This window comes from Brachybacterium sp. GCM10030267, assembly GCF_042666875.1.
GTDB lineage: Bacteria > Actinomycetota > Actinomycetes > Actinomycetales > Dermabacteraceae > Brachybacterium.
In genome coordinates this window covers 229,939-689,706 of the sequence record NZ_JBHTCX010000012.1, presented here as the reverse complement: position 1 = coordinate 689,706, position 459,768 = coordinate 229,939, and the positions used below count along the sequence as shown (strand labels likewise).

Below are 459,768 nucleotides of genomic sequence, written 5' to 3'. Positions count from 1 at the left end.
GCGCCCAGCGGCGGCACGGCCAGGCGCACCGAGTGCTCGCGGCCGTGGACCGGCAGGGACTCGGCGTCGACCCGTCCGAGGTTCCCGATCCCGCTGCCGCCGTAGACCGGCGCATCGGTGTTCAGCAGCTCGAGCCACGTCCCGCCCTCGGGCAGCGGCACCCGGTACTGGTGCCACGGCTCGGGGGAGAAGTTCAGGACCACCACCACCGGCTCGCCGGCGTCGTTGCGCCGCACGAACGCGATCGTGTTGTGGCCGGCGTCGTCCCCGATCAGCCACTCGAAGCCGCCCGGGTCCTGGTCGCGCTCGTACAGCGAGGACAGCTCGGCCTGGAGCGCGTTGAGGTCGGTGACCAGCTGCTGGGCCCCACGGTGGAGCGGGTACTCCAGCAGCCACCACGGCAGGCCGTCCTGCTCGGACCACTCGGTGCCCTGGGCGAACTCGCTGCCCATGAACAGCAGCTGCTTGCCGGGGTGGGTCCACTGCAGCGCCAGGTACGCGCGCAGCGAGGCCGCCTGCTGCCACTCGTCGCCCGGTGCCTTGCGCAGCAGGGAGCCCTTGCCGTGGACCACCTCGTCGTGGCTGATGGGCAGGACGAAGTTCTCGGAGTACTGGTAGACCATCGAGAACGTCAGCTCGCCGTGATGGTACTGACGGTTGATGGGGTCCTCGCCGAGGTAGACGAGGGTGTCGTGCATCCACCCCATGTTCCACTTGAAGTCGAAGCCGAGCCCGCCGGTGTCCGTGGAGGCGGTGACTCCGGGGAACGACGTGGACTCCTCGGCGATCATCACGATCCCGGGAGCACGCTTGGACGCGGTGGCGGTGGCCTCCTGCAGGAATGCGATGGACTCCAGGTCCTCGCGCCCCCCGTACTGGTTCGGCACCCACTGGCCGTCCTCGCGGGAGTAGTCGAGGTAGAGCATGGAGGCGACGGCGTCGACCCGCAGGCCGTCCACGTGGAACTCCTCGAGCCAGTAGCAGGCGTTGGAGACCAGGAAGTTGCGCACCTCGTGCCGTCCGGTGTCGAAGACGTAGGTGCCCCAGTCGGGATGCTCCCCCCGGCGGGGATCGGCGTGCTCGTACAGCGGGGTGCCGTCGAAGCGGGCCAGGGCCCATTCGTCCTTGGGGAAGTGGGCGGGGACCCAGTCCACGATCACCCCGATGCCGGCCCGATGCAGCGCATCGATCAGGTGGCGCAGCTCGTCCGGCGATCCCAGGCGCGAGGTGGGCGCGTAGTAGCCGGTGACCTGGTACCCCCAGGAGCCGCCGAAGGGATGCTCGGCCAGCGGCATCAGCTCGACGTGGGTGAAGCCGAGCTCGGTGACGTAGTCGACGAGCTCGGTGGCGAGCTCCCGGTAGCCCAGGCCCGGCCTCCAGCTGCCCAGGTGCAGCTCGTAGATCGACATCCGCGAGGAGACCGGGTCGTGGGAGGCGCGCTCGGCGAGCCAGGCGTCATCGCTCCACTCGAAGTCGCTGTCGGTGACGACGGAGCCGGTCGCGGGAGGCACCTCGGCCCGTCGGGCCATCGGGTCGGCCTTGTCCTTCCAGACCCCGTCGGCCCCCAGGATGCGGAACTTGTAGGTCTCGCCGACGCCGACCCCCGGCACGAAGATCTCCCAGATCCCGGAGGAGCCCAGGGAGCGCAGGGCGTGGCCGCGTCCGTCCCAGCCGTTGAAGCCGCCGACGACCTGCACGGCCCGGGCGTTGGGCGCCCAGACGGCGAAGGAGGTCCCCGCGACCTCGTCGATCGTGCGCACGTGCGCCCCCAGGGCCCGCCACAGCTCCTCGTGACGGCCCTCTCCGATCAGGTGCCGGTCGAGTTCGCCGACCGTCGGCCAGAAGCGGTACGGCTCCTCGTACTCGACGGGGGACTCCCCGCCGGCCCAGGTGACGCGCACCCGGTAGGAGGGGAGCTCGGCCATCGGCAGCGAGGCCACCCAGATGCCCTCGAACTCGTGCTCCATCGCGGCCGAGCTGCCGTCGGGCAGGAGCACCTCCACGGCCCGGGCGAAGGGCTTCAGGGTCCGCACCGTGACGCCGCCGTCGTACTCGTGGGCGCCGAGCACCGAATGGGGATCGTGATAGCTGCCGGCCGCGGTGGCGCCGCGCTCGTGGTCGCTCAGGGGCATCACCTGCGGGGCGGGGGGATGCGGCGCGGTGGGAGACGGTGAGGGGACGGGGTCTGTCGGGCCGGTCATGTCAGGCCTCCTCGGGGTGGATGATCCGCAGGATGTGCGCGGGCCGGTCGCTCGCGCTGAGGATGACGTAGGGATCCCGGGTCCAGGTGAAGCGCTCCGAGGTCATCAGGTCCTCGACCTCGAACGGGCGGTCGGGATCCTCGAGGCCGAGCTCGGCGGGATCCAGGTGCAGGGTGGTCCAGGCATCGCGGTCGTGCTCGGTGAGGGAGACGACGAGGATCGTGTCCGGTGCGCCGGTGCCGCTGGCGTGGGCGTCGAGATGCTTGGAGAAGACCAGCACCTGGGCATCGTCGGCCTCGTGGAAGCGGATCGCGGTCAGCGACTGCAGGGCGGGATGCTCGCGACGGATGCGGTTGAGATCCCTCAGCAGCGGCTGCAGGCTCGTGCCCGCGGCGAGGGCACCGGCGTAATCGCGCGGCTTGTACTCGTACTTCTCGTTGTCGATCTGCTCCTGCGCGCCCGGGCGCGGCACGTCCTCGACCAGCTCGTAGCCGCTGTAGATGCCCCACGTCGGCACCAGGGTCGCCGCGAGGATCGCGCGCCGCACGAAGGCGTTGCGCCCGCCGGAGGACATGAACGGGGTGAGGATGTCATGCGTGGTGGGCCAGAAGCTGGGACGCATGTACGGCGCCGCCGCGACCAGCTCCTCGAGGTATTCGCGCAGCTCCTCGGCCGTGTGCCGCCACGTGAAGTAGGTGTAGCTCTGGTGATAGCCGACCTTGCCCAGGGTGTGCATCATCGTGGGCCGGGTGAAGGCCTCGGCGAGGAAGATGACCTCGGGGTGCTTCTCGTCGAACTCCGCCAGCAGCTCCTCCCAGAACCGCACCGGCTTGGTGTGGGGATTGTCGACCCGGAACAGCGTCACGCCGCGGGAGACCCACAGCTCCAGCACGTCCCGGATCGCCGCGTACAGACCCTCGTAGTCGGTGTCGAAGCTGAGCGGGTAGATGTCCTGGTACTTCTTCGGCGGGTTCTCCGCGTAGGCGATGGTGCCGTCGGCCCGGACCGTGAACCACTCCGGGTGCTCGCTCACCCACGGATGGTCGGGGGAGCACTGCAGGGCGAGGTCCATGGCGACCTCGAGCCCCAACTCCTGCGCGCGGCCGACGAAGGCCTCGAAGTCCTCTTCGGTGCCCAGATCGGGGTGGATCGCGTCGTGGCCCCCGTCGGCCGACCCGATCGCGTACGGGGAGCCGGGATCGCCGGGCCGCGGATCCAGGGTGTTGTTGCGGCCCTTGCGGAACGTGGTGCCGATGGGGTGGATCGGGGTCAGGTAGGCGACGTCGAAGCCCATGTCCGCGATTCGCTCCAGCGACTTCGCGGCCGTGGCCAGGGTGCCTGAGACCCATCCGCGCTCGGGCTCGAAGCGGGCCCCCTCGGAGCGGGGGAAGAGCTCGTACCAGGAGCCGTACAGCGCGCGCCGGCGGTGGACGACCAGACGGTACGGGCCGGAGACGGTCACTCCCTCGCGCAGGGGCCGCTCGGCGAGCAGCCCGCGCAGATCCGCCGCCAGGGCGGGGGCCACGCGGGCCGATGCGGGCAGGCCCGGGGAGCGCAGGCTCTCCAGCGCCGCGCGGACCACCGGTCCGTCACCGGCGGGACGCTCGCCCGCCTCGACCTCGGCGAGCACCCGGGACAGGACCAGGGCGCCCTCGGCGCAGACCAGGTCGGGATCGATGCCCGCGGGGATCTTGACCTCCGCGGTGTGCGCCCAGGTGTCGTACGGCGCCGAGAACGCTTCGATGCGGAAGGACCAGTGCCCCGTGCGATCCGTGCGCACGGTCGTCTCCCACAGGTCGAGGCCGGGGTTGACCGACTCCATCCGCAGGCGCTGCTCCGCCCCGTCGGGGTCGGTCAGCACGGCCTGGACCCCCATCGCGTCGTGGCCCTCGCGGAAGGCGTTCGCGGAGATCGTCACCGTCTCGCCCTCGGCGCAGGAGGCCGGGAACCGCCCACCGTCGACGACGGGGCGGACGTCCATGATCGGGATCCGGCCGATGCCCGCGTCGAGGCCCGCCGGGCGCCGGTGACGAGGGATGGACTCGGTGGTCTCGGACATGGCCTCTCCTGCCTGACACCTCGGTGTCTGCGTCGGACGCGGTGACGGTCCTCACGATAGCTGTTCGCGGACCTCCCCCGGGTCGTCGGCGGTGATCCCGAGGACCACCACGCTGGCCGGCTCCACCACGACCGCGCGGTCGCGCACCGGAGCGGCGGGCAGATCGTCCTGGCGCTCGAGCGCGGTGTCCAGGAGCACGCGGGCCCGGCCCTGCGGCCACGGCGGGCCCGGCAGCTGCACGGTGGTGGCCTCCGCCTCGGCCGAGAGGATCACCAGCAGGTGCTGGGATCCCTCACGGCCGGGCACCGCAGGACGGAGCATGGCCAGCAGGTGCCGGGACGGGTCCATCCATGCCGCATGGTCCAGCTCCTGCCCGTCGGCCCCGAACCATGCCACCGCTCCCGCATCCAGGGCGGCGGGATCTGCCGGGCGCAGGAAGTGGGGCGAGCGCAGCTGGGGATGCTCACCGCGCAGCGCCAGGACGCGCTTGACCGTCTCACGCAGGGGACCGGGCCTCCACGGGACCCACGAGATCTCGTTGTCCTGGCAGTAGGCATTGTTGTTGCCCTGCTGGGTGCGGCCCATCTCGTCCCCGGCCGTCAGCATCGGGGTCCCGGACGCCAGCAGCAGGGTGGCGAGCATGCCGCGGGCGGTGCGACGGCGGGACGCCTCGAGCTGGTGATCCTCGGGCCCGGCCTCTCCCTCGTGGCCGTGGTTCCAGGAACGGTTGTCGGAGGTGCCGTCGCGGTTGTCCTCGCCGTTGGCCTGGTTGCGCTTGGTCTCGTACACGGTGAGATCGCGCAGGGTGAAGCCGTCGTGGGCGGTGACGTAGTTGATCGATGCCCACGGCGAACGGAGGCTGCGGCCGGGCGGCAGCTGCTCGGGGTCCTGCCCGGTCAGCAGATCGCTGGAACCGGCGAGACGGGTCGCGAGGTCGCGCACGCCGCCGATGCCGTCCTCGCCGGTGCGTGCGCGCTGGGCGCGGTCGGAGAGCCAGAAGGCCCGCACGTCATCGCGGAAGGCGCCGTTCCATTCGGCGAACGGCACCGGGAAGCCGCCGGTCTGCCAGCCGCCGGTGCCGACGTCCCACGGCTCGGCGATCAGCTTGACCCCGCGCAGCACGGGGTCGGTGACGATCGCGCGCAGCAGGGGATGGTCGGGCCGGAAACCGCGGTCCTCGCGACCCAGCGTCGCGGCCAGGTCGAAGCGGAACCCGTCGACGTGGACCTCGCTGACCCAGTAGCGCAGCGAGGCCAGGATCAGGTCCATCACGTGCACCGAGCGCGGATCCAGGGTGCCCCCGGTGCCGGTGACGTCGACGAAGGTGCCCTGGTCCATCCAGTAGTACTCACGGTTGTCCAGCCCGCGCAGGGACAGGGCCGGCCCGTCGGCCCCGCCCTCGGCGGTGTGGTTGTAGACCACGTCGAGGATCACCTCGAGGCCCGCGGCGTGCAGGCTGCGCACCATGGTCTTGACCTCGTCGAGCACGGCCTGCGCGCCGGCGTTCTGGGCGGCGGCCGTGGCCAGCGACGGCTCCGGGGCGAAGAACGACAGCGTGGAGTAGCCCCAGTAGTTCGGCAGTCCCAGCCGGGTCAGGTGCGGCTCGTCCATCGCGGCATGGATCGGCAGCAGCTCGACGCTGGTCACGCCCAGGTCGCGCAGGTGGCCGGTGACCGCGGGGTGGCCGAGTCCGGCGTAGGTGCCGCGCTGCTCGGCCGGGACGTCGGGGTGCAGCCGGGTCAGTCCCTTCACGTGCGCCTCGTACAGCACGGTGGCGTCCCAGTCGACCAGCGGACGCAGGTCGTCCTGCCAGTCGAAGGCGTCGGAGACGACGACGGACCACACCGCGTCCTCGCCGTCGTCGATGTCGCTGGCCACCGGCGGGTCGCCGACGCGATCCAGCATCGCGTCCACCTCGAACGGGAAGAAGTAGCTCAGCAGCGGCGAGGAGTGCGACACGCCGCGGGCCCACGGGTCCAGCAGCAGCTTGCGCGGGTTGGACAGCAGGCCCGCCGCGGGATCCCACGGGCCATGGACCCGCAGCCCGTACCGCGTGCCCGGGAGCATGCCGGTGACGTGGTCCCAGCGCAGGCCGCCGTCGAAGTGCCGCAGACGCACCCGGCGCTCGGCGGTGCCCTGGCGGATGCACAGATCCACCGCACCGGCGCGCGGGGCCGCTACGGCGAAGGTGCCGCGTCCCTGGTCGTCCACGGAGAGTCCGGGGGCGGTGGGTGCGACCGGGGGCGTGGCGCGGTCGAAACGATCTGCTAGCACCTGCGCATTCTGCCACTGCACCTTCTCCCACCGCTGCCCGCGGACGCGGCGACACCGCCGGAGCCCACTGCCGTTAGGATCGACGCGGACCAGCAGGCACAACAGGTACGCACGACGGGGGAGCCGCAGCGCATGAGCAATCCACCGAGCCAGCAGGCAGCACCAGCTGGACCTCCCGGCGCAGCCCCGGGCCCCGGCCGGCCCGGTCAGGGCGGGTCCGCTCAGGGCGGGCCGCAGCGACGGCCCGGTGACTTCGCCCCCTCCTCGTCGGCGATCCCGCCCGCCGATCTCGAGCGCAGCTCCTCGATCGTCTCCACCATCGCGAAGGTCTTCCAGTCCCGCGTGGTCGGCCAGGAGAACCTGCGGCTGACCCTGCTGACCGCCCTGGCCGCCGGCGGCCACGTGCTGCTCGAGTCCGTGCCCGGCCTGGCCAAGACGACCGCCGCCAGTGCACTGGCCTCATCGATCACCGGGTCGTTCGCGCGCATCCAGTGCACCCCGGACCTGATGCCGAACGACATCATCGGCACGCAGATCTTCAACTACGGCTCCGGCACCTTCACCACCCAGCTGGGTCCGGTCCACGCCAACGTCGTGCTGCTGGACGAGATCAACCGCTCCAGCGCCAAGACGCAGTCGGCCATGCTCGAGGCGATGCAGGAGCGCCAGACCTCCATCGGCGGCGAGGTGTACCACCTGCCCGAACCGTTCATGGTGCTGGCCACCCAGAACCCGATCGAGGAGGAGGGCACCTACGTCCTGCCCGAGGCGCAGATGGATCGCTTCCTCATGAAGGAGATCCTGACCTACCCGCGGCCGGGCGAGGAGCACGAGATCCTCGACCGCTCGACCTCGGGCAGCCTGACCGGGCCCCGGGAGGCCCTGGGCAACGTCTCGCTGGAGGACGTGCAGTTCCTGCAGTCGATGGTCGACGCCGTCTATGTCGATCCGGCCGTGAAGCGGTACATCATCGACCTGGTCTTCACCACCCGCGGCTCCGGTCCGCGCCCGGTGCCGAACCTGACGCAGTCCGTGCGCGTCGGCGCCAGCCCCCGCGGCTCCCTCGCGCTGATGCGCGTGGGGCAGGCGCACGCGCTGCTGCAGGGGCGCGACTACGTCACCCCCGACGATGTGCGGGCCATGCGCTACGGGGTTCTGCGCCACCGGCTCGTGCTCACGTTCGACGCCCTGGCCAGCGGGGTCAAGCCCGAGCAGATCATCGACGCGGTGTTCCACGCCGTGCCGATGCCCTGAAGCCGACCCTTCCCCGACCCCTTCCCACGACACGGACGGAGCGCGCGAGAACTCGATGGCCACCTCGTTGCTGACCCGGGTCAAGGCCCGGGTCGACCTGCACACCTCGAACCGGGCGCGCGGGCTCATCCAGGGCCGCGGACGCTCCCTGTTCAAGGGCAGCGGCGAGGACTTCGACGACCTGAAGTACTACCAGCCCGGGGACAAGATCTCCGACATCGACTGGAAGGCCACCGCCCGCTCCGGTGAGCCCCTGATCCGGCAGTTCAACGAGGAGCGGGTCCGCCACCTCTCGATCGTGGCCGACACCTCTTCCGCGATGGCCGCCACCGCGGCCGACGGCACCTCCAAGCGGGAGGCGATGGTCCTCGCCGCGGGAATGATCTGCTTCCTCGCGCAGAAGAACGGGGACCTGACGGGACTGGTCGCGGGCGACGAGCGCCGCCCGATCCAGCTGCCCTCCCGGTCCAGCGACGGCCACCTCGAGCTGCTGCTGCGCAGCATCCAGCAGGGCACCACCACCGCCTCGTCGGCCCCGGACAGCGCCTGGCTGCTGGAGCGGGCCTTCCGCGTCACCAAGCATTCGACGCTGATGACGATCATCACCGACGAGGCCCGACCCTCGGTGGAGGACTTCACCTTGCTGCGGCGCCTGACCACGCGGCACGACGTGATGGTCATCCGCGTCGCCGACGCCGACCCGTTGCAGCGCACCGACCTGGACCACGACGTGGTCGACGTCGACAATCCCCGTGAGGTGGCGTCCCTGGTGCGGACCTCCAAGCGGGTCGCGCGGGACGTCGAGGCGTACCGGCGGGCGCGGCGGGACGGGATCACGGAGATGCTGGACCGGCTGCACGTCAGCCACATCCTCACCCAGGGCGAGACCACCGTGGTCGAGGACATGATCGCCATGCTCCGGGCGAGGGAGTACCGCCATGCCCGTGCCTGACCTGCTGCTGGCCTCGCCGATGCTGGCCGAGCCCGCCCCGCCGGAGATCATCGACCCGCCCCAGTACTCCGTCGCCTGGATCATCCTGGCCGTGCTGTGCCTGCTGGTGATCACGGCGCTGGTCCTGGGCACCCTGAAGATCACCCGTGCCATCGAGAAGCGCATCGCCTTCCGTCGGCGCCCCAGCGACGTGGAGAACCTCAAGGCCGAGTTCCTGCGCGCCGTCAACGACATCGCGGATCGGCACGACGCCGGCGACGTGGGCGCTCGCGAAGGCCATCATGAGCTGACCGGGGTGATGCGACGCTTCGTGCGCCGCACCACGGGCCACGACGTGACCAGCCAGGACATCACCACGCTGAGAGCGGACCCGCGCACCCGCGAGGTGGGAACCCTGATCGCGGACCTGTACGAACCCGATTTCGCGATGGCCTCGGACGCCGACCTGCGTGAGTCCGTGCGCCGCGCGAGGGAGGTGATCCGGCAATGGTCATGATCTTCTGGTGGGTCACCGCCCTGCTGCTGCTGGCCGCGCTGGCGGTCTGGGCGATCACGTTCTGGAACCGACGCGCGATGCGCAAGTCTCCCGTCCTGGTCGCCAACTCGCGGTACATGGACCGCATCCCCAGCTTCGTGCGCGCCCAGCGCATGGCCCGCGCGGTGCGGGTGCTGCAGGTGAGCATCGCCGTGATCGGCGTGCTCGCCGCCTCGCTGCTGTCGGGGCGGATCGCCACCGAGCGCATCGAGACGCCCGAGTTCTCCTCGCGCGACATCGTGCTGTGCCTCGACGTCTCCGGCTCGATGTACGAGTACGACACCGAGATCCTGCAGACCTTCGCCGAGATGGTGGACAACTTCCAGGGCGAGCGGGTGGCGCTGACGATCTTCAACTCGACCAGCCGCACCGTCTTCCCGCTGACCAACGACTACGACCTGATCAAGCGCGAGCTCGAGGAGGGCGCCGAGGCGATCGACTTCGACGAGTTCGGCTATCGCCTGGGTACCCGTGACTACTCCGATGAGAAGGTCCGCCAGTACGTGGAGTTCGTCGAGGGCACCCGCGGCATCGCCGATCAGGCGTCGATCGTGCCGGACGGCCTCGCCTCCTGCGGCATGGAGTTCGACCAGGCCGAGGAGGATCGCTCGCGCTCGATCATCTTCGCGACCGACAACGAGGTCAACGGCGAGCCGATCTACACTCTCCAGGAGGCCACCGAGGCCGTCGCCGGGCGCGATATCGACCTCTACACGTTCTACCCCGGGGCGTACGAGTGCGGCCCCGAATGCTTCGAGGAGCTCAAGACGGCCACCGAGGATCAGGACGGGGAGCTGTACGAATCCTCCGATCCGGAGGCGATCCCCTCGATCATCAACGAGATCCAGAAGACGCAGGCCGAGACGATGGGGGCCTCGCCGACAGTCGTGCGCACGGACCACCCGGGCCTCGGGTTCGTGCTGACCTTCCTCTCCCTGATCGGCATCCTGGTGCTGGGCTGGAGGGCTCGCTGATGCGCCTGGAGCACCTGATCCCGCTGTGGGCGAGCATCCCGCTGTTCGGCGCGATGACGATCTTCTGCGTCGTGCTGCTGATCCGGCGCCCGCGGCAGCGCGTGGCGTGGATGCGCCGGCTGCTGATGGTCCTGCTGCTGCTGGTGGTGGCGCTGCGACCGGTGACCCCGCTGGAGAGCGAGCAGACCGAGCGGATGAACGCCAACGTGTTCTTCGTCGTCGACCGCACCGGCTCCATGAACGCCGAGGACTACAACGGGGACCAGCCGCGCCTCGAGGGCGTCAAGGCCGACATGAACCGCATCATGGGCATGACCGAGGGATCGCGGTACTCGATCATGTCCTTCGACTCGACGGCCACCCAGCAGCTGCCGCTGACCACCGACGCCGGTGCGGCTCGGGCCTGGGTGGACACGCTGACGACGGAGCCCACCGCGTACTCCAAGGGCTCCAATGTGGACCGTCCTCTCGAGCAGCTGCAGGTCGAGCTGTCCGAGACCGCGCGCGAGGACCCGGAGTCGCAGATCCTGGTGTACTTCCTCTCCGACGGGGAGAACACCGACGAGCGGGAGTCGGAGTCGTTCAGTCCGCTCGCCCAGTTCGTCGACGGCGGGGGAGTGCTCGGGTACGGCACTGCCGAGGGTGGCCCGATGAAGGCCGAGGGCGGCCCCGAGGACGGCGAGTACATCACCGATGACAGCGGTCAGAGGGGGATCTCGAAGATCGACGAGGAGCAGCTCCAGACCATCGCCGGCGAGATGGGGGTGCCGTATCTGCACCGGGATGATCCGGAGGCGCCGATCGAGGGCACAATGGACGATGTCACGCTGCGGCCGATCCCCATGGAGTCCTCCCGCGACGTGGCGAGCTTCGATGACTGGTACTGGATCGCCTCGATCCCGCTCGCAGCCCTGCTGATCTGGGAGCTGGGGGAGATGACCTACAGACTTCCGCGCAAGCTGGATCGTCACGACATCTCAGGAGCGCAGAGATGAGCACACCGATCGCGGAGAGGCCGCGCACGGAGCAGTCCGCGCCCGCGGGCCCGCCGCCTGCGCTGGCGCAGGACACCAGCGGCAGGCCGAAGGACTTCGGGCTGAACGTGCGCCGTCTCCGGCGGACGCGGATGATCGTGTTCGCGATCCTGGCGCTGCCGATCCTGCTGCTGGCGCTGTTGGCCGCGAAGTTCATCTCCATGCCGATCACGCAGGCCACCCATCTCTCCGCGTACGGGGACGAGGAGTACCCGGTGGCCATCGAGCGGCTGGCGCCGGTCGAGTTCCTGAACTGGTTCGAGCCGTATCTGCCGCACCTGTCCAAGGGGACCGTGCTGCTGCAGCAGGGCGAGGACGCCGCTGCCGAGGAGGAGCTGCGCACCGCGCTGGAGGAATGGGAGAGCTCGAGCGACCTCAACGCGCCCATGCACGCCCAGTGCAAGATCATCAACAACCTCTCGATCGCCATCGAGCGCCAGGCAGACCAGATCGAGGATCCCCAGGCCCGCGCCGATCGCCTGTACGAGGCCGAGGAGATGCTCGCCGCCTGCGGTGGTGGCGGCGGTGGCGGCGACGGCGAGGGCCAGGGCGGCCAGGGCGGCGGCTCCGGGAACGAGGAGTCCGAGACCACCGAGGAGAACGGCGAACGGGTCGAGGAGAAGCGCCGCGAGGCCGACGAGGAGGCCGGCAACGACCCCGACGAGCGCGGCTCCGAAGGAGGCAGCGAGGGCGAGGGCGAGGAGCCCGGCGGTGGCGAACCGCCGCCCCCGGGCGACCCGAGCCGGGAGGATCCCGAAGGGGACGGCCCTGAGGAGGAGGCTCCCACCGAGGGCGACGGGGAGCAGCAGGAGAAGGACGACGAGCTCGAGGAGCGCAACAAGGACGCCCAGGGCGGCGAGGGCGAGGACGAGCCCAGCGGATCGGAGCAGGATCCGGCGAAGCCATGGTGAGCGACCCCGACGAGCGCGCATACCTCGACCATGCGGCGACCACCGTGCTGCGGCCGGTCGCGCGCGACGCCTTCCTGGAGGCTTCGACGGTGCGTGGCAATCCGTCCTCGGTGCACTCCTCGGGACGCCGCGCCCGCGCTGTGCTGGACGAGGCCCTCGAGACCATCGCGGGGCTGCTCGGGGTTCCCCGCAGCTGGCTGATCATGACCTCGGGAGGCACCGAGGCCGACAACCTGGCGATCCGCTCGGTACCGCTCGGCGTGATGGCGAAGGAACCGGCTCGCACGGCCGTGGCCGTGGCTGCGACCGACCATCCCGCGGTGGTCGCCACGGCGAGATCGCTGGCGTCGCTGACGCCGCCGGTCCAGGCGCGTGTGCTCGATGTCGATGCGCGGGGCCTGCTGCGTCCGGGGTCGGTGAGCGAGACTCTGGCCGACGGCGCTGTGAGCGTGGTCAGCGCGGCGCTGGTGAACAACGAGACCGGGGCACGTCAGGACATCGCTGCGCTCGCCGCAGCGGCGCGACCCCACGGGACCCTGGTCCATACCGACGCGGTCCAGGGCGCGGGCCACGTCCAGCTGCCGTCTTTCGAGGACGTCGACCTGATGTCGCTGTCCGGTCACAAGATCGGGGCGCCCGTGGGCGTAGGGGTGCTGGTGGCGAAGCCGGAGGTGCCGTTCGGCGTCGCCAGCACCGGCGGCGGCCAGCAGCGCGGGGTGCGCTCGGGAACGCTGGACGCGGCGCAGGCCTCGGCATTCGCGGCAGCCCTGCGCGAGACCCTGGCGGAACGGGACCGAGAGGGCCGGCGCGTGCAGGCGCTGGCCGACAGGCTCCGAGCCGGCATCCGCGAGATCGATCCCAGCGCGCGGTTCACCCTGCCGGAGGACTCCCCGACGTCGCCCCATATCCTTCATGTCGTGTTCCCGGGGGCCGATTCGGATTCGCTGCTCTTCCTGCTGGATGAGCGCGGGGTGGACTCCTCGGCCGGATCGGCCTGCTCGGCGGGGGTCACTCAGGCGAGCCCCGTCCTCGCGGCGATGGGCTTCACGGGCCCCCAGACCCGCGGCGCGCTGCGGTTGTCGCTGGGATGGACCAGCACGGATCATGACATCGACGTGCTTCTCAGTGCGCTGCCGGAATCACTGGAGAAGGCCCGCGCGGTGGGAGCGCTGCTCGGCTGAGCTCTCTCGGTCGGGTCGTGAGTTCCCCCGGCTCGGCACGTCAGAACTGCGGGGACTGTCCCGGATTGCGGAGCGGGACGCGGTCCCACGTCTCGTGGCGGCGGTGGTCCCGTGTGCTGTGCCGGAGCCGAAGCTGCACGTTGTGCAGGTGGACGGCCGTGATCTCGGTGGGCGTCCCGGTGCCGCGGTGTTCCGGGCATCGGTGCGGACACCGAGACGCTCGGTCAGGACGTTCCGGCGACGCTGGCCCGTCGGCCTGCCCGGTCTGCCCGGTCTGCCCGGCCTCGGTAGCGTCGGCAGCAACGCCGGGGTCCTCGGTGCCACGGGTACCACCGCTGCTCAGCGGGCCGGGGCGGTGGGGGAGCAGCGCCGCCAGCTCGCTCGGAGTGGGGGTGACGTCGACGGTCGAACCGTACCGGGTCCGCCACCGCACGCGATGGCGACCGTCGCCGACGGCCGAGCCCGTCGGCCGAGCGGTGAGCTGCTGGTTCTCCTTGTCGTTGCACCGCGCGCACAGTCCATTGCCGTTATCGAGGCTGGTCGCGCCGTCTCTGCTGTGCGGCTGGATGTGGTCATCGTGGCGGATCTCGGCGTTGCAGAACGGACCCGAACAGGTCATCGACCGCCATCGCAGGAAGCGCGAGAGGCCGTGGGGAAACGCTCGCGCACGCGACTCGACGGCGACCAGCTCGCCACTGGTGGGATGGGTGTAGAGGCGGCGCAGCGTGGCGCGGAGCGCCGCGTCTTTCGCGCGCTGCGCACCGTCCACGTGCGCGCCGCCCGCATCCGGACCGTCGACGTCTGGATCGCCCGCGTCGCTATCCGACTCTTGGGTCGCCCGGCGTAGGGACGCGCTGACCTGTGAGACCGGTACGGCGCCGTAGCCCTCGATGAGAGCCGGCTCGGAATTCTGCGGGCAGAACAGGGCGCGATCGGTGATGATCACGCCGATGTCGAGCTTCACCGGATCGACCCCGTCGCTGCGGCCGACCAGTGCGTCCGCCGCGGTATCCGCCATGATCGCGCTGTGGCCCCGGGTGTCCCCGGCGGCGCGGAGCTTCTCGCCCTCGAGGCTGAGACGGGCACGGGCGGCGGAGGCATCGAGCGCAGTGGTCGTGATGGCCAGCGTGGCCATCCCGTTCTCGCGAGCGCGCAGGGTGACATTCCGGTGGCGCCGCGCGACCTCGTGTCGCCGCTCCTCGCCGTCGGCGTCCACGAGCTGGGTGATCGCCTCGATCTCGCGACGCCACTGCCGCTGCCCCGCGCCGGCGAGCTCGCCGAGCCGTGCCGTGAGCGCCTGATCGACCTCACCCCTCTGCGTCGGATCCAGGGGCGCGACAGCCTGCCCGGCGGCATAGGCCTTCTCGGCGTCGATATCGCCCTCGGCCAGAGCAGACAGCACGCCTGGCAGGTTCCGGACCAGGCGCCGAGAAGCCTTCATCCGACGAGATGCCGCGGACGGCGAGATGCGCGAGACCACGGAGACCTCGCGGGTCGAGACACGATCCGTCGACTCGGACTCCTCGCCCGAACCATGGGCGTCCCGGCTCACCGCTGCCGCCAGTGCATCAGTCGCACGGATCTCCACCGCGGCGACAGCTGTCGTCAGCGACCGGAGACGGTCCAGGAGATCGAGCAACGACTCGGCGTCGAGCGCCGAGTCGTTGCCGGGTGACAGGGAGTCGGAGCCCAGCGATCCGACCCGGCCGAGGGCATCGGTGACGCCCTCGAGGTCGTACGCTCCCACCGTCGTGGCGCCGGCGCCCGCGCGGATGACGGGCCGGCCGGCCGCATCGGCCGTCTGCTCGTGATCATCCGTGTGGTGGGTCATGGCTCCAGTATCGAACGCCAGAACGAAATAGTCAACGATTCTGGTTCCTCGGAGCAAAAATGTGGACGAAGATGCGGTGGGGAGGAAAGGTGGCGGTGTCCGGGTGTGCAACGACGGTGATTCCCGGGCGTCGGATCCCGCTGCGCTCTGCTGCCGCAGCCCGAGGTCGCTGGCGCGGAACCGTCCGCGAATGGCACTTGCGGAGGCGCGGCACCGTGTTCCGCTCACGGAAAAGACGTCCCTGCAACACCGCAAAGAAGATTGTGGATAAGGGGTCAATGTGGAGGGGTCGGTATTGGCGGTGGCGTGACGTCCACAGGGGCATTGCTGTGCTGGAGATATTGCTGTGCTGGAGCCATTGCTGCGCCGTGCCAGGGCCCCACAGGAACGCGAGCGGTGCGCAACAGGTCGATCCACGAAAGCGGCCATCCGAATCGGCGTGCGCCGCCGCCCGGCGCCGGGCACGGACCTCACCCGGCGTAGGGCACGGGCGCCGCCCGGCGCCGGAGTGCGGGGCGCCGGCCACGAAGGGAGCACGAGGGGAGAGCGATCGCACGCGCGAGGCGGCTGACATCACGCTCGCCGGCCGGTCCGGGGACCTTCACGATCCGTACACTCGACAGGGTGCACAGGCGGATGGTGGCCCAGTGGAGGCGGACGGTGACCCAGGAGGTGGAAGCGGCATGAAGGTGCTGGCAGCGATGAGCGGCGGCGTCGATTCGGCAGTGGCCGCGGCCCGAGCCGCGGACGCCGGGCACGAGGTCGTCGGCGTGCACATGGCGCTGTCGAAGAACCGCGACCAGAGCCGCACCGGCTCGCGCGGCTGCTGCACCGTCGAGGACGCCTCCGATGCCCGTCGTGCGGCCGACCGCATCGGCATCCCGTATTACGTCTGGGACCTCTCCGACGACTTCCACGATCTCGTGGTCGAGGACTTCCTGTCCGAGTACGCCGCCGGCCGCACCCCCAACCCCTGCGTGCGCTGCAACGAGCGCATCAAGTTCGCCTCCCTCATGGAGCGCGCGACGCTGCTCGGCTTCGACGCCGTCTGCACCGGTCACTACGCCTCCATCCGCGCCGACGGGCCCGATGGCGCCCCCTCGCTGCACCGTTCGCGGAACATGGACAAGGACCAGTCCTACGTCCTGGCGGTCATGGGGCCCGAGGCCGTCCGCCGCTCCGTCTTCCCGCTCGGCGAGTTCGAGACGAAGGAGGAGGTGCGCGCCGAAGCCAGGGCACGCGGCCTCGGCGTCTCGACCAAGCCCGACAGCTACGACATCTGCTTCGTCGCCGACGGGGACACCCGCGGTTTCCTCGAGCGCAATCTCGGCGAGGCCCCCGGGGAGATCCTCGACGAGGCCGGCGCCGTGGTCGGCTCCCACCGGGGCACCCACGGATTCACCATCGGCCAGCGCAAGGGCCTGGGCATCGAACATCCCGCGCCCGACGGTGCGCCGCGCTACGTCGTCGACATCGACCCCACCTCGCGCCAGGTCGTGGTCGGTGCCGCCGAGCTGCTCTCCACCCGCGAACTGATCGCCGGTGACGTGGTCTCCTTCGAGCCGCTGGAGGTGGGCCGCCGGGTCACCGCACAGATCCGCGCCCACGGCGAGGCCACCCCGGCGACGATCCTCGAGGCGCCGGCGGGCGGTCAGGACTCCAGCCTGCGCGTGCAGCTCGAGACCCCGATCCGCGGCGTGGCCCCCGGCCAGACCCTGGTGCTGTACGACGAGGATCGCGTCCTCGCCGCCGCCACCCTCGAGCGCCGCGCATGAGCCACCTGGTCACCCTCACCGGGGACGGCACCTTCCGGGCACCTGCGGCCGCCGACGCCGCCCGGTACGACGTGCCCGAGGACCCTCATCTCGCGGCGCTGATGCGGATCCGGGCCCTGCTCGGTGACGATCTCGAGGAGCAGATCGCCGCCCGGCCCTACCTCCCCTCAGCGCTCGGCACCGATGACACGGATCATCTGCTGCCCGCGACCCTCGCGCTGCTCGCCGAGACCACGGGAGACCTGGTCAGCTACGGATGGCGGCTCGGTCCGGGCGTGGGCCGAGCCTGGCAGCACGCCCGGGAGCTGCGCGAGCGCACCCTCGATGCCGCCCGCGTCGCGCTGCTGGGGTACGAGGGGCCGCTGTCGACGACGGCGCTGGGCCCGGCCACCCTGGCCGGCGCCACCTTCCTGCCGTCGGGGGAGCGCACCCTCGCCGACCCCGGCGCCGTGCGCGACCTGCCGATGCTGCTCGCCGAGGGCGTCACCGACCACCTCGATCTGCTCCGCGAGCGGGTGCCGGGCGCGCAGCCGCACCTGCTGCTGCGGGAGGACGCCGTGGCGGCCGTCTCCGCCGGGCTCATCAGCACCCCGTCGGGCCGCAGCCGGTACCCCGCCGTCCCAGCGCCCGAGATCGGTGTGCTGTGGCGCTGCCTCCTCACCGCCCTCGAGGAGGGCGGGCTGGACGCGGAGTCGGTCACGATCGGCGTCGGCGCGGACCATGGTCTCCTGCGCGCCGCTCGCGAGGCCGGCGCACGCCGGATGGCCTTCGCGCCTCGCCAGCTGCCGTCCCTGGACACGGCCTCGGGGCGCAGGCTGTGGGAGGGCCTGGCCGAGGCGCACGATGCCGGGTGCCGCTTCGAGCTCGTCGTCGACCCGCGCGCCGGCGGGAGCATGGCGCGTGAGCTCGACCAGCTGCTGGAGATCTGGCACCGGCTGGGCCATACCGACGCCGACGCCGCCGGCTTCACCCTGATCGCGCACACCGGCGCCTCGCACGACGTGCAGGCGGGGCGCGTCGATCCCTCGAGCCAGCCGGAGCGGTCCACGCTGCTCGACGAACCCTCGCTCGAGGCCCTGCTGCGCGCCGCTCCCGCATGGGCGGCACGCGTCAGCTCCTGAGCGCCCCGCGCACGCAGCACGATCGGTCAAATTCGGGCCGGTCATGATCACGATCCGTGGAGAACGGGGTGATCTCCCCGCCTAGGCTGGCGTCGGACGCCATAGCCGCGCGCATCGATCTGCACTGACGCACCCGCAACGACGTGGACAGCATCGACGACGCGGCCCGGCACTGCCCGACGATTCCGATGGAGGACGAGCCATGCGCACGAGCACCCAGGTGCAGCGGGTCGAGCTGGACGGGAACGGTGTGCTCCGTGTGGTCACCGAAGGCGTCGAGATCCGGCTGCTCATGATGACCCCGGACATCGTGCGGATCCGCGCGGGCTTCGACGGGGACTTCGCCGAGCAGTCCTACAGCCTCACCACCACCGCCTGGCAGGACCGCCTCGATCCGGTGCTGGGGGAGGAGCGCACGCGCATCGCCCCGGTCCCCGTGCAGCTGGAGGAGACGGACGGGACGGCCGTGCTCATCGGCCCCCGGCTGCGCGTCGAGGTGCGCCGCTCCCCGCTGGAGATCCGCGTGCTGGACGCCGACGGCAGCGTGCTGCACGCCGATGTGCCCTACATCGGCTACCGCGAGGACACCAACCACCGCCGGATCCACACCAGCCGGCTCGAACCGGGCGACGCCTTCGTCGGCTTCGGCGAGACCACGGGCGAGCTCGACAAGGCCAAGCAGCTGGTCTCCCTCAGCCCGCGCGACAGTCTCGGCTACGACGCCCGACGCAGCGCACCGCTGTACAAGCACATCCCGTTCTACCTCAAGGTCAATCGCGATTCCCGCCAGGCGGTCGGGTACTTCTACCACGGCGCCCGCGACGTCTCCTTCGACCTGGGCCGCTCGCACAGCAACTACTTCCCCCACCACACCCAGATGATCGCCGACGGCGGCGACGTCGATCTGTTCCTCATCGCCGGCCCGCAGATCCGCGATGTCGTGGCCCGGTACACCGAGCTCACCGGACGTCCGCCCGTGCTGCCCCGCCAGGCACTGGGCTATCTCGCCTCTTCCATGTACTACGCCGAGCTGACCTCCGGCAGCGACCGGGCCATCACCCGGTTCGTCGATCTCGCCGGTGAGCACGGGATCCCGGTGGACGGCTTCCAGCTCTCCAGCGGCTACACCACCCAGCAGACGGCCGACGGCGCCAAGCGCTGCGTGTTCACCTGGAACCAGGAGCGCTTCCCCGATCCCGCCGGCTTCTTCTCCGCCATGGACGAGCGCGGCGTCGTCGTCTCCCCGAACGTGAAGCCCGGCGTGCTCACGGTCCACCCGCGGCGCGCCGAGTTCGCCGAGCGCGACGTGTTCGTCGGGGCCAGCGACGACGCCCTGGGCCAGGCCGCGACCACCGCCCCCGCGCTGTCCGTGACCGGCGGGGGAGAGGCGGACCCCGACGCCCCGCGCCCGCCCGCGGTCGGCGCCTGGTGGGGCGGACCGGGACACTTCGTCGACTTCACCTCCCCGCGAGCCCGGGACGCCTGGAAGCAGTGGCTGACGGACTCCGTGCTCGCCCAGGGCACCGCCTCGGTCTGGAACGACAATTGCGAGTACGAAGGCGTGCTCGACATGGACTCCGAGGTCGACGGGGACGGCGCCCCGAGCACACTCGCCGAGGTGCGCAACGTGATGGCCAACCTCATGTGCCGCGTCACCCAGGACGCCATCACCGAGGCCCACCCCGACCAGCGCCCCTACATCGTCTGTCGCGCCGGGCACGCCGGGATCCAGCGCTACGCCCAGACCTGGGCCGGGGACAACTCGACCTCCTGGGAGACCCTGCGCGCCAATATCGCCACCATCCTGGGCATGAGCCTGTCCGGCGTCGCCAACCAGGGGTGCGACATCGGTGGTTTCCACGGGCCCCGGCCCGAGCCGGAGCTGCTGCTGCGCTGGGTCCAGCACGGCATCTTCCAGCCCCGCTTCTCCATCCACTCCGTGAACTCCGACAACACCGTCACCGAGCCGTGGATGTACCCCGAGACCACCGGGCCGATCCGCGAGGCGATCAACCTGCGCTACCGGCTGATGCCCTACCTGTACTCGCTGATGGTCCGCGCCTCCCGCGAGGGCGCCCCGATCATGGAGCCGCTGATCAGTGCGTTCCAGCACGACGTCGAGGGCTACGACACCACCGACACCTTCATGCTGGGCGACTCCCTCCTGGTGGCCACGGTGCTCGAGAAGGGCGCCACCACCCGCACGGTCCGCTTCCCGGCCGACGAGGCGTTCTACGACCTCGCCACCCGGACGCGGCACGAGGGAGGCACGACGGTCACGGAGCCGGTGGGCTGGGACTCGATCCCGCTGTACATCCGCGCCGGCGGCATCATCCCGATCGCTGTCGAGCAGCCGACCTCGCTGGTGCGCGACGAGATCCGGACCCTGCGGCTGATCTGCGCCCCCGAGCGGGACGGACGGTTCGTCCTGCACGAGGACGACGGCCGCACCCGAGCGCACGAACGCGGCCAGCGCCGCGAGAGCGTCGTGACCATGACCTCCGGCTCCACCGTGCGCATCACCCTCGAGCGCTCCGGCCCCTACCGCAGCGCCGTGCAGGCGTTCCGGTTCGACGTCATCCATCCCGAGCGCGCCCCGCTGCACGTCCGGGCGAACGGACGGAGCCTCGAGCACCGTCCGGAGGCCGCCGACTTCGAGGGCCACGACAGCGGCTGGTACTACGACGCCGCGCTCGGATCGGTCCAGATCGCACTGCCCGACGACGGGGACGATCTCGACCTCGAGATCTCCTTCGAGACCTTCGACATGATCGGAATGTGAGGCCATGACGACCCTCCGCCACGATCCCGCGACGCCGCGCCTCGGACGGCGCGCCCTGCTGCTGGGGGCGCCGCTGGCCCTGGCGAGCTGCAGCGCTCGCAGCACGCAGCTGACCAGCGCGGCCGCGAGCAGCAGCCGGCCGCTGGTGCTGCGCCTGGCCCACAACCTCAATGACCAGCACCCCACCTCGGTGGCGATCGCCGCGTTCGCCGATGCCGTGGCCGAGCGCAGCCAGGGCCGCATCCGGGTCGACATCTACGCCAACGGTCAGCTGGGCTCCGAGACCGCCGTGCTCGGCCAGCTCACCCAGGGCATCGTCGACATCACCCGCGTCGCGAGCCCCGGCCTGGCCGGCTACCACGCCGGCTACCACGCCTTCGGCCTGCCCTACGTGTTCGACTCCGAGGAGCAGATGCACGCCGTGATGGATTCCGAGCAGATGGCGGAGTTCTACCGCTCCACCCTGGACCGCGGATTCGTGGGCCTGACCCACTACTCCTCCGGAGCGCGCTCCTTCTACACCCGCGCGAGCCCGGTGCGCAGCCCCCAGGACGTGGTGGGGCTGAAGATCCGGGTCCAGGACATGCGCTCCCAGACCGATCTCATGGAGCAGCTGGACGCCGCACCGGTGGTGATGGCCTTCGGTGACACCTACACCGCGCTGCAGACGGGCCTGATCGACGGGGCCGAGAGCAACGAGACGGTTCTGACCGACAGCGCCCACGGCGAGGTCGCCAAGGTCTTCTCGCGCACCGAGCACACGCGCATCCCCGACCTGATGCTCATCAGCTCCGACGCCTGGGAACGGCTCGAGAGCGGGGATCAGGACCTCATCGTCGAGGCGGCCCGACAGTCCTCGCAGGACCACCGGATCGCCTGGGCCGAGGCCATCGAAACCGCGGAGGCCGACGCGCGGGACATGGGCGTCGAGTTCGTCGACGACGTCGAGACCGACGCGTTCCGCGAGGCCACCCGGCCTGTGGTCGACCGGTTCGCCGAGGAGCATCCCGAGGTCGCGGAGCTGCTGGAGACCATCGAACAGGTCAGTGAGGAGTCACGCGCATGAACGCCTCCGCCGACACCGTCCATCGCCTCCGCCGGGTGCTCGCCGGCACTCTGCTGTGGTTCGCCGTCGCCCTGCTGGTGCTGATGACGGCCCTGGTGCTGTACCAGGTCTTCACCCGGTACGTGCTCGGCAGCCCCGTCGCCTTCACCGAGGAACTGGTCCGCTACGCGCTGATCTGGGTCTCCTTCGTCGGCGCGACCTATGCCTTCCTCCAGCGCGAGCACATGGCGCTGACCATCGTGCGCGACCGGCTCCCCGTCCGCGCCCGGCGCGGACTCGTCCTGGCCATCGACCTGCTGATCCTCGCGCTCGCCGTGCTCGTCCTCGGCATCGGCGGCGCGATGCTCGCCTGGGATTCGCGGGAGAACATCTCCGCCCTGCTGGGCATCTCCCGCGGCCTCGTCTACCTCATCGGCCCGATCACCGGGGCGGCCATCGCCCTGGCACAGGTGCTGAACATCCTCGACCTCGTCCGCACCCCGCTCGAGGCGACCGCCCCGAAGGAGGCCGAGTGATGGACCCGCTGCTCGCAGCCCTCGCCCTGTTCGGCACCTTCGTGGTGCTGCTCGCCCTCGGTGTGCCGATCTCCGTCGGCATCATCGTCTCCGCCTTCGTCACCGCCCTGCTGATGCTGCCCTGGGCGGACACCACCTTCGTCGTCGGCCAGCAGATGAGCATGGGCGTGGAGAGCTTCTCGCTGCTCGCCGTGCCCCTGTTCATCCTCGCCGGCAACATCATGAACAACGGCGGCATCGCCCAGCGGCTGGTGGACCTGGCCCTGGTGATCTCCGGCCGCGTCCCCGGGTCCCTGGCCCACACCAACGTGCTGGCCAACATGCTGTTCGGCTCCCTGTCGGGATCCGCCGTGGCCTCGGCCGCCGCGATCGGCGGGACCCTGCACGAGCGCCAGCGGAAGGAGGGGTACGACCCCGCCTACTCGGCGTCGGTGAACATCGCCTCGGCCTCCGTGGGCCTGCTGATCCCGCCGACGACGGCCGCGATCGTCTACTCCACGGTCGCCGGCGGGGTGAGCGTCTCGGCGCTGTTCATGGCCGGCTACGTGCCGGGCATCCTGATGGGCCTGGTGGTCATGCTGATCGCGTTCGTCGTCGCCCGCCGCCGCGGCTACCGCAGCAGCGAGCGCGTGGGCCTGCGCCAGGGGCTGACCGTGCTCGGTCGCGCCATTCCTTCGCTGCTGCTGGTGGTCGTGGTCGTCGGCGGCATCGTCGCCGGCATCTTCACCGCGACCGAGGGCGCGGCGGTCGCGGTCGTGTACTGCCTGGTGCTCTCGCTGATCTACCGCTCCCTGGACAGCACGTCGCTGACGCAGATCGCGGTGCGGACGGTGAGCTCGACCGGCGCGGTGATGCTGCTGATCGCCGCGTCCTCCGCGATGGCATGGGTGATGGCCTTCACCGGCATCCCCTCGGCGATCACCGACGCGCTGGTGGCGACCACCGACTCGCGCGTGGCGATCCTCGCCCTGATGCTCGTGATCATGCTGGTCGTGGGAACGTTCTTGGACATCACGCCCGCGATCCTGATCTTCACCCCCATCTTCCTGCCCATCGCCACCGAGCTGGGGATGGATCCTGTCCACTTCGGCATGGTGCTGATCCTGGCCATGTGCATCGGCACCATGACCCCGCCGGTGGGCTCGGTGCTGTTCGTGGCCACCGGTGTCGCGGGCGTGCGGATCGAGGACGTCGTCCCGCGGCTGCTGCCCTACTTCGCCGGATTGGTGGTGCTCCTGCTGCTGATCACCTACGTCCCCGCGCTCTCGCTCGGGATCCCGGGCATGCTGGGGCTGCTGGAGTAGGCACCCCGGGGAAGGGATCGATCGATGCAGGACGTGGCCGGTGAGCTCATGGCGGGCGGGAGAGCGGTCGCCGTCGCCCGCGTCCACGGGGTCGACGACAACATGGCGCGTCCGCACCGCCATGACTTCCTGGAGGTCTACGTCCTGGAGGAGGGCCGGCGCGAGCACGTCTCCGGCGGCCACGTGCACCGGATCTCCGCGCCCGAGGCGATCACCTTCCCACCCGGTGACGAGCACTTCTCCTACAGTCCACCGGGAGTGCCCTTCCGGCGCGTGGTGGTCTATGCGCGCCCGGACGCAGTGCTGTACGGGCACGTGCGCGAGGCCCTCGGCTGCGATGCCCGGGTGTTCCGGCCGACGGCGTCGGGCCTGGCCTCGGTGCGCGGGATCGTCGACCAGATGCTGCACACGCAGGAGACGCTGGGGGAGAGCTCGCAGGACGAGCTGAGACTGCTGCTGACCCAGCTGCTGCTGGTGCTGCTGCGGCAGGAGGAGGTCGATGCCGCCACCGCCGCCCGCGAGACCCGCGTCGCGCGAGTCATCCGGCACCTGCACGGGCACTACACCGAGCACATCGAGCTCGGGGAGCTCGCCGAGAGGTTCTTCGTCAGCCGCCATCACCTCTCACGGGAGTTCCGGCGGCACACCGGCACCACGGTCATCTCCTACGTCAACGATCTGCGCGTCGACCAGGCGCGCCGACTCCTGCAGGAGACCGAGCTGCCCGTCGGGCGGATCGCCGCCGACGTCGGCTTCGCCACCGTCACCCACTTCAACCGCGTCTTCCGGGAGCGGACCGGCTCGACCCCGCGGGCGGTGCGGAGCACGCGGCCGGCGCCGTGAGGTCGCGGGCCATGAGCACGCGGGTCCCCAGCCGCGTCAGCCCCAGCTCCTCCTCCGTGCGGACCAGGCCGCGATGGAAGGCGGAGTCGATCGGCCCGACCACTCGGAAGCCGCACGCCTCGTAGAACGGCCGATTCCACGGCACCTCCGCGAATGTGCGCAGGGTGAGCCGCGTGCCTCCGCGGGACGCGGCCTCGGCTGCCGCGGCCTCCACCAGTGCCCTGCCGTGCCCGCGACGCAGATGCTCGGGCAGCACGGCGAGCTGCTCGAGGTGGACGAGCCCTGCCGGCCCGGTCGGCTCGAGGACATGGACGAAGCCGACCGCCGGGGAGCCCTCGGACTCGGCCGCTACCAGGAGGAACCCGGGCTCGGCAGCCCGCGCGTCGCCGGCGGTCGCTGACTCCGCGCCGAACGGCTCGGGACCCAGCAGCGGCTCGAAGAGCCCGTCGGCCGCGGATTCGATGCCCTCCACAGCGGCGAGGTCCTCCTCCGTGGCCGGGCGGATGCTGCGCGCGATGCTCATGGCACGGATCCTATTGGCGGGCGCGGGGCTCGCACCTGCGGATGTCATGGCGATGAGCAAGAATGGTGGGGTGAGCCAGCCACAGGACCCGCAGGACAGCCAGGATCGGGACGCCCCGCCCCAGGAGCGCAGGTCGGCCGAGGGCGCGCAGGCGCGCATCGCCGAGCTGACCGCCCAGGTCGAGCAGGCGATCGAGGACTACTACGTCCACGACGCACCGACCATGGCCGACGCCGAGTACGACCGGCTCGAGCAGGAGCTGCGTGATCTCGAGGCGGAGAACCCGCAGCTGGTCAAGGCCGACTCGCCCACCCAGACCGTCCACGGGGCGGTCGCTCCCGGCTTCGCGCCCGTCGAGCACATCGAGCGGATGATGAGCCTGGACAATGCGTTCACCCTCGAGGAGATCGACACCTGGGCCCACCGCGCGGCCGAGGGCCTGGGCGCAGGAGCTGCCGAGGTCCGCTACCTCACCGAGCTCAAGATCGACGGTCTGGCCATCTCGCTGGTCTACGAGGACGGCGAGCTCGTGCGTGCCGTGACCCGTGGCGACGGGCGCGTGGGGGAGGACGTCACCGCCAACGTGCGCACCATCGACTCGATCCCCGAACGGCTGGAGACCGACGCGCCGCCGGCGGTGCTCGAGGTGCGCGGTGAGGTCTTCTATCCCACCTCGGAGTTCGAGGCGCTGAACGATCAGCGGCGCGAGGCCGGACTGGCGGAGTTCGCCAACCCTCGCAACACCGCGGCCGGTTCCCTGCGCCAGAAGGACGTCGCGGTGACCGCCTCCCGCGCCCTGGCGGTGTACGTCCACGGGATCGGCGCCCACGAGGGGATGACGCTGACCTCGCAGTCCGAGGTGTACGAGACGCTGCAAGCATGGGGCCTTCCCACGTCCCCGCACACCCGGGTGCTGGAGAGCCTTCCGGAGGTGCGCGAGTTCATCGCCCACCACGGCGAGCACCGCCACGACGTCGAGCACGAGATCGACGGCATCGTGGTCAAGATCGATTCCTTCGCCCAGCAGCGCGCGCTCGGATCGACCTCGCGTGCCCCGCGCTGGGCGATCGCGTTCAAGTATCCGCCCGAGGAGGTCACCACCAAGCTCCTGGACATCCAGGTCAACGTGGGGCGCACCGGCCGCGTGACCCCCTTCGGCGTCATGGAGCCGGTCAAGGTCGCCGGCTCCACCGTGGAGATGGCCACGCTGCACAACCAGTTCGAGGTCGAGCGCAAGGGCGTCCTCATCGGGGACACCGTCGTGCTGCGCAAGGCCGGTGACGTGATCCCCGAGATCCTCGGACCGGTGGAGAAGCTGCGCGACGGCAGCGAACGGCCGTTCGAGATGCCGTCCCGGTGCCCGTCGTGCGGCACCGCGATCGGCCCGGATCGCGAGGGGGAGAAGGACTGGCGCTGCCCCAATGCGAAGGACTGTCCCGCGCAGGTGACCGGCAGGGTCGAGCATGCCGCCTCCCGCGGCGCCTTCGACATCGAGTCGCTGGGTGAGGAGAGCGCGATCGCCCTGACCGATCCCGACAAGCGTCGTCCCGAGGCTCTCGCCGCTCTGCGCGCCGGCCACCGCATCCATCTGCCGATCCGGGAACCCTCCGACGCGGAGCAGGAGAACTTCGCCGTCCTCAAGAACGGCGTGATCACCGACGGGACCGACGGGGTGCCGGTGCTCGCCGTCACGGACCCCGAGGACCCGTTGCTGCCCGGCCTGCAGGAACCGGCGGTGACCATCGGTGACAACCTCTTCGACCTCACCGCGGAGTCCCTGCGCGAGGTCTTCGTCTGGCAGCCGGAGCGGCGCGACGGGGAGCCCACGGGCGACTGGCGCATCCAGCCCGTCTTCTGGTCGCGGCCGGCGCTGAAGTACTACAAGCGCGAGGGCGCCTGGAAGCTGCAGAAGGCTCCGACGGTGCTGAAGAACACCGAATTGCTGGTCAGCGAGCTGGAGAAGGCGAAGGAGCAGCCGCTGTGGCGGGTGCTGGTGGCCCTGTCGATCCGGCACGTGGGGCCGACGGCCGCGCGATCGCTGGCCACCGCGTACGGGTCGATGTCGGCGATCCGTGAGGCGAGCGTCGAGCAGCTCTCGGACACCGACGGCGTCGGCCCGATCATCGCCGAGGCCGTGACCGACTGGTTCTCGGTGCCGTGGCACTGCCAGCTGGTCGACGGCTGGGCCGCGTCCGGCGTGCGGATGGTCGACGAGGTCGAGGAAGGCTTCGTCAGGACCCTGGAAGGGGTGACCGTGGTGGTCACCGGCGGGCTCGAGGGGTTCACCCGGGACGGCGCCAAGGAGGCGATCATCGCCCGGGGCGGCAAGGCCTCCGGCTCGGTCTCGAAGAAGACGGACTTCGTCGTGGTCGGGGAGAACGCCGGGTCCAAGGCGGACAAGGCGGAGGAGCTCGGCCTGCGGATCCTGGACGAGGACGGATTCGTCGCCCTGCTCGAGGGCGGCCCCGACGCTCTCGACTGACTGTGAGACTGGTTTTGTCCCGGGGCTCCGGTGATCCGGGGCTCAGCTGACCTGCGCCAGGGCCAGCGGGAGGACCGGGCCCGACCCGGCCCGGCGCAGTGCCCGTCCCGCGATGGTCATCGTCCATCGCGTGTCGATCTCATCGTCGACCAGCAGGATCGGTGCGCCATCCATCGCCGCGATCGCCTCGGTCAGCTGCGGTGGGACGGTGAACCGGCCCCACAGGGCGGCGACCCGGAACGCGCTGTTGCGCGCCCCGTGCAGCGGGGCGGCGCCGGGCGCGAGGCCGAGCTCGCCCAGATCCTGCATGCGCCCGGTGCGGGCGATGCCCGAGGCGAGCCGGCGCACCAGGGTGGGCCGCGTCGTGGAGGGCACCGAGACCACCGCGGCGGGCCGCTGCGCCCAATCCCAGTCCTTGAGCACCTCGACCACGCGCTGGGCGATCGCGGGGGTCAGCTCGGCGTCGACCCGGCGGCCGTCCTCGTCGACCGCGAGCAGGTGCCTCAGCGGCACCGCCCAGCCGAGGTCGGACATGCGCGCCAGCACGCGGCCCTCCTCGACGCGTTCGCCCGGCGGGATGTTGCCGCGCAGCGGTTCCCCCGCCTCGGAGGTCACCTCCAGCCTGTCCAGTCCCTGCGGCCACTGCTTGCGGGGGTCGACGGGCACACCGACCCGGTCCAGCAGGCGCGAGACCGCCTCGCGGGAGGAGCCCGGTCCGCCCGATGGCGACGCCGACGCCGGTGCGGACGCCGATGCCGGTGCGGACGCCGTCTGCGATCCTGACTCCGGCAACGGGTACCACGGCCCGGCGCACACGTCGCAGCGACCACAGGGAGCCGCTGTGTCATCGTCCAGCTGGCGGGCGAGAAACATCATCCGGCACTGCTGCGGATCTCCCGGCTGGAGCCGCTCGTACTCGAGCATCGCCTGCTGTTCGGCGCGGCGTGCCCGGGCGACGTTCTCGTAGCGCTCGGCGTCATAGGTCCACGACGCTCCGGTGGCGACCCAGCCGCCGCGCACGGCCTCGACGGCGCCCTCGACCGCGAGCACCTTCAGCAGCAGCTCGAGGGAGCTGCGCTTGACGTCGACGCGCGCCTCCAGCGCCGGCGTCGACAGCGGCGCCCCGGACCTCGCCAGCTCGGCCAGGACCGCGTCGGCGTCGGCCTGAGCGGGCATCGAGGCGGTCGCGAAGTACTCCCAGATCGCCCGGTCCTCCCGGCCGGGAAGCAGCAGCACCTCGGCCGTATCGGTGGCGCGGCCGGCGCGGCCCACCTGCTGGTAGTAGGCGACCGGAGAGCTGGGCGCCCCGAGATGGACGACGAACCCCAGGTCGGGCTTGTCGAACCCCATGCCGAGCGCGCTCGTGGCCGCCAGCGCCTTGACCTCGTTGTCCTTGAGCGCCTGCTCGAGCTCGGCCCGCTCCTCGGAGTCCGTGCGCCCGGTATAGGTGCGCACTCGTCGGCCCGGCCGATCCAGCAGATCGGCGAGGTCCTCCGCCGCGGAGACGGTCAGGGTGTAGATGATCCCCGAGCCGGGCAGCTCGTCGAGATGCTGTGCCAGATACTCCAGCCGGGAGCGGTCGTCAGGCAGGGTGAGGCAGCCCAGTCGCAGCGAATCCCGGGTCAGCGCCCCGCGCAGGGTCAGCACCGCACTCGCGCCCTCCCCGCGGGAGCCGAGCTGCTCGGCCACATCCGCCACCACGCGGGAGTTCGCCGTGGCGGTCGTCGCCAGCACGGGAACCTGGTCGCCGAGCTCGGCCACGAGATCGCGCAGACGCCGGTAGTCGGGCCGGAAATCGTGCCCCCAGTCCGAGATGCAGTGCGCCTCGTCGATCACCAGCAGACCGCAGCGCTGAACCAGCCGGGGCAGCTGCTCGGCCCGGAAGCGGGGGTTGACGAGGCGCTCGGGGGAGACCAGCAGCACGTCCAGCTCGTCGGCCTCCAGCGCCTGCTCGATGTCCTCCCACTGCGTCGGATTCGCCGAGCTCATCGCCTCCGCCCGCACCCCGGCCCGGCGTGCGGCGGCCACCTGGTCCCGCATCAGGGCGATCAGCGGGGAGATGATCAGTGCCGGCCCGGCTCCCCGGCGGCGCTGCAGCAGGGCCGCGAGGAAGTACACGGCCGATTTGCCCCAGCCCGTGCGCTGGACGACCAGCACCCGCCGGCGCTCCTCGACCAGGGCGGAGATGGCCTCGAACTGGCCGTCGCGGAATCCGACGTCCGCTCGGCCCGTCAGGGCCGCGAGCGCCTCCTGGGCCTCGGTGCGCAGAGCGGAGTCGGCCGGGGCGAGGGGCGGGCCGGGGGCGGAGCCGATGGATTCCATGGCCCCAGTCTCCCAACCGGGACCGACGGGCGGGGGCGCCGTGGCCCGATGTGGACGCCCGGGCGGTGGGGAGGAGCCTGGGATCGAGAGGAACCTGAGAGGACTCTCATCGTTCTCTCATACCGGAGGGCACGGCTCTCATCGCCCCCTCCTAGCGTGAGCGCATGAGCACAGCTCCCCGGCCCCGGATCTCATCGACCCCGCACCAGTGCGCGTCGCGACCGGACACTGTGGCCGTCCGCCTCGCGGCCGCGGTGCTGACAGCAGCGCTGCTGAGCGCCGTGGCACTGCCCGCGCGCCGGTTCGCCCGACCCGAGGAGGCACGCGACTCGTTCCCCTTCAGCCACTATCCGATGTTCTCGGCCCCACGGAAGGCGCACTACTGGGTGACCCATCTGCTCGGCGTGCACGAGGACGGATCCGTCAGCCCGCTGCACCACGGATATCTGGGCACCGGAGGACTCAACGCGGTGCGCCGGCAGGTGCGCCGACGCGTGCGGGACGGCGACGGCCAGCAGATCGCCGAGCGGGTCGCGGCGCTGATCGCCGCCCGCGACAGGCCGGCGGACCGCGACGTGCACCGCGTGCACGTGGTGCGCGGCCGGTACCTCGTCGAACCGTTCATGCTCGGCCGCAGCAGGGACGTGTTCACCACGGCGCTGGACGTGCGCGGCAGCGCTGACGTGCCGGGACGCACCGGCGCACAGAAGGCCCTGTCATGAGCGCGCGCCGAGCGGCCGGCACCCTCCTGCGCGCCGTCGCGGCCAGCGCCGGGCGGCGGCTCGCCCCGCACGCCGGACCAGCCGGGCCGGGCCTGCTGCGCCTGGCCGTCGGCGGTTACCACCTGTGGCACGTCGGCCGGAAGCGCAGGCTCTACCAGGGGGTCCACCGCACCGATCCGGCGAGCTTCGACCCCGTCGGCCCCGCCCGCATCCTCCGCCGGCCGCTGCCGCCGGTGATCGCCGACCGGCTCGTGGACGCCTCGCTCGTCACCGGCGCACTCTTCGCCGCCGGCGTCGGCCACGGGGTGCTCGCTCCCGTGCACTCCGCCCTGCAGACCTGGAACTTCGCCTACCGCAACTCGTGGTCCATGGTCTTCCACCACGAGAACACACTCGTCCTGCACACGATGGTCCTCGCAGCCGCTCCCGCTGGCGATGCGCTCAGCATCGATGCGCTCCTGCGCGACCGGTCGCTGCTGCCGGGCCGGCGATCCTGGATGTACGGAGCGACCCCGACGGTGATGAACGCCGCCGTCGCGGGAACCTACGTGCTCGCCGGCCTGGCGAAGCTCACCGGTGGGGACGGGCTGGGCTGGGTCCGGGGCGGTCACATGCGCGATCAGGTCGCCTTCGATGCGCTGCGCAAGGAGATGCTGGGCGAGCGATCCTCGGCGCTGGGACAGCGGCTCTATCCCTACCCGGCCCTGTTCACCGCGATGGCCGCGGCCTCGCTGGCCGTCGAGTTCGGGGCGCCGCTGGCGGTGCTGGACCGGAGGGCGGGATGGGTGTTCGCCGCCGCGGCGTTCGCGATGCACTGGGGGATCAGGGCGATAATGCGGATCACCTTCCCGTACAACCTCTCCGGGGTGCTCTACCTGCCTCTGCTCCTGATGCCGCCGCCCGATCCGCGCGGCTGAAGCAGGGCAGGGGTCACTCCTGGGAGCCGGAGGCCTCCTGCTCGGCGAGACGACGCAGACGCTCCGGCGTCGACTCTCCCTCACGCAGGGGATCGTCCTTCGTGGCCAGGGCGCGGCGCATGCGCGCCTCGAGCTCCTCGGCCTCACGAATCGCCTTGTCGTTCGAGCTCTCCTCGCGATCCTCGGGATCGTGGGAATCGTGATCGATGTTGGGGTCGACAGACATGGCTGGGTCCCTTCTGGCTCGTGCGGACGGGCGAAGTCTACCGGCGCGGGGAGGGGGCATCGATCGCTACGATCTCTGCGATGAGCTCCCGTCGATCCCGCACCTCCCGCCCGCTCGGCGGGTACCACCTCAGCGAAGCGCTGATCGCCGGCTGGCGGCCCCTGACCCGCCTCGACGTCGACGGCTTCGCCCTCCTGCGCTCCCGCGGCGTGACCCGTCGCGCCAACAGCGCCGTCGCCGTGGATGCGCCGTCGTCCACCGCAGCGCTGACCTCCGCGATCGAGCGCATCGAGATGCTGTGCGAGACCGCGGGGGAGGCCGCCACCTTCCGGGTGCTCGACGTGCACGGGCCGCCCGGGCTCGACGACCTCCTCGCCGCTCGCGGCTACGGCACCGCCGGGCCCAGCGAGCTGCTGGAACTGGACCTGACCGCTGCCAGCCGGCTCGAGCCGTCCCCGTCGGCCGTGATCCGCACCGGGGCCCTGGACCAGGAGTGGTTCGACGCCTTCTGGCGACTGGCGCCCCGCGAGGGTGACCAGGCCCGCGAGACCCTGCACGCCATCACGGCCGGCACGCCGGCGGTCCAGGTGCTGCTGCCTGACGGAGCCGACGGAGCCGGCGGGACCGACGGCAGCGAGGGGAGCGCGGCGGGCCGCCCCGCCGCCGTCGGCCGTGCCGCCCTGGTCGAGGCCGGCCGGGAGCAGGTCGCCGTGCTCAACGCGATCGCGGTCGACCCGGGCCGCAGGCGCAGAGGCCTCGGGCGGGCCGTGTCGCAGACGCTGCTGTCGATCGCCGCGGTCCAGGGAGCCTCCCGCGCCCTGCTCGAGGTCGAGACCGACAACCCCGGCGCCCTGGCGCTGTACCGCACGCTCGGCTTCCGCCGCCTCGGCGGCTACCACTACCGCGTGCGACCGCCGGGCTGAGTCCACCTAGAATGCGGGTATGCCTTCGATCGGACGAGAAGACGTCGCACGCCTCGCCGACCTCGCACGGATCCAGCTCAGCGATGAGGAGATCGACCGCTTCGCCGGCGAGTTCGACTCCATCATGGACGCTGTCGCCTCCGTCTCCGAGGTCGCCACCGAGGACGTTCCCGCGACTTCCCACCCCATTGCCATGACCAACGTGCTGCGCGAAGACGTCGTCGCGGACACCCTGACCCAGGAGCAGGCGCTCGCCGGCGCTCCCGAGGCCCAGGACGGGCGCTTCGCCGTCCCGCAGATCCTGGGCGAAGAATGATGAGTGTGATCGAGCCCGTGAGTACCAGCGACATCATCCGCCGCAGTGCCGCCGCCCAGGCCGCCGCGCTGCAGGCCGGAGAGCTCTCCTCGGAGGAGCTCACCCGCGCCCACCTGGACCGGATCGCCGCCGTCGACGGCGATCTGCACGCCTACCTCCACGTCAGCGAGGAGCAGGCGCTGGCCGCCGCGCGCGACGTCGACGCCCGCCGCGCCGCCGGTGAGGAGCTCCACGAGCTCGCCGGCGTGCCGGTCGCCGTCAAGGACGTCATGGTCACCGAGGGCACGCCCACGACCGCGGGCTCCAAGATCCTCGAGGGCTGGGTCCCGCCCTACGACGCGACCCTGGTCGAGAAGCTCCGCGCGGCCGGCCTGCCGATGCTCGGCAAGACCAACATGGACGAGTTCGCCATGGGCTCCTCCACCGAGACCAGCGCCTACGGCCCCACCCGCAACCCCTGGGACCGCGAGCGGATCCCCGGCGGCTCCGGCGGCGGCAGTGCCGCGGCCGTGGGCGCCTACGAGGCCCCGCTGGCCATCGGCACCGACACGGGCGGCTCGATCCGTCAGCCCGGCGCGGTCACCGGCACCGTGGGCGTCAAGCCCACCTACGGCTCCGTCTCCCGCTACGGGCTGATCGCCATGGCCAGCTCCCTGGACCAGGCCGGGCCCGTCACCCGCACCGTCGAGGACGCCGCGCTGCTGCACCAGCTCATCGCCGGCCACGATCCGCGGGACTCGACCTCGCTGCCCGACCCCGTCGGCGACTTCGCCGCCGCGGCCCGCCACCAGGATGTCAGCGGCCTGCGCATCGGTGTCATCGAGCAGCTCGAGGGCGAGGGCTTCGCTCCCGAGGTCCAGGCGCGGTTCACCGAGTCGCTCGAGCAGCTCGAGCGCGCCGGCGCGGAGATCGTGCGCGTCTCCTGCCCGAACTTCGAGTACGCCCTGGGCGCCTACTACCTGATCATGCCCTCGGAGGCCTCCAGCAACCTCGCGAAGTTCGACGGCATGCGCTACGGCCTGCGCGTGGTGCCCGAGGACCATCCCACCGCGGAGAACGTCATGAAGGCGACTCGCGGCGCCGGCTTCGGCGACGAGGTCAAGCGCCGCATCCTGCTGGGCACCTACGCGCTCTCGGCCGGCTACTACGACGCCTACTACGGCAGCGCCCAGAAGGTGCGCACGCTGGTCCAGCGCGACTTCGCCGCCGCCTTCGACCAGGTCGACGTGCTCGCCTCGCCGACCTCCCCGACCGTCGCCTTCCGCCTCGGCGAGAAGGTCGACGACCCGCTGGCGATGTACATGAACGACATCGCCACCATCCCCGCCAATCTCGCCGGCACCCCGGGCATCTCGGTGCCCAGCGGTCTGGCCGAGGACGGCTTGCCGGCCGGCGTCCAGTTCCTCGCCCCGGCCCGGGCCGACGAGCGCCTCTACCAGGTCGGCGGAGCCCTCGAGGCCCTGCTCGAGGACTCCTGGGGCGGCCCCCTGCTGGCACAGGCCCCCGAGCTGACCGCCAACGCAGGAGGAGCGCAGTGAACATGACCGCTGAGAACGCCGCCGTCGTCGACTACGACGACGCCATCGCCCGCTTCGATCCCGTCCTGGGCATCGAGGTCCACGTCGAGCTCGGCACCGAGACCAAGATGTTCGACGGGGCCCCCAACATCTTCGCGGCCGAGCCCAACACGGCGATCACCCCGACCTCGCTCGGACTGCCCGGCTCCCTGCCGGTGGTCAACCGCAAGGCCGTCGAGTACGCGATCAAGATCGGTCTGGCACTGAACTGCTCCATCGCCGAGACCTGCCGGTTCGCGCGCAAGCAGTACTTCTACCCGGACCTCACCAAGAACTTCCAGACCTCGCAGTACGACGAACCCATCGCCTTCGACGGCTGGGTCGACGTCGAGCTCGAGGACGGGGAGATCGTGCGCGTCGAGATCGAGCGCGCCCACATGGAGGAGGACGCCGGCAAGAACACCCACGTCGGCGGCGCCACGGGACGCATCCACGGCGCGACCCACTCCGAGGTCGACTACAACCGTGCGGGGGTGCCGCTGGTCGAGATCGTCACCAAGCCGATCCCGGACACCGGTGTCCGCGCCCCTGAGGTCGCCGCCGCCTACGTGCGCACCCTGCGGGACATCTTCCGCACCCTCGAGGTCTCCGAGGCGCGGATGGAGCGCGGAAACGTCCGCGCCGACGTGAACATCTCACTGCGGGCCGACAGGAACGCGCCGCTGGGCACCCGCACCGAGACCAAGAACGTCAACTCCTTCCGCTCCATCGAGCGCACGGTGCGCTTCGAGATCTCCCGCCAGGCCGGGATCCTCGACGCCGGGGGCTCGATCACCCAGGAGACCCGCCACTTCCACGAGGACACCGGCGAGACCTCCTCGGGCCGCGTGAAGACCGATGCCGAGGACTACCGCTACTTCCCCGAGCCGGATCTGGTCCCCCTCGCCCCGAGCCGTGAGTGGATCGAGGAGATCCGGGCCGGGCTGCCGGAGCTGCCGGCCGCACGTCGCCGCCGCCTGCTCGAGGAGTGGGGCTTCAGCGACCTGGAGATGCGCGACGCCATCAACGCCGGCGCGCTGGACCTGATCGAGGCCACGGTGGCCGCCGGGGCGAGCGCCCAGAGCGCCCGCAAGTGGTGGATGGGCGAGCTGGCCCGCACCGCCGGGGAGCGTGGTGCCGACCTGGACGAGCTGCCGGTGACGCCCGCGCAGGTCGCCGAGCTCCAGGGACTGGTCGAGGCGAAGAAGATCAACGACAAGATCGCCAAGCAGGTTCTGACGAAGGTGCTCGAGGGTCAGGGCCACCCGGCCGAGATCGTCGAGAAGGAGGGCCTGGCCGTCGTCTCCGACGACTCCGTGCTCACCGACGCCGTCGATCAGGCCATCGCCGACAATCCCGACGTGGTCGCCAAGATCCAGGGCGGCAAGGTTCAGGCCATCGGCGCCCTCATCGGCCCGATCATGAAGGCCACCCGCGGTCAGGCCGACGCCGGCCGCGTGCGCGAGATCATCATGGACAAGCTCGGCGTCGAGGGCTGAGCCAGCCCGAGCACGGTCCAGTTCCCGGCTGCGGCGCCGCGTCCCCGGAGGGCGCGGCGCCGCGTCGTCGTCGCGTACCCAGCTCAGCTCTCGCGGCCGGTGAGGACGGACAGGTTCTGCTCGAGCGCAGCGAGCTCGTCGGGTCCGATCGTCTCGGACCACTGAGACCGGATGTCCTCGAAAGCTCGCTCGCTGCGCCGCAGCATGTCGCGGCCACGCTCGGTGTGCCGGAGGATTCGCGCTCGAGCGTCCCGGGGGTCGGCACGGGATTCGAGGTACCCCAGGTCGACCAGACGCTCCACCGTCTTCGCCGCCGCCTGTTTCGAGACGCCCAGCGCCGCGGCGACCTCCGTCGTCGTCGCACCGGACCCGACGGCCTGCATGGCGAAACCGTGGGACGTGGTCACGCCCGGGTGTCCCTGCTGCGCGAGTCGCTCATGAACTTCGCTGGTCAGACGATCGAACGCTCCCATGAGGAGAAGCGCCAGCTCGTATGCCGGTCGCTGCGATCGGTTATGCGTACCCATGATAGTCAACCTCCTTGACCATGATCGCGGCGTGACATACCGTCGGGATATAGACAACCGGATTGTCTGCCTCTCCGGGTCTCCGCCGATATCCCGACACTCAGGACTGGAGTCATCATGCCACCGTTCGTCCCGCACACCATGGACACCGCACCCTCCGCGTCCGTACCGGCGATGGAGCAGGCAGCAGCCAAGTTCGGCGGCATTCCCCGTGCCGTAGCACTGCTCGCCGAATCTCCGACGCTCCTGGCCGGGTTCCTCGCCGGTTCGGCAGCTGTCGACCGATCGACCTTGCCGGCGCCGGCGCGCGAAGTCGTCATCCTCACCGTCGCCGCTCGGAATGGATGTGACACGTGTCTTGCCATCCATGGCGCCACTCTGAGGTCGCTCGGCGAAGGGGTGCACCTCGAAGCACTGAGAGCGCGGGCCCCGCTGACCGATCCAGCACTCGAGGAAGTGCGTCGCTTCACCGAGAGCCTGCTGGAGACCTCGGGTGCCGTTGCGGAAGACGAGGTGGAGCAGCTCCTCGAGGCCGGTTTCACCCGCGAGCATGCGCTCGACATCGTCTTCACGGTCGGCATCTACACGATGTCCACCCTGGCCAACAGGCTGGTGGGTGCATGAGTGGGATGGGTTCACGGGGGTTGCCGTGAACAGCGCTCTCGGGGCGACAGCATCGCCGGGCCTGGTCAGCTCTGATCTCGTCGGCGCTGCGCGGAGGCACCGATCTCCCAGACGCCCCACAGCAGCAGTGTGTGGACGACGACTCGGAGCAGGAACTGCGGAAGGTGGAAGCCGGGTCCGAATCCTGCAGCCCCCAAGAAGACGAGCGACGTCACCCAGGTGCTCACGCCGAGGATGGCGGTGGCCACGACGAGGCTGACGGCGAGGCGCATGATGTGGGTCATCGATCCCACGCTACAGGGCGCTCTCGTCCGAGAGGATCGGGAGCGCCGATCGGATCCCACCGGAACCGAGAGCCGTCCACCGTCCGGATGCTGGGCCCGCGTCTCGCATGCCGGAGCGTAGTATCTCGCTCATGCCTCAGCTCCGTTCCCGCACCACCACCCACGGCCGCAACATGGCCGGTGCCCGCGCCCTCTGGCGCGCGACCGGCATGGACAGCTCCGACTTCGGCAAACCGATCGTCGCGATCGCGAACTCGTACACCCAGTTCGTCCCCGGCCACGTCCACCTCAAGAACATGGGCGACCTGGTGGCGGGGGCGATCAAGGAGGCCGGCGGTGTCGCCAAGGAGTTCAACACCATCGCCGTCGACGACGGGATCGCGATGGGCCACGGGGGCATGCTGTACTCCCTGCCCAGCCGCGACATCATCGCCGACTCGGTCGAGTACATGGTCGAGGCCCACTGCGCCGACGCGCTGGTGTGCATCTCCAACTGCGACAAGATCACCCCGGGGATGCTGATGGCCGCGATGCGGCTGAACATCCCCGTCGTCTTCGTCTCGGGCGGCCCGATGGAATCCGGCGAGCCCGTCGAGGGCGTGACCGAGAACCGCCTGGACCTGGTCGATGCGATGTCGCTGTCGGCCGACGACTCCGTCAGCGACGCCCAGCTCGCCGAGATCGAGGACAACGCCTGCCCCACCTGCGGGTCCTGCTCGGGAATGTTCACCGCCAACTCCATGAACTGCCTGACCGAGGCGCTGGGGCTGTCCCTGCCCGGCAACGGCACCACGCTGGCCACGCACGCCTTCCGCAAGGAGCTCTTCCTCGGCGCCGGCCGGACCGTCGTCGATCTCGCCAGGCGCTACTACGAGCAGGACGAGGAGACCGTGCTGCCGCGCAGCATCGCCACCAAGGCGGCCTTCGCCAACGCGATGAGCCTGGACGTGGCCATGGGCGGCTCGACCAACACCGTGCTGCACATCCTCGCCGCCGCCATCGAGGGCGAGATCGATTTCGGTCTCGAGGACATCGACCGGCTCTCGCGCTCCGTGCCGTGCCTGTCCAAGGTCGCCCCCAACGGCACCGCCCACGTCGAGGACGTCCACCGCGCCGGCGGGATCCCCGCCATCCTCGGTGAGCTCGACCGGGCCGATCTGCTCGACCACACCGTCCACTCCGTCCACTCGCCGGACCTGGACTCCTGGCTGCGCGACTGGGATATCCGCGGCGGCAGCGCCACGGCCGAGGCCGACGCGCTGTTCCACGCGGCACCCGGGGGAGTGCGCACCACCCAGGCCTTCTCCTCGACGAACATGTGGAAGGAGCTGGACACCGACGCCGAGTCCGGCGTGATCCGTGCCGTGCCGCACGCGTTCACGAAGGACGGCGGGCTGTGCATGCTCACGGGCAACCTCGCCGCCGACGGCGCCGTGATCAAGACCGCCGGCATCAGCGAGGACCTCTTCCACTTCGAGGGCACGGCCGTGGTCTGCGACTCGCAGGAGGAGGCGGTCCAGAAGATCCTCGACAAGACCGTCCAGGCCGGTCACGTCGTCGTCATCCGCTATGAGGGGCCGCAGGGAGGCCCCGGCATGCAGGAGATGCTCTACCCGACCTCGTTCCTCAAGGGGCGGGGCCTGGGCAAGACCTGCGCGCTGATCACCGACGGCCGCTTCTCCGGCGGCACCAGCGGCGTCTCGATCGGCCACATCTCCCCGGAAGCTGCCGAGGGCGGGCTGATCGGACTGATCGAGGACGGTGACCGGATCGTCATGGACGTCGACAAGCGCCTGCTGCAGCTCGACGTGGACGAGGACGAGCTGGCTCGCCGCCGCGAAGCCAAGGGACCCCTGCCGTGGCGCCCCGACGGCCGCGAGCGCCAGGTCTCCCAGGCCCTGAAGGTCTACGCGCACCTGGTGCGGTCGGCGACCTACGGCGCGACCCGTCGGCCCCTGCCCTGAGGACTCCTCGGATCCTGAGCGGTCCCCAGGTTTGAGCGGTCCTCAGGTCCCGAGCATCCCCTGGTAGCGGTCCACCACGATGTCCGCCACCAGGGGATGGTCGCCGAGCGGCGCCGCGACCACGTCGGCTCCCGCGTCCGCGAGGAGGCCGTGGAAGTACCCGGGGGCCAGCAGATAGTTCGCCAGCACGACCCGCCGGTCCTGTCCATCGCTCTCCCGGCGCCGGGCGACCTCCTCGGCGACCGACGGGCGTGCGGCGGAGATGAATCCGACGGTGACCTCGCGCCCGAGGTGGTCGCTCAGCAGCTGCGCCATCTGTCGGGCCATCGCCTGGCCGTCGGGATCGCGAGTGCCGGCGACGGCCAGCACCACGGTGTCGTCCTCCTGGGCGCCCGCCTCCAGCAGTCGCTGTGCCAGTACCTCCGCCAGACGCGCGTCGGGGCCCAGGGGACCGCTCGCGACGCAGGCGCGGTCGCGGATCGCCTGGGCGATGTCGTGGGCGACATGGAATCCCGTCGAGAGCAGCAGCGGGACGACCACAGCGGCCGCAGGGGCATCGGACTCCCGGGTGCGTCGTTCGGGCAGCGCGGGCGCCGCTGCCCGGACGGCGTCGGTGATCTCCGGGGTCTGCACGTCGACGTAGGCCTCCCGCACCGCCACGTCGGGCAGCTGATCCTGGACCCGCCTCAGCAGTGACCGGATCACGTCGCGTCCCTGGCGGTCCCGGGTGCCGTGGGCGCAGCCGATGAGGGTCGGGCCCGCGGCGGGATCCGGGGTCGGGCGTGCGGGCTCACCACCCCCGGCGGGCTCGCTCCGCTGGGAAGGCGTCAGGAAGCCCTCGGCGGCGGTGCGTCCGACGGCGATCACCGCGGGCGAGCCGATCCCGGCCTCCCGCACCACGTCGGCGATGGTGGAGAGCGTCCCGTGGACGACCCGTTGCCCCGGCATCGTCGCCTCCTGCACGACGGCCACCGGCACCTGCGGGTCGACGCCGTTCAGCAGGGCCTGGGAGACCAGGCGCGGCAACCACCCCAGCCCCATCATGAGCACGGTCGTGGTCGCGGGATCCCGCAGCGCGGCGAGATCGGCGGGGGAGAGGTCCCCGTGCGCGCTGACGGTGTGGGTCGCGACAGCCGTGCCGCGGTGGGTGACGGGGACGTCGCCGGCCGCAGGCCCGGCGACCGCAGCGCTGACCCCGGGCACGACCTGGACCGGCACGCCGGCGGCGCGGCAGGCCAGGACCTCCTCGCCACCGCGGCCGAGCACGAAGGGATCGCCGCCCTTGAGCCGGACCACGCGCCGGCCCGCGCGGGCGTGCTGGACGAGCAGATCGTTGATCGCCTGCTGCGACGTCGAGCGCCCGCCCGGGATCTTGCCCACGTCGACGATCTCGACGTCGTCCTCGAGCAGTTCGGTCAGGCCCACCGGCCCCAGCCGGTCCACGACCACCACGTCAGCCTGGCGCAGCAGGTCCAGGGCCCTGACGGTGATCAGGTCCAGGGCGCCCGGGCCGCCGCCGACGAGGGCGACGGACCCGGGGTCGAGCACGGTGCTGGGAAGATCGCGCATCTCTCGCCCCGCCTCAGCCCGCGTCGACCGGGACGGCGACAATGTCGAGGGACATGAGGTCCCTCAGGCGCGCAGCTGCGCGCCGGCCATCCCCGCCGCCAGCGTGGTGGCGTCCTGCGGATCGATGACGATGAAGGACCCGCCGTCGCGGGAGCTGCGGTAGGACTCCAGCGGGAGCGGCTGGGCGAAGGCCAGGTCCACGAGCACGAGGTCGTTGAGCTCGGCGGTCTCCGCCGGGACCTTCTCCAAGCTCATGATGTCCAGGCGCTCGTGGATCCCGACCACGCGGGCCTGGACGGTGCGGGTGCCGTGCTTGACCAGCACGCGGGCCCCCGCACGCAGGGGGGACTCCGAGAGCCAGCACAGCACGGCAGAGGCCTGCTCGGCCGGGGTCGGGGGGTCTCCGGCCGCGATCAGGTCGCCGCGGGAGACGTCGAGGTCGTCGCTGAGGCGCAGCGTGACCGACAGCCCCGCCTCGGCCCGCTGAACCGGCTGATCGGCGCGGTCGATGCCGGCCACGGTGGTCCGTCGGCCGGAGTCGGCGACCACGATCTCGTCGCCGACCTCCACCGCGCCGGAGGTGATCAGGCCCGCGTACCCGCGGTACTCGACATGGGCCTCGTCCCGGGCGCCGTGCTGCGGCCGGATCACGAGCTGGACCGGCATCCGGAACGCCCCGTCCTGGAGGGCCCGCCCCGGGGGCAGCGTCTCCAGCAGCTCGAGCAGCGTGTGGCCCTCGTACCAGGGCGTGCGCTCGGACCGCTGGACGACGTTGTCGCCGTGCAGCGCGGAGAGCGGCACCACCTGCAGATCCCGCAGCGCCAGGGCCTCGCTGACGAGACCGAGCTGGGTGGTGACCTCCTCGTAGACGCGCTGGGGGTCATCGACCAGGTCGATCTTGTTCAGCGCGACGATCACGTGGGGCACGCGCAGCAGGGCGGCGACCGCCAGATGGCGCCGGGTCTGCTCGACCACGGCCTTGCGGGCGTCGACCAGCACGACCACCACGTCGGCCGTGGAGGCCCCGGTGACCGTGTTGCGGGTGTACTGCACGTGGCCGGGGGTGTCGGCCAGCACGTAGGAGCGGCCGGCCGTGGCGAAGTAGCGGTAGGCGACGTCGATGGTGATGCCCTGCTCACGCTCGGCGCGCAGGCCGTCGGTCAGCAGCGCCAGGTCGGCCAGCTCGCCCTTCCAGCCGCGCTGACGGCTGGCGGCCTCGACCGCGGCGAGCTGATCGGCCAGCACCGACTTGGTGTCGTGCAGGAGCCGCCCGATGAGGGTCGACTTGCCGTCGTCCACACTGCCGGCGGTGGCCAGACGCAGCAGGGTGGGCCCGGAGGCCTCGGAGCGACCGGTGAGGTCCGGGAGCACGTCGGTGCTGGTCATCAGAAGTAGCCCTCTTTCTTGCGGTCCTCCATGGCGGCCTCGGAGAGGCGGTCGTCGGCGCGGGTCGCGCCACGCTCGGTCACGGTGGTCGCGGCGACCTCCGCGATCACCGCCTCCACGTCGAAGGCGTCCGAGAGCACGGCGCCGGTGCAGGACATGTCGCCGACGGTGCGGTACCGGACGGTGCGCACGACAGGCTCCTCGCCCTCACGCAGCTCGCCCCAGTCGCCGGGGGAGAGCAGCATCCCCTCGCGCTCGATGACCGCGCGCTCGTGCGCGTAGTAGAGAGAGGGCAGCTCGATGTTCTCGCGGGCGATGTAGCGCCACACATCCAGCTCGGTCCAGTTCGACAGCGGGAAGACGCGCACGTGCTCCCCAGGGCGGCGCCGCGTGTTGTAGAGATGCCACAGCTCGGGGCGCTGGTTCTTGGGGTCCCAGTGGCCGAAGCCGTTGCGGAGGCTGAAGATGCGCTCCTTGGCGCGGGCCTTGTCCTCGTCGCGGCGACCACCGCCGAAGACGGCATCGAAACGATGCTCCTCGATCGCGTCCAGCAGGGGAATGGTCTGCAGGGGATTGCGGGTGCCGTCGGGCCGCTCCTGGAGTCGGCCGTCGTCGAGGTACTCCTGGACGGAGGCGACGTGGAGGTCGACGCCGAGACGCTCGACGGTGGCATCGCGGAAGGCGAGCACCTCGGGGAAGTTGTGCCCGGTGTCCACGTGCAGCACCGGGAACGGGATCGGCGCGGGCCACAGGGCCTTCGCCGCCAGGTGCAGCATGACCACGGAGTCCTTGCCGCCGGAGAACAGCATCACCGGCCGCTCGAGCTCGGCGACCACCTCGCGGATGATGTGGATGGCTTCGCTCTCGAGCACGTCCAGCAGGTCGGAGTCCTTCGAGGCGGCGGTCAGCGCGCTGACCGGGGCGGCGGTGGCGGACACGGCGGGGTCTGCAGGCGTGGCAGAGCCGGAGGAGCCGGCCTGGGCCAGAGTCGTCATCGGTTCTCCTGTTCGGGGTCCACGGAGATGAGGTTCCGGGTGGGCACGGGCAGGGTGACAGGCTGAGGTGACGGGCGGGTGTCGTCACCGGCGGGGTGGAGCCCGCACTCGGTCTTCGCGGAGCCCGCCCAGCGGCCCGCGCGCGGGTCCTCGCCGGGGGCCACGGCGCGGGTGCACGGGGCGCACCCGATGCTCGGGAAGCCCTGTTCCAGCAGCGGGTTCTCCGGCAGCTCCCGGTCCCGGGAGTAGGCGGTCAGCCGCTCGAAGGACCACGTCGCCAGCGGGTTGATCTTCACCAGATCGAAGTTCTCGTCGTAGGTGACCAGCGGGGTCCCGGCACGGGTGGGGCCCTCCTCGCGGCGCACGCCGGTGACCCAGGCGTCGTACCCGCCCAGCGCACGGCGCAGAGGATCGACCTTGCGCATCGCGCAGCAGGCGCCGGGATCGCGGTCGTGGAGCTTCGCCCCGAACTCCTGGTCCTGCTGCGGCACGGTCCGCTCCGGCAGCACGTCGACCACGGTCACGTCGAGCTCCTCGGCGACCCGGTCCCGGGTGGCGAGGGTCTCGGGGAAGTGGTAGCCGGTCTCCAGGAAGAGCACATCGACCCCGGGCTGATGCTGGGAGACCACGTGCGGCAGCACCGCGTCGGCCATGCTGCAGGCGACGGCCAGCGACTCCCCGAAGGTCTCGGCCGCCCAGGCCGAGACGGCTGCGGCGAGCTCCTCGGGCCCGAGGGTGTCCTCGAGGGCGGCGAAACGTTGCGAGGCGTCCTCCGCCAGCGCGCGCAGGCGGGTGGTCCGTGCGGTCGCGGTCGTGGTCATCGGAGCTCCTCGTCCTCGGTGCGATGGGCCCAGGCGGCGAAGGACTCACCCTGGGCGCGGGACCCCACGTAGCATCGCACGACTCGCTCGACGTAGTCGGGGAGCTCGCGCGCTGCCACCTTGTGGCGGCGCAGGGTGCGGCCCAGCTGAGGCTCATCGAGCCCGGGGGAGGCCAGGGAGCCGCCCAGATGGACCTGGAATCCCGGGACCTGCTCGCCTTCGTCGGTGGTGATGATCTGGCCCTTCAGACCGATGTCCGCGGTCTGGATCCGGGCGCAGGAGTTCGGGCAGCCGTTGATGTGCAGGCTGATGGGCTCATCCAGTTCCGGCTCGATATCGGCCAGGCGGCGCTCGAGCTCGGTGATCGCGTGCTCGGCGGTGTCCTTGGTGTCGACGATGGCGAGCTTGCAGAACTCGAGGCCGGTGCACGCCATGGTGGAGCGGCGGAACGGGCTGGGGCGAGTGGCAAGTCCCAGTTCCTCGAGCCCGGTGACCATCTGGTCGACGCCCTCGGCGGGCACTCCGAGCACGACGAGCTTCTGGAACGCGGTCAGGCGGACGGCGTCGGCGCCGACCCTCTCGACGAGGTCGCCCAGCCGGGTGAACAGATCGCCGCCGGCGCGGCCCACGATGGGGGCGGCGCCGATGTAGAACCGGCCATCCTTCTGCGGATGCACCCCGATGTGGTCCGAGGGGCCGGTGGGAGCCTCCGGGGCGGGCCCGTCGGCCAGCTGGTACCCGAGGTACTCGGTCTCGAGCACCTCCCGGAAGCGCTCCGTGCCCCATTCGGCCAGCAGGAACTTCAGCCGGGCCTTGTTGCGCAGGCGCCGGTAGCCGTAGTCGCGGAAGATCTGCACCACGCCGTGCCAGACGTCGGCGGCCTGGTCCTCGCGGACGAAGGCGCCGAGCCGCTCGGCGAGCCGCGGGGACGTGGACAGGGCGCCGCCGACCCAGAGGTCGTACCCGGGGCCGAGTTCGGGGTGGACCACACCGACCAGGGAGATGTCGTTGATCTCGTGGACCACGTCCTGGCTGGGGTGGCCGGTGATGGCCGTCTTGAACTTGCGGGGCAGGTTGGCCAGCTCCGGGTCACCGATGAAGCGGCGCTTGATCTCCGCGATCACGGGGGTGGGGTCGATGATCTCGTCGGCCGCGATGCCGGCCACCGGGCTGCCGAGGAAGCCGCGCGGGGTGTCGCCGCAGGCCGTCGTCGTCTCCAGGCCCACCGACGCCAGCCGGCTCCAGATCTCGGGGACGTTCTCGACCTCGATCCAGTGGTACTGGAGGTTCTCGCGGTCCGAGATGTCTGCTGAGCCCCGGGCGAACTCGGTCGAGATGCCGCCGAGCACCCGCAGGGCGCGCGGCGAGAGCGCCTCGCCGTCGGTGCGCACGCGCAGCATGAAGTACTCGTCCTCGAGCTCGTGGGGCTCGAGCTGGGCGGTGCGCCCGCCGTCGATGCCGGGCTTGCGCTGCGTGTACAGCCCCCACCAGCGGAAGCGACCGTGCAGATCGTCGTCGGGGATCGAGTCGAAGCCCTCGTGGGCGTAGATCGTCTCGATCCGCTCGCGGACGTTGAGCCCGTTGTCCTCCGCCTTGAACTCCTCGTTGTGGTTCAGTGGCTCCGGTCCGTCGACCTTCCACTGCCCCTGCGGCTTCCCGGACCGGGAGGGTCGGGCCATGCCGGAGGGTGCCGGGGAGGCCTGGGACGGCGAGGTGTCGGCTGGCGAGCTCGTCGCAGTATCGGTTCGGCTCATGGCGCCCATAATGCAAATTTATGTGCCCGAACACAAGCGCTAAGGGGTTTGTGTCCGTATGAGTCACGGGGAGTTCACCGGTGCCCCGGGTGTGGCGCGGGCTGGACGGGCTCCGACGGTGATCCGTGTCTCGCGATGCGGACCTCTGGTGCGACGCGAGCCCGACGCCCTAGTCTGTGGACATGCAGACGATCCTTCTCGTAGTCATCGAGCGCGGCTGACGCCCGTTCGTTTCTTCGAGACGTCCTCCGCGCGCCCCTCGTCAGCCAGTCGGCTGGAGGGGTTTTTTCGTGTCCGGCCCCTTGTGAGGGGGGCGGCAGGCGCGGGGGACAGGGATCGCCCGGCGCCGCTACCGTCCGAGCCGACGAAGGAGTATCGATGACCCCGCAGCAGATGACCGGCGCACAGGCGCTGGTCGAGTCCCTCGAGCACGCCGGGGCCGAGGTCGTCTTCGGTCTTCCCGGCGGCGCGATCCTGCCGACCTACGACCCGTTGATGGACGCCAAGACCCTGCGCCACGTGCTGGTGCGCCACGAGCAGGGTGCCGGACACGCCGCCAGCGGCTACGCCCACGCCACCGGCAAGGTCGGCGTGTGCCTGGCCACCTCGGGCCCGGGCGCCACCAACCTCATCACCGCCATCGCCGACGCGCAGATGGACTCGATTCCGATGGTCGCGATCACCGGCCAGGTCGCCTCGTCCCTGATCGGTACCGACGGCTTCCAGGAGGCGGACATCGTCGGCATGACGATGCCCGTGACCAAGCACAACTTCCTGGTCAAGAACGCCGATGACATCCCCAAGGTCATCAAGCAGGCCTTCCACATCGCCTCGACGGGCCGCCCCGGCGTGGTGCTCGTGGACGTCACCAAGGACGCCCAGCAGGCCACCACCGACTTCGTGTGGCCCGAGACCCTCGACCTGCCCGGGTACCGGCCCGAGCCGCGGCCGCACAGCAAGCAGATCCGCGAGGCCGTCTCGCTGCTGATGGAGGCCGAGCGCCCCGTGTTCCTGCTCGGCGGCGGCGTGCTGCGCGGAGGCGCCTCGCGCGAGGTCGGCGAGCTGATCGAGGTCTCCGGGGTGCCCTTCACCACCACCCTGATGGCCCGCGGCGCCCTGCCCGATTCCCACCCCAGCCATCTGGGCATGCCGGGCATGCACGGCACCGTGGCCGCCGTCTCCGCGCTGCAGCGGGCGGATCTCATCGTGGCCATCGGTGCCCGTTTCGACGACCGTGTCACGGGCCGCCTGGACACCTTCGCGCCGGGCGCGAAGATCGTCCATGCCGATGTCGATCCGGCCGAAATCTCCAAGAACCGTGAGGCCGACGTGCCGATCGTCGGCCAGGCGGGCGACGTCGCCACGCTGCTGACGACGGAGCTGCGCTCGCGCATCGCCGAGTACGACACGCGCGACCACGAGGCCTGGTGGAACACGCTGAACATGCTGCGGGAGAACTACCCGCTGGGATGGACCGCGACCGAGGACGGCTTCACCGCGCCGCAGAAGGTGATCTCGCGGATCGGTGCGATCTCCGGGCCGGAGTCGGTCTTCGTCGCCGGCGTGGGCCAGCACCAGATGTGGTCGAGCCAGTTCGTCGGCTACGAGCGGCCGTGCTCCTGGATCAACTCCGGGGGCCTGGGCACGATGGGCTACGCGGTGCCGGCCGCGATGGGCGCGAAGGTCGGCCAGCCCGAGCGGACCGTGTGGGCCATCGACGGTGACGGCTGCTTCCAGATGACCAATCAGGAGCTGGCGACCTGCGTCATCAACGGCATCCCGATCAAGGTGGCCGTCATCAACAACTCCAGCCTGGGCATGGTGCGCCAGTGGCAGAACCTGTTCTACGACCAGCGCTACTCGCACACCGACCTCAACACCGGTCACGGCACCCGCCGGATCCCGGACTTCGTCAAGCTCGCCGAGGCCTACGGAGCCGCCGGCCTGCGCTGCGAGCGCGACGAGGACATCGATGCGACGATCGAGGAGGCCATGGGGATCAACGACCGCCCCGTGGTCGTCGACTTCACCGTCAGCGCCGATGCGATGGTGTGGCCGATGGTGCCCACCGGCGTCTCCAACGACCAGATCCAGATCGCGCAGGGCATGAGCCCCGAGTGGGAGAGGGACATCTGACCATGAACGACATCGATTCCGTGACCCGCCCCAATACCCAGACCCTCTCGGTGCTGGTCGAGAACAAGCCCGGCGTCCTCACCCGCGTGGCGGCCCTGTTCGCCCGCCGCGGGTTCAACATCGCCTCGCTGGCCGTCGGCCCCACCGAGCACCCCGAGATCTCCCGGATCACCGTCGTCGTCGACGTCGATCAGCATCCGCTGGAGCAGATCACCAAGCAGCTGAACAAGCTCGTCAACGTGCTCAAGATCGTCCAGCTCGATGCGAAGGCGACCGTGCAGCGCGAGCTGATCCTGATCAAGGTCGGCGCCGACGCCACCACCCGCACCTCGGTGCTGGAGATCGTGCAGATGTTCCGCGCGAAGGTGGTCGACGCCGCACCCGACGCGGTGACCATCGAGGCCACCGGCACCCAGGACAAGCTCGACGCCCTGCTGGGCATGCTCGAGCCGTACGGGGTGCGGGAGATCGTCAAGTCCGGCGAGGTGGCCATCGGCCGCGGCGGTCGCGCGATCACCGACCGCAGCCTCCTGGGCTGACCCGAGCGCGGCGAGGGGATGCTGAGACCCAGGACCCCCACCTGACCCGCGCGGTCGCGTCCCACATCTGAAGACGCCCTCTCACTACGTAAGACACCCGGCGATAGGATCGACCCGTCGCCCGGCTCGCCGGAACCTCGCACCGGCTCACCGGAACCTCACACTGACAAAGGAGCACATCGTGGCTGAGATCTACTACGACGACAACGCCGACCTCTCGATCATCCAGGGCAAGAAGGTCGCCGTCGTCGGCTTCGGCTCACAGGGCCACGCCCATGCGCTGAACCTGCGCGACAGCGGCGTCGAGGTCCGCGTCGGCCTGCGCGAGGGATCCTCCTCCCGCGCCAAGGTCGAGGAGGAGGGCCTGGGCGTCGGCACCGTCGCCGAGGTCTCCGAGTGGGCCGACGTGATCATGATCCTCACCCCGGATCAGGACCAGCGGAAGGTCTACGCGGAGTCCATCCAGCCGCACCTGAGCGAGGGCAAGGCGCTCGCCTTCGCCCACGGCTTCAACATCCGCTTCGGCTACATCGAGGTGCCCGAGGGCGTCGACGTGCTCCTGATCGCCCCGAAGGCCCCCGGCCACACCGTGCGCCGCGAGTTCGTCGCCGGCCGCGGCATCCCGGACATCGTCGCCGTCGAGCAGGACGCCTCCGGCTCCGCCTGGGACCTCGCCCTGGCCTACGCCAAGGGCATCGGCGGCACCCGCGCCGGCGTCATCAAGACCACCTTCACCGAGGAGACCGAGACCGACCTGTTCGGTGAGCAGGCCGTGCTGTGCGGCGGCGTGAGCCACCTGATACAGGCCGGGTTCGAGACCCTCACCGAGGCCGGGTACCAGCCGCAGATCGCCTACTTCGAGGTCCTCCACGAGCTGAAGCTGATCGTCGACCTCATCAACGAGGGCGGCATCACCAAGCAGCGCTGGTCCTGCTCGGACACCGCGGAGTTCGGCGACTACGTCTCCGGCCCGCGCCTGGTGACCGACGAGACCAAGGCCACCATGAAGGACATCCTCTCGGACATCCAGGACGGCTCCTTCGCCCAGCGCTTCATCGATGATCAGGACGCCGGCGCCCCGGAGTTCACCAAGCTCCGCGAGCAGGAGGCGGCCCACCCGATCGAGGCGGTCGGCAAGGATCTGCGCAAGATGTTCTCGTGGAACAAGGAGAGCGTGGACGGATACACCGAGGGCAGCGCCGCGCGCTGATCACCGCCCGCTGAGACGGGGCGGGCGCGCCCTCACGGTGCGCCCGCCGCCGGCATCTCGCATGATGACTTGCGTGATCGCATGGCGGACACCGACGTATTCTTTTCCTGGCCCCGGAGACGGCATCCCCGGGTGCTGCCACCCGACCCGGAGGTACATCCCGTGACGCGTCCCGTCGTGCTCCTCGCCGAAGAACTCTCGCCCGCCACCATCGAGGTCTTCGGCAACGACGCCGATGTCCGCCATGTCGACGGCACCGACCGTCCCGCCCTGCTCGAGGCCGTCGCCGAGGCCGACGCCCTGCTCGTGCGCTCGGCCACCGCCGTGGACGCCGAACTGTTCGCCGCCGCCCCCGGCCTGAAGGTCGTCGCCCGCGCGGGCGTGGGCTTGGACAACGTCGACGTCAAGGCCGCCACCACCGCAGGCGTCATGGTCATCAACGCCCCCACCTCCAACATCGTCTCCGCCGCGGAGCTCGCGGTGTCCCTCGTGCTCGCGTCGCTGCGCAACCTCGCCCGCGCCGACGCGTCGGTCAAGGCGGGACGCTGGGAGCGCAAGCAGCTCAGCGGCGTCGAGCTCCTCGGCAAGACGGTCGGCATCGTCGGCTTCGGCCGCATCGGTCAGCTGGTCGCCGAGCGGCTGACGCCCTTCGGCGTGGACCTGCTCGCCTATGACCCCTACGTCAACCACACCCGCGCCGCCGAGCTCGGCGCCCGCGTGGTCGAGCTGGATGAGCTGATGAGCGCCTCGGACATCGTCACGGTGCACATGCCCAAGACGCCCGAGACCACGGGCCTGATCGGTGCCGAGCAGTTCGCCCTGGCGAAGCCGAACCTGCACATCGTCAACGCCGCCCGCGGCGGGCTGATCGACGAGGAGGCCCTCTACGAGGCACTGTCGGCCGGGCGGATCGCCGGTGCGGCGCTGGACGTGTACACCTCCGAGCCCCCGTCCACCTCCGAGACCGCGGCGCGGCTGCTCGAGCTCGACAGCGTCACGCTCACTCCGCACCTGGGCGCCTCCACCGCCGAGGCGCAGGAGAAGGCCGGCGTGGCCGTCGCCAAGTCCGTGCGGCTGGCACTTGCCGGTGAGCTGGTGCCCGACGCGGTCAACGTCGCCGGCGGTGCCCTGGATGACGAGGTGCGCCCCGGTGTGGCCCTCGCCGACCGCCTCGGCCAGCTGTTCACGGCTCTGGCCGCCGAGGCGCCGGACCTGCTGGACATCGAGGTCCACGGCGAGATCGCCTCCCGCGACGTCACCGCCCTGAAGCTCTCCGCGCTGCGCGGCATCTTCCGCAGCGTGGTCACCGAGCAGGTCAGCTACGTCAACGCCCCGGTGATGGCGGAGGAGCGCGGCATCACGGTCCAGCTCGTGACCGACGAGACCTCGGAGCGGTTCCGCAACGTCATCACCATCCGCGGCACGCTCCGTGACGGCCAGGTGGTCTCCGTCTCGGGCACCCTCAGCGGCGTCGAGCAGGCCCACAAGCTGATCGAGGTCGGCGGCCACGAGCTCGACGTGCCGCTGAGCGATCACCTGCTGATGATCCGCTACGACGACGGCCCCGGCCTGATCGGCCAGTACGGCGCCCATCTGGGAGAGGCCGGCGTGAACATCGCCGGCATGCAGGTCTCCCGCGCCGGGAACGGCCCCGGCGCCGAGGCCCTGGTGGTCCTCGACCTGGACGTCTCCGTGGATCGCGAGCTCGCCGAATCGATCGGCGCGTCGATCGGCGCCCATTCCATCCACGCCGTCGACCTCGTCTACTGACCCCGTTCCCTGACCGATCCGGTCACCTGACCGAGCCGGCCCCTGACTGATCCCACCTCCTGACGCATCCCGCAGAACCGGAGTCCCCATGAGCACCGCCAGCCCGAGCAGCACCCTCCGCCTCGCCGTCATCGAGGGGGACGGCATCGGCCACGAGGTCGTCCCGCAGGGTGTGCGGGCCCTTCGGGCGGCCCTCGAACCGGCCGGGGTCAGCGTCGAGACCACGGACTTCGACCTCGGCGCGGGGCGCTGGCACCGCACGGGCGAGACCCTGACCGATGAGGACATGGCGCGCCTGGCCGAGCACGACGCGATCCTGCTCGGCGCCGTCGGCGACCCCGACGTCCCCTCGGGCGTCCTCGAGCGCGGGCTGCTGCTGACGCTCCGCTTCGGCTTCGACCAGTACGTGAATCTGCGTCCGACACGGCTGTTCCCCGGCGTGGACTCGCCCCTGGCAGATCCCAGCGAGGTGGACTTCCTGGTGGTGCGTGAGGGCACCGAGGGGCCGTACGTCGGCAACGGCGGCTCGATGCGCACCGGGACGCCGCTCGAGGTCGCCACCGAGGTCTCCCTCAATACCGCCGTCGGCGTCGAGCGCGTGGTGCGCTACGCGTTCGAGCAGGCCGAGAAGCGCCGGGGGAAGCTGACCCTGGTGCACAAGCACAACGTGCTGGTCCACGCCGGTCACCTGTGGCGCCGCATCGTCGAGGAGGTCGGCGCGGAGCACCCGGGCGTCGAGGTCGACTACGCCCACGTCGACGCCACCATGATCTACCTGGTCACCGACCCCTCCCGCTTCGACGTGATCGTCACCGACAACCTCTTCGGCGACATCGTCACCGACCTCGCCGCGGCCGTCGGCGGCGGCATCGGCCTGGCCGCGAGCGCCAACATCAACCCCACCGGCGCCTTCCCCTCCATGTTCGAACCGGTCCACGGCTCCGCCCCCGACATCGCCGGGAAGGGCCTCGCCGACCCCACCGCGACGGTGCTCTCGGTCGCCCTGCTGCTGGACCACCTCGGTCACGGCGGACCGGCCGCCACGGTCCGCGCCGCCGTCGAGCAGGACCTCTCCGCCCGCGCCCAGCCCAGTGGTCCGGGCGACCGCGGGACCACCGCGATCGGGGACGCCCTGGTCGCCGCGATCTCCGGACGCTGACCCGCGACCCTGCAAGACTTGTGCCCTGACCGCCACCGACCCGAGGAGACTCCCGTGAGCGCGCTCGCCTTCCCCCACACCGAACAGGCCCGTCGCATCGGCGACGACGAGCGCGCCCGCATCCTCGCCGACTCGGGCTTCGGCACCTACTTCACCGACTTCATGGCCCATGCGACGTGGACCGCCGACGCCGGCTGGGACGAGGGCGAGGTGGTCCCGTACGGCCCGATCCAGCTCTCGCCCGCCTCCGCCGTGCTGCACTACGCCCAGGAGATCTTCGAGGGGCTGAAGGCGTTCCGCCATGCCGATGGGTCCGTGTGGACCTTCCGCCCCGAGCGCAATGCCGAGCGGATGCAGGCCTCCGCCCGCCGGCTCGCCCTGCCGGAGCTGGCGACCGACGCCTTCCTCACCTCCCTCACGGCGCTCGTCGCTGCCGACGAGCCCTGGGTGCCCGCACCCACCACCGAGGAGTCGCTGTACCTGCGCCCCTTCATGTTCGCCAGCGAGGAGTTCCTCGGGGTCCGGGCCTCCCGCCGCGTGGAGTACTACGTCATCGCCTCCCCGGCCGGCGCCTATTTCCCCCGGGGCGTGCAGCCGCTGGTGGTGTGGATCAGCGACGAGTACTCCCGCGCGGGCGCCGGCGGCACCGGCGCCGCCAAGTGCGGCGGCAACTACGCCTCCTCCCTGCTGGGCAAGGCCGAGGCCCTCGAGCACGGGGCCGACGAGGTGCTGTTCCTGGATTCCGAGACGCGCACGAACATCGACGAGCTCTCCGGGATGAACGTCTTCGCGATCACCGCCGACGGCCGTCTGCTCACCCCGAGCATCACCGGATCGATCCTCGAGGGCATCACCCGCGAATCCGTGCTGGCCCTGGCCGCTGACCGCGGGCTCGAGCGCGTCGAGCAGCGCCTGGCGATGAGCGACGTGCTCGAGCAGGTCAGCTCCGGCGAGATCACCGAGATGTTCGCCTGCGGCACCGCCGCGGTCATCAACCCGATCGGCGAGTTCCGCGCGCTCGGTGGGTCCTGGACCGTCGGCGACGGGGGCTCGGGGAAGACGACTCTGGCCCTGCGCCAGGAGATCACCGACATCCAGTACGGCCGGATCCCCGACCGGCACGGCTGGATGACGAGGCTGGTGTGAGTGCCATGACCCCCGTCGCACCGATCCCCGGCTTCCATCTCTACGACACCACTCTGCGTGACGGCTCGCAGCAGGAGGGGCTGAGCCTGTCGGTCGCCGACAAGCTCGCCGTCGCCCGCCACCTCGACGAGCTCGGGGTGACCTACATCGAGGGCGGGTGGCCCGGGGCCGTGCCCCGGGACACGGAGTTCTTCGCCCGCGCCGCCGGCGAGCTGGAGCTGCACACCGCCCGGCTCGCCGCATTCGGCTCCACCCGCAAGGCCGGCGTGGACGTCGCCGAGGACGCCCAGGTCCGGGCGCTGGTCGACTCCGCCGCTCCCACCATCACCCTGGTCGCGAAATCCGACCTGCGCCACGTCACCGGGGCGCTGCGGACCAGCGGCGAGGAGAACCTCGCGATGGTGCGCGAGACCGTGGCGCACCTGGTGGGCCTCGGCCGCGAGGTCTTCGTCGACGCCGAGCACTTCTTCGACGGCTTCGTCGACGATCCCGCCTACACCACCTCGGTGGTCCTCGCCGCCGTCGAGGCGGGCGCCGGGGTGGTCGTCCTGTGCGACACCAACGGCGGAATGCTCCCGCACCAGGTCGCCGAGATCATCGCGGATCTGCGCTCGCGTCTGGGGGCGGCGGGCTCGCCGCAGGCGCGCCTGGGGATCCACACCCACAACGACTCCGGCTGCGCGGTCGCCAACGCCCTCACCGCGGTGCGAGCCGGCATCGACCACATCCAGGGCTGTGTCAACGGCTACGGCGAGCGCACCGGCAACGCCGACCTCGTCACCATGCTCGCGGACCTGCAGCTGAAGATGGGCCTGGAGCTGGTGCCCGAGGAGACGCTGGCCGAGACCACCCGGGTCGCCCACGCCATCGGCGAGATCGTGAACATGCCGGTGACCACCCGGGCGCCGTACGTCGGGGCCAGCGCTTTCGCGCACAAGGCCGGGCTGCACGCCAGTGCGATCCGCGTGGACCCCGACCTCTATCAGCACACCGATCCGCGTGCCGTCGGCAACGACATGCGCATGATCATCTCCGACATGGCCGGGCGCGCATCGATCGAGCTCAAGGGCCGCGAGCTCGGCTTCGATCTGACCGACGAGCCCGATCTCCTGACCCGTCTGGCCACCACGGTCAAACAGCGCGAGGCGACCGGTTACTCCTACGAGGCCGCTGACGCGTCCTTCGAGCTGCTGCTCCTGGACGAGATGGGCCGGGTGCCGCGCTTCTTCGAGGTGGAGTCCTGGCGGGCGACCTCGTACCAGGCGCGCGACGGCTCCCTGGAATCCGAGGCGACCGTGAAGCTCGGGGACGACGGCCGCGGCACCCGCGTCGTCGAGATCGCCGAGGGCAACGGGCCCGTCAACGCCCTGGACACCGCACTGCGACAGGCCCTGCGCTCGAGGTTCCCGCTGATCGACCGGCTCGAGCTGCAGGACTTCAAGGTGCGCATCCTCGATGCCCACCACGGCACGGACGCCACCACCCGCGTCCTGGTGAGCACCGCCGGGGCAGGACTGGAGTTCCAGACCGTCGGCGTCGGCGCGAACATCATCGAGGCCTCCTGGGAGGCGATCGTGGACGCGTACACGTACGGGCTGCACAAGTCGGGACTGCACACCTCCGGCGTGTAACTCTCGCTGCGGACCTGCGGACCTGCGGACCTGCGGACCTGCGTGTCTGCGGAGTCGTCGGGCCCCCGTGCATAGCGTCCGCGCCGGCGCAGGACCCGCCCCGCGCGGGCGCGTGACCGGATCGTTACCCGAGGTCTTGCCGACGGCGGCTCACCACGGGCCCCCGGGGCCTCCGCGTGCATGCTGACCGGGACCACATCGCATCGTGCTGCGCGCGGGCCCCTGCAGGTCCCGATCGTGCCGGCGCACTCCTCGGAGCGGAGCGTCCCATGTCCGCAGAACCTCTCGTCGCCCGTCCCCATCCCGGCCCCGCATCCCCGTCCGACTCCGGCAACGACCCGCGATCGGCCCGGAACCCCGGGAGCACGGTCCCACCCGGCGCGACCCGGGCGCTGGTGCTGGCGACCTTGGGCTTCGCCCTCGCCTGCTGGGCCTGGACGCTGCTGAGCCCGCTCGGGCCGATCTACGTCGAGCGCGGGCTGGCCCCGGAGGCCTCGCTGCTGGTGGCCATTCCCGTGCTGGTCGGGTCCCTGGGCAGGATCCCCGTCGGCGCCCTCACCGACCGCTTCGGCGGGCGGGTCATGTTCCCGGCCATCACGCTGGCCACCGTGGTCCCCGTGCTCTTCATCGGCTTCATCGGCCAATACACCTATCCCGCCCTCCTGGTGGGCGGGTTCTTCCTGGGCATCGCCGGCACCGCGTTCGCGATCGGCATCCCGTACGTGAACTCCTGGTTCCCGGCGGGCAAGCGAGGCCTGGCCACGGGCCTCTTCGGCGCCAGCATGGGAGGCACCTCCCTCAGCGCCTTCACCACCGTGCCTCTGCTCAGCGCGAGCGGGGACAAGGCACCGTTCGTGGTCACTGCCGTGGTGCTGGTGGCCTACTCGCTGCTGGCCTGGCGGTTCATGCCCACCTCGCCCACCTGGTCCCCGTCCCGTCGCCACATCATCACGCAGACGGCCTCGGTGCTCCGTCTGCGGATCACCTGGCAGGCCTGCTACCTCTACGCGCTGTCCTTCGGCGGCTATGTCGCCTTCACGGTCTTCCTCCCGACCCTGCTGAGCACCTGGTACGGGCTCTCCAGTGCGGTCGCCGCCTACGGCATGGCCGGCTTCGTCGTGGCCGCTGTGCTCCTGCGGCCCCTCGGCGGGGTGCTGTCGGACCGGATCGGCGCGGGCCGAACGCTCCTGCTGTCCTATCTCGCCGTGCTCCTCGGGGCGCTCGTGGTGGCAGCGCATCCGCCGCTGATGCCGGTGGGCTCGTTCGCCTTCCTCGTCGTCGCAGCCGGTCTCGGGCTGGGCACCGGAGCGGTGTTCGCCCTCGTCGCCCAGGTGACCGAACCCTCCGTGGTCGGCTCGGTGACCGGCGTGGTCGGTGCGGCCGGCGGCCTGGGAGGGTTCTTCCCGCCCCTGGTGATGGCGGCGGTGCTGGCGCGGACGGGAACCTACTCACCGGCCATCCTGCTGCTGGCGGTGGCCACGCTGGGGGCGCTCGCGGTCACGTGGTCCATCGCCCGGGCCGGCGGGCGCTCCGAGCCGGAACCGGCGCCGGCACGCGCCTGACCGGGGCGTCCACCCCTGGTGCACGGTGCGGTGCGTCCGCGGGCAGGGCGCTAGTGTGGGCGTATGACGACGCCGACGCAGACGACGACCTATGTGCTCACCGCCATCGGCGATGACCGCCCCGGTCTGGTGGCCGCTCTCGCGGCCGCCGTCGACGAGCACGGAGGGAACTGGGTCGACAGCCAGCTGGCCCTGCTCGCCGGGAAGTTCGCCGGCATCGTGCAGGTCGAGCTCCCCGACCGCAGCGTCGAGGCCTTCCTCGCCCAGCTGCCGGCACTGGCCGCCGAGGTCGGCCTGGAGGTGGAGGCGACCGCCGCCGTCCCGGGGGCGAGCGGAGCTGCGACCGGGGACGTGCTGCGCCTGCATCTGCTGGGGCAGGATCGCACCGGCATGGTCCGTGAGGTCACCACGGCCCTCCACTCCCAAGGGGCCACGATCGACGGGCTGCGCAGCTGGACCCGGGAGGCACCGCAGGGCGGGGGACTGCTCTTCGAGGCCGAGGCCGAGGTGCGTCTGGCCGCCGGCACCGACGAGTCGCACATCCGCGAGGCGCTCGAGCAGATCGCCGCGGAGCTGATGGTCGATCTCGACCTCGACGCGGCCGGCTGATACGTCCGGGAGCGCACCATGACCGCCCGGCGATCCGAGGATCCTCGGCGTCGATCCCTGTCACGAGCAGGGGACGCCGAGAGGGGCACGGAGGGCGAGCACGCTGCGGAGTACTGGACGCCGCAGCGCCGGCGAGATGCGCGCCCCTTCCCGCTTGACCGGGAGCTGCCGCTGACGGACCAGGACGAGGATCGTGACGACCAGACCACTCAGGGCGGGGATGCGGGCGACGCAGCGGGGGAGCCGGAGCGCTGAGCATCGTCATCTGTCCGCGTGTCACGCTGCGGACATGGTTGGTGCGATGGGTCACACGACGTAGCGTGACGGAGCGGCGCCCTCACGCCGCTCCCGATCCCCTGCGAAAGGACCCCTCCTGTGACTGTCGACCCCACGCAGCACTGGACCAGCACATCTGCCGAGCCGTTCCCTCCTCAGCGGGGACGACGTCTCCGAGCGGCCAGGGTGGTGGTCCTTGCCGCGGCCCTGACCCTCGGCGGCGCCGGCCTCGCCACGGCCGGGCCATCCGGCGACGAGCCCGAGACCACCACGCTGAGCGAGAGCGCGCAGGACAGCGCCCAGGAGTACTGGAGCGCCGAGCGCATGGAAGCCGCGACCCCCGCCGGAGAACTGGTGGAGGACCTTGCCGCGACGGCGACGGAGGTGGTCGAGACCGCGGCCCCGGTGGAGGTGCCGTCGGTCGCCGGAGGGACCCCGCCGCAGACGGGCACCTCGCACCAGGAGGCGAGCGAGGCCGCCCAGCCCCAGGCCGCGCCCGGTGACGCGGCCCCGGCCGCGGTCGCCTCGAACACGGACCACATCGGCAAGGTGTTCTTCACCCAGGGCGGGGTCGACTACGTCTGCTCCGGCAACGCCGTGGCCTCCGGGAACCAGGCGACCGTCGCCACCGCCGGACACTGCGTGCACGAGGCAGGCAGCTGGGCCACCAACTGGGTCTTCGTGCCCGGCTACCACGAGGGCGAGACCCCGTACGGCCTGTGGAGCGGTGCGGAACTGTTCTCCACAGATCAGTGGGTCAGCTCGGAGGACATCAACTACGACGTCGCCTTCGCCGTGGTCGAGCCCGAGAGCGGGGACGCCACCCTGTCCGAGACCGTCGGCGCCTCCGGCATCGCCTTCAACCAGGAGCGCGGCGGCCTGTACACCTCGTACGGATACCCGGCGGCCGCACCGTTCGACGGCCAGACGCTGGAATCCTGCCAGGGGTACGGCATGGACGACACCCTGGGCAACACCGACGACCAGGGCATCGAGTGCGACATGACCGGCGGATCCTCCGGCGGGCCCTGGTTCTCCGGCGACGGACCGGACGGATACCAGACGTCCGTCAACAGCTTCGGCTACAGCGCCCAGCCGGGCGTGATGTACGGGCCCTACTTCGGGGACGCGGCCCAGGAGGTCTATGCGGAGGCCGGGGCCTCCTGAGGGCCTGACCGCTGGAACCCCCGGCACGGGGCCGGTGCCCGCACGGGCATCGGCCCCTTCCGCTGCGTGCTGTCGTGTGCAGCCTGCAGCCTGTTTCCTGAACCGTCAGCGGTCGGCGATGTCGCCGACGTGAGTGATCTCCAGGACCGGCTCCCCGGCCTCGTCGGTCGCCTCCAGGTCGAGCTCGGCCTCGATGCCCCAGTCGTGGTTGTGGTCGGGATCGTCGAGCACCTGGCGGATCCGCCACACCTTTGACTCTTCGGTGATCTGCAGCAGCTGTGGGGAGCGGGCCGGTCCGTCGATGCCGACGTGGTCGTAGGTGTCGTAGTACTCGTCCATGGCCTCCGCCCACCGCGGGCGGTCCCAGCCGGAGGCGCCGTCCAGCTCACCGAGCCGCTGCTCGCGCTCGAAGGCGAAGTGCTCGACGCGCTGCCACAAAGCGGCGCGCACCATGGTGCGCAGCACCTTGGTCTGGGCGGAGAGTCCGCGCGGCGTGGTGGGGCGGATCTCGGTCGCGCCGTCGGGGTCGGCGTCCTCCGGATGGGACAGGGCCTCCCATTCGTCCAGCAGCGAGGAGTCGATGCCGCGCACCAGCACCCCGAGCCACTCGATGAGGTCCTCGAGCTCCTCGGTGCGCAGGTCCTGCGGGAGGGTGCGGCGCATCGCCTGGTAGGCGTCCGAGAGGTAGCGCAGCACGATGCCCTCGGAGCGCTGCAGGCCGTAGCGCTGGACGAACTCGCTGAAGGTCTGCCCGGTCTCGTACATCTCGCGCACGACCGACTTGGGGGAGAGATCCTCGACGCGCACCCACGGCCGGGTCTTCGCGTAGATCTCCAGGGCGGATTCGAGGTCCTCCTCCAGCGGCTTGGGCCACGTGACCTCGTCCAGCCTGGCCATGCGCTCGGTGTACTCGACGCCCTCGGCCTTGAGCTCGGCGAGCAGCTCGCCCTTGGCGGCGTTCTGCTGGGCCATCAGGATCTGGCGAGGATCCTCGAGGATCGCCTCGATGATCGAGACGGTGTCCAGGGTGAGGGTCTCGGACTCCTCGTCGAGGGAGTCGATCATGGCGATCGCGAACGGTGCCAGCGGCTGGTTCATCGTGAAGTCCAGCTGCAGGTCCTCGACCAGGACGATGCGCCGGCCCAGGTGGTCCGGTTCGTCGAGCACCTCGATGATCTCCGCCTCCTTGAGGTTGCGGAAGATCTCGACGGCCTCGCGCACCAGCTTCAGTTTCTGGATCCGGGTCTGGTGGCTGGTCATGATCAGGTGACGACCGGCGGCGATCGCGTCACCGGGTCGGGAGATCAGGGCCAGGACCATGCCCGGGGTGATGCGCAGGTGCGGGCGCAGCGGCTCGGGCCCGTTCTCGACCAGCTTGGTCATGTTCTGCTCGGACCAGGAGACGGCGCCCTCGGGGATCCGGGGCTTGGGCTCCTTCTTGCGCTTCTTCGCGTTGTTGGGCGCGTTGCCGGCCTCCTCCCGAGCCCGCTGCTTGGCGCGCTCGCGCTCGAAGTCGATCGTCCACTGCGGCGCCTGCACCACGACGTGCCCGACGGTGTCGTATCCGGCGCGGCCTGCGCGCCCGGCGATCTGGTGGAACTCGCGGGCGTTGAGCAGACGCATCCGCTTGCCGTCGAACTTCGCCAGTCCTGTCAGCAGCACGGTGCGGATCGGGACGTTGATGCCCACGCCCAGGGTGTCGGTGCCGCAGATGACCTTGAGCAGTCCCGACTGGGCCAGCTTCTCCACGAGCCGGCGGTACTTGGGGAGCATGCCGGCGTGGTGGACGCCGATGCCCTCGCGCACGAGTTTCGAGAGCGACTGGCCGAAGCCCCTGGAGAACCGGAAGTCGCCGATGATCTCGCGGATCCGCTCCTTCTCGTCGGCCGCGAGGATCTTCTGGTTCAGCAGCGCCTGCGCCTGCTCGAGGGCGTCCTTCTGGGTGAAGTGGACGATGTAGACCGGGGCGTCCCGGTCCTGAAGGATCGTCGCGATCGTGTCCGGCAACGGCTCGAGCGACCAGCGGAAGTCCAGCGGCACCGGGCGCGGCGCGTCGTCAATGGTGGTCACGTCGCGGCCGGTGCGCTCTTCGAGGTCGTCCTCGAAGTTCGACACGTCGCCGAGGGTCGCGCTCATCAGCACGAACTGGCAGTCGGGGAGCTCGATCAGCGGCACCTGCCAGGCCCATCCGCGTTGAGGATCGCCATAGAAGTGGAACTCGTCCATCACTGCCAGTCCGACGTCGCTGCCGGGGCCGTCGCGCAGGGCGTGGTTGGCGAAGATCTCCGCGGTGCACACGATGATCGGGGCGTCGTGATTCACGGCGGAGTCCCCGGTCATCATCCCGACGTTCTCGGCGCCGAACTGTGCGGCGAGGTCGAAGAACTTCTCGCTGACCAGCGCCTTGATGGGGGCGGTGTAGTAGGAGCGCTGCCCGCGGGCCATGGCGGCGAAGATCGCGGCGTAGGCGATCGTGGTCTTGCCGGAGCCGGTGGGCGTGGCCGCGATGACATGGTCACCCGCGGCGACCGCGAGCAGCGCCTCCTCCTGATGCGGGTACAGGACCCGGCCGACGGATTCCTGGGCCGCGACGAACCCGTCGACGATGCCGTCCTGACCGGCGGAGGAGGAGCTCTCGGGCAGGAACGGCGTCAGGATCGGCATGGGTTCAGTCTGCCAGGCGGCGCCGGCGATCACTGCGCGGACCTCGGTCAGGGCGACGACGCGAACTCGCCCCGCAGCCAGCGTCGATGCGCCGCGACGGCCTGCCGCGTGGGCACCATGGGGACGTGCCCGTCGCGGGCGGCCTGCTCCCACGGCTCGCCGCGCAGTCTGAGGCTGGGATAGCTCGTGATCAGCGACGTGATGCGGGTGCCGTCGGTGAGGACGATGCGGGTCAAGCGGCGGTGATACCAGTGCGGCACCTCGTCGATGAGGCGCACCTGCTCCCAGGGGACCCGGCGAGTACGCAGCAGCCCGCGCACGGTGATGCCCTCGGTGGTCACGATCATGGCCAGCCGCGCCACGCGGAACACATAGACGATCAGTGCAGACCAGGGAACGAGCACTGCTGCCGCCACAGCGATGGCAACGGGGCGCTGGCCACCCTCGAAGGCGAGCACCGAGAGGACCGCGACGGCCGCCGCGGCGCCGGCGGCCAACACGGTCAGCACGGCGAATCCCACCCACTGCATGATTCGCCAGGCCGGCGCCAGCTGCGCAACATACAGCGTGTTCCCGCTGTCCACGGGATCACTCCCTGCTGATGCTGTGGAGTAGGGCATGGGCGTTCTCACAGCGTCCTAAGGCTGTCGAGTCCTTCGAGCCCGGCAAGAATCCGCCCCCGCAGCTCCTCCGCCCGCTCGGCGAGGGCCCGCTGCCGCCGCACGTACTCGGCCTTGCCCTGCGAGGTCTCGATCGGCACCACGCCGTAGCCCAGCGGCTGCACGTCGTAGGGGCTCGCCTCCATGTCCAGCACCCTCGTCTCCCGGGCGTGCTCGAAGCAGTCCAGCACCAGCGCCGAGGACAGCAGCGGGGTGAGCTTCATGGCCCACTTGTACAGATCCATCCCCACGTGCAGGCAGGCGGGATTGTCGTGGTCGCTCTGAGTGGCACGGGTGGGCTCGAGCTCATTGCGCGGGGCGGCCGACGGGGTGAAGAACCGGAAGGCATCGATGTGGGAGCACACCAGGTTCTCGCGTTCGACGACCGCGTCGGTCGCGTCCTGGGTCAGCCGCAGAGGCAGGTCCTCGTGACGCTGCTGACCCGGCCGCAGCCGGTGGACCATCGCCCATTCGTGCAGACCGAAGCAGCCGAACTGCGGGCGCCGGGCGGCCAGTGACGACGAGGACAGCAGCCTGGTCATGAAGGCGAGGGCGTCGGCGCGCTCGCAGAGGTAGCGGGCCACGTCGGCACGACGCCACGACGTTCCCGCGGGAACGTCGCCCGGCCCGTCACCTGCTCGACCGTCGGCGTCGACGTCGACGTACCAGGAGCGATGTCCCGCGTCGTCGACGTCGGGGATCAGGGTGTTCCCGTGCTCGTCGCGATCGGCGGCGGCGTCGTAGGCGACCTCCCACCCCGGATGCCACCGGCGCAGCCGGGCGGGGGAGAAGGGGTAATAGGTGAACAGGAAGTCCTCGACGGGGTGCTTCTCGCCCCGCCGTCTGCGCTCGCGGTGGCCTGCGGTGAGCGCATCGGCGCGCACTTCGTGGGCGCGGCGCGCGGCAGCGGCGTCCTCGGTGCTCAGGAGCCGGGTCGGGGCGGGGACGGTGGGCGCGGTCACCTCGTGCTCCTTCCACGGCGGGTTCCTCGGGCCGGCCCATCGTACGAGCCCGGGCCGGTACGAGCCTCGACGCCGAGGAGCGGCGGTCCGTCGGTGCGGTGACGGCCTAGACTGGCGCCCATGCGTATCGCCCGATTCACCACCGGCGAAGATCCCATGTACGGCATCGTCCAGGAGAAGGACGGCCAGGACATGGTCTACGGGATCACCGGTGACCCCCTGTACACCGAGATCCGACCCACCGGCACCATCGTGTCGCTCGAGGACGTCCGGCTGCTCGCGCCGGTCATCCCGCGCTCCAAGGTGGTGTGCGTCGGCCGCAACTATGCCGCGCACGCCGCGGAGTTCGGCGAGGAGGTCCCCGAGCAGGCCCTGTTCTTCCTCAAGCCCAACACGGCCGTCGTCGGCCCCGGGGATCCCGTGACGATCCCCGAGTACAGCCGGGAGCTCAGTCTGGAGGCCGAGCTCGCCGTGGTCATCAAGCGCATGACCAGGAACGTCGCCCCCGCGGACGTGGCCGATTCGATCCTCGGCTACACCTGCGCCAACGATCTCACCGCGCGCGACACCCAGCGCGAGGAGCAGCAGTGGTTCCGTGCCAAGGCCTTCGACACCTCCTGCCCGATCGGCCCCTGGGTCGAGACCGATCTCGATCCGTCGGCCCTCGCCATCGGCTCCAGCGTGGACGGGGAGAGGGCTCAGGACGGCACCACCGCCGACATGGTCCGCTCCGTCGCCGACCTGATCGCCGAGATCTCCACCGTGGTCACGCTCCTGCCCGGCGATGTGATCCTCACGGGCACCCCGGCCGGGGTGCGCACCGTCGAGGCCGGCTCGAGCATCGACATCACGATCGAGGGCATCGGCACGCTGACCAACCCCGTCGTCCGCCGCTGACCCGAGCCGCCCGCCGCGTCCCCTCCGGCCCATCAATCCTCATCGCCCGACCCCAGGAGCATCTCGCGTGACCACGTCCCCGGACCAGACCCCCGCCTCGACCACCGACGAGGTCAGGGTGCGCTTCTGTCCCAGCCCGACCGGTACGCCGCATGTGGGACTGGTGCGCACCGCGCTGTTCAACTGGGCCCACGCCCGTCATCACGGCGGCAAGCTCATCTTCCGGATCGAGGACACCGACGCCGCCCGTGACAGCGAGGAGTCCTACCAGCAGCTGCTGGAGGCGATGCGCTGGCTGGGGATCGACTGGGACGAGGGCGTCGAGGTGGGCGGGCCCCACGGCCCCTACCGCCAGTCCGAGCGCGGTGAGATCTACCAGGACGTGATCGCCAGGCTCAAGGACGCCGGGCACATCTACGAGTCCTACTCGACCGCCGAGGAGATCGTCGAGCGCCACCGCGCCGCCGGCCGGGATCCGCAGCTGGGCTACGACGGGTACGACCGCGACCTCACCGAGGAGCAGACGGCGGCCTACCGCGCCGAGGGCCGCGAGCCCACCTGGCGCCTGCGCATGCCCGAGGAGGACCTGTCCTTCACCGACCTCGTCCGCGGAGAGATCACCTTCAAGGCCGGCTCCACGCCGGACTTCGTCGTGGTCCGCGCCAACGGCAAGCCGCTGTACACGCTGGTCAACCCGATCGACGACGCGCTGATGCGCATCACCCACGTGCTGCGCGGCGAGGACATCCTCTCCTCGACGCCTCGCCAGATCGCGCTGTACCGCGCCCTGGTGGACATCGGCGTCGCCGAGCGCGTGCCCGAGTTCGGCCACCTGCCCTACGTGATGGGGGAGGGGAACAAGAAGCTCTCCAAGCGTGACCCGCAGTCGAACCTGTTCCTCTACCGCGACCAGGGCTTCCTGCCCGAGGGCATGGTCAACTACCTCGCCCTGCTCGGATGGGGCTACAGCGCCGACGAGGACATCTTCGGCCGCGAGCAGCTCATCGAGCGCTTCACGGTCGAGAACGTCAATCCCAATCCCGCGCGCGTGGACCTCAAGAAGGCCACCGCCATCAACGCCGACCACATCCGCCTGCTGCCCGAGGCGGAGCTGACCGAGCGGATGATCCCCTACCTCCAGGCCGCCGGTGTGCTGGGGGAGATCATCACGGCCGAGCAGCGCGCCCTGTTGGTCGCGGCCACGCCGCTGGTCCAGACCCGTATGAACCTGCTCAGCGAGGCCCCCGACCTGCTGCGCTTCCTGTTCGTGGCCGACGAGGATCTCGTGATCGAGGACGACGCGCTGAAGAAGCTGGGCGAGGATCCCGTCGGCGTGCTCGAGCGGGCCATCACCGAGGTGGAGGCGGTGCCCGGGGACTCCTTCACCGCCGCGCTGCTGGAGGCCGCCCTGCGCGAGGCCATCGTCGAGGAGATGGGCATCAAGCCGCGACTGGCGTTCGGGCCCCTGCGCAGCGCCCTCTCCGGCCGGCGCATCTCGCCGCCGCTGTTCGAGTCGATGGAGCTGCTCGGCAAGCCCTCGACCCTGGTCCGTCTGCGGGCGCTGCGCGATCGGCTCGCCGAGGGCCAATGAGGGCGCACGGCCGCGCCTGAGAACGCGCGCCGCGGAGCGGGTGCTCAGCCTCACAGCCTGAAGAGGCCTTCTGGCTTTGTCTTGTCCGCGCCGACCCGCTAGAGTTTTACTCCGGCACGCCACGGCGGCTCGGCCCGGAAAGCCCTCGGAATCCACCGGGGATCTTCGCCGGGAAGAGCGCAAAAACGTGTTCTCACCATGGGGTATGGTGTAATTGGCAACACAGCGGTTTCTGGTACCGTCGTTCTAGGTTCGAGTCCTGGTACCCCAGCGCTACACGGCTTCATGAAGTCGTGCAGTCCGCGCCCCGTTCGTCTAGCGGCCTAGGACGTCGCCCTCTCACGGCGGTAACACCGGTTCAAATCCGGTACGGGGTACGACGCGAGATCCACGGATCACGCGGTTCCGGGTTCCTCGGATCCCGGGCAGGCCCCGTTCGTCTAGCGGCCTAGGACGTCGCCCTCTCACGGCGGTAACACCGGTTCAAATCCGGTACGGGGTACGGACAGGAGTCGATGCCAGCAGGCATCGGCTCCTTCGTCGTTCGCGGGCCGGCCCTGCCTCGGGCCCGGCACGCCCGCTCTGGGCTTCGGCCCTCGCAGCGAGTATCGTTGTGACATGAAGCACGCCACGAAGCCACGTATCACGGTCGGGGTCTACGACGCCGACGAATCCGATCGTGCCGTTCGCTGGGCCGCGCGGCACGCCGACCATGTCGGCGGCACGCTCCACCTGCTGCACGCGTTCGTGTGGACCGAGCTGGACGTCAACACCGATCCGATCCCGGGCATGACCGGGTCCGGAATCCGCAATGCGGCCCACAGCCTGCTCAAGGACGCCGTGGCCGTCGCCCGCGAAGGGCACCCCGACCTTCCGATCACCTCCGAGATCGTGGACGGCAGCGCCGTGCCGGTCCTGGTCGAGGCGAGCGGCGAGTCCGATCTCATCGTCGTCGGCGGCCGGGGCATGGGGCGCGTGCTGACGCTGATCGTGGGATCGAAGAGCCTGGCTCTGGCCGCTCGGTCGCACTGCCCCGTGGTGGTCGTGCGGGGCCAGATCGACAGCGACGGGCCGATCGGGCTGGTCCATCACGACAGCGCGAGCGAGGCTCTCATCCGCGCCGCTGATCTGGCGATGGCCTATGGGCGGGACATCCACCTCATCGTGCGCGCCGAGACCAGTCCCGAGCAGGCGCAGGAGATCCTGGCACGCACCAGCGAGCGCATCGCCATCTCCCATCCTCACGTCTTCGTGCGCGACGTGAGCATCGCCGCCTCGGACAGCGCCAAGGAGCTGGTCCACGCCAGCGAGGGCGCGAGCATGATCGTGGTCGCGGGGGAGCGGGCCAAGGGGCCGGACAAACCCGTCTCCGCACCCCGTCAGCTGGTCACCGTGCTGCGCTTCGCCAACACCCCGGTGTGGATCGAACGAGAGTGAGCCCGCCCGGTGGGCGCCGGACGCTCGGAGTCCGGACCGGCGCGACTCCGCCCGGGTGCCCGAGCGGACCGACCGTGCTCAGGCGCCCGCGCGACGCTCAGGCGCCCGCGCGACGCAGCAGTTCGGTGAGGTGGTTCGCCGAGCTCATCACCGAGGCGGCGTGCAGCCGTCCCGGCTGGCGGGTGATCCGCTCGATCGGTCCGGAGATGCTCAGCGCCGCGACCACGCGACCGTTCGGGCCGCGGACCGGCGCGGAGACCGAGCCCACGCCCGGTTCGCGTTCCCCGATGGACTGCGCCCAGCCGCGACGACGCACGGCGGAGAGCTGGGTGGCGGTGAAGCGCGCACCGAGCAGGCCGCGGTGGAGCCGGTCGGGCTCCTCCCAGGCCAGGAGGATCTGGGCGGCGGAGCCCGCCTTCATCGTCAGCGCCGAGCCCAGCGGGACGGAGTCGCGCAGCCCGATGGGACGCTCGGCAGCGGCGACGCAGATGCGATGGTCGCCCTGGCGGCGGTAGAGCTGAGCGGACTCGCTGGTGTGGTCGCGCAGGGCGGCCAGCACCGGGCCGGCCGCCGCCAGCAGCCGGTCCTCGCCCGCGGCGGCGGCCAGCTCGCCCAGGCGCGGGCCCAGGATGAACCGGCCCTGCATGTCGCGCGTGACCAGATGGTGATACTCGAGCGCCACTGCCAGGCGGTGGGCCGTGGGCCGTGCCAGTCCGGTGGACTGGACGAGCTGAGCCAGGGTGGCCGGGCCCGCCTCGAGCGCACCCAGCACGATGGCCGCCTTGTCGAGCACGCCGACGCCGCTGCCGTTCTCCTCCGAGATCTTGTCCATGCTCCGATACTGCCGTCTTAATTTGTGAGACGCAAGTGCGTCGGATGATGGACCGGCCGACGATGGAGCAGTGCTCAACACCCCTGAGCGCGCATCGGCATGGAAGAACACGCGCCCGCATCCCGGACGCAGGGAAGGATCGACATGGCGGGGACCCTCGCGGAGAAGGTCTGGTCGGATCACGTGGTCCGGCTCGGAGAGAACGGCGAACCGGACCTGCTCTACATCGACCTCCAGCTTCTGCACGAGGTGACCAGCCCACAGGCATTCGACGGCCTGCGCCAGGAGGGCCGGACCCCGCGCCGGATCGACCAGACCCTGGCTACCGAGGACCACAACACCCCGACGATCGACATCGACAAGCCGATCGCGGACATCACCTCGCGCACGCAGATCGACACGCTGCGCCGCAACGCCGAGGAGTTCGGGATCCGCATCCACTCCCTCGGGGACGCGGACCAGGGGATCGTCCACGTCGTCGGCCCCCAGCTGGGCCTGACGATGCCGGGCATCACGGTCGTCTGCGGTGACTCCCACACCTCCACCCACGGGGCCTTCGGCGCCCTCGCCTTCGGCATCGGCACCAGCGAGGTGGAGCACGTCCTCGCCACCCAGACCCTGCCGCTGAATCCCTTCAAGACCATGGCGATCACGATCAACGGCGATCTGAAGCCCGGCGTCACCGCGAAGGACATCATCCTCGCGGTGATCGCGAAGATCGGGACCGGCGGCGGTGCCGGCTATGTGCTCGAGTACCGCGGTGAGGCCATCCGCCAGCTCTCCATGGAGGGCCGGATGACGATCTGCAACATGTCCATCGAGGCCGGTGCCCGGGCCGGCATGATCGCGCCGGACGAGACCACCTTCGAGTACGTCAAGGGCCGCCCCCACGCACCCACCGGAGCGGACTGGGACGAGGCCGTCGAGTACTGGAAGACGCTGCGCAGCGACGACGACGCCAGCTTCGACGCCGAGGTGGTCATCGAGGCCGATGAGCTCGAGCCCTTCGTCACCTGGGGAACCAACCCCGGTCAGGGCCTGCCGCTGTCGGCGTCCGTGCCTGCTCCGGATGATTTCACCGACGACACCGCCAAGGTCGCTGCCGAACGGGCGCTGGAGTACATGGACCTCGTCCCCGGCACCCCGCTGAAGGAGATCCCGGTCGACACCGTCTTCATGGGCTCGTGCACCAACGGTCGCATCGAGGACCTGCGCGCCTTCGCCGAGGTGCTGCGGGGCCGCACCAAGCATCCCGACGTGCGCGTCCTGGTGGTTCCCGGCTCGGCGCGGGTCCGGCTGCAGGCGGAGCAGGAGGGCCTGGATCAGGTCGTGCTCGACTTCGGCGCCGAGTGGCGTCAGGCCGGCTGCTCCATGTGCCTGGGCATGAACCCCGACCAGCTGCAGCCCGGGGAGCGCGCCGCCTCCACCTCGAACCGCAACTTCGAGGGCCGCCAGGGCAAGGGCGGCCGCACCCACCTGGTCTCGCCGGTCGTGGCCGCCGCCACGGCCGTGCGCGGAACCCTGTCCTCCCCGTCGGACCTCGGCGCGCCGGTGGCGCCCTCCGATCTCCAGCCCGTCGCCTGAGGAGCACTGACATGGAAGCCTTCACCACCCACACCGGCATCGGCGTGCCGCTGCGCCGCAGCAACGTCGACACCGACCAGATCATCCCCGCCGTCTACCTCAAGCGCGTCACCAAGACGGGCTTCGACGACGGGCTGTTCCACGCCTGGCGCACGAACGACCCCGATTTCGTGCTGAACCGGCCCGCGTATCAGCACGGCTCCGTCCTCGTCGCCGGACCCGACTTCGGCACCGGCTCCTCCCGCGAGCACGCCGTGTGGGCGCTGCGCGACTACGGCTTCAAGGCCGTGCTCTCGAACCGGTTCGCGGACATCTTCCGCGGCAACGCCGGCAAGCAGGGGCTGGTCGCCGGCACCCTCGCCCAGGACGACATCGAGCAGCTGTGGAAGCTTCTCGAGGAGACCCCCGGCACCGAGGTCACCATCGACCTCGAAGCCCGCCAGGTCCATGCGGCCGACGCCACCTTCCGGTTCGACGTCGACGACTACACCCGCTGGCGCCTGATGGAGGGGCTGGACGACGTGGGCCTGACGCTGCGTCACGAGGCCGAGATCACGGCCTTCGAGGCGAAGCGCCCCGCCTGGCTGCCCAAGACGCTGCCCGCGCGCACCGCCGAGAGCGCCTGAGCGGACCGGGTGGTCCGTCCCCGCCCCGGAGCGCACCCGGATCGCCTGACCAGGAGGTTCCACGGGCGCCATCCACGGGGAGCCACCGCGCACGATGGTGGTCTCGCGCGATGATAAGGACTCGTGAGCGGCTTCCGGGGTGAGACGAGCGTCGCGGCGTCGGCGCAGTGTGCTCCGGTATGGTGTGCCGGTCAGACACCGGGCGTCCCCGACGCCTGTCCCGAACAGCTAGGACGCTATGAGCTCGACATTCCACGTACGTGGAGGACGCCCCCTCGATGGTGAGATCACCGTCCGCGGAGCGAAGAACCTGGTCTCCAAGGCGATGGTGGCCGCTCTGCTGGGCAACGGACCGAGCATTCTGCGCTCGGTCCCGGACATCCGGGATGTCCAGATCGTCTCGCGACTGCTGTCGATCCACGGCGTCAAGATCGAGCGCGACATCGACTCGGGAACCATCCACCTGGACCCGTCGAACGTCGAGAAGGCGCACGTGGCCGACATCGACGCCCACGCCGGCAGCTCGCGCATCCCGATCCTGTTCTGCGGCCCGCTGCTGCACCGCCTGGGCGAGGCGATCATCCCCGACCTCGGCGGCTGCCGCATCGGGGACCGCCCCATCAACTACCACCTCGACGTGCTGCGCCAGTTCGGCGCCGTCGTGGACAAGCGCGAGTTCGGCATCTACATCACGGCGCCGAACGGGCTGCAGGGGACCAAGATCCACCTGGAGTACCCCAGCGTGGGAACCACCGAACAGGTGCTGCTGACCGCCGTGCGCGCCAAGGGCGTCACCGAGCTGACCAACGCCGCTGTCGAACCCGAGATCGAGGACCTGATCTCGGTGCTGCAGAAGATGGGCGCGATCATCTCCCTGCAGACCGACCGCACCATCACCATCGAGGGCGTCGACGAGCTGGGCGGGTACGAGCACGTCGCCCTGCCGGACCGCATCGAGGCCGCCTCGTGGGCCTGCGCCGCTCTGGTCACCAAGGGGTCCGTGTTCGTGCGCGGGGCCCAGCAGAAGCCCATGGCCACCTTCCTGAACACGTTCCGCAAGGTCGGCGGCGGCATGGACATCACCGAGGCCGGCATCCGCTTCTACCACCCCGGCACCCCGCTGCGGGCCATCGCGGTCGAGACCGACGTCCACCCCGGCCTGATGACCGACTGGCAGCAGCCTCTGGTCGTGGCGCTGACCCAGGCCGACGGGATCTCCATCGTCCACGAGACGGTGTACGAGAACCGGCTCGGATTCACGTGCGCCCTGAACGACATGGGCGCCCACATCCAGGTCTACCGCGAATGCCTGGGCGGCTCCAGCTGCCGCTTCGGCCGCAGCAACTACAACCACTCCGCGGTGATCTCCGGGCCCAAGACGCTGCAGGGCAGTGACATCACCGTCCCCGACCTGCGCGGCGGCTTCTCCTACCTGATCGCCGCTCTCGGGGCCGAGGGAGTCTCCACCATCCGCGGGATCGACCTCATCGACCGTGGCTACGAGTCCTTCCGGGAGAAGCTCACCGCGCTGGGCGCCGACTTCTGGGAGAACGGGCGCCAGGAGCACGATCTCGCCGCCCAGGGGGCCGCGGCGCGCTGACCCCGCCCGCTCGCCTCTGCATCCCGCGCCGTCCCGGCTCCGCGCACACCACCGACCACGATCCGAGGGAGCACAGCTGATGACGAGTGATGACGTCCGTGCCCACGCCGATCCCGGCGAGGGCGGTGACCCCCGCAGCGGCAGCGATCCCCGGAGCGGACACGCCATGACGGCGGGCAGCTCGCTGGCGCTGCGCGACATCCCGATCCCGGACTACTGCGATGTGGTCATCGTTCCCACCGGCGGGATCGACGAGCCCGATCCGAGGGTGTGGGCCGAGGCGATCTTCTCGCACGAGAACACCCCGCTGTCCTCGCGCGGGATGCGGGCGCTGCGGGACGAGGCGATCCGGTTGCTGGACATGGTCCCGCCACCGGAGAAGGAGTTCGTGGCCGACGAGGTCGTGGGCTCGGAAGCCCTGATCAAGGACGACGACGAGAAGCTGCGGGTGCGCATCGGCGTGGCTCTGCTGCCGGGAGGCGAGCTGCTGCAGGTCACCACGGCCGTGAAGTACCGCTCCGTGCGCGGCCGGCTCGCCTTCGCCCCGCGCCGGCTGATGCACGCCGCCGCGGTCAACACGCTCGCTCGCCGGGCACCGACCACCCTGCGCCGCCGCAGCCTGTCCGGCGGCTCACGGATGCGCAGCATCACCGGGCAGGCCACGCGCAAGGCGCTGGGCCGCGCGCCTTCCTCGGGCCGCACCTCGTCCTCGGGCCGTACCTCGTCCTCGGGCCGCGCATCCTCGTCGGGCCGCACCCCGCCCCCGACGCCCTCGCCGCGCTGATGGCCCCGGCCCCGGCTCCGGCCCGCACCCCGGCTCCGGCCTCGCGGCGCCGCGTCGCCTGGTCGCGCAGCTGGGACGTCGGGTCCGCTCGGGCTCCGTCGCGGCGGGCCGGCATCGTGATCGGCATCGCCCAGATCGCGGTGCGTCCCCTGGCGACGCTGCTGTCCAGGCCGGTCTGGATCGGAGTGGAGAACCTCCCGGCCGACGGCGCCGTGATCGCGTGCGGGAACCACCTCAGCCCCTTCGACCCGTTCGGCTACGGCCACCTGCTGCAGGCGAACGGGATCGCTCCACGGTTCATGGCCAAGGACGCGATGTTCCGCGTCCCCGTGCTCGGCGCGCTGCTGCGAGGGGCGCGGCAGATCCCCGTCAGCCGCGGCACCTCCCGCAGCAGCGATGCGCTCTCGGCCGCCCGTGAGGCGCTGGGGCGCGGGGAGCTGCTGATGGTCTTCCCCGAGGGCACCTACACCCGAGATCCGCAGCTGTGGCCGATGCGAGCCCGCCTCGGACCGGCCCGGCTCGCCCTGGAGACCGGGGCACCGTTGCTGCCGATCGCGAGCTGGGGAGCTCGTGCCCTGTGGCCCGTCGGCTCCCCGATCCCGCATCCGGGCCCGGGCCGCCGGGTCGTCATGCGCGTCGGCGAGCCGTACACGGTCTCCCGGGCCGAGGGGGAGACCACCCACGCGGCCGCGGTACGGATCACCGAGGACCTCATGGCCAGGATCACCGCACTGCTCGCCGAGATCCGGGACGAGGACCCGCCGCCCGTCGTGCACGATGGGCGTCTGGACGCCCATCGTCCCGAAGCGGGCAGGCCCCAGCGCGGCTACCGGGCCGTGAGGCAGTCATGAGGGCGATCGAGGCCGTCCGCGCCGGCGGCCAGGTCACCGTGGAGGCGGTGAGGCAGCCGTGACCCGTCTGGCAGTCCTCGGTGCCGGGAGCTGGGGCACCACATTCGCGCAGGTCCTCGCCGACGGCGGCGCCGAGGTGACGCTCTGGGCGCGCCGCGAGGAAGTCGCCCGCGAGATCCGCGAGGAGCACCGCAACAGCACCTACCTCGGTGACCGGGAGCTCCCGCAGGCCCTCTCCGCCACCTCATCCGTCACCGCCGCGCTCGAGGGCGCCGACGGGATCGTGGTGGCTGTGCCCGCACAGTCGATGCGGGCGACGCTCGCGGGGTGGCGCGAGGAGGCCGGGCTGTCCGCCGGCCTGCCTCCCGTGCCGGTTCTGTCCCTGACCAAGGGCATCGAGCGCGGGACCGACGCCCGCATCAGCGAGATCCTCGTCGGCGCCGGAGGTGTCGACCCGGAGCGGGTCGGCGTGCTGTCGGGCCCGAACCTGTCGGGGGAGATCGCCGAGCGCCGTCCCTGCGCGAGCGTCGTGGCCGCCCCGTCCGAGGAGCTCGCGGGGGTTCTGGCGGGCTGGTGCGAGGCGCCCTACCTGCGCGCCTATACCTCGACCGACGTGACCGGGGTGGAGATCGCGGGCGCCGTCAAGAACGTGGTGGCGATCGCGGTCGGGGCCGCGGCGGGACTGGGGCACGGGCACAACACGACCGCGAGCCTGATCACCCGCGGGCTCGCGGAGATCACCCGCCTCGGCGTGGCGCTCGGCGGGCGCCGGGAGACCTTCGCGGGACTGGCCGGGATGGGAGACCTCGTGGCCACCTGCTCCTCGCCGCTCAGCCGCAATCATCGCCTCGGACTGGCTCTCGGTCGCGGACTCGACGTGCACGCGGCCGTCGCCGAGGTGGGTCAGACCGCCGAGGGCGTCGCCACCGCCCGCGCTGTGGCGGACCTCGCGACGCGCCTGGACGTGGATATGCCGATCGCTGCGGCGGTCGTGGATGTCGTCGATCACGGAGCCCGGATAGACCAGGTCACCACGGCCCTGCTGTCGCGATCCGTCCGGCCGGAATGACTACCCTGCGCATATGAGAACCACCGTCGCCCTCCTGTTCGGCGGCCGCAGCGGCGAGCACGGCATCTCGTGCGTCACCGCGGGCGGCATCATGTCCGCGATCGATCGCGATCGCTACGACGTGGTGGCCGTCGGCATCACCCGTGAGGGTCACTGGGTGCGCGCCTCCGACGACCCTGCCCACTGGACCATGGTCGACGGGCGTGCGCCCGAGGTCGACCCCGACGGGCCGCAGGTACTGCTTCCCGCCGCACGGCACCGCCCGGGCGAGCGCAGCCTGCTGCGGCAGGTCGACGGCGACGTGGTGACGCCGCTGGCGGAGATCGACGTGGTCCTGCCGCTGCTGCACGGGCTGTACGGGGAGGACGGGACGGTCCAGGGCATGCTCGAGCTGCTGGACATCCCCTACGTGGGAAGCGGCGTGCTCGCCTCGGCCACGTGCATGGACAAGGCCGCCACCAAGACCGTGCTGCGTTCGGCGGGCATCGCCTGCGCCCCGGGGCTCGTCCTCCACGAGGACCGCTGGGCGGCGGACCCGGACGGCGTGCTCGCCCAGCTGCAGCGCGAGCACCCGCTGCCGTGGTTCGTGAAGCCCTCCCGCGCCGGCTCCAGCCTCGGGGTGACGCGCGTCGGAGAGGTCGCCGAACTGGAGGTGGCGCTGAAGACGGCGTTCGCCGAGGACCCCAAGGTGCTCATCGAGGAGACCCTCGTCGGCCGGGAGGTCGAGTGCGGCGTGCTGCAGGCGGCCGACGGTCGCCGGCCGCGCACCACCGTGCCCGGCGAGGTGCGGATCGGCGAGGATCTGGAGTTCTACGACTACGAGTCGAAGTACTTCGGCAAGGGCACGGTGGACATCGATGTGCCCGCCGCGCTGCCGGAGAGGACGCTCGAGGAGGTCCGCGACGTCGCGGCACGGGCATTCACCGTGCTGGGGCTGGAGGGTCTCGCCCGGGTCGACGTGTTCGTCACCGAGGAGGGTGGCGTGATCGTCAATGAGGTCAACACGATGCCCGGCTTCACGCCGTACTCGATGTTCCCTGTGCTGTGGGAGAACATGGGGCTCAGCTACACGGATCTGATCGCGGACCTCATCGAGCAGGCGCGCACCCGGCGGCTGGGACCGCGCTGACGCGACCGGGACTGCGCTGACGCGACCCGGACTGCGCTGACGCGACCCGGTCAGCGCTGCTCGCTCACGCCTCCTCGCCGGGGCCGACGCAGTAGTCGGTGGCTTCGATGTTGCGGCTGATGACCTGTGCCAGGTCAAGCGCCGCGGCAGAGGGCTGGTCCCCGGCCGCCGAGCGCGGCACCGAGATGTCGATCGCGGGTTCGCGCCCGTAGGTCGTGTACAGGAACATGTCGCCCTCGAGTTCGCGGACGATCCAGTCGATCTGCACGCCGGATCCGTCCTCGAGGGTGGTGCAGATATCGGTGGTGGGGCCGGGCGGGGTGACGCCGCAGCGCATCACCACGGTGTCCTCGCCGCTGCCCCAGGCCGCGGTGCCCTGACTCGAGGTCTCGGTGCGGTCCATGCCCAGAACCTGCGGGGGTGCGCCGACGATGATGTCTGCGCAGACCGGGTCCGTGGCGGCAGGCCCCGGGGGTACCTGCACGGTGCCGCAGGACGCGGCGCCCAGCGTCAGCAGACCCGCAGCGGCAAGGGCGGGCAGTCGGGTTCGAAGCACCCCACGAGGGTACCTTCGTCGTCTGCGGACGAGTCGTGCGGGGCCCGTCGGCAGCAGGGTCACTCCCGGTTCTCGGGCAGACTGGGCACATGAGCGGCGACAACGGCGATGACACCACCCTGGGCGAGGCCGGGCTGCTGGCGCGGATGCTTCCGCATCTCTCCGCCGACCCCCGCGCCGAGGTGGGCCCGGGCGACGATGCCGCCGTGGTGCGCCTGCCATCGCCACGCCTGGTCGTGACCACCGACACCCTGGTGGAGGGTCATGACTTCCTCTCGAGGACGACCACGCCGCGCTGGATCGGCCACAAGGCCGCTGTCCAGAACCTCGCCGACATCGCCGCCATGGGCGCCCAGCCCGTCTCGGTCGTGGTCGCGATCTCCGCTCCCGGTGATACGCCCGCCCGCGTCTTCGAGCAGATCACCATGGGTCTCGCCCAGCGGGCCGAGGCAGATGGCGTCTCCGTCGTCGGCGGAGACCTCGGGCGCGCGGACCGGTTGACCGTGACCGTGACCGCCCTTGGCGCGCTCGAGGAGAACGAGCCTCCGGTGCTGCGCTCCGGCGCGCGACCCGGCGACGAGATCGCCGTGGGCTCCCCGCGCCTGGGACGCTCCGCTGCCGGTCTGGCCCTGGTTCTCTCCGGACGCATCCGGGTCGAGGACGAGGACGAGGACGAGGGCGAGGAGGGAGACGGGAGGGCGAAGGCGACGATCCACGGCGGCGGCGAGGACGCGGGGGAGACGCCCGGAGGTTCTGCCACCGACCGGCCGACGGCCGGGTGGCGCCTCGACGATGCCTCCCGTGACCTGGTCAGGTGGCACGACGCACCTGACCCCGATCTGTCCCTGGGGTGGACCGTCGGGCGCAGGGCGAGCGCGATGATGGACCTCTCCGACGGACTGGTCCAGGACGGTACCCGGATCGCGCTCGCCTCGGGCGTGGTGCTCGACCTGGACCCCGAGGCCCTCGCCCCCGATGTGGCCCTGCTCGAGGACCTGGCGCGCGATCTGGACACCGATCCCTGGCAGTGGGTGCTGCACGGGGGAGAGGAGCATGCCATGCTCGCGACCTTCCCGGCCGGATCGGTCCCGGACGGCTTCCGTCCCATCGGGACGGTCCGCGCCGCGGAGGGCGATGTGTCCGCGCAGGCGGGCAGTGCCGGCGGCGGCGCGGGCGCCGGCGGCGCGGATCGTGTGCTGCTGGCCGGGGCCGCGATCACCGGGACCGGCTTCGACCACTTCGACGGTCACACCTGAGGGAGACTCGCCATAAGCAGCGGTTCGGTCGGTCCTTCGATTCGGCATAGGCTGGAGGGCGCCCTTACCAACGGGCGACCCCCAGCATCGAAGGAGACCCCATGTCGATCACGGTCAAGGCTCTGCAGAAGACCGGCCCCGACCAGCCGTTCCGCGTCGCCACCATCGAACGTCGCAACCCGCGACCGGACGACGTGGTCATCGACATCAAGTCCGCCGGGATCTGCCACTCCGACATCCACACGATCCGCAACGAGTGGGGCGAGGCACACTTCCCGCTCACCGTCGGCCACGAGATCGCAGGCGTCGTCGAATCGGTCGGCGAGAACGTGACGGACTGGACGGTCGGCGACCGCGTGGGCGTGGGATGCATGGTCGATTCCTGTGGCCAGTGCGAGGAGTGCCGGGCCGGCGAGGAGCAGAACTGCCTGCAGGGCGCGGTCGGCACCTACAACGCGACCGACGTCGACGGGACCGTCACCCAGGGCGGCTACTCGGAGAAGGTCGTGGTCGACCAGCGATTCGTATGCCGCATCCCCGACGGACTCGAGTTCGACGTCGCGGCGCCGCTGCTGTGCGCCGGCATCACCTCGTACTCGCCGCTGGCCCGCTGGGGCGCGGCCGAGACGAAGGACGGAGCTGCCAAGAAGGTCGCCGTGCTGGGTCTCGGTGGACTGGGGCACATGGGCGTCCAGATTGCTGCGGCCATGGGCGCCGACGTCACCGTGCTGTCGCGTTCGCGCAAGAAGGAGCAGCTGGCGATCGATCTCGGGGCGAGCCAGATGCTGGCCACCTCCGAGGACGGCTTCTTCGAGGATCACCGCGGCGAGTTCGACCTCATCCTGAATACGATCAGTGCGGACATTCCGGTCGATGCGTACCTCGGCCTGCTGAAGCCGCGCGGTGTGATGGCTGTGGTCGGACTTCCCCCGAATCGCCAGTCGCTGAGCTTCGGCTCGGTGATCGGTGGCCGGAAGACCCTGGCCGGTTCCAATATCGGTGGCATCGCCGAGACCCAGGAGATGCTCGACTTCTGCGCCGAGCACGGCATTGCCGCGCAGATCGAGACCGTCGGCGTCGAGGAGGTCGATGCGACCTACGAGCGCGTCGTCGCCGGTGAGGTGTACTTCCGGGCGGTCATCGATACCGCGACCTTCGCGGACGTCGAGCCCGCCGCGGTCTGAGCACTGTCTGAGTCGCGCGGGGCCCGGAGCCCGGGCCCCGCGCTGTCGGCGGTGACACGAGCAGGCTCTCGCTGGCGCTGGCAGTTGCTCTCGCTGGCTGCTGCTCTCGCTGGCTCTGGCTGCGCCGCCTCTCGCTGGCACCGGGACCTGCTCGAGTTGGCCCCTTGCTGACCGGTTTCCGCTAGTCGACCGCTTCAGGCTCATCGCCCGGTTTCCGCACGTCGGCCGATTGCGCCGTGTCGGCCGGACCGGGTGCGCCTCGAGACTCCAAGAGACCGGCAAGTGCTTCCGAGCTCACGGTGGCCGCGGGGTCGAGAATGTAGTTCGTGTGGGCTCGGAAATGCCAGTGTCGGCAGTGCGGCTGCGTGAAGAGTTGCGAGCGGGGGTTCCTGGTCGACAGAGCGTGTCTCGCGGCACGGTCGAGGCTGCGGTGGAAGATCCCGTGCAGTTCCGGCTCCTCGTCCTCGCCGGTCTGGTCGGCCGGCGGGGGAGACCGTCGCCGTCGGTGAGCAGCGGTGCCCACCGGGTCGAGATTCGTCGCACCGCGACGCGCCTTCTGGCCGTAGCGAGTCGTCCATTCGACCGTTCTCCGGCTGCCGTCGGAGTCGGTGATCACGCGGACGGTCTCCCCGGCCTTCTCCTTCTGGTTGTCCCCGGCGCAGAGCCCGTTGGCGTTCGCCAGTGACGTCGGCCCACCCTCCGCGTGCGGAATGATGTGGTCGTTCTGACGGATATCGGCATTGCAGTGCGGAGCACGGCACGTCTGGTGGCTCCACCTGATGAAGCGCGAGAGCGCCGGTGGGAAGGCCCGGGACCGGGACTCGACGGCGACGAGCTCACCGGAGTCGGGATCGGTATAGAGCCGGCGCAGCGTCAGTGCAAGCTCGGCGTCGTCCTCGCCGGTCATGGCATTTCGCATCTCGTCCCGGATGTGCTCGAACGGCACGGGCCCATAGCCCTCGATGGTGGCGGCATCGGCGTGTCCGGGTGCGAAGAGCGAGCGGTCGGTGATGATGACGCCGATATCGAGCGTGGTGGGATCGACGCCGTCGCCCCGCCCCAGGAGCGTATCGGCCATCAGATCGGCCATGATCTGCTGGTGTCCGCGCCGGTCACCCTCGGCCCGGGCCTTCTCCGCGGCGAGGGAGAGGCCCTTGCGTATGCGGGCGCCCTCGAGCGCGGGCAGCTTGGCGCTCAGGCGGCACATCCCGTCATCGTCATTGCGCACGGTGAGGCTGCGATTCTTCGATGCGCGGATGTGGCGCTTCTCGGCGCCGTCCGGGTCGAGCGTATGCATCACGCGCTGGGTCTCCTCGGCCCATTCCCGCTGCCCACAATCCTCGAGGTTGCCCACGTGCTCGGTCAGGACGGCGTCCACCTGGGTGCGCAGCTCCGGTTCCGCCGTGGCGGTGGCCTTGCTGACCCGGTGTGCGACCTCCGCATTGACCCTGCCCTGTGAGAGCGACGTGAGGATGCCCGGCATGGATCTGACCAGCCGGCGGCATGTCGCCATCGTCTGGCCTGCCGTCGAGGGCGCTCTCCTCAGGGCGCGGGATGCCTCGCTGCGAGCGATGCGTGCCGCCTTCGCCGGTGATTCCTCGCGAGCTGTGCAGTCGTCCTTGATGGCTGATTCCAGGTGCACCACGGTGCGGGCCTGGACTGCGGCCAGTGCACTCGAGAGGTTCTGGATTCCGAGCAGCAGGCTGATCGTGTCCGGAGCGGACAGAGCATCGAGAGCGACTGAACCGTGGGTACCGATCTCGGTGAGCGCGCGGTTCACGGAGAGCAGGTCGATGTCACCGATCTGGAGCTGCTCCTCGCCGGCCGTGAGGGGAAGAGAGCTGCGGGCGTCCGGAGCGGGCTGCGCCGGCGAGTCGGCACTGGGCGCACTGGAGCAGTCGTCCGGACCTCCAGGACCTGCACCTCCAGGATCTGCGGCCACGCCATCTCGCTCATCTGTCATGGTCCAAGTATCGCAGGCTTGTGCGATAAAAGACAGGTCATTTCCAAAATTACCGCAAGGTAGCGAGGCAATGTGGACGAATGGCCCCTGTGGAGGAACGGTCGATATCTCACTGCTCGACTACTCGTGCTGGTCAGGCAGTGTTGGAGCAGAGGTTCGGGTGGGATGTGAACGGCGGCATCTGGAAATGTGTGCAGTACTGGCGAGAAGCGCAATAATCCGCTAGGTTGCCCGGCCGCTGAGGTGCGTCTCATGGATTGGGGGGCATTTCACGTGCGGTGCGAAATTGTGGACGAGCGGCCGTTGTGGAGGAATAGAGCTCGTCGCGAAGGCGCCAGCCAGTGGGCACTCCTGCTGCGGTCGGAGGTCGTGAGAAAGTGTGCTGGCGTCACAAGGGCCGGGGCCGGCACCGCCGCAGGTGGGCGCTGCCCCACAGGAGCGCCGCCCCCAGACGCACGTGAGCCCCTCCCCGAATCGGGGAGGGGCTCACGGGTGAGTCCGAGTCGGTCTCGCTCAGGCGCCGAGCGTGCTGACCTTGCCTGCCTTGAGGCAGGAGGTGCACACGTTCACGCGCTTGCTGGTGCCGTTGATCACAGTGCGCACGGACTGGATGTTCGGGTTCCAGCGACGCGAGGTGCGGCGATGCGAGTGAGACACGTTCTTGCCGAAGCTCGGGCCCTTGGCGCAGATGTCACACGTGGAAGCCACTGTCGTCTCCTGAAAAGTCGAATTCTGATCGGGTGCCCGCCCATCCCTGCGACTGCTCACCGGCCACGAGGGCGGGAACCTTCTCAGGAGTTGGTGACCAGGGATCGCGCAGGGGCGCTGGCCCCCGGAGGTCAGGGCAACCACGGAAGCATACCCCAGGCGGCGCCTTCTCCAGAAGGGTGCGGGCGAGTCGACCCGCTGTGGATTCCGACACAGCGTCGTACCGCAGTGGCACGATGGTCCCCGCGTGCGCACGATCATCGTCGCACGTCGCAGAGCCGGACTACTGCGCCCACGGGACGCTGACCCGTACCGGCGAGCGCGCACGAGGACCATCACGAGGAGGCACCGCATGGCGAGGAGACGGGAGTCCGCTCGCGGGTCCATGCCGCTGTCCGAGCTGCTCGAGAGCAAGGAGTCCCGCGCCATGGCCTCCTTCGGTGTCAGAGACCTCGACACGATGATGCGGTTCGCTCCCCGCCGCTACACGACCCCGGCCCCGCTGCGCTCCCTCCACGAGGTCCAGGAGGGGGAGGAGGTCAGCGCGATCGTCTCGGTCGTCGACGTCAAGGAGCGGCGCATGCGCAGCCGGCAGGGTTCGATTCTCGAGGTGGTCGTCTCCGACGGCATCGAGAGTCTCACCCTCACGTTCTTCCTCGCCAAGCAGCACCTCGTCCAGTGGCACCGCAATCAGCTGCCGGTCGGCAAGCACATCGTGGTGCGGGGGACCGTCGGCCTCCACAAACAGACGCACGAACCCCAGATCACCCATCCGCTGTACGAGGACTACGAGGACACGCCGGAGGGGCGCATGCGGGCGCAGCGGCCCCTTCCGGTCTATCCGCTGAAGAAGACCATCGCCCAGCGCACCATGCGCTCGGCCACGGAGAAGGGCGTCGAATTCGGGGACCGGCTCAGTCGGCCGGTCCCGGCGGAGGTGGTCGCCCGGCGCGGACTGCTGCCGCTGGCCGAGGCGGTCCGCAAGGTGCATGTCCCGTGGACCCTGGCGGAGACCCGCGCGGGCCTCGCCCACCTGGTGTTCGAAGAGGCGTTCGTGCTGCAGGCGATCTTCGCCCAGCGCCGCGCCCAGGATGCGCGGACCCCAGCCCCGGCGCTGCGGGCCGATGGGCCGCTCCAGCCGGCCTTCGACGAGCGCCTCCCCTTCGAGCTGACAGCCGGGCAGCGGGAGGTCGGCGGGCAGATCATCGACCGCATCCGCCAGGACCATCCCACCAGTGTGCTGCTGCAGGGCGACGTCGGCTCCGGCAAGACCGTCATCGCACTGCGCGCCATGCTCCGGGCCGTCGACTCGGGCCACCAGGCGGCGCTGCTGGCCCCCACCGAGGTGCTGGCCGAGCAGCACTACCGGACGCTGACTGCCCTGCTCGGCGATCTGGCGCGGGCCGGGCAGCTGGACGGCCACCCCGACGCCACCCGGGTGCGGCTGCTGACCGGGTCGCAGCGGACCGCGGCCCGCCGCGAGACGCTGCTGGATGTCACGTCCGGGCAGGCCGGGATCGTGGTCGGAACCCACGCCCTGCTCACCGAGAGCGTCGAGTTCGCTTCGCTCGCGCTCGTGGTCATCGACGAGCAGCACCGCTTCGGCGTGGACCACCGGCGCCGGCTGCGCACCAAGGGCCCGGCGGGGACGAGTCCCCACGTGGTGGTGATGACCGCGACCCCGATCCCGCGCACCGCGGCCCTCGCCACCGTGGGCGACCTCGACGTGCTCACCCTGCACGAGAGCCCGGGGATGCGCGCGGGCGTCGAGGCGTTCGTGGTCCACGAGTCCAACCCGAAGTGGGAACAGCGGATGTGGCAGCGCGCCGGTGAGGAGATCGCCGCCGGACGCCAGGTCTTCGTCGTCTGCGCGCGGATCGACGAGGCGGGCGACGACGCTCCGGCGCCGCCCCCGATGGACCCCGAGAGCGGTGCCACGCCCCTGCCCGTCGCCCGCGGCGTCACCGAGACCGCCGAACTCCTCGCGAGTCGTCCCGAACTGGCCGGGGCTCGCATCGGGATACTGCACGGGCGGCTGAGCACCGAGGAGAAGCAGCAGGTCATGGACCGCGTCGTGGACGGCGAGATCGACGTGCTGGTCGCGACCACGGTCATCGAGGTCGGCGTCGACGTTCCCAACGCCTCGGTGATGATCGTGCTGGATGCGGAGCGTTTCGGCGTCTCCCAGCTGCACCAGCTGCGAGGCCGGGTGGGCCGTGGCCGGCACGCCGGCATCGCCTTCCTCGACACCCGGGCCGTCGAGGGCTCCGAGACCTCCCAGCATCTGCAGCGGGTCGCTTCCGCGGCCGACGGATTCGCGCTGGCCGAGCTCGACCTGCGGCGACGCGGCGCTGGAGACCTGGTGGGGGACGAGCAGTCAGGCCTGCAGCGCACCCTGAAGCATCTCGACGTCATCCGTGATGCCGAGGTCATCGAACAGGCACGCGAGGACGCCTTCGCCGTCGTCGAGGCCGACCCGGCCCTGAGCTCGCATCCTGACCTCGCCGGGTCGATCGAGGACCGCCTGCGCGACGCCGACCCCGACGTGGAGAGGAGCTGACATGCCGCGGATCATCGCCGGCAGTCTCGGAGGCCGCACGATCCCCGGGCCGCCCGGGAAGGGCACCCGGCCGACGTCCGACCGCGTGCGCGAGGCGCTGTTCTCGCGTCTGGACGGGTGGGACGCGATCGAGGGAGCCCGCGTACTGGATCTGTACGCCGGCACCGGTGCTCTGGCGTTCGAGGCCCTCTCCCGCGGCGCCCGGGCCGCCCTGCTGGTCGAATCCCACGCCCCGACCGCCCGGCAGCTGCGCCGCACCGCCGCCGAGCTGGGCCTCGAGGGCCGCTGCGAGGTGCGGCCCGGGAAGGCGGAGAGCATCGCCGCCCACCTGGAACCGTCCGGTGCCGGGTACTCGCTGATCTTCCTCGACCCGCCCTACGCAGTCACCACCGAGACCCTCGAGGCGCTGCTGGTCACGCTGCGTCCCGCGCTCAGCGACGACGCGCTCGTGGTCGTCGAACGCTCCCGCCGCTCACGAGAGCTGGCCTGGCCGGACGGCTGGGCGGACGACGGCACCAAGGCCTACGGCGAGACCGTGCTCCAGTTCGGCGGGCCGTCGTCGGAGCCGGGCGAGACCTCCTGAGTGCCGAGCACGGCGAGCAGGTCGAGCTTGCCGGCGGCCTCGCTGTGCGGGGGAGCGGTCAGCACCAGCAGCACCTGTGACCGGTCCTCCGTGAACAGGGCCTGGCAGTCCACCTCGATCTCGCCGAGCTGCGGGTGCAGCAGCACCTTGTGGTCCGCGAAACGCTGCGCCACGATCTGTTCCTCCCACAACCGGGCGAACTCATCGCTGCGCTCGCGCAGCAGCGCGGCCAGCTCGGCGGCCCGGGACCGTGGACCCCATGCCCCGTAGGCGGCACGGAGCGAGGCGACCTGTGCCCGGCTCTGACGCTCGTGATCGGACGCCGGGTACATCGCCCGCCCGTGCGAGGGGTCGGCGAACCACCGGTAGATCGCGCTGCGCTCCCAGCCCGTGCGGTGACCGGTGCTGCCGAACAGGGCGGTGGCCGGCCCGTTCTGGATCAGTGCCTCCTCGAGTGCGGACAAGATCAGCGCCGGCGTGTCCTGCAGCCGGTCCAGAACCCGCATCAGCTGCGGGGCGACGTAGTCCTCCTGCGGCATCCGCTCCGGGGCGGGGTGCCCGGCCACCCGGTAGAGATAGTCCCGCTCATCGGCGCTGAGCCGCAGCGCCCGGGCGAGGGAGGAGAGCATCTGGGTGCTCGGCTGCGGACCGCGACGCTGCTCGAGGCGCGTGTAGTAGTCGGTGGACATCATCGCCAGCTGCGCGACCTCCTCGCGGCGCAGACCGGGGATCCGACGCCGCGCGCCCGGGCCGAGGCCGACATCTGCGGGGAGCAGGGAGGCGCGTCGGCGCGAGAGGAACTCGGCGAGGGCGGCTCGGTCCACACCAGCCCTGTCCATCGCAGTTCCCTCCATCGCAGCCTCTTCCGTCGGCGCCCTGCCTGTCTCCGCAGTATCGCCCCCTCGAGCCCGCCGCAACCAGGGATCGCTGATCCCCCGATGAGCGCGGCCTGGTGCGGGCCGGCACGACCGCACAGACTCGTGACCATGAACATCACCGGACACACCATCTTCATCCCCGGCGCGACCAGCGGCATCGGCCTCGCCCTCGCCGTGCGACTGCACGCGAAGGGCAACCGCGTCATCGTCGGCGGGCGGCGCACCGAGCTGCTCGAGTCGATCGCCGCCGAGCATCCCGGGATCGACACGGTCGAGATCGACACCTCCGATACAGCCAGCATCAGCGCTGCGGCGCAGCAGGTCCTCGCCACGCATCCGGACCTCGACATGCTGGTGGCGATGGCCGGGATCATGCGGGTGGAGGACTGGCAGGACCCGTCGGACTTCCTCCCTACGGCGGAAGCGACGGTCACCACGAACATTCTCGGCCCCATCCGGCTGATCGCCGCGTTCATGGAGCATCTGCGAGCCCAGGAATCGGCGACGATCATGACCGTCTCCTCCGGTCTGGCCTTCGTGCCCCTGCGTGCCACCCCCACCTACAACGCCAGCAAGGCCGCGATCCACATGCTCTCGGAGTCGCTGCGGCTCCAGCTCGCCGGCACCGGCATCGACGTGCTCGAGCTGCAGCCGCCGGCCGTGCGCACCGCCCTGATGCCCGGCCACGAGGACAACGAGGCCGCGATGGGACTGGACGAGTTCGCCGACGAGGTCATGGAGATCCTCGAGACCCAGCCGGAGGCGACGGAGATCCAGGTCGAGACGGTGAAGTTCCTGCGCTATGGCGAGGCGCGCGGTGACTATCCCCAGGTGGTCGCGGCCGTGAACGCCACCGACCCGCACAACCGCTGACCGGCACCAGCCGCCACAAGCGACGACCCCCGCTGAGCGCGGGACCGCCCGGAACCCATCGGTCGCTACCCTCTGAGCGTGACCACTACTCTCGACGACCTCGACTGGCCCGTCCGCACCGACCGCCTCGAGCTCCGGCCGGCCCGACCCGAGGACGCAGACGAGATCTGGCCCTGGTACCGGCGGCCCGAGGTCCAGGAGTGGACGACCACGCTGAGCACCACCCTCGAGGACCACCGGCAGCGGTGGGAGAGCCGTCTGGACATCAGCCTCGTGGGCCGGCGCGACGGTGGCATCGTCGCCGTCGGCAAGATCGACCGTCAGGACCCGTGGTCCCAGACCGACATGGTCGAGCAGGCCCGCGGCCGGCAGGCCGAGGTCGGCTGGGTGCTCGACCCCGCCATCCAGGGACAGGGCCTCGGGACGGAGTTCGCCGCGGCCCTGCTGGACCTCGCTTTCGAAGGGCTCGGCGTCCGCCGGGTCGAGGCGGGCTGCTTCGCCGCCAACCTCGCCTCGCGCCGCGTCATGGAGAAGATCGGCATGCGCTGCGAGGGCGTGTTCATCGAGGAATCCCTGCACCGCAGCGGACGCTGGCTGGACGGGATGAGCTGGGCGATGCTCTCGCGCGAGCACCACGCGCGAGGAGTCAGCCCCAGGCAGCCGCGTCGGTGAGACAGAAGGCGTGGCCAGCGGGGTCACGCAGCACGATCCACGTCTCGCCCGGCTGCTGGGAGGGACGCTCCGCACCGAGTTCCACGCAGCGCGCCGCTGCGGCGTCGAGGTCCTCGACGGCGAGATCGAGATGGAACTGCTTGCGGCCGTCGTCCGGCCACGAGGGCCGTTGATAGTCGGGGATCGCGCCGATGCCGAGGGCGTGGCTCGGCCCGGTGAGCATCGCGTACTGCTCGCTCAGGTGCACGATCGGCCAGCCGAGGACGGCGGACCAGAACTGCGCGATCGGCTCGGTCTCGGCGGCGTCGAGCGTGATCATCGCCAGGGAGGCGACGGGCGCGGCGGCCGTGGAGGGCGTGTCAGTCGTCGTCATAGCTGCCACACTGCCGCCATGGAGCATGCAGGCGATTGCATGAACGCGACACCGCCGCACATGGTGGGCCATGTCCTGCGACCGGAGGAGTTCCTCGCCCGTGCCTCGTACGACAGTGCCGCGCCCGACGAACGGCTGAGCCGGTGGGTCGAGCGGTACTGGTCGGTCACGTGGTCGCTCGAGGACGGCACATCCCATCACGTGGCGACGCTCGACGAACCGGCGGTCAATCTGACCGTCGAACGTGGCGGAGTCCAGCGCAGCGGCATGGACGGTGACGGCGCATGGATCACCGGCCCGGTCGCCGCGGGACGTTTCGATGTGACGCTGACCAGTACGGGCAGTGTCATCGGGGTCAAATTCCGACTGGGAGGCACCACCGCCTTTCGCGCCGCTGATCTGGCGGCCCTGCGTGACCGCACCGTTCCCGCTGCGGAGTGGTTCGACGTCGATCCCGCCGCCGTGGTCCTCGAGCCCACGGCGACCGAGGCCGCGGAGGTGCTTGATGACTACCTCCTCGCCCGGGAGCCGCGTGAGGACCCCGGGTTCGACGGGTTTCTCGCCGTTCTCGAAATGCTCGCCGACCCGGAGGTCACCGGCACCGGACAGCTGGAGCGACGAGCGGGGATGGGAACGCGGTCGCTGCAGCGGCTGTTCGAGCGGTTCGTCGGTCTCGGCCCCAAACGCATGCTGGTGCGTGCGCGAGTGATGGACGCCGTGGCAGCGTTCGACAGCGGTGACCCGCGGGACGTCGTCGATCTCGCCCATGATCTCGGTTGGTTCGACCAGCCACACTTCATTCGCGACTTCCGCGCCGTCACAGGCGAGACGCCGGCCCGTTACGCGCGCCGAAGGGGGTGACCGCGAGGGGAGCGCTGCGCGATACTGCGAGCATGACGACGCTCAGCGCGACCTTCACGATCGATCTGCGCCCCGGCGAGCCGATCCCGACCGCCGCCGGCCGCTTCGAGTTCACCAAGACCTGGAGCGGCGCACTCGAGGGCACCAGCCACGGCACCATGCTCACCGCCGGCGATCCGGGCACAGGCAACGCCGGCTACGTCGCCATCGAGATCTTCGAGGGCACCCTCGACGGCGTGCCGGGCGGCGTGACCCTCCAGCAGCTCGGGACCATGGCCGGCGGCGACCCCGTCCTCGAGTACGTCATCGCCCCCGGCTCGGGCACCGGCGAGCTCGCCGAGACCTACGGGAGACTGACCATCGACGCGATCGACGACGACGGTGTCCACCTGGTGAGTCTCGAGCAGGCCTGAACCGCGCCGGCGTCCCGAGCCGCACCGGGCCCGGCCGCACCGGGCCCGGCCGCACCGCAGCCGGCCGCACTAGAGTGGCGCCATGAGCACCGTCGTCCTGCCCGGCTCGTTCGATCCCTTCACGCTGGGGCATCTCGACCTCACGCGTCGGGCAGTCGCCCTCGGCCACCGTGTGGTCATCGCCGTCTCCCACAATCCCAGCAAGGCCGGGACCCTCGGTCTCGAGGCGCGGAAGACCGCGATCGCCGAGACGGTGGAGGTCGACGGGATGAGCGGCAGCGTCGAGATCCGCACCCTGCCCAAAGGGCTCCTGGTCGACTTCTGCCGGGAGCTGGGGGCCGATGCGGTGGTGCGCGGCCTGCGCTCCCAGCTGGATCTGGCGTACGAGGAGCCGATGGCGCGGATGAACCACCACCTCGCCGGTGTCGACACCGTCTTCCTGCTGACCGGCTCGGCCTACTCCCACATCTCCTCGTCCCTGGTGCGGGAGGTCAACGCCCTCGGGGGTGACGTCTCCGACATGCTCCCGGGCCCGTCCCTGGACGCGCTGCGAGCCGCCACGGACGTATCCTGAGTGGTCCTCCCGGCCACGCTCATCTTCGTCGACACGAACAGGACTGCCACGCCATGTCTTCCGACACCGTCCCCGTCTCGCCGCTCGATGAGGATCTGCGCTTCGACGCGGTCGACCTCATCGGCCGCCCCGGCGCGCACCGCCGTATCGAGCGCACCATCGCCGCCCCCGCCCGCGAGGCCGGCGGCGCCGCGATGCAGGTCCCCGAGGGCAACGCCCTCGCTGTCGAGGCCGAGCTCGAATCCGTCGTCGAGGGCATCTACGCCCACGGCTCCGTCCGCGCCCACCTCGAGGGCGAGTGCTCACGCTGTCTCGACCCCGTCGACCAGGACGTCGAGGCGCGCCTGGACGAGATGTTCATGTACCCCGAGAAGGTCAAGGCCGACGAGCTCGAGGACTCGGTCCTGCTCGAAGACGACAAGGTCAACCTCGGCCCGCTGGTGCGCGACGCGCTCGCCATGGAGGCCGACGAGCGCCCGCTGTGCCGCGAGGACTGCCCCGGTCTGTGCCCCCAGTGCGGTTTCCGCATGGAGGACGACCCGGAGCACGGCCACGAGATCATCGATGACCGGTGGGCCGCGCTGAAGACCCTTCTCGATGAGGACTCCGACGGCTCCGACGGTTCGGCTCGCTCCGACAGCTCCGACAGCTCCGACGCCACTGGCGGCACGGCCGGCAGCGAGGGCCGCTGATGGCGCGGAGGCGCCGGGCCACCGAGCACGCCGACGCCGATCGGCTGCTCGACGCCCTCTCGCTGGACGCCGCTCAAGCTGCTGAGCTGCGCGAATCGGGACTGTTCGAGCTGGCCCTGACCCATCGCTCCTATTCCTATGAGCACGACGGGCTCCCGCACAACGAGCGACTCGAGTTCCTCGGCGACGCCGTGCTGCAGCTCGCGGTGACGGAGCAGCTGTACGCGACCCATCCGACGCTGCCCGAGGGTGACCTCGCCCGCCGCCGCGCCGCCACCGTCAGCGCCCGGGCGCTCGCGGTGATCGCCTCGAAGCTCGACCTCGGCGCCTACGTGAGGCTGGGTCGAGGGGAGGATCTCACCGGCGGGCGCGCGAAGATCTCCATCCTCGCCGACACCACGGAGGCCGTGATCGGTGCGGTCCACCTGGCGCTGGGCCAGAACGTCTCCCGCCGGTTCGTCCTGGAGCTCATGCAGCCTCTGCTGGAGTCCGACGAGTTCCTCGAGACCAGCTACGACTTCAAGTCCCGGCTGCAGGAGATCGCCGCCGCCACCGGCGTGACCCCGTCCTACCGGATCACCGAGACGGGCCTGGAGCACGAGAAGGTGTTCACGGCCACGGTCAGCGTGGAGGGCATCGTCTCCGCGAGCGGGGAGGGCGCGTCCAAGAAGGACGCCGAGCTGGCCGCGGCCCAGAACGCGGTGCGCGCGGTACTCGCCGAGCGCGGCGAGTCGCTGATACCTCGCGGCTGACCCGCCCCCGCGGCTGACCACATTCCCAGCGGCTGAGAGGAGCTGAGCGGCGTGCCGGAACTTCCCGAGGTCGAAGTGGTGCGTCGCGGCCTCGAGCCCCGCACCGTCGGCCGCGTCGTCGACGAGGTCGGGGTGGTCGATCCGCGGATCATCCGCCGTCAGAGCGGGGGAGCGGACCGCCTGGCCGCGGCCCTGGTGGGCTCTCGCCTGACCGCCGTGGTGCGTCGCGGGAAGTTCCTGTGGTGGCGCCTGGCCGACCCGGACGGCCAGGACACCGGGGAGGCGCTCATGGGCCACCTGGGCATGAGCGGCCAGCTGCGCGTGCGCACCCCCGACCCGGCACCGACCGCCCTCCTGCCGCCGTCCGAGGGTCCTGCCCCCGACCCGCTCCGCCACCGCCGGGCGAGCCTGCATCTGGACGACGGCACCGTGATCGACATGGTCGACCAGCGCATCTTCGGCGGCCTGTGGACCAGCCCTCTCCAGCCGGCGGCCGACGGCGCCGTCGCCGGCCTCGGCAGCCCCGACGAGCTGCTCCCCGACGACGCGGCCGGCATCGCCCGCGACCTGCTGGACCCGGCGGCAGACCTGCCCGCCATCGCCCGCACTCTGCGCTCCCGGCGCGCCCCCGTGAAGTCCCTGCTGCTGGCGCAGGACGTCGTCAGCGGCATCGGGAACATCTACGCCGACGAGGCGCTGTGGGCGGCCCGCACCCGCTACGACACCCCCGGCAACGCCCTCACGCAGCGTCGCGCGCTGTCGATCCTGCGGGAAGCCGGCGCCGTCATGGAACAGGCACTGGGTGCCGGTGGGACCAGCTTCGACGCGCTCTACGTCAACGTCGACGGTCGCAGCGGGTACTTCGCGAGGTCGCTCGCCGCGTACGGCAAGGACGGGGAGCCCTGCCCGCGATGCGGGACGCTCATCCGTCGCGCCGTCCATCAGGCCCGCAGCAGCTTCTACTGCCCCCGCTGCCAGCGTCCCCTGCCCCGGGCGAGGAAGGACCAGGTCAGATGACATCGGACGACGAGAGTGCCGGCGGTGAGCACCTGGAGGACGAGCCGCCGGAGGACATCATCCGGGTGATGCTGGTCGACGATCACGAGGTCGTCCGCCGCGGCATCGCCACCGTCATCGACGCCGGTCACGGCCTCGGCGTGGTCGGTGAGGCCGCCTCCGTGGCGGAGGCGGCCCGTCGGCTGCCCGCGATTCGGCCCGATGTGCTGGTGGTGGACCTCCAGCTTCCTGACGGCACCGGCATCGACGTCATGCGCGCTGCGCGCCGGGCCGACCCCGCCCAGCGCATGCTCGTGCTGACCAGCTTCGACGACGACGCCGCGGTGCGCGAGTCCCGCGCGGTCGGTGCCGACGGGCTGATCCTGAAGTCCGCCCGATCCCACGAGATCATCGAGGCGATCCGCACCATCTGTTCGGGGAAGCCGGCCTGGCCGGCCGATCGCGCCGAGGAGACGCCGCAGCTGTCCGATTCCGACCGCCGGATCGTCGACCTGATCGGCGACGGTCACTCCAACCGGGAGATCGCTGACGAACTGGGCATCGCCGAGAAGACGGTCAAGAACCGCATCACGGTCATCCTCGCGACCTTGGGCATGCAGCGCCGCACGCAGGTCGCGGCGATGGTCGCCGCCCGTCGGCGCGCCGGCTGGAAGCAGTGACGGTTGGAAGCAGTGACGGCTGCTGGCGACGGAATCACACCGCTGGCGACGTCACCGCACCCGCTGGAGACATGGTCGCCGCACCCGTTGGAGACATGGACGCGGCTGCTGGGACCGATCACGCCGGCGGCAGCGTCACCCGCCAGGAGATCATCGTGCCGGGCTCGAGGTTGATGGCGTCCACCCATCCGGAGTGCCGACGCGCGCGGCTGGACATGTTCGCCAGCCCGCTGCGCCGCTGCACCGAGGGGTCGATCCCGCGCCCGTTGTCCGAGATGTTGACCTGGACGACTCGGTCCACACCCTCGGAGGTGAGGCTGACCGAGACCGCCACGGCGCTGGCATGCGCGTGGCGGGCGGCATTGGCGAGGCCCTCGCGGACCACCGCGACCACGTCCTCGGCGATCTCGGCGGGCAGCTCGGCCTCCATCTTGGCCGGGTGCGGTGGCAGGCGCAGCGCGGGGACGAAGCCGAGACCGGCGGTGGCCAGGCCGACCTCGTGGCGCAGCTGTTCGGTCAGCGTCGCCTCCGGGCGCTCGCGGCGCAGTGACTGCACGATCTGTCGGATCTGAGCGACCGCGTTCTCGACCCCGTGCACCGAGGCGGCGACCGAGGAACGGATCCGCGTGTTCGAGGGCGGCTCCCCGGGAGCGGCCAGGGCGTCGGTCAGGCTCTCCAGTTCCATCCCCACGGCGAACAGTTCCTGGATCGCGAGATCATGCAGATCGCGGGCGATCCGGCTGCGCTCGTCGTCGATCTCCACCGTGGAGCGCAGTGAGGGCCAGCGCAGCGTCAGGGCGAGCAGGCCGGCCAGGGCGTCCAGCCGTTCCCGATCGGCGAGGGTGAACTCGTCCGGCACGTCCTGCGACGCGGCGGTGGTGGCCCCGCGCAGTACGGCGAGGTAGCCCATGCCGTGCTCGGCGGCGTCGACGGCGGCCAGCAGCGCGGGGCGCTCCTGGTCACCGATGCGCAGCGTGGCGATGCTCTCGAGCGCCTCGACGTCCGCACTCTCGAGGCCGCGCTGTTCCGGGGAGTCGGGCTCCAGCGGCCGGCCGAGCAGCTCCGCGCCATCCGGGCCGTCGACGATCTCGTAGGCCCACGCTCCCGGCCGCCACGGGAGGGCCAGCGCGGCACTGCGCGCGCCGAGGTCGGTACGGGCGGTATGGACGAGCAGATCCAGCAGATCCTCGGTGTCGCCGCCGGCGAGCACGGCCTCCGCCAAAGCTTGCATACGGGGCCGGTCGGGCCGGGATGGCGGGGTCGGCGATGTCATCGGTGCTCCTCGAAGCAGGCCCGGGCGTGGTCACCGATCCGGAGCACCGGCGTGGCGGCGGGGACCGCCTCGATCCGGTGGGTGACCACGACGACGGTACTGCTTGCGGGGACGAGGGTCTCGTCGGCCGGGTCGAGGAGGGCGCGCAGCAGGGCGTCGCCGCGGGCGGTCTCGAGGTGCTCGGTCGGTTCGTCCAGGAGCAGCACCGGGCCGCGACGGACCACCGCGCGGGCGAGCAGCAGCCGGCGCCGCTCGCCGCCGGAGACGGTGGTCCCGTCCGGCCCGATGGGAGTGTCCAGGCCGCGGGGGAGGGTCGCGAGCCAGTCGTCGAGGCCGACGGCGTCCAGTGCGGCCAGAGCCGTCCCGTCGTCCAGGTCGCCGCGCACCACGCGGAGGTTCTCCCGCACCGTGGTGGCGAAGACGTGCGCGTCCTCGGCGAACATGGTGACCGCGGAGCGCACCTCGGGGGCGGGCAGCGCCGCGAGGTCGCGGCCGTCGAGTTCGACGCGGCCCGCCAGTGGATCGAGCAGACCGGCGAGAGTCGCCAGCAGGGTCGACTTGCCGCTGCCGGAGGCGCCGACCACCGCCAGACGCGACCCCGGCGGCAGATCCAGGTCGAGATCAGCGACTCTGGGAGCGTCAGCGGTCCATCCGGCAGTGAGGCCGACAGCCTGCAGGTGTCCGGACCCACCGGCAGGCGCGGCCTGTAGGGACGGCGCAGACGAGGTGGCCTGTGCGGACGGTGCAGACGAGGCGGACTGTGCGGAGGGAGCGGACTGCGCGGACCGCGCGGGCGTGGCGGCGGGCGCTCGCTCGCCGTCGGAGTCGGAATCGGAGCCGGACCCGCGGCGGTCGTCGCGGGGCGGCGTCCCTGCAGGCGTCGCCGGGCCGTCGGTCAGTTCGGCGAGTCGCGCCGCGGCGGCTCGCGAGCGGGCGTACTGCGAGGCTGCGGCCGGCAGGGCGGTGGCCGCCTCGAAGGAGGACAGCGGCAGCAGCAGGAGCACACCGACCTGACCGGCGGAGGCCCCGCCGTCGGTCCACGCGGCTCCGGCGGCGAGCAGCGAGCCCGTCACCGCGAGGATCATGGCCAGCGGTACCGCGGCCGAGGCGACGGCCGAGGGCAGAGCGGCCCGGTCGATCGCAGCATCGTGCTCCTCCTGCCGGGACCGCAGCTCCTCGAGAGCGGCCCCGAGGCGGCCGTCCAGGCGGAGCGAGGTGGCATCGTCGAGGATCTCCACCGCACCGGCGGTGACACCGGAGCGAGTGGTGACAACGGCCTGCTCGGTCAGCAGCGCGGCCCGATAGGCCATCAGCGGTGCCAGCACGCTGGCCAGTGCCAGGGCCAGCAGCATCGCGATCCCCGCGAGAGGGGACAGCGGCGTGATCGTCGCCAGCACCACGACGGCCATGACCGCCGCCACGAGAGAGGGCACGATCGCGGTGATGACGTGATCGCCGAGCTCCTGGGCGTCGTCCCCCAGGCGTGCGAGCAGGTCCCCGCGGCGGAGGCGGGTGAGAGCGTCGTCGGTGCGGGCGGCGAGCGCGGTGAACAGGTTCGTGCGCAGGGAGACGACGCCGCGCAGGGCGACGTCGTGGGTGAGCATCCGCTCCAGCCAGCGGAACACACCGCGTGCCACCCCGAGCGCTCTGACCATCACCACGGCGACGGTCAGATCGAGCACCGGCGGCATGGTCCACGCCCGCGTGACCAGATAGGCGGAGACGGCGGCGAGGGCGAAGGCCGACCCCAGGGTGGCGCAGGCGGCGGCAAGTGCGGCCAGCAGGCGGCCGGTGGGGATCTCGAGCATGCGCTCGGCGCGGCGGAGGGGCGTGGCGCTCATCGGGCTGCCTCCCCGCCAGGGTCTGCTGCTCCGACGGTGTCCGCGGGGAGAGGCTCCGTCCGCAGGGCCGACACACTGACCGCATCGTCCGCGAGCTCGACGAGACGTGAACGATGAGCGATCACGACGACGGTGCGGCCCTGCTCGCGCAGGGCGCGGATCAGATCGAGGACCACGTGCTCGGTGGCGCCGTCGAGGTGGGCCGTCGGCTCATCCAGGATCACCAGCGGGGCGGGGGAGAGCATCGCCCGGGCCAGAGCGAGCCGCTGGCGCTCGCCGAGGGAGATCCCCCGGCCCGCGCGGCCCAGGTCCGCCTCCCAGCCGCGCTCGGCGGCCACGGCGTCCAGGCCGGTGGCCGTGGCCGTCCGGTCCAGGTCATCATCGGCCGCGTCCGGCCGGGCAGAGGCCAGCACCGAGCGGAGCGTCCCGGCCGGCAGCACAGGACGCTGGGGGAGGAGAGCCACCTGGTCCCAGAGGCTCCGCCGGTCCAGGTCCGCCACGTCGGTGGCCGTCCCGTCGGCAGCGATCACCACGGCCCGGCCCTCATCGGGAGCCAGCAGCCCCAGCAGGACGTGGACGGCCGTGGTCTTGCCCGACCCCGAGCCGCCCGTGATCGCGAGGACCCGCCCGGGAGGCACCTCGACGTCGGCGCGGTGCGGGGCGTACCCGTCGCGCGATCGCACCGAGACCCCGCGCAGCGCGAGCGTCGCGGTGCGCAGATCCGGGGCCGGGACGTCCCCGGCGGGCGGAGACTGCTCGTCGAGGACCTCGAAGGCGGCGGAGACCGCGGCGAGCCCGTCGGTGGAGGCGTGGTACTGGGCGCCGACGTTGCGCAGCGGCAGGTAGATCTCCGGGGCGAGGACCAGCACCGCCAGGGCCGGGGCGAGGTCCATGTCGCCGGCGACCAGCCTCATGCCGATGCTCACGGCGATCAGGGCGACGCACAGGGTGGCCAGCAGCTCGAGCACCATCGAGGACAGGAACGCGTATCGCAGCGCCCCCATCGCCGAGGCGCGGTGGCGCTCGCCCAGCTCACGGACCACTTTCTCCGGGCCGCGCTCCCGGCCGAGCGCCCGCAGGGTGGGCAGCCCGTCCACGAGATCGAGCAGCTGGCTCCACAGCGAGCGCATGTCCGCCAGCAGCTTCTCGGACCGGCCGACGGTGAGCTTGCCGACCAGGATCATGAAGATCGGCACCAACGGCAGCGTCACCGCGGCGATGACGGCGCTGAGCGGATCGAGCACGGCCACCGTGACCAGGCACAGCGGCGTGACGGTCGCCGTGAGCATCAGCTGCGGCACGTATCCGACGAGGTAGGGGCGCAGCTTCTCGACGCCGGTCGTGGCCAGCGCTGTGACGTCGGCGCCGCGGCCGGCCACGCCGCGAGGGCCCAGGCGCGCGGCGTGGGCGAGGATCCGGCCGCGCAGCTCGCTGATCGCGCCGGTGGCGGCCCGGTGGGCGGTGCGCTGCTGGGAGAGCACGGCCCCGGCGCGTATCGCCAGCGCCGCCACCAGAACGCAAAGCAGGTCCGGCGCCTGCTGGGGGACTCTGCCCTCGCTCAGCAGCTGCGCGCCCAGCCGGGCGATCACCAGCGCCGTGACGATGACGCAGGCGGACTGGACCAGGCCCAGCGCCACCGTGCGGACCACATGGCGGCGCGCCGAGGCGACCTCTCGCAGCAGTCGCGGGTCCAGGGGAGCGCGCGAGCGGAGGCGGGGTCGAGCCGGTGCGGGCCCGGCCGGCGCCGACTCGCTCGACGTCGCTTCCGTCGCTCCCGCCGCAGTCAAGTCTGCCCTCGCCGTCTCAGCCGACATCCTGGTCGAAGGCTTCCCGGTAGCGCCTGGCGGCCTTCTCGAGCAGCTCCGTGCCGGGCGCGGGACCGTCCTCATCGCTGAGGCGATGACGGAAGACCCGATAGGTCCAGATCGTGTAGGCGATGACGACGGGCAGGAGCACCGCCAGCGCCACCAGCATCACGGTGAGGCTGTGGGCGGAGGAGGAGGCGTTCGCCACGGTCAGGGCGTTGGCCGGGTCCCCGGTGGAGGGCAGGACATACGGGAACAGGCCCGCGAACAGAGAGATCGTGGCCAGCGCGATAGCGGTGGTCGTGGCGGCGAAGGCCAGACGCTCCCGGCGGGCACGGTTCAGGGGGACCACCGCGAGCAGGGCCGCGGCCGCGAGCGCCAGCGAGATCCAGGTGACCGCGGTGTTCGAGTGGGCCAGCTGGAACCACAGCAGGAACACCGCCGCGGCGAGGATCGTCGGCCACACCAGGAGCCCGGCGAGGTGGTTGGCATCCTCCCGCAGCCGGCCCTCGACCTTCAGGGCGAGGTACAGGGTCCCGTGCAACCAGAACAGGAGCACGAACACCAGCCCGCCGAGCAGGGCGAAGGGGTTCAGCAGGCCCAGCAGGCTGGTGGTCATCCACGAGTTCTCGTCGATCGCCACGCCTGCGACGATGTTGCCGAAGGCGATGCCCCACAGCAGCGCGGGCGCGAAACCGCCGATGACGTGGACGAGGTCCCACGAACGCTTCCACGCGGCACCGTCGGCCTTATCGCGCCATTTGAAAGCGCACACGCGGGCGATGAGCACCAGCAGCAGGGCCAGCAGCGCCAGGTAGAAGCCGGAGAAGAGGGTGGCGTACCACTCGGGGAAGGCGGCGAAGATCAGCGCGCCGCCGGTGATCAGCCAGACCTCGTTGCCGTCCCACACGGGGCCGACGGTCTTCAGGATCGTGCCCCGGGTTCCGGCACCGCGCCGCCAGAACGTGGCGACGTTCATCTGGACCCCGAAGTCGAAGCCCTCCAGCACGAAGTATCCGAGGAAGAAAAAGGCGATCAGGCAGAACCAGAGGGTCTGCAGAGCTGTGGGCGCGAGCGTGACGTCCATGAGTCTCGTCCCTTCTCAGTAGTCGAAGGAGAGGGCGGGTGTGTCGAGCTCGTCGGTCTCGGCATCACGCTGGGGCAGGGCCGCGCCCTTGAGGGCGACCTTGCGCATCAGCTGGAACCAGACCACGGCGAGCACGCCGTAGATGAGGGTGAAGGCGACCAGCGAGGTGAGCACCATCCACGAGGGATGGCTGGAGACACCCTGCATGGTCATCAGCCGCACCGTCGGATCATCGGGGTTGGGGTGGACCACCCACGGCTGGCGGCCCATCTCGGTGAACACCCAGCCCGCCGCGTTGGCGAAGAAGGGCATCGGGATCGACAGCACGCCGAACCACTGGAACAGCCGCGAGCCGGAGGTGCGGGCCGTCGCGCCCCGACCCCGCGTGATCCACAGCGCCCACAGCGCCATCACCGCGCTGAACACGGCCAGGCCGATCATCAGGCGGAAGGACCAGTAGGTCACGAACAGGTTCGGTCGGTAGTCGGCCTGCTGCACGTTGCCCTGGATGTCGGTGACGGATTCGCCGAACTCCTCCTGGTACTGGGCGTTGAGGTCGTCCACGCCCTGCAGCTCGGCGTCGAAGGTGTGGGTGGCCAGGAAGGAGGTGAGGTAGGGGATCTCGATCAGGTGGGTGACGCTGGAGCAGTCCTGGTCGAAGGCGTCGGGGCCGCCGATGGTGAGGATGGAGAAGGGCGCGCCCTCCTGGGTCTCGCACAGCGCCTCGGCGGAGGCCATCTTCATCGGCTGCTGCTTGAACATGATCTGCGCCTGCAGATCGCCGGTGATCGCGAGCGCCACCCCGGCGATCACCATCGCCACCACGCCCAGGCGCAGGGTCGGCCGGTAGAGGTCTCGGGCCACCGTGTCGTGGTCGCGGCCCTCGACGGTCTCCAGGCCGGCCTCGCGGGCCGCGCGGTGGTGACGGACCATGTGCCAGGAGGCCACACCGGTCACGAACGCGGCCGCGACCAGCCATGCGCCGGCGATGACGTGGGGGAACGCGGCCAGCGTGGTGATGTTTGTCAGCACCGCGAAGATCGAGCCCTGGGACGGGTCGAGCTCGGCGCGTCCGGTCTCGGGGTTCACCGCGGCTCCCACCGGGTGCTGCATGAACGAGTTCGCGGCGATGATGAAGTAGGCCGAGGCCATGGAGCCCATGGCCACCGCCCAGATCGTCAGCAGGTGGATCTTCTCGGGCAGCTTGCCCCAGCCGAAGATCCACAGGCCCAGGAACACCGACTCCAGGAAGAAGGCCGCGAGCCCCTCGAGGGCGAGCGGCGCCCCGAATACGTCCCCGACGTAGCGCGCGTACTCCGACCAGTTCATGCCGAACTGGAACTCCTGGACGATGCCCGTGGCGATGCCGATGCCGAAGTTCACGATCAGCATCGAGCCGAAGAACTTCGTCATGCGGGTCCAGGCATCGGTGCGCACCGGGTCCTTCGCGCGCATCGCCAGCGTCTGCATGATGGCGACCAGGAGCGAGAGGCCGATCGACAGCGGCACGAAGATGAAGTGGTACACGGTGGTGATGCCGAACTGCCACCGCGCAAGATCGAGGGCTTCCATGAATCCTCCCGGGAGTCCGGCACGCCATGGAGGTGGCGCGCTGGCTCGAATCTACGGCCGCGCGAGGCCCTGATCCGGGGACCATGGTCCCCTCGGGGGAGCGACGCCGGAGCCGGGTCAGGCGCGGTGCGCCGAGATCGCGGCGCGGGCCAGCCGACGCCCCACGTCGATCGCCGAGGCGGGCCGTCCCCGGAGGAAGGCGGCCAGCGTGCCGTCGTAGGCGAGAGCCACCTCATCGGCGAGCTCCTGCGCATGGTCGCCGGCGAGCGGACGGGACAGATGCAGCAGGCGCCGGTCGAGCAGCTCGCTGTCCGCGGCGAGGACCTCACCGACCGGGCCGTCCGGGTCCGGGAACTCGGTCGCGGTGGTCAGGAAGGCGCACCAGCGCGCCGGGGGATGCGTGCCGACACGGTAGGCCTCCAGCGCGTCGAACAGGGCGAGCAGCCGCGCGGTGTCGTCTCCGGCCTCGACCACGTGGCGGTCCCAGATCGTCTGCCAGTCCGCCAGGCGGCGGCGGAGGGCTTCGGCCAGGAGCCCGTCCTTGCTCCCGAACTGCGCGTACAGGGTGGCAGCGGAGACGTCCGCCTCCCGCAGCAGATCGTCGACCGGCGTGGCGCGGATGCCGCGGGAGAACAGCACGCTCTCGGCCGCCCGGAGCAACCGGTCGCGTGCGGAGGGGCGCTGGGAGGGGGCCATCACTCCACTGTAACGACCGTTTCAGTGAACCACTATTCTGGTGTACTGTAACGAGCGTTCTAGTTGCGGCCGTGCCCGAGCCCGGGTGGACGAGCCCGGGCGTCCCAGCCCGACGGCCGGTTCGGCCGCCCAGCCCGTCGGAAAGAAGGAGAGCGCCGATGCGAGATCTGGTCCTCAGCGGGATGGCACTGATCGCGGCGACCTACGGCCTCGCCCGGTTCGGGTACGGGCTGTTCCTGCCACAGTTCACCGAGGAGTTCGCGATGGTCCCGGCCGTCTCGGGTGCGATCCAGGCCGGCAGCTTCCTGTCCTACTGCCTCGCAGCGGCGATCGCGGCGCGCGTCGACGCCGGCCCGCGAGCATTCGTGGCGCTGGCAGGAGGCACGGCCGCGGCGGGCTCGCTCGGCGTGGCGCTCGCGCCCCATGCCGCGGTCCTCGCCCCGGGCGTCGTCCTCGCCGGGGCCGGCGCCGGGTTCGCGACGCCTGGCCTGGTCACCCTCATCGAGCGCCACCTCGTCGGCGCCCGACGTGAGAGCGCGCAGACGGTCGTCAACTCCGGCACCGGCGCCGGCCTGGTCGCCGCGGCGGCGCTGAGCCTGCTCGCCATCGGGCACTGGCGGATCGCCTGGGCGGTGATCGCGGTGACAGCGGCAGTGGCCGCGCTGGCCACCTTGAGGGCCGATGCCGTCGCCGCCGGTGCCGGCTCGTCCGCCGGCGGCGGATCGCTCATCCGGTCCGGGCCGCCCGCCAGCTCCGGATCGCCTGTCAGCTCCGGACCGCCCGCCGGTCCAGGGGCTGCCTCGGGGCCTGGGCGGTCCGCGGGCGACGCCGCGCCGAGCAGTCGCGCAGGGCTCCGTGCCCTCATGGCGCCGCTGGTCATCCCCGTGGTGGCTGCTCTGCTGGCCGGCGCGTCGAGCGCCGCCATCTGGACCTTCGGGCGTTCGGTGATGGCCGATGCCCGCCCGGATCAGCCGCTCTACTCGCTGCTGGCCTGGATGGTGCTGGGTGTGCTCGGCATGGTCGGTGCGATCGCCGCCAAGCTCGTCCAGGCCTGGAGCCTGCGGACCGCCTGGACCCTCACCGCTGCTGCCATGGCCGGCGCCACCGTTCTGCTGGGCGTCGCTCCCGGAGCGTCGTGGGCCGCTCACCTGTCGATGTGCCTGTTCGGCGCGGGCTATACGGCGCTGAGCGGCGTCCTCATCGTCTGGGCCGGGAGGGCCCGTCCAGAATTCGCCGCGGAGGGAACGGTCGTGCTCTTCATCGCGCTCGCCCTGGGCCAGGCGGCAGGCTCCCTGCTGCTGGGGGCCCTGCTCGGAGTCACGTCGGAGATGACGACGTTCCTGGTCGCCGGAGGGCTCGGCCTGGCGGCGATCGTGCCCACGCTGCACCGCCGGATCCGGCATGACGACGGGGTGAGCACGAGCATGTCGGGATCGGTCGCGTGAAAGGCCTGTGCCATACTGACGCAGGCACTCTCCTGCTCCGCACCGGGTGGGGGAACCTCCCGGCGTCGTCACGTCGGAGCACCGGTTACGCGTTGTACCGCGACCGCCGTGCTCCCGCGATCGGCATCGCAGCGCTTCCATCGGGAAGCTGCGCGACGGCGAGGGCTAGAGACTTCCGTCCTCAGGGACGATGACCACGGGGAGCCAGGGTGCGCTGGTTCCTTCAGAAGGAGACGGCCGTATGGCTGACAGCACCCATAATCCAGAATCCGACTCGTCGGAGGAGACGACCACGCCTCCCACGTCGCGGCGTCGCCGCCGGGCCGGAGCCCCCGCGGGTGCTCCCGAGCCCGTCTCGGGACCGGAGGTCTCCGAGGAGACGGGGCCTGCCGCGCCGCGCACGGTCGTCGCACAGCAGAGCGAGTCCCCGATCGAGACCGCCCCGGCCCCCACGAAGCGCCCCCGCCGCCGAGCGGGCGCCCCTGCCGGCGCCCCCGTGATCCCGCCCGCCCCGGAGCCCGTCGTCGAGGAGCTGGTGGGGGAGGAGCCCCTCGTCGAGCCCGAGACCGAGGACATCGTCACGGAGGACGTCGAGACCGAGGACGTGACGGGCTCGAACAGCACGGCCGAGCCTGGCTCGACCGCAGCACCGGCCGCTGCCGGCTCCAGCGACGCGGGGTCCCACGACAGGGACGGCGGGTCCGGCGACGAGGACGACAACCCTGTCGTCGATGACCTGCGAGCCCTCGCCGACGCTCGCGGCGGCTCCGGCGACGAGACCGAGGACGCCGGCGACGACCGGTCCCGCCGGCGCGAACAGGTCCAGATGGACTTCGCCTCGCTCCTGTTCCAGGCGCCGACGCCGCCGCGCACGACGGTCGGCCCGCACGACGCCCCCGTCGGCGGTGCGGACGTCTCCTTCGACGCCGGAGCGGACGAGGACGAGAGCGACGAGACGGAGGGGACGGACGAGACCCGCCGCCGCGACGAACGGCCCGCGACCTCCGACGACGAGCAGGGCGGGCGCTCGCGCTCGCGCCGCGGCCGGTCGCGCCGCTCCTCCCGCCGCGACAGCGGATCCGACGACTCCGCCTCCGCCGAGGACAGCACCGAGGACACGGCCTCCGAGGACGACTCCGATGAGGACTCCGAGCGCAGCACCGGCGGCTCGAACGGCTCCCGTCGCCGTCGCCGCCGCGGCGGTCGTGGCCGGCGGGGCCGTGGCCGCGGGGACGAGGAGAACGGCTCGGACGAGCAGGACGACCGGGACGACCAGGACGACGACTCCTCGCAGGACGAGCGCGGCGAGCCGTCCGAGGGCAAGGACGCCAAGAGCGACGAGAGCGCCGAGGGCGGTTCCTCGGGATCCTCCAGCTCGCGCCGCCGGCGTCGTCGTCGCCGCTCGGGAAGCAACGGGGACGAGTCCACGTCGACCGATGATCCGCCCAACACGGTCGTCAAGGTCCGCGAGGCCCGCGACGAGGTCAAGGCCGTCAAGGGCTCGACCCGGCTCGAGGCCAAGCGCCAGCGGCGCCGCGAGGGCCGCGACAACGGCCGCAAGCGCAACGTCATCACCGAAGCCGAGTTCCTCGCACGCCGTGAGTCCGTCAAGCGGTCCATGGTCGTGCGCGAGCGCGGCGGACGCACGCAGATCGCCGTCCTCGAGGATGACGTCCTCGTCGAGCACTACGTCGCCCAGAAGGCGCAGACCTCGATGGTCGGCAACGTGTACCTGGGCAAGGTCCAGAACGTGCTGCCCTCGATGGAGGCCGCCTTCGTCGACATCGGCAAGGGCCGCAACGCCGTGCTGTACGCCGGCGAGGTCAACTGGGACGCCGTCGGCCTCGAGGGCCAACCGCGCCGGATCGAGCTCGCCCTCAAGAGCGGCGACCCCGTGCTGGTCCAGGTCACCAAAGACCCCATCGGGCACAAGGGTGCTCGCCTGACCAGCCAGATCTCGCTGCCCGGCCGCTACCTCGTGTTCGTGCCCGGCGGGTCGATGACCGGCATCTCCCGCAAGCTGCCCGACACCGAGCGCTCGCGACTGAAGAAGCTCATGCGCCAGCTCATCCCCGAGGACGCGGGCGTCATCGTGCGCACCGCCGCCGAGGGCGCGAGCGAGGAGGAGCTGACCAACGACGTCGCGCGGCTGCGTGCCCAGTGGGAGAAGATCCAGAAGGCGCAGAAGTCGAAGTCCGCGCCGGTGGCCCTCTCGCAGGAGCCCGATATCGCCATCAAGGTGGTCCGCGACGTCTTCAACGAGGACTTCACCTCGCTGATCGTCGAGGGCGGCAAGGTCTACGACGAGGTCCACCAGTACGTCTCGGACGTCGCTCCGGATCTGCTCGAGCGCCTGACCAAGCACGTCGGCGACAAGGACGTCTTCGCCAAGCACCGGATCGACGAGCAGCTGCTGAAGGCCATGGACCGCAAGGTCTACCTGCCCTCCGGCGGCTCGCTGGTCATCGACCGCACCGAGGCGATGACGGTGGTCGACGTCAACACCGGCAAGTTCACCGGTTCCGGCGGCACCCTCGAGGAGACCGTCACCAAGAACAACCTGGAGGCGGCCGAGGAGATCGTGCGCCAGCTGCGGCTGCGCGACATCGGCGGCATCATCGTCATCGACTTCATCGACATGGTGCTCGAGTCCAACCGCGACCTGGTGCTGCGCCGCCTCGTGGAATGCCTCGGCCGGGACCGGACCAAGCACCAGGTCGCCGAGGTCACCTCGCTGGGCCTGGTCCAGATGACGCGCAAGCGGGTGGGCCAGGGACTGGTCGAGACCTTCTCCGCGACCTGCGAGCACTGCAACGGCCGCGGCATCGTCGTCGACCTCGACGGTCAGCCTCACCAGCACGCCGGCAACGGCAACGGGAACGGCGGCAACGGGAACGGCAAGAACGGCAACGGCGGCTCCGGCGGGGACGAGTCCTCGAAGTCCGCCAAGCGCCGCAGCCGTCGCTCGCGAGGCGGCGGCAAGGACGACTCCGCCGCCGAGGAGGCGCCCGCGGAGGAGCCGCAGCCCGACGTCCACCGGCTCGAGGACGACGCGGACAGCCGCGCCCTCGCCCGCGCCACGATCGCCTCGATCGCCGCGGCCTCCGGTGCCCACTCGCACCCGGAGGTCACCGTCGACGGTCAGGTCATCGCGGTGGACGACACCCGGGATCCGCAGGCCGCGGAACCGGCGACCCTCCCGGAGCTGCGGCACGCGGACGCCCAGGCGGACCCATCGGCCGGCGACGCCGCGGCACAGCCGTCGGCCGGCGAGCCGGCGGACCCGTCGGCCGAGGAATCGACGGAGCAGCCTGCAGAGCAGACACCTGAGCGGTCGGCGGAGCCTGAGGCTCATGAGCCGGCCGCACACGACGCGGGCCCGGCGGCCGAACAGCCGGCGGGCGAGCAGTCCGCTGACGAGCAGCCGGCGGGCGAGCAGTCCGCTGACGAGCAGCCGGTGGCCGAGCAGTCCGCTGACGAGCAGCCGGTGGCCGAGCAGCCCGCGGTCGATCAGCAGTCGGAAGCTGCAGCCGGGGAGACCGGCGACGCGTGGGAGCAGGACGCCCCGCCGCAGTCCTGAACCGGAGAGGGCGGGCGCGACCGGCGTGACGAGTTGCACACGGTGTGACGGCGTTCTCGCAGGTCGGACCGCCTCCGATGGTTGACCCGGGGTTCCGGGGATCGTAAGCTGTTCTTCGGCGCAAAACGCGTCCAGTCGTTTTCCCGGTGGACACCGCGCGACCGCATCTCCCGCCTGCACCTCTCCCCAGGGCGTGCAGGGCCGGTTGACGGTCGCAGGTCCGCGGCCCCGCCGAGCAGGAGCACGACCCGTAGACATATCCGAATCACAAGATGGAGCAGTGACGTGGTGTACGCAATCGTCCGCGCAGGCGGTCGTCAGGAGAAGGTGTCGGTCGGTGACACCATCGTGATCAACCGCGTGGCAGGCGAGGCGGGCGACAACGTCGATCTCGCCCCCGTGCTGCTGGTCGACGGTGACAAGGTGACCTCCGCCCAGGCCGAGCTGGCCGACGTGAAGGTCTCCGCCGAGAAGGTCGAGGACCTCCGTGGTCCGAAGATCCGCATCCTCCGCTACAAGAACAAGACCGGGTACAAGAAGCGCCAGGGCCACCGCCAGGAGCTGACCCGGCTGAAGATCACGGGCATCGCCTGAGCGATCCCTTCGAACACGGAAGAAGGATTGATTCCAGATGGCATCAAAGAAGGGCGTCAGCTCCTCCAAGAACGGGCGCGACTCCAACGCCCAGCGCCTCGGCGTCAAGCGCTTCGGCGGCCAGGTCGTCGGCGCGGGTGAGATCCTCGTGCGTCAGCGCGGCACCCGCATCCACCCCGGTGACGGCGTGGGCCGCGGCAACGACGACACGCTGTTCGCGCTGAACGCGGGCACCGTCGAGTTCGGCCGCAAGCGTGATCGCCGCGTGGTCAACGTCGTCGAGACGGTCTGATCTGCCGCCCCGGAATCCGGGGCACACAACTGCCTTCGAGGGGCGGAGCCGACTGCTCCGCCCCTCGACGCGTATCTGCACCCAGCTGCTCGGGACGCTCCCGCCACCGACCGCTCGGGGCTCGTCGGCACCGACCCGCCGACGCGCCCCAGCGACCTGCTCACTCCACCCCCTCCATCCGCTCCACCATCGGAGGTCACCCATGGCCACGTTCGTCGACCGCGTCAGGCTGCAGGTCGCCGGAGGGTCAGGCGGCCACGGCGCCGCCTCCATCCGCCGCGAGAAGTTCAAGCCGCTGGCCGGGCCCGACGGCGCCAACGGCGGCCGCGGCGGTGACGTGATCCTCGAGGTCGACGCCTCGACGACCACGTTGCTCGCCTACCACCACAAGCCCCACCAGAGCGCCACCAACGGTGGCTTCGGCAAGGGCGACCTGCGCCATGGCGCGCGCGGTGAGGACCTCGTCCTGCCTGTGCCCGACGGCACGGTCGTCGCCACCGAGGACGGCACCGTTCTGGCCGACATGATCGGCATCGGCACCCGATTCGTCGCCGCCCGCGGCGGCTCCGGCGGACTCGGCAACGCGGCCCTGGCCACGACCAAGCGCAAGGCCCCGGGCTTCGCGCTGCTCGGCGAGCCCGGCCAGGAGCGCAGCCTCATCTTGGAGCTGAAGTCCGTGGCCGACGTGGCCCTGGTCGGCTTCCCCAGCGCCGGGAAGTCCTCGCTGATCGCGTCGATGAGCGCTGCGCGGCCCAAGATCGCCGACTACCCGTTCACCACCCTGGTGCCCAATCTCGGGGTCGTCGAGGCCGGCCAGTTCCGCTACACGATCGCCGACGTGCCGGGTCTGATCCCCGGCGCCAGCCAGGGCAAGGGCCTGGGCCTGGACTTCCTGCGCCACATCGAGCGCTGCCACGTGATCGTCCACGTCCTCGACGCCGCGGCCCTCGAATCGGAGCGCGACCCCGTCACTGATCTCGAGACGATCGAGAACGAGCTGGCCACCTATGCCAGCAGTCTGGATGAGCAGGCGGAGACCCGTGTGCCGCTGATGGAGCGGCCCACCGTGATCGTGCTGAACAAGACTGATCTGCCCGACGGGGCCGATATGGCGGACATGGTCCGGGAACGCCTCGGAGAGCGGGACGTGCCGATCCTCGACGTCTCCGCCCTGAACCGCAAGGGCCTGCGCGAGCTGTCCTTCGTCCTCGGCGAGCTGGTCGAGCAGGCACGCGCCGCGCTGCCCGCCCCGGAGGCCGCTCCCATCGTGATCACTCCCAGGGCAGTGGACGCGGAGGAGTTCCGCGTGGTCACCGAGCAGTACGACGGCGGCACCGCCTACCGCGTCGTCGGCGACAAGCCCGAGCGGTGGGTGCGCCAGACCGACTTCACCAATGACGAGGCCGTCGGATACCTCGCCGATCGCCTCGCCCGTCTGGGCGTGGAGGACAAGCTGTTCTCCGCCGGCGCCGTCGCCGGGTCCACCGTGCTGATCGGACCCGGGGACGACGCCGTCGTCTTCGACTGGGAGCCGACCATGGTCGGGGGCGCCGAGCTGCTCGGCGTGCGCGGGTCCGATCGGCGGCTCGAGGACCATCACCGCCCCACCCGTGACGAGAAGCGCGAGGAGCAGCGCGCCCGCACCCAGGCCCGCATGAACCGCATCGCCGCGATGGACGAGGAGCGCCGTGCCGGGCACTGGGCCGAGCCGTCCGCCGCGTCCGAGCCACCAGCGCCATCAGCGCCTGAGGAGTCCGACGAGCAGGAGCGCTGAGGATGGCGGGGACGGCGAACGGCACCGGTGCGCGCCTGCGCCAGCCGGCCCGGCTCACCGAGCGCGGGATGCTGGGCGAGGCCGCACGCATCGTGGTCAAGATCGGTTCTTCGAGCCTGACCGATGACCGTGGTCGGCTCGATCAGGACCGGGTCGATGCGATCGCGACCACCGCCGCGGCGCTGGCCGAGCGAGGCACCGAGGTCGTCATCGTCTCCTCGGGCGCGATCGCGGCGGCTCTGGGTCCGCTGGGCCTGCCCGAGCGGCCCGGCTCCGTCGAGCTCCAGCAGGCCGCGGCGAGCGTGGGCCAGGCACTGCTGGCCACCTCGTGGTCGAGCGCCTTCGGCGGGCACGGACGGATCACCGGACAGGTGCTGCTGACCGAATCCGACGTGATCCGCCCGCAGACCTACCGCAACGTGCGCAGCGCGCTGGAGTCCCTGCTCGAGCTGAATGTGGTCCCGGTGGTCAACGAGAACGACACCACCGCCACCCACGAGATCCGCTTCGGTGACAACGACCGGCTCGCCGCCCTCGTGGCGCAGCTGCTCGGGGCCGACGCGCTGTTCCTGCTGACCGATGTCGACGCGCTGTACACCGCGCCGCCGCGCGAGCCCGGCGCCCAGCGCATCGCCGTGGTCGAGGACGCCGCCCGGCTGAGCGATGTGAGCATCGGCAGCGTCGGCTCGAAGATCGGCACCGGCGGCATGGTCACCAAGCTCTCCGCCGCTCAGCTCGCCTCCACGACCGGCACTGCTGCCGTGCTGACCTCGGCGCCGCGGTTCGCTGCGGCCGCTGCCGGGGAAGATGTCGGTACCTTCTTCCCCGGTCACCACGGCCGGCGCCGGTCGCGGCTGGTGTGGCTGCGCTTCGCGACCCGGGGCGCAGGCACCCTCACGCTCGACGAAGGAGCCGCGCAGGCCGTGCGGACCCGGCGGCGATCCTTGCTCGCCGTGGGCGTCACGGGCGTGGAGGGAACCTTCCCCTCGGGCGTACCGGTGGACATCGCCGGGCCCGAGGGGGAGATCTTCGCCCGCGGGCTGACGTCCTTCAGCAGCGACGAGCTGCGCGCCATGAGCGGGCGTGGCTCCGGGGAGCTGCACGAAGAGCTGGGGGAGCGGTATCGCCGCCCCGCTGTCCACCGCGACCAGCTGGTGGTGCTCTGAGACCGCTCAGCCCGGGGCCCGTGCCGCCGGCCGGCGACATGGACGGTCTCAGTCGCCGGCGTAGATCCGCTCCTGCTCGGCGGTGTCATCGGGCTCGCGCGGCTCGGTGCCCTGCGCTCGACGCCCGGCGACCTCGTCGTGCTCGGACTGCGTGCGCGCAGCCGGCGTGGGTGCACCGTCCGCGGACGCAGCGGCCCCCGGCGCAGCCGCTGCGGCCGTGCCGGAGGCACGGCCCTGTCGTCGTTCCCGGGCGATCCGCACGCGCTCGATGATCAGACCCACCACGAGGGCCAGCCCCACGCCGATGGCGACACCCAGCAGCGGCTGCTCGCGGAAGGCGAAGCCTCCCAGCATGCCGATCGCGACGTTGTACGTGGCCCACGCTGTTCCGGCGAGGAGCGAGTAACCGATGAACCGCGGGCGCGGATAGCCGATCATGCCCGAGGCGATGGAGGTGGCGGTGCGTCCGCCGGGAATGAAGCGCGCGGCGATGATGATCATGCCGCCGCGAGTCATCAGTCCGTTCTCGGCCCAGCCGAACAGCTTCTCGCCCACCCGATTGCGCCGCAGACGGCGGGTGAGGGGACCGGCGCCGCGTCCGACATGGTGGGAGGTGATGTCCCCGGCGACCGCTCCGGCGATGGCCACCAGCAGCAGCCACTGGGCCTCGGGAGAGGACTGGACCACGGCGTAGGCACCGGCGGTGATGACGACGGTCTCCCCGGGAACCACCGGGAGCACCGAATCGATCGCGACGACGAGGAACACCACGAGGTAGAGCCAGGGTGAGGCCATGACCGTCTCGACCAACTGCATCACGGAATCCATCGGCGGTCGCGTCTCCTCGGGGGCCGGGTCGTTCGGGGGTGAAGAAGCACAGTCTTCCGGCACCGGTCTCGTGATGCTATGGGGATAACCGCAAGGTTCCCTGGGCGGAACCGCCGAAGCCCGGGACCGCGCCGGGGCGCACGGCCGCTGTCCCGACGCCTGGGCTCGAGCGGAATCGGGCGGCATCGGCGGCTAAGCTCGTTCCATGACTGCTGCACCCGAGGTCACCGACGTCGAGCAGGCGGTGCGCGAGGCCGCCCGAGCCGCCAAGGACGCCCAGCCCGCCCTGGCCCGCCTGCACCGCGAGACCAAGGACGCCGTGCTGTACGCAATGGCAGACGCCCTCGTCGCTCGCGCCGATGAGATCGTCTCGGCCAATGCCCGCGACCTCGAGGCGGCCGATGCCGCCGGCATGGCACCGGGGCTGCGCGACCGGCTGGCCCTGGACCCTCAGCGCGTCGAGAAGATCGCCCACCAGCTTCGCGACGCGGCGGCGCTGCCGGACCCCGTCGGCGAGGTCATCCGCGGTTCCGTGCTGCCCAACGGCCTCGAGCTGCGTGAGCTCCGCGTGCCCCTCGGCGTGATCGGCATAGTCTACGAGGCCCGGCCCAACGTCACGGTCGATGCCGCCGGCCTCGCCCTGAAGTCGGGCAACGCGGTCGTCCTGCGTGGAGGCTCCGCGGCCCTGCACTCCAACACCGCTCTCATCGCCGTGCTCCGCTCCGTGCTGGCCGAGCACGATCTGCCCGAGGATCTCGTGGTGGGCATCGACGAGCACGGACGCGACGGTGCCGACGTCCTGATGCGCGCCCGCGGCCTGATCGACGTGCTGATCCCGCGCGGCGGCGCCGGGCTGATCCGGCGCGTCGTCGAGAACTCGCTGGTCCCGGTCATCGAGACCGGCACCGGCAACACCCACATCCTCATCGACGCCAGCGCGGACCTCGATCAGGCCGCCGCAATCGTCACCAACGCCAAGACCCAGCGCATCGGGGTGTGCAATGCGCTGGAGACCCTGCTGGTCCACCGCGACATCGCCGGCGCCGCCCTTCCCCGCCTGGCCGGGCCGCTCGCCGAGGCAGGGGTGCGCCTGCACGCCCACGAGACGGCCGCCGGCATCCTCGCCGAAGCGGACACGGACATCGAGGTCCTCCCGGCGACCGCGGAGGACTGGGACACCGAGTACCTCGCCCTGGACCTGGCGGTGAAGGTGGTCGAGGATCTCGACGAGGCGCTCACGCACATCCGCGAGCATTCCACCGGCCACACCGAATCGATCCTGACCCGGGACCTGCTCAGCCAGCAGCGGTTCCTGGCCGAGGTCGATTCCGCCGTGGTGATGGCCAACGCCTCCACCCGGTTCTCCGACGGCGGCGAATTCGGATTCGGTGCGGAGATCGGCATCTCCACCCAGAAGCTCCACGCGCGCGGCCCGATGGGCCTGAGGGAGATGACCACCGGCAAGTGGCTCGTGATCGGGCAGGGGCACGTGCGCCCGTGACGCCACTCCCATCACGCGCGTCGAGGCCTGAGCGTGCGCGCCCCTGTGGGATGATGGGCCGGTCACCCGTGGAAAGGCCCTGAAGAACATGATCGACCAGCTCATGATCCTCGCCGAGTCCGGCGAACACGCGACCGGCGGGGTGCCGGCTCCCATGGTGGGCATCGGCGTCTTCGTCATCATGATGATCCTGCTCGGAGTCACCTACCTCACCGGAGGGGCGAACCAGCGAAAGCGGCGCAAGTCCGACAAGCCCGGCGACCACTGATCGGGATGGAGCAGCAGCGACGACGGATCGGCGTGATGGGTGGGACGTTCGATCCCATCCACCACGGCCACCTCGTCGCCGCCAGCGAGGTCCAGAGCGTCTTCGGGCTGGACGAGGTCGTCTTCGTCCCGACCGGCCGGCCCTGGCAGAAGGGCGACCGCAGCATCTCGGACCCGGAGCACCGGTACCTGATGACCGTGGTCGCCACCGCCGCGAACCCGGTGTTCACCGTCTCCCGAGTCGACATCGACCGCCCGGGGGCCACATACACCATCGATACCCTGCGCGACCTGCGGACGATCCACCCCGACGCGGATCTGTTCTTCATCACCGGCGCCGACGCCCTGCAGTCCATCCTGACGTGGAAGGACTCGGAGGAGATCTTCTCCCTCGCCCACTTCGTCGGCGTCACCCGGCCGGGTCATGAGCTGGACACCTCCGGCCTGCCGGCCGATGGCGTCTCCCTGATCGAGGTGCCGGCGATGTCGATAAGCTCCACGGACTGTCGCACCCGAGTCGCCGCCGGCGGTCCTGTCTGGTACCTCGTGCCCGACGGGGTCGTCCAATACATCAACAAGTACGCCCTCTACACAGGAGGTGACGGCGATGACTGAGTCCGATACGAGCCCGCGTCGCGGGCGCCGCGCTCGCGCGCTGAGCCCCGAGGAGAGCGCCGCTCTGGAGACTCGCACCGCAGCTGCCATCACCGGCGAGCAGCCACCGGTCCCCAGCGTGCGCGGCCCCGTCGCGCCGCCCTCGGCCGACGCCCCCGTCCCGACGCTGCGCAAGTTCGGCCGACGGGCGCGGATCATCGAGCTCAGCGACGCCCCCGAGGCAGAGGTCGCGGGGACCGTCGAGTCCTCGGAGCCCACCGAGGCCCCCGATTCCTCTGCTGCCGACGTCACGGCCTCGTCGCCGGCGTCCGGTGCGGAGGGTGCGGAGGGTGCCACGGAGGGTCAGGACGTTTCTGCCTCCGACGACACCGCAGGCACGTCGGCGTCCGAGCAGGCGCCCGGGGCCGAGGTGACGTCCGGGGCCGCCCGCGGGGGCGAACCCGGGGACGAGCCGAGCACCGGGGGCGACCCGGACGCCGTGGACGCCGCGGGCGCGGCGACGTCCCGGCAGACCGGACAGTCCACGGACACTCCGGACGCGAGCCACCAGGCCGGCCAGGGCCGACAGTCCGGCGCGTCCGCGCCGCTGCCCGGCGCCGCAGCGCAGGTTGCCCGACGGTCCCAGCCGGCGCGCCGCACGGCCGTGATCGACCGCGACCGTGACGGTGTGGAGCTGGGGGAGCTGTCGATCACCGACGCCCCTGATCCCCGACCCGCCCCGCGCTTCGACGGCAAGGTGCTGCACCGCCCCGAGCGCTCCGGCGGCCGCCCGCTGCTGTGGCTGGTGTGGGCCCTCATCGCGCTCGCACTGATCGTGCTGGTCGCACTGCTGCTGAGCGGAGTGATCGGCCCCGGCGAGGCGTCCGCCCTGGACCTCACCGTGCACGACCTGTTCAACAACCATCCCCATGTGGAGGAATCGACCGCGTGAGCGCCCCCGAAGAATCCCTCGACCTCGCCCGGGTGGCCGGCCAGGCCGCCTCCGACAAGCTCGCCGAAGAGGTGATCGGCCTCGACGTCTCCGAGCAGGTCGTGATCACCGACCTGTTCCTCGTGTGCAGCGGCGACTCGGAGCGCCAGGTCTCCGCCATCGTCGACGGCGTGGAGGAGGCCCTGCTCAAGGAGCGGCGCCGCAAGCCCCTGCGCCGGGAGGGCCAGCGCGACGCCCGCTGGGTGCTCCTGGACTACGGGGACATCGTCGTGCATGTCCAGCACGCCGAGGACCGGGCGTTCTACGCGCTCGAGCGCCTGTGGCGCGACGCCCCGCTGGTGGATCTGCAGATCGACGAGGGCCGCCCGGCGTGAGCTCCTCGCTGTCCATGGGCGGTCTCGCGAGCACCCGCCTCGTCCTCGTGCGCCACGGCCAGACCGATTTCAACCGCGATGGTCGCCTCCAGGGCCAGGTCGACATCCCGCTGAACGCCGCCGGAGCCAAGCAGGCCGCGCTGCTGGCGGCCGCGGTCGCGGAGAACCCGCCGGATCTCATCGTCTCCTCCCCGCTGCAGCGCGCTCACGAGACGGCGCGCGCGATCGGCCAGGCGTGCGGTCTCGAGGTCTCCACGGACGAGGCCTTCCTCGAGCGTGGCTTCGGGCAGTGGGAAGGCCTGACCGGTGACGAGATCCGTCGGCGCTGGCCCACGGAGCACGCCGCCTGGCGGGACCACCGTGAGGTGACGGGGCTGGACGTCGAAGACCGGCCCGCCGTCGGCTCCCGCGTGGCGGCGGCCTGCCGGCAGCTGGTCGCCGATAACCGCGGAGGCACCGTCATGGTCGTCACCCACGGCGCGGCGATCACGCTCGCGATCACCGCTCTGCTGGGACTGGACGCGAACGAGTTCCGTGGTCTGGCGGGGCTGGAGAACTGCCATCGCTCGGTGCTGGAACCGCTGCGATCGGACCCGGACGGGCGACTCATGAGGTTGCTGTCACACAACGTCGGTCCCGATTTCATCTGAGGTCAGCAGCGATGTACCATCGATGAGTCGCCTTCCGGGGCGGCACCCGATACGGGGCTATGGCGCAGTTGGTAGCGCGCTTCCATGGCATGGAAGAGGTCAGGGGTTCGAATCCCCTTAGCTCCACTCGAGAAACCGTGAGACAGTGACTCGTCAGAAGGGCCCCACCTGATGGTGGGGCCCTTCTGCTGTGTGTCGCGCGTATCTCCCGAGCTGCAGCTCTAGCTCATCCCAGCGCCGGCATCGGCCATACGCTGCAGAGCACCGGCGACCTCACGATGTTCACCTCCGCCCTCCGAGTCCGACCGCCGCCTGACGAGCATCTCCCAGCATGATCGTGCCGAGCTCGAACGCCTCCTGCTCGCGCTGCTGGGCCCTGCGGACAGCTGATCCTGCTCACCGATCCAGCTGCAGTCGGCTCCATGCACGGCAGGTCAGCGCGGCGAACACGAGCGGAACTCCGACGGCGGCGAACGGGGCTGCGGCAACGGCGGCGCCCGGTGCGGCGATCGCCGTGACCTGGACCGCGATGAGCACGCCGAGGACCACGGCGATGCCCGCCAGCTGACCCCGCCACACCGTCGCGGCCCAGGCCGCCGGGAGCCCGAGCAGTCCGACGCCGACCGTGAGAGCGGCCTGCAGCGTCAGCTGGCGCAGCACCTCGCCGTCGATGGGCCCGAGGCGGAGCAGCAGACCGGTCGCCAGGAGCAGCAGCGGCAGGACCAGGGCGATGCCGCTGACCCACGCCAGATGCACGATGAGTTTCGCCAGGGCGATCATGGCGCGGGGGACCGGAAGGGCGAACAGGCCCGTGATCGTGCCGTCGGCGAACTCCCGACCGAAGCTCCAGCTCAGCACGACGCCGAAGGCGAGAAGACCACCCACTGCGGTGATCTGGGCGGTCACGCCGGTCAGGAGCTCCCAGCCCTCGGCGTCGGCCAGCGGGCCGAGCTGCGTGAGGATCTGCTGGTTGCCGGCACGAGCCGCGGCGACCAGGGCGCCCACCAGCACCGCGATGCCGCCCACGACCAGCAGCGTCGCGGTGCGCACGACCCGGGATGACCAGGCCTTGTATCCCTCGACCCGGATCGCCGTGGCGAGCTCGCTCATGATCTCCGGCTTTCATCATCGGCACGGACCAGCTCGAAGAAGGCCCTTTCGAGCTCTTGCCCTGCGGGGTCCAGGCTCCCCACGATCCGCCCCCGGTTGAGCACGGAGATCCGGTCGGCGATCCGCGCGACCTCGTCGAGATGGTGGCTGGAGACAAGGATGCCGGCACCACCGTTGGCCCGGCGCTGCAGCACGCGGCGCAGCAGGAGTACCCCGGCGGGATCGAGGGCGTTGGTTGGCTCGTCGAGGATGATCAGCCCGGGTTCGTGCTGCAGCGCGACGGCCAGGCCGAGGCGCTGCCGGTTGCCCTGCGAGAGCTTGCGTGCCGGGACCGCGGCGTAGCGCTCGAGGTCGAGTTCCGCCAGCACTGCCTCAGCACAGTCGAGGTCGCGGCCGCGGAGTCGGGCGGCGAGCTGGAGGTTTGTGCGGGTAGCGAGCTCCGGGTACGCGAAAGGTTGTTCCACGAGATGGCCCACCCGTCGCCAGGCGGTCGCCGGAAGCTCATCAAGGAGCCGGTTGTCGATCCGGACCTCACCGCTGTCGAGTCGGAGCATGCCCAGGGCCGCCCGCATCAGGGTCGTCTTGCCGGCGCCGTTCAGGCCGGCCAGAGCGTGGATCTCTCCGGCGGCGACGTGCAGGTCGAGGCCGAGCAGACCGGCCTGTGGCCCGAACGTTCGCCTCGCACCCCGCAGGCTCAGCCGCTCAGACAAGGCGGCCCTCAAGGGTGCACAGGGACGCCTCGACGGCGTCGGCCATGGGGAGGGAGTCATCGTGCGCCCATTCGAACAGCGCTGCCGTCAGTGCCGCCATCACGGCGGCCGCGGCCGCCCGTGCGGCCAGGCGTGAGCAGGCGGCGGGGAGCTGCTCGGCGATGGCTTTCTCCGTGGCAGAGGTGGCGGCCGCCATGTCGGCACGGAGTGCATCAGAACCGGCGATGATCCGAACTCGCCGACGGACCGTGTCCAGCTCGCGCTCGTCCAGTGCGCTCAGGGCATTCCGAAGACCGCGCGTCGCTCGCAGCAGGGGAGGCAGTTCCGGTGCCTGCGCACCGACCGCGGCGGCGATCGCCGGGTCGTAGGGGTCGACGGTGACCACGGCGGCCTTGCTCGGAAAGTGGCGGAAGAACGTCATCTGGGTGACTCCGGCCGCGTCGGCGATCTGGGCCACCGTCGTCCGCTCGAAGCCCTGGGTCTCGAAGAGCTTCAGCGCGGTCTCGATGAGCCGGGTATGGGTGTGCTCGTGACGGGCCATACCGAGATGTTAGTGACTAACATTCCGCGGTGTCCACAGTCAGTGCGGGATCGACATGACACCTCGGTTGTCGCCGTGTGGGAACTGTGACAGGTTTGATGTCATGGATCGACGCACTGCGGGGCCGGATGAACCAGAGGCGCAGGGTCCCGACCCGGGCCGTGCACCCGCGCCCGCGGTCCGGTTGTCGGGGCTGACCAAACGCTTCGGTGACCATGTCGCGGTCGACGCGATCGATCTGACCGTGCCGCGCGGCATGTTCTATGGGATCGTCGGACCCAATGGCGCCGGCAAGTCCACCACTCTGTCGATGATCGCCGGGCTGCTCGCCCCGGATTCCGGAACCGTCGAGGTGGCCGGATTCGATGCGGCGCGGCAGCGGGAGCAGGTCCTCGACGCGCTGGGCATCATGATGGAAGGGCTCTCCTTGCCGGAGCGGCTCACCGGTGCGGAGCTCCTCGAATACACGGCCCGGCTGCGGGGAGTGGGACCGCAGTGGCGCGAGCGCGCCCACGACCTGCTCGAGGTCCTCGAGCTCGACCGTGCGCCGACGACCCTGATCGTCGACTACTCCACCGGCATGCGCAAGAAGATCGGCCTGGCCGTGGCCCTGATGCACCGTCCCCGGGTGCTCGTTCTCGATGAGCCCTTCGAAGCCATCGACCCGGTCTCGGCCCGCGCCATCGAGGGTCTGCTCGGCCAGTACGTCGCCGGGGGCGGGACGGTGCTGCTGTCCAGCCACATGATGGAGGTCGTCGAGCGCACCTGCGAGCGTGTCGCCCTGATCCAGGGCGGGCGGATCCTCACCGAGGGCACGCTCGCCGAGGTCAGGGGCGAGGGAACGCTCAACCAGAGATTCCTGGACCTCGTCGGCACCGCCCCGCAGCGAGACATCGCATGGCTGGGATGAGCACGACCGTCACCTTCGCCGCCATGCGATGGCGGATCATCCGCACGGGCCCGAACGACGAACGTGCCTTCGGGCTGGTCGCCGGGCTCCTCGCCGCGGTCGCCGTGATCGTCCTGGCCGTCCTGGCCCAGGGCGGGGACGTGCATCCCAGTTGGGTGACCGCCGCGATCTCGCTGGTCGGGCTGACCTGGCTGATCGGTCCGGTCCTGCTGCCGGGGTCCGCCCCGGTGCTCGATCCGCAGTGGTTCCGCACCCTGCCCCGACGGCCCGTGCAGATCGCCCGCGAGATGGCGCCGAGCGAAGCGATCAGCGTCGGCACCGTGATCACTGCCGTGACTCTGGTCAGCATGGTGATCCTCGTGGCGCCGCTCGGCCCTCTCACCATGCTCCACGCAGCCGTGGCCGCGATGGCACAGCTGTTCTTCCTGCTCTGGCTGGGTCGATGCGCCGCGGCGCTGGTCTCACGCCTGCTGCGCTCGAGGGTCGGCATGTGGGTGGCGGCGGTCCAGATGTCGGTGCTGCTGGCGATCTCCTTCGCCGGGTGGGTTCCGGTGGTCGCCCTCTTCCTCCCCCGGCTGGGGGAGGGGGACTCGGAGATCGTGACTCCGGCGGCGCCCGGGGCGATGCCCGCACCGCTCGAGAATACGCTGCTGGCCCTGCCGACCGGGTGGGGGCTGGCTGCGGTCCGGGCCGTGACCTCGGGCGACGGGACGGTCCCGGTCCCCGGTGCCGTACTCCCGCTGATCGGCCTCGTCATCATCGGCCTGGTCCTGTGTCGCACATGGATCGCCCTGACGGCGTACACCATCTCCCGTCCTCCGGCGCGGATCCAGAATGCGGTGCGAGCACCGGATTCGGCAGCGCGGACCGGCCTTCGTGCCGGTGGGCCCGTCCGGGGCGTGGCCGATCGGGAACTGGCGACCTGGTTCCGCGATCCCCACCGCAAGCTCGGGCTCGGGCACGCCTGGATCACTCCCGTGTTGATGATCGCGCTGGTGGCACCCACCAGCTGGTCCTGGGCGCTGCCGTTCATCGGGGTGATGGCGGCGGTCTTCGGCGCGATGGTCGCGGTGAACACCTACGCTCTGGACGGCACCGCGCTGTGGCAGCTGCTGACCACGCCTGGGGCCGTGCGGGCCGACGTGCTCGGCCGCCAGGCGGCCTGGATGGTCCTGTTCGGGCTGCCGATCGTGGCCCTGACGATCGTGCTCTGCCTGATCAGCCAGTCGCCGCTGTGGGCGCCCGCGCTGGGGATGACGCTCGCGGCCACCGGAGCTGCCTGCGCGGGCGCGCCCCTGTTCGCCGCCCTGATGCCGGCAGTCGGCGCCGACGCACGGGACCGGGTCTCGACCTCCGACGACTCCGGCAATGCCGCCGGGGGTGAGTGGACCGTCTTCGTCGCCGTGGTCGCAGCGGCGATCATCCCAGTGGTCATCGGGGGCCTCGCCGGCGCGGGATGGCTGGTCCATCTGTTGCTCGGCGCGGGGGTGGGAGCGGCTGCGGTCGCGGGGCTGACGCGCATCACCCGGGCCCTGCTGGACCGTTCCGGCCCGGCCATGCTGTCGGCCTTCTCCTCGGGCGACGCGACGCGGTTGAGGAAGTCGTGACGAGGATCAGGGTGCCGTGAGGCAGCCACCGAACTCGGCGGACCCGTCGGACCCGTCGGACCCGTCGGAACTGACGGACCCGTCGGACCCGTCGGACCCGTCGGAACTGACGGGCTGGCGCAGGATAGTGCGCAGCCGCTCGGGGGCGGTGCGGCGCGGATCGCCCAGGTAGATCTCGCGATGCCGGCCCCGCATGCTCGGGCCTGCGCGGGGATCACCTCGCGGTGCCTCTGCTGGAGCACGGGCCCTTCCGTGTCGCATGCCGCGCCGGCGTGCTCGGTGGCATGGTCATCCCTCGTTCTCGATCTCGGCGAGCGCGGCGTCCATGTGGTGCAGCACGCGCAGCGTCGCATCGAGCTCGGCCGCCGTCAGATCGCCGCCGACCCGGCCCATCAGTTCGTGCTCGCGCCGGCTGACGGAGTCGATGGCTGCTCGGCCCGCGGGGGTGAGCCGCACCAGGGCCGAGCGGCGGTGGGCCGGATTCTCGGCCAGCTCCACGTATCCGGCCGCGCGGGCATCGTGGACCATGCGTTGAACGAACTGGCGACTGAGATCCTGCGCGCGCGCCATCTGGGGAACCGTGAGTTCACCCTCGCGGTGCAGCTGGTCCAGCACGTTCCGGACTCCGACGGACATGCCGTTGATCGGCTCGTGACGCTCGACGATCCGTGATGCCCGGCGGTACACGGGCCCGAGCGCGACGTACACCTCGGCCAGGCGGGACGCGAGCGTGTCGCGGTCGAGGGGTTCGTGCGGTGATGGGTGGCGGGGTGCGGACATGCCCCGAGTATGGCACCCGGGTTGTCAACACGGCGGGCGTATGACACCTTGGTTGTCATGACGCACGAGACGCAGTTCCTCGATCTTCCGGACCAGCGCATCGCCTACTACGACCTCATCCCTCGGCCCGTTGAGACGGCCCCGCCATCCGGTGGTTCCGCGGGACATGCGTCCGAGGCCGTCCCACTCGTCCTGCTCCACGGCGGGGTCGTCGACAAGCGCATGTGGCACCCGCAGCTGAAGGCCTTCCCGGACCGCCGCGTCATCGTCCCCGACGCGCGGGGGCACGGGGAGTCCTCGGATGCCGAGGCCCCGTACCGTCTGGCCGACGACGTCGTGGCTCTGCTCGACGCGCTCGAGATCGACCGCGCGGTACTGATCGGGCTGTCCATGGGCGGCAGCACCGCCGTCGACGTCGCTCTCGAGCACCCGGGTCGCGCGGCTGCGCTCGTCGCCAGCGGCACCGGCACCAGCGAGCCCGAGTTCACCGATCCCTGGACCCTGCAGGTTCTCGCCGACTGGCAGCGGGCGCAGGAGGCGGGAGATCTCGAGGAGTGGCTCGGGGTCACGGAGCGCTTCGTCGCCGGGCCGGCGCGGTCGATCGACGAGGTCGACCCGGCGGTTCGTGAGCTCTGCGCGAGGATGGCCCGCGAGACGGTCACCGATCACCTGCGCGTGGGGGAGGACGGCGTTCCGATCCCTCCGCAGCCGCCGACGCCCGTGACCAGGACCTGGGAGCGACTCGAGCAGGTCACGGTCCCGGTCCTCGCGCTGTGCGGAGCGCTGGACAGTGAGGATCATCGGGCGCTCGGGCGGAGGCTGGCCGAGACGGTCGCCGACGGGAGCTACCGCGAGGTGGCCGGGGCCGCCCACTACCCGAATCTCGAGAACCCCGAGGACTTCAACGACGCGCTGCAGCGGTTCCTTCACGGGGAGGATCGCTCGGCAGGGTGAGGACCTCTGCGCCCTGCCCGGTGATCGCGATCGTGTGCTCGCTATGCGCCGCACGGGCGCCCGTGGCACTGCGCAGCGTCCATCCGTCCGCGCCGGTGATCAGCTCCGCCGTATCAGCCATGACCCAGGGCTCCAGGGCGAGCATCAGGCCCGGGCGCAGCCGGAACCCGCGACCGGGCCGGCCCGTATTGGGCACGTGCGGATCCTGGTGCATCGTCGAACCGATGCCGTGCCCGCCGAACTCGGTATTGATGGCGTAGCCCGCCTCGTGCAGCACCGTGCCGATGGCATGGGAGACATCGCCGAGCCGGGCCCCGGGGACGGCAGCGGCGATCCCGGCATCCAGTGCGCGCCGGGTCGCCTCGATCATCGCCACACTCTCCGGGGGAGCGGAGGTGCCTACGACAACACTGAGGGCGGCATCCGCGGCGATCCCGTCCCGGACGACCGCGAGATCGAGCGAGAGCAGGTCCCCATCGGCGAGCGCCTGGTCCCGGGGCATGCCGTGGAGCACCGCATCGTTGACGGCCGTGCACACGTAGTGCCCGAACGGTCCGCGCCCGAACGACGGCTCGTAGTCGACGTAGCAGGAGGTGGCTCCGGCCTCCTCGATCAGCTCCTGCGCCCACTGATCGATCTCGAGCAGATTGGTGCCGACGGTAGTTCTCTCCCGGAGCGTGTCCAGGACGTGGCCGACGAGGGCGCCCGTCGCGCGAGCGCGGACCAGTTCGTCGGGAGTGAGGATCTCGATCATGGGGCCTCCCAGGGAGCCGATAAGTATCCCGGTAAGACTATCCCGGTATTAGTATCGGGACATGGTCAGACTTCCCCTCACCCCCGCAGAGGTCGCCCGTGGAGAGCGCCTGGGGTCGCTCCTGCGCCGTGCGCGCGGCAATCGGCCGCTCCTCGAGACGGCACTGGAAGCCGGTCTCTCCCCGGAGACCCTGCGGAAGATCGAGTCGGGACGTGTCGCCACGCCGGCCTTCTCGACGATCGCCTCCATCGCGCATGTCCTGAGTCTGTCTCTCGATGAGATCTGGGCAGAGATCAGCGCATCCGATCAGGAGACTGCGGACGATGGGAGCGCGCGGGCCGACTCTGATCACCGGATGGCCTCCTAGGCGGACGCGCCTGCCTGCACTCCGCGCCGGGCGGGAGAGGCCTTGCCCTCCTCGACGATGAGCCCGTGCAGCTCGGCGAGCTCGGGAACGCTGAATCGCGCGCGGTCGAGAGCCGGGGCGAGCCGGCGGCGGAAGGCCCGGTACGAGCCGGGCACCGCATGGCCGCGCAGAGTGAGGAGCCGTCTGGCGTACTCATCGCAGATGAACGCCGGCCGGCTGAAGCAGTACAGGGCGATCGCGTCGGCCGTCTCCTCGCCGATGCCCTCGACCGCGAGCAGCTCGGTGCGCAGGTCGCCATCGCTGAGCTCGGACGCCGTGGGGCCTCGCTCGAGCGTCCACCGCGCGAGCGCCAGCAGCCGCCCCGGTTTGGTGCTGGCGAACCCCGAGCCGCGCACGAGGTCCCGGATACGATCCTCGTCGGCCGCGGCGAGCCGGCCGGGCTCCAGCAGGCCGGCACCGCGCAGGTTCGCGATCGACGCGGCCGCCTGCTCCCATCGGCTGCGTTGGACCAGGACCGCGCCGACGGCGATCTCGAAGGGCTCCTCTCCCGGCCACCATGCTCCGAGCGGCCCGTGCGCCTCCAGCAGGTCGCGCTGGAGCGCCCGCAGATCCGCCTCGGCCAGCGGGAGCAGCGCTCCGGGCGAGGCGGCGGCCGGCGCGCGGCTCACCGCGCCGTGTACCAGTCCGGCAGAGGTTCGGGGGCCAGCCGCTGCGTGTCACCGGGCCGGGTGAGGGTGAGCACGGCCCGCATCACCACCGGATGACTCTCCAGCTCTTCCTCGATCGCCTGGATCCGTCGCTGCAGCTCCGATTCGCGCACGTCGCCGACGACGTCGACCGAGGCGACGACGAAGAGCTTGTTCGCCCCCACCCACTCGGTGTGCAGGAAGCTGACGGACTGGATGTCGCGGTGGTGGACGAGATGGTCGAGCACCTCGTGGCGGGCCAGCGGTGAGCCGCCCTCGCCGGAGAGGAAGTCGCTGTTGCGCATGATCAGCAGGACCGCCACGACGCCCAGCAGCAGGCCCACCAGGATCGACCCGATCGCATCCCACACCGCCTGCCCGGTGATCTGGTGCAGGGCGATGCCCGCAGCGGCGATCACCAGCCCCAGCAGCGCGCACGAGTCCTCCGAGAACACGGCTCGCAGCATCGGGTCCGAGGTGGTGCGGATGTAGCGCAGCGGCTTGATGCCGCGCTCCCTGGCCCCGCGGACGGCCTGGCGCGTCGCCTGGAGGAACGAGACCCCCTCGAAGACGAACGAGACCGCGAGCACGACGTAGGCCCACGTGTACGTGGCCTCCTCGCTCGGGGCGCCGAGCTCCTGGATGCCGTGCCATACGGACACGCCGGCACCGACCGCGAACAGCCCGATCGCCGCGAACATCGACCACACGTATCCGGCGCGGCCGTAGCCCAGCGGATGCGAGCGGTCGGGGGCGCGGCGGGAGCGGCGCTCGCCGATCATGAGGAACACCTGGTTGCCGGTGTCCGCCCACGAGTGCGCCGCCTCGGCGAGCATCGAGGCGGAGCCGGTGAGGATCGAGACCACCGTCTTGGCGATCGCGATGAGGAAGTTCGCGCAGAACGCGATCAGAACGGTCAGGCCGCTCTCGCCGCCGCCACCGGACGGCTCGGCCGGGCTGCCGTCGCCGGCGGCTTCGATCCCGCCACCGTTGCCGGTGCTCCGGTCAGTCCGACCCTGTGCGTCGTCCCGCTCCTGTGCGTCGTCCCGACCCGGCGAGCTGCCGGGGCGCTGTCCGGAGCCGGTTCCCGTGGTGCCCGTCGCCGTCGTGTTCTCGTCGCTCACGGCCCCATTGTGCGCCGCGCGGGGTAGATGGTCACATCCTCGGGCGCGACCCGCGGGTGGACCCGACTGCCCGGGCGGATTGCCGATTCGGCCACGACCTGCGGTGACAGGTCCGCGGCGAGGTCCTCGGTGCGCACTCGCACGAGATCGCCGTGCGGTTCGAGGGCGACGACCGAGCGTTCGGCCATGGCCGCCGCGCCCGCGCTCGCGGGGGCCGAGCCGAGCTCGACCGCACTGGGGCGGAAGACGGCGTGGACCGCGTCGCCCGGCCTCGCCCCACCGCGCAGACCGCCGGCGAGCCTGTCGTGCCCCGGCAGTGCCACGGCCGTGCCGTCCCAGGTGCCGTGCAGCAGATTGAGCCCGGCGAAGCGGGCCGCGAAGGCGCTGCGCGGCAGCGTGAGGACCTCCATCGTCGGCCCCTGCTCGCGGACATGGCCGTCCACGATGACGGCGGTGGTATCGGCCAGAGTCATCGCGTCGAGCGCGTCATGGCTGACCACGAGCGCGCTGCGATCGGCGAGAAATCTGCGCAGCAGTTCGCGCAGGCCGGGGGAGACATCCACGTCGAGGGCGGAGAGCGGCTCGTCCAGCAGCAGCAGACGCGGCCGCGCGGCCAGCGCCCGGGCGATCGCCGCGCGCTGCGCCTGCCCGCCGGAGAGCTGGTGGGGCCGCCGCTGCGCGAGCTCCTGAAGACCCACGTCCTCCAGCCGACGCCGAGTCTCGGCCCGCGCTGCCGCGCGGGGCACACCGAGGCTGCGGAGGGCGAACAGGATGTTCCCGGCCACGGTGAGATGCGGGAACAGGACCGGATCCTGCGTGAGGGTCGTGACGTGGCGGGAGTGCGGAGGCACCCAGGCGCGTGCGCGCCCGTCGGTCACATCGGCGAGCACGCGGCCGTCGAGCTCGACCCGTCCGGTGCGGGGTCGCAGCGTCCCGGCGATCACGCCCAGCACACTGGACTTGCCGGCACCGTTGGGACCGACCAGCGCGGAGGTCTCCCCGGCCGGCAGCTCCAGGGCGAGATCGAGCCCGCGCTCGGGCATGGTCACCCGTACCGACAGACTCATGCGGCGGCCCGCCGCCGGGCGATGGCGATGACCATCACGGCGACGATCATCAGCACGAAGGACAGCGCCACAGCGGCATCCGGATCGCTCTCGCGCTGGAGGTAGATCTCCAGCGGCAGCGTGCGCGTGGTGCCCTGCAGGCTGCCGGCGACGGTGATCGTGGCGCCGAACTCGCCGAGCGCCCGCGCGAAGGACAGCACCGTGCCCGAGGCCAGGCTCGGCAGCATCAGCGGCAGCGTCACCCGCAGCAGCACTCTGCTGGGCCGGGCGCCGAGCGAGGCGGCGGCCGCCTCGTACCGCGTACCTGCGGTGCGCAGCGCCCCCTCGAGGCTGATGACGAGGAAGGGCAGCGCGACGAAGGTCTGCGCGAGCACCACGGCGGCGGTGGAGAAGGCGACCTGGATGCCCAGGACCTCGAGGTGCCGCCCGATCAGTCCCTGGCGACCGACGGTGTACAGCAGGGCGATGCCGCTGACCACCGGCGGCAGGACCAGGGGGATCAGCACGAGGGAGCGCAGCAGCGAGATGCCGGGAGCACGGGCACGGGCGAGAAGCAGAGCCATCGGCACCCCGAGCACCACGCACGCGGCGGCGCTGGTGGCCGCGGTCTGCAGGCTGAGGCGCAGCGCAGCCAGGGAGGACTCGCTGGTGATCAGCGCCCAGAAGCTGGACCACTCGACCCGGGTCGACATCGCGACCAGGGGCAGCAGCACGAACAGGGCACCGATCAGAGCAGGGACCAGCACCCAACGGGGCAGTGCGGAGCCGGGAGCGGGCGTGGCCGAGACCGTGCCGGTCCTAGGGCGTGAGGGCGCAGGGCGTGAGGACATCGCAGCTCACGCACCGGCGAAGCCATAGCTGCTCAGGACCGTCCGGCCGTCCTCGCCGAGCACCAGATCGATGAACTCCTCGCCGAGATCGGGATGGGCCGTACCGGGGACAGCCGTGATCGGATATGTGTTCACCGCGCTCGCCGCCTCGGGGAAGGTGATCCCCTCCACGGCGTCTCCTGCCTTCTGCACGTCGGTGACATAGACCAGGCCGGCGCCGGCCTCGCCGCTGGTGACCTTGCCCAGCACGTCGGTGACGCTCTGCTCCTCGCTGACCGGGGAGAAGTCCAGACCCGCCGCGTCCTGGACCTTCTCGGCCGCGGCGCCGCAGGGTACTTCCGGCGCGCACACGACCAGGCGCACCCCGTCGCCGGTGAGTGAGGAGAGGTCCGTGATCCCCGCGGGATTGCCGGGCGGGACGGCGATCATCAGCGTGTTCGTCGCGAAATCGGTGGGTTCGGCGTCCTCGAGCTTGTCCATGTTCGCGGTGTCGGCCGAGGCGAACACGTCGGCAGGGGCGCCTTCGCGGATCTGGGCGGCCAGCGTGGAGGATCCGGCGACGCTGAGCGCGACGTCGACGTCCTCATGGGCGGCTTCGAACTGTGCTGCGAGCTCCTCGAACGGCTCCTGGAGCGAGGCGGCCGCATACACGGTGAGGGTGGTGGGGTCCTCGGAGCTCGCGCAGCCCGTCGCACCGAGGCCCAGAGCCAGGCCGGCGATGGCGGCGAGCAGACCTCGCCACGCCGGAGCACTGATCGCGGGCGAGATCATGCCGACGTGCCCGCGTCGGTCGTCTCGATGATCACCTGCGTGGCCTTCACCGACGCGGTGGCGACCTTTCCCGGTTCCAGCCCGAGATCACGGGCGGCCTCGCTGCTCATCAGCGAGACCACGCGGAAGGGGCCGCACTGCAGTTCGACCTGTGCCATGACGGTGTCCATGACGACGTCGGTCACGAGGCCGACGAATCGGTTGCGCGCCGAGGAGCGCACGCCGTCGTCCATCTCGGGACCGACCGCGAGCTCGCGCGCCAGGCGAGCGACGTCCACGCCCTCGAGCACCTTGCGCCCGGCAGCGTCCGTGGTCGCGGTGAGGGTGCCCCGCTCGATCCGGCGCCGGACGGTGTCCTCGCTGACTCCCAGGAACATGGCAGCCTCTCGAACCCGCATCTGCGTCATGAACGCCAGTATAGGGGCGCAGATGCGGCCCTTGCTGGCAGGCCGGTTCCGGAGGTCAGGCCACGATCAGGACTCCGGCCAGCGCGATCGACGCGACGACGAGGGTGGACAGCGCCGCCAGTGCGAACGGGCGCAGGCCGACCCGGACGAGCCGACGCACCGACACCCCGCACCCGAGGGCGAACATCGCCGCGGCCAGCAGGATCGTCTGCAGCACGGACCCTGCCTCGAGAACGACCACCGGAAGGGGCACGAACGAGCCCAGCAGCACCATCGCCAGGAATCCGAGCACGAACACCGGCACCAGCGGCGGGCGCTTCGCAGTGGGCGGGACACCTCCGGGGCCGGCTGCGGGGCCGCCTCCGGGATCCGCGGCGTCGCGTGCATCGAGCCCGGCGGTCGCTCGGGCGGCCGCGCCGACGCGCCGCCGCTGCCGCATACCGAGCACCGCCATCACCGGTGCGAGCATCAGGACGCGGGCCAGCTTGACCACGACGGCGACCGCGAGCGCGCCTCCGCCGAGCACTCCGCCGGCCGCCACCACCTGAGCGATCTCATGGATCGAGCCGCCGGCCCACAGGCCGGAGGTCATGGGCCCGAGCCCCAGCACCGCCGAGGCCGCAGGGACCAGGCCGATCATCAGCGTGCCGAACAGCACCACCAGGGCGATCGCGGTGACCGTGCGTTCCTCGTGCTCGTCCTCCGGATCGGTGACACCCGCCGCGGCAGCGACCGCGGCGGCCCCGCAGATCGAGAAACCGCAGGCGATCAGGAGAGTCAGACACGGCTCGACCTTCAGCAGCCGTCCCAGTGCCAGCGTCCCGAGCATGCCGCCGCCCACGACGGACATCACCACGAGCAGCATCGGGGCGCCCAGGGCGAGGATGTCCCCGAGCACGAGCTGCAGGCCGAGCAGCACGATCCCCGCCCGGAGCAGCACCTTCGCGGAGAAGTCCAGACCCGGCTTGACGCTGGCGGGCAGGTTCGTCGTATTGGCGACGACGATCCCGGCGAGGATCGCCAGGATCAGGGCGCTCACGCCGGGCAGAGAAGCGGCCGCCACCGCGGCGGCGACCGCGACGAGCAGGCACAGCGCCACCCCCGGCATCAGCCCGCGAGGCACCGCGGCAACGGTGAGGGCAGGCGCGGACATGCCAGGACTCTTCCACGGTGCCGGCACGCTCGGTAGAGGGCGCATGACCAGCAGGGCATATCATGGAGATATGTCCGAGCCTCTGCCCAACCTGCAGGCCCTGGCTCTGTTCATCGCCGTCGTCGACGAGGGCGGGCTCGGCGCGGGCGCCCGGAAGCTGGGCATGTACCAGCCCAATGCGAGCCGGACCATCGTGACCCTGGAGAGACAGGCCGGCACAGCGCTGCTGGACCGGAATCCCCGCGGCTCCCGCCCGACCTCCGCCGGGCTGCTCTATGCCGCTCACGCTCGCGACCTCCTGGAGTCGGCCGAGGCGTTCAGCGCCTGGCTGCGCCACAGCCGGGACGAGAACACGCTCGACCTCCACGTCGGGGCGAGCATGACGATCGCGGAGAACCTGATGCCGGCCTGGCTGACCGACCTGCGCCGCTCCAGCCCTCGCGTCCGCGCGGAGCTGGAGGTTCTCAATTCCGCCCAGGTGCTCGAGGAGATCCGCGACGGCCGGCTGCAGCTGGGCTTCATCGAGACCCCGCACGTTCCCCGCTCGGTCCACGCCCTCGCCCTGCGGGAGGACGAGCTCGTCGTCGTGGTCGCTCCCGACCACCCATGGGCCCGCAGGGATGAGCCGCTGGGGCTCGATGAGCTCGCCGCGACCCCGCTCGTCGTGCGCGAAGGCGGCTCCGGCACCCGGGACGCCTTCGAGGAGCTGGTCCCGTCGGCCGCCGGCACACCACCCGTTCAGGAGCTCAGCAGCAATGCCGCCGTGCGGATCGCGGTGGCCTCGGGCGCTGGACCGGCGGTGATCAGCATGCTGGCCGTCCGCTCGCAGCTCGAGGCGGGGCAGCTGGCGCGGGTTCCGGTGCGGGGACAGAGCCTGCGGCGGCCGTTGACGGCGGTGTGGACGGGTCCGCGCCGGCTCAGCGGCCCGGCGGCGGAACTCGTCGCCGTGGCATCCCGCGAGGTGCGCGCGGGGGCAGGTCGCGCTGAGTCGGGGAGCGCGGACTCATGACGCCGACGATCGTGGACGCGGACCTCTCCGATCCGCGTCTGGTCCGCTTCCTCCAGCAGCACCTCGAGGACATGGCCGACACCGCCCCGGACGAGAGCCGGCACGCACTTAATCTCTCTGCCCTGACCGCGCCGACGGTGCGGCTGTGGGTCGCCGAGGTCGGGTCGGCGCCGGCCGGGACGGTCGCGCTGTCCCGACTCGAGCCCGACCATGTGGAGCTCAAGAGCATGCGTACCGACCCGGCCCTGCGCGGACGAGGCATCGCGACGGCACTGCTGGAGCACGTGATGGTCGAGGCCCGGCGATGGGGCGCGGCCCGTATCTCGCTGGAGACCGGTTCGGCGGAGTTCTTCGCCCCGGCCCGGGCGCTGTATGCCCGTCACGGGTTCCGCGAATGCCCGCCGTTCGGTGCCTATGTCGCCGATCCCCACAGCGTGTTCATGACCCGCGATCTTCCCGGACCGCGGAACTAGGCGGCGCGCGCCTCGATCCGCCACCGCTGCTCGAGGGCCTTCATCGCACTGAGCTGCGTGGAGTAGTGGATGGGGCCGTCCTCGCGCAGGGTCCAGTCGTTGCCGGCTCGCAGCAGCTCGTCCTCGCGCCGAGCCGAGGCGACCAGCGCATCGGTGCCGCGGCGCACGAAGTCCTCGAAGGCGCGCCGATCGTCGTCCGCCTCGGGCAGCGCCTCGATGAGCAGCCCCAGGTACCGGTAGAAGATTCCCTTGAACAGGCCCTCGTCGCCGCCATTGCCCTCGGCGCGGAACACGGAGCCGTCGCTGAGCTCAGCGATGGCCGTACGGGCCGTGCGCCGGGCCCGCACCAGGTAGTCGCCCTCGCCGGTGCGGCGGAACCACTCCACGCAGGCGCCGAGGTAGAGGCCCTGGTTGTAGGTGAAGCGCCACTGCACGTCGATCCGTCCGTCGCCCGCACGGTTGATGCCGTCCTCGACGAAGCCGTCCACCGCCACCAGGGTGCGCTCCCACCAGTCCATGGCAGTCCCGGCGTAGGCGGCCAGCTGGGCATCCTGGGCGGGGATCCGTGCGGCGAGCCGGAGCGCCAGGATGATCAGCGGGCCGTTGGCGGGGGAGTTCTTGTAGTCCAGCTGCTGCTTGCGCCAGGCCAGGCTCTCACCGAGGGTGTCGTTCCAGCCGTGCTCGATCACGTGGTCGACGAGGAACTCGGCGTCGGTCAGATCCTGCTGGTTCCCGGTGGCGTCGAACAACCGCACCAGTGCGAGCGCGAACCACAGCATGTCGTCGAAGTAGTCGTTGACCAGCGATCCCCCATTGCGGGCGACGATCTCGTCGCGCACCTCTCGGGCCGCCTCGGTCCAGCGGTGGTCCCCGGTGCGCTCGTACGCGTCCAGACGGCAGTCCATGACGTGGGCCAGCCACCAGTAGTTGAAGGTGTCCCCGCCGATGCTGCCGGCGGGATGAGCATTCTCAAGGTGGCCGGGACGATCAGTGCCGAAGAGCCGGTCGAGGCTGCTCTGCGCGAGCTGGGCGTGGTCGTTCCAGACTGCAGTGTCCGTGATCATGGGGCACGATCGTAGAGACATTCCGTCCCCCGCGCGCTGACGTTCCGCGAACGCGTCCCCGCGGGAACGCCCGATGGGGTCAGGGCCGTGGTGCTCGCCGGCAGGAGCCGCGTGCCGGCCGACCTCTTGAGCGTCCCGTGGCCGCTTCCTACGCTGTGGCGATGAGCAGCTTCGTCTCGCACACCTCCGTCGACTGCGCCGACGCCTATGCCCTCTCCGGATTCTGGAAGCAGGTCCTCGGCTACGAGGACGATCCCGAGGATCCCCGTGAGCCCGGAGACGAGGGGTGCGTGATCCGCGATCCCGAGTCCGGGCACACGGTGCTGTTCCTCGAGGTGCCGGAGTCCAAGACCGTCAAGAACAGAATGCACTTCGATCTGCGTCCACGGGAGGGGACCCGTGACGCGGAGCTCGAGCGCCTGCGCGGGATCGGAGCTGTCGAGATCGCCGACCACCGCGGGAAGTACGGACCGGGCAGCGGGTGGGTCGTTCTCGCGGACCCCGAGGGCAATGAGTTCTGCATCCTGCGATCCGAGGCGGAGGTCGCCGCGATGCAGGGCTCATCCTCGAACGGCGACGGGTGAGCGCCCCTACTCGCCTTCCTGCGGCGCCTCGTCGCTGAGCGGATGCAGCGGCGGCAGGGTGGGGATCGCGGGTTCGACGGGGCAGGCGTCATGGGATGCCGTCGCGGACGGCGGCCGGAAGTCGGCCTGCCCTTCCTCGTCACGCTGTTGCTCGCTCATGTCGTACGGACTCTTCTCCGTGGCGTGCTCCATTGCTCTATCCTCCCCGGAAATCCTGGAAACGCAATCAACGCGGCCGATGCGGGCGTGGCGAAGCGCCGCGCCGCGCCGCGCCCGGGCGTCATGGCGCGCCCGGGCGCCCCGCCGCGCCCGGGCGTCATCGAGCCGCAGGAGCCACACCATGCCGATCCTCCTCAACACGGGCGACCTCACCGTCCACCGTCGCCGGCAGGGGCTGCGGATTCACAGCGGCCCCAGCACCGTTGAGCGTTCCGCATCGAGCTCCAGTGCGGAGAGCACGGAGAGCAGCTGACGCTCCTCGTAGCGGAAGTGGCTCTCCATGATCGCCGCGATCCCTTCGAGATGCCGGTCCAGCTCGAGGGCGGGCGCCCCGCGGCCGACGGCGTCCTGGAGGCCGACGACCAGGTGCGCGATCATCGAGTGGTCCTGCTGCAGGTAGCGCAGGGTCTCGCCGAGCTCCGGATGTGCCTCCGCGATGGCGGGGAACAGCCGGCGGTCCTCACCCTCGTGATGCGCGGTCAGCGCCGTGCAGAATCCGTGGCAGAACAGCAGCAGATCGCGTGTGGCCGGCTCGGCGTCGGCCCCGTCGGCCAGAGCGTCCCGGGTGAGGCTCAGCGCCTCCCGCAGACGCGCATGCACGCGGCGCATTTCATGGTTCCAGGCGATGAGCCTGGCGTTCTCGCCCTCAGTCACAGAAGGGCGAAGGGTGCGACGTCATCATCGTCGAACTCCTTCGTGATCCGGCGCCTCCATGCCTGACACGGTCTGCCACCGGCACGCGACGCTCGCCCCAGCCTATCGGCGAACCCCGCAGGGCGGAACCGGGTCCGCAGATGCGAGGGACCGACCCCGCGACGTGGCGTCGGCCGCCGGAGGCATCACGCCGTGACGGCGAACGCGTCGATCTCGACCAGCATCTCCTCGCGCGGCAGACCGGTGAACACCGTCGTGCGCGCGGGCAGGACGCCCGAGGCGCAGCGGTTGCCGACGAACTCGCCGTAGGCCTCGTTCATCGCCGCGAAGTCCTCGCGCCGGGTGAGGTAGACGCGCAGCATCATGACGTCGTCGAACCCCGCGCCGCCGGCGGCCAGGATCGCCTCGATGTTGCTCAGAGTGCGAGTGGTCTGGGCGGCGACGTCCCCGGCATGGATGTAGTCACCGGTGGCCGGATCGACCGGGCCCTGACCGGAGACCTGCAGGAACGGGCCGCGCTGTACGCCCTGCGAGAAGGTGTGCGCGGGAGCGGAGGCGTCCGCGGTGGTGACGGCGCGACGGTCGGTCATGGAAGTCCTTCGATCGGTTGGCGTGGTCGCCTCGAGCGTAGCGTCACGGACGGATCTGCTCCGGCGCGGCCGCCCCGCGATACTGGAGCAGCACGCGACGGCGCGAGAGACCGGATGCGCAGCGCAGCACTGATGCGCACGCGCACGACCGGCGAGCAGCCCACGACTGACGAGCAGCTCAGGAACGATGAGCACGGAGGAGCACGGTATGGACGAGCTGAAAGCCGCACCGCTGGGGATGGACGCCGCCGGATTCGACCGGCTCCTGGCCGAGCACCCGACCCTGGAGGCGCTCCCCACCCCGCTGGTCACCCTCAGCGAGTCCGCGATCGAGCACAACCTCGCGACCATGGCCGAATGGTGCTCCGCGGCCGGCGTCGACCTGGCACCGCACGGCAAGACCACCATGAGCCGCACCCTGTGGCAGCGCCAGCTGGAGGCCGGGGCCTGGGGGATCACCGTCGCCACGCCCTGGCAGGCCGCGGTCGCCCTGGAGTGCGACATCCCCCGCGTGCTGCTGGCCAACGCACTGGTCCAGCCCGGGGCCCTGCGTGCCCTCGCCCCGCACGCCGCCCGCCTGAGCGTCTGGAGCGACTCGCGGCGCGGGATCGAGATCATGGACGAGGCGCTCACGACAGCGGGTGCGGCCGCGCCGCTGTCCGTCCTCATCGAACTCGGTGGCACCGGCGGCCGCACCGGCGTGCGCACCGTGGAGGAGGGCCTCGACCTCGCTCGCGCCGTGGCCGCTTCGCCGGTGCTGCGGCTGGCCGGCGTCGGCGGCTACGAAGGGGCGTTCGCGCACGCCGCGGACGATGCCTCACTGCACCGGGTCCGGGAGTACCTCGAGGATCTCGGGCGTCTGCACGACCGCATCGCCGAGGACGGCCTCTATCCGACCGACGGCGACCTGCTGCTGACCGCCGGGGGCAGCGCCTACTTCGACGACGTCGCCCGGGTGCTCGGCCCCCGCCACGACCCGCAGGGCTCCCGCGGCCCGGCGACCCGGGTGCTGCTGCGCTCGGGCGCCTACGTGATCCACGATGACGGCTTCTACCGCGGCATCAGTCCCCTCGCACGCGGCGGGGAGCTGCCGGACGCCGCCGATGCGACGAGCATGTCGACCCGTCGGCCGGGCCGGTTCCGCTCGGCCATGCACGGGTGGGCGAGCGTCGTCTCCCTCCCGGAGCCGGGCCTGGCCCTGGTCGACGCCGGCAAGCGGGACTTCTCCTTCGACGAAGGGCTGCCCGAGCCTCAGGCCGTTCGCCGTCTCGGGCGGGCCGACGTCGAGCGGCTCGAGGGCGCCCGGTGCACCGCGATGAACGATCAGCACACGTTCGTCGACCTGCCGGACGGCCACGACGTGCGGGTCGGCGACGTGATCCGGTTCGGCCTCTCCCATCCGTGCACCGTCCTGGACAAGTGGCGGGGACTGGTCCTCATCGATGACGACGGTGCCGAGGCGCCCCGGGCGACCGGACTGCTGGAGACCACCTTCGGATGACACCCCACGCCGCTCCCGAGATCCTCCTCCGCGGTGCCCTGATCCTCGACGGCAGCGGCGCCGCCCCGGGGACCGCCGACGTGCTGCTGCGCGACGGCGTGATCGCAGCCGTCAGCGGCCGCCTCGAGACGCCGGGCGCTCGCCGACTGGATTCCCCCGGGGCCCGTCGGATCGAGGCCGACGGTCTCGCTCTCGCGCCGGGCTTCATCGACATGCACGCCCACTCCGATCTCGCGGTGCTGGCCGACGGGGACCATCTCGCCAAGACCCTCCAAGGGGTGACCACCGAGGTCATCGGCCAGGACGGGCTCTCCTACGCGCCGGTGACCGACGAGACGACGACGATCATCCGCCAGCAGATCGCCGGTTGGAACGGGGAGCCGGCCGAGCTCGACTTCGCCTGGCGCAGCGTGGGCGAGTACCTCGCGGAGATCGACTCTCGCGGCGCCGCGACCCACGTCGCCTATCTGCTGCCCCAGGGAACCATCCGCATGAACGTGGTCGGCACCGAGAACCGTGCCGCCACCGCGGACGAACTCGCGCGGATGCGCGAGCAGGTCGCCCGCGGCATGGCCGAGGGCGCGTTCGGCCTCTCCTCGGGGCTGACCTACGTGCCCGGCATGTTCGCAGCCACCGATGAGCTGGTGGCCCTGTGCGAGGTGGTCGCCGGCCACGGCGGGTACTACAGCCCTCATCAGCGCTCCTACGGTGCGGGAGCGCTGGCCGCCTACCAGGAGATGGTCGAGATCGGGGCCCGATCCGGATGCCCTGTGCATCTGACCCACGCCACCATGAACTTCCCGGAGAACCGCGGCCGGGCCGGGGAGCTGCTGAGCCTGGTCGACGATGCCATCGCCCGCGGCGTCGACATCACCCTGGACTCGTATCCCTACCTGCCCGGATCGACGACGCTGTCGGCTCTGCTGCCCAGCCGCGCCGCCACGGGAGGGGTCGAGGCCACCCTGGAGCGGCTCACGGACGCGGACGAACGCGCCCGCATCACCCACCAGGTCGAAGTGCTCGGCAGCGACGGGTGCCACGGCGTCCCGGTCGACTGGACCGGCATCGAGATCGCCGGAGTGCGCCACGATCACCTCCGCGACCGCGTGGGCCGGACGATCGCCGACCTCGCCGCCACGGAGCACCGGCCCCCGGCGGACGTCTTCTTCGATCTGCTGATCCAGGATCGGCTGGGCACCAGCATCCTCCAGCACGTGGGCGACGAGGAGAATGTGCGCACCGTGATGCGCCACGCCCGTCACATGGGCGGCAGCGACGGCATCCTCGTCGGCGACAAACCGCATCCTCGGGGAGCCGGCACCTTCGCCCGGTACCTCGGCCACTACGTGCGTGAGCAGGGCGTGCTCTCGCTCGCCGAGGCCGTCGTCCACCTGTGCGCACGCCCCGCGCAGCGGCTCGGGCTGCGCGACCGCGGCACGATCGCCGAGGGAAAGGTCGCCGACCTGGTGCTGTTCGACCCCGAGACCATCGCCGACCGCGCCACCATCGACCAGCCCCGACTCGCCCCGACCGGGATCCACGAGGTCCTCAGCGAAGGGATGCCGGTGGTCACCGAGGGCGTGCGCACCGATGCCCGTCCCGGCCGCGCGCTGCGCGGGCCGGCGTGGCGTCGCTGAGCTGGCTCGGGTGGCGTCGCTGAGCGGGCCGACCAGGCAGACTGGGGGCATGGCAGAACCACAAGAGCCCCGCGTCGCCGTCTACCTCGACTTCGACAACATCGTCATGTCCTGGTACGACCGTGTCCACGGTCGCAATGCGTACAGCCGGGACCGCCAGCGGCTCGCCGAGGACCCCAGCGAGCCCGAGCTCGCCGAACGGCTGGGCAAGGCCACCGTCGACGTGGGCGCGATCATCGACTACGCCGCCTCGTTCGGCACCCTCATGCTCACCCGCGCCTATGCCGACTGGTCCGCCCCCGTCAACGCCGAGTACCGCTCCCAGCTGGTCTCCCGGGCCGTGGACCTCGTCCAGCTCTTCCCGGCGGCGGCGTACGCGAAGAACGGGGCCGACATCCGCCTGGCCGTCGACACCGTCGAGGACATGTTCCGCATCCCCGACCTCACCCACGTGGTCATCGTCGCCGGGGACTCGGACTACGTCCCCCTGGCCCAGCGCTGCCGTCGGCTGGGCCGCTACGTCATCGGCATGGGGGTGGCCGGATCGACCGCCAAGTCTCTCGCCGCGGCCTGCGACGAGTTCGAGTCCTACGACAACCTCCCCGGCATCGAGCGCCCGGAGCCGGCGCCCGCGTCCCGGTCGCGCCGCGGACAGGGAAGCGGCAAGGGCAAGGGCAGGTCCGGGGCCGGCTCCGGAGCGTCCACGGATCGTGACGCCGCGGCAGCCTCCGGTCAGGCACCGGCCCCGGCCGCCGAGGCGCCGGCGGCCGCATCCGGCACCGCCGATGCGGAGGACGAGGTCGTCGAACTCACCGAGGATCCGCAGGAGGCGGCGACCCGCCTGCTCCAGCGCGCCCTGCAGCTGGGGGACCGCGGGGACAGCGAGTGGCTGCACAGCTCCGCGGTCAAGACGCACATGCGCCGCATGGACCCCTCCTTCAGCGAGAAAGCCCTCGGCTTCCGCTCCTTCTCCGACTTTCTCAAGGCCAACTCGGACATCGCCGTGCTGGAGGAGACAGGCCACGAACGCCTGGTCCGGGCCAAGGACTGAGCCGGAGGAGCTCGGTCGGAACGGGCAGGGACTGAGCGACGCACAGCTCGATACCGCGACAGTTGTCGGAACGGGCGCTGGATGAGGTCACGTCCGGCGGTATCGACCGCGGGAGGTCTCATCGTGGCTCGCTCGGCGGGGCCGGACGGGAATGAGACCGGGGGTCACGGAAACGTAACGGGCGCTGACGGCTGCATGGGCTGACGCGCCCCCGTCTTACGTTGGCCGCATCGCCGGGCGCTGCTCGGCGGGCCCCAGCCCACTGCGCCCCTTGGAGGCAGCCATGGACTACGTCAAGCCGTCCGACCTGGTCACACGCCTGGTCGATGCCGGAGCCAGCAAGATCGGGATGTCTGCCCGGGAGACCCTCGTGCGCGCCGTCATGGGCGGTGCGATCCTCGGGCTCGCCGCGGCCTTCGCCGTGACCGTCTCGACCCAGACCGGCCAGCCCCTGCTCGGGGCGATCCTCTTCCCGGTCGGGTTCATCATGCTCTATCTGATGGGCTTCGACCTGCTGACGGGTGTGTTCACCCTGACCCCGCTGGCGCTGCTGGACCGCCGCCCCGGCGTCACCGTCGGCGGCGTGATGCGCACCTGGGGGCTGGTCTTCGTCGGCAACTTCATCGGTGCATTCGCCGTCGCCGTCCTGATGGCCATCTACTTCACGTACGGCTTCTCCTCCGCACCCAACGAGGTGGGGCTCGCCATCGGCGAGATCGGCCACGGCCGCACCGTCGGCTATGCCGATCACGGCGCCGCCGGCATGCTGACCCTGTTCGTGCGCGGCGTGCTGTGCAACTGGATGGTCTCCACGGGCGTCGTCGCAGCCTTCATGTCCGACAGCATGATCGCCAAGATCGCCGGCATGTGGATGCCCGTGATGCTCTTCTTCTACATGGGCTTCGAGCACTCCATCGTGAACATGTTCCTGTTCCCCTCGGGCCTGCTGCTGGGCGCGGACTTCACGCTCATGGACTACCTGCTGTGGAACGAGATCCCGACGGTCGTGGGCAACCTGGTCGGGGGCCTGGCCTTCGTCGGCCTCCCGCTGTACCTGGCCCACCGGCGCAAGGCCGCCGCCGCGGAACCGGTGATCCCCGTTGCCGCGGGCGAGACCGAGGGGACGACCGAGCCCGAGCTGGTCGGTGCGACCCGATGACCGCCCGCATCCTCGTCATCGGCGCGGGCATGGTGGCCCACCGCCTCGCGGACAGCCTCAGCGCCCGGGCCGACGCCGCGTACACCCTGACCATCCTCGGCGACGAAGGCCGCCACCCCTACGACCGTGTGGGCCTGACCCGCTTCTTCGACGGGGAGGACGCCGACGCTCTCTCCCTGGAACGCACCGTGCTCGAGGATCCTCGGATCACGCTGGTCGCGGGCGATCCGGCCGAGCACATCGATCGTGACCGGCGCAGCGTGCGCACCCGCTCCGGCGAGGAGTTCGGGTACGACCACCTGGTCCTGGCGACCGGCTCCTATGCCGCCCGCCCTCCGGTCGACGGCGCCGAGCAGCCCGGCTGCTTCGTCTACCGCACGCTCGACGACGTCGAGCAGCTGCGCGACCACGTCCGGCGCCGGGCCCGTGAACTCGGTCGTCCGGTGCGAGGCACCGTCATCGGCGGCGGCCTGCTCGGCCTCGAAGCCGCCGGAGCCCTGCAGGGGATGGACGCCGAGCCCACGGTGATCCAGTCCAGCGACCGGCTGATGTCCGCCCAGCTCGATCTGCCCGCCGGGGCCTCCCTGCGCCGGCTCATCGAGAAGCGCGGCATCGGCGTGCGCACCGGGGCTCGCACCACCCGGGTCCTGGCCGGGGACGACGGCGAGGTGCGCGGCGTGGAGTTCAAGGACGGCACCGCGATGGAGGCCGACGTCGTCATCTTCACCGTCGGCGTCCGCCCGCGCGACGAACTGGCCCGGTCCGCCGGCCTGACCTGCGCCGAGCGCGGCGGCGTCGAGATCGACGCCGCCTGCCGCACCAGCGATCCCGCCATCATGGCGATCGGTGAGGTCGCCTCCTACCAGGGCATGTGCGTGGGCCTGGTCGCCCCCGGGTATGCGATGGCCGAGGTCGCCGCCGACCGGATCCTGGGCGGGGACGCCACCTTCGGCGGGTACGACCTCTCGACCAAGCTCAAGCTCTCCGGCGTGGATGTCGCGAGCTTCGGTGACGCCTTCGCCACCACTCCCGGAGCACTCGATGTGGTCTATGCGGACCCGGTCAGCGGCGTTCACAAGAAGCTCGTCCTCTCCGACGACGCCAAGACGCTGCTGGGCGGCATGCTCGTCGGCGACGCCTCTGCCTACGGCTCGCTGCGGCCCCTGGTCGGCGGAGCCCTCGGCGGTGATCCCGCCGCCTACCTGATGCCCGAGGGCGGGGTCCCCACTCCCAAGGGCGAGATGCCCGATGAGGCCGTGGTCTGCTCCTGTGCGAATGTCAGCGCCGGCCGCATCCGGGAGGCCGTGCACGAGGAGGGCTGCACCGACGTGGCCGGCATCAAGGGCTGCACCCGTGCCGGTGCCACCTGCGGCTCCTGCGTGGTCATGATCAAGGGCCTCGTCGGCGGCGAGCTGACGAAGATGGGCAAGGCCGTCTCGAACGCCATGTGCGAGCACTTCGAGATGTCGCGTCGGCAGCTCTTCGACGCGGTGCACGTCTCGGGCCTGGACACCTTCAGCGCGATCATCGAGCGCTTCGGCACCGGGCGCGGCTGCGACACCTGCAAGCCGGCCATCGCCAGCATCCTCTCGGTCCTCACCGGCAAGCACGTCCTGGACGGAGAGAATGCCACCCTGCAGGACACCAACGACCACGTGATGGCGAACATGCAGAAGGACGGGAGCTACTCGGTCGTCCCGCGCATGCCCGGCGGCGAGGTCACCCCCGAGGGGCTCATCGTCATCGGGGAGATCGCCAAGGACTTCGGGCTGTACACGAAGCTCACCGGTGGACAGCGGATCGACATGTTCGGCGCCCGCCTCGACGAGCTGCCGCTGATCTGGCAGCGACTGGTCGACGCCGGGTTCGAATCCGGTCACGCCTACGGCAAGTCCCTGCGCACGGTGAAGTCCTGCGTCGGCTCGACGTGGTGCCGCTACGGCGTGCTCGACTCCGTCGGGATGGCCGTCCAGCTCGAGCTGCGCTATCGCGGGCTGCGCTCCCCGCACAAGCTGAAGGTGGGCGTCTCCGGGTGCGCCCGCGAGTGCGCGGAGGCGCGCGGGAAGGATGTCGGCGTCATCGCCACCGAGACCGGGTGGAACGTCTACGTCGGCGGCAACGGCGGGTTCACCCCGCGGCACGCGGAGCTGCTGGCGGAGGGCCTGGACGACGAGTCCCTGCTGCGCATCATCGACCGGTTCTTCATGTACTACATCCGCACGGCCGACAAGCTCCAGCGCACCGCGCGCTGGATCGAGGACCTCGACGGCGGCATCGAGGGCCTCAAGGAGGTCCTGCTCGAGGACAGCCTGGGCATCTGCGCCGATCTGGACGCGGCGATGGACAAGCACGTGGACGATTACGAGGACGAATGGGCGGCGACCCTGGCCGACCCGGACAAGCTGCGCCGGTTCGGCTCGTTCGTGAACGCGCCCACGACCCCGGACCCGTCCCTCGCCTACACTGCCGAGCGCGGCCAGGCCCGGCCCGCCAGCAGCGAGGAACGCGCATCGGGCGAGGTCCTGATCGCAGGAACAAGACTGGAGGTACGGCGATGACCGCACAGACCCTGGACCCCGCGACGACGCCCGGGCAGCCCGGGACGGCCGAGACGCCGGGAACCACCGGTACGCGCGGTGCCTCGGCACACTCCGCGCCGGCACCCGCCGCGCCGGGGGAGTCGGGGTGGCTGCGCATCTGCGCCGTTAGCGACCTCGAGGTGGAGCGGGGCCGCGCGGCGCTCCTGGGGACCACCCAGGTGGCACTGTTCCTGCTGTCGGACGGCACCGTCCGTGCCGTCTGCAACCGCGATCCGTACAGCAGCGCCTACGTGATGTCCCGTGGCATCGTCGGCTCCCGCGGGCAGACGCCCACCGTCGCCTCCCCGATGTTCAAGCAGGTCTTCGACCTGGACACGGGTGCCTGCCTCGACACGCAGGGCAAGGACCCTGCCGAGCTGCGCACCTGGCCCGCCGAGGTGCGCGACGGCGACGTCTACCTGCTCTGGGAACAGTCCTCATGAGCCCCGGGCACGTCTGGCTGGTGGGCGGCGGGCCGGGACCGGTCGATCTGATGACGGTCCGGGCCCACCGCCTGCTGCAGGAGTCGGACGTCGTCATCGCCGACCGACTCGGCCCCGATATCGGGGCCATCGCCGAGATCAGCTGGTGCGCCGACATCATCGACGTCGGCAAGCAGCCGGGCGCTCATCCCGTCCCGCAGGACGAGATCAACGCCCTGCTGATCGAGCACGCCCGCGAGGGCCGACGGGTGGTGCGACTCAAGGGCGGCGACCCGTTCGTCTTCGGCCGGGGCGGCGAGGAGTACGCCGCCTGTTCCGCCGCCGGTGTCCCGGTCGACATCGTCCCCGGCATCAGCAGCGCGATCGCGGTCCCTCAGGCCGCCGGCATCCCCGCGACCCACCGTGGGACGGCCGCCACGGTCCACGTGGTCACCGGCCACGGCCCGCCCAGCGCCTCCACGCTGGCGGCGCTGGCCGACGACACGGTGACCACGATGGTCCTGATGGGCGTGGCGGGCCTGCCCCGCCTGGTCGGGGCCGCGCTGGAGCACGGAGTGCCCGCCGCCCGCCCCGTCGCCATCGTGGAGAACGGCCACTGCGCGCGGCAGCGCACCACCCGCTCCACCCTCGGTGAGATCGTGGCGCTGGCCCGCAGCGTGGACGTGCAGAGCCCCGCGGTCATCGTGATCGGAGAGGTGGCGCGGGACGGCCTGCTGGATTCGCTGATCGACGAGAAGGGAAAGTCCGCAGTGACTTCCGCACCTGCGCAGGCGGTTCGATGAGCACCGCCCCTCTGCTCTCCCACGCCCTGACGGGGCGCCGGATCGTGATCGCTGTGGATCGCCGTTCGGAGGAGCTCGCCGCCGCCCTGGAGCGCCACGGCGCCTCGGTCGATGTCGCCCCGGCGATGTCGACCATTCCGCACATCGACGACGCCTCGCTGCTGGAGCGCACCCGCGAACTGATCGCCCGCCCGCCCCAGGTAGCCGTCGCCCTGACCGGCGTCGGCTTCCGCGGCTGGATCGAAGCCGCAGACGCCGCCGGTCTCGGGGAGGACCTGCGCACTGCGATGAGCGACTCTCTGATCCTGGCCCGCGGTCCGAAGGCACGCGGAGCGGTGCAGCAGGCGGGCCTGACGACCGGCTGGGCCGCCACCTCCGAGGTCAGCGCGGAGGTCGGGGAACGCCTGCTCGAGGAGGACCTCCACGGGAAGCGCGTCGCCGTCCAGCACCACGGCTCGGGCTCCGACGGACTGGACGAGCTGCTGGATCGGCACGGAGCGGACGTGGTGAGCCTGACGGTGTACCGCTGGGGGCCCTCGCGGGACCCGGAGGCCGTGGTCCGCTCCGTGATCGCCGCGAGCGCGGGCGAGGTCGACGCCGTGGTCTTCACCGCCGCCCCCGGGGCCTCCCGCTGGCTCGAGGAGGCCGAGCGCGCCGGCGCCCTGGCGGGCATCGCGGAGCAGGCCGCGGCGGGACATCTGACCTTCGCCGCCGTCGGCCCGGTCACCGCGGGGCCGCTCAGAGAACGGGGCCTGCCGGTGCTGATGGCGGAGCGCGGGCGCATGGGCTCTCTCGTGCGCGGCGTGGTCCAGCACTTCGACACCGGATCCGGGACCGCCGGGGAGGGGGACCGATGACCGCGCTGATCGCCTGCTCGCACGGCACCCGCTTCGCCGAGGGTCGCGCCACCGTCTCCGAGATCCTGGACCTGCTCTCGCTGGCCCTTCCCGGGGTGCGGATCGAACCAGCCTTCGTCGACGTGGAACAGCCCGAGGTCGACGACGTCGTGGCGCGCGTCGCCGCCGACGGCCCCGCCGTGGTCGTCCCGCTGCTGCTGTCCACCGGCCACCACACCAAGGTCGACATCGGCCGCGCCGTCGCCCCGTACCCCCATGTCGTCTCCGCCGGCACGATGGGGCCGCACGAGCTGCTGGCCCAGGCCCTGCTCCGCCGCCTGGGAGAGCTCCCGGGTGGCGACGCGGGCCGGCGTCCCGGCGACCACATCGTCCTCGCCGCAGCGGGGTCGAGCGATCCCGAGGCGGTGCTGGACGTCGAGCACATGCGCGACCTGCTGGCCGAGGAGCTGCCCGCTCCGGTGAGCATCGGCTACGGCGCCGGGGCGAAGCCCCGCATCCCCCGCGCGGTCGCCGCCGCCCGCGAGGGCGGGGCGGACCGCGTCATCGCCGCCAGCTACGTGCTGGCCCCGGGCCACTTCGCGAACCTCGTACTCGCAGCCGGGGCCGACCAGGTCAGCGCGCCCCTGGGCACGGATCCCGCGGTGATCTCCGTGATCGCTCAGCGGTACCGCGCCGCGGCCGCAGCCCTCCGCCACCCGGAGCCGGCGACCTCGGCCATCGGCGCCTGAGAGACGTGTGCGGTGGCCGGCAGTATCTGTCCGGACGGCCGCAGGCCCGGCCCGCTGAGCGGACCGGGCCTGCGAGGCGATCAGGGAGCACCGCGGCGCGGAACCGCAGCGGTGCTCCCGCGCACCGGATCGGGGATCAGTTGAGCTCGAGCGGGTGGGCGCCCACGCGGCCCGAGCCGTCACCGGCGTCGAGGGCGTCGATCGCGGCGATCTCGTCGGCCGTCAGCTCGAAGCCGAACACGTCGAAGTTCTGCTCCATGCGCTCGCGGTGCGTGGACTTCGGGAACACGATGAAGCCGCGATCGAGATGCCAGCGGATGACGGCCTGCGCCGGGGTGACGCCGTGCGCCTCGGCGGCTGCGACCACGGCGGGGTTCTCGAACAGCGGGTACTTGCCCTGGCCGAGCGGGCCCCAGGACTCGATGTGCATCCCGTTGGCCGCGCCCCACTCGAGCACGTCACGCTGCTGGAGGGCGGGGTGGAGCTCGATCTGGTCGACCGCGGGGACCTCGCCGGTGTCCTTGACGAGGCGATCGAGGTGCTCGGGCAGATGATTGGACACGCCGATCGAACGGGCCAGGCCCGCGTCGCGGATCTCGATGAGCTTCTGCCACGCGTTGGAGTAGGTGTCCTTCTCCGGGGTGGGCCAGTGGGTGAGGTAGAGATCGACGTAGTCGAGTCCGAGCTTCTCGAGGCTCTCGCGGATCGCGTCGTGCGGGGCCTCGCCGGCCTGACGGTCGTTCCACAGCTTGGTGGTGACGAACAGCTCGTCGCGCGGGATGCCGCTCTTGGCGATCGCGGCGCCGACGCCTTCCTCATTGCCGTAGATGGCGGCGGTGTCGATGTGGCGGTATCCGACCTCGAGAGAAGTGCTCACGGCCTCCTCGGCCTCGGCCGGCGGGACCAGGAAGACACCGAACCCCAGCTGGGGGATGGCGTGACCGGAGTTCAGGGTGATGGTGGGAACAGTAGTCATGAGGCTCAGCGTAAGGACCCGTAATCTACGCGTCCAACAGCTTGCGCAGATGGTATTGAGAAGCAGGAGCGGTCAATGGAGTTTCGTCAGATGGAGTACGTGCTCGCCCTCGCCGAGGAGCGGCACTTCACCCGCGCCGCGGATCTGGCGGGCATCTCCCAATCCGGGCTGTCCTCGGCGATCCGCAGCCTCGAGGACGAGCTCGGCACGTCCCTGTTCCGACGCACCACGCGTCGGGTCGAACCCACCGCCGCCGGGCTGGCACTGCTGCCGCATGCCCGGGCGATGCTCGATGAGGCGGCGCAGGCCCGCGACGCCGTGGTGCGGGTCAGCCGCACGGTGACCGGGTCGCTGCGCGTCGGCGCAGAGCAATGCCTCGGGCTGGTCGATGTCGCCGGACTGCTGGAGCGATTCCACCGCCGCTACCCGCTCGTGGAGACCGAGTTCGTCCAGTCCGGTTCGCATGAGCTGGTCGAATCCGTCCGCGCCGGCGGGCTCGACGTCGCCTTCGTGGCCACCACCCGGCATCTGGCCTCCGTGCGCCATGTGCCCCTGGGCCACGAGCCCGTCGTGCTGCTGACCTCGCCCGCGCATCCGCTGGCGCATACGGATCCCACCTGGGAACAGCTGGAGGGCCAGGACTTCGTCGACTTCGGCTCCTCCTGGGGAGTGCGCACCCTGAACGATGAGGCGTTCGCAGCCCACGGCGTCACTCGCCGCGTGCGCTGCAGCGTCAATGACGTGCACACCCTGCTCGATCTGGTGCGCCGCGGTCTGGGCATCGCCATCGTGCCGCAGCATGTGGCGGCGAAGCCGCAGGCAGCCGAGCTGATCCGGCACTCGCTGCACGGTGCCTCGGTCGCGGACTGGACCGTCAGCGCCATCAGCCCGCGCCAGGACCGGGCGGACCTGCCTGCCGGGATGCTGCTGGAGCTGCTGGGCGAGTCCCATGCGACTGCCGAGAGCGCGGTCACCGCCGGCTCGACCGGTGTGCAGGAACCGGTGACCGCGCCGGAGCCCAGCCCGGTTCCGGCACGGGCCGGCGACCTCGCTCAGTAGGGACGAGAATGCGGAATCGGTGACAGAGGAGGCCAGGAGGCGGATAATCGTCCACCCGGCATCGGTGCCATCGGTGCCGGACCGACGTCACGAGGAGACGCACCATGAACGTGTTCCTGTGGATCCTGTCCTTCGTCCTGGCCGCCGTCTTCATCGGTTCCGGTGCCGCGAAGCTCCTCACCTCTCGCGAACAGCAGATCGAGCGCACGCCCTATGCCGAGGATTTCCCCCACTCCGTGGTCCTGGGGATCGGCGTGCTCGAGATCCTCGGTGCGATCGGCCTGGTCGTGCCCGGGCTGACCGGTATCGCCACGGTGCTCGTCCCCTTCGCCGCCGCCGGGCTCGCGATCACCATGGTCTTCGCCGCCCTCGTCCACACCCGGCGCGGCGACGGCGTGATGGCCACGCTGCCCTCGGTGGTGCTGGCGGTCCTGTCGGTCGTCGTGGCGTGGTCCCGTTTCGGCCCGTACCAGCTCTGAGAGGCACCCGGGTCACGGCGTCATCGCGTCCCGTCGGACCGAAGCGGCGTCGCCGCAGAGGGAAGCGGCGCGTCTGCGGAGGGAACCGCCGCTTCTGCGGACAGTTTCTGTCCGCACGCTCCGCGACAGTGGACCCTGAGCGGCCGGACGGCCGTCTCGCCCCGCCTCAGCCCCCAGGAGCCTCGGATGCCTTTCCTCACCGCCGATATCACCACGGAGCACGACGGCCTGGCCACCTTCGCCCTCCAGCAGTACCGCCAGCTCGCCACGGCCCTGCACGGGCTGAACAGGGACCAGCTGACCGCCACACCGAGCGCGTCGGCGATGAGCCTGGGAGCTCTCGCCCGGCACGCGATCCTCATGGTCGAGAACGTCACCGCCGGAATCCTCGCCGCTCCGGGCAATGCCTCCGAACCCGAGCGCGAGCCCGCGCAGGCCTACGCCGAGGGCACCATCGATCCGTCGGCCGTGCGGGAAGGCGACACCGCCGAATCGCTCAGCGCCGAGCTCGATGCCGTGGCGAGCCGGCTCGCCGAGGCGATCCGCGCCGCGGATCTCGAGACGTCCGTACCGGTCCCGGATCGTCCGTGGTTCGTGGGCTGCGAGAACTGGACGGTGCGCTGGTGCGCCCTGCACGCGATCGAGGAGGGCGCGCGCCATGCCGGCCACGCGGACATCCTGCGCGAATCGATCGACGGCAAGGGAGCGTACGAGCTGAATGCTCTGGCCGAAGGGCAGCCCTGGCCGCCCCCGGGCTGGTGACCGCCGGCGATGCCCCGGGGTCGCGGTGTACGACGTCGCGGTCAGCGACAGCGCGGGCCCGCAGTGGCAGAGTGGGTCCATGTCACCCACCGACGTGATCGCCTGGCTGCTGGACTCCGACCCCGCGCTGCGCTGGCAGGTCGAGCGCGACCTGCTCGATCTCCCGGCCGAGCAGTGGGAAGCCACCCGCGCCCGCATCCCGCGAGAGGGCTTCGGCGCCGCGCTGTTGGACCGCCAGGATCCTGACGGGCAATGGGCCGGTGGTGCCTTCTTCCCGGCGGGGTTCTTCGACGATCCGGCCAACCGGAATCTGCCCGGCCAGCCCTGGACGGCGACCACCTGGACGCTGACCACCTTGCGCGAATGGGGCATGGACCCCGCCCCGCTCATCGATCGCGGCACACCTGAGCTCCTGGCCCGGAACTCCCACTGGGAGTACGACCGGACGCTCCCGTACTGGGGCGGTGAGGTCGATTGCTGCATCAACGCGATGACGCTGGCCAACGGGCTCTGGCTCGGAGTCGACGTCGAGCACCTCGCGACCTGGTTCGTCGAGCACCGCCTGCCCGACGGGGGCTGGAACTGCGAATGGGCCAACGGGTCGGTGCGCTCCAGCTTCCACTCGACCCTGAACGCCGTGCGGGCGCTGCTGGTCCACGAGCAGGCCACCGGCGGGACCGAGGCCACTCGCGCGGCCCGGGCATCGGGGCAGGAGTACCTGCTCGCCCGCACTCTCACGCGGCGACTGAGCACCGGCGAGCTCGTCGGCCCGTGGGTCGATACGTTCTTCTACCCCACGCGGCACATCTACACCGCTCTCGGCGCGCTGGAGCACTTCCGCCGCGCCGGCGTGCGCGACCCGCGGATGGCCGAGGCGGTCTCCATGGTCCGCGAGGCCCAGCAGCCCGACGGCACCTGGCTGCAGCAGATGGTGCTGCCGGGCCACGTGTGGTTCGAGATCGATGTGCCTGACGGCGAGCCGTCTCCATGGGTGACGCTGCAGGCTCTGCGGGTCCTCAGGTGGTGGGGGGAGGGCTGACGTCCGATCGGCGCCCGCGGGCTGCCCCGGCGGCATCCACCGTGGAGGTGCGTACCCGGTAGAGGCTGGTGGTGGCGACGATGTACAGGGTCCGCCCGTCGTCCCCGCCGAAGCACAGGTTGGCGACCTTCTCCGGCACGGGCAGATCCAGCAGGCGCTCACCCGCCGGCGTGAACACCTGCACGCCGGACCCGCTCGAGCTCCAGATCCGGCCCTCGACATCCACCCGGATGCCGTCGGGCAGGCCGGGGGAGACCTCGGTGAGGATCCGACCGTTCTTGGCGTGCCGGCCCTCGACGACGTCATAGACGTGGATCGCGTGCCCGCGGGGCCGCCGCGGGTTCGGGTTCTCCTGATCGGCGGGGGAGCGGGAGGAGTCCGCGACGTACAGCAGGCTCTCGTCGGGGGAGAAGGCGAGACCGTTGGGGGCCTCCACGTCGATCACCACGGGTGTGAGGGCTCCGGTGCCGGGGTCGAGCCGGAACACGTACCGGTCGCCGTACTCCTCCTCGCCGGGATGCCCCTCGACCTCTCGTTTGATGCCGTAGGAGGGATCGGTGAACCAGATCGCCCCGTCGGAGCTGACGACCACGTCGTTCGGGGAGTTCAGGCGGACCTCCCCGAAGCGGTCGGCGACGGTGACCGGCCGGTGCTCGTCGCCGGGGCCGACGGCAGTGTCGCGCTGGACGGCACGGCGACCGTGGGAGCATTCGATGACGTATCCCTCGAGGTCCAGAGTGCGGCCGTTGGTGAACTCGACACCCTCGGCGAAGACGCTCAGCTCGCCGGTGGTCTCCGAGTACTCCAGGATCCGGTTGTTCGGGATGTCGCTGAAGCGCAGGGCGCGGCGCAGCGGGACCCAGACGGGCCCTTCCGCCCAGATCGCCCCGGTGGCGACCTTCTCGAGCTGGGCGCCGTCGGCCAGGAGCGGCGGAGGTTCGGTGGTCATGTGGATCTCCTCGTTCGTGGGGTACCGGTGGTGCGAGTCGTCCTCGCAGACGTGCAGACGTGCGGGCGTCCCCGAGACGTCAGGACGTCCGCGGGGGAGGTCACGACGGTCGGGGTACGTCGCGACGGGCGATCGCCACGGTCTCCTCGATACGGGCGAGCGGGATCAGCCCCAGCAGGCAGATCGCCGCCAGCAGCACGTAGTGCCAGGCGAAGCCGAAGCTGTCGATCACGATGCCGGCGACCAGCGACGCGAAGATCCCCGAGACGCCGAGCGCCACACCGATCATGATGCCCATCGCGGTTCCTGCCGAGCGTGGCACGGAATCGACCAGCAGCGCGTAGACGACCGGGAACGGGGCATTGCGGAACAGCCCCCAGGCGAGCAGCACGACCCATGCGCTGGCCGGCCCGCTGATGAAGATCATGGCCAGCAGGGTGATCGCCCAGCCGACGATAAGGAAGGCGATGGAGAACTTGCGCCCGATACGGTCCGACGCCGTTCCCCACACGACCTGGCCGACCCAGCCGGTGATGCCGGAAGCGCCGGCGATCAGCGCGGCCTGGGCGAAGCTCATGCCGAGCCCCGTGAACTGCACGGTCAGAAACGTCACGGCGCCGGCCTCGCCCCAGAGGAACAGGAAGATCAACAGGACCGACCAGCGCACATTGGCATGACGCAGCGCGTCCTTGACCGGCTCCAGCAGGCTGCCGGCGCTGCGGGTTGTCAACTCCGGCAGGGGACGGGTCATCTGTCGCTGATCGATCCAGTCGTAGACCTTCTGCTGATTGCGGCGGGTGCCGACGAACGCCTGCATGATGATGATCGGCAGCCCCAGCAGCGGGATCACCAGGAATGCCTCCTTCCATCCCGCTGCGCCGAGAACCACGGCGATCAGAGCGCCGGTGAGGAACTGGCCGAGCGGGAAGCCCGTGTGATGCACGCCGACGGCGAAACCGCGGTGCTCCTTGGGCCACCACTCCGAGACCAGCGCGACGTTGACCGGTTCCGACCCGCCGCGGCTGATGCCCATGGGGATGCGCAGAAGCAGGAACGCGATGTAGCTGCCGGCGAGACCGAAGGTCATGGCGCCGCCGACGATCCCGATCAGCATTGCCACGTTCCACGTCCAGGTGCGGCGGTAGCCCGTCCCGACCCGGTCTGCGATGTACCCGAACAGAAGTCCGCCGGCGACGAGTCCTGCGAAGTACACCGAGTTGATCAGCCCCGCCTGGGCGTTGGAGATGCCGTACTCCTCCTGGATCGCCGGCAGCACCGCGGGCAATATCCCGTGGTCGACCGATGTCATGAGGATCGCGAGGGTCGTGATCAGCAGGGTCCACCACGACAGTGCGGGCGCCCGTGGGATCCAGCTGGAGGCACCGGGATTCAGCTCTGAATCGGCGCGGGATATGGCCCTGCCATCCGGGGACTGGTCCTGCGGGATCTCACCGTCGTCGCGTTCGGACATTCCAGCTCTCCTATGAACTCATCGTGGTCCGGCCACGGGATGAGCACAGCGTGAGGTGCCGATCGGGTCGTGTCAACACTGCGCTCAGCGACTAGCTCGCCCTCCTCACGCCAGAATCCGGGCCATTCCAATAACGGTTCGGCAAACGTGGACGCCGATCCGTGCCTGCGGGCGGGCCGGAGCATTTTGCAGTGCTAGGTTCCAGGGCACACCATGGGTGCGCCATGCCACACGAGGCCGCTGCGTGCACCACAGTGCCGTGACCACGCGGCCTGCTTCATTCCCTGGAGGAACCCATGTTCGATGCCGCTTTCACCCCCAAGCGACGGACGGTGCTGCTGACCGCGGCCGGAGCCCCGCTGCTGCTCTCGGCCTGCGCCCAGACCTCCGAGGACGGGGGCAGCGGGGGAGGCGGCGGCGGCGAGGGCGCTCTGACCGTCGGCACCACCGACAAGGTCACCGCCCTGGACCCCGCTGCGGCCTACGACAACGGCTCGTCGACCGTGTGGGCCCAGGTCTACGGCTACCTTCTGAACACCAGCATCGGCTCCGAGGACGGCGCGCCCGAGCCCGACCTGGCCGAGACGGCCGAGTTCACCAGCGAGAACGTCTTCACCGTGACGCTCCAGGAGGGCCTCACCTTCGCCAACGGCAATGAGCTCACCAGTGAGGACGTCAAGCACAGCTTCGATCGCCAGCTCGCGATCGCCGACCCCAACGGTCCCTCGAGCCTGCTGGCGAACCTCGACAGCGTGGAAGCCGTCGACGACCTGACCGTCGAGTTCCACCTCAAGGAGCCGAATGATCAGACGTTCCCGTACGTGCTGACCAGCCCCGCCGGTCCCATCGTCGACGCCGACGTGTTCCCCGCCGACGAGGTGCTGCCCGACAACGACATCGTCTCCGAGAAGGCCTTCTGCGGCCCGTACCAGATCACCAGGTGGAAGCTCAACGAGCTGGTCTCCTACGAGGCCTTCGAGGACTACAAGGGTCTGTTCGGCAAGCCCTCGAGCTCGAGCGTGTCGATGACGTACTACGCGGATCAGAACAACATGAAGCTGGACATCCAGCAGGGCAACATCGACTGCGTGTGGCGTTCGCTCTCGGCCACCGACATCGAGGATCTCGAGGGGGACGACGCCGTCGCCGTGCACGAGGGCCCCGGCGGCGAGATCCGCTATATCGTCTTCAACTTCAACACGATGCCGTACGGGGCGGAGACCGAGGACGCCGACCCGGCCAAGGCCAAGGCCGTCCGTCAGGCCGCGGCGGACCTCATCGACCGCCAGGCGATCGCCACCGAGGTCTACAAGGACACCTACACGCCGCTGTACTCGTACATCCCCGAGGGGCTGCCCGGCAACGGCACCCAGTTCCAGGACCTCTACGGCGACGGCAGCGGCGGCCCCGACCCCGCCAAGGCCCGCCAGCGGCTGGAGGACGCCGGGGTGGAGATCCCGGTGAACCTGAGCCTGCAGTACAACCCGGATCACTACGGCAACTCCTCCGGTGACGAGTACGCGGCGGTCAAGGCGCAGCTGGAGGCCGACGAGCTGTTCGTGGTGGATCTGCAGTCCACCGAGTGGGTGCAGTACTCGGAGGATCGCACCGCCGATGTGTACCCGGCGTACCAGCTGGGCTGGTTCCCGGACTACTCCGATGCCGACAACTACCTCTCGCCGTTCTTCCCCGAGGACAACTTCCTGGTCAACCATTACTCGAACCCCGAGGTGGACAAGCTCATCGCTCAGCAGCGCGGCACCCAGGACGAGGCCGAGCGCGAGGAGCTGTTCGTCCAGATCCAGGACATCGTGGCCGACGAGATCTCCACCCTGCCGCTGCTGCAGGGCGCGCAGATCGCCGTGTCCACGGCGGACCTCCAGGGCGTCACGCTCGATTCGTCCTTCAAGTTCCGCCTCGCTCCGCTCGCCAAGTGACCGCAGAGCTCGACAGCCCGGCAGCCCCCGGTGCCGCAGGACCCGGCACCGGGGGCTCCGGCCGTCCGGGGCGCGCACGTTCCTCGGGCGGGCTGGGCCGCTACATCCTCATCCGGTTCCTGCTCATCATCCCGACCGTGCTGATCCTCATGACCATGGTCTTCTTCCTCATGAGGATCACCGGGGACCCGATCACGGCCGCTCTCGGCGGCCGACTCACCCCGGACCAGCTCGCCGAGCGCCGCGCCGAGGCCGGCTACGACCGGCCACTGATCGTGCAGTACTTCGACTATCTCGGCGGGGTGCTGCGCGGGGACTTCGGCACCGCCTACACCGACAACACTCCGGTCACCCAGATCCTCACCACCTACGGCGGGGCGACCTTCGAACTGGTCGCCTACGCCGTGGTGGTCGCGCTGGTCGCCGGGGTTCCGCTGGGCATGATCGCCGCCCGCACCCGCGACCGCTGGCCCGACGCGGTGCTGCGGATCGTCGCGATCCTCGGCTATGCGACGCCGGTGTTCTTCGTCGGCCTGCTGCTCAAGCTCGTCTTCTCCGTGGGCCTGGGCTGGCTGCCGGTGGCCGGGCGCATCTCGACGCGGGGTGAGCTGACGATGGGCTCGATCCTGAACCCGACGCCGTTCTATCTGCTGGACGCGATCCGGCTGGGACGCATGGACGTGCTGGCCGACGTGCTCAGCCACGCCCTGCTGCCGGCGATCGCCCTCGGCGTGCTGACCGGCGGCATCTTCCTGCGCCTGGTGCGCACCAACATGATCGGCACCCTGGAGATGCAGTACATCGACTCGGCCCGCTCCCGCGGCGTCGCCGAGTCCCGCCTGACCACCCGGCACGCGCTGCGACCGGCGCTGATCCCCATCGTGACGGTGATGGGCATGCAGATCGCGATGATGCTCGGCGGTGCCGTGCTGACCGAGACCACGTTCGAATGGAACGGACTGGGCTACATGCTCGCCGAGTACATGAAGGCCCGCGACTACGTGGCCGTCCAGGGCATCGTGATGACCCTCGCCGTCATCGTCGCCGTCTCCAACTTCATCGTCGACGTCGTCGCCGCTCTGATCGACCCGCGAGTGAGGTACTGAGATGACGCTGTCGAACCCCGTGCCCCCGGGCGAGGGCGATCCCGCCGAGGCCGATCTCTCGACCGAGTCGACGATCGTGGCCGGCGCCGCCCGTGCCCCCTGGTATCTGCGCCTGCCTGTGGTCAGCCACTATCGCCGCAGCGTCGGCCTCCAGCGCGGCATGCTGGTGACGGGTCTGGTGCTCGTCGCGATCCTGCTGCTGACGGCGCTGGCGGCGCCGTTGATCGCCCCCTACGGCTTCGCGCAGACCGCGGCCGACGGGACGAACTTCGGCGGGCAGCAGCCCCCGTCGGCCGCCCATCCCCTCGGCACCACCGTGACCGGCTTCGACGTGCTCTCCCGCGTGATCTGGGGAACCCGCACCGCGGTCGCCGTGATGGCGTGCGCGGTGGTGGCCTCCCTGTTCCTCGGCGTGGCTCTCGGCCTGCTCTCCGGGTACGTCGGCGGCCTGCTGGACCGGGTGCTGGTGATGCTGGCCGATGCGATCTATGCCTTCCCCTCCCTGCTGCTGGCGATCGTCATGTCGATCGTGATCTCCGGCGGGCAGTCCAACGCGTGGGGCGGCATCCTCGCCGCAGCCATCTCGATCACCGTCGTCTTCGTGCCGCAGTACTTCCGCGTGATACGTGCGGAGGTCGTCCGATTGAAGGCGGAACCGTTCGTCGAGGCCGCGAAAGTGGTCGGCACCGGGCACCGCCGCATCATGGGAACCCACCTGCTGCGAAACTCCACCCGCACGCTGCCGCTGATCTTCACCCTGAACTCCTCCGAGGCCATCCTGACCCTCGCCGCGCTGGGCTTCCTGGGCTTCGGGATCGAACCCACCAGCGCCTCCGAATGGGGCTACGACCTCAACCGCGCGATGGCCGATGCGACCAGCGGCATCTGGTGGACGGGCCTGTTCCCCGGCCTGGCCATCGTGCTGGCAGTGCTCGGGGTGACCCTCGTCGGCGAATCCATCAACGACCTCAACGACCCACGGCTGCGGACCCGCAAGAAGCGATCCCGCAAGACCGTGACGGCCGCGACCACAGAGAAGCAGGCGAGCGCATGAGCGACACCGGCACCGCCACCGAGCCCGCGACGGACCGCACGGCGCGGCTCGAGATCCGCGATCTCGACGTCCACTTCGCGACCGACGCCGGTGACGTCCACGCCGTCGACGGCGTCAGCCTCGAGGTCGCGCCCGGCGAGATCCTCGCGATCGTGGGCGAATCCGGCTCCGGCAAGTCCGTCACCGCCCGCTCCATCCTGGGGCTGCTGCCCGAGACCGCCGAGGAGACCGGGGGCATCCTCATCTCCGGCACCGATGTCGTGGGCCTGACCGGGCCGCGGCTGCGCGCCCTGCGCGGCGAGGACGTCTCGATGATCTTCCAGGAGCCCTCCAGTGCGCTGAATCCGGTCTACCCGATCTGGTGGCAGATCGGCGAGGGTCTGCGTGCGCACCGGCCGAAACTGACGCGCAAGGAGATCCGCGCCGAAGCCATCAAGGCGCTCGAGTCGGTCGGTATCCCTGATCCGGCCGAGCGCATCGACCGCTACCCCCACGAGTTCTCCGGCGGCCAGAAGCAGCGCGTGATGATCGCGATGGCGCTGGCCCTGGGGGCCGAGCTGATCGTCGCCGACGAGCCCACCACTGCCTTGGACGTCACGGTGCAGGCCGAGATCCTGGAGCTGCTGCGCGATGTCCGCGACCGCTTCGGGACCTCCGTCATCGTCATCACCCACAACATGGGTGTGGTGGCCGACCTCGCCGATTCCGTGGCCGTGATGTTCCGCGGGAAGGTGATCGAGCGCGCCGGCGTCCAGGAGCTGTTCGCCGAGCCCCGCGAGCAATACACGCAGAAGCTGCTCGCGGCCGTGCCGCACCTGGGGCGCCGCTCCGCATGGACGGAGCTGAGCACCGCGCAGCGCCAGGTGATCGAGGACGCCGACCCCGTGGTCGAGGCGAAGGACCTGGTCATCGAGTACCCGGGCCGGCTGGGGCGGCCCCCGTTCCGGGCCGTGAAGGGCGTCGATTTCACGATCCGCGCCGGAGAGGTCTACGGCCTGGTCGGCGAGTCCGGCTCCGGCAAGACCACGATCGGCCGTGCCATGGTGGGGCTGGAGCGCACCACCGGCGGCAGTCTGCGCGTGCTCGGCCACGAGATGAACGGCGTCAGGGAACGAGCGTTCAAACCCGTGCGCCGCCGTATCGGTTTCGTCTTCCAGGATCCGGCGACCTCGTTCAACCCGCACCTGACGATCGAGCAGTGCATCGCCGAGCCGCTGATCGTGCACGAGCCCTCGCTCAGCGCGGCCGAGCGCACCCAGCGGGTCCGAGACCTGCTGGAGGCCGTGGAACTGCCCGGCGCCTACTCCGGCCGGTACCCCCACGAGCTCTCGGGCGGGCAGCGCCAGCGCGTCTCCCTGGCACGGGCACTGGTGCTCGGTCCCGAGCTGCTGATCGCCGATGAACCGACCAGCGCGCTGGATGTGTCGGTGCAGGCCACCGTGCTGGACCTGTTCCGGGAGCTGCAGTCCCGGCTGGGTTTCGCAGCCCTGTTCATCAGCCACGACCTCGCTGTGGTGGACACCCTCGCCCATCGGATCGGGGTGCTGTACCGCGGGGAGCTGGTCGAGGACGGCCACGGCCCCGAGGTGCTGCAACGGCCCCGCCACGACTACACGCGCAAACTGATCGCCTCCCTGCCCGTGCCGGACCCCATCGAGCAGGCGAAGCGACGCGAGGCCTTCATCCAGCAATGGGGGAGCGGGGCGGCGAGTTAGCCGATACGCCGAGATCTCTCGGCCGCCTCGGCGCGGACGAGGAGATCCAGCGCGACCGGGCACGGTCACCGTCCGCGGTTCACCGGGAATTCCGCGGGCCGACGGGCGATGCTCACGGTCGCGTCGTCGGCTGGTATGGACCCGTGGCTACGGTTCGGGAGTTCCTCACTCCTCCAGAACCAGGCACGGTGACACCATGGTCGACTCTCCGCAGAATCCCGCCCAGAACCCGTCGGCCCCGCATGCTCGGGCAGCCCGCACCCGTCGCGACGTGCTTCGCTTCTCGACCGCGGCCGCGACCGGCCTCGCCGCCGCAGGCACGATGGGAGCGGCCGCGGCGGCGCCGGTGGCGGGCACGCGCGGTGGAGCCCAGCCGAAGGACGGCGTCGTGCGCGGCGAGCTGAGCTTCCGTGAGGACGGCACGTTCACCGTCGTCCAGTTCAATGACACCCAGGACACGCACCAGACCGACGTGCGCACGATTCAGCTGCAGGAAGCGGTGCTCGACGACGTCCGTCCCGACTTCGCGCTGATCAACGGGGACGTCTTCAACGGCGGTCCGTCCACGGCGCTCGAGGCCAAGCAGGCCATCAACAACGTGGTCCGCCCGATGGAGGACCGCGGGATCGCGTGGGCCCTGACCTTCGGCAACCACGACGAGGACTCCAGCGAGAAGACCGGCCTCGACGAGAACGACTACATCGACTTCGTGCGCCAGTACCGCCACAACGTCAACACCGCCGGCGCGCGCGGCATCACCGGCACCGGCAACCAGGTGCTCACCGTGACCTCCGCAGCCGGGAAGGGCGACGCCTTCGCGCTGTGGCTACTGGACTCCGGCCGCTACGCCCCCGAGGAGATCGCCGGGCAGGACTTCGAGGGATACCCGGACTGGGACTGGCTGCGCCCGGACCAGATCCAGTGGTATCTCGAGGCCTCCCAGGAACTGGAGAAGAAGAACAAGACGCTCGTGCCGGGTCTCGTGTTCCAGCACATCGCCCTCTGGGAGCACCGGTTCATGTGGTACGCCAGCGTCGACTCCCGCACCGAGGCCGACCACGCCCGGGCACTCGAGAAGCACGGCATCACCGGCGAGCGCAACGAGGACGAGTGCCCGGGGCCCTTCAACTCGGGCATGTTCTCCGCGATGCTGCAGCGCGGCGACGTCAAGGGCCTGTTCGTCGGCCACGACCACGTCAACACCTACGTCGGCGACTACTACGGCATCAAGCTCGGCTACGCGCCCGGCACCGGTTTCGGCACCTACGGGCTGGGCGGCGGCGAGGACCACCGCCTGCGCGGCGCGCGCGTGTTCCACCTCGACGAAAGCACCGAGGATGTCCTCACCGGCACCGAGCTGCGCTTCGCCGCCGACTACGGCATCGACCTCACCGCGGGAGCTCAGCCGGGGGAGCCGGCGGACTTCCCCGAGGGGATCAGCTGACCGAGTCGGCTCCGAGTCGGGATCCTCTCGGTCCGAGCCAGCCAGCCGGCCTCGACGAGACGGGCGGCAGCTGGACGAAGCAACCGAGTGGTCTTCTCGGTGCTGGAGTACACGCTCCGGTGCGCATATCGTCGACAGGCACCGGTGCGCAGGACGTCGGTCGAGAACGTCGGGCGGGCCGGAGCAGAGGACGCCTTCTGTGCCGAGGACGAGACCGGCAGCGCATGATCCAGGAGTGAGCATGACGATCATCGGGTATCACGCATCCCACGAGCAGATCGCCCCCAGCACCCTGCTCGCCGACGTCCAGCGCGCCGAGGCGGTCGGGTTCGATGCCGCCCTGTGCTCGGACCACCTCGCACCCTGGGGAACGGCGCAGGGGGAGTCCGGCTTCGCGTGGAGCTGGCTCGGCGCCGCGATGGCGAGCACGACACTGCCCTTCGGCGTCGTCACAGCGCCCGGTCAGCGGTACCACCCCGTGGTCATCGCACAGGCCGTGGCCACTCTGGCCGAGATGTTCCCGGGCCGGTTCTGGGCGGCATACGGCAGCGGCGAGGCCGTCAACGAGCACGTCACCGCAGACCCCTGGCCCGACAAGGACACCCGGCGCCGGCGCGTGACGGCCTCGGTCGAGGCGATCCGTCGTCTGCTGGAGGGCGAGCAGGTCGACCTCGACGACGTCGTGCGGATCCACCAGGCACGGATCTGGAGCCGCCCGGCCACCCAGCCGCCCGCGATCGCCGCCTCCGCCAGCCCCGACAGCGCCCGCTGGGCAGCGAGGTGGGCCGACGGAATGATCACCGTCGGCATCGACCCGCAGAGCACCTCGCAGGTGCTCAGCGCCTACCGCGACGCCGGCGGCACGGGGGAGACCATGTTGCAGGCCCATGTCAGCCTGGCCCCGAGCGAGGACGAGGCACTGGCGATCGCCACCGACCAGTGGAAGCACGCCACCGCCTCGGCGACGATGTGGGACGTCGAGCAGCCCGAGGACTTCGACGCCCTCGCGGAGCCGACTCCCGAGGCGATGCGGTCCTCCGTGGCGATCGCCGGCTCGGTCGAGCAGCTCGCTGGGCAGCTGACCGCGGCGGGCCGAGGCTTCGACCACCTCTACATCCATCACGTCGGCCAGGACCAGAGCTACTTCCTGGATCGGGCCGACGACCTGATCAGCGTCCTGAAGGAGACCCTATGAGGCCGGCCGACCGCAGCGACCTGTGGTGGCGTTCCGCCGTCATCTACTGCCTGGACATCAAGAAGTACCAGGACTCCGATGGTGACGGGATCGGCGACATCGACGGTCTGCTCGACCGCATCGAGTATCTCGCCGATCTCGGCGTGACCTGCCTGTGGCTGATGCCGTTCCAACCCACGCCGGACCGGGACGACGGCTACGACGTCACCGACTACTTCGGCGTCGACAGCCGCCTGGGCGATCTCGGCCGGTTCGTCGAACTGATCCGCGTCGCCCACGACCGCGGCATCCGCGTGATCATCGACCTCGTCATCAACCACACCTCCGATCAGCACCCGTGGTTCGTCGATGCCCGCAGCAGCCGCGACGCCCGGCTCCGCGACTTCTACGTCTGGCAGGACGAGCCCACCGACGATGCCGGCAGCAACGTCTTCCCGACCGAGGAGGACGGTGTCTGGCAGTACGACGAACAGACAGGGCAGTACTACCTCCACCACTTCCATCACCACCAGCCGGATCTCAACCACTCCAATCCCGAGGTGCGTTCGGAGATCTCGCGCATTCTCGGATTCTGGCTCGAACTCGGGGCCGACGGCTTCCGCATCGACGCGGTGCCGTTCCTGATCCACCCGCCCGGAGCGGGGAACCAGAGCGACCCCCACGCCTTCCTGCGCGAGCTGCGGCGGTTCGTCGCCCGGCGCTACGGCGGCGCGGCGCTGCTGGGCGAGGTGGGACTGAACCACCAGGACCAGCTGGACTACTTCGGCAACCCGGGTGTGGAGCTGGACCTGCAGTTCGACTTCGAGACCGCCGAAGCCGCCTTCCTCTCCTTCGTCCGCCACGATCCCGCGCCGCTGGCGACAGTGCTGCGAGAGCTGCCTGCGGTCGACGTCAGTCAGGGCTGGGCCAGTTTCCTGCGCACCCATGACGAACTCAATCTCGAACTGCTCGGCGATGCCAAGGAGGAGGTCTTCGAGGCGCTCTCACCGGACCCGCGTCAGCGGGTGTACGGGCGGGGCATCGTGCGGCGACTGGCCCCGATGCTCGGCGGGGACCAGCGCAGGCTCCGCCTGGCCTACAGCCTCCTGTTCTCCCTGCCCGGGGCACCGGTGCTCTACTACGGCGAGGAGATCGGCATGGGGGAGCCGGCCGGCACCGAGGATCGCTCCGGCGTACGGACCCCGATGCAGTGGCACTCCGGGCGCAATGGCGGGTTCTCCACCGCGCGCCGCGACGACCTCGTGGAGCAGCTGCCCGAGGGCGACTACGGCCCCGAGCGTGTCAACGTCTACGACCAGCTGCACGATCCCGACTCCCTGCTGTCCTTCCTCAAGACGCTGATCGGTGAATACCGTGCGACCCCGGAGATCGCCTTCGGTGACCTCGCGGTCCTGGAGACAGGAGAAGGGAGCGCCCTCGCCCATGCCGCGGTCTCCGATGGGGCCGTTTTCGTCGCCCTGCACAACTTCGCCGACCACGACTGCACGGCCACGGTCGATGTCGGTTCTCTGTCCGCGCAGATCGCATCGGCCGATTTCCATGACCTCCTGCAGCCGGAGAGCGTGACCCGCCCGGAGAACGGTCAGCTCCAGGTGGAGCTGGGGCCATATGGATTCCGCTGGCTGCGAGCGACCCGAGTATGATGCGACCGGCCGGGCACGCCGGGATGGCGGCCCGGCGGGCGGAGAACCCGGTTCCTCGACGCTCGGAGGAGCACCATGGCGATGAGCCAGGCGAGCGCCATGGCGCTCTTGAGCATCCCGCCGGTGCGGGGACTCGTCTCGGTGGTGGCACTCCTGGTCACTGTCACGTTGCCGTTCCAGCCGGACCTGGGGATCGCCAGCCGGATCGGGTTGGCGCTGGTCCTCCTCCTGCTCAGCGCGGTGCCCTGGGCTGTCACTCTCAGAGGGTTCCTTCAGGACGTGCAGGAGCCGCGGCGTGTCGGTGGTGCCGTCATGATCGCCCAGCGGCCTCGTCGGCTCGCGATCGTGGTGTCCTGGATCGCCCTGGCGGTGCTGGTCGTCGCCATCGTGGTCCTCGGCGTTCTGGTCGGCGTCGGCACTGAAGGTCCCTCCGCGGGCCTCATGGCGGCCGGATCCGTGCTCGCCGCCGTCTTCGGACTCGCGGTGTCCTCGCTGCTGCCCCGGCTCAGCCGGTGGTATGCCGACGGAGCCGGGATCGTGGCCGTGTCCCCTGAGGGCCTGGCCGTCGTCCCGGACCACGGCGGGGATGCCACCACCTCTCCCTGGGATCGAGTCGGGCTGGTGCTGGGAGAGTCGCGGGCCGTCTCATCGCTGCCGCCCGATGTCGGCGCCGGGCTCGGGAAGCGCGTCCGCTGGCGGCCCGGGGCGCACGCGGCGGTACGGCGCTGGACGCAGGAGGGTTTCGCTCCCACCGCCGCGGAGGTCCGTGGTCTCGGGTTGGATCCCGAGTGGTCTCAAGATCCGGAATCCGGGGTGGCGCCCCGCGCTGGGCAGTGGGTTCACATCGCGCTCATGAGTTGGGCAACCGCGGTCTGCGGGCTCCTGGGCGGGGCGATGATCGTGGCGGTCCTCCTGGGAAACGCGCCGTGGTGGGTCCTGGTCCTCCTCGCCTGGGCGCCCGTACTGGGCTTCGTGATCCTCGTCCCGAGACTGTGGCGCCTACTGCGCACCGTCGGGCGCCGAAGCGCACGCGTGACGAGCGAGGGCTGGATCGATGTTCTGCACGGCCAGGGACTGGTGCCGTGGAAGCACATCGAGAGAATCGAGGTGGGCGGGCGCCACACCCTGGTGGTCGCTCGGATCGACGCACCGAAGTTCCGCGACAGGGACCTGGGGAATCGTCTGAACCATCGCGTGACCCGGGCCATGGAGAACTGGCCCATCAGGATCCCGAGCGCCGGGCCGCTGTTTCGTGAGACCGATCCACGATATCTCCCGTACCCGCCGGAGACGCGTGCCTTCACCCTGGTCGACGACGCCGAGCGAGTCGGGGGAGTGAACGTCCGCCGGCGGCCGTGAGCGGCGACGGGGCGGGACTGAGAGCGACCCGGTCAGGACGATGTCGTCGCGAGCACCTCGAGCACGCTGTCGCCGTACTCGGCGAGCTTCTTCGCGCCGACCCCGCTGACCCCGCCGAGGGCGGCCACCGAACCGGGGCGGGCTTCGATGATCCCCACCAGCGTGGCGTCGGAGAAGACCATGTACGGGGCGATCTGCTTCTCCGTGGCCACGGAGGTGCGCCACGCGCGCAGCGCTTCGAAGACCTCGCGCTGGGCGGGCTCGAGACCGTCGGCCGCTCGAGACGTCACCCCGCCGCCCCCGGAGGAACCGCGGGAGGAGCTGCGCGAGCGCGATGGCTTCGTGGGCGTGCGGTCCACCGCGAGTTCGACGGCGACCTCGCTGCGCAGGACAGCCGGTGATTCAGGCCCCGGCACGAGCACGCCGTAGTCGCCGACGGCCTCGACGGTGCGGCGGGCGAGCAGTTGGCGCAGCACCGTGCGCCACTCCTTCTCACTGAGTTCCGTGCCGATGCCCCAGACGCTGAGCTCATCGTGTCGGGACTGGCGGGAGCGCTCGTTCTCGCGGCCCAGCAGCACGTCGATCACCTGCCCGGAGCCGAACTTCTGATCGCGCTCGCGGTCGAGGCGGATGATTGCCGAGAGCAGCTTCTGGGCGGCGACGGTGGCGTCCCAGGTCTGCGGCGGGCTCAGGCAGGTGTCGCAGTTCCCGCACGGTTCGGAGTCCTGCCCGAAGTAGCGCAGCAGCTGCACGCGGCGGCAGGAGACGGTCTCGCACAGGGCGAGCATCGCGTCGAGGTGGGAGCGTGCGTTGCGCTTGAACTGCTCGTCGCCGTCCCCGGAGTCGATGAACCTGCGCAGGTTGACCAGGTCGCCCAGGCCGTAGGCCATCCATGCCGTCGACGGCAGCCCGTCACGGCCGGCCCGGCCCGTCTCCTGGTAGTAGCCCTCGATGGACTTCGGCAGATCCAGGTGGGCGACGAAGCGCACGTCCGGCTTGTCGATGCCCATGCCGAAGGCGATGGTCGCCACGACGATCAGCCCCTCGGCCCGCAGGAACCGTTCCTGATGGTCCTGGCGCACCGCCGCGTCGAGCCCCGCGTGGTACGGCAGCGCCGGGATCCCGCGATCGGAGAGCCACTGGGCGGTGGCTTCGACGCTCTTGCGCGAGAGGCAGTAGACGATGCCCGACTCGCCCTCGTGCTCGGTCGTGATCAGGCGCAGCAGCTGCTCGCGCGGGGAGGCCTTGGGATCGATGCGGTACTGGATGTTGGGACGGTCGAAGCTGGAGACGAAGTGGCGGGCGCCCTCCATCCGCAGCCGGTCGGTGATCTCTGCGTGGGTCGCCTCAGTGGCGGTGGCCGTCAGCGCGATCCGGGGAACGCCGGGGAATGCATCGGCCAGCACGGCCAGCCCCAGGTAGTCCGGCCGAAAATCGTGGCCCCACTGGGAGACGCAATGGGCTTCGTCGATCGCGATCAGGGAGAGCTCGGCGCGGCGCAGCAGATCGAGGGTGCGGGGGAGGACGAGACGCTCGGGCGCCATGTAGAGCAGATCGAGCTCGCCTGCCAGAAGCTGCTGTTCAACGGCCTGTGCCTCGTGCGGCTCGAGCGTGGAATTGAGGAAGGCGGCCCGGATCCCGACGGCTTCCAGCGCCGCGACCTGATCGGCCATCAGCGCGATGAGCGGGGAGACGACGATACCGGTGCCCTCGCGCAGCATGGCCGGGATCTGGTAGCACAGCGACTTGCCGCCGCCGGTGGGCATGAGCACGACCGCGTCGCCACCGGAGGCGACGTGCTCGATGATGGCTGCCTGCTCCCCACGGAACGAGTCGTAGCCGAAGACGGTCGAGAGGATGCGCAGCGCCGGGTCGGTGGGGGAGCCGTTCGCCGGGGCGGAGTCGACGGCGACATGCCCGTCGGAAGTCAGGATCGGGTCGGCGGGGTGGGGCTCGTCCATGCTCACCACTGTATGGGGCGCGGGCCGGCGTGGCGGACCGCGGTGGACCGGGCCATCATCCATCGTCCTCGTCGCTGGTGTCGTGTTCGCTGTCGTCCTCATCCTCCTCGAAGTCCTCCTCATACGGTCCCCACCACTGGTGCTGACACGATGAGCACGTGCGGTCGGGGCCGATCATCGTGCAGCCGCCGAAGACCATCCACGCCGGTGCGGCCTCCACGTACAGCACGTCCGGCAGCCCTCGGACATGGTGGACGATCTCTCCCGAACCGCAGCTCGGGCACGTTCCACGCTCGGGGAACTCGAGCGGTCGGCCGACGCTGTCGCTCGGCTCGGGTGGAAGGATCATGGGAGCAGTCTGGCGCGACGGTGTGACAACCGACTCGCCCACGCTCGACCCGACATCGTCCGTTCGGACGAAGACGTCGCGACGCTGCCATCGCACCATGGCGACATGGAGTCACCCGCCCGGTCCACACCGGTTCTGTCCGCATCGGCCCGTGCCGGGATCGTCCTGTGGGCAGTGCAGGTGCTGTACGTCCCGATCGAGTTGGCCGCCGCGGCGTGGAGCACCGCGCCCTACAGCCTGGCGCACAACACGATCAGCGATCTGGGCGCGGTCACCTGCACGTCGATTCCCTACCACTCGCAGCACGTCCCGGTCTGCTCCCCGGCTCACGTGGCCGTCAACGGCGCCTTCATCCTGTTCGGAGCGGCGATGGCGGTGGGCGCCGTGCTGCTGCGCCCGCAGCTTCCGACGGGAGCGATGATGACGGCGGCGGTGGCTCTGTGGGTGATGACGGGCCTGTCGTCGATCGGTACCGGGTTGACGCCGCTGGATCAGCTGCTGACTCTGCACGTGATCGTCTCGCTCCCGGGCATCGTGCTCAGCGGCGTCGCCATGGCGCTGACCGGGGCCGTGCTGGCACGATCGTGGGATCCACGATGGTGGCGGCTCGTCGCGATCGGAGCGCTCAGCCTCGTCTCGGGTGTTGTCCTGCTGGTCAGGCTCGAGGTGCAGTGGGGCGGTCTGATCGAGCGCTTCGCACTGTGGCCGTCCTTCGCCGCATGCACGGTCGTGGCGCTGGCCGCGCTGCGCCGAGCTGGCGAGCGTGGGCGACCGGGACCGCGACAACGCGGCGCGGCGCGGAGTCGTGACATCGCGTCATGAGCCCCCGGGCGTCCGTGCTGGGCATCTGCCTCGTCCTGCAGCGGACACTGCGCTCGATGGCCGGGCCCTGATCGGTGGGTCTCAGCCGCAGGTGTCGCAGACCCCGGTGTAGGGCATGGCGTAGAAGCAGGACGGGCAGATGGTCAGGACCTCTTCCCCCTTGGCGGGCGTCTTCTCGCGGGGCTGCGCGGTGGAGAGGTCGAACCCTTCGACCTGCTGATCCGGGCGGTCCGTCGGGGCCAGGCCCTTGCGGAACTGGACGTACCCGGGATGGATGTACATCAGGGAGCGCCCGTTCTCGTCCTGCGCGGTGATGCTGCCGTTGGACTGGGTGCGATAGAACGTCCGCGCCCCGATGCGATCGAAGTTCTCCCCGATCAGGCGGATGTCGGCGAGGGACCAGTTCGAGTTCCACGCGAGCGCCTCGTCACGGGTCATCCGGCGGCGGGTGGCAGAGAGAGTGTTCATCACCTAAGTAGAGCACGGCGTGTAAAGGCCGCCCGCCGCGCCGGAAGGGCTCTCTTGACGTATCAGTGTCGGTGTGCCGACTCATCGACGCTGGTCAGCGCGGAGGTTCGGCCGCGTGATCCGCGAGGCGAGTAGATCGCGCTCTCGGCCCCCGTCACGGCGGCCCAGTACCGGTCTCCGAACGACCAGTGCCACCACTCAGGTGGGTAGTTCACCATGCCGGCACGGGTGAGGGCTGTTCCCAGCGTGTCGCGCCACCATCGCGCCTGTGCCGTGATGTTCCCGGAATCTGTGAAGCAGGCGCCGTCGCTCGCCTCGGGCGTGGCGTTGACCGGGCAGCCCAGATCCAGTTCCTGCCCGTCCTGGACCAGCGTGAGGTCCACTGCCGCGCCGCACGGATGCGGGGCGACGGCGGGAGGAGAGATGTGCTTGCTCGCCTCGACATGAACCCTCTGAACGGACCAGTGGGGATGTTGCCCGGCGAGACCCTGGCAGCGTTCGTCGAAATATCGATGCTGCAGCGTGACGGGACGGTGGCCTTCGACCACCAAAATCCGGATCCCGTCCGGCAGGGCGCGCTGGGCGACCACGAGCCGATCGAGCACGCCGCGTCTGAGCGTGGCCCAGGCCCCTTCCGGATCCTCCTTGCGCCGGTCCAGCAGCAGGTCCGGAGCGGTCCGGATGTCGACCAGGTCGTCACCGCACTCGGTGACGGGTATATCGAGGAGCGTCGGATCCGAAAGCAGCAGCACACGGGCATCGTAGAACTCCCGGAACCCCGCACAGGTGCGGCGATAGAGACAAGGACTGGTCGGGGCGTATCGGTGAGTTCTCGGCACGACCACTCCGCGGCCACGCCCGATTCGAGGCGTCGGCTGTCTGACCCCATTCGTACCTTTTCTCCTGAAGGCCCCAACCGGTAGGTGTTCCCCTCCGACATCGCGTCGGACGCCGATGCTCGTCGCAGATCCTGACCCTCGTCGAGCGCACGTATCCGCAGCAGGCCTCTTTTCTCAGCAGTAGCCCTGGCACGCCCGTGCCCAGGGTCCTCACCATGTACACAGAATGGAGTGCAGCTGTGAACAGCAATGCGCCCACGCCCGACGATCCGTCGGCCTCGAATCTGCCGCCCGCCCCGAATGTCGGCGCCGGTGCTCCCGGACCGCACCGCGATGACTCGGCTGCCGTTCCACCCAATGCCCCTGCGCCGTCGCGGAAGAAGAGAAGAGGATTGTTCGCTGCCGGTTGCGGGTGCATCGCTCTGTTCGTGGTGCTCGTCGGCGGCTGCTCCGCCATTGCCCTCTCAGGAAGTGGAGATCCTCAGCCGAGCGAGACGGAGACTGCGGTCGCCGAACCCGCCGAACCCGCCGACGTCGAGAACGTCGAGGAGCCTGCGGAGGCCGAGGCACCGGTCGACGACGCCCCGGCCGATGAGGACCCTGCGGAGGAGGCGGCAGCTGAGGGGGACGACGCGCCCGCTGAGGAAGCCCCCGCCGAGGAGGAGGCGCCAGCTGAGGATGATGTCCCGGCGGAATACACCTCCGCGCTGAACAGCGCCCAGAGCTACTCCGATCTGCTGCACATGTCCAAGCAGGGGCTGTTCGACCAGCTCACCTCGGAGTACGCCGACCAGTTCTCCGATGAGGCGGCGCAGTACGCCGTGGACAACGTGGAGGCGGACTGGAACGCGAATGCGCTGGCCTCGGCCGAGAGCTACTCGGAGACCATGCACATGTCCAAGCAGGGAATCTACGACCAGCTCACCTCGGAGCACGGCGAGCAGTTCCTCCCCGAGGAGGCGCAGTACGCCATCGACACCATCGAGGCGGACTGGAACGAGAATGCGCTGGAGAGCGCCCGCTCGTATCGGGACACCATGGACATGTCGCCCGAAGCCATCCGCGACCAGTTGACGTCGGAGTACGGAGGCCAGTTCACGCAGGAACAGGCCGACTACGCGATCGAGCACCTGGACGACTGATCGCTTGCGCTCCCTGCCCGGCCGTCGAGGCGGGCAGGGAGCGGCGCTCCGTGTCGCCCTTCGGCGCGCGCCGTGCGCGACGCCGGGAAAGCTCTCGCGCCCCCACCGACCACCGCGAGAGTCATCACTGATCGCCCGGCACGCCGTACGACGGGGCCGACGTCGGATCGACCGCACGTGTGAGGTAGTCCTGCTTCTGCGGCATCCACAGCTGGAGCAGGCGCGTCAGGTCGGCGAGCGGGTCACCGCTGTCGTCGACCCGCAGGTCCGTGGTTCGCCACGCGACGTCTTCGACGACGGCGAGCCTCCGCAGCCGTCACGAAGTACGTCAGCTGGGTCAGGGAGAGGTCGCGTCTGTGCGCGGGTATCCGGTCGCCTCCTGGTCGAACGGGGATGCTCCAGCATGAGGCGTCGCCCGCGGCCGGGTCGGCGGGATGCGCGACAGGACCGATCCGGCAGGGCGCGGCGGTGGTCGGAGTGGCCTTCCGCACGCCCACCGTTACCTGGGGCTCACATTCGGCTCACAATGCGACGCAAAGCGTCACATTAGCCCCTACATCACGTAGCGTTATGGACGACCGATCCGATGCATCGGGCCACTCCATGCGCCTGCAGGCCTCCGCGAGACCTGTCGCCCCCGACGCCTTCGCCAGGGCACGGAGCGCAGCCCGGGCATCCGGGTGCCCCCATGCATCCACCGACCCACCTTCACGGAAGGACCCCCGTGGCTTCCCACGTCGTCGACATGCTGACCATCGGCAACAGCTTCAGCACCCCAGAGATGCGGGAGATCTGGAGCGAGGAGAATCGCCTGCGCTGTCAGCTGGACGTCGAGGCGGCCCTCGCCGCGGCCGAGGGTGCACTGGGTGTGATCCCGCGCGAGGCGGCCGACGCGATCGAGCGCGCGGCCCACGGCGACTTCGATCTCTCGGCAATCGCTGCCGAGGGTGCCAAGGCGATGCACTCGCTCAACGCCACGGTCACCGCTCTCCAGCACGCCTCGGGTGAGTACGGGGAATGGGTCCACTACGGCGTGACGACGCAGGACATCGTCGACACCGGCACCATCCTGCAGATCAAGGCCGCGATCGTCCCGCTGCGGCGGGACCTGACCGCTGTCGCCGTCGCACTGCGCGACCTCACTGCGGCGCACCGGGACACCCCGATGGCCGCGCGGACGCACTACGTGCAGGCATTGCCCACGACATTCGGATTCAAGACCGCCATCTGGCTGGACGAGGCCCTGCGCCACCTCGAAAGGTTCGACGGCGTCACCCCGGATGTGCTGACCGGCAACGTCTCAGGGGCCGTGGGCACCTACGCGTCCTTCCAGGGGCGCGGTCGCGAGATCGAGCGGGAGACGCTGCAGCGCCTGGAGCTGGCCACGCCGCGGATCGCCTGGCAGGCCGCCCGGGACCGCATCGCGGAGTACGCCACCGTGCTCGGACTGATCTCCACCACGCTCGGCAAGATCGCCACCGAGCTGTCCACCCTCATGCACAGCGAGATCGGCGAGGTCGAGGAGCCCTTCACTGCCGGCAAGATCGGGTCGACCACCATGCCGCACAAGCGCAATCCCGCACTGCTGGAGGGTGCCGCGGCGCTGACCGCGCCCATCAAGCACGCCATGGCGCTGGTCCTGGACGGCTCTGCGACCGTCCACGAGCGCGATGCGATCAGCTGGAGGGCGGAATGGATCGCCCTTCCCGAGATCCATCTCTACCTCTCGGCGCAGCTGAAGACGCTCGGCGGAATCCTGTCCGGGCTCGTCGTGCACGAGGACGCCATGGCGCGCAACCTTGAGCTGCAGGGCGGACTGATCCTCAGCGAGAAGGCCATGTTCGAGATCGGTCGCGAGCTGGGCAAGCAGACTGCCCACCAGATCGTGTACGACGCGTCGATGGCCGCGGTCGAGACCGGCCGGCACCTCGCCGACGTCCTCGCCGAGGACGAGCGTGTCGCCTCCCGCTTCGAGCCGACGATGATCCGTTCCTGGCTGGAGGCGGGCGCCTATCTCGGGGAGACCGGTGCGGCCATCGATGATGTCCTCGCCGCGGCCGACGCCGCCGGGCTGCCCGCCGGTGAGTCCACGAGGCCCGGCCCGGCCGGATCGGCACCGTCCGACGGATCCGCCTCGTGACCGGCTCCGAGACGGGACAGAGCGCGACCAGCTGGCCGGGGTTGGCTCGGCTCGAACAGATCCAGCCCGAGCGCGCCGATGAGTACCGTGATCTGCTGCAGGCCGCCTATTCAGCGAACGTCGAGCTCGGAGTGCATTTCGGTGCCTCGCAGGCCTCTCGAGACGATGTGCTGACGCATCTGCGCCAGAACATCGCCTACGGCACGTGCGACGAGAACGGCGCCCTCATCGCGACCGTCTCCCTGCGCATGCCGTGGGGACCGAACCCGGGGTATCTGGGGCTGCCGCACATCGGCTGGCTCGCCACCCGCCCGAGCCACGCCGGGCAGGGCCTGGCGCGTTCGCTCCTCAGCCAGCTGGAGCAGCAGGTTCTGATCGGTCAGCTCCATGCCCCGGCGGTCTCGCTGGGCACCGCCCAGGATCATCCCTGGCTGGGCGCGTACTACCGCCGGCTCGGCTTCGAGCCTGTCGGCAGCCGGGACCTCGGCCTCGGCCACATCACCGACTTCTACATCCGCCCCCTCGACGACGTCGCCTACGCCGGCTGGCAGGCACGTCACACCGAGCTCTTGAAAGGACTCTCCTCATGAAGCGACGCACCTTCACCCTCTCTGCGCTGGCCCTCCCGGCGCTGCTGGCGGCGTGCAGCGGTGGTGACTCCGGCGCCATCCGCGCCGGGTCCACCGGCCAGTCCTTCCCCAACAGCTACCAGCAGGACGGCACGCTCGTCGGATTCGACGTCGAGGCGATCGAGACCATCGCGGAGAACCTGGGCCGCAGCGTGGACTGGACCAATGCCGACTTCTCCGGCCTGATGGGACAGCTGGAGGCCCGCAAACTCGACACGATCGCCAACAACGTTGCCGTGACCGAGGAGCGCGCCGCGCAGTACGACTTCACCGATCCGTACGCCTACATGGGCGCCACGATCGTCACCACCGGCGACAACGACGAGCTCAACGAGCTCGAAGACATCGCCGGGCACACGATCGCCGGCGTGCTGGGATCGAACAACACCACTCATCTGGAGAACTGGATCTCCGAACACGGCGTGGACGTCGAGATCCGCACCTATGAGACACGCGATGGCGCCATGCAGGATCTGCTCTCCGGCCGCGTGGACGGGTACATCAACTCCACCGGCATCTTTCTCGCCGAGATGGCCGAGAACGGCACGGACCTGAAGTTCGTCGGAGACCCGATTGCCTGGGAGTCGGTGGCTTTCCCCTTCGAGAAGGGTTCCGAGCTGGTCGCTCAGTTCAACGAGCAGATCGCCGCGCTGCATGAGGACGGCACCCTGGTCGAGCTGTCCCAGAAGTACTACGGCGATGACGTGACCACGGAGCCAGAGGGTTACGAAGGGAGCTGATCGATGGATCTCGATCCGGCATACATGCTGGAGGTACTGCCCCAGCTGCTGAAGTTCCTGCCGATCACACTGTTGATCGCCGTCGCCTCGATGGTGTTCGCCATCCTGATCGGTCTGCTCGTCGCGCTGATCCGTTTCCTGCAGATCCCCGTGCTGGATCAGCTGGCCCAGCTGTACGTCTCTCTGTTCCGTGGGATCCCCACTCTGGTTCAGCTGTTCCTCATCTACTACGGGCTGCCGCAGCTGATCCCCTCGCTGTCGACCATGGACGCGCTGACCGCCGCGATCGTCGGGTTCTCCCTCAAGGAGTCCTCGTATCTCGCGGAGATCTTCCGCGCCGCCCTGACCAGCGTCGACAGCGGACAACTGGAAGCCGGTCTGGCGACGGGGATGACCGCGCCGCAGGTCTACCGGCGCTACATCATCCCGCAGGCCGCCTACAACGCCCTGCCGGCTACCGGCAACATCTTCATCTCCCTGCTCAAGGAGACCTCGGTGGCCTTCACTCTGGGCCTTACCGAGTTGTTCGCCGAGGCCAAGATCGTCGCCTCCGCATCCTTCCGGTTCTTCGAGACCTTCCTGGTTGTGGGGCTGGTGTACTGGCTCCTGGTGATCGCCTACTCCTGGCTGCAGGGCCGACTCGAGAAGCGCCTCAGCCGCGCCTACGTGAGGTGAACCCCGCATGATCGACGTCAAAGACCTCAGCAAGACTTTTCACGGCAGGTCCGGAGAGAACACCGTCCTGGACGGCGTGGATCTCCAGGTCGGGACCGGCGAGGTGGTCGCGATCATCGGGCCCTCCGGCTCGGGGAAGTCCACCCTGCTGCGCTGCCTGAACCTGCTGGAGGCCCCCGACACGGGGACCATCGGCATCGACGACGTCAGCGTCGTCGCGCCCCGCATCACGGGCCCTCAGAAGCGAGCGCTGCGCTCGAAGACAGCCATGGTGTTCCAGAGCTACAACCTCTTCCGCAATCGCACGGCGCTGCAGAATGTCATGGACCCGATGACCGCCGGCGGGACCTCGAAGGCGGACGCCGCCTCGCGGGCGCGCGAGCTCCTCGAGCGCGTGGGTATCGCCGAGACGACCATGCAGCAGTTCCCGGTGACGCTGTCCGGCGGGCAGCAGCAGCGTGTCTCGATCGCCCGTGCCCTGGGTGCGCAGCCCTCGGCGATCCTGCTGGACGAACCCACCAGCGCCTTGGACCCCGAACTGGTCGGGGAGGTGCTCGCCGTGATCCAGGACCTCGCAGAGCAGAACATCACCCTGGTCATCGTCACCCACGAGATGGCCTTCGCCGCCGACGTCGCCGATCGCGTGGTCTTCATCGATGGAGGCCGCATCGTCGAGGAGGGACCGGCTCGCGAGGTCATCTCGACCCCGCGCGAGGAGCGCACACAGCGGTTCCTGCGTGAGACCAGCGGTCCACGGCCGCCCGCGCCGGCGGCCGGACAGAGCGCCGAGGAGCCGGGGGAGGAGGCCCCGGGCCTGGGCCGCTCTCCACTGGATACGAGGGGTCCGCTGGGGTGAGCGTGAACGCTCCGGAGAGCGCCGACGAGTCCGTCCGGGACGCTCTCGCCCGGGCCGTGCACGAGGCCGACCCGTTCTCGGACCCCTCCTGCGCAGACTGGCTGCGGGACGCGGCCGGCACGGCGGTGGCCGATGTCATCGCCGCATCCTTCGCCGTCGACGCCGACCCGTCCGCCCGTGCAGATCGCGACGGGCTCCTGGACTGGGCCCTGGCCGAAGGCACCCCGGCAGACCCGCGGGCTGTGATCGGCAGCGGGCACGCCTTGTCACCATCGCGCGCAGCCCTGGTCGGCGGATTCCAGGCTCACCTGCTCGATCTCGACGACACCCATGAACTGGTTCGGGGCCACCCCTCCGCGGTGCTCGTGCCCGCCCTCCTCGCCCTGGCCGGCCCGGACGACCCGATCGACCGGCTGCTGGCCGCCTACACCGTCGGGCTGGAGGTGATGGCCCGACTCGGCGAGTCTCTCGGGCCGATGCACTACCAGGCGGGATGGCATCCCACCGGAACCGCCGGTGCGGTCGCGGCGGCGGCCGCCGGAGCGCACCTGCGCTCCCTGCCCGTCTCCCAGGTCGCCACAGCACTTTCCGTCGCCGCCTCGAGGGCCGGGGGTGTGCGTGCGCAGTTCGGCACCTCGGGTAAGCCGCTGCACGTCGGTCTCGCATCCCAGAGCGGCGTCGACGCCGTCGGCTGGGCCCAGGCGGGCCTCCGCACGGCCGAGGACGCCGTGCTCGGCCCCGCCGGGCTGCTCGCCGCTCACGGCGTCCCCGAGGAGGGACGGCGTGCGGTGGTGGCTGGTCTCGGGACGCCACGGATGGCCCGGGACGCCGTGGGCAGCGGCTCCGGTGCTCGGATCGACGGTTCCACCGGCCCGGCCCCCGGCACCGCCTGGGCGCTGCTGGACCCCGGTCTCTGGTTCAAGCGCTACCCCTTCTGCTCAGCAGCGATGGCCGCGTCCGATGCCGCCTTCGCCCTCGCGGCCGGGCTCGAGGGATCCGCCTCTGAGCGCGCACGAGAGATCGCCTCGGTGACCGTGCGGATGCGCCCGGGCGCTGATGCGGCACTGATCCATACGGCTCCGCGGACCGCAGAGGAAGCCCGCTTCAGCGTCGAGGCCGTCGTCGCCCTGATCCTCCTGGGTCACAAGCCTTCCCTTGAGCATCTCGCCGGAGGCAGCCTGGACCCGCTGGTCGCAGAGGTCGGCGCCCGGATCCGCCGGGAACACGTTCCCGCGCCCGCCGGAGCCCCTGGGCTCCGGAGCCAGGCGGGCCCCGCCGCGCCCGAGGATCCTCCCGTGTCAGGTGGTCCCGCCGGGTCGAGCAGCCCTGCCCGGGCTGGCTCCGGCCGTCGAGACTTCTGGACGGAGGTCGTGTTGCGCACCACCGATGGCCGCACCCTGACGGCGCATGCCGATCGGCCACTCGGGGCACCGGAGAACCCGCTGCCCGCGCCCGCCCTGCGCGACAAGCTGGTCGCAGCCACCGGTGATGCCGCCCGGGCTGACCGGATCCGCTCACTGCTCGGGGTCGACCACCGCGCAGGCGCGGACGTCGCCGTCCCCGGGACGCCCCCGGGCACGGACCGCCCCACTATCGTGCAGCTGGCCCCGCTGCTGCAGGACCCACCGCAGTACCCCGACGGAAGGAACCCCGGTGACCATCACCGCCGCCACCGATGAGCAGCTCGCCCTCGTTCAGGACGAGGCCGTGCGCATCACGCGCGATCTGATCCGCATCGACACCAGCAACTACGGCGGCCACGATCCGGCCACGTGGGGACCGGGGGAGCGCACGGCCGCTGACTACGTCGTCGCCCAGCTCGAAGAGGTCGGCCTGGCACCGGAGATCATCGAATCCCGGCCCGGCCGCGCGAACGTCGTCGTGCGGGTCCCGGGATCGGATCGCGAGCGCGGCGGTCTGGTCATCCACGGTCACCTCGATGTGGTGCCGGCTCACGCCGAGGACTGGTCAGTGGATCCTTTTGCCGCCGAGATCGTCGACGACGTCCTCTACGGCCGCGGCGCGGTGGACATGAAGGACATGGACGGCATGATCCTCGCCGTCGTCCGTCACCTCGCCCGAACCGGCCAGAAGCCGCCGCGCGACCTGGTGATCATCATGTTCGCCGACGAAGAGGCGGGCGGGACCTACGGATCGCGCTGGATGATCGCCAATCGCCCCGACGTGTTCGAGGGATGCACGGAGGCGATCAGCGAGGTGGGCGGTTACTCGATCACCCTTCCGGACCGGGCGACTGGGCAGGATGTGCGCGCCTACCTGCTCCAGACCGCGGAGAAGGGGTACGCGTGGATGCGGCTGCGAGCCACCGGCCGCGCCGGCCACGGCTCCGTACCCAACGACGAGAACGCGATCGTGCGTCTCTCGCGGGCCGTCGCGGCGATCGACGACCACGTCTTCCCGCGCGAGTACGTGGCGAGCGTCCGCACGCTGTTCGACCGGGTCACCTCGATCACCGGCACTCCATGGGACGAACAGGACGTCGAGTCCTTCCTGCCGCTGCTGGGTGGGGCCCGCCAGTTCGTCACCGGCACCCTCGCCGACAGCGCGAACGTGACCACCTTCCACGCCGGGTACAAGGGCAATGTCATCCCGCAGACGGCCGAGGCGGAGTTGGACTGCCGCTTCCTGCCCGGGCACCAGGACGACCTGTTGGCGCTGATCGACGAGCTCTCCGGCGAGCATGTCGAGGTGATCGTCGACAAGATCGGCATCTCGCTGGACGCGCCGCACGAGACGCCCTTCGTCGATGCGATGCACCGCTCCATCCTCGCCGAGGATCCGGGCGCCGAACTCGTGCCCTACTGCCTCAGCGCCGGCACCGACAACAAGCAGCTCGCGCAGATCGGCATCGACGGGTACGGCTTCGCTCCGCTGCAGCTGCCCGCCGACCTCGACTTCGCTCCGCTGTTCCACGGCATCGACGAGCGTGTCCCGGTCGACGCGATCCGGTTCGGTGCCCGCGTCCTGCTTCGGCTCGTCGCGGACTGCTGAATCCTGCACCACTGCGGACCGTGAGGGAGGCTCCCCGGCAAGGGAACGCTCCCGTCCGAGATCACGTGACGTCGAACGGGAGCGTCTGTGTGGGTCGTGCCCGGTCAGGCGTCTGATGCGCCTGGGTTCTCGCTGTCCTCTTCCCAGACGAGCTCGGCGTCGACCTCGTTGCCGGTCATACCGGCTGCATCCTCGACCTCGTCGGCGTCGGTGTCGTCCGGCATCGGCTCGGTCTGGCGGAACTCCTCGACGTGGTCGGGCTGGGTGCCGTCGACCATGCCGCTGGTCTCGTGCTTGAGCTCGTCGTCGAGGTTCGGTCCGTTCTTGTCGCTTCCGCGCTGAATCATGGTGCTCTCCTTCTGCAGTGGAGCGCCGCTGTGGGTGGCGGCCTGCTTCGAGATCGGTGGCGGGAGGGCAACTCTTCGCTCAGACCCCCTTGCCGCCGGTGACCGGCAGCACCGCGCCCGAGACGTACGAGGACTGCTCCGAAGCCAGGTAGACGTAGGCCCCCGCCAGTTCGGCCGGCTGCCCGGCCCGCCCCAGCGGCGTGCTCTGACCGAACTCGGGCAGGGACTCGGGCCACCCGGTCGCCGGGATCAGCGGCGTCCAGATCGGGCCCGGAGCCACGGCGTTCACGCGGATGCCCTTGGGACCCAGCTCCTGAGCGAGTGCCTGGGTGAAGGCGACCTGCGCGGCCTTCGTCATCGCGTAGTCGATGAGCGTGGGGCTCGGCTGATACGCCTGGACGGAGGAGGTGGTGATGATCGAGTTGCCCTCCTGCAAGTGCGGCACGGCTGCTCGTGCCGTCCAGATCAGACCGTAGAGGTTCGTCTTGAAGACTCGATCGAACTCCTCGGTGGGCAGCTTGTCGAAGCCCTCGCGGTCCTTCTGATAGCCGGCGTTGAGCACGACGAGATCCAGGCGGCCCAGCTCGCTGACCGTGCGCTCGACGGCCTCTGTGCAGAACTGCTCCTCACGGACGTCACCGGGGAGGCTCAGGCACTTCCGGCCCGCCTTCTCGACCCAGCTCTTGGTCTCGTCGGCATCGGCCTGCTCCTCGGGCAGATGCACGATCGCGACGTCGGCCCCTTCGCGGGCATAGGCGATGGCGACGGCGCGCCCGATCCCGGAGTCGCCGCCTGTGATCAGAGCGACCTTGCCGGTGAGCTGATCGGTCCCGACATAGCTCTCCTCGCCGTGGTCGGGCTGGGCGGACATGTCACCGGTCAGCCCGGGCTGGGCCATGTCCTGCTTCTCGAAACCCTCCTCGCGGTGCTTACTGGTGGGGTCCTGGTTCGACGGATCGCTCATCGCGGTGCCTCTCCTAGCCGAGTTCGCCGGTGCGCCAGCTCACATGTTCATCGGTGAACGCGATCCTATGAGCGCCGCCGAAGAGGTCTCAACCGCGCGGCGTCCGGCTGTGCAAGGAAGAGTTGGTACTGGGACGAGGTGACCGGGCGTCCGAGATCGAACCTTGATTTGACCTGCGCGAACGCTCAGTAATCGCGGATGGCACCGGCGTGACCGTCTTGACCGGGTGGTCGGTCCGGGTGCGCTGGGCGGCGGCCCTCAATGCAACCAGAACTCCTGCGCGGGCACGAGCTCCTCGATCTCGTCCCAGACCTCCGGTGCGACCTCCGTCGCGAGGGCGTCAAGAGTCTGAGCGATGCGGGACGCCTTGCTGAATCCGACGGCGGTGGATGAGATTCGCGGATCTCGCACGGAGAATTGTAGGGCCAGCGTCGAAAGGGCTACTCCCGCGGAATCTGCGACGGCCTCCATCCGTCGCGCGGCGTGCAGGACCTCATCCCTGATGGGAAGATACCCGTAGAGCGTATGAGGCTCTTGAGGGCGGGCGAGGACTCCAGCGCCGAGCACGGCAGCATTGATAATGCCGACCCCGTCGGCTGCGGCTCGGTCGTACAGCGCGTCGGCGCTGCGATCGATCAGTGTGTACCGGGAGTGCATGAGCAGCACGTCGAAGGCCCCCGTATCGAGGAATCGGTGAGCCAGCTCGATGCTTCCCGTGGCGATCCCGAGATGCTCTGCCACCCCGTCCCGTCGCGCTGCGAGCAGAGCATCGACGGCACCGCCGGGCGCGAAGAAGTCAACGTCCGGATAGTACTCGGGATCGTGCAGATGCAGCAGGGGGAATGCGTCGATACCGAGTCTTCGCTGAGATTCCGAGATAGACGCTTGCACCCGCTCGGCGGAGTACTCGCCGTCACGCCCATCGACCTTCGTGGCGATCACCATATCCGCGGGCACGCCGCCATATTTGCGCACAGCGTCGCCGATGCGCTTCTCACTCTCACCTCCGGAGTACCCGTTGGAGGTGTCTATAAACGTGATCGGCGAATCGAAGAGTGCGGCCAGAAGTTCGGAGGCCTCGTCCCGGCTGACCTCGTAACCGAAGATCTGGGGAACGGATCCCAGCACGCCGCCACCTGCACAGAGCGCGGAGACCCGCAGTTGGGTACGGCCGAGCGGGCGGGTCCATGCTGAGGCCCCTGGCCGGGGGAGGCCGGCTGAGCTCATGCGCCGGCCCGGCGCAGGGGGAGACCGTCCGGGTCGAGGGCCGCATCGGACACCGGCGTGGAACCGGCCGGCGGCCATCCCCCGCCGTCGCGGAGCACGACGGCGTCGAAGCCGGGAGCGCCGGGACGATGCTGCGGCGAGACCGTCTCGGCGTCGTAGGTGAAGATCTCGAGCACGCTGTCGGACTCTTTGAGGAACCGGATGCGGAAGCCTCGCGGATCGTGCGCTTGCTCGATGGTCCCGTGGTGCCGAAAGCCGAGCGGGGCGTAGAAGGATTCCGTCTGTTCGAAGCTCTCGACGGTCTCGGCAACGTGGTCGAAGCGGGGGCGCTGCGGGACCCCGAGCGCATACTCCGCTTCCACTAGCTGTTCATCCACGACCTCGTGATACTTCAGATCGCCCTGCACCAGTTCGAGGAGAGTTCCGTCCGGATCGTAGAAGAAGGCGATGCGCACACCACCGGTGGCATCGATCGGTGCGAGGTGGATCGCAGCTCCGTCGGATTCGATCTGGGCGAAGAGTCGATCCGTGTCGGAGACCTTGAAGCCGATATGACGGAAGCCGCGGTGCAGATCGTCGGTCGACCACGCCGACTCAAGACTGCCGTCGACGCGCTGGAGACGGATCGTCGCGGTGACCACGTCCAGCAGAGCGTGATCGGTGCTCTCCTCCAGCACCTCGGCCTGAAGATGCTTCTCGTAGAAGCTCCGGGACGTGGTGACGTCGCGAACATTCACGATGATCGATTCGATGCTCATATGGTGTCTCGATTCTCTTGGGTTGGTGATTGTCAGCTCTTGACTGCGCCTAGCGTCATCCCGGCGACGAACTGTCGTTGGAGGAAGACATAGACGAGGACGACGGGAATTGCCGAGAGGGTTAAGCCGGCACTGAGTGTCGTCCAGTCCGTGGAGTATTCCCCTTGAAGGGAGAACAAAATGGGCTGCAGTGGTAGCTTCTCGGGGCTCTGTAGGATCGTGTTGGCCATGAGAAACTCGTTCCACGTCGTGAGGAATTGGAAGATCAGTACCGTGGCGATGCCTGGCCGGGCCAGAGGGAGAACCACGCGCAGGAACACGATCAGCTCTCCCGCTCCATCCACACGCGCAGCGTGGACGAGCTCATCGGGCAACGATTCGAAGAAGGCGCGCATGAGGAACATGGAGAACGGTGCGGCCCCGGACGCGTAGACGATGATGAGGCCGAGCTGCGTGTCCAGTAGACCGAAGGTGCGCAGTTGCAGATACACGGGAATGATGAGCGCCGTGCCCGGCATCATCAGCGTCGACAAGAGCGCGATGTATATCGTGTTCTTGAACGGAAAACGTAGCTTCGCGAACGAATAGCCGCACAGTGTGGCGAGCACGAGGACGATGCTGCAGGTCGCGACGGTCATCCAGATGGAGTTCCAGTAGTGGCCGATGAAGCCGGTGAACTCGAGGACTCTGGCATACGCATCGAAGGTGATCCGCTCTGGCAGGAAGGAGCCACCGAAGACCGAATTGGACTCCCGGATCGAGGTGAGGATCATCCAGACGAAGGGGTAGACGGTCGCGATGCTGATGATGAGCAGGATGGTGCTGTTCAGCCACCGTCCCGCTCGGGCCTGTGTGCGCATCGACGTGTTCGATCCGCGTGAGGTGCTCGATGTGCTTGTGGTGCTGGATGCGCTCAATGTGCTCATCGGGAGGCCCTCCTGCTCAGCCGCATCTGGAACAGCACGGCGACGGTGCACAGAGCCATGACGATCACCGACAGACCAGAGGCGTAGCCCAGCTGTGGGACCGAGCCCGAGGTCGAGCCGAAGGCGAGGTCGTAGAGATAGGTGCCCAACACCTGAGTGCTGTTGTTCGGGCCGCCGCCGGTCATGACATAGATCAGATCGAAGACTTTGAACCCATTCATGAGGTTCAGGGCAATGACGATCGCGGTGACGTATCGGAGGCTGGGCAACGTCACGTGCCGGAATCGCTGGAGCGTGCCCGCGCCATCGACCATCGCAGCCTCTTGCAGGCCTGGATCGATCCCTTGGATGCCGGCAAAGAGAATGAGCATGCTCATTCCGAGCCCCTGCCACACTGCCACTACCATGAGCGCCGGGATCGCCGAGTTCGCAGATCCGAGCCAGGGATGGTTGAAGCTCTCAAACCCGAGATTCTGGATGGCGGCGTTAAGGGTCCCGAAGTTCGGGTCATAGATCAGTCTCCACAGGACGCCGGAGACCACGAAGGAGACGATTCCCGGCATGAAGAGAGCGGTGCGGACGAGCACCGAGATCGGGCCAGGGACCGACGCGACCATGGCTGCGATCACCAGGGGAATGGCGGTCTGGAGGGCAGTGGTGACCAGTGCCCACGCCACGGTGAGAAGGAATGCGCGGCGCGTCACGGGGTCGGAGGCGGCCCGCGCGTAGTTCTCCAATCCGATGAACGACGCTTCGCCGAACCCGCTCCATTCAGTCGTGCTGAGGTACACGGTGCGGAGGATCGGATAACCGACGAAGAGAACGAACAGCACGACAGTGGGTACGACGAACCCATAACCGGCAAGCATCTCCTTGCGGCGGATCGGGGGCACTCCTCGTCGACGACGAACGTTGTTGCCGGGTACGGCAGGGGGCAATGATGACTCACGCGTCGCCGTGGAGGTCATGATGCGGATCCGCGGGCGTTCATCACGGCATCCTGCATCTCCTGCGCGACCTGCTCAGGAGTGCCGGAGCCATCGAGGATCTTGGCGAGCGGACCGCCTGCCTCGGAGGACCCGGGGCCGAACGGGATGTGGGGGCAACCGTCGCCGTCGACCAGCCAGGAGGTCATCTGCTCCATCACCGGATTCTCGATGTCCTCGGCAGCTGCCTTGGTCGCGGGCATCGAGTTGGATTCGTTCATGAGCCTCGAGTACTGCTCCTCGGAGTAGAGATACCGGAGGAACTCCAAGGTGGCGTCGCGGTTCTTCTCTTCCGAGCTGACAGCCCAGCCTGCTCCTGCCTGGTTCGCTGTCCAGTGCTGCGCCCCACTGCTGATCGCAGGATTCTTCATGACTTTGTAGGACTCCACGAACTCCGGGTCGGCATCCTGCACGAGACCCTGGGGAGTCCATGAACCGCTGAAGAGCATCGCTGCCCTGCCGGTATAGAACAGTTGTGTGGCCTCGGGGCCCTGGGTCGCTCCGGCGCCCTCCTGGAACACGTCGCCCTGGACGATCTTCTCGAACAACCCGAGTGCCTCGATCACCTCCGGTGAGGTGTACTCGAAGCCTTCTTCACCCTTGTCGAGTTTGAGGTACCACGTCGGATCATCGGTGACCTGGGTGATGAGAGGGAGGAAGAAGTCCAGGCCGCTCGTTCCGGGGTTGAACGACGCAGCCAAGGGCGCGATACCGTTGTCTCGCAGCTCAGCAGAGGCAGTGATCAGGTCGTCCCAGGTCTCCGGCTCCCCGTCGATCCCGGCGTCCTCGAATTGTGCGGGATCGTAGAAGATGCCGAAGGTCTGGGCCATCCATCCGATGGCGTACTGGGCTCCATCCTCGGTGTATTGGTTATTCGCGGACTCGAAGAACTGATCGGTGAACTCGGATCCGAGCTCTGCCTTGATGTCCAGACTGATTCCGTTCCTGCCGTACTCCAGTGCGCGGGTGTGCGGCGCGAAAATCTCCGGCAGATCGCCGCCGGACACGGCGGCCTGCAGTGCTGGGAGGTACTGATCGGGGCTGCCGAAGATGCGGTTGGTGACGGTGATCGAGGGATGGTCGGCCTCGAAGGCCTCAATCACCTTCGGCAGAACCTCCTGTTGCTCGCTGTACCACGACCACATCCGGACTTCCGTCTTCCCGCCTCCGGCCCCGCCGCTTCCGCATGCGGCGAGAGCGGGCGCAGAGAGGGCGGCCGCGGAGGATGCGGCGCCGGCTTTGAGTGCACTGCGGCGAGAGATGTGCGGTGACTGTGACGTTCCCATGGTGAAGCTCCTCGTTGAACTCGCTGTATGACGCGGCGATGGGCTGGGTCACCTTTCTAAACCTGAGTAAGTAGACGTGTCAAGGGGTCGGCGACGCTTGCGGGAGCAGGCGAGGGACCGCCGGCCAGGTCAGCGGATCCGGAACGCCCCAAGGATCAGGCGGTGAGGGTGGTCAGACCGCCGCGGCCTCGTTGCGGAGCACGGCGATCGCCGCACCGAGGGCCGCGCCATCGAGCCCCAGGCCGGAGAGGCGAACCGACACGCTGTGCACCGGCCGCATGAACGACAGGTGATCCAATGCCTCCTGGATCGTGGCGGCGAAGATGTCGCCGACGAACTCCAGGGCGGGGCCGGCGAGTACCACCTCACCGGCGTCGAGGGTATTGACCAGACCCAGCACCGCTTGTGCCAATCGTTCGGCGGCGCCGGAGATGAGTTCGAGCGCTCCGTCGTCCCCACGTGCGGCGCCGCGAGCGAGCTTCTCGAAATCCGACCGGATGGTGTCGCGGGCACCGTCGAGCCCGAGCCGCTGCGCAAGCTCAGGCCGCGCCATCGCGGCCCGGACCAGGTACTGGGGCGCCGCGATCCGTTCTAGGCATCCTCGATTGCCGCAGTTGCACTCCGGACCGTCCGGGTCCAGAGGCAGGTGGCCGATCTCGCCCGCATTCGACGAAAGTCCGCCATAGAGCTCGCCGTCGATGACGATCCCGGCGCCGATGCCGTTGGCGACGTAGACGGTCACGAAATCGGAGGGGGTATCGCGCGCCACCCAGTGCTCCGCGAGGGCGGCACAGCCGTAGTCCTTCTCGAGGGTGGCGGGGATGGAGGTGAGTTCGGTGAACTGTTCCTGCACGTCGAAGTGCTCCCACTCGGCAGCGACGCTGGAGAGGCGCAGCTTCTTCTTCTCCGCGTCGAATCGCCCGGGGCTCGCCAGACAGGCCCCGGCGACGTCGGAGCTGTCGATCCCGGCGGCGCTGAGCATCTCGAGCACGGCCGCGGCCACACGCTCGGTCACATCATGCGGAAGCTCTCCGCGCGTTCCCGTCAGCTCTCTCGCTGCGAGGATCGCGCCACTGAAGTCGGTCAGTACGCAATTGATCCTGGTGTCGTCCAGGACGACACCGAGGGCATACATGGCGGTCGACGCAAGTTTCAGCATGGTGCGCGATTTGCCGCGCCCCGTCGAGTCCCGTCCGGCCTCCTCGACCAGGCCGGCCTCGAGGAGGCGGCGTACGGTCTTGGAGATCGACGTCTCCGTAAGGCCTGTCGCATGAGACAGTTCGACACGGGAGATCGGGGACTCGCGGCGAACGAGATCCAGGATCGCCATCGCCGTCTCGGCGGCCGTGCGACTACGAAGTGGGTTCACGGACTACTCCTCGGGATAGCTGACGGCGTTCAGCGAATTCTTCCTTGCCTCGACGGTTCCCGGCCACCATACTTACTGAACGACAGTAAGGAAGCGGTTGTCGAGGAGGACAAGCATGGCACGCAGGGGACTGGCACTGTACGCGGTCCGCGATGCACTGGCCGAGGATGCGGAGCGCACTCTGGAGCGGGTGGCGGAGATCGGGTTCGAAGGGGTGGAGCCGTTCGGGCTCGGGAACCCGTCGCTGTCCCGTGGCGACCGCATCACCCGCGCGAAGATGCTCCGGCGCTGCATCGATCGGGCCGGGCTGGATGTCAGCTCCGTGCACACGCGTTTCCCGGCTCCCTCGGAAATGGATTGGCTGCTCGAAGAACTGGCCATCGTCGGCGCCTCCGTCGCGTTGGCCAGCGTGCCGGAACACGTCCTGGGCTTCGGCCGCGACATCCTGGCCCGGAGGGACGGTGTGCATCGTTTCGCCGAGGCCTTTGGCCGGCTCGCGGACAAGGCCGGGCAGCATGGAGTGCGCGTGGGCTATCACAATCACTGGTGGGACTGGCCTGAGCTCGAGGACGGCTCGCGAGGATACGACCGATTCTTCGAGGAACTGGATGGCTCGGTGGTTGCTGAAGTCGATCTCTATTGGGCGCACACCGCCGGACGCTCCCTGCCGGAACTGGTGCAAAGTCTGGGTGAGCGGGTCCGCCTCGTTCACTTCAAGGACGGGCCCGGGCTCAGCGATGATCCCCTTGCGGACCAGGTGCCCCTAGGGTGCGGGAGCGCCGACCTCGCCGGGGCGGCCTCAGCACTGCCCTCGCAGGTCGAGTGGAACCTGGTCGAGCTCGATCGCACCGCGATGGATCCCTTCGAAGTCGTCTCTCACGGCTACCACTGGCTCGACGATCAGGGTCTGTGATCCACGAGGCCGGCGCGGCAGCGGGGCCGACGTCAGGTCGACGATGACGGCCAGGTGCCGAGGTCGTGAACTGTCGAGGGCTCGGGGCCCGCGACGCCGGTGCCGTTCCTAGGCTGGCTCGCGCCCCTGTTCCCCTCCACCTCAGGAGATCCTCATGGCCCGCCCGATCGACCGTCGCACGCTCATCTCCGGCTTCGGCACCGCCGCCGCCGGGGCCACGGCCGCCGCTGCCATCGCCGCACCCGCGGCCGCTGCTCCCGCCGCGCCTGGCAAGGGCGGCCCGAACCGGCCCCTGATCGGCAGGGCGACGCGTGGGCGTCTCCACGTGATGACGTTCAACATCCGCCTGGACCGCTCCACCGAGACGCAGCCGGGCGATCCCGACCACTGGCCGGACCGTCGGCCGATCCTGATCGACCTCCTCGAGCGCGAGCAGCCTTGTCTTCTCGGGGTCCAGGAAGCCAAGTATGCCCAGCTCAGCGCAGTGGAGGAAGCGCTGCCGCGTCACCGCATGGTGGGGTACGGCCGCCAGGGTGGGAGCAACGATGAGTACTCCGCCATCTTCTACGACGCACGGCGCTTCGACGTGCTCGCCTGGAACCAGTTCTGGCTCTCGGACACCCCGGACGTGATCGGCTCGGCCACCTGGGGCAACAACGTCACTCGCATCGTCGTGTGGGCGCGACTCAAGGACCTGGCCAGCGGCCAGGAGTTCGCCATGATCAACACCCACTTCGATCATGAGTCGGAGCCGGCCCGGATCAAGAGCGGCGAGGCCATGATCGAGCTGTTCGAGGGTGGTGAGCTCGATGAGCTGCCCACCATCGTCACCGGCGACTTCAATTCCATCGCCCATGACTCGGGGGCCTACACGACCCTGGTCACCGACGGCCCGACAGTCGACACCTGGGACAGCGCCGAGCAACAGGTCACCCCGGCGTGGGGCACGTTCCCCGGGTACGAGGAACCGGTCGAGGACGGTGAGCGCATCGACTGGGTGCTGACCACCGAGGACATCACCACCCACGAGGCCGCCATCAACGTCTCGCGGGACCGCGACGGTTCCTACCCCTCTGACCACGCTCCGGTCCAGGCGCTGATCTCTCTGCCCTGACTCCCACGGACGCTCGGCCCGGTGCCGGTGCCGGTGCCGGTGCCGGGCGCCGGTTGGGACGGAGCGGAGGAGCGACGCCCTCGCCCTGGACGGTGATACGAATCGATGGCGCGTCACGGTCGACCGCGGACCGCTGTTGCTGCCCAGAGCCTGCGCGAACGGCAAGGCTTGGCACGCGGAGCTCCGCGGGCACCCCCGTTCTCCGACTCTCCGAGCCTTGCGTCCACGCAGAAGCTGCGCCATGATGGCGGTCGTCGCAGCGAGCGGCCCACCCGGTGTCGGGACGCGGGCATCGCTGCGCCAGATACAGCCAACCCATTCGCCATCGTCGACGACTGTCCCCGTTATCGATACGAATCGATACGCGTCGCGCACCACCCGACGTGAGACAGAGGAAGCAGGACGAAGATGTCTTCGAACTCCCGGCCACGACGCCCCCATCCGCCCGCCCGGGCCCGTCCGGCACGCCTCGAGGCGACCGCGCCGCCTCGCTCGGGCCTGACCCGTCGGGCCCTCGGCCTCGGTGCCGTGGCGGCCCCAGGGCTGCTGGGCCTGGCCGGGTGCGGATCCGGCGGCGGGACAGGAGATCCGGACTCCATCCGGATCGTGGACTACTACAACACCCCGGCCGATGACGCCGCCATCAACGGCACCTTCACCACCTGCGCCGAGGAGCTCGGTCTCAGCTTCTCCCGGGAGCGCGTGCCCGGGGACCAGCTCATCGCCAAGGTCCTGCAGATGGGATCCTCGCGCACCTTGCCGGACCTGCTGATGCTCGACAACCCCAACGTCCAGCAGGTCGCCGATTCCGGAGCTCTGGCACCGCTGGCGGATTACGGGATCACCACGGACGGGCTCACCGCGCCGGTCGCTGACCTGGGGATGTACGACGGGACCCTGTACGGCATCGCCCCGACCGTGAACACCATCGCCCTGTTCTACAACGTCCAGCTGCTCGAGGACGCGGGCGTCGAACCTCCCACGACCTGGGACGAGCTGCGCGCCGCCGCGGAGGCGCTGACCACCGAGGACCGCTACGGCTTCGCGTTCTCCGCGATCGCCAGCTACGAGGGCACGTTCCAGTTCATGCCGTTCATGTGGTCCAACGACGGCGACGAGACGGACCTGGACGGGGAGGGAGTGCTCGGTGCCTCCCGCTTCTGGTCCGACATGGTCCGCGATGGGCTCGCCTCGCGCTCGGTCGTGAACTGGGGCCAGGGCGATGTGATCGACCAGTTCAAGGCCGGCAACGCCGCGATGTGCATCAACGGGCCTTGGAACATCGCCGGCCTAACCGCGGACACCCCGGACCTGGAGTGGGACGTGGTCACCATCCCCGTGCCCACCGCCGAGCACGACTCCGTCGCACCCCTGGGCGGCGAGGTGTGGACCGTTCCGATCACGGGGAACGAGGAGAAGCAGCGCAAGGCCGCCGAGCTGCTGAAGGCTTTCGTCGCTCCGGAGAACCAGCTGTACATGGCGGGGGAGCGCAACACGATCCCCGGTGACGCCGACGCTGCGGAACGGTTCGCCGAGGAGAACCCCGACCTGAGGACCTTCGTCGACCAGGTCTCCACCGCCCGCTCCCGCACGGCGCAGCTCGGCCCCGACTGGCCCCGCACCGCCAAGGCGATCTACACCGCCAACCAGCGGGTTCTGGTTGATGACACCGACCCGGCGGACGCGTTCGACGAAGCCGCCAAGACCGTCAGCTGAGGAGATCGATGATGACCACCACCCAGCCCACCGCCGCGAGGTCGGGGCTCGCGGAGTCCGGCGGAGCGCCTCGGACGCCCAGGCGGCGCCGCCATCGCGGGGACCTCATGGTGCGCTACGCGTTCATCGCCCCGGCCGCGCTCTACATGGTCCTGTTCTTCGGATACCCGATCATCAAGAACGTCGTGATGAGCTTCCAGAACTACGACTTCGCGACGTTCTTCAACGGCCAGGCCCCGTTCGTCGGCCTCGACAACTACGCCGCCACGTTCTCCGATCCGATCTTCCTGCGGGCCCTGGGCAACACCGGACTGTTCACGGTCGGCTCCATCATCGGGCAGTTCGTGCTCGGCATGTGCCTGGCACTGTATTTCCGCAAGAAGTTCCCCCTGTCCGGGTTCCTGCGCTCGTTGCTGCTGCTGCCGTGGCTGCTGCCGATGATCGTCTCGGCAGCGGTGTGGCGATGGATCCTGGAGCAGGACAACGGGGCACTGAACGAGTTCCTCACCGGGATCGGACTGATCTCCGACCCGATCCCCTGGCTGAACAGCTCCGATACAGCGCTGATCGCCGTGATCATCGTGAACATCTGGCTCGGCATCCCGTTCAACGTGGTGCTGCTCTACAGCGGCCTGCAATCCATTCCCGATGAGCTCTACGAGGCCGGCCAGCTCGATGGCGCCACGGGCTGGACGTCGTTCTGGAACATCACCCTGCCGATGCTGCGGCCGGTCGTCAGCGTGGTGCTGCTGCTCGGGGTGATCTACACGATCAAGGTCCTCGACCTGATCATCGGACTGACCGGCGGCGGCCCGGCCAACGCCACCCAGACCCTCGCCACCCGCAGCTACGAGATGTCCTTCGTCGAGTTCGACTTCGGTCAGGGCGCCGCGCTCAGCAACATCCTGATCCTCATCGCCCTGGCCTTCAGCCTCGTCTACCTGCGCGCCAACGCCCGCGCCGAGAAGAACGGATGACCCCGATGAGCACCGCCGCTCCCGCCTCGCCCGCCGGTCACTCCGCAGGGCCCGCCCTCTCCGGCGCCCCACGCCGCACCCGACCGGGCCGCTCCTACCTCCACACCGTGATCGGCATCGTCCTGGTCGCGATCATGCTGTTCCCGGTCTATTGGATGGTCAACGCCTCCCTGGCCCCGGCCGGCAACAGCCTGAACATCCAATGGCTCCCGCTGAACCCGGACTTCTCGGGCTACTCCCGCGCGATCGCCGATCAGGGCCCGAACCTCATCACCTCGCTGATCGTCGCGATCGGCGCGTGCGCCCTGTCCGTCGTGATCGCGGCCCCGTGCGCCTATGCGCTCGCCCAGTTCCGCATCCGGGGCACCGCGGCGCTGCTGTTCTTCGTGCTGATCAGCCAGATGATTCCCGGCATCGTCATCGCCAACGCGCTGTACACCGTCTACACGCCGCTGGGGATGGTGAACTCGATCCCGGGCCTGATCCTGGCCGACGCCTCGCAGGGCATCCCGTTCGCGATCCTCATCATGCGCGCCTACCTCGAGACGTTCCCGGCCTCCATCGTCGAAGCCGCTCGCGTCGACGGCTGCGGTCACGTGAGGGCGTTCTGGTCGATCGTGATGCCGGTCAGCCGCAACTCGCTGATCACCGCTGGCATCTTCTCGTTCCTGTTCGCCTGGAGCGACTTCCTGATGGCCCTGACCCTGACCACGGGCGAATCGATCCGGCCCGTGACGCTGGGCCTGTACACCTACATCGGCACCAACGACACCGACTGGAGCGCCGTGATGTCCACGGCGGTGCTGTCCTCGCTGCCCGCGGTGATCCTCATGATCGTCGCCCAGAAGTACGTGGCCGCCGGTGCCACGGGCGGCGCCGTGAAATAGGCCCGACCCTCTCCACCATCCCCTTCGAAAGGACAACCCATGTCGACCCCTGCTGCATCGTCCTCCGCCTCCGCTACCGCACCGCCTCTGCGCGTGACCGTGTGGGGCGAGAACCGCCACGAGAAGCGCGACCAGCGCGTCCGGGACATCTACCCCGACGGAATGCACACCGCCATCCGTGACGGCATCGTCGAGCACCACGGCCAGGACGTCACCACGCGCATCGCACTGCTCGATGACCCCGAGCACGGACTGAGCGAGGAGGTGCTGGCCGAGACCGATGTGCTGACCTGGTGGGGCCATATGGCTCACGACGAGGTCTCCGACGAGGTCGCCGAGCGCGTGCAGAAGCACGTGCTGGCCGGCATGGGGCTGGTCGTGCTGCACTCCGGGCACTGGTCCAAGCCCTTCACCCGCCTCATGGGCACCACCTGCACCCTGCGCTGGCGCAACGAGGCCGACCGCGAGCTGGTGTGGACCGTCAACCCCAGCCACCCCATCGCCGAAGGCATCCCGCACCCGATCATCATTCCCGAGCAGGAGATGTACGGGGAGCACTTCGACATCCCCGTGCCCGACGAGCTCGTGTTCGTCTCCTCCTTCAGCGGCGGCGAGGTATTCCGCTCCGGGTGCACGTTCCGCCGTGGCAAGGGCAAGATCTTCTACTTCAGCCCCGGCGACCAGGACTACCCCGTCTACCAGCAGCCCGAGGTACGCCGTGTGATCGCCAACGGGGTCGGGTGGGCCCGGCCGGCCGTCGCGGACCGCCAGGTGCCGGTGCTGGACCGCTTCGAGACGGAATGGTTCGTCAAGGGGACCGCGGGCCAGGGTGTGGGTGACGCCGCGGCCGCCGGGAAGGGCGCATGAGCGCCGCCGACAGGTCTGCACATGAGGGGTCCCGTACAGATGCCGGGACGACCGCGGCCACCGGCGACGAGCACTCGCCCGTGAGAGTCGTCGTCGTCGGCGCCGGCGGGATGGGGCGGGCATGGATCCGTACCGTGCTCGCCTCCGAGGCCGCGCAGCTCGTCGGCGTCGCCGACGTGATCGACGGGACCGCCAAGAACGCCGTCACCGACGTGGTCCCCGAGCACGAACGCCCGGGGATCCTCGCCGGCACGGATCCGCTGGCCATTGCTCGCCAGTCGGGCGCCGATGCGCTCATCGACGTGACGATCCCGGCCGCGCACCACCCGGTCACCGCCGACGCCCTCCACGCCGGCTACCCGGTGCTGGGGGAGAAGCCCTGCGCGGCCACCCTCGCCGAGGCCGTCTCGCTGGCCGGTCACGCCGAGACCACGGGGAAGCTGTTCATGGTCTCCCAGTCCCGCCGCAACAACCCGCACCTGCACGAGGCCCGGCGCCTCGCCGACGAGCTCGGCGGCGCCGGGATCCTCGACACGCAGTTCTACCGGGCGCCGCGCTTCGGCGGTTTCCGCGAGGAGATGTCCCATCCGCTGATCATCGACATGGCGATCCATGCGTTCGACGCCGGGCGCGTCCTCGTGGACGGCAACCCCGTCTCGGTCACCGCGAACTCATCGAACCCGCCATGGAGCTGGTACGCGGGCGACGCGGCCGCCACCGTGGTGATCACCTACGACAGCGGCGCGGTGCATACGTACAGCGGCTCCTGGTGCGCGCCGGGCCGGGAGACGAGCTGGAACGGTGAATGGACGATCAGCTGCCCGCGGGGATCCGTCGCCTGGGACGGTGAGCGGCCACCGTCGGCCCAGAGCGAAGGTGCGGACCCGGTGAGCGGCCGCGAACCGTCGGCCGGGGCCCGCTGGGAGCTGGACGCATCCCTCGCCGAGTTCTGCGAGGCGCTGCGCACCGGGGCGAGGCCGGCGAGCGAGGTCCACGGCAACATATGGACCCAGGCGATCGTCGAGGCGGCCGTGCGCGCGGCGGACGAGGGTCGCAGCGTCCAGCTTGCCGAGGTGCTGGATGAGGCGCTCGAGTCCGCCCGCTTCCTGGATGCGGCCGACGGGCGCAGCACGGCGCTGGCCACGTGGAAGACTGGCACCTCCGGTCTGAGCATGCACTAGCTCGACGGGCGCAGCATCGCGACGATGGGGGAGGAGCCGCACCCGTGAGGAAGAAGCCGCCGACGAGCCAGGACGTCGCCCGTCTGGCCGGTGTCTCCCAATCGACGGTGAGCTACGTGCTCACCGGCTCCCGCCCCATCTCCGAGGCCACCCGCCGGCGGGTCGAGGACGCGATCGACAAGCTCGGCTACCACCCCAATTCCGGTGCCCGCACCCTGCGCTCCCAGCGCAGCGGCGTGATCGGACTGATGGTCCCTGAGGCCGACGCGGACGATGGCGTGCTGATGATGTTCATCGGCGCCATCGCCCGTGAGGCCCAGCGCTACGGCTACGACATCCTGCTGGTGACCGCGCAGGAGGGCGCGCGCGGCATCGATCGCGTGGTCCGCACTGGCGTGTGTGAGGCGCTGATCCTCATGGAGCTGGGCCGGCACGACGAGCGTGTGAACGCTGTGATCGATTCCGGTCTGCCGTTCGTGACCATCGGCAAGCCGGACGAGTTCCCCCACGGATCCGTCGTCGATCTGGACTTCGAGCTGCTGGGCCGCATGATCGTCGATCGCGCGGTCGAGGAGAGGTGCGCCCGCCTGCTGCTGTTCGGTGCCCCCGGGAGAAAGCGCGAGCGCAATGATGTCGCCCGCTTCCTCGCCGGCATCGAGGACTACGCCGACGAGACCGACCTCGACGTGGTTCTCGACGCCGGGCCGCTGGCGAAGATCCCCCACCGGGCTCTGCGGCTGACGCGGCCCGGTGAGCGCACGGCCCTGTTCGGGATCACCGGGGTGCGCCAGGCGCTGTTCGCCATGGCCGCCGATGGCGCGCTGGTCGATGACACCCGCATGCTGATCGCGCTGAGCGGAGAGGACCTTCGGGACGTCAGCCCGCTGCTGGCCGCCGTGCCCCAGATCGACCCGCGGCGCGTCGAGATCAGCGAGCTCGCGGTCCAGGAGCTCGTGCGTCTGCTGCGCGTGGACGGAGCCGGGCCCCGCACCACGCTGGTCGAGCCGAGGTGGCTGGAGGGGTGAGCGGTCCGGATCGGTATCGCGCGGCAGGTGTGCCTGACATGATCAGCACATGAGCCCCGCACCGCGCAGTACGCGTCTAACTTCGATGACGAACAGACAGGTCGAGGACGCCGCGGTCGAATTCGTGACCGCGTACGAAGCAGCCGCAGGCCGGACGGCACGCGACACCCGCCATGTGCCCGGCAGCCCCGCCGACATGGTCAGCACCGACGACGGGACGGGCGAGGAGCGGCTGATCGAGGTCAAGGCCTACGGAAAATCCGCTCGCGGCGATGACCTCTGGCTCGAGGAGCCCCAGGTGGAGGCCGGGCGGACCCAACGCAACTTCCATCTCTACGTGGTCGACAACGTCCGCTCCGGTGATCCGCTGCGGATGCGGCTGCTCGACCTCTCGGGTGACATGCTGAGCGAGCGGCTCGCGGCGGCGAAGAAGCGGACCTACTACACGGTGCCGTTCCCCGTCTCCGTCTACGACTCCCTGGCAGGGCGAGCCGTGACCTGCGCGATCGTCTGGCGGATCATGGACGCGGTGGCGGTGCTCCACGAGCGCGGCTACCACCGGATCAGATTCCTCCCCACCCTGTCCCCGTCGGGCATGCACCTGCGTGTGCACGTCGGGCGGGACGCTGAGGTGGGCGACTCCCTCGACCAGCTGCGGGACGTCACGAAGGTTGCTCGCGGCTCGTTCGGCGGAGATCTCCGCGATGAGTGGAGCTTCGCGGAGTCGACACTGGTCACCCGGACCAGTGCCGAGACGATCGCAGACCGAATCCTCGCCGTGATCCCGCCGGTCGAGGCCACCAGTGACGATCCGGGGTACGTCGCCTGGTTCTCGGGCCTGCTGCGTCGCAGCCGTGCGCTCGGCGAACTCCCGGTCGCCTCGCAGGGCCGCGACCTCGTCGCCGGAGGCGACACCGGTGGCGCCGGCACGGACATGTGGTTCATCGGCGACGTGCAGCACACCGGCCCGCCGGCACGCCTGGCCTGATCTCACAGCGACTGTGCCGGTCGAACATCGAGGTCCGGGCGATGTGCTCGGGGTCACGTGTCCGGACCTTATAGTGCAGCTTCTGGCGGGCATAAGGTGAATCTATGAGCCGAATCAATTCCGCCCTGGAAGCCGATCAGATTCTCGATGCCATTCTTCGTGACTCGCCCGACGAGCAGGGCTCGCTCGCTGACCTGACGCCTGAGGTTCTGGCCGGGACGCGCGCGGCATATGACGCGCTGTACCGGCGCGAACAGCCGGTGCCTCTGCCCGTGCTGCATGCCCTCGCGGCCGTGGTCGCCGATTGGCAGGGGAGCGGTCCTCTGGCGGACTGGCACCGCGCCAAGGGAGCGGATCCACGGATCACCGCGGCCGACCCGATCCGCAGCGAGGTCCATGGCCTCAGCGCCGCCACCGTCCAGGCGCTGCGCGACCACGTCGACGGGTTGTCCCTCTCGCCGGCCCTCACGACGGCTCGTGACCATGAAGGTCTCGCCGCGGCAGGCGTCGGCGTGCCGGTGGTGGTGCTGGTCAGTCGACTGGTGGCCTTCGAGACCCATCTCCAGCGCCTCGTGACCGACGTCGCCGCCCGACGCGGGAAGCCCGTCCCGGCCGCCGATGCGCCGACTCGCCCGTCGCTCACGCGGACCCCGATAGACGCTGCGGCGTGAATACCCGGGCCTCTTGTCGATAACGGTCAGGCACACTGGTCGCGTGCCCTCATCACGAACGCAGAGAAGCGCCGGGCTCCTGGTCCACCGCACCGGGAGCAACGGGCTCGAAGTGCTCATCGTCCATCCCGGCGGACCGCTGTGGGCCGCGAAGGATGCCGGCGCCTGGTCCCTGCCCAAAGGGCTGTACGACCCCGACGAGGAGCCTGTGGCCGCGGCGCGGCGCGAGTTCGCCGAGGAGATGGGCAGCCCGCCGCCCGACGGTCCGGTGCTCGACCTCGGCGAGGTGCGGCTGAAGAGCGGAAAGATCGTGACCGGCTACGCGGTCGAAGGCGATGTCGACGTCACGACGGTCCGGAGCAACACGTTCGAGATGACCTGGCCACCGAGATCCGGGCGCGTCCAGAGCTTCCCCGAGGTCGACCGGGCGATGTGGTGCTCACCAGATGTTGCGCGCGAGAAGCTGAACCCGGCTCAGGTGGCCTTCGCGGAGAGACTGGAGGCGGCGCTCAGCGAACAGTGAGCTGGCTCGCGGGGCCGACGCGGAATGCTCCTCGTACGGGCGGGAATCGCGGAAAGGCCCGTTGCCGGGACCCCAGCGCCCGAGGGCAGGACGAAGCCGCAACTGTTCCTCCCCAACCACTACGCGTCCACAGGCCCCTACGAGCGGGATCGGCGGCTTGCCACACTCGCCGCATGCTCGACGAACACCCGGACCGGCCCGATGCCGACGACGACCTCGATGCCGCTCGTGAGGGCGGCTCATCCGGGCCCGTCGGTCGCGACCACGGCTTGTGGTCCGGGATCCGCCCTGCGCAGATGGATCTGCAGCCCTGGCAGTGGGAACGCGCCGGGCAGGAGCTGGAGCACGGGGTGATCCCGGCGTGCGCGACGCCTTCCAAACACCTGCGCGCTGAGCTGGTCTTTCCCGACGGCACCACGGCACACGTGCAGAATCCGCTGTACGTGGCAGGTTCACCCTCGCAGTGCTCATGCGGCCGCGGCCGATGCCAGCACGTGGCCACGGCCCTGCGTGCCCTGGCTGAAGGCCGTACGCGCACGCTCTGGCGTGAGCCCGTGAGCGCCGCACTGGAGGGTCGCGACCGACGCGCTTCGTCGACCGGCGGCCGCCCGGCGAACACACCGGTGGTGACCGGGCTGGTGATCGGGACCATCGACCGCCCCGGTACCTACGCGGACTGCGGCGTCGCGGTGCGGCCGTCGCGTCGGACCCAGAAAGGCACGTGGCACCAGACCCTCGGTTGGGACGAGATCCGCAAGAACCTCGACGCATTGCCGCCCGAGCAGCAATCCGTGCTGCGCACCCTGATGCGGTTTCGCACGCTCGAAGCCCGGGAGGTGCCGCTGGATCACGTCGGCCCGGAGATCTGGTCCCTGTTGGAGAGCGCGGTCGACGTCGGACTCGAGGTCGAGGCCGAGGGCGACCTGCACCTGGATCGGGAGCCGGTGATATTCGAGACCAGAGTGGCTGCGGCCGGCGACGGGCTGACGGTGCGCGCCCAGCCGGTGTGGCCCCGGAGCCGGGGCATCCGGCGATGGCGACTGCTGGGACGGCCGGTGCATGCCGTGCTGGCCACCGCGACGGAGAACACCGTGGTGGCCCCGGTCGTGGCTGATCCCTCTCTCATCGCGCTCGCCCAGCAGGGCGATCTCTGGGTTCCCCGCGGAGATATCGACGACTTCACCGAAAGGGCATTGCCGACCTTGCGAGACGTGGCACCGGTGCACGTCCAGCGCAGCCCGGACCACTCGACCGGGGAACTCAGCGGTCCTCCTCCGGAGCTTCCCGACCCGATCCGGCTGGTCGCGACGCTCACGTCCCGCGCGACGCAGGGACTCCGTGTCACCTGGGGGTGGACATACGGGGGAGGCGACGGCGACGGAATGCGCCATGTCTTCGAGCTCGCGCCCTCTATCGACGGCGGGCGACGTCCCGGCGACGAACTCGAGACCTTGGCACGACTGAAGCGCGACATCGACGGCCTCGAGCGATGGCTCGACCGTGCCCCGCGCGACCTCGACCTCGTCGAGGCGTGCCGCTTCTCGCTCACCGTCCAGCGTGCTCTGTCCGAGCACGACCTCGCGATCGTGCTGAGACCACGGAGGACGCGCCCCAATTCGTCGAGGAGGAGCAGCCGACGATCGACTGGGACATCATCCAGACCGACCGGCGGGATTGGCTCGACCTGTCCGGTGCTATCAGGGTCGGCGACGAACGGGTAGCGGTCAGTACCCTGATCCATGCCCTGCTGAGCGGCGAACCGCTGCTGGTCACACCCGCAGGCCACTACCTCGACCTGTTCACACCGCAGATGGCGGCGCTGCGCCGGCTGCTCGAGAGAGCGGCCGCGCTTCCGGACGAGGGCCAGCTGCGCATCAATCGTCACGACCTCGACCTCCTGGAAGAGCTGCACGACCTCTCGAGGTTGCAGCGCGAGGCGGAGCAGTGGCGCGAGGGGCTCGGCGCCGTCCTCCCGGCCGACCTCTCCGAGGAACCGCTCGACGAGGGCGTCCACGCCACCCTGCGCCCCTATCAACTGGAGGGCTACCAGTGGCTGTCTGCCAGATGGGACGTCGGGCTCGGCGGGATCCTCGCGGACGACATGGGGCTGGGCAAGACCCTCCAGCTGCTGGCGGCGATCCGTCGACACCGGCGCCGCGACGAGCGACCCGTGCTGGTGGCGGCACCGCGCTCCGTGCTATCCACGTGGGCGCAGCAGAGCGAGATGTTCACTCCCGACCTGCGGATACGGGTGATCACCCAGCGCCTGCCCGGGGCGGTGGCCGACGAGGAACCGGCCGACGTCTACGTCGTCTCCCACCACCTGCTGCGCCTGGATGAGGACGTCTACAGCGGTGTCGACTGGGCAGCTGTGGTGCTCGACGAGGCCCAGGCGGCAAAGAATCCGCTCTCACGCTTGCACCGCACCGTCAGGCACCTGAGGCGCGAGGTCACCTTCGCGATCACCGGCACTCCGGTCGAGAACTCGCTGCAGGACCTGTGGGCACTGCTGGCCCTGACGGCGCCGGGATTGCTGCCCTCGCTGGCGGAGTTCAACGCCACCTGGCGCAAGCCCATCGAGAAGGCCGGCGACGCCCAGCTCCTGGAGGAGCTGCGCACGCGCATCGCTCCGTCGATGCTGCGACGCACCAAGGAGCTGGTCGCGACCGATCTTCCCGAGAAGTCCGAGGACGTGCTGACACAGCCCCTGCATCCGCAGGCCGCCGACCATTATTCCCGCGTCCTGAACCGGGAGCGCCTGCGGATCCTGGGCCTGCTCGCCGATCCTGACCGGAATCGCGTCGAGATCCTCGCCTGCCTGACCCGACTGCGGCTGCTCGCCACGGATCCCGGCACCGTGGAGGAGCCCTCCGCCAAGACCGCCGAACTCGTCGAGCGGCTGCGCGAGACCTCGGCCACAGGGCACCGCGCACTGGTGTTCAGCCAGTTCACCGGCCACCTCAAGATCGTCCAGGCGATCCTCGAGGGCGCCGGGATCAGCACCAGTTACCTCGATGGCACCACAAGGGACCGAGAACGCGTGCTCGAGGAGTTCCGCCACGGGGACCAGGACGCCTTCCTCATCAGCCTCAAGGCCGGTGGGTCCGGAATCACCCTGACCGAGGTCGACTACGTCTTCCTGCTGGACCCGTGGTGGAACCCCGCGGTGGAGGAACAGGCCGTGGACCGCACCCACCGGATCGGCCAGACCTCACCGGTCAGCGTCTACCGGTTCGTCGCCTCCGGCACGATCGAGGAGAAGGTCCTGACCCTGCAGGACGAGAAGCGGCGGTTGGCCCGGTCGGTGCTGCAGGCAGACGGCACGGCCCCGGCGCTGCTCGATCCCGCACGGATCCGCGAACTTCTGGAGCCGTGAGCGGGCCGCGCAGCTGCGTGTCACGACGGGAACGACGCGAGCAGTGAACGGGGACGACGCGAGCAGTGAACGGGGACGACCGTCGCGAGCAGTGAACGCGGAGGGCTGTCGCCCGGGCTCAGATGTCGCGGAAGGTCTCGATCCGAGCACCCAAAGCGTTCAGCCGCTCGGCAAGATCCTCGTAACCGCGATTGATGACGTAGACGCTGCGCAGCACCGAGGTGCCCTTCGCGGCGAGCATCGCCAGCAGGATCACCACGGCCGGCCGCAGAGCCGGCGGGCACACGATCTCCGTGCCGCTCCAATGCGTCGGGCCCTCGATCAGCACCCGGTGCGGATCCATGAGCTTGATGTTGGCCCCGAGCTTGGTCAGCTCGGTGAGGTAGATCGCCCGGTTCTCGTAGACCCAGTCGTGCAGCAGCGTCTGCCCCTCCGCCGTTGCGGCGATCACGGCGAAGAAGGGAAGGTTGTCGATGTTCAAGCCGGGGAACGGCATCGGGTGGATCTTGTCGATGGGGGCTTTGAGATCCGAGGGCTGGGTGGTGATGTCCACCAGTCGCGTCTGCCCGTTGCGGGCCACGTACTCTGCGGAGCGGTCGTAGCGGAAGCCCATCTCCTCGAGGATCGCCAGTTCGATCTCCATGAACTCGATCGGGACGCGCTGCACCGTGATGCTCGAGCGGGTCACGATCGCGGCGGTGATCAGGCTCATGGCCTCGATCGGGTCCTCGCTGGGGGCGTACTCGACATCGGTGCGGATGTCGGAGGCACCGTGGATCGTCAGCGTGGTGGTGCCGATGCCCTCGATCCGCACGCCGAGCTTCTCGAGGAAGAAGCACAGGTCCTGGACCATGTAGTTGGGGCTGGCGTTGCGGATGACCGTCTCGCCCTCGTACGTGGCTGCTGCCAGCAGCGCGTTCTCGGTCACCGTGTCACCGCGTTCGGTGAGCACGATGGGACGGCGCGGACCGACACCCGGCGTCGCCGTGGCCTGGTAATGACCCTCGGTGGCTACGACGTCCAGGCCGAAGGGCCGCAGGGCGGTCATGTGCGGTTCGACGGTGCGGGTACCGAGGTCGCAGCCGCCGGCGTAGGGAAGCTGGAACTTCTCGGCGCGGTGCATGAGCGGGCCCAGGAACATGATGATGCTGCGCGTGCGGCGGGCAGCGTCGGCATCGATGGACGCGAGATCGAGCTGCTCGGGAACCTGCAGCTCGAGATCGTTCTCGGCATTGAGCCAGCGCGCCTTCACGCCGATGGAGGTGAGCACCTCGAGCAGGCGATTGACCTCCTCGATCCGGGCCACTCGGCGCAGGACGGTCGTGCCGGTGTTCAGCAGCGAGGCGCACAGCAGGGCCACGCCGGCGTTCTTGCTGGTCTTGACCTCGATCGAGCCGCTGAGGGTCGTCTGCCCCTGCACGCGCAGGTGGCTGGGGCCGGAGGTGCCGAGCCCGACCAGCTCCGAGTCCAGGGCGGAACCGATCTTCGAGACGGTCTCCAAAGTCAAGTTCTGCTGGCCTTTCTCGATGCGGTTCACGGCGCTCTGGCTGGTCTTCAGCTGAGCGGCGAGTTCGGCCTGCGTGAGGCCGGAGTGCTGACGGGCGTCGCGGATAAGAGTGCCGATGCGGGCGAGATACGTCTCGTTGACGGTCATGGTCCACACCGTATCTCTTCTATGAGATAAACGGGTGGAGGTGTGACGGTTTGCGCATCGCGGTACGGTCCCGCGGCAGGCGAGGGCGAGCGAGCGGCCGGTGAGAGGATGTCACCCGGGCACGTGTGGAGCCGGTTTCGAGGGAGCGAACATGGGGCATCAGCAGGACCAGGGCGACGCTGCGCTTCAGCTGCGCTTCGGTCGCCACGAGCTCGAGCTGAGCAATAGGTACGAGGCCGCGAGCATCGCCAACGATGTGCTGATCGGGCTCTGGTTCATCATCGGCTCGATCTGCTTCTTCTCCGAGCAGTTGATGTCTCTGGGGACCTGGCTGTTCCTCATCGGGAGCATCCAGATGACCATTCGACCCGCCATTCGACTGGCTCGCCGCGTCCACCTGCGCCGCATCGGCGCAGGCTCCGCCCATTCCATGGATTTCTGAGCTGACTGAGCCCAGGAGGCGGCGATCCTATGAGGCGACGGCCAGGACGGGCAGCGCTTCGACATGCCCGCCGACGCGGTACGCCCGCGCCGGGTCGTACGGTTCGAAGCGCAGGTCCATGCCTGCTTCCTGCGGCGTGCGATCGGCTTTGCGGTTGTTGCACTCCTTGCACGCCGAGACCAGGTTGAGCCAGGAGGAAGGGCCGCCGCGCGAGATCGGCATGATGTGGTCCACGGTGGCCAGCAGCGCCTCCGTGGCGGGAGTCTTCGACACGCTGCGACCGCAATAGGCGCACGTCCAGTGGTCGCGCTCGTGGATGGCGCGGAACGAGAAGCCGATCGAACGCCGTCCGCCGCCCTCGACCCATGCGCCGCTGAGCTCGCGGGTCAGTTCGAGCGCCGTGGGCACGATCCGGTCCATCACCATCGTCAGCTCGACGGGGTTGGCCACCTCGCGGCGGATCATGCCGAAGGCGTGGCGGACGGTGGTGGTGTGCAGCAGCTCGCCGATCCCCGTCTCGGGGTCGTAGCCGAGGTTGTAGACCCGGACCTGCGACATCGCCGCCACCTCCTTCCGACGGACGCGAGTGTCGATCCACTCGGCCCTATGGCGGAACCCTCGGAGCGGACCGAGCATCTGCAGTGTGGCGTGCCTGTGCACCTAGTTTCCACTGATTTGCCGCCGGAATGTGGGACGTCGAGGTGTCCTGTGCTTGGACATTGCGAGAACTTGCGGTGACCTGGGCAGGGGGCGAGGACGTGCCTGGCCGTCTCCGGGTGGCGGAGTGCGGCAGCCGAGCGTGCAGCGACCGACGGGCACGGAGAAGGTGACCAGCGGGCACGCCTAGGATCGGGTGACGAGAAAGTCGGATTCGGGGGACCGCGGCACTCACCGGCCCAGGCCCCGCACGTACATCCGGCCCCCCCCGAGCGTGAGGAACCGTTGTGGAGCTCGAGCAGTTCGAGATGGTCGCGGTGGTGGCCGTGCTGATCATCGTCGCGGCGTCGTACTTCGCGAAGAAGCTGGGCCTGGCCACCCCGATCCTGCTCGTCCTCGTCGGCCTCGGACTCAGCCTCGTGCCGGGCATGCCACCGATCGCGCCCGAGCCGGGCCTGATCCTCGCCGTCGTGCTGCCGCCGCTGCTGTACTCGGCGGCAGTGAACATGCCGGTGATGGATTTCCGACGGGACCTGCGCACGATCGGCGCTCTATCGGTGGTCCTGGTGCTGGTCTCCGCCTTCGCGATCGGCGGTGTGCTGTGGTGGATCTTCCCCGACCTGAACTTCGCGGCGGCGGTAGCCGTGGGGGCCGTCGTCAGCCCGCCCGACGCTGTCGCCGCCACCTCGATCGGCAAGCGCCTCGGCCTGCCGCCGCGTCTGCTGACGATCCTCGAGGGAGAGGGTCTGGTCAACGACGCCACCGCGCTGGTTCTCCTGCGCACCGCGGTCGCCGCCACGGCCGGCGCCTTCTCCTTCCGGGAGGCCGCCGGGGACTTCGTCTACGCCGTGGTGGTCGCAGTCCTCGTCGGAGTGGCGGTCGGATTCCTGGCGGTACGCATCCGCTCCAAGATCGACCAGCCGGCGCTGACCACGGCGATCTCCTTCGTCGTCCCCTTCATCGCTTTCCTTCCCGCCGAGCTCGCCGATGCCTCCGGAGTGCTCGCTGTGGTCGCTGCCGGGCTGGTCACCGGAGCGATGGGCGTGCGGCGCCTCAGCGTGCAGGACCGCAACGCCGAACGCACGAACTGGCTGACCGTGCAGCTGCTGCTGGAGAACGGGGTGTTCCTGCTGATGGGCCTGCAGCTGGTCACCCTGGTCGACGACGTCGAGAACGTCGGCCTGTCCGTCTGGAACGCGGTGTGGATCGGGTTGGCGCTGACCGTCGTGCTCGGGATCGTCCGCGCCGGATTCGTGATCCCGCTGGTGCTGACCGCCCGTGCGCGTCGCTCCGACCACGAGGAGCGCGCCCGCCGCTTCGGCGAGATCCTCGAGCACGTCTCCGAGGACGAGCGCTTCCAGCAGCACCCTCGCGGGCCGCGCATCCGGCGCTGGCTGCAGCGTCACCATGCGGACGCCCGCTTCTACGCCGGCAACGGCCTCGGCTGGCGCGGCGGGGCCGTGCTGGCGTGGTCCGGCATGCGCGGCGTGGTCACCCTTGCCGCGGCCCAGTCGCTGCCCACCGACTTCCCCTATCGCACGCAGCTGATCCTGGTCGCCTTCGTCGTGGCGCTGGTGACTCTGGTGGGCCAGGGCAGCACGCTGCCGCTGCTGATCCGTGTGCTCGGGGTCCGCGGTACCGACGAGGAGCAGTCCCAGCGCGAGCTGTCCCTGCTGCTCACCGAGCTGGGGGAGGCGGCCGTCGGTCAGGTGCTCGAGAACCCGGATCTCCGGCGCAGGGACGGCACCCCCTTCGACCCCGCGGTGATCGAGCGGGCCCAGACGATGTACGCGAAGCTGACGGATCGGGGCGGCAGCGAGCGCGAGGACGATCCGGTGCGCGCTCAGTACCCCGAACTGATGGAGCTGCTGTTCGACGCCCAGCAGGACACCCTGAATCACGCCCGCTCCACCGGGACCTATGACTCACACACGATCGCCCGTGCGCAGAAGCGCCTCGACCAGGGCAACGTGCGGCTCAAGTCGCTGTAGCGGGGCCGGCGGCGCACCGGCGGGCATGACTCCTATGGCGTAGGTCATCTCGATCGGTCCAGAGGGCCGCCGGCGGGGCCTGGAACACAACAGGTGTGCACAATAGGTGCTTGATCCCTTGAGCGCACCGCGCGGCGACGCCGCCGGGTACTTTCGGTGCGCTCACAACCCTGAGAGGTTTCGATGAAGTTCTTCCAGCGACTCGGCAGATCCCTGATGCTGCCAGTGGCCGTTCTCCCCGTCGCCGCCATCCTCAATGGCCTCGGCTACTGGATCCTCACCGCCACCGGCGACGAGAACAATCTTGCCGGTGTCTTCCTCACCACCGCCGGCGGTGCGCTGCTGGGGAATCTCGCGCTGCTGTTCGCCATCGGTGTCTCCATCGGCATGGCCACGAAGCCCGACGGCACCTCCGCATTGGCCGGTCTGGTCTCGTGGCTGACGGTGACCACGCTGCTGAGTCCGGAGAGCGTGGCGCTGTTCCGGAGCATCGAGGAAGGCGCCGTCGATCCGGCCTACGGCCAGGTCGAGAATGTCTTCGTCGGCATTCTGTGCGGGCTCATCGGTGCCTACACCTATGACAAGTTCAAGGACACGAAGCTGCCCGACGCACTGGCCTTCTTCTCCGGCCGCCGTTCCGTCGCGATCATCACCGCCGGGATCTCGCTGGTTCTGGCACTGGCGCTGTTCTTCCTGTGGCCTCTCGTCTATGGCGGCCTGGTCGACTTCGGTGAGTTCATCCTGACCCTCGGCCCGCTGGGTGTGGGCATCTACGGATTCTTGAACCGTCTTCTGATCCCGCTGGGCCTGCACCACGCGCTGAACTCCGTGTTCTGGTACGACGTGGCCGGGATCAACGACCTCAACAACTTCCTGGACGGCTCCGGCACCTACGGGGTCACCGGCCAGTACATGACCGGATTCTTCCCGGTGATGATGCTGGGGCTGCCCGGCGCGGCGCTGGCGATGTATGTGACCGCGAAGTCCTCGCGCCGCAAGATCGCCGCCGGCGTGCTGCTCTCCAGCGCGATCGCGTCGTTCTTCGTGGGTGTCACCGAACCCCTCGAGTTCTCCTTCATGTTCCTCGCCCCGGCTCTGTACGTCGTCCACGCCCTGTTCACCGGCATCTCCATGGCGGTCAGCGCCATGCTCCCGGTACGCATGGGCTTCGGCTTCTCCGGCGGCTTCATCGACCTGGTGCTCGGCTGGGTCAATCCCATGGCTCAGAACCCGTGGCTGATCCCCGTGATGGGCGTGTTCTGGTTCGTCGTCTACTTCGTGGTGTTCTACGCGATCATCAAGCGTTTCGATCTGAAGACGCCCGGCCGTGAGGACGAGGACCTCGTCGGCGCCCCGGCCGGCGGAGACGCCGCCACCGGCGACGAGAAGTATCTCGCCACGGCGACCTTGTTCCTCGGTGCTCTGGGCGGCAAGGACAACATCCTCGACCTCGAGCACTGCGCGACCCGTCTGCGGATGCAGGTCGCCGATCCCTCGGTGATCGACGACGCGGCGCTCAAGCGCGCCGGGGCCGCGGGCACGATGAAGCCCGGTGGTGGCTCGGTCCAGGTCATCTACGGACTGAACGTCCAGTTCGTCAAGGACGCGATGGACCGGATCATGAGCGGGCAGGCCGCCCCCGTCGCTGATCCCGCCGCGGTCGCCGAGCCGGAGCGCGGCGGGGACGAGGGCTCCGCCGCGGCCGATGCGCCGGCCGGCGGCCTCGCCACCATGACGCGGGCCGGTCACCTGGTGCGTCTGCGCCGCCCGCTCCAGGGCGCCGAGGTTGCACTGGCCGACGTGCCGGACCCGACGTTCGCGCAAGGGATCATGGGTCCCGGCATCGCCATCGAGCCGATCGACGGCGAGGTCCTCGCCCCCGCCGCCGGCACCGTCAAGCATGTGTTCGAGACCGGGCACGCCGTCGCGCTGCTGCTGGACGACGGCACCGAGCTGCTGATCCACGTGGGCCTGGACACCGTGCAGATGAAGGGCGAGGGCTTCACCCCGCTCGTCGAGGTCGACCAGCGCGTCAGCGCGGGGACGCCCCTGCTGCGGGTCGACCTGGGAGCGATCCGCAACGCCGGGCATCCGACCATCACTCCTGTCATCGTGCTCAACGACAAGGACGCCACGATCGAACTGGTCTGATGTGAGCTGTCCCTGAGGGGACTCTCCAGAGCCTGCGCCGATGTGCGCCGGCAGTGGAAGCGGACAAGGACGCGGCCGCCCGGATCTCTCCGGGCGGCCGCGTCCGCATCAGGGGAAGGGCCGCGGGTTACTCCTCATCCTGCGGGTCCGCGGGCGCGGGGCTCCGGCCGGAGCCCTTGCCGTTCCCCTTCCCGTTGCCGTTCCCCTGGCCGTTGCCGTTGCCGTTGCCGTTGCCGTTGCCGTTGCCATGACCATTGCCGTTGCCGTTGCCGTGACCGTTGCCATGACCATTGCCGGGCTTGTCCGGGCCCGGTCCGGGCTCGCCACCGACCACGGTCACGGTGCTCTCGGCGCTGCGGCCGTTCACCGTGACCTGCACCGTCGCGGTACCTGGGCGCAGCCCGGTGATCTCGCCGGTCACCGGGTTCACCCGGACCACGGCGCCGGCGTCGGCCTGCTCCGGCGCGTCACCGGAGGCCACGGTCGCAATCTCTGCCCCGTCGGCCGGAGAGGTCGGTGAGCCACCGTCGACCTGCACGCGCTCACCGCCCCACTGCGCGGTGACCGGCCAGGCCACCGGCACGGTGCGGCCGTCCTGCGTGAACGACGCCGAGGCGGAGCCGACGCCACCGACGGGCAGCTCCGAGCTCGCCTCCAGGGAGATCTCGTCGACCCACGGATGGGTCTCGGCGGCGAGCCAGTTCACCCGGTCGGCCGTGGTGGGGTCCTGTCCCACCACACCGGCGCCGGGGCTGATCCCCAGCATCGTCCACCCGGTGAAACCGCCGGTCTCCGGGGTGCCGGCAGGCGACTTCCCGGAGTTGCCGTTGATCAGGGTGGTCACGCCCTCGACCGCCGAGCCGTGGAAGACGCCCACATGGGAGTTGATCAGCGCCGCCGACTTCCCGGAGGAACGGCGGAACTCCGCCAGCGCGTCCTCCACCGCCCGCGCCTCGCGCTGGTCGGCGAGCTGGCTGGCCTTGCTCGGCAGCGGATCCGTCGGCGGATGGTGGAAGAAGACCGTCACGCCCGTGAGCGTGTCCGAGGCGGCGACCTCGCTCAGAGTCTCCTCGAGCTGGGCGATCTGGTCGATCCCGCCGCCGGCGAGGGTGCCGGAGGCGGTGTTGAGCGTGACGACCTTGGTGCGCCCCAGGTTCCGCTCGGTGGTGACCGGCCCGAAGGCGTCCTCGAAGTTCGCGATGTCCCCGCCCATGATCTCGTGGTTGCCGGGCACGTAGACGTAGGGGATGTCCTCGCCCCACTCCTCGTCGAGGATCTGCTGGGCCAGGGCGAAATCCTCCGGCGAGCCTTCGTCGACGAGGTCACCGTTGATCACCAGCAGGTCCGGCTGGGCAGCCTTGATCTCCTGCAGAGTGCGCCGGGCGCCCTCGACGGCACCGCTGTCCGGGTCCGCGGCGATGAACTGGGCATCGCTCATCACGGCGATCTGCTGGGGGCGATCGGCCACGCTCCCGTGGCTGAGCAGGGCGGCATCGTGGACGCGCGGCTCCTCGGGAGTGTCCGCGACGGGAGTGGTCACCGCCTGCAGGTTCGCCACCGCGATGTCCCCCTGATACTGCGCTTCGGGGCGCGTCTCCATCATCCGCAGGCGCTCGACCGTCAGTGGCTGGGCGAGGCCCTCGGGCACGGTGAACCGCACCTGCTGCCAGCCGTCGAAGGTGATGTTCTCCGCGTCGAGGTTGGTGACGGTGCCCTCCGCATCGCGCACCTGGAGCCGGGGCCACACCCCGCTGGAATCCCCTCGCACATCGAGGGTGAAGGCGAGCGCCGTGCCCTCGACCTGCTTCGGCTCGTTCGCCACCAGGTAGAAGCCACGAGTGGCGGTCGAGGCGGTGAAGTCGTAGGTCATGCCGATCGCGGAAGTGGCAGCGCCGTCCTCGCCGACCGGACCGTCGGCGGCGGCGATCTCACCGCTGGCGCGGGCGGTGGCGGTGCTGAACGCCGCCGGATCGGTGAGGTCGAAGACCGGCTGGGTCTCGGTGCCCTGGGTCAGGGCGACCGTGGTGGACAGGCCGCCCGCTGTGAAGGTCACGGCGCCGGAGCCGGAGTCGCCGGTCGCGCGGACCGACCAGCTGCCCACACCGTCGGCGGCGACCTCGAAGTCTCCCTCGACGTCGATCTCGACGTCTCCGGTCTCGATGCGGGCACGCTGGCCGTCGCTGTCCAAGCCGGACAGCGTCAGCTGCGCGGAATCCTCGGCGTCGGCGAGGTTCACGGCGCGCCGATCGGCCTGCAGGACGACGGGATCGCCGAGCACGCGCAGCTGCTGGCGGGCCTCGTGACCCTCCGCGGCGTAGGTCACCGTCGCCTCACCCTGCTCGGTGCCGCGCACGACGGCGCCCTCGGCGTCGGAGGTCTCGACCCGGGCGGGACCGTCGGCGGTGAAGGAGCCGTCGGCCATCAGCGGTTCGAGGTTGGCGCCCAGGCCGGTGGCCTCGTAGGTGCGCCGCATGCCGGGGAAGACGGCGTCGGCCTCGTCGATCGCCGGGGTCGCCTGCACGTCGCTGAGCTCTTCGGCGGGGGCGTCGGAGTAGAACACGAGCGCGTTGGGGACCTGTCGCACCTCGCCGTCCGAGGGACTGTTCCAGATGGCGGAGCTCTCGCTGCCGGCCGTGCGTGCGGCCAGGGCCGAGGAGCCGCCGCCGTCGAGGTTCAGCGCGTTGTAGGCGCCCATGTCCTGAAGGATCTTGCCCGCCTCGGGCAGCGTCATGCCGCGCGAGGAGGACGAGCGGCCGTCGATGACCATGACGAACAGCTCGGAGCCGTCCTTGCTGACGCCCACGGCGGTGCGCGGGTGCTCCCCGGTCACCAGCGAGCCCGAGCCCATGTCCGGCACTGTGCCGTCCTCGAGGATCTGATGGGAACCGGCGATGCCGAGATCGACGTCCTCGCTGGGGCCGACCTCGATCTCGACGCTCTGACCCACCTCGAGAGCGGCGACCGCGTCGGCCCCCGCCTCACGGCCCAGCAGCACCTGCTCGCCATCGGCGATGTCGGGGTCCCCGGCGGTCTTCTGGATTCCGCTGACCTCGGTGACCACACCGTCGACGACGCTCGCGCGCGCCACCTTCCCGGCCGGGGCATCGGGGGCGCCGACGGGCCGATCCAGCGTGTAGTCACCCCAGGCGGCGGTGTACAGGCCGATGCCGTCCTCGGAGATCGAGGGGTTGTTGACTCCGGCGAGCTCCTGACTGCTGCCGTCGTCCAGGGTCAGGGTGCCGGTGGCCGACAGTGCCTGCACGGCGGCCTGGCCGTCGGCGACGGTGAAGGCCGGGCGGGGCGTGGGCGAGCCCATCCGGACCCCGTCACGGGAGACGGAGGTGTAGATCGGGGCGTCGGAGTGGTTGATGTCGAAGAAGGTGCCGTTGACGGCGGCGACCGCCTGGTCGCCCTGCGGACCGGAGGTCATCACGTCCTGCAACGGGGCGCGACCGGAGACCGACCCTCCGTCGGCGACGTCCATCGAGAGACTGGATTCGCGCAGGTCCGCCGTCAGCACGCTGCCCTCGTTCCACCCGCCCGACTCCAGGCGGGAGAAGTTCGTCAGCTCGAGCCCGGGGGCGACCCGGTAGTTGCGGGTCTCCGGCAGGACGCCGCCCTCGGCGAGCTGCTCGTCGGTGACCTCGGCGGAAGCCGACGGGGCCTGCAGCGCCTGCAGGGCGAGCAGCGAGGGCGTCAGCAGCGCGAAAGCTGCGACCAGGGAGAGCAGCCTGGTCAGGGGTGAGCCCGATGACGTGGCCGGGCCACCGGCGGGGAGGAGAGGGGCGGGAGATGAGGAAGATGCAGACATGAGGAGGTTCCCAGGGGATCGAGGACTGGAAGCGCTCCCAACCTAAGGACCGGACGCGACCTCTGTGAGGTCACTCGATGAACGCTGGATGAATCCCGATGTCCCGGCCATGGTGGCCGGATGGCCGTCAGGGCGTCATGCTGGAGGGATGTCGGACAAGAAGCGCCACGGGCACCCGCAGGACGAGCACGACTCGGCCTCACGGCAGCAGTGGCAACGGGAAAGAGAGCAGGTGCTGGCCGAGTACGGAACATGGCGCAGCAGCGATGACGAGCGTGCCGATGTCGCCACCGAGGTGCAGACCCTCGAGACCCTGCTGCGGCTGAAGGCCGAGCAGCAGGGCAGCCCGGAGCCCGGCGTGTGGCGGGAGGAGCAGACCACGGCGCTGCTGACCGAGGTCGTCCCGCGCACAGTCATCCAGCCTCGCGAGCAGGTGATGGATCTGGTTCCCACCCTGAAGCAGTTCTTCGCCTACCTGCGGGCGACCGGCAGGTGGGATCCCGACTCCATGCGTCCCCAGGAGGCCCCCACCTTGCTGGGCAGCCTCGAGTTCGCAACGCTGGAGGCGGCCGACGATCCGTCCCGGCGCTCGTTCTCCACGAACATCCTCGGCTACGGCCTCGCCCAGGGCGTCGACCTCGAGGACGACGCCGAGCTGGCCATCTACATGAACTGGTACAACTCGCTGCCCGACGAGGAGCGCCTCGAGCTCAGCGAGACCGGCCGGCTGGCGAATCCCTCGACGCCGTTCGATCCGGACACCGCGCCGCGCGAGAGCCCCGCCGCCGGCGTGTCGACCTCGGCCTGGCCCTGGTTCCTGCCGGCCCCGGACGAGGACATCGGCAATCCGCTGGCCGGAACCGACCCCGGCCAGGAGCGCGAGGCGTTCGCCGCCAACGCCTTCGTCCAGCGGGCGGTGGCTGTCCTGGAGTTCGTCGGCGACGGCCGCCGGGTCACCGGTACCGACGCCCTCGGCCGCGCCGATTCTGCAGCCCTGCTCGAACAGATGGGGATCGAGCGGGGCGTGCGGAGCATGTGGGACCACCCAGAGCTCGCCGGGCCGTGGATCGCACTGCTGGACGGGGGGTGGCTGGAGATCCGCGCCGGCTGGGTGCGGCGCGAGACGGGGCCGGTCCGCTTCGTCCCGGCGTCCGAGGATCCCGACGGGTTCGTCGAGTTCGGTCACGCCGTGCTCACCGCGACACTGTTCGGCAAGGACGCTCGCGACGGGGCGGACGGTGGATTCATGGGCATGCCGGATACGATCGCGGCCCTGCTGGTGGCGTGCGGTCCGGGCGGCCTGACATTGCACGACGCCCTCTCGGAGGAACCCGATGCGCCGGAGGTCCCGCAGGATCCGTCCACCGGGGAGTGGGACCGTGATGAGCTGAGGCGCCTCTTCGCCGTCGCCCACGACCTCTCCGACCTCGCCGCCATGGGCGTGCTCGAACGCGATGGCAACCGCTACAGCGGGTCATCGGCGGTGATGGTGGCTCTGATCGCGCTGATCAAGGAGCACGGCCCGGGGGAGAGCGAGAGCCGCTAGCGGGGATGGACGCCTCGTTCACGCCCCGGCGAACCAGAAGTCCTCGAAGCCGTCCTTGTACACCCGGTACGCCATGCTCTGGGAGTCGTAGCGGTACTGCGCCAGCGGGGTGCCGTCGGCCGCGCGCTCGGAGAACTCGTTGTACCGGCCGGAGTTGACCACGAGCGGATCATCCACGGTGCCGCCGCCTAGTCGCTGGACGTTGGAGACCACGGAGGAGTAGGCGACGTCGACCCGGAGGTCCTCGCCGAAGGTGCCCGCGCTCTCGTCGACGAGGTACCGCAGGATGTGACTGGTGCCCTCCATGTCGTCCGTGCTGGATCCCTCCGGCTGGAGATCCAGCCAGTCCTCCTCGTCGCGGGTGCCGAGGTTCCACCAGTTGTTGTTGTACATCTCGAGGTAGTACTGCCCCTCGGGCAGGGAGTCGTCGTCGATCCGCCGCACCGAGTGCTGACCGGCGATCTCGGTGGGGGAGCCGTCCGGGCTGAGGAACTGGTCCTCGTGCTCGGTGCCCGCGTACAGGCCTTGAGCTCCGATGAGCCAGCGCACCGAGGGGTCGGAATCGGCCTCGAGCGCATCGTCCAGGGCGATGATGGTGGAGGTCTCGCGGCTGGAGAGGTACATGACCCCGCCGGCGACGTGGATGGAGTTGATGTGCGTCCAGTCCTTGCCCTTCGCCGTGGTGCCTCCGGCCTCGCCCTCCTGGGTGTGCGCGAGCTTCTCGTACTCCGGGAACACTTTCTGCAGGTCCACGCACTCGGCGGACTCGCCGGAGGTGAGGTCGATGCGCATCACCCGGTCCTCGACCCGATCGGTGTTCTCGGCCGAGGTCAGCAGGTAGGCGACGTCCCCCACCACATCGAGGTCGTGGTGGGCGAGATGACCGTCGATATCGATGATGGTTCTCGCGTGTCCCAGCGGGTCGATGACGGAGACCTGCCGCCCACCGGTGGTGGTCACCAGACGTCCGTCCTCGCTCACGAAGTTGTGCTGACTGTGGTCGCCCGAACGGAACTCTGCGCGCAGCACGCCGCGTTCGTCGAACAGGAGCGTGTTGAAGCTGTTCTCCGGTTCCCGGCGGGTCACGCCGGCCAGGGCGAACAGGCCAGGGGTCAGAGCCTGCTCATCGTGGATCTCGGTGGAGAGCTGCGTGCTGTAGTCCGACAGAGCGGCGGGGGCCTTGACGTGCACCCGGGAGGTGACCGTCTCGCCCCTCTCGGGCTCCCACGTCAGGGTGAGGTCGTTGTGCGCGCCGGGGACCAAACCGATCACCAGCCCCTCGAAGCCGGACCCGTCGGCCGCATGGTTCGCGGCGGTGCGCGAGTAGTCCTCGGTGCCGAGGACCTCGACGGAGTACGAGAGCCGCCCGGCGGCGGCGTCGGTGAAGTACACGTACAGACCCGTGCGCGTGGTTCCGTAGGGGTCGAGCACCAGCAGCGGCTCCTGCGCCGTCCACTCCTGCTCCTCCCTGGCGGCCTGCAGCACGTCGTGGCGGGCCGACTGTCCCTGTTCCGTGTACGTCTCCGGCGCGGCCCCGCCCTCGGGGACGTCGAAGCCGACCTGACGGATCGGATGGTCGCCGTACGCGTCGGCGTACTCGGAGAGCTTCGCGGTGGCCTTGGCCGTGGACCCGTCGGGATCCTCGGTGCACCCCGCCAGGGCGAGCGCGCCGACGCCGGAGACGGCCAGCAGGGCACGACGCGTCAGCGACGCACGCGGTCGGTCGGAGGTCAGAGCCATGGGTGCTTCCTTCTGTTCTCGGTCCGACGAGTCTAGAGCGCCGGATCGACCCAGCCGTGCTCACGCGCCAGGGCCTCGGCCTCGGCGCGATTGCGGGCACCGGTCTTGCCGATCGCCGAGGAGAGATAGTTGCACACTGTCTGTTCGGAAAGGTGCACCGACGTGGCGATGTCGGCGACGGTCGCGCCCCCGCGGGACCGCACCAGCACCTCCGCCTCCCGAGCCGTGAGCGGATTGGGCGGGGCGCTCAGGGCGGCGGTCGCCAGCTGCGGCTGGACGACCCGCTCCCCGGCGAGCACTCGACGGATCGCGGCGGCCAACTGGTCAGCAGGATCGTCCTTGACCAGGAATCCCCGCGCGCCGTCGGCCATCGCCTGACGCAAGTACGCCGCGCGCGCGAAGGTCGTGACGATGATGGCGGCACACCAGGGTGCTTCACCGGCGAGGCGGGGGAGTGCCTCGAGTCCGCTGCCACCCGGGAGGTCGATGTCCAGGAGTGCGACATCGACCCGGTGTCGCCGGACAGCCGGCAGTATCTCGTCACCTCGTGCCACCTCGGCGACGACCTCGAGGTCGTCTTCGAGGTTCAACAGCGAGGCCAGCGCGGATCGCAGCATCGCCTGGTCCTCGGCCAGCAGTACTCGGGTCACGGCGACGACGACTTCCTGTCATGAGGCGACGCGGCCCAGGCCGCGGATACCGGGAGGGTGGCCTCGAGACGGAAACCGTCGTCCGTCGGCCCGGCCGTGAGCGTTCCACCATGCTCATCGATACGCTCTCGGAGGCCTCGCAGACCCGCTCCGGCACGGAACGGTCGGGAGGTCCCGGGCCCGTCGTCGGCGACGACGAGCTGTGTCGCATTCGCGTCGACTGCCGCGACGATGTGGCAATGCTGCGCCCGCGCGTGGCGGACCACGTTCGTCACGCCCTCGCGGATCACCCAGACCAGGACGGCCTGAGAGTCCTGGTCGAGCCCGGGCGGAGGCGGGTCGATCCTGACGCGGATCCCGGCGGCACGCAGCGCCGCCCCGGCACGGGTCAGCTCGTCCTCGAGTCCGCCGTCACGGTAGCCCGCTACAGCGTCCCGGACCTCCGCGAGCGCGGTGCGCCCCAAGGACTCGATGTCTGCGCCGTGGGCGGTCGCCGATGCCGGATCGGCCTCGGCCAGCCGACGCACCGCTTCGGCTTTCACCACGATCACCGACAGGGTGTGGCCCAGCAGATCATGCAGGTCACGCGAGAACCGCAGCCGCTCGGCCGCCACCGCTGCCTCGGCCAGCTCGCGCCGGGTCCGGTCAAGCTCGGTGACCGTCGCAGCGAGGCGGTGGACGACGTAGGAACCCATACCGCTGAGCAGGGTGGTGACGGCCAGGCCGGCGACCACGCCCGCGTCGACGCGCGCCAGCATGGCCACGGCAACCGTCACCACCGTGATCAGGGCGATCGCTGCCGGACCGGTGTCGGGCGGGAGCACCACACTGGCGGTGATCGCGACCAGCGGCAGCGTCGCGAAGGCGAGGCCCGGACCGTCGGCTGAGGTGCCGGTCAGGAGAATCGCACCGGCCAGGACGCCCTCGAGGGCGAGGAGCAGGACGGGCGTCAGCCGGCGCCGTCGGGCTCGTGAGGGGCGGAGGACGACGATCATGGCGGCCGCGAAGGACGTGCACAGCGCGAGCATGAGGGCCAGGTCGAGCCAGCGTCGCTCCTGCACGGCCACGACCAGGAACGCCCCCAGCAGCAGGGGAGGCCACGCCAGCACCAGCCACGGGCCGAATCGTCTCCACCGGCCGCCCCTCGGGCCGGGCAGGTCGGGGCAGCGGCCGGCCGCGGGACCCGACGCGGCATCGGCACGGCCATCCGTGTCCATCGTCCTCGTATCCCGCGCAGTCATCGCGCGCAGCGCTCCGTCGTCGGCGTCGTCGGCAGTCTCGTCTCATCACGGTCGAAGGCGCGGGCCCCGGCAGAAACGCGGGCCCCGGCAGAATCGTACGCGCAGCCGCCGCTCCCGGGACCCGGGCCCATGGCGACCGCGGCTGCGAGCCGGCCTGCGCCGTGGGATCGGGCCGTCATCGCGACTCGGCCGGTCGCACCGCGGGCTCGGGATGCCCGGTGACGCCGGTGAATGCTCCCACGACCACGGCGGCCACCACGAGGTGGAGCAGGCTCAGTGTGATCGCGGCGCCGACGTCGCCGGTCATGGTGAGCGGTGAGGCCAAGGAGAGGACGGCGATGGTGACTGCGATGCCTCGCCACAGCCGTGGGCCGCGAGCCGTCCACCTCTCCAGGACTGCGAGGACGATCCAACCGAGCGCTCCGCTGAGCAGGGAGGAACCCACGACGGCAGCGAGCCCCGCCGTGCGAGCACCGACGGGTCCGCCGGGGACCTCGGCGACATCGAGTTCGACGCCGAGAACGGGCACCGCGATGGTCCAGACGGCGGCGGCCATGGCGGCGGCCGCGAGCAGTCCCATGAACCGGCGGAGACGGCTGGGCCGCGCGGTGGCGTCGGTGCGCGGAGCGGGGTGGGCGTTGGTCAGGTGACTCGTGCGATCCATGTCCGCGACACTATGAGCGGCGGCACCGGTTCCGGCAGTGCGCGTTGTCCCCGGGCCGGCGGTACGAATGTCCTCGTCGAGCGGGCGGCCTCTCCCTGTGAGCGTGCAGTATCGCCCGCAGGCAGACTGGTCAGAGCACCCCGCGCATGCCCTTGGTCACCGGCTTGGCGATGGCCAGCATGATCAGGCCGATGCCGATGGTCACCGCGCCGAGCACGCCGAAATAGGCGACCTCGTTCTCGGGCGAGTAGAACTGCGCCAGCGCCCCGGAGAGCGAGGTGCCCAGCGCCACCGAGAGGTTGTACAGCGCCATCATCATCACCGGGAACGCCGAGGGCGCCAGCTTCGTGGCCAGGGACAGACCCACCGGGGACAGGGAGAGCTCACCGAGCGTGGCGACCAGCATGATCATCGCGACCCACAGCACCGGCACGGCGACCACGGAGGCCATGGGCAGGAACAGCACGAAGGCGGAGCCCATCAGCATGATGCCGATCGCGAACTTCACCGGGGTGCCCGGCTGGCGGCGGCCGAGCTTGGTCCACAGCGCTGCGAAGAGCGGGGCCAGGACGATGATGAAGAACGGGTTGAACGACTGCACCCACGGGATGGGCATCTCCCAGGTGGGGATGCCCAGGACGCCGAACAGCTCCCGGTCCAGCCGGCTGTCCGAGTACAGCGTGATCACGGTGAACTGCTGCTGGAACAGAGCGAAGAACGCGGCGGTCCCGATGAACAGCGGGATGAACGCCACCACCCGGGACCGCTCGTCGGCGGTGACCTTCTTCGAGATCAGCAGCATCGCGAAGATGACCACGGCGCCGGCGACGGACAGGCCCGTCATGATGTTCGCCAGATTGCCGGGGTGGATCGCGCCGGCGAGGACCAGGGCGATCACCAGGGCCACGACGCCGACGGCGACCGCCGCCCACACCGCGAACTTCGAGCGCGGCAGGGGATCCGGGACGACCTGGGCGGTGGCCGGCAGGCCGCCACGGGTGAGGACGTACTGGGTCAGGCCGATGGCCATGCCGGCCGCGGCGAGGCCGAAGCCGAGGTGGAAGCCCCACTGCTGCTGGGCGAAGCCGGTGATCAGCGGGCCGAACAGGCCGCCGATGTTCACGCCCATGTAGTAGATCGAGAAGCCCGCGTCGCGGCGCGTGTCCCTCACGTCGTACAGCGAGCCGACCAGGGTCGCTGCGGTCGCCTTGAGCCCGCCGGAGCCGACGCCCACCAGCAGCAGACCGGCGATCAGACCCGGGACGCCCGGCACCAGCGCGAGTGCGATGTGGCCGAGCATGATCATCACGGCGCTGATGAACAGCGTCTTCTCCGGGCCCAGCAGGCGGTCGGAGACCAGCGCGCCGATGATGCAGAAGATGTAGACGGAGCCGCCGTAGGCGCCGACGATGCTCGCCGCCACCGTCTCGTCGATCCCGAGCCCGCCGCGGGTGACCTCGAAGTACATGTACAGCGCGAGGATGCCCTGCATGCCGTAGAAGCTGAAGCGCTCCCACAGCTCGACGCTGAAGAGGTTCGCCAGCGGGCGCGGCTGTCCGAGGAAGGTCTTGCCCGAAGGATTGTGCAGATCCTTCTCGCCGGTGGCGACGGCGGTCGCGCCACCGTCGCCGCCCGGCTGATCGGGCAGCGGCGCGGTCGGATCGGGGGTGTCGGAAGAATTCACGGTGAGCGATCCTGCGCCAGATACGGCGCGCGCGGCAATGTCACCGGCGCGGATGTGACGAAGCTGTCGGCCTGATGGGGCTCATGAAACGGGCATTCCCGGGCACGCCGGGAGAGCTCATCGCGCGGGCGACCCGGCCACCGGCGGCTGTCTGTCACCGGCAGCAGCCGGGCCGCCCCGGATGGTTCAGGACGCCGAGGCGGAGCGCGCCGAGCTGCGCCGTCCCGTCGAGCCGCCGCCGACGAAGCGGTCCAGGGCGATCGTTCCGGGGCCGACGGCGGCGAGCACGAGTGCGGAGACGCCGAGGACGCCGACGAGCTCCCAGCCCCCCTCGGCCACGAACAGCCCGGCGGGAACGTGGACCATGAAGGCGGCCACGGCCATGTCGACGGCGAGGACCACGCCGGCGAGCCCGGTGAACAGGCCCAGGATCAGCAGCGCGCCGCCGATCAGTTCGGCGAAGGCGACGACCGGCGCGGCGATCCCGGGAGCGGGAATGCCCATGCCCTCGAATCCCTGGGTGGTCGCCCCGAGTCCGTTCTGGCCGATCTTCTGCCATCCGTGCGCCATGAAGACGACGCCGACGACGAGCCGAGCGATCAGGAGTGCGGGGTCACGGAGGGCAGGGAAGCGGGATGCGGAGGAAGAGGCCATGTGAGCGTCCTTTCGGGGGACAGAGCGGCACCCGGAGGCTCCGGGTGGCCTCCACGGTAGAAGAAAGATCAATCAGGGCTCCACCCCGGGCCGTCGGCAGAACTCACCGCACGGAGTGGGCGCGCTGGATCAGCGGGCCGGCACGCTCAGGTGCGCAGGCGCCTGGTACTCAGCCGCTCAGGCAGTCGGCGGGGCCGAACCGGCGGGGCCCAGATCCGGCATCTCGTCGATCCCGAACTCGCGATGCAGCACGCGCTGCGCGGCGTGCCAGCCGCTCATGCCGTGGACCCCCGGGCCGGGCGGGGTGGCCGCCGAGCAGAGGTACCAGCCGGTCTCTGCCAGCCGGTACGGGTCCCACCGTGCGGTGGGGCGGGCGATCATGTCGGCCATCGTCACCCGGCCCATGGAGATGTCCCCGCCGACCAGAGCAGGGTTGTGCTCGGCCATGTCGGCGGCACAGACCCCACGGGAGGCGACGACCACGTCGCGGAACCCCGGCGCGAAGCGCTCGATCTGGCGGGTGACCAGCTCTGTCGGGTCCGTGGTGTCTCCGGCCGGCACGTGTGCGTATGCCCACACGGGGCGGAGACCGTCGTGGATCCGGCCGGGATCGGCGATCGAAGGGTCGCTGACCAGGGTCACGGGGCGCGCGGGAACCCGGCCCGCGGCGACGTCGGCCTCGGCGGCAGCCATCTGCTCCCGGGTGCCGCCGAGATGCTGGGTCCCGGCGCGGGCCACGTCGGGATCGCGCCAGGGCACCGGGCCGGAGAGGACGAGGTCGACCTTCGCGGCGGCGTTGCCGTGCGGAAAGCGGCGCAGGGAGCGCTCGAGGGAGCGGGGCAGACGGTTGGCGAGGATGTCCGCCGCCGCCCCGGCAGGCGTGTCGAGCAGGACCGCGCGGGCGGGTGGGACGTCGCGCCAGGTTCGCACGCGGTGGCCGGTGCGGATCTGCCCGCCGTGCTCGCGCAGGTCCGCGGTCAGCGCGTCGATGATCGTCTGGGAGCCGCCGACGGGGATCGGCCAGCCGGTGCCGTGGGCGAGCGTGCCCAGCAAGGACGCCGTCGCACTGAGGCCCAGGGAGGGCATGCGGCCGATGGCGTGCGCGGCGACGCCGCCGAGCAGTGCGCGCGCCCGATCCGTGCGGAAGGGGAGATCCCAGGCCGGCGTCCCCTGGGCCCCGAGCAGCGCACCGAACAGCGGTGCCACCGCAAGGGTGCGCGGGGTCAGGGCTGCTGGTGGCACCGAGCGCTTGTCGCCGAGGGCGAGCTGGACCACCAGCTCCCAGTTCCTCGACAGCGTCCCCAGGGTCGCGCGCCAGGCCGTCCCGTCGGCGCCGAGCCCGTCGGCCGTGCGCTCGACGTCATGCCAGGCGATCGCCGCCGGTTCGTCATCCAGCGGCTGCGCGTAGGAGGCCTCCGGGGCGACCATGGTCACGCCGCGGGAGGCGATGTCGAACGCGCGGAAGAAGGGGCTCGCCAGCGCCATGGGCTGGACCGCCGAGCAGATGTCGTGCACCAGCCCGGGGGCGAGCTCCAGATCGAGGGTCCGGGCTCCGCCTCCGACGGTCTCCTGCGCCTCGAGCACCTCGACCGTGAGCCCGGCCCGGGCCAGGGTGACGGCAGCGGCCAGGCCGTTGGGGCCGGAGCCGACGACGACGGCGTCGACCTCGGGTGAAGGGGATGCGCTCACAACGGTGAGCCTACGCGGAACCGCTCCGGTCGGACAGGTCCGGAACGCACTGTCGCGCGGCGTTCCGATCTGCTCCTCCGCACGGAACTGATCGGAACCGACACGGCGGTCGGGGCCGCAGCGGGGCGCGGGCCGCCCCGGGCAACTATTTACGAAACAGGGTCGTCGCGTAATGTGGGACGCATGGAGAGCACCTCAGCCGGATCCGCGTCCACAGCCACCGCACAGCGCGGACCCACGCGACCGCGGAAGCAGGCCGTGCTGGAGGTGACGGGCAAGACCCGCATCTCGCCCCGACTGCTGCGGGTCACGCTGGGCGGCCAGGAGTACTCGCAGCTGAACCGCAACGATCACACCGACGCCTACGTCAAGCTGCTGATCGCCGATCCGGCCGCCGGGCTGCAGCCTCCCTACGACCTCGACGCGCTGCGAGAGCAGCACCCGGATCTGCTGCCCGCCCGGCGTACCTACACCGTGCGCCACTGGGACGACGAGGCCCGGAGCCTGGATATCGACGTGGTCCTCCACGGCGACGGGGAGGACAGCGGCGTGGCCGCACGCTGGGCCGACGGCGCGCTTCCCGGTGACCGCATCGCCCTGATGGGCGCCGGCGGCGACTACACGCCGGCCGCCTCCACGGAGTCCCACCTGCTGATCGGCGACCACGCCTCCCTGCCCGCCATCGCGGCGTCCCTCGAGGCCATGGACCCCTCCGCCACCGGCGTGGCACTGATCCACCTCGATCACGACGAGGACCAGCTCGACCTGCCCCACCCTGCAGGGATCGAGCTGCGCTGGGTGATCGGGGCCCGCGAGCAGCTGCTGGAGGAGGTCTCCGCGCTCGATCTCTCCGTCCCCGAGCGCTTCGGGGTCTTCTGCCATGCCGAGCGGGGCCTGACCAAGCAGCTGCGCCGGATCCTGGTCAAGGAGGCCGGCATTCCGCGTGAGCAGGTCTCGATCTCCGCCTACTGGGCGCTGGGCCGCATCGAGGACCAGTTCCAGGCCGAGAAGCGCGAGCCGATCGGCGCGATCGATGACTGAACCCGGCCCGAGCTCCCCGGCGGGTCCGGGGGCCGAGGCGCCGGCGCCCGTCCCCGCAGTGGTGGTGGGACCGGACGGGCTCGCCCGGCCCACGTGGGCCTCCGTGCACGACGACCTGCGGGAGTACTACGACACCGAATGGGGCATGCCCGTCCGCGACGAACGCGGAGTCTTCGAGAGACTCGCCCTCGAGGGCTTCCAGTCGGGCCTGAGCTGGGCGACGATCCTGCGTCGGCGCGAGGGCTTCCGCCGGGCCTTCGCCGGGTTCGAGGTCGAGGCGGTCGCAGCTTTCACGGCGCAGGATGTGGAGCGGCTGCTCACCGACACCGGCATCATCCGCCACCGCGGCAAGATCCAGGCCACGATCTCCAACGCGCGCGCAACCATCGACCTGCGCAGCGCCGAGGGGATCGGCGCCCGTGGCGACCTCGGCCCCGGGGCGAGCCTCGCCGACCTCGTGTGGTCCTACCGTCCCGAGCGCACCCCGATGCCCACGACGCCCGCCGATGTTCCCACCACCAGCGCCGAGTCGATCGCCGCCGCCAAGGAGCTGAAGCGTCGTGGGTTCCGCTTCGTCGGCCCGACGACGATGTTCGCGCTGATGGAGGCGCTCGGGATCGTCGACACCCACCTCGTCGGCTCCCATCGCCGCGGCACCTCCGGCGTCTGGGCGGCGGACGGCACCCCGGCCTGAGCCCAGACCCCGCAGCGGCCTCCTGTCCGTCGGCCGTCCGAAACAGTTCGTCACAGTCCTCGTCGCCAGGACGAAGCGTCCTCGATCCTGACAGGACCGCGATCGAACCGAGGTCGCCGATGAACGACGCACCAGGGAGGCCCTTGTGAGCACCGCAGCGATACACGCCGGGTGGCGAGGCGACGACACCCATGGCGCCGTCGTGCCTCCTGTCTACTCCACCAGCGCCTACGCCCACCGCGACCACAGCTCCCTGAAGGACCTGTTCGCCCGGCGCTGCGAGGGCTTCGCCTACTCACGATCGGGGAACCCCACCACAGCCGTGCTCGAGGAGCGGATCACCGCGCTCGAGGGCGGGATCGGAGCGATCGCCGTGGCCAGCGGACAGGCGGCCACCACGATCGCCCTGTGCGCCCTGCTCGAGCCCGGCAGCCACGTGGTCGCCTCCGAGCTGCTGTACGGCGGCACCACCGAGTTCCTCGACGACACCCTGGCCGACCTCGGGGTCACCACCACCACGGTCGACCCCTGGGACCTGAACGCGTGGGAACAGGCCATCACGCCGCAGACCCGCGCGGTCCTGGTCGAGTCCATCGCCAACCCGGGCGCCCAGCTGGTCGACCTCGATGCCATCAGCGCCATCGCCCACGCCCGCGACGTGCCCGTGGTCGTCGACTCCACCCTGGCCAGTCCGGCGCTCTACCGCCCGGGCGAGCACGGGGCGGACATCGTCGTCCACTCCGCCACGAAGTACCTCTGCGGCCACGGCACCACCATCGCCGGGCTGATCGTCGACACCGGCAGCTTCGACCCGCGCCGATGTCCCGAGCGGTGGCAGCGGCTAACCACCCCCAATCGCCGGTTCGGCGTCACCTTCGCCGACGAGTACGACGGCGGCTGCTCCGGCTTCCTCGCCTACGCGCGCGCCAAATACGTCACCGACTTCGGCGCCACCCTTCCCGCGGCCAGCGCCCAGCAGATCCTCGTCGGCATCGAGACCCTCGACCTGCGGATGCGCAAGATCAGCGCCGACGCCGCAGCCCTGGCGGCTCGGCTGCACGGCTCCGCCGGGCTCACGCGGGTCAACCACCCGAGCATCCCGGGCCGGCCCGACGCCGCCGTCGCCGACCGCGACTTCCCTCGCGGGACCTCCGGCGTGTTCTCGCTCGAGCTCGACGGGGGAGAGGCGGCCGCCGCGGCCTTCTGCGATGCGCTGACGCTGTGGACCCTCGCCGTGAACATCGGTGATGCGCGCTCCCTGGTGTGCCACCCCGCCACCACCACCCACTCCCATCTCACCGAGGTCCAGCGCCTCGCCTGCGGCGTCGGCCCGGGCACCGTGCGCCTCAGCGTCGGTCTCGAGGACCTCGAGGATCTCGCCGCCGATCTCGAGCGCGGCCTGGCGGCGGCCCGGGCAGCCGTCCCTGGAACCGTCTCCGCCTCCCGGAGCGCGAGCATCGACGATCCGGATGGTCGGCCGGTCACCTCCTCCACGCCGGCAGAGGCCCCGGGGCCCTCAGAGCTCTCGCAGCCGCCGGTGCCCTCGTCCCAGAACGCCGTACCCGCCCCTCAGAGGTGACACAGCTCGCCTCCCGGAACAGCGCAAGCGGCCGGGAGGTTCGAGGGGGTGTGGAGACCTCCGTGCGCACCGCCGACGTCGTGGTGATCGGGGCCGGGCAGGCCGGCCTGTCCGTCGCCTATCACCTGCTGCGTCGTGGGGTGCGTCCCGCAGCCGGCGCCGACCGGCAGACCGCGGACGCGCTCGGGGAGGACCCGGTTCCGGGCGTGGGGACCTTCGTGGTACTGGATGCCGAGACGGGCCCGGGCGGGGCCTGGCGCCACCGCTGGGAGAGCCTGACCATGGCCACCGTCAACGGCATCCGCGAACTGCCCGGCATGCCCCGGGTGGACGCCGCTGCCGACGTGTCCGCGCGCCGTGCGGTACCCGACTACTTCGCGGACTTCGAGCAGCGCTTCGAGGTCCCCGTCGAACGCCCCGTCCGCGTGACGCTGGTCGAGGAGGACCCGTCCGCCGACGCCGCCACTGATGCCGACGCCGGTCCCCGCCGCGACTCGGGCTCCGGGGCGGGCCGTGCCCCGCTGCTGGTCCACTCCGTCGGCGCCGACGGCACGCCTCGGGCACCGATCCGCACCCGCGCGGTCCTCAACGCCACCGGGACCTGGACCCGGCCGTTCCGGCCCGCCTACCCGGGGGCCGGAGACTTCCGGGGCCGTCAGCTGCACACCGTGGACTATGTGCGCGCCGAGGACTTCGCGGGGCAACGCGTCGCAATCGTCGGCGGCGGTATCAGCGCCCTCGGTCACCTGCAGGAGATCGCCGAGGTCGCGACCACCTTCTGGTACACCCGCCGGGAGCCACGCTTCGAGGACCGGCCCTTCACCGAGGAGTTCGGTCGGGAGGCCGTGGCAGCAGTCAGCGAGCGCGTGGCCCGCGGACTGCCGGTGCGGAGCGTCGTCTCCGCGACCGGATTGGTGTGGACTCCGGCTCTGCGCGAGGCCCAGCGTCGCGGCATCCTCGAACGTCGTCCCATGTTCACCCGCATCACCGAGGACGAGGTTCTCGAGGCCGACGGGAGCGAGACCCCTGTGGACGTGATCCTGTGGGCCACGGGGTTCCGGCACGAGCTGCGACATCTCAGCCCACTTGGGCTGCACAACGAGCACGGCGGGATCTCCCTCGAGGGCACCGCCGTGGCGGGCGATGCCCGTGTCCATCTGCTCGGGTACGGACCGAGCGCCTCGACCATCGGTGCGAACCGGGCAGGTCGCACCGCCGTCCGGGACCTGATGCGCGCTTTCGCCGCGTGAGGACGCGGCGCGCGCCGGTTCAGGCCCCGTAGCGCTCGATCAGCCGGTCCAGCGCGGCATCCAGCTCCGGGTCGGTCTCCTGGCGCAGATCGTCGGTGAGGTACCACTCGACGATCTCGCGCGAACCCTCGGAGAAGGGTGTGGTCGCTTCCCAGCCGGGGACCAGCTGCTTGATGCGGGAGTTGTCGAACAGGACCGAATGGGCCTTGTCGCCGACCAGGCCCGGCCCGATCGACGGGATCTCCCGCGCGATCGCCTCCGACGTCACGTGGACGATGTCGACCTCTCGTCCCAGGGCGCGGCCGAGCTGCCGCGCGATCTGGTCCCAGGTCAGCGACTCATCGCTGGTGATGTGCACAGCCTGGCCGATGGCGTGGGGATTGCCGAACAGGCCCACGAAGGCCCTGGCGAAGTCATGGGAGTGCGTCAGCGTCCACCAGCTGGTGCCATCGCCGTGGATCACGATCGGCCGGCCGTCCAGGATGCGCCGGAGGGTGGTCCACTTGCCCTCCAGGGGGATCAGGGAGGGGCCGTAGGTGTGGCTGGGCCGCACGATCGTCATCGGGAATCCCGTCTCCCGGTAGGCCGCGACCAGCAGGTCCTCGCTGGCGATCTTGTCGCGGGCGTACTTCCAGAACGGGTTGCGCAGCGGGGTGGATTCGACGATCGGCAGCTGCGCGATCGGCTTCTGATACGCGGAGGCGCTGGAGATGTAGAGATACTGCTCGGTGCGGCCCGCGAAGATGCGGATGTCGTCGGCCGCCTGCTGCGGACTGAACGCACGGAAGTTCGCGACCACATCGAAGGTCCGGGAGCCGACAGCCGCCTCGAGCGAGGAGGGATCCCCGGCATCCCCGACGAGCGTCTCCACACCCTCGGGCACGGGGGAGCGCCCACGATTGAGGACCGTGACCTCATGGCCGCGCTCCAGCGCGACCCGGGTGACGTAGGAGCTGATGTTTCCGGTTCCACCGATGAGCAGGATACGCATGCTCATCACGCTACCGTCGGTGCTCCCTGGTGGCTACGGTGAGAGCAGGCCCCGCGCAGTCATGCGCAGCCCTGCACAGTCCTGAGGAGCACAGATGCCCACCGACCCCTCGCCCGGCGGCACCCTGACCACGGAACCGTCCCCGCTGCCGCCGCTGCCCGAGCATGATCTGCGCCGGGTGCTGTGCATCGTGGCCCATCCCGATGACATGGAGTACGGAGCCTCGTCCGCGGTCGCCGCGTGGACGGCAGCCGGCGTCGAGGTGACCTATCTGCTGCTGACCCGCGGCGAGGCCGGGATGGCCGATGCCCCCGAGATCATCGCCCCGCTGCGGGCGACGGAGCAGCGTCGCGCCTGCGACATCGTCGGCGTCGGCGACCTGCGCATCCTCGAGCACCCCGACGGCATGCTCGAGCCGAGCCTCGCCCTGCGCCGCGACGTCGCCCGGACGGTGCGGCAGGTACGCCCGGACCTCGTGCTCACCGCCAACTTCGACCTCGAGGCCTACGGCAGCCTGAACCAGGCCGATCACCGCGCCGCCGGGCTCAGCGCCGCCGACGGCACCCGGGATGCCGCCAATCCCTGGGTCTTCCGCGAACTGCATGAGCACGAGGGACTCGCCCCCTGGCAGGCGCGCGCCCTCCTGGTGGTCGGCCATCCCGAGCCCACGCACGCCAAGACCGTCGACGGCGATCACGTCCGGGCCGCCGTCGCCTCTCTCGGCGCCCACGAGGCCTACCTCGAGCACGTCACCGGCCATCCGGCCCCCGGCGACTTCATCCCCGAGATCCTGCGGGCCGGGGGAGAGGCGGCCGGCGCCGAGTACGCCGTCACGCTGCGAGTCCACGACCTCGGCGGCCTGGAACCGCCGACTGCGTGACGGCTCTGACCGCCTGGTCGCACCGCGGCATTGCCGCACCGGGATCCGGCTCCTAGGGTTATCAGCACACAGGACGACGAGCCACGGACCCGTCGGCGGCGTCCCGATACTCTCCGCCCCGGGGTCCGGGAAGGAGAAGACATGACCACGTCCATCCAGGAGAACTCCGACCTCGACCAGGTCCGCGAGCTCGCCGCGCAGCTGCGCGTCGATTCCGTCCGCGCCTCCACCAGCGCCGGCTCCGGGCACCCCTCCTCGAGCATGTCCGCCGCGGACATCCTGGCGACGCTGACCTCGAGGCACCTCCGCTACGACTGGGATCAGCCCGATGCCCCCGGAAACGACCACCTGGTCTTCTCCAAGGGGCACGCCTCCCCGCTGCTGTACTCGGTGTACAAGGCCGTCGGAGTCGTCTCCGACGACGAACTGATGAACGGCTACCGCCGCTTCGATCATCGGCTCGAAGGCCACCCCACCCCCGCACTGCCCTGGGTCGACGTCGCCACCGGCTCCCTCGGACAGGGCCTGCCCGACGCGGTCGGCATCGCACTGGCCGGCAAGTACCTCGAGAAGGCCCCCTACCGCGTGTGGGTGCTGTGCGGCGACAGCGAGATGGCCGAGGGCTCGATGTGGGAGGCGCTGGCCACGGCGTCCCACTACGAGCTGACGAACATGGTCACCATCGTCGACGTCAACCGGCTGGGCCAGCGCGGTGAGACCGCCCTGGGCTGGGACCTGGAGACCTACGCCGCACGGGTGGAGGCCTTCGGCGCCCGCGCCGTCCAGATCGACGGGCACGACCTCGAGCAGATCGACGAGGCCCTCGCCCTGATCGACGAAGACCCCGAGCGTCCCCTGGTGATCCTCGCCAAGACCGTCAAGGGCAAGGGCTACACGCCGATGGAGGACGCCCTGGACTGGCACGGCAAGCCGTTGCCGGAGGACAAGTCCCGCGAGGCGATCGAGGAGCTCGGCGGCGAGCGGAACCTGCAGGTGCGCGGCCCGAAGCCGCCCGAGGTCCAGCGCCCCGACCTCAGCACCGGCCAGGTCGAGCTGCCCACGTTCGACAAGGGCGAGGAGATCGCCACCCGCAAGGCCTACGGTGCGGGCCTGGCCGCCGTCGCGGCGGCGGACCAGCGCGTGGTGGCGCTGGACGGCGAGGTCTCCAACTCCACCGGTGCCGCCACCTTCGTCGACGAGTACCCGGACCGCTTCTTCGAGATGTTCATCGCCGAACAGCAGATGGTCGCCGCCGCCACCGGCCTGTCCACGCGCGGATACGTCGCCTTCGCCTCGTCGTTCGCGGCGTTCCTCACCCGCGCGGCGGACTTCATCCGCATGGCCCCCGTCTCCCAGGCGGACCTGCGGCTGGTCGGCTCCCATGCCGGCGTCGAGATCGGAGCCGACGGTCCCTCCCAGATGGCGCTGGAGGATCTCGCCCTGTTCACCGCGACGCAGGGATCGACCGTGCTGTACCCCTCCGACGCCACGTCGACGGTCGCGCTGGTCGAGCAGATGGCGGCCACCTCGGGCGTCAGCTACCTCCGCACCACTCGCGGCGGCTACCCCGTCCTGTACGAGGCGGGGGAGACCTTCCCCGTGGGCGGGTCCAAGACCGTGCGCAGCTCCGACAGCGACGACGTCACGATCATCGGCGCCGGCGTGACCGTGCACGAGGCGCTCTCGGCGGCGGAGACCCTCGGTGAGCAGGGCACCCGTGCCCGTGTCATCGACGCGTACTCGATCAAGCCGATCGACGTGGAAGGGATCCGGGCGGCGGTGGAGGCCACCGGTGGTCGCGTGGTGGTTGTCGAGGACCATCACCACGAGGGCGGCCTCGGCGCCGCCGTGCTGGCGGCCCTGGCGACTGCGCCGATCAATGATCTCCACTTCGAGCACCTCGCCGTCGACGGTGTGCCCGGCTCCGGCACCACGGCGGAGCTGCTCGGGTGGGCCGGGATCGACGCCGAGCACATCGCCAGCGCGGCCCGGAGCCTGCTGGAGGCCTGAGAGCCGCCGTCCTCTGCGCCGGCGCCGTCCTGTCGACGACCGGTGAGGCAGTCCCCGGCGCACGGAGCCGGCCGACGTAGACGGACCGACGTAGACGGACCGACTCAGACGGACCGACGCAGACGGACCGACTCAGACGAAGAGCCGCCCCTGATCATGGATCAGGGGCGGCTCTCTGCATGCGGCGGGTCAGGTGCTGCTGGAGCCGCTGCGCTCCCGGCCGAGCTTCAGGTCGTCCATGTCCTCGAGCTCGCGATCCTTGGTCTCCGGCACCCGCAGGAACACGAAGAGGAAACTGACCAGGGCGAACGCCGCGTACAGGCCGTAGGCGAAGGTCAGTCCGATGTTGGAGAGCATCGGGAAGGTGGTCGAGACCGCCCAGTTCGCGGCCCACTGCGCGGCGGCCGCCACGGCCAGCGCGGAGGCACGGATGCGGTTGGGGAAGATCTCTCCCAGCAGCACCCACACCAGCGGGCCCCACGTCGTGCCGAAGAAGATCACGAACGAGTTGGCGCCGATCAGGGCGATGATCGACCAGGGCTGCTCCAGCGTGACGCTCTCGGCGCCGTCGGTGGCGTGGGCGAAGGAGAAGGCCAGCGCCATCACCCCGAGCGAGACGGTCATCCCGGCGGATCCCACGAGCAGCATGATCCGTCGGCCGACCCTGTCCACCAGGATGATCGCGAGGATCGTGGCGAGGATGTTGATGACGGACGTGATGGTGCTGGTCAGCAGCGCCTGGGACTCCTCGAAACCGACCGAGCGCCACAGCGTGGTGGAGTAGTAGAAGATGACGTTGATGCCCACCAGCTGCTGGAACAGGGAGAGCAGGATGCCGATCCACACGATCGGCTTGAGACCGAAGCTGCCCCCGAGCAGATCGCGGAAGCTCTCCTTCTTCTCGCGCTCCAGCGAGTGCTGGATCTGCTGGATCTTCAGGTTCACATCGAGTTCACCGGTGAAGTCGTAGAGCACCTTGGAGGCCTTGTCGCGCTCGCCCTTGCCCACCAGGAAGCGGGGGGATTCGGGCAGGAACAGGGCCATGACGCCGTAGACGGCGGCCGGGATCGCTTCGATCACGAACATCCATCGCCAGGCGCTGACCCCGAACCACAGGGTCTCGGCCGCGCCGCCGGCGACCCCGGCCAGCAGCGCGTTGGACAGCAGCGCGACGAAGATGCCGAGCACGATCGCCAGCTGCTGCAGCGATCCGAGGCGGCCGCGGAATCGGGCCGGTGCGACCTCGGCGATGTACGCCGGGGCGATGACGCTCGCGGCGCCGACCCCCAGCCCGCCGATCATGCGCCAGATGATGAGGTCGACGACCCCGACGGCGAAGCCCGAGCCGAGCGCGGAGACGAAGAAGAGGCTCGCGGCGACCACCATGACGGTGATGCGCCCGTAGCGGTTGGCGAGACTGCCGGCGAACCATGCGCCCACGGCGCACCCGATCAGAGCGGAGGAGACGGCGAAGCCGGTGAGGCCCGCGCCGAGCTCGAAGTCGGCGGAGAGCGCATCGACGGCACCATTGATCACCGAGGTGTCGAAACCGAAGAGGAATCCGCCGACTGCGGCGGCCACGCTGATCACGATCACCTTCGGGTTCAGGTGCGTAGCCTGCGTCTCGCTCGACGAGCCGGTGGGCTGATCTGCTGAGGACATGGGACAGCTGCCTCCCGTGCGGGGACGATGAGCCGGGCCAGGCTACCGGCCCCCGATGCGTGGCGTGGGGATCAAGACCGGACGGTCGAGGCGTCGCGAGGGGGACCACCACCGGGGCGGATCCCCACCGGGTCCCGCCGGATGTGTCCGGGGTCATACCGATATTCCCTCGGCATGGCGGCGCTGGCCGGGAATAGGCTGAGCCCTGACGCGGTTGTCGAAGTGTCGGAGTTCCGGCCCGGCCCGTGGCGGCGGGCCGTCGCTCTGCCATGGCCGCCCGTGCCACCACCTTTCTTTACCCCTCCCGCACGTCGGCGGCCTCCGCCGGGGTGCGCTGACCGTGCAGGAGTCGCATGAGTACGACCGACACCGCCACCGCGCCGCCGTCCCAGCCCCAGATCAACCCGCAGGGAATGCGGGTCATCTGGCTGCTGCTGGTCGCGGCGTTCGTCGCCATCCTCAACGAGACCACGATGGGTATCGCGATCCCGCACCTCAATGCGGATCTCGGCCTGCCGCCCGAGTTGGGTCAATGGCTGACCAGCTCCTTCATGCTCACCATGGCCGTGGTCATCCCGACCACCGGCTTCATCCTGCAGCGGTTCACCACGCGCCAGGTGTTCCTGGCCGCGATCACCACGTTCGCCGTGGGCACCCTGGTCTGCATGGTCGCCAGCGGCTTCCCGATGCTGCTGGCCGGCCGCATCATCCAGGCCGGAGGCACCGGCGTGATGATGCCGCTGCTGATGACCACGATCATGGACGTCGTGCCCCCGTCCTCGCGGGGCCGCATGATGGGCCGGGTCGGCATGGTCATCTCGCTCGCACCGGCGATCGGCCCCACGATGTCCGGCATCGTCCTGGACACCCTGGGCTGGCGCTGGCTGTTCGGCATCGTGCTGCCCATCGCCATCGTCGCGCTGCTGCTCGGCGCTCGCTGGATGACGAACCTCGGTGAGTCCACCCGCGCCCCGATCGACATCTTCTCGATCGTCCTGTCGGCCCTGTCCTTCGGCACCATCGTCTACGGGCTCAGTCTGTTCGGCTCCGCCGAAGGCGCGGAGATCTCCGCCGCCACGATTCCCGGCACGTCCGCGATCGGCACCGGCGTCATCCTGCTCGTGTTCGGAGCGGTGGTGCTGGCCGGGTTCGCCTGGCGTCAGATCGTCCTGCAGCGTTCCGGCGCCGCGCTGCTGGACCTGCGCGTGTTCCGTTCGCGCAACTTCACCCTCGCTGTCGTCATCATGGGCATCGTGGCGCTGGCGATGTTCGGCACGCTGAACCTGCTGCCCCTGTACCTGCAGGACGTGGTCGGTCTGAACGCCGTGACCTCCGGCCTGATCCTCATGCCCGGCTCCATCCTGATGGGCCTGCTGGGCCCGGTGATGGGTCGCGTCTACGACGCCCGCGGCCCTCGGACCCTGCTGGTGCCGGGCACGCTGCTGATCGCCGGGGCGCTGCTGTTCTACTCGATGACCGCGCACGGCACCCCGGTGGTGGTGCTGATGATCGTCCAGGCCGGCATGTCGGTGGGCCTTGCGATGTCCTTCACGCCGCTGTTCTCGGCGTCGCTGGGCTCGCTGGTCCCGAAGCTGTACTCGCACGGCTCGGCCGCGTTGAACACGCTGCAGCAGGTCGGCGGGGCCGTCGGTGTGGCCATGCTGATCGGGCTGTACTCCAGCGTCCTGCACGCGGGTCAGGCCGAGGGCCTGGAGACGGCGGCGGCCGGTGCCCCGGGCGCCCGCACTGCCTTCCTGCTGGCAGCGATGATCGTGCTGGTGCCGGTGGTGCTCGCCTGGTTCGTCCGCAAGCCGGAGGAGTTCGACGAGATCCCGGAGCCCGCGGGCCACTGAGCCGTTCGCGGCCCGGGAGCCTGCGGCTCGGGATCCCCGCGGTCCCGGGCGGCGCTCACCCGGGGCGCCGGATCGCCTCGGCGTACTCATCGAGGATGTCCAGGATCCCCGAATGCTGCCAAACGCGGTTCCGCGAGGCGCCCGTCCGCTCGGTGAGGATCCCAGCGTCGGCGAGCTGCGAGATGGCCCGCTGCGCGGTGGTGTCGGACGTGCCGAGCGCAGAGCGCACATAGGCGGCGTTGAGCACCGGCTGTCCCACCAGCAGCGGCAGCAGCCTCCACCCCGCCGCCTGGGGGCGCAGACCCCCCAGGCGGCGGCGGTCACCATCCAGCTGCGCCGACAACGAGCCGATGAGCTGCCGGCCGGTCGCGGCGGCGTATCGGGCCGCCTGCGCGAAGCGCTCGACCACCGGCCGTGCATCCCCGGCGCGGAACGCCGTGAGCGAGTCGGTGTATCCCTCCAGCTCCCGCAGCAGGCCGGCGGAGATCGGCGGCGCGAGGGTCGAGAGCAGTCCCTTCCCGTGCAGCATGGCGTGCACCAGCGCGCGACCGGTACGACCGTTGCCGTCGGTGAAGGGATGGATCGTCTCGAACTGTGCGTGCGCCAGCGCCGCATGCAGCAGCACGGGCAGGTCCTCACGGCCGACGAACGCCATCAGGTCCTCCATCGCCGCGGGGACGTCCGCGGGCTCCGGGGCGACGAACACGGCGCCGACGGGTGAATGGCCGTTGCGGCCGATCCATACGAGCTGCTCGCGCAGCCCGCCTGCACTCCGTCCGTGCACCGCGTCCTCACCGAGAAGGGCGTGCTGCATCGTCAGCACCGCGCCGACATCCAGCCGGCGCGACAGGGCGATCGCCGACTCCATGGCACGCACGTTCGCGACCACCACCCGGGCGTTGGCGCTGGCCGACTCCTGCAGCTCGGCGAGGGCCAGCTGGCGGGCGCCCACGGTGAGGTCCTCGATCTGCGAGGACGACGCCGACTCCGTGCGCAGCAGGATCGCGCTCATCGGACCGAGGACCGGTCCCCGTGATGGCGACGCGCCGCCGGTCTGTGGGAGCGAGGTCGCGGCGTCGCGGTCCAGGGCCACCAGAGCGGATTCGGCGTCGGCCACGTCGGCCGCGAGATCGGAGGGGACGCGCCAGTCGCTCTCGGCGAGCCGAGCGGGCACGGCGGCGTGGTACCTCCCGGTGCCCGCGGTCCTCGCCCGCCGTGAGTGCAGTCCGGTATCGGGCACGGTCCAGGTACCCGCCCGCTGACCGATCGGCGGCACGGGGAGGCTCGAAGCCACCGGCGAGGCGGCGTCGGCGTGCGAATGATCTGTGCCCATGGTGGCCCCTTACTGACAGTTCTCGCGAAACTGTAAGTAGCAAGCCTACGCTCTGTACCGTTCCGGCGCACCGGCCCGGCCGGGGATCAGTTCTCCGCCGCCGCCTCGAGGCGCTCGAGCTCCTGCTCCGCGACCGCCGGATCGAGCTTGACGAAGATCGGGGTGGGCTTGACGACCGTCTGCCCGACCGCGACGGGACGGTGTCCCCACGCCGGCACGTCGGTGTAGTCACCGGTGATGATCGGGTACCCGGGGCCGCCGTCGAGATCCTCGACCTCCTCGATACGGGGCATCGGCGCCATCTGGCGGTCCCCGCCCAGCGCCTTCTCCACGGCGTTGGCGGACTGCGGCAGGAACGGGGCCATCATCGTGTTGAGGTCGGTGACGGCCTGGGCGAGCACGTGCAGCACCGTCAGCAGCCGCGGCCGCTGCTCCTCGCTCTTGAGCTTGAACGGCTCGGTCTCGGAGACGTAGCGATTGGCCTCGCCGACCAGCCGCATGACCTCGGCGATCGCGGCGCGCTGACGGTGAGCCTCGATCAGCGAGCCGACGGTCGTGAAGCCCTCTCGGATCGCCGCCAGGAGACGCTCGTCGATCTCCTCCAGCTCACCGGCCGCCGGGATCTCCCCGACGTTCTTGGCGATCATCGCGGCGGTGCGGTTGATGAGGTTGCCCCAGCCCGCGACCAGCTCGTTGTTGGTGCGGGAGACGAAGTCGACCCACGTGAAGTCGGCGTCCTGGTTCTCCGGACCGGCGGCCGAGATGAAATAGCGCAGCGCGTCGGGCTGGTACCGCTCCAGCACGTCGCGCACGTAGATCACCACGCCCTTGGAGGAGGAGAACTTCTTGCCCTCCATGGTGAGGAACTCGCTGGAGACGACTTCGGTGGGCAGGTTCAGCTCCCCGAAGGTCCCGGGCTCGCCGCCCTTGTCGCCCGCGCCGTTCTGCGCGATCAGCTCGGCCGGCCAGATCTGGGAGTGGAAGACGATGTTGTCCTTGCCCATGAAGTAGTAGTTCAGGGCGTCCGGATCGTTCCACCAGCGACGCCAGGCCTCCGGGTCACCGGAACGGCGCGCCCATTCGATCGAGGCGGACAGGTAGCCGACCACGGCGTCGAACCAGACGTACAGGCGCTTGTTCGGCTGGTCCTCCCAGCCCGGCACCGGGATGCCCCAGTCGATGTCGCGCGTCATCGCACGAGGCTTGATGTCCTCGAGGATGTGCTGGCTGAACCGGATCACGTTGGGTCGCCACAGACCCGTCCCCTCGCGCTCGTCCAGCCACCGGCCCAGTTCGCCGGCCAGGGCCGGGAGGTCCAGGAACCAGTGGGAGGTCTCCACGAACTGCGGGGTCTCGCCGTTGATGCGGGAGACGGGGTCGATGAGGTCGGTGGGGTCGAGCTGATTGCCGCAGTTGTCGCACTGATCGCCGCGGGCGCCGCCGGCGCCGCAGATGGGACAGGTGCCCTCGATGTAGCGGTCCGGCAGAGTGCGCCCGGTCGAGGGCGAGATGGCACCGGAGGTGGTCTTCTCGACCATGTACCCGTTGTCGCGCACGGTGACGAACATGTCCTGGACCACCTGCTGGTGGTTACGGGTGACAGTGCGGGTGAAGAGGTCATAGGACAGCCCCAGGGCGACGAGGTCCTCGACGATGAGGCGGTTGTTGCGGTCGGCGAGCTCCTGGGCGCTGACGCCCTCGGCGTCGGCGGCGACCAGGATCGGCGTGCCGTGCTCATCGGTGCCGGAGACCATGAGCACGTCGTGACCGGCCATGCGCATGTAGCGCGAGAAGACGTCGGAGGGGACGCCGAAACCGGCGACATGGCCGATATGGCGGGGACCGTTGGCATACGGCCAGGCGACCGCGGACAGGACTGTGCTCATAGCGCACCAGTCTACGAACAAGCTCGCCCCCGCGCGGACGACCTGCTCGGCGCGGTGCACAGAAGCATCTGCGGGGCGGCGCGAACAGCACGGTGTGGACAGCACGGTGCCGGCGCCCGCCCGGATGGCAGAATCGGCGGCCAGCCCGCTGACGGCCGCCGACGACTCCCGAGGAGCACCCATGCCCCGTGTCCACACCTCGCACGTCTATCTGCCCGGCGGCGACCCGGCCTCGGGACGCCACGAGTACGACGTGGCAGAGCTGCGGCCGTTCTTCCTGGTGGGTGACGAGGACGATGCGGAGTTCGGCTCCGACGGGTTCGTCACCGCGGCCTCGGCCAAGGATGCCGATGTCCTCAGCACCCTCCCCAAGCGTCCCCACGGCCCGACGCTCTCCTACGAGTACTACCCGGGGCGCGGGTTCTCCTTGGCCTGGAGCCGCGTGGAGGCGGACGGCCGCCTGCAGCCGACGGTGATGAGCGTGGGAAACCGGCAACTGCTGCACGGGTTCCTGGTGAAGCCGAATCAGGCACAGGTGCCGATGGGGACGTTCATCAGCGGTGAGCTGGCCTTCCGGGTGCTCGAGGACTTCGCCGCCGCGCCGGACCGTCTCAGCGGTGCGATCGACTGGGTCGCCGCGAACGATCTGGACTGGCCCGACCCGGAGGAGTGAACTCGCGCCGGCAGAGGCCGCTGCTCACGTTCTGTGCCCGAGCGCTGCGGCGGGAGTCAGTCGGACCCGTCGACGTGGTGGTGCAGCGCGTTCCAGCCGAAGGCAGCGGCAGCACGCACATGCCGCAAGGAATCATCGAGGAAAGCGATCTGACTCGGGGCGAGCGTCTGCCGCAGTTCCTGCTCGATGCGATCATGCGCCCGTGAATAGGCCTCGGCGTCCGGCTTCGCCGCTCCGAGATCCGCAGTGTTCAGGAGGAACCGGCGGTCGGTGCCGAGGAACGGCCCGAGTCCCAGGGCATCCAGCTCCGCCGGGACCCGGTCCGTGCCGTTGGTCAGAACGAACACTGCGATGCCCTCTCCTCGCCAAGTGGCCAGGGCGTCGAGCACGTCCCGGTCGACGACGGCCGGCGTCGCCGCCCAGCGGTCCACCGCCGCTCGGGCCGCGACAGGGTCTGCTCCGGCGTCGACCAGCTGGATGCTCGCTCGTTCGCGCCAGTGGGCGTGGGTTCCTCGTCCTCGGACTACATCATCGAGATACGGGTGCCGCAGGATGGCGGTGAAGACGGTCCCCGGCTCAGTTCCGAGCTCCTGATCGAGCTCGGCCCACAGTGACTGGTCGAACCGGCGAAGCACGCCGTCGAGATCGGAGACGACCGCCCGGATGTCGTGCGATGCGATCAGAGAGCGCAGCGGTGGCAGGGAGTCCGGCATGGGGCCAGCGTAGTGACGCGGCGGCGCACCGGCCCCCGGTGAGCGCCAGCACGCACCGGATCGCGTCGATCGGATGGTCGGCGTCGGCGATGCTGCGGCGACGGGAGCCCGATACCCTGTGGCCATGAGCACTGAAGGACTCTCTGCAGCGCAGAAGAAGATGGCCGACGACGGAGTCGCGCAGACCGCGATCGACGTCTTCACCCACTACTACGGTCAGCTCGAGGAGGGCGTGACGGGAACGATCCCCGAGGACACGATCGAGCCCTACCTCGATCCGCCCCGCCTCGAGGACGTCACCATCGATCCGGCGCACGCCAAGCAGGTCTTCGATCAGCTCGCCGTCATCAACCTCAACGGCGGCCTCGGCACCTCGATGGGGCTGGATCAGGCGAAGTCCCTGCTGCCTGTGCGTGAGGGCAAGAGCTTCCTGGACATCATCGTCGAGCAGGTCCTGGCGGCGCGGCAGGGGACCGGATCCCGACTGCCGCTGATCTTCATGAACTCCTTCCGCACCCGCGAGGACACGCTGGCGGTGCTCGAGAAGTATCCCGACCTGCCCGTCGGCGACCTCCCGCTGGACTTCCTGCAGAACAAGGAACCCAAGCTGCGAGCTGACGATCTCACCCCGGTCCAGTGGCCGCAGGACCCGGCGCTGGAATGGTGCCCGCCCGGCCACGGCGACATCTACACCGCGCTGCAGACCTCGGGCGTTCTCCAGCAGCTGCTGGATGCCGGCTTCAAGTACGCCTCCGTCTCGAACTCCGACAACCTCGGCACCGTGCCCAGTCCCGTCCTGGCGGCCTGGTTCGCCTCCACCGGGGCCCCGTACGCCGCCGAGCTGTGCCCCCGCACCCCGGCGGATCGCAAGGGCGGACATCTCGCCGTGCGGAAGTCCGACGGGCGGCTCATCCTGCGTGACACCGCGCAGACGCCGGAGGAGGAGATGGACTACTTCACCGACGAGCACCGTCATCCGTTCTTCCACACCAACAACCTGTGGTTCGACCTCGAGCAGCTGTCCGCCGTGCTCGAGGAGCGACAGGGCGTGATGGGGCTGCCGCTGATCCGCAACGAGAAGACCGTGGATCCCGCCGACAAGACCAGCCCGAAGGTCTACCAGATCGAATCCGCGATGGGTGCGGCGATCGAGGTGTTCGAGGGGGCGACCGCGATCGTCGTCGGCCGCGACCGGTTCCTGCCGGTGAAGTCCACCAGCGACCTGATGCTGGTCCGCTCCGACGCGTACACCCTGGACGGGCGCGCCGCGCTGGTCCAGCAGGTCGACTCCGCCCCGACGATCACGCTCGCCCCGGAGCCCTACAAGCTGATCCAGGACTTCGAGCTGCGCTTCCCCCAGGGCGTGCCCTCGCTGCGGGAGGCGAAGAGCCTCGATGTCCAGGGGGACTGGACCTTCGGGGCAGATGTCTCCGTGATCGGTGACGCCGTGCTCGGTGAAGAGGGCGGCGAGGTGCCCGAGGGCGCCCGCGTCGGCTCCATCAGCAACGCCTGACCGCGGCGCGGGGTCCTGGCCGCTCAGCGTCGGCCAGGACCCCGCGTGCCTGTCTCGTCGTGCCGCAGGTCAGCTCAGGTGCTGCCAGAGCGGACGGGGCATGACCGCGAGGGCGAGGCTGCGGGCGAAGCCGGCCTGGTCCAGGAGGTGCACTCCGGACTCGCTCTCGCGCGAATCGGTCACCAGACCGGTCTCGGGATCGCGGCGGTTCTCCCACAGTCGCTGTGCGTAGGCCTGGGTGATCGCGCGACCCTGGACCTCGCCACCGAGGATCGACTCGGCCATCAGCAGGTTCGAGAGCATGATGGCGGAGAACTGGATGGGCTGTGCATCGAGCTCGCCGCCCTCCTCGAAGGGCTGGAAGTGGGCGATGATCGCCTCCACCAGGCTCAGAGCGTTGTCCAGATGCTCCGGGGCGCCGGTGATCTGGTACGCCAGAGCCTCGGTGCCCAGCGGCACGCCCTGGTTGTACGCCCAGAAGGTGCGGTCGATCTCCCCGTCGGGCTTGATGTTGTCCCAGTACAGACCTTCGGGAGCCAGAAGGGTAGAGCGTCCCCAGTCCATCCAGCGCAGAGCGTCCTCGAGGGCCCGCTGTTCACCGGTGATCTGGTGGAGGCGCAGGGCGACCTTGGCGGAGGGGAAGGTGGAGACCGTGTTGCGATCCTGGTTCCAGTCACCCTGGGTCCATTCGATGCCACCGGGGGAGGCCAGGCTCGGGTCGGTGGACTCCCCGGAGCGGAACAGGTCCAGCAGCTGGCGGGCACGGTCGAGGTCGCCCTTCTCGCCGCCGCTGAGCAGATGCTGCTCGATCTCGATCAGCGCGATCCAGTCGTTGTCGTCGTAGAAGAAGTCGCCGTGGGCGCCCTGCTCCGAGTCCGTGGCCGCGGTGTACCCGGGCAGCCCGGTGGTCCCGCCCTGCGGGTACCAGTAGTGCTCCTGGGCGCGGATGAGGGAGGCGTCGGCCGCGTCGAGGTCCAGGTCGCCGGTATCGACCTTGGGGCCGCCCTTGGCGAACGCGGCGATCAGCTCGGTGACGGCGGCGCGGGCCTGGGACAGCGGCCAGACATAGCTGAACTCCGGATCGCCCTCCTGGCGCGGGTACTGCTCCAGGAGCATGTCCGGATCGTTCTCGGCGGCGAAGTATGTCAGCAGGGCGTCGGTCGCCGCGACCGCCCGAGCGGCCGCCTCCTTCGGCGGCACCGGCCGGCCGTCCGGGGCCGGCTGCTCGGCCGGCACGGTCACTGCGGGCGGCGTCGGCGCCGCGAGGGCCGACGGGGCCGCGGCGAGGGCGGCGGTGCCCGTGACCGCGCCGGCGGCGAGCATGCCGCGTCGCGATGGGCCGGAGCTGCCGGGAGCATCTCGGGCCGAGCGACGGTGTGCGGCGGGGAAACCCTGGTCAGTCATGGAGAAGCACCTCTGTGTGCGTTCGGGGGAGGGGGCCGATCCACGCTACAGCCTTCTGTGACGCAGCGCACCAGCTTCCCCGGGAACGTTCCTGAACGCCCGAGATGTCCGGTACCGGGTCCTGCGCCCGGCTCCCGCGGCTCAGCCGGTCGGGGCCGGACCGCGCGACCAGCCCGCACCACCGGTGAGGTCCAGCCGGTGGGGCAGTGGGTTGCCGTAGCGATGATCGGTGGCGCTGATGGCCTGTTCGCGCAGGAACGAGAGCAGCTCGACCCGGCCGCTGGCGACGACCGCTCCGGTGAACAGGGCGATCTCGGTGTGTGCGGCCATCGCGGTGCGGAGCGCCTCGTCGGCGTGCCCGATGAGACGGATGCGCGGCTGCGGGACCGCGGGGATCCGCTCCGCGAAGCCGGAGTCCTCGAGCCGAACCCGGGACTCCGCGACGCCGGCCGCCAGGGCCACCTGCACCAGTTCCGGATCCGCGACGGACACCTCGATCTCGGCGCCGACGGTCGCGGCGGCGTGCAGCACCCGCTGCAGGTCGACGGGACGGGTGCCCGCGGCGGCCCGCACCAGTGTGGGGATCGGCAGGTGGCGCAGCACATTGATCTCGCCGTGCAGATCCTGCACGTCGCGCGGGGCGAACGTGCCGGCCCAGTACTGGCGATCCGAGTGGCGTGCATCCTCCAGCCATGCCGCCTCGTCGCGGGCCGCGATGTCCTCGGGATCGGAGGCGTCCATGAGATGGACGAGGTAGTTGGGGCCGCCGGCCTTCGCGGTCTGCCCGATCGAGGAGCGCTTCCAGCCGCCGAACGGCTGACGCTGGACGACGGCTCCGGTGATACCCCGGTTCACGTACAGGTTGCCCGCCTCGACATGCTGGCTCCACCAGGCGATCTCGTCGGGGTCCAGCGACTGGAGCCCCGCGGTGAGGCCGAAGTCGGTGCCGTTCTGGAGGCGCACCGCGTCCTCGAGGGTGTCGGCATGCATGACACCGAGGACGGGTCCGAAGTACTCGGTGAGATGGAAGGCGGAGCCCTCCTCGACGCCGGTGCGGACACCCGGGGTGAACAGGCGCCCCTCGTCGTCGAGCTGACGTGGCCTGGCGAGCCAGGTCTCCCCGTCCCCGAGCTCGGTCAGCCCGGAGGCGAGCTTCTCGCCGGGCTGCTCGATGACGGGCCCCATCTGCACGGTGCCGTCGTTCGGCTCGCCGACGTGCAGGCTCAGCACCGCGTCGGCGAGCTGGGCGGAGAACCTGCGCGAGTGGGAGACGGAGCCGACGGCGATCACCAGTGAGGCGGCCGAGCACTTCTGCCCGGCGTGACCGAAGGCGCTGGCGGCGACGTCGCGGGCCGCGAGGTCGAGATCGGCATGCGGGGTCACCACGATCGCGTTCTTCCCGCTGGTCTCGGCGAGGATCCGCAGCCCGGGCCGCCACGAGGCGAACATCGCGGCCGTGTCGGCGGCGCCGGTCAGGATGAGCTGGGAGATCCGGGGATCGGTGACCAGCGCCCGGCCCACCTCGTTCTCGGGCACGTCGACGAGGGTGAACACGCCCTCGGGGACACCGGCCTCGAGCAGGAGCCGGCCGATGAGTGCTCCGCAGCGGCGTGCCTGCGGAGCGGGCTTCATGATCACGGCGCTGCCGGTGACCAGCGCCGCCAGTGTGCCGCCGGTGGGGATCGCGACCGGGAAGTTCCAGGGCGGCGTGACCAGAGTCAGTGCACGCGGTGAGAAGCGCACGTCACTCAGGGCGTCCAGTCGCTCGGCCTGCTCCGCGTAGTACAGGGCGAAGTCGATGGCCTCGCTGACCTCGGGGTCACCCTGATCGAGCGTCTTGCCGGTCTCCGAGGCCATCACCTCGAGCAGCTCCGCGCGGTGAGCGGCAAGGGTGCCCGCGACGCGACGGAGCACCATCGCACGCTTCTCGACACCGAGCGCCGCCCACCCCTGCTGGGCGTCCAGGGCGCGGCCGATGACCTCGCCGACTCCCTCGACGCTCTCCACGCGCGCCGCGCGCACCTCGTCCTCACCGAGCGTGGAGGCGCGTACGCGATGAGTGATCCGCTCGGCCCACGCCTGATTGGGCGCGGTGGACATGTCGGCGTCCGGAGTGTTGCGGAAAGCCCCGGGGACCGCGGGCAGTGCCGGGGACCCGAGCTGGGCCGGACCGGCGTCGCTCTCGGCGCCCCGGTCCTGGTCGCGATGAGTGGGCACGGACGTCGTCCGCAGAGCCCGGTCGAGGGCGCGCGCGAAGCGCAGCTCCTCGCGGTCGAACAGCTCCGGTGAGGTGTCGAGCTCGAAGGCGGCCGAGAGGAAGTTCTCCGAGGAGGCGTTCTCCTCGAGCCGACGCACCAGGTAGGAGACGGCCACATCGAAGTGACGGGGGTGGACCACGGGCACGTACAGCCGCATGGTGCCGGTCGCCTCACGCACGACGGCCTGCTGGCCGGGTGCCATGCCGGCGAGCATCTCGAACTCGACGCCGCTGCCGGGACCGGCCGGGATGCCGCGTTCGCGCATCAGCACGTGCGCGAAGGCCACATCGAAGAGGTTGTGGCCGGCCACGCCCAGGTTCACGGCCTCCAGCCGCTGCGGGTCCAGCGCCTCCATCAGCATCCGCTTGTACTGGGCGTCGGTCTCCTCCTTGGTCAGCAGCGGAGCCTGCGTCCACCCGTGGATCGAGGCGTCCACCTTCTCCAGCGCCAGGTTCGCACCCTTGACCAGCCGCACCTTGACGGGCGCGCCGCCGGCCGCGACGCGGCGCTCGGCGAAGGCGCGCACACGGGCCATCGCGCTGGGAGCATCGGGCAGGTACGCCTGCAGCACGATGCCGGCGCGCAGATGCGCCAGCTCGGGACGGTCCAGGAGCTTCTCGAAGACCTGAAGCGTCAGCTCCAGGTCGTGGTACTCCTCCATGTCCATGTTGATGAAGGTCGGCTCGTCCTCGTGGGCGGCGTCCAGGTACAGCGGCAGCAGCGTCTCCACGATGTGGTCGACGGTCTGGGAGGCGGCCCACAGGGGCAGGTGGTCCACGATCGAGGAGACCTTGATGGACACGTAGCCGACGTCGTCTCGAGCGACGAGCTCGCGCACACCCTCGAGCCGGCGCGCCGCTTCCTGCGCCCCGAGCACGGCCTCGCCGAGCAGGTTGATGTTCAGCTTCGTCCCGTCGGCCGTGAGACGGGCGATCGAGCGGGACAGCGGGCCGCTGCGGGCGTCGAGGATCAGGTGGGAGACCATCGCGCGCATCGCGGCCCGCGCGGTCGGCACCACGACCGACGGTGCCACCCGCGAGCCGGTACCTCCCAGGGCCACGACGCGACGCAATGCCGGAGGCAGGAACGCCGGTGGATCCTGGGCCAGACGGCGCAGCTCGACCGCGGCGGCGCGAGGGTCCTCGGTGCGGATCACGCGATCCACGAACGACAGCGTGAAGTCCAGGCCCTGCGGGTCGCGCAGCAGGTCGGACAGCAGCCTGGCGGGGCCCGGGACGGGGCGTTCGCGAGCCGCCTCGAGCCAGGTGCGGACCTGAGCGGCGACGTCCTCGATGGTCAGCGTGGTGGAGCGGCGCTCGGAGCGCGGGGCGTGCGGCGGGGATGACGGGGACAACGTGGTCCTCTCCTCTGTCACCGTGCCAGGAACGGTGGACGTGGGGACGGTGAGATCTCGGCAGAGGGCGCCATCGCCCTCGGACACGATCGTAGGGCTTCCATGTGGGGCGTGCGCACGCGCAGGGGGCCGGCGCGGTGGGGGTCCTGTGACCAGGATGGGACGGATCGGGGACGGAGCAGCGCGCGCTGAACCGCTCGGTCAAGGCATGGCGAGCCCCTGGGTGGCCCGTGACACCATGCGGAGCACAACCCCGAGGATCCCTGGAGGCAGTGATGAAGAAGTTCATTTTCCTGGCCGGACTCGCGATCGGATTCGTGGTGGGCTCCCGCGCGGGACGCGGCCCCTACGAGTCCCTCGAGCGCACCGCGCGGCAGGTCGCGGAGGATCCGGAAGTCCAGCGCCGGACCGCGCAGGCCAAGGAGACCGCGGAGCGGGTCGCCCATGACACCGCCGAGACGGTCAAGAGCAAGGCCCCCGAGGTCGCCGAGAACGTGAAGGGCAAGGCCCAGGAGACGGCGTCGGCGACGAAGGAGAAGGCGGAGGGGACCGCCACCTCGGCGAAGCAGCGCCTGGGCAAGGACTCCGGCTCCCACGCCGCGGACGCCACGGACGCCTCCTCGACGGGCTCGGCGTCCGGTGAGGAGCCCGCGGACGTCGGCGGAGACGGCGAGGTCGGCGAAGGCCGCCCGCTCAGCTCCTGAGTCCGTCCCGGAGGACCCGGTCCGCTGCCCGCCACGCCCGGGCGGCGGACCGATCTCCGGTGCGCCGCGGTCAGTGCGGCCCCGGCGTCAGCCGCCGAGCACGGAGACGCCCGCAGTCTGCTGCTCCTGCATGAAGCACGGCCCGCACAACGACACATAGGTCACCGAGCCGGTCGCGAGATCATCGATCGCCACCTGGTCACCTTCGAAGACGTGCCGGCCATCGACCACACGGCAATTGAACTCGGCCTGTGAGCCGCAGCGGCACATGGTCGGCAGCTTCTCGACGTTGTCCGCGAGCTCGAACAGGCGCGCCGCGCCGGGGAACATGTGGGTGCGGAAGTCGGTGCGCAGGCCGTAGCAGATCACTGAGATGCCGTCCTGCTTGGCGATGCGGAACAGGTGATCGATCTGGACCGGGTCGAGGAACTGCCCCTCATCGACCAGCACGCAGTGCAGCGGCCGCAGTCCCCGCTGATCGGCCACGGCGTGCACACGCTCGCGCAGATCCTGCCCGGGATGCGCCAGCACGTCCACCCGACGCTGGGCGCCGCCTCGGGCCACCACCCAGTCCTCGCCCTTGGTGTCCAGGACCGGCTTGACGGTGATCGTGGCCAGACCGCGCTCGTCGTAGTTGTAGGCGGTCTTGATGAGAGTGTCGGACTTGCCGGAGTTCATCGCTCCGTACTTGAAGTGCAGCTTGGCCATGCGAGAGAGCTCCGAGGTGAGGGTGGGGACAGTGACCGGCGAGGGGCGGGCCGGCGCGGCGGGCGGAGCCGTCAGAGTACGGGCGCGATGCCCTCTGCCGCGACCGGCGCCGGATCGGGCATCTCTGCTCAGAAGGCGCGGATGACGCTGCTCAGAACGCCTGGATGACGCTGCTCAGAAGGCGTCCATGACGCTCGGGCGCGGTCCGGCCAGGAGAGCGTCGAGGAACCGCTCCGTGGGCGCATCGGCGCTGAGACCCAGTCCCAGCCGCCGGGCGTCGGCCACGGTGCGGCCGCCCACGAGCAGCAGAGAGGCGGCATGGATGTCCAGCCGCACCTCACCCAGCACCTCGGAATCCGAGGGTGCGGCGGTCGCTCCCGCAGAGTCGGTCGATCCCGCAGAGACGGCCGTGATGTTCCCGTCGGCCGCCGAGACGATCCAGCTCCCCGCAGACCGGCAGGTCCCCGCCGGGACCGTGTCGTCCTCGACCGTGAGGCGCACCGCGCCGCCCAGACCCGCCGGGGCGCGTCGGGACTCGAGAGTCGCTGCGGTGTCGATCACCCGCATCATCACCAGCGGCAGCACTCCGGGGTCGGGGCGCAGGCGTCCGCCCGGCAGGGCATCGAGCACCGGGTCCTCGGTGCGCACCCGCAGCCGCGTCAGCTCGGTCACCGTCGACCACGAACCCAGGGAGCGCAGCAGTGCGATGCGGTCCCCGCGAGTACGGCCGAAGATCTCGTGGACGTCGAGACCGACCCCGTCGTGCTCGCCGCCCCTGCGGGTCCAGGAGATGTAGCCGTGGTCGGTGCCCTCGGCGTCCTCGAGCAGCAGCGCGGACCAGCCATCGCCGGGCAGGGTCTCGGGGAACAGCGGCGGCTCCCGCAGCAGCATCGCGTTGTCCCCGGCGCTGAGCTCGCGGTACACGGCGCGCAGACGCGGCATGGTCTCCTCGGTCACGGGCACCAGCCGCCGGTCGGGGACGGCAGGCAGCCTCTGGAGGTCCACCAGCGGCACGATCAGCTTCTGCATGGAGGCGACCACCTGGTAGCCGAGCCGGCGGTAGATCGAGGGGTTCGAGGGGTACAGCATCGACAGCGCCATCCCCTCCCCGGCGCATCGGGCGATGACCCCGGTCAGCAGCTCCCGGAAGACACCGCCGCCGCGGTGGGCCGGGTGGACCGCGAGGCCGCCGATCCCCCCGCAACGGGCGACGCCCCCGCCCAGCGTGATGCGGTCGTGGCGGATGCGGGCGCCGGCGGCCAGCACGCCCTGGACTCCGCCCGGCAGCTCCTCGGAGTCGATGCCGATCGCCGTCTCGCCGGGATCGAACGGCTGCGGTTCGATGTCGGTGAACCGGCCCGAGAAGGCTCCGGCGGTCATGGTCCGATAGGCGACGTAGTCGTCGGCCGTGAGATCTCGAAGGCGCATGGCGACGAGTCTAGGCGGGGCCTGTTGCATACTGTCTGCGGCCGCCGGCCGCCGACCGTTGAGGAGCAACCGTGAGCCCACGCCGTGATCGCCGCGCGAGGAGCGCGCCGCGCAATGGCGCACGCAAACCGTATACGCGGCCCAATCGCGCCGGGCAGGCGAGTCGGGACGCTCTGTACAAGCGGCTGTCCGCCGGCGACCCTCGCAGCGAGCAGGACCCCCAGCGCCGGATCCCGGTGGGGCTGTCGACCTCGTCCGTGTTCCCGGCAGGGGTCGAGGAGTGCTTCCGGCTGGCCGCCGAGATCGGGTACGACGGCATCGAGGTGATGGTCTCCTACCCCAAGGACAGTCAGGATCCCGAGCTCCTGCGGGAGTACTCCGAGCGCTACGGCCTGCCGATCCTGTCCCTGCACGCGCCCACCCTGTTCTTCCTGCAGGGCCTGTGGGGCCGCGACGCCTGGGTCAAGGTCGAGCGCACCGTCCAGATCGCGCAGGAGCTGGGGGTCGACACGGTCGTCGCGCACCCGCCGTTCCGGTGGCAGCGCCGCTACGCCCGCGAGTTCGTCGAGGGTGTCGCCGAGCTGGAGGCGACGTACGGCGTGGACATCGCGGTGGAGAACATGTACCCGTGGCGTCTCGGCGTGCGTGAACTGATGACCTACCTTCCTGACCATGACCCCACCGACGAGGACTACGCCCACGTCACCGTCGACCTCTCCCACGCCGCCACCGCGGGCGACGATGCGCTGGAGATGATCGACCGCCTCGGCGACCGGCTGAGCCATCTGCACCTCGCCGACGGGTCCGGCCGCACCACCAAGGATGAGCACCTGCCGCCGGGGGAGGGGAACCAGCCCTGCGCCGAGGTGCTGCGGCGCCTGGCCAACCGCGGCTGGCACGGCTCCGTGCTGCTCGAGGTCAGCACCAGCGGGAACGCCGACGGCCGCGAGCAGATCCTCCGCCAGTGCCTGGCCTTCGCCCGCCACCACCTGGGCCACCATCTGGACGAGGGGACCAAGGGGGTCGACGGGAGCAACGGGGCCGACGTGGAATCCGACACCCCCTGAGGCAGCCCTCAGCTCCCGGTGGGAGAATGTGCGGTGCATGAGCCCGACCCTGTCGCGGCCGAGCGCCCCGGCGCCGGCCCGTCGGTGCCGGCGTCCGTCCCGCGGCCATGCCACATGATTTGCACGAGACGAACGAGGTAGCGCACGCAGATGGGGAACGGCAACACAGGCTTCGTCCACAGGAACGCGACCCTGCTCTCGGTCGAGATGTCCCTTCCGCAGGTCACCGTCACCTCGGATGAGATCGACGAGATGCTGGCCCCGGCCCGCAAACGACTGCGGCTGCCGAAGGGGGTCCTCCAGCGCGTGGCCGGCGTCTACGAGCGCCGGTGGTGGCGCGATCCCCGCGACGGCTGGAAGCAGGGCGTGGTGCTCGCCGCCGAGCGTGCCATGGCCAAGGCCGGCATCATGCGCGACCAGGTCGGGCTGATGATCAACGCCTCCGTGTCCCGCCAGCACCTGGAACCGGCGGTCTCCACCGGCATCCACCACTCGCTCGGGATGCCGCCGAGCTGCATGAACTTCGACATCACCAATGCGTGCCTGGGGTTCGTCAATGCCATGTCCATGGCGGCGGGGCTGATCGACGCCGGTCAGATCAAGTACGCCCTCATCGTCGGCGCGGAGGATGTCGAGGAGGTCCAGCGCGGCACCATCGACCGCCTGAACTCCAAGACCTCCACCCGGGAGGACTTCAACAACCAGTTCGCGTCCCTGACCCTGGGCTCCGGAGCTGCCGCCGCCGTGATCGGGCCGGCGGACGAGCATCCCGAGGGCCACCCGCTCAAGCTCACCCAGGCCCGCGCCGGCACGGAGCACCACGAGCTGTGCGTGGCGGACATGCAGGACATGCGCACGGACTCCGCCGGCCTGCTGGAGAACGGGATCAGCCTGATCCTGGACACCTGGAAGGGTGCCAACGAGGCCGGCCTGGACTTCAAGAGCATCGAGCACGTGATCCCCCACCAGGTCTCGATGGTCTACACCCGCAACTTCTCCAAGATCACCGGCGTAGGGATGGAACGAATCCCTGTCAGCTTCCCGGACTGGGGCAATATCGCCGCGGAGGCCGTCCCGATGACCCTGGCCGACCATCAGGACAAGATCTCCCGGGGTGAGCGCGTCCTGCTGATGGGCGTCGGCTCCGGCCTGAACACCGCGATGCTGGAGGTGCAGTGGTGAACGCCGCCGCCACGGGTCGTCGCCGGGCCGCGCTCCCCGAGATCCCGCTCGAGCAGAGCTTGCCGGGTGTCGACCCGCGCATCAGCCGCACCCTGGAGGTGCGGGATCACACGGGCGAGCCGCGCCGCTGGCACCTGCTGGACTCCGGCCCGCTGCTGACCGAGCGCGGCATCGCCCCGCAGGGCACGATCCTCGCCGTCCACGGCAACCCGACCTACTCCTTCCTCTTCCGCTCCCTGGTGCGCGAGGACATCCCGTGGCGCGTCATCGCGGTCGACCAGCTCGAGATGGGCTGGTCCGAGCGCACGGGCATCACCCGCCGCCTGCAGGACCGCATCACCGACCTCTCGCTGCTGACCGACGCGCTCTCGGTCCGCGGGCCGGTGGTCACCGTCGGGCATGACTGGGGCGGCATCGTCTCGGTCGGCTGGGCCCTGGACAACCGCCACGACCTCGCCGGGATGGTGCTGACCAACACCGGGATCCACCAGGAGCTGGGGGAGTCGCTGCCCAAGGCGCTCCAACTGGCGACCGCGCCGGCGTTCCTGCCCGCGTCCACCTCACTGACCGATGCCTTCCTGCGCACCACGCTGTCGCTGTCCAAGCCGCCGCTGCCGCAGGACGTCCAGGACGCCTACCTCGCGCCGTACCGCTCCCGCGCCCGCCGCAAAGGCATCGAGGACTTCGTCGCCGACATCCCGGCCGACGCGCACCACCCGTCCCGCCCGGCCCTCGAGCGGCTCGCCGAGGGGATCCGTCACCTGGAGGTGCCGACCCTGTTCGCCTGGGGCGTCCGGGACATCACCTTCTCCGACCGCTACCTGCGCGACCTCCTCGAGCGGGTTCCTCACGCCGACGTGCACCGCTTCGAGAACGCCTCCCACCTGGTGTGGGAGGACGCCGACGTCGCCGGGACCGTCGCCGACTGGCTCCGCGACCGGGTCGCATCGGGGGCCGGGATCGAGGCCGACGCCCAGCCGGTCACGTGGCGGCCCGTCTCCTCCTTCGCGGAACCCGCGCCGCAGCGGCACATCGGCGAGCCGATCGCCCGCCTGGCCGCCGACCGCACCCACGCCCACCTGCCCGCAGTCGTCGAGATGCCCGGCAAGGGCAGCCCCGGCCGCGAGATCTCCTGGTCGCTGCTGAATCGGCGCATCGACGACATCGCCGCCGGCATGCTGGGCCATGGGATCCGCCCCGGTGACCGCGTCAGCATCCTGATCACCCCGGGCGCCGATCTCACCGCCGTGCTCTACGCCTGCCTGCGCATCGGCGCCGTCGCGGTGATCGCCGACGCCGGGCTCGGCACGGCGGGCCTGACCCGCGCGGTCATCGGCTCCCACCCGGACTGGCTGATCGGCATCAACAAGGCGCTCATCGGCGCCCGTGCGATGGGCTGGCCCGGCCGGCGCATCAGCGTCGACCAGCTGCCCACGCTGGATCGGGCGGCGCTCGGCGTGGAGACCTCCATCGCCCAGCTGGCCACCTCCGGCTCCATGATGCGCGAGCTCGGAGCTCCCCTGGATGCCGCCTGGCCCGACCAGGACGCCGACGCCGCGATCCTGTTCACCTCCGGCTCGACCGGGCCGGCCAAGGGCGCCGTCTACACCCACCGCCAGCTCAGCGCGATGTTCACGGCGGTCGGCGACACCCTCCAGCTCGACCCTGAGCGGGGCCTGGTCGCCGGCTTCGCCCCCTTCGCGCTGCTGGGACCGGCCCTCGGCGCACCCTCGGTGGTGCCCGACATGGACATCACCCGCCCCGGCGAGCTGACCGCACCCGCCCTCGCCGACGCGATCGCCGCCCTTGGCCGGCCTGCCGTGTTCACAGCACCGGCGGCGCTGCGCAACATCCTGGAGACCGCCTCCGGCCTCGACGAGCGCGGGCGGGCGGCCTTCGCCGGTGCGGCGAGCTTCTTCTCCGCCGGCGCCCCGATCCCGGCCCACCTGCTGCGCGAGCTGCGCGCACTGATGCCGCGGGCGAAGGCCCTGACCCCGTACGGCATGACGGAATGCCTGGCAGTGGCCGCCATCGACCTCGAGGGCATCGACCGGGCCGGCGAAGGGTCCGGCGTCTGCGTCGGCACCCCGGTCCCGCGGGCCGAGATCGCCATCGCCGTCATGGACGCCGAAGGCCGCACCTCCGGCGAGATCACGCAGGAGCCCGGCGCGACCGGTGAGATCCTCGTGCGCGCCCCGCACGTGCGCGACCGGTACCTCATGCTCTGGCGCACCACCCGCACCTCGATGCGCTTCGAGGGGTGGCACGCCACGGGCGACGTCGGCCACCTCGACGAGGCCGGTCGCCTCTGGGTCGAAGGTCGTGCCGACCACGTCCTCGCCACGGCCGAGGGACTGTTCACCCCGGTCCAGGTCGAGGAGGCCGCCGAGAGCGTGCCGACGGTGCGGCGCGCGGGAGCCGCCGCCATCGGACCCCGCGGGACCCAGCAGATCGTCGTCGTCCTCGAGACCGAGCAGGGCTACCGCCCCGGGAAGCCTGCCCGGCCGCGTCCCGCGGAGACCTCGCTCCAGGAAGCCGTGCGCCGCGCCGTCCGCGAGCGCACCGGAGCGGACGTCACGGCGGTGTTCACCACGCGCACCCTGCCCACCGACATCCGCCACAACTCCAAGATCGACCGGGCGGCCCTGGCGCGATGGTCCGGTCAGACCCTCCGGGGAGAGAGGCCCGACCCGCTGTGAGCACCCCGACGATCCTGGTCACCGGCGCCTCCGGCATGCTCGGCGGAGCCGTGGCCGCCACGCTGCGCGACCGGGGCGCACGGGTCCGCGCCTTCCAGCGACGGCGCGCCGGCATCCCGGGGGTCGAGGACGTCACCGGCTCACTGACCGATGCCGAGGACGTGCGCCGCGCGGTGGATGGCGCCGACGCGGTCATCCATCTCGCCGCGAAGGTCTCGATCTCCGGTCCCGAGCACGAGTACCGTGCCATCAACATCGGCGGCACCGAGAACATCCTCGCCGCGATGCGGTCCGGCGGCGGCGGAAAGCTCGTGAACGTCTCCTCCCCGTCGGTCGCCCATCTGGGCCGCGCCATCGAGGGCCTGGACGCCACCCCCGCCGACCCCGGCCGCGCGCGCGGCCCCTACTCCCGCACCAAGGCCGCCGCCGAACTGCTGGCGATGGACGCCGACGGCCGCGACGGCATGCTCGTGACCTCCGTGCGCCCCCACATCGTGTGGGGACCAGGGGACACGCAGTTGGTGGGGCGCATCGTCGACCGCGCCCGGCGGGGACGGCTGCCGCTGCTGGACCAGGGAATGGCGCTCATCGACACCACCTACGTCACCAATGCGGCCGACGCGATCGTCGCCGCCCACGACCGCATCGAGGACGTCCATGGTGAGAGCTTCGTGATCACCAACGGTGAACCCCGCACGGTGCGCGACGTCTTCGCCGGCTGGTGCGATGCGGCCGGCGTCCCCCGCCCCAGGATCACGATTCCCGGCAGCGTGGGCCGCCTCGCCGGCCGAGTCGTCGAACGGGTCTGGGAGATCCGTCCCGGCCACGACGAACCGCCGATGACGGAGTTCCTCGCCGAGCAGATGTCGACGGCGCACTGGTTCGACCAGCGCCGCACCCGCACGCGACTGCAGTGGAGACCACGCGTCAGCATGGACGAGGGCAACGCACACCTCGCCGCCTGGTTCGCCGAGCATCCGGTGACGGCCTGATGCCCGGGACTCGATCGCACGGAGGAAGCGCCGACATGAGTGAGAACGACTCCGCCGCACGGTCTGCAGGCCCCGACCGGACCGCCGGCGCCGAGGCGAGCGATGAGGAGCTGCTGGCCGAGATCGACGCGGAGCTGGCGGCCGAGCGCACCGCCAGGTCCCGCGCGGGTTCCCGGCTGACCGGTGCTGTACTGCTGCTCGGCGGCCTCATCGGCTGGATCGCCGCGCTGATGCTCACCATCGACAAGGAGTACCTGCTCGCGAACCCAGGCGCCTCGTTGGCCTGCGACATCAACCCGTTCATCTCCTGCGGCAATGTGATGATGACCTGGCAGGCCTCAGCACTGGGCATCCCCAACCAGGCGATCGGGCTGGCCGGCTTCGCCATCATGGGCGTTGTCGGATCGCTCATGCTCAGCGGCGGCGCCCTGCCCGCGTGGTTCCGCTGGGCTCGCCTGGGAGGCATGACGTTCGCCTTCGGCTACATCCACTTCCTGGCGATCTCGACGATCTTCGTCATCAAGGCGCTGTGCCCGTGGTGCATGGTCATCTGGACCGTCACCGCGCCCATGTTCTTCTCCACTCTCGCGCACACCGTCGAGAGCGGTCAGCTGCGAGTGCCCGGACCCCTGGCGGGCGTGCTGCGCCGCTGGGTGGTGCTGACCATCGCCTGGTACGTGCTGGTCGTCCTCGTGATCCTGGCAGCGTTCCACCGTCAGTGGCTGATGATGCTCGGCCTGGGCTGAGGTTCCTCCCCAGAGCATCTGCGTCCCCAATTCAGCACCCGGCGCTGACCGGGGCTCTCCCGCCTCCCTAGGGTCGCGGCCATGGGAGCACACGGACGATCCGGGACGACGGGGCGCGGCCGCGCGGGAAGGCACCGGCGCAGCGGTCAGGCGCTCATCGAACGCCGGGATCACCGCGACGCGCGTCCCGAGCGCCGCTTCTCCCTGCCGTCCCCGGCGCCCTCGGCCCTCGTCGGCATCGCCGTGCTGGTCCTGATCGGGATCGGCGTCATCCACCTCTCCAGCGCCGGCTCCGCCGTGCCGCTGGAGGACGAGAAGCCGGCGGCCGCCGGTGATCCGAGTCCGGGTGGGGAGGACAGCGGACTCGACGGAGGGGATGACGAGCCCGCCTCCGATGCCGACGGCGGGAGTGAGGGGCCGGGAGAGCCCCCGAGCGGTCCGTCGGACTCCTCCGATGCCGGGGACGCCGGGAACGCTGGCGGCTCGGAGACGACGGAACCCGGGGACCGCAGCACCGGGGCCGACGGCGACCGGAGCGGCGAGGGCACCGACCCGTCCGGCGGCCTGGTCGTCCACGTCGCCGGCGCGGTCGAATCTCCCGGTGTGGTGACCCTCCCGGAGGGCTCGCGGGTCGACGATGCACTCCAGGCCGCCGGAGGAGCGACCTCGGAGGCCGACCTCTCCGCCGTGAACCTCGCCCGCCCTGTCGCCGACGGCGAACAGATCCATGTCCCACGGCCTGGAGAAGATCCCCCTTCCGTACCCGCTCCCTCGGCCGCCGGCTCCGGTTCCGCAGACACCGAGGGATCCGGCGGAAGCGGCTCCGGGTCGGGTTCCACCGCGCCCGTGGATCTGAACACGGCCGACGCCGCTGACCTCGAGCAGCTGCCCGGAGTCGGCCCGGCGATCAGTCAGCGGATCATCGAGCACCGGGACAAGAACGGGCCCTTCGAGTCCGTCGACGAGCTGCTCGAGGTCTCCGGGATCGGGCCCGCCACCCTGGAGAAGATCCGTGAGCACGCGAGCGTATGACCACCTCGGCGCCGACCCGACCGGCACCCCGTGAAGCACGCCGACCTGCGACTGATACCCGCCGCCGCCTGCATCTGGATCCTCGCGGTGCTGGGCGTTCTGGTCAGTACCGCGGCAGCTGTCGCCGCGGGCGCGGTGATCGTCGCGCTCGCGCTGAGCGCGATCATGCTCGCCGGCGGCTCCCGTGCCGTCCACGTCCTCTTCGCCCACCTCGGCATTCTCGTCCTGGCCGGGGCACTGCTGTTCCCTGCGCTGCAGCGCCATGGGCAGACGGACCACCTGCTGGCGGAGGCCGCGGAGGACGCTCTGGTGGTGGAGCTGAACGTCGTGGCCGGGGCCGATCCCGCCCCACCGGCTTCCGGCCCCGCCTGGTCACGCAGCGGGATGCAGGTGATGACCCGCACCGTTCGGGGTCCTGCGACTCTGGGCCGGCACGACGTCCAGCTGCCCGCGTCCCTCCCCGTACTGCTCCGCGCCGCACCCCGCGCCGCAGACGGACTCTCCCAGGCGCGCGACGGCGACACGATCCGGGTCCGGGGTGTGTTGAGCGGCAGCGGGAACCTGACCGTCCTCAGCGCGAGCGAAGCCGTTCCGGTGGCCACCGCCGGAGTCTCCGGGGCCATGCAGGCCGCTCGCCAGCAGCTGCGCCACCAGGCCCGAGCGGCCACCTCTCACCTCCCGGCCGACGAGGCCGCGCTGGTGCGCGGCATGACCAGTGGGGACACCACCGGGATGGGGGAGGCGACCGAGGAGACCATGCGGCGGGCCGGGATCTCGCATCTGGTCGCCGTCTCCGGTGCCAACATCGCCCTCGTACTCGCCGCTGTCCTGGGGGTGCTGCTGCTGTGCGGAGTGAGACGCCGACCGCGTCTGCTGCTCGCCGCCGCCGTCCTGGCCGGATACGTCTGGCTGGTGGGCGACGAACCCAGCGTGCAGCGGGCCGCGACCATGGCGACCCCGCTGCTGGTGGCTCGTTTCGCCGGGGTCCGCGCCTCAGCGGTGGCGTCCCTGGCACTGACCGTGGCCCTGTGGTCGGTGCTCGATCCGGTCACCGCCGCGTCCGTGGGGTTCCTGCTCTCGGCGCTGGCCACCGCAGCGATACTGGTGGCCGCCCCGCCGCTGGCCACGGTGATCACCGATGCCAGCGGCGGCCGCCTCGGCCGTCCCCTCGCGCTGGTGGTCGCCGTCCCGCTGGTGGCGCAGCTGATCTGCACACCCCTGCTGGTGCTGCTGACCCCGGAGATCTCACTGTGGGCCGTCCCGGTGAACATCCTCGTGGGTCCGCTCGTCGCCCCCACCACCGTGCTCGGACTGATGGCGCTCGTGATCGGCACGATCTGGCCCGCCGCCGCCGTCGCGCTGAACACGGCGGCGGCAGGCGGCGCCCACCTGGTGCTGCTGATCGCCCGGGCAGCCGATTCCCTGCCCGGGTCACGCATCGCCGTGCCCGAGGGAGCGACGGGGGCTGTGCTCGCTCTCGCAGTGGTGGCCGGGGTGGCGACGGCGATAGCCGCTCGGCGCTCGCCCGCGGTGAGATGGATCTCGGCCGCGCTGCTCGTCGTCGCCCTCGCCCCGAGCATCGGGCGCATCGCGCCGATCGGATCGTCGCCGCCCTGGCTCGTCGCCGTGTGCGCCGTCGGCCAGGGCGACGCCGTCGTGCTGCGCTCGCACACGCCGTCCGGGACCGCCACCGTGCTCATCGACACCGGCCCCGAGCCCGCCCCGCTGCGCCGCTGCCTGGACCGGCTGGAGATCACCCGCATCGATCTGCTCGTCCTGACCCACCCCCATGCGGATCACACGGGAGGCCTCGGCGCCCTCACCGGTGCCCGGGCGCCGGCAGGGCAATGGATATGTCCCATCCCGGAGGCGACCGACGACGTGGTTCCCGATGTGCCCACCGGCGTGGCCACCACCGGGGACACGTGGCAGCAGCACGGGCTCGTCCTCGAGGTGCTGTGGCCCGTCTCCGCCGACGGTGCGATCTCCGCCTCCGCCCGCGAGTCCGGGGCGGGCGAGGGAGACAACGCCAACGACTGCTCGATCGCCCTCTCGGCCACCTGGGCCGGCGGCACCCGCCTGGTGTCCCTCGGCGACCTCGAGCCGGCCGCCCAGCAGGAGCTCGCCGGCCTCGACCCGGGCCCGGCGGACATCGTGAAGGTCGCCCACCACGGCTCGCGCCGTCAGTCCCCGCAGCTGTACGAGCATCTCGACGCGGATCTCGCCCTGATCACCGTGGGTGCCGAGAACACCTTCGGCCACCCCACCCCGACCCTGCTGGATCTGCTGGCGGTCTCCGACACCCGCGAGGTCCGCACGGACGAGGACGGCACCGTCATCCTGCCCACCGAGGACCCCGCCGCGCCGCGGTCCGTCGGCCCGGCCCGTTAGGATCGACCAGGTCCCCGAGCAGTGAGGAGCTCCCGTGAGCGATGTCGAGTGGCACAGTGTCGCCCTCGCACCGGTGGTGCTCGTCCACGGCACCGAGACCCTGATCGCGGACCGCGCCGTGCAGCGCCTGCGCGGCCTGGCCAAGGAGGCCGATCCCTCGGTCGCGGTCCACGACCTCTCCGGAGAGGCCGCCACCGCCGGGGCCCTCACCCAGGTCGCCAGCCCGTCGCTGTTCGGCGAGCCGCGGCTGGTGCTCGTGCCCGATGTGCAGGCGGCCCCCGACGCGCTGGTGGCCGAGATCCTGGACTACGTCAAGAGCCCCGAGCCCGACGTGAACGTGGTGCTGGTCCACCGCGGGGGCAACCGCGGCAAGAAGCTGCTGGACGCTCTCAAGAAGTCGGGGGTGCCCCGGGTCGATGCGAGCCCGGTCAAGCGCTACGGCGACAAACAGGCCTTCGTCGCGGCCGAGTTCGCACGCGCCGAGCGGCGCATCCAGTCCGACGCGATCGGTGCCCTGGTCGACGCCTTCGGCACGGACCTCGCCGAACTCGCCGCGATCAGCCGCCAGCTCGTCGAGGACACCACTCCGGAGGAGGGCGCTCCGGCTCCCGCAGTGAGCGTCCAGGACGTGCACGCGCTGACCGCCGGCAGGGTCGAATCCACCGCGTTCGCCGTCGCGGACGCCGCCATCTCCGGGCGGGAGCAGGAGGCCCTGCAGCTGCTGCAGCAGGCACAGCTCGCCGGCGCCGATCCCGTTCCGATCGTCGCCGCGATCGCCTCGAAGATGCGCTCGCTGGCAAAGGTGACCGCCCCCGGTGCCAACGCCCGCACCCTCGGTATGCCGGATTGGATGCTGCGCAACCTCGCCCGTGAGGCGCGCTCATGGACGGATCGCTCACTGGCGCGTGCCCTCGAGGCCGTCGCTCGCGCCGATCACGAGGTCAAGGGCGCAGGCCGCGACCCGCGGTGGTCGGTCCAGCGCATGGTGATGGAGATCTGCCGTGCCCGCCGCGCCCGCTGAGCGGCCCCATCAGGCGCAGGCAGCGCTGTCTCACCTGTCCGCACCGGTCTCTGTGGGCACCCCGCCGCTCGTTGCGGGCGGCGACTCGCCGCTGCACGGTCTCGAGGACGCGGCCTGGCCGCTGACCGCCGGTGCGCTGCGCATCCGGCCGGCGAGGCTCGAGGACGCCGAAGTGCTGCATGAGTACTGGCGACTCCCAGTCACCCAGGAGTACACCGACCGCTCCATGGCGACATGGGCCGAGACCCGCGCAGATCTCGCCTCCCGACTGGCGCGGGAGGACGTTCTACTGTGCGTCATCGAGCGCGAGGGCAAGGGCGTCGGTGACATCGGCGGGCGGATCCGACGCCCTCATGCGCTGGGCCGGGAGGCGCCCGTATGGGACATGGAGCTCGGGTACGCCGTCCATCCCGACCACCATGGAGAGGGGATCGCGGCGACTGCCGTCGGCGAGTTCACCCGGTTTCTCCACGAGGATCTGGGCATCCGGCGCATCATCGCGATGGTCTTCGCGGAGAACACCGCGAGCCTCCGGGTGCTGCGCAAGAACGGGTACCGGCTGGAGGGCACCCAGCGGGAAGCGGTGCTCGGCCGTCGGGGCCGGTGGCTGGATGATTGCACACTGGTCCACCGGTACGCGGACGGATCCTCAGTGGACCCGAATCTGACGGCTCTGCTCGAGGCGGGCGCCGATCCAGTCTCCGTCGAGCAGTCGGCCGGCGGCTTGTCGCCAGAGCGTCAGTCGTCGGCAGGCACTTCCTGGACGACGAGGTCGTAGACAAAGACCCATCGACAAAGACCCATCGACACAGAAGAGCCCCACATGCCTGGCATGCGGGGCTCTTCGATCAGCTGATCCCGGGGCGTCAGCTCTGGACGTCGGCGACCAGCTTGGCGAGACCGGACTTGCGGTTCGCGGCCTGGTTGCGGTGGATGACGCCCTTGGAGACGGCCTTGTCGAGCTTGCGGGAGGCCGTCTTGAGGGCCTCGCCGGCGGCATCCGCGTCACCGGTGGAGACGGCGTTCTTCACCTTGCGGGTGTACGTCTTCAGCTCGGACTTCACGGCCCGATTGCGCAGACGCGCCTTCTCGTTGGTCTTGTTCCGCTTGATCTGGGACTTGATGTTTGCCACGAAGACTCTTCTCTTGTGCTGCTCTTGTGCTGGATCATCCGGGGCGGCCGAGGAACGGGACCGGCGGGGACGGCGGTGGGGATTCGCCTGGAGACGCCGGTACCGGGTCGCTGCCCCGGGTACTCGCCCGGGTCGCACGAACCGCCGAACTCCGACACGGAGAAGACGACGGCGTGCGCACACCGAACGGTATGTCACACATACGGGTCACGACCTTACCAGAGCCGCCCCTTTGCACGAATCGGGTGTGCGCCGTGTCTCCTGCGTGTCGCTCCAGGTCATGCCGTCGAACACGCGGTGACGGCGCTGGCACCGGTGATGCTCACCGTCCCCGGTGGTGCTCACTCCAGCCTGCGGGCTCATCCGCGCCAGCCGTGGACCTCCCGCACCGCGGCGGCGACCCGTTCGAAGCGGGAGCGATCCAGGCGCCCGCCGTCGCGGCGCACGGAATCCGGGGCCAGGCGCAACAGCCGATCGGCCCGTACCTCCGAATCGCGATCCTGGCTGTCCCAGTCCCCGGAGCCGATGTCCACCCAGGTCGAGCCGTACTCGTCGGTGCTCACACCACCGGAGGCGGCGCGATCGCGAGAGGTGAGCATCAGCGCGATCAGCACCTCACCCGATCCGTCACGTCCTCCCGCGGATGCCTCTTCCCGGGCGAGGACCAGCACCGGACGATCCTTGCCCTGACTGCTGTCCTCCTCGAACGGCACCCATGCCCAGACGATCTCCCCGGGATCCGGGCGATCATCGGGGCGCGGCGCATACGAGAAGGACATCGGCTGAGAGGCGTCCCGGTCGGCGAGAGCGAGCGAGCTCTCACCGCCGGGCGCGGAGGCGGGCGAACCGCCCGCGGACGCAGGGGCTCTCGAGGCCGACGGACCGGCGGAGCCGCCGCGGCGATCCTGGACCGCGCGCATCGCAGAACGCCCCAGGTTGCGTGCGCCGCGGCGGACGGCGGGGGAGCGGGCGGCGATGCGCAGCACCGAGGACAAGCGGGAGGCCAAAGACATGGTTCTCGATTCCCGGGCGAGGGGTGCCCGCGTCGGAAGAGGTGACGGTGTTAGATGGTAGGCATGTCGGCCACCTCTCTGTTCCAGCATGTCGAGACCAGTTCGGGCGGGGACGAGATGTTCGCGTCCGACGGCTCGGTGCGCCCTACGTACAGCGCGCTGCACTCGGCTCTGGCCGGGCTGGGCCTGGAGGAGTTCCGCGCGCGCTCGGAGTCGCTGGCCCGCAGCTACCTCGACCAGGGCATCACCTTCGACTACGCCGGGGAGGAGAGACCCTTCCCGATCGACGCGATCCCGCGGGTCATCGCCGCCGAGGAATGGGCCCGTGTCTCTCGCGGCATCGCGCAGCGCGTGCGTGCCCTCGAGCGTTTCCTGGACGACCTGTACACGGATCGACGGGCGATCAGCGACGGGGTGATCCCCGAGAAGCTGGTGTCCTCCTCGACGTACATCGCCGAGCCGATGCGGGGCTATCGCCCGCCCAACGGCGTGCGCATTCACATCTCGGGCATCGATCTGGTCCGCGACGGCGATGGAGAGTTCCGCGTGCTGGAGGACAACGTGCGCACTCCCAGCGGCGTCAGCTACGTCCTGTCCAACCGTCGGGCCATGGCCCAGACCTTCCCGGAACTCTTCGCCCACCGTCCCGTGCGCCGGGTGGGCGAGTACCCGGGCCGCCTGCTCGGCGCGCTGCAGGCGGCGGCGCCGGATACGGCGGGGGAGGAGCCCACCGTCGTCGTCCTCACCCCGGGCCGCTACAACAGCGCCTACTTCGAGCACTCGCTGCTGGCGCGCACGATGGGGGTGGACCTCGTCGAGGCCGACGATCTCGTCGAGCGCAACGACCGGGTCTACATGCGCACCACCGCCGGCCTGCGCCGGGTGGATGTGATCTACAAGCGCACGGACGACGACTTCCTGGATCCCGAGGTGTTCCGTCCCGATTCCGTGCTGGGCGTGCCGGGACTGGTCCGCTCGATCCTCGCCGGCAACGTCGTCGTCGCCAACGCGATCGGCAACGGCATCGGCGACGACAAGCTCACCTACACCTATGTCCCGGCGCTGATCCGCTACTACCTGGGAGAGGAGCCGATCATCCCCAACGTCGACACCTGGCGCCTCGAGGAGCCCGACTCCCGCGCCGAGGTTCTCGACCGTCTGGACGAACTGGTCCTGAAACCTGTCGACGGCTCGGGCGGCAAGGGCATCGTGATCGGTCCCGCCGCGTCCCGGACGGAACTGGACACCTTGCGCGAACGGCTGCAGACCGATCCGCGCGGCTGGATCGCCCAGCCCGTGGTCCAGCTGTCCACCATCCCCACGCTGGTGGACGAGGGACCCGCTTCGCGCCACGTCGACCTGCGACCCTTCGCCCTGAACAACGGCGGGGACGACGTGTGGGTCCTGCCCGGAGGACTGACCCGCGTGGCTCTTCCGCGCGGGGAGATGATCGTGAACTCCTCGCGCGGCGGCGGCTCGAAGGACACCTGGGTGCTCGCCGCCGAGCGGCCCGTGCCCTCCCCGGCCGCCCCGGAGGCCCGCGCCCTGGCGAGAGAGGAGGAGCCCATCGAGGATCCGCTGGATGAGAACTACGAGGAGTTCGACGACCCGCCCCGGGAGGAAGCCTCCGAGGAGCAGCGGCGCGAACCGGACCCCGTCACGTCGGCCATCCCCATCATCGATGCGGAGGACGCCCCGGAGTCGGAGCTCGCCGGAGCGGACGGAGTCCAGGGGCAGAGCATTGCTGCCGAGGACCTTCCGGGCATCGTCACCACCGAGCCCGCGGGAGACGGCTCGCAGCCGGCGGGCCCCGGCGAGGCGGACGGGCTGCAGCCGCCCGGTGGCAGTGATCCTGACGGGGCGGAGCCGTCCGCCGCCACCGACCAGCGCCAGAGCGAGAAGGGGGCCGACGATGCTCAGCAGGATCGCTGACTCGATGTTCTGGATCGGCCGCTACGTCGAGCGCGCCGATCAGACGGCCCGGATCCTCGACGTGAAGCTGCAGTCGATCACCGAGGATGCGACCCACGAGGCCCCCCTCGCCTGCGACCGTGTCTACGAGATCTTCGGGGTCCAGGACATCGAGCAGAGCGATCTCACGGTCCAGCGCGTGCTCGACCGTCTGGTGACCGACCGGCAGAATCCCTCGTCGGTCGCCGGGGCCCTCCAGACCGCGCGCGAGAACGCCCGGGGCGCCCGCGAAGTGCTCTCGACGGAGGTGTGGGAATCGCTGAACACGACCTCGCTGGGGATGCCCCGCGGGGTCCGACCCTCCCGCATGCACGGCGCCTTCCAGTTCGCCAAGGACCGCTGCGCGGTGGTCAACGGCCTGGTGGATGCCTCGATGACCCGTGACGAGGCCTGGCTGTTCCTGCGCATCGGCCAGCTCCTGGAGCGCGTGGACATGTCGGCGCGCATCCTTCAAGCCCATGACCTGGAGGATTCCTCCGATGCCGCGACGGTGATGCTGCTGCGCAGCTGCAGCGCCCATGAGGCTTACATCCGCTCCTACCGCGGGCGGGTGCGAGCCTCCCATGCCATCGAGTTCCTGCTGCTGGATTCGATCTTCCCGCGCTCGGCGGCGCATTGTCTGCTGGAGGTGGACGAAGCCCTCGAGACCCTGGCCAAGCTGCACGGGAACTCCTTCGACCGCATGGGCACGTCCGAACCGGGCCGCCGCATCGTCGGCCGCGCAGCGGCGAGCCTGCGCTTCCGGTCGCTGGATGACATCGTGGCGGATTTCGAGGACGAGATGGAGCAGCTGCAGATGGTCACCGGTGCCGTCACCCGCGCGCTGGGGACGACCTACTTCCATCCGGCCAACTGAGCGAGTCGTCGTGACGCCACCGTCGGCACGGCTCGTGCTCTCCCTGCCCGTCCGGGGGCGCTGGCTCACGCAGAACAGCCCGGCGAACCGGGTGCCCAGTCACGGCACCGAGCTGTTCGCCCTCGCGCACTCGATCGACCTGGTCCCGGTCGGTGCTCGCGACCGGACCGCTCCCGTGACGGTCATGTCCTTGCTCCGGCCCCAGGCGCCGGCGGAGTTCCCCGGCTTCGGCAGGCCGGTGCTGGCACCGCTGGCAGGGACCGTCCACGCGATCCGTGACGCCGCGGAGGACCATGCGGCACACCGCGGCATCCCCTCGATCGGATACGCCCTGACCCAGGCGCGTCGAGCAGCAGGGGGATGGCCCGCGCTGGCCGGGAACCACGTGATCCTGCGGGCAGAGCGTCCCGGCCCCGCGGTGTTCGTGGCGCTGTGCCATCTGCGGCGCGGCAGCGTCACCGTGCGCCCCGGGCAGACCGTGGGGGCCGGTGAACAGATCGGACGGTGCGGAAACTCCGGCAACAGCACCGAACCGCACCTGCATCTCCAGGCGATGGACGCCGCCGACCCGTCGGCCGCCGGTCCCGTTCCCTTCAGCTTCCCGCCGGCCGTCTGCCCCGCGGGGCTGCCCCGGAACGGCGAGGTCGTCGACGCCGGATGACGGGCCGCCCGGGCGCTGCCCGGGCATGTGACGTCCACCTGTGACCGGGGATGGGGCGGGAAGGCCGCGGCCCTTCATGAGACGATGAACCGATGCCCCGTGACTGTGCGGGGGACCACGAACGAGGAGAGGACGTAAGCCGGTGACCCCGAGGATCGCGGCCGACGAGGCCCGGGACATCCTTCCCGCGTCGACACCCCAGGAGCGCCTGCGCAACTTCTGCATCATCGCGCACATCGACCACGGGAAGTCGACGCTGGCCGACCGCATGCTGCAGATGACCGGCGTGGTCGAGGAGCGCGCCATGCGCGCCCAGTACCTCGACCGGATGGACATCGAGCGCGAGCGCGGCATCACCGTGAAGAGCCAGGCCGTGCGCATGCCGTGGCAGGTCGACGGCGTCAACTATGCGCTGAACATGATCGACACCCCCGGCCACGTCGACTTCACCTACGAGGTCTCCCGGTCGCTGGCCGCCTGCGAGGGCGCGATCCTGCTGGTGGACGCGGCCCAGGGCATCGAGGCCCAGACGCTGGCGAACCTGTACCTCGCCATGGAGCACGACCTCACCATCATCCCCGTGCTGAACAAGGTCGACCTCCCCTCCGCGGACCCCGAGCGGTACGCGGCCGAGATCGGCCAGCTCGTCGGCGTCGATCCCGCGGACGTCCTGCGCGTCTCCGGCAAGACCGGGCTCGGGGTCGAGGACCTCCTGGATCATCTCGTCAAGACGCTTCCGCCGCCGACGGGGGACGCGGACGGCCCCTGCCGCGCGATGATCTTCGACTCCGTCTACGACACCTATCGCGGCGTGGTGACCTACATCCGCGTCTTCGACGGGTCCCTGACGTCCCGTCAGCGCATCACCATGATGTCGACCCGGGCGCAGCACGAACTGCTGGAGATCGGCGTCAGCTCCCCGGAGCCCCAGCCCACGCAGGGCATCGGCCCGGGAGAGGTCGGGTACCTGATCACCGGGGTGAAGGACGTGCGCCAGTCCAAGGTCGGTGACACCGTCACCAGCTCCGTGCGCGGCGCGACCGACCCCCTGGCCGGCTACTCCGAGCCCAAGCCGATGGTCTACTCCGGGCTGTTCCCGATCGACGGCTCGGACTACCCCGTGCTGCGGGATGCCCTGGACAAGCTGAAGCTGAACGACGCCGCCCTGAACTACGAACCCGAGACGTCCACGGCGCTGGGCTTCGGCTTCCGCGTCGGCTTCCTGGGACTGCTGCACCTGGAGATCATCCGTGAGCGCTTGGAGCGGGAGTTCGACCTCGACCTCATCTCCACCGCCCCGTCGGTCGTGTACCAGGTGGTGATGGAGGACGGCACCGAGGTCGAGGTCATGAACCCCTCGGACTTCCCCAGCGGCAAGATCCGCGAGATCAGCGAACCGATCACCAAGGCCACCATCCTCGTGCCCAGCGAATTCATCGGGGCCGTGATGGAGCTGTGCCAGTCCAAGCGCGGCAACCTCGGCGGCATGGACTACCTCAGCGAGGATCGCGTCGAGCTGCGCTACACCCTGCCTCTGGCGGAGATCGTCTTCGACTTCTTCGACCAGCTGAAGTCGCGCACCCGCGGCTACGCCTCCCTCGATTACGACGTGGCCGGTTCCCAGACCGCCGACCTCGTCAAGGTCGACATGCTCCTCCAGGGCGAACCCGTGGACGCGTTCAGCGCCATCGTGCACCGGGACCAGGCCTACGGCTACGGCGTCGAGATGGCAGGGAAGCTGAAGAACCTCATCCCGCGCCAGCAGTTCGAGGTGCCCATCCAGGCGGCCGTCGGCGCCCGGATCATCGCCCGCGAGAACATCCGCGCGATGCGCAAGGACGTGCTGTCCAAATGCTACGGCGGTGACATCTCCCGCAAGCGCAAGCTCCTGGAGAAGCAGAAGGAGGGCAAGAAGCGCATGAAGAACATCGGATCCGTCGAGGTTCCGCAGGAAGCCTTCATCGCGGCCCTGTCCTCCGACGGCGCCAGCGGCGGCGACGGCAAGGCCAAGGACGGCAAGAAGAAGTGACCCTTCCCGATACCTCCCTCGCCACCACCTCCCTCGTCACCGATATCGCGGGGTCCCCGACTCTGCCGGCCGGTTCCGCCGGGACCATCGAGGCCGTGTGCGTCGTCTCCCAGCTCCGGCCCGATCCGGGCAGCGTGGGCACCACGGGCATCGACAAGCGCCCCGTCGACGGGCCGGTGCCAGTCGCGGAGCTGGGCATGTACGGCGACGTCCAGGCCGATCGCAAGCACCACGGTGGCGCCGACCAGGCCGTCTACGCTCTCGACGCCGCGGAATCCGCGCACTGGGCCGAGGTGCTGGGCCGCGAGGTCCCTGCCGGTTCCCTCGGCGAGAACCTGCACGTCGGCGGCTTTGCCGTGGACGATCTCGAGCTCGGGGCGCGGGTCCGGGTCGGGACCGCTCTGCTGGAGGTGACCGCGCCGCGCACCCCGTGCGCGACGTTCGCCCGGTGGATCGGCCGGGATGATTTCCGCGCCATGTACCACGAGCGCGGCCGTACGGGCGTGTATTTTCGGGTGCTCAGGCCGGGCGCCATCAGGGCCGGCGACGCGATGGTCGTCGACGAGACCCCGGGCCACGGCATCACGGTCGCCGGCGTCTACCGCGGAGCGCGGGACCGGGACCAGGCCCGTCGCCTGGCGGACTGGTCACGCAGCTCCGGCATCGCGCTGCACCGTGAGCTGCAGCGGCGGGTGGAACGTCTGGCACCGGCCGCGGCATGACAGTCCTGGACACCGGCGCCGCCACGGCCGGGGCCCGCACCGCCCCGGCGCGCACTGCCACCTCCTCACCGCGCCCCGGGCGCGAGCTGTCGGTCTACATCCATGTGCCGTTCTGCGCCGTCCGCTGCGGCTACTGTGACTTCAACACGTACACGGCGACCGAGCTGGGCGGCGGCGGCTCGCAGGCGGAGTACCCCGCCAATGCCATGGCCGAGATGGATCTGACCCTCGCCGAGGACGCGGCCGCCGGGTACACCTACGACAGGGTCTCCACGGTGTTCTTCGGCGGCGGCACGCCGACACTGCTGCCGGCCGACGATCTCGTCGCGATGCTCGATCACCTCCGCGGCCTCATCTCGCTGGCCGAGGACGCCGAGGTGACCACCGAGGCCAACCCCGATTCCGTGACCCGGGAGTCCCTGGCCCGACTCGCCGAGGGCGGCATCACCCGCGTCTCCTTCGGGATGCAGTCCGCCGTGCGCTCGGTGCTGGCCACCCTGAACCGCACGCATGACCCCGAGCGCGTTCCGCAGGCGGTGGCCTGGGCCCGCGAAGCCGGGCTCGACGTCAGCCTGGATCTGATCTACGGCACGCCGGGGGAGACCCTCGCCGACGTCGAGACATCCGTGAAGGCCGCCCTGGCCTGCGACATCGACCATCTCTCCGCGTACTCGCTGATCATCGAGGGCAATACGGCGATGGCCCGTCAGCTGCGCCGCGGCGAGCTCCAGGCCCCGGATCCCGACGACATGGCCGACAAGTACGAGCTGGTCGACGACCTCGCCGTCGCGGCGGGGCTCGACTGGTACGAGGTCTCGAACTGGGCGCGCACCCCCGAGCAGCGCTCGCGGCACAACCTCGCCTATTGGCGGGGCGGCGACTGGTGGGGGATCGGCCCCGGCGCGCACCGTCATCGCGACGGGCTGCGCTCCTGGAACCTCAAGCATCCCAGCCGGTACGCGGCCACCCTGGCCGAGGGCTCCCTCCCGGTCGCCGACTCGGAGCAGGTGCCCGACGAGGACCGCGCCGTGGAGCGGATCATGCTCGAACTGCGGATCGCCGACGGGCTGGCCGTGGAGGCCGTTCCCGAGCAGACCAGGGCGATGCTCGCCGTCCACCGCGACCGGGGCCATCTCGAGCCCGAAGCGCTGACCGAGGGACGTGCCGTGCTGACTCGTCAGGGTCGTCTGCTCGCCGACGCGGTGATCCGCGACCTCGTGTCCTGAGCCGACGGTTGCAGCGCGCTGGCGCCGGGAACGACGCGATGCCGCTTTCGCGAGCACCGTGATGCCGGCGCCTGGAGTGACGTCATGCTGCTCGTTCTGCTGTGTGCGCCGCGTTCGTCGTAGCTGGTGACCACCGACGGGACGTGAATCGAGGGTGCCCGGTGTATAGGGCGGCAGATGCGATCCACGTCCCGCTGACGGTCACGGCCGGCCCGGTCCGCGGACCGGGCCGGGACGTCACTTCACCAGACGCAGGTTCACCGGGTAGTTCCACCATTCGCCCTGGTATGCCTTCACCGCGCCGATGATGGCGAAGATCGCCTGGACCACCTGGGGGATGAACAGCAGACCGAACAGGAACGACCCGATCCCCAGGGTGATGACCGTGATGATCGCGAAGGCGATCCCCAGGACGAAGGACGTGATCATGGCGGCGATCGTGCCGTTCAGCGCCTCGGCGCCGTTGTAGCGCACGAACCGGTTCCGATCCTTGAAGATCACGAACAGGACGATCTGCGCGACAAGGCCGCCGAAGAACGGGATCGCGAACTGCAGCAGGGCGGCGAGGTGGACCACGAGAGCCCACGTCCTGGCATCAGAATCCTGCATCGGCTGACCGCTCAGCGGGCCATCGTGCACGCCCTTGATTCCCGGGGGCGGCGTGTTGAGGTCGGCCGCTCCGGGCGCTCCGCCCTGAGCGCCGTGGCTCTGCTGCCCGTACTGACCCTGGGCACCGTACTGGTGCTGACCGCCGGGCTGACCCTGCGCGCCGTACGGGTTCTGCGGGCCGCTCTGGCCGGGGACACCGCCGGGGTAGCCACCCTGTCCGGCACCGGCACCGGCACCGGCGCCGGCACCGGAAGCCGGCGCGGCGTAGTGGGGCTGGCCATCTGCCGACGGCGGGACCTCATACGGATCCTGGGCAGCGGGTGAAGCGGGCACCCCGTACGGGTCCTGTGCGCCTGCCGGTCCGGAGGCCGAAGGGTCCTGGGCGGGCGGCACCGAGGCGGTTCCTCCGGGCGAGGTGGCCGCGGCCTGGGAGCCGGCGTCGTACGCGTACGGGTCGTGCGGGTGCAGGGCCGGATCCGAGGTGGGGCTGCCCACTTCCTCGTCGCCGGCGGGACCGCGAGGCGACGCCTCGGTCTGCCCGGCGCCGGCCTCGTCAGCGGCCGCGGACTGCGAGGCCTCGGCAGGGCCCGCGCCGGGCACGGACTGACCGGTCTCCTCGTGCGAGCTGCCGTCGGCCGGAGCGGGATCGGAGCCGGGTGCCGGAGTGGCGGGCTCGGTGCCGAACGGATCGTGTGGATGCGGAGTCTGGCTCATGATTCCCTCTTCGAGGACGGGCCGGCCCCTCGGGCCGGCGTCGGGCTGACACGACCAGCCTAACGAGCGCAGTGGCCCAGGTCTCCAGGGCGAACCGCCGGGTCCGGTGGGGGATTTCCCCCGCTGAATCAGCTGGGGTCGACCGTCACGAAGTCGATGAGCTCCTCGATGCGTCCGGACAGAGAGGGCTCGACATCTGCGTACGAGCGCACGGCCGCCAGGATCCGCTGCCAGCCCTGGCCGATGTCTGCCTTGTCCGCGTGGGGCCAGCCGAGCGCGGCGAGCGTGCCGACCTTGATGTCGGTGCCCTTGGGGATGTGGGGCCACGTCGTCAGGCCCACCCGAGCAGGTCGCACCGCCTGCCACACATCGACGTAGGGATGCCCGAGCACGGAGACGTTGCCCCGCGCACCGGGAAGCCTCATCACCTCGGCGGCGATCCGCGATTCCTTGGAGCCGGGCACCAGATGGTCCACGAGGATCCCGAGCCTGCGGCCGGCAGACGGCCCGAAGTCCTGGACCCGCTCGACGAGGTTGTCGGCGCCTTCGAGCTGCTCTACGACGATGCCCTCGATGCGCAGGTCATGGCCCCACACCTTCTGGATCAGCTCGGCGTCGTGGGTGCCCTCGACCCAGATCCGCGACGCGCGCGCGGTGCGGGCCTTCGCCCCCTCGACATAGACCGAGCCGCTCGCGGAGCGCTTGCGCACCGGGGCCTGGCTGCGCGGCGCGGGACGGGTGAGCACGACCGGCTTGCCGTCGATCATGAAGCCGGGGCCCAGCGGGAAGGTGCGGCGCTTGCCGCGGCCGTCCTCCAGCTCGACGATCAGCTCACCGGCGATCTTCTCGACGCGGGTGATGGCCCCGGTGAAGCCCGTCGAGGCCTCCTCGACGACGAGGTCGCGCTGCGCGGCGACCTCACGGGCCACGGGGCGGCGGCGATGATGAGCGGGCGGACCGGAGGAGAGCACGTCGGAGCCGTACCGGTCAGGGAAGCGATCGGATGCTGCAGGCACGCGCGACACCGTACACCGGTGGCGAACACCTCCCTGCGAGCCCCGCCGGGGACGCGTAGGATTGGCACTCGGCAACGGTAGGTGCCAGCCTCGCTCCCGGTGGTCCGTCGGCGTCCAGGAGCCCGTCGGCCCGCGAGCGGCTCGAGCACCGGCCGGAAGCCGACATCGAGATCGAGATCTCCGTACGCAGAGCAGGAGGTGAGGGACACGGACGCCCGGAAGCTGCAGATCCTCGGCGCGATCGTCGAGGACTACGTCTCCACGCGTGAGCCCGTGGGCTCCAAGTCCCTCCTGGAGCGGCACGAGCTCGAGGTCTCCGCCGCCACCGTGCGCAACGACATGTCGGTGCTGGAGGAGGAGGGGCTGATCCATCAGCCCCACACCTCGGCCGGCCGGGTTCCCACGGACAAGGGCTACCGCGCCTTCGTCGACCACGTGGCGACGGTCAAACCGCTCTCGGCCCCCGAGCGCCGGGCCATCCAGACCCTGCTCGAGGACGCCGGTGACGTCGAGGAGCTGCTCGGGCGCACGGTGCGGCTGATGGCTCAGCTCACCCAGCAGGTGGCGATGGTCCAGTACCCGGCGCGCCGCCAGGCCCGGATCCGTCATGTCGAGCTGGTCAAGGTCGCCGAGTCCCTGCTGCTGATCGTGCTGATCACCGAGTCCGGCCGCGTCGATCAGCGCACCGTCCCGGTGCTGGCCGCCCGGCCTGCCGAGTTCTACGTGGATCTGCGCGACCAGCTGAACCGCTACATCGCCGGCCGCGAGGTCACCGACCTCGAGCGGCCCGTGGCAGACCTGCTGGAGGTCACCCCGCACGCGGACAAGGCCTCCGTCGCGGAGGTGACCGAGGCGCTGTCGGCCCTCGCCGCCACCCGCGCCGAGGACCGCATCATGCTCGCCGGGACCGCCAACATCGCCCGCTCCGCCGAGGACTTCGCGCGGGATGTGGAGCCGTTGCTGGACGTGCTCGAGGAGCAGCTGGTGCTGCTGCGGCTGTTCACCGAGATGCACGCCTCGCCGGGGTCCGTCGAGGTGCGCATCGGCTCGGAGCTGGAGGACCAGGTCCTCCAGCAGGCGGCCGTGGTGGGCGCCGGGTACGGTGCCGGCTCGCACCTGGCGATCCTCGGCCCCAGTCGTATGGACTACGTCAGCGGGATCTCCACCGTCCAGGCCATCGCCCGGTACGTCTCCCGGTATCTCGAATGACCCGCGCGTGCGCGCACGCCTCGCACCGCGTTCCCGACCGCAAGCACCCATCGCCCCGCGCCCGCTCGCCGCACGCCGCGGCCCCCGGACGCCCCGACTCCCCGGTAAGGATCCTTCACCGTGAACGATGACTACTACGAGCTCCTCGGCGTCTCCCGCGACGCCTCCACCGAGGAGATCAAGAAGGCGTACCGGAAGCTCGCCCGCACCCTCCACCCGGACGTGAACCCCGATCCCGAGGCCTCCGAGCGGTTCAAGAAGGTCTCCCAGGCCTACGAGACGCTCTCGAACCCCGACAAGCGCCGCCAGTACGACATGGGCGGCGGCCCGGGCATGGGCGGCGGGTTCCCCGGCGGCGGTGGCGCCGGATTCGACTTCAACGACATCTTCGACATGTTCGCCGGCGCCGCCGGCATGCGCGGCCGCGGCCAGGGTCCGGTGCCCCGTCAGCGCCGCGGCGGCGATGTCCTGCGCCGGGTCAAGATCGACCTGCGCGACGTCGTCTTCGGCACCGAGGAGGAGGTCACCTTCCGCACCGCAGTGCGCTGTGAGCGCTGCGACGGCTCCTGCTGCGAGCCCGGCACCAGCCCCACCCGCTGCACCGCCTGCAACGGCAGCGGCCACGTCCAGCGCGTCGCCCAGTCGCTGCTGGGCCAGATGGTGACCATGGCACCGTGCCCGACCTGCGAGGGCCACGGCGACGTCATCGAGTCCCCGTGCACCGCCTGCTCGGGCCACGGACGCACGCCCGCTGAGCGCAGCGTGACCGTGCGCATCCCCTCCGGCGTCGAGAACGGCACCCGCATCCAGCTGCGCGGCGAGGGCGAGACCGGTGAGGCCGGCGGTCCTGCCGGCGACCTGTTCGTCGAGCTCGCGGTCAACGAGCACGAGATGTTCGAGCGCGACGGCGACGATCTCGTGGTGACCATGTCCGTGCCCATGACCTCTGCCGCCCTGGGCGCGACGATCCCGCTGGAGACCTTCGACGGCACCGAGGAGATCGACGTCAAGCCCGGGTCCCAGCCCGGCGAGGAGATCACCCTCAAGGGCCTCGGGGTGACTCCGCTGCGCCGTGAGCGCCGCGGCGACATCCGCGTCGTCCTGGACGTCTCCGTGCCGACCTCGCTGAGCGACGAGGAGCGGGAGCTGCTCGAGCAGTTCGCCGCGATGCGGGGAGACGAGAGCACCCGCCGCCGCGGCCACGGCCCCTTCGCCAAGCTCCGCGACCGCCTGCGCGAGTTCTGAGCCGGCGCCGACGGGAGAGGTGAGCGCCCATGCCGACGACCCCGCCCGGCTTCCTGGTCCTCGATGATGCCCTTGCCGCCGCCCGCGCGGGTGAGGCGCTCACGCTCGACGGCGACGAGGGCCGGCACGCGGCAAAGGTGGCCCGCATCGGCGTGGGCGAGCAGGTGCTGCTCACCGACGCCCCCGGCCGGCAGGTCCTCGCCGAGGTGACCGTCGCGCACAAGGACGCCCTGGAGCTGGAGCTGCTGGCCGATCCGACGCCGGCCGTGCAGCGGCTGCCCCTGCTCAGCCTCGTCCAGGCACTGGCCACCGGTGGCCGCGATGAGCAGGCGATCGAGTCCGCGACCGAGCTGGGCGCGGATCGGATCGTGCCGTGGATCGCGCAGCGCTCCGTCTCCGTCTGGCGCGGGGAGAAGCTGCGCAAAGGCAGGCAGCGCTGGGCCGGGACCGTGCGAGCGGCCGTGAAGCAGTGCCGCCGTGCGGGGATCCCCGCGGTCGACGAGCCGGTGACGACCAAGGAGCTCGTCGCCGACGTCAGGTCGCGCACCGAGGGCGGCTCGCTGGTGCTGGTCCTGCATGAGCAGGAATCGGTGGGCCTGATGGACCTCGCCGATCAGCTGCGCCGGGCGAGCGAGGACGGCACCGAGGAGATCATGGTGGTGGTCGGGCCCGAGGGCGGCATCTCCCCGGAGGAGCTGGACGCCCTGCATGCGGCGGGCGCCCGCTCCGTCCTGCTCGGTCCCGAGGTGCTGCGCTCCTCGACCGCCGGTCCCGCGGCACTCGCGGTTCTCAGCAGCCTGGTGGGGCGCTGGGGCTGAGCCTGCGGCGGGAGTTGACCAGCCAGGGTGCGCGAGAACCTCGCGCGGGAGCCTCGATCAGCCCGCGTGCGCGGGAACCTCGGCGGCCAGGGCCTCGGCGGCCTCGTGCAGCTGAGCGACCTTCTCCTCGCGGACCGACAGCTCGCCCTCGGCCGAGAGGTCCTCGCCGAAGCCCAGCCCGATGGTGTCCACCACGTCTGCGCCGACGCGCGTCATCAGCGCCTCCAGCACCGGCAGCACCTCGTTCGCATCCCGCCAGCCGTAACCGATCAGCAGGGTGGGCAGGTCGTTCCACTCGGCGTAGAGGAAGTCGATCGCGTTCTTCAGGGCGCCGGGGTAGGAGCCGTTGTACTGCGGGGTGAGGATGACGGTGGCATCCAGCGCGGCGATACGCTGCGCCCAGCTGCGGCCGTGAGCGGTCGTCTTGTCCCCACCGGCCCGAGGGGCGACGGGCTCGTCGAAGGCGGGGAGTGCGACCTCGCGCAGGTCGATGAGGTCCACGTCGAAGCGGTCGCCGACGGTCTCGGCGACCCACTGGGCGACGTGCTCCCCGACACGGTTGGGGCGGGCACTGGCGATGATGATTCCGAGCTTTGTCATGATGATTGAACGTTCTCATACATCGGCCGGGGTATGGCCAGCTGGTACGCGCCGCGTGTGCGATGACTCGCTCCCGGCCGGTACCGCTCCCGTAGACTTCGGGCATGGGAAACATCGCCGCCGACGACCGCGACCCCGACTGCATCTTCTGCAAGATCGTGGCCGAGGAGATCCCCTCGGACCGCGTGTACGAAGACGATCAGGTGATCGCCTTCCGGGATCTGCATCCGAAGGCGCCCCTGCACGTTCTCGTGGTCCCGCGCCGGCACCGGCGCGACGTGAGGGAGCTGGCCGAACAGCCCGAACTGCTCGCCCGCACCGCCTCCGTCGCCTCGAAGGTCGCCTCGGATCTGGGCGATGGCGATTTCCGTCTGATCTTCAACACCGGCGCCAGCGCCGGGCAGACCGTATTCCATGTGCACGCGCACGTCCTCGCGGGCGGATCGCTCGCAGAAGAAGAGATGTGACCGACTTTGACTGATGCTGTGAACCCGCCCCCGGGCCGCACCCCCGAGGTGCATGAACGGAGGCTGGCGATCCCCGATCACCTCAGCCCGTTCCAGGTGCTCGGCGAGAACGATCAGGCCCTGGCTGCCCTCGAGGACGCCGTCCCCGACACCGATGTCCACGTGCGCGGCCACCAGGTCACCCTGCGCGGTACCGAGGACGCCCTGCGCCGCAGCGAGCACATCATGCGCAGTCTCATCGGACTCGCCGGCAGCGGTCAGGCCGTCACCGCCGAGGCCGTCCAGCGCGCGGCGAACCTGTACGGCGACGAGCGTGCCCAGGGCGAGCAGCTCGAACAGGTGCTCTCGCGCACGATCCTCTCCTCCCGCGGGCGCAGCATCCGCCCCAAGACCCTCGGACAACAGAAGTACATCGAGGCGATCGAAACCTCGACCATCACGTTCGGCATCGGCCCCGCCGGCACCGGCAAGACCTATCTCGCCGTCGCCATGGCGGTTCAGCAACTGCTGAACAAGGAGGTCAACCGGATCATCCTCACGCGGCCCGCGGTGGAGGCGGGGGAGCGGCTGGGATTCCTCCCGGGCTCGCTGAACGAGAAGATCGATCCCTACCTGCGTCCGCTCTACGACGCGCTGCACGACATGCTCGATCCCGAGTCGATCCCGCGGCTGATGGCCGCCGGGACCATCGAGGTCGCACCGCTGGCCTACATGCGGGGGCGCACCCTGAACGACGCCTTCGTCATCCTCGACGAAGCGCAGAACACCACGCCCGAGCAGATGAAGATGTTCCTGACCCGCCTGGGCTTCAACTCCACCATGGTCGTCACCGGCGACGTCACCCAGGTCGACCTGCCCGGCTCCCAGAAGAGCGGACTGCGGGTCGTCGAGCAGGTCCTCTCCGGCGTCGGCGACATCTCGTTCTGCCGGCTGTCCCCGCGCGACGTGGTCCGCCATCGGCTCGTCACCGACATCGTCGAGGCCTACGGACGCTGGGAGGTCGGCCCCGGCGGCAACCGCGAATCCCGACGCCGCGCCACGAAGGGCAATGGATCATGACCATCGAGATCCGCAACGAGACCACCACCAGCGTCGACGAGCGCGAGTTCGTCGAACTCGCCCGCTTCGTGTTCGAGACGATGCACCTGAATCCGGCCACCGAGATGTCGATCCTCTTCGTCGACGAGGAGGCGATGGAGAAGCTCCACGTGCAGTGGATGGACGAGCCCGGGCCCACCGATGTGCTGAGCTTCCCCATGGACGAGCTGACTCCGGGCACTCCCGAGCATCCGGCGCCGGAGGGTCTGCTCGGGGACGTCGTCCTGTGCCCCAGCGTCGCGGCGAAGCAGGCCGCCACGGCCGGCCACAGCGCCGTCGAGGAGATGATGCTGCTGACCTGTCACTCCATCCTCCACCTGCTGGGATACGACCACATGGAGGAGGACGAGCGCCGCGTCATGTTCGACCTCCAGCGCAAGCTGCTGCTGACGTTCCTCGCGTCCCGGCGCGAGAGGTGACCGCCGACCCCGCGCCGCGTCCCATCCCGCGGGACGGACCACGCACATGCTGACCGGTGCCCTCCTCATCCTGACCCCGCTGGCGCTGGCGGCACTCGTGATCGCTGCCCTGCTCGGCGCCGTCGACTCCGCGCATCTGGTCGTCTCCCGCGGGACCCTGGAGAAGGCCGTCGGGGACCGGCCGGCCCCGGTCCGGGACCGTGTCCTGGCCCAGCACGCCGATGCCGCACGCACCCTCGCCTCGGTCGCGCTCGGTCGCGTGCTGGCAGAGACCCTCGCCGTCGTCTCGGTCGCGGGCATCGCCTACACCGCCCTGGACGTCCCCGGCGCAGCGGGATGGGTACTGCCCGCCCTGGTCACCGTGGTGATCGCCGGGACGCTGCTGCTGACGGTCCTCGCGATCTCCCCGCGAGCCATCGGCCGCCGCCGACCCGAGTCGGTCCTCATCGCCAACCGCCTGCTGGTGGCCGCGGCCCGCGGGCTGCTGTGGCTGCCCGCCGGCGCGCTGGCACGGGTCGGGCAGAACCGCGCAGCGTGGTCCGGTGGGCAGGAAGGCGGCGAGGACGGTGCCGAGAACGCCCGTCGCAGCGTCGACCGCGCCCTGGAGGACGAGCACGTCGCCGACGGCGAGCGGGACATGATCCAGGGAGTCTTCGACCTGCGCGGCACCATGGTGCGGGAGCTGATGGTCCCCCGGACCGACATGGTGGCGATCGCCGAGGACGCCCCGGCGCAGGAGGCTGTCCGCCTGTTCGTGCGCTCGGGCTTCTCCCGCATCCCGGTGATCGGCGAGAGCGCCGACGATCTGCGCGGCATGCTCTACGTCAAAGACGTGCTCAAGGCGATCCATTCACCGTGGGATCCGAGCCCGGACCGTCCTGTCGCGGAGATCATGCGTCCCGCCCGGTTCGTGCCCGAGTTCGTCGCGGCCGACGAGGTGCTGCGGCAGATGCAGACCAGCCACGTCCACATCACCGTGGTGGTCGACGAGTACGGCGGCGTCTCCGGCATCGTCACCATCGAGGACATCCTCGAGGAGATCGTGGGCGAGATCGCCGACGAGCACGACCCTGCCGAACCCGAGATCGAGGACCTCGGGGACGGCCGCTACCGTGTGCCCGCACGGGCCGGGCTCTCGGAGGTCGGCGAGCTCTTCGACCTCGAGATCGAGGACGACGACATCGACAGCGTCGGCGGGCTGCTGGGCAAGGTGACCGGCCACGTGCCTATCGTCGGCTCCCGCGCCGAGGCGTACGGACTCGCCCTGGAAGCGGAGCAGACCGCAGGGCGACGCCGCCGACTCTCCACCGTGATCGTCTCGCGGGCGCAGCCGCACGAGGACCCAGCGGCGGAGACCGACCAGGAGGACGAAGATGACTGATCACCAGGACAGCAATGACGAACAGAGCCCGAGCATGAACACCGAGCAGGAATCCCCCGTCCATCGCGCGGGCTTCGTCGCCCTGGTGGGCCGGCCCAACGTCGGCAAATCCACCCTGACCAACGCTCTGGTGGGGGAGAAGGTCGCGATCACCTCCACCAAGCCCCAGACCACCCGGCGTGCGATCCGCGGCATCGTGACCGGGCCCGACTCTCAGATCATCCTGGTCGACACCCCCGGTATGCACCGGCCCCGCACGCTGCTGGGGGAGCGTCTGAACGACCTGGTGCGCGAGACCCTCAGCGAGGTCGACGTGGTGGGCTTCTGCCTGCCGGCCGACCAGAAGATCGGTCCCGGTGACCGCTTCATCGCCCAGGATCTCGCCGAGATGCGCAGCGGCCGGCGCGGCCCCCGCCTGATCGCGATCGTGACCAAGACGGATCTCGTCGCCCGCGACCGGCTGGCCGAGCACCTCATGGCCGTGGACCAGCTCATCGACTTCGACGAGATCGTGCCGATCTCCGCCGTCACCGGCGAGCAGGTCGACGTGCTCCTGGACGTGGTCGCCACGCACCTGCCCGAGAGCCCGCAGCTCTACCCCGACGACCAGCTCACCGAGGAGACCCGCGATGACCGCATCTCCGAACTGATCCGGGAGGCGGCGCTCGAGGGCGTGCGCGACGAGCTCCCGCACTCGATCGCCGTGGTGGTCGAGGAGGTCGTCGAGACAGACCCCGACGGGGACCCCTTCGCAGAGGTCGCACCGGGCGAGGGTCGCCTGGTGGTGCGTGCGACGCTGTTCGTCGAGCGCGACAGCCAGAAGGGCATCATCATCGGCAGGGGCGGGTCCCGGCTCAAGGACGTCGGCTCCCGTGCGCGCACGGAGATCAACGAGCTGCTGGGGCGCAAGGTGCACCTGGACCTGCGGGTGAAGATCGCCAAGGACTGGCAGCGCGATCCCAAGCAGCTCGGTCGCCTGGGCTTCTGACGTGCGCTGTCTCGGATCGCGAGCGTCGATCGACGTCCGCTCGCGCGGTGCTACCGTGACCAGCGTGAGTGGATCGCTTCTGCTGCTTAGCCGCCGCGTCGGGACCTGAACGCCGGGACCCCGCCGCGGCTGACGTGCTGTCCGGCGACCGGTACCCCAGCGAGAAGGATTCCCTCATGAACGAGACCACCACCTCGTCCGCCGCCACCTCGTCCGCTGCGCCGTCCGCGCCGGAGATCGCCGCCGTCGGCGATCCGTCGGCTCCCGTCCTCGGCTCCACGGGCGATACACCGCAGCAGCCCTCGGGCATGCCCACCCACCGGTATCTGCCCTTCCACGAGCAGATCCGCGTCGAGCTGCCGGACCGCACCTGGCCGACCCGGCGCGTCACCCGCGCCCCCCGCTGGTGCGCCGTCGACCTGCGCGACGGGAACCAGGCCCTCATCGACCCCATGAACTCCGAGCGCAAGCTGCGCATGTTCGAGCTCCTGGTCGCGATGGGATACAAGGAGATCGAGGTCGGGTTCCCGGCCGCCTCCCGCACCGACTTCGACTTCGTGCGCACCCTCATCGAGGAGGACCGGATCCCCGAGGATGTGTCCATCCAGGTCCTCACCCAGTGCCGCGAGCACCTCATCGAACGCACGTACCAGGCGATCGCGGGCGCGAAGCGGGCGGTCGTGCACCTGTACAACTCGACCTCCGTCGTCCAGCGCGACGTCGTCTTCCGGGCCGACGAGGACGCGGTCCTGGACATCGCCGTCCAGGGCGCGCTGCTGTGCACCAAGTACGCCGAGACGATCCCGGAGACGGCGATCACCTATCAGTACTCCCCGGAGTCCTACACGGGCACCGAGCTCGAGTACGCCCTGCGCGTGTGCAATGCGGTGATCGACGTCGTGAAGCCGACGCCGAGCGACAAGATGATCATCAACCTGCCGGCGACCGTGGAGATGGCCACCCCGAACGTCTACGCCGATTCGATCGAGTGGATGCATCGCCACCTCGACCGCCGGGATTCCCTCGTGCTGTCGCTGCATCCCCACAACGACCGCGGCACCGGGGTCGCCGCCGCCGAGCTGGGCTACCTCGCCGGGGCCGACCGCATCGAGGGCTGCCTGTTCGGCAACGGCGAGCGCACCGGCAACGTCGATCTGGTGACCCTCGGCCTGAACCTGTTCACCCAGGGGATCGACCCGCAGATCGACTTCTCCGATCTCGACGAGGTGCGCCGCACGGTCGAGCACTGCAACCAGATGCCGGTGCCCGAGCGCAGCCCCTACGGCGGCGACCTCGTCTTCACGGCGTTCTCCGGCTCCCACCAGGACGCCATCAAGAAGGGCCTGGAGCGGATGCAGAGCGACGCCGAGGCTGCCGGGAAGGACGTCGCCGACGCCGTCTGGCGGGTCCCGTACCTGCCGGTCGACCCCAAGGACCTGGGACGCTCCTACGAAGCGGTCATCCGCGTGAACTCGCAGTCCGGCAAGGGCGGGATGGCCTACCTCCTGCGCACCGAGCACGGCCTCGACCTCCCGCGACGCCTGCAGATCGAGTTCTCCGGCATCGTCCAGAACAAGACCGACTCGGACGGCGGTGAGGTCTCCGCCGAGCAGCTCTGGGACGCGTTCACCGACGAGTACCTGCCCTCCCACGAGGAGGCCCGCCGGTGGGGCCGCTTCAGCGTGCGCAGCATGACCCAGGAATCCACCGGCGAGGGCGCCGACCGCATCACCGTTCAGCTCGTCATCGACGGGCAGGAGCACGAGATCACCGGGATCGGCAACGGTCCGCTCGACGCCTTCGTCAAGGCCCTGGCCGAGCGCAAGATCGACGTGCGGATCCTCGACTACGCCGAGCACGCCCTGACCGAGGGCGACGACTCCCTGGCGGCGTCGTACATCGAGTGCGAGATCGGGGACCGGATCTTCTGGGGCGTCGGCATCGACGGATCCATCACCCGGGCATCCCTCGAGGCGATCATCTCCGCCCTGAACCGCGAGCACCGCGCGCGGCTCTGAGCGCCTTCCCGGCCCTGAGCGCGCCGCAGGCTCAGAGCGTCTCGGAGCCGGAGCGGCCGTCCTCGCCCGGCGCTCGGGTCGCCGTCGGCGTGTCGTCGACCCGGGCGTCCGGGTCAGGAATCACGGGCATCTCGCCGGTGAGGGTGGACTGGGTGGGCGCCGGCAGCTCCCAGTCCGCCGCTGGATCGCCGTCAGCCGCGCCCGGCGCCTCGGACACGGAGCCACTGCGTGCCTGGTGCGCCGCCCGGTGGCTGGTCACGGTGACGCCGATGCTCGCGCCGACGACGAAGACCGCCGCGGCGACCCGCAGCAAGGTGGCCTCCTGCCCGATCATCACCACGCCTGCGATCAGCGCGACCACCGGTCCGAGGCTGAGCAGGATCCCGAACACGTGGCGGGGAAGGCGCCGGAGAGCAGCGAGTTCGAGGCTGTAGGGCAGCACGGACCCCAGCACGGCGGTGCCGGCGGCCAGAGCGAGGAGCTGCGGGTCCATGAGTCCGATCAGCGCTCCCGGGGCGCCGAGGGGCAGCACCACCAGCGCCCCGATCGCCATAGCGACCGCGAGCCCACCCTGGCCGGGCACGAGCTTGCCCACCCTGGCGCTGGCGAGCACGTACAGGCCCCAGCAGGCGGCCGCGAACAGAGCGAACAGCACCCCGATCCCGTCCAGGGCCCCCGCGCCGGTGAAGGATTCGAGACCGAACAGGCTGACTCCGGCGAGGGCGAGCGCCACCCACAGCAGATCGGTGCGACGTGTCGAGAGCACCGCCGAGACCGTCAGCGGTCCGAGGAACTCGATCGCGACCGCCGTGCCCAGGGGGATGCGGTCGATCGCGCTGTAGAAGCTGCCGTTCATGGCGCCGACGATGACTCCGAAGGCCGCCACCGCGATCCACTGCTGATGGGTGAAGCGGTGGAACTTCGGGCGGACGATCACCATCAGCAGCACGGCCGCCAGGCCCAGACGCAGCGCCGTGGTCCCCCAGGAGCCGAGCGCGGGGAAGAGATGGGTCGCCAGGGCCGCCCCGAACTGGACCGAGAAGCACGAGCCCAGGATGAACAGGATGGGCACCACCGGCGGGCCCGCAGCGACCGTACCGTCCGCCGCAGTGCCGGCGGTGCCCGCCGGGGCCGGACCGGCCTGCGCCCGGCCACTCGATGTGCCGTCGGCCGGAGCGGGTCCGGACGGTGCGGGGCCGGACGATGCGGGGCCTGCGGAGTAACCAGGTGTCTTCACGACTCCACTGTGCCCGGCCGGGCCCGGCCGGTCCACTTCGCGGGCGCGCAGGTCACATCTCGTTCGGGAGAACGACAGACAGGGCCGTGGGGGTCCGGGTAGACAGGTGCCATGACGACGCACTCGGAGGACGAGGCCCCGCTTCCGCACAGTACGAGCTCCGCACCCGAGCCCGGCGCTCACACCGACCCTCAGCATGGCGACCCTCAGGCCGGAGCACCGGGTCATGCGCACGGCGAGGGAGGCGGCACGCTGCTCGGCCGATGGCAGGGCCTGGCACTGCTCGTGGTGCTCCTGGCCGCCGCCACGATCGGATTCTCCTCCCGGGGCGTGAGCGCCCCGGTCGGCGCCGATGGGAGTTCGGACGTCTTCAGCGCTGCGCGGGCGAGCGAGGCCGCCGCGCCCGCGGTCGCGGAGCCTCGGCCCGTCGGCTCCGATGCCGATGCCGAGGCCCACGCCCTGCTCTCGGACCGTCTGGCCGAGCTCGGCTTCGAGACCACCACGCAGGAGTCGATCGGCGCCCGGACAGTCTCCGGTGCCGATACCGACACCGACACGGGCGCCGGCTTCGGCTCGGCGGGCTACACCCGCAACCTGGTCGCGACCCGACCCGGCACCGACCCCACGGGCACCATCGTGCTGGGAACGCACATCGATTCGGTGCCCAATGCGCCGGGGGCGGCCGATGCCGGGGTCGGGCTCGCCGTGATCCTCGAGACCGTCCGCGCCCTGGGACCCGAGGCGCAGCGCAACGACCTCGTGATCCTCCTGGTCGACGGCGAGGAGCCCGGCCTGCTCGGCTCGCAGGCCTTCGTCGACGCGCACGCCGGCGACCTCACCGAGCCTGTCGTGGTCCTGAACCACGAAGCCCGCGGCGTCTCCGGTCGCCCCACGGTGACGCGATCGAACGGGCCCATGCACCTGGTGTACGGCGCCATGCCGCATCCCGAGTTCGAGTCCCTCACCGGCGCCCTGTTCGAGTTCATCCCCAACGACACCGACTTCACCGTGTACCGCGAGGCGGGCTGGTGGGGCATGGACATGGCGATCACGGACGACTCGTGGGCGTATCACAGCCCCCAGGACGACGCCGCCCATCTGGACCGGGGCACCCTCCAGCACTACGGCGACATGACCCTGGCGCTGACCCGGGACCTGGCGCAGCGGGATCTCGGCGCGCTCGAGGAACGGGCCGGGGAGCAACCGGTCCAGACCACCGCTCCGTGGGGGATCATCGCCCTGCCACCGGTCGCGGTGGGCGTCATCAGCGTCCTCGCCCCCATGGCGCTGCTGGCGGCCGTGCTGGTGCGGCGCCGGCGCGGCGAACTCACCCTTCCCGGCGTCCTGGGCGGCGTGCTCGCGGGCCTGGTGGCGGTGATGTTCGGCGCCGGAGCCGGGGCGCTGCTGTGGGAGGCGGCCGCCGCAGCGAGCCCCGAGATGCTCTCGCAGACGACGGGCGAGCCCGTCCGCGCCGAGCTGTTCTTCGTCGCCGAGCTGATGGCCGCTGCGGCCGTGGTGGCGGGCGCGTGGGTGCTGGCACGGATCCTCATCACGCGCCAGGCACTCCTCCACGGCGCGGCGATCACGATGCTGCTTCTGCTGACCTCTCTCGGCCTGCTCCTTCCCGGTCTCGGGATGGCCATGATCCTGCCGGCCGCAGTCGCCGCGATCGGGGCGCTGGCCGCGGTGCTCCTCCCGCCCGCTGTGGGACTGGTGGTGCGGGCAGTGGCGCTGGTGATCGTCGGCTGGACGCTCGGCGCGCAGATCTCGGCGCTGATGGAGTTCGGCATCGCCTCCTCGGCCGGCGGGCTGGCCGGGACCACGATCCTGACCGTGGCGGCCGCCGCGCCACTGTTCCTGGGTCGCCGGGTGCGGGCGCGCCACCGAGCTCGGCGCCCGCACCGCGTGCTGATCCCCGTCCTCCCGGCCGTGCTCGCGATCGGGCTGACCCTCGGAGCCTCCGCCGTCACCCTCGCCTCCCCGGAGCCGATCCAGGAGCGCGTCACCGCACATGTGGACGGGGCGAGCGGGCAGACGACCTGGGACGCCACCGGCACCACCGACTGGGGTGAGCAGCTGGACGGGACGACCGCGACCACCGAGCTGGAGCCGCTGACGTACGACCTGCGGGCCGACACGGCCGACGGGAGGACGGACGCGGAGCTGACCATCACCGCGCCACGGGACGCCTCCGAGTTCCTGCTCCTGCCGGAGGAGGGGACGCTGACCGACGTCACGGTCGACGGGACCCCCGTCCGTGCCGAGGGCGGCCTGGGTGAGATCCGCATCGTCGGGGTGCGCGCGGGGCAGACGATCACCATCGAGTTCTCGCTCGCCGCCGGCGCCGAGCTGACGGTGCGCGAGACCATCTTCGAGCCGTCTCTCGCCGGTGGCTGGACGGAGCCCGCGGAGGACGTCTCCCTCGTGCAGCCCCGCGTCACGGTGAGCTCCACGATCCGGACGAGCTGAAGAGGGCATCGAGAACACCAGGGCGACTCCGCGCGCGGCATCGCGAGAACTCCGGTCCCGATCCGGTCATCGTCCGTGGGCCGGCCTCACCCTCCCAGCGGGACGGCGCCCAGCACCTCGTGCAGCGGACCACCGGAACGGCCCTGCCCGAGGCGGGAGGTGACCAGCTCGATCTCGTCGGTCCGCCACATCGGCCCGCGGTAGACGGAGAGCGCATGGACGGCGTCGGCGAGCATCACCTGCGTCGGATCCGGCTGCGGGTCCCAGCGCGAACGACGGCGGCGCGCTCGCGGTGCCCGGGCGGAGACCCGTGCGACCGTGAGGTGGGCCCGCCGGCGCTCACGATCCTCCTCGCCCAGCAGCTGTTCGCTCATCAGGGCGCCGAGGCGATCGACCTCCCCGCCGACTCCGATCCACAGCGTGCGGCTGCTGAACGTCCCCGCCCCGGAGAGCTGCAGATCCATCGGCTCGTGCCGCGCGGCCACCTCGGCGAGCGAGGCCAGGGCCTCATCGACCGCCCCGTCGGGCAGGTCGGGACGGAAGGCGAGAGTCAGATGCCACTGGGCGGCGTCGCCCCAGCGCAAGGAGAGTCCCGTCCGCGACCGCACCTCGTCCAGTGCGGAGGCGAGATGGTCCAGGGCATCCGGTGAGGGCCGGATCGAGACGAAGACCCGCATCATGCGGCCGGCGGGAAGCTCTCCCTGGCCGCCTTCGCGATCCGTGCCAGCTGAGCACGGTCCCCGATGGCCCCCAGCACGCCGCCGAGGCCGGGGATCGCCTTGCCGAACAGACGCACCGAGCGCAGGCCGAACTTGCGCAGGATCCGCCCGCCGATGGCGCCGGCGACGGCGGACTGAGGACTGGTCGGCAGGCGCTTGGCGACGGTGCGCGTGGCGACTCCGGCGACCGGACCGAGCCCGACGTTCTTGAGCACGTCCCCGGATTCCTCGCCCATCAGCGCTGCCAGGACGCGGACCCGGACGTCCTCGTCGTCGACGTCGTACCCGCGCACCACGGCGATGGCGCCGACCATGCGGGTGGACTGGACGTAGAACTCGACCACGTTGGTCGGCAGCAGGATGGGGAGCGTGAAGATGCCGCCGAGACCGGTGAGGAACCCCGCCACTGTCACGCCGCGGCGATGGCGGCGCACGATGCGGCGGATCGCGACCTCCGGGCGCTTCCGCCCCCGGCCGCGCTGCGCCCACCGGGCGATGTCCTGCGCCGAGGAATAGCTGAGCTTGCCGTCCAGTCCGATGTCGCGGAACGTCTCGACCAGGCGCTGGAGCGCTCCACCGCTCGCGTCCGCGGCGGCCGACTCGCTCTCGGCGCGAGGACCTCTGCGGGCCTCCTTCAGCGCCTGACGTGCCGTGCTGGTGGTCCTATGGTCACGGCGCAGCATTCCGAGGATGCCCACGGCGAATCCCTCCTCGTCTCGTCTCCGGCTGCCCGGACGGGCGCCCATCGCGTGCGGCCATCATGCCGTCGTCGGGCCCTGACGGCGACACGTCCCGACCATTCGGTGCGGCGGGCCGGGGCCCTCGGCGCCCACCATGGCCCGGGACCACCGATCGCGCGGGTCGCCCTGAGCACCGACGTGATGGACCTCCTGGCCGACACCGCTCGCAGGTGCGCCCGTCCGTGAGCCCCTGGTCGTAGGCTCGAGGCACCATGCAGCAGAAGCTCTATCGAGACGATGCGATCGTCCTGCGCACCCACCCCTTGGGCGAGGCCGATCGCATCATCACGCTGCTGACCAGGCGCCACGGCAAGGTGCGTGCGGTCGCCAAGGGCGTGCGCCGCACCGGCAGCCGCTTCGGTGCCCGCCTGGAGCCGTTCAGCCTCGTCGACCTCCAGCTGCACGCGGGCAAGAATCTGCACACCGTCACCCAGGTCGTGACCATCGAACCGTTCGCCGTGGCGATCAGCGCGGACTACGGCCGCTTCACCGCGGCCAGCGCCATGCTCGAGACCACCGACCGGCTCACCGACGAGGTCGTCGATCCCAGCCAGCGCGGTTTCCTGATGCTGGTCGGCGCGCTGCGCGCGATGGGGGAGGGCCGGGTCGCGCCGCCCCTGGTGCTGGACTCCTTCCTCCTGCGCACCCTCGCCGTCTCCGGGTGGGCCCCCGAGCTGCGGATGTGCGCCTCCTGCGGCGCTCCCGGCCCGCATCACGCCCTGGACGTCCGCGCGGGCGGGCTGGTCTGCACCGGGTGCCGCCGTCCCGGGGCGATCGCGGTGCGGCAGCCGGCGATCGAGCACATGATCTTCCTGCTGGCGGGGGACTGGGAGAATGTCGTCCCGGCCGAGGACACGGTGGCCCACGAGGCCGGTCGCCTGATCAGCGACACCGTGACCTGGCACCTGGAGCGTTCGGTGCGCTCCCTGAGCTACGTCGAGCGCTGAGCGCGTCCGCGCGAGAGACCCTGGAGGAGACCTTATGCCCGGCGCATCCGAGCGCGGAGGCGAGCAGCCGTTCGAGCACCCCAGCGGCGCGCAGCCCCCCGATCTGCCCGCGCCCACCATCCCCGCCCATGTCGCAGTGGTGATGGATGGCAACGGCCGCTGGGCCAACCAGCGCGGACTGCCGCGCACCGCCGGTCACGAGGCCGGCGAGGCCGCACTGCTGGACGTCGTCGCCGGCGCTCTCCAGATCGGCGTCACGCATCTGTCCGCCTATGCCTTCTCCACGGAGAACTGGAAGCGGTCCCCCGACGAGGTCCGCTTCCTGATGGGCTTCTCGCGCTCGGTGCTGCGCCGCCAGCGGGACACCTTGAATTCCTGGGGCGTGCGGATCGTGTGGATCGGCCGCGCGCAGCGGCTGTGGGGCAGCGTGATCCGGGAACTCCAGGAGGCCGAGCAGCTCACGCGCGAGAACACCCGGATGACGCTGTACATGTGCGTGAACTACGGGGGCCGCGCCGAGATCGTCGATGCCGTGCGCGCCGTCGCCGAGGAGGCACGCGCCGGCCGGCTCAGTGGGCGCGGGATCACCGAGAAGACCCTCACCAAGCATCTGATCGATCCCGGGATGCCGGACGTGGACCTGTTCCTGCGCACCAGCGGGGAGCAGCGCACCTCGAACTTCCTGCTGTGGCAGTCGGCCTACGCGGAACTCGTGTTCGTCCCGGAGCTGTGGCCCGACGTCGACCGCCGGGTCCTGTGGCGGGCGATCACGGAGTACGCGAGGCGCGACCGCCGTTACGGGGGAGCGATCGATGCGCTCGCGGCCGACGAGCCCCCGGCGGGCGATGGCACGTCGACGGGATCCGCGCCGGCTCGGTCCTGACTTCGCCCGCTGCTCAGCGCATCCCATCGGTCCCCTCAGCGCATCCCGTCGGAGCCCTCGCCCGTATCGACCGCGGCCTCGTCGGGGTCTGCGCCCACCTCTGCGGGATCGGCTGCCCGGCGCCCGCGCGCGCGACGTACCAGGACGAGGACGCCGGCCGCGAGCGCGAGCAGCACCACGGCGGCGACCCCGGGGCTGCGCAGGAACAGCTCGACCCACAGGAACAGCGCGGTGAGGCCGACGGTCGCGTAGACCACCGCCCATGCGAGCCCGCCGATGGCCAGTGCGGGCAGGTAGCGACGCAGCGGCATCCCGGTGAGCCCGGCGGCGGCGTTGGCGGCCGTCTGGAAGCCGACGGTCAGGAAGCTGATCGCCACGACGGGTGCGCCGCGGCGGTTGACGATGCCGATGGCGCGGACCACGCGCGGACGGCGCAGCAGATCAGCGACGCGACCGCGGTCCGCGAGCCGGTTCGCACCGCGGCCGAGGGCATAGGTGCCGCCGGCGCGCAGAAGGATCACCAGATAGAGCAGAGCGATCGCCGGCAGCAGCGGCAGCGATCCGATCCACTCCATCATCTGCTGGGCTCCGTCATCGGGGTCATCGGGCCCGCTGCGTCATGGGGACTGCGCCATCATCAGGTCGCCCTCATCCGGAGACGGCCCGGCCCGCGGGAGCGTGCTCGGTGCACAGCCCGAAGACCTCCAGCGTGTGGTCGAGGTCGGTGAAGCCGTTCCTGCCGGCGATCGAGGTCATGGCGGCCTCGAGCTCGGGAGCGAGGAACTCGACGGTGCGCCCGCATTCGCGGCACACCAGATGGTGATGGTGGCCGCTGTCGGCGCACTGGCGGTACAGCGCCTCGCCGTCATCGGCGACGAGCACGTCGAGGCTGCCGGCCTTGCTCAGCGCCTGCAGATTGCGGTACACGGTCGCCAGGCCGACGGTCTCCCCGTCGGCCTTCATCTGCTCGTGGATCTGCTGGGCGCTGCGGAAGTCATCCTGTCGCGAGAGCGTCTCGAGGATCGCGGCACGCTGGCGGGTGTTCCGTTGCATCCCTCCATTGTCCCTGATCCGGTTCGGGACCTCCATCCCGACGTGATCGGACGGACTCATCCGCGCGCTGCGTCCATCGCCTCGGGCTCCGGCGGCGCGGCGGTGAGGTCGCGATTCCGCCGTGAGCGGGCGGTACCGCGGGCCGCGGCGATGACGAGGCCGACCGCGTAGACCGCGATGGTCAGCAGCACGATCACCCCGCCCGGCGGGAGATCCACGTTCACGGTGATCAGCAGGCCGCCCAGAGCGCACGCGACGGCGATCACCATGGCGGTGCGCATGGTGCGGGCGAAGCCCACCACCAGGTTCTGTGCCGCCGCGACGGGCACGATCATCAGTGCCGAGACCATCAGGGCGCCCACGATGCGCATCGACAGCGTCACGGTGAGAGCGGCCATGACCGCGACCAGAATGTTCACCAGCCGCACCGGCAGACCGGATGCGCGGGCGAACTCCTCGTCGCTGGTGACCGCGGAGAGCAGGCCGTTCAGGCCCAGCCCGATGGCCAGGACCACCACGGCCAGCGCCACGGCGATGGTGACGTCGGGCAGGGTCACGGTCGACAGGGACCCGAACAGGTAGCCCATGAGGTTCTGTGAGGTACCACCGGCGAGCTGGATGATCACCACGCCGCCGGCGATGCCCCCGTAGAACAGGATCGCCAGGGCGACGTCGCGACTGGTGTGGCCGAACTCCCGCACGTACTCGATGGCCAGCGCCCCGATCACGGAGGCGGCGAGCGCGCCGGGGATCGCCAGCAGATCGGCGGGGGTGGCGGCGACCCACGCGCCGACCAGCCAGCCGACGGCGACACCGGTCAGAGCCACATGGCCCAGGCCATCGCCCAGCAGCGACAGACGCTTCTGGACCAGGAAGGTACCCACCACCGGGGCGGTCAGACCGATCAGCACCGCGATGATCAGCGGGTACCGCAGCACGTCGTAGGTAAGGATGTCGAGCGGAGAGATCATGCGGGGTGGATCTCCTGTCCGAGGCACTCGTCGATCCGGTCGATCGGGCCGGTGTGGTCGTGACCGGGGTCCAGCTCGGGGCGCTGCGCCTCGGGCCCGTCATGGACCACGCGCCCGTGGTCGAGCACGACGGCGCGGGTCAGCTGGTCCTCCAGGGCACCGGTCTCGTGCAGGACCACCAGGATGCTGGTGCCGCGGGCGGAGAGCTCCCGGAACAGGCCCGCGATCAGATCCTGCGTACCGACGTCGATGCCGGCGAAGGGCTCGTCCAGGACCAGCACCTCGGGGTCGCGCACCAGGGCGCGGGCGATCATCACGCGGCGCCGCTGACCGCCGGACATGCGGGTGATCGGCCGGTCGACGAGGTCGACCAGACCGACCGCCTCCAGCGCCCGCTCGATGCGCGGATCGCGGCGACGGAGGAACCACGAGCGCGATCCGAGCAGGCCCGTGGCGACGGTCTCGCGCGCCGTGGCCGGGATGGAGCCGGCCGCCGGATTGTCCTGCGGGACGTACCCGAGACGATCATGCGAGGCCCGCTTGCGCACGGACTGCCCGAACAGGCGCACGGTGCCGGCTTCCAGCGGCAGCACCCCGAGCACGGCGCGCAGCAGCGTCGACTTCCCGGAGCCGTTGGCACCCAGCAGCGCGACCAGCTCACCCCGGTCGAGGCGGAGGTCGACGTCGTGGAGGACGCGGTTGCCGCCGAGAGCGACCCGCGCGCCCTGGACCTCGACCACCGGGTCCAGAGCGCCGGCGGGTGCCGGCGAGTCCGTGGCGGCCGTCATGACCAGCTCTCGACGAGCTTGCGGCTGTTCTCGCGCATGACCTGAGGATAGTCGGCGTCCTCGGAGAGCTGCGTGGCGAGGTTGTCGAGCTCCTCCGCCTCGACGCCGACGTTGTCGGCAAGGGTCTGAGCGACCTTCGGGCTCGCCGTGGTCTCGAAGAAGATCGTGGTCACGCCGGCTTCGGCGATGACCCCCTCGAGCTCCAGCAGCCGCTGCGGCGAGGGCTCGGTCTCCGGATCGATACCCGTGATCCCCACCTGGGTGAGATCGTAGCGATCGGCGAGATAGGAGAAGGCCGTGTGGCTGGTCACGAAGGTGCGTTCGCCGTCGGCGGCACCGAAGCTCTCCGCGAGCTCCGCATCGAGATCCTCGAGCTCGGTGCGGACCGTCTCGGCGTTGGCGGTGAACGTCTCGGCGGCCTCCGGAACGATCTGCCCGAGACGCTGGGCGAGGGCGTCCGCGATGTCCGCCATCCGTGCGGGGTCGTGCCAGAGGTGGGGGTCGTCCCCGGCGATGCCGTGGTCATGGCCGTCACCGCCCGCCTCGGCGCCGCCCTCGTCGCTCGAGCCCGAGCCCGCTGCCTCGTCGTGCTCGCTCCCCTCATGCTCGTGCTCATGCTCGTGGCCCTCGTCGGCCGAGAGCATCGAGACGACCGTGGAGACGTCCAGCACGTTCTCGTCGCCATGGGAGCTGATCGCATCGTCCAGTGCGGTCTGCAGCCCGGGGATCTGGACGACGAGGGCCGCCTCCTGGATCTCGATGACCTGCTTGGGGGAGAGCTCGATGCCGTGTGCATCGGCCCCGGGCTTGGCCAGCTGGACGATGTCGATCTCTTCGCCGCCGATCCGGTCGAGGAGGTACTCCATGGGGTAGCACCCGGCCACCACCACCGGCGCCGTGGACCCTTCGCCGCCGGCCCCGCAGGCCGCGAGAGCCCCGGCGCCCGCACCGAGGCCGGCGAGGGCGAGGACGGAGCGGCGGGACGGACGCAGGGCGGAGCTGTGCAACATGACAATCATTCTCACCAGCGGTGGGGCGGGAGGCAAGTCGCGCCACGCCCTGCGGCCCCGTTCGTGCCCACGATCACAGCTGGACCGGGCCCGGTGCAGGTCGGCTGAGGCCGCCCCAGGGCCTCCCGCGCGCGGCCACGCCGCGACCTGGCTATCCTGGGGCGGACCATCTCACCCGTCACCAGGAGTCTCCCCGTGGCCAAGGCCCCCGCCAGCACGCTGGACAACGTCATCGCACTCGCGAAGAAGCGCGGCTTCGTGTTCCCGGCGGGAGAGATCTACGGCGGTACCCGCTCCGCGTGGGACTACGGTCCGCTCGGCGTGGAGATCAAGGAGAACATCAAGCGCCAGTGGTGGCGCACGTTCGTCCAGTCGCGGGCGGACATGGTGGGCCTGGACTCCTCGATCATCCTGCCCAAGCGCGTGTGGGAGGCCTCCGGTCACGTCAAGACGTTCACCGATCCGCTGGTGGAGTGCAAGAGCTGCCACAACCGGTTCCGCGAGGACCATCTGCTCGAGGCCTTCGTGGCGAAGAAGGGGCGGGCGCCCGAGGGCGGCCTCGCCGAGGTGCCCTGCCCCAACTGCGGCACCCGCGGGGAGTTCACCGAGCCCCAGCAGTTCTCCGGGCTGGTCAAGACCTACCTCGGCCCCGTCCAGAGCGAGGCCGGGCTGCACTTCCTGCGGCCGGAGACGGCCCAGGGCATCTTCGTGAACTTCCTCAACGTCGTGGGCGCCACCCGCCAGAAGCCGCCCTTCGGGATCGGGCAGGTCGGCAAGGCATTCCGCAACGAGATCACCCCCGGCAACTTCATCTTCCGCACCCGCGAGTTCGAGCAGATGGAGATCGAGTTCTTCACGCCGCCCGCGGAGGCCGACGAGCACTTCGAGACCTGGGTCGAGGACTGCTGGAACTGGTTCACCGACCTCGGGATCTCCGAGGACAACCTGCGCCGATTCGACGTCCCCGAGGACGAGCGGGCCCATTACAGCGCGGGCACGATCGACATCGAGTACCGCTTCGGCTTCTCCGGCAGCGAATGGGGCGAGCTCATGGGCATCGCCAACCGCACCGATTTCGACCTCGCCAGCCACACCGAGGGCTCGGGCACCAAGCTGCAGTACTTCGACCAGGCGTCGAACGAGCGCTACACGCCCTACGTCATCGAGCCGTCCTTCGGTCTGACCCGCTCGATGATGGCCTTCCTCGCCGACGCCTACGCCGAGGACGAGGCCCCGAACTCCAAGGGCGGTGTCGACAAGCGCACCGTGCTCAAGCTCGACCCGCGCCTGGCTCCGATCAAGGCCGCCGTGCTGCCCCTGTCCAAGAGCGAGGACCTCGTCCCGCGTGCCACCCAGCTCGCCGACCAGCTGCGGAAGCACTGGAACGTCGAGATGGACGTCACGCAGGCGATCGGTCGCCGGTACCGTCGCCAGGACGAGATCGGCACCCCGTTCTGCCTCACCGTCGACTTCGAGACCGCCACCGACCAGGCCGTCACGATCCGCGAGCGGGATTCCATGTCCCAGGAGCGCGTGGCGCTGGATCAGGTGGAGTCCTACCTCGCCGCGCGGCTGATCGGCGCCTGAGGGCGCCCGGCGTTCCCCGCGACCCATGACAGCCGGCGGCGGTGCGGAGCTCTCGCAGGCGTACTTCGAGGATCTCGTCCAACCGCTTCTGACCCGTCATGCTCCTCAGCTGGGGTACGCCGCCGCCCGCCTCGGCTCGGGCTCCGACGTGCTGGGCTTCGATGATGCCCAGTCCCGCGACCACGACTGGGGTCTTCGCCTGACACTGCTGGTCGAGGGCGACCGGGCCGATCCGATCGACGCCCTGCTCGAGCGCGAGCTGCCCAGGACCTGGCGCGGACTTCCGACCCGTTTCGCGACGACCTGGGACCCGCAGGTCCGTCACCGGGTCGAGGTGGCCTCGGCCGCCGACTTCGCGCGCTCCCGGCTCGGTCTCGACCCGGCGCGAGGACTCACCGTCCTCGACTGGCTCTCGCTGACCGGGCAGTGCGTCCTCGAGGTCACCGCCGGGCCCGTCTTCCACGACGGCACCGGCGCCATCTCCCGGATCCGCGAGATCCTGGCCTGGTATCCGCGCGATCTCTGGATCTACGCCATGGCCGCCGACTGGTCGCGTCTGGGCCAGGAGTTCCCCGACGTCGGCCGCGCGGGCCTGCGGGGCGACGAGGACGGGTCGTCGGTGATCGCCGCTCGCCACGTGCGCACCATGCTCCACCTCGCGCATCTGCTCCACCGGCGCTGGCCGCCGTACGGGAAGTGGCTCGCCCGCTCGGCCGCGGGGCTCCCGGGCGGAGGAGCGCTCCGCATCGCCGTGCACGAGGTGCTGAGGGCGCGGGACTGGCGCACACGCCAGGGCGCCCTGGCCGACGCCGTCGAACTGCTCGCAGCGGCCCAGGGCGAGATCGGGCTGCCGACGCTGCAGCCGGCGACCGAGGCGTTCTTCGAGCGCCCGCATATCGGGGTGCGCGGCATCCCCGAACTGCTCGGGGAGACGATCACCGATCCGGCCGTGCGGGCGCTGCCGGCCGGCGTCGGCACCGCCGAGCAGATCAGCGATAACGTGACCGTGCTGGTGGACGCCGACGCCCGGCGCCGCCTCGTCGGCGGCTGAGGCCGACGCTGCCCGACGCTGTCTCGTCAGCGGCCGACCCGACCCGGGGCCCGGCCCCGGAACCGAGCCACCGCTGTCCCGGTGGCGCGGACCCTCCGCTGTGCGCTGATCAGCGCACGACGGATCCATCCTCGTGCCGCCGCCGGCGGGATCAGGCTGGTCCCATGACACCCATCGCAGCCCCTCCACGACTCGAGACCACCCCCGATCCGGCCCCGCCCCAGGGGCTGGGCGACCTCACCGCGACCCGCCTCCTCCACCACCGGATCCTGCTGCTGGACCGTGAGCTGGATCAGGACAACGGCGCCCGGCTCAGCGCACAGCTGCTGCTGCTGGCCGCCGAGGAGCCGCAGCGCGACATCACCCTGCTCATCAACTCCCCGGGCGGACTGGTCCCCGCGATGCTCGCCATCGGCGACCTCATCGACCTCGTCCCGTGCGACGTGCGCACCGTCGCCCTGGGGATGGCCTACAGCGCCGGGCAGTACCTCCTGACCCACGGCACCCCGGGCAAACGGCTGATCCTGCCCCACGGCAGGGTGCTCATGCACCAGGGGTCCGCCGGGTTCGCCGGCAGCGCGGCGGACATCGAACTGCAGGCCGAGGATCTGCGGCGCGGCCGCGATCTGCTGATCGCCATCACGGCGGAGCGCACCGGACAGAGCGAGGAGACCATCGCGGCGGACTCCGAGCGGGACCGCATGTGGGATGCCGCCGGCGCCGTCGACTACGGGTTCTGCGACCGCATCGTCACCTCCCTCGAGGACGTGCTGCCGCTGGGGGTCCCGGCCCGCACCGCCCCGTCGCTCGGCCTGACCAGCGCCGTCCCCTCCACGTATCAGGGTCCGGCCCAAGGAGGCGCGCGATGAGCAGCTACACCATCCCCAGCGTCGTCGAGCGCACCGGTGCCGGCGTCGAGCGCAGCGCCGATGTGTACTCGCGCCTGCTCTCGGACCGGATCATCTACGTGGGCACCCCCATCGACGACGGCGTCGCCAACACGGTCATCGCCCAGATTCTCCATCTGGAGAACGACTCGGCCGACGCACCGATCCACCTCTATCTCAACTCCAGCGGCGGTGAGGCGCAGGCGGTGCTGGCCATCTACGACACCCTGACCTACGTGCGCAGCCGGGTGGCGGTGACCTGCGTCGGCCAGGTGGTCGCGGCGCCGGTGGTGCTGCTGGCCGCCGGGACGCCGGGGCTGCGCTGGGTGCTACCGCACACGCGGGTCGTGCTGCACCCGCTGGAGGCGCAGGGGCGCGGCGCCGTGCCGGACCTGATCCTGGCGACCGAGGAGGTCGAACGGATACGCCGCGCGCTCGAAGCGCTGATCGCCGAGCATTCCGGGCGCTCCCTGGACCAGGTGCGCCGGGATCTGGAACGAGAGCAGGTGCTCGACGCGGAGGCGACCGTCGCCTACGGACTGGCCGACGAGGTGCTGATCAGGCGGCCGACAGCAGGGTGAGGCCGGCGCCGGCGGCCCGGCCGTCGCCGTCGAACCGGATCTGCCGGCGCCCCGGACCGGAGAGCGAGGAGAGCTCGAGCCGCACCGGCTCCGCCGCGGCGAGGCCCGTGACCGCGGCGCCGTCGGCCACCCGCAGCAGCAGATCGGGAACCGTGAGGGCAAGGGCGCCGGTGATCGCGGCGAGCATCTCGGAGGAGGGGTCCTTGCGCCCCCGCTCCACGTCGGACAGGTGCTGCATGCTGATGCCGGCGGCATCGGCCACCTGCGCGAGCGTGCGGCCCTGACGCGTGCGCTCCTCGCGGAGCGCGGCGCCGACCAGCTCGCGCAGCAGAGGTTCCAGATGCCCGTCCATGGCCCGAGGCTACGCCGGACTCCTCCTCGGCGCCGCGTCCTCTGCTGAGAGCAGAAACCGGAGCTCTGCGGCCCCTGCCGTCGGCCTCCGCCACTGTCCTCGCCGCCCCCGCATCCCGGACCCTCCCCAGCCCGGTTCGATGCACATCACCCCCATCCGCCCTCCCCGCCGGCACGGCCAGGTGGGACAATCAGTCCGATGACCACCCTCGACGCTTTGCATTCCGGGAGCGGGCATGCCGTGACCGTGCCCGCTGCGACGCCATCGACCGTGCCTGCCGATGGCCCGACCCGTCGCGCCCTGACGATCGGACCGCACACGATCGACACCCCGGTGGTGCTCGCGCCGATGGCCGGGATCACCAACATGGCCTTCCGCCTGCTGTGCCGCGAGTTCGGGGCCCTGCACAGCGAGCACGACGGGGGACTGTACGTCTCGGAGATGGTCACCACCCGCGCCCTGGTGGAGGATCACCCGGAGTCGTGGCGCCTGGTGACCATGGGCGAGCGGGAGACGCCGCGCTCGGTGCAGCTGTACGGCGTGGACCCCGCCACGGTCCGCCGGGCGGTCGAGATGCTGCGCGAGCGCGACCTCGTCGACCACATCGACCTCAACTTCGGCTGCCCGGTGCCCAAGGTGACCCGGCGCGGCGGGGGAGGCGTGCTGCCGTGGAAGACGGAGCTGTTCACCCAGATCGTCCGCGGCGCCGTCGAGGCCGCCGGGCCCGACGTGCCCGTGACCGTGAAGACCCGCATCGGCATCGACGACGAGCACGTCACGTACCGCGACGCCGGGCTCATCGCCCAGGAGGTCGGGGCGGCCGCGATCGCCCTGCACGGCCGCACCGTCGTCCAGCATTACTCCGGGACCGCCCGCTGGGACGCGATCTCCGATCTCAAGGAGCTGGTGACCGGCATCCCGGTGCTCGGCAACGGCGACATCTGGTCCGCCGAGGACGCACTGACGATGATGGAGCAGACCGGCTGCGACGGCGTCGTCGTCGGCCGCGGCTGCCAGGGACGGCCCTGGCTGTTCGCCGACCTCGCCGCGGCCTTCGCCGGCCGACCGGACCGCATCCGCCCCTCGATGGGGGACATCGCGAGGATCCTGCGCCGGCACGCGGAACTGCTGGTCGAGTTCTTCGAGGACGAAGGCCGCGCCCTGCGCGACCTGCGCAAGCACGTGGCCTGGTACTTCAAGGGGTACCCCGTCGGCGGCGAGATGCGCCACCGCCTGGCCACCATGGAGTCGCTGGCCGACCTCGACGCGAAGCTCGCCGAGCTCGATCTGGACTCCCCCTACCCCGGAGAGGCCGTGGAAGGCCCGCGCGGCCGGGCCGGCAGCCCCAAGCGCGCCGTCGTGCCCCAGGGGTGGATGGAGTCCCGCGCGATGACCACCGACCACGCCGAGCGGCTGCACGAGGCCGAGCTCGACACCTCGGGGGGCTGAGGGGATGACCACGCCCGCGGGATACACCGAGGCCGACCTCGAACGCTGGGTGAACGAATCCGCCAAGTCCCAGGCGCGCACGCCGTTCCAGCGTGACCGCGCCCGGGTGCTGCACTCCTCGGCGCTGCGGCGGCTCGGGGCGAAGACGCAGGTCCTCGGCGCCGGCGCCAACGACTTCGTGCGCACGCGCCTGACGCATTCCCTCGAGGTCGCGCAGGTGGGCCGGGACATCGGTCTCGAGCTGGGCTGCGACCCCGACGTGGTCGACGCCGCCTGCCTCTCCCACGACCTCGGCCATCCCCCCTTCGGCCACAACGGCGAGAAGGTGCTGGCCGACCTCGCCGCCGATTTCGGAGGTTTCGAGGGCAACGCCCAGACCCTGCGCCTGCTGACCCGCCTGGAGCCGAAAGTCATCGGGGAGGAGCGCCCCTACGGGCTCAACCTCACCCGGGCGAGCGTGGACGCCGCGATCAAGTACCCGTGGGCCCGCGGACAGGGACCGGACCCGGACTCGCCCAAGTTCGGCGCGTACGCCGACGACCTCGACGTCTACGAATGGGCCCGCCGGGGCGCCGTCCCGGGCCGCAAGTGCTTCGAGGCGCAGGTCATGGATCTGGCCGACGACATCGCTTATTGCGTCCACGACATCGAGGACGCCGTCACCGGACTCACCCTCGACCTCGCGAAGCTGCAGGAGCCGATGGAGCGCTCCGCGGCCCTGTACGTGGTCCAGGACTGGTACATGCCCGATGAATCCATCGACGCGCTCGACGCCGCCCTGCAGCGCCTCGAGGCCGAGCCGTACTGGACGCCGTCGTTCACGGGCACGATGCGCTCGGCGGCCGCCCTGAAGAACATGACCAGCCAGCTCATCGGGCGTTTCACCCGCTCGGTGGTCACCGCCACCCGCACCGCCCACGGCGAGGAGCCCATCGCCCGCTACAGCGGGGAAGCCGTGGTGCCCGAGCAGACGCACCTCGAGATCGCCGTGCTCAAGGGGCTGGCCGCTGCCTACGTGATGTCCTCGGCCACCCAGCAGCCGGTCTACGAGGCGCAGGAGGAGATCATCCGCGACCTGTACTCGCGGCTGTGGAACACCGGCACGGTGTATCTCAGCCCGCTGTTCGCCGAGCTGTGGGAGGCTGCCGGCGACGACGACTCCCGTCGACGCGTGGTCGTCGATCAGATCGCCTCCTACACGGACGTCACGGCCCGGCGCCTGCACGAGGTGCTGTTCGACCGGGAGCTCACGCATGTCACCGCAGCGGACACCCCGCTGCCCGGGCTCGGATCGGAGCTGTGATCGGGTGGCCCAGGGACTGATCAATCGCGACGACATCAACCTGGTGCGCGAACGCTCGCGCCTGGACGAGGTCGTCGCCGAGCACGTCACCCTGCGCACCGCCGGAATCGGCTCGATGAAGGGCCTGTGCCCCTTCCACGACGAGAAGACTCCGTCGTTCAACATCCGGCCGCAGCTGGGCCAATGGCACTGCTTCGGGTGCGGCGAGGGCGGCGATGTCATCTCCTTCGTCCAGAAGATCAATCACCTCAGCTTCGTCGAGGCCGTCGAGCTCCTGGCGGGCCGCTACGGGATCCAGCTGCGCTACGAGGAGTCGAGCTCGGGCGGCGGGCGCGGCGACCGTCCCGACTTCGGGACCCGTCGCCGCCTGCTGGATGCTCACGCCATCGCCGAGGAGTACTACTGCGAGCAGCTGGCCGGTCCGGCCGCCGAGGTGGGCCGCCGGTTCCTGACCGAACGCGGCTTCGACCGGGAGGCCGCCGAACGCTTCGGCGTCGGCTTCGCCCCGGAGGGCTGGGACTCCCTGACCTCCGTCCTGCGCGGTCGCGGCTTCACCGAGCAGGAGCTGGTGGCCAGCGGGCTCGTCTCCCAGGGTCAGCGGGGCGTCTACGACAGGTTCCGCGGGCGGCTGGTGTGGCCGATCCGCGACATCACCGGCAACACCATCGGCTTCGGGGCGCGCCGGCTGCTGGAATCGGACAAGGGCCCGAAGTACCTCAATACGCCCGAGAGCCCGATCTACCACAAATCCAACGTGCTCTACGGCCTGGACCTGGCGCGCAAGGAGATCTCGAGACAGCGCCGCGTAGTGGTGGTCGAGGGGTACACCGATGTGATGGCCGCGCACCTGGCCGGCGTCACCACTGCCGTGGCCTCCTGCGGCACCGCGTTCGGCGCAGACCACGTCAAGATCGTCCGGCGCGTGATGGGGGATTCGAACCCGTCCTCGGGGCTGCAGCTGAACGCCGACGGCCGTGGGCTCTCCGGGGAGGTCGTCTTCACCTTCGACGGCGACGCCGCCGGACAGAAGGCCGCGCTGCGCGCCTTCGAGGAGGACCAGAAGTTCGTCGCCCAGACCTACGTCGCCGTCGAGCCCGAGGGCATGGACCCGTGCGAGCTGCGCATCGCTCGAGGGGACCAGGCGGTCGTGGACCTGATCGAGGCCCGCAAGCCCATGTTCGAGTTCGCCATCCGCTCGGCGATCTCCCAGGTCGACCTCGACACGGTCGAGGGCCAGGTCAGTGCGCTGCGGATGGCCGCCCCCGTGGTCGCGCGCATCCGCGACCGGGCGATGCGCCCCGAATATGCCCGACGCCTGTCGGGATGGCTGGGCATGGATGAGCGCACCGTGCTGCGGGCCGTCCATGACGCCTCCCGCAGCGAAGACCGCACCGGCAGGCATGCTGACGAGCCGCTGAGCACGGAACGCCCCGGTACCCCGGCGGCGAGCGCGGGGGAGCAGCCCGCGGTCCCCGTCGCTCGTCTCGCCGACGCGGTCGGTCCCCGCGACCCCGTCGGACAGGTCGAGACCCAGTCCCTCGCGGTGATGATGCAGACCCCGCACCTGCTGGACACCGAGACGGTGGCAGCCCTGCCGGACGACGCCTTCCACGTGCCGGCTCTGCAGAGCGTGTGGGACGTGATGCTGGCCGCCGGAACACTGCTGGATGCGACGGAGGGGACACTCCACCCCGCCCGCTACCTCGAACAGGTCCTCGAGATCGCGGGGGAGACCGTGCGTCCCCTGATCGTGGAGATCGCGAATCTCGACCTGCCCGCCCGCGACGAGGAGGGGCTCCAGCGACTGGCCAACTCGCTGCTGGCTCGTCTCAGCGAGCTGTCGATCACCCGGGAGTACTCCGTGCTCAAGCAGCGTCTCCAGCGCACCGATCCGTCGGACGGGGAGCGATACCAGGAGATCCTGGGCCGCCTCGCGCAGGTGCAGGAGAAGCGCCGGGCACTGCGCCAGAGCGTCGAGTGAGCGTCATCCGGAGGTGCTGACGCCACCGGGTACGGGGCCATGCAGGGACGGAGCCGTGAACGCCGTGAGCCGTGGAGCCATCACGGAGCCATGGAGCCACGGGGTCGCTGCGCCGTCGCGCCGTGGAGCCACGTTCTGTCCGGAAAACCGGAAGCCGGTCTAGGGCCTGCCCCCTGAGGCCGATGTCGCCGCGTTGGTAGCGTTCCCCGAGCGCGCCGACCGGCGTGCCCCGTTCCACGCCCTATGCTGCCGAGGCGATCCCTCGCAGCCACCCGGAGCTGCCCCCATGCGACTGCCCGACCTCTCGAGGTACCAGCTCCCGCGCGAGTACACGCGGCTCGCGCGGCGCGCGGTGCGTCACGTCGTGGGAACCGTGCTCGGACTCCTGATCGGACCGCTGCTCGTGCTCGCAGCCCCGCTGCAGTTGATGCGCCTGCGGGCCCCCTTCCGTCGGGTGCGCCGCTGGGAGCTGTACCGCCTGCGCCGCTTCTACCAACTGCAGGTCGGGGCGGGGGACGGTGCCTTCCTCGGCGGACGCCGAGCGCTGCTGCACGGGCCGTTGTCGGCGGTGCTCGGGTACGTGATGTGCGATCTGCTGCTGCTGGTCGCCGCGGTCGTCCTGGGCAGTTTCACCCAGCTGCTGGCGGCCGGTCCCGTGGTGCTCGAGTTCGCCGTGTGGACCATCAGTCGTCCTGCGCTGCCGGTGCTGGTGATCTTCGGGACCTCCAGCCTGCTGGCCACGGCCCTCTACGCCGAGTTCGCGGTCTGGTTGCAGGCGAAGCTCCTGGGCCGCTGGACCGCGATCACGCGCCAGGATGCGCTGGAGACCCGCATCAGCCGCCTGCTGACCACGCGCCGCGGCGTGGTCGTGGCGATCGACGACGAACGCCGCCGTATCGAGCGCGATCTGCACGACGGGGTCCAGCAGAACGTGGTCTCGCTGTCGGTGACGCTGGCCCGGGCCCGGCGCGCCACGGATCCCCACCGTTCCGCCCAGCTGCTGGAGCAGGCTCACGGCCAGTCCCAGGCTCTGATCGAGGAGGTCCGCCAGGTGGCCTGGCGGATCTACCCGACCACACTCGACGAGCACGGACTGGCCGCCGCCCTGGACGGTGTCGCCGCGACCAGCCCGGTGCCGGTCCACGTGGACCACAGCATCGAGGCCGAGCTGCCTCCGGCGGTCGAATCGGCCGCCTACTTCGTGGCGCGGGAAGCGGTGACCAACGTGGTCAAGCATGCCGGTGCCCGCACCATCCGGATCACCGTGGCCACTGAGGGCGAGCCCGACCGGCGCGTCCTGCGGCTGGCGGTCCACGACGACGGCACCGGCGGTGCCGATCCCGAAGGCGGCGGACTGCAGGGCCTGGCCAGGCGGGTCGCAGCGCTGGACGGTAGCGTGAGCGTGAACAGCCCGCCCGGCGGCCCCACCATCATCACCGCGGAGATGCCCTGTGACTGAGCCCCACATCCCGTCGACCCCCGAACAGCCCGACGGGGAGGGTCCCCGCGCGCCGCTCAGCGTGGTCCTCGCCGACGATGCGGTGCTGCTTCGTGAGGGTGTCCGCAGCCTGCTGGTCGACGAGGGCATCGACGTCCTCGCCTCCGTGGGGGACGGAGACGCCCTGCTGAGCGCGGTCGCCGCGCATCATCCGCGCCTGGCGATCGTCGACGTGCGCATGCCGCCCACCCACACCAACGAAGGGCTTCTGGCCGCGGTGCGGATCAAGCGCGACCACCCGGACGTCGGGGTGCTGATGCTCTCCCAGTACGTGGCGCGCGAGTACGCCAGCGAGCTGCTGGGCACCGAGACCCCCGGGATCGGGTACCTGCTCAAGGACCGCGTCACCGAGATCGACAGCTTCCTCGACGCCGTCCACCGGGTCGCCGACGGAGGCACCGTGATCGACCCGGCCGTGGTCCGTGCCCTGCTGCGCGCGCCGGAGCAGCAGAAGGCGGTCAGCCGCCTGACGCCGCGGGAGATCGAGGTGCTCGAGGCGATGGCGGAGGGTCTCTCGAACCGCGGAATCGCCGAGCGCATGTTCGTCTCGCTGAGCACGGTGGAGAAGGCGATCAGCGCTATCTTCGACAAACTCGAGCTGGCCGGCGACGAACAGACCAGCCGCCGTGTCCAAGCCGTGCTGCGCTACCTCGACGACCGGTAGACCCGTCGCCGTCCACCATCGCGCCTCCTCCCGGTCGAGCGGTACGGCTGGCCCAGCTCCTGGTGGACCGGCTCCTGGTGGACCGGCACCGGGTCGGCCGTCGCCCCGCGGACCGGCGTCCGGGCGCGTTCAGACGAGATCGAGCGCTCGGGCAGTGGCATCCTCGACCCGTCCGCGCGCCGAGGCGTACAGCAGCCCGGTGGTGAAGGCGTTGTGGCCGCTGCGGGCACCCTGCGCGGCGTGCTCTCGCAGGAACTCGCACGCGACGACCGCGTCCTGCAGGTCTCCCAGCACCTGCTGCGCCGTGGTGGCCTGCTCGAGGTGCGTGGCCGCCGCGGGCTCGGCGTCGGCCAGCAGTTCGGCTGCGTACCGCCACCGCTTGGCGGCCTTGCGCGCCGAGTGCAGTGCGACGGGGTGCCCCTCGGAGCTGCGGATGCGGCGACGGACCCGACGCCGGGACTTCTTGAGGGTCTTGGTGACGTCCTGTCCCGTCAGGGCCGGCGGGTCGCTGCACCAGGCGGTGAGCTGTTCCGTCGCACGTCCCCATCGCGGGTCCTCGGAGGCCGCCGACAGTGCGTCGAGTCCTTCTCGCCGACGCGCTGAGAGCGCCTCGGCGAGATCGCGGCGCGCCGGGCCGAGCACCAGGTCCTCAGGAAGCGCGTCCAGTTCGGGCAGCAGGCTGCCGGCGAGGACATCGGCGTCGCGGATCCGGCCGAGCGCCAGGGCGACGAACCGCAGATCCTCATCGAGGGCGCCGGGCTCCGGGAAGGAGCGGGCGAAGGTGCGCACCGTCGCCCGCAACCGGCGCAGGGAGGTTCGCGTGTGGTGGACCGACTCCACGTCGGCGTCCCGCGCGATCGACTCGAGCCCGCTCAGAGCTCGCTGGGCATGCTCCCGGACGTAGCGGGCCAGGGGGTCCTCAGCACTCACCGATCGTCTCCTTCGTCCCCTCGAGCATCGCTGCTCATCCGGCCGGGCCACGAGAACGTCCTTCTGCGACCGGCACCGGCCGGACGGCGTCGGGGTAGGCCAGGCGGGGCTTGAACCCGCGACCGACGGATTATGAGTCCGCTGCTCTGACCGGCTGAGCTACTGGCCCGTGCGCCCTGGGCAGGGCGTCGTCGAACTTACCACGGGCCGAGCCCATGACCTGGCGCGATGTGACGCGTGCACGCGGTACGACGGCCGTTGAGCGCCGACCCGGAGCCAGGACGTGCCGCGCCCCGGCACGGGTCCACGGTGGTGTGGTTAGATGCGTCATAGTGCCCGGCGGGACGCCCGCTCGGAGGTGCGCCCAGGTGCTGCTCCTGCTAGAGTCTTCCAGGTCGATCCCGCATAGCTCAATCGGCAGAGCATTCGACTGTTAATCGAAGGGTTGTTGGTTCAAGTCCAACTGCGGGAGCCACAGGAGGAGAACAGCCCCGGGGTCACTCCGGGGCTGTTCTTCGTTCACCAGGTTCTCGTGAAGGAGCAGGACGATGTCCTCTGTCCCCGATGATCGCTTCGAGCTCCCCGAGGACTTCGGCCCGGGAAGCGTCTGGGCCGACCGCTCCGGCCACCGCACCCTCGTCGGCCGCAACCAGCGCGGCGTCGAGATCCCGATCGGACTGGGCGAGGGTGAGATCAGCCCCGGCGAGCTCCTGAAGCTCGCCCTGATCGGCTGCGCCGGCATGAGCAGTGACGTCAACCTCTCCCGCCGTCTGGGCGAGGACTTCGACATGCGGCTGTGGGCGCACGGTCTCTCGGAGGACTCCGACAACCGGTACCACTCGATCGCCGAGCAGGTGCAGCTCCCCGTGGAGCAGCTCACCGAGGCCGAGACCGCTGAGATCACGAAGGTCTTCGGGCGCGCCGTCGCCGCCGGATGCACGGTCGAGCGCACCATCGTCCCCGGCGTCGAGGTCACCCACGAGGTGCTCGGCGGAGCCGGAGCCGCCCCGGAGGCGGAGACCGCGCACGGATCCGCGGAGAGCTCCCTCTCTGCCACGGGCGAGGACGCCGAGGCGACGGGGCAGGTCGAGCGATGACCATCCGGCCCATCCGCATCGTCGGGGACCCGGTTCTGCGCACCCCGTGCGACCCGATCAGGACGGTCACCGACGCCACCCGCAACCTTGCCCGGGACCTCATGGACACCGTCGACGACGAGGGCCGCGCCGGCGTGGCGGCCAATCAGATCGGGGTAAGCCTGCGCGCGTTCTCCTGGAATCTCGAGGACCACGGCGTCGGGCACATTCTCAATCCGGCCATCGTCGAGCTCTCCGAGGAGACCCAGGACGACGACGAGGGCTGCCTGTCGATTCCCGGTCTGTTCTTCCCGCGCACCCGCAGCGCCTATGCACGGTGTGTGGGCACGGACGTCGACGGCAATGACATCGAGCTGGCTGGAGAAGGAATCGTCGCCCGGCTGATCCAGCACGAGGTCGCACACCTCGATGGCGAGCTCTACATCGACGGGCTCGAGAGGTCCGTCAAGAAGAAGGCATTGCGCCAGATCAGAGAGACCCTCTAAAGTAAGGCCAGGACACAGACCCGGTCTGGCATCTCATTTCCGTCCGGACGGTACCGATTCGTTGGGGAAGACGCATCGGAAACCGGAAGGAACGAGATGACTCAGGGCGTTCTGTATGTGCACTCCGCTCCGCGAGCCCTCGCACCGCATATCGAATGGGCCGCCAGCGGAGTCCTCGGCATGCCCTCGCGCATCCACTGGGACGAGCAGCATGTCGGCCGCGGCCTGGTGCGCGCCGAGATGACGTGGCGGGGCCGCGAGGACACCGGCGCGCGGCTCGTCAGCGCACTGCGCGGCATGCACGAGGTGCGCTTCGAGGTGACGCAGGAGGCGACCGCGTCCACGGACGGCGCGCGCTGGAGCTGCACCCCGGAGCTGGGCATCCACCACGCCGCGACCGACCACGCCGGCAACACGGTGCTCACCGAGGACCGCGTGCGCGGATGCATGGAGCGTGCGGGGGATGATCCCTCGGCGCTGCGCCGCGAGCTGGGCATCGCGCTCGGGGAGCCCTGGGACGAGGACCTCGAGATCTACCGGCACGCCGGCGACGGCGTGCCCATGCGCTGGCTGCACCGCGTGGGCTGATTCCCGCCTCGCCCTCGTCGGGCCACCGGCAGGTCGGGCACCGCGCCCGACGCGAGAGCGCCGCATCTGGCCAGGAGATGCGGCGCTCTCTGTATCCTGCGTGGTCGCGGCGAGATCCTGCGTGGTCGCGGTGAGAATCCTGTGGTCGCTGCGCGACCCGGCGCTCAGGCGCTGGTGAAGAGCACGGCGACGTCGTGCCCGCCGAAGCCGAAGGCATTGTTGAGCACGGCGATGTCACCACCGGGGAGGTCCACCGGCTCGTTCTGAGCCACATTCAGCGAGACCTCGGGATCGAGGTTCTCGATGTTGATCGTGGGCGGGGAGACGCGGTGGTGGGAAGCGAGGACCGAGAAGACGGATTCCAGCGCGCCCGCGCCGCCGAGCAGGTGGCCGGTCATCGACTTGGTCGAGGTGACCACCAGCTGATCGGTGACCCCGTCCAGCGCATCGGAGACGGCGTTGAGCTCGCTGATGTCGCCGAGCGGCGTCGAGGTGCCGTGGGCGTTGACGTGGACCACGTCGGCCGGCGCGACGTCGCCGTCGGTGACCGCCTCGCGCACCGCGCGGGACTGCCCCTCGAGCGAGGGGGCCGAGATGTGGTACGCGTCCGAGGCCATGCCGCGTCCCGAGGCGTAGGCGTACACGCGGGCACCGCGGGCGGCGGCGTGCTCCTCGCTCTCGAGCACGAGGATGGCTGCGCCCTCGCCGAGGACGAAGCCGTCACGGTCCACGTCGTAGGGCCGGGAGGCGTGCTCGGGATCGTCGACGCGGGGGGAGAGGGCGCGGATGTTGGCGAAGCCGGCCAGCGGCAGGGGGTGCACGCAGGCCTCGGTGCCGCCGACGACCACGACATCCGCGCGGCCCGAGCGGATCATGTCCATCCCGCCGGCGACCGCCTCGGCGCCGGAGGCGCAGGCCGAGACCGGCGTGTGGGCGCCGGCGCGGGCCCCGAGCTCGATCTCGATGTGCGCACTGGAGGAGTTCGCCATCAGCATCGGGACGGTGAAGGGGTTGACCCGGCGGGCGCCGCGCTCGCGCACCACGTCCCACTGGTCCAGGATCGTCCAGACTCCGCCGATGCCGGTGCCGACGACCACGCCCAACCGGGTGGGATCGACGTCGGGCGTTCCCGCATCGGCCCAGGCCTCGCGGGCCGCGATCATCGAGTACTGGCCCGAGGGGTCCAGCTTCTTCGCCTCGGGTCGGGCGAGGTGCTCGAACGGATCGATGGCGATCTGGCAGGCGAAGTCCACGGCCAGGCCGTAGCGCTCCTTCCAGTCGTTCTCGAGCGTACGGGCGGTGGAGGTACCGGCCAGCGCGGCGTTCCAGGTGGAGGCGACGTCACCGCCGAGCGGGTTGACGGTGCCGAGACCGGTGACGGCGACACGGGAGCGGGAAGCGGACATGCGGACCTCCAGGTCGGGTGGGCGAGAAGGCGGCGACGCCCGGGACGGGAACGTCCCGGGCGTCAAGCGGGGATCAGGACTGCGCGCCCTCGATGTACTTGACGGCGTCGCCGACGGTGGCGAGGTTCTTGACCTCTTCGTCGGGGATGCGCACGTCGAACTTCTCCTCGGCGTTGACCACGATGGTCATCATCGAGATCGAGTCGATGTCGAGGTCGTCGGTGAAGGACTTCTCGAGCTTGACGTCCTCGGTGGCGACACCCGTCTCCTCGTTGACGATCTCGGCGAGGCCCTCGAGGATCTCGTTCTCGGTGTTTGCCATGGGTTCTCCTTAGGTCTATGGAATGTTGGCGGTCAAAGACTACCCGCGTCGCGGCCGGGGATCCGGCAGCCGAGGCGTGATAGTGGCACGGGCGTGACGCGGGTGACAAGCACCCCGGCGCGATGTGTCCGCAGCGGTCAGGGGAGGACGAGCACCTGGCCGGCGTAGGCCAGGCCCGCGCCGAAGCCGAACTGGACCAGGACGTCGCCGCTGCGGACGGCTCCCTCCTGGATCAGGCGGTGGGTGGCCAGGGGGATCGAGGCGGCCGAGGTGTTCCCGGTCTCTGCGATGTCTCGGCCGATGACGACGTCCTCGCGCAGCTGCAGCTGCTTGGCGAGCTCGTCGACGATGCGCATGTTGGCCTGGTGGGGGACGAACACGTCGACGTCCTCGACACTCAGTCCGGAGGCGTCGAGCATCTCGCGGACCTTCTGGGCGGTGTGCCACACGGCCCAGCGGAACACGGTTCGACCGTCCTGCTCGAGCGTGGGCCAGTCGCCCGTGCCGTCGCGGAAGTCGATCATCGAGCCCGTCATGCGGATCGTGTCCCAGCTGTCTCCGTCGCTGCCCCATACGGTGGGGCCGATCTTCGGCTCGTCGCTGGGCCCGACGATCGCCGCGCCGGCGCCGTCGCCCAGCAGGAAGGAGATCGAACGGTCGGTGGGGGAGACGAAGTCGGAGAGCTTCTCGGCGCCGATGACCAGCACGTGGCGTGCCGCTCCGGTGCGGATCAGGGCGTCGGCCTGGCCGATGCCGTACGCGAACCCGGCGCAGGCCGCGGAGATGTCGTAGGCGATGACATCGGGGCGGCCCAGCTCGCCCGCCAGCAGCGTCGCCAGCGACGGCGTGGGATACGGGAAGGAGATGGTCGAGACGATGATCGCATCCAGCGTCTCGAGGTCGATCCCGGAACTCTCGATCGCCTCCTTCGCCGCGGTCAGCGACAGGTCCTTGACGCCGACGTCCTTGCTGGCTCGGGTGCGGGTGATGATCCCGGTGCGCTGACGGATCCACTCGTCCGAGGAGTCGATCGGGCCGACCAGGTCATCGTTGGGCACGACGAGATCGCCGCGGGCGGCACCGTAGGCGAGGACCTGGGATCCCGGGACGGCGGGGCGGTGCTGGAGGGAGACTCGCGCTGCCATGTCAGTGCTCCTGGCCTTCGGACGCGGCGACACCGGCGTGCTCGTGCACCAGGTCGCGGGCGGCCTCGAGATCGTCGGGCGTGTTGAGGTTGACCGTCGCGACGCCCTTGAGGTCGCGCTTGGCCAGGCCTGTCAGGGTGCCGGCCGGCGAGAGCTCGACCATCCCCGTCACGCCGCGCTCGCGCAGCGCGCCCATGCACGCCTCCCAGTCGACGGGGGAGGCGACCTGGGTGACGATCAGCTCGAGGTAGCGGGACCCGGTGGAGACCGATTCGCCGCCGGCGTTGGAGATCAGCGGCGAGGACGGGTCCGCGACGGAAAGCGTGGGAACGAAGCCGGCGAGTTCATCGCGGGCTCCGGCCATGTACGGCGTATGGAACGCGCCGGCAACCGGGAGCGGGATCACCCGCGCCCGCGACGGCGCATCCTCGGCCAGGGCGGCGAGAGCGTCGGTCGAGCCGGCGGCGACCACCTGCGCGGCGGAGTTGATGTTCGCGGCGTGCAGTCCGTGGCGCTCGATCGCGGCCAGGACCTCGTCGCGGGCCCCGCCGACGACTGCGGCCATCCCCGTGGGCTCCGCGGCGGCGGCCTTCGCCATCGCCTGGGAGCGGACGGCCACCAGACGCATCGCATCCTCATCGCTGAGGACGTGGGCCAGGGCGGCGGCGGTCAGCTCGCCGACGCTGTGGCCCGCGATGACGTCGGCCGGCGGCAGATCGGGGCCGTCGTCCTGGGGACCGAGCTGGGTGCCGGCGATGATGCCCGCCGCGACCAGCAGCGGCTGAGCGATGGCCGTGTCGCGGATGGTGTCGGCGTCGGACTCGGTGCCGTGACGCAGGAGGTCCACGCCGGCGGCCTCGGACAGTGAGGCGAGCATCGCCTCGACGCCGGGCAGCTCACGCCACGGGCTCAGGAATCCGGGCTTCTGGGCCCCTTGACCGGGGCAGACGATCGCGAGCACGAGGACCTCCAGGACGGGGGGATGCGGGGAGCGGCGCTCGGGGGTGCGGCGCCGTGAGGGGAAGCGGACGCCGGGTCATCCATCGCGCACGAGGGATGACCCGGCGGTGATCAGGACTCGCCGCCGAACGAGCCGGACTGGCCGGCGTTGACGTTCAGCAGGTCGTACTTGTCGATGGCCTGGCGGACCACCGCGGCGTCGATCTTGCCCTCGCGGGCCAGCAGCTGCAGGGTCTTGACGACCATGGAGTGCGCGTCGATCTTCAGGTGGCGGCGAGCCGCCGGGCGGGTGTCGGAGAAGCCCCATCCGTCGGCCCCGAGCACGCCGTACTGCCCCGGGACCCATTCGCGGATCATGTCCGGGACCATGAAGTCGTAGTCGGAGGTCGCCACGAACGGGCCGCTGACGCCCTCGAGGCGCTGCGAGATCCACGGGGTGCGCTGATCCTCGGGGCTGAGCAGGTTGTGCTTCTCCGCCTCCAGGGCCTCCTTGCGCAGCTCCGTCCAGGAGGTCACCGACCAGACGTTGGCGCGTACGCCCCAGTCCTCGGCCAGCAGCTCGCGGGCGTGGCGGGCCCACGGCACGCCGACGCCGGAGGCCAGCAGCTGTGCCTCGGGCCCGTCGCCCTCGGGCAGGCCCTCGACGACGTACATGCCCTTGAGCAGGCCTTCGACGTCCAGATTCTCCGGCTCCGCGGGCTGGACGATCGGCTCGTTGTAGACGGTGATGTAGTAGAAGACCTCCTGCAGGCGGTCGTCCTCGCCGTACATGCGCTGCAGACCGTCGCGGATGATGTGGCCGAGCTCGTACCCGTACGCCGGGTCGTAGATCACCGCGCCGGGGTTGGTGGCGGCCAGGATCGGCGAGTGGCCGTCCATGTGCTGGAGGCCCTCGCCGGCCAGTGTGGTCTTGCCGGCCGTCGCGCCGATGACGAAGCCCTTGGCCATCTGGTCCCCGGCGGCCCAGAAGAAGTCGCCGGTGCGCTGGAACCCGAACATCGAGTAGAAGATGTACAGCGGGATCATCGGGAAGTCGTGCGTGGCGTACGAGGTGCCCGCGGCGGTGAAGGCTGCCGTGGAGCTGATCTCGTTGATGCCCATGTGCTTGATCTGGCCGGAGGTGGACTCCTTGTAGGCCAGCAGCAGGTCACGATCGACCGAGAGGTAGTTCTGCCCGTCGGGGTTGTAGATCTTCGCCGTCGGGAACAGCGAGTCCATGCCGAAGGTGCGCGCCTCGTCGGGGACGATCGGGACCCAGCGCTTGCCGGTCTCCTTGTCACGCATGAGGTCCTTGAGCAGACGCACCAGTGCCATGGTGGTGGCGATCTCCTGCTTGCCCGACCCGCGACGGGTGACCTCGTAGGCCTTGTCGCCGGGCAGCTCGAGCGCCTTGTGCTCGGTGCTGCGTGAGGGCATGGGCCCGCCGAGCTCCTCGCGGCGCTGCTTGAGATACTTCATCACCGGGGCGTCGTCATCCGGCAGGTAGAGCGGGGCGTCGTAGACGCTGCCGGACTCGAGCTGCTCATCGGTCACGGGGATGCGCAGCGTGTCGCGGAGCGCCTTGAGATCCTCGAGGGTGAACTTCTTCATCTGGTGGGTCGCGTTGCGGCCCGCGAAGTTCGTCCCCAGCCGGTATCCCTTGACGGTCTGGGCGAGGATGACGGTCGGCTTGCCCTTCTGGGCCATGGCGGCCTGGAAGGCGGCGTAGACCTTCTGGGCGTCGTGCCCGCCGCGGTTGAGCTTCCACCAGATGTCGTCGTCGGAGAGGTCCTCCACGAGCGCCTTGGTGCGCGGATCGCGCCCGAAGAAGTTGTCCCGGATGAAGCCGCCGGATTCGGCGCGGTACGTCTGGTAGTCACCATCGGGAGTGGCGTTCATCAGGTCGATGAGCGCCCCGTCGGTGGACTTGGCCAGCAGGGGATCCCAGCCGGAGCCCCAGACGACCTTGATGACGTTCCAGCCCGCGCCGCGGAACTGCGCCTCGAGCTCCTGGATGATCTTGCCGTTGCCGCGCACCGGCCCGTCGAGCCGCTGCAGGTTGCAGTTGATGACGAAGGTGAGGTTGTCCAGGTGCTCCTTGGCGGCGATGTGCAGCGCGCCGCGGGACTCGACCTCGTCCATCTCGCCGTCGCCGAGGAACGCCCAGGTGTGCTGCTCGCTGGTGTCCTTCAGCCCGCGGTTGCTGAGATAGCGGTCGAAGGAGGCCTGCTCGATCGCCGCGACCGGGCCGATGCCCATCGAGACCGTCGGGAACTCCCAGAAGTCCTGCATCGCCCGCGGGTGCGGGTACGAGGGCATGCCGTGCTCGCTGGAGAACTCCTGGCGGAAGCCGTCCAGATCCTCCTGGCCGAGGCGGCCCATCATGTAGGCGCGCGCGTAGATCCCGGGGGAGGCGTGGCCCTGGAAGAAGACGTGATCGCCGCCGCCGGGGTGGTTGCGGCCACGGAAGAAGTGGTTGAAGCCGACCTCGTACATCGTGGCGATGGAGGCGTAGCTGGAGAGGTGGCCGCCGACGGCGACCCCGGGGCGCTGGGCGCGATGGACGAGCATCGCTGCGTTCCAGCGGTTGATGTTGCGCAGCTCCTTCTCGAGCTCCACGTCACCGGGGTACTCGGGCTGCTCCTCGACGGGAATGGTGTTGACGTAGTCCGTGGTCAGCGACTCCGGAAGCTCCAGGTCGCGTTCACGGGCGTGCTGGATGAGGCTCTGGACGACCTCCGAGGCGCGCTCGTCGCCCCGGTGCTCGACGAGTCCGTCGAACGAGTCCAACCACTCCTGCGTCTCCTCCGGGTCGGGATCCTGCGCGTGACTGGGCAGGTTGATGCCGATGGGACGAGGGGTCTCGTGCGAACTCACACTGTCCTTCTCTCTTCGGGAGGCGATGGACCGGCCGTGGGAGCAGTGGAACGCCGGCGGGCCCGGCTCCTTCGGCCTCGGTCCGAGCAAGCCTACCGTCGCCGGGGCGTGGAGGGACCTTCACGATCCCTCCTCAGGTGTGAGACGCCGGACACCCCGTACGGGCGCGTCGGAGTCACAGGCCCGCAGGTGGCGGAGGGTGCGGACGGCCCTCATCGCCCGGTGCCACCTCGAATCTCACCCGCGTGCGCCCCTGTAGTGCAGGAGGGTGGCTCGTGACATAGAATCGGCGCGCAGAGTTCGGTCCACCGTCCCCTCGGGCACGGCCGGACCTGCCGTATCTGCTTTGCCCCATCCTGTGAGGAGCCTTTTCTTGTCACCGTCGGCCGACGCCCCTTCGCCCAGCTCTCTTGCCGAGGCGCTGACGTTCACCTCGGGCCAGATCGTGCAGGAGTTCGGCTACGACGATGATGTCGACCTGGATCTGCGCGACGCGATCGAGGACCTCATCGACGGTGAGCTCGAGGACGAGGACTGCCAGGAGATCGTCGACGCCGTGATCATGTGGTGGCGCGATGGTGACGGCGACCTGACCGACGCGATGGTCGACACCCTCACCACCCTGGCGCCCGGTGCGCCCGTGTGGGTGCTGACCCCCAAGGCGGGCCGCGACGGGCACGTGCCCCCGGGAGAGATCCAGGAGAGCGCCGGGGTCGCCGGTCTGCGCGTCCTGACCACCGTGAGCCTCGCGCCCGATTGGACGGGGACCCGCCTGGCCAGCCGCCCGAGCTGATCACCGCCCTCGCGGCGGCCTCGCCCGCGAGGTGACCGCGCCTCGCGCGCGGGCGCGCGGCGTGCGATAGAAAGGGTCACCTGAAGGAGGTCCGGGGGCGCAGCTCCCGTCCGGGTCGTTAGCTCAGCTGGTCAGAGCGTCTGGTTTACACCCAGAAGGTCGGGGGTTCGAGCCCCTCACGACCCACCACGAGACACGGTGCACGGACACCGCTCAGCTCCGGCTCGCGCCCGGCGACGGGGTGCACCGACCTCACCGCATGCACCGCCTCACGGGGCGCACCGACCTCACGGCGTGCGCCGGGCTGTGGACCCTCGGAGCGGGGTGTGCGTCGGCCGGAGGGAAGCGTTCGTCAGCGGGTGACGACGTAGGCGAGCACCAGCAGGCACGGCACCGCGAGCGCCGCGCAGCCCCACACGACCGCGGTCCGCCGGTCCTGGGCACGTTCCTCATCGGTACGGGGCCGCTCACCGCCGGGGAAACCGGCCGCCTCGGCCTCTTCACGATCACGGTTGCGACGCACCAGCAGCCGGCCGATGATCACGATCAGGAAGGCAAGGATCGTCACGCCGAAAAGGAGCAGGATCAGGGTGTCGATGGCGGATCCTCCTGACGGGATGGAACGGATGTGGACAGGATCTCATGGCCTCGGGCAGCCGCCTGGGCGGTTCCTATACTGGAGGACCATCGCGGCAGGCTCGGACCGTTCTCGCACAGTTCGCCCGGGTGACCGCGACCGGCACCTATCGAAGGAGGAGCCGCGCAGGTGAGTGCACCGAGCAGACCGTTCGACGTCGAGGCGATCAGGGCGGATTTCCCGATCCTCGGCCGCATGCTGGACGAGGACACCCCGATGATCTACCTGGACGGGGGCGCCACCTCGCAGCGGCCCCAGCAGGTGATCGACGCCGAGGTCGCCTACCTGACCCACGACCACGCAGCGGTCAAGCGCGGCGCTCACCGGATGGCCACGGCCGCCACGGACGCCTTCGAGGACGCGCGCGAGACGGTGGCCGCGTTCTTCGGCGCCGCCACACCCGACGAGATCGTCTTCACCGGCAATGCGACCGAGGCGCTGAATCTGGTCGCCTACTCCCTCGGCAACGGTGATGAGTCCACCCCGGAGCACCTGCGGGTGCACGAGGGCGACGAGATCCTGGTGACCGAGATGGAGCACCACGCCAACCTGGTCCCCTGGCAGGAGCTGGCCCGGCGCACCGGCGCCACGCTGCGCTGGATCCCGCTGGCCGACGACTTCACCCTGGACCTGACCGGTCTGGACGCACTGGTCACCGAGCGCACCAAGGTCGTCGCCTTCGCCCACCAGTCCAATGTGCTCGGAACCGTGAATCCCGTCGCACGGCTGGTCGAGGCCGCACAGTCCGTGGGCGCGCTGACCGTCCTGGATGCGGCCCAGTCCGCCCCGCACATGCCGATCGACCTGGCCGCACTCGACGTCGACTTCGTCGCGCTGTCCGGCCACAAGATGCACGGCCCCACCGGCATCGGCGTGCTGTGGGGCCGCTACGAACACCTCGCGGCGCTGCCCCCGTTCCGCACCGGCGGATCCATGATCGAAGTGGTCCATCTCGACCACTCGACCTTCGCCGCGCCGCCGGCCCGGTTCGAGGCCGGCACGCCCCCGATCAGCCAGGCCGTCGGCCTCGCCGCCGCCTGCGATTACCTCACCGCTCTCGGCATGGAGCAGGTCGCCGAGCACGAACGGGCCCTGACCGACCGGGCGCTGCGCGGGCTGGCAGCGATCGACGGGATCCGCATCATCGGCCCCGCCGCCTCCCCGGAACGGGCGGGCGCGGTGTCCTTCGCCCTGGCAGGCCGCCACCCGCACGACGTCGGCCAGGTGCTCGATTCCCTCGGCCTCGAGGTGCGCGTCGGGCATCACTGCGCCTGGCCGCTGCATCGCCGCTACGAGCTGCACGGGACCACCCGCGCGAGCTTCTCCCTCCACACCACCGCCGCGGAGGTCGACGCTCTCATCGCGGGCGTCCGGCACACCGCCGACTTCTTCGGATCATTCTCATGAGCACAGCACTGAACTCCCTGTACACCGAGCTCGTCGTCGAGCACGACAAGCGCCCTCTGCACGAGGGCCTGCGCGAGCCGTTCGACGCTGAGGTCCACCACGTCAACCCCACCTGCGGGGATGAGATCACCCTGCGCCTGCATCTCAGTGGCAGCGGCGAGGGCCAGCGTATCGAGGACGTCTCCTATGACGCGATCGGCTGCGCCATGAGCCGGGCCGCCGCGTCGATCATGGCGGACCTCCTGATCGGCCGCACCGTGGCCGAGATGGATCCGGTGCGGGAGCACTTCGAGGCGGCCATGGGATCGCGTGGCCGCATCGAGGGCGACGAGGAGCTGATCGGTGACGGCGTCGCCCTGCTCGGAGCCGCCAAGTTCCCCGCGCGCGTGAAGTGCGTGCTGATGCCGTGGAAGGCCTACCAGGCGGCGCTGGTCGAGGCCCGGGCGCTCGGCTCATGAGCCGCCCGCACACTGTCGGTCCTCTGGCGGCGGCCACGGTGGGATCCGTGACCGGTCTGCTCGAGGAGACCTATCCGCTGTCCTGGGCGGAGTCCTGGGATCGGGTCGGTCTGGTGCTGGGGGAGCGAGGGGCCGACGTCCGACGGGTGCTGCTGGCCGTGGACCCCACAGTGGCGGTCGCCGAGGAGGCCGTGGACCGCGGCGCCCAGCTGCTGGTGACCCACCACCCGCTGCTGCTGCGCGGGGCCAGCTTCCTGCCCGCGGACCAGGGCAAGGGCGCCGTCGTCACGGACCTGCTGCGCGCCGGCACCGCCCTGTGGTGCGGTCACACCAACGTCGACCGGTCCACGCTCGGCACCGTCGGCGCCTGGATGAGCGCCTTGGATCTCCAGGATCCTCGGGCCCTCGTGCCGCCCCCGGAGAGCACGATGGCAGCCCACGGGTCACAGCTGTTCGGCCTCGGGGCGATCGGCAGCCTGCCACGGGAGATGAACGTCGCCGAGTTGACCGCAGCCGTGGCCGGCATCGTCCCGCCCACGGCCCGCGGAGTCGTCCACACCGGCCCGGCGAGCCGGCCTGTCCGGACCGTGGCCGTGTGCCCGGGCGCCGGCGACTCCTTCCTGGAGCAGGCCCTCGCCGCAGGTGTGGACGCCTACATCACCTCGGATCTGCGCCACCATCCCGCTCTGGAGCACCTCGAGGCCGCTGCGGACCACGCGGCGGTGCCGGCGCTGATCGACGTCCCGCACGCGGAGAGCGAGGCGCTCTGGCTGCCGCTGGCCCGCGACCTGCTCAGCGACGCCGTGCCCGGCCTGGACGTCGTGATCAGCGAGCACACGACCGATCCCTGGGGCGGCCGCGCCGGCTGACCCGCCGCCCAGCGGACCAGCCGCCCAGTGGACCAGCCAGGTCAGGCGATGTGGTCGACGATGACGAGGCGGTCTCCCTCCAGTTCCACGCGGAGACCGCCGCCGAGGGCCGGCTGCAGCAGATCCACGACGTCATCGGCCGAGGCCGGAGTCGTGCCGGCCGCCAGCAGCGATCGCGTGACGAGTCCGCGGTAGCGCTTGGCATCGTGGGAGACGACCTTGCGCGCACCGCCGCGCTCCTGGACGGGTGAGACCTCGAGGACCCGCACTGCCGGGTCGGTGCGCAGCTGCATCATCGAACGGTACGAGCCGGAGCGGCAGTCGATGACCACCGGCGATCCACCCTCCGCCTGTTCCTTCTGCAGGCGCTGCGCCGTCGGCCGCAGCCTCTGGGTCCACCAGGAGCCGGCCTTCCCGAGTCGGGAGACGGCGGAGGTCGCCGAGAGCCGGTAGGCGGGGATCCGGTCGGTGCCGGCGTCGACGAGTCCGAACAATGCGCTCTGGACGAGAAGGCGGCGGTCCGGCGCGGGGCGGTGCGCGGGGTCCAGCTGGTCGTAGAGCACCCCGGAGTACACCGCGAGCGGGGGAGCGGCCGGCTCGTGCTCGAGGTCTGCCATCCGCTGGACGAGCTCGGGGGAGGAGGCTGGGACACCGAGCTTCGCGGCGGCGTCCTGGGTCCCCGCCGTCCGCTGGGCGGCCCGCAGCATGGTCCGTCGGGCCTCGAGCAGCTCGGGCAGCGCCATCGCCTCGAGGTCGAGCGGGCGGGCCTCGGCCTCGGGTGGTCGTGTCTTGGTCTCCGAGGGCGGCAGCAGGATCAGCATCTCTCCATTCTCGGAGGCCGATCCGCCCTGCCATGGCACCTCGGGAGGCGCAGTCGCGAGACTTTGCGCACGTCAGCGCACCGTCGGTGACGACCTCACTGGCGGCCCGAGTGCGCGGTCGGCGTAAACTGGACGGCGGACCAGTCGGCCGGGCAGTCGCGTCCTCGGGGCTCGCGCTCCGGGGCCGAGGAAAGTCCGGGCTCCGCCTGGCACGGTGGTGGGTAACGCCCACCCGGAGTGATCCGCGGGACAGTGCCACAGAAAGCAGACCGCCGCCTGAGCCTTTCGGGGCGCGGGCGGTAAGGGTGAAAGGGTGGTGTAAGAGACCACCGCGGTCTCGGTGACGAGGCCGGCACGGTAAACCCCACCGGGAGCAAGGTCGTACAGGGAACGTTCGAGGGTGCCAGCCCGAGTTCCCGGGTGGACCGCTGGAGGTCGTCGGCAACGGCGATCCGAGATGGATGACTGCCGCTCACAGAACCCGGCTTACAGGCCGGCTGGTCCCTCATCACCCTCCGCCACCGCTGCGCCGGTAGGGAGGTGCAGCAATGTGGCGGTCAGCGCCGAGTCACCCTGCCTGAGCGTGCTCACGTCGCGCACCAGACCAGGAAGTTGCGCTCACCCCCGGGGCGGCCTGATCGGCAGACGCGTCCGGCCTGCCTGCTTCCCGCCGGACCCCTACTTCCGCGCAGAGCTCTTCTTCGGCGCAGAGGTCTTCCTCGACCCCGACGACTTGGTCGACCCTGACGACTTGGTCGACCCTGACGTCTTCGCCCCGGACGACGACCGGGACGAAGACGCCGACGTGCTGTTGCCGCTGCGGGCCGAACTCTTCGAGCCGGAGCTCTTCGACGCGGAAGCGGTCTTCTTCTGACCGGAGGTGGCCGAGCCAGAGTCCTTCTTCTGCGCCGAGGTCTGCTTCCGGCTGGAGGCGGACCGGCCGGAATCCTTCTTCTGGGCCCCGGTCTGCTGACGGGTCGAGGCGTCGGACCCCGAGTCCTTCTTCTGACCCGATGTCGACTGCGCCGAGTCCTTCTTCTGACTCGTGGACTTCTTCTGGCTCGTGGTCTTCTGACCGGACGTGGTGGCTTTCGTGCCGGAGCTCTTCGCAGACGACTTCTGCGCGCCGGTGGCCTTCCCGGACGAGCTCTTGGTGGCGCTCGATGCCTTCGTCGAGGCGGTGCTCTCGGCGGATTCCTCGGCCGGTGACCTGGTCGACGTCGCAGCGTTCTCCGTGGCATCGGTGCTCGCCGCGGACGTCGTCGAGCTCGCCTGCTTCGACGACGTCTTCGAGTTCGCCTGCTTCCCCGAGGACGCCGTCGACGGCGAGGACGTCTGCTCGCGAGAGGACGTCGAGCCGGATCCGTCGACATCATCCTCTGACCGTCGCGCAAGTGCCGCAGCGCCGATGATGCCTGCCTCGTTGCGCAGCTCCGCCGGCACGATGGGGGTGTTCAGCTCCAGGCGCGGGAGGAACTTCTCGTGCTCCTTGGAGACCCCGCCGCCGACGATGATGAGGTTCGGGCTGAAGAGGAACTCGACCAGGGAGAAGTACTTCTGGAGCCGCTTCGCCCACTTCTTCCAGGACAGGTCCTTGCGCTCACGAGCGGATTCGGCCATGTACTTCTCGGCCGAGTCGCCCTTGAGCGGAATGTGCCCGAGCTCCGTGTTCGGCACCAGGCGCCCGTCGACGAACATCGCACTGCCCACGCCGGTGCCCAGCGTGATCACCAGCACCACGCCCTGCTGGCCGCGGCCGGCACCGAACTCCATCTCCGCGATGCCGGCGGCGTCGGCATCGTTGACCACGAACACGTCGTGCCCGGTGCGCTCGGTGAACAGGGCGTCGGCGTCGGTGCCGATCCAGGACTTGTCGACGTTGGCGGCGGTACGGGCCACTCCCTGCTGGATGACGGCCGGGAAGGTCACGCCGACGGGCATGCCCTCGCTGATGTCGAAGCTCTCGATGAGCTCGCTGACCGTGTCGGCGACCGCGTCCGGTGAGGAGGGCTGAGGGGTCTTGATCCGCAGCCGGTCCGCGGCGAGCGCCCCCGACGCAAGATCCACGGGCGCGCCCTTGATGCCGCTGCCGCCGATGTCGATGCCGAACGCCTGCTCGGTCATGATCTGTCCTCGTTCCGTGTGCCGGGTCCCGGCGGTCTGTCCGCCCATCGCTGGCCATAGTGTGCCAAACAACCCGGATCCCCGCCGACGAGCCGCGCTGCCGACCCCGCCGACGAGGCGGCCGGCGGTGGCCCGAGCGAGCGCGGGACGGTCCGCTCAGAGGACGGTGAGCAGCTCCGGCCCCTGGTCGGTGATGACCATGGTGTGCTCGAACTGGGCGCTGAAGGAGCGGTCCTTGGTGACCACGGTCCAGCCGTCGTCCCACTGCTCCCAGTCCTGCGAGCCCATCGCGACCATCGGCTCGATGGTGAACGTCATGCCCTCGGCGATCACGTCGTCGAACATCGGCGCGGAATCGTAGTGGGGGATGACCAGGCCGTTGTGGAAGCCCTCGGCGACCCCGTGACCGGTGTAGTCGCGCACCGACTCGTACCCGTGGCGGGCGACGAACTTCTCGATCACGCGCCCGATGACATTGACCTGGCGGCCCGGCTTCGCCGCCTTGATGCCCCGCATCATCGCCTCGTGGGACTGCGAGACCAGGTCCTGGACGCGGGGATCGACCTCACCGACCTCGAAGGTGGCGTTGGTGTCTCCGTGGACCCCGTGGATGTAGGCGGTGACGTCCACGTTGAGGATGTCGCCGGACTGCATCACCGTCGAGTCCGGGATGCCGTGGCAGATCACCTCGTTCAGGCTCGTGCAGCACGACTTCTCGTACCCGAGGTAGCCGAGAGTGGAGGGGTAGGCCCCGTGCTGGATCAGGACGTCGTGGACGACCTCGTCGATACGGTCGGTGGTCACGCCCGGCTGGGCGGCCTCACCGGCGGCCTGCAGAGCGATCGCCGCGATGCGCGAGGCCTCGCGCACGCGCTCGATGACATCCGCGCTCTGGATGTGGGGCCCGGTATCGGAGACGGCCTCGTCCTTGTCGACGTACTCGGGGCGCTCGATGCGTGCGGGCACGGGACGACGGGGGCCGACGGTGCCGGGAACCAGCACCTCTCGTCCTTCTGGACGGATCCATTTCTGCTCTACAGTCATATCCACCAGTCTCTCACCGATGCGGAAAGGAGCCCGACGTGACGGAGGGCACCGAGTTCTACTACAACCTCACCACGGGCAACGTCGAAGAGGGCCGGCAGTCGCCCGGCACCGAGCTGATGGGGCCCTACTCCACGCGCGCGGAGGCCGAGAAGGCGCTGAAGATCGCTGCGGCCCGGAACGAGGCGTGGCAGGAGGAGGACCAGGAGTGGGAGGACTACGGCGGATCCGCGGAAGGGTCCGAGCCGAAGAACTGACCCTGGAGAACTGACCCCGCGGCGCTCATCGCTCGGCCGGCTGAGGTCAGTCGAAGGAGTGCTCCGGGCCGGGGTAGGACCGCTCGGTCACCTCGTCGCGGTACTGCGCGGCCGCGCGCTGGAGATCGGCGCGCAGATCTCCGAAAGCCTTGACGAACTTGCCGTGGAAACCGGACATGCCCGCCATGTCCTGCCACACCAGCACCTGCCCGTCGCAGGAGGGGCCGGCACCGATACCGACGGTCGGCACATGCACCACCTCGGTGATGCGTGCGGCGACCTGCGCCGGGACGAGTTCGAGCACGATCGCGGAGGCCCCGGCCTCCTGCAGCGCGACCGCGTCCTCGGCGAGCTGATCGGCTGCCGCGGCGTCCCGGCCCTGGACCCGGTGGCCCGACAGCGAGTTCACCGATTGCGGGGTGAAACCGAGGTGCCCCATCACGGGGATGCCGGCCTGCGTCAGCGCCTGGATCTGGGGGACGATGGCGTGGCCGCCCTCGAGCTTGATCATCTCCGCGCCGGCCCGGATCAGCTCGACACCGTGACGGACCGCGTCGGCCGGGCCCGTCTCGTAGGTGCCGAAGGCGAGGTCCGCCACGATCAGCGGGCGGTGGACGCTGCGGGCGACGGCACCGGTGAAGGTGAGCATGTCCTGATGGGTGGTGGCGGTGGTCGAGTCGTGGCCGAGCACGGTGGTGCCGACGGAGTCGCCCACCAGCAGCACGTCGATCCCGGCCGCCTCGAAGGCCTGGGCGGAGAACTGATCGTAGGCGGTGAGCATCGAGAACGGCCGGCCGCGCTCCTTGGCGTCCTGCAGATGACGGATGCGGACCTTGGCGGGACCGGCGGATCCGGTGCCGGAGGGGGTGCTCACGATGTGCTCCTGGAGGCGCATGGACGACGAGGGTCGTGGGACTCCTCGATCGCGCCCCACGGCCCGGACCACCGGCAGCTGCGGCAGGTCCGTACCCGGCAGTCTAGTTCCGCGTGCCCGCCGAGCCGGCGAGCCCGATCGATTCCGGGCACGGTGCGCCAGGCCTCGTGGGGCGGCCATATGGGAGCCTTGTGGCCCGTCGGCATCCGCGCCGGCGCCGAGAGGGAGGATGGATGATGAGTTCGATCATGCGCACGACGGTCCGCCGCGCGGCTGCAGGTCTGGGCGTCCTCGCCATCGCGGCGGGGGCGGGGGCGTGCACCGGCGGCGACGAGGGGGAGACGGGCGGCCAGGAGACCGCGTCGCAGGAGAGCGACCCGGAGGCCACCCGCGAGGACACCGGTCCGAGCGACGGTGGCGGCGAGGCAGCCTCGGACGCCGGCAGCGGCGAGAACGCGGGCGAAGTCGGCGAGCAGGACGTCTCGGCGGCGAAGGAGCAGATGATCGGCTTCATCCAGGCCCTGGGGGACAAGGACGCCGAAGCGGCCTGCGGCTTCGTCCTGGACCCGGCCACCGATCAGCCGGTCGAGGGGGCCTCCGCCACCGCCTGCGTCGAGACGATCACCGACAGCGACCAGTACCAGGCCCTGTCGCCGCAGGCGGCCGCGATGGTCACCGAGGACATGCTCGAGGCCGACCCCCGGGACGACGGGACGATCGCGATCAGCGTGCCCGGGATCGACACCGAGGTGCCGATGGCGCGGGGGGACGACGGCAGCTGGTACATCAAGGCGCTCTGACCGGGATCGGGCCGCGGCCGCCCGCGGCCCGTTACCCGTTGCCCGCTGCCCGTGCGGCAGACTGGTTGTATGGAACATCTCCACGATGACGTCATCCGGACCGTCTCCGACCGCGACGTGCGGTTCATCCGTCTGTGGTTCTGCGACATCGCCGGGACGCTGAAGTCCATCGCGATCTCTCCGTCGGACCTCGAGACGGCCTTCACCGAGGGCATCGGGATCGACGGCTCCACCATCGAGGGCCTGACCCGCAGCTACGAATCAGACATGATCCTGCGCCCGGATCCGGGCACCTTCGAGCTGCTGGCCTGGCGCGGCGAGACCAATGCGACCGGACGCATGATGTGCGACGTCCTCACCCCCGACGGTGAACCCGCCGCCGCCGACCCGCGCCGCGTGCTGCGCGACATCCTCGCCCGCGCCGAGGAGAAGGGCCTGGAGCTCTTCGCCCACCCCGAGATCGAGTTCTACCTGTTCGAGAAGCCCTACACCCAGGGCGACCGGCTGGTCCCGATCGACAACGCCGGCTACTTCGACCACGTCCACCGCGGCCAGGGCCAGGACTTCCGTCGCACCGCGATCGAGCACCTGGAGGCGATGAACATCCAGGTCGAGTTCTCCCACCACGAGAACGGGCCCGGCCAGAACGAGATCGACCTGCGCTACGCCGACGCGCTGACCACAGCGGACAACATCGTCACCCTGCGCACCGTGGTCAAGGAGGTGGCCCTGTCGATGGGGCAGGTGGCCACCTTCATGCCCAAGCCGATGATCGACCAGCCCGGCTCCGGGATGCACACCCACCTCTCGCTGTTCCAGGGCGGCAAGAACGCCTTCCACGAGCCCGGCGCCGAGTACGGCCTCTCCCGCACCGGCCGCCAGTTCATCGCGGGCCTGCTGCAGCACGCCCCGGAGTACAGCGCCGTGACGAACCAGTGGGTCAACTCCTACAAGCGCCTGTGGGGCGCGCAGGAAGCGCCGAGCTACATCTGCTGGGGGCACAACAACCGTTCCGCGCTGGTGCGGGTGCCCTTCCACAAGCCCACCAAGGGCACCAGCTCGCGCGTCGAGTTCCGGGGGCTGGACTCCGCGGCGAACCCGTACCTGGCCTTCGCAGCCCTGCTGGCGGCGGGCATGGCCGGCATCGAGGGGGAGTACGAGCTGCCCGAGGGCGCCGAGGACGCGGTGTGGGACCTCACCGAGCGCGAGCGCCGCGCCATGGGGATCGAACCGCTGCCCACCGACCTGTTCCGGGCGCTGGAGAACTTCGAATCCTCCGAGCTGATGGCCGGCACCCTCGGCGAGCAGGTCTTCGAGTTCTTCCTGCGCGACAAGAAACAGGAGTGGCAGCGCTATCGCGAGCAGGTGACCGACTACGAGCTGGCCTCCACGTTCGGCCGGGTCTGAGGTGCGCCGGCCGATGACCTCCCAGCCCGCGACCGGTGCCGGCGGCCTCGCCCGCCTCGGCTTCACCCGGACCGACCGCGTCAGTCGCTTCCTCGCCGACCCGGCCCTGGCCGGGCTGCCCCAGGGAGCCGTGGCCCGCATCGGTGCCACGGCCGACGGCGATGATGCGGTGATCGGTCTGCTCCGCCTGGCCGAAGCCGCCGAGGGCTGCGGACGCAAAGCGCTGAAGGACGAGTTCCTCGCCGGCATCGGGACGCCCGGCAGCGCCGGCGACCGGCTGATCCGGCTGCTGGGCACGTCCGTCGCGCTCGGCGACGTCCTCACCCGGCACCCGGAGCTGCTGGAGGCGCTGCGCGAGGGCGATGACGAGCTGGCCACGCCGGCCGCCGCCGTGCGCGAGCGGCTGCTGCGGGCGGTCGGCGCCGACCCGTCGGCCCCCGTGCCCGTCGCCGCCGAGTCCGGGCGGGAGGCCCGCGACGACCTGCGGGTCGCCTACCACGAACGACTGATCCAGATCGCCGCCGCCGATGTCCTCGCCGCGTCCCCCGAAGCTCTCCAGCCGCGGGTCTCAACCGCCCTCAGCGACCTGGCAGACGCCGCCCTGGATGCGGCCGCCGCGATCGCCCGGGCGACCGTCGAGGACCACGAGAAGGTCCGCTGGTCCGTGATCGCGCTCGGCAAGACCGGAGCGCGCGAGCTGAACTTCATCTCCGACGTCGACGTGATGCACGTGGTCGCCCCCGTCGACGATGCCGCCGAGGAGGAGCTGGTGGTGATCGGCTCCGCCCTCGCCCGGGAGCTGGCTCGCGTGTGCTCGGACCGCACGGCCGAGGGGTCCCTGTGGCAGGTCGATGCGAACCTCCGGCCCGAGGGCAAGGACGGTCCGCTGGTGCGGACCCTGGACTCGTACCGCCACTACTACACCCAGTGGGCCCACTCCTGGGAGTTCCAGGCCCTCCTGAAGTCGCGCGCCGCCGCCGGCGACCTCGAGCTGGGCCGGGAGTTCGAGGAGATGGTCGAGCCCTGGGTGTGGAAGGCCTCCACCCGCGAGGGGTTCGTCGAGGACTCCCGCGCGATGCGCCGCCGGGTCATCGCCCACATCCCGCACGGCGAGGCCGACCGCAACATCAAACTCGGCCCCGGCGGCCTGCGGGACGTGGAGTTCACCGTGCAGATGCTGCAGATGGTCCACGGCCGCACCGATCTGGGTCTGCATGCGCGCTCCACGCTCCAGTCGCTCGCCCGGCTGGGCGAGGGCGGCTACATCTCCCGCAACCACGTCGCCGAGATGGACGCCGCCTACCGGTTCCTGCGCTGCGTCGAGCACCGCATGCAACTGCACCGACTGCGCCGCACCCAGGTGCTGCCCACCTCCCCGGCCGACCTGCGACGCCTGGCACGCACCCTGGGCCTGACGCCGGACCAGTTCGACCAGAAGTACAACCGCACCCGCCGCCGCGTGCGCCAGCTGCACGAGGAGATCTACTACCGCCCCCTGCTGGAGACGGCCTCCACGCTCAGCGACGGCGAGATCCGGCTGAGCCCGGAGTCGGCCACGGCCCGCCTGGCAGCGATCGGCTACCGCGACGGGGCCCGCGCCCTGACCCACATCACCGCCCTGACCGAGGGCATCTCCCGGCGCGCGAAGATCCAGCGCCAGCTGCTGCCCGCGATGCTCGAATGGTTCGCCGACGGCATCGATCCCGACCTCGGCCTGCTCGCGTTCCGCCGGCTCTCGGACACCATCGGCTCCGCCCACTGGTACCTGGGCCTGCTGCGGGACTCGGGCCTGGCCGCGAAACGGCTGACCCGGGTGCTCTCCGGCAGTCGCTTCGTCGGCGAACAGCTGGTGCAGATCCCCGAGGCGGTGCGCTGGCTCGCCCGCGACGAGCATCTGCGCCCGCTCTCCCGCGACGTCCTGGGCCGGGAGTTCCTCGCCGTCATCTCCCGGGTCGACTCCGTCGAGGTGGCCCGCGACGTCCTGCGGCGCACCCGCAACCGGGAGCTGCTGCGGATCGCCCTGGCACACCTGACCGGTCTCTCCTCCGCGACCGAGGTCGCCCGCGCCCTCACCGACCTCGCCGAGGCGGTGCTGGAGGCGGGGCTGCTGGTCGCCTTCCATGTCGTCGCCCGCGAGCGCAAGGTGGTCGGCGCCGGCGCCGAGACCCTCGACAGCGTCGAGGAGGTCGATGTCGACACCGCCAAACGCCTGCGCGAGCGCCGCTCCGACCCGGCGCGCGCCCTCGGGGTGGAGATGGCGATCGTGGCGATGGGCAGCTTCGGTGCCCGCGAGATGGGCTACGCCTCCGACGCCGACGTCCAGTTCCTCCTCATCGATCGCGGGGCCGGGCACGCCGCCGGCGAGATCGGGGTGGCTGTGGCCACCCAGGTCCAGCGCATCCTCAACGCCCCCGCCGCCGGCACCGACATGAAGGTCAGCGCGGACCTGCGCCCCGAGGGGAAGAACGGCATGCTCGCCCGCAGCGTCGAGGCATGGATCGAGTACTACCGGCGGGACGCGCAGACATGGGAGAAGCAGGCGCTGCTGCGCGCCCGGCCCGTGGTGGCCTCGGAGGCCGTCGCGGCGCAGCTGCGGGAGGAGATGGACCGGCACCGCTACCCGGCGAGCGGGCTCGACGAGCGCGCGCGGCGGGAGATCACCCGCATGAAGGCTCGCGTGGAGTCCGAGCGCCTGCCGCGCAACGCCGATCCCTCCCGCCAGGTCAAGCTCGGCCGCGGCGGGATGACCGACGTCGAGTGGAGCGCCCAGATCCTCGCCATGGAGCACGCTCACGAGGTCGACGGGTTGCGCACCACCAGCACGCTGGGCCAGCTCGAGGCCGCCGCTGGGGCCGACCTGATCTCCGCCCGGGAAGCCGAGGAGCTCTCGGAGGCGTGGAAGTTGGCCTGGCAGGTCCGCCGCTGCCTGTTCCTGTGGAAGGGCCGCGAGGGGGACGTGCTCCCCACCGACCGCACCGAACTGCGGGCCCTCGCCCAGCTCATCGATGGCGAGGACGGCTCCGCCTCCGAGCTCGAGGAGCGGTACCTGCGGCTGACCCGCCGGGCCCGGCTGATCGCCGAGCGACTCATCTTCGGCCCCGAAGGGTGACCCGCCGCCGCGTGATTCTCGGCGCGTACGGCGCTGTCACCACGGCCGGAGGCCGCCGTCGGCGTACCGTGAACTCCGCCCCCTGTCACCGACCCGCGTGCTATCGCGTCCTCCCGAGGAACCATGACGACCCCCACTCTCAGCGCCGACACCCCGCGTGGCCGCATGTACCGCCTCGAGCCCGACGGACCGCTGCTGTACCCCTCGATCACCACGGTCGCGGGCATGCGCGCCAAGGACCACCTGCAGGGCTGGTACGCCACCATGGCCTCCAAGCGAGCACTGGAGATGTACGCGTGGCTGGACCGCAATCCGGGCCGGGCCGCGGCGGAGATCGCCCGTGTCGCCCGCGACAAGTGGGGCACCCAGAAGCGCATCGCCGCGGCCGCCACCGAGTACACGCGCACCGCGGCGGATTTCGGCACCCTGGTCCATTCTGCCTGTGAGCTGTGGGGCACCAGCGGGGCGCGCCCCACCGCCGCCCAGATCGGCGAGCTCGCCGACCACATGCGCTCCTCGCAGGGAGCCTTCGCCGCCGAGAAGGACCCGCAGGCGCTGATCACCCGCGCCGACGTGCGCCTGGACGGCTACGGCCGGTTCCTCGAGGACTACCAGCCCGAGTTCGTCGAGGTCGAGCAGACGGTCGTGAACCATACCGTCGGCTACGCCGGGACCACCGATGCGATCGTCCGTATCGGCAACACGCTGCTCAGCGCCGACATCAAGACCTCGAAGAAGGTGCGCGGCGACTATGCGCTCCAGGGTGTGGCCGTGGTCCGCGCCGAACAGCTGCTGGATGACGACGGCACCGTGCGGGAGATGCCGGACCTCACGGGCGCGTTCATCATCCACCTGCCCGAGGCCGGCGGCTACCAGGTGGTGCCGCTGCGCACCGGTGACGCCGAGTTCGAGGTGTTCCGCTCCCTGCGCAGCGCGTGGTCCTTCGAGCCCGACGAGTGCGCCCTGGAGGCGTCGTCGGGTCCGCAGGAACTGCTGCTGTCGTTGCTTCGCGCCAAGGGCGGGATGGCCGCGCTGGACTGACCCAGCCGATTCAGGGGACCGGGCCGCCCGCTCGCTCCGTGATCTGGGCGGCCGTCAGCTCCCGGCACCGCTGGACATCCCGCAGGAGGCCGCGACGGCGCCGACCCTCGGGGCGGGCGCGGATCGCAGCGATCTCCTCCTCGGTCCAGGGCATCACGTCGCGGGTGCCGCCGCGGGCGGCCCAGCGCCGGTACCAGCGCGGCGCGAGGCGAGCGGGCCACCAGAAGCAGGACACGGCGATCACGAGCATGGCCAGCCAGATGAACGGCAAGTTCCACCACAGCTGCCGGAGATCCTCGCGTCCGAAGAACTCGAACACGGTCGCCGGCAGGGACATCAGCAGTGCTCCGCCCACCCCGGCCATCGTGAACGGCCAGGTGTTGCGGGAGGCGATCTGTGAGGCGTTGTAGGGCGGCTTGACCACCCACGAGCGGCGCGCCCCGGACAGCGCACGGAGACCGGGCGCCACGACGGCGACGACCACCAGGTGCATCGCCAGTCCGATCACGAGCACGTCGTTCGTCATGTACATCGGGCGGGTTCCGTTCTCTACGGCGCCCGGATGGCGACGCAGCGGGCGAGGCGGGGGAGGGACGCCCGGACGCGGCCACCCCGTGGCCCGTCCGGAAAGCGGCCCCCGCCCTGCACGGATGCAGGTCGGGGGCCGCTGATCGAGCTGACGGCTCGGGGAGAGTCAGCTCGAGAGCCCAGAGGGCTCAGATGTCTCCGTCAGCTCAGATGTCGTAGTACAGCTCGTGAGCGGTGTTATCGCAGGTGCAAGCGCGATGCCGATACATCGTGCAGCTAACGTGCAATAGTCACTCATCGGTTCACCAGCTCAACAAGCCAAGACTCGCGACCGGGGAACGCCAGTGTCGGTGCTCCGGCTTGATCTGGCTACGCTCACTGCACCTTCGGACTGCTGCGCGATCCGGTGGGACCGTGAGATCTCTCCGTGCAGCAATCCTGATCGACCTTACGGAGAGCGGGCGGGCTGAGCAGAGCGACCTCCCGCCCCTGCGGCCCTAGTCGTGACGCCACTACTACACCCGTGTCGTCGGGGCTGCTACCCGCGCCCCGCAGGTACTCAGGGCGGTTCATCGCGTGCAGGTATCCGATAGGCGGACTCGATGGCCCTTGGTGCTTGGGCAGGGGAGGATCTACTGATGATGCCGCCGCCGTGGACCAACGAGGTCGCCCATGCGCTCCGGCGCCTCATGGAACGAGCCATGTACCCCAGCCATGCCGGGCTCGACGACATCTTCGCGCGGAGGCATATCGACGTGCCCGAGATCGACGTGCAAGGGGAGCGGATGAGCAAAGTGCGCCGCCTGCGTGCGGCGTTCGAACAAGCTGACGCACAGGGCGAGGACGCTGTGAAGTGGCTAGTGGCGGACGTCATCGACGAGATGCGATTCCACGACGTGTTCTCCCACCCGGGAGAGGAAAGGCTCGAGCTGGTCGAGAGGCTTCGCGCTGCCCTTGCCAGCGCTGGTGCAATCCTCGATGCCGACGGGCGGATCCAGCGGGGCTACGCCGGCCCGGAGATCTCCGCTGGCGGCCGCGAGACCGTCGACCGACTTCAGGGCAAGCTCCGCAAGGGCGACCTGGATCCCGGGTCGATCCTCGGCACCTCGAAGGATTTGCTCGAGGCAACGGCGAAGCATCTGCTGCATGAACACGAACCCGAGGCGCGCCCCGCCGACATGCCGGGCATCGTGACGCAGGCGATGCGCGCTGCGGGTCTGACGACGAACGCAAACGAGATTGACAGCCCGAACGCGAAGGCGATCGCGGGGCTACGCGGCCAGGTGGTTAAGACGGCGGCGGCGGTGGCCCCATTGCGCAACAATGGAGGGGACGGACATGGGCACCTCGAACCGACGGACGTCAGCCCGGAGCTCGCGGAGTACATCAAGAACCTGACACTCGCCGCGGTCGCCTACCTTCTCTCATCCGTGGACGGCCGCCCCGGCGCGAGCTGAGCGAACCCACCGAGAACCCACGCGACGAAGTCTGTCGCGAGCCGGTTCACGTCGACCGCCGTCGGATGTGATCGCAGCTCCATGTACTGCGGATTGTTGATGGCGAGGCTCGGCAGCTCGCCCTCGCGCACGCGGCAAACGGCGTAGCCGGCGGCCAATAGATCGAGGCTCTTCTCGCGGTCGAGGTTGACCTTGCTGGCGTGCCAGTACGCCCCGTCATACTCGACAACGAGCGGGGTGCCACCGTCCCGCTCGACGACGATGTCCGGTCGCCAAGACCGACGCCGGGAGAAGGCCGGGCTCGATATCGGGGTCCCAGAGGTGGCCGACGAGAAGCGCTCGCGCACCGCCGCGAACAGTTCGAGCTCGATGCGGGACTTCCCGGGGACGCGGCACTGCGGGCACTGCGACCCCGAGACACGCGAGACATTGGTTGCCTGCCATACATGCTCCGAGTTTTCCGGGCACACCCAGGTCGGGGTGAAGTCGAGCCTCTGATTCGGGACGATGTGCCACGGGGTCGTGGGGTTCGACTCGGCCCACTGATCGGCGAGCTCTGGGTAGAACGCCGCGAGCGACCCGAGCTTCGTGTTGCACTCTGGGCACAACAGCCGATAGCGCTTCTCGCGCTCGCGCGGTTGCTGGATCCAGTCGTGACCACAGGTCTGGCACAGCCACCGGATCATCCGCCGGGAGTTCGCACCGACCTTCTCGATCGGCACCGAGTTTTCTTGGTGCCACTGGGCACGAATCTCTGGATCGAGAGGCGCTGCCGGAGTTCCGGGCTCGCGGTGCGCTTGCCCTTCGAGCCGTGAGTCGATGGCGCGACAGGACGTGCACCAGTCGTCAAGCACGTCCACAACGCCACGCGGTCGCCGGTGGCCGCGGCCGCACGGGAAGATGTACGGCCACTCATCACCGTTACGAACGACGGGACTCGTCGCCGGATCCCCCTCGTCATCCCAAAGCGCCATCAGCTCCGGCACTTCGGAAACCATCACACCTTCGTACCGACGACGCAGGGCGCGATGCTCCTCGTTGCGCTGTTCCCGGCAGGCCGGGCAGTTAGGGTGCCCGCCCGTCATGTCGTTGACCTTCCGCTCGAACTTGTGACCCTCCTCCGGGCACCTCCACCAGATCACCCTCGCTCCGCGCAGGGGCGCGCTCTCCCAGTCGGCGGCGTCGTTCAGGTGATGCGCCCACCAAGCCGTCGCGGGATCCTCAGAGTCACGCAGGAGCTTCCGTTCGCGCCTTTTCACCGGCTGCGCCCGCTTCGCGTTCACGCGGCAAGAGCATCCCGACGCGATGTCGCCGGCGCATTCGGCGGACAGGCGCTTGCACGTCCGGCAACGCACATGATGCGGATCGCCGGTCAGGCTAGGGTCGGTCAGCGGGCCCAGGTAGTCGTAGTCATTCGAGTCCGCCCCGGAGCGCACGAGGTCCAGATCCACGGGAGTCAGATCCGGAAACTCGTACTGTCCGGCGGCCACGCGCCGAGCACCCTCGGCCGAGTCCCGCAATCGGCAGGCGCCGCAGCCATGGCGATCGCCGAGACCGAGCACGTACTCGAAACGTACGTGTGTCTCGCATCCGCAGTCGCGGCACCGCGTCAATAGGTGATCAGTCGGTCTGGCGAACGTCTCGAGAAGATCCAGCCCGCGTTCGGCGAACATCTCGGCAATGTGCGTCTCGCACCACGTCGGCTTCGTGCGGGTGCCGAACGCCGCCTCGATCTCGCAGCCTTCGGTGTGGCAGGTCTGTGTCGTCACGACACCAGTTTCACCCGGGGACCGCGCACCTCGGAGTCGACACGACGACGGCGGGAGTTCAGTCCCGCATAGTGGTATCGCGCGGTGGCCCCGTGATTGTTCCGGATTGCGGATGCTTGGCGTCTACTGAGCCTCAGTTCTCCTCGAGGCCTTCCTCGCGGACATCCGGGTCGTCGACGAAGTTCTCGGGACGGTCCGAGTCCTCTGAGTCAATTTCCCAGTCACGAGCCACGGCCTTCCCCATCGCCTTCTCCAGAATCGCCACCATCCGTGCGCGACGGTCGTCGAGGAACGCGTCGAAATCTCCTGAACGTAGGAGAGCAGGGTCGATCGCGTGCGTGCGGATGTGCGCATCGACCTCGTCCGGAGAGAGCCCCTTCGCATCGAGCCTCTTCATGTAGACAGACGGCGAGTCACCACTCAGCTTGATGTTGGTGCTCTTCGAGAGCGGCGTCTTGTTCAGGATGGTCTCGCGCCGCCAATCTTCGATACCGTTCTTCCGGCACCATGCCTGCGGGAAGACATGGTGGATATCGACCTGCAACTCGTCGTAGGCAATGAAATCTAGCGTGCGGTCTAGCATCCAGTCCTTCGCGGTGGGTTCCTGCGCCATAAGTAGGGCATAGACGCCCTTGTATGCCGCGGACAACCGGCTCCGCAGGGAACCGAGTCGGGATTCGGCGAAAGTCGCCCGCGCGACGGTGTCGGGAACTACCGACCCTCCCGTCGCCCATCCGGGCACCTGTTCGGCGTCGCGACCGATCTTCGTCTCGATGGTTGCACCGTACTGTTCGCCGAGCACTCCGCACCAGAACCACTGGTTGATCTTGGCGCGCACGGCGTGCTCCTCGGCCCGTTCCCCCAGCAGCACGTGGAAGATCGCCAGGGCGATGAGTTGGCTGCGATACGGAACGTCCCGACTTCGGTGGATGTGCAGCGACCGCAGGTGCCGCGCGACGGCCGGGAGCGCCTCACGGAACCGAGGCGCGAAGCGCAAGTAGTCGGCGAGATCCATGTTGAGGATGTCCTCGCGGCGCGCGCTGGTGGCCGGAACTTTCTTGCCGGTCACGCCGGAGGCGATCGCCTCGTTCCTGCGCGCAAGGGTGACGAGAACCGAGATGCCCATCAGCACGTCCGTGTTGCGGAGGTCGGCCAGTACCCGGTGCGAATCGATGACTCCCTGGGTGATCTGCCAGTCCTCACCCAGGCGGAAATCCTTGCCTGTCCTCTCGTAGTACGCGCTGTCCCCGGCGAAGGTCGCGGTGAGCAGCTCAAAGGTATCGAGGGGAAGTCCACCCGTGTTGACCTTCTCGAACACGGTGGCGACTGCGTCCTTGGTAATGGTCTTGGTCAGTTGGATCGCAGGGATCTGGTATTGCTGCATCGGATAGAGGACAGACGTTGTGAAGCTCTGCATGAGAGCGGTCCGCTGGCCCTCCCCGTTCGGCCCGGGCACGTCCATGTAACCGAAGAGCCAGGGCATCGCCGCCGCCTGGTCGAAGAGCACGCTAAGCGGCATGAGGCCTTTGCGCTGCTGCTTCTCCGTGGTGGAGACGTCGTCGATGATGTCCTTCCCAAAGTTCTCGGTGATGATCCCGGATTCTGGATAGGAGACAATCGCTTCGTCCTGATCTCGCGAGTCCCCAAGAGCCTTCTCGATGTCGACGAAGTAACGGCGGCGCATCCGATGGTGGCGGGCGTCCTCGGTGTCGACGATCCCGTCCCCGGTGAGCGCCTGAAACATTGAGGTCATGCGCTGTTGACCGTCGAGGAGCAGCAGGCTCGGATCGGTGGTCACGTCGTTTGCGCCCGTGATCGGCCGCGGCTTGAACCGGATGTTTTCACCTCCAGTCTCGAGGGTCATGATCACGCCCATTGGGTGTCCGCGAAGGATCGTGACGAGCAGCGATCTGATGCGGTCGTCGTCCCAGCGGTACGCCCGCTGAAAGTCAGGAAGCTGCAGCTGTCCTTCAGCGGCTTGCTTCAGAAGTTCGGTGACGGTGTACAGGGGCGTCTGGAACGTGGCCAAGATCGGAGTCCTTCGGAGGGAGTTCAGGTTGCGGTATCGGAGATCGGCGGCAGGGAGTCGGCAATCTTGACGGTACGAACCGACACGGTGATCACCTTCTGCAACAGGTCGAGGATGTAGCGAGGGTTGCCGTGCTCGACGCCCCACTGGTTCGGGTCGTTGACGATGCCGGAGGCCCTGTCGTTGGTGACTTGGTACTGGCGGATGATCCACTCGACCGCACTGCGTGAACCGAGCTGGTAGCGGTAGGCGACTTCCGGGATGCCCTTCACCGTGATGTTCGGGTTCAGCACGAGGGAGTCCGGCGCATCTGCGGCCCTCGTCCCGGAGGGAAAACGCATCTTCTGGACGCGGTAGTAGTCCTCCTCGCCACCCATCGGAGGCTGCTCACCGCCGACAACCTCTAGCGGGTAGGGCTCGGCATCCTCGTAGTCTGCGTGGAGGTGGAACAGCTCGCGTCCAGCCGCCGTGAACTCTTGGAACCTTCCCGTGGGAACGTCAGGTATACGGGGCAGCATCTGCTTGAGCTCCCCGGCGTAGCGCTCGCGGTACTCGGGGGAGTGGAGCAGGCCATAGACGAAGAAGAAAATGTCGTCCTTGGTGACGTCGCTGCCGTAGCGCTCGGTAGTGAGACCGTGGATCGCGTCGGTGATGTTGTCGATCCGGCGATATCCCTCCACGATGTCGCCGTCGAGTCCGAGGGCTAGCTCACCGTCAGGTAGGGGCTCCCAGGAGTAGCGCGGGAAGAACTGGCCCGTATCCAGAGCGTGTAGATCCGGGACCTGACGGGTGCCGAGGACGGAGAACTCGTGGTGTGAGGACACTCCAGTCATGTAGAACCCGTAGTTCTCGTGCTTCGGGGTGGGGAAGTAGCGGCGCGCGACTGCTGGGCGGTGGATGAGGCCATCGGTGATGTCGACATGCTGGGTGTTGAAGGGGCGGTACAGGCTGTCGATGATCTGGGATCCGGTGCGTTGGATCGGGCGATCCTTGGCGAGCCGATCACGGAGTCCGCTGGTCCACTTGATGAGGGCGTCGTCCGTAGCGACCACACCGACGGTGTCGGCGCCCTTCGGCTTGGTGATGCGGTGCTTCTCGGCGTGTGTGGCGAAGCGGTCGCGCTCGGCGTCGTAGGTCTCGATGAACCGTGACAGGTTGGCGTCGAGCGCGTCGCGGGAGTGGTTGTAGACCCAGGCATCCCGGTTTGTCTGGAGGCCTGCGCTGTAACCCTTGAATACCCGGATCCCATCGTCGGGGTCGCCGCCGAGGATGGGGTAGGTCAGGTAGTTCTCGTCTCGCTGGTTGATCCAGTCGCCGTGCTCGTTGGGTTCGATCTGGCGCCAGGGGACGGCGTCGAGGGTGGCGTCGTTGACGATGGCGAGCTTGTCGTTGGCGGTCAGGTAATCGCCGATGTCGCGGTAGTGGATGGTCGCCGGGCCGGTGTGGTGTTTGGTGCGGACGAGAAGGAAGATCGCGACGGTGTTACGGGAGCCAGCGCCGAAGATCTTGCCCCCTTCCTTGCGGGAAGTCTCGCCTGCGGTGCGTTGATTACCGCGAAGGTTGAAGACGTAGATGCTGCTGAACTCGTCGGTGAGGGTCTTCCGGACGCCGGCGGCGGTGTTGCCTTCGATCCAGCCGCCGTTCGTGACGAACCCGATGACGCCTTCGTCGCCGACTCTGTCGGAGGCCCAGCGGATGGCGCGCATGTAGGAGTCGTAGAGGCTGTTCTTGTTCGTCGCCACGGTGCGAGCGGCGAAGGTGTCGCGCACGCGGGCGTCGAGGGTCGGGTACTTGACGTTGGCGTTGTCATCGTTGCCGGAGGTCTGCCCGACGGAGTATGGCGGGTTGCCGACGATGACGCGAATGTCGAGAGCCTTCTGGGCCTCTGCGCGAGAGTTGTTGGTGGGGAACACAACCTCGTCGGCGAGGTCGCCATCCTCGGTGAGCTGGAACGTGTCGGTCAGAACGATGCCGTCGAACGGCTCGTAGGCCTCCTCGGTGAGTTCCACATGGTCGGCTGCGGCTTGGAGGTCGTGGAACGTGGTCTCGATGTTGATCGCGGCGATGTAGTAAGCGAGCAATAGGATCTCGTTGGCATGCAGTTCGCTGGCGTACTTCCGAGCGATGTCCTCGGGCTTGATGAGCCCGGACTGCAGCAGCCGAACGATGAACGTTCCGGTGCCCGTGAAGGGGTCCAGGACGTGTACGCCTTCATCGCTGATGGAGCGCCCGAACTCCTGCTGAAGGACGTCGTTGACGGAGCGGAGGATGAAGTCAACGATCTCGATGGGGGTGTAAACCACGCCCATGGCGTCGGCCGTGGAAGGAAAGGCGTTCTTGAAGAAGGACTCGTAGAGTTCGGTGATGATCCTCTGTTTACCCTCCGCGTTGTCGATACCCGCTGCCCGGATGCGGACGGACTCGTAGAAGGCTTCTAGGGAGGCGGCTTCGGCGTCGACGTGCATGGCGGTGAGGGAGGCGACCATGCGCTCCATGACCTGTGAGACCGGGTTTTCATCGGTGAACGTGTATCCCTCGAAGAGGGCGTCGAACACGGGCTTGGTGATCATGTGCTGTGCAAGCATCTCGATCGCACCGTCGCGGGTGATGGACTCGTTGAGGTTCCGCCGCAGGGCATCGAGGAATACGCTGAACTGCCGGGAGGCGGCGGTGTCGGGATCATCGACGAGACGCGTGATCCGGATGATGTGAGCACTGGCGATGGCAGCGATATCCTTGGCCCACTGGTCCCAGTAGGTGCGGGAACCGACCTTCTTCACCATCTGTGCGTAGATCGCGTTGCGCAGCTCTTCCATCTGCGACAGCTTGAGATCCAGGCTGCCCTGCGCAGATGCGCGGCTGCTCTCGGCACTGCTTTCGCCGTCGTCATCGCTGGGGAAGCCGACGCCGATGACGTCGATCTTGTTGTCGCGTTTCTCGTTCAGCTCCACCTTGTTGACCATGGCGTCGAACCGCTCGTCATGCGCACGGAGAGCCTGCAGGACATCCCAGACCACCTGGAAATTCTTGTGGTCATCCAGGGCCTTCTCCGGCTCCACCCCGGCCGGCACGACTACGGGAAGAACGATGTAGCCGTACTTCTTGCCCTGAGCCAGGCGCATCACCCGGCCCACGGACTGCACGACATCGACCACGGACTTGCGGGGGTTCAAGAACATGACCGCGTCCAGCGAGGGAACGTCCACGCCCTCGGAGAGGCAGCGGGCGTTGGACAAGACACGGCAGGCGTTGCCATCGGCGTCCTGCTTCAGCCAGTCCAGGAGTTCGGTGCGCTCCATCGAGTTCATCGACCCGTCTACATGCTGCGCCTCCACGTTGAGGACATCCTCGGGCCCGTCGTCCTCGTGGCTGGCGACGTAGGAGGACACGACATCGGTGAACTGTGAGGCGACGCGCTTAGAGGACTTAATGTCCCGTGCGAACGCGACTGCGCGCCGCATCGGCTGCGCGTCCAGACCGAAGGCGTGCTCGGAGTCGCCGCGTTTGGCCAGACCGTTCCAGCAGCCGATCAGACGAGTCGCGTCATCGAGGGTGAGTTCACCGTTCTCGGCGAACGCGTCCTGCATCGCTTCGTTCACGGTCTCCTGGTTCACCGTGAGGATCAGGACCTTGTAGTCGGTCAGCATCCCCAAGCCGACGGCCTCGCCGAACCCGAGCCGGTAGAACTCCGGACCGTAGACCTCCTCGTCGTCCATCGAGGCGAGCACTGCCTGTGCCTTGCCGGCCTTCGCCTTGGAGGCATCATCGTAAATGCGGGGCGTGGCGGTCATGTAGAGCCGCTTCTCGGCCTTGAGATACTCGCCGTCGTGGACGCGGACGAACGCGGACTCCTCGGTGCCCGATAGCGTCGCTCCCGTGGTGCGGTGGGCCTCGTCACACACCACCAGATCGAACGGCTCCAGGCCGGCCATCTTCTGAGCGTGGGAGACCACGTCGATCGACTGATAGGTCGCGAACACGACACGCATGCCGTCGCCGTTGACACGTGCTTCCTTCATCCGCTGCGCCAGTCGCGCAGGGTCCGTCGTCGCCGGTAGCGCCAGGTCCACGACAGAGATCTCCGAAGAGTCCTCAGAGGCTTTCCTGCCTCGCGACGCCTTCGCATCGGAGCAGACAGCCATGGCAGTCATCCCGAGAGTGGTGTTGTTCGACCACTCCCGCAGCGCCTGCGACAGCAGCGCAATCGAAGGCACGAGGAACAGCACGCTGCCGCCAGCACCCACGTACTCCTCCGTGAGACGCAGTGAGGTAAACGTCTTGCCCGTGCCACACGCCATGATCATCCGGCCACGGTCAGACGTACCGAACCCCTCGACGACCTTCTCAATCGCCGTGCGCTGATACGGCCGCAGATCCGAAGCGCCCGCCAGCGACAGCACCGTGGGCGTGGCAGGGTTGAACGTGGCCCAGTCGATCCGGGACTGCTCGAAGTCCTCCAGCCCGAGCCGGCGAACAGGCACGGACTGCTCCCGGATCGTCGCCTCCGCCGTCGCACCCCAGTGCGTGGTCGTAGACACCACTAGACGCTCCGTGAAGCCGCCACGCCCCGAGGCTGCGAGGAACTTGTCCAGGTCGCCCTTGGAGACCCGGTGAGAGGGCGCGTAGAACTTGCACTGGATCGCGGTCAGCCCGCCATCGCGGCGCTCTGCGACGAGGTCGATCCCGGAGTCGTGGCCCCACTTCTCCGGCCACTGGTCCCACATCCACACTTTCGCGAACTGTGCCGACCACAGCGGATCGGTCTGCAGGAACGACAACGTGAAGCGCTCGAACTGCGTGCCCTGATCCGCAGTCGACGTCGCTCGGTTGTACAGGTCGTCGAGTAGCTTCATCGGGGAGATGGCGGTGGGAGTCGACATGATCCAAGTATCGCTGAGTTGAGTTCGTGTTGGACACGAAGTCTGGATCCCGATGGGCGCGTGCCCGTCTCGAGCTGCGCCTTCGAGCCGAGGCGTGCTCGTTGGTACCGGCCTTCGTAATGCAAGTCACCACGATATTATCCGAGCGACTGCGAGCAATGGAGCATCGGAATTGCCATTCAGAATGTGTTCTAGGGTTAGTACACAACCCGGGGCAACGTACAGCTCTGGACGGGTTGTGTACTGTCCACGGATCGAAGCGCTGGACTCCGAACGGACCCGGCAGTAGCCGACCAAGGTACTTCCACACTCCATGATTCTGGTCTGATTCGTGGCCCCGTCGCTGCCGTGGCTCCGCCACTGCTCTGCGTCTACAGTTTGACCATGTCCGACCTGCCGAAGTTCGTGCCTCTGGAGTACATCATGGCTGAGCTATCGATCAGCAAGCAGCAGGCCTACGCATTAGTGCGCTCGCGGGTGCTGCGCGCCATCCAGGTCGGAGGACGAGGGCAGTGGCGCGTGAGCCTTGAAGAGCTCGACGCCTACATCGACCGCTCCTACGAGGAGACAGCTAGGTTCATTCATCAGGACTCGAACTCCTAGGTCCCGCGGAAGCCATTGGGCCATCTGCCGATGGAACTACCGCCTGTACGCCAGTCGGCCCCCGTACTTGTTCAACGCGGAGATCGCACCCGCGCAGGCGCTCACGTCCACGGCGCCGCAGCCCTTACATCGACGTGCCGGGTGCCCGTCACCGGATGCCATGTCGCAACGGCAGAAGCGCCATCCCGCTCGCGCTTGCGAATCGCCACACGGGCACGGAGGCAGGGGCAGGTACGTCCAGCCGGCACGGGTTCGGACCAGATCAGGCATGCGGCATAGCTTCCAGCACCGGAGTGACACTCGGGGCATGCTCGGGCGTCAATCGACGCATGGAACGTTTGGTGACCTGCCACTCCCATGGAACAGGTCAGGTCGCGACCAGGGACGCCGTCGGCAAGCAGCGACGACTCATCCTGGCCGGAATACGCTTCCGACTTTGGTCCGGCGCGCATCGAATAAATCGAGCGCCATCATTCCCATCAGCGCACAGGACTGCGCCAGCATCGAGAGCCCCTCAACATCCACCTTCAACCGGCCATGCACCACCACGCCATCCCGGCCCACCTCCTCCACCTTCGCAAGACGCGCCCACTCGAGACCGTGCGCATGTCCCGACGCGTTCCGCCACGACGACAGGATCGATGTCCGGATCAACCCCTCCTCCGAGCCATCGATCAGCTTCGCCACACGCACGACCTTCGTCGTGTCTACGGGACTGTCCTGCCGTACAACATCCGAGACCGCTAATCCCCGCTTCCGCGCCTTCAACCGCACCCGCACCGCGTCCAGATCCGCCAGCTCAGAAGCGAGCTGCCCCGCCGCGTCGCCATCCAGGAGCGACAACACCCCCGACGCCCTTCCCAGATCCTCGAGAGGCTCCCGCTGCCGCTGAACATCTTCCTCGTGCAGCACACACGAGCGGTACACCCGAACTGCTGCATCATCGGGCGAGATCAACCAGACCGTTCGCACGTACGACAACAGCACCGTCCGCAGCAGCGTCCACATCGACGACACCCCATACCCGCGAACCTCGCCGTCATTCCACAAGATCTGCGCCGATCGCAGATGCTCAAGACTGGTAGCTAAGTACGCCCACGCACGGAGGTTCGAAGCCTCTCGCGGTTCCAATACCTGATCCCGCGCGAACTCCGACCCGGCCGCGATCACGGGCGGGCCATCAAACAACATATGCCTCTCCAACAGGTACGACAGGGCTGCCGGAATCCGAGCCCGCGATGGCAGGCTTGAAAACGGCACAGGGACAACTCGCGGAGAGGACTCGACGTTCATACCGCAGAGAGTAGTCGGGACCTCTGATTCACGGAGCGGAACTCATCGTGCTCATGGATTGCTCGCACCATTCGAGACCCATGGACTGTCCCCAGAGGAGGCCATCAGGCGGCGACCAGTGCCCCCATGCGCTCGGAGTTGAGGACCGACCTGACGCTCGAAGCGTGCCACCGCCCGCCCTTCGTCGTTGTCACACCTTCATTGGTCAACATCTCTGCGATCTTCCGCAGAGACAGGCCGTGACCGTGCATGCGGTGGATCCGCGTGAGCAGCTCGTCGGGGTAAGCGGTGGGCTTCCCAAGGGAGACCCCTCGCGCCTTGGCGGAAGCTAGGCCTTCCTTCGTGCGGACTCCGATCAGCCGCCGCTCGTACTGTGCCGCTGAGAGCAGCACACCGGCAACCATCTCGCCGGCTGGAGTGGACATGTCTACGCCGGAGCCGAGGTCCACCAGAGCCCACCGTTGTCGGTTCGCTTGGTCGATCACGTCTGCGCCATCTCGGATCGATCGAGAGAGACGGTCGAGCTTCGCGACGACGAGGAAGGATGCCTCTTTACGTCGCATCCTCCCGAGCACGAGTTGCAGTCCTGGACGATCGTTCCTCGAGCCTGAGAGGCCTGCATCGGCCACGATGTCTACGAGGTCTCATCCACGTTGCTTCGCGGCGAGACGGATGGCGCGCTCCTGGGCCTCGAGACCTAGAGCGGAGCGGGCCTGCTCCTCAGTGGAGACCCGGACGTACCCGATCGCGCGCGGTAGATTCATGGTCGCACTGTATTGCTGACGACCGTCACACGTTCGAGGTCGATGCCGGAGTGCCCACCCCTGAAGCAAGAGTACTTGCTCGCTTCAGGGGTGGGCCAGCGGTAGTTGGACTAAAGGGGCCCTGCTTCGGAGAGTGTGGGTCCGAGCGGGAGCGTGTCCCTACATGTCCACGGCACTAGCTTCGTCGGCGTCTGCGTTCTGCAGTTGCACGGCGGATAGCTTTGAGGTCCCTCAGCTTCTTCTTAGAGGAGCCAGTGAGAACCTGATCGTGAGGGGTCACGGCAGGGTGGCTCGTCGGTTCGGACGGCTCAGACGGTGTCGACAGTTCGCTTGGGTGGACGTCCAGATGCGGTCGAGCGACGTCATCAAGCCCAATCGCTCGCCAACCTCGGGTGAATGCACCCCGGTGATAGCCACGCCGATCCGTTGCGTCTTTCCCAGACCGGATCTCGAACCGCTTGGCCAACATCTTACCCATACGCTGAGCCGTCAACGTTCTCCCGAAGGCGGACGATGCCGACCACCTCTCAGGGTGGCGGGATTCCAGCATCGAGAGAATATCCTGCGTCGGCAGGAAAGCCATGTCTTCGGCGAGAAAGAGACCGTGCAGATCCCTAAGTAGGTGGACATGTATGGGCATGTTCGACAAACCCTCGTCATGGTCCCGGGCCATCTCGTCCAGGTTGGCGATGATCATCCGGTCTACCCGTTCGGACCAGTCGCCACCGGCGAACACGGCTACCCGCTTGAGCGGCAGCCACCGCTCCTTAACCCTCCCAATGCAACCCTTCGGGACAGGCGGGCGGGTCTTGCGCACCTCAGCCCGGATCGAGTCGGCCCACGCGGCAATGTCCGCCCCGAGGCCCAGTACTTCGGGATCGAGCACCTCCCAGTCGGACTCCTCTACCTCCCCTTCAGAGGCTGGGAACATCGTTACGACGATGGACCGTTGCATCGTGTCCTCCGGCAGATCTGGCGCATTACCAGCCATTGCGACGGGGGCGAACGTCGACAGATTGGTTGATTCCCAGCCGCCATCTTTCGATGGCACCAGAGTGGGTCGTTTTCCTCCGATCTTGTACCCGCTGTTGAGTACGCTCAACACGTCGCCGATCCCGGGCTTCCCAGGGCTAAGGGCCTTCTCGGCCTCGTCGATCAACAGCACGGATGGCTGCGCCGCGAGAATGCGGGGGATCAGCGCGGACGACGACACGGAGGACAACTGTACCGGGTTCGGCACCAGCCGCTCGAAGTGCTCGAGGACGGTCGTCTTGCCCGATCCGGGTATCGGTGAGGTGAGGATCAGTCGCGGGGTCGTGTAGGACTCCGCTGCCAGATGCGTGTGCACGGCCCAAAGTGCGAGTACGTCAAGGTCGACTTCGGAAGCAGTGTGCAAGTACCTCGACAGGTGGCTCCTAACTTTGTCCAAGATTGTTTCCACGGGTATCGCAGGTGAACCGTCGAAGCCGTCTGAACCGTCTGAACCGTCGAGTGCGCTAGCGCTGGAAGAGGTGACTGAACAGCGAACCGGGGCTTGCAGGGCAGGTTCGCTAACAATGCTGGAAAGCAGCCTGGGGTCAGAAATCCCAGTATCATTAGAGTGCGTCGCCACAACGCTCATGGACCGCTCCGGGCCCGCCTCCGGGGCGGTCCTCTTCGTGAGTCTCTTCATCGGTTGCTACCCACCTTTGCGGTGGGGATGGGCGTAAGGAGATCCTCAACTTCTCTCATGTCGACGCGGATAGCTCGCTTACCTAGGCGGTAGCCAGTGAGCCGGCCTTCGGCGATGAACTTCCGCATCCCGGCTTCGGTCATGGAGACGTACTCCGCGGCAACGGATAGCGGGACGTACCGGGTGTCCTTCATCGCGCGGCGCCCTCAAGGAGGAGGTCTACGAGTCGGGCGGTCTGCTCGGTAGTGAGCGCTGGAGCGTCGGCGGTCGACGTGCGAATTGCCGCTTCGATCTTGGCTGCGGCGAGGTCTCTACGAGCCTCTGCTGCAGCAGTTGGGTCTCCGTAGCGGGTGGCGAGGGCGAGGCGGGATCTGGCCTGGTAGACAGGGTTCTGCATGGGAAAGCTCCCTAAGGAAGGGCGCACTGAAGCGCATCCTAGGGAGCTGGACGTGGCGACGAACCCCGGCGGGGAACCCCTGTTGCGGCGGAATCAAGGCTCCGCACGGGCCTCCCCTGATCCTACTACGTCAAGCGGTAGGAGCCCGCCAGTGAACCTGAGGAGGCCAGCCTCCAGCCGGCACACGACCCTGATCGGTGAGCCGATCGCGGTACTTCGCAAGAGCGTCGAACATGGCATCGCCAAGAAAATCCACTGGGTCGCGGCGCGTGGGCTTGTCGCAGACCCGGCAGCGGATCTCGCACCAGTTCGGTTCGGTGGCTTCTGGAGCTTCGTACTCTGCAGCGGCGACCGTCATCACTTTGCCGTATCGCTTCCCCCAGCGGACCCGGACCCACCATCTGCCGGCGTCCCTGCGCTCAAGCCTCATCTCCACGCCGGTGTCGTGCAAACGGCCTCCGATGTCGCACTGCATGCGCGTCCACGGCGCCTTGCCGTGTGGATACCACTCGTTAAGCACCTCTTCGAAGGCGAACTGCCGTCGCGCCTGGAGGGGGATACTCGCCATCGGTACTACTTCGAGGTCGGGGCGGACTCCTCCACTGGCATTCTGCCGATGCTTCTGCTCGTCGGTTGCTGGTGCCAGGCCATCGCGTTCCTCAGTCATCATCGCGTCCTTCCCGACCCTTGCCGTTCATGTTCGTCGAAGAGAAGTCCCCGCCCAGGGCGTCCGCAATGTTCTTGTCCCGCTCCTTGGCCGCATGCTGGTACCTCATAGCGACGGTGGGGGAGGTGTGGCCGAGGCGCGCCATCAGCTCTCGTGTCGTCGCGCCCGTCGCGGCCGCGAGCGTGGCGCCGGTGTGGCGGAGGTCGTGAGGCTTGAGGTCGCTCAGCTCGGCGTCCTCAGCGGCACGTTTGAACATGTGGAGGTACCCACCGTAGGAGAGCGGCTGTCCGTCACCCCGAGGAGAGGGGAACAGGTGGTCGGTCGGCTCAGCGCCCGTGTGCTTCGTCAGATGCTCCAGGACGGCCTCTTGAACCGCTGATGGGTAATGGACGGTCCTCACGCTGCTGGAGGTCTTGACCGGTCCTACGCGGCTGGTGCCGGCGTGCACCGCGGAGGCGGTCTCACGGATGCTGAGCGAGTGCGTTCGTGGATCGACGTCCCGTCGGCGCAATCCGAGCACTTCGCCAGGACGGAGGGCGCAGAAGGCCGCGAGGAGAATCGCCAGTCGTCGACCCTCAGGGACCTTCTCGGAGAGGGCGTAGACCTCGGAGGCCTGCAGTGCATGACCTTCACGCTTCCGGGTGTATTGGCCAGCGCCCTTCACTCTCACCGGGGTCTCGGTGACGATGCCGTCTTCCACTGCCGCACGGAACACCTGGGACAGGACCCGGTAGGCGTTGGCGCGAGCTGCCGGGGTGTCTGACGAGAAGCTGCCGACCCACTTCCTGACCATCGCCGGGGTGACGGCGCTCATGGGTGTCGTCCCGAAGGTGGGCTTGATCCACTTATCGAGGTTCACCTTGTAGTGGTAGCGCGTGCGGTCGCGCACCTGGAGGGCCTTGACCCACTCGTCCGCGAACTCGCCGACGGTCGTGCGGTCGTCCCTGCCGCGCCAGGACCCGCTCTCTATGGCGGCGCGCTGCATAGCGAGCCAAGCATCGGCGTCCATTTTCGCCGTGAACGTCTCCGGGGCGGTACGGCGCGCCCCAGCCGGGTCCAGGTAGCTCGCCTGGTACCTGCCGCTGGGAAGCTTCCGTACCGCCCCGAAGGAGCGACGTCCGCGACGTCGAGTAGCTGCCACTCTCTGACCCCCAAGTCGTGCGACGACCGTGCGATAGCTCGGTCGTACTCCGTATGACTTGAGCCTACTGCACGTGTGCAACAGACGAGGTCTCACGGCCTATGAAAGTGCAGGTCAGAGGCGAAAGCTGCCCTGCTTTCGCTCAGATGTCGTAGTAGAGCTCGAACTCGTGCGGGTGCGGGCGGAACCGGAAGGGATCGATCTCCTGGGTGCGCTTGAACTCGATCCAGGTCTCGATGAGGTCCTGGGGGAACACGTCGCCCTCGGTGAGGTAGTCGTGATCGGCCTCGAGGGCGTCCAGGGCGGCGCCGAGGGAGTCCGGCAGCTGACGGATCTGCTGGTGCTCCTCCGGGGGCAGCTCGTAGAGGTCCTTGTCGATCGGCTCCGGCGGCTCGATGCGGTTGCGGATGCCGTCGATGCCGGCCATCAGCTGGGCGGCGAAGGACAGGTACGGGTTGGCCGAGGGGTCCGGTGCGCGGAACTCGATGCGCTTGGCCTTCGGGGTGGAACCGGTGACCGGGATCCGGATCGCGGCCGAGCGGTTACGGGCCGAGTACACCATGTTCACCGGCGCCTCGAAGCCCGGCACCAGACGCTTGTAGGAGTTCACCGTGGGGTTGGTGAAGGCCACCAGCGAGGGGGAGTGCTCGATGATGCCGCCGATGTACCAGCGGGCGATGTCCGAGAGGCCGCCGTAGCCGCGCTCGTCGAAGAACAGCGGCTCGCCGTCCTTCCACAGCGACTGGTGGGTGTGCATGCCGGAGCCGTTGTCGCCGAACAGGGGCTTGGGCATGAACGTCGCGGTCTTGCCGGACTCCCACGCGGCGTTCTTGACGACGTACTTGAACTTCATGACGTCGTCGGCCGCGTTCAGCAGGGTGTTGAAGCGGTAGTTGATCTCCTGCTGGCCCGCGGTGCCGACCTCGTGGTGGGCGCGCTCGACCTGCAGACCGACCTGGTCCAGGACCGCGCAGATGTCATCGCGTAGATCGGACATCTGGTCGTTCGGGGAGACGGGGAAGTACCCGCCCTTGACGCGGGTCTTGTAGCCCTGGTTGCCGCCGAACTCGGACTCGTCGCGGTCGGTGTTCCACACGGCCTCGTCGGAGTCGATCTGGTAGAAGCCCGAGTTGATGCTGGTCTTGAACCGCACGTCGTCGAAGATGTAGAACTCGGCCTCGGCGGCGAAGATCGCCGTGTCGGCGATGCCGGTCGAGGTCAGGTACTCCTGGGCCTTCTGGGCCACCGTGCGCGGGTCGCGGGAGTAGGGCTCGTCCGTGAACGGGTCGACGATCGAGAAGTTGATGACCAGCGTCTTGCGCTCGCGGAACGGGTCCACGTACGCCGTGCGCAGATCAGGGATCAGCTTCATGTCGGACTCGTGGATCGCCTGGAACCCGCGGATGGACGAACCGTCGAACAGCTGACCGGTCTCCATCGCCTCCGCATCGAACGTGCTCGCCGGCACGTTGAAGTGCTGCATGATGCCGGGAAGGTCGCAGAAGCGGATGTCGATGAACTCGACGCCCTCTTCCTCGATGTACTTCACGACCTCGCTGGGACTGTTGAACACATTTCCTCCATCCGCGCCCATAGGCGCGTGTTTGTGCTGTCGAACCCCGAGGGGGTCATCACCATGTCGAGATCCGGGCACACGGGTGCGGACCGCATCTCGGGTGCCGTCCACCATATGCGCCGTCGGTCCGAGCCGGTTCCCATGACCGCAGAGCGGGCAGCCGCTCCCAGATCGGGGGTCTAGGGTTTCGGTCGTGGTCGAGCGCAAGGATCTGGGGTCGTGGATGGGCGGCGTGCCGTCCGATCCGGACTATGTCGCGGGGGCGGATCTCGGCCTGCCCGCCGAGGGGTCGGGGTCGGTCGCCCCGTTCTGGCGCCGTCCCGTCTCGGTCGTGATCGACTGGGGCCTGTGCGTGGCCATCTCGGCGCTGTTCTTCCAGTACGACGCCACGGCCAACCTGGTCCTCTTCGTGGTCGTGAACCTGCTGTTCATGAGCCTTTTCGGGGCCACGCCGGGCCAGTTCGTGATGCGGGTCCGGATCCTCCCGGTGCGCGGACGGATGCCGATGCCGCTGCGAGCTGTGGTGCGCACGGGTCTGATGCTGCTGCTGATCCCGGCCGTCGTGTGGAACAAGGACGCGCAGCCCCTCCACGACACGGCCGCCGGCACCGCCGCCGTCACCGTCTGACGGCTCTGCCCTCGCGGCGGGTCTGCCTCTCCGGTGCCGATGCGCGGGGCACCTCATCGCGGTCGCGCGGCGATCCTCTACGCCCGTCCCCCTCGTGCTTCTACGCCCGTGACCTGGTGCGATAAATATGGTCACGTTTCGATAACACACGTAACGGAGAGATAACCACGGCTCGCGGGCAGCCGAGCCGGTGAGGAAGCGTCCCAGGTTTCCGACAGACGAAACCCCCGCGCGGTCGGAACCGGGCGGGGGCGTCAGGAGGGGAGGCGCCGCGAGTCAGCGGCCGCGCATCGCCTTGCGGTTCGGGCGTGCCCGCATCGGGTCCACGCCCTTGGGAACAGCCTGACGGATCGAGCGGTGCAGCGCTGTCAGCCGCTTGCTGACCTGTGCGGACTCATCCTTGGTGAGGACCTTCTTCATCCGCGTCATGTGGGTCGGCAGCTTGTGCAGCGGGACCTCACCCTCGCCGTCGCCGACGACGATCTGGTGGACCGGGACGCCTTCGTGCTGGAGCACCCGGCGGATGTTGCGCCGCTCCTTCTCCAGCAGCTTCATGGAGATGGCGGAGGAATCCTCCGCCACCACGGCGATCCCGGCGCGGCCGGAGGCGCGGAAGAGCATCTTCTGGCTGCGGGGATCGACCTGGACGGGCTCGTCGGCGACGTCCCAGCCGCGGCGTATCGACTGCATCGCGGCCAGGGCGGCGCCGGGCTGGCCCTTGATGCGGCTGAAGGCGGCGCGCTCGGCCTTGCGCGCCAGGATCAGCATCGCGACCAGCACGCCGACGGCCAGTCCGAGGAAGATGCCGTACCAGGGGCTGTTGAACACGAGCCAGCTGACCAGGATGCCGGCGGCGATGGAGGCCACCACCGCGAGGATCATCAGGGGCAGGGTGGTGCGGTCGACGTCCTGGGTGTACTTGAACACCTCGAGCATCTGCTTCAAGCGCCCCGGCTTCTTCGAGCCGTCGGCGTTCTTCGCGCCCTTGGCGGGCTTGGTCTCGCTGTTGCGGGCCATGGGTGTGGGTCCTCTCGGGGGCGCGCGAGCCTCAGCTCGCGGCGGCCTGATTGCTGCGGGCGACGACGCTCGCAGCTTCCTGACGGGCGGGCTGGTCCTGATCCAGATGGCGGAGATTCTCCGGGATCTCCCGGCCGAGCTTCCTCATCGCCTGCGCCCAGAGCTTCCCGGCGCGGTAGGAGGAGCGGACCATCGGTCCGGCCATGACACCGAGGAAGCCCATCTCCTCGGCGGCCTCGGAGAGCTCGACGAACTCTTCGGGCTTGACCCACCGGTCGATGGGGTGGTGCTTCTTGGACGGGCGCAGGTACTGCGTGATCGTGATGAGATCGCAGCCGGCGTCGCGCAGCCGCTGCAGGGACTCGAGGATCTCTCCGGTCGTCTCACCCATGCCCAGGATCAGGTTGGACTTGGTGATCATGCCGGCGTCCTTGCCCAGGGTGATCACGTCCAGCGACCGCTCGTAGCGGAAGGCCGGACGGATCTGCTTGAAGATCCGCGGGACGGTCTCGAGATTGTGGGCGAACACCTCGGGCCCGGCCTCGAAGACCTGCTGGAGCGCCTCGCCGTTGCCCTTGATGTCGTCGATCAGCAGCTCCACGCCGGTGCCGGGGCTGACCGAGTGGATCTGGCGGCAGGTCTGTGCGAACAGGCCGGCGGCGCCGTCGGGCAGGTCATCGCGGGCGACGCCGGTGATCGTGGAGTAGCGCAGGCCCATGTCCTTCACCGATCGCGCGACCTTCACCGGCTCCATCGGGTCGACCGGCATGGGCTTGCCGGTGGCGATGTCGCAGAAATCGCAGCGACGGGTGCAGGTGTCGCCGCCGATGAGGAAGGTCGCCTCGCGATCCTCCCAGCATTCGAAGATGTTGGGGCAGCCGGCTTCCTCGCAGACGGTGTGGAGGCCCTGCCCGTGCACGCGCTTCTTCATGGCGCTGTACTCGGGACCCATCACGGCGCGGGTCTTGATCCATTCGGGCTTGCGCTCGATGGGTACCTCGGCATTGCGTGCCTCGACGCGCAGCATGCGCCGGCCTTCGGGAGCGACAGTCACCCTCATGCCTCCTACGTTCGACGTTCCGGGAAGTCTACCGAGCGGGCCTGGGCCCGGCGCACGTCATACCACGGCAGCAGAGGTGCGGTGCGCCACCAGTTCCGTCATCGCCTCTTCGGCCTCGTCGATCACATCGGCCACGGCGATGCGACGGCCCGCCTCGCGGCTGAGGCTGGTCACGCCGGCGTCGTCGATACCGCAGGGGATGACGTTCTCCGCCCAGCTGAGGTCGTTGGCGCAGTTCAGGGCGAAGCCGTGCATGGTGGCCCGCTTGGAGACCCGCATCCCGATCGCGCAGACCTTGCGGGCCTCCTCGCCCTCCGGGGCGACCCATACGCCGCTGCGACCCTCGATCGGGAGCGTGTCCACGCCCATCTGCCCGCAGACGCCGATGAGAGTGTGCTCGAGCGCGCGCACGAAGCCGACGACATCGATCGGGATCGGGAGCTTGACGATCGGGTAGCCGACCAATTGCTGCGGCCCGTGCCAGGTGATCTTCCCGCCGCGGTCGATGTCGATCACCTCGGCGCCGTCGCGGGGGCGCTCGTGATCAGCGGTGAGCTTGCCGGCGGTGTACACGGCCTGATGCTCCAGCAGCAGCAGCGTGTCCGGCCGGGTGCCGGCGACGACCTCGGCGTGGAGGCGGCGCTGGATATCCCAGGCGGAGCGGAAGTCGACCGGACCGGGAGGCAGGTCGAACTCCTCATGGCGGTCTCCCTCGGGGAGGGGTTCGCTGAAACCGAGGCGGATGACGTCGAGCACGCACACAGGCTACTCCGGCCCTCACCAGTGCGTTGTGGACGGCCAGCGGTCGGCACCGGAGTGACGGGGTTCACTGGACCCATGGAGGACTTCGATCAGGAGCGGTTCGAGCACGGGCCGGGCCCCCTGCACGGTGGGCTGGGACGCTCCGCCGGGGCAGGGCGCCGCCTGTTGTCCGAGCTCGGCGCCGCGCAGCGGCGAGACCGCGATCGCGAGGAGACGCAGGTCCGTGTCCGGGGTGACCGTATGGCCCTGCACGTCCAAGCGCTCACGCCGACCGGCCTGGAGAGTGTGCGCGCCGAGATGCAGCTGCTCGCTGCGCTCGAGGTCGCCGGTGCCTCGGCAGCGCCGACGGTGCTGGAGATCGGGGACGAGGGCTACGTGCGGGAGTCCGCCCGGCCGCTAGACCTTCGCGGAGGCCGGCGCTCCGCGGTCGACGGCAGCCCGGCGACCGCCGAGCGGATGGCGCAGGCCCGCGCACGCGAGGATCTCGACGCGGTGGTGGACGCCCTGCATGAGCGGGGCTGGGCGCTGGGCGCCGCGCCCGGGCAGGGGATCGGGATCCGGGCCGACGGCAGCGTGGTGCTGCTCGACCTGACCGGCTTGGCGCCCGGGACCGAGGTCTCGGCGCAGCGCGCGGACCGGGCGTGGGTCGACTCCGTGCTCCAGGATCAGGAGCGCACCTTGCGGCGCCGGATCGACGAGCCGCGGCATGAGATGCCGCGGGAGGAGACGGGACCGCCGCCCGAGGACGACCCGGGGGAGGGCGCGGGAACGCCGCCCGAGGAGGCCTCGGGGGACGACGAGGTTCCGGCGAAGGGCTCCGCGGCCACTCGCGCTGCGGCGCCGTTGCCGGCTCCGCGCCTGGTCCGGGCACGGACGCGGTATGTCGGCGATACCGCCTCCCGCGACATCGGCGGCGGCGGTGTGACCGGCTCGTCGTGGCGGACCGGTGCGCGCGGGCTGGCCACGGCCGTCCGGCAGGTGCTGGCAGGGCGCCGCACTCGTCGCACCGCCGTGCTGTCCGCCGCGGTCGTGCTGGTGGCGGGCACGGTCCTCGGCGTCGCCAGTTGGCTGATCCTGTTCCCGGACTCGGGGCCACGGACCTCCGCTGAAGGAGCCGGCCCCGCTGCTGCTCCTGCCTCGGCCGAGGCCGCAGTACCGAAGATCGAGGATCCGTGGGCACTGGCCACAGAGCTCGCAGGGACCCGCCACTCCTACGTGACCGGCATCTCGGAGGAGCCGGCCGCCCTCGAGGGCAGCGAGGCCCTGGCAGAGGACGACCAGGTGCGTGAGGCCTACGAGGGGGTGGAGGTCCGTGGCGGCGGCCCGGTGGTCCATGAGGCCGAACTCGTCCGGGAACCGACTGCGGACGGTACGGCACGTCTGCAGATCGAGACGTCCACGGCCGAGCACGAGGTGATCGAGGCCGACGGCTCCACGCGGACCGTGCCGGCCACGGAGGCGACCGTCGTCGACCTGGATCTGCGCTGGGACGGCTCCCGGTGGCTTGTGCAGCGCACCCGGACGGTGGACGACACCGACGAGAGTCCCTGACCCGCAGGCCCCGAGGAGAACACCCGTCACACAGCGCACGAGGGCGCCGGCGACGGTTCGCAGGGCGTCCGAGCGCGATCTGGCGGCGGGCACAGCAAGAGCTGGCGAGGGCACAGCAAGGGCCCGGCACCGAATCGATCGGTGCCGGGCCCTGCGGATGCCGTCCGCCGCGCGAGGACGGGCGGGCTACGGGCTCAGAGGCCGAGTTCCGCCTCGAACGCGCCGTCCTCGAGACGCTTCTTCATGAAGGTGAGGAAGCGAGCGGCGTCCGCCCCGTCGACCAGGCGGTGGTCGTAGGAGAGGAACAGGTACATCATCGAGCGGATCGCGATCGAGTCGTCGCCCTCGGCGTTCTGGACCACCGCGGGCCGCTTGGTGATGGTGCCGGTGCCGAGGATGCCGACCTGCGGGCTGGGCACGATCGGGGTGTCCCAGAGTGCGCCGCCCGAGCCGGTGTTGGTCAGCGTGAACGTCGCCCCGGAGAGGTCGTCCGGGCCGAGCTTGTTGTTCTTGGCCTTCGAGCCCAGCTCACCGATCTGACGGGCCAGGCCCGCCAGGTTCAGGTCGCCGGCGTTCTTGATGACCGGGACGACCAGCCCGCGCTCGGTATCCGCTGCCATGCCGATGTTCTCGGCCGCGGCGTACTTCACGGTGTCGCCGTCGATGGTGGCGTTGAGCTTGGGGTAGACCTTCAGACCCTCGATCGCGGCCATCATGAGGAACGGCAGGAAGGTCAGCTTCGCGCCCTCGCGCTGAGCGAACGCATCCTTGGCGCGGCCGCGCAGCTTGGCGATCCGCGTCATGTCGACCTCGACCGCCGTGGTCAGCTGAGCCTGCTCGTGCAGGGACTCGACCATGCGCTTCGCGGTGATCTTGCGGATCCGGGACATCTTCTCCTCGGTGCCGCGCAGCGGGGAAGCCTCGACCTTGGGAGCTTCGGCGGGAGCGCCCGCGGCCGGGGCGGACGCCGCCTCGGCAGGTGCCTCGGCAGCGGCCTTCTGCTCGTCGATGGCCTGCTGGACGTCCTGCTTGCGGATCCGGCCGCCCAGGCCCGTCCCGGTCACCGTGGAGAGGTCGTTGCCGGCATCGGCCGCCATCTTCCGCACCAGCGGCGTCACGTAGCCGGAGGACTCGGCGCCGGTGACGGAGTCCGCGGCCTTCGGGGTCGTCTCGGGCACGGAGGGATCCTGCTTCTCCTGCCCCTGGGGGGCATCGGCCTTGGCCTCGGCGGGCTGCTCGCTCTGCGTCGGCGCCGCCGGCTGCTCGGCCTTCTCCTCGGCCGGCTTCTCCGCGGCCTCTGCCTGCTCGGGCTCCTTCTCCTCCGCCTTCTCCTCGGCGGCCGGAGCCTGCTGCGTCGGCTCATCGCCGCCCGCGGACGCTCCGGAGGAGTCGCCGACGACTGCGAGCACGGCACCGACCTCGGCGTCGTCGTCCTCCTGGACGCGGATCTCGAGCACGGTGCCCGCGACCGGGGAAGGGATCTCGGTGTCGACCTTGTCGGTGGAGACCTCGAGCAGCGGCTCGTCGACCTCGACGCTCTCGCCGACGCTCTTGAGCCAGCGGGTCACGGTGCCCTCGGTGACGGACTCACCAAGGGCCGGCATCGTCACCTCCTCGCCGGCGGCGGCGCCACCGGCGGCACCCGAACCGGCCTCGTCCGACGCATCGGCGGGCTTCTCGGACTCTCCGGCCGGCGCCTCCTCATCGGTGGAGGGGGCGACGGTCTCGTCGGAGGCGAGATCTTCGCCCTCGCCGGAGGGCGCGGAGCCCTGGTCGGAGCCGCCATCGGACTCGGTCTGCTCGTCGGAGGCGGCAGGAGCTTCCTCGCTCTCCTGCTGCGCACCCGAGCCACCGGAGCCCTCCTCGGAGGAGCCGGATCCGTCGCCGATGACGACGAGATCGGCACCGACCTCGGCGTCGTCGTCCTCCTCGACCAGGATCTTCTCGATGGTGCCGGCGACAGGGGAGGGGATCTCGGTGTCGACCTTGTCGGTCGAGACCTCGAGCAGCGGCTCGTCGACGTCGACGGTGTCGCCGACGCCCTTGAGCCAACGGGTGACGGTGCCCTCGGTGACGGACTCACCGAGCGCCGGCATCTTCACGGTTTCAGACATGGGGGTTCTCCTCCTGGTGGGCTCAGGCGTGGGCGTGCAGGGGCTTGCCGGCGAGCGCCAGGGCGGCTTCGCCCATGGCTTCGTGCTGCGACGGGTGGCCGTGGATGAGGGAGGCGACATCCTCGGGGTAGGCCTCCCAGTTGACGATGAGCTGGGCCTCGCCCATGAGCTCGGAGACGCGCGAGCCGATCATGTGCACGCCGACGATCGCGCCGTTCTTCTCGCGCACCATCTTGATGAAGCCGGTGGTGCCGAGGATCTGGGACTTGCCGTTGCCGGCGAGGTTGTACTCGTAGGTCTCCACGGCATCCTCGCCCAGCTGCTCCTTGGCCTGCTTCTCGGTGAGGCCGACGGAGCCCAGCTGCGGCTCGCAATAGGTGATGCGCGAGATGCCGGACTCGATGATCGGGGCGGGGTTCTGGCCGGCGATGCGCTCGGCGACGAAGATGCCCTGCTGGAAGCCGCGGTGGGCGAGCTGGAGGCCGGGGACGATGTCGCCGACGGCGTAGATGCCGGGGACGTTGGTCTCCAGGGTCTCCATGTTCGCGAGGACGAAGCCCCGGTCCATCTCGATGCCCTGCTCCTCGTAGCCCAGCCCGGAAGTCGTCGGCCCGCGGCCGACGGCGACCAGCAGGTAGTCGCCCTCGAAGACCGTGCCGTCGGTCAGAGTGACCTTCACGCCGGAGTCGGTCTGCTCGGCCTTCTCCGTGAACACGCCCAGCGAGGAGGTGATGCCGCGCTTCTTGTAGGCCCGCTCGAGGGCCTTGGACAGCGACTCGTCCTCGTTGGCCACCAGGTGGGGGAGGCCCTCGACGATGGTCACGGACTCGGCGCCGAGCGACTTCCACACCGAGGCGAACTCGACGCCGATGACGCCGCCGCCGAGGATGATCGGGTTCTTGGGCACCTCCGGCAGCTGCAGCGCGGTCTCGGAGTCGAGGAACCGGCCGCCGAGGTCGATCCCCGGCAGCGTCTTGGAGTAGGAGCCGGAGGCCAGCACGATGTTCTTGCCGGTCAGCTCGCGGGTGCCGGACTCGGTCTCGACGGTCACCGTCTGCGGACCGGTGAGACGGCCGAAGCCTTCGACGTACTCGACCTTGCGCGCCTTCACGAGGCCCTGGAGGCCCTTGTAGAGGCGGCCGATGATCTTGTCCTTGTAGCCGAGCATCTTCTCGACGTTGACCGAGCCGACGGTGAGCTCGAGCCCGACCTCGGACGCCTCGGACGGGGTGTCGGCGAGCTCGCCGACGTGCAGCAGCGCCTTCGTCGGGACGCAGCCGCGGTGCAGGCAGGTGCCACCGAGCTTGTCCTTCTCCACGAGAGCGATCTTCTGGCCGAGCTGGGCTCCGCGCAGCGCGGCCGCATAGCCGCCGCTGCCACCGCCCAGGATCACGACGTCGAACTGGTCAGTGGTTGTATCCGCCACCTGTGTGCTCCTCGGTGTGTGGGTGTTTTACGCGGCGCGCTGACCGGGCTGGTCGACGGCACCGCCTGCGGGTCCCATGCTAGGCCACCAGGCGGTGCCGTTCGGCTCGCTGCGCAGGATGCCCAGCGGGGCCGGGCATCCCGGGTCAGGCGGCGGGGGCGGAGGCGCGGTCCTCGAGCACCCGCAGCACGGTGCGCACGCTCATGCCGGTGCCTCCCTTGCCCATGTATCCCAGCGGGGAGGATGCGTACCCGGGGCCGGCGATGTCCACGTGGGCCCACTCCGTCTCACCCACGAACTCGGCCAGGAAGATGCCGGCGGTCAGGGCCCCGCCCCAGCGTTCGCCGATGTTGCGCAGATCGGCCACCCGACCGGTCAGGTCCGCCCGCAGCTCCGCCGGGAAGGGGAGGGGCCAGAACGGCTCGCCGGTCAGCTCGGACGCCTCCATCACGGCGTCGCGACCGGCCTGGGTGCCCATCACCCCGGCGGTGCGCTTGCCGAGCGCCACCACGGCGGCGCCGGTGAGCGTGGCCACATCCATGACCAGGTCGGGCTCGTCGGCGACCGCGTCGACCAGGGCGTCGGCCATGACCATGCGGCCCTCCGCGTCGGTGTTGAGCACCTCGACCGTCTTGCCGTTGCGCATGGTGACCACGTCACCGGGGCGCTGGGCGCCGCCCCCGGGCATGTTCTCGGCCAGCGCCAGGAAGGCGGTGACCTTGACGTCGAGCCCGAGCCGGGCGGCGCCGACCGTCGCGGACAGCACGGTCGCGGCGCCGGTCATGTCCGAGGTCATGTCGTCCATGCCGGCGGCGGGCTTGATCGAGATGCCGCCGGTGTCGAAGGTGATGCCCTTGCCCACCAGCGCGACGGAGCTGCGCGCGTTCTCCGGCGCGTACTCGACGCGCACCAGACGCGGGGGACGGGTCGAGCCCTGGCCGACGCCGACGATGCCGCCGTAGCCGCCCTCGGCGAGCTGCTTCTCGTCCAGCACCGTGACCGTCAGCGGGAGGTCGGCAGCGACCTCCTCGGTCCGGCGCGCGAACGCGGCGGGGTAGAGCAGGTTCGGCGGGGTGTTGACCAGATCGCGCGTGAGACCGACGACGTCGGCGAGCACACCGGCACGCTCGGCCGCGGCGGCGATGGCCGGCGCGGCGGCGTCCTCGCTCAGCAGCGTGATCGAGCCCAGAGCCGGCTTCGGGGCGGACGAGCCCGAGCCGGTCTTGTGGGCGGTGAAGGCATAGGCACCCAGGGCCGCGCCCTCCAGAGCCGCGGCCTGCTGGGCGGCAGTGCCGCCGGGCAGAGCGATCGCGGCGCCGGCGGTGCCCGTCAGGGAGCGGGTGGCGGCGCCGAACGCCAGGCGGAGGTCCTCCTCGTCGGCCTCGGAGAGATCCTCCTCACCGAGGCCCACGAGCAGGAGCGAGCCGGCGGAGGTCAGGCCGTAGGAGGGGATCCGGTGGAGGTCGCCGCGGGCTGCGGAGGCGTCCAGAGGTGCGATGACCTCGGAGATCTCCGGAGCACCGGGGGCGCTCGAGGGGGCGTCGCCGGCCCCGGCGAGCAGCGGCAGGATGAGGACGTCGGTATCGACGTCGCGCAGGGAGGTGTCAGACACGGTGATGGTGGGCATGGTTCCATCGTAGAGCTGGCGCGGACCTGCCGGTCGCCCCGTGCGGCCCGCTGACGCAGAGCCGGCAGGCCGTGGCATCTCCACGGCCCGGACATGACGAGGACGGGACGGTCGATGCTGGCGCTGAGCATCCTGGTGTCGGTGGTCTGTGTGGTGACCGCGCTGCTGGGCATCTACTACGCGGTGCGCGATCTGCGGGCCGATCTGGTCCTGCTCGGTGCATGTGCGCTGGTCGCGGTGGTCTGGGTCGTCCTCGCCGTCGTGCTGGGGCTGGAGGACCTCGCCGGCGGTGCGCCGGCCGACCGGGTCACCCTCTACGGCTATCTCCTGACCGGCCTGGCCATGGCCGTCGCCGGCGTGTGGGTCGGCGTGTGGGAGCGCAGCCGCTGGGGCAGCCTCGCGATCGCCGTGGTCGCCCTGACGTCCGTGGTGCTGCTGATGCGCCTTCATCAGATCTGGCCGGGAGGCTTCGCGTGAGCGATGACATGAGGCACACGACCGACGGGGAGAAGCGCCCCACCGCTGCGCCGCGTGCGGGGGAGCAATCGCGCTCACGCGGCTTCGAGGCCGTGCTGATCATCGTCTACGGGCTGTTCGCCCTCTCCGCGACGGCCCGCAGCCTGGTCCAGATCCTGCGGGACTTCTCCTTCGCGCCCGTCGCCTATGGCTTCTCGCTGCTGGCGGCGCTGACCTACATCGCCGTGACCCTCGCCCTGATCCGCCGCGGCCGCCGTTCACCCCTGGCCCAGGCGCTGTGCACCCTCGAACTGGTCGGCGTGCTGGCCGTGGGCACGCTGAGCCTGCTCGATCCCGAGCTGTTCGCCGACGCCACCGTGTGGTCGGTCTATGGGCGCGGATACGGCTTCGTGCCGCTGCTGCTGCCGGCGGTGGCGCTGATCTACATGGTGCGCGGCCGACGCACCCGGTGAGCCGCGTCGGTGCCGGCCCCTCGGCCGCGTCCCGACGACGCCCGACCGCGTACGGTATCCCCGTGACCACAGACGACACCTCCCGACGCGGGCCGTACGAGACGCTGTTCCGCCGCGGCCTCAGCCGGCTCGATGCCGAGCAGGCGCACCGCCTCACCGTCAGCTCGCTGCGGGCGGCCCAGAACCTGCCCGGCGGTCGGCGACTGCTGCGGGCGGCCTTCGCCACCCCTGACCCGCTGCACGATCACCGTCCCGCCCGCCATGTCCTGGGCGCCGACCATCACAGCCCGCTGGGGCTGGCGGCCGGCTTCGACAAGGACGGTGAGGTGCCGCTGGCGCTGCTCGACCTCGGCTTCGGCCATGTGGAGGTGGGCACGGTCACGGCCAAGCCCCAGCCCGGCAATCCCCGCCCGCGATCGTTCCGGCTGATCCCGGACCGCGCCCTCATCAACCGGATGGGCTTCAACAATCACGGCGCCGAGGCACTGGCGCGGCATCTCGCGGCCGCTCGCCGTACCGAGCGCGGCCAGCGCGCCGTGATCGGTGTGAACATCGGCAAGTCGAAGGTCACCCCCCTCGAGGATGCGGCGGAGGACTACCGCTTCTCCGCCCGTCTGCTCGCGCCGTACGCCAGCTACCTCGCGATCAACGTCTCCAGCCCGAACACCCCGGGGCTGCGTGACCTCCAGGGCGTCGACATGCTCCGGCCCGTGCTCGAGGCCGTTCTCGATGAGGTCTCCCGGGCACGACGACGGCTGCGCCGTGAGCTCCCCGTGCTCGTGAAGATCTCCCCTGATCTCCACGACGAGGACCTCCGGGCCGTCGCTGCCCTCGCCACCGACGTCGGCCTCTCGGGCGTCATCGCGACCAACACCACCATCGCCCGGCCCGCATCGCTCCGCACCGAGCCCGAGCGGCTGGAGACCATCGGCGCGGGCGGCCTGTCCGGGCCCGTGCTCGCCGAGCGCTCCCTGGAGGTGCTGCGACTGCTGCGCGCTGAACTGCCGGGCGAGGCCGCCATCATCAGCTGCGGGGGAGTGACCACCGCCGCCGACGTCCGCGCCCGTCTGGCGGCCGGGGCCGACCTGGTCCAGGGGTACACGGCGATGATCTACGAGGGCCCGGGCTGGCCGGGGCGGCTGGCCCGCGAGCTCGGTGGCGAGGCATGGGCCTGAGCACGTCCTGCCGCCCGGCGGCGGTGCACGGCCGCGGGCGCAGGACCTGCGGCGCCGGCGTCCCCGACCTAGGCTGAGGGTATGGACGAGGACCTGTTCTCGCTCGGTGGCGATGCGCCGACCCCGCGCACGCTGTCCGACCGCAACCGCGACCATCGCGCCCCGCTCGCGGTGCGGATGCGTCCGCGCAGCCTCGAGGAGATCGTCGGCCAGCACGACGCCCTCGAGCCCGGCAGTCCGCTGCGCCGCCTGGTGGCGGCCGACGACGCCCGGACCGCGCCCAGCTCCGTGATCCTGTGGGGCCCGCCCGGCACGGGCAAGACCACCCTGGCCTACGTCGTCGCGCAGTCGGGGGACCGCGAGTTCGTCGAGGTCTCCGCAGTGCTCGCCGGCGTCAAGGACATCCGCGAGGTGGTCGACCAGGCGCGCTCGAGGCTGCGGACCGTCGGCCGCGAGACGGTCCTGTTCATCGACGAGGTGCACCGCTTCTCGAAATCGCAGCAGGACGCCCTGCTGCCCAGCGTCGAGAACCGCTGGGTCACCCTCATCGCCGCGACCACCGAGAACCCCTACTTCTCGGTGATCTCCCCGCTGCTGTCCCGCTCGATCGTGCTCACGCTCGAGTCGCTGGAGCGCTCGGATCTCGACGAGCTGATCGATCGCGCCCTGAACGACGAGCGGGGCCTGGACGGCGCGGTGACGCTGACGTCCGAGGCCCGCGAGGCCCTGCTGCGCCTGGGCGGGGGAGATGCGCGCAAGATCCTGACCTCGCTCGAGGCCGCCGCGGCCGCCGCCCTGATGAAGGAATCCCGGGAGATCGACGCGGCCACCCTGTCGCAGGCGGTCAACCGCGCCGCGCTGCGCTACGACCGCGCCGGGGACCAGCACTACGACGTCACCAGCGCCTTCATCAAGTCCATGCGCGGCAGCGATGTCGACGCCGCACTGCACTACCTCGCCGTGATGATCGAATCGGGGGAGGACCCGCGCTTCATCGCCCGCCGCGTCGTCATCGCCGCGAGCGAGGAGGTCGGCATGGCCGACCCCGACGCCCTGCAGGTGGCGGTCGCCGCCATGCAGGCCGTCCAGATGCTCGGCATGCCCGAGGGCCGGATCCCCCTGGCCCAGGCCGTGGTGCATATCGCGACCGCCCCGAAGTCGAACGCCTCCTACCGGGCGCTGGATGCGGCGATCGCCGACGTCCGGGCCGGCAAGGGCACCGGGGTACCGGCTCATCTGCGCGATGCGCACTACGCCGGGGCCGAGAAGCTGGGCCACGGCACCGGCTACCGGTATGCCCACGACGCGCCGCACGGCGTGGTCGCCCAGCAGTACGCCCCGGACGATCTCGTCGGGGTGGACTACTACCGGCCCACGAACCACGGCAACGAGGACCGCACCAGCCGGCGGGTCGAAGCGCTGCGCAGGATCCTGCGCTCGGACGACGCGCGCGGCAGCTGAGGGCGGCGCCCTCCGCGGCGCTGTGGGGGACTCCACAGGACCCGGGTGCTGATCGGGGCCGATGTCCGTTGAGCAGCGGTGTGCGCTGGGGTAGTGTGGGGCGCTGAATCCGCGGCTGCAAGATCAGGATTCAACCACGCGAACAGAGGTAGACCTCGTGACCAACGTCACCCGTGCGCGCCGGCAGGCGCGCCTGTCCCGAGCCCTCGGGCTCCCGCTCACCCCGAAGTCGATCAAGTACTTCGAGAAGCGCCCGTACCCCCCGGGCGAGCACGGCCGTGCTCGCCGTCGGACCGAGTCCGACTACGCCGTGCGTCTGCGCGAGAAGCAGCGTCTGCGCGCCCAGTACGCACTGCGCGAGAAGCAGATGCACCGCTCCTACCTGGACGCCAAGAAGGAGGCGGGCCTGACCGGCGAGAGCATGGTCGAGCTGCTCGAGATGCGTCTCGACGCGCTCGTGCTGCGTGCCGGCTTCGCCCGCACCATCCTCCAGGCCCGTCAGGCCGTCGTGCACCGCCACATCATGGTCGACGGCAAGGTGGTCGACCGGCCCTCCTTCCGCGTGAAGCCCGGCCAGACCATCCAGGTCAAGCCGAAGGCTCAGGCCATGGACCAGTACCAGATCGCCGCCGAGGGCGGTAACTCCGACGTCTACGCCTCCACCCCGGTGTACCTGTCGGTCGAGCTCGACCAGCTCAAGGCCAAGCTGGTCTCGCGGCCCAAGCGCGCCGAGGTCCCCGTGACCTGCGACGTGCAGATGGTCGTCGAGTACTACGCGCGCTGACATGCGCTGATCGCGACGCGAAAGGCCCCGGCAGGAGTACTCCGGTACCCTGACCGGGGCCTTCGTGTCCGCACCGCCCGCCCGGCGCCGCCGCGGGCCCGCCCCAGGTGTCTCAGGAAGGACCTCCCCAGACATGCGCACCTCAGAGATCCATCGCCGCTGGCTCGAATTCTTCGCCTCGAAGCAGCACGAGGTCGTCCCCAGCACCTCGCTGGTCTCCTCGGACCCCTCGATCCTGTTCACGATCGCCGGCATGGTTCCCTTCATCCCGTACATCGTGGGCACCGAGAAGCCTCCGTACGCGCGCGCGGTCAGCGTCCAGAAGTGCATCCGCACCAACGACATCGAGAACGTCGGCCGCACCACGCGCCACGGCACGTTCTTCCAGATGGCGGGGAACTTCTCCTTCGGCGACTACTTCAAGCAGGGTGCGATCGACCTCTCCTGGGAGTTCCTGACCTCCAGCCAGGACGCCGGCGGGCTCGGTATGGATCCCGAGCGCCTGTGGTTCACCGTCTGGGAGCACGACGAGGAGTCCTACCGCCACGTCACCGAGGTGATCGGGCTCGAGCCCCGCCGCGTGGTGCGCCTGCCGCGCGAGGAGATCTTCTGGGACACCGGCCAGCCCGGTCCCGCCGGTCCCTGCGGCGAGTGGCACTACGACCGCGGCCCGGAGTACGGACCCGAGGCCGTCACCGGCACGGTTCCCGAATGGCCGGGTGACGAGCGCGCCGAGGACCGTTACATCGAGATCTGGAACCTCGTGTTCGACCAGTACCTGCGCGGCGAGGGCACGGGCAAGGACTACCCGCTGCTCGGTGAGCTCGACCAGAAGTCCATCGACACGGGGCTCGGCGTCGAGCGCGTCGCCTATCTGCTGCAGGGCAAGCAGAACATGTACGAGATCGACCAGGTCTTCCCCGTCATCGAGAAGGCGCAGGAGCTCACCGGCCGGGTCTACGGGGCCGACGAGGAGGACGACGTCCGTCTGCGCATCGTCGGCGATCACGTCCGCAGCGCGATGATGCTGGTGGCCGACGGGGTCCGGCCCGGCAACGAAGGCCGCGGCTACGTGCTGCGCCGCCTGATCCGACGCGCCGTGCGCTCGATGCGGCTGCTCGGCCACACACAGCCGTCCATGCCGCAGCTGCTGCCCATCTCGCAGTCGGTGATGGTGGAGTCCTACCCGGAGCTCGAGGCGGACTTCGGCCGCATCTCCGAGATCGTCTACGCCGAGGAGGAGGCGTTCCGCCGCACCCTCGAGACCGGCACCACGATCTTCGATCAGCTGGTGAGCGATGTGAAGGGCAGCGGGGGCCGCTCCGTCCCCGGCGAGGACGCCTTCCGTCTCCACGACACCTACGGCTTCCCGGTCGATCTCACCGTCGAGATGGCCCACGAGGTCGGCCTCACGGTCGACGAGACCGCCTTCCGCAGCGCCATGCAGGAGCAGCGCGAGCGCGCCCGCGCCGACGCCGCCGCCAAGAAGTCCGGGCACACCGACACGGCGATCTACAACCGTCTGCTCACCCAGCGCGGCGAGAGCGTGCCGTTCCTGGGCTACACGGAGTCCACCGTCGCGACCACCGTCGAGTCGGTGCTGGTCGGCGGGGAGCTCGTCAACGCGGTCGATGCCCCGGCGGATGTCGAGGTGGTCCTCGCCTCGACCCCGTTCTACGCCGAGGCCGGCGGCCAGCTCGCCGATCAGGGCCAGATCACCATCGCCGGCGGCGGCCTGATCGAGGTCGACGACGTGCAGGCCCCGGTGCGCGGGCTCATCGTCCACCGCGGCCGTCTCGTCGAGGGCTCGGTCGCCACCGGGACCGAGGCGGTCGCCGCGATCGACACCGCCCGCCGCGGCGCGATCGCCCGCGCGCACACCGCCACGCACATGGTCCACCAGTCCCTGCGCGAGGAGCTCGGTGAGGGCGCGACCCAGGCCGGTTCGGAGAACTCGCCGGGCCGCATGCGCTTCGACTTCCGCTACGGCCAGGGCGTCCCGCACAGCGCGCTCGAGCAGATCGAGGGCAGGGTGAACACCCTGCTGCAGGACGAGCTCGCGGTCACCGACCAGCAGATGCCGATCGACGAGGCTCGCGCGCTCGGTGCCCAGGCCCTGTTCGGCGAGAAGTACGGCGACATCGTCCGGGTCGTCTCCATCGGCGGGGACTGGTCCCGTGAGCTGTGCGGCGGCACCCATGTCCCCAGCACCGGCGCCATCGGCACCGTGCAGCTGATGGGGGAGTCCTCCATCGGCAGCGGCGTGCGTCGCGTCGACGCTTTGGTGGGCCTGTCCGCCTACCGCTACCAGGCCAAGGAGCACGCCCTGGTCTCCCAGCTCTCCGAGCTGCTGAAGGTGGGATCTCCTGACGACCTGCCCGACCGGGTGCGCGCCCTGACCCAGCGGACCAAGGACATGGAGAAGCAGCTGGCCGCACTGCGCGGGCAGCAGCTGCAGGCCGAGGCCGGGCGCCTGGCCGGCGAAGCGGTCGACGTCGCCGGGGTGCGGCTGCTGGCCCACGACGCCGGGGAGGGGATCGCCGCCGGTGATCTGCGGACCCTCGCGCTGGACCTGCGCTCGCGCCTGGGCGACGACGCGCCTGCCGTGGTCGCCGTGGCCGGGCACGAGAACGAGCGCGCCGCGCTCGTCGTCGCCACCAGCCCCGGAGCCCGCGATCTGGGCCTGGCCGCCGGGAAGATCCTGGCCACCGCCGCCGAGGCGATGGGCGGACGCGGCGGCGGCAAGCCCGACCTCGCCCAGGGAGGCGGCGGTGAGCCCGCCCGCATCCCCGATGCCCTCGCCGCGGTGCGCAGCACTATCGAGGCGGCCGTGACCGCATGAGGCCATCCGACGACGTCCAGGATGTCGCGGGGCTTCCCCGCGGAGTCCGTCTGGGGGTTGATGTCGGAGATGTCCGGGTCGGGCTCGCCCGCAGCGACCGCGACGGGTTGGTGGCGACCCCGGTCGAGACCGTCGAACGGCAGTCCGCGGCCGCGCGCGTGGCGCTCGTGGCGCGCGAGACGGAAGCTCGTGTCATCATGGTCGGGCTTCCGCGTTCCCTGGACGGGACCGAAGGACCTGCCGCCGCCAAGGCCCGCGACTTCGCTGCAGAACTGGCCACGGTCCTGGCACAGGGCCCGCAGGACACCACGGGAGTCGGCGACGTCGAGATCCGCCTTCTCGACGAGCGGCTGACGACGGTGACAGCGCACCAGGCGCTGCACACCTCGGGTCGCAAGGGACGCAAGCACCGGCAGGTCGTCGATCAGGTCGCCGCCGTGATGATCCTGCAGCAGGCGCTGGACATCGAACGGTCGACCGCAGCACGCGCCGGCGAGCTCGTGCCTGCCGCGCAGGACGATTCCGAGCAGGCGGAACGCACCGATCAGGAGGGCACCGCATGAGCGACGACGAGCTGTCCCTGGAGGAGCTCACACAGGAGGAATCCAGCAGCGGCGATCACGGCGCGGCGCCGGCGAAGGGCAACAGCCATCGAGGCCGCCGGCGCAGTCCGCGGCGCGGAGGGTTCGTGCGCTCGGTGCTCCCTGTGCTGCTGGTGATCCTGGTGGTCGCCGGGCTCGGCGTCGGCGGCGTCCAGGGATACCGGTGGCTCACCTCCAACGTCAGCGTCGAGACCGAGGCGGCCGATTACCCGGGGCCCGGCAGCGGGGAAGCCGTCGTCGAGGTCGCCGAGGGCGACACCGGCACCGACATCGCACAGACCCTCGTCGAGCACGACGTCATCAAGACCACGGGCCCGTTCGTCAATCTCTTCGCCAACACGCCCGACGCCTCGGGCATCGAGCCGGGCGTCTACCGGCTCCAGCAGAAGATGCCCGCCGCCGACGCGCTGGAAGCCCTGATGGATCCCGCGAATCTCGCCGGACACCGGGTGATCGTGCCCGAGGGGCTGCGTCTGACCCAGATCTGGCCGCTCCTGTCCGAGGCCTCAGGGATCCCGGTGGAGGACTTCGAGGCGGCTGCCGAGGACTACACCTCCTACGGCATCCCCGAGAACCCGGCGGAGTCAATGGAGGGATACCTGTGGCCGGGCCGCTACGACATCCCCGAGGAGGCCACCGCCGAGGAGGTCATCTCGATGATGTGGGAGCGCATGGAGGAGGAGCTGACAGCTCGCGAGATCCCGGAGGAGGAGTGGCACGAGTCGCTGACCATCGCCTCCCTCGCGGAGCTCGAGGCCAGCAACGCCGAGGACTACGGAAAGGTCGTGCGCACCATCCATAATCGGCTCGAGGGCGCCGGTGATGCCGGCGGCAAACCGATGAGGCTCCAGTTCGACTCCACGGTCCACTACGTCACCGGCAAGAGCGCCAGCGTCGGCACCACCGACGAAGAGCGTGCCACCGACAGCCCGTACAACACCTACGCCCACACCGGCCTCCCCCCGGGGCCGATCGCCGCCCCCGGGGGCGCGACGCTGGATGCGACCATCGACCCGCCCGAGGGCGACTGGCTGTACTTCGTGACGGTCAACACCGACACCGGGGAGACGAAGTTCGCCGAGACCTGGGCGGAGCACGAGAAGAACGTGGCCGAATGGCAGGCCTGGGCGGAGGCGAAGGGGTGACCGCCCCCTCCCGGTTCGCGGTGGTGGGCTCGCCGGTCGCGCATTCGCTCTCGCCCGTCCTGCATGCCGCCGCCTACCGCACCCTTGGTATCGAGGACGCGACGTACGAGCGCTACGACGTCCCCGCCGGCGAGCTGGAGGCATTCGTGCAGGGCGGCGCCGGCCGCGAGCTGGACGGCCTGAGCGTGACGATGCCCGGCAAGCCGGAGGCCTTCGCGCTGGCCGCCGAGACCGATGAGACCTCGCGCGACCTGGGCGTCTCCAACACCCTGATCCGTCGCCCCGACGGCACGTGGAGGGCGGAGAACCACGATGTCCACGGGATCGTGGCGGCACTGGGCGATCACGGCGTCGCACCCGCCGGCTCCGGAACTGCCGGGCCCGTTCGGGGCGCGGTGATCGGGTCGGGGTCGACGGCGCTCAGCGCGGTCGCCGCCCTGGTCGCTCTCGGGACCGGCACCATCGTGCTGACGGCACGCAGCCCGGAGAAGCTGGCACCGCTGGAGGCCCTCGCCGCCCGGGCCGGTACCCCCGTCGAGCTGGTGGCGTGGGAGGACAATAACGCTGCCCTGACGGCGGAGGTCGTCGTCAGCGCCCTCGCCGTCGGCGGCGCCGAGACGGTCGCCGCCGACTGGCGCCGGCGCGAGCCGCTCGCGGTGCCGCAGGTGTTCCTCGACGTGCTCTACGACCCGTGGCCGGCCCCGCTGGCGGCCCTGGTCGCCGAGCGCGGCGGCACCGTCGCCGACGGTCTCGAGATGCTGGCTCACCAGGCCGACATGCAGGTGCGCTCCATGCTCGCGGTCACCGCGGCCCCCGTCACCGAGATGCTGGCGGCGGCGCGCGGAGAGCTCGCCCGGCGCGCCTCGGGCCCCGGGACGCCGGGCTGACGACACCGTGCTCCCTTGTCGGGTTCAGCAAAGGAGTAGTAAAGTGGCGGCGCCCGACGGGTCTCGTCGGACGCCGCTGGATCGAGCACGAGGAAGTGACTCATGGACCTGGACCAAGGGCTCGGGGGCGAGAACGACCCCATCGACCCGCAGCGAGCCGGTTCTGCCACGATCGTCCCCGCCACGTCCCCGCCCACGGCGAAGTCCACAGCCGATCCGGCCACGGACACTGCGCCCATCGGCCCGGACGTCTCGACACCGCTGCTGCGACGCTGCACAGCACTGGCCACCCGGGCCCGGGTGGACCTGCTGACCGCGACCCAGCACGCCGCCTCCGACGAGCTCGACCAGACCCTGGCCACTCTGGAGGCCTGGGATCCGGACTCGCTCATCGACCCCGACCCGACGATGGTCGTCCTGGCCGCTGCCGCCCTGCAGGACCTCGCCGAGCGCCTGCCGGACAGCTCCGCCGGCCCCTTCGTCGCCCGCGTGGAGGCGGCACTGGAGCTCCTCCGCACACTCATGCGGACCGGCCGGATCGGCGTCATGGCGTGATTGTCTTCACGTCCGTGCTGGCAGGAGGCGGATGGGGCCCATTTCGAGCGCCGGCCCGTGCTAATCTTCTTCAGTCGCTGCGGCGGCCGCCTGTCCGGGTGGCGGAATTGGTAGACGCGCTAGCTTGAGGTGCTAGTGCCCGTATTAGGGCGTAGGGGTTCAAGTCCCCTCTCGGACACCCTGTGGGACCCCGTCTCCGATCGTGGAGCGGGGTTCTTCTGCGTCACCGGCCGGCTGAGGCACCGCCGGGTCACGACCCGGGTCACCACGGAGCACCGTGGGAGAATCGTCGGCATGGTCCACGTCTTCCTCCATGAGCCCGCGATCGCCGGGAACACCGGCAACGCCATCCGGCTCTCCGCCGTGACCGGGGCCCGGCTCCACCTCATCGAGCCGCTCGGCTTCGATCTCGAGGACGCGAAACTGCGCCGGGCCGGGCTCGACTACCACGATCTCGCCGATGTGAGCATCCACCCCGATCTGGACCGCGCCCTGGCAGCCGCGCCCTCGGCGCGGGTGTTCGCCTTCACCGCGCATACCGAGACGACCTTCGACGAGATCGACTACGCCCCCGAGGATGTGCTGCTGTTCGGCACGGAGCCGACCGGCCTGCCGGCCTCGGCCCTGGAGCACCCCCGGGTGACCGCCCGGGTGCGGATCCCCATGCTCCCGGCCCGGCGCTCCCTGAATCTCGCCAATGCCGTCTCGATCGCCGTGTACGAGGCGTGGCGACAGTTCGGATACGACGGGGCGGGCGCATGACGCGGTCGCACGGAACCGGCACCAGGCTCCCGGCGCGGCTCGCCCGTCGTAACGCCCTCTTCCAGCAGTGGCAGTCCCTGCTGACCAACCGCACCAAGCGTTCCCGCAGCGGAGAGATGATCGTCCAAGGGGTCAGGCCGATCACCCGGGCCATCGCCCATGGCGTCGAGATCCGGGCGCTGCTGTCCGACGGCCGGGAGCGGCCCTCCCGGTGGGCCCGCGAGCTCCTGGCCTCGCCGCCGGCGCCGGTCGTCGAGGTCGATGCGGAGCTGATGGCCGAGCTGGGGGAGCGCGAGGAGGGGGTCCCCGAGCTGCTCGCTCTGGCCGCGGTGCCGAGCGACGACCTCGACCGGTTGACGCCGTCGTCCGATTCGTTGCTGGTCGTCTTCGACCGGCCCTCGAGTCCCGGCAACATCGGGTCCCTCGCCCGGACCGTCGACGCACTCGGTGGCGCTGGCCTGATCATCACCGGGCACAGCGCCGACCCCTGGGATCCGGCCGCCATCCGTGCCAGCACCGGGTCGATCTTCGCCCAGCCCGTGCTGCGACGGGCCTCGCACCGCGACGTGCTGGACTGGGTCGATTCCCGGCGCGGGGAGGGCGAACCTTGGACGGTGCTCGGTCTCGACGAGGCCGGTGGCCGCGCGATCTCCGACGTCGATCTCACGGGCCCCGTCGTGATCGTCGTGGGCAACGAGACGATCGGGATGAGCGCCGGCTGGCGCGAGGGATGCGACGTCGTCGCCGAGATCCCCATGACCGGCAGCGCCTCCTCGCTGAACGCCTCCATCGCAGGCTCGATCGCCCTGTACGAGGCGCGGCGCCAGCGCCAGGCCGCCGGGAAGCCGTCGCAGGGCCCCTGAGCTCAGGCCGTCCCCAGAGCGCTGCGGACCACCGGAGCGCCCAGCAGGCCCAGGAACGGCCCCGCCAGCAGCACCGGGCCCAGAGCGAAGCGCACGCCGGCGCGGCGGGTCACGGCCACCACGACGGTCCCGGCGGCGCCCGCGACCAGCGCGATCCCCAGCAGCCCGGCGATCAGCACGTCCCCGCCGAGTGCGGTGCACATCAGCACCACCACCGGTACCGTCTTCGCGTCGCCCATACCCAGCAGCGCAGGCGCCACCAGGGCGATCAGGATCGCGCCGACCCCCAGCGCCAGCGCCAGCACGACAGCGGTACGCAGCCCGCCGCGCAGGGCGGGGACGGCGGCCGCCGTGATCGCCAGAGCGGCGGCCACGGCCGCCGTCATCGAGCCGACCCACGGATTGGGCAGGCGGTGTTCGCGCCCGTCGACCCAGGCCAGCACCAGCGCCGGCGGCAGGTACAGCACCAGCAGCACGACGAGCGGGATCAGCGGGGCAGCAGCAACGGGCACACGGTCATTGCACCAGAGATGCGGGACGGTTCCCGCCCGTCCGGGAGGATTGTGGACGGGCCGGCGATCTCAGATCTCGATCACGGGGGAGTACCCGAGGGTGGATTCGACACGGATGATGCGTCGCCGCATCCACACCTTCTTGCCCCCGCCCATGTACAGGCGGGTGCGGGCGTGCTCCCACCGGCCGTACTCGGCCTGCTCCGTCAGTGTGGCCCGCACCTGGGCCACGGAGCTGTTGCGCGGGACCGTGATGATCTGGAACTCGTAGTCCTCCGCGCGGCGTCCCCGCTCCAGCGGCAGATCCCTGATCCCGCGGGGATCGCGCACGTGCTCGATTCGAGCCGCGAGGGGCTGCTGGCCTCCGGACAACGGCATCCTCCTGTGTGCATAGACGCGTATCGGCCGGCTCCGGGGCCGCCGCTGCCCGACGAGCAGAGTCGTGACCCCGGCCCGGCCGGTTCCACTGTCCATTCTGCCGTCCGACGCGGTACCGTCCAACCATGAACACGGATCCTCGCTCCGCTCTCGCTGCGCTGATCGCTGCCCTGGAACGTCACTACGAGGCCGCCGCCGCGTCCCGCGGTGACGACGATCCGGCCCTGGACGCCGCGACCGAACGTCTGACCACGGCCTTCGACACCTACGACGACGCTCTGTTCGACGCCTACGACATCGCCACCCCGCTCATCGTCTTCGACGCCGAGGACGACGACGATGAGGATGACGACGACTTCGACGACCTCGATGAGTTCGAGGACGACGAGGACGATGACGATGACTACGAGGACGGCGACTACGACGAGGATGACGCCGAGCGCTGAGACCGCTCCATGAGCGGGTCGTAGAACGTGCACGCCATCTTCACCACAGGTCCCCACGCGGCGCCGGGCATCGAGCCCGGCGCCGCGTACTCTGTCCGAGGCCGATGAACGTGTCGGCCCGAGTGCGCCGTCCGTCCTTCCCCGAGGAGAGTCCATGTCGTTCATCGAGGCGATCATCCTGGGGCTCGTCCAGGGACTGACCGAGTTCCTCCCGATCTCCTCGAGCGCCCATGTGCGCGTCGTCGGTGAGCTCATGGATCCCGGCCAGGACCCGGGCGCGGCCTTCACCGCCATCATCCAGCTCGGCACCGAAGCGGCCGTGGTGATGTACTTCTGGAAGGACATCACCCGCATCATCGGCAAGTGGTTCAAGGCCCTGGCCGGCAAGGTCCCCCAGTCCGATCCGGACGTGAGGATGGGCTGGCTGGTGATCGTCGGGTCGATCCCGATCGGCGTGCTCGGACTGCTGTTCGAGGACCAGATCGATCACGGCCTGCGCAACCTCTACATCACCGCGTCGATGTTGATCGGATTCGGTGTGCTGCTCGGACTGGCGGACCGCATCGCTCCTCAGCGCAAGGAGCTGGACACCCTCACCGTCCGTCACGGCATCCTCTTCGGCCTCGCCCAGGCCCTCGCCCTGATCCCCGGCGTCTCACGGTCCGGCGGGACCATCACCGCAGGCCTCCTCATGGGCTACACCCGTCAGGCCGCCGCACGCTACGCGTTCCTCCTCGCCATCCCGGCCGTCTTCGCCTCCGGCCTCTACAAGGCCGCCAAGGAGGTGCCGGCGCTGCTGTCCGCCGACGGTCGTGCCGCCGCAGCCGCGGCCGGGGAGCCCTCCTTGGTGGCGATCATCATCTCGACGGCCGTCGCCTTCGGGGTGGGATACGCCGTCATCGTGTGGTTCATGCGGCTGATCGAGAACCGCTCCTACCTGCCCTTCGTCCTCTACCGCGTGGCCGCTGGCCTGGTGCTGCTGGTTCTGCTGTGGCTCGGAGTGGTCGACCCTCTCGGCGGCGCCTGAGGCCTCGCACGGCCCGTATGATCGGACGGTGCTTTCCTGGACCTCCCCGTCGATCACGCCCCTTCCCGCCTCCGACATCCCGCTGAGGCTGCACGACACCCGGACGGGGCGGGTGGCGCCCCTCGTCCCGATCATGCCCGGTCGCGCCCGGCTGTACGTCTGCGGGATCACGCCGTACGACGCGACCCATCTGGGGCATGCGGCCACGTATCATGCCGCGGACCTGATGCGGCGTGCGCTGCTGGACACGGGGCTGGAGGTGGACGTCGCCCAGAACGTCACCGACGTCGACGACCCGCTGCTGGAGCGTGCCGCCCGCGACGGGGTCGACTGGCGCGAGCTCGCCGCCTCGCAGACCGCCCTGTTCGCCGAGGACATGGAGGCGCTGCGCATCCTCGCCCCGGACACCTATCGCTCCGTCAGCGAGAGCATGGACGGGATCATCGCTCTGGTCCAGCGCGTGCACGAGCGCGGACGCGCGTATCCCGTCCCCGCCGAGGACGCTGCGGGCCCGGACTGGTATCTCGACCTGGCTGTGGACGGGGCGCTGGGCGATGTCTCGGGCTGGAGCGAGCAGCAGATGCTCTCGGTCTTCGCCGAGCGCGGCGGTGACCCGGAGCGCGAGGGCAAGCGGGGCCGCTTCGATCCGCTGCTGTGGCGCGCCGAACGGGAGGGCGAGCCCGCGTGGGACGGCGGTGTCCTGGGCCGTGGCCGTCCCGGCTGGCACGTCGAGTGCGTCTGCATCGCCGAGGACGGCCTCGGCCTGCCCTTCGACGTCCAGGCCGGTGGCAGCGATCTGATCTTCCCCCATCACGACCTCGGCGCGGCGCATGCCGTGGCCCTGGGCCGCGGCTTCGCCGGGACCTACATGCACAGCGGCATGGTCGCCCATGAGGGCGAGAAGATGAGCAAGTCCCTGGGCAACCTGGTCTTCGTCCACCGACTGGTGCGCGATGGCATCGACCCGATGGTGGTCCGGCTGGTGCTCATGGCCCATCACTACCGCGCCGACTGGGAATGGTCCGCCGAGGAGGTCGACCTCGCCACGAGCCGTCTGCACAGCTACCGGGGCGCCGCCGAACAGGGAGGGCAGCACCCGGAGACGGTCGAGGCGCTGCGCCGCGCGCTGCGCGACGACCTGGACACGCCGTCCGCGCTGAGCGCCCTGGACGCCTGGGCCTCCGACTCGGCCGGCAGCGGTGAAGCCCCCGAGGCCGGCGACCGGGCTCCCGGCGATGTGCCCGCCGCGGCGGACGCCCTGTTCGGACTGGACCTGACTCCGCGCACGAGCTGAGCGGCCGGCAGCCGGGCGGCCCCGGGCCGACTCGACGCGCCGGCCCGTTCCCCCGGTCCGACGCGCCGGCCCGTTCCCCCGATCCGTGGCGCAGGAGACACGGATCGGGGGAACGGGCGGCACGGGTCGGCGAGCCGTCGTGGTGGGCCATGTCCTGCGCCGCGACGTCGCGCGGAAAGCAGGCCGCCCGGGAGGAAGACCACCTGGGAGGAGGCCGTGCGGGAGGGGGGCCGCGCGGGAGGGGGGCCGCGCGGGAAGGAGGGGGACTACTCCGACTCGCGTCGCCGCCGCAGGAACTGCTCGAACTCCTTCGCGATGGCGTCGCCGCTGGCCTCGGGCAGCCCGGCCGCGTCCTGCGCCTGCTCCAGTCGCCGCACGTACTCCGCGACGTCCTCGTCGGTGCGGGCCAGCTCGTCGACACCGCGCTCCCACGCCTCCGCGTCCTCGATCAGCTCCTCGATCGGGATCGGCGCGCTGACGCGCTCCTGGACCTCCCGCAGCAGACCCAGCACCGCCTTCGGCGAGGGGTTCTGCGAGACGTAGTGGGGCACCTGCACCCAGATGCTGGTGGTGCGGAGACCGGCGGAGGCGGCGCGCCGCGCCAGGATCGTCGGCACCCCGACCGGACCGGAGTACAGCTCCGAGTCCTCGACCGGCTCGGCGGACCCGGGCTCGACCGCAGAGGAGACCGGCAGCGGGCGCGAGTGCGGCGAGTCCGCCAGCAGCGCGCCCAGCGAGATGACGGAGCTCACGTCGAGGATCTGCATCTGCTCGAGCACCTCGTCACAGAAGCGCTTCCAGTGCAGGGACGGCTCCGGGCCCAGGACGGTGACGATCTCCGGTCCCCGCGGGGGCTGGAGGATGCGCAGCTCGGTGTCGGGCCAGTCGATCACGCGCAGGCCCGCCTCCGTCGTGCGGATCTCGGGCCGGTTGACCTGGAAGTCGATGTACTCCTCGGCATCGACCGCTCCGGCAGGACGCGACGGCCACACCTCGAGCAGGTGCTCGATCACCCCCGTGGCGGCCTCTCCCGCGTCGTTCCATCCGCTGAAAGCCGTGATGGCGATTCGACTCATCGCTCCATCATAGGCTCCGCCGACGGGACGGAGCCGGGGTGCAGGCGCAGCGGATATCCTCGCCCTGTCCTGGGGAGCCGCCGTCCCCGGCCCGAAGGAGACGGATGATGAAGAGCCCCACGCTGCGCCTCGGCCCGCTGCCGCCGATCCGTGTCAGCCCGGGCACGCTCGTCACCGTGCTGATCCTCGCCGTGATCATCCACCCCGGGCTCGCCCGGGGCGGCACGACGGATCCCTTGACGCCCATCCTGCTGTCCCTGGGCATAGCCCTGTTCATGATCGTCTCCGTGCTGGTGCACGAATCCGCGCACGCCCTCAGCGCCCGGGCGTTCGGCGCCACGGTCGACCACATCGCCCTGACCCTGTGGGGCGGGCACACCCAGTACCGCGGGGAGGCGCTGGGAGCGCTGCCCTCGCTGGTGATCTCCCTGTCCGGCCCGATCAGCAACGGGGTGCTCGCAGCCCTCACCGCCGGCGCCGCGTCCCTGTCCGAGCCCGGCTCGTCCGCCGCGGTGTTCTGGGGCCTGTCCTCGTGGCTGAACATCGCCCTCGCCCTGTTCAATCTGCTCCCCGGGCTGCCGATGGACGGCGGCCGCGCCCTGGAGTCCCTGCTGTCCGGCGTGCTGCGCAACCCGCTGCTGGGAACCCGCATCACCGCCTGGATCGGTCGCGGCATCGCGGTGCTGGTGGTCGTGTTTCCCCTGGTGCGGATCGTGCGGGCCGACGGGGCGGGAACACTCTCGCTGCTGACCGTGCTGTGGGCCGTCCTGATCGCGGGCATGCTGTGGCAGGGCGCCTCCCGGGCACTGGAATCGGCGAACCTCAGCCACCGCGTCGACTCCCTCGACGCGGAGAGCCTCGCCCATCCGATGCGAATCGTCCCGCCGAGCCGGCCCCTGGCCGAGCTGGGCACCACCGGCGACCTCGACGACGTGCTCATCCTCGACCCCGCCCCGCCCGGGTCCGGGCACATCGGCAGCGCCTACCGCATCGATCCCGTCGCCGCCGCCGCGGTCCCGGCGGACCGGCGCGCAGCCACCCCGGTCAGCGCGGTCGCCGGATCCGTCGGCCCGATCGGCCGACTCGACGCCTCCCTGCGCGGCAACGCGCTGGTCTCGGTGATGCTCGCCCGCCCTATGCCCGGCTACCTCGTCACCGACGCCGAGGGGGCGGTGCACGGGGTGATCATGAGCGCCGACGTCAATGCGCTTCTGCGCGGTCGGTGAACATCGCCTCCCTTCCTCCCGTCCGTCTCACCGCACGTCATATGCTGGAACGCATGACTGATCAGCCGTCGCAGCCCGCAGCCCGGACCGGGGCGCAGGGCCCCGCGCCCCGCGCGCCCCGCCGCGGCCTGGACCGCACCGGCCCCTTCGATCTCGGCGACAAGGTCCAGCTCGCCGACTCCAAGAACCGGCTGCACACCATCACCCTGAAGCCCGGCGGCGAGTTCCACACCCACCGCGGCGTGCTGCGCCACGACCAGCTGATCGGCGCCGAGGACGGCGTGGTCGTCGAGGACAACCGGGGCACCAGATACCAGGCGCTGCGCCCGCTGTACGCCGACTACATGCTCTCCATGCCGCGCGGCGCCGCCATCATCTACCCCAAGGACGCCGCCCAGATCCTCATGTGGGGCGACATCTTCCCCGGCGCCCGCGTGCTGGAGGCCGGGGTGGGCTCCGGCGGCCTGACCACGGCGCTGCTGCGCGCCGTCGGCCCCGACGGCAGCCTGCACTCGATCGAGCGCCGCGAGGACTTCGCCGAGGTGGCCCGGGAGAACGTCGAGACCTTCTTCGGCGGCCCCAACCCGTCCTGGGATCTCACCGTCGGCGACTTCCAGGACGTCGCCCCGACGCTGGCGCCCGACGGGCCCGCCGTCGACCGCGTCGTCCTGGACATGCTCGCCCCCTGGGAATGCATCGAGGCCGCCGCGGAGGTGCTCGTCTCCGGGGGCGTGTTCCTCGCCTACGTCGCCACGGTCACCCAGCTCTCCCGCACCGCCGAGGCGCTGCGCGACCATGGGGAGTTCACCGAGCCCTTCGCCTGGGAGTCCTTCGTGCGTCCCTGGCACCTCGAGGGGCTCGCGGTGCGACCGGAGCACCGCATGAACGCCCATACCGGGTTCCTGCTCACCTCGCGCCGCACGGCCCACGGCACGTCGGCCCTGTCGCGCGTGACCCGCCCGGCTCCCGGCTCGCGGGTCGAGGAGGAGATGAACGATCCCGCCAACGACGGCTTCGGCGGCTCGGACAGCGAATGGGGCCCGCAGGACCTGGGGGAGCGCGGCGTCGCCCCGCGCAAGCTCAAGCGCGCCCTGCGCGACATCCGGCAGGGCCGGGACCGCTGAGCCGACCGGCGACGACAGGGAAGGAGAGGCCGCGACGATGAAGACCTACGCGGAGATGACGGCCGAGCTGGAGCAGCTGGCCGCCCACAACGACCGCCTCACCAGCGGGCTGCGAGCCGCCCGCGCCCAGATCGTCGAGCTCAAGGCCGACCTGGAGCGGGTGGGGGATCCGCCGAACTCCTACGCCACGTTCCTGCGCCGCACCGAGGGGACCACCATCGACGTGCTCCACAACGGCCGCCGGCTGCGCGTGGCCACGGCCGCGAGCCTGGACCTGGAGAGCCTGGAACCCGGCGCCGAGCTGCGACTGAACGAGTCGCTGGCCGCCGTGGAGGCGGTGGCCCCGAGCGATGCGGGCAACGTCGTGCCCGTCGTGGAGTCCCTGCCCGACACCCGCGTGATCGTGGCGGTCGCCCCCGACGACACCCGGGTGCTGCGCCGCGCCGGCGCCCTGGCCGAGGAGGCGCTGCACCCTGGTGACCACGTGCTGGTCGACCTGAAGGCGCAGCTGGTCATGGAGCGCATCGACCGCGCCGAGATCACCGACCTCGTCCTCGAGCAGGTCCCCGACGTCACCTTCGACCAGATCGGGGGGCTCGGCGGCCAGATCGAGGCCATCCGCGACGCCGTCGAGCTGCCGTTCCTCCAGCAGGACCTCTACCGCACCTACGGTCTGCGCCCGCCCCAGGGCGTGCTGCTGTACGGCCCGCCCGGCTGCGGCAAGACGATGATCGCCAAGGCCGTCGCCCACGAGCTCGTGCTGCGATCGGCCGAGGTGCGCGGCGTCAGCGTCGCCGAAGCCCTCGAGAACTCCGCGTTCCTCAACATCAAGGGCCCGGAGCTGCTGAACAAGTACGTCGGTGAATCCGAGCGCTCCATCCGCCTCGTCTTCGAGCGTGCTCGCGAGAAGGCCGCCGCCGACCACCCCGTGGTGATCTTCTTCGATGAGATGGAGGCCCTGTTCCGCACCCGCGGCTCCGGCCTCTCCAGCGACGTCGAGACCACGATCGTGCCGCAGCTGCTGGCTGAGATCGACGGCGTCGAGGACCTCGACAACGTCATCGTCATCGGCGCCTCCAACCGTGAGGACATGATCGATCCGGCGATCCTGCGCCCCGGCCGGCTGGACGTGAAGATCCGAGTGCGCCGTCCCGATCTCGAGGCGGGCCGCGAGATCCTGGGGCTCTATCTCGACGAGTCCGTCCCGATGCGGGAGGACCGCGACCAGCTGCTGGATGTGGCGGCCCAGGACATCTACGACGACGGCCCGGCCTCGGCGTTCGTGCGCCTGGAGTACTCCGACGGCTCCGAGGAGACCCTCCACTTCCGCGACTTCGTCTCCGGGGCGACGCTGCGCAACATCACCGACCGCGCCAAGAAGCTCGCGGTCAAGGACCAGCTGGCCAGCGGGTCGGTGGGACTGACCGCACAGCATCTGCGCGAGGCGATCACCGCCGAGTTCGTCGAGAACGAGGACATGCCCTCGGCGGCGCACCCCGAGGACTGGGCTCGCGTCTCCGGCACCCGCGGCAAGCAGGGCCGCCGGATCGAGGCAGTGGTCCCGCTGCAGGGACGCTCCCGCGCGGCCGAGGCGGAGGAGCCCCTGGTCGAGGAGGTGCGGGGATGAGCACTGACACGAGCGATCAGGCCGGCGGCCCGGCGGGCCTGGCGGATGTCACCGACCTCACCACCGAGCGCGTCATGGGGATCGAGACCGAGTTCGGTGTGCTCCACACCGATCCCGAGACCCGCTCGCGCGCCGGTGCCGGCAGCGCCGTCGGACTCTCGCACCTGGTCGTCGGCGCCTACGCCCTGCTGGACCCGCACGAGGGCGAGCGCGGATCCCGCGTACGCTGGGACTACGGCGATGAGACCCCGCTGCGCGACGCGCGCGGCTTCGACCTGCAGCGCGCCGCAGCCCACCCCACCCAGCTCACCGACGAGGTGCACGAGGCGCACCTGCCCAGCGCCCCGAGCCTGCCCAGCGTCGAGCTGGATGCCCCGGCCGCCGGCCCCGAGACCGCCCCGGACGGCGATGACGCCGAGGTGCTCAGCTGGGCGGCCCAGCGTTCGATCGGCAACGCCGTGCTGGCCAACGGCGCGCGCTGGTACGTCGACCACGCGCACCCGGAGTACTCCGCCCCCGAGGTCACCCGTGCCCGCGAGGCCGTGGTCGCCGACCGTGCTGGGGAGGAGATCGCTCGCCGCGCCATGGGAATCCTCGAGGCCGCCGACGGCATCCCGGGCGTCACCCTCTACAAGAACAACACCGACGGCAAGGGCGCGTCCTACGGCACGCACGAGAACTACCTCGTCGAGCGCGAGGTGCCGTTCGAACGCCTCACCGCCGCGATGCTCCCGTTCCTGAGCACCCGCCAGGTGCTCGTGGGCGCCGGTCGTGTGGGCCTCGGTCCCCGGGGCGAGCAGCCCGGCTACCAGATCTCCTCCCGCGCTGACTTCATGGAGGCCGAGGTGGGACTGGAGACCACCTTGAACCGGCCGATCGTGAACACGCGCGACGAGCCCCATGCGGACCCCTCGCGCTTCCGCCGCCTGCACGTGATCATCGGTGACGCGAACCTGCTGGAGGAGTCGACGTTCCTCAAGCTCGGCTCCACCTCCCTGGTGCTCGCCGCGCTGGAGGCCGAGCACCGCACCGGGCATGCGATCCTTCCCGATCTGCGCCTGGCCGACCCGGTCGCGGCCGTGCACACGATCAGCCACGACCCCACGCTGAGAGCGACCGTGCCCCTGACCGACGGGCGCGAGCTCACCGCCCTCCAGATTCAGCGCGCCCACCTCGAGGCGCTCGAGCCGCTGTGCGACCCGGGCGACGAGGAGACCGCGGCGGTACTGCGCACGTGGGGCGAGCTGCTGGACCTGCTCGAGCAGGATCCCGCGCTGGCCGCCGACCGCATCGAATGGGTCGCCAAGCTGCAGCTGCTCGAACGCTACCGCGCCCGGCACGGCCTGGAGTGGGGCGATCCGCGGTTGTCCCTGATCGACCTGCAGTTCAGCGACCTCCGTCCCAGCCGGGGCCTGTTCGCGAAGCTGCGCGCAGCCGGCGCCGTGGGCACGCTCGTGGCGCAGGAGGAGGTGGACGCGGCGATCACCACCCCGCCCGCGTCGACCCGCGCCCACCTGCGCGGCCGCCTCATCGCCGCCCATCGCGAGCACGTCCCCTCGGCCGGGTGGGACGCGATCACCCTGGCCGGGCCCGACGGCGGACACCGTCTGCGCCTGGCGGATCCGCGCCTCGGCTCCGCCTCCTGGTGCCAGGCCCACGGCATCGACCTCCGCGGGGGCGTCGAACAGATCCTCGACTCGCTGCGCCGAGCCGTCGGCGAGCACTGAGGATGATGCTCGGCCCCGACGCCGGCGTCTCCGCACGACGGCCGCGCTGACACCACGATTCCGCAGACCGACCACAGCCCCCGACCACCGAGGAGAATCCCGTGTCCCAGCAGTCACTGCATGCATCCGGTCCCGAGCCGGACGACGACAACGGCAGCACCGAGAGCGCCAGCGGCGGCCAGACCCATGCCTCGGCCCAGGCTGCGGACGACCTGCTCGACGAGATCGACTCCGTGCTGGAGTCCAACGCCGAGACCTTCGTGCGCTCCTTCGTCCAGAAGGGCGGCCAGTGACCCGATGAGGCGTCGAGTCGGAGGCCTGGAGACCGAGTTCGGGCTGGTGTGCGTGCACGCCGACGGCACCCGCGCGCTCGAGCCGGAGAACGCGGCCCGCGAGCTGTTCCGGCCCGTGGTCGCCATGGGCCGTTCCTCGAACGTCTTCCTGCCCAACGCCGCCCGTCTCTACCTCGACGTCGGCTCCCATCCGGAGTACGCCACGGCCGAATGCGACGACTGGTGGGAACTGGTCGCCCAGGACCGCGCCGGCGAACGCATCTTCGCCGACCTCGCCGAGCAGGCGGGGGAGCGCCTCGCCGCCGACGGCCAGGACGCTCGGATCCACCTGCTCAAGAACAACGTCGACTCCGAGGGCAATGCTTTCGGCTCCCACGAGAACTACCTCGTCGACCGCCGCGGCGAGTTCACGCGCCTGCCGCGGTACCTCCTGCCGTTCCTGGTCACCCGGCAGATCGTCACCGGCGCCGGGGGAGTGGTGCGTGACGAGGACGGGGCCCGCTTCGTCTTTTCCCGTCGCAGCGACCACATGTGGGAGGCGGTCTCGTCGGCCACCACCCGAACCCGTCCGATCATCAACACCCGCGACGAACCCCACGGCGACCCCACCAGGTACCGCCGCCTGCACGTCATCGTCGGCGACTCGACGATGAGCGAGGTCTCCACGCACCTGCGCTTCGCCACCACCGACCTGGTCCTGCGCGCCATCGAGTCGGGCCGGGCCCTGCCCGATCTGACCCTGGCCGACGACATCGCCACCATCCGCGCCGTCGCGCGCGACCTCACCGGGCAGGCGCCGATCCCCACGGCCGGCGGCGGCACCACCTCGGCGGTCGAGATCCAGCAGCGCTGGCTGGATCTCGCCGCCGAGGTCACCGAGGAGACCGAGGGCTCCGACAGCGCCGAGCGCGACGTGCTGGAGACCTGGCAGAGAGCGCTCGACGCGGTGCGCACCGGGGACCGCAGCTGGGCCGCGACCCGTCTGGACTGGGCCATCAAGGAGCGCCTGTTCTCGCAGGTCGCCGAGCGCCGTGGGGTCGAGCTCTCGGATCCGGCGCTGGAGCGGCTCGACCTTGCCTACCACGACATCTCGCCGGGCCAGGGCCTCTTCGCCAGTCTCCAGGCCCGCGGGCTCGCTCCGGCGGTCCTCTCCGAGCAGCGCATCGAGGCCGCCCGCGAGGTCGCTCCCGCCACCACGCGGGCGCACCTGCGCGGGCAGGTGGTCACCGCCGCTCAGCAGCATGGCGTCGACCATGTCGTGGACTGGACCACGATGCGCCTGACCCGTCCCGGGTCCATGCCGGTACAGGTCCTCGACCCGTTCGCGACCGAGCTCCCCGCGGTCGACGAGCTCCTGGCCGAGATCCGCCGGTCCGGGACCGGATCGGCGAGCGATGATCCGCCGCCCGCCTGAGAATCCGGGGCCGCGCGCCCCGTACCCTGGTGCACGTGCCCCGCTCGGGGCTCCCGATCCGAAAGGCCTGCTCTTGATCCGCCGCCGCACCTTGTTGACCTCCGCTCTCGCTGCGACCACGGTTGCCGGCGTGGCCGCCTGCTCCGACGACGGCGCTGATGCCGAGAACACCGCGGCGGCCTCCGACGGCGGCGGCGACCCGGCCCTGTCCGCCGTGACGGTCAGCGACGACCTCGAGGCGGAGCCCACGATCGAGTTCACCCCGCCGGTGCAGATCACCGCGCCCGATTCGGCCCTGATCACCTCCGGGGACGGCGAGACGATCGCCGAGGGCGACACCATCATCTGGCGCAGCGTCTATTCGGACGCGAGCACCGGCGACGTGCTCGAATCCTGGTGGCAGGGCGCCCCGGCCAATGGCGTGCAGGTCACCGCGGAGACGCTCGGTGACGAGGCGTTCGCGTTCCTCACCACGGTCCCGATCGGCTCGCGCGTCGCGATGGCCGGCTGGCAGACCACGACGTCCGGGCAGTCCTACGCGCTCATCCAGGCCTCCGACATCGACCGTGTCGTCTCGCCGCTGCGCGCCGACGGCGAGGCGCAGGAGCCCTCCGGAACCTTCCCGGCCGTCAGCCTCGACGAGAACGGCGCACCCTCCCTGGAGTCCGCGCCCGAGGGCGAGGCACCCACCGAGACCGTCCGCGAGACCCTCATCCAGGGCGCCGGGGACGCCACCCGCGAGGGCGACTACCTGACCATGCACTACACGGGATGGAACTGGGACTCCGGTGAGCAGTTCGACTCCTCGTGGGAGCGTGGGGCGCCGTTCGGTTTCCCGCAGGGCATGCAGAAGGTGATCCCCGGCTGGGACGAGAACCTGCTGGACCTTCCCGTCGGGTCCCAGGTGATGCTGGTGGTCCCCCCGGCCGAGGCCTACGGTGAGGAGGGCGAGTCCGAGCACGAGCTCGCCGGACAGACCCTCCTGTTCGTCATCGACGTGCTCGATGCCGCGCACAAGGCAGACTGACCCCACGACACCGACACCGTCCCGGCGGAGGCGGCCGCACGACGGCCCCTTCCGCACATCCCAGGAGGACCCATGGATCGCAGCAAGCCCGAGATCGAGCACCCCGAAGGCCCCGCGCCCACCGAGCTGGTCAGCAGTGAACTGATCGTCGGGGACGGCGAGCAGGCCGCCCGCGGCGACGTAGTCGACGTGCACTATGTGGGCGTCTCCCACTCCACCGGCGAGCAGTTCGACGCCTCCTGGGATCGTGGCGAGCCGCTGCGCTTCCAGCTCGGCGTCGGCCAGGTCATCACCGGCTGGGACCAGGGCGTCCAGGGCATGAAGGTCGGCGGGCGCCGCCGCCTCGAGATCCCCGCCTCGCTCGCCTACGGCGACATGGGCGCACCGCCCGTGATCGCCCCCGGCGAGTCCCTGATCTTCGTGTGCGACCTGGTGGCGGTGCACAAGCGCTGAACACGTCCGCCACGCCGGCGGCGGGGGGACCGCTCGGGGAGCAGGAGAGCCTCTTCACGGCCCCCGTCGCCCCCGAACCTCCCGCCCCGGAACGCGGATCGGCGCCCCGGGACGGGACGCTGCGCACCACCGCAGGCTTCGACGTCGTCGACGAGCTTCCCGTGGCCAGCGTGCGCCTGGTGGGCGTGCTGCCGCATCTGGACCGTCCCTTCGAGTACGCCGTCACCCCCGATACCGCCGCAGCCGGGCCCGGTATGCGGGTACGGGTGCGCTTCTCGGGCAAGGACACCGAAGGCATCGTGCTGGGGCGGCACGCCGAGGCGTCGACCGACCGCCCCCTGGCGCCCCTGCGCCGCCTGGTCTCCGAGGACGTCGTGGTCCCGCCGGCCATGATGCGGGTCTGCGAGGAGGTCGCCCAGCGCTGCGCGGGCACGGTGGGGGATGTGCTGCGCCTGGCCCTCCCGCCGCGCCATGCCCGCGCGGAGAAGGCGGACCGCGCCGCGGAGGACAAGGCGCTCCAGCAGGAGCAGGCCTCCGAGGACGCCCACACCGAGGCCTCCGATCGCGAGGACGCCGACGGAGAGGATGCCGGCCAGGACGTCGCCGGCGATGAGGCTGCCGGCCAGGACGCCGGCGACGGCGCGGACACGGGGGCTCCCGCGCCGCGCCCGGGCGATCGCTACCCCGGCCTGGCCGCTCTGATCTCCCGCGCCGGGCAGCCGACCGGCCCGGTGCCACGTGCCACCATCACCCTCGACGCCGCCGATCCCTGGACCGTCGTGGCGGCCGACGCCATCGCCGACCTCGGGCCCGATCAGGGAGCCCTCGTCATCGCCCCGGACCAGCGGGACATCGCCCGGCTCAGCCGGGTCCTGGCGGACAGGGGCATCGAGCACGAGATCCTGGCGGGCACCGAGGGCCCCGAGAAGCGCTACCGCACGTTCCGCCGGATCCTCCGAGGCGCCACCCGCGTGGTCCTGGGGAACCGCTCCGCCGCCTTCGCACCGGTGGCGAACCTCGCCCTGGCGATCTGCTGGGACGAGGCCGACGACCTGCTCGAGGAGCCCCGCGCCCCGTATCCCCACGTCCGCACCGTCCTGCAGTGCCGGTCCGCCGAGCAGCGCTGCGCCCTGCTCTTCCTGGCGGCCAGCGACTCGGTCCCGTTGCAGGCGCTCGCGGAGGCTGGCTACCTGGCCCGGCTCGAGCCGCTCCCGGCGTCCGTGACCGCCGTGCGCCCGCACATCGTCGCCATGGACCAGTACCTCCGCGAACGGGAGGGCCCCTCCGGGCGCTCCCGGCTGCCCCAGGAGGCGATGCGCGTGATCCGTCGCGGACTGGAGCGCGGCCCGGTGCTCGTCCAGGTCCCGCGCAGCGGATACGTACCGGCCATCGCCTGCACCTTCTGCGGCACCCGTGCCCACTGCCCGAACTGCGCCGCCCCGCTGTCGGTCACCGGACGCAGCGGCCCGCTGCACTGCCGGGTGTGCGGGCGCCGCGAGGACGGGTATCGCTGCCCCGAATGCGACCGCACCCAGGTGCGTGCCATGGTCATCGGTTCCACCCGCACCGCCGAGGAGCTCCACCGCGGCTTTCCCGACGTCCCGCTGAAAGTCGCCGGCGGCGCCCATGGTGCGCTCGAGGACGAGAACGTCCCTGAGCACGGGATCGTGGTCGCCACCCCGGGCGCCGAGCCCGCACCCCCGGGTCGCTTTGCCGCCGCACTGCTCCTGGACGCCGACGCCATGCTCGCCCGCGCCGCCTTCGATGCCGACGTCGAGGCCGTGCGCCGCTGGCGCAACGCCATCGCACTGGTGCGCACCGCGGACGAGGGCGGGCACGTGCTGGTCGTCGGCACCGCCACACTGCCTGCGATCCGTGACCTGGTCGCCCATCGCTCGCGGGTGTTCCTCGACCGCGTCCTCGCCGACCGCCGGGAACTGGACCTGCCTCCGTTCAGCAGGGTCGCCGAGATCGTCGGTGACAAGGACGCCTGCCGCAACTACCTGGAGACCACGGATCTGCCGGACGGCACCGACGTGTTCGGCCCCGTCGACCTCGAGGAGCCGGAGTCGGCAGGCCGTGCCCGGGCCGTGGTGCGTCTGGACCCGCGCCGCTCCCGTGAGCTCGCCGATGCGCTGCGAGCGGGCGTGGCCGCGCGCTCGGCCCGCAAGGCTCGCGGGTCGCTGCGGGTGCGCCTGGATCCGCCCGACGTGTTCTGACCCCGAGGCGCGGTCCCGTCGGCGTCGCGACCGTGCCTCGGGGCGGTGCCCGCACCGGCCTGCTCGCCTCCGCCGCCGACGTCCCGTAGTGTGATCGGTCGCACCGAAGAGATCGCGACGAGGCGACGGAGGGCACAGATCATGCGCGAGGGACCGACGACGTCCAGCACTCCTGAGGGGCCCGAGGGACAGGACGCACGTGCCGGAGGGGACCGACGCGTCGAGAGCGGCACTCCCGAGAGACGCGACAGGCCCGGAGGGCGCGACGACCTCGTCGAGACCGAGCACGCCGAAGGGGACGGGAACCGGGACGATCTCTCCGAGGGGGAGCGGGCGCCGGCCGCGCCGGGCCGCACCGTTCTGGTCCGGCGCCTCGGTCTCGCCGTCGGGCTCGTGGCCGCCGTGGTCATCTACCTGATCATGCCGGCCGAGGCACCCCACGCCGCCCGGCTCACGGCCGCCACCGCCGTCCTGATGGCCGTGTGGTGGATGACGGAGGCGCTGCCGATCCCGGCGACGGCCCTGGTGCCGGTGGTGGTCTTCCCCGTCCTCAACACCGACGTCGGCTTCGACGACGTCGGCGGCTCCTACGGGAACAACATCGTCTTCCTGTTCATGGGCGGCTTCATGCTGGCGCTGGCCATGCAGCGCTGGAACCTGCACAGACGTATCGCCCTCGCGATCGTCGCCGCCATCGGCACCAGCCCGTCGCTGCTCATCCTCGGCTTCATGGTCGCGACCGGATTCATCTCCATGTGGGTCTCCAACACGGCCACCGCGGTGATGATGCTGCCCATCGGGGTCTCGGTGCTGCTGCTGGTGAACAAGCTCCGCCTCGAGGACGCCGCGACCAAGGGCGAGGAGCCGGGTGAAGGCGTCGATCCCGACCCGTCGGCCGAGGGCACGGCCAGCAAGGCCGTCCGCTCCAACTTCGGGGCCGCGCTGATGCTCGGCATCGCCTACTCCGCCTCGATCGGTTCGCTGGCCACCATCATCGGCACCCCGCCCAATGCCCTGCTCGCCGCGCACATGAGCCAGGACTTCGACGTCACCATCGGCTTCGGCCGGTGGATGGTCGTGGGAGCTCCGCTGGCGCTGGTGTTCATGGCGATCGCGTGGGTACTGCTGACCAAGGTGATCTTCCGTCCCGAGATCACGGAGATCCCCGGCGGGGCGGAGCTGATCCGGGACGAGCGCCGCAAGCTCGGCAGCATCTCCTCGGGAGAGGTCCGTGTGCTGACCATCTTCGTGCTCGCAGCCCTCAGCTGGGTGTTCGTCCCCCTGATCTGGCGATTGGTGAGCGAGGGGGACCCGCCCATCAGCGACGCGGGCATCGCCATGCTCGTCGCCCTGCTGCTGTTCCTGCTCCCGGCCGGAGCGGCCCGCGGGGTGCGCCTGCTGGACTGGGAGGCGGCGGTGAAGCTCCCGTGGGGCGTGCTGCTGCTGTTCGGCGGCGGTCTCGCCCTCAGCGCCCAGTTCACCAGCTCCGGGCTGACGGACTGGATCGGCGAGGTCACCCAGGAGCTCGGCGGACTGCCCATGGTGCTGATCGTGGTGATCGCCGCCGCCGGCATCCTCTTCCTCACCGAGCTGACCTCGAACACCGCCACCGCCGCGACATTCCTGCCGGTGGCCACCGCGGTCGCCACCGGGATCGGCATCGACCCGATGCTGCTGGCGATCCCGGTGGCGCTGGCCGCCACCTCGGCCTTCATGCTGCCGGTGGCGACCCCGCCGAACGCGATCGCCTACGGCTCGGGATACGTGCAGATCCCGCAGATGGCCAAGGCGGGAGTATGGCTGAACCTGATCGGCATCGTGCTGATCACCGCGGCGACCATGACCCTCGCGGTCTGGGTATTCGGGCTCGTCTACTGATCTCGCGCCGGTCGCGCGCCGGACTCCGCAGCGGCCGGCTGCGGGCGCCGCGGCCCGTCGTCCCGGCCCTCCGGCCGCAGGGCTCCGGCGTCATCCGCCCTGCGTGCGCAGCACTCCCAGCGCCAGTGCGGCGGCGAGGATCACGCCGGCTCCCACGACCGCCACGGTGGCGGGCCACCCGAACGCCTCGTAGACGTGGCCCGTGCTCCATCCCAGCACGCTGGAGCCCGCGTAGTAGGCGAGGTTGTACAGTCCCGTCGCCTGCGAGCGCGCCCCCTCGGCCCGGGCCCCTGCCCAGCCGCTCGCGATCGAGTGCGCCGCGAAGAAGGCGCCTGTCATCACCAGCAGGCCCACCAGCACCAGGAGCAGGGGCCCGGCGATGGTCAGCAGGAGCCCGAGCAGCATCACACCCATCGCCGCGAGCATGACCGGCAGCCGGCCGTACCGGGTGGCCAGACGCCCGGCGGCGGGGGAGGAGACGGTCCCGCCGAGGTAGGCGAGGAAGACGAGCCCCACCACGCCCGCCGACACCCGGTACGGCGCCGCGGTGAGGTGGAAGGCGAGGTAGTTGTAGATCGCGACGAAGCCACCCATGAGCAGGAATGCGCACGCGAACAGGACGAGCTGGCCGGGATCGCGCAGCGTGCGGGTCAGGCGCGCCGCCCGGGGAGCCCACCGCCGGGAACCCGTCCCGGAGTCCGGCGGCACGAATCGCCGTTCCCGCGGGGCCGTGAGCACAAAGGCGGCGGCAGCGGCGGCCGAGAGCAGCGCGACGGCGCTCATCCCGGCCCTCCAGGTCAGCGCATCGGCGATCGGAGTGGCGACCACGCGTCCCAGCAGCCCGCCGACGGTGGTTCCCGCCACGAACCAGCCCGCCGCGATCGCCCGGGCCTGCTCGTCCACCTCCTCGGAGAGGTACGCCATGGCCAGCGCCGGGATACCGCCCAGAGCCGCGCCTTCCAGCAGCCGCAGCACCAGGACCAGCTCGTAGCTGGGTGCCCACGCCGCGACCAGCGCCAGCGTCGTGGCCGCGGACACCGCGAGGACCATCGCCCGCAGCCTCCCGATCCGGTCTCCCGCGAAGGACCAGGGCACCACGGCCAGAGCGAGGCCGCCGGTCGCGGCCGAGACCGTCAGCGCCGCCTGTTCGGGGCCGACGCCGAGATCCGCGGAGATCAGCTGCAGCATTCCCTGCGGGGAGTAGAGCTGGGCGAAGGTGGCGATGCCCGCGCACACCAGAGCCACGAGCATGCGCCGGTACGCGGGGCTGCCGACCGGGTGTCCGGGCCGGTGCTCGTCGAGCATCACACCACGCCCCTCACAGCAGATCCATCAGGCGGCGTCCCTCAGCGGACGACGCGGACCGGGTACGACACATGCCCACTCTAAGCAGGCGCCCGCCGAGGATGCGGGCCGCTCGTCCTGCTGGGTGCACCTGTCCGGGAGGCGCATCCAGCGCTGCCGGTCCGGGGACTCGGCCCCGTAGACTCGGGGCATCATGCGTCTGCTCTTCGCCGGCACCCCCGAGGCCGCCCTTCCCTCCCTGCGCACCCTGCTCGACTCGCACCACGACGTCGTCGGGGTGCTCACCCGAGCCGACGCCCCCGCGGGGCGCGGCCGCAAGCTCACTCCCAGTCCTGTGAAGTCCCTCGCCCTCGAGGCCGGGGTACCGGTGCTGACCCCTGCGACGCTCCGCGACGAGGACACCCAGCAGCAGATCCGCGAGCTCGCGCCCGACGCCGCCCCGGTGGTGGCCTACGGGAACCTGGTCCCGCCGGCAGCACTGTCCATCCCTGCCCACGGCTGGCTGAACCTCCACTTCTCCCTGCTCCCGGCCTGGCGCGGCGCCGCCCCGGCCCAGCGTGCCGTTCTGGCCGGGCAGCGCGAGACCGGTATGAGCGTCTTCCGCCTCGAGCAGGGCCTCGATACCGGCGACGTCATCGCCACCGCGCGGACCTCGATCGGCGAGTACGAGACCTCGGGAGAGCTGCTGAACCGGATGGCCGAGGAGGGAGCCGATCTGCTGCTGTCCGCGCTGGATGCCCTCGAATCCGGCACCGCGACCCTCACCCCGCAGGACGACTCGCTGGCCACGCATGCCGCGAAGCTGACCACGGCCGAGGCCCGGATCGACTGGACCCGCCCGGCCGACGAGGTCAGTGCCCATATCCGCGGCATGAGCCCGCACCCGGGAGCCTGGACGGTCCTGGCCGGATCCCGCCTGAAGGTTCTCGGTCTGGAAGCGCCGCCCGAGCACCCGCCCGTGCCGCCGGGCCTGATCGAGACCACCCGCCGCCAGGTGCTCGTGGGCACCGGCACGGACGTCGTCGCCCTGGCGACGGTCGCTCCGGCAGGGAAGCGGCCGATGCGGGCAGCGGACTGGGCCCGCGGCGCGGCCCTCGGCGAGGGCGGCAGCGCCGTCTTCGCACACGATCTGGACGACGACGAGGAGCAGGCATGAACGACCAGCGCCGCAGACGGGGGGACGCCGGTCGCGACGACCGCAGCCGCAGCCGTGACGGTCGTGGCCGAGACGCTCGTGCCCGCGACAGCGGTGGCCGCGATGACCGGGCCCGCCGGGAGGAGGGGCGCGGGACGGCCCCCTCCGGCGGTCGCGACGCGAAGGGGCGGGAGCGCTCGGGTTCCCGCGGCCAGGGCGGCCCCCGCCGTGGCTGGTCCTCCTCACGGCCCTCCGAGCGCGGTCGCCGCGCCACCGGTTCTCGGCAGGTGGCCTACGAAGGGCTGCGCCTGGTCCGCGAGGAGGACTCGTACGCGAACCTCGTCCTTCCGCGCCTGCTGCGCAGCAATCGGCTCTCCGGTCGCGATGCCGCCTTCACCACCGAGCTCTTCTACGGCTCCCTGCGCGCCCAGGGTCGCCTGGACGCGATCCTCGCCGCCTGCATCGACCGCCCGCTGGACGACGTCGACCCTGCACTGCTGGACGTGCTGCGCCTGGGCGCCTATCAGCTGCTGGACATGACCGTCGCCCCGCATGCCGCCACCTCCGAGACCGTGGCACTGGCCCGCTCGGAGGTGGGCGCCGGCGCCGCGAGCTTCGTCAACGCGATCCTGCGCCGGGTGGGGGAGAAGCCCCTGGAGGAGTGGATCGCCGAGGTCGCTCCAGATCGCGAGCGTGACCTGACCGGTCATCTCGCCATGGTCCACTCCCACCCCCGTTGGGTGGTGCGGGCGCTCACCGACGCCCTCGCGGGCAACGGTCGCGACCGGTCCGAGATCGATGAGCTGCTGGCCGCCCAGAACGCCGCTCCAGCAGTGTCCCTGGTCATGCGCCCCGGCCTCATCGATCTCGACGAACTCATCGACCACGGCGCGAGCGCCGGCGAGCTCAGCATCTTCGCCGCCTCCTGGCCGTCGGGGGACCCCGGCGGCATCGACCCGGTCAAGCAGGGCCGGGTCGCCGTCCAGGACGAGGGCAGCCAGCTCGCAGCGCTCGCCCTCGCCCTCGGTGCGGACGATCTCGTCCGTGCGGACGACGTGCACTGGCTGGACCTGTGCGCGGGCCCCGGAGGGAAGACGGCCCTGCTGGGCGGGCTGACCATCGACCACGATGCCGACCTGCTCGCGGTCGAGGTCCAGCCCCACCGCACCGAACTCGTCGACCGCTCCATCGCGCCCCTGCAGGAGGCCGGCTGCGAGATCACCACCCGCACCGCCGACGGCACTGAGATCGGTGCGGAACTGCCCGGGCACTTCTCCCGGGTCCTGGTCGACGTGCCGTGCTCGGGTCTGGGCGCCCTGCGCCGCCGCCCCGAGTCCCGCTGGCGCCGCACGCCCGGGGACATCGGCCACCTCGGCGTGCTCCAGCGCGACCTGCTGACCTCCGCGCTGGACGCCACCGCGCCCGGAGGCGTCGTCGCCTACGTGACGTGCTCCCCGCACCTCGCCGAGACCCGACTCGTGGTCACCGACGTCCTGTCCCAACGTGAGGATGTCGAGCAGCTCGATGCCCGAGACGCCGTGCGCGCCGCGATCCAACCGGCCAAGGCCCACGAGGTGGACCTCGGGGAGGGGCCCGCCGTGCAGCTCTGGCCCCACGTGCACGGCACCGACGCCATGTACATCTCCCTGCTGCGCAAGCACCCGATCCCCCTCGCGGAAGGAACCTCGCCCTCATGAACTCCCCGTACTCGACCGATGGCCAGTACATCCACCCCAGCATCCTCAACGCGGACCTGATGAGCATCGGCACCGAGCTGGACAAGATCGCCAGCGCCGACAGCGTCCACGTGGACGTGATGGACAACCACTTCGTGCCCAACCTGACCTTCGGCCCCAGCGTCGTCGAGCAGATCGTGGGACGCAGCGACATCCCCGTGGACGCTCACCTGATGATCGAGGACGCCGACCGCCAGGCTCCCGCCTTCGCCGAGGCCGGCGCAGATTCGGTCACCTTCCATCTCGAGGCCGCCAAGGCGCCGATCAAGCTGGCCCGCGAACTGCGCCGCAAGAACACCGCCGTCGGCGTGGCGCTGCGCCCGGCCACCGCGGTGGAACCGCTGCTGGACGTCATCGGCGAGTTCGACATGCTGCTGATCATGACCGTCGAACCCGGATTCGGCGGGCAGAGCTTCCTGGAGACGATGCTGCCCAAGATCCGCCGCGCCCGCGGCGCGATCAGCGAGGCCAACCTCGAGGTGTCCATCCAGGTCGACGGCGGGGTCAGCCGCGAGACCATCGAACGATGCGCCGAGGCCGGAGCGAACGTGTTCGTCGCCGGCTCCGCGATCTACAAGGCCCAGGACGCCGCCGAGGAGATCACGGCCCTGCGGGAGCTGGCGCGAGGCCACGGGGGTCACTGAGGCCCGCACGCCGCTCACCGGGGCTCATGAAGTCCGGGACATAGGAGCCCGAGCGATCGGGGGCTCAGCCCCCGAATCGTCGGGGTCGACCGGTGCCCGCTGCCCCGGCGGGAGGGCGTTCGCCACACTCGGCCACGGGCCCGCCGGGTCACGACGCGAGGCGGCTAGCATTGTCCCGTCACGACCAGTGACGTGCTCCGGGGTCGGTGAAAGTCCGAGCCGGCGGTGACAGTCCGCGACCCGCTTCGGCGGTGGAGCCGGTGGAATTCCGGCACCGACAGTACAGCCTGGATGAGAGGCGCACGTCCTGCATGTCGCCGGCGCGCCCTGGCGCCTCCCGGCGGCCTGCCGGAACCCCTTTTCCCCCGGAGCCACTGCATCGGCGGAGAAAGGACCGGCATGGATCTTCTGCAGTGGCTCTTCGACGCGCGACTCGAGTTCGCGGGCGGGCAGTTCATCCTCTGGCGCGAGGTGCTCGGCAACCTCTTCGGCCTGCTCAGCGCGCTCGGTGGCATGCGCCGCAAGGTCTGGGCCTGGCCCATCGGCATCGCCGGCAACGCGCTGCTGCTGACGGTGTTCCTGGGCTCCCTGTTCGGCAGCGCCGGGACCGTGGATCTGCTCGGCCAGGCCGGCCGCCAGGTGATGTTCATCGCCACCAGCATCTACGGCTGGGTCCGCTGGCGGCAGGCTCGGCACGAGGGCGGCACCGCCGTCGAGCCCGAGTGGGCCTCCTGGCGGACCCGCATCCTCCTGCTCGTCGCCATGGTCGGCGGCACCGCCGGGCTCACCCCGATCTTTCGCGCCCTGGGCTCCTACGAGCCCGTCTGGGCCGACGCGTGGATCTTCGTGGGCAGCCTCCTGGCCACCTTCGGGATGGCCAAGGGCTGGGTCGAGTTCTGGCTGATCTGGGTGGCCGTCGACATCGTCGGCGTCCCCCTGCTGGTCAGTGCGGGCTACTACGCCAGCGCCCTGATGTACCTCTTCTACGGCGTGTTCACGCTGACGGGGTTCTTCGTCTGGTGGCGGGTGCGCAACCGGCGCGAGCACGACGAACGGGTCACCGTCGAGACCGCCCACCTGGATCCGACGGTCCGCCAGGAATGAGCGACCTCCCCGTCATGACGCGTAAGCTACGCCCCGTGAAGGATTTCGAGGCGTTGTTCGCCGAGCTCACCGAGAAGGCCCGCACCCGACCCGAGGGGTCGGGCACCGTCCGCGAACTGGACTCGGGGGTCCATGGGATCGGCAAGAAGATCGTCGAGGAAGCGGCCGAGGTATGGATGGCCTGCGAGCATGAGACCCATGACGACGCGGCCACCGAGATCAGCCAGCTGATCTACCACCTGCAGGTGATGATGGTCGCCAAGGGCATCACCCTCGAGGACGTCTACGGCCGGCTCTGATCCGAGATCCGACGGCGAGACCGTCGGGCCCCGCGGTCGCCGGGTCCCACGCGCCTCGCCCGCACGTCAGCATCGCCCCTCTCCACCCCTGACCACCATCCGTCCCCGTTCCGTGCGCCGCCCCGAGGCGGCGAAGGAGTATCCGTGCTGCGCATCGCTGTTCCCAACAAGGGCGCTCTGTCAGAGCCCGCCGCTGATCTGCTGCAGGAGGCCGGCTACCGCCGCCGCGGCATGGCCAAGGAGCTCGTCGTCCTCGACGAGGACAACGACGTCGAGCTGTTCCATCTGCGCCCCCGGGACATCGCGGTCTACGTCGGCTCCGGCACCGTGGACGTCGGCATCACCGGCCAGGACATGCTGCTGGATTCCCGCACTCCCGCGCAGGAGATCCTGCCGCTCGGCTTCGCCGGCTCCACGTTCCGCTTCGCGGCCCCGATCGGGACGCGCGAGGACGTGGCGAGCCTCGAGGGCGCCCGGATCGCCACCAGCTACGAGAACCTCGTCGGCGACTACCTGGCCGAACGGGGCATCAACGCCGAGGTGGTCCACCTCGACGGAGCCGTCGAGTCCTCGATCCGCCTGGGCGTGGCCGATGTGATCGCCGACGTCGTCGAGACCGGCACGACGCTGCGTCAGGCAGGGCTCGAACCCTTCGGAGAACCGATCATGACCAGCCAGGCGGTTCTGTTCTCCCGGCCCGGGATGGAGCTGGAGGAGACCGCGGCCCACTCCCTCGAGGTCCTCGAGCGCCGCATCCGCGGGGTGCTGGTGGCCCGTGAGCACGTGATGCTGGACTACGACATCCCCACCGCCCTGATGGAGAAGGCCGTACAGATCACCCCCGGCTTCCAGTCGCCGACGGTCTCCCCGCTGCACGGGGGAGAGTGGCACGCCGTGCGGGCGATGGTCGAGCGCAAGGCCGCCCACCGGATGATGGACGACCTCTACGACGTCGGCGCCCGGGCGATCCTGGTCACGGCGATCCAGGCCTGCCGTATCTGAGAACCATGGATCCGAGGGAGCCGGAGCATCCCATCGGCCGGGAGCCGGCGACCGTCGTGATCCGGCCGCGGATGGTGCGTATCGCCGGGTACATCACGGGAGTGGTCGTGCTCGGCGGGACAGTGGCAGGTGCGGTCGTCATCCCCGGTCTCCTGCTCGGTGGCCGCCTCGGCCTGGTGGCCGTGGGCGTGCTGATCCTCCTCTTCTGCCACCTCGAGGCGTCGGTGCGGCTGATCGCCGGGCCGGACTCCCTCGAGGTGCGCAACGTCTTCCGGGCACGCACGCTGGACTGGGCCGAGATCCTCGCCATCAGGTTCCCGGTGGGGGATCCGTGGGCGCACCTCGATCTGGCCGACGGCACGACTCTGGCGCTGAACGCGATCCAGCGCTACGACGGTGAGCGCGGCATCGCGGCAGCCCGGCGGCTGCGCGACCTGGTGCGCGAACGTGGAGAGGCCCCCGACGTCGGCTGAGTGCGCCACGTCTGCGGAACCGGTCCGGCAGACCCCGGTTCGGAAGACCCCGGTTCGGACGGCCCCGGTGGGAGCGGCTCGGATTCCGGTGCCGTCCGCACAGCGTCCCGGCATCCGCTCCCTCGGGCTAGGGGATCAGCGAGGCGGCGCAGCGCCCTGCCATCGCCGCATAGCGGAAGGCCTCGGGGTCCTCGGCGAGCGAGCGGCCCATCGTCGACAGCCGCACCGGGACGTCCTCGAGAGCGTCCCGCAGACCTCGTGCATCGACCTCGGCGAGCTGGTGCTCGATGCCTCTGGCGCGAGCAGGCTCCATGATCGACGTTTTCACCTGTTCACGAACCGACGCATGAAAACCGTTGTACTTGTGATAGTTGCGCTCGAGCAGCGGCAGATGCACCGGGGTCAGCGTCGCCCGGCCGTACACGGTGGAGGAGTGGTGGGAGAGTCCCCGATGACGACGACGGGGGTCGGCTCCGGAAACCCGCAGCGTGGCGACGGGGGTGCCGCCCAGCACGGCGGTCGCATGCAGCGCCTCGGCGGACTGGATCCCGGAGAAGCCCCACCCGGTGCCGGTACCGAGATTCCCGGGACCCTGGACCGCGATCACCACGTCGGCCGCGACCACGTGCCGCGCTCCGAGCAGCGCCGAATGCACCGTGACGGCCTCGAGGTCGCCCCCGAAGGACTGGCCCGTACTGATCACCGCCGCGAGCAGCCCGGCCTCGCGGAGCCTTGCCGCGGCGCGCGAGTACGCCGCCGGCAGGGCGGCCCCGTCGGTGTGGACGTACGCGATGCGCGCCGAGTGCCGCTGGGCGCGGATGCCGGCGAGGATCGCGGGCAGGGACGAGTGCAGGTCCGCCACCACCACGGGCATGCCCTCGATGTCCTGCGCCGCCCGGATCGTCTCGTAGTGCTCGCTGTCCGGATCGTCGATCGCATCGACCATGGTCTGCATCGGTGTGTACCGGGCCTTGATCATGTGCCCGGCCGGTTCCGCCGATGTCGGCAGCACGTCGAGGCGCGCCACCACCAGGGCATCTCCGCCGGTTCCGAGCTCACGACGGAGCGCATTGGTGTTCAGCAGTACGCGTTCTCCCCGCGCGGGAGTTCCGGTCAGCTCCGGATAGGCGATCGCCTCGACCGTCTCACCGCCTGCGGGCTCATCGTCCTCGCCGTCGAGCTCGACGTGCAGCCGTTCGACCCCGTGCCAGGACGTTCGGACCCCGGTCACCGTTCCTCGTTCCCAACGCAGCATGGGCCCAGCTTAGGGCCGCGCGCGCCAGGGGACGGTTAGTCTGTGCAGGTGGCTGCCAAGAGTGTGGAAAGAATGCTCAACGTGATCATGACGATCGGCTCCCGCCGGCGCATCGATCGCGCGAAGCTGTTCGCCGTCATCCCCGATTACGCCCAGGCCCCGTCGGAGCAGGCCGCCGAGCGCATGTTCGAGCGCGACAAGGCGGCGATCCTCGACCTCGGTCTGCCGCTGGTGACCGACCGTGACCTGTTCGACGAGAACACCGTCTACTACCGGATCGACGCCGCGGAGTCCGGAGCCGTCCTCGACCTCACCACCGAGGAGTACACGGTGCTGCTGGCCGCGAGCCGTGCCTGGGACGATGCCGCCGCCGGCGGAGCCGCGCGCCGGGTCCGCTCCAAGCTGCTCAGCCTCGGACACGACGCGGACCCCGATCTGCTGCGACGCACCCCGCGCGGCGCCGTGGAGTCGCTCCCGGTGCTCACACCGCTGTTGGAGGCCGTGACCTCGGCCCGCTCGGTGCGATTCGTCTATCGCGGCACCCACGGTGCCCCGGCAGAGCGCACCGTCGAGCCATGGGTGGTGGGTGTCCACGATGGCCACTGGTACGTCCACGGCTGGGATCTCGACCGCGCCGCCCCGCGGGTGTTCCGGGCCTCCCGCATCGAGTCCTTCCCGGCGCAGGGCGCCCCGGCCACGCAGCCCCGACCCGAGCACACGGACCTCTCCAGCGTGCTCGAGAAGATGCACGACAGCGACGATCAGTCCGTCGCCGTGCTGGACGCGGCCCCGTACAAGGCCCTCGACCTCCGTGACCGTGCCGGAGCGGCCCTGGACGAGGAGCGCGTCGAGCTGCCCGCCCTGCCCCGCCCGGCGGCGCGCAGACTGGTCCTCGGCGATGTGCGCTGGGTCGAGCTGGTCGAGCCCAGCGCCTGGCGCCGCGAACTGGGCGAAGTCCTCTCGGCCATCGCCGAGACGCATTCGGGTGAGCCCGATACGGCGGCCGTCGACGCCGCGACCGTGCGGCCCGCTCCGCGCATCCGGACCACTCCGACCGGGAACGATCTGCTCTCCCGGCTGATCTCCGAGGCGTCCTATGTGATGTCCCGCGGGGAGGCCGACCTCGGTGAGCTCGCCGATGCCCTCGGGATCACGGAGAAGCAGCTGGTCACCGATCTGCAGGTGCTGTTCGTCTGCGGCGACATGGGCACCGGCTGGGAGGACCTCATCGAGGCGGAGTGGGAGCACGGCACCGTCCGCGTCCGCAACGCGGAGCCGCTGCGCCGCGCTCTGCGCCTCAGCGCCGTCGAGGTCACGGCACTGCTGGCAGGCCTCGCCGCCCTCGAACCGTCGGCCGGGCAGGCGGAGAGCATCGTCGCCGGTGCCCGCCGGAAGCTGCTGGCCGGCCTCGGCGAGGTGCCCGACGCCGGGGCTATCGGCGCCGACGGGACCGCGCGCGGCTCCGAGGCGCCGCCGACCCGCGCCGAACTGGCCGATGCCGCCGCCTCCGATGAGATGGCCTCGCGCACCGCCGACCGGGCGGAGACGGTGCTCGCCGCCGTCCACCGCGCCCTGCGCGCGGACGAGGACTCCGAGGAGAGCCGCCTGACCATCCGCTATTCCTCGGCCGACCGCGCGGGGACGAGCGTGCGAAGGGTCCGTCCGCTGCGGATCGAGACCGACGGCGCCCGCTCCTATCTGCTCGCCGAGTGCGAGCTCGCCGGCGGGGAGCGCCGATTCCGTCTGGACCGCATCGTGGAGGTCCTGCCGGACGGGACCCCGCCGCAGCGTGCCGAACCGAGCACCGGCCCTGCGCTCGAGGGGCGCGTGGACGGGGAGGTCTGGGTGTGCCTGGACCCACCGGGACGCTGGGTGGCCGAGTCGTTCGATGCCGCCGAGCTGCGCGACGGACAGGACGACGTCACCTTCGCCCGCCTGGACCGCCCGGTCCGGGCCGCGCTGGTCGACGCCGTCCTCGAATCCGCCGGCGCGGTGGAGGTCCTCTCGCCACGTGATCTGAGAGACACGATCGTGACCGTGGCGCAGGCCGCAGCCGACCGCCACCACGAGCCGCAGCCGCTAGTCTGAGATGACCCGCCGCGCGGTGGGCCGGGCCGCCCCGGAGCGGCTCGTCGAGTGCCCAGTCCGCTGTGGGATGATGGGTGCGCCCGTGCGACATCGCGGCGCAGTTGAAAGGGAATTCCATGAACCTATTTCGCAATCCCTGGGCGATCATCCTGCTGGTCGTGCTGGTGATCCTTCTGTTCGGTGCCAACAAGCTGCCCGGACTGGCACGCAACATGGGCAAGTCCATGCGCATCTTCAAGAGCGAGGTGGAGGAGCTGCGCGGGGACGAGCGCGGCAAGGCCGAGGATGAGGACGAGGACGAGGTCGTCGACCGCCGCACCGCCTCCTCCCGGGCCGATCGCGAGCGCGAGGAGCGCCGTCCGCGCGAGGACCGCGAGTACGATCCGCGCGACGAGGCCGAGCGCGCCGATCGCGAGCCCGTCCGCGCACGTGAGGACGACGACTCCTACCGTCGCGACTGAGCACCTCGTCGCTGAACGACGTTGACGGGTCCGGGCGAGTGATCGCCCGGACCCAGAATGCTGGGAGGAAGCAGACCCGTGGCGAGTGATACGCAGGGACGTGGGCGGACGGCGGCGCGGCGGTCCAAGGATCCCGAAGGACGGATGTCCCTGGGGGAGCATCTGGTCGAACTGCGCAATCGCCTCGTGATCAGCGCTGTCGCCGTCCTGATCCTCTCGATCGTCGGCTGGTTCGTCTTCCCCTGGGTCTTCGAAGCGCTGAAACGGCCCTTCGTGCTCGCCGCCGCCCAAGGCATGCAGGCTGAGCTGAACTTCCAGGGCGTGGGCACGGGATTGAACGTCCGTCTGCAGATGTCCGCCTACACGGGCCTGCTGCTGTCCTCACCGATCATCATGCTCCAGGCCTGGCTGTTCGTCATGCCGGGCCTGCACAAGAACGAGCGCCGCTATGCCATGGGGTTCTTCGGGGCCGCGGTCCCGCTGTTCTTCCTGGGCTGCGTCGCCGGCTACTGGGCCGTGAACCAGCTGGTTCCCGTCCTGCTCAGCTTCACGCCCGACTCAGAAGAAGTCCAGCAGCTGATCAAGTACGACGAGTACCTGGCCATGCTCGTCAAGACCATGCTCGCCTTCGGCATCGCCTTCGTGATGCCGGTGGTGCTGGTGCTGCTGAACTTCCTCGGCATCCTCCGGGGACGCACCATGCTCAAGGCCTGGCGCTGGGTGATCTTCCTCAGCTTCGGCTTCACGGCGGTCATGGTGCCGACACCGGAGCCGTTCACACTGATCGCGATGTCGCTCGCGATCGCGAGCCTGTTCTTCGGTGCTGTGGCCATCGCGATCCTCCACGACCGCCGCCAGGACAAGCGCAGCGGGGACGAGGATCTCGCCGACGACGAAGCCAGCCGCCTCGATGATGAGGTGGAGCCGATCGACGGCCCCTCGGACCTCGATGATGCGGACGGCCGGTGAGCAGACTCCGGGTGGGGCTGCTCTCGAACCCGACTGCGGCCCGCGGCGCGGCACATCGGGTGGGACGGCAGGTCGGCCACCTGCTGCGCCTGGCCGGTATCTCGGTCGTCGACCTCTCCGGCCCCTCGGCCCATGTGGCCCGGGCTCGCGCTGAGGAAGTTCGGGACACTCTCACGGCGCTCGTGGTCGTCGGAGGTGACGGCACCGTCTCCCTGGGTGCGGAGATCGTCGCCGGCAGCCCGGTACGGCTCGGCATCGTCCCCGCCGGGAGCGGGAACGACTTCGCCCGCGCGCTGGGGCTGCCTGCCAATGATCCCGAGGAGTCCACGCGAGCGCTGCTGCACGCCCTGTCCCGGCCGGTGGTCGCGATCGACGCGATCGAGATCGTCGCCGCCGGGGAGCACGCGCTGCCGCATCGCTCGCTGGCTCTGGGCAACGTCAACCTCGGTTTCGACGCCCTGGTCAACGCGCGGGCCAACGGTTCCAAGCGCGGGCACACCGTGCGGTACACCACGGCCGTGATGCGCGAGTTCTCCGCGTTCAAGCCGTTCCCGTACTGGCTCGAGGTCGACGGAGGCGAGCGCACGGCTCTGGATGCCACCGTCCTCACGCTCTGCAACACGGGCGTCTACGGTGGGGGGATGCAGATGGTGCCCGAGGCCCGCGTCGACGACGGGTCCCTGGAGCTGCTCACCATCGAGGGACTCGGCCGCGCCGATCTCCTGCGCTTCTTCCCCCGCGTCTTCCGGGGCACCCACACGTCGCTCGACGGGGTGGGGATCCGCCCGGTCCGCGACGTGACGATCGGGCTCCGCCATGGGCGCGCGCTGCGCGCCTATGCCGACGGTGAGCCCCGCTCCCTGCTGCCCATCACGGCCCGGGTGCTGCCCGGTGCCGTGCGACTGCTCGCCGACCTCTCGGCCTCGCGCGCCGGGGAGGCGAGCACCGGCGAAGGAATCTCGTGACCTCACCGAATCAGCCCCACAGCCCGAGTTCACCGGCTCCGCAGGACGGGGCACCGGCTCCGGCCGGCGCGCCCACGCCGTCGCAGCAGCCCTCGCCATCGGAGCAGTACGCGAGGTGGGCGGCCGAGAAGAGGCTCGCCGCCTCCGAACTCGGTGCTTTCACCCGCCGGTACCCCTTCGACCTCGACGACTTCCAGCTAGAGGGCTGCCGGGTCCTGGAGGATGGCAGCTCTGTGCTGGTGGCCGCTCCGACCGGCGCCGGCAAGACCGTCGTCGGCGAGTTCGCCGTGCACCTCGCGATCGCCCGCGGGCGCAAGGTGTTCTACACCGCTCCGATCAAGGCGCTGTCGAACCAGAAGTTCGGCGAGCTGGTCGACTGGCTCGGCCACGAGCGGGTGGGGCTGCTCACGGGCGACACCTCGATCCGGCCCGACGCCGATGTCGTGGTGATGACGACCGAGGTGCTGCGCAACATGCTGTACGCGGACTCCTCGCTCCTGGAGGATCTGGGCTTCGTGGTGATGGACGAGGTCCACTACCTCGCCGACCGCCTGCGCGGGCCGGTGTGGGAAGAGGTGATCATCCACCTCGATCCCTCGGTGCAGCTGGTCGCCCTCTCAGCCACGGTCTCCAACGCCGAGGAGTTCGGCGCCTGGCTGCAGGAGGTCCGCGGCACCACCGAGATCGTCGTCTCCGAGACCCGGCCCGTCCCGCTGTGGCAGCACGTGGTGATCGGTGACGAACTGCTGGACCTCTTCGTCGACTCCGAGGGCAGGCCGGTCGTCTCCCACGGTCCCGGCGCTCGCGGGCAGCGCCAGGTGAACCCGGAGATCGAGCGCGTCACCTCGTTCTCGCTGCCGGTGGACGAACGCTCCGGAGGCGGCCGCGGCCGATCACCGAGCGGACGCAAGGGCACGCGCGGGAGGCATCGTCCCCGCGGGTCCGGTCAGCACCGGCCCCCGCACAAGCGCGGCGGCCGCGGCGATCGCGGCGGCCCCCGAGGCGGCGGACGCGAAGGCAACCGCGGCGGACGCGACAGCGCAGGTGGCGCTGATCGCGGGTACGGCGGCATCCCGCGTCCGCTGCGACGCCCCGAGATCATCAGCCTGCTCGACGACGCCGCACTGCTGCCGGCGATCCTGTTCATCTTCTCCCGCGCGGGCTGCGAGGGCGCGGTCCAGCAGTGCGCGAGGGCCCGGCTGCGGCTGACCGACGACGAGGAGCGCCGCGAGATCCGCGCCGTCCTCGATGAGCGGCTCGAGGGGATCGGGGTCGAGGACGAGGAGGTCCTGGGGATCGCTGCGTTCCGGCGCGCCGTCCTGGATGGCTACGCCGCCCATCATGCCGGGATCCTGCCCCTGCTGAAGACCGTGGTCGAGGAGCTGTTCGCGCGCGGCCTGGTCAAGGTCGTCTTCGCCACCGAGACCCTGGCGCTGGGCATCAACATGCCCGCCCGCTCCGTCGTCCTTGAGAAGCTGGTGAAGTTCAACGGCGTCGAGCACGCCGATCTGACACCGGGGGAGTACACGCAGCTGACCGGCCGTGCCGGCCGTCGCGGTATCGACACCGAGGGCCACGCCATCGTGGTCGCCGGACCCGGGTTCGACGCGGATGCCGTCGGCTCCCTGGCCTCACGGCGCACCTACCCGCTGCACTCCGCGTTCCGCCCCACCCCGAACATGGCGGTCAACCTGCTGGACCGGTTCGATCTCTCCCGGGCCCGCGAGAGCCTCGAGATGAGCTTCGCCCAGTTCCAGGCCGACCGTTCCGTGGTCGGGCTCGCCCGCCGCGCCCGCGAGCTCGAGGACACCGCCGAGTCGTATCGGGAGGCCATCACCTGCGATCACGGCGATCTGCTCGAGTACGCGAGCATCCAGGAGCGCATCGCCGAGCGGGAGAAGTCCCTCTCCCGCGCCCGATCCGCGGCGCAGCAGGACCGTACCCGCTCGGTGCTCGGCGGGCTGCGCCGGGGCGAGATCATCGCGCTGCCCGGCGGCAAGCGCCGCGGCTACGGCGTGGTCCTGGACGTGGACCGCTCCGTGCTCGGGGGGCCGCAGATCGATCTGCTGGACACCGAGGGCCGCCGCCGCAGCCTGCGCCCGGGAGACGTGAAGTCCCCGCCGGCGGTTATCGACAGCTTGCGTCTGCCCCGTCCCGAGGCGCTCGGCAGCGGCAAGGTCCGCAAGGACACCGCCGCGGCTCTGCGTCAGCGTCTGGCCGGGCACGATGATGACGCCCGCCGGGAAGTGCGCCGGCGGGCCGAGCGCCCGCCGTCCACCGCCGCGACCGATGAGACCCTGCTCCGGCTGCGGGAGGAGCTGGCCGCGCACCCCTGCGGCGACTGCCCGGATCTCGCCTCGCACCTGCGCTGGGTGGGTCGCTGGCGGAAGGCCCGCACCGACCTCGAGGGCGTCCAGCGGCGCATCCAGGGCCGCACCAGCTCCCTGGCCCGCCAGTTCGATCGCCTGGCCGATCTGCTGGTCGAGCTGGGCTACCTGGCACGGACGAGCGAGGGCGCGGACGGGACGGAGGACCGCGACGATCCAGCACACCCCGAGGCCGCGGACAGTCCCCCGGACCGCGGGGACGCGCACCAGTCCGGTGAGTTCGGGCAGACGCGGGAGGAGACGCTGCGGCCGACGACCAGTGGGCTGCGGCTGCGGCGGCTGTTCAGCGACCGTGACCTCCTGATCGCGGAATGCCTGGAGCACGGGGCCTGGACCGGGCTGGACCCCGCCGGTCTGGCTGCAGTGGTCTCCGCCGCGGTGCATGAGGCCCGCCGGGACGACCGGGCCCCGGAGGTCATCGACGATCCCGCGGTCGACGCCGCGCTGGCGGCCTCCGCCCGGATCGCGGCCGAGCTCCAGAGCGCGGAGTCGCGCCACGGCATCGATCCCACCCCGCCGCCGGATCCGGCGGTCGCGGCGATCGTGCACCGATGGGCCCGCGGGGCGCATCTCGCGGCCGCCCTGGACGGCAGCGATCTGCCTCCCGGGGACTTCGTGCGCCATTGCCGGCAGGTCATCGATCTGCTCGACCAGCTCACCGCCGACGAGCGCCTCGGAGCGATCGCGCGTGCCGCCATCCAGGGAGTGCGACGCGGGCTGGTCGCCCAGGAGATCGATCGATGAGCGTTCTCCCAGGTGCGCACGAGACCCTGGAGCGCGTGACCGAGAACGACCGCACCGCGACCGACCGTGCCGCTCCCGTGCTCTACACCGGGATCGTCCTCTACAGCGCCCAGGATCCCGAGGCCGCCGCGATGCTGGTGGCGGACGGACTGATCGCGTGGACGGGCCCGGAGGACACGGCGCGCCGGATCCACGACGGCGCCGACGTGGTGGACGCGACGGGCTGTCTGGTCACCCCGGGGTTCGTCGACGCCGCGGCGACCTCGGACGGCACGGCGCCGGATCCCACCGGGGACGCCGAGGCCGCTGCACGAGGGATCGTGCTGCGCCTGCCCGGTCCCACGGGGGAGCGGGACGGGGTGCGCGTCATCGCCCCGGTCGCCGAGAGCGCCGACTACCTCGACCTGCTGGCTGCGGGCGTCCCACTGGCCTTCGGCTCCGCGGGACGCAGCGATGCCGCCGACCCCTGGGACTGGGTCCGAGCCGCCGCCCGCCACAGCCCGACCGCCCAGCGCATCAGTGACCGCGCCGCCTTCCTCGCCGCCACCCGCGGCGGGCAGCGCGTCGCCGGCCGCCGGCATCCCGGATCCCTGCAGACCGGGATCGAGGCCACGTTCGTCCTCTGGGAGCCGTGGGACCTCACGGTGCAGTCGCGCGCCGAGCGCGTCGAGACCTGGTCCACGGACCCGCGCTCGCGCACCCCGCTGCTGCCGGACCTGGACCAGGGAACGCCCCGCGCCCTGCGCACGGTGGTCGGTGGCACCGTGGTCCACGACCGCCTCGAGCAGGTCCTGGGATGACGGCGACCACCCGAGCCCCCGCCGCAGCAGCGTCCCGGGGGCGCACTCGCGACGACTTCGACCCCACGCCGTGGCCGGCGGCTCTGGTGTGCGGCGTCGCCGGCGGCGGCTGCGCCCTGCTGGCTTTCCCTCCCTACGGGATGTGGATGCTGCTGCCGGTGGCGATCGCGCTGCTGTCCGCGGGCCTGCTGGTGCGTTCGATCTGGGTGGCGACGCTGGTCTCGTTCGCCTGGGGCCTCGCCTTCTTCATCCCGCTGACCGTCTGGGCGGACACCTACGCGGGCACCATGCCGTGGATCGCACTGGGCATCTTCGAGGCGCTCTACATCGTCGTCTTCGGTCTGCTCGCCCGCACGGTGATGCTCCGCCGCGGCCTGACCGTCGCCTCCGCGATCGTGGTCGCCGCGCTGTGGACGGGCGTGGAGGGCCTGCGCAGCCACGTGCCGTGGGGAGGACTTCCGTGGGGGTCCAGCGCCTTCGCGCTGCAGGACTCGCCGCTGCTGAACCTGGGGCCCTGGATCGGGGTGCCCGGGCTCGCCTTCACCGTCGCCCTGCTGGGACAGATGGTGCTGCACGGTGCGCTGTCGCTGACGGGACGTCGGCACCGGGGGCTGGTCGGATTCTCCGGCGTGTGGCCGCTCGCGGTCGCCGTCGCCGCCATCCTCTCGACCGTGGTGGTCCCGTTCCCCGTCAACCGTGCCCCTGCGGACCGCCCGACGATGGCGATCGGCGGCATCCAGGGGTCGATGGACCGGATCGACCCGGCCACGCTGGCGATGCCGGAGGACGTCTTCGACAACCACCTCTCGGTCACGCAGGACACCATCGACCAGGCGGAGGCCTCCGGGAACGAGCTCGATCTCCTCGTGTGGCCCGAGGACTCCACCGGCTACGACCCGCGGCAGGATCCGTCGCTGGCCCAGCAGCTCACCGAGGCCTCGGCGGCCGCGGACGCCCCCATCCTCATCGGTACCCAGACGGCCGTCGGCGAGACCGAGCGCCTGAACCAGTCGGTGCTCTACACGCCCGACGGCTCCTCGCCCTACGTGTACTCCAAGCGCCATCCGGTCCCCTTCGGGGAGTACATCCCGTACCGCGACTTCTTCCGGACCTTCAGCGACAAGGTCAACCTGGTCTCCCGCGACATGATCCCGGGGGAGGAGGTCGGCACGATGGACCTGGCGGCCCTCGGTCAGGGGCAGGACACCGCCGGCGTCCTGATCTGCTTCGAGATCGCCTACGACGGCCTGGTCCGGGACGTCGTCCGGGACGGCGCCGAGGTCATCGTGGTCCAGTCCAACAACGCCCTGTTCGGCGATTCCCACGAAGCGATACAGCAGCTCGCCGAGGCGAAGGTCATGGCTGTCGTCTCCGGCCGCAGCGTCGTCCACGTCTCGACCGTCGGCCACTCGGCGATCTACACGCCGGAGGGCCGCCGGCTCGACTTCGTCGACCACTGGGACCAGGGCTCCGTGGTCGCTGATGTCCCGCTGCGCACGGGCATCACCCCCGCCGTGGCGGCGGGCCCGTGGATAGCCATCGGGATCTCCGCCCTCGGCGCGGCCGGGTTCCTCGCCGCGCTCACGAGCCGTCGGCGGGCGCTGGGGCCGTCGCGCGGCCGCGGCGGGAGCCGGCGCGGGAGGGACGGATGAGCCCGCGCGGGTCGGATCCGGGCCCGCGGCCATCGACCGCACCGCTGCCGCCCACCCTCGTCGTGATCCCCACCTACGACGAGCGCACGGCGCTGCCAGGCACGCTGGCGCGGCTGCGGGAGGCGGTGCCCGCGGCCCATGTGCTGGTGGTCGATGACTCGTCCCCGGACGGCACGGGCGAATGGGCCGACGCCGTCGCTCGCGAGGACGACCACGTCCACGTGCTCCACCGAGCGGGCAAGGAGGGACTCGGCCCCGCCTATCTCGCAGGCTTCCGGTGGGGGCTGGAGCGCGGCTATCAGCAGCTGGTGGAGATGGACGCCGACGCCTCCCACCGGCCCGAACAGCTTCCGTCGCTGCTGGAGGCCGTGCGCCGGGGCGCGGATCTCGCCATCGGGTCCCGCTGGGTACCGGGGGGCCGCGTCCATGACTGGCCGCTGACCCGCCTCCTGCTCTCGCGGGGAGCGAACCGCTACGTCCGGGTGCTGATGGGACTGGGCGTGCACGACGCGACCGCCGGTTTCCGGGTCTTCCGTGCAGAGCTGCTCGAGCGGATCGTGGCGGGGCGCATCGCCTCGCAGGGGTACTGCTTCCAGGTGGACATGACCCGGCGGGCCCGGGACGAGAGGGCGGTGATCTGCGAGGTGCCCATCGATTTCGACGAGCGGATGGAGGGCGCGAGCAAGATGTCGCCGCGCATCGTCCGGGAGGCTCTGGTGCTGGTCACGCTCTGGGGGCTGTCACGGCGCACCCAGCAGCTATTCGGACGCCTGCGCTAGCCTGGATCTCTCCGGCGGACGCCGGATGGGACGAAGGAAGGGAAACCGCGTGAGCACTCCATCGAGTACGTCGCCGCGGAAGACCTCGCGGTCGTGGCTGGGTACGCTGCTGCCGATCGCGATCGTGGTACTGGGCCTTGCCGAGCTCGCCATCCTCGTCCTGATCGGGGTCAACTCGAGCCTGTGGTGGTCGGTGCTGATCATCGCCGTGGGCTGGGTCATCGCCGTCGCCCTGCTCGTGGCCGCCGGCCAGCAGTCGGCCGTGCGGCTGCGGTCCCTGGTGCGCGCTGTGCGCGGCCGGGGAGACGTCCAGGACCACCTCTCGCGTCCTGCCTTCACGATGCTCGCGGCCCTGTTCTTCTTCTTCCCCGGCATCCTCACCGATCTGCTGGGAATCGTGCTGCTGTTCACGCCTGTCCAGCGCCGGTCGGTCAAGGCGATGGGTCTGGGCAGCGGCTCCGACGGAGCTCGCAGAGTCCTCTACCGGCGCACCGGCAACGGCGTGATCGACGGGGAGATCATCCTCGAGGCCGAGAAGACGGAGCGCTCCTCACGGAACACCGCGCACGGCGCGGGCGCGGGCGATCCGGCCACCCGCCGTGACGGTCCGCCGCCCACGATCACCCAGGACTGAATTCGGCGGTTCGCGCGCCCATGCGGCGTCGGCGAGCCCTGCACCCTGGCGGGTCGAGCCGGCCACCCAGCACACTGCCGCCTCGGGTCGGCCAGCACACCGCCGCCTCGGGTCGGCCAGCGCACTGTCGGCTCGGGCCCGCCACCCGGAACCGTATGCCTGCGCCCCCGCCCCGCCGATCGGCGGGACGGGGGCGCAGGGGCGTATCGGACGGGCCTGGGACCCTCAGAGGTTGCGGCGCTGGTGGAGCTTGCCGGCACGCAGCAGCTCCAGGCGCTGGTCCAGGAGGACCTGGAGCTCCTCCTCGCTGCGACGCTCCAGGAGCATGTCCCAGTGGGTGCGCACGGGCTTGCCGGGCTTCGCCTCGGGCTTGTCGTGGTCACGGAGCACGGCCGAAGCGCCGCAACGGCACTCCCACGCGCCGGGCACATCGGCCTCGACCGAGAACGGGAGCACGATCGTGTGGCCGTTGGGGCAGTCGTAGATCGCCTCCTGGCGCGGTGCGGCGAGGACGCCCTCGTCGGTCTCCATGGAGAGGGAGCCCAGTCGGGTGCCTCGCAGGCTGCGGCTGTTCATGCGGTTCTCGCTTCCTGCCGGGGGATGGTGGTTCGGGCGGAGTGCCGCCCGGGAGGTCTGAAGGGGTCAACGCCCCGGGGGCCGGGATTGTTCCCGACCGGCACGGTTCCGGGGTGCTCGCGCCGCGATGGCTGGTGACCTGTGGTCACTCGCCGTCGAGCAGCTCCGAGAGCACGTCGACGCGATTGGTGATGATACCATCCACGCCGCTGGCCAGCAGATTCTGCATGGTCACACGGTCATTGACCGTCCACACATGCACCTCGCACCCGACGCGATGGGCCGCGGCGATGTTGGCCGGGGTGGCCACCGGCAGACCCTTGTAGCTCAGGGGGACCTGGAGAGCACCGTACGGGGCGAGCAGGCGGCGGATGACCGCGTCGGGCGCCTCGACGGCGCGTGCGGCGTAGAACGAGGCGACGGTGCGGCGGGCCGGGCTGCGCACCGGCGTCACCCCGGTGGACGCGCGCACCGTGGCCACGGCCTTGCGCGCCACGGACTCGTCGAAACCGCCCAGGCAGATCCGGTGCGCACTGCGGGTGCGGGCGATCGCCGCAACAGCGGGCCCGATCGCCGAGGACGCCTTGATGTCGACGTTGACCGGGACGTCGACGAACGTTCCCAGCACGTCCTCGAGCATCGCCAGCGGCTCATCGCCGGCCAGGCGCACGGAGCCGGCCTCGTGGGCCGTCAGCTGGTCGATCCGGCGCGGGTCACCGGCGACCCGCTGCAGATCTTCGTCGTGGACGGTGAGAGCCAGTCCGTCGGCAGTGGCCCGTACGTCGGTCTCGAGCATGTCGGCTCCCGCATCCAGCGCAGCCTCGAAGGCACGCAGGGTGTTCTCTGCGCCGTCCGGCGCGAATCCACGGTGGGCGATGCGGCGCGGGCGCCGCCCGGGCAGGAACCGGGAGCCCGTCGCCCTGCGCCGGTCAGTGCTCCTGCTGGTCGATGAGGGCATCCTCTTCCTCCTCGTCGTGGCCCCGCCGCCGGGTCCGTTGCCGGAGGCGGGCGCGGTGGTCGCGGGTACGGTCACGCTTGCTGTGGGCGGCCTCGTCGGTCCCGTCAGCCTCGTCGGCCTCGAGATCCTGCAGTGCACGCCGGGTGCGATAGATCAGGGCAGCGGGGAAGAGCAGGGCGAAGACCCACCACTGGACGGCATAGGAGAGGTGGGAGCCCAGCGAGGTATCCGGGGACGGGAGACTCTCCGGACGCGGTGCGGAGGGGCTCTCCGACACGAGCTCCCCGTAGGCCGCCCTGACCAGCGAGGTCCCGTCGTCAGGGAGGACCCCGGCGATCTGCGGCGGATTGACCGAATGCACCTGTCCCGGGGGCATCTCGCGGTCCAGGACCGGTTCGGCAGGGCGCAGCCGCACGGTGATCGTCCGCTCTCCCTCGGGCACCGGCGGCGGATCGGCCGGGCTGGACTCCTCACTGTGCGATTCGACCCAGCCGCGCACGACGAGCAGCGAGGTGCCGTCGTCGGCGCGGAACGGGACCAGCTGCCAGAAGCCGACATGCCCGGAGAGCTGGCGGTTGCGGACATACAGCACGCAGTCCGGTTCGGCGCAGTAGCTGCCGCGCATCTGCACCGGGGTCCAGTCCGCATCGGACGCCAGGGCGGCGTCGGGCTCCGGAAGCACCTGTTCGAGGGGGACCGGGGCGGCCTCGTAGTTCGTCTCGACCACGGCCGCCTGATCGCGGCGGTCCTCGAAGCGACCGTACTGCCAGAATCCCAGCGCCACACATATCGCCGCGGCGAGCACGACCACGACCAGTCCGATCAGGGTCTCGCGGCCGAGGAGCACGCGCCGGCGTGCCGACCCCCGGTTCATCCGGCCCAGGACGCGGACGCGCTGGCGCCCGCGGCTCCCTCCGCCCCGATCATGGCGTGCGACGACCCGGTCGCGCCGGGGAGATGCATCGCGCCGTCGAGATACCCGGCCGCCCCGGAGACCATCTCCGGGAGGTCCTCGATCGCGAAGTCGACCAGCAGCACGAACATGACCGCGGTCAGTGCGGCCAGCACGAAGCCGAGCGCGGTGACGGTGATCGTCACTCCGAGGCGAAGCCGCGGACGGTCCTTGACGGGCTTGGCGGGCGGGAACCCGTAATCCTCCTGTTCAAGGTGGTTCTCGGCCCACATTCCCGGATTGATCACCGAGACCGGATACGCCTCCACGCGCTGGCGCGGGCGAGCCCCGCTGGTCGGGACGTCCTCCGAGTCCTGCAGTGGAGCCTCATCCCTGCCGCTCTCCTTCCCGGTCAGCCACAAGCGCCATCCGGCCGGCACCGGCCCCCAGTCGGGCTGGGGCTGGAAGTCGGCCGGCGGGGTCCACTCCTCGTGGGGCGGCTCCGGCCAGTTCGGCGGAGGGTTGAAGCGCGTGCTCACGCAGGGACGTCCCAGGTGTACACGTCGGTGTAGTTGTTGTACTCGAGCTTCATGCCGCCGGCCCGCTTGGCATCGAAGAGGAGCTTGACGGTGTATTCCTCACCGGCCTGGAACTCGTAGGAGCTGTCGTAGTCGAGACCCGACTCATCCAGCCCGTAGCTCGCGGAGGCGGCGGAGATATTGCCGCCGTACGGCGTGGTGACCGCGAGGCCGTAGCTCGGGAATTCCATGGCCCCTTCGGTGACAGTCATCTTCGCCGTCACGACGAGGTACTCACTGTTCTCGCCCGCCTCGACAGTGCCGCCGTACATGCTGGGGAGATCTTCGGGCGGGAGCCACTCCATGTCGACAGCGACGGTTCCCGAACCGTTCTCGCCGGTGACTTCCTTCTCCTCGGCGTCGGAGCTGATGGTGGGAAGGGGAGTGGTCGGATCCGGGGATGCCGCCCCTCCGCCTTCCTCCTCCGTGGGGCTCTGCCCGTCTGTGGGGCTCTCCTGATCGGTGGCCGTCTCCTGCGACGACTCCTCGCTGGGGCTGCCGCCCGCATCTGGACCGGAGTCCCGGAGGCTGAAGAACGCGACGCCGGCGATGGCGGCGATCAGGGCGGCGATGAGGAACAGGACGATGCATCCGACCCACCAGAACCGGGCGATGACGCCCTTCTGGGGCTTCTCGCCCGGTGCTGTGGTCGCTGTCCAACCAGAGCCGGTGTCGTCGCCCGGCGCACCACTCGCGGAACTCGGACCATAGCCCTGGCTCGGCGACGGCTGGCCGAAGCCCCGGTTCGGCGAGGCCTGACCATAGCCCTGGCTCGGCGACGACTGACCGAAGCCCTGATCCGGCGAGGCCTGACCATAGCCCTGGCTCGGCGACGACTGACCGTAGCCCTGATCCGGCGAGGCCTGACCATAGCCCTGGCTCGGCGACGGCTGGCCGAAGCCATTGTCGGCACCACCCTGAGCAGGGCCGCTCTGGGCGCCGTATGCGGCGGCGCCACCGGCCGGTCCCGCTGCCGCGGCGGACCCGCCACCGTGGTCCTGCGAGGCTCCGCCCGTGCTGTCGCCGGCACCTGCGTAGGCATCATCGCCGGAGACGGGCCCGGCGCTCTCGTACGGCGTCTGCTGCGCCAGGTCCGAGTCGAGATCGGGGCCCGTGTACTCAGCGGTCTCGGAGCCCGACCCCGAGGACTCGCCCGCCTCCGGGCCCGTTCCGTCGTCCGTCGCGGATCCACCACCGGAGACGGCGTCGTCGGGCTGAGCGGAGCCCGCCACCCGCGTCGCGTCGTCGGCCGGATCCACCGGACCGCCGGCCTGGCCGGAGCCCGCCACCCGCGTCGCGTCGTCGTCTGAGCCCACCGGGCCGTACTGCGCACGGCGACCGCTCACCCGAGTGCCGTCATCGGGGGCTGTTCCCCCGGGCTGCTGGCCGGGAGCGGCGACACGAGTCGCGTCATCCTCCGCGCCAGCGCCGGTGTCGGCGGCGGGGGTGTTCTGCACGTCCTGATCGGCCGGCTCCACGGGCGGTTCCTCGAGAGACGCGGCCTCCTCCGGCTCCGGTGCGCCGGTTGCCGTCTCCGCGCCAGAAGCCTCCGGGCGCGAGTCCGCACCGGTACCGCCCCGCGCCGCATGGAGTCCCGAGCCGTCCGAGGCCGGTGCCGGCTCAGCGCCTCCGGTGGCGGGTCCCGAAGCGCCGACGCGGGTGGCGTCCTCGTCGAGCGGTGCCTCATCCTCCAGCGAGGCTCCTTCCTCGGGAGCGGATGCCTCCTGCTGGGATGCCGGAGCACCGCCGGCCGGTTCGCCCTGGCCCGAGGCCGCCTCACCCGGACCTGCTTCGATCCAGAAGTTCCACCCCTCGGGAGCGGGGCCCCACGACGGATCCGGCTGCCATCCCGGCGGTGGGGTCCAGTTCGGGTCCTCGATCGGCCAGTTGGGCGGAGGGTTGAAGCGATATGCCATCTGGTAGCACCTTCCGGAGGCTGACGTTCCTGGACGGGCTTCCCCCGAGGATCCCGACACTGTCTCGCCCCGTATCGTAGAGCACGCCCGCCCCACGAGGCCTGCTGTCTCCAGTGGACGGGCCGTGCATGCCCACGACGCCTGCGGGGCAGCACTCCGCACGTCCTCTCAGCCGATTTCGCAGCAAGGAGCCACGATGACCGACGCCACCCCCGAGCCGCGCAGTGTCCTGATCACCGGTGGGAACCGGGGCATCGGACGATCCATCGCGGAGGAGTTCCTCCGCCGCGGCGACAAGGTGGCCGTGACCAGCAGGTCCGGTGAAGGCGGTCCTGATGGTGCCCTCACCGTCGGCGCCGACGTTACCGACGGCGACAGTCTCGATGCGGCGATCAAGGCCGCTGAGGAGGCTCACGGCCCCATCGAGGTGCTGGTGGCCAACGCCGGGATCACGGATGATCAGCTGCTGATGCGGATGAGTGACGACTCCTTCGAGTCGGTGCTGGACACGAACCTCACCGGTTCATTCCGCACCGTCAAGCGCGTCATCAAGTCCATGATCCGCAAGAAGAAGGGCCGCATCGTGCTGATCAGCTCCGTGGTGGGCCTGTACGGCTCTCCCGGACAGGTCAACTACGCGGCCTCGAAGTCGGGCCTCATCGGCATCGCCCGTGCGCTGACCCGTGAGCTCGGCTCCCGGGGCATCACGGCCAACGTGGTCGCCCCCGGCTACATCGACACCGAGATGACCCAGGCGCTGTCCGAGGACCAGCAGTCCACCTACCGTGCGGCGATCCCGGCGGGACGGTTCGCCGAGCCGGACGAGGTGGCCCGCGTGGTGGCCTTCGTCGCCAGCGACGACGCCGCCTACATCTCCGGCGCCGTGATCCCGGTCGACGGTGGTCTCGGCATGGGACACTGATCCGCATCCGGATCGACTGCAGACCCTCGAACAAAGGCGTGAACGTACCCCCATGTCATCCTCCGACCCCGACTCCCGCCTGCTGCTGCTGATGCGCCACGGCAAGGCGGACAGCGGTTCCGGACAACCGGACCATGAGCGTCCGCTCGCCGAGCGGGGACGGTCCCAGGCGCGGCTGGTGGGGGAGTACCTCGAGTCGCAGAACGTCCGGGTCTCCCGCGTGCTGGTCTCGGACGCACTGCGCACGACGCAGACGTGGGACGCCGTGCGGGCCGCGATGCCCGACTTCGACGGCAAGGTCACCCTCCACGAGGACATCTACAGCGGCGGTGCGGGCGAGGTGCTCTCCCTGCTGCACGACGTCAAGGACAAGCATCCCGTGGTGATGGTCGTCGGGCATGAGCCGACGATGGCCTCGCTGGTCTCACTGCTGGCCGGCGACCACTCAGACCCGGGATCGGTCGCCCAGGCGCGCATCGGGATGCCCACCGGCGGAATGGGCGTCCTCTCGGGCGATCTGGCGCACTGGGATCAGCTCGAGGAGAAGACGCTGACGCTGCACACCATCGTGCGGCCCTGACCTTCAGCTCCGGGCGGCTGCCTCCAGGTGCGGCCACGCATCCAGCAGCGATTCGCCGTCCAGGATCACGTCGGCCACCTCGCGCAGCGCCGGCTTCGCCCGGAACGCGATCCCGGTGCCGGCCGCCCTCAGCATCTCGCGGTCGTTGGCGCCGTCGCCCATCGCCACCACGCGGGAGGCGGGGATCGCGTAGTTTTCGGCGAGCTGCTCGAGGGTGCGGCGCTTCGCGGCCCCGTCGATGATCGGCCCGGCCACGTTCCCGGTGAAGCGCCCCTGGACCGTCTCGAAGCGGTTGGCGAGCACGTGATCGACGCCAGCTGAGGCGGCCAGCTCGTCGATCACCTCGTGGAACCCGCCGGAGACGAGAGCGATCTTCCAGCCGGCGGTCTTCGCGCGGTCGACGAGCTCGAGCACTCCGGGCGTTGGCTCCAGCACGTCGCGCACCTGCGCGAGCACGGACTCGTCGAGTCCCTCGAGCAGCGCCACCCGCGCGCGCAGCGACTGGGAGAAATCGAGCTCTCCGCGCATCGCGGCGGCGGTGATCTCCTCGACCCGGTCGCGCACTCCCGCATGGTCGGCCACCAGCTCGATGACCTCCTGGGTCAGGAACGTCGAGTCGACATCGGAGACCAGGAGCCCGGCCACCTCGGTGGCCGGCGAGGCGTGCGTGGTCGGCGAGGCCTCCGCGCTCACGGCTCGATGACCGTTCCCTTGCCGATCACGGTGATCCCCGAGTCGGTGACGACCCAGCCGCGGGCGCGGTCGGCCTCCGGATCCAGCCCGATCTGCGTGCGCGGCGGGACCACGATGTTCTTGTCGAGGATCGCGCGGTGGATCTGGCTGTGGCGGCCCACGGAGACACCGTCCATGATCACCGAGTCCGAGACCGTCGACCACGAGTTCAGCCGCACCCCGGGCGAGACCACCGAGTTCGAGATCTGCGATCCGGAGACGACCACTCCGGGGGAGATGATCGAATCGACCGCGGTGCCCACGCGCCCCGGACCGGCGTGGACGAACTTCGCCGGCGGCACCGTGCGGTGACCGGTGAACGTCTGCCACGCGTCGTTGTACAGGTTGAACACCGGGTGGATAGCGATCAGGTCCATGTGGGCGTCGTAGAAGGCGTCCAGGGTCCCGACGTCGCGCCAGTAGTCGCGGTCGCGGTCGGTGGAGCCGGGGACATCGTTGTGGATGAAGTCGTAGACGCCGGCCGCCTGCTGCTGGACGAAGTAGGGCACGATGTCGCCGCCCATGTCGTGCTTGCTGGAGTCGTCCTGCGCGTCCCGGGTGACGGCCTCGACCAGCGCGTCGGCGGTGAAGATGTAGTTGCCCATCGAGGCGAGGATGGAGCCGGGATCATCGGCGAGCCCCTCGGTCTGGGTCGGCTTCTCGACGAACGCCTTGATCGCCGTCGGGTCCGACGGGTCGGTCTCGATCACGCCGAACTGGTCGGACTGGTCGATGGGCTGACGGATCGCGGCGACCGTGCAGGGCCTGCCGGATTCGATGTGAGCATCGAGCATCTGGGAGAAGTCCATGCGATAGACATGGTCGGCGCCGACGACGACCACGTAATCCGGCTTCTCCTCGTGGATGAGGTTCAGGGACTGGTAGATCGCGTCGGAGGAGCCGCGGTACCAGTGCTTGCCCATACGCTGCTGCGCGGGCACGGGAGCGACGTAGTTGCCCAGCAGGGAGCTCATGCGCCAGGTGGAGGCGATGTGCTTGTCCAGGGAGTGGGACTTGTACTGCGTCAGCACCACGATGCGCAGGTACCCGGAGTTGACGATGTTCGACAGGGCGAAGTCGATCAGACGATAGATGCCGCCGAAGGGTACGGCGGGCTTGGCCCGGTCGAGGGTCAGGGGCATCAGCCGCTTCCCCTCGCCGCCGGCGAGAACGATGGCGAGGACCTTCTTGGACGACATGGTGCGAGGATAGTCCAGACGTGGCAGCCATCACGCCGGGACCGGCACAATGGGACGCTCGAGGCGCTGGGCCCGAGCAGAGAGGGAGTCCGAGATGCGCGTGGATCTGCTCACCAAGGAGTATCCGCCGGAGGTGTACGGCGGCGCCGGGGTGCACGTGGCCGAGCTGACCCGGGTGCTGCGACCCCACATAGACGTCCGTGTGCGCGCATTCGGCGCCCAGCGGGACGAGCCCGGCACCTCCTCGTACGCCGCCCCTGTCGAGCTCGAGGGTGCCAACGCCTCCCTGACCACGCTGGGGACGGACCTGCTGATCGCAGCGGACTGCGCCGGGGCGGACCTGGTCCACTCCCACACCTGGTACGCCAACTTCGCCGGGCACATGGCCTCGCTGCTGCACGGCATGCCGCACGTGCTCTCCGCGCATTCGCTCGAGCCGCTGCGGCCGTGGAAGGCGGAGCAGCTCGGCGGCGGGTACCGGGTCAGCTCGTTCGCCGAGCGCACCGCCTACGAGGGCGCCGCCGGAGTGATCGCCGTCTCCGGCGGGATGCGCGAGGACATCCTGCGCGCCTACCCCACGGTCGACCCGGCACGGGTTCACGTTGTCCACAACGGCATCGACATCGAGCAGTGGGCGCCGAATCCGGAGACCTCCGCGCTGACCTCTCGCGGCATCGACCCGGAGGCGCCGACGATCGTGTTCGTCGGCCGCATCACCCGGCAGAAGGGGCTTCCCTACTTCCTGCGCGCGGTGCGCGGCCTGCCCGCCGATCACCAGGTGGTCCTGTGCGCCGGCGCGCCGGACACCGCGGAGATCGCCGCGGAGGTCGACGACCTGGTGAGCGAGCTCGCGGCGGAGCGGGGGAACGTCCATCTGATCTCCGAGCACCTGCCCCGCCATGAGCTCACCCAGGTCCTCACCCACGCGACCACCTTCGTGTGCCCGAGCGTGTACGAACCGCTGGGCATCGTGAATCTCGAGGCGATGGCCTGCGGCACCCCCGTGGTCGCCTCCGCCACCGGCGGGATCCCCGAGGTCGTGGCCGACGGGGAGACCGGGTACCTGGTGCCGATCGATCAGGTCAGCGACGGCACGGGCACCCCGGTCGACCCGGACCGCTTCGTCGCCGACCTCACCGAGGCACTGACCCGGATGCTCGCCGATCCTGCGCGAGCGAAGCAGATGGGGGAGGCCTCCCGCCGGCGCGCTGCGGAGCACTTCTCGTGGACCTCGATCGCCGAGCGCACGCTGGACGTCTACCGGACTGTGCTCGCACAGCGGCGCTGAGGGCTGCTCTGGGCGGAGCGGACGGAGCGGTCGGAGCGGTCGGTGTCTGTCTGGCCGCCCGACCGCCACGGCACCTCGGAGGGCGGCGACCGGTCGTGGTCAGCCCATCTCCGCGGCCACGATGCGCTCGACCGCTTCCACGAGCGCACCCCGGGCGACATCGTGGAGCTCGTCCAGCAGCCCGCGTCGTGCCAGGGCCTCCGAGAGATGCACGGTGTGGCCCGAGCCCTCGTCGATCTCCGAGCGGGTCAGGATCAGCGTGCGAGCCGCGAGCACCAGCAGGTGTGCCGCGCTGTCGTCGACATGGCGGGGGAGCGCGGTCGAGGTCCATGTCGGCGGGATCCGCGCGGACTCGGCCGGTTCGTCGGGCACCAGGTCCAGGTCGATGCTCCCCTCAGCCACGCGGCGCATGGCGCGCAGCAGCTCCTCCCGGGCGTGCCCCGAGGTGGCGGCCGGGGGGACCTGCGAGCCCACGGGGGCGTCGAAACGCTCCCAGGTCACGGCGTGGACCATGCCGCCCGGATCGGTGACCGAGGGGATCAGGGTGTGATCGGCGATCCCGGCGCCGGTGACCACGATCGCCTGTTCAGATTCGAGGGCAGCCGGGAGAGCCGCCGGAGGGCCGACCAGGCCGGCGATACGGCCGGGCACGGGGAGCACCAGCCGCAGCTGCGCCAGGGGCAGCCGTCGCAGCCCGGTCATCCAGGCGAAGAGGTTCTGGCCGCCGTCCCCGGGCCCGCTGCGCCCGACGCCGTAGCTCATCTCGGCGGCGTCATCGGGGCCGAGGTCCCCGCGCAGGTAGGCGGAGGCCCACAGCATCAGCACGGCGGCGCGGGGCAGGGCGACGAGATCCCGGGCCGACGGTCCCGCCGCGCTCATGCGGCACCCTCCTGGAGGGGGACGAACACCGCGCGGCCCGCCGTCGCCTCGACGGACTCCAGCCGCACGCGGACGACCTCGCCCATCTCGGCCTCCATCGGCACCCAGTCGGTGACCGGCGGGTCGGTCAGCTGGACCTCGACCCGGGTCGGCGTCGCGGTGCCGCCGTCGCCGGATTCGCTCGCCTCTCGGCGCTCGATCACGGCGGCCTCGAACGTCTCGCCCTCGAAGGCCGCCAGCGCCGCGGTCTCGACCAGGTCGATCGCCCGCCGTTCCAGCTCGCCCGCCGTCGAGCCCGTGCAGCGCATGGCATCGGGGATCTGCCCGAGGGCGGCGAGCAGCTCCGGTTCCGGCCGGCGCCCCTGGACATGCGCGTGGCACACCAGCAGCACGAAGCGGTCCACCAGCCGGCGCAGCGGCGCCGTGGTGTGTGCGTACGGGGCGGCGATCGCGGCCTGGGCAGGATCCTCGGGGATCTCCTCCCTGCTCGTGAAGGCCGCGTAGTCGGCGCCGCGGAACAGGGAGGTGGCCTGGTTCAGCAGAGCGAGGTGGGCCGGTTCGCGCCAGTCCAGGGAGCGCAGGTACTCCCCGTAGGCCTGGTCGTGGCGCCAGGGGACGCCGAGGATCTCGCTCTGGCGTCGGAAGCGATCGATTGCCCGCTGCTGTGCCGGTGGCATGGTGCGCAGGATCCCCGCGCCGTGCTCCAGCATCAGCTGGGCAGCGGCCATCCCGGTCATCAGCGAGATCTGTGCGTTGGCGTCCTCGATGGGGCGGGGGCGGCGCCAGGTCAGTCGTACCAGGTCGCCCTCGGCGATGATCTCCTGCTCGGGCACGTTCAGACTTGCGCCTCCGCGGTCCGCCTCGCGCTGGGCGCGCAGCTCGCCGATCTCCTGCAGCAGGGTCATCGTGGGGTGGCCCGTGCCCTGGTCGAGATCGTCCTGGACCCGGTCGTAGCTGAGCTTCTCGATCGACCGCACCTGCGAACGCTCCAGGTCGATGCGCTGGATCTCGCCGTCGGCATCGAGATCGAGCACCCAGACGAAAGCCGGCGTGCTCTGCCCGGGAAGCAGCGAGGCGGCGCCCTCGGAGAGCACCTCGGGGTGCAACGGGATCCGACGATCGGGGAGATAGACGGTCTCCCCGCGGCGCCGCGCCTCGTGATCGAGCGGACTGTCGAGCTCGACGAACGCGGGCACGTCGGCGATGGCGTACAGCACCCGGAAACCCTCGCCCCGGCGTTCTAGATGCATCGCCTGGTCGAGGTCCGTGGAGCTTTCCGGATCCAGGGTCACGAACGGGACACCGGTGCGGTCGGTGCGCTCGGCGCCGGCGATGTCGCGGGCCGCTGCGCGCTCCGCGTCGGCCAGAACGTCGGCGGGGAACTCCAGGGACAGGTTCTCGCCGTAGGTGCTGAGCAGGGCGTCGATGCCCTCGCGGATCACAGCGGCCGCGACCGACCCTCGCGGGGCGTGCACAGAGACGGGGCGGTGCGGCACATCGACCTCCTGGATCGGCGGTTCGGGCGCGGTCAGTCTAGAGGTCACGCGCGCTCCATACGCGGCCGCGGATCGGGCGCGATCGTCGAGGGTGCGAGCGCGTGCACATGCCCCTGCATGAGGGGCGGCACGTGAGCACTCCGACGTCTCGAACCGGCGCCGGCGCGTCACGTGGGCACGGATCCGGACGATAGGCTCGGACCATGGCCGTCGCAGCAGCTTCACTGACCGATGTCGTCGTCCGCCGCTCGGGACACAACATTCTCGACTCCCTCTCCCTGGACATCGCCGAGGGCGAGCGCTGGGCGGTCCTGGGGCCCAACGGCGCCGGGAAGTCGACCCTGATCCTCCTGCTCGCCGCGCGCATGCACCCCACCAGCGGCACGGTGCGGATCATCGGCGAACAGCTCGGCAAGGTCGACATCTTCGAACTGCGCCCGATGATCGGACTGGCCAGCCAGGAGCTGGCCGACACCATCCCGGCGGACGAGACCGCGCAGAACGTCGTGGTCACCGCGGGATACGGGGTCGTAGGCCGGTGGCGCGAAGCCTACGACGACATCGACCTCCAGCGTGCCCGCACCCTGCTGGCCGCCTTCGGCGTCGGTGACCTCGCCGAGCGCATGTTCGGCACGCTGTCCACGGGGGAGCGCAAGCGCGTCCTGGCGGCGCGTGCCCTCATGACCGACCCCGAGCTGCTGCTGCTGGACGAGCCCGCCGCGGGCCTGGATCTCGGCGGCCGGGAATCGCTGGTGCGCACACTCGGCCGCCTGGCGAAGGACCCCGCCACGCCGGTGACCGTACTGGTCACCCACCACGTCGAGGAGATTCCGCCCGGCTACACCCACGTGGCGCTGCTCCGCGACGGCGGCCTCGTCGCCGCCGGCCCGATCGAAGAGACCCTGACGTCGGAGAACCTCACGCGCACCTTCGGGCTGCCCCTGGTGGCCGAGCAGCACGGGGACCGCTTCACCGCGCGCTCCCTGTCGCTGGACTGACCCCGCTGTGCCCGACCCGCAGCTGCACCGGATCACCGATCTCTCGGATCCGGCGCTGGATGACTACCTGCGCATGACCGACGTGCGGCTGCGCTCGCGCGTGGAGGTCGAGCGCGGCCTGTTCATGGCCGAGAGCTATGAGGTGATCTCGCGCGCGATCGAGGCAGGCATGCAGCCGCGCTCGTTCCTCATGAGCGAGAAGTGGCTGGAGCGGTTCGCCCCGCTGTACACGCGCTTCCCCGACGCTGCCGTGTTCGTGGGCGAGGAGGCGCTGATCGAGCAGCTGACCGGGTTCCATCTCCACCGCGGGGCCCTGGCCTCGATGCAGCGCCCGCAGCTGCCCCGCACCGCCGACGTGCTGGCCACGGCCCGCACCGTCGCCGTGCTCGAGGACATCGTCGACCACACCAACGTGGGAGCGATGTTCCGCTCCGCCGCCGCTCTCGGCGTCGACGCGGTGCTGGTCTCCCCGCGCTGCGCCGACCCGCTCTACCGCCGGTCCATCCGCGTCTCGATGGGCACCGTGTTCCAGGTGCCGTGGACGCGCCTGGGAGCCTGGCCGCATGCGCCGCACCCACCAGGGGAGGACGGGCCGCACGACGGCGTCGACCTGCTGCACGATGCCGGTTTCGACGTCCTCGCTCTGGCGCTCACCGACAGCGCGGTCGCGCTGGACCAGGTCGACCTGCGTGGCGGCCGCAAGGTCGCGTTCGTCCTCGGGGCAGAAGGGCACGGCCTGACGAACGCCACGCTGAAGGCGGCCGACGAGCACGTGGTGATCCCGATGGCCGGCGGCGTCGACTCACTGAACGTCGCGGCCGCCAGCGCGGTCGTGTTCTGGCAGCGGCGAGCAGCTCTCGCGGCCCCCGGAGAGAACCACGCCTCCGACACCGCGTGAATTCCGCGAAACCGTGGGAACTGGGGACGCATTCCCACGGTTCCACGGATCTTGCGTGCTGGTGATCGCTGTCCGGGCCCCTGGCGAGTTCGCGCCTCAGGGATTCGCGTCGCAGGGAATGGCGCGTCTCAGAGGGTGATCTGCAGCTTCACGTCCGTCGGCCGTCCTTCGAGGAACCGTTCGAAGGCCTGCACGGAGTCCTCGAAGGCGAAGGACTGCGAGACGAAGCGGCTGAGGTCCACGGCATCGCTCGCGGCGAGGTCGATCGCCTTCTGGTACACGTTGGCGTAGCGGAACACCGTCTCGATCGAGACGCCTCGGCTCTGCGCGGTGGCGATGTCGAAGGGCACCGGGTCGACCGGCATGCCCACCAGCACGATCCGGCCGCCGGGCGCCGGCAGGGACCAGAGGTTCTTGTAGGCAGGGGCGGCGCCGGAGGCCTCGAAGACGACCTGAGGTCCCCATCCGCCGGTCTCCGCGCGCACCCGCTCCCCGAGGTCCTCCTGGGTGGCGTCGACGGGGACGATGCCCTCCAGTCCGTCGAGCAGTTCGAGCTTCTGGGGCTGGACATCGCTGATGAACACACGGCTGGCGCCGCCGGCGCGTGCAGCCAGAGCGGTCATGATCCCGATGGTGCCGCTGCCCACGATCGCGGCGACATCACCCGGAGCGATGCCGGCCTTGGTGGCGGCGAACATTCCCACGGAGAACGGCTCGATGAGCGCGCCCTCGGCGAAGCTCAGGGATTCGGGGAGCTTGTACGTGTACGACGCGGGGTGGACGACCTCATCGGTCAGGCACCCGTCGACCGGAGGAGTGGCCCAGAACCGGACCCCGGGATCGACGTTGTAGTTGCCCTCGCGCACGGCCCGCGAGGAAGGATCCGGCACGCCGGGCTCCATCGCCACGCGATCACCGGGGGAGAGGTGGGTGACGCCCTCGCCGACCTCGACCACGGTGCCGGCGCCCTCGTGGCCCAGCACCATGGGCTCCTTGACGACGAACGGGCCGATCTTGCCGTCGGTCCAATAGTGCACGTCAGAGGCGCAGATCCCGACCGTGTGCATCGCGATGCGAACCTCACCGGGCCCCGGCGACCCGGCGGGCTCGACCTCCTCGATGGACATGCGGTTCTTCTCCTGCAGCACCAGTGCGCGCATGAGCGGTCCTCTCCGTGGGGGTACGTCGGTGGGCTTGGACTCATCATCGCAAAGAGTCCGGCCGGCGGCCGCGAGTGCCCAGCGCCGTCTGTCGGACCCTCCTGCGAGTCTTCGCACTGTTGTTCGATGTGAAGACCCCCTCTCTTGAGCACACCTCCATCCGGGCGTAGCATTCGAACTGTTGTTCGAACGACGAGGAGGGTGGCGGTACGGAGGTGACCATGAGCGCGGCAGTCCCGCAGGCGACGCAGGAGGAGCGGCTTCATCGCGCCCGCGCGGCTCTCGGCGCGGCCGAACGCAGCGCCGCCCGGTGGGGCGGACCGATCGATCGCACCGCTTTGCGCAGTCTCGAGGGCGGGAGGTCCGCTGCCCCTGCGCCCCCGGGAGCCGCTCCCGCAGGCACCTCGACCTCCGCCTCACCTGCCTCCGCCCCGGCTCCCATCGCGCCCGGTCAGGTCTCCGGGACCCTGCTGCCGGTCCCGGCCCCGCTGGCCGGCCTCTTCCCTCACGCCGGTCTGAGCGCGGGCGGCTCGGTGGCGGTCGAAGGGGCCGCCACCACGTCGCTGCTGCTCGCCCTCGCGGTCGCCGCGGCAGGGGAGGACTCCTGGTGCGCGGTGGCGGGGATGCCCGATCTCGGGCTCCGCTCCGCCCTCGATGCCGGGCTGGATCCCGAGCGTCTCGCCCTCGCCCCGGCCTCGGGGGAGCAGCGTCCGCAGGTGCTCACCGCTCTGGCCGACGGAGTGGGAGTGCTCGTGCTCGGCCCCGACCTCGAGCTCACCCCAGCGCTGTGGCGCAGTCTGCTCAGCCGGGTGCGCAGTGCGGACACCCTGGTCCTGGCCGCACGTCCCCCCGGCCGGGCAGACATCACCCTGACCTCCACCACCCGCGTCTGGCACGGGCTCGGCCAGGGCTCGGGGCGTCTGCGCCGACGCCGGCTCGCAGTCGCCTCCACCGGTCGCGGCATCGCCGGGCACCAGGAGGTCGAGGTCCTGCTCCCGCACGCCGGAGGGATGGTCGAGGCCGTCTCCGCGACGGCGGATGCACCCTCGACCGCGCCCGCCGCGCCGCGGGGGCCTGCGGGTGCCGCCTCCTCCACGGAGCGCGCGGACATCGCTCCCGTCGCCTCCCACCTCACCCTGCACGATGCGCGGAGGGCGGGATGAGCACCCTCGAGAGGAACGCCGCCACCCGGACCGTCGCCGTCATCGTCCCGGACTGGCCGCTGGTCGCGGCGCTGGACCGCCATCAGCGTCGCCTCGAGACCGACGGGGCCGACGGGACGATCGACCCCGCCCATGATCCGGTGATCCTCGTCGACCAGTATCGCCTCACCCATGCGGGAGCCGCCGCCCGGGAGGCCGGGGCGCTGCCGGGGATGAAGCTCCGGGCCGCCCGCGCGGCCTGCCCCGAGGCGCTGGTGCTGGAGGCCGACCGGGAGCATGAGTCCTCCCTGTTCGAGCTGGTCGCCGCCGCCGTGGACACCGTCGCCGCGGGGGTCGACGTGCTGCGGCCGGGCACCGTGCTGATGGCGGCCCGCGGCCCCTCTCGCCACCACGGCGGGGAGGAGGCCCTGGCCGAGGCGATCATCGATGCCGTCGCCGACCTCACCGGCTGGGACTGCAGCGTCGGGATCGCCGACGGTCCCTTCGCAGCGCTGCTGGCAGCCACGCCCGGACGCATCGTCCACCCCGGCCGCAGCGCCGACTACCTCGCCCCGCACCCGATCGCCGCGCTCGGCAGCGCCCCCGTCGGCCCCGGGTGGGGCCATCGCGGCCAGCCCGCCGCGACCCGGCCCGGACGCCGGCTGGATCTGGCCGAGACGGTGGACCTGCTCCAGCGTCTGGGGATCGCCACCCTGGGGGATCTCGCGGCCCTGCCCTCCGCCGCGGTCGCCGATCGTTTCGGTCCCGATGTCGCCACGCTGCACCTGCTGGCCCGCGGCCAGGAGCCGGCCCCGCCCGCCACGCACCATCCCACTCAGCCGATCCTGGCCGAGACCACCCTGGAGACGCCGCTGGTGCGCACCGACCAGGCGGCCTTCATCGCGCGTCCGCTGGCCGAGGAGCTGCACGGGATGCTGGTGGACCGCGGCCTGGTGTGCACGCGGCTGCGGATCGTGGCGCGCACCGAGGGCGGCGAGGAGATGGAGCGCACCTGGCGGCACGACGGCGCGCTGAGCGTCGCCGACGTCGTCGACCGCATCCGCTGGCAGTGCGACGGCTGGATCACCCGCTCGCGGCTCGGGGGACCGGCGACCGGCGCGATCACCCGGCTCGGTCTGCACCCGCTGCAGCTGGCGCCGGCGGGGGAGAGCGCCCCGGCGCTGTGGGGCAGCGCGGGGGAGGCGGCTCAGCGGGCCTCGCGGGCCTTCGCCCGTGCTCAGGGTCTGGCGGGGGAGGACGCGGTCCAGGTCCCCGCCGTGGTCGGAGGACGGCTGCTGGCCGAGGAGGTGCAGCTGGTGCCCTGGCGTGCGGAGAAGCCTGCCCGGCGTGAGGGCCCCTGGCCGGGGTCGCTGCCGCGCCCCGTGCCCGCCACGGTGTTCCGCGAGCCGCCGGCGGTCGCCCTCGAGGACGCCGAGGGGCGGCCCGTCGTGGTCACCGCCCGCGGTCTGCTCAGCGCCCCGCCCGCCCGTCTTCTGGTCGCCGCGCCCGGGACGCCTCTGCTGCAGCGGACGGGGCTGCGCGCCGGCTCCCCGCACCCGGTGCTCGCCCACGGTGCTCCCACCGTGATCGACGAGCGCTGGTGGACCCGCGACGGCAACCGCTCGGCCCGTCTGCAGCTGGTGGTGCGCGGCGCGAGCGCGGAGGAGACCGCCGTGCTGGCCCTGTCCCGCACCGGCCGCTGGTCGCTGGAAGGACTGTACGACTGATCGACGTACTGCGAGGAACGAGCGGTAGGAGACCAGTCAGAGAGCAGAGTCTGATCGACGTACTGCGAGGAACGAGCGGTAGGAGACCAGTCAGAGAGCAGAGTCGGAGGAGAAGAGCGATGGCCGGATGGTTCCTGGGGCCGCCCGCGTGGAAGGATCTCGAGGCGATCCTCTCGGACCGCCCTGCCCAGGTGACGACCCCGCCGGTCGTCGTCGAGAAGCCCGCCGCGCCGGCCGGCGACACCTACCGCCCGACCGCGAGCGTCGATTACGCCGAGCTGCACGCCCATTCGCATTTCAGCTTCCTCGACGGCGCCTCGAGCCCGGAGGACATGGTCGAGCAGGCCGCCCGGCTGGGACTGGGGGCCATCACCCTCGTGGATCACGACGGACTGCCCGGCGCGGTGCGCTTCGCACGCACCGCGGGGGAGCAGGGCATCGCCACGGTGTTCGGGGCCGAGCTCACCCTCGGTCTCGAACCGGGCTCCGAGGCGGCGAGCGCCACCCCGGTGACCTCCGCGCCCCGCACCGGCATCAGCGACCCGGACGGGGAGCACCTGCTGGTGCTGGTGCGCGACACGGACGGGTACCGGCAGCTGTCGGCGGCCATCGCCCGCGCCCACCTCGACAGCGGGGAGAAGGGCACCCCCCGCTACCGGCTGGCCGAGCTGAGCCGTGCGGCGCGGGAGGGGCACTGGCAGATCCTCACCGGCTGCCGCAAGGGATCGGTGACCCGCGCCGTCGCCCCGCACCTGGAGGTGGGGGATCTGGAGGGTGCGGCCCAGGCCGCGGCCGAGGCGATCGCCCGGCTGCTGGAGCTGTTCGGCGCGGGCAATGTGGCCGTCGAGCTGGTCGCCGGCGGCGGGGGAGCGGCCGACGAGCTCCACGACGCCCTGGCCCAGGGTGCTCGCCTGGTGCGGGAGTCCCACGGGCTCGACGAGATCTCCCTGCCGCTGGTGGCCACCACCAACGCCCACTACGCGCGGCCGGTCGACAAGCATGTGGCCGACACCCATGCCGCGCTGCGCGCCGGGGTGCCGCTGGCCGAGGCGGATCCCTACCTCTCCTCCCGCCCCGCTCATCTGCGCAGCGGCGAGGAGATGGTCCAGCTGCTGCCCCGCTACCCGCGCGCGATCTCGGCCGCCGCGCGGCTGGGCCGGGACTGCGCCCTGGACCTCCACCTGCTCGCTCCGAACCTGCCCCCGTTCCCGGTGCCGGCCGGGCACGACGAGACCAGCTGGCTGATCGAGCTGGTCGAGATCGAGGGCCGCGAGCGCTACGGCCCCCGGCCCACGCCCGAGACCCCCGAGCGGGTTCCCGGGGCGTGGGCGCAGATCGATCACGAGCTGGAGGTCATCACCGGCCTGGGCTTTCCCGGATACTTCCTGATCGTCCACGACATCATCGCGTTCTGCCTGGATGAGGGGATCCTCGCCCAGGGGCGCGGCTCGGCCGCGAACTCCGCGGTCTGCTACGCGCTGGGCATCACGGCGGTCGAGCCCGTCGGCCACCAGCTGCTGTTCGAACGGTTCCTGGCCCCGGAGCGGGACGGCCCGCCGGACATCGACATCGACATCGCCTCCGACCGCCGCGAGGAGGTCATCCAGTACGTCTACGAGCGCTACGGCCGGGAGAACGCCGCGCAGGTCGCCAACGTCATCACCTATCGCGCCAAGCTCGCGGTGCGCGATGCCGCCCGGGCGCTCGGCTACGACACCGGCGCGCAGGACGGCTTCTCCCGCCGCGTCGAGCGTTCCTTCTCCTCACTGGCCGGGGCGGAGATCCCCCAGGACGTGGTCGACCTCGCCCGGTCGCTGCGCGATGCCCCGCGCCACCTGGGCATCCACTCCGGGGGGATGGTGCTGTGCGACCGCCCGGTGATCGAGGTGTGCCCCGTGCAGTGGGCGGCGATGGAGGACCGCAGCGTGCTGCAGTGGGACAAGGACGACTGCGCCGAGGCGGGCCTGGTCAAGTTCGATCTGCTGGGGCTGGGGATGCTCACCGCCCTGGATCATGCCCTGGCCCTGGTCGCCGAGCACCACGGCCAGCGCTTCGAGCTGCGCACCCTGCCGCAGGAGGACCCGGCGGTCTACGACATGCTGTGCGCCGGGGACAGCGTGGGCGTGTTCCAGGTGGAGTCCCGTGCCCAGATCTCCACCTTGCCGCGGCTGCGGCCCCGGGAGTTCTACGACCTGGTGGTGGAGGTGGCCCTGATCCGGCCCGGCCCCATCCAGGGCGGCTCCGTCCACCCCTACATCCGTCGCCGCGCCGGCGAGGAGGAGGTCACCTTCATCCATCCGCTGCTGGAGAAGTCCCTGGGCCGCACCCTGGGGATCCCGCTGTTCCAGGAGCAGCTGATGCAGATGGTGGTCGACGTCGCCGACTTCACGCCCGCCCAGGCCGACCGGCTGCGCCGCGCGATGGGATCCAAGCGCTCCACCGAGAAGATGCTCGAGCTCTCCGACGCGCTGTTCGCGGGGATGGCGGCGCACGGGATCACGGGGGAGGACGCCGAGGCGGTCCACCGCAAGCTGCTGGCCTTCGCCAACTACGGCTTCCCCGAGTCCCACGCCTACTCCTTCGCCTACCTGGTCTATGCCAGCTCGTACCTGAAGTGCCACTATCCGGCGGCGTTCACGGCGGCGCTGCTGCGCTCCCAGCCGATGGGCTTCTATTCGCCGCAGTCGCTGGTGGCCGATGCGCGCCGGCACGGCGTGCTCACCCGGGGCCCGGACGTGCTGGCCAGCCGCGCCCGCACCGATCTGGAGACCGACGCCGATCACCACGGGTACCGGGTCGATCCGCCGCGCCAGCAGGTCCAGGGGGAGGCGGCCGCGCAGGGCCCGGCGATCCGGCTGGGGCTGGACCAGGTGCGCTCGATCAGCACCGAGACCGCGGAGGCGATCGTCGCCGAGCGCGAGGAGCACGGCCCTTTCGTCTCGGTCCCGGATCTGGCCCGACGGGTCCAGCTCAGCGCCCGCCAGCTCGAGGCGCTGGCCACCGCGGGCGCTCTCGATCAGCTGGCCAGCTCCCGCCGGCAGGCGCTGTGGTCCGCCGGGGCCGCCGCCCAGGAGTCCCCGGAGACGCTGCCGCACCTGGCGGTGGGGGCCCGGGCCCCGATGCTGCCCGGCATGAGCGATACCGAGCTGGCCTCCGCCGATGCCTGGGCCACCGGGATCACGCTGGATGAGCACCCCATGGCGCTCGTGCGCGAACAGCTCACGGCCGAGAAGGTGCTGAGCATCGAGGGCACCCGGGCGGCGGAGGACTCCTCCCGGATCCGGGTGGCCGGGGTGATCACCCACCGCCAGCGGCCCGCGACCGCCGGGAACGTCACCTTCCTCAGCCTCGAGGACGAGACCGGGATCCTCAACGTGGTCTGCTCCCAGGGGTTCTGGCACCGTCACCGGGTGCTGCTGCGCACCTCCCGAGCGATCGTGCTGCGCGGGATTGTGGAGAACCGCAGCGGCGCGGTGAACCTGATGGCCGACGACGTGGCGTCCCTGGACCTGCCTGCGGCGGGCAGGTCCAGGGACTTCCAGTGAGCAGCGGTTCCCGGCGAGCCCGGATCGCCGGGAACCGCTCACGGACGTGCTGTGAGCCCGACCGTCCGGCGCTATCGCCTCACGCGGGGGAGGGCACGGCCCCCATCGCGACCCGCTCGGAGCGATCGGCGCGGCGCGCGGACCGGGAGGCGACGAACGTCAGGGCGAGGGAGACCAGCGCCCAGGCGAGGATCGACAGCAGCGTGCCGGAGGTCGTCACGAGCGTCCCGCCCAGGGCGGCGTGGACCAGCCCCTGCGTGACGATCGGCAGCGGCATCAAGGAGCTGACCGAGGCGAGCAGCGGGGGAGCGCTGGCCACGGGGACGATGCCCACCAGCGTCACCACCTGCAGCACCATCACCACGATCGAGGTGATCCGTCCGATCCGGTCTCCCAGCACCGTCATCAGCGCCTGGTGCAGGGCCGCGAACATCACCGCCCCGGCGAAGGCGACCACCCCCACGGCCAGCGGGGAGACGGGGGAGACGCCCACGGCCGTGAGCACGGCGAGGACCGCGACGGTCTGGACCACGGCGATCACCACCGCGGGGGCCAGGGAGCGCAGCACCACCATGCCCATCGGCACCGCCCGGTCCAGCAGCTTCCGGGACAGGGCCGGCAGCAGCAGGAAGCTCGCGAACGCTCCCAGCCACAGCGCGAGCGCCGTGACGAAGGGGAACGTGGCCGTGGAGGCGTCGTCGGCCGCGTTCTCGCGCTCGGCGTCCGTCGCGACCGGGTTCGTGGCCATCTCGCTCATGCGGGCCCGCTCGGACTCGCTGTAGCTGGGGACCCCGTCGGCGCCCTCATGGAGGCCGTCCGCGAGCTCGTCGGTGCCGTCGGCGAGCTCTCCGGTCCCATCGGCGAGCTCCTCGGAACCATCTGCCAGGTCACTGGTGCCGTCGGCGAGCTCTTCACTGCCGTCGGCGAGCTGGTCGGAGCCCTCGCCGAGCTCGGTGGCGCCGTCGGCCAGCTGGCCGGTGCCCTCGGCGAGCTCATCGGCGCCGTCCGCGCTCGTGCGGGTGCCTTCCGCCAGATCATCGAGCCCGTCGGCCAGCTCTCCGGAGCCGTCGGCGCTGGCGCGGGCACCGGTGGCGAGCTGGTCGGCTCCCTCGGCGAGCTGGTCGACGCCGGCGGCGTACTCGTGCAGCCCGTCCTGCAGGCCGGTGACGCCGTCGACGAGAGCGGGGGCCCCGTCGGCGGAGGCGCGGGCGCCGGTGGCGAGCTGGTCCGCGGCGGCCGTCAAGCCGGGGTTGTCCTGGGTGCCGTCGCCCTCGAAGGCAGTCTCGACGCCCTCGGCATAAGTGACCACGCCCTGGGCGCCCTGGACCAGGCCCGGCTGATCCGCGGTGCCGTTCAGGCCGGCGGCGAGCTGCTGAGCGCCCGCTCCGAGACCGGGATTCTCCTCCGAGCCGTCCCCGTTCAGCCCGGCGGCCACCTGCTCGGTGCCTGCGACCAGGCCCGGGTTCTCCGCGCTGCCATCACCGTTCAGGCCCGTCTCGACGCCCTCGGCGTAGCCGAGCATGCCCTCGGCCTGCGCTTTCAGAATCTGCGCGTTCGGATCATCGGGGTTCTCGGCCAGCATCGACTCGGCGGTGGCCAGCATCTGCTCGGCGAGCGGGACCATGCCCGGGTCCTGCTCGGTGCCCTCACCCTCGATCCCGGCGGCCAGTTCGCCCGCGCCGTCGGCGACGCTCTGAGCGCCGCTGCCGAGCTCGGTGGCGCCGTCGGCGGTCTGCTGCGCGCCGTCGGCCAGCTCCTCGGCGCCGTCGGCCACGCTCTGTGCGGTCGGCACCAGGCCCGGGTTCTCCGCGCTGCCGTCGCCGGAGACGGCCGCTCCGGCTTCCTCGACCCCGTCGGCGAAGGTCTCCACGCCGGTGGCGAGCTGCTCGGAGCCCTCGACCAGGCCCGGGTTCTCCGCGGTGCCGTCGCCCTCCACGCCGGCGGCGAGCGCGTCTGCCCCGTCGAGGATGCCGGGCTCGGAGTCGGTGCCGTTCATCCCGGCCTGCAGGTCCGAGACGCCGCCTGCGAGATCCTCGGCGCCGGTGGCGAGATCGTCCAGCCCGGTGGCGAGGTCCTCGGTGCCGTCCGCGGCCCCGTCGGCGCCGGTGGCCAGCTCGTCCAGCCCGTCGGCCAGGTCCTGGGTGCCGTCCGCGGTCTGGCCGGCGCCGTCGGCCAGGCTCCACACGCCGCCGGAGAATTCTCGCGTGCCCTCGGCGGCCTGGGTGGCGCCGTCGGAGAGCTCGCCGGCTCCGTCGGCCAGATCCTGGGTGCCGTCCTCGAGCTCGGAGGTGCCCTCGGCGAGGTCGTCGGACCCGTCGGCTGCGTCCTCGAATCCGTCCTTGATGTCGTTGAACCCGAGGTAGAGCCCGTCGAGATACTGCTCGGCCATCTGGCCGCCGACGGTGGAGGCCGAGGCCTCCGCCACGGCGGTGGCGATCATGGCGTTGATCTGTCCGCTGGCGTCGTTGGTGGTGACCTCGAGGATCGCCTGGGTGGACTCCGGCGTGCCGATCGTGGTCAGGCGCTCGGAGAAGTCCTCGGGGATGACGACGACGGCGGCGTAGGTGCCGTCCTCGAGGCCCTGTTCGGCGTCGTCCTGGGAGGTCAGCTGCCAGTCGAAGCCGGTGGTCTCCGGGGTCTGCTGGTCCTCGACGGTCTCGGGGTGGGTGAGGCCGCCGGCGAGCATGCGTCCCAGCGGCACCTGCTGGGTCTCGCCGTTCTCGTCCTGGATCTCGGCGCCCTCGTCGAGGTTGACGACGGCGGCGGGCACGGTCTCGAGCGCCTCGACGCGCCCGCTGAGCGCCCACAGGCCCAGACCGGCCACGAGCAGGGGCAGCACGAGCACGACGATCAGGGTGCGGGGGTGGGCCAGGCGGGTCATACGAGTGCTCCTTCAGGAACGGAGACGGCGGAGCCTTCGGCAACGGCGGTGCTGGAGCGCTGGATGGTCAGAGCGAGCAGGCGGCGCGGATCGCGCAGGGTGCGCGCGAGATGGTGCTCGGCCTCGACGGGGTCGGGGGAGCGGGAGCCGGTGACGATCGTGGCCCCGTGGGCCAGGAGCTCGTCGAGGCGTTCGACCAGCGTGTCGTCGGCGGTGGTGGCGGAGTGGGCCAGGTCCTCGAGCCGTTCGATGACGATCAGGGCGCGGCCGGCCCCGCGGCCGTCGACCTCCCGCAGCCGTGCGGCGACGTCCGCCCCGGAGGGGACCCAGTGGACGCGGGACTGGATGGCGGCGAGGTCGTCGGGCGCGAGGCGGTCGTGGACGGCGAGGATCCCGGAGGAGGGCTCGAGCCGGCCGGCGACCAGCGAGAGGAACGAGGCGCGGGCGGCGTCGTCGGCCGAGCGCACCACGAGCAGCGTGCCGGGGGCGACCTGACCGGTCAGCGGGCCGATCGTGCCCTCGGCGCCGAGCAGGGGCGCGACGGTGCGCTCGAGACGCAGGGCGTGGACTCCGTGCTGCTCGGTCCAGCGGCGGTGCTCGAGGACGGCCTTGAGGCCCTCGCCCTCAGCGTCGACCATGGGCAGTGCCCGGTCCAGCCAGCGGGGCAGCCACCAGGCGTGGCGGCCCAGCAGGGCGAGCACGGCGGGGACCAGGGTCATGCGGACCACGAAGGCGTCCACCAGCACGCCGGCGGCCAGTCCCACCGCGATGGGCTGGAGCATGAACTCGCCGGAGGTGACGAACCCGGCGAATACCGAGACCATGATCAGCGCGGCGGCGATCACCACGGGGGCGCTGGCGGTGAAGCCCCGCTCGATCGCCTCCTTGGCGTCGCCGGTGTGGACGAATTCCTCGCGCATGCGGGTGACCAGGAACATCTCGTAGTCCATGGCGAGCCCGAAGAGGACACCCATCACCATGATCGGCATGAAGGCGACGACGGGGCCGTTGACCGAGACGTTCAGCGGCCCGTTGAACCAGCCGTACTCGAAGACCATCGCCGTGACCCCGAAGGCGGCGCCGACGGAGAGCAGGTAGCCGACGGACGCCTTGATCGGCACCCATACGGAGCGGAAGACGAGGGCGAGCAGGATCAGGGAGAGGCCGACGACGAAGATTCCGAAGGGCAGCAGCGCTCCGGTGAGCTTCTCGGTGACGTCGATGCCGACGGCGGTGTTGCCGGTGACGGTGACCTCGGAGATCCCCAGGTCCTGCTCCCAGGAGCCGGCGTCGGCGCGGATCTCGTGGACGAGGTCCTTGGTGGACTGGGCGGTGGGCCCGCCCTCGGGGATGACGACGATGACGGCGAGGTCGGCGCCCTGGTTGGGGGTGGCCAGCTGGATCTCCTGGACCCCGTCGAGGGAGGAGATGTCGGCCTCGAGCTCGTCGACGACGCCGAGGGGGTCGGTGGTGTTGATGATGTCCGCGGTCACCAGCAGGGGCCCGTTGTGGCCGGGGCCGAATTCCGAGGCGATGAGGTCGTAGGTCTCGCGGGTCGAGGAGCCCTCGGCGTCGGTGCCCTGGTCGGGCAGGGCGAGCTGGAGGTCCTTGATCGGGATGGCCAGGGCGCCGAGGCCGAGGACGACCACCAGGATCGTCAGGGCCGGCACCTTGGTGGCCAGGCGCACCCAGGCGGTGCTGACGCGGCCGGCGGACCTCGCTCTCGATTCCGCGGCGCCGGTGGCCCGGTCGGGCATCACGCCGCCGTTCTCGGCCATCAGCCGGCGCGCCCGGCGTGGGCGCAGCCGCTCCCCGAGGATGCCCATGATCGCGGGCAGCAGCGTCAGGGCGACCACGACCGACAGGGCGACGGTCGCGGCGGCCGCGACGCCCATGATGGTCAGGAACGGGATGCCGGTGACGAACAGGCCCACCAGGGCGATGATCACGGTCAGCCCCGCGAAGATCACCGCGCTGCCGGAGGTGGCCAGCGATTCGCCGATGGATTCGCGCACGTCCTCGCCTCGGCCCAGCTGGTCGCGGTGGCGGGAGAGGATGAACAGCGCGTAGTCGATGCCCACTGCCAGGCCCAGCATGGCGCCCAGGGACGTGGTCACCGAGGGCATGTCGATCCCGGCCGAGAGCGCCATGACGCCGGCCATGGAGGTGCCCACGCCCATGATCGCGGTGAGGATCGGGATCACGGCGGGCACGAGCGCGCGGAAGACGATCGCGAGGATGATCAGGGCGGCGATGATGCCGATGACCTCGCCGATGCTGAAGGAGACGCCGGTCTCCTGGAGGACCTGTCCGCCCAGACTGACCTCGAGCGGGCCGGCGTCGGCCTCGGCGGCGATGTCCTCGATCTGCTCGACGGACTCCTCGGGGAACTCGCCGATCTGTCCGTCCATCTGGAACTGGGCGAGGATCGCGGTGTCATCGTCGGAGCGGGTGCCGGGGGAGACGTCGTCGAACGGGGAGGGGGAGGAGGCGACGCCCTCGACCTCCCCGATCTCGGCCATGAGGTCCTCGATCTGGTCCTGGTGCTCATCGACCGTGCCGCCGTCGTCCCCCTGCAGCACCAGGGTGCCGGAGGCGCCACCCATCTCGGGGAAGCGGTTGGCGAGGTTGTCGATGCCGCTCTGGGCCTCGGTGCCGGGGATCTCGAACTCGTTGGAGAAGGTCCCGCCGAGCCCGACGGCGAGCCCGCCGACGCCGACGAGCAGGACGGTCCAGAGTGCGACGATCCTCCATCGCAGGGTGGCCATGGTGCGGCCGAGGCGGTACAGGAACGAGGACACGAGACCTCCGAAGGGGCGCAGCGGTGAAGCGGAGACAGCAGAACAGCGGGCGACTGCGGCGCAGGACGCGCTGCAGCCCCGAACGCAGGGAGGCCCCGTCCATCGAGGGGAGAACCGGCCTGTCGGTGCGTGCGGCCCGGTCAGGGCAGCGACGGGGGCCGACGGGACCAGGATCCGCATCCAGAACATTCCTGCATTCGATACAGGAGTGTATCGATGGGATACTCTGGAGTCACGCGAGCCCTCCTCCTCACCGTCGAATGTGAGGCCTTGCACACGATCCCTCCCCGACGTTCCGAGGACCCCATGACCGAACTGTTCGACCCGCTGCCCGAGTCCGCGGACACCCGGCGCAAGGAGAACACCCGCACGAAGCTGGTGCGCGCCTCGCTCGACGTCTTCGTCGAGAAGGGCATCGACGGCGCGACCGTGGACGACCTGGTCCGCGCAGCCGGCTTCACGCGAGGGGCGTTCTACTCCAACTTCTCCACCAAGGAGGAGGTCTTCGCCGCACTGTTCGCCTCGGTCACCGAAGAGATGCTGGCCATCGCGAACTCGGCGGTCGCCAATGCCCTGGTCTCGACCCGCACCGACCCCGCGGAGCCCCAGAGCATCTCCGAGATCGACGACGCGGAGGTGATGATCGCGGTCTTCGAGGGGATCCGGCCCTTCGGGCGCCAGTGGTACCTGCTGTACTCCGATGCCATCGCGCGATCGCTGCGGGATACGACCATGCGGGCCGAGCTCGCCGTCCAGCGCGAGCGGCTGCGGGACGAGATCGGCAAGCTGCTGACCACGCGCATCGAGGAGGCGGGGGACCGCCCGCTGCTGCCGCCGGAGGATCTCGCCCAGCTGCTGGTGGGCGTGTTCGTCGATCTCATGGTGCGCGAACAGATGGACGGGCGGGACATCACCTCGCTCGCCGCGACCACCATCCTGGGGACCCTGCGCGCCTTCGTCGAACCCCGCACGACGGGGCAGAGCGACACACAAGCACCCTCGCAGTGACCACAGATCGCGCGGCGTGTCCGTTTCGCCACGACACGCCGTAGTTGCGCAGGTCGCCGCGCCGGTTGCGCGCTTGCATACGGTGGAGCCGGTGTGGCATCCGTCGCACTGCGCTTCCCCGCTTCCCCAGGAGACTGACATGCCTCCCTACCGTCCCCGACACCTCGCGCCTCCCGCGAGCCCACCGGCCACCGCCTCCTCCCGCCGTTCCGTCCTGCGCGGTGGCGTGCTGGGTGCTGCCGCCCTCAGCGCCGGCACCGCCGCTGTGCTCGCACCCGCTGCCAACGCCGCCGGTATCTACGGTCAGGACGTCTCCGGCTGGCAGGGTGAGGTCGACTGGGCCGCCCAGGCCGCAGCCGGCTCCCGCTTCGCCTACGTCAAAGCCACCGAGGGCCGCTCGTACCGCAGCCCGGCGTTCAACCACCAGTACCTCGGGGCCGGCAATGCCGGCCTGGTGCGCGGCGGCTACCACTTCGCCCGCCCCGATTCCGGAGGGCCCGAGGAGCAGGTGGACTTCTTCGTCAACAACGGGGGAGGCTGGAGCGACGACGGGCGCACCCTGCCCGGCCTCGTCGACCTCGAGGAGTACACAGGCCTGCCGCGCAACTACGGCTATACCGCGCAGGAGATGCGCGAGTGGATCATGGGCTTCTCCAATCGGTACCTCGAGCACACGGGCCGCCGTCCCGTGCTGTACACCAACCTCAACTGGTGGAACGACGTGGTGGGGGACTGGACTCCCGTGAACTCGCCGCTGTTCCTGGCGGCATATCGCGAGGATCCGCCCACCGTGCTTCCGGGCCGCTGGTGGGCCTGGGAGATGTGGCAGTACTCCTCCTCGGGACCGTTCGCCGGGGACTCCAATCTCTGGCACGGCAGCGAGGAGCAGTTCGAGAGCTTCGTCGGCGATTCCGACTACGACGCGATCGGTATCTGAGAACTCCGACACCGCACCCCGCGTCCCGCTCCGGCCGGGTCGCAGTCACGTGGCTGCGACCCGGCCGGCTGTGTACTCTGCCTCGGTGAACACCACCGACAGCACTCCGCAGACCACCCCGCCCGTCCCGTCTGGAAGCCCGGCCGGCGCCGTCTACGCCGACCGGGGCAGCTCCCACTTCGACATCCTCCTCGCCGCCATGGTCACCGTGGTGATCCTCTCCGGCATCGGCGCCGCCAAGGGGGTCAGCTTCGGCACCATCCCCGGCATCGGCTTCGAGATCATCACCGACGGCGGCTTCTTCCTCTTCCCCCTCGCCTACGTCCTCGGCGACATCGTCACCGAGCTGTACGGCCCCCGCGCAGCCCGCCGCGCGGTCCTCACCTCCTTCTCCGTCAGCATCCTCGCCTCCCTCAGCTACTGGGTGATCATCGCCCTGCCGCCGCTGGGCGACGACTACGGCCAGGCCAAGCAGGAAGCCCTGGAACTGGCCCTGGGCCCTGTCTGGATCGTGGTCCTCGCCGGGCTCGCCGGGTTCCTCGCCGGCCAGTCCCTGAACTCGTTCGTGGTCAGCCGCATGAAGCGGCGCATGGGGGAGCGGGGCCTCATCGGCCGGCTGTTCACCTCGAGCGGCCTGGGAGAACTGGTCGACACCATCATCTTCTGCACCATCGCCTCGGCCGCGATCGGTATCACCACCGTCGAGCAGTGGGCCGAGTACACGATTCTCGGGTTCGTCTACAAGGTCGCCGTCCAGTACCTCATGATCCCGGTGACCTCAGCAGTGATCCGCTGGCTCAAGCGCACCGACCCCACCTACCAGGCGCGACTCGCCGATCTGGAGGGAACCGGCGGCATCGCTCCGGCGACGTCGGCCCCAGCCCGCCCCGCGCTCTGATCCCAGCTGGGACCCCGGGTCGGGACCCGGGCAGAGTGCCGAGATCTCACCCAGGGAAATCCTCTTCCAGCGCTGTACAGCCCGGTCATAGCATGGAGGGCTCGCGCCGCCTCCCCTCCACGGTCTCTCCGTGGCCGCGCGGCGCGACCCCTTCAGCGTGAAAGGACCCCCGTGGCTTCCGCCGCCCCCGACCCCCGGCGCGATGACGACCGTGACGATCATCGCGATGAACCCCTGACCTCCACAGGCTCGATCCCTACGACCACCACCGGTTCGATCCCGACCATCACCGGTGCCATCCCGGTGATGGAGGATCCGGCCGATCACGACATCGCGCATCTGCCCAGCGAAGCGGATCTGAGGCGCACGCGGGACAAGGTCACCGTGATGGTGATCGTCGTGCTGACTACTCTCAGCGCGATCGGCCCGCTGGCCACCGACATGTACATCCCGGCCTTCCCGGAGGTCGCCGACGAACTCGGCACCACGGCCTCGCGGATGCAGCTGACCATCACCGCGTTCTTCCTCGGCACTGCCAGCGGCCAGGTGGTGGCCGGCCCGCTCTCGGACCGTCTGGGCCGGCGAGCCCCGCTGCTGCTGGGCATCGTGCTGTGCCTGCTCGCCTCGCTCGGCTGCGCCTTCGCCTCCAGCGCCGAGATGCTGCTGGTGCTGCGCGTCATCCAGGGCATCGGCGGGGGATTCGGGATGGTGCTGGGTCGCGCCGTGCTGATCGACATGACCGACGGCCCCGAGCTGTTCCGCACCATGAACATCATGCAGGGCGTCGGCGGCATCGCCCCGATCGTCGCGCCGCTGCTGGGCGGCCTCATCCTGATCGTCGGTCAGTGGCGCGAGATCTTCCTGGTAATCGCGGGCATGTCCCTGCTGTCGCTGATCGGTGTGCTGGTGCGGATTCCCGAATCGCTGCCGGTCTCGCGCCGCCATTCCGGGGGATTCCATACGTTCCTGCGAAACTGCCGCACGCTGCTGGGCCGACGGATCTTCGTCGCCTACATGCTGGTCAACGCCTTCTCCGCGTTCGCGCTGATGGCCTACGTCTCCGCGTCGTCGTTCGTGGTCCAGGAGATGCTCGGGTTCACCTCCACCGAGTACTCGGTGAGCTTCGCGATCAACTCCTGCGGAATGATGGCGCTGTCCCTGCTCTCGGCGCGCCTGACGCATACGATCCATCCGCGCCGCCTGATCCGGGTGGGCCTGATCCTGGTGTCCTCGGCGAGCTTCTCTCTGCTGATCGGCAGCCTGTTCCTGGATACGCCCGCCTGGATCGTGCTGCCGGCGTTCTTCTTCACCGTGGCCCCGCAGGGGCTGATCTTCGGCAACGGCGGCGCTCTGGCCGCCGATCAGGCGCGGGAGTTCGCCGGGACCGGTTCGGCGATGCTGGGCCTGGGCTTCTCCTTCGCCGCCTCCATCGCGGCACCCCTGGTGGGCATCGCGGGCACGCATTCCTCGCTGCCGATGGCGGTGACGATGGTGATCGGCTGCACGATCTCGGTGTGCTGGTTCATCGCCGCGGGCCGGGGGAGCGGCGCGACCGCCGTGCGCGGCTGACTCATCACCCCATCCGACGGGCGGGGACGACGAAGGTCGTAGGCGGCGGCGTCGAACACCGGCCACGGGACGGAGCGCTGAGCCGCCGAAACGCCATGGCAGAGCCAGGGGAGAGGCGCCAGCCTGGGAGCATGAACATCGCATCCTCCTCCTCAGCTCGTCCCCATCCGAGCCCCGGCCCGGATCAGACCCCCGGCCCGCATACGTCGATGCCGCGGCAGCCCGTCGGAACCGCACCCGCCGTCGCCCCGGACGGCGCAGCCCCCGCGGCGCCCGGTCTGCCGACCGGCTCCGCCCACTTATCCCATCCCGCCCCGAACCGGCCGTTCGGTGCGCATGTCCGGATGAGCTGGTGGAAGCCTCTGGTGATCGTCGTCGCCGCGGTGGTCCTCATGGTCGGGACGAGCTTCGTGCTCGGCATCGCCGCGATGATCGCCGAGGTGCTGCTGTTCGACCGTGATCCGGAGAACCTGCAGATGACGCCGCTGATGCTGCTGGCGACGAATGCCAGCCTCGTCATCATGGCGGTGCCCACCCTGATCCTGACCGCCTGGCTGAGCCGCACCCCATGGCGTCGGCTGCTCCAGGCGGACGGGCGCGTCCGGTTCGGTCGTGGCGGGCTGTACCTGGTGATCTTCGGCGCCCTCGTCCTCGTGGCCACTGCCGTGATGTCGCTGGTCGACCCCTCGACGGCAGGCGTCGGCGGCTTCGCCGTCTCGGGCACGACGATCGCCCTGATCGCGGCCGTCGTGCTGACGACGCCGCTGCAGGCCGCCGCCGAGGAGATCACGTTCCGCGGGGCCATCATGCCGGCCGTGGCTTCGTGGATCCGGCCGGCCCGCGCGGCCGTCGTCGTCGGGCTGGCCGGCTCCAGCCTCGTGTTCGGCACCGTGCATCTGTCCGCCGATCCGTGGCTGTTCGCCTACTACACCTTGTTCGGCGCCAGCATGGCCGCCATGGCCGTGATCAGCAGAGGGCTCGAGGCTCCGATCGCCTTCCACGTCGCGAACAACGTGGTGATGATGCTGCTGGCGGCCCTGTTCGCCGACGGCGGCGGCTTCACCATCGATCGTTCGGTGGGCATGGGTGGGCCGTTCATGCTGTTCTTCATCGCGGTCGACGTGCTCGCCGTCGTCATCGTGTGGCTCATGGAGCGTCGGGCCCGCCGCGAGCGTCGTACGCTCGAATCATGAACCCGGTCACACAGGTCCAGGTCAGTCAGATCCAGGTGAACCTCTTCTGCGAGGACGTCGAGCAGTGCCTCGCGTTCTACACGGCGTTCGGCTTCGCTGAAGCGTTTCGCACGCCGCAGGACGGTCCGCCGACCCATGTGGAGATCGACGCCGCGGGCACGCGGATCGGGCTGACGTCGGCGGCGACAGCGAACGAGCTCGTGAGGCTGGGCGTGACGACACCGGGTACACCGTCCGCGGAGATCGCACTGTGGTGCGAGGACGTGGACGCGGCCCATGAGCGCGCGGTCTCCGTCGGCGCACGCAATCTGGTCGAGCCGACGCACTCGCCGGATGGCAGGCTTCGGTTCGCCTGGGTGCGCGATCCCGAGGGGCACCAGCTGAAGTTCGTCCAGACGCGCTGAGAGGCGTCTGCCGGCATGTGGCGCTCTGCTCATCGAGAGTGCGCAGAGCGAGCTGCACGAGATCGACCGCTCCACCCCTCCCGATGAACCGCCGATAATGTACGTTATGTAAAGTGGAGCGTAAGCAGCCGACCATAGGCCCTCTCGAGCTTCCCGACCGGCGCTCCCCTCCAGCCCGGGCCACGCTCATCGGACGCAGCTCCGGAGTGACAGCAACGAGTTCCGGTACACAGTCCCAGTCCGGAACGCAGTCTCAGTACGCCGCGACGACGCCGCTGCCGTCGGACCAGGCCGCCACGAGACGCACGGTGCCATCCAGCTCGCCGACGGTCCGCACGACGGTGAACGGCGCACCGTCCAGCAGCGTCTCGGCGCTCGGCAGCTCTTCGCCCTTATCGACCTCGAGACTCAGCGTGACGGACTGGGCACGGCTGCCTGCCGGCTTTCCCTCCGCGTCGACGATCTCGAGCTCGGCCTGCTGCTGCTGACCGCACAGCGCCCGCCGGAAGCAATCCAGGACGACCTCGTCCTGCAGCCCGTCGTAGACGTAGCGCTGCCCGAGCACCGAATGCTCCATGAGACCGATCAGGTGCTCCTCCGTGTCGGCGACGGGCGCGCCGCGGTACGCCAGCGGCAGGTGGAAGATCGTCTCCCCCACGCGTGCCACATGGCACTCGATGCCGACCTCGCCCTCGGGGTCATCGAAGCGGTAGGCACCCAGCACCTCGAGCTCCCCCGCCTCGCCCCACGACCGGGACTCCAGGAACGTGCGCAGCATGTCGGACTTGCTCGGGGTCAGCTCGGCCTGGTGGATCGTCGCCATGGCTCCAACCTATCGCGGCGCGGACTTCGCACCGCGGTGCCTACGCCGCGACGGGCGGTACGATCCTCCCGTCCAGCAGCTCGATCACCCGATCCGCGCCGTCAGCCATCCGCGGGTCGTGGGTCACCATGACCACCGCGGTGCCGTCGGCCGCGATGCTCTGCAGCAGCATCAGCACCTCTGCTGCGGCACGGGAGTCCAGAGCGCCGGTGGGTTCGTCGGCGAACACGATCTCCGGTTCATTGATCAGTGCTCGGCAGATGCCCACGCGTTGCGCCTGACCTCCGGAGACCTCGCCCGCGAAGCGGCTCTCCAGGTCCGCGACCCCCATCCGTTCCAGGAGCTCACGAGCCCGCGCCGTGACCTGGGCCCGGGATGCCCGACGGGCCGCGCGGCCGGGCAGCACCACGTTCTCCAGCATCGTGAGGTCGCGCAGCAGTTCCGGTTGCTGGAAGACCACACCGATCCGGTGCAGCCGGCGCGCGGCGAGCTGCTCGTCCCCCAGCGCTGTCAGCTCCTCTCCCCCGAGCTCGATGCTGCCGGTGCTGGGCCGGGACATGCCGCTGAGGGTCTGCAGCAGCGTGGATTTGCCACTGCCGGAGGGGCCGGAGACGGCCACGAACTCCCCCGCACCGACCTCGAGATCGATCTCGTGCAGCAGCTGTGTGGTTCCGACGTGGTGGCTCACCCCTCGGGCGCGCAGCGCGTCTTCACTCATGATGGTCCTCTCCTCGTGGTGCGTTCGATGGTGGCCAGTCGGGTCGCGACGGTGACGGCAACGGCAAGCACGAGGGGTATGGCGACCAGGACGATCACGGGCGCACGGTGCACGGTGATGCGGCTGGTGCCCTGACCGAGCGTGGCCAGTCCCCCGGTCATGGCCTCGATCATCACGTTCAGTCCGCCCTGTGCGATGAGTTGGCTGAGCAGCAGTCCCAGCGGCAGGGCCAGCAGCAGTGCGGCCAGCATGCGCACGAGGTACGGGCTGCGGCGCACGCCGCGCGGGACGCCGAGGGCACGCTGGGTGTCGAGCTGGCGCGAATCCTCGGCCAACACCATGCGCGTGACCAGCGCGGCGATCAGTCCCGCGAGCGCCGCCGCGACCGCGGCCGCGGCCGTCGCCGCTCGCGTCATGCCCCCAGCCATCCCGCCCAGCAGCTGCTGGTGATACATGCTCACATCCCCCACCGTGGCCTCCGGCAGGGCGGCGGCGAGGTCAGCGATCAGCGCCTCCTGGTCCGCGCCGGGTGCAAGGCGCGTGGCGATCACGGACCACTGCACCTCCTCCTGCGCGGTGGGCAGCTGAGCCTTGGCGGTCAGCCCGCCCTGGGTGACGTCCTGGTAGGCGCCGACGACCCGCAGCGTCCGGGCCCCGGCCGCTGTCCGCACGGTCAGCGTGTCGCCCAGGCTCGCGCCGGTCTCGGCCAGCGCGACCAGGCTGAGGGCGATCTCCTCGTCGGCCGTCGGCGCGCGGCCTTCGGCATACTGGACGGGCAGGACCGTGTGGTCACCGGACTCGATGGGGAGATTGAGCGGAGGGCCGTCCTCGACCTCGACCAGGTGGCGGGTGCTCACTCTGGCCGCGTACTCCTCGATGCGGGGATCCGAGGCGACGGCGGCGAGGGCACGCTCGTGCACCGAGGAGTCGACCTCCCCGGCGAGCGGAACGTCGATCCGGACGTCGAACCGACCGATACCCATCGCTGTGACGATCCCCGGTGACGTGAGGGTCGATGCCACCCCGGTCGGGGCCGCCGCCAGCACGGTGCACAGCGTAAAGACCGTCAGCAGCATGAACGACGAGCCGGCGCGCCGCACGAGCGTGCGCAGTCCCAGCAGCAGCGGGACGGGCAGGGGCGAACTGTGCAGGCTCAACAGCCCGAACAGACCGTGTGCCCGCCTCGGCCCGCTCCGGCCTGCCGCGCCGCTCGCCGCTCCGCGCAGCACCTCGACGGGGTCGATCCGACGGATGCGCCTCAGCATCAGGGAGACACCGGCGAGTGCCACGATCAGCACCGCGAGCGCTGCGACCACGGGTGCCAGCAGGACCGCTGCCCCGCCGGTGGGGCCCGAGTACGCCGTGAGATCCGCGGCGAGCGCGGAACCGAGCGGGATACCTCCGAGCAGCCCGATGATCGTCGCGGCCAGGGCGATCGTTCCGTAGCGCAGCAGATAGGCGCGGCGCAGGTCAGCGCGGCGGATCCCGAGGGCACGCAGGACCCCGATCTCGCGACGCTCCCGCGCCAGCGCGGTCGCCAGCGCCAGCCGTACACAGATCAGCGCGATCGCCAGCACCACGAGGGCCGCGCCCAGCACGGCGGCGGCCACCAGGCCGTCTCCGAGCACGGCGAACAGCATGAACGCCTGGCGGTCCACCATCGGCCCGTCCTCCGGCAGATCCGCCACCTGGTAGGCGGTGCGCACGGCGGAGACCTGCGTCTGCGGATCCTGGAGCCAGAAGCTGATCAGGTACTCGGTGCTGCCGGTGCGGTCGGCGATCTCGGCTAGATCCTGCTCGCTGACCAGCAACCGCTTGGAGCTCGCCAGAGGCGTGTTCATGAGGGAGTCGCGGAAGAAGCCGGCGACCTCGAGGTCGCGGGCGAAGCCGTCCGGCCCTGTGATGGTCACCTCGGAACCGGTTCGCAGGCCGTCCTCGATCCGGTACATCACCGGCAACCAGATCGTCCCCGGTCGCACCTCGGTCACGGCCTGCCCGTCCAGATCGAGCATGAGGTCGCTCTCGACGGACGGGACCGTGAGGGAGTTCTGCTGGATGCTGCTGTCCTGGCCGACGCCGTCGAAGCTGAGCTGGGAGCCGTCCAGACCCAGCAGCAGTTGCGTCCGGTGAGCCGTGACCTCCGGGCGCTCGGCCGCGAAAGCGTCCACCGCACCGGCGTCGAGCTCCCCGGCGTGCATCTGCGCCAGGTGCGGGGCGTCGGCCTGGTCGAGCAGAGCGGTCGACGCGCCGGCCAGGCGGGCCATCAGACCGGCCGCGGCGACAGCGCACACCACGGCCACGGCGAGCAGCACGGTGAGCGTCGCGGTGACCGCGGCATCGCGACGAAGACGGCAGACGGTGGCGAGGCCCGGCATGGGCTGGTCCTTCCGGCGGGTGCGCCCCGCTGAAGGCGCGGCGCCTGCCGTCAATCTAGGCGCGCCGCACCCGCGGGGGAACAGCTCGCGGGCAGGTCAGCCGAGAAATCCGGCGATCCCCCGCGAACTCTCGGGGGATATCCCGCGCGCTCCGTCGAACGGCCGGGCTCAGAGTCCGAGCAGCCCCGGCAGCTCGTCCACGCGGGTGATGCGTGGCGCGCTCCCCGCCGGCATCGGGACGCCGGGAGTCTCCAGCAGCACGCTCCGGACCCCGGCGGCCGCGGCGGCTTCGACATCGGCGGGTCGATCGCCGATGGCCAGGCACTCCCCCGGGTCGAGATCGTGCCGGCTCAGCAGCTCCCGGATCATGGCAGGGTCCGGCTTGCGTTCGAACCCGTCCGGCGCGCACACCATGTCGTCGATCCGCAGCTCCAGCGCGTCCAGGAGCGCCTGGGCGCTCGAGCGTTCACGGTGGGTGGCGACCAGGTTCATTCCCCCGGCGCGGCGAACCGCCTCGATCACCTCCGGGGCGCCCTCCATCACCGCGGGAGGGTGGTTGAGCCAGTGCTGCTTGGTCGCCTCGTACGCCACGCGCAGCCGCCGCTCGGAGACTCCGTGGCGCTCGGCGAGGGTGGCGATGGCGTGGGAGCTGGAGACGCGGGTGAGCCGGGCGACCTCGCGCAGCGCCGCGTCGTCGACCTCGGAGTGGACCGCCGAGGCGAGGGCCCGATCGACGTCGGGATACGTGTCCACCAGCGTCCCGCCGAGGTCCCAGATCACTGCTCGCATACCGGCAGTGTGACAGCCTGCGCGACGTCCCGATTGGTCGTCCCGGCCACCGCGGTGTTGACTTGCGCCGTGCCTCTCCTCGATCAGCTGCTCCAGCTCTCCGCGCTGACCCTGGTGCTGCTGATCGGAGCCGCCTTCCTCGCGGGCTGGGTGGACGCCGTGGTCGGCGGGGGCGGTCTGATCCAGCTGCCGGCGCTGCTGACGGCGCTGCCGGCCGACACCTCGACCGCGACGGTGCTGGGGACCAACAAGGTCGCCTCCGCCGCCGGGACCGCGGTGTCCTCGTGGACCTATGTGCGCCGTATCACGCCGGTCGCGGTGACCGCGATACCGCTGGTGCTGTGCGCCCTGCTGGGCAGTGCCGGCGGTGCCGGGCTGGCCACCTTCATCCCCCGACCGTGGCTCTCCCCCATCGTCCTGGTGGCCCTGATCGCCGTCGGCCTGTACACACTGCTGCGACCTGCGATGGGCCTGGTCCACGATCCGCGGCACACCGGCCGCGCCCACATCCTGCGATCCGGAGGCATCGGCGCCGTCGTCGGCCTCTACGACGGCATCCTCGGGCCCGGCACCGGCAGCTTCTTCATCATCCTGATGGTCGCCGTCCTCGGGTACGGCTTCCTCGAGGCCAGCGTGCACGCCAAGCTCGCCAACCTCACCACCAACATCGGCGCCCTGCTGGTGTTCGGGACCCAGAGCGAGGTGTGGTGGCTCCTGGGCGCCGTCATGGCCATCGCCAACGTGCTCGGCGGCTATCTCGGTGCGCGACTCGCGATCAGGTTCGGCTCCGGTTTCGTGCGGATCGTGTTCCTGATCGTCACCGGGGCCCTCGCGCTGCGACTGGCAGTGGACACAGTGGCGCTCATCACCTGAGATGGGGCTTCGGGGGGAATACTCCCCTGCCTCGTGTCGTTGTCCTTTCAGTCACCACCTGCCGCCCAGCCGGCGGCCCGTTGCCTGGAGGTCACGATGGATCCGACGACACTGTTCAGCTATGAGCGTCACGTCGACTCGCGCTCCTTGCGCGCCCGCACGCTCCTGGTCACCCTCGGCGCGTTCAGCGACGCCGGTAACGCCCAGGACCTGGTCGACGATCACCTGCTCAACACCCTGCCCAGCCGCGTCGTCGGCCGTCTGGACATGGACCAGGTCTACGACTACGCCGGTCGCCGCCCCGAGGTCACCCTGGAGCTGGACCATTTCTCGGACTACGAGAAGCCCGAGATCCTGCTGCACGAGGTCACCGACCCCGACGGTGAGCCGTTCTTCCTGCTCACCGGCCCGGAGCCGTCCTTCCAGTGGGAGCGTGTGGCCAATGCGCTGCGCATCGTCGTCGATCAGCTCGGCATCGAGCGCACCCTGCTGGTGCAGGGCTTCCCGGCACCTGTCCCCCACACGCGTGAGCTGCCGGTGACGCGCTTCGCGGGCAACCCGCAGTCCATCGCCGTGCGCCGCACCATGCCCGGCACCTTCCGTCTGCGCGCGCCGTTCACCGCGCTGCTGACGATGCGTCTGGCCGACGCCGGTCACGAGGTGGTCGGTCTGGTGGTGCACGTGCCGCAGTACCTCCACGAGATGTCCTACCCCGACGCGGCGATCGCGCTGCTGACGGCGATCGGTCAGGAGAAGGGCCCGCACGTGCCGGTCGACGCGCTCGAGGCCCAGGCCGGGCCGGTGCGCGAGGCCGTCGCCGCTCAGGTCGAGCAGGCGCCACAGCTGCAGGAGATGGTCGAGGGGCTCGAGCAGCGCTTCGACCGGATGATCACCTCCGGCGCCGGAGCCGAGGTCCCCACGGCCGATGACATCGCCGCCGAGGTGGAGAACTACCTGGCCGGGATCGCCGAGGACCACGGGGACGACGGGACAGACGGCGACGCGCCGGCCCCGGACGATGGGCGGCCCGACGCCGACGGTTCCTCGGTCGCAGAGGATCCGCAGCTGGACGAGGATGACTCCTCCTCGGATCAGGACTCGTCCGGCTCCGGTCTCTGAGGGTCGCGCTGCGGGAGCGGCTGCTCAGCGCAGCGACAGCCGTTCCCGCGGATCCTCGCGGGGCAGCTCCGGGTCCGCGACGGCGGTGACCTGGATCCCCGTCAGCGTCACGTTGCCGGCCAGCGTGGTCATGAAGGCGGTGTCCGCCGCATCCTGCCCGGTCGCTATGCGCACCATCGAGGCACGCGGCGCCAGACGGGTCGAGTCGAGCACGAGCCAGGTCCCCTCGACCAGGGCCTCGACCACGAGATGGAAGTCCATCGGACTGAGCCCTGGGGCGTACGCCGAGGCGCACCGCGCCGGGATGCCGCTGGCACGCAGCAGCGCCACGGTCAGGTGCGCGTAGTCGCGGCACACCCCCTGTCGGGAGTCGTAGGTGGTGCGCGCGGAATCGGTGACGGTGCTGGAGCCGGGGACGTAGTCGAGCTGATCGCCTACCCAGTCGACGACGGCGTCGGCGGCCTCGATCCCGGTGCGCCCGCCGACGATCTCGCGGGCGATCCCGGTGAACTCGTCGACCTCGCAGTACCGCGAGGGGCGCAGGTGCTCGGCCGTCTCGGCGTCCACGTCCCCGGGGTGCGGGACCGGGGCGGGGATGATGCCGCGGGCGGCGTAGACGATCTCCACCTGCCCGGCCGGCAGCCCGGTGACGGTGTGGAGTCTGCTGCCGAAGCGGTCCCGGGTCTCGGTGACCGGATGCGGCCGGGACCCCGCCAGCACCGTCAGCGACTCCTGCGCCACCGGTGCCCGAGAGACGGCCACCAGCAGGGCGATGTCCGTCCCTGCCGCGACCTCCGCTGTCATCCACGCGCGCACATGTCTCTCCACGCTCTCAGTCTCTCCCATCGCAGGCTCGCTGCGGAACGGACCGTCTTTGCCCGGACGTGATCACCGACATAGTGTGGTCATCCCGGTATCGGATCGGGTCACAGTCGAACCTGAGGAGCAGTCAGTGCAGATCTCCGTCCAGCTCTACAGCGTGCGAGAAGCCTTCGCGGCCGACCCGGCCGCCACCCTGCAGCGGCTCTCCGGAATCGGATTCACCCATGTGGAGCCTTTCGGGCTGATGGAGCACGCCGAGACGCTGGGGCCGCTGCTGGCCGAGCACGGCCTCGACGCCCCCTCGGCCCACGTCTCCCTCCTGGGTGCCGAGGACCCGGCCCGGGTGCTCGCGACCGCGGCCGGCCTCGGGGTCCGCACGGTGATCGACCCGCACTGGGGCCGGGAGCACTGGACCCGCGAGGACGACATCAAGGCGACCGCCGAGCGCCTGAACGCACTCGCCCCGGTGGCCGCCGAGAACGGTGTGCGCGTGGGCTACCACAACCATGACCACGAGGCCCGGCCGGTCTTCGAGGGCCGCTGCGGACTGGAGGTGCTCGCCGATCACCTCGACCCCCGCGTCGTCCTGGAGCTGGACACGTTCTGGGCGGCCGTCGGCGGCACCGATCCGGCGGAACTGCTGGGACGTCTCGGCCAGCGCGTTCAGCTGGCACATCTCAAGGACGGCCACCTGCAGGGTGACGTCAAGGATCAGCTTCCACTCGGCGAGGGCGAGATGGACGTTCCCGCGATCCTCGCCGCCGCCCCCTGGCTCGAGACCGGCGTCATCGAGTTCGACGACCACTCCGGGGACATCTTCGAGGCCGTCAGCCGCTCCTTCGCGCAGCTGACCTCCCACCTGCAGGGCACCCAGGCATGAGCGGGACCACCGGACCCGTCGGCGTCGGCATCATCGGAGCCGGCGTCATCGCCGCCCAGTACCTCGGCCAGCTGACCACCTACCCGGACATCGACGTCCGCGCCCTCGGTGACCTGCGGCCCGAGGCCGCCGCCGCGCGCGCCGAGGAGCACGGCATCGCCGGGCACGGCCCGGTCGAGGCCGTGCTCGATGATCCTGAGATCGAGATCGTCGTGAACCTGACGATCCCCGCAGCCCACCACGCCGTCTCCCGCGACATCCTCTCCGCCGGCAAGCACGTGTGGAGCGAGAAGCCGCTGACGACGACCCGCGAGGACGCGGCCGACCTGCTGGAGCACGCCCGTCGTCAGGGCCTCCGCATCGGCGGCGCACCGGACACGGTCCTGGGCGCGGGCGTCCAATCGGCGCTGCGTGCCGTGCGGGCCGGGGAGATCGGCGAGCCGCGCTCCGCGCTCGCTCAGTTCCGCTCCCCCGGTCCCGAATCCTGGCACCCCAACCCGGACTTCCTGTTCCAGGCCGGCGCCGGGCCGCTGTACGACATGGGCCCCTACTACCTGACCACCCTGGTGCTGGCCTACGGGCCCGTGGTCTCCGTCTCCGCGGTGGGATCGCGGTCCCGGGACACCCGCACGATCGGGTCGGGCCCGCGTGCCGGTGAGTCGTTCGCCGTGGAGGTCCCCACCCGGGTCCAGGGGCTGCTGCGCTTCGCCGACGGCGCCTCCGCCGCGGTCGAGTTCTCCTTCGACGATGCGCTGGACCGTCCGCACGTGCTGGAGCTGGCCGGGTCCGCAGGCACCATCGCCCTGCCCGATCCCAACCAGTTCTCCGGCGTCTCCGGCATCGCGATGCGCGGGGAGGACGACTGGACCGAGCGCGAGCCCGTCGGCGCCGTCGGCGGGCGCGGCCTGGGAACGCTGGAGATGGCGCGGGCCCTGCGCGCCGGCCGGCCGCACCGCCTCACCGGGGAGCTGGCCGCCCACGTCCTGGACGTCATGATCAGTCTCGAGGAGGCCACCACCGTGGACGGTGCGGTGACCGTGTCCTCCACGGTGACCGCACCCGACCTGCTCGACGCGGACTTCGACCCCCACCTCTCGACTCTGTGACCGCTGACCTCGCCCGCAACCGACCGAGCACGCACTTCTCGAAGGAGACCCCTGTGTCCGACACCCCCAACCTCCCCTCCGGCCGGCCTCTCGGCGTCGCCATGATCGGCTACGCCTTCATGGGCCGCGCCCACTCCCAGGCCTGGCGCACCGTCGGCGCCGCCTTCGAGGTTCCCGAGGTCGCCCGGCGCGTCATCGTCGGCCGTGACGAGGAGGCGGTGGCGGAGTCGGCACGCCGCCTGGGGTGGGAGGAGCACGCCACCGACTGGCGCGAGGTCATCGCCCGTGACGACATCGACATCGTCGACATCTGCACCCCCGGCTTCCTCCACGCGGAGATCGCCATCGCCGCCCTCGAGGCCGGCAAGCACGTGCTGTGCGAGAAGCCCCTGGCCAACGACACCGCCGAGGCCGAGGCGATGGTCGAGGCGGCCGAGGCCGCCACTGCGCGCGGCCAGATCGCGGCGCTCGGCTTCACCTACCGTCGCGTCCCGGCACTGGCGCTGGCCAAGCAGTTCGTCCAGGACGGCAAGCTCGGACAGATCCGCCAGGCCAAGGCCGCCTACCTCCAGGACTGGCTGGTCGACGAGACCGCCCCCATGAACTGGCGGCTGCGGAAGGAGACCGCGGGCTCCGGTGCGCTCGGCGACATCGGATCCCACGCCATCGATCAGGTCCAGCACCTGACCGGACAGAAGGTCACCGCGGTGCGCGGACGACTGGCCACCGTGGTCCCCCAGCGTCCCGGGCCGGACGGCCCCGAGGACGTCACCGTCGACGACGCCGCGTGGGCCACCCTCGAGCTCGATGGCGGCGCGGTCGCCTCCGTGGAGGTCTCGCGCATGGCCAACGGCGCCAAGAACCAGCTGACCGTCGAGCTCTACGGCAGCAAGGGCGCCCTGAAGTTCAGCCTGGAGAACCCCAACGAGCTGTGGTTCCTCGACGCGACCCGGCCGATCGCCGAGCAGGGGTTCGCGCGCGTGCTGGTGACCGAGCCCGAGCACCCCTACCTCGAGGCCTGGTGGCCGCAGGGGCACGTGCTGGGCTGGGAGAACGCGTTCTCCAACCAGGCGCGCGACCTGCTGGTGGCCATCCGTGACCGCGGAGGCGAGGACGCCACCGGCTACTCCCCCGATTTCGCCGACGGGCTGGCGCTACAGCGCGTGCTCGACGCCGTCATCTCCTCCGATGCCGCCGACGGCGCCACCATCACCCTCTGACCCCGGCCGCCGAAACGCGGCCGGCCCCCTCCACGCCGAACGCACTCGATATCGCTCACCGCAGAAGGAGCATCACCACCATGGCTCATCCGCACACCCTGTTCACCGGCCAATGGGCCGATCTCACCCTCGACGAGGTGGCCGAGCTCGCCGCCGGCTGGGGCTACGACGGCCTCGAGATCGCCGTCTCCGGCGAGCACCTCGACGCCTCCCGCTGGGATGACGACGACTACGTCGCCGACCGCCTGGGCATCCTCGACAAGCACGGGCTGAAGTGCTGGACCATCTCCAATCACCTCAAGGGCCAGGCGATCTGCGACGATCCGATCGATTTCCGCCACCAGGCGATCGTCGGCTCCGAGGTGTGGGGCGACGGTGATCCCGAGGGCGTCCGCCAGCGCGCGGCCGAGGACATGAAGAACACTGCCCGCCTGGCGCAGAAGATGGGCGTGAAGACCGTCGTCGGCTTCACCGGCTCGAAGATCTGGAAGTACGTGGCGATGTTCCCGCCGGTGGGCCAGGACGTCATCGACGACGGCTACCAGGACTTCGCCGACCGCTGGAACCCGATCCTCGACGTCTTCGACGAGTGCGGGGTGCGTTTCGCCCACGAGGTCCACCCCTCCGAGATCGCCTACGACTTCTGGACCACCCAGCGCACGCTCGAGGCGATCGGTCACCGCGAGGCGTTCGGCCTGAACTGGGACCCCTCCCACTTCATGTGGCAGGAGATCGATCCGGTCTCCTTCATCACCGATTTCGCCGACCGCATCTACCACGTCGACTGCAAGGACATCCGGGTGCGGGTCACCGGTCGCAACACCCGCCTGGGTTCCCACCTGGCCTGGGGCGATCCTCGCCGCGGCTGGGACTTCGTCTCCTTCGGCCGCGGCGACGTGCCGTGGGATGCGGCCTTCCGCGCGCTGCGTTCGATCGGCTACGAGGGTCCGATCTCCATCGAGTGGGAGGACGCGGGCATGGATCGTCTGCACGGGGCCAAGGAGGCGATCGAGGTGCTCGAGAGCCTGGACTACCCGGTCTCCGAGGTCTCCTTCGACGCCGCGTTCAGCAACCAGGGCTGATGAGCGACGATGGCGACGCTCGCGAGTGACGAGCGCAGGGCCTTCGCGGCGACCTTCGCCGACCTCGGTCCCGAGGCGCCGACGATCCTGCCGGGCTGGGGCGCTCCCGAGCTGCTCGAGCACCTGCTGCTCCGGGAGCGCTACCCGCACCTGATGGTGGGGCCGAGACTGCCGGGAGAGCTGGGCCGTCGCGCCCAGCAGGCCCGGCAGCAGCTCCGCGCCCGGACCTGGGGCGATCTCGTGGACCTGTTCCGCGCGGGCCCGGGACCGCTGTCCTTCGCGGGCACGGTCGACTCCTTCAGCGGGGAGGGCGAGCTGCTGATCCATCACGAGGACCTGCGCCGGGCACAGCCGGGATGGGAGCCGCGAGCGCTGCCCGAGGCGACGCAGGCGAAGGCGTGGCGCGCTCTCTCGCTGCTGGCCCCGGTGGCCGTGCGGGTTCCGGCCGACGTCACGCTGGTTGCCCCGCACGGCGGGAGACGGCTGCGCTCCCGCCGGCCGGCCGGCAGCGTGCGCGTGCACGGCGATCCGCTCGAACTGCTGCTGTGGGTCTCGGGCCGCGACGAGGTCGCACAGGTCCGGATCGACGGCGACGACGGCGGCGTGCAGGCGCTCGAGGAGGGCCGACGCGGTCTGTGACCGCGGTGATGGCGGGGCCGACGGTGCGACCTGTCGGCCCCGGTATCGCCGTGCCCGGCAGCTCAGCCGCGCTCGAGCAGGAACAGCCGCGGATGGTGCCCCTTCTGGAAGAAGCGGTGCTCCCCCACGGGACGCCAGGGCAGGCCCGGCCGCTCGAGCACGCGGTGCATCCGCGTGATCTCATGCGTCAGCACGCCCATCCTCGCCTCCGGTGCGGCCAGTTCGGCGCCGCGATCCAGCAGGTCGGCCAGGAGTCGCTCGTTGCTCTCGTGCTCCCCGTGCAGGGTTCCCCAGGGCGGGTTGGTCAGGAGCCTGGTGAAGCCGGGGTCGAGATCTGTCGTGAGCACGTCCCCGGTGATCCAGTCGATCCGGCCCCGGCGGCGTGCGGCCCGTTGGTGCTGCCGGGCGGCGTCGATCGCCGCCGGGTTCAGGTCCACCCCTATCGTCCGGGCGGGAGCGACGACGGCGAGCTGTTCGATCAGGAACGTCCCTGATCCGCAGGTCATGTCGAGCAGGTGGTCCTCAGCACCCACCTCCAGGAGGTCGAGCACCGTCGCGGCGATGGTCGCGTTCACCGCGCCGGGATAATCGACCGTCCGCCAGGCCCTGGTGGACAGCGGGCGCGGGGTAGTGCGCAGCAGCACCTGCCACGTACCGGGCCCTGCACCGCGGCGCACCCTCACCACCAGGTCGCCGTCCTCATCGACCTCGACCCCCGCCTGCTCGGCGAAGGCGTCGGCCAGGCGTCGCATGTCCGGGGTGTGCGAGCCCGCGGCCTCCAGGCGCAGCCCGGTGAAGCGCTGTCGGGGCCGCTGGCGGCCGATGTCCGCCAGCAGGTCCCCGATCCGCTGCTGGACGGAGGTGTCGAGCAGCTCGCGAGGCCGGCGCGCGGGAACGGTCATGCTCGTCGAGGCGGCCACCACGCGGCGCAGGCCCCGCACCGCGTCAAGGTCCTCCGTCGTGAGCACGAGTTCCGTGGGGCCGGCCGCACGGGCCGGTCCGAGGCGCTGGGCCTCCTCGAGCGCGCTGTGCGCGCACCCCTCGAGCACCTCGAGCACGAGTTCATGGGTGACATGCGACATCGTCGGGCCCTCCTCACTGTGCTCCAGGCACGATTCACGCAGGTTACCGCCTGTCGCGTCCGCGGTGATCAGGGTCGGGTCGGTAGACTCCCTCCGTGTTCATCGTGAGTGTGTGTTCCCTGAAGGGCGGCGTCGGCAAGACGTCCGTGACCCTGGGCCTGGCTTCCGCGGCCCTGCACCAGGGGGTGAACGCCCTCGTCATCGATCTCGATCCCCAGGGCGACACCACGCTGGGTCTGCTGGGTGAACCGTCCTCCACGGTCGACATCGCCGAGGTGGTCTCCTCGCCGCGCACGGAGACGATCGACCGTTCGATCATCTCCACGCCGTGGGCGACCGATGCGGGCTCGCACCTGGACATCATCCCGGGCTCCAGCCGGTCCTCCGTGATGGACTCCCCCACTCCGCATCCCAAGGATGTGCGGCGCCTGCGGGACGCGCTGGACAAGCGCACCCACCAGTACGACATCGTGCTGATCGACTGCCCGCCCTCGCTGAACGGCCTGACGCAGATGGCCCTGGCCGCCTCGGATCGCGCCCTGGTGGTCGCCGAGCCCGGGTTCTTCGCCGTCACCGCCGCCGATCGTGCGCTCAAGCTCGCCGCGGAGATGCGTGAGGACGGGATCGCGCCGCGGCTGCTGCCGCTGGGGCTCGTGGTCAACCGTTACCGTCCGCGGTCGGTCGAGCACCAGTACCGCCTGGCCGAGCTGCGGGACCTCTTCGGCGACGCCGTGCTCGAGCCGGTCATCGAGGAGCGGGTGGGGCTCCAGCAGGCACAGGGCGGCGCCGTGCCGCTGCACCGCTACGAGGGGGCCTCGGGCAGGCGACTCACCGAGGACTTCGACGCCCTGTTGAAGACCGTGCTGGACTCTCGCCAGCACTCCTGATCCGGCCCGCCCGATTGATCCCGCCCGCCCGATCCGGCGTGATGGCCGGATCCGGGTGCGACCGCATGCGAGCGCGCGACCACTCGAACAGGGTCCGTACGTCCTGTCCCGGCATGCAGAAGCGGCGAGCCCCTTCCCGGGGGCTCGCCGCTTCTGTCGGAAACTGCGTTGGTCAGCCGGCCTGGCGGGATCGGCGACGCGCGGCCAGCTCGTCCTGGAGGGCGAGGGCGGCGTCGTCGGCGGGGTCCACACCGGGCAGCACGGCCAGGTCGTTCTCGACCTCGCGCCAGACGCGGCCGACGGCGATGCCGAACACTCCCTGACCACCCTGGACAAGATCGAAGACGTCCTCCGCCGAGGTGCATTCGTAGACGGAGGCGCCATCGCTCATCAGGGTGATCTGGGCGAGGTCGTCGATGCCGCGCTCGCGCAGTGCGGTCACGGCGATGCGGATCTGCTGGAGCGAGACCCCAGTGTCCAGGAGGCGCTTGACGACCTTGAGCACGAGGATGTCGCGGAATCCGTACAGACGCTGGCTGCCGGAGCCGGACGCCGCCCGCACGCCCGGCTTGACCAGGCCGGTGCGCGCCCAGTAGTCGAGCTGACGGTAGGTGATGCCGGCTGCCTTGCAGGCAGCCGGACCGCGATAGCCGAGTTCGCCTGGCGTGTCCACGACATCGTCGAACAGGACGCCCTGCGCGGGCTCGGCGGGCACGGTGGATTGCTCAGTGCGATCCTCGCCGCGAGTGGCGTTCACAGCTACCTCCGGTATCCGGCTCTCCGAGGGGAAGACGAGAGCACGCGACAACAGTAGCGCGTACTGCCCGCCGGCGAACAGCAACTCGCCGGTCGAAGATCACGGACTGGTGACGACTCTCAGCACTCTTCCGGGCGGCCCTCAGGTGTCCCGCAGCTTCGTGCGCAGCACCGCGCTGTGCAGGGAGATCATCGATTCTCCCAGGTCACGGGCGAAATCTTCGGCGCCTCCGCGGGCTGCGGCATCCCCGGAGCGCGACCGCGGCCTGGCGACGGACCGGATCATGTGGGCCTCGCGCTCGGCCGAGGTGCGCAGCATGACCAGGTGGCGCGGGTGCAGGCCCTCGTCGGCGAGGTCGCGGGCGGCGGTGACGATCTCGAGCTCGGCCGCACCGTAGAACATGGCCCCCTCGGCCAGCAGGCCGTACTGCTCGAGCTCGGCCAGGAACTCTTCGTCGATCGCGGCCTGACGGATCAGCCCGCGCCGGTCCAGACGCACGGCCTGAATGGTGGAGCTGGGTCCGGGACGGGAGGCGATGGAGGTGACCTCGGAGTCGACCCCGTGCTCAAGCAGATGTTCCTTGATGACTTTCAGCGGCCAGAACCGGTCGCGCTGGGCACGCAGGACGAACAGGAGCCGGTCGACGTCCTCGCGGGTGTACTTGCGGTAACCCGCGGAGGTGCGTTCGGGGGCGATCAACCCCTCGGACTCCAGGTAGTGGAGCTTGGAGTGGGACAGGTCCGGGAACTCGTCGCGGAGGATCTCGAGCACCTGACCGATGCTCAGCCGTGCAGCCCCGGACGAGCTCGGCCTGCGCGATGCGGAGGCCGGCATCGACTCAGTCCTTCCCGAGGAAGGGGTGGTACGTCAGGCGGTACTTGCCGATCTGGACGTCCTGGCCGGGCTGAAGACGCACCTCGTCGACGCGGTCCTTGCCCACGTACGTGCCGTTGAGCGATCCCAGATCGCGGACCAGGAACCCTTCCCCGTCGCGCACGAAGGCAGCGTGCTTGCGCGAGACGGTGACATCGTCGAGGAAGATCTCGCAGTTGGGGTGGCGACCGGCGATCGTGGTCTCCGAGTCGAGCAGGAAGCGCGCGCCGAGGTTGGGGCCCTTGCGCACGATCAGCAGAGCGCTGTGCGGGGGCAGGTTCTCGATCGCGCGGCGATCCTGGGCTGAGAGTCCGGGCTCGGCGTCGTCGACCGCGTCGCTGGGCGATATCGCGCTCAGCTTCGACGTGTGGTCGAGATTCTCGTCGTTCCAGTCGGTGTTCCCGGACACCCCGCACCCCTTCCTGGCCTGCAGCGGACCCTGTTCCGTGAGCGAACAGGATACGGCCCGCCCATCTTCGCACGCCGGATCGGTCACCAGCGCCGTTCCTGCTGGGACAGGGTCAGAATTTGACGATCACTTGACCACTCGTGAGTGTTCCGGCTCGCTGAGCTCGACGGTCGCCTCGATCCGGACGTCGTCCTCGGTCGCCACGGCGAGCGTTCCGCCGTCGCCGGCCACCGAGTCGGCGGCGCCGCCGGGGATCTGCAGCGCCGGCTCCATCACGGCGGGGTCGCCGATGGCGCGGATCGTGTACGGGGCGGGCACTGCGGTGCCGTCGACGACGAGATCACCGTCGGCGTCGGTGGTGACCGCGGTGGAGGCGACCACGCGGACCTCGCCCACCTGGATCACCTCGGCGCCGGCGTTGCGCAGCTCCTGGATCACACCGAGCAGGGTCGAGGACCGCACGCCGCCGTCGGGATCCGCGATGGAGACGACGATCCCGCGGCCGTGGGCGGGAGCGGTGCCGGCGAGGATCTCGAGGTCGTCCAGTCGATCCTCGGCGGCCTCCTGCGCGGCCGCGTCGTCGTCCTGTCCCGAGCGCAGGGTCTCCAGCGTGCTCTCGAGCTCGGCGTTCTCCACCTCGAGCCCGGCGACGTGTCGCCCGGATTCATCCAGCAGCCGCACCAGCTCCTGCTGGGAGGCGCCCTCCAGGGAGTCGTCGCTCTGGCGCACCTGGGCGGCGATGGACAGGCCCAGCAGCACGCAGAGCAGCCCGACGATCCCTTGTGACCAGGTGGCGCGGGGACGCAGCGTGCCGCGGAGCCGCCGCCAGATCAGCTTCTGCTGCTCCGGGCTCTCGGGGATGCGCGTGCCGTCGCTCATGAGCGGAAGAGCAGGCGCCTGATCGCCGCGGCGTTGGAGAAGATGCGGATGCCGAGCACCACGATCACCGCCGTCGACAGCTGAGCGCCCACGCCCAACTGGTCCCCGAGGAACACGAGGAAGGCCGCGATCAGCACGTTGAACAGGAACGAGGTGATGAAGACGTGGGCGTCGAAGAGCCCGTCGAGGCTGGCGCGCAGCCCGCCCGCGAGGGTGTCGAGCGCGGCCACCACCGCGATCGGCAGGTAGGCCTGGAGGGCGGCGGGCACGTCGGGCTGGACGACGACGCCCAGCACGATGCCCAGGGCGAGGCCGATGATGGCGATCATTCGGAGTCCTTCCGGGACCCGCTGTCGTCAGCGGGGTCGGGGGCGGTATCGGCAGATGAATCGGCAGAGTCCGACGCAGCGCCGCCGTCGGGCCCGTCGCGCTCGGACTCGATCACGTCGGCTTCCCGCAGCGAGCCCACGGAGCGAGCGGGCACGGTGAGCTCGTCGCTGCTCTCCCAGGAGTAACGCACGCCGAAGCGGGTGGAGACCTCGGTGAGGTACTCCCCCGTCTCACCGTCCTCGACCCCGGATCGCAGCGCCTCGGGGTCCCCGAGAGCGGTGATGACGTAGGGCGGCGACAAGGGGCGGAAGTCGACGAGCACGGCGGATCCGGCCGTGCGGATCGCGCTGGTGGTGCTGAGCCGGTGCCCGTTGATGGCTACCGCTTCGGCGCCCGCCGCCCACAGTCCGTTGACCGCGATCTGCAGATCCCCGTCCGTGACCCGGTTGACGGTGCCGCTCTCGACCCCGGGACTGGCCGGCAGCGGGGCCGAGTCCTCGAGACTCAGCGTCACCCCGGGGCCCGCCATGGCCACCCCGGCGCTGGCGATCTCGTAGGAGGCCAGTCGCTGCGAGGCGCCCGAATCGGCGCTGTCCAGGACCTCCCCCTGTGCGGCGGCCACGTCGCTCTCCAGCGTCTCCTGGCGGGCCTCGAGCTCGTCGGCCTCGGTGCGGGTCTCGCGCACCTCCGCCTCGAGCAGGGTGCGGGGGCTGTCATCGGCTGCTGCGTCCCGGCGCAGGTCGGTGACCGCGACAGCGACGGCGAAGCCGAGCAGGAGGGCCAGCAGCAGGGTGATGGTGCGGGTGGCCCGGTTGTCCGGCGGGGCATCCTCCGTGTGCGTCCCGCCGTGGATCCGCAGCTCGTCGACGTCATAGGGGTTCGCGGTCAGGGCGCGCAGCAGCGACGCCGGCGAGTACGGCGTCTCGCCGTGAGGGGTCGACCGTGGGGCCGACCCCGGAGTCGACCGCTTCGGGGCACGCATATCAGCAGACTACTGGTGCTGACGGGGCCGAGAGCTCAGACCCGCGGGACCTCGAGATCATCCGCGGGGAGGTCTGCGAAGTCGGTGCGGCCGGGATCGGGCCTGCCCGGGGCGCGGGCGAGGACGAGGAACCGGCTGGAGGTCGCGAGGAGAGGACCCTCCTGCATCCGTGCGTGCAGCTCCTCGAGCTCCACGCGGTGACGGTCGACGTCGAGATCCCCCGGTGCGTGCCATGGCAGGCGGCGGAGGCAGCCCAGCAGGCTCGCCATGTCGTCGAACTCGTACGTGCCGTGGAACGAGTCGGCGCGCTCGATCGTGAGGCCGGCGCGGCAGAGAGCATGCTCCATGGTCGCGAGGGTGATGTCGGGCAGCGGCGGATCGATGCCGAGGACCTCGAGGACCTCGCGCAGATCGTCTCCGCCGACCTGCTCGGTGAGCAGGACTCCGTCCGGGGCGAGGACCCTCGCGACGTCCACAGGGTCGAACGCTTGGTGGCGGCTCAGGACGAGGCCGACACTGTCGTCCTCGGCGGGAAGGCGCGACCCTGGGCTGCCGGCGTCATGCTCGAGGACGTCGATGCCCAGAGGGTCCAGCCGGGCGCGCGCGACGGGAAGGCTGGACGGCCTGCCCTCGGTGGCGACCGTGTTCTCCGGCAGGACATCGGCCAGTGCGGCCAGCACTTCCCCGTTGCCCGTGCCGAGGTCCAGCACTGCGTCGGACATGCAGGCGAGGTTGGCAACCAGTTTCCGCCATCGCCACGGCGGCGTCTGCTCACGGAACCCGGGCAAGGCGGTGACGTCCCATCCGGCGGGCTGCTCGCGCAGAGCATCGTGCCAGCGCTGAGTCTCGGCTGTGTCCACCATCGGGCACGTCCTTCCGTGTGCGGAGACCTCTTGCCCCACTGTCGCACGCAGAGCGACGAAGACCGCTCCGGGAGCCGTTGTCGCCCCGCCCATCTGGTCGGTCGCCGACCTCGGACCCGGTCGGCCGGCCCGCCGCGCCGCCGGTTCGCACCGGAGGAGGCCCGACGGGCGCCGCACCCCGCACCTGCAGGTCCCCACGGGCACGGTGGACACCGCGCCGGCGAGGTGCCGCAGGTCACGCCGCTCTCGATTCGCTCTGGGGTCCGGTTCGGGGGTACTATCGTCGTCGGTCCTCCGGCAACGGAGGGTCTCGGGCTGTGGCGCAGTTTGGTAGCGCACATCACTGGGGGTGATGGGGTCGCAGGTTCAAATCCTGTCAGCCCGACCGAGATTCGCGCAGGCCACAGGCACCTTCCAGATCATGGAGGGTGCCTGTTGCTCTTCACGGGCTACGGGCCCGCCCACGGCGAGATGTTCACCGGCGACACTCCGCGCCGCCGGCACGGAGCTCCATGGCCGCCACGGTCTCACCTGCGATCCACGGCCCATACAGTGACGGCCACGCTCACGATGGTCCAGCACGTCGAGGACCTGGGGATGATGGGGTCACACAGAGCTGGGACGGGCGTAGAACGAACGCAGGCGACGGAGAGAGGCCCCACAATGATCGATCGCAAGGAGCTGGCGATCTTTCTTCGGCGGCGGCGCGAAGCCCTGCAGCCCGAAGACGTCGGACTCACTCGGGGACAGCGGCGGCGCACGCAGGGCCTTCGTCGCGAGGAGGTGGCGACGCTCTGCCACATATCGACCGACTACTACGCCCGTCTCGAGCGCGGCACAGGGCCCCAGCCCTCGGAGCAGATGATCGCCTCGGTCGCGCAGGGGCTTCATCTCTCCCTGGACGAGCGCGATCACCTCTTCCGACTGGCGGGGCGCATGCCGCCGGCCCGGGGACCGGCGAGCGAACATATCGGTCCCGGCCTCCTGCGTATCCTCGACCGGCTGCAGGACACGCCCGCCGAGATCGTCACCGAGCTCGGCGAGACCCTCCGGCAGACTCCCATGGGGCGCGCGCTCCTGGGCGATGCCGGTCGCTTCACGGGGCCCGAGCGAAGCCTCGGCTACCGCTGGTTCACCGACACTGCGGCGCGGGAGTGCTACCCCATCGACGAACAGGATCATCTGTCCCGGCTGTACGCCTCAGGCCTGCGCGAGCTCGTCACGCTGCGCGGGCCCGACTCGAAGGCCGCGCAGCTCTCGACCCTCCTGTACGCGCGCAACGACGAGTTCCGGGCACTGTGGGGCCAGCGCGAGATCGGCATCCGTCCGCCGGAGGTCAAACGCTTCCAGCATCCGGCAGTGGGCGCGCTCGAGCTGCACTGCCAGACCCTCTTGGACCCCGAGCAATCGCACCGCCTGCTCGTGTACACCGCAGTGCCCGGCACGGACAGCCACGAGAAGCTCGAGCTCCTCTCGATGATCAGCGCGCGAGAGATGGCGTAGCGCGTCCCGGTGCGTCCCACTGACCCGGTATCAGTGGATCACCGAGTCCTGGATCCGCTCGCGCCCGAGGTGAAACATGGAGTCACGCCCGACCAGCGGCGGACGAGAGTCACCGGACGAAGGATCTCCATGGCAAACACCCCCGACCTCCACGACGTACGCGGGAAGCTCGCGGTCGTCACCGGCGCCAGCGACGGCATCGGTCTCCACCTCGCTTCCCGCCTGGCCGCGGCCGGCGCCGACGTGGTGATGCCGGTGCGCACCCCTGCTAAAGGCGACGCGGCCGCCGATCGCATCCGCCGGGACACGGGCGCCGAGAACGTCACCACCCGCCCGCTGGACCTCTCATCCCTGGACTCCATCGCCGCTCTGGCACAGCAGCTGACCGGCGAGGGGCGCCCGATCGCGATCCTCATCAACAACGCCGGCGTCATGACCCCGCCGACCCGGCAGGTCACCCAGGATGGTTTCGAACTGCAGCTGGGCACGAACCACCTCGGTCACTTCGCCCTCACCCTGGGGTTGCTGCCGTTGCTGAAGGAGGGCCGCGCACGCGTCACGCACCAGACCAGCATCGCAGCGCGCAGCGGCGAGATCCTCTGGGACGACCTGAATTCCGAGCGGGGCTACGACCCGATGACGGCGTACACCTCCTCCAAGATCGCGGTGGCGCTGTTCGCCCGTCAGCTCGATGCGCGCAGCCGTCAGGAGAACTGGGGACTGAGCAGCAACCTCTCCCATCCCGGGGTCTCGCCGACGAATCTGCTGGGCGCCCAGCCCGGGCTGGGCCGCGAGCGCGCCACGGGCAGCCGTCGCGTGATCCACGTGCTCTCGCGCCTCGGCATCGCCGGGACGCCCCAGTCCGCGGCGCTTCCCGCACTGCTCGCCGCGGCCGGTCCCTCGTCGAAGGGCGACGAGTTCTACGGGCCGAGACGCACCATCGCCGGCGCCCCTGCCCGGGTGCCGTTCTGGAAGCCCTTCGCCAGCATGGAATCTGCCGCGCGACTCTGGGAGGTCTCCGAGCAGCTCGTCGGTCCTCGGTTCTCCGCCTGATCCCGCATCCCGGCCCGATCCCGCGCGACCGCCCGCGCACGGCACGCGAGCAGAGGCCGCCGACCAGCGCGAACGCTCATCGGCGACCGTCGGTGCCACCGCACGCCGTGCGCGTCACCGTCCGCTCGGCGGCCGGCCTTCAGGACGCGACCGGTCCCACCCACACCTGCTGGGCGT

401 protein-coding genes, 9 tRNA genes, 1 other RNA gene, 1 pseudogene and 1 riboswitch (2 of these 413 cut by a window edge) are annotated in these 459,768 nt (G+C 70.5%); of the genes and pseudogenes, 258 read left to right on the top strand and 154 right to left on the bottom strand.

Translation table 11 applies throughout. From position 1 onward, the window contains the following. The 3 genes in view from glgB to glgX are tightly spaced (at most 51 nt apart) and all read right to left on the bottom strand, a layout consistent with a single transcriptional unit that may run on beyond the window. Nucleotides 1–2,201, bottom strand: partial view of a 1,4-alpha-glucan branching protein GlgB gene (glgB, locus tag ACFQS2_RS14175; protein WP_377794151.1) — the 5' portion only. Its footprint begins 37 nt before the window's first position; only the first 2,201 of its 2,238 coding nucleotides appear in the window; it begins with the start codon at nt 2,199–2,201; its stop codon lies off the left edge, out of view. Between the two features lies 1 nt (nt 2,202). Beyond that, nucleotides 2,203–4,260 carry a maltotransferase domain-containing protein gene (locus ACFQS2_RS14170; protein WP_377794150.1) on the bottom strand — a complete coding sequence of 686 codons (2,058 nt, stop codon included), beginning with the start codon at nt 4,258–4,260 and terminating at the stop codon, nt 2,203–2,205. Nucleotides 4,261–4,311: 51 nt separating this feature from the next. After that, nucleotides 4,312–6,534, bottom strand: coding sequence for a glycogen debranching protein GlgX (gene glgX, locus ACFQS2_RS14165; RefSeq protein ID WP_377794149.1), 2,223 nt, complete (start codon nt 6,532–6,534; stop codon nt 4,312–4,314). Between the two features lie 132 nt (nt 6,535–6,666). Between glgX and ACFQS2_RS14160 the strand changes: the two genes are divergently transcribed. From ACFQS2_RS14160 to ACFQS2_RS14130, 7 genes are read left to right on the top strand one after another with little or no spacing between them, the layout of a single operon-like run. Next, a complete protein-coding gene (locus ACFQS2_RS14160) occupies nt 6,667–7,788 on the top strand; it encodes an AAA family ATPase (protein ID WP_377019795.1) in 1,122 nt (373 codons plus the stop codon). A 55-nt stretch (nt 7,789–7,843) separates the two neighbouring features. Further along, a complete protein-coding gene (locus ACFQS2_RS14155; RefSeq protein WP_377794148.1) occupies nt 7,844–8,740 on the top strand; it encodes a DUF58 domain-containing protein in 897 nt (298 codons plus the stop codon). After that, nucleotides 8,727–9,236 (top strand): hypothetical protein, encoded by a 510-nt coding sequence (locus tag ACFQS2_RS14150; protein ID WP_377794147.1) that lies wholly within the window; start codon nt 8,727–8,729, stop codon nt 9,234–9,236. The genes ACFQS2_RS14155 and ACFQS2_RS14150 overlap by 14 nt, the downstream gene beginning before the upstream one ends. After that, complete coding sequence (locus tag ACFQS2_RS14145) at nt 9,227–10,249, top strand: VWA domain-containing protein (protein WP_377019798.1); 1,023 nt, start codon at nt 9,227–9,229, stop codon at nt 10,247–10,249. The genes ACFQS2_RS14150 and ACFQS2_RS14145 overlap by 10 nt, the downstream gene beginning before the upstream one ends. Next, nucleotides 10,249–11,244: a VWA domain-containing protein gene (locus ACFQS2_RS14140; protein WP_377019799.1), complete on the top strand. Its 996-nt coding sequence runs from the start codon at nt 10,249–10,251 to the stop codon at nt 11,242–11,244. Before ACFQS2_RS14145 ends, ACFQS2_RS14140 begins: the two co-directional genes overlap by 1 nt. After that, nucleotides 11,241–12,194, top strand: coding sequence for a hypothetical protein (locus tag ACFQS2_RS14135; protein ID WP_377019800.1), 954 nt, complete (start codon nt 11,241–11,243; stop codon nt 12,192–12,194). Before ACFQS2_RS14140 ends, ACFQS2_RS14135 begins: the two co-directional genes overlap by 4 nt. Then, nucleotides 12,188–13,375 (top strand): cysteine desulfurase family protein, encoded by a 1,188-nt coding sequence (locus ACFQS2_RS14130; RefSeq protein WP_377794146.1) that lies wholly within the window; start codon nt 12,188–12,190, stop codon nt 13,373–13,375. Before ACFQS2_RS14135 ends, ACFQS2_RS14130 begins: the two co-directional genes overlap by 7 nt. Nucleotides 13,376–13,415: 40 nt before the next feature. On the opposite strand, the gene ACFQS2_RS14125 is transcribed toward ACFQS2_RS14130, so the two are convergent. Beyond that, complete coding sequence (locus ACFQS2_RS14125) at nt 13,416–15,206, bottom strand: DUF222 domain-containing protein (protein ID WP_377794145.1); 1,791 nt, start codon at nt 15,204–15,206, stop codon at nt 13,416–13,418. A 683-nt stretch (nt 15,207–15,889) separates the two neighbouring features. On the opposite strand from ACFQS2_RS14125, the gene mnmA reads away from it, so the two are divergent. The 7 genes from mnmA to ACFQS2_RS14090 all read left to right on the top strand — a co-directional run bounded on the left by mnmA (nt 15,890) and on the right by ACFQS2_RS14090 (nt 24,612). Then, nucleotides 15,890–16,981, top strand: coding sequence for a tRNA 2-thiouridine(34) synthase MnmA (gene mnmA / locus ACFQS2_RS14120; protein ID WP_377794144.1), 1,092 nt, complete (start codon nt 15,890–15,892; stop codon nt 16,979–16,981). Beyond that, nucleotides 16,978–18,102: a hypothetical protein gene (locus tag ACFQS2_RS14115; RefSeq protein ID WP_377794143.1), complete on the top strand. Its 1,125-nt coding sequence runs from the start codon at nt 16,978–16,980 to the stop codon at nt 18,100–18,102. The genes mnmA and ACFQS2_RS14115 overlap by 4 nt, the downstream gene beginning before the upstream one ends. Before the next feature lie 202 nt (nt 18,103–18,304). Then, complete coding sequence (locus ACFQS2_RS14110; protein ID WP_377794142.1) at nt 18,305–20,884, top strand: TIM-barrel domain-containing protein; 2,580 nt, start codon at nt 18,305–18,307, stop codon at nt 20,882–20,884. Nucleotides 20,885–20,888: 4 nt separating this feature from the next. Beyond that, entirely contained in the window at nt 20,889–21,950 is a 1,062-nt protein-coding gene (locus tag ACFQS2_RS14105) for a TRAP transporter substrate-binding protein (RefSeq protein WP_377794141.1), read from the top strand. After that, on the top strand, nt 21,947–22,465 hold the full coding sequence (locus tag ACFQS2_RS14100; RefSeq protein WP_377019807.1) for a TRAP transporter small permease: 519 nt from the start codon (nt 21,947–21,949) through the stop codon (nt 22,463–22,465). The genes ACFQS2_RS14105 and ACFQS2_RS14100 overlap by 4 nt, the downstream gene beginning before the upstream one ends. Then, nucleotides 22,465–23,769: a TRAP transporter large permease gene (locus ACFQS2_RS14095; protein ID WP_377794140.1), complete on the top strand. Its 1,305-nt coding sequence runs from the start codon at nt 22,465–22,467 to the stop codon at nt 23,767–23,769. The genes ACFQS2_RS14100 and ACFQS2_RS14095 overlap by 1 nt, the downstream gene beginning before the upstream one ends. Nucleotides 23,770–23,793: 24 nt before the next feature. Then, nucleotides 23,794–24,612, top strand: coding sequence for a helix-turn-helix domain-containing protein (locus ACFQS2_RS14090; protein ID WP_377019809.1), 819 nt, complete (start codon nt 23,794–23,796; stop codon nt 24,610–24,612). On the opposite strand, the gene ACFQS2_RS14085 is transcribed toward ACFQS2_RS14090, so the two are convergent. Then, complete coding sequence (locus ACFQS2_RS14085; RefSeq protein ID WP_377794139.1) at nt 24,542–25,135, bottom strand: GNAT family N-acetyltransferase; 594 nt, start codon at nt 25,133–25,135, stop codon at nt 24,542–24,544. The two genes, ACFQS2_RS14090 and ACFQS2_RS14085, sit on opposite strands and share 71 nt — an antisense overlap. 70 nt (nt 25,136–25,205) lie before the next feature. Between ACFQS2_RS14085 and ligA the strand changes: the two genes are divergently transcribed. Next, a complete protein-coding gene (ligA, locus tag ACFQS2_RS14080) occupies nt 25,206–27,617 on the top strand; it encodes an NAD-dependent DNA ligase LigA (protein WP_377794138.1) in 2,412 nt (803 codons plus the stop codon). A 42-nt stretch (nt 27,618–27,659) separates the two neighbouring features. Here the strand turns inward: ligA and ACFQS2_RS14075 are convergent, their stop codons facing one another. Next, entirely contained in the window at nt 27,660–29,939 is a 2,280-nt protein-coding gene (locus ACFQS2_RS14075; RefSeq protein ID WP_377794137.1) for a DEAD/DEAH box helicase, read from the bottom strand. A 164-nt stretch (nt 29,940–30,103) separates the two neighbouring features. Here ACFQS2_RS14075 and ACFQS2_RS14070 point away from each other — a divergent pair, with 164 nt between their 5' ends. Both ACFQS2_RS14070 and ACFQS2_RS14065 read left to right on the top strand, forming a co-directional pair. Continuing rightward, nucleotides 30,104–30,661, top strand: coding sequence for a hypothetical protein (locus ACFQS2_RS14070; RefSeq protein WP_377794136.1), 558 nt, complete (start codon nt 30,104–30,106; stop codon nt 30,659–30,661). After that, nucleotides 30,658–31,578 carry a hypothetical protein gene (locus ACFQS2_RS14065; protein WP_377794135.1) on the top strand — a complete coding sequence of 307 codons (921 nt, stop codon included), beginning with the start codon at nt 30,658–30,660 and terminating at the stop codon, nt 31,576–31,578. The genes ACFQS2_RS14070 and ACFQS2_RS14065 overlap by 4 nt, the downstream gene beginning before the upstream one ends. 13 nt (nt 31,579–31,591) lie before the next feature. Here ACFQS2_RS14065 and ACFQS2_RS14060 read toward each other — a convergent pair whose 3' ends face one another. After that, nucleotides 31,592–31,804, bottom strand: a complete 213-nt coding sequence (locus ACFQS2_RS14060; protein ID WP_377019816.1) for a hypothetical protein — start codon at nt 31,802–31,804, stop codon at nt 31,592–31,594. 80 nt (nt 31,805–31,884) lie between these two features. On the opposite strand from ACFQS2_RS14060, the gene ACFQS2_RS14055 reads away from it, so the two are divergent. Genes ACFQS2_RS14055 through gatB form a run of 4 tightly spaced genes read left to right on the top strand, consistent with a single transcriptional unit; the run spans nt 31,885 to nt 36,098 of the window. Beyond that, nucleotides 31,885–32,727 (top strand): GNAT family N-acetyltransferase, encoded by an 843-nt coding sequence (locus ACFQS2_RS14055; protein ID WP_377794134.1) that lies wholly within the window; start codon nt 31,885–31,887, stop codon nt 32,725–32,727. Nucleotides 32,728–32,746: 19 nt separating this feature from the next. Then, a complete protein-coding gene (gene gatC / locus ACFQS2_RS14050) occupies nt 32,747–33,043 on the top strand; it encodes an Asp-tRNA(Asn)/Glu-tRNA(Gln) amidotransferase subunit GatC (RefSeq protein WP_377794133.1) in 297 nt (98 codons plus the stop codon). Between the two features lie 5 nt (nt 33,044–33,048). Then, nucleotides 33,049–34,581, top strand: a complete 1,533-nt coding sequence (gene gatA / locus ACFQS2_RS14045; RefSeq protein ID WP_377794132.1) for an Asp-tRNA(Asn)/Glu-tRNA(Gln) amidotransferase subunit GatA — start codon at nt 33,049–33,051, stop codon at nt 34,579–34,581. Nucleotides 34,582–34,583: 2 nt separating this feature from the next. Beyond that, nucleotides 34,584–36,098, top strand: a complete 1,515-nt coding sequence (gene gatB / locus ACFQS2_RS14040) for an Asp-tRNA(Asn)/Glu-tRNA(Gln) amidotransferase subunit GatB (RefSeq protein ID WP_377794131.1) — start codon at nt 34,584–34,586, stop codon at nt 36,096–36,098. Between the two features lie 83 nt (nt 36,099–36,181). On the opposite strand, the gene ACFQS2_RS14035 is transcribed toward gatB, so the two are convergent. Beyond that, entirely contained in the window at nt 36,182–36,505 is a 324-nt protein-coding gene (locus ACFQS2_RS14035; RefSeq protein WP_377794130.1) for a MarR family winged helix-turn-helix transcriptional regulator, read from the bottom strand. A gap of 237 nt (nt 36,506–36,742) precedes the next feature. Between ACFQS2_RS14035 and ACFQS2_RS14030 the strand changes: the two genes are divergently transcribed. After that, complete coding sequence (locus ACFQS2_RS14030) at nt 36,743–37,249, top strand: carboxymuconolactone decarboxylase family protein (RefSeq protein ID WP_377794129.1); 507 nt, start codon at nt 36,743–36,745, stop codon at nt 37,247–37,249. Nucleotides 37,250–37,314: 65 nt separating this feature from the next. Here the strand turns inward: ACFQS2_RS14030 and ACFQS2_RS14025 are convergent, their stop codons facing one another. Then, complete coding sequence (locus ACFQS2_RS14025) at nt 37,315–37,533, bottom strand: hypothetical protein (protein ID WP_377794128.1); 219 nt, start codon at nt 37,531–37,533, stop codon at nt 37,315–37,317. Nucleotides 37,534–37,664: 131 nt separating this feature from the next. Between ACFQS2_RS14025 and ilvD the strand changes: the two genes are divergently transcribed. Then, nucleotides 37,665–39,497: a dihydroxy-acid dehydratase gene (gene ilvD / locus ACFQS2_RS14020; RefSeq protein ID WP_377794127.1), complete on the top strand. Its 1,833-nt coding sequence runs from the start codon at nt 37,665–37,667 to the stop codon at nt 39,495–39,497. Nucleotides 39,498–39,539: 42 nt separating this feature from the next. On the opposite strand, the gene cobA (ACFQS2_RS14015) is transcribed toward ilvD, so the two are convergent. The 5 genes from cobA (ACFQS2_RS14015) to ACFQS2_RS13995 form a co-directional block, all read right to left on the bottom strand. Then, nucleotides 39,540–41,066: a uroporphyrinogen-III C-methyltransferase gene (gene cobA, locus ACFQS2_RS14015; protein ID WP_377794126.1), complete on the bottom strand. Its 1,527-nt coding sequence runs from the start codon at nt 41,064–41,066 to the stop codon at nt 39,540–39,542. A 63-nt stretch (nt 41,067–41,129) separates the two neighbouring features. Next, nucleotides 41,130–42,452, bottom strand: coding sequence for a sulfate adenylyltransferase subunit 1 (locus tag ACFQS2_RS14010; protein ID WP_377016389.1), 1,323 nt, complete (start codon nt 42,450–42,452; stop codon nt 41,130–41,132). Then, nucleotides 42,452–43,447: a sulfate adenylyltransferase subunit CysD gene (gene cysD, locus ACFQS2_RS14005; RefSeq protein WP_377794125.1), complete on the bottom strand. Its 996-nt coding sequence runs from the start codon at nt 43,445–43,447 to the stop codon at nt 42,452–42,454. Before cysD ends, ACFQS2_RS14010 begins: the two co-directional genes overlap by 1 nt. Further along, entirely contained in the window at nt 43,444–44,268 is an 825-nt protein-coding gene (locus ACFQS2_RS14000; RefSeq protein ID WP_377794124.1) for a phosphoadenylyl-sulfate reductase, read from the bottom strand. Before ACFQS2_RS14000 ends, cysD begins: the two co-directional genes overlap by 4 nt. Further along, nucleotides 44,265–46,022, bottom strand: coding sequence for a nitrite/sulfite reductase (locus ACFQS2_RS13995; RefSeq protein WP_377016396.1), 1,758 nt, complete (start codon nt 46,020–46,022; stop codon nt 44,265–44,267). The genes ACFQS2_RS14000 and ACFQS2_RS13995 overlap by 4 nt, the downstream gene beginning before the upstream one ends. A gap of 378 nt (nt 46,023–46,400) precedes the next feature. On the opposite strand from ACFQS2_RS13995, the gene ACFQS2_RS13990 reads away from it, so the two are divergent. The 10 genes from ACFQS2_RS13990 to ACFQS2_RS13945 all read left to right on the top strand — a co-directional run bounded on the left by ACFQS2_RS13990 (nt 46,401) and on the right by ACFQS2_RS13945 (nt 59,227). Continuing rightward, nucleotides 46,401–48,158 carry an acetolactate synthase large subunit gene (locus ACFQS2_RS13990; RefSeq protein ID WP_377794123.1) on the top strand — a complete coding sequence of 586 codons (1,758 nt, stop codon included), beginning with the start codon at nt 46,401–46,403 and terminating at the stop codon, nt 48,156–48,158. A gap of 2 nt (nt 48,159–48,160) precedes the next feature. Next, nucleotides 48,161–48,697: an acetolactate synthase small subunit gene (ilvN, locus tag ACFQS2_RS13985; protein ID WP_377794122.1), complete on the top strand. Its 537-nt coding sequence runs from the start codon at nt 48,161–48,163 to the stop codon at nt 48,695–48,697. 163 nt (nt 48,698–48,860) lie between these two features. Continuing rightward, on the top strand, nt 48,861–49,907 hold the full coding sequence (gene ilvC / locus ACFQS2_RS13980) for a ketol-acid reductoisomerase (RefSeq protein ID WP_377794180.1): 1,047 nt from the start codon (nt 48,861–48,863) through the stop codon (nt 49,905–49,907). A gap of 162 nt (nt 49,908–50,069) precedes the next feature. Next, on the top strand, nt 50,070–51,677 hold the full coding sequence (serA, locus tag ACFQS2_RS13975; protein WP_377794121.1) for a phosphoglycerate dehydrogenase: 1,608 nt from the start codon (nt 50,070–50,072) through the stop codon (nt 51,675–51,677). An 88-nt stretch (nt 51,678–51,765) separates the two neighbouring features. Next, nucleotides 51,766–52,836: a 3-isopropylmalate dehydrogenase gene (locus tag ACFQS2_RS13970; protein WP_377016404.1), complete on the top strand. Its 1,071-nt coding sequence runs from the start codon at nt 51,766–51,768 to the stop codon at nt 52,834–52,836. A 54-nt stretch (nt 52,837–52,890) separates the two neighbouring features. Continuing rightward, nucleotides 52,891–53,982: a branched-chain amino acid aminotransferase gene (locus tag ACFQS2_RS13965; protein WP_377794120.1), complete on the top strand. Its 1,092-nt coding sequence runs from the start codon at nt 52,891–52,893 to the stop codon at nt 53,980–53,982. 5 nt (nt 53,983–53,987) lie between these two features. Continuing rightward, a complete protein-coding gene (gene cimA, locus ACFQS2_RS13960) occupies nt 53,988–55,613 on the top strand; it encodes a citramalate synthase (protein WP_377794119.1) in 1,626 nt (541 codons plus the stop codon). A 269-nt stretch (nt 55,614–55,882) separates the two neighbouring features. Continuing rightward, nucleotides 55,883–57,175 carry a nitrate/nitrite transporter gene (locus tag ACFQS2_RS13955; RefSeq protein ID WP_377794118.1) on the top strand — a complete coding sequence of 431 codons (1,293 nt, stop codon included), beginning with the start codon at nt 55,883–55,885 and terminating at the stop codon, nt 57,173–57,175. A gap of 63 nt (nt 57,176–57,238) precedes the next feature. Next, nucleotides 57,239–57,784 carry a glycine cleavage system protein R gene (locus ACFQS2_RS13950; RefSeq protein WP_377016412.1) on the top strand — a complete coding sequence of 182 codons (546 nt, stop codon included), beginning with the start codon at nt 57,239–57,241 and terminating at the stop codon, nt 57,782–57,784. 375 nt (nt 57,785–58,159) lie between these two features. Then, nucleotides 58,160–59,227, top strand: coding sequence for a trypsin-like serine peptidase (locus ACFQS2_RS13945; RefSeq protein WP_377794117.1), 1,068 nt, complete (start codon nt 58,160–58,162; stop codon nt 59,225–59,227). A 105-nt stretch (nt 59,228–59,332) separates the two neighbouring features. On the opposite strand, the gene ACFQS2_RS13940 is transcribed toward ACFQS2_RS13945, so the two are convergent. Genes ACFQS2_RS13940 through ACFQS2_RS13930 form a run of 3 tightly spaced genes read right to left on the bottom strand, consistent with a single transcriptional unit; the run spans nt 59,333 to nt 63,512 of the window. Next, on the bottom strand, nt 59,333–61,891 hold the full coding sequence (locus tag ACFQS2_RS13940) for a DEAD/DEAH box helicase (protein WP_377794116.1): 2,559 nt from the start codon (nt 61,889–61,891) through the stop codon (nt 59,333–59,335). A gap of 47 nt (nt 61,892–61,938) precedes the next feature. Next, nucleotides 61,939–62,475, bottom strand: a complete 537-nt coding sequence (locus ACFQS2_RS13935; RefSeq protein WP_377794115.1) for a PH domain-containing protein — start codon at nt 62,473–62,475, stop codon at nt 61,939–61,941. Between the two features lie 44 nt (nt 62,476–62,519). Then, nucleotides 62,520–63,512 carry a 3-methyladenine DNA glycosylase gene (locus ACFQS2_RS13930; RefSeq protein ID WP_377794114.1) on the bottom strand — a complete coding sequence of 331 codons (993 nt, stop codon included), beginning with the start codon at nt 63,510–63,512 and terminating at the stop codon, nt 62,520–62,522. A 120-nt stretch (nt 63,513–63,632) separates the two neighbouring features. On the opposite strand from ACFQS2_RS13930, the gene ACFQS2_RS13925 reads away from it, so the two are divergent. From ACFQS2_RS13925 to ACFQS2_RS13900, 6 genes are all read left to right on the top strand, one after another. Next, nucleotides 63,633–64,409: a fumarylacetoacetate hydrolase family protein gene (locus ACFQS2_RS13925; protein WP_377794113.1), complete on the top strand. Its 777-nt coding sequence runs from the start codon at nt 63,633–63,635 to the stop codon at nt 64,407–64,409. Between the two features lie 67 nt (nt 64,410–64,476). Further along, the gene (gene gltX, locus ACFQS2_RS13920) at nt 64,477–66,000 is read left to right on the top strand and encodes a glutamate--tRNA ligase (RefSeq protein WP_377794112.1); all 1,524 of its coding nucleotides are present in this window, start codon (nt 64,477–64,479) and stop codon (nt 65,998–66,000) included. A 199-nt stretch (nt 66,001–66,199) separates the two neighbouring features. After that, nucleotides 66,200–66,271, top strand: a tRNA-Gln gene (locus ACFQS2_RS13915). A gap of 33 nt (nt 66,272–66,304) precedes the next feature. Then, nucleotides 66,305–66,377: transfer RNA gene (locus ACFQS2_RS13910), tRNA-Glu, on the top strand. A 52-nt stretch (nt 66,378–66,429) separates the two neighbouring features. After that, a tRNA-Glu gene (locus tag ACFQS2_RS13905) sits at nt 66,430–66,502 on the top strand. Between the two features lie 116 nt (nt 66,503–66,618). After that, entirely contained in the window at nt 66,619–67,437 is an 819-nt protein-coding gene (locus ACFQS2_RS13900; protein ID WP_377016429.1) for a universal stress protein, read from the top strand. A gap of 97 nt (nt 67,438–67,534) precedes the next feature. Here ACFQS2_RS13900 and ACFQS2_RS13895 read toward each other — a convergent pair whose 3' ends face one another. After that, nucleotides 67,535–68,269: an IclR family transcriptional regulator gene (locus ACFQS2_RS13895; protein ID WP_377016432.1), complete on the bottom strand. Its 735-nt coding sequence runs from the start codon at nt 68,267–68,269 to the stop codon at nt 67,535–67,537. Between the two features lie 144 nt (nt 68,270–68,413). Here ACFQS2_RS13895 and leuC point away from each other — a divergent pair, with 144 nt between their 5' ends. From leuC to ACFQS2_RS13860, 7 genes are all read left to right on the top strand, one after another. Continuing rightward, nucleotides 68,414–69,853, top strand: coding sequence for a 3-isopropylmalate dehydratase large subunit (gene leuC / locus ACFQS2_RS13890; RefSeq protein ID WP_377794111.1), 1,440 nt, complete (start codon nt 68,414–68,416; stop codon nt 69,851–69,853). An 11-nt stretch (nt 69,854–69,864) separates the two neighbouring features. Next, entirely contained in the window at nt 69,865–70,479 is a 615-nt protein-coding gene (leuD, locus tag ACFQS2_RS13885) for a 3-isopropylmalate dehydratase small subunit (protein ID WP_377016436.1), read from the top strand. A 238-nt stretch (nt 70,480–70,717) separates the two neighbouring features. Next, nucleotides 70,718–72,079 carry a UDP-N-acetylglucosamine 1-carboxyvinyltransferase gene (gene murA, locus ACFQS2_RS13880; protein ID WP_377016438.1) on the top strand — a complete coding sequence of 454 codons (1,362 nt, stop codon included), beginning with the start codon at nt 70,718–70,720 and terminating at the stop codon, nt 72,077–72,079. A 79-nt stretch (nt 72,080–72,158) separates the two neighbouring features. Next, nucleotides 72,159–72,863: a hypothetical protein gene (locus tag ACFQS2_RS13875; RefSeq protein WP_377794110.1), complete on the top strand. Its 705-nt coding sequence runs from the start codon at nt 72,159–72,161 to the stop codon at nt 72,861–72,863. Next, complete coding sequence (locus tag ACFQS2_RS13870) at nt 72,863–73,714, top strand: lysophospholipid acyltransferase family protein (RefSeq protein ID WP_377016442.1); 852 nt, start codon at nt 72,863–72,865, stop codon at nt 73,712–73,714. Before ACFQS2_RS13875 ends, ACFQS2_RS13870 begins: the two co-directional genes overlap by 1 nt. Nucleotides 73,715–73,772: 58 nt before the next feature. Then, a complete protein-coding gene (locus ACFQS2_RS13865) occupies nt 73,773–74,783 on the top strand; it encodes an NAD(P)H-dependent glycerol-3-phosphate dehydrogenase (protein WP_377016444.1) in 1,011 nt (336 codons plus the stop codon). A gap of 13 nt (nt 74,784–74,796) precedes the next feature. After that, nucleotides 74,797–75,912, top strand: coding sequence for a D-alanine--D-alanine ligase family protein (locus ACFQS2_RS13860; RefSeq protein WP_377016446.1), 1,116 nt, complete (start codon nt 74,797–74,799; stop codon nt 75,910–75,912). A gap of 64 nt (nt 75,913–75,976) precedes the next feature. Here the strand turns inward: ACFQS2_RS13860 and ACFQS2_RS13855 are convergent, their stop codons facing one another. After that, complete coding sequence (locus ACFQS2_RS13855) at nt 75,977–76,468, bottom strand: DUF3515 family protein (protein ID WP_377016448.1); 492 nt, start codon at nt 76,466–76,468, stop codon at nt 75,977–75,979. 89 nt (nt 76,469–76,557) lie between these two features. On the opposite strand from ACFQS2_RS13855, the gene ACFQS2_RS13850 reads away from it, so the two are divergent. After that, nucleotides 76,558–77,724, top strand: a complete 1,167-nt coding sequence (locus tag ACFQS2_RS13850; RefSeq protein WP_377016450.1) for a thiamine-monophosphate kinase — start codon at nt 76,558–76,560, stop codon at nt 77,722–77,724. Between the two features lie 101 nt (nt 77,725–77,825). Next, the gene (locus ACFQS2_RS13845; RefSeq protein ID WP_377016452.1) at nt 77,826–78,908 is read left to right on the top strand and encodes an NAD(P)-dependent alcohol dehydrogenase; all 1,083 of its coding nucleotides are present in this window, start codon (nt 77,826–77,828) and stop codon (nt 78,906–78,908) included. Nucleotides 78,909–79,089: 181 nt separating this feature from the next. On the opposite strand, the gene ACFQS2_RS13840 is transcribed toward ACFQS2_RS13845, so the two are convergent. Continuing rightward, complete coding sequence (locus tag ACFQS2_RS13840; protein ID WP_377794109.1) at nt 79,090–80,871, bottom strand: DUF222 domain-containing protein; 1,782 nt, start codon at nt 80,869–80,871, stop codon at nt 79,090–79,092. 513 nt (nt 80,872–81,384) lie between these two features. Then, entirely contained in the window at nt 81,385–81,579 is a 195-nt protein-coding gene (gene rpmB, locus ACFQS2_RS13835) for a 50S ribosomal protein L28 (protein WP_377016456.1), read from the bottom strand. A gap of 352 nt (nt 81,580–81,931) precedes the next feature. Between rpmB and ACFQS2_RS13830 the strand changes: the two genes are divergently transcribed. Then, nucleotides 81,932–84,139 carry an ATP-dependent DNA helicase RecG gene (locus tag ACFQS2_RS13830; protein ID WP_377794108.1) on the top strand — a complete coding sequence of 736 codons (2,208 nt, stop codon included), beginning with the start codon at nt 81,932–81,934 and terminating at the stop codon, nt 84,137–84,139. A 1-nt stretch (nt 84,140) separates the two neighbouring features. Next, the gene (rsmD, locus tag ACFQS2_RS13825; RefSeq protein WP_377016460.1) at nt 84,141–84,722 is read left to right on the top strand and encodes a 16S rRNA (guanine(966)-N(2))-methyltransferase RsmD; all 582 of its coding nucleotides are present in this window, start codon (nt 84,141–84,143) and stop codon (nt 84,720–84,722) included. On the opposite strand, the gene ACFQS2_RS13820 is transcribed toward rsmD, so the two are convergent. After that, nucleotides 84,662–85,546, bottom strand: a complete 885-nt coding sequence (locus ACFQS2_RS13820) for a helix-turn-helix transcriptional regulator (RefSeq protein WP_377794179.1) — start codon at nt 85,544–85,546, stop codon at nt 84,662–84,664. The two genes, rsmD and ACFQS2_RS13820, sit on opposite strands and share 61 nt — an antisense overlap. Before the next feature lie 162 nt (nt 85,547–85,708). Here ACFQS2_RS13820 and ACFQS2_RS13815 point away from each other — a divergent pair, with 162 nt between their 5' ends. Continuing rightward, nucleotides 85,709–86,473 (top strand): SDR family oxidoreductase, encoded by a 765-nt coding sequence (locus ACFQS2_RS13815; RefSeq protein ID WP_377794107.1) that lies wholly within the window; start codon nt 85,709–85,711, stop codon nt 86,471–86,473. A 78-nt stretch (nt 86,474–86,551) separates the two neighbouring features. Next, nucleotides 86,552–87,145, top strand: coding sequence for a GNAT family N-acetyltransferase (locus ACFQS2_RS13810; protein ID WP_377794106.1), 594 nt, complete (start codon nt 86,552–86,554; stop codon nt 87,143–87,145). Here the strand turns inward: ACFQS2_RS13810 and ACFQS2_RS13805 are convergent. Beyond that, the gene (locus ACFQS2_RS13805; protein ID WP_377794105.1) at nt 87,120–87,518 is read right to left on the bottom strand and encodes a VOC family protein; all 399 of its coding nucleotides are present in this window, start codon (nt 87,516–87,518) and stop codon (nt 87,120–87,122) included. The genes ACFQS2_RS13810 and ACFQS2_RS13805 overlap by 26 nt on opposite strands. Before the next feature lie 18 nt (nt 87,519–87,536). Between ACFQS2_RS13805 and ACFQS2_RS13800 the strand changes: the two genes are divergently transcribed. The 7 genes from ACFQS2_RS13800 to ACFQS2_RS13770 all read left to right on the top strand — a co-directional run bounded on the left by ACFQS2_RS13800 (nt 87,537) and on the right by ACFQS2_RS13770 (nt 92,486). Then, on the top strand, nt 87,537–88,379 hold the full coding sequence (locus ACFQS2_RS13800; RefSeq protein ID WP_377794104.1) for a helix-turn-helix domain-containing protein: 843 nt from the start codon (nt 87,537–87,539) through the stop codon (nt 88,377–88,379). A gap of 32 nt (nt 88,380–88,411) precedes the next feature. Next, complete coding sequence (locus ACFQS2_RS13795; RefSeq protein ID WP_377794103.1) at nt 88,412–88,792, top strand: DUF3224 domain-containing protein; 381 nt, start codon at nt 88,412–88,414, stop codon at nt 88,790–88,792. Nucleotides 88,793–88,874: 82 nt separating this feature from the next. Beyond that, entirely contained in the window at nt 88,875–89,366 is a 492-nt protein-coding gene (gene coaD / locus ACFQS2_RS13790) for a pantetheine-phosphate adenylyltransferase (protein ID WP_377794102.1), read from the top strand. A 53-nt stretch (nt 89,367–89,419) separates the two neighbouring features. After that, complete coding sequence (locus tag ACFQS2_RS13785) at nt 89,420–90,058, top strand: YceD family protein (protein ID WP_377794101.1); 639 nt, start codon at nt 89,420–89,422, stop codon at nt 90,056–90,058. Continuing rightward, on the top strand, nt 90,058–90,810 hold the full coding sequence (gene rnc / locus ACFQS2_RS13780) for a ribonuclease III (RefSeq protein ID WP_377794100.1): 753 nt from the start codon (nt 90,058–90,060) through the stop codon (nt 90,808–90,810). Before ACFQS2_RS13785 ends, rnc begins: the two co-directional genes overlap by 1 nt. 51 nt (nt 90,811–90,861) lie before the next feature. Further along, the gene (gene mutM / locus ACFQS2_RS13775; RefSeq protein ID WP_377794099.1) at nt 90,862–91,827 is read left to right on the top strand and encodes a bifunctional DNA-formamidopyrimidine glycosylase/DNA-(apurinic or apyrimidinic site) lyase; all 966 of its coding nucleotides are present in this window, start codon (nt 90,862–90,864) and stop codon (nt 91,825–91,827) included. Nucleotides 91,828–91,895: 68 nt separating this feature from the next. Then, nucleotides 91,896–92,486 carry a response regulator gene (locus ACFQS2_RS13770; protein WP_377017260.1) on the top strand — a complete coding sequence of 197 codons (591 nt, stop codon included), beginning with the start codon at nt 91,896–91,898 and terminating at the stop codon, nt 92,484–92,486. Between the two features lie 118 nt (nt 92,487–92,604). On the opposite strand, the gene ACFQS2_RS13765 is transcribed toward ACFQS2_RS13770, so the two are convergent. The 6 genes from ACFQS2_RS13765 to ACFQS2_RS13740 form a co-directional block, all read right to left on the bottom strand. Beyond that, a complete protein-coding gene (locus ACFQS2_RS13765) occupies nt 92,605–93,759 on the bottom strand; it encodes a sensor histidine kinase (protein ID WP_377794098.1) in 1,155 nt (384 codons plus the stop codon). Continuing rightward, on the bottom strand, nt 93,756–95,600 hold the full coding sequence (locus ACFQS2_RS13760) for an amino acid ABC transporter ATP-binding/permease protein (RefSeq protein ID WP_377794097.1): 1,845 nt from the start codon (nt 95,598–95,600) through the stop codon (nt 93,756–93,758). The genes ACFQS2_RS13765 and ACFQS2_RS13760 overlap by 4 nt, the downstream gene beginning before the upstream one ends. Beyond that, the gene (gene cydD, locus ACFQS2_RS13755; protein WP_377794096.1) at nt 95,597–97,414 is read right to left on the bottom strand and encodes a thiol reductant ABC exporter subunit CydD; all 1,818 of its coding nucleotides are present in this window, start codon (nt 97,412–97,414) and stop codon (nt 95,597–95,599) included. The genes ACFQS2_RS13760 and cydD overlap by 4 nt, the downstream gene beginning before the upstream one ends. Next, nucleotides 97,404–98,492: a cytochrome d ubiquinol oxidase subunit II gene (gene cydB / locus ACFQS2_RS13750; RefSeq protein ID WP_377794095.1), complete on the bottom strand. Its 1,089-nt coding sequence runs from the start codon at nt 98,490–98,492 to the stop codon at nt 97,404–97,406. The genes cydD and cydB overlap by 11 nt, the downstream gene beginning before the upstream one ends. A 15-nt stretch (nt 98,493–98,507) precedes the next feature. Then, nucleotides 98,508–100,064, bottom strand: coding sequence for a cytochrome ubiquinol oxidase subunit I (locus ACFQS2_RS13745; RefSeq protein WP_377016516.1), 1,557 nt, complete (start codon nt 100,062–100,064; stop codon nt 98,508–98,510). A gap of 117 nt (nt 100,065–100,181) precedes the next feature. Continuing rightward, nucleotides 100,182–100,760 (bottom strand): TetR/AcrR family transcriptional regulator, encoded by a 579-nt coding sequence (locus tag ACFQS2_RS13740; protein WP_377794094.1) that lies wholly within the window; start codon nt 100,758–100,760, stop codon nt 100,182–100,184. A 158-nt stretch (nt 100,761–100,918) separates the two neighbouring features. Here ACFQS2_RS13740 and ACFQS2_RS13735 point away from each other — a divergent pair, with 158 nt between their 5' ends. From ACFQS2_RS13735 to proB, 6 genes are all read left to right on the top strand, one after another. Continuing rightward, entirely contained in the window at nt 100,919–102,205 is a 1,287-nt protein-coding gene (locus ACFQS2_RS13735; protein WP_377794093.1) for an MFS transporter, read from the top strand. A gap of 241 nt (nt 102,206–102,446) precedes the next feature. Then, complete coding sequence (locus ACFQS2_RS13730) at nt 102,447–105,785, top strand: Rne/Rng family ribonuclease (RefSeq protein ID WP_377794092.1); 3,339 nt, start codon at nt 102,447–102,449, stop codon at nt 105,783–105,785. A 285-nt stretch (nt 105,786–106,070) separates the two neighbouring features. Then, entirely contained in the window at nt 106,071–106,379 is a 309-nt protein-coding gene (rplU, locus tag ACFQS2_RS13725; RefSeq protein WP_377016524.1) for a 50S ribosomal protein L21, read from the top strand. A 37-nt stretch (nt 106,380–106,416) separates the two neighbouring features. Then, complete coding sequence (gene rpmA / locus ACFQS2_RS13720; RefSeq protein ID WP_377016526.1) at nt 106,417–106,671, top strand: 50S ribosomal protein L27; 255 nt, start codon at nt 106,417–106,419, stop codon at nt 106,669–106,671. Between the two features lie 202 nt (nt 106,672–106,873). Further along, nucleotides 106,874–108,445 (top strand): GTPase ObgE, encoded by a 1,572-nt coding sequence (gene obgE / locus ACFQS2_RS13715; protein ID WP_377016528.1) that lies wholly within the window; start codon nt 106,874–106,876, stop codon nt 108,443–108,445. A 2-nt stretch (nt 108,446–108,447) separates the two neighbouring features. Then, a complete protein-coding gene (gene proB / locus ACFQS2_RS13710) occupies nt 108,448–109,611 on the top strand; it encodes a glutamate 5-kinase (protein WP_377794091.1) in 1,164 nt (387 codons plus the stop codon). Between the two features lie 48 nt (nt 109,612–109,659). Here proB and ACFQS2_RS13705 read toward each other — a convergent pair whose 3' ends face one another. Continuing rightward, nucleotides 109,660–110,439, bottom strand: a complete 780-nt coding sequence (locus ACFQS2_RS13705; RefSeq protein WP_377016532.1) for a DedA family protein — start codon at nt 110,437–110,439, stop codon at nt 109,660–109,662. Nucleotides 110,440–110,644: 205 nt separating this feature from the next. Here ACFQS2_RS13705 and ACFQS2_RS13700 point away from each other — a divergent pair, with 205 nt between their 5' ends. From ACFQS2_RS13700 to ACFQS2_RS13670, 7 genes are all read left to right on the top strand, one after another. Further along, a complete protein-coding gene (locus tag ACFQS2_RS13700) occupies nt 110,645–111,940 on the top strand; it encodes a glutamate-5-semialdehyde dehydrogenase (protein ID WP_377794090.1) in 1,296 nt (431 codons plus the stop codon). Between the two features lie 88 nt (nt 111,941–112,028). Beyond that, complete coding sequence (locus ACFQS2_RS13695) at nt 112,029–112,208, top strand: hypothetical protein (protein WP_377016536.1); 180 nt, start codon at nt 112,029–112,031, stop codon at nt 112,206–112,208. Between the two features lie 5 nt (nt 112,209–112,213). Beyond that, the gene (gene nadD / locus ACFQS2_RS13690; RefSeq protein ID WP_377016538.1) at nt 112,214–112,822 is read left to right on the top strand and encodes a nicotinate-nucleotide adenylyltransferase; all 609 of its coding nucleotides are present in this window, start codon (nt 112,214–112,216) and stop codon (nt 112,820–112,822) included. Further along, on the top strand, nt 112,815–113,753 hold the full coding sequence (locus ACFQS2_RS13685; RefSeq protein WP_377794089.1) for a hypothetical protein: 939 nt from the start codon (nt 112,815–112,817) through the stop codon (nt 113,751–113,753). Before nadD ends, ACFQS2_RS13685 begins: the two co-directional genes overlap by 8 nt. Further along, nucleotides 113,750–114,127 carry a ribosome silencing factor gene (gene rsfS, locus ACFQS2_RS13680; protein ID WP_377016542.1) on the top strand — a complete coding sequence of 126 codons (378 nt, stop codon included), beginning with the start codon at nt 113,750–113,752 and terminating at the stop codon, nt 114,125–114,127. Before ACFQS2_RS13685 ends, rsfS begins: the two co-directional genes overlap by 4 nt. Further along, nucleotides 114,124–114,777 (top strand): histidine phosphatase family protein, encoded by a 654-nt coding sequence (locus tag ACFQS2_RS13675; protein ID WP_377794088.1) that lies wholly within the window; start codon nt 114,124–114,126, stop codon nt 114,775–114,777. Before rsfS ends, ACFQS2_RS13675 begins: the two co-directional genes overlap by 4 nt. A gap of 53 nt (nt 114,778–114,830) precedes the next feature. Further along, nucleotides 114,831–114,903 (top strand) — tRNA-Ala (locus ACFQS2_RS13670). Nucleotides 114,904–115,173: 270 nt separating this feature from the next. On the opposite strand, the gene ACFQS2_RS13665 is transcribed toward ACFQS2_RS13670, so the two are convergent. Genes ACFQS2_RS13665 through ACFQS2_RS13655 form a run of 3 tightly spaced genes read right to left on the bottom strand, consistent with a single transcriptional unit; the run spans nt 115,174 to nt 117,138 of the window. Further along, on the bottom strand, nt 115,174–115,887 hold the full coding sequence (locus ACFQS2_RS13665; RefSeq protein WP_377794087.1) for an ABC transporter permease: 714 nt from the start codon (nt 115,885–115,887) through the stop codon (nt 115,174–115,176). After that, nucleotides 115,884–116,597 (bottom strand): ABC transporter ATP-binding protein, encoded by a 714-nt coding sequence (locus tag ACFQS2_RS13660; RefSeq protein ID WP_377794086.1) that lies wholly within the window; start codon nt 116,595–116,597, stop codon nt 115,884–115,886. The genes ACFQS2_RS13665 and ACFQS2_RS13660 overlap by 4 nt, the downstream gene beginning before the upstream one ends. Then, nucleotides 116,590–117,138, bottom strand: coding sequence for a TetR/AcrR family transcriptional regulator (locus tag ACFQS2_RS13655; protein WP_377794085.1), 549 nt, complete (start codon nt 117,136–117,138; stop codon nt 116,590–116,592). The genes ACFQS2_RS13660 and ACFQS2_RS13655 overlap by 8 nt, the downstream gene beginning before the upstream one ends. 103 nt (nt 117,139–117,241) lie before the next feature. Between ACFQS2_RS13655 and ACFQS2_RS13650 the strand changes: the two genes are divergently transcribed. Both ACFQS2_RS13650 and ACFQS2_RS13645 read left to right on the top strand, forming a co-directional pair. After that, nucleotides 117,242–118,048, top strand: coding sequence for an ABC transporter ATP-binding protein (locus ACFQS2_RS13650; RefSeq protein ID WP_377794084.1), 807 nt, complete (start codon nt 117,242–117,244; stop codon nt 118,046–118,048). After that, nucleotides 118,045–119,655: a hypothetical protein gene (locus ACFQS2_RS13645; protein WP_377794083.1), complete on the top strand. Its 1,611-nt coding sequence runs from the start codon at nt 118,045–118,047 to the stop codon at nt 119,653–119,655. Before ACFQS2_RS13650 ends, ACFQS2_RS13645 begins: the two co-directional genes overlap by 4 nt. Before the next feature lie 288 nt (nt 119,656–119,943). Here the strand turns inward: ACFQS2_RS13645 and ACFQS2_RS13640 are convergent, their stop codons facing one another. Further along, complete coding sequence (locus ACFQS2_RS13640; RefSeq protein WP_377794082.1) at nt 119,944–120,435, bottom strand: MarR family winged helix-turn-helix transcriptional regulator; 492 nt, start codon at nt 120,433–120,435, stop codon at nt 119,944–119,946. A 57-nt stretch (nt 120,436–120,492) separates the two neighbouring features. Between ACFQS2_RS13640 and ACFQS2_RS13635 the strand changes: the two genes are divergently transcribed. After that, nucleotides 120,493–121,389, top strand: coding sequence for an alpha/beta fold hydrolase (locus ACFQS2_RS13635; protein ID WP_377016560.1), 897 nt, complete (start codon nt 120,493–120,495; stop codon nt 121,387–121,389). Here ACFQS2_RS13635 and map (ACFQS2_RS13630) read toward each other — a convergent pair. Further along, on the bottom strand, nt 121,337–122,143 hold the full coding sequence (gene map / locus ACFQS2_RS13630) for a type I methionyl aminopeptidase (RefSeq protein ID WP_377016562.1): 807 nt from the start codon (nt 122,141–122,143) through the stop codon (nt 121,337–121,339). The two genes, ACFQS2_RS13635 and map (ACFQS2_RS13630), sit on opposite strands and share 53 nt — an antisense overlap. 61 nt (nt 122,144–122,204) lie before the next feature. Here map (ACFQS2_RS13630) and ACFQS2_RS13625 point away from each other — a divergent pair, with 61 nt between their 5' ends. After that, nucleotides 122,205–122,510 (top strand): helix-turn-helix domain-containing protein, encoded by a 306-nt coding sequence (locus ACFQS2_RS13625; protein WP_377016565.1) that lies wholly within the window; start codon nt 122,205–122,207, stop codon nt 122,508–122,510. Here ACFQS2_RS13625 and ACFQS2_RS13620 read toward each other — a convergent pair. From ACFQS2_RS13620 to ACFQS2_RS13590, 7 genes are read right to left on the bottom strand one after another with little or no spacing between them, the layout of a single operon-like run. Beyond that, on the bottom strand, nt 122,507–123,178 hold the full coding sequence (locus tag ACFQS2_RS13620; RefSeq protein WP_377794081.1) for an endonuclease III domain-containing protein: 672 nt from the start codon (nt 123,176–123,178) through the stop codon (nt 122,507–122,509). The two genes, ACFQS2_RS13625 and ACFQS2_RS13620, sit on opposite strands and share 4 nt — an antisense overlap. After that, complete coding sequence (locus tag ACFQS2_RS13615) at nt 123,175–124,320, bottom strand: cation diffusion facilitator family transporter (RefSeq protein WP_377016569.1); 1,146 nt, start codon at nt 124,318–124,320, stop codon at nt 123,175–123,177. Before ACFQS2_RS13615 ends, ACFQS2_RS13620 begins: the two co-directional genes overlap by 4 nt. Then, nucleotides 124,317–125,387 carry a sulfate/molybdate ABC transporter ATP-binding protein gene (locus ACFQS2_RS13610; RefSeq protein WP_377016571.1) on the bottom strand — a complete coding sequence of 357 codons (1,071 nt, stop codon included), beginning with the start codon at nt 125,385–125,387 and terminating at the stop codon, nt 124,317–124,319. Before ACFQS2_RS13610 ends, ACFQS2_RS13615 begins: the two co-directional genes overlap by 4 nt. Then, nucleotides 125,384–126,217 (bottom strand): ABC transporter permease, encoded by an 834-nt coding sequence (locus ACFQS2_RS13605; protein ID WP_377794080.1) that lies wholly within the window; start codon nt 126,215–126,217, stop codon nt 125,384–125,386. The genes ACFQS2_RS13610 and ACFQS2_RS13605 overlap by 4 nt, the downstream gene beginning before the upstream one ends. A gap of 6 nt (nt 126,218–126,223) precedes the next feature. Beyond that, entirely contained in the window at nt 126,224–126,988 is a 765-nt protein-coding gene (gene modA / locus ACFQS2_RS13600; protein ID WP_377794079.1) for a molybdate ABC transporter substrate-binding protein, read from the bottom strand. Next, nucleotides 126,985–127,395 carry a molybdopterin-binding protein gene (locus ACFQS2_RS13595; protein WP_377016577.1) on the bottom strand — a complete coding sequence of 137 codons (411 nt, stop codon included), beginning with the start codon at nt 127,393–127,395 and terminating at the stop codon, nt 126,985–126,987. The genes modA and ACFQS2_RS13595 overlap by 4 nt, the downstream gene beginning before the upstream one ends. A 55-nt stretch (nt 127,396–127,450) precedes the next feature. Beyond that, on the bottom strand, nt 127,451–128,548 hold the full coding sequence (locus tag ACFQS2_RS13590) for a YeiH family protein (RefSeq protein ID WP_377794078.1): 1,098 nt from the start codon (nt 128,546–128,548) through the stop codon (nt 127,451–127,453). Between the two features lie 70 nt (nt 128,549–128,618). Between ACFQS2_RS13590 and ACFQS2_RS13585 the strand changes: the two genes are divergently transcribed. Then, nucleotides 128,619–129,557: a LysR substrate-binding domain-containing protein gene (locus tag ACFQS2_RS13585; RefSeq protein WP_377794077.1), complete on the top strand. Its 939-nt coding sequence runs from the start codon at nt 128,619–128,621 to the stop codon at nt 129,555–129,557. Beyond that, the gene (locus tag ACFQS2_RS13580; protein ID WP_377016583.1) at nt 129,554–130,030 is read left to right on the top strand and encodes a GNAT family N-acetyltransferase; all 477 of its coding nucleotides are present in this window, start codon (nt 129,554–129,556) and stop codon (nt 130,028–130,030) included. The genes ACFQS2_RS13585 and ACFQS2_RS13580 overlap by 4 nt, the downstream gene beginning before the upstream one ends. Here ACFQS2_RS13580 and ACFQS2_RS13575 read toward each other — a convergent pair. Then, on the bottom strand, nt 130,027–131,094 hold the full coding sequence (locus ACFQS2_RS13575) for a glycoside hydrolase family 76 protein (RefSeq protein ID WP_377794076.1): 1,068 nt from the start codon (nt 131,092–131,094) through the stop codon (nt 130,027–130,029). The genes ACFQS2_RS13580 and ACFQS2_RS13575 overlap by 4 nt on opposite strands. A gap of 161 nt (nt 131,095–131,255) precedes the next feature. Here ACFQS2_RS13575 and ACFQS2_RS13570 point away from each other — a divergent pair, with 161 nt between their 5' ends. Then, nucleotides 131,256–131,678 (top strand): VOC family protein, encoded by a 423-nt coding sequence (locus ACFQS2_RS13570; RefSeq protein ID WP_377016587.1) that lies wholly within the window; start codon nt 131,256–131,258, stop codon nt 131,676–131,678. A gap of 6 nt (nt 131,679–131,684) precedes the next feature. Here ACFQS2_RS13570 and ACFQS2_RS13565 read toward each other — a convergent pair whose 3' ends face one another. The 3 genes from ACFQS2_RS13565 to ACFQS2_RS13555 form a co-directional block, all read right to left on the bottom strand. Further along, complete coding sequence (locus tag ACFQS2_RS13565) at nt 131,685–132,020, bottom strand: hypothetical protein (RefSeq protein WP_377016589.1); 336 nt, start codon at nt 132,018–132,020, stop codon at nt 131,685–131,687. A gap of 60 nt (nt 132,021–132,080) precedes the next feature. Next, nucleotides 132,081–132,551 (bottom strand): hemerythrin domain-containing protein, encoded by a 471-nt coding sequence (locus ACFQS2_RS13560; RefSeq protein WP_377794075.1) that lies wholly within the window; start codon nt 132,549–132,551, stop codon nt 132,081–132,083. A gap of 185 nt (nt 132,552–132,736) precedes the next feature. Next, nucleotides 132,737–133,141 (bottom strand): RidA family protein, encoded by a 405-nt coding sequence (locus ACFQS2_RS13555; RefSeq protein ID WP_377794074.1) that lies wholly within the window; start codon nt 133,139–133,141, stop codon nt 132,737–132,739. A 208-nt stretch (nt 133,142–133,349) separates the two neighbouring features. Between ACFQS2_RS13555 and ACFQS2_RS13550 the strand changes: the two genes are divergently transcribed. The 9 genes from ACFQS2_RS13550 (at nt 133,350) to ACFQS2_RS13510 (ending at nt 143,878) form a co-directional block, all read left to right on the top strand. After that, the gene (locus ACFQS2_RS13550) at nt 133,350–134,642 is read left to right on the top strand and encodes an alanine racemase (RefSeq protein ID WP_377794073.1); all 1,293 of its coding nucleotides are present in this window, start codon (nt 133,350–133,352) and stop codon (nt 134,640–134,642) included. Further along, nucleotides 134,639–136,279, top strand: a complete 1,641-nt coding sequence (locus ACFQS2_RS13545; RefSeq protein WP_377794072.1) for an amidohydrolase family protein — start codon at nt 134,639–134,641, stop codon at nt 136,277–136,279. Before ACFQS2_RS13550 ends, ACFQS2_RS13545 begins: the two co-directional genes overlap by 4 nt. Nucleotides 136,280–136,328: 49 nt before the next feature. Then, a complete protein-coding gene (locus ACFQS2_RS13540; RefSeq protein WP_377794071.1) occupies nt 136,329–137,330 on the top strand; it encodes an NYN domain-containing protein in 1,002 nt (333 codons plus the stop codon). A 283-nt stretch (nt 137,331–137,613) separates the two neighbouring features. Then, nucleotides 137,614–138,489 (top strand): formate/nitrite transporter family protein, encoded by an 876-nt coding sequence (locus ACFQS2_RS13535; protein ID WP_377794070.1) that lies wholly within the window; start codon nt 137,614–137,616, stop codon nt 138,487–138,489. After that, nucleotides 138,486–141,047 carry a nitrite reductase large subunit NirB gene (nirB, locus tag ACFQS2_RS13530; protein WP_377794069.1) on the top strand — a complete coding sequence of 854 codons (2,562 nt, stop codon included), beginning with the start codon at nt 138,486–138,488 and terminating at the stop codon, nt 141,045–141,047. The genes ACFQS2_RS13535 and nirB overlap by 4 nt, the downstream gene beginning before the upstream one ends. After that, nucleotides 141,044–141,511 carry a nitrite reductase small subunit NirD gene (gene nirD, locus ACFQS2_RS13525; protein ID WP_377794068.1) on the top strand — a complete coding sequence of 156 codons (468 nt, stop codon included), beginning with the start codon at nt 141,044–141,046 and terminating at the stop codon, nt 141,509–141,511. The genes nirB and nirD overlap by 4 nt, the downstream gene beginning before the upstream one ends. Continuing rightward, nucleotides 141,508–142,293: a uroporphyrinogen-III C-methyltransferase gene (gene cobA, locus ACFQS2_RS13520; protein WP_377794067.1), complete on the top strand. Its 786-nt coding sequence runs from the start codon at nt 141,508–141,510 to the stop codon at nt 142,291–142,293. Before nirD ends, cobA (ACFQS2_RS13520) begins: the two co-directional genes overlap by 4 nt. Beyond that, nucleotides 142,290–143,150: a uroporphyrinogen-III synthase gene (locus tag ACFQS2_RS13515; RefSeq protein WP_377794066.1), complete on the top strand. Its 861-nt coding sequence runs from the start codon at nt 142,290–142,292 to the stop codon at nt 143,148–143,150. Before cobA (ACFQS2_RS13520) ends, ACFQS2_RS13515 begins: the two co-directional genes overlap by 4 nt. After that, complete coding sequence (locus ACFQS2_RS13510) at nt 143,147–143,878, top strand: sirohydrochlorin chelatase (RefSeq protein ID WP_377794065.1); 732 nt, start codon at nt 143,147–143,149, stop codon at nt 143,876–143,878. The genes ACFQS2_RS13515 and ACFQS2_RS13510 overlap by 4 nt, the downstream gene beginning before the upstream one ends. A gap of 136 nt (nt 143,879–144,014) precedes the next feature. Here the strand turns inward: ACFQS2_RS13510 and ACFQS2_RS13505 are convergent, their stop codons facing one another. Next, complete coding sequence (locus tag ACFQS2_RS13505; RefSeq protein ID WP_377794064.1) at nt 144,015–144,854, bottom strand: aldo/keto reductase; 840 nt, start codon at nt 144,852–144,854, stop codon at nt 144,015–144,017. A 75-nt stretch (nt 144,855–144,929) separates the two neighbouring features. Between ACFQS2_RS13505 and ACFQS2_RS13500 the strand changes: the two genes are divergently transcribed. The 4 genes from ACFQS2_RS13500 (at nt 144,930) to ACFQS2_RS13485 (ending at nt 148,193) form a co-directional block, all read left to right on the top strand. Beyond that, entirely contained in the window at nt 144,930–145,913 is a 984-nt protein-coding gene (locus ACFQS2_RS13500) for a LysR family transcriptional regulator (protein WP_377794063.1), read from the top strand. A gap of 104 nt (nt 145,914–146,017) precedes the next feature. Then, entirely contained in the window at nt 146,018–146,392 is a 375-nt protein-coding gene (locus tag ACFQS2_RS13495; protein WP_377794062.1) for a DoxX family protein, read from the top strand. 186 nt (nt 146,393–146,578) lie between these two features. Continuing rightward, on the top strand, nt 146,579–147,154 hold the full coding sequence (locus ACFQS2_RS13490) for a DUF664 domain-containing protein (protein WP_377794061.1): 576 nt from the start codon (nt 146,579–146,581) through the stop codon (nt 147,152–147,154). Nucleotides 147,155–147,233: 79 nt separating this feature from the next. Then, nucleotides 147,234–148,193: a squalene cyclase gene (locus ACFQS2_RS13485; RefSeq protein ID WP_377016621.1), complete on the top strand. Its 960-nt coding sequence runs from the start codon at nt 147,234–147,236 to the stop codon at nt 148,191–148,193. On the opposite strand, the gene ACFQS2_RS13480 is transcribed toward ACFQS2_RS13485, so the two are convergent. Together ACFQS2_RS13480 and ACFQS2_RS13475 are read right to left on the bottom strand one after the other, a co-directional pair. Beyond that, a complete protein-coding gene (locus ACFQS2_RS13480; RefSeq protein ID WP_377794060.1) occupies nt 148,171–149,142 on the bottom strand; it encodes an SMP-30/gluconolactonase/LRE family protein in 972 nt (323 codons plus the stop codon). The two genes, ACFQS2_RS13485 and ACFQS2_RS13480, sit on opposite strands and share 23 nt — an antisense overlap. Before the next feature lie 100 nt (nt 149,143–149,242). Beyond that, nucleotides 149,243–150,613: an MFS transporter gene (locus ACFQS2_RS13475; protein ID WP_377794059.1), complete on the bottom strand. Its 1,371-nt coding sequence runs from the start codon at nt 150,611–150,613 to the stop codon at nt 149,243–149,245. A 296-nt stretch (nt 150,614–150,909) separates the two neighbouring features. Here ACFQS2_RS13475 and ACFQS2_RS13470 point away from each other — a divergent pair, with 296 nt between their 5' ends. From ACFQS2_RS13470 to ACFQS2_RS13435, 8 genes are all read left to right on the top strand, one after another. After that, nucleotides 150,910–152,550, top strand: coding sequence for an ABC transporter substrate-binding protein (locus tag ACFQS2_RS13470; protein WP_377794058.1), 1,641 nt, complete (start codon nt 150,910–150,912; stop codon nt 152,548–152,550). Beyond that, the gene (locus ACFQS2_RS13465) at nt 152,547–153,656 is read left to right on the top strand and encodes an ABC transporter permease (RefSeq protein WP_377794057.1); all 1,110 of its coding nucleotides are present in this window, start codon (nt 152,547–152,549) and stop codon (nt 153,654–153,656) included. Before ACFQS2_RS13470 ends, ACFQS2_RS13465 begins: the two co-directional genes overlap by 4 nt. Nucleotide 153,657: 1 nt before the next feature. Continuing rightward, nucleotides 153,658–154,710 carry an ABC transporter permease gene (locus ACFQS2_RS13460; RefSeq protein WP_377794056.1) on the top strand — a complete coding sequence of 351 codons (1,053 nt, stop codon included), beginning with the start codon at nt 153,658–153,660 and terminating at the stop codon, nt 154,708–154,710. After that, a complete protein-coding gene (locus tag ACFQS2_RS13455) occupies nt 154,707–156,425 on the top strand; it encodes an ABC transporter ATP-binding protein (RefSeq protein ID WP_377794055.1) in 1,719 nt (572 codons plus the stop codon). The genes ACFQS2_RS13460 and ACFQS2_RS13455 overlap by 4 nt, the downstream gene beginning before the upstream one ends. Before the next feature lie 196 nt (nt 156,426–156,621). Beyond that, a complete protein-coding gene (locus ACFQS2_RS13450; protein WP_377794054.1) occupies nt 156,622–157,869 on the top strand; it encodes a metallophosphoesterase family protein in 1,248 nt (415 codons plus the stop codon). A gap of 241 nt (nt 157,870–158,110) precedes the next feature. Next, on the top strand, nt 158,111–159,064 hold the full coding sequence (locus ACFQS2_RS13445; RefSeq protein WP_377794053.1) for a TIGR03557 family F420-dependent LLM class oxidoreductase: 954 nt from the start codon (nt 158,111–158,113) through the stop codon (nt 159,062–159,064). Then, the gene (locus ACFQS2_RS13440) at nt 159,061–160,707 is read left to right on the top strand and encodes an alpha-amylase family glycosyl hydrolase (protein ID WP_377794052.1); all 1,647 of its coding nucleotides are present in this window, start codon (nt 159,061–159,063) and stop codon (nt 160,705–160,707) included. The genes ACFQS2_RS13445 and ACFQS2_RS13440 overlap by 4 nt, the downstream gene beginning before the upstream one ends. An 81-nt stretch (nt 160,708–160,788) precedes the next feature. Next, nucleotides 160,789–162,066 (top strand): hypothetical protein, encoded by a 1,278-nt coding sequence (locus ACFQS2_RS13435; RefSeq protein ID WP_377794051.1) that lies wholly within the window; start codon nt 160,789–160,791, stop codon nt 162,064–162,066. A gap of 32 nt (nt 162,067–162,098) precedes the next feature. Here the strand turns inward: ACFQS2_RS13435 and recQ are convergent, their stop codons facing one another. Then, a complete protein-coding gene (gene recQ / locus ACFQS2_RS13430) occupies nt 162,099–164,027 on the bottom strand; it encodes a DNA helicase RecQ (RefSeq protein WP_377794050.1) in 1,929 nt (642 codons plus the stop codon). Nucleotides 164,028–164,082: 55 nt separating this feature from the next. Beyond that, nucleotides 164,083–164,376, bottom strand: coding sequence for a hypothetical protein (locus ACFQS2_RS13425; protein WP_377794049.1), 294 nt, complete (start codon nt 164,374–164,376; stop codon nt 164,083–164,085). A 105-nt stretch (nt 164,377–164,481) separates the two neighbouring features. On the opposite strand from ACFQS2_RS13425, the gene ACFQS2_RS13420 reads away from it, so the two are divergent. Next, complete coding sequence (locus tag ACFQS2_RS13420) at nt 164,482–165,198, top strand: DUF998 domain-containing protein (protein ID WP_377794048.1); 717 nt, start codon at nt 164,482–164,484, stop codon at nt 165,196–165,198. Between the two features lie 81 nt (nt 165,199–165,279). Here the strand turns inward: ACFQS2_RS13420 and ACFQS2_RS13415 are convergent, their stop codons facing one another. Both ACFQS2_RS13415 and ACFQS2_RS13410 read right to left on the bottom strand, forming a co-directional pair. Then, entirely contained in the window at nt 165,280–165,666 is a 387-nt protein-coding gene (locus tag ACFQS2_RS13415) for a hypothetical protein (protein ID WP_377016645.1), read from the bottom strand. Between the two features lie 62 nt (nt 165,667–165,728). After that, nucleotides 165,729–166,418 (bottom strand): M15 family metallopeptidase, encoded by a 690-nt coding sequence (locus ACFQS2_RS13410; RefSeq protein ID WP_377794047.1) that lies wholly within the window; start codon nt 166,416–166,418, stop codon nt 165,729–165,731. A gap of 479 nt (nt 166,419–166,897) precedes the next feature. Here ACFQS2_RS13410 and ACFQS2_RS13405 point away from each other — a divergent pair, with 479 nt between their 5' ends. From ACFQS2_RS13405 to ACFQS2_RS13370, 8 genes are all read left to right on the top strand, one after another. Further along, nucleotides 166,898–167,647: an Ltp family lipoprotein gene (locus ACFQS2_RS13405; protein ID WP_377794046.1), complete on the top strand. Its 750-nt coding sequence runs from the start codon at nt 166,898–166,900 to the stop codon at nt 167,645–167,647. A 724-nt stretch (nt 167,648–168,371) separates the two neighbouring features. Beyond that, complete coding sequence (gene purB / locus ACFQS2_RS13400; protein WP_377016651.1) at nt 168,372–169,787, top strand: adenylosuccinate lyase; 1,416 nt, start codon at nt 168,372–168,374, stop codon at nt 169,785–169,787. Beyond that, nucleotides 169,784–170,377 carry a GNAT family N-acetyltransferase gene (locus tag ACFQS2_RS13395; RefSeq protein WP_377794045.1) on the top strand — a complete coding sequence of 198 codons (594 nt, stop codon included), beginning with the start codon at nt 169,784–169,786 and terminating at the stop codon, nt 170,375–170,377. The genes purB and ACFQS2_RS13395 overlap by 4 nt, the downstream gene beginning before the upstream one ends. Further along, nucleotides 170,374–171,156, top strand: coding sequence for a transporter substrate-binding domain-containing protein (locus ACFQS2_RS13390; protein ID WP_377016655.1), 783 nt, complete (start codon nt 170,374–170,376; stop codon nt 171,154–171,156). The genes ACFQS2_RS13395 and ACFQS2_RS13390 overlap by 4 nt, the downstream gene beginning before the upstream one ends. A 3-nt stretch (nt 171,157–171,159) precedes the next feature. Beyond that, entirely contained in the window at nt 171,160–171,831 is a 672-nt protein-coding gene (locus tag ACFQS2_RS13385; protein WP_377016657.1) for an amino acid ABC transporter permease, read from the top strand. Between the two features lie 7 nt (nt 171,832–171,838). Next, nucleotides 171,839–172,687: an amino acid ABC transporter ATP-binding protein gene (locus ACFQS2_RS13380; protein WP_377016659.1), complete on the top strand. Its 849-nt coding sequence runs from the start codon at nt 171,839–171,841 to the stop codon at nt 172,685–172,687. After that, nucleotides 172,684–174,366, top strand: coding sequence for an MmgE/PrpD family protein (locus tag ACFQS2_RS13375; RefSeq protein ID WP_377794044.1), 1,683 nt, complete (start codon nt 172,684–172,686; stop codon nt 174,364–174,366). Before ACFQS2_RS13380 ends, ACFQS2_RS13375 begins: the two co-directional genes overlap by 4 nt. After that, a complete protein-coding gene (locus ACFQS2_RS13370; protein WP_377016663.1) occupies nt 174,341–175,699 on the top strand; it encodes a M20/M25/M40 family metallo-hydrolase in 1,359 nt (452 codons plus the stop codon). The genes ACFQS2_RS13375 and ACFQS2_RS13370 overlap by 26 nt, the downstream gene beginning before the upstream one ends. A gap of 104 nt (nt 175,700–175,803) precedes the next feature. Here ACFQS2_RS13370 and ACFQS2_RS13365 read toward each other — a convergent pair whose 3' ends face one another. The 8 genes from ACFQS2_RS13365 to ACFQS2_RS13330 all read right to left on the bottom strand — a co-directional run bounded on the left by ACFQS2_RS13365 (nt 175,804) and on the right by ACFQS2_RS13330 (nt 183,562). Then, on the bottom strand, nt 175,804–176,046 hold the full coding sequence (locus ACFQS2_RS13365; RefSeq protein WP_377016665.1) for a hypothetical protein: 243 nt from the start codon (nt 176,044–176,046) through the stop codon (nt 175,804–175,806). Between the two features lie 79 nt (nt 176,047–176,125). Beyond that, complete coding sequence (locus ACFQS2_RS13360) at nt 176,126–177,010, bottom strand: SDR family oxidoreductase (RefSeq protein ID WP_377016667.1); 885 nt, start codon at nt 177,008–177,010, stop codon at nt 176,126–176,128. Nucleotides 177,011–177,268: 258 nt separating this feature from the next. After that, on the bottom strand, nt 177,269–178,138 hold the full coding sequence (locus ACFQS2_RS13355) for an aldo/keto reductase (protein ID WP_377794043.1): 870 nt from the start codon (nt 178,136–178,138) through the stop codon (nt 177,269–177,271). Between the two features lie 95 nt (nt 178,139–178,233). Further along, a complete protein-coding gene (locus ACFQS2_RS13350) occupies nt 178,234–178,995 on the bottom strand; it encodes a VOC family protein (protein ID WP_377794042.1) in 762 nt (253 codons plus the stop codon). 32 nt (nt 178,996–179,027) lie between these two features. Continuing rightward, nucleotides 179,028–179,921, bottom strand: a complete 894-nt coding sequence (locus ACFQS2_RS13345; protein ID WP_377016673.1) for a carbohydrate ABC transporter permease — start codon at nt 179,919–179,921, stop codon at nt 179,028–179,030. Beyond that, a complete protein-coding gene (locus ACFQS2_RS13340) occupies nt 179,918–180,889 on the bottom strand; it encodes a carbohydrate ABC transporter permease (protein ID WP_377794041.1) in 972 nt (323 codons plus the stop codon). The genes ACFQS2_RS13345 and ACFQS2_RS13340 overlap by 4 nt, the downstream gene beginning before the upstream one ends. After that, entirely contained in the window at nt 180,886–182,052 is a 1,167-nt protein-coding gene (locus tag ACFQS2_RS13335) for an ABC transporter substrate-binding protein (RefSeq protein WP_377794040.1), read from the bottom strand. Before ACFQS2_RS13335 ends, ACFQS2_RS13340 begins: the two co-directional genes overlap by 4 nt. 313 nt (nt 182,053–182,365) lie before the next feature. After that, nucleotides 182,366–183,562, bottom strand: a complete 1,197-nt coding sequence (locus tag ACFQS2_RS13330; protein ID WP_377016680.1) for an ROK family protein — start codon at nt 183,560–183,562, stop codon at nt 182,366–182,368. 115 nt (nt 183,563–183,677) lie between these two features. On the opposite strand from ACFQS2_RS13330, the gene ACFQS2_RS13325 reads away from it, so the two are divergent. From ACFQS2_RS13325 to ACFQS2_RS13265, 13 genes are all read left to right on the top strand, one after another. Further along, nucleotides 183,678–184,475: a sugar phosphate isomerase/epimerase family protein gene (locus tag ACFQS2_RS13325; RefSeq protein WP_377794039.1), complete on the top strand. Its 798-nt coding sequence runs from the start codon at nt 183,678–183,680 to the stop codon at nt 184,473–184,475. A 154-nt stretch (nt 184,476–184,629) separates the two neighbouring features. Beyond that, nucleotides 184,630–185,589, top strand: coding sequence for an endonuclease/exonuclease/phosphatase family protein (locus ACFQS2_RS13320; protein WP_377794038.1), 960 nt, complete (start codon nt 184,630–184,632; stop codon nt 185,587–185,589). A 408-nt stretch (nt 185,590–185,997) separates the two neighbouring features. Beyond that, nucleotides 185,998–187,305, top strand: coding sequence for an extracellular solute-binding protein (locus tag ACFQS2_RS13315; RefSeq protein WP_377794037.1), 1,308 nt, complete (start codon nt 185,998–186,000; stop codon nt 187,303–187,305). A gap of 8 nt (nt 187,306–187,313) precedes the next feature. Beyond that, complete coding sequence (locus ACFQS2_RS13310; RefSeq protein ID WP_377794036.1) at nt 187,314–188,282, top strand: carbohydrate ABC transporter permease; 969 nt, start codon at nt 187,314–187,316, stop codon at nt 188,280–188,282. Between the two features lie 5 nt (nt 188,283–188,287). Continuing rightward, on the top strand, nt 188,288–189,169 hold the full coding sequence (locus tag ACFQS2_RS13305) for a carbohydrate ABC transporter permease (RefSeq protein ID WP_377016690.1): 882 nt from the start codon (nt 188,288–188,290) through the stop codon (nt 189,167–189,169). 39 nt (nt 189,170–189,208) lie between these two features. After that, nucleotides 189,209–190,036, top strand: a complete 828-nt coding sequence (locus tag ACFQS2_RS13300; protein WP_377016692.1) for a ThuA domain-containing protein — start codon at nt 189,209–189,211, stop codon at nt 190,034–190,036. Then, nucleotides 190,033–191,217: a Gfo/Idh/MocA family protein gene (locus ACFQS2_RS13295; protein WP_377794035.1), complete on the top strand. Its 1,185-nt coding sequence runs from the start codon at nt 190,033–190,035 to the stop codon at nt 191,215–191,217. The genes ACFQS2_RS13300 and ACFQS2_RS13295 overlap by 4 nt, the downstream gene beginning before the upstream one ends. Before the next feature lie 44 nt (nt 191,218–191,261). Further along, nucleotides 191,262–192,242: a LacI family DNA-binding transcriptional regulator gene (locus tag ACFQS2_RS13290; protein ID WP_377794034.1), complete on the top strand. Its 981-nt coding sequence runs from the start codon at nt 191,262–191,264 to the stop codon at nt 192,240–192,242. A gap of 49 nt (nt 192,243–192,291) precedes the next feature. After that, on the top strand, nt 192,292–193,230 hold the full coding sequence (locus ACFQS2_RS13285; RefSeq protein ID WP_377794033.1) for a protein NO VEIN domain-containing protein: 939 nt from the start codon (nt 192,292–192,294) through the stop codon (nt 193,228–193,230). Between the two features lie 104 nt (nt 193,231–193,334). Beyond that, entirely contained in the window at nt 193,335–193,901 is a 567-nt protein-coding gene (locus tag ACFQS2_RS13280) for a hypothetical protein (RefSeq protein ID WP_377794032.1), read from the top strand. 43 nt (nt 193,902–193,944) lie between these two features. Then, entirely contained in the window at nt 193,945–194,424 is a 480-nt protein-coding gene (locus ACFQS2_RS13275; RefSeq protein ID WP_377794031.1) for an NUDIX domain-containing protein, read from the top strand. A gap of 173 nt (nt 194,425–194,597) precedes the next feature. Beyond that, nucleotides 194,598–196,145, top strand: coding sequence for a hypothetical protein (locus ACFQS2_RS13270; RefSeq protein ID WP_377794030.1), 1,548 nt, complete (start codon nt 194,598–194,600; stop codon nt 196,143–196,145). Nucleotides 196,146–196,234: 89 nt separating this feature from the next. After that, nucleotides 196,235–197,800 (top strand): DEAD/DEAH box helicase, encoded by a 1,566-nt coding sequence (locus ACFQS2_RS13265; protein ID WP_377794178.1) that lies wholly within the window; start codon nt 196,235–196,237, stop codon nt 197,798–197,800. A gap of 118 nt (nt 197,801–197,918) precedes the next feature. On the opposite strand, the gene ACFQS2_RS13260 is transcribed toward ACFQS2_RS13265, so the two are convergent. Beyond that, nucleotides 197,919–199,454 (bottom strand): UDP-N-acetylglucosamine 1-carboxyvinyltransferase, encoded by a 1,536-nt coding sequence (locus ACFQS2_RS13260; protein WP_377794029.1) that lies wholly within the window; start codon nt 199,452–199,454, stop codon nt 197,919–197,921. Nucleotides 199,455–199,605: 151 nt separating this feature from the next. Between ACFQS2_RS13260 and ACFQS2_RS13255 the strand changes: the two genes are divergently transcribed. After that, nucleotides 199,606–199,896: a YrhK family protein gene (locus ACFQS2_RS13255; RefSeq protein WP_377794028.1), complete on the top strand. Its 291-nt coding sequence runs from the start codon at nt 199,606–199,608 to the stop codon at nt 199,894–199,896. Nucleotides 199,897–199,923: 27 nt separating this feature from the next. Here the strand turns inward: ACFQS2_RS13255 and ACFQS2_RS13250 are convergent, their stop codons facing one another. Continuing rightward, nucleotides 199,924–200,454: an HNH endonuclease gene (locus ACFQS2_RS13250; RefSeq protein WP_377016710.1), complete on the bottom strand. Its 531-nt coding sequence runs from the start codon at nt 200,452–200,454 to the stop codon at nt 199,924–199,926. A gap of 386 nt (nt 200,455–200,840) precedes the next feature. Here ACFQS2_RS13250 and ACFQS2_RS13245 point away from each other — a divergent pair, with 386 nt between their 5' ends. After that, a complete protein-coding gene (locus tag ACFQS2_RS13245; RefSeq protein WP_377794027.1) occupies nt 200,841–202,544 on the top strand; it encodes a cation:proton antiporter in 1,704 nt (567 codons plus the stop codon). Nucleotides 202,545–202,727: 183 nt separating this feature from the next. Then, a complete protein-coding gene (nagE, locus tag ACFQS2_RS13240; RefSeq protein WP_377794026.1) occupies nt 202,728–204,695 on the top strand; it encodes an N-acetylglucosamine-specific PTS transporter subunit IIBC in 1,968 nt (655 codons plus the stop codon). Between the two features lie 127 nt (nt 204,696–204,822). Here the strand turns inward: nagE and ACFQS2_RS13235 are convergent, their stop codons facing one another. Beyond that, on the bottom strand, nt 204,823–208,506 hold the full coding sequence (locus ACFQS2_RS13235) for a phosphodiester glycosidase family protein (RefSeq protein WP_377794025.1): 3,684 nt from the start codon (nt 208,504–208,506) through the stop codon (nt 204,823–204,825). A gap of 148 nt (nt 208,507–208,654) precedes the next feature. Here ACFQS2_RS13235 and ACFQS2_RS13230 point away from each other — a divergent pair, with 148 nt between their 5' ends. After that, complete coding sequence (locus tag ACFQS2_RS13230) at nt 208,655–210,052, top strand: hypothetical protein (RefSeq protein ID WP_377794024.1); 1,398 nt, start codon at nt 208,655–208,657, stop codon at nt 210,050–210,052. A gap of 18 nt (nt 210,053–210,070) precedes the next feature. Here ACFQS2_RS13230 and ACFQS2_RS13225 read toward each other — a convergent pair whose 3' ends face one another. From ACFQS2_RS13225 to ACFQS2_RS13195, 7 genes are all read right to left on the bottom strand, one after another. Continuing rightward, the gene (locus tag ACFQS2_RS13225; RefSeq protein ID WP_377794023.1) at nt 210,071–211,792 is read right to left on the bottom strand and encodes an aryl-sulfate sulfotransferase; all 1,722 of its coding nucleotides are present in this window, start codon (nt 211,790–211,792) and stop codon (nt 210,071–210,073) included. 32 nt (nt 211,793–211,824) lie between these two features. Then, nucleotides 211,825–212,442, bottom strand: a complete 618-nt coding sequence (locus tag ACFQS2_RS13220; protein WP_377794022.1) for a response regulator — start codon at nt 212,440–212,442, stop codon at nt 211,825–211,827. Then, nucleotides 212,439–213,659 carry a sensor histidine kinase gene (locus ACFQS2_RS13215; RefSeq protein WP_377794021.1) on the bottom strand — a complete coding sequence of 407 codons (1,221 nt, stop codon included), beginning with the start codon at nt 213,657–213,659 and terminating at the stop codon, nt 212,439–212,441. Before ACFQS2_RS13215 ends, ACFQS2_RS13220 begins: the two co-directional genes overlap by 4 nt. 199 nt (nt 213,660–213,858) lie before the next feature. Then, nucleotides 213,859–214,347 carry a DUF6069 family protein gene (locus ACFQS2_RS13210; RefSeq protein ID WP_377794020.1) on the bottom strand — a complete coding sequence of 163 codons (489 nt, stop codon included), beginning with the start codon at nt 214,345–214,347 and terminating at the stop codon, nt 213,859–213,861. Between the two features lie 130 nt (nt 214,348–214,477). Next, nucleotides 214,478–216,031 (bottom strand): peptide MFS transporter, encoded by a 1,554-nt coding sequence (locus ACFQS2_RS13205; protein WP_377016726.1) that lies wholly within the window; start codon nt 216,029–216,031, stop codon nt 214,478–214,480. 186 nt (nt 216,032–216,217) lie between these two features. Next, complete coding sequence (locus ACFQS2_RS13200; protein WP_377016728.1) at nt 216,218–216,685, bottom strand: DoxX family protein; 468 nt, start codon at nt 216,683–216,685, stop codon at nt 216,218–216,220. Between the two features lie 177 nt (nt 216,686–216,862). Further along, nucleotides 216,863–218,374 carry a phytoene desaturase family protein gene (locus ACFQS2_RS13195; protein WP_377794019.1) on the bottom strand — a complete coding sequence of 504 codons (1,512 nt, stop codon included), beginning with the start codon at nt 218,372–218,374 and terminating at the stop codon, nt 216,863–216,865. Between the two features lie 183 nt (nt 218,375–218,557). Between ACFQS2_RS13195 and ACFQS2_RS13190 the strand changes: the two genes are divergently transcribed. The 4 genes from ACFQS2_RS13190 (at nt 218,558) to ACFQS2_RS13175 (ending at nt 222,938) form a co-directional block, all read left to right on the top strand. After that, complete coding sequence (locus ACFQS2_RS13190) at nt 218,558–219,415, top strand: siderophore-interacting protein (protein WP_377016732.1); 858 nt, start codon at nt 218,558–218,560, stop codon at nt 219,413–219,415. Beyond that, a complete protein-coding gene (locus ACFQS2_RS13185) occupies nt 219,408–220,109 on the top strand; it encodes a DNA-3-methyladenine glycosylase I (protein ID WP_377016734.1) in 702 nt (233 codons plus the stop codon). The genes ACFQS2_RS13190 and ACFQS2_RS13185 overlap by 8 nt, the downstream gene beginning before the upstream one ends. 145 nt (nt 220,110–220,254) lie before the next feature. Further along, nucleotides 220,255–221,688, top strand: coding sequence for an O-acetylhomoserine aminocarboxypropyltransferase/cysteine synthase family protein (locus tag ACFQS2_RS13180; RefSeq protein ID WP_377016736.1), 1,434 nt, complete (start codon nt 220,255–220,257; stop codon nt 221,686–221,688). A gap of 62 nt (nt 221,689–221,750) precedes the next feature. Beyond that, nucleotides 221,751–222,938, top strand: a complete 1,188-nt coding sequence (locus ACFQS2_RS13175; protein ID WP_377794018.1) for an FAD-dependent oxidoreductase — start codon at nt 221,751–221,753, stop codon at nt 222,936–222,938. Nucleotides 222,939–222,957: 19 nt separating this feature from the next. Here the strand turns inward: ACFQS2_RS13175 and ACFQS2_RS13170 are convergent, their stop codons facing one another. Further along, complete coding sequence (locus ACFQS2_RS13170) at nt 222,958–223,935, bottom strand: SDR family oxidoreductase (protein WP_377794017.1); 978 nt, start codon at nt 223,933–223,935, stop codon at nt 222,958–222,960. Nucleotides 223,936–224,023: 88 nt separating this feature from the next. Between ACFQS2_RS13170 and ACFQS2_RS13165 the strand changes: the two genes are divergently transcribed. Both ACFQS2_RS13165 and ACFQS2_RS13160 read left to right on the top strand, forming a co-directional pair. Then, nucleotides 224,024–224,809, top strand: coding sequence for a PIG-L deacetylase family protein (locus tag ACFQS2_RS13165; protein WP_377794016.1), 786 nt, complete (start codon nt 224,024–224,026; stop codon nt 224,807–224,809). A gap of 141 nt (nt 224,810–224,950) precedes the next feature. Continuing rightward, nucleotides 224,951–226,819 (top strand): transketolase, encoded by a 1,869-nt coding sequence (locus ACFQS2_RS13160; protein ID WP_377016744.1) that lies wholly within the window; start codon nt 224,951–224,953, stop codon nt 226,817–226,819. 189 nt (nt 226,820–227,008) lie between these two features. Here ACFQS2_RS13160 and ACFQS2_RS13155 read toward each other — a convergent pair whose 3' ends face one another. Then, a complete protein-coding gene (locus ACFQS2_RS13155) occupies nt 227,009–228,481 on the bottom strand; it encodes a sugar porter family MFS transporter (protein ID WP_377016746.1) in 1,473 nt (490 codons plus the stop codon). A gap of 353 nt (nt 228,482–228,834) precedes the next feature. Here ACFQS2_RS13155 and ACFQS2_RS13150 point away from each other — a divergent pair, with 353 nt between their 5' ends. Further along, a complete protein-coding gene (locus ACFQS2_RS13150; protein ID WP_377794015.1) occupies nt 228,835–230,334 on the top strand; it encodes an MDR family MFS transporter in 1,500 nt (499 codons plus the stop codon). Nucleotides 230,335–230,389: 55 nt separating this feature from the next. On the opposite strand, the gene ACFQS2_RS13145 is transcribed toward ACFQS2_RS13150, so the two are convergent. Together ACFQS2_RS13145 and metG are read right to left on the bottom strand one after the other, a co-directional pair. Then, the gene (locus ACFQS2_RS13145) at nt 230,390–231,508 is read right to left on the bottom strand and encodes a Fic family protein (protein WP_377794014.1); all 1,119 of its coding nucleotides are present in this window, start codon (nt 231,506–231,508) and stop codon (nt 230,390–230,392) included. 245 nt (nt 231,509–231,753) lie between these two features. Beyond that, on the bottom strand, nt 231,754–233,553 hold the full coding sequence (gene metG, locus ACFQS2_RS13140) for a methionine--tRNA ligase (RefSeq protein WP_377794013.1): 1,800 nt from the start codon (nt 233,551–233,553) through the stop codon (nt 231,754–231,756). A 181-nt stretch (nt 233,554–233,734) separates the two neighbouring features. Between metG and ACFQS2_RS13135 the strand changes: the two genes are divergently transcribed. Beyond that, the gene (locus ACFQS2_RS13135) at nt 233,735–234,226 is read left to right on the top strand and encodes a hypothetical protein (protein ID WP_377016754.1); all 492 of its coding nucleotides are present in this window, start codon (nt 233,735–233,737) and stop codon (nt 234,224–234,226) included. A gap of 56 nt (nt 234,227–234,282) precedes the next feature. Here the strand turns inward: ACFQS2_RS13135 and ACFQS2_RS13130 are convergent, their stop codons facing one another. Further along, entirely contained in the window at nt 234,283–234,939 is a 657-nt protein-coding gene (locus ACFQS2_RS13130; protein WP_377794012.1) for an HAD family hydrolase, read from the bottom strand. Between the two features lie 124 nt (nt 234,940–235,063). Here ACFQS2_RS13130 and ACFQS2_RS13125 point away from each other — a divergent pair, with 124 nt between their 5' ends. Next, complete coding sequence (locus ACFQS2_RS13125) at nt 235,064–236,452, top strand: UTP--glucose-1-phosphate uridylyltransferase (RefSeq protein WP_377016756.1); 1,389 nt, start codon at nt 235,064–235,066, stop codon at nt 236,450–236,452. A gap of 69 nt (nt 236,453–236,521) precedes the next feature. Here the strand turns inward: ACFQS2_RS13125 and ACFQS2_RS13120 are convergent, their stop codons facing one another. Together ACFQS2_RS13120 and ACFQS2_RS13115 are read right to left on the bottom strand one after the other, a co-directional pair. Beyond that, entirely contained in the window at nt 236,522–237,856 is a 1,335-nt protein-coding gene (locus ACFQS2_RS13120; protein ID WP_377794011.1) for a glycoside hydrolase family 76 protein, read from the bottom strand. A 141-nt stretch (nt 237,857–237,997) separates the two neighbouring features. Then, nucleotides 237,998–241,468: a bifunctional proline dehydrogenase/L-glutamate gamma-semialdehyde dehydrogenase gene (locus ACFQS2_RS13115; protein WP_377794010.1), complete on the bottom strand. Its 3,471-nt coding sequence runs from the start codon at nt 241,466–241,468 to the stop codon at nt 237,998–238,000. Between the two features lie 275 nt (nt 241,469–241,743). Between ACFQS2_RS13115 and ACFQS2_RS13110 the strand changes: the two genes are divergently transcribed. Next, nucleotides 241,744–242,172, top strand: coding sequence for a hypothetical protein (locus tag ACFQS2_RS13110; protein ID WP_377016763.1), 429 nt, complete (start codon nt 241,744–241,746; stop codon nt 242,170–242,172). Nucleotides 242,173–242,259: 87 nt separating this feature from the next. Here the strand turns inward: ACFQS2_RS13110 and ACFQS2_RS13105 are convergent, their stop codons facing one another. Both ACFQS2_RS13105 and eis read right to left on the bottom strand, forming a co-directional pair. Continuing rightward, the gene (locus ACFQS2_RS13105; RefSeq protein WP_377016765.1) at nt 242,260–242,880 is read right to left on the bottom strand and encodes a thymidine kinase; all 621 of its coding nucleotides are present in this window, start codon (nt 242,878–242,880) and stop codon (nt 242,260–242,262) included. 174 nt (nt 242,881–243,054) lie between these two features. Continuing rightward, on the bottom strand, nt 243,055–244,308 hold the full coding sequence (gene eis, locus ACFQS2_RS13100; RefSeq protein ID WP_377794009.1) for an enhanced intracellular survival protein Eis: 1,254 nt from the start codon (nt 244,306–244,308) through the stop codon (nt 243,055–243,057). Nucleotides 244,309–244,379: 71 nt separating this feature from the next. Between eis and ACFQS2_RS13095 the strand changes: the two genes are divergently transcribed. The 9 genes from ACFQS2_RS13095 (at nt 244,380) to ACFQS2_RS13055 (ending at nt 256,216) form a co-directional block, all read left to right on the top strand. Further along, entirely contained in the window at nt 244,380–245,375 is a 996-nt protein-coding gene (locus ACFQS2_RS13095; protein WP_377794008.1) for a sugar phosphate isomerase/epimerase family protein, read from the top strand. Nucleotides 245,376–245,525: 150 nt separating this feature from the next. Then, nucleotides 245,526–246,557, top strand: coding sequence for a 3-oxoacyl-ACP synthase III (locus ACFQS2_RS13090; RefSeq protein WP_377016771.1), 1,032 nt, complete (start codon nt 245,526–245,528; stop codon nt 246,555–246,557). Beyond that, nucleotides 246,554–249,256: an alpha/beta fold hydrolase gene (locus tag ACFQS2_RS13085; RefSeq protein WP_377794007.1), complete on the top strand. Its 2,703-nt coding sequence runs from the start codon at nt 246,554–246,556 to the stop codon at nt 249,254–249,256. Before ACFQS2_RS13090 ends, ACFQS2_RS13085 begins: the two co-directional genes overlap by 4 nt. Then, a complete protein-coding gene (locus ACFQS2_RS13080) occupies nt 249,253–250,248 on the top strand; it encodes an NAD-dependent epimerase/dehydratase family protein (protein WP_377794006.1) in 996 nt (331 codons plus the stop codon). Before ACFQS2_RS13085 ends, ACFQS2_RS13080 begins: the two co-directional genes overlap by 4 nt. A 35-nt stretch (nt 250,249–250,283) precedes the next feature. Continuing rightward, nucleotides 250,284–250,994: a vitamin K epoxide reductase family protein gene (locus ACFQS2_RS13075; RefSeq protein WP_377794005.1), complete on the top strand. Its 711-nt coding sequence runs from the start codon at nt 250,284–250,286 to the stop codon at nt 250,992–250,994. 81 nt (nt 250,995–251,075) lie between these two features. Beyond that, on the top strand, nt 251,076–252,026 hold the full coding sequence (locus ACFQS2_RS13070) for a helix-hairpin-helix domain-containing protein (RefSeq protein ID WP_377794004.1): 951 nt from the start codon (nt 251,076–251,078) through the stop codon (nt 252,024–252,026). A 30-nt stretch (nt 252,027–252,056) separates the two neighbouring features. Next, nucleotides 252,057–254,417 (top strand): ComEC/Rec2 family competence protein, encoded by a 2,361-nt coding sequence (locus ACFQS2_RS13065; protein ID WP_377794003.1) that lies wholly within the window; start codon nt 252,057–252,059, stop codon nt 254,415–254,417. Between the two features lie 34 nt (nt 254,418–254,451). Beyond that, complete coding sequence (gene holA, locus ACFQS2_RS13060) at nt 254,452–255,438, top strand: DNA polymerase III subunit delta (protein WP_377794002.1); 987 nt, start codon at nt 254,452–254,454, stop codon at nt 255,436–255,438. Continuing rightward, on the top strand, nt 255,419–256,216 hold the full coding sequence (locus tag ACFQS2_RS13055; protein ID WP_377794001.1) for a GNAT family N-acetyltransferase: 798 nt from the start codon (nt 255,419–255,421) through the stop codon (nt 256,214–256,216). The genes holA and ACFQS2_RS13055 overlap by 20 nt, the downstream gene beginning before the upstream one ends. Before the next feature lie 88 nt (nt 256,217–256,304). Here ACFQS2_RS13055 and rpsT read toward each other — a convergent pair whose 3' ends face one another. Next, nucleotides 256,305–256,571, bottom strand: coding sequence for a 30S ribosomal protein S20 (rpsT, locus tag ACFQS2_RS13050; RefSeq protein ID WP_377016787.1), 267 nt, complete (start codon nt 256,569–256,571; stop codon nt 256,305–256,307). A gap of 359 nt (nt 256,572–256,930) precedes the next feature. Continuing rightward, nucleotides 256,931–257,584, bottom strand: a complete 654-nt coding sequence (locus ACFQS2_RS13045; RefSeq protein ID WP_377794000.1) for a type II toxin-antitoxin system PemK/MazF family toxin — start codon at nt 257,582–257,584, stop codon at nt 256,931–256,933. Between the two features lie 63 nt (nt 257,585–257,647). Here ACFQS2_RS13045 and ACFQS2_RS13040 point away from each other — a divergent pair, with 63 nt between their 5' ends. The 6 genes from ACFQS2_RS13040 to hemW all read left to right on the top strand — a co-directional run bounded on the left by ACFQS2_RS13040 (nt 257,648) and on the right by hemW (nt 265,049). Then, entirely contained in the window at nt 257,648–259,516 is a 1,869-nt protein-coding gene (locus ACFQS2_RS13040) for a circularly permuted type 2 ATP-grasp protein (RefSeq protein WP_377793999.1), read from the top strand. Continuing rightward, nucleotides 259,497–260,411: an alpha-E domain-containing protein gene (locus tag ACFQS2_RS13035; RefSeq protein ID WP_377016793.1), complete on the top strand. Its 915-nt coding sequence runs from the start codon at nt 259,497–259,499 to the stop codon at nt 260,409–260,411. The genes ACFQS2_RS13040 and ACFQS2_RS13035 overlap by 20 nt, the downstream gene beginning before the upstream one ends. A gap of 10 nt (nt 260,412–260,421) precedes the next feature. Next, nucleotides 260,422–261,072, top strand: a complete 651-nt coding sequence (locus tag ACFQS2_RS13030; RefSeq protein WP_377793998.1) for a M23 family metallopeptidase — start codon at nt 260,422–260,424, stop codon at nt 261,070–261,072. Nucleotides 261,073–261,214: 142 nt separating this feature from the next. Next, nucleotides 261,215–263,101 (top strand): translation elongation factor 4, encoded by a 1,887-nt coding sequence (gene lepA / locus ACFQS2_RS13025; RefSeq protein ID WP_377016797.1) that lies wholly within the window; start codon nt 261,215–261,217, stop codon nt 263,099–263,101. Then, nucleotides 263,098–263,823 carry an MOSC domain-containing protein gene (locus ACFQS2_RS13020; protein ID WP_377793997.1) on the top strand — a complete coding sequence of 242 codons (726 nt, stop codon included), beginning with the start codon at nt 263,098–263,100 and terminating at the stop codon, nt 263,821–263,823. Before lepA ends, ACFQS2_RS13020 begins: the two co-directional genes overlap by 4 nt. Further along, on the top strand, nt 263,820–265,049 hold the full coding sequence (gene hemW / locus ACFQS2_RS13015; protein WP_377793996.1) for a radical SAM family heme chaperone HemW: 1,230 nt from the start codon (nt 263,820–263,822) through the stop codon (nt 265,047–265,049). Before ACFQS2_RS13020 ends, hemW begins: the two co-directional genes overlap by 4 nt. A gap of 237 nt (nt 265,050–265,286) precedes the next feature. On the opposite strand, the gene ACFQS2_RS13010 is transcribed toward hemW, so the two are convergent. Both ACFQS2_RS13010 and ACFQS2_RS13005 read right to left on the bottom strand, forming a co-directional pair. Then, a complete protein-coding gene (locus ACFQS2_RS13010) occupies nt 265,287–266,372 on the bottom strand; it encodes a DUF4870 domain-containing protein (RefSeq protein ID WP_377793995.1) in 1,086 nt (361 codons plus the stop codon). A gap of 128 nt (nt 266,373–266,500) precedes the next feature. Next, nucleotides 266,501–267,397 (bottom strand): DUF3097 domain-containing protein, encoded by an 897-nt coding sequence (locus tag ACFQS2_RS13005; RefSeq protein WP_377793993.1) that lies wholly within the window; start codon nt 267,395–267,397, stop codon nt 266,501–266,503. A gap of 189 nt (nt 267,398–267,586) precedes the next feature. On the opposite strand from ACFQS2_RS13005, the gene hrcA reads away from it, so the two are divergent. The 3 genes from hrcA (at nt 267,587) to ACFQS2_RS12990 (ending at nt 270,660) form a co-directional block, all read left to right on the top strand. Next, nucleotides 267,587–268,597 (top strand): heat-inducible transcriptional repressor HrcA, encoded by a 1,011-nt coding sequence (gene hrcA, locus ACFQS2_RS13000; protein ID WP_377016807.1) that lies wholly within the window; start codon nt 267,587–267,589, stop codon nt 268,595–268,597. Nucleotides 268,598–268,717: 120 nt separating this feature from the next. Further along, nucleotides 268,718–269,842 (top strand): molecular chaperone DnaJ, encoded by a 1,125-nt coding sequence (gene dnaJ, locus ACFQS2_RS12995; RefSeq protein ID WP_377016809.1) that lies wholly within the window; start codon nt 268,718–268,720, stop codon nt 269,840–269,842. A 29-nt stretch (nt 269,843–269,871) separates the two neighbouring features. Beyond that, the gene (locus ACFQS2_RS12990; protein ID WP_377016811.1) at nt 269,872–270,660 is read left to right on the top strand and encodes a 16S rRNA (uracil(1498)-N(3))-methyltransferase; all 789 of its coding nucleotides are present in this window, start codon (nt 269,872–269,874) and stop codon (nt 270,658–270,660) included. Nucleotides 270,661–270,717: 57 nt separating this feature from the next. Here ACFQS2_RS12990 and ACFQS2_RS12985 read toward each other — a convergent pair whose 3' ends face one another. Further along, nucleotides 270,718–271,260, bottom strand: coding sequence for an NADPH-dependent FMN reductase (locus tag ACFQS2_RS12985; protein WP_377793992.1), 543 nt, complete (start codon nt 271,258–271,260; stop codon nt 270,718–270,720). Nucleotides 271,261–271,364: 104 nt separating this feature from the next. On the opposite strand from ACFQS2_RS12985, the gene ACFQS2_RS12980 reads away from it, so the two are divergent. The 6 genes from ACFQS2_RS12980 (at nt 271,365) to leuA (ending at nt 277,631) form a co-directional block, all read left to right on the top strand. Further along, nucleotides 271,365–271,727, top strand: coding sequence for a histidine triad nucleotide-binding protein (locus tag ACFQS2_RS12980; protein ID WP_377793991.1), 363 nt, complete (start codon nt 271,365–271,367; stop codon nt 271,725–271,727). 6 nt (nt 271,728–271,733) lie between these two features. Next, nucleotides 271,734–272,786 (top strand): PhoH family protein, encoded by a 1,053-nt coding sequence (locus tag ACFQS2_RS12975; protein WP_377016817.1) that lies wholly within the window; start codon nt 271,734–271,736, stop codon nt 272,784–272,786. After that, complete coding sequence (gene ybeY, locus ACFQS2_RS12970) at nt 272,783–273,244, top strand: rRNA maturation RNase YbeY (protein ID WP_377793990.1); 462 nt, start codon at nt 272,783–272,785, stop codon at nt 273,242–273,244. Before ACFQS2_RS12975 ends, ybeY begins: the two co-directional genes overlap by 4 nt. Before the next feature lie 46 nt (nt 273,245–273,290). Beyond that, nucleotides 273,291–274,625: a hemolysin family protein gene (locus tag ACFQS2_RS12965; protein WP_377793989.1), complete on the top strand. Its 1,335-nt coding sequence runs from the start codon at nt 273,291–273,293 to the stop codon at nt 274,623–274,625. Nucleotides 274,626–274,659: 34 nt separating this feature from the next. Beyond that, nucleotides 274,660–275,613, top strand: a complete 954-nt coding sequence (gene era, locus ACFQS2_RS12960) for a GTPase Era (protein ID WP_377794177.1) — start codon at nt 274,660–274,662, stop codon at nt 275,611–275,613. Nucleotides 275,614–275,921: 308 nt separating this feature from the next. Next, nucleotides 275,922–277,631 carry a 2-isopropylmalate synthase gene (gene leuA / locus ACFQS2_RS12955; protein ID WP_377794176.1) on the top strand — a complete coding sequence of 570 codons (1,710 nt, stop codon included), beginning with the start codon at nt 275,922–275,924 and terminating at the stop codon, nt 277,629–277,631. Nucleotides 277,632–277,662: 31 nt separating this feature from the next. Here the strand turns inward: leuA and ACFQS2_RS12950 are convergent, their stop codons facing one another. Then, a complete protein-coding gene (locus tag ACFQS2_RS12950; protein WP_377793988.1) occupies nt 277,663–278,703 on the bottom strand; it encodes a DMT family transporter in 1,041 nt (346 codons plus the stop codon). 276 nt (nt 278,704–278,979) lie between these two features. Here ACFQS2_RS12950 and ACFQS2_RS12945 point away from each other — a divergent pair, with 276 nt between their 5' ends. Beyond that, on the top strand, nt 278,980–281,337 hold the full coding sequence (locus ACFQS2_RS12945; protein ID WP_377793987.1) for a M28 family peptidase: 2,358 nt from the start codon (nt 278,980–278,982) through the stop codon (nt 281,335–281,337). An 86-nt stretch (nt 281,338–281,423) separates the two neighbouring features. Here ACFQS2_RS12945 and thpR read toward each other — a convergent pair whose 3' ends face one another. After that, nucleotides 281,424–282,017, bottom strand: a complete 594-nt coding sequence (gene thpR / locus ACFQS2_RS12940; RefSeq protein WP_377793986.1) for an RNA 2',3'-cyclic phosphodiesterase — start codon at nt 282,015–282,017, stop codon at nt 281,424–281,426. After that, nucleotides 282,014–282,754 (bottom strand): EcsC family protein, encoded by a 741-nt coding sequence (locus ACFQS2_RS12935; RefSeq protein WP_377793985.1) that lies wholly within the window; start codon nt 282,752–282,754, stop codon nt 282,014–282,016. The genes thpR and ACFQS2_RS12935 overlap by 4 nt, the downstream gene beginning before the upstream one ends. Before the next feature lie 254 nt (nt 282,755–283,008). On the opposite strand from ACFQS2_RS12935, the gene recO reads away from it, so the two are divergent. Continuing rightward, on the top strand, nt 283,009–283,743 hold the full coding sequence (gene recO, locus ACFQS2_RS12930) for a DNA repair protein RecO (protein WP_377793984.1): 735 nt from the start codon (nt 283,009–283,011) through the stop codon (nt 283,741–283,743). Nucleotides 283,744–283,777: 34 nt separating this feature from the next. After that, nucleotides 283,778–284,626 carry an isoprenyl transferase gene (locus tag ACFQS2_RS12925; RefSeq protein ID WP_377793983.1) on the top strand — a complete coding sequence of 283 codons (849 nt, stop codon included), beginning with the start codon at nt 283,778–283,780 and terminating at the stop codon, nt 284,624–284,626. A gap of 35 nt (nt 284,627–284,661) precedes the next feature. Here ACFQS2_RS12925 and ACFQS2_RS12920 read toward each other — a convergent pair whose 3' ends face one another. From ACFQS2_RS12920 to ACFQS2_RS12900, 5 genes are all read right to left on the bottom strand, one after another. Continuing rightward, nucleotides 284,662–285,204 (bottom strand): DedA family protein, encoded by a 543-nt coding sequence (locus ACFQS2_RS12920; protein WP_377793982.1) that lies wholly within the window; start codon nt 285,202–285,204, stop codon nt 284,662–284,664. Nucleotides 285,205–285,274: 70 nt separating this feature from the next. After that, the gene (locus tag ACFQS2_RS12915; protein ID WP_377793981.1) at nt 285,275–285,679 is read right to left on the bottom strand and encodes a Fur family transcriptional regulator; all 405 of its coding nucleotides are present in this window, start codon (nt 285,677–285,679) and stop codon (nt 285,275–285,277) included. A gap of 56 nt (nt 285,680–285,735) precedes the next feature. After that, nucleotides 285,736–286,650 carry a metal ABC transporter permease gene (locus ACFQS2_RS12910; protein WP_377016841.1) on the bottom strand — a complete coding sequence of 305 codons (915 nt, stop codon included), beginning with the start codon at nt 286,648–286,650 and terminating at the stop codon, nt 285,736–285,738. Beyond that, on the bottom strand, nt 286,647–287,438 hold the full coding sequence (locus ACFQS2_RS12905) for a metal ABC transporter ATP-binding protein (RefSeq protein WP_377016843.1): 792 nt from the start codon (nt 287,436–287,438) through the stop codon (nt 286,647–286,649). The genes ACFQS2_RS12910 and ACFQS2_RS12905 overlap by 4 nt, the downstream gene beginning before the upstream one ends. Further along, entirely contained in the window at nt 287,435–288,448 is a 1,014-nt protein-coding gene (locus ACFQS2_RS12900; protein ID WP_377016845.1) for a metal ABC transporter substrate-binding protein, read from the bottom strand. Before ACFQS2_RS12900 ends, ACFQS2_RS12905 begins: the two co-directional genes overlap by 4 nt. Before the next feature lie 195 nt (nt 288,449–288,643). Between ACFQS2_RS12900 and ACFQS2_RS12895 the strand changes: the two genes are divergently transcribed. The 4 genes from ACFQS2_RS12895 to ACFQS2_RS12880 all read left to right on the top strand — a co-directional run bounded on the left by ACFQS2_RS12895 (nt 288,644) and on the right by ACFQS2_RS12880 (nt 292,554). Continuing rightward, on the top strand, nt 288,644–290,035 hold the full coding sequence (locus ACFQS2_RS12895; protein ID WP_377016847.1) for a glycine--tRNA ligase: 1,392 nt from the start codon (nt 288,644–288,646) through the stop codon (nt 290,033–290,035). Nucleotides 290,036–290,060: 25 nt separating this feature from the next. Further along, nucleotides 290,061–291,086, top strand: coding sequence for a DUF4037 domain-containing protein (locus tag ACFQS2_RS12890; protein ID WP_377016849.1), 1,026 nt, complete (start codon nt 290,061–290,063; stop codon nt 291,084–291,086). 164 nt (nt 291,087–291,250) lie between these two features. Next, entirely contained in the window at nt 291,251–291,955 is a 705-nt protein-coding gene (locus ACFQS2_RS12885; protein ID WP_377793980.1) for a ClpP family protease, read from the top strand. Further along, nucleotides 291,952–292,554 carry a ClpP family protease gene (locus tag ACFQS2_RS12880; protein ID WP_377016853.1) on the top strand — a complete coding sequence of 201 codons (603 nt, stop codon included), beginning with the start codon at nt 291,952–291,954 and terminating at the stop codon, nt 292,552–292,554. Before ACFQS2_RS12885 ends, ACFQS2_RS12880 begins: the two co-directional genes overlap by 4 nt. On the opposite strand, the gene ACFQS2_RS12875 is transcribed toward ACFQS2_RS12880, so the two are convergent. After that, complete coding sequence (locus tag ACFQS2_RS12875; RefSeq protein WP_377016855.1) at nt 292,532–292,906, bottom strand: helix-turn-helix domain-containing protein; 375 nt, start codon at nt 292,904–292,906, stop codon at nt 292,532–292,534. The two genes, ACFQS2_RS12880 and ACFQS2_RS12875, sit on opposite strands and share 23 nt — an antisense overlap. Before the next feature lie 198 nt (nt 292,907–293,104). Here ACFQS2_RS12875 and dusB point away from each other — a divergent pair, with 198 nt between their 5' ends. The 5 genes from dusB (at nt 293,105) to ACFQS2_RS12850 (ending at nt 299,801) form a co-directional block, all read left to right on the top strand. After that, nucleotides 293,105–294,355 carry a tRNA dihydrouridine synthase DusB gene (gene dusB / locus ACFQS2_RS12870; RefSeq protein ID WP_377016857.1) on the top strand — a complete coding sequence of 417 codons (1,251 nt, stop codon included), beginning with the start codon at nt 293,105–293,107 and terminating at the stop codon, nt 294,353–294,355. 4 nt (nt 294,356–294,359) lie between these two features. After that, on the top strand, nt 294,360–295,658 hold the full coding sequence (locus tag ACFQS2_RS12865; RefSeq protein ID WP_377793979.1) for a deoxyguanosinetriphosphate triphosphohydrolase: 1,299 nt from the start codon (nt 294,360–294,362) through the stop codon (nt 295,656–295,658). A 4-nt stretch (nt 295,659–295,662) separates the two neighbouring features. After that, nucleotides 295,663–297,639: a DNA primase gene (gene dnaG, locus ACFQS2_RS12860; RefSeq protein WP_377016862.1), complete on the top strand. Its 1,977-nt coding sequence runs from the start codon at nt 295,663–295,665 to the stop codon at nt 297,637–297,639. Nucleotides 297,640–297,925: 286 nt separating this feature from the next. Further along, nucleotides 297,926–299,098, top strand: coding sequence for a sensor histidine kinase (locus ACFQS2_RS12855; protein WP_377793978.1), 1,173 nt, complete (start codon nt 297,926–297,928; stop codon nt 299,096–299,098). Continuing rightward, a complete protein-coding gene (locus ACFQS2_RS12850; protein ID WP_377016866.1) occupies nt 299,091–299,801 on the top strand; it encodes a LuxR C-terminal-related transcriptional regulator in 711 nt (236 codons plus the stop codon). The genes ACFQS2_RS12855 and ACFQS2_RS12850 overlap by 8 nt, the downstream gene beginning before the upstream one ends. A gap of 129 nt (nt 299,802–299,930) precedes the next feature. On the opposite strand, the gene ACFQS2_RS12845 is transcribed toward ACFQS2_RS12850, so the two are convergent. Together ACFQS2_RS12845 and ACFQS2_RS12840 are read right to left on the bottom strand one after the other, a co-directional pair. Beyond that, nucleotides 299,931–300,731 carry a CHAD domain-containing protein gene (locus tag ACFQS2_RS12845; RefSeq protein WP_377016869.1) on the bottom strand — a complete coding sequence of 267 codons (801 nt, stop codon included), beginning with the start codon at nt 300,729–300,731 and terminating at the stop codon, nt 299,931–299,933. Nucleotides 300,732–300,826: 95 nt separating this feature from the next. Continuing rightward, a tRNA-Ile gene (locus ACFQS2_RS12840) sits at nt 300,827–300,900 on the bottom strand. Nucleotides 300,901–301,130: 230 nt separating this feature from the next. Here ACFQS2_RS12840 and ACFQS2_RS12835 point away from each other — a divergent pair. The 4 genes from ACFQS2_RS12835 (at nt 301,131) to ACFQS2_RS12820 (ending at nt 302,901) form a co-directional block, all read left to right on the top strand. Then, nucleotides 301,131–301,206 (top strand) — tRNA-Asn (locus ACFQS2_RS12835). 73 nt (nt 301,207–301,279) lie between these two features. Next, nucleotides 301,280–301,828 carry an OsmC family protein gene (locus ACFQS2_RS12830; protein WP_377793977.1) on the top strand — a complete coding sequence of 183 codons (549 nt, stop codon included), beginning with the start codon at nt 301,280–301,282 and terminating at the stop codon, nt 301,826–301,828. Beyond that, a complete protein-coding gene (locus ACFQS2_RS12825; protein WP_377016873.1) occupies nt 301,825–302,313 on the top strand; it encodes a peptide deformylase in 489 nt (162 codons plus the stop codon). Before ACFQS2_RS12830 ends, ACFQS2_RS12825 begins: the two co-directional genes overlap by 4 nt. A gap of 96 nt (nt 302,314–302,409) precedes the next feature. Beyond that, nucleotides 302,410–302,901 (top strand): DUF3145 domain-containing protein, encoded by a 492-nt coding sequence (locus ACFQS2_RS12820; protein ID WP_377016875.1) that lies wholly within the window; start codon nt 302,410–302,412, stop codon nt 302,899–302,901. Between the two features lie 164 nt (nt 302,902–303,065). Here the strand turns inward: ACFQS2_RS12820 and ACFQS2_RS12815 are convergent, their stop codons facing one another. From ACFQS2_RS12815 to aceE, 5 genes are all read right to left on the bottom strand, one after another. Continuing rightward, entirely contained in the window at nt 303,066–304,307 is a 1,242-nt protein-coding gene (locus ACFQS2_RS12815) for a beta-ketoacyl-[acyl-carrier-protein] synthase family protein (protein WP_377793976.1), read from the bottom strand. 73 nt (nt 304,308–304,380) lie between these two features. Beyond that, nucleotides 304,381–304,629 (bottom strand): acyl carrier protein, encoded by a 249-nt coding sequence (locus ACFQS2_RS12810; protein ID WP_377793975.1) that lies wholly within the window; start codon nt 304,627–304,629, stop codon nt 304,381–304,383. Nucleotides 304,630–304,766: 137 nt separating this feature from the next. After that, nucleotides 304,767–305,774, bottom strand: a complete 1,008-nt coding sequence (locus tag ACFQS2_RS12805; RefSeq protein ID WP_377793974.1) for a beta-ketoacyl-ACP synthase III — start codon at nt 305,772–305,774, stop codon at nt 304,767–304,769. A 1-nt stretch (nt 305,775) separates the two neighbouring features. Then, nucleotides 305,776–306,735 carry an ACP S-malonyltransferase gene (locus ACFQS2_RS12800; protein WP_377793973.1) on the bottom strand — a complete coding sequence of 320 codons (960 nt, stop codon included), beginning with the start codon at nt 306,733–306,735 and terminating at the stop codon, nt 305,776–305,778. A gap of 110 nt (nt 306,736–306,845) precedes the next feature. Beyond that, nucleotides 306,846–309,590, bottom strand: coding sequence for a pyruvate dehydrogenase (acetyl-transferring), homodimeric type (gene aceE / locus ACFQS2_RS12795; RefSeq protein ID WP_377793972.1), 2,745 nt, complete (start codon nt 309,588–309,590; stop codon nt 306,846–306,848). Between the two features lie 373 nt (nt 309,591–309,963). Here aceE and ACFQS2_RS12790 point away from each other — a divergent pair, with 373 nt between their 5' ends. Both ACFQS2_RS12790 and ACFQS2_RS12785 read left to right on the top strand, forming a co-directional pair. Continuing rightward, nucleotides 309,964–310,383, top strand: coding sequence for a DUF3052 domain-containing protein (locus tag ACFQS2_RS12790; protein ID WP_377016887.1), 420 nt, complete (start codon nt 309,964–309,966; stop codon nt 310,381–310,383). A gap of 112 nt (nt 310,384–310,495) precedes the next feature. Then, a tRNA-Val gene (locus ACFQS2_RS12785) sits at nt 310,496–310,572 on the top strand. A gap of 163 nt (nt 310,573–310,735) precedes the next feature. Here ACFQS2_RS12785 and ACFQS2_RS12780 read toward each other — a convergent pair. Further along, a complete protein-coding gene (locus tag ACFQS2_RS12780) occupies nt 310,736–310,951 on the bottom strand; it encodes a hypothetical protein (protein WP_377016889.1) in 216 nt (71 codons plus the stop codon). 198 nt (nt 310,952–311,149) lie between these two features. On the opposite strand from ACFQS2_RS12780, the gene ACFQS2_RS12775 reads away from it, so the two are divergent. Genes ACFQS2_RS12775 through ACFQS2_RS12765 form a run of 3 tightly spaced genes read left to right on the top strand, consistent with a single transcriptional unit; the run spans nt 311,150 to nt 313,754 of the window. Beyond that, complete coding sequence (locus ACFQS2_RS12775; protein ID WP_377016891.1) at nt 311,150–312,427, top strand: aminotransferase class V-fold PLP-dependent enzyme; 1,278 nt, start codon at nt 311,150–311,152, stop codon at nt 312,425–312,427. Then, a complete protein-coding gene (gene sufU / locus ACFQS2_RS12770; protein ID WP_377016893.1) occupies nt 312,424–312,885 on the top strand; it encodes a Fe-S cluster assembly sulfur transfer protein SufU in 462 nt (153 codons plus the stop codon). The genes ACFQS2_RS12775 and sufU overlap by 4 nt, the downstream gene beginning before the upstream one ends. A 47-nt stretch (nt 312,886–312,932) precedes the next feature. Continuing rightward, nucleotides 312,933–313,754, top strand: a complete 822-nt coding sequence (locus ACFQS2_RS12765) for a Nif3-like dinuclear metal center hexameric protein (protein WP_377793971.1) — start codon at nt 312,933–312,935, stop codon at nt 313,752–313,754. 41 nt (nt 313,755–313,795) lie between these two features. On the opposite strand, the gene ACFQS2_RS12760 is transcribed toward ACFQS2_RS12765, so the two are convergent. Continuing rightward, complete coding sequence (locus ACFQS2_RS12760) at nt 313,796–314,575, bottom strand: YaaA family protein (protein ID WP_377016897.1); 780 nt, start codon at nt 314,573–314,575, stop codon at nt 313,796–313,798. A gap of 140 nt (nt 314,576–314,715) precedes the next feature. On the opposite strand from ACFQS2_RS12760, the gene rnpB reads away from it, so the two are divergent. Beyond that, an RNA gene (gene rnpB, locus ACFQS2_RS12755) (RNase P RNA component class A) lies at nt 314,716–315,080 on the top strand. Nucleotides 315,081–315,958: 878 nt separating this feature from the next. On the opposite strand, the pseudogene ppgK reads toward rnpB, so the two are convergent. Together ppgK and map (ACFQS2_RS12745) are read right to left on the bottom strand one after the other, a co-directional pair. After that, nucleotides 315,959–316,699, bottom strand: a pseudogene (gene ppgK / locus ACFQS2_RS12750) (polyphosphate--glucose phosphotransferase); the annotation flags it as partial. 156 nt (nt 316,700–316,855) lie between these two features. After that, nucleotides 316,856–317,743: a type I methionyl aminopeptidase gene (map, locus tag ACFQS2_RS12745; RefSeq protein ID WP_377016899.1), complete on the bottom strand. Its 888-nt coding sequence runs from the start codon at nt 317,741–317,743 to the stop codon at nt 316,856–316,858. A 38-nt stretch (nt 317,744–317,781) separates the two neighbouring features. On the opposite strand from map (ACFQS2_RS12745), the gene ACFQS2_RS12740 reads away from it, so the two are divergent. Continuing rightward, nucleotides 317,782–318,000: an SPOR domain-containing protein gene (locus ACFQS2_RS12740; RefSeq protein ID WP_377016901.1), complete on the top strand. Its 219-nt coding sequence runs from the start codon at nt 317,782–317,784 to the stop codon at nt 317,998–318,000. A gap of 46 nt (nt 318,001–318,046) precedes the next feature. On the opposite strand, the gene panB is transcribed toward ACFQS2_RS12740, so the two are convergent. Beyond that, nucleotides 318,047–318,895, bottom strand: a complete 849-nt coding sequence (panB, locus tag ACFQS2_RS12735; RefSeq protein WP_377793970.1) for a 3-methyl-2-oxobutanoate hydroxymethyltransferase — start codon at nt 318,893–318,895, stop codon at nt 318,047–318,049. A gap of 215 nt (nt 318,896–319,110) precedes the next feature. Here panB and ACFQS2_RS12730 point away from each other — a divergent pair, with 215 nt between their 5' ends. The 4 genes from ACFQS2_RS12730 (at nt 319,111) to ACFQS2_RS12715 (ending at nt 325,231) form a co-directional block, all read left to right on the top strand. After that, nucleotides 319,111–319,674 carry a hypothetical protein gene (locus tag ACFQS2_RS12730; RefSeq protein ID WP_377793969.1) on the top strand — a complete coding sequence of 188 codons (564 nt, stop codon included), beginning with the start codon at nt 319,111–319,113 and terminating at the stop codon, nt 319,672–319,674. A gap of 69 nt (nt 319,675–319,743) precedes the next feature. Beyond that, nucleotides 319,744–321,081, top strand: coding sequence for a glutamine synthetase family protein (locus tag ACFQS2_RS12725; RefSeq protein WP_377793968.1), 1,338 nt, complete (start codon nt 319,744–319,746; stop codon nt 321,079–321,081). A gap of 13 nt (nt 321,082–321,094) precedes the next feature. Continuing rightward, complete coding sequence (locus ACFQS2_RS12720) at nt 321,095–324,190, top strand: bifunctional [glutamine synthetase] adenylyltransferase/[glutamine synthetase]-adenylyl-L-tyrosine phosphorylase (RefSeq protein ID WP_377793967.1); 3,096 nt, start codon at nt 321,095–321,097, stop codon at nt 324,188–324,190. Nucleotides 324,191–324,313: 123 nt separating this feature from the next. Next, nucleotides 324,314–325,231 carry a hypothetical protein gene (locus tag ACFQS2_RS12715; RefSeq protein ID WP_377793966.1) on the top strand — a complete coding sequence of 306 codons (918 nt, stop codon included), beginning with the start codon at nt 324,314–324,316 and terminating at the stop codon, nt 325,229–325,231. 10 nt (nt 325,232–325,241) lie between these two features. On the opposite strand, the gene ACFQS2_RS12710 is transcribed toward ACFQS2_RS12715, so the two are convergent. Beyond that, a complete protein-coding gene (locus ACFQS2_RS12710) occupies nt 325,242–325,763 on the bottom strand; it encodes a hypothetical protein (protein WP_377793965.1) in 522 nt (173 codons plus the stop codon). A 634-nt stretch (nt 325,764–326,397) separates the two neighbouring features. Between ACFQS2_RS12710 and ACFQS2_RS12705 the strand changes: the two genes are divergently transcribed. Next, nucleotides 326,398–327,216, top strand: a complete 819-nt coding sequence (locus ACFQS2_RS12705; protein ID WP_377793964.1) for an abortive infection family protein — start codon at nt 326,398–326,400, stop codon at nt 327,214–327,216. Here ACFQS2_RS12705 and ACFQS2_RS12700 read toward each other — a convergent pair. The 3 genes from ACFQS2_RS12700 to ACFQS2_RS12690 all read right to left on the bottom strand — a co-directional run bounded on the left by ACFQS2_RS12700 (nt 327,174) and on the right by ACFQS2_RS12690 (nt 335,894). Continuing rightward, nucleotides 327,174–328,985 carry a zinc-ribbon domain-containing protein gene (locus ACFQS2_RS12700; RefSeq protein WP_377793963.1) on the bottom strand — a complete coding sequence of 604 codons (1,812 nt, stop codon included), beginning with the start codon at nt 328,983–328,985 and terminating at the stop codon, nt 327,174–327,176. The genes ACFQS2_RS12705 and ACFQS2_RS12700 overlap by 43 nt on opposite strands. Before the next feature lie 133 nt (nt 328,986–329,118). Beyond that, a complete protein-coding gene (locus ACFQS2_RS12695; protein WP_377793962.1) occupies nt 329,119–331,014 on the bottom strand; it encodes a DUF262 domain-containing protein in 1,896 nt (631 codons plus the stop codon). A gap of 23 nt (nt 331,015–331,037) precedes the next feature. Beyond that, the gene (locus tag ACFQS2_RS12690; protein ID WP_377793961.1) at nt 331,038–335,894 is read right to left on the bottom strand and encodes a DEAD/DEAH box helicase; all 4,857 of its coding nucleotides are present in this window, start codon (nt 335,892–335,894) and stop codon (nt 331,038–331,040) included. A gap of 384 nt (nt 335,895–336,278) precedes the next feature. On the opposite strand from ACFQS2_RS12690, the gene ACFQS2_RS12685 reads away from it, so the two are divergent. Then, the gene (locus tag ACFQS2_RS12685) at nt 336,279–336,497 is read left to right on the top strand and encodes a helix-turn-helix domain-containing protein (protein WP_377793960.1); all 219 of its coding nucleotides are present in this window, start codon (nt 336,279–336,281) and stop codon (nt 336,495–336,497) included. Between the two features lie 408 nt (nt 336,498–336,905). Here ACFQS2_RS12685 and ACFQS2_RS12680 read toward each other — a convergent pair whose 3' ends face one another. The 7 genes from ACFQS2_RS12680 to glnA form a co-directional block, all read right to left on the bottom strand. Further along, nucleotides 336,906–337,790: a hypothetical protein gene (locus tag ACFQS2_RS12680; protein ID WP_377793959.1), complete on the bottom strand. Its 885-nt coding sequence runs from the start codon at nt 337,788–337,790 to the stop codon at nt 336,906–336,908. A gap of 104 nt (nt 337,791–337,894) precedes the next feature. Further along, nucleotides 337,895–338,419 carry a recombinase family protein gene (locus tag ACFQS2_RS12675; protein WP_377793958.1) on the bottom strand — a complete coding sequence of 175 codons (525 nt, stop codon included), beginning with the start codon at nt 338,417–338,419 and terminating at the stop codon, nt 337,895–337,897. A 15-nt stretch (nt 338,420–338,434) separates the two neighbouring features. Beyond that, nucleotides 338,435–338,554 (bottom strand): recombinase family protein, encoded by a 120-nt coding sequence (locus ACFQS2_RS12670; protein WP_377793957.1) that lies wholly within the window; start codon nt 338,552–338,554, stop codon nt 338,435–338,437. 175 nt (nt 338,555–338,729) lie between these two features. Next, complete coding sequence (locus ACFQS2_RS12665) at nt 338,730–339,902, bottom strand: DUF3631 domain-containing protein (protein ID WP_377793956.1); 1,173 nt, start codon at nt 339,900–339,902, stop codon at nt 338,730–338,732. 851 nt (nt 339,903–340,753) lie between these two features. Beyond that, a complete protein-coding gene (locus ACFQS2_RS12660; RefSeq protein ID WP_377793955.1) occupies nt 340,754–341,290 on the bottom strand; it encodes a hypothetical protein in 537 nt (178 codons plus the stop codon). Next, on the bottom strand, nt 341,283–342,299 hold the full coding sequence (locus tag ACFQS2_RS12655) for a tyrosine-type recombinase/integrase (RefSeq protein ID WP_377793954.1): 1,017 nt from the start codon (nt 342,297–342,299) through the stop codon (nt 341,283–341,285). The genes ACFQS2_RS12660 and ACFQS2_RS12655 overlap by 8 nt, the downstream gene beginning before the upstream one ends. Nucleotides 342,300–342,573: 274 nt before the next feature. Next, nucleotides 342,574–344,004, bottom strand: coding sequence for a type I glutamate--ammonia ligase (glnA, locus tag ACFQS2_RS12650; protein WP_377016916.1), 1,431 nt, complete (start codon nt 344,002–344,004; stop codon nt 342,574–342,576). A gap of 196 nt (nt 344,005–344,200) precedes the next feature. Between glnA and ACFQS2_RS12645 the strand changes: the two genes are divergently transcribed. Then, the gene (locus ACFQS2_RS12645; protein ID WP_377793953.1) at nt 344,201–344,635 is read left to right on the top strand and encodes an RDD family protein; all 435 of its coding nucleotides are present in this window, start codon (nt 344,201–344,203) and stop codon (nt 344,633–344,635) included. A gap of 276 nt (nt 344,636–344,911) precedes the next feature. On the opposite strand, the gene ACFQS2_RS12640 is transcribed toward ACFQS2_RS12645, so the two are convergent. The 3 genes from ACFQS2_RS12640 to lipB form a co-directional block, all read right to left on the bottom strand. Next, nucleotides 344,912–345,652 (bottom strand): DUF4191 domain-containing protein, encoded by a 741-nt coding sequence (locus tag ACFQS2_RS12640; RefSeq protein WP_377016920.1) that lies wholly within the window; start codon nt 345,650–345,652, stop codon nt 344,912–344,914. A gap of 31 nt (nt 345,653–345,683) precedes the next feature. Beyond that, on the bottom strand, nt 345,684–346,706 hold the full coding sequence (gene lipA / locus ACFQS2_RS12635; RefSeq protein WP_377793952.1) for a lipoyl synthase: 1,023 nt from the start codon (nt 346,704–346,706) through the stop codon (nt 345,684–345,686). Nucleotides 346,707–346,769: 63 nt separating this feature from the next. Then, complete coding sequence (gene lipB, locus ACFQS2_RS12630; RefSeq protein WP_377793951.1) at nt 346,770–347,468, bottom strand: lipoyl(octanoyl) transferase LipB; 699 nt, start codon at nt 347,466–347,468, stop codon at nt 346,770–346,772. Nucleotides 347,469–347,549: 81 nt separating this feature from the next. Here lipB and ACFQS2_RS12625 point away from each other — a divergent pair, with 81 nt between their 5' ends. Further along, complete coding sequence (locus tag ACFQS2_RS12625; RefSeq protein WP_377016924.1) at nt 347,550–349,025, top strand: hypothetical protein; 1,476 nt, start codon at nt 347,550–347,552, stop codon at nt 349,023–349,025. A gap of 194 nt (nt 349,026–349,219) precedes the next feature. Here ACFQS2_RS12625 and sucB read toward each other — a convergent pair whose 3' ends face one another. The 3 genes from sucB to ACFQS2_RS12610 form a co-directional block, all read right to left on the bottom strand. Continuing rightward, nucleotides 349,220–351,139: a 2-oxoglutarate dehydrogenase, E2 component, dihydrolipoamide succinyltransferase gene (gene sucB, locus ACFQS2_RS12620; protein ID WP_377793950.1), complete on the bottom strand. Its 1,920-nt coding sequence runs from the start codon at nt 351,137–351,139 to the stop codon at nt 349,220–349,222. Nucleotides 351,140–351,161: 22 nt separating this feature from the next. Continuing rightward, entirely contained in the window at nt 351,162–352,565 is a 1,404-nt protein-coding gene (gene lpdA / locus ACFQS2_RS12615; protein ID WP_377793949.1) for a dihydrolipoyl dehydrogenase, read from the bottom strand. 145 nt (nt 352,566–352,710) lie between these two features. After that, complete coding sequence (locus ACFQS2_RS12610) at nt 352,711–354,192, bottom strand: leucyl aminopeptidase (RefSeq protein WP_377793948.1); 1,482 nt, start codon at nt 354,190–354,192, stop codon at nt 352,711–352,713. Between the two features lie 93 nt (nt 354,193–354,285). Between ACFQS2_RS12610 and ACFQS2_RS12605 the strand changes: the two genes are divergently transcribed. The 13 genes from ACFQS2_RS12605 to ACFQS2_RS12545 all read left to right on the top strand — a co-directional run bounded on the left by ACFQS2_RS12605 (nt 354,286) and on the right by ACFQS2_RS12545 (nt 366,197). Next, on the top strand, nt 354,286–354,669 hold the full coding sequence (locus tag ACFQS2_RS12605; protein ID WP_377016932.1) for a hypothetical protein: 384 nt from the start codon (nt 354,286–354,288) through the stop codon (nt 354,667–354,669). 8 nt (nt 354,670–354,677) lie between these two features. Next, complete coding sequence (locus ACFQS2_RS12600; RefSeq protein ID WP_377016934.1) at nt 354,678–355,121, top strand: hypothetical protein; 444 nt, start codon at nt 354,678–354,680, stop codon at nt 355,119–355,121. Nucleotides 355,122–355,183: 62 nt separating this feature from the next. Next, nucleotides 355,184–356,296, top strand: a complete 1,113-nt coding sequence (locus ACFQS2_RS12595) for a quinone-dependent dihydroorotate dehydrogenase (RefSeq protein ID WP_377793947.1) — start codon at nt 355,184–355,186, stop codon at nt 356,294–356,296. 81 nt (nt 356,297–356,377) lie between these two features. Continuing rightward, nucleotides 356,378–357,757: a replication-associated recombination protein A gene (locus ACFQS2_RS12590; RefSeq protein WP_377016938.1), complete on the top strand. Its 1,380-nt coding sequence runs from the start codon at nt 356,378–356,380 to the stop codon at nt 357,755–357,757. Nucleotides 357,758–357,914: 157 nt separating this feature from the next. After that, the gene (gene rpsD, locus ACFQS2_RS12585) at nt 357,915–358,541 is read left to right on the top strand and encodes a 30S ribosomal protein S4 (protein ID WP_377016940.1); all 627 of its coding nucleotides are present in this window, start codon (nt 357,915–357,917) and stop codon (nt 358,539–358,541) included. Between the two features lie 133 nt (nt 358,542–358,674). After that, complete coding sequence (alaS, locus tag ACFQS2_RS12580) at nt 358,675–361,383, top strand: alanine--tRNA ligase (RefSeq protein ID WP_377793946.1); 2,709 nt, start codon at nt 358,675–358,677, stop codon at nt 361,381–361,383. Next, nucleotides 361,380–361,946 carry a Holliday junction resolvase RuvX gene (gene ruvX / locus ACFQS2_RS12575; RefSeq protein WP_377793945.1) on the top strand — a complete coding sequence of 189 codons (567 nt, stop codon included), beginning with the start codon at nt 361,380–361,382 and terminating at the stop codon, nt 361,944–361,946. The genes alaS and ruvX overlap by 4 nt, the downstream gene beginning before the upstream one ends. Further along, nucleotides 361,943–363,130 (top strand): endolytic transglycosylase MltG, encoded by a 1,188-nt coding sequence (gene mltG, locus ACFQS2_RS12570; RefSeq protein WP_377016947.1) that lies wholly within the window; start codon nt 361,943–361,945, stop codon nt 363,128–363,130. The genes ruvX and mltG overlap by 4 nt, the downstream gene beginning before the upstream one ends. Further along, complete coding sequence (locus tag ACFQS2_RS12565; RefSeq protein WP_377793944.1) at nt 363,127–364,017, top strand: shikimate dehydrogenase; 891 nt, start codon at nt 363,127–363,129, stop codon at nt 364,015–364,017. Before mltG ends, ACFQS2_RS12565 begins: the two co-directional genes overlap by 4 nt. 102 nt (nt 364,018–364,119) lie before the next feature. Beyond that, entirely contained in the window at nt 364,120–364,572 is a 453-nt protein-coding gene (locus ACFQS2_RS12560; RefSeq protein ID WP_377016951.1) for a hypothetical protein, read from the top strand. 92 nt (nt 364,573–364,664) lie between these two features. Continuing rightward, nucleotides 364,665–364,750, top strand: a tRNA-Leu gene (locus ACFQS2_RS12555). A 116-nt stretch (nt 364,751–364,866) separates the two neighbouring features. Continuing rightward, nucleotides 364,867–365,334 (top strand): tRNA (cytidine(34)-2'-O)-methyltransferase, encoded by a 468-nt coding sequence (locus ACFQS2_RS12550; protein ID WP_377016953.1) that lies wholly within the window; start codon nt 364,867–364,869, stop codon nt 365,332–365,334. After that, on the top strand, nt 365,331–366,197 hold the full coding sequence (locus ACFQS2_RS12545; protein WP_377016955.1) for a TrmH family RNA methyltransferase: 867 nt from the start codon (nt 365,331–365,333) through the stop codon (nt 366,195–366,197). Before ACFQS2_RS12550 ends, ACFQS2_RS12545 begins: the two co-directional genes overlap by 4 nt. Before the next feature lie 2 nt (nt 366,198–366,199). Here the strand turns inward: ACFQS2_RS12545 and ACFQS2_RS12540 are convergent, their stop codons facing one another. Then, nucleotides 366,200–366,709, bottom strand: coding sequence for a hypothetical protein (locus tag ACFQS2_RS12540; protein WP_377793943.1), 510 nt, complete (start codon nt 366,707–366,709; stop codon nt 366,200–366,202). A gap of 69 nt (nt 366,710–366,778) precedes the next feature. Beyond that, nucleotides 366,779–367,087 (bottom strand): DUF5703 family protein, encoded by a 309-nt coding sequence (locus tag ACFQS2_RS12535; protein WP_377016959.1) that lies wholly within the window; start codon nt 367,085–367,087, stop codon nt 366,779–366,781. Between the two features lie 125 nt (nt 367,088–367,212). Between ACFQS2_RS12535 and ACFQS2_RS12530 the strand changes: the two genes are divergently transcribed. The 3 genes from ACFQS2_RS12530 to mshC all read left to right on the top strand — a co-directional run bounded on the left by ACFQS2_RS12530 (nt 367,213) and on the right by mshC (nt 369,854). Beyond that, entirely contained in the window at nt 367,213–367,533 is a 321-nt protein-coding gene (locus ACFQS2_RS12530) for a DNA primase (protein ID WP_377016961.1), read from the top strand. A 154-nt stretch (nt 367,534–367,687) separates the two neighbouring features. Beyond that, entirely contained in the window at nt 367,688–368,560 is an 873-nt protein-coding gene (locus ACFQS2_RS12525; protein WP_377016963.1) for an undecaprenyl-diphosphate phosphatase, read from the top strand. Nucleotides 368,561–368,588: 28 nt separating this feature from the next. Next, entirely contained in the window at nt 368,589–369,854 is a 1,266-nt protein-coding gene (gene mshC / locus ACFQS2_RS12520) for a cysteine--1-D-myo-inosityl 2-amino-2-deoxy-alpha-D-glucopyranoside ligase (protein WP_377016965.1), read from the top strand. A gap of 266 nt (nt 369,855–370,120) precedes the next feature. Here the strand turns inward: mshC and ACFQS2_RS12515 are convergent, their stop codons facing one another. After that, nucleotides 370,121–370,930, bottom strand: coding sequence for a PAC2 family protein (locus ACFQS2_RS12515; RefSeq protein WP_377016967.1), 810 nt, complete (start codon nt 370,928–370,930; stop codon nt 370,121–370,123). Between the two features lie 107 nt (nt 370,931–371,037). Here ACFQS2_RS12515 and ACFQS2_RS12510 point away from each other — a divergent pair, with 107 nt between their 5' ends. The 10 genes from ACFQS2_RS12510 to ACFQS2_RS12465 all read left to right on the top strand — a co-directional run bounded on the left by ACFQS2_RS12510 (nt 371,038) and on the right by ACFQS2_RS12465 (nt 383,918). Next, nucleotides 371,038–372,156 carry a site-2 protease family protein gene (locus tag ACFQS2_RS12510; RefSeq protein WP_377016969.1) on the top strand — a complete coding sequence of 373 codons (1,119 nt, stop codon included), beginning with the start codon at nt 371,038–371,040 and terminating at the stop codon, nt 372,154–372,156. Between the two features lie 53 nt (nt 372,157–372,209). Beyond that, nucleotides 372,210–373,280: a tRNA (adenine-N1)-methyltransferase gene (locus ACFQS2_RS12505; RefSeq protein WP_377793942.1), complete on the top strand. Its 1,071-nt coding sequence runs from the start codon at nt 372,210–372,212 to the stop codon at nt 373,278–373,280. 37 nt (nt 373,281–373,317) lie between these two features. Next, the gene (arc, locus tag ACFQS2_RS12500; RefSeq protein WP_377016973.1) at nt 373,318–374,907 is read left to right on the top strand and encodes a proteasome ATPase; all 1,590 of its coding nucleotides are present in this window, start codon (nt 373,318–373,320) and stop codon (nt 374,905–374,907) included. Continuing rightward, nucleotides 374,904–376,634, top strand: a complete 1,731-nt coding sequence (dop, locus tag ACFQS2_RS12495) for a depupylase/deamidase Dop (protein WP_377016975.1) — start codon at nt 374,904–374,906, stop codon at nt 376,632–376,634. Before arc ends, dop begins: the two co-directional genes overlap by 4 nt. Nucleotides 376,635–376,735: 101 nt before the next feature. After that, nucleotides 376,736–376,927 carry a ubiquitin-like protein Pup gene (locus tag ACFQS2_RS12490; RefSeq protein WP_377793941.1) on the top strand — a complete coding sequence of 64 codons (192 nt, stop codon included), beginning with the start codon at nt 376,736–376,738 and terminating at the stop codon, nt 376,925–376,927. A 4-nt stretch (nt 376,928–376,931) separates the two neighbouring features. Further along, nucleotides 376,932–378,341 (top strand): Pup--protein ligase, encoded by a 1,410-nt coding sequence (gene pafA, locus ACFQS2_RS12485; protein WP_377793940.1) that lies wholly within the window; start codon nt 376,932–376,934, stop codon nt 378,339–378,341. 73 nt (nt 378,342–378,414) lie between these two features. After that, complete coding sequence (locus ACFQS2_RS12480) at nt 378,415–379,368, top strand: FKBP-type peptidyl-prolyl cis-trans isomerase (protein WP_377793939.1); 954 nt, start codon at nt 378,415–378,417, stop codon at nt 379,366–379,368. Nucleotides 379,369–379,440: 72 nt separating this feature from the next. After that, a complete protein-coding gene (locus ACFQS2_RS12475; protein WP_377016983.1) occupies nt 379,441–379,821 on the top strand; it encodes an FKBP-type peptidyl-prolyl cis-trans isomerase in 381 nt (126 codons plus the stop codon). Between the two features lie 119 nt (nt 379,822–379,940). Further along, a complete protein-coding gene (locus ACFQS2_RS12470; protein WP_377794175.1) occupies nt 379,941–382,040 on the top strand; it encodes a primosomal protein N' in 2,100 nt (699 codons plus the stop codon). Nucleotides 382,041–382,181: 141 nt separating this feature from the next. Next, a complete protein-coding gene (locus ACFQS2_RS12465; RefSeq protein ID WP_377016985.1) occupies nt 382,182–383,918 on the top strand; it encodes an SLC13 family permease in 1,737 nt (578 codons plus the stop codon). Nucleotides 383,919–384,008: 90 nt separating this feature from the next. Here the strand turns inward: ACFQS2_RS12465 and ACFQS2_RS12460 are convergent, their stop codons facing one another. After that, nucleotides 384,009–385,223, bottom strand: coding sequence for an MFS transporter (locus tag ACFQS2_RS12460; protein ID WP_377016987.1), 1,215 nt, complete (start codon nt 385,221–385,223; stop codon nt 384,009–384,011). 193 nt (nt 385,224–385,416) lie between these two features. Between ACFQS2_RS12460 and fmt the strand changes: the two genes are divergently transcribed. From fmt to ACFQS2_RS12425, 7 genes are all read left to right on the top strand, one after another. Beyond that, complete coding sequence (gene fmt / locus ACFQS2_RS12455; protein ID WP_377793938.1) at nt 385,417–386,379, top strand: methionyl-tRNA formyltransferase; 963 nt, start codon at nt 385,417–385,419, stop codon at nt 386,377–386,379. Beyond that, nucleotides 386,376–388,055, top strand: coding sequence for an RsmB/NOP family class I SAM-dependent RNA methyltransferase (locus ACFQS2_RS12450; RefSeq protein WP_377793937.1), 1,680 nt, complete (start codon nt 386,376–386,378; stop codon nt 388,053–388,055). Before fmt ends, ACFQS2_RS12450 begins: the two co-directional genes overlap by 4 nt. Beyond that, on the top strand, nt 388,052–388,738 hold the full coding sequence (rpe, locus tag ACFQS2_RS12445) for a ribulose-phosphate 3-epimerase (RefSeq protein WP_377016993.1): 687 nt from the start codon (nt 388,052–388,054) through the stop codon (nt 388,736–388,738). Before ACFQS2_RS12450 ends, rpe begins: the two co-directional genes overlap by 4 nt. Before the next feature lie 189 nt (nt 388,739–388,927). Further along, nucleotides 388,928–389,045: riboswitch (FMN riboswitch) on the top strand. A gap of 92 nt (nt 389,046–389,137) precedes the next feature. Further along, entirely contained in the window at nt 389,138–389,842 is a 705-nt protein-coding gene (pnuC, locus tag ACFQS2_RS12440) for a nicotinamide riboside transporter PnuC (RefSeq protein WP_377793936.1), read from the top strand. Between the two features lie 35 nt (nt 389,843–389,877). Continuing rightward, nucleotides 389,878–390,141 (top strand): phosphoribosyl-ATP diphosphatase, encoded by a 264-nt coding sequence (locus ACFQS2_RS12435; protein WP_377017272.1) that lies wholly within the window; start codon nt 389,878–389,880, stop codon nt 390,139–390,141. A 144-nt stretch (nt 390,142–390,285) separates the two neighbouring features. Further along, a complete protein-coding gene (hisG, locus tag ACFQS2_RS12430) occupies nt 390,286–391,143 on the top strand; it encodes an ATP phosphoribosyltransferase (RefSeq protein ID WP_377793935.1) in 858 nt (285 codons plus the stop codon). A gap of 5 nt (nt 391,144–391,148) precedes the next feature. After that, nucleotides 391,149–391,616, top strand: coding sequence for a PH domain-containing protein (locus ACFQS2_RS12425; RefSeq protein ID WP_377017001.1), 468 nt, complete (start codon nt 391,149–391,151; stop codon nt 391,614–391,616). A gap of 127 nt (nt 391,617–391,743) precedes the next feature. On the opposite strand, the gene ACFQS2_RS12420 is transcribed toward ACFQS2_RS12425, so the two are convergent. Next, nucleotides 391,744–392,871 carry a DUF3866 family protein gene (locus tag ACFQS2_RS12420; protein WP_377793934.1) on the bottom strand — a complete coding sequence of 376 codons (1,128 nt, stop codon included), beginning with the start codon at nt 392,869–392,871 and terminating at the stop codon, nt 391,744–391,746. A 48-nt stretch (nt 392,872–392,919) separates the two neighbouring features. Between ACFQS2_RS12420 and ACFQS2_RS12415 the strand changes: the two genes are divergently transcribed. The 9 genes from ACFQS2_RS12415 to ACFQS2_RS12375 all read left to right on the top strand — a co-directional run bounded on the left by ACFQS2_RS12415 (nt 392,920) and on the right by ACFQS2_RS12375 (nt 404,350). After that, nucleotides 392,920–394,959 carry a WYL domain-containing protein gene (locus tag ACFQS2_RS12415; RefSeq protein ID WP_377793933.1) on the top strand — a complete coding sequence of 680 codons (2,040 nt, stop codon included), beginning with the start codon at nt 392,920–392,922 and terminating at the stop codon, nt 394,957–394,959. A gap of 116 nt (nt 394,960–395,075) precedes the next feature. Beyond that, nucleotides 395,076–395,420 carry a Sec-independent protein translocase subunit TatA gene (gene tatA, locus ACFQS2_RS12410; protein ID WP_377017006.1) on the top strand — a complete coding sequence of 115 codons (345 nt, stop codon included), beginning with the start codon at nt 395,076–395,078 and terminating at the stop codon, nt 395,418–395,420. Between the two features lie 144 nt (nt 395,421–395,564). Continuing rightward, nucleotides 395,565–396,389 (top strand): twin-arginine translocase subunit TatC, encoded by an 825-nt coding sequence (gene tatC / locus ACFQS2_RS12405; protein WP_377017008.1) that lies wholly within the window; start codon nt 395,565–395,567, stop codon nt 396,387–396,389. Beyond that, on the top strand, nt 396,386–397,354 hold the full coding sequence (locus ACFQS2_RS12400) for a diacylglycerol/lipid kinase family protein (protein ID WP_377017010.1): 969 nt from the start codon (nt 396,386–396,388) through the stop codon (nt 397,352–397,354). The genes tatC and ACFQS2_RS12400 overlap by 4 nt, the downstream gene beginning before the upstream one ends. Further along, entirely contained in the window at nt 397,351–400,485 is a 3,135-nt protein-coding gene (locus ACFQS2_RS12395) for a DEAD/DEAH box helicase (RefSeq protein ID WP_377793932.1), read from the top strand. Before ACFQS2_RS12400 ends, ACFQS2_RS12395 begins: the two co-directional genes overlap by 4 nt. Next, nucleotides 400,482–401,285: a hypothetical protein gene (locus ACFQS2_RS12390; protein ID WP_377793931.1), complete on the top strand. Its 804-nt coding sequence runs from the start codon at nt 400,482–400,484 to the stop codon at nt 401,283–401,285. Before ACFQS2_RS12395 ends, ACFQS2_RS12390 begins: the two co-directional genes overlap by 4 nt. After that, nucleotides 401,282–402,937, top strand: coding sequence for an apolipoprotein N-acyltransferase (lnt, locus tag ACFQS2_RS12385; RefSeq protein ID WP_377793930.1), 1,656 nt, complete (start codon nt 401,282–401,284; stop codon nt 402,935–402,937). The genes ACFQS2_RS12390 and lnt overlap by 4 nt, the downstream gene beginning before the upstream one ends. Beyond that, complete coding sequence (locus ACFQS2_RS12380) at nt 402,934–403,716, top strand: polyprenol monophosphomannose synthase (RefSeq protein ID WP_377793929.1); 783 nt, start codon at nt 402,934–402,936, stop codon at nt 403,714–403,716. Before lnt ends, ACFQS2_RS12380 begins: the two co-directional genes overlap by 4 nt. A 49-nt stretch (nt 403,717–403,765) precedes the next feature. Next, nucleotides 403,766–404,350 (top strand): FxsA family protein, encoded by a 585-nt coding sequence (locus ACFQS2_RS12375; RefSeq protein WP_377017020.1) that lies wholly within the window; start codon nt 403,766–403,768, stop codon nt 404,348–404,350. 225 nt (nt 404,351–404,575) lie between these two features. Here ACFQS2_RS12375 and ACFQS2_RS12370 read toward each other — a convergent pair whose 3' ends face one another. From ACFQS2_RS12370 to ACFQS2_RS12350, 5 genes are all read right to left on the bottom strand, one after another. Beyond that, nucleotides 404,576–404,926, bottom strand: coding sequence for an RNA polymerase-binding protein RbpA (locus tag ACFQS2_RS12370; RefSeq protein ID WP_377017022.1), 351 nt, complete (start codon nt 404,924–404,926; stop codon nt 404,576–404,578). 145 nt (nt 404,927–405,071) lie between these two features. After that, complete coding sequence (locus ACFQS2_RS12365) at nt 405,072–405,884, bottom strand: glycerophosphodiester phosphodiesterase family protein (protein WP_377793928.1); 813 nt, start codon at nt 405,882–405,884, stop codon at nt 405,072–405,074. Continuing rightward, the gene (locus ACFQS2_RS12360; RefSeq protein WP_377793927.1) at nt 405,856–406,758 is read right to left on the bottom strand and encodes an SURF1 family protein; all 903 of its coding nucleotides are present in this window, start codon (nt 406,756–406,758) and stop codon (nt 405,856–405,858) included. Before ACFQS2_RS12360 ends, ACFQS2_RS12365 begins: the two co-directional genes overlap by 29 nt. Continuing rightward, nucleotides 406,755–407,315, bottom strand: a complete 561-nt coding sequence (locus ACFQS2_RS12355; RefSeq protein WP_377793926.1) for a hypothetical protein — start codon at nt 407,313–407,315, stop codon at nt 406,755–406,757. The genes ACFQS2_RS12360 and ACFQS2_RS12355 overlap by 4 nt, the downstream gene beginning before the upstream one ends. Continuing rightward, complete coding sequence (locus ACFQS2_RS12350; protein ID WP_377793925.1) at nt 407,312–409,270, bottom strand: hypothetical protein; 1,959 nt, start codon at nt 409,268–409,270, stop codon at nt 407,312–407,314. The genes ACFQS2_RS12355 and ACFQS2_RS12350 overlap by 4 nt, the downstream gene beginning before the upstream one ends. 196 nt (nt 409,271–409,466) lie before the next feature. Here ACFQS2_RS12350 and ACFQS2_RS12345 point away from each other — a divergent pair, with 196 nt between their 5' ends. Both ACFQS2_RS12345 and sixA read left to right on the top strand, forming a co-directional pair. Next, nucleotides 409,467–410,192, top strand: a complete 726-nt coding sequence (locus ACFQS2_RS12345; protein ID WP_377017032.1) for a beta-ketoacyl-ACP reductase — start codon at nt 409,467–409,469, stop codon at nt 410,190–410,192. Between the two features lie 52 nt (nt 410,193–410,244). After that, entirely contained in the window at nt 410,245–410,772 is a 528-nt protein-coding gene (sixA, locus tag ACFQS2_RS12340; protein WP_377793924.1) for a phosphohistidine phosphatase SixA, read from the top strand. Between the two features lie 3 nt (nt 410,773–410,775). On the opposite strand, the gene serB is transcribed toward sixA, so the two are convergent. Beyond that, the gene (gene serB / locus ACFQS2_RS12335; protein WP_377793923.1) at nt 410,776–411,465 is read right to left on the bottom strand and encodes a phosphoserine phosphatase SerB; all 690 of its coding nucleotides are present in this window, start codon (nt 411,463–411,465) and stop codon (nt 410,776–410,778) included. Continuing rightward, complete coding sequence (gene glgC / locus ACFQS2_RS12330) at nt 411,462–412,703, bottom strand: glucose-1-phosphate adenylyltransferase (RefSeq protein WP_377017038.1); 1,242 nt, start codon at nt 412,701–412,703, stop codon at nt 411,462–411,464. Before glgC ends, serB begins: the two co-directional genes overlap by 4 nt. A gap of 49 nt (nt 412,704–412,752) precedes the next feature. Between glgC and glgA the strand changes: the two genes are divergently transcribed. Continuing rightward, the gene (gene glgA, locus ACFQS2_RS12325) at nt 412,753–413,991 is read left to right on the top strand and encodes a glycogen synthase (protein WP_377793922.1); all 1,239 of its coding nucleotides are present in this window, start codon (nt 412,753–412,755) and stop codon (nt 413,989–413,991) included. 99 nt (nt 413,992–414,090) lie between these two features. Here the strand turns inward: glgA and ACFQS2_RS12320 are convergent, their stop codons facing one another. Further along, nucleotides 414,091–414,870 carry a hypothetical protein gene (locus ACFQS2_RS12320; RefSeq protein ID WP_377793921.1) on the bottom strand — a complete coding sequence of 260 codons (780 nt, stop codon included), beginning with the start codon at nt 414,868–414,870 and terminating at the stop codon, nt 414,091–414,093. Then, nucleotides 414,867–416,414, bottom strand: coding sequence for an RNB domain-containing ribonuclease (locus tag ACFQS2_RS12315; protein ID WP_377793920.1), 1,548 nt, complete (start codon nt 416,412–416,414; stop codon nt 414,867–414,869). The genes ACFQS2_RS12320 and ACFQS2_RS12315 overlap by 4 nt, the downstream gene beginning before the upstream one ends. 155 nt (nt 416,415–416,569) lie before the next feature. Between ACFQS2_RS12315 and ACFQS2_RS12310 the strand changes: the two genes are divergently transcribed. Next, nucleotides 416,570–417,364: an ABC transporter ATP-binding protein gene (locus ACFQS2_RS12310; RefSeq protein ID WP_377017046.1), complete on the top strand. Its 795-nt coding sequence runs from the start codon at nt 416,570–416,572 to the stop codon at nt 417,362–417,364. Nucleotides 417,365–417,437: 73 nt separating this feature from the next. Continuing rightward, nucleotides 417,438–418,262: a TrmH family RNA methyltransferase gene (locus tag ACFQS2_RS12305; protein WP_377017274.1), complete on the top strand. Its 825-nt coding sequence runs from the start codon at nt 417,438–417,440 to the stop codon at nt 418,260–418,262. 128 nt (nt 418,263–418,390) lie between these two features. Here ACFQS2_RS12305 and ACFQS2_RS12300 read toward each other — a convergent pair whose 3' ends face one another. Then, complete coding sequence (locus tag ACFQS2_RS12300; protein ID WP_377017048.1) at nt 418,391–419,422, bottom strand: NAD(P)-dependent alcohol dehydrogenase; 1,032 nt, start codon at nt 419,420–419,422, stop codon at nt 418,391–418,393. Between the two features lie 221 nt (nt 419,423–419,643). Between ACFQS2_RS12300 and ACFQS2_RS12295 the strand changes: the two genes are divergently transcribed. From ACFQS2_RS12295 to ACFQS2_RS12285, 3 genes are all read left to right on the top strand, one after another. Further along, a complete protein-coding gene (locus ACFQS2_RS12295) occupies nt 419,644–420,585 on the top strand; it encodes a hypothetical protein (protein ID WP_377017050.1) in 942 nt (313 codons plus the stop codon). After that, the gene (locus ACFQS2_RS12290; protein WP_377017052.1) at nt 420,582–422,291 is read left to right on the top strand and encodes a DNA polymerase Y family protein; all 1,710 of its coding nucleotides are present in this window, start codon (nt 420,582–420,584) and stop codon (nt 422,289–422,291) included. Before ACFQS2_RS12295 ends, ACFQS2_RS12290 begins: the two co-directional genes overlap by 4 nt. A gap of 119 nt (nt 422,292–422,410) precedes the next feature. Then, complete coding sequence (locus ACFQS2_RS12285) at nt 422,411–425,836, top strand: error-prone DNA polymerase (RefSeq protein ID WP_377017054.1); 3,426 nt, start codon at nt 422,411–422,413, stop codon at nt 425,834–425,836. 79 nt (nt 425,837–425,915) lie between these two features. Here ACFQS2_RS12285 and ACFQS2_RS12280 read toward each other — a convergent pair whose 3' ends face one another. Together ACFQS2_RS12280 and ACFQS2_RS12275 are read right to left on the bottom strand one after the other, a co-directional pair. Beyond that, nucleotides 425,916–428,717: a YhgE/Pip family protein gene (locus ACFQS2_RS12280; RefSeq protein ID WP_377017056.1), complete on the bottom strand. Its 2,802-nt coding sequence runs from the start codon at nt 428,715–428,717 to the stop codon at nt 425,916–425,918. Beyond that, nucleotides 428,714–431,518: an MMPL family transporter gene (locus tag ACFQS2_RS12275; RefSeq protein WP_377017058.1), complete on the bottom strand. Its 2,805-nt coding sequence runs from the start codon at nt 431,516–431,518 to the stop codon at nt 428,714–428,716. Before ACFQS2_RS12275 ends, ACFQS2_RS12280 begins: the two co-directional genes overlap by 4 nt. Nucleotides 431,519–431,824: 306 nt before the next feature. Here ACFQS2_RS12275 and ACFQS2_RS12270 point away from each other — a divergent pair, with 306 nt between their 5' ends. The 6 genes from ACFQS2_RS12270 to ACFQS2_RS12245 all read left to right on the top strand — a co-directional run bounded on the left by ACFQS2_RS12270 (nt 431,825) and on the right by ACFQS2_RS12245 (nt 437,527). Beyond that, complete coding sequence (locus ACFQS2_RS12270) at nt 431,825–432,526, top strand: TetR/AcrR family transcriptional regulator (RefSeq protein ID WP_377017060.1); 702 nt, start codon at nt 431,825–431,827, stop codon at nt 432,524–432,526. 139 nt (nt 432,527–432,665) lie between these two features. Next, complete coding sequence (locus ACFQS2_RS12265) at nt 432,666–433,463, top strand: GH25 family lysozyme (RefSeq protein WP_377017062.1); 798 nt, start codon at nt 432,666–432,668, stop codon at nt 433,461–433,463. Between the two features lie 85 nt (nt 433,464–433,548). Beyond that, nucleotides 433,549–434,361, top strand: a complete 813-nt coding sequence (locus ACFQS2_RS12260; protein WP_377017064.1) for a queuosine precursor transporter — start codon at nt 433,549–433,551, stop codon at nt 434,359–434,361. A 171-nt stretch (nt 434,362–434,532) separates the two neighbouring features. Further along, nucleotides 434,533–435,930: a multidrug effflux MFS transporter gene (locus tag ACFQS2_RS12255; RefSeq protein WP_377017066.1), complete on the top strand. Its 1,398-nt coding sequence runs from the start codon at nt 434,533–434,535 to the stop codon at nt 435,928–435,930. A 344-nt stretch (nt 435,931–436,274) separates the two neighbouring features. Beyond that, nucleotides 436,275–437,123, top strand: coding sequence for a CPBP family intramembrane glutamic endopeptidase (locus ACFQS2_RS12250; protein ID WP_377017068.1), 849 nt, complete (start codon nt 436,275–436,277; stop codon nt 437,121–437,123). Then, nucleotides 437,120–437,527, top strand: a complete 408-nt coding sequence (locus tag ACFQS2_RS12245) for a VOC family protein (protein ID WP_377017070.1) — start codon at nt 437,120–437,122, stop codon at nt 437,525–437,527. The genes ACFQS2_RS12250 and ACFQS2_RS12245 overlap by 4 nt, the downstream gene beginning before the upstream one ends. Nucleotides 437,528–437,780: 253 nt before the next feature. Here ACFQS2_RS12245 and ACFQS2_RS12240 read toward each other — a convergent pair whose 3' ends face one another. The 4 genes from ACFQS2_RS12240 to ACFQS2_RS12225 form a co-directional block, all read right to left on the bottom strand. Next, nucleotides 437,781–438,350, bottom strand: a complete 570-nt coding sequence (locus ACFQS2_RS12240) for a hypothetical protein (RefSeq protein WP_377793919.1) — start codon at nt 438,348–438,350, stop codon at nt 437,781–437,783. Nucleotides 438,351–438,390: 40 nt separating this feature from the next. Next, nucleotides 438,391–439,068 (bottom strand): ABC transporter ATP-binding protein, encoded by a 678-nt coding sequence (locus ACFQS2_RS12235; protein WP_377793918.1) that lies wholly within the window; start codon nt 439,066–439,068, stop codon nt 438,391–438,393. Beyond that, nucleotides 439,065–441,443, bottom strand: a complete 2,379-nt coding sequence (locus ACFQS2_RS12230; RefSeq protein ID WP_377793917.1) for an ABC transporter permease — start codon at nt 441,441–441,443, stop codon at nt 439,065–439,067. The genes ACFQS2_RS12235 and ACFQS2_RS12230 overlap by 4 nt, the downstream gene beginning before the upstream one ends. Nucleotides 441,444–441,611: 168 nt before the next feature. Next, a complete protein-coding gene (locus ACFQS2_RS12225; RefSeq protein WP_377017078.1) occupies nt 441,612–442,232 on the bottom strand; it encodes an HAD-IA family hydrolase in 621 nt (206 codons plus the stop codon). Nucleotides 442,233–442,301: 69 nt separating this feature from the next. On the opposite strand from ACFQS2_RS12225, the gene ACFQS2_RS12220 reads away from it, so the two are divergent. Both ACFQS2_RS12220 and ACFQS2_RS12215 read left to right on the top strand, forming a co-directional pair. Beyond that, nucleotides 442,302–443,105: a TSUP family transporter gene (locus tag ACFQS2_RS12220; protein ID WP_377017080.1), complete on the top strand. Its 804-nt coding sequence runs from the start codon at nt 442,302–442,304 to the stop codon at nt 443,103–443,105. A 96-nt stretch (nt 443,106–443,201) separates the two neighbouring features. Then, nucleotides 443,202–444,224: a PAC2 family protein gene (locus ACFQS2_RS12215; protein WP_377017082.1), complete on the top strand. Its 1,023-nt coding sequence runs from the start codon at nt 443,202–443,204 to the stop codon at nt 444,222–444,224. 24 nt (nt 444,225–444,248) lie between these two features. Here ACFQS2_RS12215 and ACFQS2_RS12210 read toward each other — a convergent pair whose 3' ends face one another. Continuing rightward, the gene (locus ACFQS2_RS12210) at nt 444,249–445,070 is read right to left on the bottom strand and encodes a transglutaminase family protein (protein ID WP_377017084.1); all 822 of its coding nucleotides are present in this window, start codon (nt 445,068–445,070) and stop codon (nt 444,249–444,251) included. A gap of 106 nt (nt 445,071–445,176) precedes the next feature. On the opposite strand from ACFQS2_RS12210, the gene ACFQS2_RS12205 reads away from it, so the two are divergent. The 5 genes from ACFQS2_RS12205 to ACFQS2_RS12185 all read left to right on the top strand — a co-directional run bounded on the left by ACFQS2_RS12205 (nt 445,177) and on the right by ACFQS2_RS12185 (nt 449,973). After that, the gene (locus ACFQS2_RS12205) at nt 445,177–445,926 is read left to right on the top strand and encodes a sugar phosphate isomerase/epimerase family protein (protein ID WP_377017086.1); all 750 of its coding nucleotides are present in this window, start codon (nt 445,177–445,179) and stop codon (nt 445,924–445,926) included. Continuing rightward, a complete protein-coding gene (locus ACFQS2_RS12200) occupies nt 445,923–447,032 on the top strand; it encodes a Gfo/Idh/MocA family protein (RefSeq protein ID WP_377793916.1) in 1,110 nt (369 codons plus the stop codon). The genes ACFQS2_RS12205 and ACFQS2_RS12200 overlap by 4 nt, the downstream gene beginning before the upstream one ends. A gap of 101 nt (nt 447,033–447,133) precedes the next feature. Next, nucleotides 447,134–448,252 (top strand): Gfo/Idh/MocA family protein, encoded by a 1,119-nt coding sequence (locus ACFQS2_RS12195; protein WP_377017276.1) that lies wholly within the window; start codon nt 447,134–447,136, stop codon nt 448,250–448,252. 80 nt (nt 448,253–448,332) lie between these two features. After that, on the top strand, nt 448,333–449,334 hold the full coding sequence (locus ACFQS2_RS12190; protein ID WP_377017090.1) for a sugar phosphate isomerase/epimerase family protein: 1,002 nt from the start codon (nt 448,333–448,335) through the stop codon (nt 449,332–449,334). 9 nt (nt 449,335–449,343) lie between these two features. Further along, a complete protein-coding gene (locus ACFQS2_RS12185) occupies nt 449,344–449,973 on the top strand; it encodes a TIGR03085 family metal-binding protein (RefSeq protein ID WP_377793915.1) in 630 nt (209 codons plus the stop codon). 62 nt (nt 449,974–450,035) lie between these two features. Here ACFQS2_RS12185 and ACFQS2_RS12180 read toward each other — a convergent pair whose 3' ends face one another. Further along, on the bottom strand, nt 450,036–451,055 hold the full coding sequence (locus ACFQS2_RS12180; protein WP_377793914.1) for a methyltransferase domain-containing protein: 1,020 nt from the start codon (nt 451,053–451,055) through the stop codon (nt 450,036–450,038). A gap of 95 nt (nt 451,056–451,150) precedes the next feature. Here ACFQS2_RS12180 and ACFQS2_RS12175 point away from each other — a divergent pair, with 95 nt between their 5' ends. Then, nucleotides 451,151–451,942: a ParA family protein gene (locus tag ACFQS2_RS12175; protein ID WP_377017096.1), complete on the top strand. Its 792-nt coding sequence runs from the start codon at nt 451,151–451,153 to the stop codon at nt 451,940–451,942. 172 nt (nt 451,943–452,114) lie between these two features. On the opposite strand, the gene ACFQS2_RS12170 is transcribed toward ACFQS2_RS12175, so the two are convergent. The 7 genes from ACFQS2_RS12170 to ACFQS2_RS12140 form a co-directional block, all read right to left on the bottom strand. Then, nucleotides 452,115–452,699 (bottom strand): MerR family transcriptional regulator, encoded by a 585-nt coding sequence (locus ACFQS2_RS12170; RefSeq protein WP_377017098.1) that lies wholly within the window; start codon nt 452,697–452,699, stop codon nt 452,115–452,117. Nucleotides 452,700–452,840: 141 nt separating this feature from the next. Beyond that, entirely contained in the window at nt 452,841–453,533 is a 693-nt protein-coding gene (locus ACFQS2_RS12165; protein ID WP_377793913.1) for a MerR family transcriptional regulator, read from the bottom strand. 4 nt (nt 453,534–453,537) lie between these two features. Continuing rightward, nucleotides 453,538–453,981 (bottom strand): FHA domain-containing protein, encoded by a 444-nt coding sequence (locus tag ACFQS2_RS12160; RefSeq protein WP_377017102.1) that lies wholly within the window; start codon nt 453,979–453,981, stop codon nt 453,538–453,540. Nucleotides 453,982–454,107: 126 nt separating this feature from the next. After that, nucleotides 454,108–454,860 carry a DUF881 domain-containing protein gene (locus tag ACFQS2_RS12155; protein ID WP_377793912.1) on the bottom strand — a complete coding sequence of 251 codons (753 nt, stop codon included), beginning with the start codon at nt 454,858–454,860 and terminating at the stop codon, nt 454,108–454,110. Further along, entirely contained in the window at nt 454,857–455,189 is a 333-nt protein-coding gene (locus ACFQS2_RS12150; protein WP_377017106.1) for a small basic family protein, read from the bottom strand. The genes ACFQS2_RS12155 and ACFQS2_RS12150 overlap by 4 nt, the downstream gene beginning before the upstream one ends. After that, on the bottom strand, nt 455,186–456,172 hold the full coding sequence (locus ACFQS2_RS12145; RefSeq protein ID WP_377793911.1) for a DUF881 domain-containing protein: 987 nt from the start codon (nt 456,170–456,172) through the stop codon (nt 455,186–455,188). The genes ACFQS2_RS12150 and ACFQS2_RS12145 overlap by 4 nt, the downstream gene beginning before the upstream one ends. Nucleotides 456,173–456,207: 35 nt before the next feature. Next, complete coding sequence (locus ACFQS2_RS12140) at nt 456,208–457,035, bottom strand: class I SAM-dependent methyltransferase (RefSeq protein WP_377793910.1); 828 nt, start codon at nt 457,033–457,035, stop codon at nt 456,208–456,210. Nucleotides 457,036–457,346: 311 nt separating this feature from the next. On the opposite strand from ACFQS2_RS12140, the gene ACFQS2_RS12135 reads away from it, so the two are divergent. From ACFQS2_RS12135 to ACFQS2_RS12125, 3 genes are all read left to right on the top strand, one after another. Continuing rightward, nucleotides 457,347–457,420 (top strand) — tRNA-Pro (locus ACFQS2_RS12135). Between the two features lie 278 nt (nt 457,421–457,698). Beyond that, nucleotides 457,699–458,538 carry a helix-turn-helix transcriptional regulator gene (locus ACFQS2_RS12130; protein WP_377793909.1) on the top strand — a complete coding sequence of 280 codons (840 nt, stop codon included), beginning with the start codon at nt 457,699–457,701 and terminating at the stop codon, nt 458,536–458,538. A 129-nt stretch (nt 458,539–458,667) separates the two neighbouring features. Beyond that, the gene (locus tag ACFQS2_RS12125; protein ID WP_377017114.1) at nt 458,668–459,591 is read left to right on the top strand and encodes an SDR family oxidoreductase; all 924 of its coding nucleotides are present in this window, start codon (nt 458,668–458,670) and stop codon (nt 459,589–459,591) included. Between the two features lie 139 nt (nt 459,592–459,730). On the opposite strand, the gene ACFQS2_RS12120 is transcribed toward ACFQS2_RS12125, so the two are convergent. After that, nucleotides 459,731–459,768, bottom strand: partial view of an NAD-dependent succinate-semialdehyde dehydrogenase gene (locus tag ACFQS2_RS12120; RefSeq protein WP_377793908.1) — the 3' portion only. 1,339 nt of this gene lie beyond the right edge of the window; only the last 38 of its 1,377 coding nucleotides appear in the window; the start codon falls outside the window, past its right edge — the gene reads right to left on this strand; its stop codon occupies nt 459,731–459,733.

Coding starts and splice junctions, on each gene's coding strand:
- ACFQS2_RS13150 (WP_377794015.1), top strand. CDS start 228,835: ATGAGTACGACCGACACCGCCACCGCGCCGCCGTCCCAGCCCCAGATC.
- ACFQS2_RS13605 (WP_377794080.1), bottom strand. CDS start 126,217: ATGTCCTCACGCCCTGCGCCCTCACGCCCTAGGACCGGCACGGTCTCG.
- ACFQS2_RS13635 (WP_377016560.1), top strand. CDS start 120,493: ATGACGCACGAGACGCAGTTCCTCGATCTTCCGGACCAGCGCATCGCC.
- ACFQS2_RS13345 (WP_377016673.1), bottom strand. CDS start 179,921: ATGAGCACATTGAGCGCATCCAGCACCACAAGCACATCGAGCACCTCA.
- ACFQS2_RS14155 (WP_377794148.1), top strand. CDS start 7,844: ATGGCCACCTCGTTGCTGACCCGGGTCAAGGCCCGGGTCGACCTGCAC.
- ACFQS2_RS12155 (WP_377793912.1), bottom strand. CDS start 454,860: ATGAGCGACGGCACGCGCATCCCCGAGAGCCCGGAGCAGCAGAAGCTG.
- ACFQS2_RS13315 (WP_377794037.1), top strand. CDS start 185,998: ATGTCTTCGAACTCCCGGCCACGACGCCCCCATCCGCCCGCCCGGGCC.
- ACFQS2_RS12905 (WP_377016843.1), bottom strand. CDS start 287,438: ATGACGGCCGCCACGGACTCGCCGGCACCCGCCGGCGCTCTGGACCCG.
- era (WP_377794177.1), top strand. CDS start 274,660: ATGAACACCGAGCAGGAATCCCCCGTCCATCGCGCGGGCTTCGTCGCC.
- ACFQS2_RS13830 (WP_377794108.1), top strand. CDS start 81,932: ATGGCGAGGAGACGGGAGTCCGCTCGCGGGTCCATGCCGCTGTCCGAG.
- gatC (WP_377794133.1), top strand. CDS start 32,747: ATGCCTTCGATCGGACGAGAAGACGTCGCACGCCTCGCCGACCTCGCA.
- sucB (WP_377793950.1), bottom strand. CDS start 351,139: ATGTCTGAAACCGTGAAGATGCCGGCGCTCGGTGAGTCCGTCACCGAG.
- ACFQS2_RS13800 (WP_377794104.1), top strand. CDS start 87,537: ATGGAGCATGCAGGCGATTGCATGAACGCGACACCGCCGCACATGGTG.
- ACFQS2_RS13255 (WP_377794028.1), top strand. CDS start 199,606: ATGGGGCATCAGCAGGACCAGGGCGACGCTGCGCTTCAGCTGCGCTTC.
- ACFQS2_RS13490 (WP_377794061.1), top strand. CDS start 146,579: ATGCCTTTCCTCACCGCCGATATCACCACGGAGCACGACGGCCTGGCC.
- ACFQS2_RS12450 (WP_377793937.1), top strand. CDS start 386,376: ATGAACGACCAGCGCCGCAGACGGGGGGACGCCGGTCGCGACGACCGC.
- ACFQS2_RS13795 (WP_377794103.1), top strand. CDS start 88,412: ATGACGACGCTCAGCGCGACCTTCACGATCGATCTGCGCCCCGGCGAG.
- ACFQS2_RS13900 (WP_377016429.1), top strand. CDS start 66,619: ATGAAGCACGCCACGAAGCCACGTATCACGGTCGGGGTCTACGACGCC.
- ACFQS2_RS13215 (WP_377794021.1), bottom strand. CDS start 213,659: ATGGACACGGATGGCCGTGCCGATGCCGCGTCGGGTCCCGCGGCCGGC.
- ACFQS2_RS13185 (WP_377016734.1), top strand. CDS start 219,408: ATGACTGAACCCGGCCCGAGCTCCCCGGCGGGTCCGGGGGCCGAGGCG.
- ACFQS2_RS13130 (WP_377794012.1), bottom strand. CDS start 234,939: ATGCCGGACTCCCTGCCACCGCTGCGCTCTCTGATCGCATCGCACGAC.
- ilvD (WP_377794127.1), top strand. CDS start 37,665: ATGCCTCAGCTCCGTTCCCGCACCACCACCCACGGCCGCAACATGGCC.
- ACFQS2_RS12225 (WP_377017078.1), bottom strand. CDS start 442,232: ATGCGAGCAGTGATCTGGGACCTCGGCGGGACGCTGGTGGACACGTAT.
- ACFQS2_RS13285 (WP_377794033.1), top strand. CDS start 192,292: ATGAGCCCCGCACCGCGCAGTACGCGTCTAACTTCGATGACGAACAGA.
- ACFQS2_RS13740 (WP_377794094.1), bottom strand. CDS start 100,760: ATGGCCCCCTCCCAGCGCCCCTCCGCACGCGACCGGTTGCTCCGGGCG.
- ACFQS2_RS12305 (WP_377017274.1), top strand. CDS start 417,438: ATGACCGACGTGCGGCTGCGCTCGCGCGTGGAGGTCGAGCGCGGCCTG.
- ACFQS2_RS13585 (WP_377794077.1), top strand. CDS start 128,619: ATGTCCGAGCCTCTGCCCAACCTGCAGGCCCTGGCTCTGTTCATCGCC.
- ACFQS2_RS12320 (WP_377793921.1), bottom strand. CDS start 414,870: ATGAGCGCGGCGGGACCGTCGGCCCGGGATCTCGTCGCCCTGCCCCGC.
- ACFQS2_RS14095 (WP_377794140.1), top strand. CDS start 22,465: ATGGACCCGCTGCTCGCAGCCCTCGCCCTGTTCGGCACCTTCGTGGTG.
- ACFQS2_RS13305 (WP_377016690.1), top strand. CDS start 188,288: ATGAGCACCGCCGCTCCCGCCTCGCCCGCCGGTCACTCCGCAGGGCCC.
- ACFQS2_RS13970 (WP_377016404.1), top strand. CDS start 51,766: ATGAGCACCGCCAGCCCGAGCAGCACCCTCCGCCTCGCCGTCATCGAG.
- ACFQS2_RS12760 (WP_377016897.1), bottom strand. CDS start 314,575: ATGCTGATCCTGCTGCCGCCCTCGGAGACCAAGACACGACCACCCGAG.
- ACFQS2_RS12605 (WP_377016932.1), top strand. CDS start 354,286: ATGACGAGGACGGGACGGTCGATGCTGGCGCTGAGCATCCTGGTGTCG.
- ACFQS2_RS13845 (WP_377016452.1), top strand. CDS start 77,826: ATGTCGATCACGGTCAAGGCTCTGCAGAAGACCGGCCCCGACCAGCCG.
- rsmD (WP_377016460.1), top strand. CDS start 84,141: ATGCCGCGGATCATCGCCGGCAGTCTCGGAGGCCGCACGATCCCCGGG.
- ACFQS2_RS13335 (WP_377794040.1), bottom strand. CDS start 182,052: ATGTGGTCGTGGTACAGCGAGCAACAGGAGGTTCTGCCGAAGGTGATT.
- ACFQS2_RS13550 (WP_377794073.1), top strand. CDS start 133,350: ATGGACGAGCTGAAAGCCGCACCGCTGGGGATGGACGCCGCCGGATTC.
- gatB (WP_377794131.1), top strand. CDS start 34,584: ATGACCGCTGAGAACGCCGCCGTCGTCGACTACGACGACGCCATCGCC.
- fmt (WP_377793938.1), top strand. CDS start 385,417: ATGCGTCTGCTCTTCGCCGGCACCCCCGAGGCCGCCCTTCCCTCCCTG.
- ACFQS2_RS13365 (WP_377016665.1), bottom strand. CDS start 176,046: ATGATTCAGCGCGGAAGCGACAAGAACGGACCGAACCTCGACGACGAG.
- ACFQS2_RS12685 (WP_377793960.1), top strand. CDS start 336,279: ATGTCCGACCTGCCGAAGTTCGTGCCTCTGGAGTACATCATGGCTGAG.
- ACFQS2_RS12625 (WP_377016924.1), top strand. CDS start 347,550: ATGGAGGACTTCGATCAGGAGCGGTTCGAGCACGGGCCGGGCCCCCTG.
- dusB (WP_377016857.1), top strand. CDS start 293,105: ATGACCACCCTCGACGCTTTGCATTCCGGGAGCGGGCATGCCGTGACC.
- map (WP_377016562.1), bottom strand. CDS start 122,143: ATGATCGAGATCCTCACTCCCGACGAACTGGTCCGCGCTCGCGCGACG.
- recQ (WP_377794050.1), bottom strand. CDS start 164,027: ATGGACGAGCCCCACCCCGCCGACCCGATCCTGACTTCCGACGGGCAT.
- ACFQS2_RS12300 (WP_377017048.1), bottom strand. CDS start 419,422: ATGCGCGCACTGGTGCTGCAGGAGAAGAACCGCATGTCCATCGAGGAG.
- ACFQS2_RS13075 (WP_377794005.1), top strand. CDS start 250,284: ATGAGTGAGAACGACTCCGCCGCACGGTCTGCAGGCCCCGACCGGACC.
- ACFQS2_RS13875 (WP_377794110.1), top strand. CDS start 72,159: ATGACGAGTGATGACGTCCGTGCCCACGCCGATCCCGGCGAGGGCGGT.
- ACFQS2_RS14065 (WP_377794135.1), top strand. CDS start 30,658: ATGAGCGCGCGCCGAGCGGCCGGCACCCTCCTGCGCGCCGTCGCGGCC.
- ACFQS2_RS14135 (WP_377019800.1), top strand. CDS start 11,241: ATGAGCACACCGATCGCGGAGAGGCCGCGCACGGAGCAGTCCGCGCCC.
- panB (WP_377793970.1), bottom strand. CDS start 318,895: ATGCGCCTCCAGGAGCACATCGTGAGCACCCCCTCCGGCACCGGATCC.
- ACFQS2_RS12890 (WP_377016849.1), top strand. CDS start 290,061: ATGACAGCCGGCGGCGGTGCGGAGCTCTCGCAGGCGTACTTCGAGGAT.
- hemW (WP_377793996.1), top strand. CDS start 263,820: ATGACAGTCCTGGACACCGGCGCCGCCACGGCCGGGGCCCGCACCGCC.
- ACFQS2_RS13440 (WP_377794052.1), top strand. CDS start 159,061: ATGAGGCCGGCCGACCGCAGCGACCTGTGGTGGCGTTCCGCCGTCATC.
- ACFQS2_RS13325 (WP_377794039.1), top strand. CDS start 183,678: ATGGCACGCAGGGGACTGGCACTGTACGCGGTCCGCGATGCACTGGCC.
- arc (WP_377016973.1), top strand. CDS start 373,318: ATGAAGACCTACGCGGAGATGACGGCCGAGCTGGAGCAGCTGGCCGCC.
- cydD (WP_377794096.1), bottom strand. CDS start 97,414: ATGTCGGCTGAGACGGCGAGGGCAGACTTGACTGCGGCGGGAGCGACG.
- leuD (WP_377016436.1), top strand. CDS start 69,865: ATGGAAGCCTTCACCACCCACACCGGCATCGGCGTGCCGCTGCGCCGC.
- ACFQS2_RS13070 (WP_377794004.1), top strand. CDS start 251,076: ATGGGAGCACACGGACGATCCGGGACGACGGGGCGCGGCCGCGCGGGA.
- ACFQS2_RS13380 (WP_377016659.1), top strand. CDS start 171,839: ATGATCGACGTCAAAGACCTCAGCAAGACTTTTCACGGCAGGTCCGGA.
- ACFQS2_RS12510 (WP_377016969.1), top strand. CDS start 371,038: ATGAAGAGCCCCACGCTGCGCCTCGGCCCGCTGCCGCCGATCCGTGTC.
- ACFQS2_RS12180 (WP_377793914.1), bottom strand. CDS start 451,055: ATGTCGCATGTCACCCATGAACTCGTGCTCGAGGTGCTCGAGGGGTGC.
- ACFQS2_RS13850 (WP_377016450.1), top strand. CDS start 76,558: ATGAGCGGCGACAACGGCGATGACACCACCCTGGGCGAGGCCGGGCTG.
- ACFQS2_RS12295 (WP_377017050.1), top strand. CDS start 419,644: ATGAGCGCGGCAGTCCCGCAGGCGACGCAGGAGGAGCGGCTTCATCGC.
- murA (WP_377016438.1), top strand. CDS start 70,718: ATGAGCTCGACATTCCACGTACGTGGAGGACGCCCCCTCGATGGTGAG.
- ACFQS2_RS13210 (WP_377794020.1), bottom strand. CDS start 214,347: ATGGATCGCACGAGTCACCTGACCAACGCCCACCCCGCTCCGCGCACC.
- ACFQS2_RS13250 (WP_377016710.1), bottom strand. CDS start 200,454: ATGTCGCAGGTCCGGGTCTACAACCTCGGCTACGACCCCGAGACGGGG.
- ruvX (WP_377793945.1), top strand. CDS start 361,380: ATGAGGCCATCCGACGACGTCCAGGATGTCGCGGGGCTTCCCCGCGGA.
- ACFQS2_RS13575 (WP_377794076.1), bottom strand. CDS start 131,094: ATGATCACGGACACTGCAGTCTGGAACGACCACGCCCAGCTCGCGCAG.
- nagE (WP_377794026.1), top strand. CDS start 202,728: ATGAAGTTCTTCCAGCGACTCGGCAGATCCCTGATGCTGCCAGTGGCC.
- ACFQS2_RS13360 (WP_377016667.1), bottom strand. CDS start 177,010: ATGAGCGATCCGTCGAACCAGGACCCCACCAGTAAGCACCGCGAGGAG.
- ACFQS2_RS12705 (WP_377793964.1), top strand. CDS start 326,398: ATGATGCCGCCGCCGTGGACCAACGAGGTCGCCCATGCGCTCCGGCGC.
- ACFQS2_RS13350 (WP_377794042.1), bottom strand. CDS start 178,995: ATGAGCATCGAATCGATCATCGTGAATGTTCGCGACGTCACCACGTCC.
- ACFQS2_RS12855 (WP_377793978.1), top strand. CDS start 297,926: ATGCGACTGCCCGACCTCTCGAGGTACCAGCTCCCGCGCGAGTACACG.
- ACFQS2_RS12290 (WP_377017052.1), top strand. CDS start 420,582: ATGAGCACCCTCGAGAGGAACGCCGCCACCCGGACCGTCGCCGTCATC.
- metG (WP_377794013.1), bottom strand. CDS start 233,553: ATGAGCACAGTCCTGTCCGCGGTCGCCTGGCCGTATGCCAACGGTCCC.
- ACFQS2_RS13950 (WP_377016412.1), top strand. CDS start 57,239: ATGACGACGCCGACGCAGACGACGACCTATGTGCTCACCGCCATCGGC.
- ACFQS2_RS13270 (WP_377794030.1), top strand. CDS start 194,598: ATGCTCGACGAACACCCGGACCGGCCCGATGCCGACGACGACCTCGAT.
- ACFQS2_RS13805 (WP_377794105.1), bottom strand. CDS start 87,518: ATGACGACGACTGACACGCCCTCCACGGCCGCCGCGCCCGTCGCCTCC.
- ACFQS2_RS13450 (WP_377794054.1), top strand. CDS start 156,622: ATGGTCGACTCTCCGCAGAATCCCGCCCAGAACCCGTCGGCCCCGCAT.
- ilvN (WP_377794122.1), top strand. CDS start 48,161: ATGAACGACATCGATTCCGTGACCCGCCCCAATACCCAGACCCTCTCG.
- ACFQS2_RS13645 (WP_377794083.1), top strand. CDS start 118,045: ATGAGCACGACCGTCACCTTCGCCGCCATGCGATGGCGGATCATCCGC.
- ACFQS2_RS13565 (WP_377016589.1), bottom strand. CDS start 132,020: ATGGTGTGGCTCCTGCGGCTCGATGACGCCCGGGCGCGGCGGGGCGCC.
- rnc (WP_377794100.1), top strand. CDS start 90,058: ATGGCGCGGAGGCGCCGGGCCACCGAGCACGCCGACGCCGATCGGCTG.
- ACFQS2_RS12920 (WP_377793982.1), bottom strand. CDS start 285,204: ATGATGGAGTGGATCGGATCGCTGCCGCTGCTGCCGGCGATCGCTCTG.
- ACFQS2_RS13385 (WP_377016657.1), top strand. CDS start 171,160: ATGGATCTCGATCCGGCATACATGCTGGAGGTACTGCCCCAGCTGCTG.
- ACFQS2_RS13580 (WP_377016583.1), top strand. CDS start 129,554: ATGACGCCGACGATCGTGGACGCGGACCTCTCCGATCCGCGTCTGGTC.
- rpe (WP_377016993.1), top strand. CDS start 388,052: ATGAACTCCCCGTACTCGACCGATGGCCAGTACATCCACCCCAGCATC.
- ACFQS2_RS13390 (WP_377016655.1), top strand. CDS start 170,374: ATGAAGCGACGCACCTTCACCCTCTCTGCGCTGGCCCTCCCGGCGCTG.
- ACFQS2_RS13040 (WP_377793999.1), top strand. CDS start 257,648: ATGTCGGCCACCTCTCTGTTCCAGCATGTCGAGACCAGTTCGGGCGGG.
- ACFQS2_RS13765 (WP_377794098.1), bottom strand. CDS start 93,759: ATGACATCGCCGACCCCGCCATCCCGGCCCGACCGGCCCCGTATGCAA.
- ACFQS2_RS12910 (WP_377016841.1), bottom strand. CDS start 286,650: ATGATCTCTCCGCTCGACATCCTTACCTACGACGTGCTGCGGTACCCG.
- ACFQS2_RS13515 (WP_377794066.1), top strand. CDS start 142,290: ATGAGCACCGCCCCTCTGCTCTCCCACGCCCTGACGGGGCGCCGGATC.
- ACFQS2_RS14055 (WP_377794134.1), top strand. CDS start 31,885: ATGAGCTCCCGTCGATCCCGCACCTCCCGCCCGCTCGGCGGGTACCAC.
- ACFQS2_RS12230 (WP_377793917.1), bottom strand. CDS start 441,443: ATGCCGGGCCTCGCCACCGTCTGCCGTCTTCGTCGCGATGCCGCGGTC.
- ACFQS2_RS12215 (WP_377017082.1), top strand. CDS start 443,202: ATGGATCCGACGACACTGTTCAGCTATGAGCGTCACGTCGACTCGCGC.
- ACFQS2_RS12130 (WP_377793909.1), top strand. CDS start 457,699: ATGATCGATCGCAAGGAGCTGGCGATCTTTCTTCGGCGGCGGCGCGAA.
- cobA (WP_377794126.1), bottom strand. CDS start 41,066: ATGCGCGATCTTCCCAGCACCGTGCTCGACCCCGGGTCCGTCGCCCTC.
- ACFQS2_RS12475 (WP_377016983.1), top strand. CDS start 379,441: ATGGATCGCAGCAAGCCCGAGATCGAGCACCCCGAAGGCCCCGCGCCC.
- ACFQS2_RS13815 (WP_377794107.1), top strand. CDS start 85,709: ATGAACATCACCGGACACACCATCTTCATCCCCGGCGCGACCAGCGGC.
- cysD (WP_377794125.1), bottom strand. CDS start 43,447: ATGACGACTCTGGCCCAGGCCGGCTCCTCCGGCTCTGCCACGCCTGCA.
- ACFQS2_RS12670 (WP_377793957.1), bottom strand. CDS start 338,554: ATGAATCTACCGCGCGCGATCGGGTACGTCCGGGTCTCCACTGAGGAG.
- ACFQS2_RS13235 (WP_377794025.1), bottom strand. CDS start 208,506: ATGTCTGCATCTTCCTCATCTCCCGCCCCTCTCCTCCCCGCCGGTGGC.
- ACFQS2_RS13120 (WP_377794011.1), bottom strand. CDS start 237,856: ATGACTGACCAGGGTTTCCCCGCCGCACACCGTCGCTCGGCCCGAGAT.
- ACFQS2_RS13125 (WP_377016756.1), top strand. CDS start 235,064: ATGAGCACTGAAGGACTCTCTGCAGCGCAGAAGAAGATGGCCGACGAC.
- nadD (WP_377016538.1), top strand. CDS start 112,214: ATGGAGCAGCAGCGACGACGGATCGGCGTGATGGGTGGGACGTTCGAT.
- ACFQS2_RS12825 (WP_377016873.1), top strand. CDS start 301,825: ATGACCATCCGGCCCATCCGCATCGTCGGGGACCCGGTTCTGCGCACC.
- recO (WP_377793984.1), top strand. CDS start 283,009: ATGCAGCAGAAGCTCTATCGAGACGATGCGATCGTCCTGCGCACCCAC.
- coaD (WP_377794102.1), top strand. CDS start 88,875: ATGAGCACCGTCGTCCTGCCCGGCTCGTTCGATCCCTTCACGCTGGGG.
- ACFQS2_RS14115 (WP_377794143.1), top strand. CDS start 16,978: ATGAGCCACCTGGTCACCCTCACCGGGGACGGCACCTTCCGGGCACCT.
- ACFQS2_RS13190 (WP_377016732.1), top strand. CDS start 218,558: ATGGAGAGCACCTCAGCCGGATCCGCGTCCACAGCCACCGCACAGCGC.
- ACFQS2_RS12210 (WP_377017084.1), bottom strand. CDS start 445,070: ATGGGAGAGACTGAGAGCGTGGAGAGACATGTGCGCGCGTGGATGACA.
- nirD (WP_377794068.1), top strand. CDS start 141,044: ATGACCGCACAGACCCTGGACCCCGCGACGACGCCCGGGCAGCCCGGG.
- ACFQS2_RS13495 (WP_377794062.1), top strand. CDS start 146,018: ATGAACGTGTTCCTGTGGATCCTGTCCTTCGTCCTGGCCGCCGTCTTC.
- ACFQS2_RS13665 (WP_377794087.1), bottom strand. CDS start 115,887: ATGAGCGAGCTCGCCACGGCGATCCGGGTCGAGGGATACAAGGCCTGG.
- ACFQS2_RS13230 (WP_377794024.1), top strand. CDS start 208,655: ATGTCGGACAAGAAGCGCCACGGGCACCCGCAGGACGAGCACGACTCG.
- ACFQS2_RS12140 (WP_377793910.1), bottom strand. CDS start 457,035: ATGGTGGACACAGCCGAGACTCAGCGCTGGCACGATGCTCTGCGCGAG.
- ACFQS2_RS12465 (WP_377016985.1), top strand. CDS start 382,182: ATGCGCGAGGGACCGACGACGTCCAGCACTCCTGAGGGGCCCGAGGGA.
- ACFQS2_RS13730 (WP_377794092.1), top strand. CDS start 102,447: ATGGCTGACAGCACCCATAATCCAGAATCCGACTCGTCGGAGGAGACG.
- ACFQS2_RS12865 (WP_377793979.1), top strand. CDS start 294,360: ATGACCACGCCCGCGGGATACACCGAGGCCGACCTCGAACGCTGGGTG.
- ACFQS2_RS14150 (WP_377794147.1), top strand. CDS start 8,727: ATGCCCGTGCCTGACCTGCTGCTGGCCTCGCCGATGCTGGCCGAGCCC.
- ACFQS2_RS13485 (WP_377016621.1), top strand. CDS start 147,234: ATGTCACCCACCGACGTGATCGCCTGGCTGCTGGACTCCGACCCCGCG.
- ACFQS2_RS12200 (WP_377793916.1), top strand. CDS start 445,923: ATGAGCGGGACCACCGGACCCGTCGGCGTCGGCATCATCGGAGCCGGC.
- mnmA (WP_377794144.1), top strand. CDS start 15,890: ATGAAGGTGCTGGCAGCGATGAGCGGCGGCGTCGATTCGGCAGTGGCC.
- glgA (WP_377793922.1), top strand. CDS start 412,753: ATGGGACGCTCGAGGCGCTGGGCCCGAGCAGAGAGGGAGTCCGAGATG.
- ACFQS2_RS14025 (WP_377794128.1), bottom strand. CDS start 37,533: ATGACCCACATCATGCGCCTCGCCGTCAGCCTCGTCGTGGCCACCGCC.
- ACFQS2_RS13010 (WP_377793995.1), bottom strand. CDS start 266,372: ATGAGCCAGACTCCGCATCCACACGATCCGTTCGGCACCGAGCCCGCC.
- ACFQS2_RS13840 (WP_377794109.1), bottom strand. CDS start 80,871: ATGACAGATGAGCGAGATGGCGTGGCCGCAGATCCTGGAGGTGCAGGT.
- ACFQS2_RS13200 (WP_377016728.1), bottom strand. CDS start 216,685: ATGGCCTCTTCCTCCGCATCCCGCTTCCCTGCCCTCCGTGACCCCGCA.
- ACFQS2_RS12240 (WP_377793919.1), bottom strand. CDS start 438,350: ATGGCGACGATCCACCAGGCCGAGCTGACCCCGAGCAAGTCCGACATG.
- ACFQS2_RS13445 (WP_377794053.1), top strand. CDS start 158,111: ATGACGATCATCGGGTATCACGCATCCCACGAGCAGATCGCCCCCAGC.
- tatC (WP_377017008.1), top strand. CDS start 395,565: ATGTCCCTGGGGGAGCATCTGGTCGAACTGCGCAATCGCCTCGTGATC.
- rpmA (WP_377016526.1), top strand. CDS start 106,417: ATGGCATCAAAGAAGGGCGTCAGCTCCTCCAAGAACGGGCGCGACTCC.
- ACFQS2_RS13785 (WP_377794101.1), top strand. CDS start 89,420: ATGTCTTCCGACACCGTCCCCGTCTCGCCGCTCGATGAGGATCTGCGC.
- ACFQS2_RS13940 (WP_377794116.1), bottom strand. CDS start 61,891: ATGCCGATCCTGACGCCGTTCCTGCCCGAGAGCTCCTCCTCCGCCGGT.
- ACFQS2_RS12165 (WP_377793913.1), bottom strand. CDS start 453,533: ATGCCGGCCTCCGCATCGCGCAGGCCGAGCTCGTCCGGGGCTGCACGG.
- ACFQS2_RS12145 (WP_377793911.1), bottom strand. CDS start 456,172: ATGCGTGCCCCGAAGCGGTCGACTCCGGGGTCGGCCCCACGGTCGACC.
- sixA (WP_377793924.1), top strand. CDS start 410,245: ATGTCATCCTCCGACCCCGACTCCCGCCTGCTGCTGCTGATGCGCCAC.
- ACFQS2_RS13260 (WP_377794029.1), bottom strand. CDS start 199,454: ATGACCGTCAACGAGACGTATCTCGCCCGCATCGGCACTCTTATCCGC.
- ACFQS2_RS12715 (WP_377793966.1), top strand. CDS start 324,314: ATGACGACCCCCACTCTCAGCGCCGACACCCCGCGTGGCCGCATGTAC.
- ACFQS2_RS13310 (WP_377794036.1), top strand. CDS start 187,314: ATGATGACCACCACCCAGCCCACCGCCGCGAGGTCGGGGCTCGCGGAG.
- ACFQS2_RS12945 (WP_377793987.1), top strand. CDS start 278,980: ATGACGACGCACTCGGAGGACGAGGCCCCGCTTCCGCACAGTACGAGC.
- dop (WP_377016975.1), top strand. CDS start 374,904: ATGAGCACTGACACGAGCGATCAGGCCGGCGGCCCGGCGGGCCTGGCG.
- ACFQS2_RS13505 (WP_377794064.1), bottom strand. CDS start 144,854: ATGACTACTGTTCCCACCATCACCCTGAACTCCGGTCACGCCATCCCC.
- ACFQS2_RS12350 (WP_377793925.1), bottom strand. CDS start 409,270: ATGGCATATCGCTTCAACCCTCCGCCCAACTGGCCGATCGAGGACCCG.
- ACFQS2_RS12820 (WP_377016875.1), top strand. CDS start 302,410: ATGACTCAGGGCGTTCTGTATGTGCACTCCGCTCCGCGAGCCCTCGCA.
- ACFQS2_RS13475 (WP_377794059.1), bottom strand. CDS start 150,613: ATGTCCGAACGCGACGACGGTGAGATCCCGCAGGACCAGTCCCCGGAT.
- ACFQS2_RS14030 (WP_377794129.1), top strand. CDS start 36,743: ATGCCACCGTTCGTCCCGCACACCATGGACACCGCACCCTCCGCGTCC.
- ACFQS2_RS14125 (WP_377794145.1), bottom strand. CDS start 15,206: ATGACCCACCACACGGATGATCACGAGCAGACGGCCGATGCGGCCGGC.
- ACFQS2_RS13650 (WP_377794084.1), top strand. CDS start 117,242: ATGGATCGACGCACTGCGGGGCCGGATGAACCAGAGGCGCAGGGTCCC.
- modA (WP_377794079.1), bottom strand. CDS start 126,988: ATGATCTCGCCCGCGATCAGTGCTCCGGCGTGGCGAGGTCTGCTCGCC.
- pnuC (WP_377793936.1), top strand. CDS start 389,138: ATGGATCTTCTGCAGTGGCTCTTCGACGCGCGACTCGAGTTCGCGGGC.
- ACFQS2_RS14105 (WP_377794141.1), top strand. CDS start 20,889: ATGACGACCCTCCGCCACGATCCCGCGACGCCGCGCCTCGGACGGCGC.
- ACFQS2_RS13225 (WP_377794023.1), bottom strand. CDS start 211,792: ATGGCTCTGACCTCCGACCGACCGCGTGCGTCGCTGACGCGTCGTGCC.
- ACFQS2_RS12815 (WP_377793976.1), bottom strand. CDS start 304,307: ATGTCCGCTTCCCGCTCCCGTGTCGCCGTCACCGGTCTCGGCACCGTC.
- ACFQS2_RS14060 (WP_377019816.1), bottom strand. CDS start 31,804: ATGTCTGTCGACCCCAACATCGATCACGATTCCCACGATCCCGAGGAT.
- ACFQS2_RS12610 (WP_377793948.1), bottom strand. CDS start 354,192: ATGCCCACCATCACCGTGTCTGACACCTCCCTGCGCGACGTCGATACC.
- thpR (WP_377793986.1), bottom strand. CDS start 282,017: ATGATGCGGGTCTTCGTCTCGATCCGGCCCTCACCGGATGCCCTGGAC.
- ACFQS2_RS13925 (WP_377794113.1), top strand. CDS start 63,633: ATGCGTATCGCCCGATTCACCACCGGCGAAGATCCCATGTACGGCATC.
- ACFQS2_RS12680 (WP_377793959.1), bottom strand. CDS start 337,790: ATGAACGTCGAGTCCTCTCCGCGAGTTGTCCCTGTGCCGTTTTCAAGC.
- ACFQS2_RS12925 (WP_377793983.1), top strand. CDS start 283,778: ATGCCCGGCGCATCCGAGCGCGGAGGCGAGCAGCCGTTCGAGCACCCC.
- obgE (WP_377016528.1), top strand. CDS start 106,874: ATGGCCACGTTCGTCGACCGCGTCAGGCTGCAGGTCGCCGGAGGGTCA.
- ACFQS2_RS12285 (WP_377017054.1), top strand. CDS start 422,411: ATGGCCGGATGGTTCCTGGGGCCGCCCGCGTGGAAGGATCTCGAGGCG.
- ACFQS2_RS12460 (WP_377016987.1), bottom strand. CDS start 385,223: ATGCTCGACGAGCACCGGCCCGGACACCCGGTCGGCAGCCCCGCGTAC.
- ACFQS2_RS13500 (WP_377794063.1), top strand. CDS start 144,930: ATGGAGTTTCGTCAGATGGAGTACGTGCTCGCCCTCGCCGAGGAGCGG.
- ybeY (WP_377793990.1), top strand. CDS start 272,783: ATGACCATCGAGATCCGCAACGAGACCACCACCAGCGTCGACGAGCGC.
- ACFQS2_RS12660 (WP_377793955.1), bottom strand. CDS start 341,290: ATGACTGAGGAACGCGATGGCCTGGCACCAGCAACCGACGAGCAGAAG.
- ACFQS2_RS13610 (WP_377016571.1), bottom strand. CDS start 125,387: ATGAGTCTGTCGGTACGGGTGACCATGCCCGAGCGCGGGCTCGATCTC.
- map (WP_377016899.1), bottom strand. CDS start 317,743: ATGACTGTAGAGCAGAAATGGATCCGTCCAGAAGGACGAGAGGTGCTG.
- ACFQS2_RS12545 (WP_377016955.1), top strand. CDS start 365,331: ATGACGCGGTCGCACGGAACCGGCACCAGGCTCCCGGCGCGGCTCGCC.
- alaS (WP_377793946.1), top strand. CDS start 358,675: ATGCGCACCTCAGAGATCCATCGCCGCTGGCTCGAATTCTTCGCCTCG.
- ACFQS2_RS13770 (WP_377017260.1), top strand. CDS start 91,896: ATGCTGGTCGACGATCACGAGGTCGTCCGCCGCGGCATCGCCACCGTC.
- ACFQS2_RS12965 (WP_377793989.1), top strand. CDS start 273,291: ATGCTGACCGGTGCCCTCCTCATCCTGACCCCGCTGGCGCTGGCGGCA.
- ACFQS2_RS13425 (WP_377794049.1), bottom strand. CDS start 164,376: ATGATCCTTCCACCCGAGCCGAGCGACAGCGTCGGCCGACCGCTCGAG.
- ACFQS2_RS12725 (WP_377793968.1), top strand. CDS start 319,744: ATGGAACATCTCCACGATGACGTCATCCGGACCGTCTCCGACCGCGAC.
- ACFQS2_RS14130 (WP_377794146.1), top strand. CDS start 12,188: ATGGTGAGCGACCCCGACGAGCGCGCATACCTCGACCATGCGGCGACC.
- ACFQS2_RS13990 (WP_377794123.1), top strand. CDS start 46,401: ATGACCCCGCAGCAGATGACCGGCGCACAGGCGCTGGTCGAGTCCCTC.
- ACFQS2_RS12250 (WP_377017068.1), top strand. CDS start 436,275: ATGAGCTGGTGGAAGCCTCTGGTGATCGTCGTCGCCGCGGTGGTCCTC.
- ACFQS2_RS12900 (WP_377016845.1), bottom strand. CDS start 288,448: ATGTTGCACAGCTCCGCCCTGCGTCCGTCCCGCCGCTCCGTCCTCGCC.
- ACFQS2_RS12655 (WP_377793954.1), bottom strand. CDS start 342,299: ATGGACGCCGATGCTTGGCTCGCTATGCAGCGCGCCGCCATAGAGAGC.
- eis (WP_377794009.1), bottom strand. CDS start 244,308: ATGCGCCTTCGAGATCTCACGGCCGACGACTACGTCGCCTATCGGACC.
- ACFQS2_RS12125 (WP_377017114.1), top strand. CDS start 458,668: ATGGCAAACACCCCCGACCTCCACGACGTACGCGGGAAGCTCGCGGTC.
- ACFQS2_RS13265 (WP_377794178.1), top strand. CDS start 196,235: ATGGCGGCGCTGCGCCGGCTGCTCGAGAGAGCGGCCGCGCTTCCGGAC.
- ACFQS2_RS13745 (WP_377016516.1), bottom strand. CDS start 100,064: ATGGAAGCCCTCGATCTTGCGCGGTGGCAGTTCGGCATCACCACCGTG.
- ACFQS2_RS12805 (WP_377793974.1), bottom strand. CDS start 305,774: ATGGCAGCGCGAGTCTCCCTCCAGCACCGCCCCGCCGTCCCGGGATCC.
- ACFQS2_RS12190 (WP_377017090.1), top strand. CDS start 448,333: ATGGCTCATCCGCACACCCTGTTCACCGGCCAATGGGCCGATCTCACC.
- ACFQS2_RS13320 (WP_377794038.1), top strand. CDS start 184,630: ATGGCCCGCCCGATCGACCGTCGCACGCTCATCTCCGGCTTCGGCACC.
- ACFQS2_RS12365 (WP_377793928.1), bottom strand. CDS start 405,884: ATGCCCTCATCGACCAGCAGGAGCACTGACCGGCGCAGGGCGACGGGC.
- ACFQS2_RS13545 (WP_377794072.1), top strand. CDS start 134,639: ATGACACCCCACGCCGCTCCCGAGATCCTCCTCCGCGGTGCCCTGATC.
- ACFQS2_RS13685 (WP_377794089.1), top strand. CDS start 112,815: ATGACTGAGTCCGATACGAGCCCGCGTCGCGGGCGCCGCGCTCGCGCG.
- ACFQS2_RS12600 (WP_377016934.1), top strand. CDS start 354,678: ATGAGGCACACGACCGACGGGGAGAAGCGCCCCACCGCTGCGCCGCGT.
- ACFQS2_RS13300 (WP_377016692.1), top strand. CDS start 189,209: ATGTCGACCCCTGCTGCATCGTCCTCCGCCTCCGCTACCGCACCGCCT.
- ACFQS2_RS13280 (WP_377794032.1), top strand. CDS start 193,335: ATGAGCCGAATCAATTCCGCCCTGGAAGCCGATCAGATTCTCGATGCC.
- ACFQS2_RS12980 (WP_377793991.1), top strand. CDS start 271,365: ATGGGAAACATCGCCGCCGACGACCGCGACCCCGACTGCATCTTCTGC.
- ACFQS2_RS13470 (WP_377794058.1), top strand. CDS start 150,910: ATGTTCGATGCCGCTTTCACCCCCAAGCGACGGACGGTGCTGCTGACC.
- ACFQS2_RS12720 (WP_377793967.1), top strand. CDS start 321,095: ATGACCTCCCAGCCCGCGACCGGTGCCGGCGGCCTCGCCCGCCTCGGC.
- ACFQS2_RS14070 (WP_377794136.1), top strand. CDS start 30,104: ATGAGCACAGCTCCCCGGCCCCGGATCTCATCGACCCCGCACCAGTGC.
- mltG (WP_377016947.1), top strand. CDS start 361,943: ATGAGCGACGACGAGCTGTCCCTGGAGGAGCTCACACAGGAGGAATCC.
- ACFQS2_RS13295 (WP_377794035.1), top strand. CDS start 190,033: ATGAGCGCCGCCGACAGGTCTGCACATGAGGGGTCCCGTACAGATGCC.
- ACFQS2_RS12505 (WP_377793942.1), top strand. CDS start 372,210: ATGACTGATCAGCCGTCGCAGCCCGCAGCCCGGACCGGGGCGCAGGGC.
- ACFQS2_RS13860 (WP_377016446.1), top strand. CDS start 74,797: ATGAGAACCACCGTCGCCCTCCTGTTCGGCGGCCGCAGCGGCGAGCAC.
- ACFQS2_RS12425 (WP_377017001.1), top strand. CDS start 391,149: ATGGATCCGAGGGAGCCGGAGCATCCCATCGGCCGGGAGCCGGCGACC.
- ACFQS2_RS13160 (WP_377016744.1), top strand. CDS start 224,951: ATGACCACGTCCATCCAGGAGAACTCCGACCTCGACCAGGTCCGCGAG.
- ACFQS2_RS13035 (WP_377016793.1), top strand. CDS start 259,497: ATGCTCAGCAGGATCGCTGACTCGATGTTCTGGATCGGCCGCTACGTC.
- ACFQS2_RS12730 (WP_377793969.1), top strand. CDS start 319,111: ATGAGTTCGATCATGCGCACGACGGTCCGCCGCGCGGCTGCAGGTCTG.
- ACFQS2_RS12885 (WP_377793980.1), top strand. CDS start 291,251: ATGACACCCATCGCAGCCCCTCCACGACTCGAGACCACCCCCGATCCG.
- ACFQS2_RS13955 (WP_377794118.1), top strand. CDS start 55,883: ATGTCCGCAGAACCTCTCGTCGCCCGTCCCCATCCCGGCCCCGCATCC.
- ACFQS2_RS12150 (WP_377017106.1), bottom strand. CDS start 455,189: ATGATCGCCATCATCGGCCTCGCCCTGGGCATCGTGCTGGGCGTCGTC.
- ACFQS2_RS12515 (WP_377016967.1), bottom strand. CDS start 370,930: ATGAGTCGAATCGCCATCACGGCTTTCAGCGGATGGAACGACGCGGGA.
- ACFQS2_RS13415 (WP_377016645.1), bottom strand. CDS start 165,666: ATGAACACTCTCTCTGCCACCCGCCGCCGGATGACCCGTGACGAGGCG.
- ACFQS2_RS14145 (WP_377019798.1), top strand. CDS start 9,227: ATGGTCATGATCTTCTGGTGGGTCACCGCCCTGCTGCTGCTGGCCGCG.
- ACFQS2_RS12360 (WP_377793927.1), bottom strand. CDS start 406,758: ATGAACCGGGGGTCGGCACGCCGGCGCGTGCTCCTCGGCCGCGAGACC.
- ACFQS2_RS13705 (WP_377016532.1), bottom strand. CDS start 110,439: ATGGATTCCGTGATGCAGTTGGTCGAGACGGTCATGGCCTCACCCTGG.
- nirB (WP_377794069.1), top strand. CDS start 138,486: ATGACCGCCCGCATCCTCGTCATCGGCGCGGGCATGGTGGCCCACCGC.
- ACFQS2_RS13480 (WP_377794060.1), bottom strand. CDS start 149,142: ATGACCACCGAACCTCCGCCGCTCCTGGCCGACGGCGCCCAGCTCGAG.
- ACFQS2_RS12985 (WP_377793992.1), bottom strand. CDS start 271,260: ATGACAAAGCTCGGAATCATCATCGCCAGTGCCCGCCCCAACCGTGTC.
- ACFQS2_RS12875 (WP_377016855.1), bottom strand. CDS start 292,906: ATGGACGGGCATCTGGAACCTCTGCTGCGCGAGCTGGTCGGCGCCGCG.
- ACFQS2_RS13700 (WP_377794090.1), top strand. CDS start 110,645: ATGACTGCTGCACCCGAGGTCACCGACGTCGAGCAGGCGGTGCGCGAG.
- pafA (WP_377793940.1), top strand. CDS start 376,932: ATGAGGCGTCGAGTCGGAGGCCTGGAGACCGAGTTCGGGCTGGTGTGC.
- ACFQS2_RS13420 (WP_377794048.1), top strand. CDS start 164,482: ATGGAGTCACCCGCCCGGTCCACACCGGTTCTGTCCGCATCGGCCCGT.
- glgC (WP_377017038.1), bottom strand. CDS start 412,703: ATGTCGTCCAAGAAGGTCCTCGCCATCGTTCTCGCCGGCGGCGAGGGG.
- ACFQS2_RS14110 (WP_377794142.1), top strand. CDS start 18,305: ATGCGCACGAGCACCCAGGTGCAGCGGGTCGAGCTGGACGGGAACGGT.
- ACFQS2_RS13460 (WP_377794056.1), top strand. CDS start 153,658: ATGACGCTGTCGAACCCCGTGCCCCCGGGCGAGGGCGATCCCGCCGAG.
- ACFQS2_RS13555 (WP_377794074.1), bottom strand. CDS start 133,141: ATGACCGACCGTCGCGCCGTCACCACCGCGGACGCCTCCGCTCCCGCG.
- ACFQS2_RS13340 (WP_377794041.1), bottom strand. CDS start 180,889: ATGACCTCCACGGCGACGCGTGAGTCATCATTGCCCCCTGCCGTACCC.
- ACFQS2_RS14160 (WP_377019795.1), top strand. CDS start 6,667: ATGAGCAATCCACCGAGCCAGCAGGCAGCACCAGCTGGACCTCCCGGC.
- ACFQS2_RS12830 (WP_377793977.1), top strand. CDS start 301,280: ATGTCCTCTGTCCCCGATGATCGCTTCGAGCTCCCCGAGGACTTCGGC.
- ACFQS2_RS12280 (WP_377017056.1), bottom strand. CDS start 428,717: ATGACCCGCCTGGCCCACCCCCGCACCCTGATCGTCGTGCTCGTGCTG.
- ACFQS2_RS12420 (WP_377793934.1), bottom strand. CDS start 392,871: ATGCTGCGTTGGGAACGAGGAACGGTGACCGGGGTCCGAACGTCCTGG.
- ACFQS2_RS13165 (WP_377794016.1), top strand. CDS start 224,024: ATGCCCACCGACCCCTCGCCCGGCGGCACCCTGACCACGGAACCGTCC.
- ACFQS2_RS12990 (WP_377016811.1), top strand. CDS start 269,872: ATGCCGACGACCCCGCCCGGCTTCCTGGTCCTCGATGATGCCCTTGCC.
- ACFQS2_RS13535 (WP_377794070.1), top strand. CDS start 137,614: ATGGACTACGTCAAGCCGTCCGACCTGGTCACACGCCTGGTCGATGCC.
- ACFQS2_RS12590 (WP_377016938.1), top strand. CDS start 356,378: ATGGACGAGGACCTGTTCTCGCTCGGTGGCGATGCGCCGACCCCGCGC.
- ACFQS2_RS14085 (WP_377794139.1), bottom strand. CDS start 25,135: ATGAGCATCGCGCGCAGCATCCGCCCGGCCACGGAGGAGGACCTCGCC.
- ACFQS2_RS13455 (WP_377794055.1), top strand. CDS start 154,707: ATGAGCGACACCGGCACCGCCACCGAGCCCGCGACGGACCGCACGGCG.
- ACFQS2_RS12345 (WP_377017032.1), top strand. CDS start 409,467: ATGACCGACGCCACCCCCGAGCCGCGCAGTGTCCTGATCACCGGTGGG.
- ACFQS2_RS13135 (WP_377016754.1), top strand. CDS start 233,735: ATGCCCCGTGTCCACACCTCGCACGTCTATCTGCCCGGCGGCGACCCG.
- ACFQS2_RS12530 (WP_377016961.1), top strand. CDS start 367,213: ATGAACACGGATCCTCGCTCCGCTCTCGCTGCGCTGATCGCTGCCCTG.
- ACFQS2_RS12525 (WP_377016963.1), top strand. CDS start 367,688: ATGTCGTTCATCGAGGCGATCATCCTGGGGCTCGTCCAGGGACTGACC.
- ACFQS2_RS13510 (WP_377794065.1), top strand. CDS start 143,147: ATGACCGCGCTGATCGCCTGCTCGCACGGCACCCGCTTCGCCGAGGGT.
- ACFQS2_RS14170 (WP_377794150.1), bottom strand. CDS start 4,260: ATGTCCGAGACCACCGAGTCCATCCCTCGTCACCGGCGCCCGGCGGGC.
- ACFQS2_RS12265 (WP_377017062.1), top strand. CDS start 432,666: ATGCCTCCCTACCGTCCCCGACACCTCGCGCCTCCCGCGAGCCCACCG.
- cydB (WP_377794095.1), bottom strand. CDS start 98,492: ATGGACGTCACGCTCGCGCCCACAGCTCTGCAGACCCTCTGGTTCTGC.
- ACFQS2_RS12245 (WP_377017070.1), top strand. CDS start 437,120: ATGAACCCGGTCACACAGGTCCAGGTCAGTCAGATCCAGGTGAACCTC.
- ACFQS2_RS14100 (WP_377019807.1), top strand. CDS start 21,947: ATGAACGCCTCCGCCGACACCGTCCATCGCCTCCGCCGGGTGCTCGCC.
- leuC (WP_377794111.1), top strand. CDS start 68,414: ATGGCGGGGACCCTCGCGGAGAAGGTCTGGTCGGATCACGTGGTCCGG.
- ACFQS2_RS12310 (WP_377017046.1), top strand. CDS start 416,570: ATGGCCGTCGCAGCAGCTTCACTGACCGATGTCGTCGTCCGCCGCTCG.
- ACFQS2_RS12235 (WP_377793918.1), bottom strand. CDS start 439,068: ATGAGTGAAGACGCGCTGCGCGCCCGAGGGGTGAGCCACCACGTCGGA.
- cobA (WP_377794067.1), top strand. CDS start 141,508: ATGAGCCCCGGGCACGTCTGGCTGGTGGGCGGCGGGCCGGGACCGGTC.
- ACFQS2_RS12710 (WP_377793965.1), bottom strand. CDS start 325,763: ATGTACATGACGAACGACGTGCTCGTGATCGGACTGGCGATGCACCTG.
- ACFQS2_RS12810 (WP_377793975.1), bottom strand. CDS start 304,629: ATGGCAAACACCGAGAACGAGATCCTCGAGGGCCTCGCCGAGATCGTC.
- ACFQS2_RS13995 (WP_377016396.1), bottom strand. CDS start 46,022: ATGAGCCGAACCGATACTGCGACGAGCTCGCCAGCCGACACCTCGCCG.
- ACFQS2_RS12195 (WP_377017276.1), top strand. CDS start 447,134: ATGATCGGCTACGCCTTCATGGGCCGCGCCCACTCCCAGGCCTGGCGC.
- ACFQS2_RS14000 (WP_377794124.1), bottom strand. CDS start 44,268: ATGACCACGACCGCGACCGCACGGACCACCCGCCTGCGCGCGCTGGCG.
- ACFQS2_RS13045 (WP_377794000.1), bottom strand. CDS start 257,584: ATGTCTTTGGCCTCCCGCTTGTCCTCGGTGCTGCGCATCGCCGCCCGC.
- tatA (WP_377017006.1), top strand. CDS start 395,076: ATGAACCTATTTCGCAATCCCTGGGCGATCATCCTGCTGGTCGTGCTG.
- ACFQS2_RS13760 (WP_377794097.1), bottom strand. CDS start 95,600: ATGAGCGCCACGCCCCTCCGCCGCGCCGAGCGCATGCTCGAGATCCCC.
- ACFQS2_RS13540 (WP_377794071.1), top strand. CDS start 136,329: ATGGCAGAACCACAAGAGCCCCGCGTCGCCGTCTACCTCGACTTCGAC.
- ACFQS2_RS12535 (WP_377016959.1), bottom strand. CDS start 367,087: ATGCCGTTGTCCGGAGGCCAGCAGCCCCTCGCGGCTCGAATCGAGCAC.
- ACFQS2_RS13735 (WP_377794093.1), top strand. CDS start 100,919: ATGCGAGATCTGGTCCTCAGCGGGATGGCACTGATCGCGGCGACCTAC.
- ACFQS2_RS13590 (WP_377794078.1), bottom strand. CDS start 128,548: ATGTCCGCGCCTGCCCTCACCGTTGCCGCGGTGCCTCGCGGGCTGATG.
- lnt (WP_377793930.1), top strand. CDS start 401,282: ATGACGGCGACCACCCGAGCCCCCGCCGCAGCAGCGTCCCGGGGGCGC.
- ACFQS2_RS12390 (WP_377793931.1), top strand. CDS start 400,482: ATGAGCGTTCTCCCAGGTGCGCACGAGACCCTGGAGCGCGTGACCGAG.
- ACFQS2_RS12880 (WP_377016853.1), top strand. CDS start 291,952: ATGAGCAGCTACACCATCCCCAGCGTCGTCGAGCGCACCGGTGCCGGC.
- ACFQS2_RS13625 (WP_377016565.1), top strand. CDS start 122,205: ATGGTCAGACTTCCCCTCACCCCCGCAGAGGTCGCCCGTGGAGAGCGC.
- sufU (WP_377016893.1), top strand. CDS start 312,424: ATGAGCACAGCACTGAACTCCCTGTACACCGAGCTCGTCGTCGAGCAC.
- ACFQS2_RS13170 (WP_377794017.1), bottom strand. CDS start 223,935: ATGAGCATGCGTATCCTGCTCATCGGTGGAACCGGAAACATCAGCTCC.
- ACFQS2_RS12550 (WP_377016953.1), top strand. CDS start 364,867: ATGGTCCACGTCTTCCTCCATGAGCCCGCGATCGCCGGGAACACCGGC.
- proB (WP_377794091.1), top strand. CDS start 108,448: ATGGCGGGGACGGCGAACGGCACCGGTGCGCGCCTGCGCCAGCCGGCC.
- ACFQS2_RS13110 (WP_377016763.1), top strand. CDS start 241,744: ATGAAGAAGTTCATTTTCCTGGCCGGACTCGCGATCGGATTCGTGGTG.
- ACFQS2_RS13655 (WP_377794085.1), bottom strand. CDS start 117,138: ATGGCCCGTCACGAGCACACCCATACCCGGCTCATCGAGACCGCGCTG.
- ACFQS2_RS13570 (WP_377016587.1), top strand. CDS start 131,256: ATGAGCAGCTTCGTCTCGCACACCTCCGTCGACTGCGCCGACGCCTAT.
- ACFQS2_RS14090 (WP_377019809.1), top strand. CDS start 23,794: ATGCAGGACGTGGCCGGTGAGCTCATGGCGGGCGGGAGAGCGGTCGCC.
- ACFQS2_RS12270 (WP_377017060.1), top strand. CDS start 431,825: ATGACCGAACTGTTCGACCCGCTGCCCGAGTCCGCGGACACCCGGCGC.
- ACFQS2_RS14075 (WP_377794137.1), bottom strand. CDS start 29,939: ATGGAATCCATCGGCTCCGCCCCCGGCCCGCCCCTCGCCCCGGCCGAC.
- ACFQS2_RS12380 (WP_377793929.1), top strand. CDS start 402,934: ATGAGCCCGCGCGGGTCGGATCCGGGCCCGCGGCCATCGACCGCACCG.
- ACFQS2_RS13595 (WP_377016577.1), bottom strand. CDS start 127,395: ATGACGCAGATGCGGGTTCGAGAGGCTGCCATGTTCCTGGGAGTCAGC.
- ACFQS2_RS13155 (WP_377016746.1), bottom strand. CDS start 228,481: ATGTCCTCAGCAGATCAGCCCACCGGCTCGTCGAGCGAGACGCAGGCT.
- ACFQS2_RS13435 (WP_377794051.1), top strand. CDS start 160,789: ATGAGCCAGGCGAGCGCCATGGCGCTCTTGAGCATCCCGCCGGTGCGG.
- ACFQS2_RS13105 (WP_377016765.1), bottom strand. CDS start 242,880: ATGGCCAAGCTGCACTTCAAGTACGGAGCGATGAACTCCGGCAAGTCC.
- ACFQS2_RS13640 (WP_377794082.1), bottom strand. CDS start 120,435: ATGTCCGCACCCCGCCACCCATCACCGCACGAACCCCTCGACCGCGAC.
- ACFQS2_RS12370 (WP_377017022.1), bottom strand. CDS start 404,926: ATGAACAGCCGCAGCCTGCGAGGCACCCGACTGGGCTCCCTCTCCATG.
- leuA (WP_377794176.1), top strand. CDS start 275,922: ATGCCCACCCACCGGTATCTGCCCTTCCACGAGCAGATCCGCGTCGAG.
- ACFQS2_RS12690 (WP_377793961.1), bottom strand. CDS start 335,894: ATGTCGACTCCCACCGCCATCTCCCCGATGAAGCTACTCGACGACCTG.
- ACFQS2_RS12185 (WP_377793915.1), top strand. CDS start 449,344: ATGGCGACGCTCGCGAGTGACGAGCGCAGGGCCTTCGCGGCGACCTTC.
- ACFQS2_RS12560 (WP_377016951.1), top strand. CDS start 364,120: ATGGACCTGGACCAAGGGCTCGGGGGCGAGAACGACCCCATCGACCCG.
- cimA (WP_377794119.1), top strand. CDS start 53,988: ATGACCCCCGTCGCACCGATCCCCGGCTTCCATCTCTACGACACCACT.
- ACFQS2_RS13870 (WP_377016442.1), top strand. CDS start 72,863: ATGGCCCCGGCCCCGGCTCCGGCCCGCACCCCGGCTCCGGCCTCGCGG.
- ACFQS2_RS13090 (WP_377016771.1), top strand. CDS start 245,526: ATGGGGAACGGCAACACAGGCTTCGTCCACAGGAACGCGACCCTGCTC.
- ACFQS2_RS13695 (WP_377016536.1), top strand. CDS start 112,029: ATGATCGACCAGCTCATGATCCTCGCCGAGTCCGGCGAACACGCGACC.
- ACFQS2_RS12640 (WP_377016920.1), bottom strand. CDS start 345,652: ATGGCCCGCAACAGCGAGACCAAGCCCGCCAAGGGCGCGAAGAACGCC.
- ACFQS2_RS12915 (WP_377793981.1), bottom strand. CDS start 285,679: ATGCAACGGAACACCCGCCAGCGTGCCGCGATCCTCGAGACGCTCTCG.
- ACFQS2_RS14140 (WP_377019799.1), top strand. CDS start 10,249: ATGCGCCTGGAGCACCTGATCCCGCTGTGGGCGAGCATCCCGCTGTTC.
- ACFQS2_RS13895 (WP_377016432.1), bottom strand. CDS start 68,269: ATGGACAAGATCTCGGAGGAGAACGGCAGCGGCGTCGGCGTGCTCGAC.
- ACFQS2_RS14010 (WP_377016389.1), bottom strand. CDS start 42,452: ATGACCAGCACCGACGTGCTCCCGGACCTCACCGGTCGCTCCGAGGCC.